409 protein-coding genes, 5 tRNA genes and 6 pseudogenes (2 of these 420 cut by a window edge) are annotated in these 461,373 nt (G+C 66.5%); 180 read left to right on the top strand and 240 right to left on the bottom strand.

What is annotated here, in order from left to right; translation table 11 throughout:
- The 12 genes from coaBC to ACQP0C_RS15850 all read right to left on the bottom strand — a co-directional run.
- On the bottom strand, positions 1-1,202 hold the 5' portion of the coding sequence (gene coaBC / locus ACQP0C_RS15905) for a bifunctional phosphopantothenoylcysteine decarboxylase/phosphopantothenate--cysteine ligase CoaBC (RefSeq protein ID WP_433733658.1). The gene continues 22 nt to the left of window position 1, outside the view; only the first 1,202 of its 1,224 coding nucleotides appear in the window; its start codon is at positions 1,200-1,202; the stop codon falls past the left edge of the window.
- A 51-nt stretch (positions 1,203-1,253) separates the two neighbouring features.
- On the bottom strand, positions 1,254-1,535 hold the full coding sequence (gene rpoZ, locus ACQP0C_RS15900; protein WP_040692158.1) for a DNA-directed RNA polymerase subunit omega: 282 nt from the start codon (positions 1,533-1,535) through the stop codon (positions 1,254-1,256).
- 59 nt (positions 1,536-1,594) lie between these two features.
- Positions 1,595-2,179, bottom strand: a complete 585-nt coding sequence (gmk, locus tag ACQP0C_RS15895) for a guanylate kinase (RefSeq protein WP_433733657.1) — start codon at positions 2,177-2,179, stop codon at positions 1,595-1,597.
- An 8-nt stretch (positions 2,180-2,187) separates the two neighbouring features.
- On the bottom strand, positions 2,188-2,505 hold the full coding sequence (mihF, locus tag ACQP0C_RS15890; RefSeq protein WP_062993489.1) for an integration host factor, actinobacterial type: 318 nt from the start codon (positions 2,503-2,505) through the stop codon (positions 2,188-2,190).
- Positions 2,506-3,129: 624 nt separating this feature from the next.
- Positions 3,130-3,954 (bottom strand): orotidine-5'-phosphate decarboxylase, encoded by an 825-nt coding sequence (gene pyrF, locus ACQP0C_RS15885; protein ID WP_433733656.1) that lies wholly within the window; start codon positions 3,952-3,954, stop codon positions 3,130-3,132.
- A 28-nt stretch (positions 3,955-3,982) separates the two neighbouring features.
- Positions 3,983-7,291: a carbamoyl-phosphate synthase large subunit gene (gene carB, locus ACQP0C_RS15880; RefSeq protein WP_433733655.1), complete on the bottom strand. Its 3,309-nt coding sequence runs from the start codon at positions 7,289-7,291 to the stop codon at positions 3,983-3,985.
- Positions 7,291-8,433, bottom strand: a complete 1,143-nt coding sequence (gene carA, locus ACQP0C_RS15875) for a glutamine-hydrolyzing carbamoyl-phosphate synthase small subunit (RefSeq protein ID WP_433734566.1) — start codon at positions 8,431-8,433, stop codon at positions 7,291-7,293. Before carA ends, carB begins: the two co-directional genes overlap by 1 nt.
- 23 nt (positions 8,434-8,456) lie before the next feature.
- Entirely contained in the window at positions 8,457-8,951 is a 495-nt protein-coding gene (locus ACQP0C_RS15870) for a transporter (protein WP_354950864.1), read from the bottom strand.
- A complete protein-coding gene (locus ACQP0C_RS15865) occupies positions 8,951-10,249 on the bottom strand; it encodes a dihydroorotase (RefSeq protein WP_433733654.1) in 1,299 nt (432 codons plus the stop codon). Before ACQP0C_RS15865 ends, ACQP0C_RS15870 begins: the two co-directional genes overlap by 1 nt.
- Entirely contained in the window at positions 10,246-11,202 is a 957-nt protein-coding gene (locus ACQP0C_RS15860) for an aspartate carbamoyltransferase catalytic subunit (protein WP_433733653.1), read from the bottom strand. Before ACQP0C_RS15860 ends, ACQP0C_RS15865 begins: the two co-directional genes overlap by 4 nt.
- A 73-nt stretch (positions 11,203-11,275) precedes the next feature.
- Entirely contained in the window at positions 11,276-11,911 is a 636-nt protein-coding gene (pyrR, locus tag ACQP0C_RS15855; protein WP_433733652.1) for a bifunctional pyr operon transcriptional regulator/uracil phosphoribosyltransferase PyrR, read from the bottom strand.
- A gap of 194 nt (positions 11,912-12,105) precedes the next feature.
- The gene (locus ACQP0C_RS15850) at positions 12,106-12,963 is read right to left on the bottom strand and encodes an SAM-dependent methyltransferase (RefSeq protein WP_433733651.1); all 858 of its coding nucleotides are present in this window, start codon (positions 12,961-12,963) and stop codon (positions 12,106-12,108) included.
- 104 nt (positions 12,964-13,067) lie between these two features.
- On the opposite strand from ACQP0C_RS15850, the gene ACQP0C_RS15845 reads away from it, so the two are divergent.
- A complete protein-coding gene (locus tag ACQP0C_RS15845) occupies positions 13,068-13,622 on the top strand; it encodes a TetR/AcrR family transcriptional regulator (RefSeq protein ID WP_433733650.1) in 555 nt (184 codons plus the stop codon).
- 55 nt (positions 13,623-13,677) lie between these two features.
- Positions 13,678-14,304, top strand: a complete 627-nt coding sequence (locus ACQP0C_RS15840) for an alpha-ketoglutarate-dependent dioxygenase AlkB (protein WP_433733649.1) — start codon at positions 13,678-13,680, stop codon at positions 14,302-14,304.
- Between the two features lie 251 nt (positions 14,305-14,555).
- Here the strand turns inward: ACQP0C_RS15840 and ACQP0C_RS15835 are convergent, their stop codons facing one another.
- Positions 14,556-15,413 carry a hypothetical protein gene (locus ACQP0C_RS15835; RefSeq protein ID WP_433733648.1) on the bottom strand — a complete coding sequence of 286 codons (858 nt, stop codon included), beginning with the start codon at positions 15,411-15,413 and terminating at the stop codon, positions 14,556-14,558.
- A gap of 139 nt (positions 15,414-15,552) precedes the next feature.
- On the opposite strand from ACQP0C_RS15835, the gene ACQP0C_RS15830 reads away from it, so the two are divergent.
- Positions 15,553-16,296: an HD domain-containing protein gene (locus tag ACQP0C_RS15830; protein ID WP_433733647.1), complete on the top strand. Its 744-nt coding sequence runs from the start codon at positions 15,553-15,555 to the stop codon at positions 16,294-16,296.
- On the opposite strand, the gene ACQP0C_RS15825 is transcribed toward ACQP0C_RS15830, so the two are convergent.
- Positions 16,263-16,838: a helix-turn-helix domain-containing protein gene (locus ACQP0C_RS15825; RefSeq protein WP_433733646.1), complete on the bottom strand. Its 576-nt coding sequence runs from the start codon at positions 16,836-16,838 to the stop codon at positions 16,263-16,265. The two genes, ACQP0C_RS15830 and ACQP0C_RS15825, sit on opposite strands and share 34 nt — an antisense overlap.
- 84 nt (positions 16,839-16,922) lie before the next feature.
- On the opposite strand from ACQP0C_RS15825, the gene ACQP0C_RS15820 reads away from it, so the two are divergent.
- On the top strand, positions 16,923-17,891 hold the full coding sequence (locus ACQP0C_RS15820; RefSeq protein WP_433733645.1) for a quinone oxidoreductase family protein: 969 nt from the start codon (positions 16,923-16,925) through the stop codon (positions 17,889-17,891).
- Positions 17,892-18,033: 142 nt separating this feature from the next.
- Here the strand turns inward: ACQP0C_RS15820 and ACQP0C_RS15815 are convergent, their stop codons facing one another.
- The 3 genes from ACQP0C_RS15815 to ACQP0C_RS15805 form a co-directional block, all read right to left on the bottom strand.
- A complete protein-coding gene (locus tag ACQP0C_RS15815; RefSeq protein WP_433733644.1) occupies positions 18,034-19,266 on the bottom strand; it encodes an FAD-dependent oxidoreductase in 1,233 nt (410 codons plus the stop codon).
- A gap of 151 nt (positions 19,267-19,417) precedes the next feature.
- Positions 19,418-19,975, bottom strand: a complete 558-nt coding sequence (locus tag ACQP0C_RS15810; RefSeq protein WP_433733643.1) for a DUF4334 domain-containing protein — start codon at positions 19,973-19,975, stop codon at positions 19,418-19,420.
- A gap of 111 nt (positions 19,976-20,086) precedes the next feature.
- The gene (locus ACQP0C_RS15805) at positions 20,087-25,810 is read right to left on the bottom strand and encodes a TIR domain-containing protein (protein ID WP_433733642.1); all 5,724 of its coding nucleotides are present in this window, start codon (positions 25,808-25,810) and stop codon (positions 20,087-20,089) included.
- A gap of 96 nt (positions 25,811-25,906) precedes the next feature.
- Between ACQP0C_RS15805 and ACQP0C_RS15800 the strand changes: the two genes are divergently transcribed.
- The gene (locus ACQP0C_RS15800) at positions 25,907-27,175 is read left to right on the top strand and encodes an SLC13 family permease (protein ID WP_433734565.1); all 1,269 of its coding nucleotides are present in this window, start codon (positions 25,907-25,909) and stop codon (positions 27,173-27,175) included.
- A gap of 13 nt (positions 27,176-27,188) precedes the next feature.
- Here ACQP0C_RS15800 and ACQP0C_RS15795 read toward each other — a convergent pair whose 3' ends face one another.
- The 4 genes from ACQP0C_RS15795 to ACQP0C_RS15780 form a co-directional block, all read right to left on the bottom strand.
- The gene (locus tag ACQP0C_RS15795; protein WP_433733641.1) at positions 27,189-28,097 is read right to left on the bottom strand and encodes an inositol monophosphatase family protein; all 909 of its coding nucleotides are present in this window, start codon (positions 28,095-28,097) and stop codon (positions 27,189-27,191) included.
- Complete coding sequence (locus ACQP0C_RS15790; RefSeq protein WP_433733640.1) at positions 28,097-28,813, bottom strand: hypothetical protein; 717 nt, start codon at positions 28,811-28,813, stop codon at positions 28,097-28,099. The genes ACQP0C_RS15795 and ACQP0C_RS15790 overlap by 1 nt, the downstream gene beginning before the upstream one ends.
- On the bottom strand, positions 28,814-29,710 hold the full coding sequence (locus ACQP0C_RS15785) for a hypothetical protein (protein ID WP_355178144.1): 897 nt from the start codon (positions 29,708-29,710) through the stop codon (positions 28,814-28,816). It abuts the gene before it with no gap.
- A gap of 69 nt (positions 29,711-29,779) precedes the next feature.
- On the bottom strand, positions 29,780-30,421 hold the full coding sequence (locus ACQP0C_RS15780) for a TetR/AcrR family transcriptional regulator (protein WP_433733639.1): 642 nt from the start codon (positions 30,419-30,421) through the stop codon (positions 29,780-29,782).
- A gap of 309 nt (positions 30,422-30,730) precedes the next feature.
- On the opposite strand from ACQP0C_RS15780, the gene ACQP0C_RS15775 reads away from it, so the two are divergent.
- A complete protein-coding gene (locus ACQP0C_RS15775) occupies positions 30,731-31,672 on the top strand; it encodes an NADP-dependent oxidoreductase (protein ID WP_433733638.1) in 942 nt (313 codons plus the stop codon).
- A gap of 277 nt (positions 31,673-31,949) precedes the next feature.
- Here the strand turns inward: ACQP0C_RS15775 and ACQP0C_RS15770 are convergent, their stop codons facing one another.
- The 4 genes from ACQP0C_RS15770 to ACQP0C_RS15755 are packed head-to-tail and all read right to left on the bottom strand — an operon-like array spanning position 31,950 to position 34,491.
- A complete protein-coding gene (locus tag ACQP0C_RS15770) occupies positions 31,950-32,216 on the bottom strand; it encodes a YciI family protein (RefSeq protein WP_433733637.1) in 267 nt (88 codons plus the stop codon).
- Positions 32,213-32,722 (bottom strand): transcription antitermination factor NusB, encoded by a 510-nt coding sequence (gene nusB / locus ACQP0C_RS15765; RefSeq protein WP_433684323.1) that lies wholly within the window; start codon positions 32,720-32,722, stop codon positions 32,213-32,215. Before nusB ends, ACQP0C_RS15770 begins: the two co-directional genes overlap by 4 nt.
- A gap of 34 nt (positions 32,723-32,756) precedes the next feature.
- Entirely contained in the window at positions 32,757-33,320 is a 564-nt protein-coding gene (gene efp / locus ACQP0C_RS15760; RefSeq protein WP_433733636.1) for an elongation factor P, read from the bottom strand.
- A 43-nt stretch (positions 33,321-33,363) separates the two neighbouring features.
- Positions 33,364-34,491: a M24 family metallopeptidase gene (locus ACQP0C_RS15755; protein WP_433733635.1), complete on the bottom strand. Its 1,128-nt coding sequence runs from the start codon at positions 34,489-34,491 to the stop codon at positions 33,364-33,366.
- 165 nt (positions 34,492-34,656) lie between these two features.
- Between ACQP0C_RS15755 and ACQP0C_RS15750 the strand changes: the two genes are divergently transcribed.
- The 5 genes and pseudogenes from ACQP0C_RS15750 to aroB all read left to right on the top strand — a co-directional run bounded on the left by ACQP0C_RS15750 (position 34,657) and on the right by aroB (position 39,579).
- The gene (locus ACQP0C_RS15750) at positions 34,657-35,688 is read left to right on the top strand and encodes a glycerophosphodiester phosphodiesterase (protein WP_433734564.1); all 1,032 of its coding nucleotides are present in this window, start codon (positions 34,657-34,659) and stop codon (positions 35,686-35,688) included.
- 101 nt (positions 35,689-35,789) lie between these two features.
- Positions 35,790-36,245, top strand: a complete 456-nt coding sequence (locus tag ACQP0C_RS15745) for a prepilin peptidase (RefSeq protein ID WP_433733634.1) — start codon at positions 35,790-35,792, stop codon at positions 36,243-36,245.
- Between the two features lie 91 nt (positions 36,246-36,336).
- A complete protein-coding gene (gene aroC, locus ACQP0C_RS15740; RefSeq protein ID WP_433734563.1) occupies positions 36,337-37,530 on the top strand; it encodes a chorismate synthase in 1,194 nt (397 codons plus the stop codon).
- Positions 37,527-38,045: pseudogene (locus tag ACQP0C_RS15735) on the top strand (shikimate kinase); the annotation flags it as partial. The gene aroC and the pseudogene ACQP0C_RS15735, both read left to right, overlap by 4 nt.
- A 400-nt stretch (positions 38,046-38,445) precedes the next feature.
- Positions 38,446-39,579, top strand: a complete 1,134-nt coding sequence (aroB, locus tag ACQP0C_RS15730) for a 3-dehydroquinate synthase (protein ID WP_433733633.1) — start codon at positions 38,446-38,448, stop codon at positions 39,577-39,579.
- A 69-nt stretch (positions 39,580-39,648) separates the two neighbouring features.
- Here aroB and ACQP0C_RS15725 read toward each other — a convergent pair whose 3' ends face one another.
- The 6 genes from ACQP0C_RS15725 to ACQP0C_RS15700 form a co-directional block, all read right to left on the bottom strand.
- Positions 39,649-40,131 carry a B-4DMT family transporter gene (locus ACQP0C_RS15725; protein ID WP_433733632.1) on the bottom strand — a complete coding sequence of 161 codons (483 nt, stop codon included), beginning with the start codon at positions 40,129-40,131 and terminating at the stop codon, positions 39,649-39,651.
- A gap of 46 nt (positions 40,132-40,177) precedes the next feature.
- Positions 40,178-41,041, bottom strand: coding sequence for a shikimate dehydrogenase (locus ACQP0C_RS15720; RefSeq protein ID WP_433733631.1), 864 nt, complete (start codon positions 41,039-41,041; stop codon positions 40,178-40,180).
- Positions 41,031-42,617 (bottom strand): endolytic transglycosylase MltG, encoded by a 1,587-nt coding sequence (locus ACQP0C_RS15715; RefSeq protein ID WP_433733630.1) that lies wholly within the window; start codon positions 42,615-42,617, stop codon positions 41,031-41,033. Before ACQP0C_RS15715 ends, ACQP0C_RS15720 begins: the two co-directional genes overlap by 11 nt.
- The gene (gene ruvX / locus ACQP0C_RS15710) at positions 42,614-43,231 is read right to left on the bottom strand and encodes a Holliday junction resolvase RuvX (RefSeq protein WP_433734562.1); all 618 of its coding nucleotides are present in this window, start codon (positions 43,229-43,231) and stop codon (positions 42,614-42,616) included. The genes ACQP0C_RS15715 and ruvX overlap by 4 nt, the downstream gene beginning before the upstream one ends.
- The gene (gene alaS / locus ACQP0C_RS15705; RefSeq protein WP_433733629.1) at positions 43,231-45,897 is read right to left on the bottom strand and encodes an alanine--tRNA ligase; all 2,667 of its coding nucleotides are present in this window, start codon (positions 45,895-45,897) and stop codon (positions 43,231-43,233) included. Before alaS ends, ruvX begins: the two co-directional genes overlap by 1 nt.
- Before the next feature lie 113 nt (positions 45,898-46,010).
- Positions 46,011-47,357, bottom strand: coding sequence for a replication-associated recombination protein A (locus tag ACQP0C_RS15700; protein WP_433733628.1), 1,347 nt, complete (start codon positions 47,355-47,357; stop codon positions 46,011-46,013).
- Between the two features lie 154 nt (positions 47,358-47,511).
- Here ACQP0C_RS15700 and ACQP0C_RS15695 point away from each other — a divergent pair, with 154 nt between their 5' ends.
- The 3 genes from ACQP0C_RS15695 (at position 47,512) to ACQP0C_RS15685 (ending at position 51,095) form a co-directional block, all read left to right on the top strand.
- Positions 47,512-49,179, top strand: coding sequence for an alkaline phosphatase D family protein (locus ACQP0C_RS15695; RefSeq protein ID WP_433733627.1), 1,668 nt, complete (start codon positions 47,512-47,514; stop codon positions 49,177-49,179).
- A 281-nt stretch (positions 49,180-49,460) separates the two neighbouring features.
- Positions 49,461-49,808 carry a YciI family protein gene (locus ACQP0C_RS15690; RefSeq protein ID WP_433733626.1) on the top strand — a complete coding sequence of 116 codons (348 nt, stop codon included), beginning with the start codon at positions 49,461-49,463 and terminating at the stop codon, positions 49,806-49,808.
- A gap of 18 nt (positions 49,809-49,826) precedes the next feature.
- Positions 49,827-51,095, top strand: a complete 1,269-nt coding sequence (locus ACQP0C_RS15685; RefSeq protein ID WP_433733625.1) for an RNA polymerase sigma factor — start codon at positions 49,827-49,829, stop codon at positions 51,093-51,095.
- Positions 51,096-51,113: 18 nt separating this feature from the next.
- On the opposite strand, the gene ACQP0C_RS15680 is transcribed toward ACQP0C_RS15685, so the two are convergent.
- Complete coding sequence (locus ACQP0C_RS15680; protein ID WP_433684310.1) at positions 51,114-52,283, bottom strand: phosphotransferase family protein; 1,170 nt, start codon at positions 52,281-52,283, stop codon at positions 51,114-51,116.
- Positions 52,284-53,211: 928 nt separating this feature from the next.
- Between ACQP0C_RS15680 and ACQP0C_RS15675 the strand changes: the two genes are divergently transcribed.
- Positions 53,212-53,925, top strand: coding sequence for a hypothetical protein (locus ACQP0C_RS15675; RefSeq protein WP_433733624.1), 714 nt, complete (start codon positions 53,212-53,214; stop codon positions 53,923-53,925).
- Between the two features lie 248 nt (positions 53,926-54,173).
- On the opposite strand, the gene aspS is transcribed toward ACQP0C_RS15675, so the two are convergent.
- The gene (gene aspS / locus ACQP0C_RS15670; RefSeq protein ID WP_433733623.1) at positions 54,174-55,976 is read right to left on the bottom strand and encodes an aspartate--tRNA ligase; all 1,803 of its coding nucleotides are present in this window, start codon (positions 55,974-55,976) and stop codon (positions 54,174-54,176) included.
- A gap of 217 nt (positions 55,977-56,193) precedes the next feature.
- On the opposite strand from aspS, the gene ypfJ reads away from it, so the two are divergent.
- Together ypfJ and ACQP0C_RS15660 are read left to right on the top strand one after the other, a co-directional pair.
- On the top strand, positions 56,194-57,117 hold the full coding sequence (ypfJ, locus tag ACQP0C_RS15665) for a KPN_02809 family neutral zinc metallopeptidase (protein ID WP_433733622.1): 924 nt from the start codon (positions 56,194-56,196) through the stop codon (positions 57,115-57,117).
- A gap of 126 nt (positions 57,118-57,243) precedes the next feature.
- The gene (locus ACQP0C_RS15660) at positions 57,244-57,783 is read left to right on the top strand and encodes a hypothetical protein (protein ID WP_433733621.1); all 540 of its coding nucleotides are present in this window, start codon (positions 57,244-57,246) and stop codon (positions 57,781-57,783) included.
- Between the two features lie 277 nt (positions 57,784-58,060).
- On the opposite strand, the gene ACQP0C_RS15655 is transcribed toward ACQP0C_RS15660, so the two are convergent.
- On the bottom strand, positions 58,061-59,668 hold the full coding sequence (locus ACQP0C_RS15655) for a hypothetical protein (protein WP_433733620.1): 1,608 nt from the start codon (positions 59,666-59,668) through the stop codon (positions 58,061-58,063).
- Positions 59,665-59,994: a type VII secretion target gene (locus tag ACQP0C_RS15650; protein WP_433733619.1), complete on the bottom strand. Its 330-nt coding sequence runs from the start codon at positions 59,992-59,994 to the stop codon at positions 59,665-59,667. Before ACQP0C_RS15650 ends, ACQP0C_RS15655 begins: the two co-directional genes overlap by 4 nt.
- A 246-nt stretch (positions 59,995-60,240) precedes the next feature.
- Between ACQP0C_RS15650 and ACQP0C_RS15645 the strand changes: the two genes are divergently transcribed.
- The 4 genes from ACQP0C_RS15645 (at position 60,241) to ACQP0C_RS15630 (ending at position 65,399) form a co-directional block, all read left to right on the top strand.
- Positions 60,241-61,245, top strand: a complete 1,005-nt coding sequence (locus tag ACQP0C_RS15645) for an NAD-dependent epimerase/dehydratase family protein (protein WP_433733618.1) — start codon at positions 60,241-60,243, stop codon at positions 61,243-61,245.
- 31 nt (positions 61,246-61,276) lie between these two features.
- The gene (locus tag ACQP0C_RS15640; protein WP_433733617.1) at positions 61,277-62,293 is read left to right on the top strand and encodes an Rv2578c family radical SAM protein; all 1,017 of its coding nucleotides are present in this window, start codon (positions 61,277-61,279) and stop codon (positions 62,291-62,293) included.
- 83 nt (positions 62,294-62,376) lie between these two features.
- Positions 62,377-64,320 carry a 2-oxoacid:acceptor oxidoreductase subunit alpha gene (locus tag ACQP0C_RS15635; protein WP_433733616.1) on the top strand — a complete coding sequence of 648 codons (1,944 nt, stop codon included), beginning with the start codon at positions 62,377-62,379 and terminating at the stop codon, positions 64,318-64,320.
- Positions 64,320-65,399: a 2-oxoacid:ferredoxin oxidoreductase subunit beta gene (locus ACQP0C_RS15630; protein WP_433733615.1), complete on the top strand. Its 1,080-nt coding sequence runs from the start codon at positions 64,320-64,322 to the stop codon at positions 65,397-65,399. The genes ACQP0C_RS15635 and ACQP0C_RS15630 overlap by 1 nt, the downstream gene beginning before the upstream one ends.
- Before the next feature lie 6 nt (positions 65,400-65,405).
- Here the strand turns inward: ACQP0C_RS15630 and ACQP0C_RS15625 are convergent, their stop codons facing one another.
- Complete coding sequence (locus tag ACQP0C_RS15625) at positions 65,406-65,852, bottom strand: MarR family winged helix-turn-helix transcriptional regulator (protein ID WP_433733614.1); 447 nt, start codon at positions 65,850-65,852, stop codon at positions 65,406-65,408.
- A 59-nt stretch (positions 65,853-65,911) separates the two neighbouring features.
- Between ACQP0C_RS15625 and ACQP0C_RS15620 the strand changes: the two genes are divergently transcribed.
- Positions 65,912-66,307 carry a hypothetical protein gene (locus ACQP0C_RS15620; RefSeq protein WP_433733613.1) on the top strand — a complete coding sequence of 132 codons (396 nt, stop codon included), beginning with the start codon at positions 65,912-65,914 and terminating at the stop codon, positions 66,305-66,307.
- A gap of 251 nt (positions 66,308-66,558) precedes the next feature.
- On the opposite strand, the gene ACQP0C_RS15615 is transcribed toward ACQP0C_RS15620, so the two are convergent.
- The 3 genes from ACQP0C_RS15615 to hisS form a co-directional block, all read right to left on the bottom strand.
- Positions 66,559-67,566, bottom strand: coding sequence for a malate dehydrogenase (locus tag ACQP0C_RS15615; protein WP_433733612.1), 1,008 nt, complete (start codon positions 67,564-67,566; stop codon positions 66,559-66,561).
- A gap of 562 nt (positions 67,567-68,128) precedes the next feature.
- Positions 68,129-68,785: a hypothetical protein gene (locus ACQP0C_RS15610; RefSeq protein ID WP_433733611.1), complete on the bottom strand. Its 657-nt coding sequence runs from the start codon at positions 68,783-68,785 to the stop codon at positions 68,129-68,131.
- 45 nt (positions 68,786-68,830) lie between these two features.
- Entirely contained in the window at positions 68,831-70,108 is a 1,278-nt protein-coding gene (gene hisS / locus ACQP0C_RS15605; RefSeq protein ID WP_433734561.1) for a histidine--tRNA ligase, read from the bottom strand.
- Between the two features lie 135 nt (positions 70,109-70,243).
- Between hisS and ACQP0C_RS15600 the strand changes: the two genes are divergently transcribed.
- Positions 70,244-71,059, top strand: a complete 816-nt coding sequence (locus ACQP0C_RS15600; RefSeq protein WP_433733610.1) for a peptidylprolyl isomerase — start codon at positions 70,244-70,246, stop codon at positions 71,057-71,059.
- 423 nt (positions 71,060-71,482) lie between these two features.
- On the top strand, positions 71,483-72,037 hold the full coding sequence (locus tag ACQP0C_RS15595) for a hypothetical protein (protein WP_433733609.1): 555 nt from the start codon (positions 71,483-71,485) through the stop codon (positions 72,035-72,037).
- 63 nt (positions 72,038-72,100) lie between these two features.
- Here the strand turns inward: ACQP0C_RS15595 and ACQP0C_RS15590 are convergent, their stop codons facing one another.
- From ACQP0C_RS15590 to ACQP0C_RS15500, 19 genes are all read right to left on the bottom strand, one after another.
- Positions 72,101-72,487, bottom strand: a complete 387-nt coding sequence (locus ACQP0C_RS15590) for a DUF4913 domain-containing protein (protein ID WP_354950769.1) — start codon at positions 72,485-72,487, stop codon at positions 72,101-72,103.
- Between the two features lie 49 nt (positions 72,488-72,536).
- Positions 72,537-74,357: a type IV secretory system conjugative DNA transfer family protein gene (locus tag ACQP0C_RS15585; protein WP_433733608.1), complete on the bottom strand. Its 1,821-nt coding sequence runs from the start codon at positions 74,355-74,357 to the stop codon at positions 72,537-72,539.
- 48 nt (positions 74,358-74,405) lie between these two features.
- Positions 74,406-75,143, bottom strand: coding sequence for a hypothetical protein (locus ACQP0C_RS15580; protein ID WP_433733607.1), 738 nt, complete (start codon positions 75,141-75,143; stop codon positions 74,406-74,408).
- The gene (locus ACQP0C_RS15575; RefSeq protein ID WP_433733606.1) at positions 75,140-76,840 is read right to left on the bottom strand and encodes a peptidoglycan DD-metalloendopeptidase family protein; all 1,701 of its coding nucleotides are present in this window, start codon (positions 76,838-76,840) and stop codon (positions 75,140-75,142) included. Before ACQP0C_RS15575 ends, ACQP0C_RS15580 begins: the two co-directional genes overlap by 4 nt.
- Positions 76,841-76,886: 46 nt before the next feature.
- A complete protein-coding gene (locus ACQP0C_RS15570; RefSeq protein WP_355178213.1) occupies positions 76,887-77,195 on the bottom strand; it encodes a transposase in 309 nt (102 codons plus the stop codon).
- 49 nt (positions 77,196-77,244) lie between these two features.
- Positions 77,245-79,563 (bottom strand): hypothetical protein, encoded by a 2,319-nt coding sequence (locus ACQP0C_RS15565; RefSeq protein ID WP_433733605.1) that lies wholly within the window; start codon positions 79,561-79,563, stop codon positions 77,245-77,247.
- Positions 79,564-79,570: 7 nt separating this feature from the next.
- Complete coding sequence (locus ACQP0C_RS15560) at positions 79,571-81,061, bottom strand: SCO6880 family protein (protein ID WP_433685657.1); 1,491 nt, start codon at positions 81,059-81,061, stop codon at positions 79,571-79,573.
- Between the two features lie 2 nt (positions 81,062-81,063).
- Positions 81,064-82,548 (bottom strand): hypothetical protein, encoded by a 1,485-nt coding sequence (locus ACQP0C_RS15555; protein WP_433733604.1) that lies wholly within the window; start codon positions 82,546-82,548, stop codon positions 81,064-81,066.
- Entirely contained in the window at positions 82,542-83,402 is an 861-nt protein-coding gene (locus ACQP0C_RS15550) for a hypothetical protein (protein WP_433733603.1), read from the bottom strand. The genes ACQP0C_RS15555 and ACQP0C_RS15550 overlap by 7 nt, the downstream gene beginning before the upstream one ends.
- Positions 83,387-84,199 carry a hypothetical protein gene (locus ACQP0C_RS15545; RefSeq protein ID WP_433733602.1) on the bottom strand — a complete coding sequence of 271 codons (813 nt, stop codon included), beginning with the start codon at positions 84,197-84,199 and terminating at the stop codon, positions 83,387-83,389. Before ACQP0C_RS15545 ends, ACQP0C_RS15550 begins: the two co-directional genes overlap by 16 nt.
- The gene (locus tag ACQP0C_RS15540) at positions 84,196-84,897 is read right to left on the bottom strand and encodes a hypothetical protein (protein WP_433733601.1); all 702 of its coding nucleotides are present in this window, start codon (positions 84,895-84,897) and stop codon (positions 84,196-84,198) included. Before ACQP0C_RS15540 ends, ACQP0C_RS15545 begins: the two co-directional genes overlap by 4 nt.
- Positions 84,898-84,920: 23 nt before the next feature.
- A complete protein-coding gene (locus ACQP0C_RS15535) occupies positions 84,921-85,196 on the bottom strand; it encodes a hypothetical protein (RefSeq protein WP_354950750.1) in 276 nt (91 codons plus the stop codon).
- 8 nt (positions 85,197-85,204) lie between these two features.
- Positions 85,205-85,501 (bottom strand): hypothetical protein, encoded by a 297-nt coding sequence (locus tag ACQP0C_RS15530; RefSeq protein ID WP_040692318.1) that lies wholly within the window; start codon positions 85,499-85,501, stop codon positions 85,205-85,207.
- Between the two features lie 185 nt (positions 85,502-85,686).
- Complete coding sequence (locus tag ACQP0C_RS15525; protein ID WP_433733600.1) at positions 85,687-86,328, bottom strand: DUF6668 family protein; 642 nt, start codon at positions 86,326-86,328, stop codon at positions 85,687-85,689.
- Entirely contained in the window at positions 86,325-87,203 is an 879-nt protein-coding gene (locus tag ACQP0C_RS15520) for a MinD/ParA family ATP-binding protein (RefSeq protein WP_433733599.1), read from the bottom strand. Before ACQP0C_RS15520 ends, ACQP0C_RS15525 begins: the two co-directional genes overlap by 4 nt.
- A gap of 19 nt (positions 87,204-87,222) precedes the next feature.
- Positions 87,223-88,158, bottom strand: coding sequence for a hypothetical protein (locus tag ACQP0C_RS15515; RefSeq protein ID WP_433733598.1), 936 nt, complete (start codon positions 88,156-88,158; stop codon positions 87,223-87,225).
- Positions 88,159-88,212: 54 nt separating this feature from the next.
- Complete coding sequence (locus tag ACQP0C_RS15510) at positions 88,213-89,844, bottom strand: cutinase family protein (RefSeq protein ID WP_433733597.1); 1,632 nt, start codon at positions 89,842-89,844, stop codon at positions 88,213-88,215.
- Between the two features lie 337 nt (positions 89,845-90,181).
- On the bottom strand, positions 90,182-92,587 hold the full coding sequence (locus ACQP0C_RS15505) for a RelA/SpoT family protein (RefSeq protein ID WP_433733596.1): 2,406 nt from the start codon (positions 92,585-92,587) through the stop codon (positions 90,182-90,184).
- 163 nt (positions 92,588-92,750) lie between these two features.
- Positions 92,751-93,716, bottom strand: a complete 966-nt coding sequence (locus tag ACQP0C_RS15500) for an alkaline phosphatase family protein (RefSeq protein WP_433733595.1) — start codon at positions 93,714-93,716, stop codon at positions 92,751-92,753.
- 243 nt (positions 93,717-93,959) lie between these two features.
- Here ACQP0C_RS15500 and ACQP0C_RS15495 point away from each other — a divergent pair, with 243 nt between their 5' ends.
- Positions 93,960-94,292, top strand: coding sequence for a YnfA family protein (locus tag ACQP0C_RS15495; protein ID WP_433733594.1), 333 nt, complete (start codon positions 93,960-93,962; stop codon positions 94,290-94,292).
- Between the two features lie 37 nt (positions 94,293-94,329).
- Here the strand turns inward: ACQP0C_RS15495 and ACQP0C_RS15490 are convergent, their stop codons facing one another.
- The 8 genes from ACQP0C_RS15490 to ACQP0C_RS15455 all read right to left on the bottom strand — a co-directional run bounded on the left by ACQP0C_RS15490 (position 94,330) and on the right by ACQP0C_RS15455 (position 102,461).
- Positions 94,330-94,956 (bottom strand): NUDIX hydrolase, encoded by a 627-nt coding sequence (locus ACQP0C_RS15490; RefSeq protein ID WP_433733593.1) that lies wholly within the window; start codon positions 94,954-94,956, stop codon positions 94,330-94,332.
- Between the two features lie 182 nt (positions 94,957-95,138).
- The gene (locus tag ACQP0C_RS15485) at positions 95,139-96,395 is read right to left on the bottom strand and encodes an adenylosuccinate synthetase (protein WP_433733592.1); all 1,257 of its coding nucleotides are present in this window, start codon (positions 96,393-96,395) and stop codon (positions 95,139-95,141) included.
- 47 nt (positions 96,396-96,442) lie between these two features.
- Positions 96,443-97,393 carry a hypothetical protein gene (locus ACQP0C_RS15480; RefSeq protein WP_433733591.1) on the bottom strand — a complete coding sequence of 317 codons (951 nt, stop codon included), beginning with the start codon at positions 97,391-97,393 and terminating at the stop codon, positions 96,443-96,445.
- Positions 97,394-97,510: 117 nt separating this feature from the next.
- The gene (locus ACQP0C_RS15475; protein ID WP_433733590.1) at positions 97,511-98,470 is read right to left on the bottom strand and encodes an acyl-ACP desaturase; all 960 of its coding nucleotides are present in this window, start codon (positions 98,468-98,470) and stop codon (positions 97,511-97,513) included.
- Between the two features lie 350 nt (positions 98,471-98,820).
- Positions 98,821-99,186, bottom strand: a complete 366-nt coding sequence (locus tag ACQP0C_RS15470) for a DUF4345 domain-containing protein (protein ID WP_433733589.1) — start codon at positions 99,184-99,186, stop codon at positions 98,821-98,823.
- Between the two features lie 72 nt (positions 99,187-99,258).
- A complete protein-coding gene (locus ACQP0C_RS15465) occupies positions 99,259-100,530 on the bottom strand; it encodes a hypothetical protein (protein WP_433733588.1) in 1,272 nt (423 codons plus the stop codon).
- Between the two features lie 106 nt (positions 100,531-100,636).
- On the bottom strand, positions 100,637-101,902 hold the full coding sequence (locus ACQP0C_RS15460) for a hypothetical protein (protein ID WP_433733587.1): 1,266 nt from the start codon (positions 101,900-101,902) through the stop codon (positions 100,637-100,639).
- 58 nt (positions 101,903-101,960) lie between these two features.
- Positions 101,961-102,461 carry a winged helix-turn-helix transcriptional regulator gene (locus ACQP0C_RS15455; RefSeq protein ID WP_433733586.1) on the bottom strand — a complete coding sequence of 167 codons (501 nt, stop codon included), beginning with the start codon at positions 102,459-102,461 and terminating at the stop codon, positions 101,961-101,963.
- A gap of 84 nt (positions 102,462-102,545) precedes the next feature.
- Here ACQP0C_RS15455 and ACQP0C_RS15450 point away from each other — a divergent pair, with 84 nt between their 5' ends.
- Positions 102,546-102,956 (top strand): nuclear transport factor 2 family protein, encoded by a 411-nt coding sequence (locus ACQP0C_RS15450; protein WP_433733585.1) that lies wholly within the window; start codon positions 102,546-102,548, stop codon positions 102,954-102,956.
- 2 nt (positions 102,957-102,958) lie between these two features.
- On the opposite strand, the gene ACQP0C_RS15445 is transcribed toward ACQP0C_RS15450, so the two are convergent.
- The 8 genes from ACQP0C_RS15445 to ACQP0C_RS15410 all read right to left on the bottom strand — a co-directional run bounded on the left by ACQP0C_RS15445 (position 102,959) and on the right by ACQP0C_RS15410 (position 112,666).
- A complete protein-coding gene (locus tag ACQP0C_RS15445) occupies positions 102,959-104,548 on the bottom strand; it encodes an ABC-F family ATP-binding cassette domain-containing protein (RefSeq protein ID WP_433733584.1) in 1,590 nt (529 codons plus the stop codon).
- Between the two features lie 223 nt (positions 104,549-104,771).
- A complete protein-coding gene (locus ACQP0C_RS15440; RefSeq protein WP_433734560.1) occupies positions 104,772-104,954 on the bottom strand; it encodes a DUF4291 family protein in 183 nt (60 codons plus the stop codon).
- Between the two features lie 137 nt (positions 104,955-105,091).
- Positions 105,092-105,664 carry an adenine phosphoribosyltransferase gene (locus ACQP0C_RS15435; protein WP_433733583.1) on the bottom strand — a complete coding sequence of 191 codons (573 nt, stop codon included), beginning with the start codon at positions 105,662-105,664 and terminating at the stop codon, positions 105,092-105,094.
- A gap of 37 nt (positions 105,665-105,701) precedes the next feature.
- The gene (locus ACQP0C_RS15430; RefSeq protein WP_433733582.1) at positions 105,702-107,417 is read right to left on the bottom strand and encodes an ABC transporter substrate-binding protein; all 1,716 of its coding nucleotides are present in this window, start codon (positions 107,415-107,417) and stop codon (positions 105,702-105,704) included.
- A 25-nt stretch (positions 107,418-107,442) separates the two neighbouring features.
- Entirely contained in the window at positions 107,443-108,693 is a 1,251-nt protein-coding gene (gene secF, locus ACQP0C_RS15425; RefSeq protein ID WP_433733581.1) for a protein translocase subunit SecF, read from the bottom strand.
- Positions 108,690-110,441, bottom strand: coding sequence for a protein translocase subunit SecD (secD, locus tag ACQP0C_RS15420; RefSeq protein WP_433733580.1), 1,752 nt, complete (start codon positions 110,439-110,441; stop codon positions 108,690-108,692). Before secD ends, secF begins: the two co-directional genes overlap by 4 nt.
- Before the next feature lie 116 nt (positions 110,442-110,557).
- The gene (gene yajC, locus ACQP0C_RS15415; RefSeq protein WP_433733579.1) at positions 110,558-110,917 is read right to left on the bottom strand and encodes a preprotein translocase subunit YajC; all 360 of its coding nucleotides are present in this window, start codon (positions 110,915-110,917) and stop codon (positions 110,558-110,560) included.
- A gap of 258 nt (positions 110,918-111,175) precedes the next feature.
- Positions 111,176-112,666 carry a flavin-containing monooxygenase gene (locus tag ACQP0C_RS15410; RefSeq protein WP_433733578.1) on the bottom strand — a complete coding sequence of 497 codons (1,491 nt, stop codon included), beginning with the start codon at positions 112,664-112,666 and terminating at the stop codon, positions 111,176-111,178.
- A gap of 98 nt (positions 112,667-112,764) precedes the next feature.
- On the opposite strand from ACQP0C_RS15410, the gene ACQP0C_RS15405 reads away from it, so the two are divergent.
- Both ACQP0C_RS15405 and ACQP0C_RS15400 read left to right on the top strand, forming a co-directional pair.
- Positions 112,765-113,415, top strand: coding sequence for a TetR/AcrR family transcriptional regulator (locus ACQP0C_RS15405; RefSeq protein ID WP_433733577.1), 651 nt, complete (start codon positions 112,765-112,767; stop codon positions 113,413-113,415).
- Positions 113,416-113,579: 164 nt separating this feature from the next.
- Complete coding sequence (locus ACQP0C_RS15400; protein WP_433734559.1) at positions 113,580-114,155, top strand: DivIVA domain-containing protein; 576 nt, start codon at positions 113,580-113,582, stop codon at positions 114,153-114,155.
- 9 nt (positions 114,156-114,164) lie between these two features.
- Here the strand turns inward: ACQP0C_RS15400 and ruvB are convergent, their stop codons facing one another.
- The 4 genes from ruvB to ACQP0C_RS15380 form a co-directional block, all read right to left on the bottom strand.
- Complete coding sequence (gene ruvB, locus ACQP0C_RS15395; RefSeq protein WP_433733576.1) at positions 114,165-115,247, bottom strand: Holliday junction branch migration DNA helicase RuvB; 1,083 nt, start codon at positions 115,245-115,247, stop codon at positions 114,165-114,167.
- 6 nt (positions 115,248-115,253) lie between these two features.
- A complete protein-coding gene (gene ruvA / locus ACQP0C_RS15390; protein ID WP_433733575.1) occupies positions 115,254-115,859 on the bottom strand; it encodes a Holliday junction branch migration protein RuvA in 606 nt (201 codons plus the stop codon).
- Positions 115,856-116,425, bottom strand: a complete 570-nt coding sequence (gene ruvC, locus ACQP0C_RS15385; protein WP_433733574.1) for a crossover junction endodeoxyribonuclease RuvC — start codon at positions 116,423-116,425, stop codon at positions 115,856-115,858. The genes ruvA and ruvC overlap by 4 nt, the downstream gene beginning before the upstream one ends.
- 108 nt (positions 116,426-116,533) lie before the next feature.
- Complete coding sequence (locus ACQP0C_RS15380; RefSeq protein ID WP_433733573.1) at positions 116,534-117,019, bottom strand: MmpS family transport accessory protein; 486 nt, start codon at positions 117,017-117,019, stop codon at positions 116,534-116,536.
- A gap of 201 nt (positions 117,020-117,220) precedes the next feature.
- On the opposite strand from ACQP0C_RS15380, the gene ACQP0C_RS15375 reads away from it, so the two are divergent.
- The gene (locus tag ACQP0C_RS15375; protein ID WP_433733572.1) at positions 117,221-118,687 is read left to right on the top strand and encodes an alpha/beta hydrolase; all 1,467 of its coding nucleotides are present in this window, start codon (positions 117,221-117,223) and stop codon (positions 118,685-118,687) included.
- 34 nt (positions 118,688-118,721) lie between these two features.
- Here the strand turns inward: ACQP0C_RS15375 and ACQP0C_RS15370 are convergent, their stop codons facing one another.
- Complete coding sequence (locus ACQP0C_RS15370; protein WP_433733571.1) at positions 118,722-119,711, bottom strand: GlxA family transcriptional regulator; 990 nt, start codon at positions 119,709-119,711, stop codon at positions 118,722-118,724.
- A gap of 28 nt (positions 119,712-119,739) precedes the next feature.
- Here ACQP0C_RS15370 and ACQP0C_RS15365 point away from each other — a divergent pair, with 28 nt between their 5' ends.
- The gene (locus tag ACQP0C_RS15365) at positions 119,740-120,732 is read left to right on the top strand and encodes an NADP-dependent oxidoreductase (protein WP_433733570.1); all 993 of its coding nucleotides are present in this window, start codon (positions 119,740-119,742) and stop codon (positions 120,730-120,732) included.
- Between the two features lie 10 nt (positions 120,733-120,742).
- On the opposite strand, the gene ACQP0C_RS15360 is transcribed toward ACQP0C_RS15365, so the two are convergent.
- Complete coding sequence (locus tag ACQP0C_RS15360) at positions 120,743-120,994, bottom strand: hypothetical protein (RefSeq protein ID WP_433733569.1); 252 nt, start codon at positions 120,992-120,994, stop codon at positions 120,743-120,745.
- 203 nt (positions 120,995-121,197) lie between these two features.
- On the opposite strand from ACQP0C_RS15360, the gene ACQP0C_RS15355 reads away from it, so the two are divergent.
- Positions 121,198-121,404: a DUF5988 family protein gene (locus ACQP0C_RS15355; protein WP_354950689.1), complete on the top strand. Its 207-nt coding sequence runs from the start codon at positions 121,198-121,200 to the stop codon at positions 121,402-121,404.
- A gap of 167 nt (positions 121,405-121,571) precedes the next feature.
- On the opposite strand, the gene ACQP0C_RS15350 is transcribed toward ACQP0C_RS15355, so the two are convergent.
- A complete protein-coding gene (locus ACQP0C_RS15350) occupies positions 121,572-122,327 on the bottom strand; it encodes a YebC/PmpR family DNA-binding transcriptional regulator (RefSeq protein WP_433684252.1) in 756 nt (251 codons plus the stop codon).
- 113 nt (positions 122,328-122,440) lie between these two features.
- The gene (pdxT, locus tag ACQP0C_RS15345) at positions 122,441-123,091 is read right to left on the bottom strand and encodes a pyridoxal 5'-phosphate synthase glutaminase subunit PdxT (protein WP_433733568.1); all 651 of its coding nucleotides are present in this window, start codon (positions 123,089-123,091) and stop codon (positions 122,441-122,443) included.
- Between the two features lie 183 nt (positions 123,092-123,274).
- Here pdxT and ACQP0C_RS15340 point away from each other — a divergent pair, with 183 nt between their 5' ends.
- Positions 123,275-125,002, top strand: coding sequence for an APC family permease (locus ACQP0C_RS15340; RefSeq protein ID WP_433733567.1), 1,728 nt, complete (start codon positions 123,275-123,277; stop codon positions 125,000-125,002).
- 17 nt (positions 125,003-125,019) lie between these two features.
- On the opposite strand, the gene ACQP0C_RS15335 is transcribed toward ACQP0C_RS15340, so the two are convergent.
- A complete protein-coding gene (locus tag ACQP0C_RS15335; protein ID WP_433733566.1) occupies positions 125,020-125,841 on the bottom strand; it encodes an acyl-CoA thioesterase in 822 nt (273 codons plus the stop codon).
- A 121-nt stretch (positions 125,842-125,962) separates the two neighbouring features.
- Between ACQP0C_RS15335 and ACQP0C_RS15330 the strand changes: the two genes are divergently transcribed.
- Positions 125,963-126,589: a hypothetical protein gene (locus ACQP0C_RS15330; RefSeq protein WP_433733565.1), complete on the top strand. Its 627-nt coding sequence runs from the start codon at positions 125,963-125,965 to the stop codon at positions 126,587-126,589.
- Positions 126,590-126,983: 394 nt separating this feature from the next.
- Here the strand turns inward: ACQP0C_RS15330 and ACQP0C_RS15325 are convergent, their stop codons facing one another.
- Both ACQP0C_RS15325 and ACQP0C_RS15320 read right to left on the bottom strand, forming a co-directional pair.
- Positions 126,984-127,478, bottom strand: coding sequence for a hypothetical protein (locus tag ACQP0C_RS15325; protein WP_433733564.1), 495 nt, complete (start codon positions 127,476-127,478; stop codon positions 126,984-126,986).
- 92 nt (positions 127,479-127,570) lie between these two features.
- Positions 127,571-128,191 carry a hypothetical protein gene (locus ACQP0C_RS15320; RefSeq protein WP_433733563.1) on the bottom strand — a complete coding sequence of 207 codons (621 nt, stop codon included), beginning with the start codon at positions 128,189-128,191 and terminating at the stop codon, positions 127,571-127,573.
- Positions 128,192-128,330: 139 nt separating this feature from the next.
- Between ACQP0C_RS15320 and ACQP0C_RS15315 the strand changes: the two genes are divergently transcribed.
- Together ACQP0C_RS15315 and ACQP0C_RS15310 are read left to right on the top strand one after the other, a co-directional pair.
- Positions 128,331-129,509, top strand: a complete 1,179-nt coding sequence (locus ACQP0C_RS15315; RefSeq protein WP_433733562.1) for a sensor histidine kinase — start codon at positions 128,331-128,333, stop codon at positions 129,507-129,509.
- The gene (locus tag ACQP0C_RS15310; protein WP_433733561.1) at positions 129,506-130,210 is read left to right on the top strand and encodes a response regulator; all 705 of its coding nucleotides are present in this window, start codon (positions 129,506-129,508) and stop codon (positions 130,208-130,210) included. Before ACQP0C_RS15315 ends, ACQP0C_RS15310 begins: the two co-directional genes overlap by 4 nt.
- 262 nt (positions 130,211-130,472) lie before the next feature.
- Here the strand turns inward: ACQP0C_RS15310 and pdxS are convergent, their stop codons facing one another.
- The 12 genes from pdxS to ACQP0C_RS15250 form a co-directional block, all read right to left on the bottom strand.
- Positions 130,473-131,375, bottom strand: a complete 903-nt coding sequence (pdxS, locus tag ACQP0C_RS15305; RefSeq protein ID WP_420777136.1) for a pyridoxal 5'-phosphate synthase lyase subunit PdxS — start codon at positions 131,373-131,375, stop codon at positions 130,473-130,475.
- Positions 131,376-131,909: 534 nt separating this feature from the next.
- Complete coding sequence (locus ACQP0C_RS15300) at positions 131,910-132,953, bottom strand: NUDIX hydrolase (protein ID WP_433734558.1); 1,044 nt, start codon at positions 132,951-132,953, stop codon at positions 131,910-131,912.
- Positions 132,954-133,000: 47 nt separating this feature from the next.
- Entirely contained in the window at positions 133,001-134,125 is a 1,125-nt protein-coding gene (locus ACQP0C_RS15295) for a glycosyltransferase family 4 protein (protein WP_433733560.1), read from the bottom strand.
- Positions 134,122-135,087, bottom strand: a complete 966-nt coding sequence (locus ACQP0C_RS15290; RefSeq protein ID WP_433734557.1) for a phosphatidylinositol mannoside acyltransferase — start codon at positions 135,085-135,087, stop codon at positions 134,122-134,124. Before ACQP0C_RS15290 ends, ACQP0C_RS15295 begins: the two co-directional genes overlap by 4 nt.
- 101 nt (positions 135,088-135,188) lie before the next feature.
- On the bottom strand, positions 135,189-135,872 hold the full coding sequence (gene pgsA, locus ACQP0C_RS15285) for a phosphatidylinositol phosphate synthase (protein ID WP_433733559.1): 684 nt from the start codon (positions 135,870-135,872) through the stop codon (positions 135,189-135,191).
- A 1-nt stretch (position 135,873) separates the two neighbouring features.
- The gene (locus ACQP0C_RS15280) at positions 135,874-136,464 is read right to left on the bottom strand and encodes an HIT family protein (RefSeq protein ID WP_364777794.1); all 591 of its coding nucleotides are present in this window, start codon (positions 136,462-136,464) and stop codon (positions 135,874-135,876) included.
- Complete coding sequence (thrS, locus tag ACQP0C_RS15275; RefSeq protein ID WP_433733558.1) at positions 136,461-138,512, bottom strand: threonine--tRNA ligase; 2,052 nt, start codon at positions 138,510-138,512, stop codon at positions 136,461-136,463. Before thrS ends, ACQP0C_RS15280 begins: the two co-directional genes overlap by 4 nt.
- 255 nt (positions 138,513-138,767) lie before the next feature.
- The gene (locus tag ACQP0C_RS15270; protein ID WP_433733557.1) at positions 138,768-139,394 is read right to left on the bottom strand and encodes a (2Fe-2S)-binding protein; all 627 of its coding nucleotides are present in this window, start codon (positions 139,392-139,394) and stop codon (positions 138,768-138,770) included.
- A complete protein-coding gene (locus ACQP0C_RS15265) occupies positions 139,391-139,819 on the bottom strand; it encodes a TIGR02611 family protein (RefSeq protein WP_433733556.1) in 429 nt (142 codons plus the stop codon). The genes ACQP0C_RS15270 and ACQP0C_RS15265 overlap by 4 nt, the downstream gene beginning before the upstream one ends.
- Before the next feature lie 153 nt (positions 139,820-139,972).
- A complete protein-coding gene (locus tag ACQP0C_RS15260; protein ID WP_433733555.1) occupies positions 139,973-142,228 on the bottom strand; it encodes a solute carrier family 23 protein in 2,256 nt (751 codons plus the stop codon).
- 229 nt (positions 142,229-142,457) lie between these two features.
- The gene (locus ACQP0C_RS15255; RefSeq protein WP_433733554.1) at positions 142,458-144,782 is read right to left on the bottom strand and encodes a SulP family inorganic anion transporter; all 2,325 of its coding nucleotides are present in this window, start codon (positions 144,780-144,782) and stop codon (positions 142,458-142,460) included.
- A 354-nt stretch (positions 144,783-145,136) separates the two neighbouring features.
- Positions 145,137-145,694: a TetR/AcrR family transcriptional regulator gene (locus ACQP0C_RS15250; protein ID WP_433733553.1), complete on the bottom strand. Its 558-nt coding sequence runs from the start codon at positions 145,692-145,694 to the stop codon at positions 145,137-145,139.
- A gap of 296 nt (positions 145,695-145,990) precedes the next feature.
- Here ACQP0C_RS15250 and ACQP0C_RS15245 point away from each other — a divergent pair, with 296 nt between their 5' ends.
- The 5 genes from ACQP0C_RS15245 to ACQP0C_RS15225 all read left to right on the top strand — a co-directional run bounded on the left by ACQP0C_RS15245 (position 145,991) and on the right by ACQP0C_RS15225 (position 149,118).
- A complete protein-coding gene (locus tag ACQP0C_RS15245) occupies positions 145,991-147,562 on the top strand; it encodes an LVIVD repeat-containing protein (RefSeq protein WP_433733552.1) in 1,572 nt (523 codons plus the stop codon).
- Positions 147,559-148,206 (top strand): DUF305 domain-containing protein, encoded by a 648-nt coding sequence (locus tag ACQP0C_RS15240; protein WP_433733551.1) that lies wholly within the window; start codon positions 147,559-147,561, stop codon positions 148,204-148,206. Before ACQP0C_RS15245 ends, ACQP0C_RS15240 begins: the two co-directional genes overlap by 4 nt.
- A 134-nt stretch (positions 148,207-148,340) precedes the next feature.
- Positions 148,341-148,520, top strand: coding sequence for a hypothetical protein (locus tag ACQP0C_RS15235; protein ID WP_433733550.1), 180 nt, complete (start codon positions 148,341-148,343; stop codon positions 148,518-148,520).
- A gap of 62 nt (positions 148,521-148,582) precedes the next feature.
- On the top strand, positions 148,583-148,804 hold the full coding sequence (locus tag ACQP0C_RS15230; protein WP_433733549.1) for an NAD(P)-binding domain-containing protein: 222 nt from the start codon (positions 148,583-148,585) through the stop codon (positions 148,802-148,804).
- Positions 148,756-149,118 carry an SDR family oxidoreductase gene (locus ACQP0C_RS15225; protein ID WP_433733548.1) on the top strand — a complete coding sequence of 121 codons (363 nt, stop codon included), beginning with the start codon at positions 148,756-148,758 and terminating at the stop codon, positions 149,116-149,118. The genes ACQP0C_RS15230 and ACQP0C_RS15225 overlap by 49 nt, the downstream gene beginning before the upstream one ends.
- 334 nt (positions 149,119-149,452) lie before the next feature.
- Here ACQP0C_RS15225 and ACQP0C_RS15220 read toward each other — a convergent pair whose 3' ends face one another.
- Complete coding sequence (locus tag ACQP0C_RS15220) at positions 149,453-150,889, bottom strand: MFS transporter (RefSeq protein ID WP_433733547.1); 1,437 nt, start codon at positions 150,887-150,889, stop codon at positions 149,453-149,455.
- 88 nt (positions 150,890-150,977) lie between these two features.
- Here ACQP0C_RS15220 and ACQP0C_RS15215 point away from each other — a divergent pair, with 88 nt between their 5' ends.
- From ACQP0C_RS15215 to ACQP0C_RS15185, 7 genes are all read left to right on the top strand, one after another.
- Entirely contained in the window at positions 150,978-151,517 is a 540-nt protein-coding gene (locus tag ACQP0C_RS15215; RefSeq protein WP_433733546.1) for a MarR family winged helix-turn-helix transcriptional regulator, read from the top strand.
- 857 nt (positions 151,518-152,374) lie between these two features.
- A complete protein-coding gene (locus tag ACQP0C_RS15210; RefSeq protein ID WP_433733545.1) occupies positions 152,375-153,301 on the top strand; it encodes a reverse transcriptase domain-containing protein in 927 nt (308 codons plus the stop codon).
- Between the two features lie 121 nt (positions 153,302-153,422).
- A complete protein-coding gene (locus ACQP0C_RS15205; RefSeq protein WP_433722436.1) occupies positions 153,423-154,328 on the top strand; it encodes a site-specific integrase in 906 nt (301 codons plus the stop codon).
- A complete protein-coding gene (locus tag ACQP0C_RS15200) occupies positions 154,325-155,254 on the top strand; it encodes a tyrosine-type recombinase/integrase (protein ID WP_433722437.1) in 930 nt (309 codons plus the stop codon). The genes ACQP0C_RS15205 and ACQP0C_RS15200 overlap by 4 nt, the downstream gene beginning before the upstream one ends.
- Entirely contained in the window at positions 155,254-156,243 is a 990-nt protein-coding gene (locus ACQP0C_RS15195; RefSeq protein ID WP_433722439.1) for a tyrosine-type recombinase/integrase, read from the top strand. The genes ACQP0C_RS15200 and ACQP0C_RS15195 overlap by 1 nt, the downstream gene beginning before the upstream one ends.
- Positions 156,244-156,355: 112 nt before the next feature.
- Positions 156,356-156,967 carry a group II intron maturase-specific domain-containing protein gene (locus ACQP0C_RS15190; protein WP_433725845.1) on the top strand — a complete coding sequence of 204 codons (612 nt, stop codon included), beginning with the start codon at positions 156,356-156,358 and terminating at the stop codon, positions 156,965-156,967.
- A 17-nt stretch (positions 156,968-156,984) separates the two neighbouring features.
- Positions 156,985-157,290, top strand: a complete 306-nt coding sequence (locus ACQP0C_RS15185) for a hypothetical protein (protein ID WP_433733544.1) — start codon at positions 156,985-156,987, stop codon at positions 157,288-157,290.
- A 13-nt stretch (positions 157,291-157,303) separates the two neighbouring features.
- On the opposite strand, the pseudogene ACQP0C_RS15180 reads toward ACQP0C_RS15185, so the two are convergent.
- Together ACQP0C_RS15180 and ACQP0C_RS15175 are read right to left on the bottom strand one after the other, a co-directional pair.
- Positions 157,304-157,435, bottom strand: a pseudogene (locus tag ACQP0C_RS15180) (methylmalonyl-CoA mutase family protein); the annotation flags it as partial.
- A 300-nt stretch (positions 157,436-157,735) separates the two neighbouring features.
- Complete coding sequence (locus ACQP0C_RS15175; protein WP_433733543.1) at positions 157,736-158,206, bottom strand: MarR family transcriptional regulator; 471 nt, start codon at positions 158,204-158,206, stop codon at positions 157,736-157,738.
- A gap of 223 nt (positions 158,207-158,429) precedes the next feature.
- Here ACQP0C_RS15175 and ACQP0C_RS15170 point away from each other — a divergent pair, with 223 nt between their 5' ends.
- Positions 158,430-160,025, top strand: a complete 1,596-nt coding sequence (locus ACQP0C_RS15170; RefSeq protein WP_433733542.1) for a GMC oxidoreductase — start codon at positions 158,430-158,432, stop codon at positions 160,023-160,025.
- Between the two features lie 126 nt (positions 160,026-160,151).
- Here the strand turns inward: ACQP0C_RS15170 and ACQP0C_RS15165 are convergent, their stop codons facing one another.
- From ACQP0C_RS15165 to mftA, 5 genes are all read right to left on the bottom strand, one after another.
- The gene (locus ACQP0C_RS15165) at positions 160,152-161,099 is read right to left on the bottom strand and encodes an undecaprenyl-diphosphate phosphatase (protein ID WP_433684227.1); all 948 of its coding nucleotides are present in this window, start codon (positions 161,097-161,099) and stop codon (positions 160,152-160,154) included.
- A 367-nt stretch (positions 161,100-161,466) separates the two neighbouring features.
- Positions 161,467-162,792: a mycofactocin biosynthesis glycosyltransferase MftF gene (gene mftF, locus ACQP0C_RS15160; protein ID WP_433733541.1), complete on the bottom strand. Its 1,326-nt coding sequence runs from the start codon at positions 162,790-162,792 to the stop codon at positions 161,467-161,469.
- Between the two features lie 14 nt (positions 162,793-162,806).
- Positions 162,807-163,976 carry a mycofactocin radical SAM maturase gene (gene mftC, locus ACQP0C_RS15155; protein WP_433733540.1) on the bottom strand — a complete coding sequence of 390 codons (1,170 nt, stop codon included), beginning with the start codon at positions 163,974-163,976 and terminating at the stop codon, positions 162,807-162,809.
- Positions 163,973-164,281: a mycofactocin biosynthesis chaperone MftB gene (mftB, locus tag ACQP0C_RS15150; RefSeq protein ID WP_433733539.1), complete on the bottom strand. Its 309-nt coding sequence runs from the start codon at positions 164,279-164,281 to the stop codon at positions 163,973-163,975. The genes mftC and mftB overlap by 4 nt, the downstream gene beginning before the upstream one ends.
- A complete protein-coding gene (gene mftA, locus ACQP0C_RS15145; RefSeq protein WP_433733538.1) occupies positions 164,271-164,429 on the bottom strand; it encodes a mycofactocin precursor MftA in 159 nt (52 codons plus the stop codon). The genes mftB and mftA overlap by 11 nt, the downstream gene beginning before the upstream one ends.
- 30 nt (positions 164,430-164,459) lie before the next feature.
- Between mftA and mftR the strand changes: the two genes are divergently transcribed.
- Entirely contained in the window at positions 164,460-165,071 is a 612-nt protein-coding gene (gene mftR / locus ACQP0C_RS15140; protein ID WP_433733537.1) for a mycofactocin system transcriptional regulator, read from the top strand.
- A gap of 49 nt (positions 165,072-165,120) precedes the next feature.
- Here the strand turns inward: mftR and ACQP0C_RS15135 are convergent, their stop codons facing one another.
- The gene (locus ACQP0C_RS15135) at positions 165,121-165,654 is read right to left on the bottom strand and encodes a VOC family protein (protein WP_433733536.1); all 534 of its coding nucleotides are present in this window, start codon (positions 165,652-165,654) and stop codon (positions 165,121-165,123) included.
- Positions 165,655-165,840: 186 nt separating this feature from the next.
- Between ACQP0C_RS15135 and ACQP0C_RS15130 the strand changes: the two genes are divergently transcribed.
- Positions 165,841-169,254, top strand: a complete 3,414-nt coding sequence (locus ACQP0C_RS15130) for a protein kinase domain-containing protein (protein WP_433733535.1) — start codon at positions 165,841-165,843, stop codon at positions 169,252-169,254.
- 444 nt (positions 169,255-169,698) lie between these two features.
- Positions 169,699-170,394 carry a hypothetical protein gene (locus ACQP0C_RS15125; RefSeq protein ID WP_433733534.1) on the top strand — a complete coding sequence of 232 codons (696 nt, stop codon included), beginning with the start codon at positions 169,699-169,701 and terminating at the stop codon, positions 170,392-170,394.
- A 540-nt stretch (positions 170,395-170,934) separates the two neighbouring features.
- Here the strand turns inward: ACQP0C_RS15125 and ACQP0C_RS15120 are convergent.
- From ACQP0C_RS15120 to ACQP0C_RS15095, 6 genes are all read right to left on the bottom strand, one after another.
- Complete coding sequence (locus ACQP0C_RS15120; RefSeq protein WP_433733533.1) at positions 170,935-171,357, bottom strand: tautomerase family protein; 423 nt, start codon at positions 171,355-171,357, stop codon at positions 170,935-170,937.
- Positions 171,358-171,385: 28 nt separating this feature from the next.
- Positions 171,386-172,087: an SDR family oxidoreductase gene (locus ACQP0C_RS15115; RefSeq protein WP_433733532.1), complete on the bottom strand. Its 702-nt coding sequence runs from the start codon at positions 172,085-172,087 to the stop codon at positions 171,386-171,388.
- A gap of 755 nt (positions 172,088-172,842) precedes the next feature.
- The gene (locus tag ACQP0C_RS15110; RefSeq protein WP_433733531.1) at positions 172,843-173,340 is read right to left on the bottom strand and encodes a pyridoxamine 5'-phosphate oxidase family protein; all 498 of its coding nucleotides are present in this window, start codon (positions 173,338-173,340) and stop codon (positions 172,843-172,845) included.
- Between the two features lie 282 nt (positions 173,341-173,622).
- Entirely contained in the window at positions 173,623-173,868 is a 246-nt protein-coding gene (locus ACQP0C_RS15105; RefSeq protein WP_433733530.1) for a hypothetical protein, read from the bottom strand.
- 318 nt (positions 173,869-174,186) lie between these two features.
- Positions 174,187-174,534, bottom strand: coding sequence for a hypothetical protein (locus tag ACQP0C_RS15100; protein WP_433733529.1), 348 nt, complete (start codon positions 174,532-174,534; stop codon positions 174,187-174,189).
- Positions 174,535-174,985: 451 nt separating this feature from the next.
- Positions 174,986-175,303, bottom strand: coding sequence for a hypothetical protein (locus ACQP0C_RS15095; RefSeq protein ID WP_433733528.1), 318 nt, complete (start codon positions 175,301-175,303; stop codon positions 174,986-174,988).
- 65 nt (positions 175,304-175,368) lie between these two features.
- On the opposite strand from ACQP0C_RS15095, the gene ACQP0C_RS15090 reads away from it, so the two are divergent.
- Both ACQP0C_RS15090 and ACQP0C_RS15085 read left to right on the top strand, forming a co-directional pair.
- Complete coding sequence (locus tag ACQP0C_RS15090; RefSeq protein ID WP_433733527.1) at positions 175,369-175,887, top strand: DUF6879 family protein; 519 nt, start codon at positions 175,369-175,371, stop codon at positions 175,885-175,887.
- A complete protein-coding gene (locus ACQP0C_RS15085) occupies positions 175,811-176,716 on the top strand; it encodes a helix-turn-helix domain-containing protein (protein ID WP_433733526.1) in 906 nt (301 codons plus the stop codon). Before ACQP0C_RS15090 ends, ACQP0C_RS15085 begins: the two co-directional genes overlap by 77 nt.
- Positions 176,717-176,787: 71 nt before the next feature.
- On the opposite strand, the gene ACQP0C_RS15080 is transcribed toward ACQP0C_RS15085, so the two are convergent.
- From ACQP0C_RS15080 to ACQP0C_RS15065, 4 genes are all read right to left on the bottom strand, one after another.
- Positions 176,788-177,360: an MmpS family transport accessory protein gene (locus tag ACQP0C_RS15080; protein WP_433733525.1), complete on the bottom strand. Its 573-nt coding sequence runs from the start codon at positions 177,358-177,360 to the stop codon at positions 176,788-176,790.
- A 144-nt stretch (positions 177,361-177,504) separates the two neighbouring features.
- A complete protein-coding gene (locus ACQP0C_RS15075; protein WP_433733524.1) occupies positions 177,505-177,672 on the bottom strand; it encodes a hypothetical protein in 168 nt (55 codons plus the stop codon).
- Positions 177,672-178,238: a hypothetical protein gene (locus ACQP0C_RS15070; protein ID WP_433733523.1), complete on the bottom strand. Its 567-nt coding sequence runs from the start codon at positions 178,236-178,238 to the stop codon at positions 177,672-177,674. The genes ACQP0C_RS15075 and ACQP0C_RS15070 overlap by 1 nt, the downstream gene beginning before the upstream one ends.
- A gap of 196 nt (positions 178,239-178,434) precedes the next feature.
- Positions 178,435-178,509 (bottom strand) — tRNA-Val (locus tag ACQP0C_RS15065).
- Positions 178,510-179,049: 540 nt separating this feature from the next.
- Between ACQP0C_RS15065 and ACQP0C_RS15060 the strand changes: the two genes are divergently transcribed.
- The 4 genes from ACQP0C_RS15060 to ACQP0C_RS15045 all read left to right on the top strand — a co-directional run bounded on the left by ACQP0C_RS15060 (position 179,050) and on the right by ACQP0C_RS15045 (position 179,695).
- Positions 179,050-179,122, top strand: a tRNA-Gly gene (locus ACQP0C_RS15060).
- A gap of 44 nt (positions 179,123-179,166) precedes the next feature.
- Positions 179,167-179,237: transfer RNA gene (locus ACQP0C_RS15055), tRNA-Cys, on the top strand.
- A 1-nt stretch (position 179,238) separates the two neighbouring features.
- Positions 179,239-179,313, top strand: a tRNA-Val gene (locus ACQP0C_RS15050).
- Positions 179,314-179,506: 193 nt separating this feature from the next.
- Positions 179,507-179,695 carry a hypothetical protein gene (locus ACQP0C_RS15045; protein ID WP_433733522.1) on the top strand — a complete coding sequence of 63 codons (189 nt, stop codon included), beginning with the start codon at positions 179,507-179,509 and terminating at the stop codon, positions 179,693-179,695.
- A gap of 760 nt (positions 179,696-180,455) precedes the next feature.
- Here the strand turns inward: ACQP0C_RS15045 and ACQP0C_RS15040 are convergent.
- The 7 genes from ACQP0C_RS15040 to ACQP0C_RS15010 all read right to left on the bottom strand — a co-directional run bounded on the left by ACQP0C_RS15040 (position 180,456) and on the right by ACQP0C_RS15010 (position 188,306).
- Positions 180,456-181,199 (bottom strand): hypothetical protein, encoded by a 744-nt coding sequence (locus ACQP0C_RS15040; protein WP_433733521.1) that lies wholly within the window; start codon positions 181,197-181,199, stop codon positions 180,456-180,458.
- Between the two features lie 632 nt (positions 181,200-181,831).
- The gene (locus ACQP0C_RS15035; RefSeq protein ID WP_433733520.1) at positions 181,832-182,278 is read right to left on the bottom strand and encodes a hypothetical protein; all 447 of its coding nucleotides are present in this window, start codon (positions 182,276-182,278) and stop codon (positions 181,832-181,834) included.
- 231 nt (positions 182,279-182,509) lie between these two features.
- Positions 182,510-182,908 (bottom strand): hypothetical protein, encoded by a 399-nt coding sequence (locus ACQP0C_RS15030; protein WP_433733519.1) that lies wholly within the window; start codon positions 182,906-182,908, stop codon positions 182,510-182,512.
- A 229-nt stretch (positions 182,909-183,137) separates the two neighbouring features.
- Positions 183,138-183,482, bottom strand: a complete 345-nt coding sequence (locus ACQP0C_RS15025; RefSeq protein WP_433733518.1) for a hypothetical protein — start codon at positions 183,480-183,482, stop codon at positions 183,138-183,140.
- Positions 183,483-183,583: 101 nt separating this feature from the next.
- Positions 183,584-184,444: a pentapeptide repeat-containing protein gene (locus tag ACQP0C_RS15020; RefSeq protein WP_433733517.1), complete on the bottom strand. Its 861-nt coding sequence runs from the start codon at positions 184,442-184,444 to the stop codon at positions 183,584-183,586.
- Between the two features lie 326 nt (positions 184,445-184,770).
- A complete protein-coding gene (locus tag ACQP0C_RS15015; protein WP_433733516.1) occupies positions 184,771-186,582 on the bottom strand; it encodes a serine/threonine-protein kinase PknD in 1,812 nt (603 codons plus the stop codon).
- Positions 186,583-187,304: 722 nt separating this feature from the next.
- On the bottom strand, positions 187,305-188,306 hold the full coding sequence (locus tag ACQP0C_RS15010) for an MASE1 domain-containing protein (RefSeq protein WP_433733515.1): 1,002 nt from the start codon (positions 188,304-188,306) through the stop codon (positions 187,305-187,307).
- Between the two features lie 308 nt (positions 188,307-188,614).
- Between ACQP0C_RS15010 and ACQP0C_RS15005 the strand changes: the two genes are divergently transcribed.
- Positions 188,615-189,832: a sigma factor-like helix-turn-helix DNA-binding protein gene (locus ACQP0C_RS15005; RefSeq protein ID WP_433733514.1), complete on the top strand. Its 1,218-nt coding sequence runs from the start codon at positions 188,615-188,617 to the stop codon at positions 189,830-189,832.
- A gap of 35 nt (positions 189,833-189,867) precedes the next feature.
- Here the strand turns inward: ACQP0C_RS15005 and ACQP0C_RS15000 are convergent, their stop codons facing one another.
- The gene (locus ACQP0C_RS15000; protein WP_433733513.1) at positions 189,868-190,851 is read right to left on the bottom strand and encodes a hypothetical protein; all 984 of its coding nucleotides are present in this window, start codon (positions 190,849-190,851) and stop codon (positions 189,868-189,870) included.
- A gap of 497 nt (positions 190,852-191,348) precedes the next feature.
- On the opposite strand from ACQP0C_RS15000, the gene ACQP0C_RS14995 reads away from it, so the two are divergent.
- Positions 191,349-192,518, top strand: a complete 1,170-nt coding sequence (locus tag ACQP0C_RS14995; protein WP_433733512.1) for a hypothetical protein — start codon at positions 191,349-191,351, stop codon at positions 192,516-192,518.
- A gap of 202 nt (positions 192,519-192,720) precedes the next feature.
- On the opposite strand, the gene ACQP0C_RS14990 is transcribed toward ACQP0C_RS14995, so the two are convergent.
- The 4 genes from ACQP0C_RS14990 to ACQP0C_RS14975 all read right to left on the bottom strand — a co-directional run bounded on the left by ACQP0C_RS14990 (position 192,721) and on the right by ACQP0C_RS14975 (position 198,488).
- On the bottom strand, positions 192,721-193,668 hold the full coding sequence (locus tag ACQP0C_RS14990; protein ID WP_433733511.1) for a LysR family transcriptional regulator: 948 nt from the start codon (positions 193,666-193,668) through the stop codon (positions 192,721-192,723).
- A 590-nt stretch (positions 193,669-194,258) separates the two neighbouring features.
- On the bottom strand, positions 194,259-195,791 hold the full coding sequence (locus ACQP0C_RS14985) for a flavin-containing monooxygenase (protein ID WP_433733510.1): 1,533 nt from the start codon (positions 195,789-195,791) through the stop codon (positions 194,259-194,261).
- Positions 195,792-195,851: 60 nt separating this feature from the next.
- A complete protein-coding gene (locus tag ACQP0C_RS14980) occupies positions 195,852-197,189 on the bottom strand; it encodes a cytochrome P450 (protein WP_433733509.1) in 1,338 nt (445 codons plus the stop codon).
- 72 nt (positions 197,190-197,261) lie between these two features.
- A complete protein-coding gene (locus ACQP0C_RS14975) occupies positions 197,262-198,488 on the bottom strand; it encodes a cytochrome P450 family protein (protein WP_433733508.1) in 1,227 nt (408 codons plus the stop codon).
- Between the two features lie 211 nt (positions 198,489-198,699).
- Here ACQP0C_RS14975 and ACQP0C_RS14970 point away from each other — a divergent pair, with 211 nt between their 5' ends.
- Both ACQP0C_RS14970 and ACQP0C_RS14965 read left to right on the top strand, forming a co-directional pair.
- On the top strand, positions 198,700-199,926 hold the full coding sequence (locus tag ACQP0C_RS14970; RefSeq protein ID WP_433733507.1) for an MFS transporter: 1,227 nt from the start codon (positions 198,700-198,702) through the stop codon (positions 199,924-199,926).
- A gap of 64 nt (positions 199,927-199,990) precedes the next feature.
- Complete coding sequence (locus ACQP0C_RS14965) at positions 199,991-200,530, top strand: GNAT family N-acetyltransferase (RefSeq protein WP_433733506.1); 540 nt, start codon at positions 199,991-199,993, stop codon at positions 200,528-200,530.
- 6 nt (positions 200,531-200,536) lie between these two features.
- On the opposite strand, the gene ACQP0C_RS14960 is transcribed toward ACQP0C_RS14965, so the two are convergent.
- Positions 200,537-201,289: an alpha/beta fold hydrolase gene (locus ACQP0C_RS14960; RefSeq protein WP_433733505.1), complete on the bottom strand. Its 753-nt coding sequence runs from the start codon at positions 201,287-201,289 to the stop codon at positions 200,537-200,539.
- A 117-nt stretch (positions 201,290-201,406) separates the two neighbouring features.
- Between ACQP0C_RS14960 and ACQP0C_RS14955 the strand changes: the two genes are divergently transcribed.
- The 3 genes from ACQP0C_RS14955 to ACQP0C_RS14945 all read left to right on the top strand — a co-directional run bounded on the left by ACQP0C_RS14955 (position 201,407) and on the right by ACQP0C_RS14945 (position 203,664).
- Positions 201,407-202,294, top strand: a complete 888-nt coding sequence (locus ACQP0C_RS14955) for an ABC transporter ATP-binding protein (protein ID WP_433733504.1) — start codon at positions 201,407-201,409, stop codon at positions 202,292-202,294.
- A gap of 38 nt (positions 202,295-202,332) precedes the next feature.
- The gene (locus tag ACQP0C_RS14950; protein ID WP_433733503.1) at positions 202,333-203,097 is read left to right on the top strand and encodes an ABC transporter permease subunit; all 765 of its coding nucleotides are present in this window, start codon (positions 202,333-202,335) and stop codon (positions 203,095-203,097) included.
- A 75-nt stretch (positions 203,098-203,172) separates the two neighbouring features.
- A complete protein-coding gene (locus ACQP0C_RS14945; protein WP_433733502.1) occupies positions 203,173-203,664 on the top strand; it encodes a GbsR/MarR family transcriptional regulator in 492 nt (163 codons plus the stop codon).
- Positions 203,665-203,715: 51 nt separating this feature from the next.
- Here the strand turns inward: ACQP0C_RS14945 and ACQP0C_RS14940 are convergent, their stop codons facing one another.
- Together ACQP0C_RS14940 and zapE are read right to left on the bottom strand one after the other, a co-directional pair.
- Positions 203,716-204,510, bottom strand: a complete 795-nt coding sequence (locus tag ACQP0C_RS14940; protein ID WP_433733501.1) for a tyrosine-protein phosphatase — start codon at positions 204,508-204,510, stop codon at positions 203,716-203,718.
- Between the two features lie 58 nt (positions 204,511-204,568).
- Complete coding sequence (gene zapE, locus ACQP0C_RS14935; RefSeq protein WP_433733500.1) at positions 204,569-205,585, bottom strand: cell division protein ZapE; 1,017 nt, start codon at positions 205,583-205,585, stop codon at positions 204,569-204,571.
- 35 nt (positions 205,586-205,620) lie between these two features.
- Between zapE and ACQP0C_RS14930 the strand changes: the two genes are divergently transcribed.
- The 4 genes from ACQP0C_RS14930 (at position 205,621) to msrB (ending at position 210,064) form a co-directional block, all read left to right on the top strand.
- Positions 205,621-206,382, top strand: coding sequence for a pyrimidine reductase family protein (locus ACQP0C_RS14930; protein ID WP_433733499.1), 762 nt, complete (start codon positions 205,621-205,623; stop codon positions 206,380-206,382).
- A gap of 124 nt (positions 206,383-206,506) precedes the next feature.
- Positions 206,507-208,063 (top strand): alpha/beta hydrolase, encoded by a 1,557-nt coding sequence (locus ACQP0C_RS14925; protein WP_433733498.1) that lies wholly within the window; start codon positions 206,507-206,509, stop codon positions 208,061-208,063.
- A gap of 122 nt (positions 208,064-208,185) precedes the next feature.
- Complete coding sequence (locus tag ACQP0C_RS14920; protein WP_433733497.1) at positions 208,186-209,565, top strand: glycosyltransferase family 87 protein; 1,380 nt, start codon at positions 208,186-208,188, stop codon at positions 209,563-209,565.
- A gap of 55 nt (positions 209,566-209,620) precedes the next feature.
- Entirely contained in the window at positions 209,621-210,064 is a 444-nt protein-coding gene (gene msrB / locus ACQP0C_RS14915) for a peptide-methionine (R)-S-oxide reductase MsrB (protein ID WP_433684188.1), read from the top strand.
- Positions 210,065-210,177: 113 nt separating this feature from the next.
- Here msrB and hemQ read toward each other — a convergent pair whose 3' ends face one another.
- The 7 genes from hemQ to ACQP0C_RS14880 form a co-directional block, all read right to left on the bottom strand.
- Complete coding sequence (gene hemQ, locus ACQP0C_RS14910) at positions 210,178-210,873, bottom strand: hydrogen peroxide-dependent heme synthase (protein ID WP_433733496.1); 696 nt, start codon at positions 210,871-210,873, stop codon at positions 210,178-210,180.
- Between the two features lie 147 nt (positions 210,874-211,020).
- The gene (locus ACQP0C_RS14905) at positions 211,021-212,259 is read right to left on the bottom strand and encodes a globin domain-containing protein (protein WP_433733495.1); all 1,239 of its coding nucleotides are present in this window, start codon (positions 212,257-212,259) and stop codon (positions 211,021-211,023) included.
- Positions 212,256-212,726, bottom strand: a complete 471-nt coding sequence (locus tag ACQP0C_RS14900; protein WP_433733494.1) for an RrF2 family transcriptional regulator — start codon at positions 212,724-212,726, stop codon at positions 212,256-212,258. The genes ACQP0C_RS14905 and ACQP0C_RS14900 overlap by 4 nt, the downstream gene beginning before the upstream one ends.
- Positions 212,727-213,072: 346 nt before the next feature.
- Positions 213,073-214,434 (bottom strand): protoporphyrinogen oxidase, encoded by a 1,362-nt coding sequence (locus ACQP0C_RS14895; RefSeq protein ID WP_433733493.1) that lies wholly within the window; start codon positions 214,432-214,434, stop codon positions 213,073-213,075.
- 97 nt (positions 214,435-214,531) lie between these two features.
- A complete protein-coding gene (locus ACQP0C_RS14890; protein WP_433733492.1) occupies positions 214,532-216,067 on the bottom strand; it encodes an acyl-CoA synthetase in 1,536 nt (511 codons plus the stop codon).
- Between the two features lie 81 nt (positions 216,068-216,148).
- Complete coding sequence (locus ACQP0C_RS14885; protein WP_433733491.1) at positions 216,149-217,276, bottom strand: DUF5938 domain-containing protein; 1,128 nt, start codon at positions 217,274-217,276, stop codon at positions 216,149-216,151.
- A gap of 31 nt (positions 217,277-217,307) precedes the next feature.
- Positions 217,308-218,111: an SDR family NAD(P)-dependent oxidoreductase gene (locus ACQP0C_RS14880; protein WP_433733490.1), complete on the bottom strand. Its 804-nt coding sequence runs from the start codon at positions 218,109-218,111 to the stop codon at positions 217,308-217,310.
- 232 nt (positions 218,112-218,343) lie between these two features.
- On the opposite strand from ACQP0C_RS14880, the gene ACQP0C_RS14875 reads away from it, so the two are divergent.
- Entirely contained in the window at positions 218,344-218,985 is a 642-nt protein-coding gene (locus ACQP0C_RS14875) for a TetR/AcrR family transcriptional regulator (RefSeq protein WP_433733489.1), read from the top strand.
- Positions 218,986-219,025: 40 nt separating this feature from the next.
- Here the strand turns inward: ACQP0C_RS14875 and ACQP0C_RS14870 are convergent, their stop codons facing one another.
- Positions 219,026-219,559, bottom strand: a complete 534-nt coding sequence (locus tag ACQP0C_RS14870; RefSeq protein ID WP_433733488.1) for a uridine kinase family protein — start codon at positions 219,557-219,559, stop codon at positions 219,026-219,028.
- Positions 219,560-219,626: 67 nt separating this feature from the next.
- Positions 219,627-220,682, bottom strand: coding sequence for a uroporphyrinogen decarboxylase (gene hemE, locus ACQP0C_RS14865; protein WP_433733487.1), 1,056 nt, complete (start codon positions 220,680-220,682; stop codon positions 219,627-219,629).
- A 227-nt stretch (positions 220,683-220,909) separates the two neighbouring features.
- Between hemE and ACQP0C_RS14860 the strand changes: the two genes are divergently transcribed.
- The 3 genes from ACQP0C_RS14860 (at position 220,910) to ACQP0C_RS14850 (ending at position 223,228) form a co-directional block, all read left to right on the top strand.
- The gene (locus tag ACQP0C_RS14860; RefSeq protein WP_433734556.1) at positions 220,910-221,461 is read left to right on the top strand and encodes a DUF3000 domain-containing protein; all 552 of its coding nucleotides are present in this window, start codon (positions 220,910-220,912) and stop codon (positions 221,459-221,461) included.
- 22 nt (positions 221,462-221,483) lie between these two features.
- Positions 221,484-222,761 carry an HRDC domain-containing protein gene (locus tag ACQP0C_RS14855; protein ID WP_433733486.1) on the top strand — a complete coding sequence of 426 codons (1,278 nt, stop codon included), beginning with the start codon at positions 221,484-221,486 and terminating at the stop codon, positions 222,759-222,761.
- Between the two features lie 212 nt (positions 222,762-222,973).
- Positions 222,974-223,228 (top strand): CGNR zinc finger domain-containing protein, encoded by a 255-nt coding sequence (locus ACQP0C_RS14850; RefSeq protein WP_433733485.1) that lies wholly within the window; start codon positions 222,974-222,976, stop codon positions 223,226-223,228.
- A 21-nt stretch (positions 223,229-223,249) separates the two neighbouring features.
- On the opposite strand, the gene dxs is transcribed toward ACQP0C_RS14850, so the two are convergent.
- A complete protein-coding gene (gene dxs, locus ACQP0C_RS14845) occupies positions 223,250-225,148 on the bottom strand; it encodes a 1-deoxy-D-xylulose-5-phosphate synthase (RefSeq protein ID WP_433733484.1) in 1,899 nt (632 codons plus the stop codon).
- A gap of 220 nt (positions 225,149-225,368) precedes the next feature.
- On the opposite strand from dxs, the gene glsA reads away from it, so the two are divergent.
- From glsA to ACQP0C_RS14830, 3 genes are all read left to right on the top strand, one after another.
- The gene (glsA, locus tag ACQP0C_RS14840; protein ID WP_433734555.1) at positions 225,369-227,216 is read left to right on the top strand and encodes a glutaminase A; all 1,848 of its coding nucleotides are present in this window, start codon (positions 225,369-225,371) and stop codon (positions 227,214-227,216) included.
- A gap of 143 nt (positions 227,217-227,359) precedes the next feature.
- A complete protein-coding gene (locus tag ACQP0C_RS14835) occupies positions 227,360-228,052 on the top strand; it encodes an SIMPL domain-containing protein (RefSeq protein WP_433733483.1) in 693 nt (230 codons plus the stop codon).
- Between the two features lie 65 nt (positions 228,053-228,117).
- A complete protein-coding gene (locus tag ACQP0C_RS14830) occupies positions 228,118-228,921 on the top strand; it encodes an enoyl-CoA hydratase (RefSeq protein WP_433733482.1) in 804 nt (267 codons plus the stop codon).
- Here the strand turns inward: ACQP0C_RS14830 and ACQP0C_RS14825 are convergent.
- Entirely contained in the window at positions 228,909-229,220 is a 312-nt protein-coding gene (locus ACQP0C_RS14825) for a DUF1330 domain-containing protein (RefSeq protein WP_433733481.1), read from the bottom strand. The genes ACQP0C_RS14830 and ACQP0C_RS14825 overlap by 13 nt on opposite strands.
- A 135-nt stretch (positions 229,221-229,355) precedes the next feature.
- On the opposite strand from ACQP0C_RS14825, the gene ACQP0C_RS14820 reads away from it, so the two are divergent.
- Positions 229,356-230,240, top strand: coding sequence for a lysostaphin resistance A-like protein (locus ACQP0C_RS14820; protein ID WP_433733480.1), 885 nt, complete (start codon positions 229,356-229,358; stop codon positions 230,238-230,240).
- A gap of 69 nt (positions 230,241-230,309) precedes the next feature.
- On the opposite strand, the gene ACQP0C_RS14815 is transcribed toward ACQP0C_RS14820, so the two are convergent.
- Complete coding sequence (locus tag ACQP0C_RS14815) at positions 230,310-231,923, bottom strand: class I SAM-dependent RNA methyltransferase (protein WP_433733479.1); 1,614 nt, start codon at positions 231,921-231,923, stop codon at positions 230,310-230,312.
- Positions 231,920-233,908, bottom strand: a complete 1,989-nt coding sequence (locus tag ACQP0C_RS14810; protein ID WP_433684169.1) for an APC family permease — start codon at positions 233,906-233,908, stop codon at positions 231,920-231,922. The genes ACQP0C_RS14815 and ACQP0C_RS14810 overlap by 4 nt, the downstream gene beginning before the upstream one ends.
- 243 nt (positions 233,909-234,151) lie before the next feature.
- Here ACQP0C_RS14810 and ACQP0C_RS14805 point away from each other — a divergent pair, with 243 nt between their 5' ends.
- Both ACQP0C_RS14805 and ACQP0C_RS14800 read left to right on the top strand, forming a co-directional pair.
- On the top strand, positions 234,152-234,817 hold the full coding sequence (locus ACQP0C_RS14805; RefSeq protein WP_433684168.1) for a potassium channel family protein: 666 nt from the start codon (positions 234,152-234,154) through the stop codon (positions 234,815-234,817).
- Positions 234,818-234,819: 2 nt separating this feature from the next.
- Positions 234,820-235,491 carry a potassium channel family protein gene (locus tag ACQP0C_RS14800; RefSeq protein WP_433684167.1) on the top strand — a complete coding sequence of 224 codons (672 nt, stop codon included), beginning with the start codon at positions 234,820-234,822 and terminating at the stop codon, positions 235,489-235,491.
- Positions 235,492-235,530: 39 nt separating this feature from the next.
- Here the strand turns inward: ACQP0C_RS14800 and shbA are convergent, their stop codons facing one another.
- The 3 genes from shbA to ACQP0C_RS14785 form a co-directional block, all read right to left on the bottom strand.
- Positions 235,531-236,166, bottom strand: a complete 636-nt coding sequence (gene shbA / locus ACQP0C_RS14795) for an RNA polymerase sigma factor ShbA (protein ID WP_433684166.1) — start codon at positions 236,164-236,166, stop codon at positions 235,531-235,533.
- Positions 236,167-236,313: 147 nt separating this feature from the next.
- The gene (locus tag ACQP0C_RS14790; RefSeq protein ID WP_433733478.1) at positions 236,314-237,063 is read right to left on the bottom strand and encodes a DUF3159 domain-containing protein; all 750 of its coding nucleotides are present in this window, start codon (positions 237,061-237,063) and stop codon (positions 236,314-236,316) included.
- A gap of 3 nt (positions 237,064-237,066) precedes the next feature.
- Positions 237,067-237,444 (bottom strand): OB-fold nucleic acid binding domain-containing protein, encoded by a 378-nt coding sequence (locus ACQP0C_RS14785; protein WP_354950534.1) that lies wholly within the window; start codon positions 237,442-237,444, stop codon positions 237,067-237,069.
- A gap of 129 nt (positions 237,445-237,573) precedes the next feature.
- On the opposite strand from ACQP0C_RS14785, the gene ACQP0C_RS14780 reads away from it, so the two are divergent.
- A complete protein-coding gene (locus ACQP0C_RS14780) occupies positions 237,574-238,293 on the top strand; it encodes an alpha/beta fold hydrolase (protein ID WP_433733477.1) in 720 nt (239 codons plus the stop codon).
- Between the two features lie 80 nt (positions 238,294-238,373).
- On the opposite strand, the gene ACQP0C_RS14775 is transcribed toward ACQP0C_RS14780, so the two are convergent.
- Together ACQP0C_RS14775 and dut are read right to left on the bottom strand one after the other, a co-directional pair.
- On the bottom strand, positions 238,374-239,393 hold the full coding sequence (locus ACQP0C_RS14775; RefSeq protein ID WP_433733476.1) for a DUF3710 domain-containing protein: 1,020 nt from the start codon (positions 239,391-239,393) through the stop codon (positions 238,374-238,376).
- A gap of 5 nt (positions 239,394-239,398) precedes the next feature.
- On the bottom strand, positions 239,399-239,896 hold the full coding sequence (gene dut, locus ACQP0C_RS14770) for a dUTP diphosphatase (RefSeq protein ID WP_433684163.1): 498 nt from the start codon (positions 239,894-239,896) through the stop codon (positions 239,399-239,401).
- Positions 239,897-239,975: 79 nt separating this feature from the next.
- Between dut and ACQP0C_RS14765 the strand changes: the two genes are divergently transcribed.
- Positions 239,976-240,455 carry a DUF3093 domain-containing protein gene (locus ACQP0C_RS14765; protein WP_433684162.1) on the top strand — a complete coding sequence of 160 codons (480 nt, stop codon included), beginning with the start codon at positions 239,976-239,978 and terminating at the stop codon, positions 240,453-240,455.
- 68 nt (positions 240,456-240,523) lie between these two features.
- Here ACQP0C_RS14765 and ACQP0C_RS14760 read toward each other — a convergent pair whose 3' ends face one another.
- Positions 240,524-240,826, bottom strand: a complete 303-nt coding sequence (locus ACQP0C_RS14760; RefSeq protein ID WP_433733475.1) for a DUF4193 domain-containing protein — start codon at positions 240,824-240,826, stop codon at positions 240,524-240,526.
- A gap of 418 nt (positions 240,827-241,244) precedes the next feature.
- Between ACQP0C_RS14760 and cei the strand changes: the two genes are divergently transcribed.
- Positions 241,245-241,925, top strand: coding sequence for an envelope integrity protein Cei (gene cei, locus ACQP0C_RS14755; RefSeq protein WP_433684160.1), 681 nt, complete (start codon positions 241,245-241,247; stop codon positions 241,923-241,925).
- Between the two features lie 75 nt (positions 241,926-242,000).
- Here the strand turns inward: cei and ACQP0C_RS14750 are convergent, their stop codons facing one another.
- On the bottom strand, positions 242,001-242,906 hold the full coding sequence (locus ACQP0C_RS14750; protein ID WP_433733474.1) for an inositol monophosphatase family protein: 906 nt from the start codon (positions 242,904-242,906) through the stop codon (positions 242,001-242,003).
- Between the two features lie 178 nt (positions 242,907-243,084).
- Between ACQP0C_RS14750 and ppgK the strand changes: the two genes are divergently transcribed.
- The 3 genes from ppgK to ACQP0C_RS14735 all read left to right on the top strand — a co-directional run bounded on the left by ppgK (position 243,085) and on the right by ACQP0C_RS14735 (position 247,242).
- On the top strand, positions 243,085-243,843 hold the full coding sequence (gene ppgK / locus ACQP0C_RS14745; protein ID WP_433733473.1) for a polyphosphate--glucose phosphotransferase: 759 nt from the start codon (positions 243,085-243,087) through the stop codon (positions 243,841-243,843).
- A gap of 229 nt (positions 243,844-244,072) precedes the next feature.
- Positions 244,073-245,443 carry an RNA polymerase sigma factor gene (locus tag ACQP0C_RS14740; protein ID WP_433733472.1) on the top strand — a complete coding sequence of 457 codons (1,371 nt, stop codon included), beginning with the start codon at positions 244,073-244,075 and terminating at the stop codon, positions 245,441-245,443.
- Between the two features lie 917 nt (positions 245,444-246,360).
- The gene (locus tag ACQP0C_RS14735; protein ID WP_433733471.1) at positions 246,361-247,242 is read left to right on the top strand and encodes an MHYT domain-containing protein; all 882 of its coding nucleotides are present in this window, start codon (positions 246,361-246,363) and stop codon (positions 247,240-247,242) included.
- Positions 247,243-247,267: 25 nt separating this feature from the next.
- Here ACQP0C_RS14735 and ACQP0C_RS14730 read toward each other — a convergent pair whose 3' ends face one another.
- Complete coding sequence (locus ACQP0C_RS14730) at positions 247,268-248,044, bottom strand: MHYT domain-containing protein (protein ID WP_433733470.1); 777 nt, start codon at positions 248,042-248,044, stop codon at positions 247,268-247,270.
- Between the two features lie 604 nt (positions 248,045-248,648).
- Between ACQP0C_RS14730 and ACQP0C_RS14725 the strand changes: the two genes are divergently transcribed.
- Positions 248,649-249,593 (top strand): rhomboid-like protein, encoded by a 945-nt coding sequence (locus tag ACQP0C_RS14725; protein ID WP_433734554.1) that lies wholly within the window; start codon positions 248,649-248,651, stop codon positions 249,591-249,593.
- Here the strand turns inward: ACQP0C_RS14725 and ACQP0C_RS14720 are convergent.
- Together ACQP0C_RS14720 and ACQP0C_RS14715 are read right to left on the bottom strand one after the other, a co-directional pair.
- Entirely contained in the window at positions 249,495-250,679 is a 1,185-nt protein-coding gene (locus ACQP0C_RS14720) for a cation:proton antiporter (RefSeq protein ID WP_433733469.1), read from the bottom strand. The two genes, ACQP0C_RS14725 and ACQP0C_RS14720, sit on opposite strands and share 99 nt — an antisense overlap.
- A gap of 4 nt (positions 250,680-250,683) precedes the next feature.
- Complete coding sequence (locus tag ACQP0C_RS14715; RefSeq protein WP_433733468.1) at positions 250,684-251,166, bottom strand: cation:proton antiporter regulatory subunit; 483 nt, start codon at positions 251,164-251,166, stop codon at positions 250,684-250,686.
- A 273-nt stretch (positions 251,167-251,439) separates the two neighbouring features.
- Here ACQP0C_RS14715 and ACQP0C_RS14710 point away from each other — a divergent pair, with 273 nt between their 5' ends.
- From ACQP0C_RS14710 to ACQP0C_RS14700, 3 genes are all read left to right on the top strand, one after another.
- The gene (locus ACQP0C_RS14710; RefSeq protein WP_433725344.1) at positions 251,440-252,654 is read left to right on the top strand and encodes an IS110 family transposase; all 1,215 of its coding nucleotides are present in this window, start codon (positions 251,440-251,442) and stop codon (positions 252,652-252,654) included.
- A 92-nt stretch (positions 252,655-252,746) separates the two neighbouring features.
- Positions 252,747-254,069, top strand: coding sequence for a sensor histidine kinase (locus ACQP0C_RS14705; RefSeq protein ID WP_433733467.1), 1,323 nt, complete (start codon positions 252,747-252,749; stop codon positions 254,067-254,069).
- Complete coding sequence (locus ACQP0C_RS14700; RefSeq protein WP_433733466.1) at positions 254,066-254,767, top strand: response regulator; 702 nt, start codon at positions 254,066-254,068, stop codon at positions 254,765-254,767. Before ACQP0C_RS14705 ends, ACQP0C_RS14700 begins: the two co-directional genes overlap by 4 nt.
- 1 nt (position 254,768) lies before the next feature.
- On the opposite strand, the gene ACQP0C_RS14695 is transcribed toward ACQP0C_RS14700, so the two are convergent.
- Complete coding sequence (locus ACQP0C_RS14695; protein ID WP_433734553.1) at positions 254,769-255,140, bottom strand: DUF952 domain-containing protein; 372 nt, start codon at positions 255,138-255,140, stop codon at positions 254,769-254,771.
- A gap of 275 nt (positions 255,141-255,415) precedes the next feature.
- Between ACQP0C_RS14695 and ACQP0C_RS14690 the strand changes: the two genes are divergently transcribed.
- Complete coding sequence (locus ACQP0C_RS14690) at positions 255,416-255,610, top strand: DUF7455 domain-containing protein (protein WP_029903635.1); 195 nt, start codon at positions 255,416-255,418, stop codon at positions 255,608-255,610.
- Positions 255,611-255,721: 111 nt separating this feature from the next.
- On the opposite strand, the gene ACQP0C_RS14685 is transcribed toward ACQP0C_RS14690, so the two are convergent.
- The gene (locus ACQP0C_RS14685) at positions 255,722-256,438 is read right to left on the bottom strand and encodes a TetR/AcrR family transcriptional regulator C-terminal domain-containing protein (RefSeq protein WP_433734552.1); all 717 of its coding nucleotides are present in this window, start codon (positions 256,436-256,438) and stop codon (positions 255,722-255,724) included.
- A 149-nt stretch (positions 256,439-256,587) separates the two neighbouring features.
- Between ACQP0C_RS14685 and ACQP0C_RS14680 the strand changes: the two genes are divergently transcribed.
- Both ACQP0C_RS14680 and ACQP0C_RS14675 read left to right on the top strand, forming a co-directional pair.
- On the top strand, positions 256,588-258,372 hold the full coding sequence (locus ACQP0C_RS14680; RefSeq protein WP_433733465.1) for a DEAD/DEAH box helicase: 1,785 nt from the start codon (positions 256,588-256,590) through the stop codon (positions 258,370-258,372).
- On the top strand, positions 258,372-258,941 hold the full coding sequence (locus tag ACQP0C_RS14675) for a hypothetical protein (RefSeq protein ID WP_433733464.1): 570 nt from the start codon (positions 258,372-258,374) through the stop codon (positions 258,939-258,941). The genes ACQP0C_RS14680 and ACQP0C_RS14675 overlap by 1 nt, the downstream gene beginning before the upstream one ends.
- Before the next feature lie 60 nt (positions 258,942-259,001).
- Here the strand turns inward: ACQP0C_RS14675 and ACQP0C_RS14670 are convergent, their stop codons facing one another.
- Complete coding sequence (locus tag ACQP0C_RS14670) at positions 259,002-259,571, bottom strand: class I SAM-dependent methyltransferase (protein WP_433733463.1); 570 nt, start codon at positions 259,569-259,571, stop codon at positions 259,002-259,004.
- A gap of 55 nt (positions 259,572-259,626) precedes the next feature.
- Between ACQP0C_RS14670 and ACQP0C_RS14665 the strand changes: the two genes are divergently transcribed.
- On the top strand, positions 259,627-260,442 hold the full coding sequence (locus ACQP0C_RS14665) for an AraC family transcriptional regulator (RefSeq protein WP_433733462.1): 816 nt from the start codon (positions 259,627-259,629) through the stop codon (positions 260,440-260,442).
- A gap of 42 nt (positions 260,443-260,484) precedes the next feature.
- Here ACQP0C_RS14665 and ACQP0C_RS14660 read toward each other — a convergent pair whose 3' ends face one another.
- Positions 260,485-261,225, bottom strand: coding sequence for an SDR family NAD(P)-dependent oxidoreductase (locus ACQP0C_RS14660; RefSeq protein WP_433733461.1), 741 nt, complete (start codon positions 261,223-261,225; stop codon positions 260,485-260,487).
- Between the two features lie 106 nt (positions 261,226-261,331).
- Between ACQP0C_RS14660 and ACQP0C_RS14655 the strand changes: the two genes are divergently transcribed.
- Positions 261,332-261,940 (top strand): TetR/AcrR family transcriptional regulator, encoded by a 609-nt coding sequence (locus ACQP0C_RS14655; RefSeq protein WP_433733460.1) that lies wholly within the window; start codon positions 261,332-261,334, stop codon positions 261,938-261,940.
- Between the two features lie 6 nt (positions 261,941-261,946).
- Here ACQP0C_RS14655 and ACQP0C_RS14650 read toward each other — a convergent pair whose 3' ends face one another.
- Positions 261,947-263,605, bottom strand: coding sequence for a DEAD/DEAH box helicase (locus tag ACQP0C_RS14650; protein ID WP_433734551.1), 1,659 nt, complete (start codon positions 263,603-263,605; stop codon positions 261,947-261,949).
- Between the two features lie 406 nt (positions 263,606-264,011).
- Between ACQP0C_RS14650 and ACQP0C_RS14645 the strand changes: the two genes are divergently transcribed.
- Positions 264,012-265,148 (top strand): YihY/virulence factor BrkB family protein, encoded by a 1,137-nt coding sequence (locus tag ACQP0C_RS14645; RefSeq protein ID WP_433734550.1) that lies wholly within the window; start codon positions 264,012-264,014, stop codon positions 265,146-265,148.
- On the opposite strand, the gene ACQP0C_RS14640 is transcribed toward ACQP0C_RS14645, so the two are convergent.
- A complete protein-coding gene (locus tag ACQP0C_RS14640; protein ID WP_433733459.1) occupies positions 265,124-265,366 on the bottom strand; it encodes a DUF3039 domain-containing protein in 243 nt (80 codons plus the stop codon). The two genes, ACQP0C_RS14645 and ACQP0C_RS14640, sit on opposite strands and share 25 nt — an antisense overlap.
- 172 nt (positions 265,367-265,538) lie before the next feature.
- On the opposite strand from ACQP0C_RS14640, the gene ACQP0C_RS14635 reads away from it, so the two are divergent.
- A complete protein-coding gene (locus ACQP0C_RS14635; RefSeq protein ID WP_433734549.1) occupies positions 265,539-265,892 on the top strand; it encodes a DUF3099 domain-containing protein in 354 nt (117 codons plus the stop codon).
- A gap of 90 nt (positions 265,893-265,982) precedes the next feature.
- Here ACQP0C_RS14635 and ACQP0C_RS14630 read toward each other — a convergent pair whose 3' ends face one another.
- Positions 265,983-267,317: an MFS transporter gene (locus ACQP0C_RS14630; protein ID WP_433733458.1), complete on the bottom strand. Its 1,335-nt coding sequence runs from the start codon at positions 267,315-267,317 to the stop codon at positions 265,983-265,985.
- 227 nt (positions 267,318-267,544) lie between these two features.
- Between ACQP0C_RS14630 and ACQP0C_RS14625 the strand changes: the two genes are divergently transcribed.
- From ACQP0C_RS14625 to ACQP0C_RS14610, 4 genes are all read left to right on the top strand, one after another.
- The gene (locus tag ACQP0C_RS14625) at positions 267,545-268,285 is read left to right on the top strand and encodes a VOC family protein (RefSeq protein WP_433733457.1); all 741 of its coding nucleotides are present in this window, start codon (positions 267,545-267,547) and stop codon (positions 268,283-268,285) included.
- A 1,116-nt stretch (positions 268,286-269,401) separates the two neighbouring features.
- Entirely contained in the window at positions 269,402-270,919 is a 1,518-nt protein-coding gene (locus ACQP0C_RS14620; protein WP_433733456.1) for a DUF7059 domain-containing protein, read from the top strand.
- A 194-nt stretch (positions 270,920-271,113) separates the two neighbouring features.
- A complete protein-coding gene (locus ACQP0C_RS14615; RefSeq protein WP_397028468.1) occupies positions 271,114-272,082 on the top strand; it encodes a sigma-70 family RNA polymerase sigma factor in 969 nt (322 codons plus the stop codon).
- A gap of 253 nt (positions 272,083-272,335) precedes the next feature.
- Complete coding sequence (locus tag ACQP0C_RS14610; RefSeq protein ID WP_433733455.1) at positions 272,336-273,352, top strand: LacI family DNA-binding transcriptional regulator; 1,017 nt, start codon at positions 272,336-272,338, stop codon at positions 273,350-273,352.
- Positions 273,353-274,088: 736 nt separating this feature from the next.
- Here the strand turns inward: ACQP0C_RS14610 and ACQP0C_RS14605 are convergent.
- Both ACQP0C_RS14605 and ACQP0C_RS14600 read right to left on the bottom strand, forming a co-directional pair.
- A complete protein-coding gene (locus ACQP0C_RS14605; protein WP_433734548.1) occupies positions 274,089-276,854 on the bottom strand; it encodes a GNAT family N-acetyltransferase in 2,766 nt (921 codons plus the stop codon).
- A gap of 25 nt (positions 276,855-276,879) precedes the next feature.
- Positions 276,880-278,034 (bottom strand): acetoin utilization protein AcuC, encoded by a 1,155-nt coding sequence (locus tag ACQP0C_RS14600; RefSeq protein ID WP_433734547.1) that lies wholly within the window; start codon positions 278,032-278,034, stop codon positions 276,880-276,882.
- A 321-nt stretch (positions 278,035-278,355) separates the two neighbouring features.
- Between ACQP0C_RS14600 and ACQP0C_RS14595 the strand changes: the two genes are divergently transcribed.
- Both ACQP0C_RS14595 and galE read left to right on the top strand, forming a co-directional pair.
- Positions 278,356-279,042 (top strand): iron dependent repressor, metal binding and dimerization domain protein, encoded by a 687-nt coding sequence (locus ACQP0C_RS14595; protein ID WP_433733454.1) that lies wholly within the window; start codon positions 278,356-278,358, stop codon positions 279,040-279,042.
- A 3-nt stretch (positions 279,043-279,045) separates the two neighbouring features.
- Positions 279,046-280,026: a UDP-glucose 4-epimerase GalE gene (galE, locus tag ACQP0C_RS14590; protein WP_433733453.1), complete on the top strand. Its 981-nt coding sequence runs from the start codon at positions 279,046-279,048 to the stop codon at positions 280,024-280,026.
- Positions 280,027-280,092: 66 nt separating this feature from the next.
- On the opposite strand, the gene ACQP0C_RS14585 is transcribed toward galE, so the two are convergent.
- On the bottom strand, positions 280,093-281,451 hold the full coding sequence (locus tag ACQP0C_RS14585) for a DUF4192 domain-containing protein (RefSeq protein WP_433733452.1): 1,359 nt from the start codon (positions 281,449-281,451) through the stop codon (positions 280,093-280,095).
- A gap of 194 nt (positions 281,452-281,645) precedes the next feature.
- Entirely contained in the window at positions 281,646-282,368 is a 723-nt protein-coding gene (locus tag ACQP0C_RS14580; protein ID WP_433733451.1) for a sensor domain-containing protein, read from the bottom strand.
- A gap of 284 nt (positions 282,369-282,652) precedes the next feature.
- On the opposite strand from ACQP0C_RS14580, the gene ACQP0C_RS14575 reads away from it, so the two are divergent.
- The 4 genes from ACQP0C_RS14575 (at position 282,653) to speD (ending at position 288,583) form a co-directional block, all read left to right on the top strand.
- Complete coding sequence (locus tag ACQP0C_RS14575) at positions 282,653-283,597, top strand: PAC2 family protein (protein WP_433733450.1); 945 nt, start codon at positions 282,653-282,655, stop codon at positions 283,595-283,597.
- A gap of 49 nt (positions 283,598-283,646) precedes the next feature.
- The gene (locus tag ACQP0C_RS14570; protein ID WP_433733449.1) at positions 283,647-286,145 is read left to right on the top strand and encodes a DEAD/DEAH box helicase; all 2,499 of its coding nucleotides are present in this window, start codon (positions 283,647-283,649) and stop codon (positions 286,143-286,145) included.
- Between the two features lie 126 nt (positions 286,146-286,271).
- Positions 286,272-287,372, top strand: a complete 1,101-nt coding sequence (locus ACQP0C_RS14565) for a type III PLP-dependent enzyme (protein ID WP_433734546.1) — start codon at positions 286,272-286,274, stop codon at positions 287,370-287,372.
- 8 nt (positions 287,373-287,380) lie between these two features.
- Positions 287,381-288,583: an adenosylmethionine decarboxylase gene (gene speD, locus ACQP0C_RS14560; RefSeq protein WP_433733448.1), complete on the top strand. Its 1,203-nt coding sequence runs from the start codon at positions 287,381-287,383 to the stop codon at positions 288,581-288,583.
- 217 nt (positions 288,584-288,800) lie between these two features.
- On the opposite strand, the gene ACQP0C_RS14555 is transcribed toward speD, so the two are convergent.
- A complete protein-coding gene (locus tag ACQP0C_RS14555; RefSeq protein ID WP_433733447.1) occupies positions 288,801-289,994 on the bottom strand; it encodes a cytochrome P450 in 1,194 nt (397 codons plus the stop codon).
- Between the two features lie 327 nt (positions 289,995-290,321).
- On the opposite strand from ACQP0C_RS14555, the gene ACQP0C_RS14550 reads away from it, so the two are divergent.
- Positions 290,322-291,377: an ADP-ribosylglycohydrolase family protein gene (locus ACQP0C_RS14550; protein WP_433733446.1), complete on the top strand. Its 1,056-nt coding sequence runs from the start codon at positions 290,322-290,324 to the stop codon at positions 291,375-291,377.
- 84 nt (positions 291,378-291,461) lie between these two features.
- Here ACQP0C_RS14550 and ACQP0C_RS14545 read toward each other — a convergent pair whose 3' ends face one another.
- The 4 genes from ACQP0C_RS14545 to ACQP0C_RS14530 all read right to left on the bottom strand — a co-directional run bounded on the left by ACQP0C_RS14545 (position 291,462) and on the right by ACQP0C_RS14530 (position 293,605).
- Positions 291,462-291,662, bottom strand: a complete 201-nt coding sequence (locus tag ACQP0C_RS14545; RefSeq protein ID WP_433733445.1) for a tautomerase family protein — start codon at positions 291,660-291,662, stop codon at positions 291,462-291,464.
- Entirely contained in the window at positions 291,662-292,402 is a 741-nt protein-coding gene (locus tag ACQP0C_RS14540; protein WP_433733444.1) for an SDR family NAD(P)-dependent oxidoreductase, read from the bottom strand. Before ACQP0C_RS14540 ends, ACQP0C_RS14545 begins: the two co-directional genes overlap by 1 nt.
- 87 nt (positions 292,403-292,489) lie before the next feature.
- Positions 292,490-293,080, bottom strand: coding sequence for a TetR family transcriptional regulator C-terminal domain-containing protein (locus ACQP0C_RS14535; protein ID WP_433733443.1), 591 nt, complete (start codon positions 293,078-293,080; stop codon positions 292,490-292,492).
- 45 nt (positions 293,081-293,125) lie between these two features.
- Positions 293,126-293,605, bottom strand: a complete 480-nt coding sequence (locus tag ACQP0C_RS14530; protein WP_433733442.1) for a gamma-glutamylcyclotransferase family protein — start codon at positions 293,603-293,605, stop codon at positions 293,126-293,128.
- A 103-nt stretch (positions 293,606-293,708) separates the two neighbouring features.
- On the opposite strand from ACQP0C_RS14530, the gene ACQP0C_RS14525 reads away from it, so the two are divergent.
- Entirely contained in the window at positions 293,709-294,626 is a 918-nt protein-coding gene (locus ACQP0C_RS14525) for a hypothetical protein (RefSeq protein ID WP_433733441.1), read from the top strand.
- Between the two features lie 127 nt (positions 294,627-294,753).
- Here ACQP0C_RS14525 and ACQP0C_RS14520 read toward each other — a convergent pair.
- A pseudogene (locus ACQP0C_RS14520) lies at positions 294,754-295,109 on the bottom strand (AMP-binding protein); the annotation flags it as partial.
- An 82-nt stretch (positions 295,110-295,191) separates the two neighbouring features.
- Between ACQP0C_RS14520 and ACQP0C_RS14515 the strand changes: the two are divergent.
- A pseudogene (locus ACQP0C_RS14515) lies at positions 295,192-295,502 on the top strand (transposase); the annotation flags it as partial.
- A gap of 53 nt (positions 295,503-295,555) precedes the next feature.
- Here the strand turns inward: ACQP0C_RS14515 and ACQP0C_RS14510 are convergent.
- Positions 295,556-296,407, bottom strand: coding sequence for an NAD(P)H-binding protein (locus ACQP0C_RS14510; RefSeq protein ID WP_433733440.1), 852 nt, complete (start codon positions 296,405-296,407; stop codon positions 295,556-295,558).
- Between the two features lie 93 nt (positions 296,408-296,500).
- Here ACQP0C_RS14510 and ACQP0C_RS14505 point away from each other — a divergent pair, with 93 nt between their 5' ends.
- Entirely contained in the window at positions 296,501-296,935 is a 435-nt protein-coding gene (locus ACQP0C_RS14505; protein WP_433733439.1) for a MarR family winged helix-turn-helix transcriptional regulator, read from the top strand.
- A 133-nt stretch (positions 296,936-297,068) separates the two neighbouring features.
- Here ACQP0C_RS14505 and ACQP0C_RS14500 read toward each other — a convergent pair whose 3' ends face one another.
- Positions 297,069-297,983 (bottom strand): hydrogen peroxide-inducible genes activator, encoded by a 915-nt coding sequence (locus ACQP0C_RS14500; RefSeq protein WP_433733438.1) that lies wholly within the window; start codon positions 297,981-297,983, stop codon positions 297,069-297,071.
- A gap of 114 nt (positions 297,984-298,097) precedes the next feature.
- Here ACQP0C_RS14500 and ACQP0C_RS14495 point away from each other — a divergent pair, with 114 nt between their 5' ends.
- The 3 genes from ACQP0C_RS14495 (at position 298,098) to ACQP0C_RS14485 (ending at position 301,845) form a co-directional block, all read left to right on the top strand.
- On the top strand, positions 298,098-298,685 hold the full coding sequence (locus tag ACQP0C_RS14495; RefSeq protein WP_040692624.1) for a peroxiredoxin: 588 nt from the start codon (positions 298,098-298,100) through the stop codon (positions 298,683-298,685).
- A gap of 49 nt (positions 298,686-298,734) precedes the next feature.
- A complete protein-coding gene (locus tag ACQP0C_RS14490; protein ID WP_433733437.1) occupies positions 298,735-299,274 on the top strand; it encodes a carboxymuconolactone decarboxylase family protein in 540 nt (179 codons plus the stop codon).
- Positions 299,275-299,406: 132 nt separating this feature from the next.
- On the top strand, positions 299,407-301,845 hold the full coding sequence (locus ACQP0C_RS14485) for a hypothetical protein (protein WP_433733436.1): 2,439 nt from the start codon (positions 299,407-299,409) through the stop codon (positions 301,843-301,845).
- Between the two features lie 14 nt (positions 301,846-301,859).
- On the opposite strand, the gene ACQP0C_RS14480 is transcribed toward ACQP0C_RS14485, so the two are convergent.
- Positions 301,860-302,090 carry a hypothetical protein gene (locus ACQP0C_RS14480; RefSeq protein WP_433733435.1) on the bottom strand — a complete coding sequence of 77 codons (231 nt, stop codon included), beginning with the start codon at positions 302,088-302,090 and terminating at the stop codon, positions 301,860-301,862.
- Between the two features lie 479 nt (positions 302,091-302,569).
- Here ACQP0C_RS14480 and ACQP0C_RS14475 point away from each other — a divergent pair, with 479 nt between their 5' ends.
- A complete protein-coding gene (locus ACQP0C_RS14475) occupies positions 302,570-303,244 on the top strand; it encodes a PhzF family phenazine biosynthesis protein (protein ID WP_433734545.1) in 675 nt (224 codons plus the stop codon).
- 79 nt (positions 303,245-303,323) lie between these two features.
- Here ACQP0C_RS14475 and ACQP0C_RS14470 read toward each other — a convergent pair whose 3' ends face one another.
- Positions 303,324-304,070 (bottom strand): DUF5134 domain-containing protein, encoded by a 747-nt coding sequence (locus ACQP0C_RS14470; protein ID WP_433733434.1) that lies wholly within the window; start codon positions 304,068-304,070, stop codon positions 303,324-303,326.
- A 32-nt stretch (positions 304,071-304,102) separates the two neighbouring features.
- Here ACQP0C_RS14470 and ACQP0C_RS14465 point away from each other — a divergent pair, with 32 nt between their 5' ends.
- Entirely contained in the window at positions 304,103-304,405 is a 303-nt protein-coding gene (locus tag ACQP0C_RS14465; RefSeq protein ID WP_433733433.1) for a hypothetical protein, read from the top strand.
- 10 nt (positions 304,406-304,415) lie between these two features.
- Here the strand turns inward: ACQP0C_RS14465 and ACQP0C_RS14460 are convergent, their stop codons facing one another.
- Together ACQP0C_RS14460 and ACQP0C_RS14455 are read right to left on the bottom strand one after the other, a co-directional pair.
- On the bottom strand, positions 304,416-306,059 hold the full coding sequence (locus ACQP0C_RS14460) for an acyl-CoA synthetase (protein ID WP_433733432.1): 1,644 nt from the start codon (positions 306,057-306,059) through the stop codon (positions 304,416-304,418).
- The gene (locus ACQP0C_RS14455) at positions 306,056-307,075 is read right to left on the bottom strand and encodes an SDR family NAD(P)-dependent oxidoreductase (RefSeq protein ID WP_433733431.1); all 1,020 of its coding nucleotides are present in this window, start codon (positions 307,073-307,075) and stop codon (positions 306,056-306,058) included. The genes ACQP0C_RS14460 and ACQP0C_RS14455 overlap by 4 nt, the downstream gene beginning before the upstream one ends.
- 111 nt (positions 307,076-307,186) lie before the next feature.
- Here ACQP0C_RS14455 and ACQP0C_RS14450 point away from each other — a divergent pair, with 111 nt between their 5' ends.
- Positions 307,187-307,687 (top strand): GNAT family N-acetyltransferase, encoded by a 501-nt coding sequence (locus ACQP0C_RS14450; RefSeq protein ID WP_433733430.1) that lies wholly within the window; start codon positions 307,187-307,189, stop codon positions 307,685-307,687.
- 637 nt (positions 307,688-308,324) lie between these two features.
- Here ACQP0C_RS14450 and ACQP0C_RS14445 read toward each other — a convergent pair.
- From ACQP0C_RS14445 to ACQP0C_RS14435, 3 genes are read right to left on the bottom strand one after another with little or no spacing between them, the layout of a single operon-like run.
- Positions 308,325-309,311 carry a hypothetical protein gene (locus tag ACQP0C_RS14445; protein WP_433733429.1) on the bottom strand — a complete coding sequence of 329 codons (987 nt, stop codon included), beginning with the start codon at positions 309,309-309,311 and terminating at the stop codon, positions 308,325-308,327.
- Complete coding sequence (locus ACQP0C_RS14440) at positions 309,298-310,584, bottom strand: hypothetical protein (RefSeq protein ID WP_433733428.1); 1,287 nt, start codon at positions 310,582-310,584, stop codon at positions 309,298-309,300. Before ACQP0C_RS14440 ends, ACQP0C_RS14445 begins: the two co-directional genes overlap by 14 nt.
- The gene (locus tag ACQP0C_RS14435) at positions 310,581-310,904 is read right to left on the bottom strand and encodes a hypothetical protein (protein WP_433733427.1); all 324 of its coding nucleotides are present in this window, start codon (positions 310,902-310,904) and stop codon (positions 310,581-310,583) included. The genes ACQP0C_RS14440 and ACQP0C_RS14435 overlap by 4 nt, the downstream gene beginning before the upstream one ends.
- A gap of 283 nt (positions 310,905-311,187) precedes the next feature.
- Between ACQP0C_RS14435 and ACQP0C_RS14430 the strand changes: the two genes are divergently transcribed.
- Positions 311,188-311,706, top strand: a complete 519-nt coding sequence (locus ACQP0C_RS14430; protein WP_433733426.1) for a L,D-transpeptidase — start codon at positions 311,188-311,190, stop codon at positions 311,704-311,706.
- Positions 311,707-311,824: 118 nt separating this feature from the next.
- On the opposite strand, the gene ACQP0C_RS14425 is transcribed toward ACQP0C_RS14430, so the two are convergent.
- Entirely contained in the window at positions 311,825-313,186 is a 1,362-nt protein-coding gene (locus ACQP0C_RS14425; RefSeq protein WP_433733425.1) for a PucR family transcriptional regulator, read from the bottom strand.
- Positions 313,187-313,348: 162 nt separating this feature from the next.
- Between ACQP0C_RS14425 and ACQP0C_RS14420 the strand changes: the two genes are divergently transcribed.
- The 7 genes from ACQP0C_RS14420 (at position 313,349) to ACQP0C_RS14390 (ending at position 322,084) form a co-directional block, all read left to right on the top strand.
- Positions 313,349-314,809 carry a class I adenylate-forming enzyme family protein gene (locus tag ACQP0C_RS14420; RefSeq protein WP_433733424.1) on the top strand — a complete coding sequence of 487 codons (1,461 nt, stop codon included), beginning with the start codon at positions 313,349-313,351 and terminating at the stop codon, positions 314,807-314,809.
- A gap of 28 nt (positions 314,810-314,837) precedes the next feature.
- Positions 314,838-316,652, top strand: a complete 1,815-nt coding sequence (locus ACQP0C_RS14415; RefSeq protein ID WP_433733423.1) for a DUF3556 domain-containing protein — start codon at positions 314,838-314,840, stop codon at positions 316,650-316,652.
- Complete coding sequence (locus ACQP0C_RS14410) at positions 316,649-318,070, top strand: phytoene desaturase family protein (RefSeq protein ID WP_433733422.1); 1,422 nt, start codon at positions 316,649-316,651, stop codon at positions 318,068-318,070. Before ACQP0C_RS14415 ends, ACQP0C_RS14410 begins: the two co-directional genes overlap by 4 nt.
- Before the next feature lie 213 nt (positions 318,071-318,283).
- On the top strand, positions 318,284-319,117 hold the full coding sequence (fabG, locus tag ACQP0C_RS14405) for a 3-oxoacyl-ACP reductase FabG (RefSeq protein ID WP_433733421.1): 834 nt from the start codon (positions 318,284-318,286) through the stop codon (positions 319,115-319,117).
- Between the two features lie 39 nt (positions 319,118-319,156).
- A complete protein-coding gene (locus ACQP0C_RS14400) occupies positions 319,157-320,881 on the top strand; it encodes a PHA/PHB synthase family protein (protein WP_433733420.1) in 1,725 nt (574 codons plus the stop codon).
- Between the two features lie 18 nt (positions 320,882-320,899).
- Positions 320,900-321,784 carry a poly(3-hydroxyalkanoate) depolymerase gene (phaZ, locus tag ACQP0C_RS14395; protein ID WP_433733419.1) on the top strand — a complete coding sequence of 295 codons (885 nt, stop codon included), beginning with the start codon at positions 320,900-320,902 and terminating at the stop codon, positions 321,782-321,784.
- A 78-nt stretch (positions 321,785-321,862) separates the two neighbouring features.
- Positions 321,863-322,084, top strand: coding sequence for a hypothetical protein (locus ACQP0C_RS14390; protein ID WP_433733418.1), 222 nt, complete (start codon positions 321,863-321,865; stop codon positions 322,082-322,084).
- A 49-nt stretch (positions 322,085-322,133) separates the two neighbouring features.
- Here the strand turns inward: ACQP0C_RS14390 and ACQP0C_RS14385 are convergent, their stop codons facing one another.
- Together ACQP0C_RS14385 and ACQP0C_RS14380 are read right to left on the bottom strand one after the other, a co-directional pair.
- On the bottom strand, positions 322,134-323,705 hold the full coding sequence (locus tag ACQP0C_RS14385; RefSeq protein ID WP_433733417.1) for an MDR family MFS transporter: 1,572 nt from the start codon (positions 323,703-323,705) through the stop codon (positions 322,134-322,136).
- 83 nt (positions 323,706-323,788) lie between these two features.
- Positions 323,789-324,430, bottom strand: coding sequence for a TetR/AcrR family transcriptional regulator (locus ACQP0C_RS14380; RefSeq protein ID WP_433733416.1), 642 nt, complete (start codon positions 324,428-324,430; stop codon positions 323,789-323,791).
- A 409-nt stretch (positions 324,431-324,839) separates the two neighbouring features.
- Between ACQP0C_RS14380 and ACQP0C_RS14375 the strand changes: the two genes are divergently transcribed.
- A complete protein-coding gene (locus ACQP0C_RS14375; protein WP_433733415.1) occupies positions 324,840-325,673 on the top strand; it encodes an AfsR/SARP family transcriptional regulator in 834 nt (277 codons plus the stop codon).
- Here ACQP0C_RS14375 and accC read toward each other — a convergent pair.
- Positions 325,670-327,019 (bottom strand): acetyl-CoA carboxylase biotin carboxylase subunit, encoded by a 1,350-nt coding sequence (gene accC, locus ACQP0C_RS14370; protein WP_433733414.1) that lies wholly within the window; start codon positions 327,017-327,019, stop codon positions 325,670-325,672. The two genes, ACQP0C_RS14375 and accC, sit on opposite strands and share 4 nt — an antisense overlap.
- 16 nt (positions 327,020-327,035) lie before the next feature.
- Positions 327,036-328,727 carry an acetyl-CoA carboxylase carboxyl transferase subunit alpha gene (accA, locus tag ACQP0C_RS14365; protein ID WP_433734544.1) on the bottom strand — a complete coding sequence of 564 codons (1,692 nt, stop codon included), beginning with the start codon at positions 328,725-328,727 and terminating at the stop codon, positions 327,036-327,038.
- Between the two features lie 169 nt (positions 328,728-328,896).
- Between accA and ACQP0C_RS14360 the strand changes: the two genes are divergently transcribed.
- Genes ACQP0C_RS14360 through ACQP0C_RS14330 form a run of 7 tightly spaced genes read left to right on the top strand, consistent with a single transcriptional unit; the run spans position 328,897 to position 335,537 of the window.
- A complete protein-coding gene (locus tag ACQP0C_RS14360) occupies positions 328,897-330,165 on the top strand; it encodes a beta-ketoacyl-[acyl-carrier-protein] synthase family protein (RefSeq protein ID WP_433733413.1) in 1,269 nt (422 codons plus the stop codon).
- Entirely contained in the window at positions 330,162-331,376 is a 1,215-nt protein-coding gene (locus tag ACQP0C_RS14355; RefSeq protein WP_433733412.1) for a ketosynthase chain-length factor, read from the top strand. The genes ACQP0C_RS14360 and ACQP0C_RS14355 overlap by 4 nt, the downstream gene beginning before the upstream one ends.
- A gap of 25 nt (positions 331,377-331,401) precedes the next feature.
- Complete coding sequence (locus tag ACQP0C_RS14350; RefSeq protein WP_433733411.1) at positions 331,402-331,656, top strand: acyl carrier protein; 255 nt, start codon at positions 331,402-331,404, stop codon at positions 331,654-331,656.
- A gap of 11 nt (positions 331,657-331,667) precedes the next feature.
- Positions 331,668-332,591 carry an aromatase/cyclase gene (locus ACQP0C_RS14345; protein ID WP_433733410.1) on the top strand — a complete coding sequence of 308 codons (924 nt, stop codon included), beginning with the start codon at positions 331,668-331,670 and terminating at the stop codon, positions 332,589-332,591.
- A complete protein-coding gene (locus ACQP0C_RS14340; protein ID WP_433733409.1) occupies positions 332,588-333,523 on the top strand; it encodes an MBL fold metallo-hydrolase in 936 nt (311 codons plus the stop codon). Before ACQP0C_RS14345 ends, ACQP0C_RS14340 begins: the two co-directional genes overlap by 4 nt.
- Positions 333,511-334,767 (top strand): FAD-dependent oxidoreductase, encoded by a 1,257-nt coding sequence (locus tag ACQP0C_RS14335; RefSeq protein WP_433733408.1) that lies wholly within the window; start codon positions 333,511-333,513, stop codon positions 334,765-334,767. Before ACQP0C_RS14340 ends, ACQP0C_RS14335 begins: the two co-directional genes overlap by 13 nt.
- 2 nt (positions 334,768-334,769) lie before the next feature.
- A complete protein-coding gene (locus tag ACQP0C_RS14330) occupies positions 334,770-335,537 on the top strand; it encodes an alpha/beta fold hydrolase (protein WP_433733407.1) in 768 nt (255 codons plus the stop codon).
- Between the two features lie 34 nt (positions 335,538-335,571).
- Here the strand turns inward: ACQP0C_RS14330 and ACQP0C_RS14325 are convergent, their stop codons facing one another.
- The gene (locus ACQP0C_RS14325) at positions 335,572-335,982 is read right to left on the bottom strand and encodes a winged helix-turn-helix transcriptional regulator (protein ID WP_433733406.1); all 411 of its coding nucleotides are present in this window, start codon (positions 335,980-335,982) and stop codon (positions 335,572-335,574) included.
- Between the two features lie 117 nt (positions 335,983-336,099).
- On the opposite strand from ACQP0C_RS14325, the gene ACQP0C_RS14320 reads away from it, so the two are divergent.
- Positions 336,100-336,594: a luciferase family protein gene (locus tag ACQP0C_RS14320; protein ID WP_433733405.1), complete on the top strand. Its 495-nt coding sequence runs from the start codon at positions 336,100-336,102 to the stop codon at positions 336,592-336,594.
- A 29-nt stretch (positions 336,595-336,623) separates the two neighbouring features.
- Positions 336,624-337,013 carry a lipocalin-like domain-containing protein gene (locus tag ACQP0C_RS14315; protein ID WP_433684086.1) on the top strand — a complete coding sequence of 130 codons (390 nt, stop codon included), beginning with the start codon at positions 336,624-336,626 and terminating at the stop codon, positions 337,011-337,013.
- A gap of 9 nt (positions 337,014-337,022) precedes the next feature.
- Here the strand turns inward: ACQP0C_RS14315 and ACQP0C_RS14310 are convergent, their stop codons facing one another.
- Together ACQP0C_RS14310 and ACQP0C_RS14305 are read right to left on the bottom strand one after the other, a co-directional pair.
- On the bottom strand, positions 337,023-337,562 hold the full coding sequence (locus tag ACQP0C_RS14310) for an acetyl-CoA carboxylase biotin carboxyl carrier protein (protein ID WP_433733404.1): 540 nt from the start codon (positions 337,560-337,562) through the stop codon (positions 337,023-337,025).
- A 12-nt stretch (positions 337,563-337,574) separates the two neighbouring features.
- Positions 337,575-338,357: an SDR family NAD(P)-dependent oxidoreductase gene (locus ACQP0C_RS14305; RefSeq protein ID WP_433733403.1), complete on the bottom strand. Its 783-nt coding sequence runs from the start codon at positions 338,355-338,357 to the stop codon at positions 337,575-337,577.
- A gap of 151 nt (positions 338,358-338,508) precedes the next feature.
- Here ACQP0C_RS14305 and ACQP0C_RS14300 point away from each other — a divergent pair, with 151 nt between their 5' ends.
- Together ACQP0C_RS14300 and ACQP0C_RS14295 are read left to right on the top strand one after the other, a co-directional pair.
- A complete protein-coding gene (locus ACQP0C_RS14300; RefSeq protein WP_433733402.1) occupies positions 338,509-338,928 on the top strand; it encodes a nuclear transport factor 2 family protein in 420 nt (139 codons plus the stop codon).
- A gap of 37 nt (positions 338,929-338,965) precedes the next feature.
- The gene (locus ACQP0C_RS14295; protein WP_433733401.1) at positions 338,966-339,577 is read left to right on the top strand and encodes a malonic semialdehyde reductase; all 612 of its coding nucleotides are present in this window, start codon (positions 338,966-338,968) and stop codon (positions 339,575-339,577) included.
- 96 nt (positions 339,578-339,673) lie between these two features.
- Here ACQP0C_RS14295 and ACQP0C_RS14290 read toward each other — a convergent pair whose 3' ends face one another.
- The 4 genes from ACQP0C_RS14290 to ACQP0C_RS14275 all read right to left on the bottom strand — a co-directional run bounded on the left by ACQP0C_RS14290 (position 339,674) and on the right by ACQP0C_RS14275 (position 343,862).
- Positions 339,674-339,991: a protealysin inhibitor emfourin gene (locus tag ACQP0C_RS14290; RefSeq protein ID WP_433733400.1), complete on the bottom strand. Its 318-nt coding sequence runs from the start codon at positions 339,989-339,991 to the stop codon at positions 339,674-339,676.
- Positions 339,992-340,020: 29 nt separating this feature from the next.
- Complete coding sequence (locus ACQP0C_RS14285) at positions 340,021-341,067, bottom strand: M4 family metallopeptidase (RefSeq protein WP_433733399.1); 1,047 nt, start codon at positions 341,065-341,067, stop codon at positions 340,021-340,023.
- Between the two features lie 407 nt (positions 341,068-341,474).
- Positions 341,475-343,208 carry a sensor histidine kinase gene (locus ACQP0C_RS14280; RefSeq protein WP_433733398.1) on the bottom strand — a complete coding sequence of 578 codons (1,734 nt, stop codon included), beginning with the start codon at positions 343,206-343,208 and terminating at the stop codon, positions 341,475-341,477.
- Between the two features lie 48 nt (positions 343,209-343,256).
- Entirely contained in the window at positions 343,257-343,862 is a 606-nt protein-coding gene (locus tag ACQP0C_RS14275) for a response regulator transcription factor (RefSeq protein WP_433733397.1), read from the bottom strand.
- Positions 343,863-344,140: 278 nt separating this feature from the next.
- Between ACQP0C_RS14275 and ACQP0C_RS14270 the strand changes: the two genes are divergently transcribed.
- The gene (locus ACQP0C_RS14270) at positions 344,141-344,680 is read left to right on the top strand and encodes an NUDIX domain-containing protein (RefSeq protein WP_433733396.1); all 540 of its coding nucleotides are present in this window, start codon (positions 344,141-344,143) and stop codon (positions 344,678-344,680) included.
- Here ACQP0C_RS14270 and ACQP0C_RS14265 read toward each other — a convergent pair.
- Positions 344,661-346,022 carry a hypothetical protein gene (locus tag ACQP0C_RS14265; protein ID WP_433733395.1) on the bottom strand — a complete coding sequence of 454 codons (1,362 nt, stop codon included), beginning with the start codon at positions 346,020-346,022 and terminating at the stop codon, positions 344,661-344,663. The two genes, ACQP0C_RS14270 and ACQP0C_RS14265, sit on opposite strands and share 20 nt — an antisense overlap.
- Positions 346,023-346,267: 245 nt before the next feature.
- Here ACQP0C_RS14265 and ACQP0C_RS14260 point away from each other — a divergent pair, with 245 nt between their 5' ends.
- From ACQP0C_RS14260 to ACQP0C_RS14245, 4 genes are all read left to right on the top strand, one after another.
- Positions 346,268-346,465: a hypothetical protein gene (locus tag ACQP0C_RS14260; protein ID WP_433733394.1), complete on the top strand. Its 198-nt coding sequence runs from the start codon at positions 346,268-346,270 to the stop codon at positions 346,463-346,465.
- Positions 346,465-346,776, top strand: coding sequence for a hypothetical protein (locus ACQP0C_RS14255; RefSeq protein WP_433733393.1), 312 nt, complete (start codon positions 346,465-346,467; stop codon positions 346,774-346,776). Before ACQP0C_RS14260 ends, ACQP0C_RS14255 begins: the two co-directional genes overlap by 1 nt.
- A 5-nt stretch (positions 346,777-346,781) precedes the next feature.
- Positions 346,782-347,033 (top strand): hypothetical protein, encoded by a 252-nt coding sequence (locus ACQP0C_RS14250; RefSeq protein WP_433733392.1) that lies wholly within the window; start codon positions 346,782-346,784, stop codon positions 347,031-347,033.
- 275 nt (positions 347,034-347,308) lie between these two features.
- Positions 347,309-348,781, top strand: a complete 1,473-nt coding sequence (locus tag ACQP0C_RS14245; protein ID WP_433733391.1) for a multicopper oxidase family protein — start codon at positions 347,309-347,311, stop codon at positions 348,779-348,781.
- Between the two features lie 90 nt (positions 348,782-348,871).
- Here ACQP0C_RS14245 and ACQP0C_RS14240 read toward each other — a convergent pair whose 3' ends face one another.
- From ACQP0C_RS14240 to ACQP0C_RS14230, 3 genes and pseudogenes are all read right to left on the bottom strand, one after another.
- The gene (locus ACQP0C_RS14240; RefSeq protein WP_433733390.1) at positions 348,872-349,279 is read right to left on the bottom strand and encodes a VOC family protein; all 408 of its coding nucleotides are present in this window, start codon (positions 349,277-349,279) and stop codon (positions 348,872-348,874) included.
- A gap of 59 nt (positions 349,280-349,338) precedes the next feature.
- A complete protein-coding gene (locus tag ACQP0C_RS14235; RefSeq protein WP_433733389.1) occupies positions 349,339-350,319 on the bottom strand; it encodes a DUF5996 family protein in 981 nt (326 codons plus the stop codon).
- 89 nt (positions 350,320-350,408) lie between these two features.
- Positions 350,409-350,617 (bottom strand): annotated as a pseudogene (locus tag ACQP0C_RS14230) (alpha/beta fold hydrolase); the annotation flags it as partial.
- 305 nt (positions 350,618-350,922) lie between these two features.
- On the opposite strand from ACQP0C_RS14230, the gene ACQP0C_RS14225 reads away from it, so the two are divergent.
- Positions 350,923-353,106 (top strand): acyltransferase family protein, encoded by a 2,184-nt coding sequence (locus ACQP0C_RS14225; protein WP_433733388.1) that lies wholly within the window; start codon positions 350,923-350,925, stop codon positions 353,104-353,106.
- A 223-nt stretch (positions 353,107-353,329) separates the two neighbouring features.
- Here ACQP0C_RS14225 and ACQP0C_RS14220 read toward each other — a convergent pair whose 3' ends face one another.
- Complete coding sequence (locus ACQP0C_RS14220) at positions 353,330-354,553, bottom strand: aspartate aminotransferase family protein (protein WP_433734543.1); 1,224 nt, start codon at positions 354,551-354,553, stop codon at positions 353,330-353,332.
- Between the two features lie 438 nt (positions 354,554-354,991).
- Here ACQP0C_RS14220 and ACQP0C_RS14215 point away from each other — a divergent pair, with 438 nt between their 5' ends.
- From ACQP0C_RS14215 to hrpA, 3 genes are all read left to right on the top strand, one after another.
- The gene (locus ACQP0C_RS14215) at positions 354,992-355,837 is read left to right on the top strand and encodes a patatin-like phospholipase family protein (protein ID WP_433733387.1); all 846 of its coding nucleotides are present in this window, start codon (positions 354,992-354,994) and stop codon (positions 355,835-355,837) included.
- Positions 355,838-355,864: 27 nt separating this feature from the next.
- Positions 355,865-357,121: an MFS transporter gene (locus tag ACQP0C_RS14210; RefSeq protein ID WP_433733386.1), complete on the top strand. Its 1,257-nt coding sequence runs from the start codon at positions 355,865-355,867 to the stop codon at positions 357,119-357,121.
- A gap of 138 nt (positions 357,122-357,259) precedes the next feature.
- Positions 357,260-361,645 (top strand): ATP-dependent RNA helicase HrpA, encoded by a 4,386-nt coding sequence (gene hrpA / locus ACQP0C_RS14205; RefSeq protein WP_433733385.1) that lies wholly within the window; start codon positions 357,260-357,262, stop codon positions 361,643-361,645.
- A gap of 48 nt (positions 361,646-361,693) precedes the next feature.
- On the opposite strand, the gene nrdR is transcribed toward hrpA, so the two are convergent.
- From nrdR to ACQP0C_RS14190, 3 genes are all read right to left on the bottom strand, one after another.
- Positions 361,694-362,170 (bottom strand): transcriptional regulator NrdR, encoded by a 477-nt coding sequence (gene nrdR, locus ACQP0C_RS14200; protein WP_433733384.1) that lies wholly within the window; start codon positions 362,168-362,170, stop codon positions 361,694-361,696.
- A 174-nt stretch (positions 362,171-362,344) separates the two neighbouring features.
- A complete protein-coding gene (locus ACQP0C_RS14195) occupies positions 362,345-363,598 on the bottom strand; it encodes a hypothetical protein (RefSeq protein WP_433733383.1) in 1,254 nt (417 codons plus the stop codon).
- Between the two features lie 154 nt (positions 363,599-363,752).
- Entirely contained in the window at positions 363,753-364,187 is a 435-nt protein-coding gene (locus ACQP0C_RS14190) for a hypothetical protein (protein ID WP_433733382.1), read from the bottom strand.
- A 225-nt stretch (positions 364,188-364,412) separates the two neighbouring features.
- Here ACQP0C_RS14190 and lexA point away from each other — a divergent pair, with 225 nt between their 5' ends.
- Positions 364,413-365,123 carry a transcriptional repressor LexA gene (lexA, locus tag ACQP0C_RS14185; RefSeq protein ID WP_433733381.1) on the top strand — a complete coding sequence of 237 codons (711 nt, stop codon included), beginning with the start codon at positions 364,413-364,415 and terminating at the stop codon, positions 365,121-365,123.
- A gap of 49 nt (positions 365,124-365,172) precedes the next feature.
- Here lexA and ACQP0C_RS14180 read toward each other — a convergent pair whose 3' ends face one another.
- Together ACQP0C_RS14180 and ACQP0C_RS14175 are read right to left on the bottom strand one after the other, a co-directional pair.
- Positions 365,173-366,462 carry a DUF445 domain-containing protein gene (locus tag ACQP0C_RS14180; RefSeq protein ID WP_433733380.1) on the bottom strand — a complete coding sequence of 430 codons (1,290 nt, stop codon included), beginning with the start codon at positions 366,460-366,462 and terminating at the stop codon, positions 365,173-365,175.
- Positions 366,463-366,672: 210 nt separating this feature from the next.
- Positions 366,673-368,244, bottom strand: a complete 1,572-nt coding sequence (locus tag ACQP0C_RS14175) for a carboxylesterase/lipase family protein (RefSeq protein ID WP_433733379.1) — start codon at positions 368,242-368,244, stop codon at positions 366,673-366,675.
- 217 nt (positions 368,245-368,461) lie between these two features.
- Between ACQP0C_RS14175 and ACQP0C_RS14170 the strand changes: the two genes are divergently transcribed.
- From ACQP0C_RS14170 to ACQP0C_RS14150, 5 genes are read left to right on the top strand one after another with little or no spacing between them, the layout of a single operon-like run.
- Positions 368,462-369,805, top strand: coding sequence for a cytochrome P450 (locus ACQP0C_RS14170; RefSeq protein ID WP_433733378.1), 1,344 nt, complete (start codon positions 368,462-368,464; stop codon positions 369,803-369,805).
- The gene (locus tag ACQP0C_RS14165) at positions 369,802-370,755 is read left to right on the top strand and encodes an alpha/beta fold hydrolase (protein WP_433733377.1); all 954 of its coding nucleotides are present in this window, start codon (positions 369,802-369,804) and stop codon (positions 370,753-370,755) included. The genes ACQP0C_RS14170 and ACQP0C_RS14165 overlap by 4 nt, the downstream gene beginning before the upstream one ends.
- Positions 370,739-371,596: an SDR family NAD(P)-dependent oxidoreductase gene (locus ACQP0C_RS14160; RefSeq protein WP_433733376.1), complete on the top strand. Its 858-nt coding sequence runs from the start codon at positions 370,739-370,741 to the stop codon at positions 371,594-371,596. Before ACQP0C_RS14165 ends, ACQP0C_RS14160 begins: the two co-directional genes overlap by 17 nt.
- 8 nt (positions 371,597-371,604) lie before the next feature.
- The gene (locus tag ACQP0C_RS14155) at positions 371,605-373,116 is read left to right on the top strand and encodes a flavin-containing monooxygenase (protein ID WP_433733375.1); all 1,512 of its coding nucleotides are present in this window, start codon (positions 371,605-371,607) and stop codon (positions 373,114-373,116) included.
- 35 nt (positions 373,117-373,151) lie between these two features.
- On the top strand, positions 373,152-373,781 hold the full coding sequence (locus tag ACQP0C_RS14150; protein WP_433733374.1) for a TetR/AcrR family transcriptional regulator: 630 nt from the start codon (positions 373,152-373,154) through the stop codon (positions 373,779-373,781).
- On the opposite strand, the gene ACQP0C_RS14145 is transcribed toward ACQP0C_RS14150, so the two are convergent.
- Complete coding sequence (locus tag ACQP0C_RS14145; protein WP_433733373.1) at positions 373,778-374,443, bottom strand: class I SAM-dependent methyltransferase; 666 nt, start codon at positions 374,441-374,443, stop codon at positions 373,778-373,780. The genes ACQP0C_RS14150 and ACQP0C_RS14145 overlap by 4 nt on opposite strands.
- A gap of 637 nt (positions 374,444-375,080) precedes the next feature.
- On the opposite strand from ACQP0C_RS14145, the gene ACQP0C_RS14140 reads away from it, so the two are divergent.
- Together ACQP0C_RS14140 and ACQP0C_RS14135 are read left to right on the top strand one after the other, a co-directional pair.
- Positions 375,081-392,888 carry an amino acid adenylation domain-containing protein gene (locus ACQP0C_RS14140; RefSeq protein WP_433733372.1) on the top strand — a complete coding sequence of 5,936 codons (17,808 nt, stop codon included), beginning with the start codon at positions 375,081-375,083 and terminating at the stop codon, positions 392,886-392,888.
- Positions 392,889-392,989: 101 nt separating this feature from the next.
- On the top strand, positions 392,990-393,559 hold the full coding sequence (locus ACQP0C_RS14135) for a DUF6875 domain-containing protein (RefSeq protein WP_433733371.1): 570 nt from the start codon (positions 392,990-392,992) through the stop codon (positions 393,557-393,559).
- A gap of 30 nt (positions 393,560-393,589) precedes the next feature.
- Here the strand turns inward: ACQP0C_RS14135 and ACQP0C_RS14130 are convergent, their stop codons facing one another.
- From ACQP0C_RS14130 to ACQP0C_RS14110, 5 genes are all read right to left on the bottom strand, one after another.
- Positions 393,590-394,672 carry an AraC family transcriptional regulator gene (locus tag ACQP0C_RS14130; protein ID WP_433733370.1) on the bottom strand — a complete coding sequence of 361 codons (1,083 nt, stop codon included), beginning with the start codon at positions 394,670-394,672 and terminating at the stop codon, positions 393,590-393,592.
- A gap of 220 nt (positions 394,673-394,892) precedes the next feature.
- Positions 394,893-395,534, bottom strand: a complete 642-nt coding sequence (locus ACQP0C_RS14125) for a formylglycine-generating enzyme family protein (protein ID WP_433734542.1) — start codon at positions 395,532-395,534, stop codon at positions 394,893-394,895.
- 178 nt (positions 395,535-395,712) lie between these two features.
- The gene (locus ACQP0C_RS14120; RefSeq protein ID WP_433733369.1) at positions 395,713-396,600 is read right to left on the bottom strand and encodes an alpha/beta fold hydrolase; all 888 of its coding nucleotides are present in this window, start codon (positions 396,598-396,600) and stop codon (positions 395,713-395,715) included.
- Between the two features lie 153 nt (positions 396,601-396,753).
- Positions 396,754-397,620, bottom strand: a complete 867-nt coding sequence (locus ACQP0C_RS14115) for a class II glutamine amidotransferase (protein WP_433733368.1) — start codon at positions 397,618-397,620, stop codon at positions 396,754-396,756.
- A gap of 211 nt (positions 397,621-397,831) precedes the next feature.
- A complete protein-coding gene (locus ACQP0C_RS14110) occupies positions 397,832-398,266 on the bottom strand; it encodes a MarR family winged helix-turn-helix transcriptional regulator (protein ID WP_433733367.1) in 435 nt (144 codons plus the stop codon).
- Between the two features lie 184 nt (positions 398,267-398,450).
- Here ACQP0C_RS14110 and ACQP0C_RS14105 point away from each other — a divergent pair, with 184 nt between their 5' ends.
- Complete coding sequence (locus tag ACQP0C_RS14105; RefSeq protein WP_433733366.1) at positions 398,451-399,017, top strand: YbhB/YbcL family Raf kinase inhibitor-like protein; 567 nt, start codon at positions 398,451-398,453, stop codon at positions 399,015-399,017.
- Positions 399,018-399,193: 176 nt separating this feature from the next.
- Here the strand turns inward: ACQP0C_RS14105 and ACQP0C_RS14100 are convergent, their stop codons facing one another.
- Positions 399,194-399,880 (bottom strand): TetR/AcrR family transcriptional regulator, encoded by a 687-nt coding sequence (locus tag ACQP0C_RS14100; protein WP_433733365.1) that lies wholly within the window; start codon positions 399,878-399,880, stop codon positions 399,194-399,196.
- A 2-nt stretch (positions 399,881-399,882) separates the two neighbouring features.
- Positions 399,883-400,488, bottom strand: a complete 606-nt coding sequence (locus tag ACQP0C_RS14095) for a TetR/AcrR family transcriptional regulator (protein WP_433733364.1) — start codon at positions 400,486-400,488, stop codon at positions 399,883-399,885.
- A gap of 404 nt (positions 400,489-400,892) precedes the next feature.
- On the opposite strand from ACQP0C_RS14095, the gene ACQP0C_RS14090 reads away from it, so the two are divergent.
- The 11 genes from ACQP0C_RS14090 to ACQP0C_RS14040 all read left to right on the top strand — a co-directional run bounded on the left by ACQP0C_RS14090 (position 400,893) and on the right by ACQP0C_RS14040 (position 410,984).
- The gene (locus tag ACQP0C_RS14090) at positions 400,893-401,735 is read left to right on the top strand and encodes an MlaE family ABC transporter permease (RefSeq protein ID WP_433733363.1); all 843 of its coding nucleotides are present in this window, start codon (positions 400,893-400,895) and stop codon (positions 401,733-401,735) included.
- 26 nt (positions 401,736-401,761) lie between these two features.
- Positions 401,762-402,652, top strand: coding sequence for an MlaE family ABC transporter permease (locus ACQP0C_RS14085; protein WP_433733362.1), 891 nt, complete (start codon positions 401,762-401,764; stop codon positions 402,650-402,652).
- Positions 402,653-402,657: 5 nt separating this feature from the next.
- Positions 402,658-403,707: an MlaD family protein gene (locus ACQP0C_RS14080; protein WP_433733361.1), complete on the top strand. Its 1,050-nt coding sequence runs from the start codon at positions 402,658-402,660 to the stop codon at positions 403,705-403,707.
- Positions 403,707-404,726: an MlaD family protein gene (locus ACQP0C_RS14075; RefSeq protein WP_433733360.1), complete on the top strand. Its 1,020-nt coding sequence runs from the start codon at positions 403,707-403,709 to the stop codon at positions 404,724-404,726. Before ACQP0C_RS14080 ends, ACQP0C_RS14075 begins: the two co-directional genes overlap by 1 nt.
- Positions 404,714-405,715: an MlaD family protein gene (locus ACQP0C_RS14070; protein ID WP_433733359.1), complete on the top strand. Its 1,002-nt coding sequence runs from the start codon at positions 404,714-404,716 to the stop codon at positions 405,713-405,715. The genes ACQP0C_RS14075 and ACQP0C_RS14070 overlap by 13 nt, the downstream gene beginning before the upstream one ends.
- Positions 405,716-405,719: 4 nt before the next feature.
- A complete protein-coding gene (locus tag ACQP0C_RS14065; RefSeq protein WP_433733358.1) occupies positions 405,720-406,817 on the top strand; it encodes an MlaD family protein in 1,098 nt (365 codons plus the stop codon).
- The gene (locus ACQP0C_RS14060) at positions 406,814-407,878 is read left to right on the top strand and encodes an MlaD family protein (RefSeq protein ID WP_433733357.1); all 1,065 of its coding nucleotides are present in this window, start codon (positions 406,814-406,816) and stop codon (positions 407,876-407,878) included. The genes ACQP0C_RS14065 and ACQP0C_RS14060 overlap by 4 nt, the downstream gene beginning before the upstream one ends.
- Positions 407,875-408,864 carry an MlaD family protein gene (locus ACQP0C_RS14055; protein WP_433733356.1) on the top strand — a complete coding sequence of 330 codons (990 nt, stop codon included), beginning with the start codon at positions 407,875-407,877 and terminating at the stop codon, positions 408,862-408,864. The genes ACQP0C_RS14060 and ACQP0C_RS14055 overlap by 4 nt, the downstream gene beginning before the upstream one ends.
- Positions 408,865-408,882: 18 nt before the next feature.
- Positions 408,883-409,452 carry a hypothetical protein gene (locus ACQP0C_RS14050; RefSeq protein ID WP_433733355.1) on the top strand — a complete coding sequence of 190 codons (570 nt, stop codon included), beginning with the start codon at positions 408,883-408,885 and terminating at the stop codon, positions 409,450-409,452.
- Positions 409,453-409,578: 126 nt separating this feature from the next.
- Positions 409,579-410,214 carry a class I SAM-dependent methyltransferase gene (locus ACQP0C_RS14045; RefSeq protein WP_433733354.1) on the top strand — a complete coding sequence of 212 codons (636 nt, stop codon included), beginning with the start codon at positions 409,579-409,581 and terminating at the stop codon, positions 410,212-410,214.
- A gap of 104 nt (positions 410,215-410,318) precedes the next feature.
- Positions 410,319-410,984 carry a histone deacetylase gene (locus ACQP0C_RS14040; protein WP_433733353.1) on the top strand — a complete coding sequence of 222 codons (666 nt, stop codon included), beginning with the start codon at positions 410,319-410,321 and terminating at the stop codon, positions 410,982-410,984.
- Here the strand turns inward: ACQP0C_RS14040 and ACQP0C_RS14035 are convergent.
- The 3 genes from ACQP0C_RS14035 to ACQP0C_RS14025 all read right to left on the bottom strand — a co-directional run bounded on the left by ACQP0C_RS14035 (position 410,933) and on the right by ACQP0C_RS14025 (position 413,550).
- On the bottom strand, positions 410,933-411,460 hold the full coding sequence (locus ACQP0C_RS14035; RefSeq protein WP_433733352.1) for a hypothetical protein: 528 nt from the start codon (positions 411,458-411,460) through the stop codon (positions 410,933-410,935). The genes ACQP0C_RS14040 and ACQP0C_RS14035 overlap by 52 nt on opposite strands.
- A gap of 189 nt (positions 411,461-411,649) precedes the next feature.
- Positions 411,650-412,024: a hypothetical protein gene (locus ACQP0C_RS14030; RefSeq protein WP_433733351.1), complete on the bottom strand. Its 375-nt coding sequence runs from the start codon at positions 412,022-412,024 to the stop codon at positions 411,650-411,652.
- A gap of 32 nt (positions 412,025-412,056) precedes the next feature.
- Positions 412,057-413,550 carry a hypothetical protein gene (locus tag ACQP0C_RS14025; protein WP_433733350.1) on the bottom strand — a complete coding sequence of 498 codons (1,494 nt, stop codon included), beginning with the start codon at positions 413,548-413,550 and terminating at the stop codon, positions 412,057-412,059.
- Positions 413,551-413,737: 187 nt separating this feature from the next.
- Here ACQP0C_RS14025 and ACQP0C_RS14020 point away from each other — a divergent pair, with 187 nt between their 5' ends.
- A complete protein-coding gene (locus tag ACQP0C_RS14020) occupies positions 413,738-414,532 on the top strand; it encodes a response regulator (protein WP_433733349.1) in 795 nt (264 codons plus the stop codon).
- Positions 414,533-414,534: 2 nt separating this feature from the next.
- Here ACQP0C_RS14020 and ACQP0C_RS14015 read toward each other — a convergent pair whose 3' ends face one another.
- From ACQP0C_RS14015 to ACQP0C_RS14005, 3 genes are all read right to left on the bottom strand, one after another.
- Entirely contained in the window at positions 414,535-415,659 is a 1,125-nt protein-coding gene (locus ACQP0C_RS14015) for a ThiF family adenylyltransferase (protein ID WP_433733348.1), read from the bottom strand.
- Positions 415,656-417,089 (bottom strand): phenylacetate--CoA ligase family protein, encoded by a 1,434-nt coding sequence (locus ACQP0C_RS14010; RefSeq protein WP_433733347.1) that lies wholly within the window; start codon positions 417,087-417,089, stop codon positions 415,656-415,658. Before ACQP0C_RS14010 ends, ACQP0C_RS14015 begins: the two co-directional genes overlap by 4 nt.
- A 104-nt stretch (positions 417,090-417,193) precedes the next feature.
- Positions 417,194-420,991 carry a WD40 repeat domain-containing protein gene (locus tag ACQP0C_RS14005; RefSeq protein WP_433733346.1) on the bottom strand — a complete coding sequence of 1,266 codons (3,798 nt, stop codon included), beginning with the start codon at positions 420,989-420,991 and terminating at the stop codon, positions 417,194-417,196.
- A gap of 135 nt (positions 420,992-421,126) precedes the next feature.
- Here ACQP0C_RS14005 and ACQP0C_RS14000 point away from each other — a divergent pair, with 135 nt between their 5' ends.
- Positions 421,127-421,417: a hypothetical protein gene (locus ACQP0C_RS14000; RefSeq protein ID WP_433733345.1), complete on the top strand. Its 291-nt coding sequence runs from the start codon at positions 421,127-421,129 to the stop codon at positions 421,415-421,417.
- A 38-nt stretch (positions 421,418-421,455) separates the two neighbouring features.
- Here ACQP0C_RS14000 and ACQP0C_RS13995 read toward each other — a convergent pair whose 3' ends face one another.
- From ACQP0C_RS13995 to ACQP0C_RS13955, 9 genes are all read right to left on the bottom strand, one after another.
- The gene (locus ACQP0C_RS13995) at positions 421,456-422,280 is read right to left on the bottom strand and encodes an alpha/beta fold hydrolase (RefSeq protein WP_433733344.1); all 825 of its coding nucleotides are present in this window, start codon (positions 422,278-422,280) and stop codon (positions 421,456-421,458) included.
- Between the two features lie 254 nt (positions 422,281-422,534).
- The gene (locus tag ACQP0C_RS13990; RefSeq protein WP_433684025.1) at positions 422,535-423,680 is read right to left on the bottom strand and encodes an acyl-CoA dehydrogenase family protein; all 1,146 of its coding nucleotides are present in this window, start codon (positions 423,678-423,680) and stop codon (positions 422,535-422,537) included.
- A 253-nt stretch (positions 423,681-423,933) separates the two neighbouring features.
- Positions 423,934-425,001: an alpha/beta hydrolase gene (locus ACQP0C_RS13985; RefSeq protein WP_433733343.1), complete on the bottom strand. Its 1,068-nt coding sequence runs from the start codon at positions 424,999-425,001 to the stop codon at positions 423,934-423,936.
- A 45-nt stretch (positions 425,002-425,046) separates the two neighbouring features.
- Positions 425,047-425,946: a lysophospholipid acyltransferase family protein gene (locus ACQP0C_RS13980; RefSeq protein WP_433733342.1), complete on the bottom strand. Its 900-nt coding sequence runs from the start codon at positions 425,944-425,946 to the stop codon at positions 425,047-425,049.
- Between the two features lie 194 nt (positions 425,947-426,140).
- On the bottom strand, positions 426,141-427,607 hold the full coding sequence (gene hflX / locus ACQP0C_RS13975; RefSeq protein WP_433734541.1) for a GTPase HflX: 1,467 nt from the start codon (positions 427,605-427,607) through the stop codon (positions 426,141-426,143).
- A 609-nt stretch (positions 427,608-428,216) separates the two neighbouring features.
- A complete protein-coding gene (gene dapF, locus ACQP0C_RS13970) occupies positions 428,217-429,095 on the bottom strand; it encodes a diaminopimelate epimerase (RefSeq protein ID WP_433734540.1) in 879 nt (292 codons plus the stop codon).
- Positions 429,096-429,122: 27 nt separating this feature from the next.
- The gene (locus ACQP0C_RS13965) at positions 429,123-429,968 is read right to left on the bottom strand and encodes a TrmH family RNA methyltransferase (protein WP_433733341.1); all 846 of its coding nucleotides are present in this window, start codon (positions 429,966-429,968) and stop codon (positions 429,123-429,125) included.
- Positions 429,965-430,879 (bottom strand): tRNA (adenosine(37)-N6)-dimethylallyltransferase MiaA, encoded by a 915-nt coding sequence (gene miaA, locus ACQP0C_RS13960; protein WP_433734539.1) that lies wholly within the window; start codon positions 430,877-430,879, stop codon positions 429,965-429,967. Before miaA ends, ACQP0C_RS13965 begins: the two co-directional genes overlap by 4 nt.
- Positions 430,880-430,938: 59 nt before the next feature.
- Positions 430,939-431,727 (bottom strand): hypothetical protein, encoded by a 789-nt coding sequence (locus ACQP0C_RS13955; RefSeq protein WP_433733340.1) that lies wholly within the window; start codon positions 431,725-431,727, stop codon positions 430,939-430,941.
- A gap of 265 nt (positions 431,728-431,992) precedes the next feature.
- Between ACQP0C_RS13955 and ACQP0C_RS13950 the strand changes: the two genes are divergently transcribed.
- Positions 431,993-433,474: a DUF349 domain-containing protein gene (locus ACQP0C_RS13950; RefSeq protein WP_433733339.1), complete on the top strand. Its 1,482-nt coding sequence runs from the start codon at positions 431,993-431,995 to the stop codon at positions 433,472-433,474.
- Between the two features lie 234 nt (positions 433,475-433,708).
- Here ACQP0C_RS13950 and ACQP0C_RS13945 read toward each other — a convergent pair whose 3' ends face one another.
- Together ACQP0C_RS13945 and miaB are read right to left on the bottom strand one after the other, a co-directional pair.
- Complete coding sequence (locus tag ACQP0C_RS13945; RefSeq protein WP_433734538.1) at positions 433,709-434,290, bottom strand: Rv2732c family membrane protein; 582 nt, start codon at positions 434,288-434,290, stop codon at positions 433,709-433,711.
- Between the two features lie 460 nt (positions 434,291-434,750).
- Positions 434,751-436,307 carry a tRNA (N6-isopentenyl adenosine(37)-C2)-methylthiotransferase MiaB gene (gene miaB, locus ACQP0C_RS13940; protein ID WP_433733338.1) on the bottom strand — a complete coding sequence of 519 codons (1,557 nt, stop codon included), beginning with the start codon at positions 436,305-436,307 and terminating at the stop codon, positions 434,751-434,753.
- Positions 436,308-436,571: 264 nt separating this feature from the next.
- Between miaB and ACQP0C_RS13935 the strand changes: the two genes are divergently transcribed.
- From ACQP0C_RS13935 to ACQP0C_RS13920, 4 genes are all read left to right on the top strand, one after another.
- Entirely contained in the window at positions 436,572-437,300 is a 729-nt protein-coding gene (locus tag ACQP0C_RS13935; RefSeq protein ID WP_433734537.1) for an amino acid ABC transporter ATP-binding protein, read from the top strand.
- A 65-nt stretch (positions 437,301-437,365) separates the two neighbouring features.
- Positions 437,366-438,199: a glutamate ABC transporter substrate-binding protein gene (locus ACQP0C_RS13930; protein WP_433733337.1), complete on the top strand. Its 834-nt coding sequence runs from the start codon at positions 437,366-437,368 to the stop codon at positions 438,197-438,199.
- A 128-nt stretch (positions 438,200-438,327) separates the two neighbouring features.
- A complete protein-coding gene (locus ACQP0C_RS13925; RefSeq protein WP_433733336.1) occupies positions 438,328-439,002 on the top strand; it encodes an amino acid ABC transporter permease in 675 nt (224 codons plus the stop codon).
- Complete coding sequence (locus ACQP0C_RS13920; protein WP_433733335.1) at positions 438,999-439,898, top strand: amino acid ABC transporter permease; 900 nt, start codon at positions 438,999-439,001, stop codon at positions 439,896-439,898. The genes ACQP0C_RS13925 and ACQP0C_RS13920 overlap by 4 nt, the downstream gene beginning before the upstream one ends.
- A 569-nt stretch (positions 439,899-440,467) precedes the next feature.
- On the opposite strand, the pseudogene ACQP0C_RS13915 reads toward ACQP0C_RS13920, so the two are convergent.
- Positions 440,468-441,039: pseudogene (locus tag ACQP0C_RS13915) on the bottom strand (hypothetical protein).
- Positions 441,040-441,319: 280 nt separating this feature from the next.
- Here ACQP0C_RS13915 and ACQP0C_RS13910 point away from each other — a divergent pair.
- On the top strand, positions 441,320-442,177 hold the full coding sequence (locus tag ACQP0C_RS13910; RefSeq protein ID WP_433733334.1) for a hypothetical protein: 858 nt from the start codon (positions 441,320-441,322) through the stop codon (positions 442,175-442,177).
- A gap of 205 nt (positions 442,178-442,382) precedes the next feature.
- On the opposite strand, the gene ACQP0C_RS13905 is transcribed toward ACQP0C_RS13910, so the two are convergent.
- On the bottom strand, positions 442,383-443,357 hold the full coding sequence (locus tag ACQP0C_RS13905) for a LysR family transcriptional regulator (protein ID WP_433733333.1): 975 nt from the start codon (positions 443,355-443,357) through the stop codon (positions 442,383-442,385).
- Between the two features lie 96 nt (positions 443,358-443,453).
- Between ACQP0C_RS13905 and ACQP0C_RS13900 the strand changes: the two genes are divergently transcribed.
- A complete protein-coding gene (locus tag ACQP0C_RS13900; protein WP_433733332.1) occupies positions 443,454-444,338 on the top strand; it encodes an NAD(P)H-binding protein in 885 nt (294 codons plus the stop codon).
- 745 nt (positions 444,339-445,083) lie between these two features.
- Here the strand turns inward: ACQP0C_RS13900 and recX are convergent.
- The 3 genes from recX to ACQP0C_RS13885 all read right to left on the bottom strand — a co-directional run bounded on the left by recX (position 445,084) and on the right by ACQP0C_RS13885 (position 448,795).
- Entirely contained in the window at positions 445,084-445,632 is a 549-nt protein-coding gene (gene recX / locus ACQP0C_RS13895; RefSeq protein WP_433734536.1) for a recombination regulator RecX, read from the bottom strand.
- Positions 445,633-446,539: 907 nt separating this feature from the next.
- Positions 446,540-447,583: a recombinase RecA gene (recA, locus tag ACQP0C_RS13890; protein WP_433733331.1), complete on the bottom strand. Its 1,044-nt coding sequence runs from the start codon at positions 447,581-447,583 to the stop codon at positions 446,540-446,542.
- Positions 447,584-447,775: 192 nt separating this feature from the next.
- Entirely contained in the window at positions 447,776-448,795 is a 1,020-nt protein-coding gene (locus ACQP0C_RS13885) for an Lrp/AsnC family transcriptional regulator (RefSeq protein ID WP_433733330.1), read from the bottom strand.
- Between the two features lie 97 nt (positions 448,796-448,892).
- On the opposite strand from ACQP0C_RS13885, the gene ACQP0C_RS13880 reads away from it, so the two are divergent.
- Positions 448,893-450,302 (top strand): MFS transporter, encoded by a 1,410-nt coding sequence (locus ACQP0C_RS13880; protein ID WP_433733329.1) that lies wholly within the window; start codon positions 448,893-448,895, stop codon positions 450,300-450,302.
- Positions 450,303-450,386: 84 nt separating this feature from the next.
- Here ACQP0C_RS13880 and ACQP0C_RS13875 read toward each other — a convergent pair whose 3' ends face one another.
- The 3 genes from ACQP0C_RS13875 to ACQP0C_RS13865 form a co-directional block, all read right to left on the bottom strand.
- Positions 450,387-450,839 carry a nuclear transport factor 2 family protein gene (locus tag ACQP0C_RS13875; RefSeq protein ID WP_433733328.1) on the bottom strand — a complete coding sequence of 151 codons (453 nt, stop codon included), beginning with the start codon at positions 450,837-450,839 and terminating at the stop codon, positions 450,387-450,389.
- A gap of 66 nt (positions 450,840-450,905) precedes the next feature.
- Positions 450,906-451,799 (bottom strand): pyridoxamine 5'-phosphate oxidase family protein, encoded by an 894-nt coding sequence (locus ACQP0C_RS13870; protein WP_433733327.1) that lies wholly within the window; start codon positions 451,797-451,799, stop codon positions 450,906-450,908.
- Between the two features lie 4 nt (positions 451,800-451,803).
- The gene (locus ACQP0C_RS13865; RefSeq protein WP_433733326.1) at positions 451,804-452,265 is read right to left on the bottom strand and encodes a VOC family protein; all 462 of its coding nucleotides are present in this window, start codon (positions 452,263-452,265) and stop codon (positions 451,804-451,806) included.
- A 155-nt stretch (positions 452,266-452,420) separates the two neighbouring features.
- On the opposite strand from ACQP0C_RS13865, the gene ACQP0C_RS13860 reads away from it, so the two are divergent.
- A complete protein-coding gene (locus ACQP0C_RS13860) occupies positions 452,421-452,936 on the top strand; it encodes a CGNR zinc finger domain-containing protein (protein ID WP_433733325.1) in 516 nt (171 codons plus the stop codon).
- Between the two features lie 2 nt (positions 452,937-452,938).
- On the opposite strand, the gene ACQP0C_RS13855 is transcribed toward ACQP0C_RS13860, so the two are convergent.
- From ACQP0C_RS13855 to ACQP0C_RS13845, 3 genes are all read right to left on the bottom strand, one after another.
- Positions 452,939-454,147 carry a phosphotransferase gene (locus ACQP0C_RS13855; protein WP_433733324.1) on the bottom strand — a complete coding sequence of 403 codons (1,209 nt, stop codon included), beginning with the start codon at positions 454,145-454,147 and terminating at the stop codon, positions 452,939-452,941.
- Positions 454,144-454,338, bottom strand: a complete 195-nt coding sequence (locus ACQP0C_RS13850) for a DUF3046 domain-containing protein (protein WP_433684005.1) — start codon at positions 454,336-454,338, stop codon at positions 454,144-454,146. Before ACQP0C_RS13850 ends, ACQP0C_RS13855 begins: the two co-directional genes overlap by 4 nt.
- 97 nt (positions 454,339-454,435) lie before the next feature.
- Entirely contained in the window at positions 454,436-455,593 is a 1,158-nt protein-coding gene (locus tag ACQP0C_RS13845) for a glycosyltransferase (RefSeq protein ID WP_433733323.1), read from the bottom strand.
- A 231-nt stretch (positions 455,594-455,824) separates the two neighbouring features.
- Between ACQP0C_RS13845 and ACQP0C_RS13840 the strand changes: the two genes are divergently transcribed.
- From ACQP0C_RS13840 to ACQP0C_RS13830, 3 genes are all read left to right on the top strand, one after another.
- Positions 455,825-456,349: an HD domain-containing protein gene (locus ACQP0C_RS13840; protein WP_433733322.1), complete on the top strand. Its 525-nt coding sequence runs from the start codon at positions 455,825-455,827 to the stop codon at positions 456,347-456,349.
- Positions 456,350-456,417: 68 nt separating this feature from the next.
- Positions 456,418-456,502, top strand: a tRNA-Leu gene (locus tag ACQP0C_RS13835).
- Between the two features lie 403 nt (positions 456,503-456,905).
- Complete coding sequence (locus ACQP0C_RS13830) at positions 456,906-457,412, top strand: MarR family winged helix-turn-helix transcriptional regulator (RefSeq protein ID WP_433733321.1); 507 nt, start codon at positions 456,906-456,908, stop codon at positions 457,410-457,412.
- A 74-nt stretch (positions 457,413-457,486) separates the two neighbouring features.
- Here ACQP0C_RS13830 and ACQP0C_RS13825 read toward each other — a convergent pair whose 3' ends face one another.
- Positions 457,487-457,750 (bottom strand): hypothetical protein, encoded by a 264-nt coding sequence (locus tag ACQP0C_RS13825; protein ID WP_433733320.1) that lies wholly within the window; start codon positions 457,748-457,750, stop codon positions 457,487-457,489.
- Between the two features lie 468 nt (positions 457,751-458,218).
- Between ACQP0C_RS13825 and ACQP0C_RS13820 the strand changes: the two genes are divergently transcribed.
- Positions 458,219-459,259 (top strand): methyltransferase, encoded by a 1,041-nt coding sequence (locus ACQP0C_RS13820; RefSeq protein ID WP_433733319.1) that lies wholly within the window; start codon positions 458,219-458,221, stop codon positions 459,257-459,259.
- Between the two features lie 239 nt (positions 459,260-459,498).
- Here ACQP0C_RS13820 and ACQP0C_RS13815 read toward each other — a convergent pair whose 3' ends face one another.
- A complete protein-coding gene (locus ACQP0C_RS13815) occupies positions 459,499-460,164 on the bottom strand; it encodes an O-methyltransferase (protein WP_433733318.1) in 666 nt (221 codons plus the stop codon).
- A 135-nt stretch (positions 460,165-460,299) separates the two neighbouring features.
- Between ACQP0C_RS13815 and ACQP0C_RS13810 the strand changes: the two genes are divergently transcribed.
- Positions 460,300-461,373, top strand: the 5' portion of a protein-coding gene (locus tag ACQP0C_RS13810; protein ID WP_433733317.1) for a benzaldehyde dehydrogenase. It continues 390 nt past the right edge of the window; the window shows 1,074 of its 1,464 coding nt (coding positions 1-1,074); it begins with the start codon at positions 460,300-460,302; its stop codon lies off the right edge, out of view.

Raw genomic sequence — 461,373 nt, 5'->3', positions numbered from 1 at the left:
GCGTCCAGCACCCGACTCGCGAGCAACGCCTTCGACCCGTGATCGAGCGCCTGTTCGGTGCCGTCGGCACCGAGTAGCCAGCCGTCGTTGGTATCGACCTCGAACGCCTTGCCCTCGCCGACCGCGTTGACGACCAGCAGGTCACAGCCCTTGCGCACCAGTTTGGCCCGCGCGTGCGTGAGCACATCGCCGTGCTCGTCACCGGTCTCGGCGGCGAAGCCGACAATCGCAGTACCGGGCAGTTGACCGTCGCGTCGCGACTGGACCAGCCCGGCGAGAATATCGTCGGTCTTGGTCAGCGGGATCACGTCGGGCTCGTGTGCGCCCTTTTTGATCTTGGCCGCGGCCACCGTTGTCGGCCGGAAGTCGGCGACGGCAGCAGCCATGATCACCGCGTCGGCACCGAGCGCATGCTTCTCGACGGCGGTTTTGAGCTGTTCGGCGGTGGTGATGTGCACCAGGTCGACGGCGGCGGGTGCGGCCATCTCGATCGTATTGCCCGCGATCAACGTCACGTGGGCACCGCGCTGCGCGGCGACCCGCGCCAACGCGTAGCCCTGCTTGCCGGAGCTGCGATTGCCCAGGAAACGCACCGGATCCAGCGGTTCTCTGGTTCCGCCCGCGGTGATGACCACGCGGCGGCCCACCAGATCACGCGGGATGGCGTCGGCGCGTTCCAGCAGCAGCGTCGCGAGCCCGAAGATCTCCTCGGGCTCGGGCAACCGGCCGGGACCCGTATCGGTGCCGGTCAACCGGCCCGATGCGGGTTCCATGACGATCGCACCGTGCGAACGCAGCGCCGCGACATTGGCGACGGTGGCCGGATGCTCCCACATCTCGGTATGCATCGCGGGCGCGAACAACACCGGACATCGGGCCGTCAAAAGCGTGGCGGTGAGTAGATCGTCGGCGCGGCCGTGCGCGGCGCGCGCCATCAGATCAGCGGTCGCCGGGGCGATGACCACCAGGTCCGCCTCCTGGCCCAACCGCACATGCGGCACCTCGGGTACATCGGTGAATACATCGGTGTGCACCGGGTTCCCGGACAGTGCTTCGAAAGTTGCCTTGCCGACGAACTGCAGCGCCGACTCGGTGGGGATCACCCGCACCTGGTGCCCGGTTTCGGTGAACCGGCGCACGATCGAGCAAGCCTTGTAAGCGGCGATTCCGCCGCCGACACCGACGACGATCCGTGTGGTCACTACCCCTCCGGTGGGCTGATCCCCGCCTGAGCGGGGAGTTCGACGAGCCTGCTATTCGCCTTCGGAGTGCTCGAGCAGGTCGGAGTGGATTTCCCGCATCGCGACCGAGAGCGGCTTTTCCTGCAGACCCGGCTCGACCAGCGGACCGACGTATTCGAGAATGCCGTCGCCGAGCTGGTTGTAGTAGTCATTGATCTGGCGGGCCCGCTTGGCCGCGTAGATCACCAGCGCGTACTTGGACGAGGTGCGCTCCAGCAGCTCGTCGATCGGGGGGTTGGTGAGGCCGACCGGAGTGTCGTATGCGGGCGCGGGCTTGATGTCCGTACTGCTCACTTGTGTGGGCTCCTGCGGGGATCGGTTCTTCGGGCTGGGTTATTTCGAGCGTGTGCCTGTCACGAACTCGAATTTGTGCTAACGAACAACGATACCAACTGCTCACAGGCGCTGGTCACCTCGTCGTTCACTATGACGATGTCGAACTCGTCACAGGCCGCCAATTCGGTCCTGGCGGTTTCCAACCTGCGTGCGATCACCTCGGGCGATTCGGTACCGCGCGAGGTCAGCCGGGATACCAATTCGTCCCAACTGGGCGGGGCGAGGAAGACCAGCAGCGCCTCCGGGATGGCCTTGCGCACCGATCGCGCGCCCTCGAGGTCCACCTCGACGAGCACCGGCAGACCGGCGGCCATTGCGGTACGCACCGGTTCGGCCGGGGTGCCGGAGCGCTGAAGTCCCCCATGAATATCGGCCCACTCGAGCAGCTCACCCGCCGTGATCATGGCGTCGAACTCCTGCCGGGACACGAACCGGTAGTCGCGGCCGTCGACCTCCCCGGGCCGCGGGGCCCGGGTTGTCGCCGACACGCTGAAGACCAGTTGGGGAAGTCGCTCGCGGACGCAACGGACCACGGTCGACTTACCCACGGCCGAGGGGCCGACCAGTACAACCAGTCGACCCTTCCGCGTGTTTTCGACCACCTTGGTGGTCAGGCGAAGTCGAATCGGGCGAGCAGCGCCTTGCGCTGCCGATCACCCAGTCCGCGCAGCCGCCGGGTGGGGGCGATCTCCAGCTCGCTCATGATCTCCGCCGCCTTGACCTTGCCCACCTTGGGCAGGGCCTCCAGCAGAGCCGACACCTTCATCTTGCCGAGGATCTCGTCGGTTTCGGCGTCGGTGAGGACCTGCTTCAGGTCGGTGCCGCCACGCTTCAGGCGCTCCTTGAGCTCCGCCCGAGCACGGCGAGCGGCAGCCGCCTTCTCCAAAGCAGCGGCGCGCTGCTCGTCAGTCAGCTGGGGAAGGGCCACGGTTCCTCCGTCTCATCGTTCATTGCATCAACTCCTGCCGGTAACCCAGCAGTCCCAGCGACCGTACCCACGACGTTCCCCGATTGCGAACCCACCCCCCAGGTCAGCGCATGATTCGCCGATATCGTAGGGGTGGGCCCGGCGGGATGCGCGCTGCGCGTCGATCGCTGCGGTGATCCTACCGCCGAAATCTCGAAATACCCCTCGACCAGGGGTTTTTCATGCACTCGGCGGGTTAGCTGAGCGGTTGCGCTGACAACCTGCATCACGCCAGCAACCGGTCGCTCGTCCGACCTGGAAGTTTCTCGGATTTTTCCGCGTGTCGCGTTGTTCTTGCGCGTGTCGGACGCGCGAATCGACAGATTTCGAGTCTTCCGGCCCTACCGCCGATCGCCCGAATGGTGGCACGGTGAGCGTGCGCGGCACTCTGTGCCGTGCCAGCGCGGCCCGTGATCGATCAGGACGCCGGGTCGGCCACCGGTGTGCCGGATGGCGGGAAAAACGGCGCAGCGGGGCGCACAGCTGTTCGATATGACACGTCATCGCCGCTCAACCGACCCTCCCGCCCCGGAAACGCAGAATGGACCGACGCCGAAGCGCCGGTCCACCGTCATCATCGCCGCGTTATCGCCGCAGGAAGGCGAACTCCTCTTGCAATGTGCTCACCCTGGCACGCAGTGCCGATACGGATGGGCCGTGGCGCAGCACCTCGCGCGAGACATTCGGCACAACCGCGTGCAACTGCTGATCCGAGACCAGCTCACGCACGGTTTCCGGGCCGCCGCCCTGCGCGCCGATGCCCGGCATCAGGATCGGACCGTTGAGCGCCGCGAGATCCGGCGCCTCGGTGAGTGTGGCCCCGAGCACAATGCCGACCGAACCGAACTCCTGACCCGCATTGCACTGCGCCACCGCGTCGACCATCGTCTGCGCCACCGTGCGACCGTCGGCCGCCAGCGCCCGTTGCACCTGCGCGCCCTCGGGGTTCGAGGTGGCGGCGAGTACGAAGACACCGCGGCCGTTCGCCTGCGCCTGCGTCAAAGCCGGTGCGAGGGAATCGAATCCGAGATACGGCGAGACCGTCACCGCATCCGATCCGAGCGGGCCGTCGGCGAGCCAGGTGCGTGCGTAAGCGGCCATGGTGGAGCCGATATCGCCGCGTTTGGCGTCGGCCAGCACCAGGGTGCCCGAGGCGCGCAGCACCTCGATGGTGCGCTCCAGCACCGCGATGCCACCGGAACCGTAGGCCTCGAAAAAGGCGACCTGCGGTTTGATCAGCGCGACCTCACCGTCGAAGGCCTCGACGCAGATCTCGGCGAATTTCTCGACACCGTCGACATCGTCGGTAAGGCCCCAGGATTCGAGCAGGCCGGGATGCGGGTCGATGCCGACACACAGTGGCCCGAAATGCCGCATGGCGTGCTGCAATCGGGCACCGAATGTCTTCATCGCCGCACCTCCGTCGTCCATCACCGCCTCAGCCACGCAGCACCGAATGCAGTTCCTGCAGCGAACGCACCCCGATGCCGCCGTTGATGCTCGCCTCGATGCCCTGCACCGCGGCCGCCGCACCCTGCACCGTGGTGATGCACGGGATGTTCACGCCCACCGCCGCGGTACGGATCTCGTAGCCGTCCACGCGCGGCCCGGAGTTGCCGTAGGGGGTGTTGAACACCATGTCGACCTCACCGTCGCGGATCTGCTCGACAATGGTCGGCTGGTCGGCCGGACCGTCCTCGGAATGCTTGCGCACCTGTTCGCAGGGAATTCCGTTGCGGCGCAGCATTTCCGCGGTGCCCTCGGTGGCCAGGATCCGGAAGCCGAGGTCGTTGAGGCGCTTGACCGGGAACACCATCGCGCGTTTGTCCCGGTTGGCGATCGAGACGAAGACGGTGCCCTCGGTCGGCAGCGAACCGTAGGCCGCGGCCTGGCTCTTGGCGAAGGCGGTGCCGAAATCGGCGTCGATGCCCATGACCTCACCGGTGGACTTCATTTCAGGCGAGAGCAGCGAATCCACGCCGCTGCCATCTGCCTTGCGGAACCGATGGAACGGCAGGACCGCTTCCTTCACCGCGACCGGGGCGTCGAGCGGCACGTGGCCGCCGTCGCCCTCGGCGGGCAGCATGCCCTCCTTGCGGAGTTCGGCGATGGTGGCGCCCATGGTGATCCGCGCGGCCGCCTTGGCCAGCGGCACCGCAGTGGCCTTGGATACGAAAGGAACCGTCCGGCTCGCCCGCGGATTCGCCTCGAGCACGTAGAGCACGTCGTCCTTGAGCGCGTACTGCACATTGAGCAGGCCCTTGACCCCGATGCCCTTGGCGAGTGCGATGGTGGAACGGCGCACCGCCTCGATATCGCTGCGGCCCAAGGTGATCGGCGGCAGCGCGCAGGCGGAGTCGCCGGAGTGGATGCCTGCCTCTTCGATGTGCTCCATCACACCGCCGAGGTAGACCTCGTCACCGTCGCAGAGCGCGTCGACATCGATCTCGATGGCATCTTCGAGGAAGCGGTCGACCAGCACCGGATGTTCGGGGCTGAGTTCGGTGGCCCTGGAGATGTAGCCCTCCAGCGAGGCCTCGTCGTAGACGATCTCCATGCCACGCCCGCCGAGCACGTAGGACGGGCGCACCAGCACCGGGTAGCCGATGCCCGCGGCGATCTTCTTGGCCTGCGCGAAGGTGGTCGCGGTGCCGTATTTCGGCGCGGGCAGACCCGCCGCGACCAGCACATCACCGAATTCGCCTCGGTCCTCGGCCAGGTCGATGGCGGCGGCACTGGTGCCGACCACCGGCACACCGGCGTCGGTGAGGCGCTGCGCCAGCCCGAGCGGGGTCTGCCCGCCGAGCTGCACGATCACGCCGGCGACGGTGCCCGACTCGGTTTCGGCGTGGTAGACCTCGAGCACATCCTCGAAGGTCAGCGGCTCGAAGTAGAGCCGATCCGCGGTGTCGTAGTCGGTGGAGACGGTCTCCGGATTGCAGTTGACCATCACCGTCTCGTACCCGGCCTGCGACAACGTCTGCGCCGCGTGGACACACGAGTAGTCGAACTCGATGCCCTGACCGATCCGGTTCGGGCCCGAACCGAGGATGATCACCTTCTCGCGCTCGCGCTGCGGCGCGACCTCGGACTCGGCGGCGGGGTCGAGTTCATAGGTCGAGTAGTGGTAGGGCGTCTTGGCCTCGAATTCGGCGGCACAGGTGTCGACGGTCTTGAAGACCGGACGGATATCGAGCCGGTGCCGCAGTGCGCGCACGCCGGTCTCACCCGCCAATTCCGGTCGCAGCGCGGCGATCTGGCGATCGGAGAGGCCGTAGTGCTTGGCGCGGCGCAGCAGCGCTTCGTCGAGCACGGGTGCGTCGATGACCTCCCGGCGCAGTTCGACGAGCCCGGCCACTTCGGCGACGAACCAGGGGTCGATGCCGGAGGCCTTGGCGACGTCCTCGATGCTGGCACCCAGCCGCAGCGCCCGCTCGACCTGGTAGATGCGGCCCTCGGTCGGGGTGCGCAGATCTTCCAGGACGGCTTCGGTATCGGTCCACTTGCCGTCGGCCTGGGTCCAGAAGCCCCCGGCCTTGGTCTCCAGCGAGCGCAGCACCTTACCGAGGGCCTCGGCGAAGTTGCGGCCCAGCGACATGGCCTCGCCGACCGACTTCATGGTGGTGGTCAGCGTGGCGTCGGCACCAGGAAACTTCTCGAACGCGAACCGCGGCGCCTTGACGACCACATAGTCCAGGGTCGGCTCGAAACAGGCCGGGGTTTCCTTGGTGATGTCGTTGACGATCTCGTCCAGGGTGTAGCCGATGGCCAGCTTGGCCGCGATCTTGGCGATCGGGAAACCCGTTGCCTTGGAAGCCAATGCGGACGAGCGCGAGACGCGCGGGTTCATCTCGATGACGATCAGGCGCCCGTCGGCCGGGTTCACCGCGAACTGGATATTGCAGCCGCCCGTGTCGACGCCGACCTCGCGCAGAATGTCGATGCCGAGGTCGCGCAGCCGCTGGTATTCGCGGTCGGTGAGGGTCATGGCCGGGGCGACGGTGACCGAGTCGCCGGTGTGCACGCCCATCGGGTCCACGTTCTCGATCGAGCAGACCACCACGACATTGTCGCGGCCGTCGCGCATCAGCTCGAGTTCGTATTCCTTCCAGCCCAGGATGGATTCCTCGATGAGCACATTCGCGGTGGGCGAGGCAGCAAGACCGCCGCCCGCGATGCGATCGAGGTCCTCATGGTTATAGGCCATGCCCGAGCCGAGGCCGCCCATCGTGAACGACGGCCGCACGACCACCGGAAAGCCCAGTTCCGCAACGGTGTCGCGGACCTCTTCCATGGTGTGGCAGACCCGGGAGCGCGCGCTCTCGCCGCCCACCTTGGCGACGATGTCCTTGAACTTCTGCCGGTCCTCACCGCGCTGGATGGCCTCGAAGTCGGCGCCGATCAGCTCGACGTTGTACTTCTGCAGCACACCGCGTTCGTGCAGGGCGACGGCTGTGTTCAGCGCCGTCTGCCCGCCCAGGGTGGCGAGAATGGCGTCGGGGCGCTCCTTTTCGATGACCTTCTCGACGAACTCCGGGGTAATCGGCTCCACATAGGTGGAATCGGCGAATTCCGGGTCGGTCATGATGGTCGCCGGGTTGGAGTTCACCAGCGATACCCGCAGGCCCTCGGCCCGCAGCACCCGACACGCCTGGGTGCCGGAGTAGTCGAATTCGCAGGCCTGGCCGATGACGATCGGGCCAGAGCCGATCACCAGGATGTGCTTCAGATCCTCGCGGCGAGGCATCAGGCTCCTTCCATGAGACCGGCGAAACGGTCGAAGAGATAGGCGGCGTCATGGGGTCCGGCGGCAGCCTCCGGGTGGTACTGCACCGAGAACGCGCGGCCGTTCACCAGGCGGACGCCCTCGACGGTGCCGTCATTGGCGCAGATGTGGCTGACCTCGGCCTTGCCGAACGGAGTGTCGAACTGCTCGCCCTGCTCACCTTCCAGCGCGAAGCCGTGGTTCTGCGCGGTGATCGAGATCCGCCCGGTCTCGTGCTCGACGACCGGGATATTGATGCCGCGGTGGCCGAACTTCATCTTGTAGGTCTTGCGGCCGAGGGCGAGGCCGAGGATCTGGTTGCCGAAGCAGATGCCGAACAGCGGCAGGCCCTGCTCCAGCACCCCCTGGGTGATCGCGACCGCACCGTCCTGGGTGGCCGGGTCACCGGGACCGTTGGACAGGAAGACGCCGTCCGGCTTCAGTTCCCGGATCTGGTCCACGGTGACGGTCGAGGGCACCACGTGCACCCGCATACCGCGCTGGGCGAACATGCGCGGTGTGTTGGTCTTGATGCCGAGATCGACCGCGACCACGGTGAAGCGCCGGTCGCCGCTCGGTTCGATCGTGTACAGGGCGTCGGTGCTGACCTCTTCGGCCAGGTCGGCGCCGAGCATCGAGGGCTGGCCGTTGACGCGGGCCAGCAATTCATCGGCGTCGGCCAACGCCGCGCCGGAGAAGATGCCCGCCTTCATCGAACCGCGGGTGCGCAGGTGGCGCACCAACGCGCGGGTGTCGATGCCCGCGATGCCGACGACGTGCTGGCGGTCCAGCTGGTCCTGCAGGGTGCCGGTGGAGCGCCAGTTCGACGCGACCCGCGAGGCGTCGCGGACCGCGTAGCCGGCGACCCAGATCTTGCCGGATTCGTCGTCCTCGTCGTTCCAGCCGGTATTGCCGATCTGCGGGGCCGCGGCCACCACGATCTGGCGGTGGTAGCTGGGGTCGGTGAGGGTCTCCTGGTACCCGGTCATCGCGGTGCAGAACACCGCCTCACCGAGTGTTTCGCCAACCGCGCCGAAGGCCGTGCCGCGGAAAACCCGGCCGTCCTCGAGCACCAGAGCCGCTGCTCCTTGCCGCCCTCCCGCCGCCCGGCCACCGCCCCCCATCGAATCGCTGCGCGATCCTGCATTCATTCGTCGTCTCCCGTCATCGCCCTGGCCCACGCCGGGTACACCGTCTTGTCGTCACCTCGGAAACCGGTATCTATCTCGGTTCCGGTCGGCAGCTTCCAGCGAATTACCAGCACTCCATCTTCCGTCATCACCTTGCCCGCATGTCCGCGTTCGGTCCGCACGGCCGTAATGGATTCCTGCGGAATCCAGAGCACCGTCGCACCGTCGCGCTCGAGCAGAATCCCCCGTTCGAACCGCGTGAGTTCCGCCGTGGCCCGGAAACCCAAGTCGCCCACCGTGATCCGGTCCTGCCAGCTGGGCGCGATGGTGCTGCCGAGATACAGCCCGGTGGTCGGCTCCAGCACCTGGGCGCCGAGATCACCCGGCACATGCGGTAGTTCGCCGATGCGTGCCACTTGGCGTGCGGCCCGGTTCTGCCAGCCTCGATACATCAGCCAGATGCACAGGGCGAACAGTACGAGCAGCCCGACCACCCAGAGCGTTCTTTCCACTACGAACCTCCCACCGCCTTGCCCTCACGGGCGGTTACCCGGCCTCGCAGCAACGTCGTTGTCACCCGAGCCGGGAACGTCATATCTTCGAACGGCGTGTTGTTCGAAATGCTGGCGAGCTCGGCGGCCCGCACGGTCCAGGTCGCATCCGGATCGACCAGCGTGAGGTTGGCCGGTTCGCCGACCTCGATCGGGCGGCCGTGCCCGTCGAGTCCGACGATCTCGGCCGGACGCTCGCTCATCACCCTGGCGACGCCGCGCCAGTCCAGCAGACCGGGTTCGACCATGGTCTGCACGATGATCGACAGCGCGGTCTCCAGGCCGAGCATGCCGGGGCGGGCGACGGCGAATTCGCAGCACTTGTCCTGTTCGGCATGCGGGGCATGGTCGGTGGCGACGCAGTCGACGATGCCCTCGGCCAGCGCCTGCCGCAGCGCGACGGTATCGGAGACCTCGCGCAGCGGCGGGTTCACCTTATTGACCGCGTCGTAGGTCTCCAGGCGCGAATCGTCGAGCAGCAGATGGTGCGGGGTGACCTCGGCGGTAATCGAAATACCCTGCGCCTTGGCCCATTTCACCAGTTCGACGGTGCCGGCGGTGGAGGCGTGACAGATGTGCACGCGGGCACCGGCGTCGCGGGCCAGCAAGGCGTCGCGCGCGACGATCGACTCCTCCGCGGCGCGCGGCCAACCGGCCAGGCCGAGACGGGCCGCGGTCGGACCCTCGTGTGCGACAGCGCCCTTGGTCAGGCGCGGCTCCTCGGCATGCTGGGCGATCAATACGCCGAGGGAGTTCGAGTACTCCAGGGCGCGGCGCATGATGAGCGGGTCGTAGACGCAGTGGCCGTCATCGGAGAACATGCGCACCGCGCCGACTCCGGCGGCCATGGTGCCCATTTCGGCGAGTTGCTTACCCTCGAGGCCGACGGTGACCGCACCCACCGGATAGACATCGACCAGGCCGATCTCCTGGCCGCGCCGCCACACGTGATCGGTGACGACCACCGAATCGGCGATCGGATTGGTATTGGCCATGGCGAAGACCGCGGTGTACCCGCCGAGTGCCGCTGCGGCGGAACCGGTTTCGATGGTCTCGGTGTCCTCGCGGCCCGGCTCGCGCAAATGGGTGTGCAGATCGACGAACCCGGGCAGCAGGATCTGGCCCCGCGCGTCGATGACCTCGGTGTCCTCGCTGGCATCGAGATCGGTGCCGATGGCGGCGATCACGCCGTCGCGCACGAGTACGTCGACCGGCTCGCCCTCGCCGTAGGGCCGAACCCCCTCGAGCAGCAGACTCATGCGGCAGCCTCCTGGGTACCGACCAGCAGTCGGAACAGTACGGCCATCCGCATATGCACTCCGTTCGTCACCTGTTGCAGGATCGCCGCCTGCGATGAATCCGCCACGGGCGAGGCGATTTCCATGCCACGCAGCATCGGGCCGGGGTGCAGCACCACCGCGTCCGCGTCCAGCATCGCGAGCCTGCGCTCGGACAGCCCGTAGTTGACCGAGTATTCGCGGGCCGACGGGAAGAATCCGCCGTTCATCCGCTCCTGCTGCACCCGCAGCATGAGCACCGCGTCCGCACCGGGCAATTCGGCGTCCAGGCTGTGCGAGATACGCGCCGGCCACGTTTCCGCGCCGACCGGCAGCAGCGTGCGCGGCGCGACCAGTACCACCTCGGCGCCGAGGGTGTTCAGCAGGAAGACATTCGAGCGCGCGACCCGGCTGTGCAGAATATCGCCGACGATGACGACGCGCTTGCCCTCGATATCGCCGAGACGCTGCCGCAGAGTCAACGCGTCGAGCAGTGCCTGGGTCGGGTGCTGATGGGTGCCGTCACCCGCATTGATGATCGCCGGACCGGAGCGGCCCTCGGCCGACGCCCAGGCATCCATCCACCGCGCGATCTGGTGTGCGGCACCGGAAGCCGGATGCCGAACGATCAGCGCATCGGCACCGGCGGCGTGCAGGGTGAGCGCGGTATCGCGCAGCGATTCGCCCTTGGACACCGATGAGCTGCTGGCGCTGACATTGATCACGTCGGCGCTCATCCACTTGCCCGCGACCTCGAAGGACACCCGGGTACGCGTCGAGTTCTCGTAGAAGACCGTCATCACCGTGCGTCCGCGCAGGGTCGGCAGCTTCTTCACCTCGCGACCGAGCAGTGCCTGCTCGAAGCGTTCGGCCTCGTCGAGCAGTTCCGTGGCGGTGGCGCGGCTCAGGTCGGTCACCGTCAGCAGATGCTTCACGCCGCCACCTCCCGCACCACGCGACCACCGCGAATGCGCTGGTCGAGGCCGGGGTCGGATCCGGCGAGCCGGTTCACTGCGCTTCCTCCTGATGCAAGTAGACGCCGTCGCGGCCGTCGTGTTCGGTGAGCAGTACGGAGATGTCCTCGCTGCGCGAGGTCGGCACGTTCTTGCCGACGAAATCCGCGCGGATGGGCAGTTCGCGATGGCCGCGGTCGATGAGCACCGCGAGTTGGACGGCGCGGGGGCGGCCGAGATCGCGCAGGCCGTCGAGGGCGGAGCGGACGGTGCGGCCGGAGAAGAGCACGTCATCGACCAGCACGACCAGTGCGTCTTCGATACCGCCATCGGGCACCGAGGTCCGCTCCAGCGGGCGGTGCGGGCGGCTGCGCAGATCATCTCGATAGAGGGTGATGTCGAGCGAGCCGAGTGCCGGGCGCACACCGGAGAATTCCTCGATCTTGTCGGTGAGCCGCGCGGCGAGCGTGGTGCCGCGGGTGGGAATGCCGATCAGCACCACGCGCGGTGCGTTCGGCTCGCCCGAATCCAGGGCGGTCTTCTCGATGATCTGATGCGCGATGCGCGCGATGGTCCGGCCGACGTCGGAAGGAGACAACAGCTCACGTCCCGCGCTCACCCACTCCGGGGTGTGTCGCTGCGACGTTTCGGCAGCGCCGGACTTGACGGCCCGTTCCTCGGGCACGGCCATGCCGACCTCCTTCCCCGCCTCACCGGACGGTCCGTTAAAGGATGTCTTACGGCATGCAGCCTAGCAGCGCCGATTGCACGGCTTTAACCAGGCATATCCCGCTGTGAGCGGGGCCACCCGAGCCCGGCGCGCCGGGTCGCCGGCACGTTTCGGATGCTTCGGGCATTCCGGGCAGCGCGGCGCAATCGACGCCCTCAGGGCTCACGTACCGCGACAACGACTCCGATCTCCGGATCGTGCAACGCCACCGGCCGGCCGAAGGCTGCGACCATATCGTCCCAGCTGTGGAATTCGGTGCGCCAGCCGTGTTCGTCCAGCCAGGTTCTGGCATCGGCCCCGAGGCCGGTGCGCCGGTCCACCCCCTCATCGCCACGGACCAGCCGTTTGAGTTCGGCATAGGGTCGGGCATTTTCGTCGACGGCGAAGCGGCTGACGCCGAAACGGCTTCCCGGAGCGGATAATTCGGTCAGTGTGGTGACCACGTGCAGCGCGTATTCGTGGGTCAGATAGCCCAGGACGCCCTCATCCACCCAGTGCGTCGGCAGTTCCGGCCGAAACCCGTACTCACCGAGCAACTTTGCCCAGTCCTCGCGCAAATCGGTAGCCAGCACGACGCGTTCACAGCGCGGTACCGCCTGCGCCGCGGCGAGGACGGGCTCCTTGAATGCGAAAAGCTCCGGCAGATCGATCTCGAACACTCGCACGTCGGCGGGCAGCGGCATCCGAAATGCTCTGGTGTCCAGGCCCGCGCCGATCAGCACGATCTGGCGTATCCCCTGTTCGATCGCCTCGGCGACCCGGTCATCGACGAGCCGGACACCGACCGTGCGGCCCTCGAAGAACATCTCCGCGACCTGTTCCAGCCGCGCCCAGCGCTCGGCGCCCCGGTCGACGTGGTCGTAGGCGCGGCGCGCGGCATCGACGAACAACCGCGCGAAGGGATCGTCGTACAGCCGGTCCGGCCGCGCGGATTCCGCGGCTCGGATCACCGCGACTCCGATCGCGGTCAACGCCACACCCGCCCTCGGCACCGCCGGATGCGTTTCGGTCATTGCTGCCTCCCATTAGTTAACTTGCCGACCGGCTAGTAATCCGGTTACAGCGAGGATGCCAGGCTTCTGCTAGCCGGTCGTCAAGCAAAAATGGAAAGGACGCCATGGACGGACGTCGCAGCGATACGCGTGAGCGCATTCGTTCGGTCGCAATGGAATTGTTCTCCGAGCGCGGCTACGAGAAGACCTCCCTGCGCGAGATCGCCGACCGCCTCGGCGTCACCAAGGCCGCGCTCTACTACCACTTCCGCACCAAGGAGGACATCGTCGTCAGCCTCTCCGACGACCTGCGCCGGGGCATCGACGACATCGTGACCTGGGCCGAGAGCACACCATCCGGCCCGGACCGGGCCGACGAAATCCTCACCCGCTACGGCGCCCTACTCCACGGCATCGGCCGGCCGATGGTGCGCTTCTGGCACGAAAACCAGCCCGCCTTCCGTCAGCTCGATTTCGGTTCCAGCATGCGCTACCAATTCCGTGTCCTCGCCGACCTCATGGCCGGTCCCGACCATCCGCCCCTCGCTGTCTTCCGCGCCCGCGAAGCCCTCCTCGCCATCAGCTGGAGCACCGCCATGATGGGTGATCTCCCGCTCACCGATGACGAGTGCTACGCCGCCGCCATCGATATCGCCAAGGACATCGTCACCAAGAACTGAATTGATGACCGTTTCTCGCTAGCACATACGTTCGAGCTGGCGTAGATTCGGCGGCATGTCGACACCGCTGCAAGGATCGCTGCTCGACGGATTCGGCGAGATCGAGGTCGGAGGCCTGACGGGCATACGACGGACGACATTGAGCCATGGCGCATGGATCGATGTGCTGCCCGGGTGGTTGTCGGGGGCGGATGTGCTGTTCGAGCGGCTGGTAGCCGGGGTGCCGTGGCAGGCGGAGCGGCGGCCGATGTACGACCGGGTAGTGGATGTGCCGCGGCTGCTGCACTTCTACGAGGAGGATGCGACGCTGCCGGACCCGTCGCTGGATGAGGCGCGGGCGGCTTTGAATGCGCACTACCACGACGAACTCGGCGAGCCGTTCCGCACCGCCGGGCTGTGTTACTACCGCGACGGGCGCGACAGCGTGGCTTGGCATGGCGATACCTTCGGACGCGGGGCGACCGACGACACCATGGTGGCCATCGTTTCGATCGGTGCGCCGCGAGCGCTACTGCTGCGACCGCGCGGGGGCGGCGCGAGCATTCGATATCAGGTCGGCCACGGCGATCTGCTGGTGATGGGCGGCTCGTGCCAGCGCACCTGGGAGCATGCGGTCCCGAAGACGCGCAGGCCGACCGGCCCGCGGATCAGCATTCAGTTCCGGCCGCGCGGCGTCCGCTGAGTGACGCGCTACGACGTCGCCGACATTGTCTTCCTGCGGCCCGATATCGCGATCGCGCACAAGCTCGCGCGTGCGACGACTGCCGAGGGTGCACTGATCGATATCGATCACGCCATGATCGCGTTGTACGTCCTGGTGCAGGAACGGTCGGTGGTGGACTGCGGCCAGGCAGAACACGCTGGTTCCGCAGGCGAAATAGCCGCACCGAAGAGGCAGCGCCGCGACAGCTGCGGCGCTGCCTCTTCGCATGATCAGTTCGGCGCGAGCGGCTCCGGGGTAGCGCGTTGTTCCGGAGTCGGAAAACGACGTCGGCGAACGGTCGCGGCATGCGACCAGATCGCCTGCTGGACCTCTTCCGTCGGCACGCACCCGCCCAGTCGGGCCAGCACCTCGGCGCGGGCCTGACGTGCGACATTCACATCCCGGCGGTAGTGCCGGAAGATCTGCACCTCACCGTTGCGGTCTTCATCCAGGTACTCATAGTCCATGCCGTAGTAGGCATAAGTGCCGAGCGTCGCGAGCATGGTCCCCCACGAACGTAGCTGATCGGCCGCTCCGAAGATCGTCACCAGGCCGCCGATACGATCGACACGCTCCCATCCGGTGGGGATATCGACGAAATTCCAGTCCCGCTCGCCCGGCCCCTTCGCCCGCCACTCCCGCAGTTCCGCCACCGCGGCATCCAGGCCGAAGGTCTGCCAGCGGACGGTCCCCTGCGAACCATCGCGGAACGGCAGCCGTCTGCGCAGGCCCATGGCGGCGGCGCGGGTGAATACGGTCAGATCCGAGGGCACCAGCACAATCGGATCCGAGGGCGCGGCGTCGAACGGATTCGGATCCAGATGCGCCGGATCGATCACCACGAGCGTGCCCGGCCGCCGCTGATAGGCCAGTCCCCACAGCAGTCGGGCGAGCACCCGCGCGCCGCGCCAATCGGAGAGCACATGCCAGGTGTCGTGAAAACGATTGGTGGCGAATCGGAAATCGCTGCCGGGGCGCAGGCTCAGCACCGTGTACATCCGCCCATCGAGCACCATGGTGCGCCGATGCAGTTTCAACATATTGTCGGTGGCCGAACCGGGGCGCGGCCGTGCGTATTGCGTGGCCACATTCACCTCCAGTCCGCCTCGCGTGCGTTCCAGGAGACCACGGCCGTCTGCGAGCGGCAACGGATTATTTTGCGGGCAATCGAGATGAACAGTGCTCCAGAGCACAGCGCCGACCGGCCCGCCCCGATAGATTGGCGTTATGAGCAATCCTGGGGCGGGGGTTCTGGCCGTGATGCCGCTACATACGATCAGCGAGGTCTACGGCGAATCCGGACTGCGTGAACGACTCCTTTTCGAAATCGCCGAACTATCCGACGCCGAGCGTCTCACCGCGGCGCTGGATCTGGCCACCGAACTGCATCGCGACGATCGCTACGGCCGCGAACCATATTTGAGCCATGTATTGCGCGTCGCGATTCGGATCGTCAGCCATTACGAGGTGCGTGACCCGGATGTCATCGCGGCCGGACTGCTGCACGATTCGGTCGAGGATCATCCCGTGGAACTCGCCGGAGCCCGGCCCGGCTCGCCGACCGATGGCGCACTCGCCGAACTTTCCGCGCGATTCGGAGCCCGCGTCGCCGAACTCGTCGCCGCGGTCACCAATCCCGAACCGGATCCGGCTGTCGATCGGCATGAGCAATACCGGGAGCATGTCGCGGCCAATCTCGATCGCGCGCCGTGGGCGCGCATCGTCAAGCTCTCCGATTTCACCGATAACGGTGTCGGCATCCTCTATGCCGACAGTCCGGCAATGCGCAATCTCGCCACCAAATATCGTCCGCTCACCGATATCTATCGCGAACTCGTAACCCGCCAGGACACGCCGCTTGCCGAGCACGTCAAACGCCGCATCCTGCACCAACTCGATAGCGCCGATCAACGTTTCGACGCGATCCTGGCGCGGGATCAGGGCGCGCGCAGCATCGATTCGACCAGCTGACGTACCGCCGCGAGCAGGCGAGCGGTCTCCCCCGCACGCGCCAGCCGCGGCACCTGTTCACCGCCCAACGCGCCGAGCAGCAGCCTGCCGACCACCTCGGCATCCAGATCCGGGCGGGCCTCCCGCAGCAGCGCGACGATATGCGCGTCCCAGAATTCGTGGATCTCGGCGGCCCGTGGATGCGGTGGGCCCTGTAGGTAGGCGACCGTCAACTCGATGTTGTCGGTCATCAATCGCACGAATGCCTCGAAGAAGGCCACCAGCCGCTCCCCGGCTGGCGCCCCTGGCCCGAGCGGTGGCGGCCCGGTCCGGACGGCGTCCATCAGCGCGAATGTGCCCTCTGCGATCAGCTCGTGCAGCAATCCGGCGCGATTGCCGAAGCGATGGAAGATCGTGCCTTTGCCGACCCCGGCCGCGGCCGCGACCCGATCCATGGTGAGCGCGTCGGCACCGTGTTCGGCGAGCAGCGCGGCGGTCGCGGCCAATATCGCCTGCCGGTTGCGTGCGGCATCCGCGCGTTCCCTCGGACGTTCGTCGGTCATTCCACCACCTTCATTGACAAGTTGACCGCCGGTCCACATTGTTTCAGAGACATCTGGACCGACAGTCAAGTTATGGAGTTGTTGATGCAGGCAATCGTAATGACGGGCGTAGGCGGACCCGAGGTCCTGGTCGCCCAGGACGTTCCGGCACCGCACCCCGGCCCGGGCGAGCTGGTGATCCGCGCCGAGGCGATACCGGTGCTGTTCCCGGAGACCAAACTGCGCTCGGGCGAGTTCCCGATGCCGGTCGAGCCACCGGTGGTCTTCGGCTTCCAGGCGGCCGGTGTGGTCATCGAGGCCGGAGCCGGGGTCGACGCTGCGTTGATCGGCCGACGCGTCGCGGTGGATACCGTCGGCTTCGGCTCCTACGCCGAATTCGTTTCCGCGCCAGCGTCTTCCGCGACCCCGATCCCCGACGGCCTGCCATCGGCCGACGCGGTCGCGGTCCTGATGAACGGTTCGGTGGCACTGCCGCTACTCGAGACGGCGGCGCTCACCGGCACCGAAACCGTGCTGATCGAGGCCGCCGCAACCGGAGTCGGCAGCGCACTCACCCAGCTCGCCAAGGAATTCGGCGCGGCGCGTGTCATCGCAACCGCGGGCGGTCCCGAAAAGTGTGCGCGAGCAAGGGAATTGGGTGCGGACGAGGTCATCGACCACAATGCGGCGGACTGGCCCGCCCTGCTGTCCGAAATCCTGGGCGGCACAACGCTCGACGTCGTCTTCGATTCGATCGGCGGCACCAGCGCGCTCGCGCTGCTCGATATCATGACCCCGCTGCGTGGCCGAATGCTCAGCTACGGCTGGCTTTCCGGCGCTCCCGCCCAGGTCTCGGCCATGGACCTGATCACCCGCGGCCTCACCCTGACCGGTTGCGCCGGACCGAACTGGCTCGCCGAAGTCGCGCGAGCCCGCCCCGCGGTCCTGAACCGAGCCGCCACCGGAACGCTTGCTCCCCTTGTCGATTCGGTGCTACCACTCGACCAGGCGGCAAAGGCGCACCAACTCATCGAGGAGCGCTCCCCCATGGGCAAGATCATCCTGCAGCCCTGACTCAGCGGGTTCGCGGGCAACTACCGCAGGCACAGATGAATGAAATCACCTGTGGCCCATTGATGTTTCCCGTGAATCGGTGGAATTCACCGTGTGCATCGTTGCACTGCATGCATCCAACCGATGCCGCTGACGCGGGTCGTCAGGGCCGCCGAGCGAAGGCGGGTGCGTGTTCGGGCAGTACGCCCCGGGCGACCAGAAACGGGGGGACGGTCCGCAGCACGGGGATTCGACGCAGCACCCGCACCACCAAGGGGGTCCTGTCGGCATTGGCGATATCGATTCGGCCGGATAGCGCGGGGCGAATCGCGAAGGCGTGCAGGAATCGTTGCATGCCCTGGGTGACGGAGGTCGGAATGCTGCGGCGGCGCTGGACCTTGGCGAGGTCGTGGGTTGTCACCGTGCCCGAAGCCAATGGTGTGGCAAGGATTCTCGCGGTGGCGACGGCATCCTGGACGGCAAGGTTGATACCCACTCCCCCGGCCGGCGACATCGCGTGGGCGGCGTCGCCGATACAGAGCAAGCCGTCGGTGTACCACTTGTCCAGGCGATCCAACTTCACGTCGAGCAGTTTCACATCGTCCCAGTCGCGCAGCGCAGCCACGCGATCGCGCAGCCACGGCGCCGCGTCGGCCATGCTGCGCACGATGTCGGCGACGGGACCGCGGCGGGCCACCGCATCACTGCCCTTGGCAATGAGGGTGGCCACCTGCCAGTAGTCGCCGCGGTCCAACATGACCACGGCGCGTTCGGCGCTGAGCAGCGCGAGCAATCCGGCCGGGTCGATATCGGTGCGTGGTAGGCGGAACCACCACACATCCATCGGCGTCGGCCAGCGGTGCGAGCGGAGCCCGGCCGCGGCCCGCAGCACCGAGTCGCGGCCATCGCAGGCCACCGTGAGATCGGCACGGATCTCACCGGTGTCGCCGTCGCGGGTCCGGTAGGCAACCCCGGCGATCCGGTGCCCCTCTCGAATCACCCCTGTCGCTTCGGTATTCATGCGCAGCAGGAAGGTCGGCTCGCGATCGGCCGCCCGCGCCAACAGGTCGAGCAGATCCCACTGCGGCACCATCGCGATGTATTTGTGTTTGCCGGGCAGGTGGTCGAGGCTGAACACCATCTGCACCGAACCGCGGATCGGTAGTTGGATCGTATTCAGTTTGCGCGCGGGGAGTTTCGCGAATTCCTCGGCCAGCCCCAGCTCATCCAACAGGTCCAGGGTTGTGGGATGTACGGTGTCGCCGCGGAAGTCACGCAGGAAGTCCTTGTGTTTCTCCAGGACGGTCACATCGACACCGGCGCGGGCGAGTAGGAGTCCGAGCACCATCCCGGCCGGACCGCCGCCGACCACCAGACACGTCGTGCGCTCGGCCACGCGGGCCTCCCTCCGTGCTTGCGCGCCGGACGGACATTCCGCGGGCGCGGATGTATCGGTTCCCTTGGCTCAACTCCATGGTAGGCCGCGTGGTCGTGCATAGGTCCGGAAATCGTCACCGCGCCAACCGAAACCCGCTGATAACAGCTGGTCAGCGGCGCAGGACGAAGAAGTACGGCTCGCTCATTCCCCGCATATCCATGATCCCGAGCAGCGTATCCGCATCGACACGCCGGAAGTGGTCGATGATCGGCAGGTGGTCGTAGGCCATCGCGGCACTGACCACGCCGCGGTACTCGATATCGCGCAAACGGGCTGCGGGCCCGCGGGTTCGGATCGCGGGACCGATTACCGGCAATAGCTTCCGTACTGCCTCGACCCCCGCGACCGGTACCTTACCGGCGAGGCCGAGGGGTACCCGGCGCGGATCGACGGCGAAGATCTTTCCCGACGCGTCGGCGAACAACAGCGGATGCACCGATTCCGGACCGTCGAACTGTTTGCCGTACCAGCCCGAGGCGACGAGCACGCCGGCGAACGGATGTCCCGTATCGAGCTCCTCGCCCCGCCAGCGCCCGACCGTGACCTCCGCGACCCTGGCCGCGGGCAACCGGTCGAACAGCTCCCACGCTTGCTCCGGGGTGCACCGACCACCGAGCAGTTCCGCCAGCTCGACAGCGGCTGTCCCCGCGCGTCCTACCTCGGCCATCTCCAACCCTCTCACCGACGGCAACATTGCAAGAGAAAGACTATCTGTCTCTCAAAATCTCGGCGCGGCCGCCACCCAGGACCGAATCCCCACCCGGGAAAGCGGCAGATCTCAGAAGGGTGCGTCGGCCGCGAGCTGCCCGACCTCCGGCAGATAGGGGTCGAGCTCCCCGGATTCGAAGCGCGACATGCCGATGACATGCCAGAACTGTCCGGCGGTATTGCCGTCGAACTTGTAGCGACCATCCGGCGCGAGCGCCGCCCAACCTTCGGACAGACCGAGCAGAATTGCCCGGATCGACGGTGCGACCGCGACGTCATCCTGCGGACGCGACCACACGATGATGTTCCCGTCATCGCCACCACTGGCCAGTACCCGGCCGGACGGGTCGAAGCTCAGCGACCAGACCCGGCGCTTATGTCCTTCGAGCGTATGCAGATGACGTCCGGATGCGATATCCCACAGTCGGACGACCAGATCGTCGCCGCCGGTGGCCAAGGTGCCGGTGTGCGGGTCGACCGCGGCGGTCCACAGTCGGCCGGTGTGCCTGGTCAGCTGATGCAAGTCGGTTCCGGACTCGAGGTCCCAGATCCGGACGGTCGTGTCCCAGGAGACGCTGGCCAGACGATCATCATGGAAGGCGACCGCATACACCCGATCGCGATGCCCACGCAGCGCGCGCAGGAACCGGCCCGACTGCACATCCCACAATCGGACGAAGGAATCGTCGCAGCCGGTGGCCATCAGGGTGCCCTCGGCATTGAAGGCGATGGACCGCACCCGCCCGCGATGTTCAGCGCAAACGGCGTGCAGCGCACCGGTGGTGCGCACCCAGATGATCACCGTGTCGTCGTCGTTAGCAGTGGCCACGAAGTCGCCGGTGGGGTCGAAGGCAATCGCCCAGATCGGCGCGGATTCGACATTGATGTGCCGCTCGTACAGGTCGGTATCGAGATTGAACAGGCTGAGCCGCCCGTCGTTGCCGACCATGCCGAGTTGCTGCGGCCGCACCGCGCTGAATACCGCCGATTCGAAGGTGAGCAGGCGATCCTCGCTGCCGATCAGCCTGCGGACCAGCCGACCGGTCACCGGATCCCAGAGCCGCACCACACCGTCGTTGCCGACTCCCGCGAGCAGTGTGCCGTCGGCGTTGAAGGTGACAGTGCGGACCTGGCGGCCGTGACCGGTCAGCGTGTGTTTGCAGGCGCCGGTGACCGGATCCCAGAGCCGGGTGGTGAATTGGTCGTCGGTAATGGCCAGTTGGGCGCCATCCGGGCGGAAGGCAAACGGCCAGATCGAGCCGGTGTGCGCGGTGAGCCGATGCCGCAGTTCCCCGGTCGTGCTGACGCGCAGGCACACCAGTCCTGCGCTGTCGCCCGAGGCGAGCAGTTCACCGGACGGATCGAAGGCCAGCCAGTAGATGGCGGCGCTGTGATCGGTGAGCGCCTGTCGTTCGGCACCGGTGTCGGCATCCCACAGCCGCAGTCCCCCATCGGTATCCCCGCTCGCCAGGATCGGCAGATTCGGATGGAAGCTCACGGTGTACACCCGCCCGGTGTGACCGGGCAGATCGCGAATCTTGCTGCAGCTCAAAGGATCCCACAGCGCCAAGGTGCCGTCCACGCCGCCGACCGCGAGCAGCTCACCGGTCGGGTTGAACGCGACCCGGAACACCGAGCCGGACGAACCGCGGAATTGGCCGGTCTCCCTGCCGGTTTCGATATCCCACAGTCGTACGGTCCCGTCTCGGTAGGAGGCCGCGACCAGTGGTCCGTGAATCGCCAGGCTGTAGATCAGTTCTCGGCCGCTCGCGGCGGAGCGGCATTCGTGGCGGAGTTCGCCGCTCGGCAGCGCCCAGAGGCGCAGCACCCCTTCGGCGTCGCCGGTGGCCAGCAGGTCACCGGTAGGGCTCAGTACGACGGGCCATGGCCAGTTCTTGTGCCCCTGCAGAATTCGGCGCAGTTCACCAGTGGCGGCATCCCAGATGGCGACGGTGCCGTCGCCGGATCCGGTGATCAGCACCGTCTCGGTGAAGGCCACCGCGAAGGCTCTGGACCGATGTGTCTGCAGCGTGCGCAGCGGTCTTCCGGTCTCGCTATCGCAGATGAGCACGCCGCCGTCATCGCTGCCGATGGCGAGGGTGCCGCCGTCCGGATTGTAGGCGACCGGCTGCGGCAGTCTGCCGTGTCTGGCGTGGAAGCCGTGCCGAACTCCGATTGCGGCCGGGGCGAATTCGGTCTGCGCCGCGACCCCGGGCACCCAGGCCGCGCCGCGCAGATCGGTGCCGCTGGGGGTGCCGGTGACGTCGATCAGTGCGGCGCGGGTCCAGCGGCTGCCGCTGGCCCGCGATCCGGTCAGATCGGTGTGCACCAGTCGCGCGCGGGTCAGATCGGCCTCGCCGAGATCCGCGCCGACCAGGCTGGCCTCATCGAGCCGCGCGCCGACCAGCCGCGCACCGTGCAATACGGCGCGGTCCAGGTTGGTGCCGACCAGCCGGGCGCCGGTGAGATCGGCTCCGGTGAGATCGACATCGCGCAGATCCCGGTACGACAGATCCTCCCCCGCCAGGCTCGCACCGCGCAGGTCCGCGGTGGGCGCGGTCCGCAGTCGGGTCGTCACCCGAATGGCATTGGTGCGCGAGACATCGTCGGCCGCCTGGTCCGCGAGCGCAGCTTCGGCCCATGCGCGCAGCGCCCGGTTATCGGCGAGATCGCAGAGGAAGTCGATCGAAAGTTGTGATAGGGGCGCTTGGGCGAGCTGTGCGGGCGCTGCGGTTCCGACCTCGAACTGTTCGGCAATGTGGTTGGCCACCAGCCATTCCATTACCGAGGAATGGATGAACCCGAACAGGTTGTCCTCGGTGCGCACCAGCAGACTGCCGGAGCCGATGGCATGCGCCGACTGCTGCACCGACATTCGGGTCGACCCGGTCAGTTCGGCCAGACCCGCTGCCACCTCGGTCAATTCGGATAGCCGCAGATACGGTTCGCCGGTCTCCCAGATGCGCAGTGCGAATGCGGTCACCCCCAGCCACAATTCGTGCAGGCGCAGCCCGGGCAGCGCGCCAGCGACGCCCGCGGTCCGGTCGGCCTCATAGGTCAGCCAGGATTCGAGGATCTCCCGGTACAGCCCGGCCGGACCCACCGCCTGCTTGGCGCCCGCGGCCGCGCGCAGCCGCCGTTCGTCCAGATCGGCGATGAAGCCGAGCATTCTCGGATTCTGTGCGAGTCCGAGCAGATCTTCGATACCGGTGATCAACCCCATCCTGGCATCCGCGCGACGCACATCGCCGCCGTAGCGGTTGGTCAGGAAGGCGTGGATCTGCGCGGGGGCGAAGTCCTCGATGCTGACGATCCGTCGATCCTGGAGCAGACCGACCCTTTCGCCGAGCGCGGTGAGCACCTGGGCGCGGGATTCGAAGTGCTGGGTCCGGCTCGCCACAATGATCTTCGCCTTGCCGACCGCGGCTTGCAGCAGGGTCTCCAGATGGTCGGCGGCGAAGTCGTAGCTGATCCGGGTGACGAGTTCGTCGAAACCATCGAACAGGAGCACCACGCGACCCTCGCGCAGCATGTAGTGCAGCGCCTTGAGATCGATCCGATCCTCGCCGTGGTTGGCCAGATGTGCGGCGACCAGACCGTCCACCGAATGAGTCTTATCCAGTGCGCGCAGGTCGATGAGGATCGGGATCAGCGCGGGCATGGTTTCGGTGATGCGCCGGGCCAATTCGCGCAGGGCGAAGGTTTTGCCGCGGCCGAAATCGCCGAGTATCAGGATGAATCTGCCGTGGTCGGCGGCGACCACCTTCATCAGTTCACCGACCAGATCGTCCCGGATCAGTTGGTCACCGTGTTCCAGGATCCGGAAGCGTTGCGGCACATACAGATCCGGCGGATAGGTGCGATCGGTACGCAACCGCGCGGCCTGATGGGTGAGATAGTCGTCCAGATCGAGCAGGCCCTGGAATTCGGTGAAGCTGCGCACCCGCAGACCGTGGCTGGCCGCCTCCTCGCGCAGTGAACGCGGCGGCGCCGCACCGCGATAGACGAGTTCGGAACCGTATTCCGGATCGTGGCCGAGGAAGTCCTCCACCACCTGGCGCGTCATATCGCCGACGTGCACACCGATGCGCCACTGGGCGATGACCTCGTCGAACTCCCTGGTGATGAGCAGATGCGGCGGCTCCACCTCGACGCGGCGGATCTTCGCACCGGGATAGCGGGTTTCGCATACCTCGGCGACGCGCTCGAGCAGCCGCCCGTGGGGGTCGACCGCCGGGGCCTCGGCGGGCGGTTCGGGGAGTTCGGGCTCATCCGGACCGGGGAGTTCGGGTTGTTTGGCCGTGGGCAGCGCGGCCGCGGTCTTCAGCCAGTCGAGCTCGAGTTGTCCGGTCGTATCACCCCGCCCGGAAAACCGGGCCAGTCCAGCGGCGGTGAGCTGGATGATCTCATCGCGGCCCGGCGCGGCGGCGGGCAGCACGGGCAGTGTGCCGTCGAGCCGATCCAGATGCGGCCCACCGGGGCCCGGGCCGTGCATCAGCAGATTCAACCGGCTGCCGAGCAGCCGCGACAGGGTGTCGGCGTCGCGCAGCAGATCCGGATCATGTGCGGGCGTGCCGGCACCGGGCAGCGGATCGTGCCGGATGACGCCGAGGCGCAGCCACCCGTTCTCCTCGAACGGGCGCAGCCGCTCGGCGAACCACGCCGCCTGGGGTTCCCCTATCCGACCGTAGTCGTCCTCGGGCAGATGGGTCGCGGCCATGGTCGAATTCAATCCGGCCACCACGACGCGCAATTCGGGAATCGGGAACAGCGTCCACGGCTGCCCGACATCGAAGACGAGGTGATCCAGCCCTTGATACAGCGCGGCGAACATCCGCGCGTACTGCTCCAACTTCGGGAAGTACGGCGGCTGCGGTTTGCGATCGCGGGCCTCGCAGCCCAGGAAGTACGCATGGCAGGCGGGTTTGGACACATCGTGATTGCCGGGCACCACGATCAGCCGATCCGGACCGAGACCGAGGAGCGTGCGCAGACCGCTCAGAAAGGTCAGCGCCTCGTCGACCTCGCGCGGACGGCCGGATTCGGTCATATCGCCGGAAACCACGATCAGATCCGGTTTGGCCACACCCTGATTCACCAGATGGGTGACATTGGCATGGATGCGCGCCTGCAGTTCGGCCGCGGTGCTGGGCTCATCCGGGCCCAGCAGGCCGCGACCGAATCGCGGTCCCGCCACATGCAGCACCGAAACGCCGGTGCGCTGCTCATCGCGCTGTGCGGCGCCGGGAAACGCCGGAGCCGTCACCGGTGTGCGGCGGCGAAGCATGGATTCCACAGTGTCCGACAGGGTTTCGGCGGCGAAGCGGTCCGGCGCGCGGCCAGAGCCGTCGTGCGGAAAGCCCGGTTCCGACGGCGGCTTCGCCCGCCCCGTGAGCAGATGTCCGACCCGCTCCAGCAGGATTCGCCGCGCCTCATCGGCGCTGGGCACCCGCACCAGATCGAGGTAGGTGATGGTGGCGAGCAGGCCCTCGAGCGCGCATTCGGCGATGCGCACCGGCATCAGCTTGCCCGGATCGGTTCGGTAGGCCGCCTGCCATTCCATGGTTCCGTAGTACGAACCGAGATAGTTCTCCGACAGCACGACCAGCACCACCGCCGAATCGCGCACGCCGCGATCCATGAAATCGATGAAGTTCGTGCCCGGTACAAAGTCCCAGGCCTGGATGAGGGTGGTGTAGCCAGCGCTCTCCAACTGCCAGGCCAACCAGGTGGCCCAACGCTCGTCGGCCGGTGAATAGCTGATAAAGAAGTCCCGCCGCCCGCCCGAAGTCACAGCATCAGTATGCCCCGAGGGGTCGCCACACCAAACGGAAGAAGATCAATACGACGCGAGGCGAATAGAGAAGTGCCCCAGCCGATATGCTGCATGATGGGACATGTGTCCGAACAGGTCGATTCCGCTGCGGAGAACCCGCCGTCGAGTGCCCTGATGTCCGCGTCGCCGCCCAGATGGGGGCTGAGCACGCTGGATTGGGTCCGGCTCGGACTGTTCGCGGCCGGGCTGCTGTGTGTGGCAACCGGATTGCTGCCGCGCGCCGAGGCCGCCGACAATATGCGCCGCATCGGGCCACTGCTGCTGTTCCTGTGCAGTGTGATCATTCTCGCAGAGCTCACCCGACAGGCGAAGGTCTTCGATGTGATCGCCCACCGGCTGGCCATTCTGGGCCGGGGCTACTATCCGGCGCTGTTCCTGCTCTGTGTGCTCTTCGCATCGGCGACCACCACACTGCTCAATCTCGATACCACCGCCGTCCTGCTCACCCCGGTCATGCTCGCGCTGGCCACACCGGCCCGCATTCCACCGCTGCCGTTGGCGATGACCACACTCTGGCTGGCCAATACGGCGAGTCTGCTACTGCCGGTCTCCAACCTCACCAACCTCCTCGCCGCCGATCGAGTCGCCTTGCGCGCCACCGATTTCGCGGCGCGGATGTGGGCGCCACAGTTGGTATCGATCACCGCGACAATGGTGTGCCTATGGATCTGGTACTGGCGGCGCGGTCAACGCGAGACCGACCGATACGTGCCGCCGGAACCGATCCGCCCGGCGAACGCCGGTGAGCGCACGCTGCTCTATACGACGGCGGGCGCATGTCTGCTGTTCATCCTGGCCATACCGTTCGTGGGTGACCGGATCGGCATCGCCGCCACCCTCGCCGCCGCTATCGCGGTGGCGGCCTTCGCGATCCTGGACCGATCCTCGCTGCGCTGGTCGCTGATCCCCTGGCAGCTCCTGGTTTTCGTGGTCGGACTGTTCCTGCTGGTGCCGACGCTGAGCCGATTCGGTCTCGCCGATGCGATGCGCGCGCTGATCGGTGACGACTCCGGCACTGTCGGGGCCTTCCGCGCGGCCGGGGCCGGGGCCGGACTATCCAATGTCGCCAATAATCTTCCCGCCTATACGGCAGGTGAGGCGGTCATTCCCGAAAGTCATGGCAATCAGTTGCTCGCCTTGTTGATCGGCACGAATATCGGGCCGATTGTGACGCCGTGGGCGTCGCTGGCCACGCTGCTGTGCCTGGAGTTCTGCCGGAAGCACGGGGTGCGGGTGCCGATGCTGCGGTTCGTGCTCACCGGCCTCGGGTTGGCAACCGTCGCGACGGCAGGAGCGGTCGCGGCACTACTCGTGACCGGATAGCCGCAGTTCGGGCTCAGCCCGGCAGACCGGTGACGGTGACATCCGCGGCCGACTTCACCAGTAGTGTCAGGTCCGGGAGCATTTCGGCGCTCGCAGCAATGAAGTTCACCTCCCCGGTCGGCAGATCGAGGCGATCATCGAGCGGCGCGCCGTCGAAATCGGTGAGATGCAGACCGGATTCGCGAGCGAGCAAGGTTCCGGCCGGGAGATCGACGAAACCAGCTCGATAGCCGACGAAGCCGTCGATGTCGCCGCGCGCGAGCATGACCCAGCACAGCAGCGGCGACCAGAGTTGGATCAGGCGGCGCGAGCCGGATTCCAGGGACAGCCGCAGGGCACGCGCGGCCGCGTCCGTGCGGCCCACCGGATACCCCTGCAGCCAGGCCAGGGTCGGCGCGGATTCGCTGGCCCGATGCGCCGGGCGGTGTATCGGGCCGCCGGGTCCGTTCGCGCCGCCGCCGCGCACGGCCGACCAGGTGCGGTCCGATACCGGCTCGTGAATGACGCCGAGCACCGGGATTCCGTTGTGGCACAGCGCGATGCCAACGGTGCAGACCGGCAGTCCGATGGCAATGTTATTGGTGCCGTCCAGCGGATCGACGACCCAGCACCAGGAATCGTCCATCCCGTCCAGACCCGACTCCTCGGCCAGGATGCGGTGCTCGGGAAAGGCCCGACGAATATGGCCGATGATGAGATGTTCGGCGCGTACATCCAGATCGGTGACCAGATCACCGGCCGCATCCTTGATCCGCACGGTCAGCGATCCGGCCAGACCCGCACGAATCGCCCGACCCGCCTCGACCGCCGCCTCGATCGCGACCGACAGCGCGAGCGCGAGGATCGCGTCCGGCGGCTTTTCGCGCAATGACCCGATCCGGATCGAATCGGTCCGATTCACCTGGGGGACAGCTAGATTCATCACGTCGCTCGCTCGCATCGGTCCTCCAGCTGTTCCGGCAGGGTACTCAGATGATCCAGCACGGTCTCGGCGGCCTGCCGGGTTTCGGTTGTGGTGCACGCGGTTCGGTGTACCCAGTGGTCGGCGGTGGCGAGGCCACCGAGCGATCGGTCCGGTCGGCCGGGTCGAGCCTCACCCAGCACGACGGTGGCCGCCTCGCCCGGTACGTCGGAGACATGAAATACCCCGTGCGGCAACGTGTACACCTCGCCCGAGTGGAAATGCTCGGTCGATCGGGTGCGGCTGGTGACCAGTTGTGCGGTCGCGCGCACCACATCACCGTCGGCGGCACTGTGGATTTCGAATATCCGGTGCGTCGGCCGATCCGTAGCGCCTGTCACATCGAGGATCTGATTGCCGACCCGGCCGTACAGCACCGCGCTCAGCAGATCCCAACTGTGCGCGTGCATCGGCGAGGTCGTCGGCTGGGCGCGCAGACCAGCGGTCCAGACATGCACGCAAACGCCGCGACCGCCGCCGCGCCAGACCGGAAAACACAGGAATCCCAACGGATGCCGGACCGGGGTGACCTCGACACGACCGCCCAGTACACCGGTCATCAGGTCGTAGGTCCAGCGGCGCACGGTATCGCCGGCGACCGCGCGCCGCTCGCTCGACGTGACGCGCCCCGCCGCGTCGGAGCCGATCAGCGCTAGGAGACGATCGTAGTCGTTCATTCAGTACGGATTCCTCGGCTGTAGCGCGCGGCGCACGATATCGGCGACATCGCGATCGGTGTAGGACGCCGGTAGTGCGAGTCCGAGCGCATCGAACAGCCCGCGGGTCTGATCGACGGACGGCTCATCGGCCAGCGGCAGCTCCTCGCTGCGGCTGAGCGGCACCTGCCTGGCCTGCTTGAAACTCGCCACCAGTTCCCGGTTGAAGTCCCGGTAGTAGGGCTTGTCCCGTTCGAACATCAGGGCCGGGGTGTTCGGATTGTCCTGGGTGACAATGACGCAACTCGACGACAGGTCCCAGCGGAAGGTCGTCATCACCGTCGACAGACCGACGTCGATGGTCAGGAAGGTGAAGCGCTGCCGGTACCAGCAGGCGGCGAGCACCGTCGCGAAGGACTCCTTGCGGGTGCGTTCGGTGGTCCACAGTTCGCCGGTGCGGTCGGCCTCCGGTACCAGCGACGAGCGGAATTGCGCGTAGGTCTTGCACAGCTGCTCGTTGGTCGGGTCGAGGACCTCGACCTGGATCCGCAGCGGACGCTGTTCGCGGCGGGCGTTTTCGACGCATTCGCGCAGTGTGACGGCCCGCAGATAGGTTCCGGTGCCGCCTTTGAACAGCCACTGCTCGGTGCCGCGTCGCGCGAGGGTATGCGCGTGCCCGATCTCCGGACCGTACAGCAGCTGCACCGAATTCGAATCCCGAATCGCCTTGGCCGACAGGTGCCGATCACGCAGCAGCGTGGTGGCCAGCAGACCGAGCACCAGCAGGATGACGGCGTTGATCAGATCCGCATCGAAGAAGCCGATATCGATCAGCGAGATCACACCGAAGATGACCGCGAGAACCAAGGCGACGAGACCGTCGATATTGTTCCGCAGCCAGATCAGCACCCGTGCCATAGGTTTTCGGCCTCCCCTGGGGTTTCTCCCCAGGATAGGTGCACCGGTGTCGACGCAGCGAGCGAACCGTCAAGTCCCGCTGGCGGGCCGGTGCGTCGACACGGTGTCCAGTCGCGCGGCGAGGAGTCGGCGGGCTCGGTCGTAGGGGGCCGATTCGCCGAACAGCAGCGCATCCTGGGCCGCGGTGCGTGCGATGGCGTCGAGTTCGAAGGCGAGGTCGGCGGGCGCGTTATCGGCGACGATCTCACCTAGGTCGATGGCATCGGCGACGGTGGTTTCATAGAGCCGCAACCAGTCTCGCCGCGATGCGGCCACGGCGTCGCGCACCCGGCCGGGGCGGGCATCGAATTCCGCGACAGCGGAGAGGAAGAAGCAGCCACCGCTGAAGTACGGCTTCGCGGCATAGTCCAGCCAGGACTCGGCGAGCGCGCGGACGCGACGGATACCAGCGGGCGCGCGTCGCGCGGGCTTCACCACATGTGCGACAAAGACCTCGACGGCCGCGCGGACGGTGGCGAGCTGGAGTTCCTCTTTCGAGCCGAAGTGCGCGAAGACACCGCTCTTGCTGAGGTCGAGTTCGGTCGCCAGACGCCGCACGGACAGGCTTTCCAGGCCCTCGACCGAGGCGATGTCCATGGCGCGGTCGAGGATGATGCGCCGGGATCGCTCACCGCGCTCCAAACGCTTGTCGACCTTGGTCTCGACGGTCATCGGTACCTGCCTTTCGTCCGAGGTCGAGCATAGTCGACGGACGATTGTCCTGATTGTTTTGCACAGAATTAGGTGGATCGTCTAGTTGTTCGACGGTATTGACAGGAAACTGCTCCCAAGTAATAGTACGACTGTCCACTAAGTTTGCCGATCATCGGCACCAACTAACACCGCAATCGGCAGACCCCACCACTATCGGAGAGGCGAATTGCAGTGCCGAGTCGGCACAGAATCGGCCGACCTGCGGACACACCGACCCTTCGAAAACTTAGGACGAGCGTCCACATTGTCAAGGCGAGAGGACAGATCATGCGCGCCATTCAGCAGGAGCACTGGGGTGGGCCCGAGACCATGCGACTCGTGGAGATCGAGCGGCCGAAACCGCTGTACACCGAAGTGCTGGTGAAAGTCATTGCGGCGGGAGTGAATCCGGTCGACTGCTTCAGCCGGGCAGGGCGGGCGTACACCGATGCACGGACGCTGCCCTTCGTCAATGGCTGGGATGTCGCCGGAATCGTCGAGGAGGTCGGCTACGGCGTGACCCGGTTCCGGCCCGGCGACCGGGTGTACGGCATGCCGTGGTTTCCGCGCACGGCGGGCGCCTACGCGGAGTATGTGACCGCGCCGTCACACCAATTCGCCCGCATGCCAACGGGTTCGAGCTTCACCGAGGCGGCGGCGCTGCCCCTGGCCGCGCTCACGGCGTGGCAGATGCTCGTCGACATCGCGAGAGTCGCTCCCGGACAGCGTGTTCTGGTATCCGCCGCGGCAGGCGGGGTCGGGCATCTCGCCGTGCAAATTGCGAAATCGTTCGGGGCGTACGTGATCGGCACCGCACGCTCGGCCAAGCACGACTTCCTCGCCGAACTCGGCGCCGACGAGACCATCGACTACACGACAACCGATATTGCCGCCACGGTCCGCGATGTCGATATCGTGATCCAGATGTACGGTGGCGATCCGGCGCTGCGCATGCTCGAAACCTTGCGTCCCGGTGGCATTCTCGTCAACGGACAGGCGGCATGGACCCCCGGAATGGACGAGCGCGCGGCCGAACTCGGCGTGCGCGCCAGCACCTTCCTGGTCGAACCCGACCGCGCGGACCTCGAATCACTGACCGATCTGGTCGAAAAGAATCAACTGCGCCCGCACGTCGAAACGGTGCTGCCGCTGGAGCAGGCCGCCGAGGCACACCGACTGATCGAACAGGGCCGAACCACAGGGAAGATCGTGCTCACCGTCGCCGAGTGACCCAGGCCATACCATGCCCCCTTGACCTCGAGTGCGGTTGAGGAACCAGGATCAACCAGTGCCCAGGTTCGCCGAATGCGGCGCACCATTCGTCGAAGTGCGCCGCCGAGCCCGGCACACCCGAATCCGCGAACCGGTCAGCGTCGATGGCTCGCGGTTCGCTCCCACTTGGGCCGGTACACCCACCAGTGGGAGCGGGGGTGGGCACCCAGCCCGTGTGTGTCCGGAAACGTCAACAGCCGCACACCATCTCGGTGCGCGGCTGTGCGAGTGACGATCAAGCGGAGACGGCGATCTCCCACTCGTACACGGTGAGCTCCGACGACCCGGTGGTGTGCACCGGGTCGGTGAACGCGATCTCGCGGGCGGCTGCCAAACTTTCGGCGAGGATCACGTAGGCACCGCCGGTGCCATCGGTGAAACGTCCGCTCTCCACCAACTGCCCACGCTCCAACAGTTCGTTGAGGAACTGCCGGTGCGGTTCGATGGCGGCCGGGTCGAAGGTTGGCTTGCGCATCGCCATCACCAGGTACTTGTTGGTCACGCCTGTGGCTCCGAACGCGGCGCCCTGGTCGCCGCGGCGGCGGCGCGCACCTGCGGGGCCACCAGCACGACCTGGCCGAGCACACCGTTGACGAATCCCGGCGAATCGTCGGTGGACAGCTCCTTGGCCAGCTCGACCGCCTCGTCGACGGCGACGACCGGCGGAACATCGTTGGCGTGGAACAACTCCCACACCGCGATGCGCAGAATGGCCCGGTCGACGGCGGGCAGCCGGGACAGCTCCCAATCCTTGAGGTAGGACTCGATGGTGCCGTCCACCCGATCCAGATCGTCGGCGACGCCCTCGACCAGGGTTCGGGTGTAGGCGTGCACCGGGGCGACCGCCTGATCCTGGGTGGCCAGCTCGGCCCGCTCGCTGAGCAGGTCGGCGGCGTCCACGTCGCGCGCTTCCGCCTCGAAGAGCAGATCGACCGCCCGGCGGCGGGCCTTGTGGCGCGCGCCGAGCTTCTTGAACGTGGATTTCTTGTCTACGGGCTGTTCTGCCACAGCAGTCATTATCCCTGTTTGCCTGGAGGGGCGATCAGGCGTTGACTCGGCCGAGGTAGCTGCCGTCGCGCGAGTCGATGCGCAGCTTGTCACCGGTGTTGATGAACAGCGGGACCTGCACCTCGGCGCCGGTCTCCAGGGTGGCGGGCTTGGTGCCGCCGGTCGAGCGGTCGCCCTGCAGGCCGATATCGGTGTGCTGCACCTCGAGCTCGACGGTGACCGGAAGTTCGACGTAGAGCGGCGCACCCTCATGGGTGGCGACCTGCACGACCATGTTCTCCAGCAGGAAGCGGGCGCCGGGACCGATGGTGTCCTCGCCGATGGAGATCTGGTCGAAGGTCTCGCCGTCCATGAAGACGTAATCCGTGCCGTCGTGGTACAGGTAGGTCATATCGCGACGGTCGACGGTGGCGGTCTCCACCTTGACGCCCGCGTTGAAGGTCTTGTCGACGACCTTGCCGGACAGCACGTTCTTCAGCTTGGTCCGCACGAATGCAGGGCCTTTACCCGGCTTGACATGCTGGAATTCGATGATCTGCTGAAGCTGACCGTCGATCTTCAGCACGAGGCCGTTCTTGAAGTCGCTGGTGTCCGCCACTGTTCTCGGATCTCCTAGTTCATGAATGTTCAGGCAACCGGCGTCAGTCGACGACGGTCAGGTCTTTGCTGGTGTTGGTGAGCAGATCCGGGCCCCCCTCGCGCACCACGAGCGTGTCCTCGATCCGGACGCCGCCGCGGCCGGGGAAGTACACACCTGGTTCGACGGTCACCGCCACGCCAGACAGAAGTGTACCGGTTCCGGTTTTGGCGATTCCCGGCGCTTCGTGGATCTGCAGTCCGACACCGTGCCCGAGACCGTGCACGAACAGCTTCCCGTGCCCGGCTTCCTCGATCACCGCGCGTGCCGCCGCATCCACGTCGGTGACCTGCGCGCCTGGCTCGAGTGCCTCGCGTCCGGCCCGTTGGGCCGCCTCGACCAGCGCGTACACCTCGCGATGCCAGTCGGAGGCGGCGCCGAGCACAAAGGTGCGGGTCATATCGGAGTGGTAGCCACCGACCACCGCGCCGAAGTCGATCTTGACGAAGTCACCGATGGCGAGCACCGCGTCGGTGGGCCGATGATGCGGAATCGCGGAATTCGCACCGGTCGCCACGATGGTCTCGAAGGCGACCGCGTCGGCGCCGTGTTCGAACATCGCCCACTCCAGGTCCCTGGCGACCTGACGTTCGGTGCGGCCGGGACGCAGGCCACCGCGTTCCAGCAGGTTCGCCAACCCGGCGTCACCCGCGGCGCAGGCGGCGCGCAATTGCTCGATCTCGTAGGCATCCTTGACCATGCGCAACTGTTCGACGAGCCCCGGCGTGGCGACGAACTCCAAACCGGTCTTCTGCTCGATGAATCCTCGGTGCTGGTCGACCGTGACAACGTGACTCTCGAAGCCGACCCGGCCGAGCTGCCACTCCCCCGCGAGCTCCACGATGCGCCGGGCGGTGGCCCTGGCGATTTCGGCGCGCAGGTCCGGCACCTGCTCGGCAACCTGGCTCAGGTAGCGCCCGTCGGTCCCGATCACCGTGCGGTCCTCGGCATTACGCATATCCCACGAGGTCACCACCAGGGTGGCATTGGACCCGGTGAAACCGGTCAGGTACCTGATGTTCACCAGATCGGTGACCAGCAGTGCATCGACCTCGTTTTCCACCAGCAGACTCCGCAGTGCACCACGGCGCGCCGCGTAGTCGGGCCCACGGCCCGCAGGATCAGCAGACATGTGTCAAAACTACCGCCGACACGCCGTGGACTCCGCATAAAACACCGGCATGAACCGTGCCATACCCGACGTATTCGGCATAGTGTCCCGTCCCGAAGCCGCTCCGACAGCTCCGATTGCTACGTTCGGGCTATGTCGACGACCACGCGGATGCGACGCGAGCTGATTTCCGCCATCGCGGCCATGCTCGCGATCGGCGCACTCGCGTCCTGCGACTCGTCCGCGCGGACCACACAGACCACCGAGCACGGCACACCCACCGCGATCGACCTGCAGGCGCACCGCGGCGGACGTGGCCTCACCATCGAGGAATCGCTCGACGGCTTCGCCAAGGCGCTGCGGCTCGGCGTGACCACCCTCGAACTCGATATCGTGCTCACCGCCGACAAGACGCCACTCATCTGGCACGACCCGGTGGTGCTCGCGGACAAATGCACCGACACCGCCCCCGCCTTCCCCGACGACCCGCAATTCCCTTACGTGGGCAAGGTGATTCACGATCTCACCTACGCCCAGACCCAGACCCTGGACTGCGGCAGCCGAACATTGCCGAATTTTCCGCGCCAGCAAGCGGTTCCCGGCAACCGGATCGCCACACTGCCCCAGCTGTTCGACCTGGTTAGCGCCCACGGCGCGGACGGGGTGCGTTTCAATATCGAAACCAAGGTCGAGGCCGATAAGACCGAACAGTCTGCTACGCCGCAGGAGTTCGTCGACACCATCCTCGGCGCGGTCGCGCAGGCGGGAAAGACCGATGCGGTGGAGATCCAGAGCTTCGACTGGCGCACCCTGCCGCTGGTGCGCAAGGCGGCGCCGTCGGTGCCGCTCGTCGCGCTCTATGACGACACCACCTTCGTCGCCGGCTCGCGCTGGCTCGGACCGGTTCGCTACGAGGATCACCCTGGGGATCCGCTCGCTGCGGTGCGGGCTCTCGGCGCGGATATCGTCTCGCCCGGATATTCGGTTCCCTACGGCAAGAAGGCAGACGAGCCCGGATTCGCCCTCATTGCCGACCGGAGCTATGTCGACAACGCCCACCGCCTCGGTCTGCGGGTGATTCCCTGGACGGTGAACGATAAGGCCACCATCGCGGCCCAGATCGATACCGGCGTCGACGGCGTCATCACCGACTATCCGGATGTCATGCGAGAAGTGCTTCAGGAGAAGGGTCTTCCGCTTCCTCCGGCCTATCGATAGCCACTGCCGAGCGAGTCGATCGATGTTCACATATCGATCGGTTATCCCCAATCCGAAGATCGGGGCTGAATCGACGGGCGCTGGAGACGAGGCTGGAAGCTATGTCTCCCATCGCATTCGCCCTGCTGGTGGCCTGGTGTGCGGCCCTGACCGCAGTCGATCTCCGGCAGCGCCGCCTGCCCAATGCGCTCACCGCGTCCGGCGCCGTGATCATCTTCGGATATGCGCTGTTCACAACACAATTCACAGCAGCGGCAGTCGGTGCTGTCCTGCTCGCGATGCCATATCTCTTGGTGCACTTGATCACACCCGGTGCGCTCGGGGCAGGGGATGTGAAACTCGCCGTAGGACTGGGCGCGATCGCCGCGCTCGGCGGTGCACAGGTATGGGTCCGAGCGGCCATGGCGGCCCCGGTCCTCACCGCGGCATTCGGACTGGCCGTGCTGGGCCTGCGGCGGATTCGGTCCGGCGACGATCGAGCCGGACCACAGGCGCTGCCCCATGGCCCTGCCATGTGCCTGGCGACGGTGCTGAGCCTGGCGGCGGCACATGGCTAGCCGATCCCATGGCGCAGGCCGCGCGAGCGTGCCGGTCATCACGCCGGGCCGCGTGCCGGAGCACCCGCGCCGACATGGGAAGATGGACGACGTGCTGCGCTGGATAACTGCCGGAGAATCCCATGGTCCCGCTCTCGTCACCATCCTCGAGGGGATGGTGGCCGGTGTCGAGGTGACATCGGAGGAGATCTCCGCACAGTTGGCGCGTCGTCGACTCGGGTACGGGCGCGGCGCCCGGATGAAGTTCGAGGCCGACAAGGTCACCGTGGTCGGCGGGGTGCGCCACGGGCGCACCATGGGCGGCCCGGTGGCCATCGAGATCGCGAACTCCGAATGGTCGAAGTGGACGACGGTGATGTCCGCGGACCCGGTCGACGAGAGCGAACTCGCCGATCTGGCCCGCAACGCGCCGCTGACCCGGCCCCGGCCTGGCCATGCCGACTACTCCGGCATGCTCAAGTACAACTTCGACGACGCCCGCAATGTGTTGGAGCGGGCCAGCGCTCGCGAGACCGCCGCGCGTGTCGCGGCGGGCACCGTCGCCAGGAACTTCCTGCGGCAGGCCTTCGGTGTGGAGGTCGTCTCGCACGTGGTCTCGATCGGTACCGCCGCCAACACCACCGGCCTGGTGCCGACCCCCGCCGACCTGGCCGCGATCGATGACAGTCCGGTGCGTGCGTTCGACAAGGACGCCGAGGCCGCGATGATCGCCGAGATCGAGGCCGCCAAGAAGGACGGTGACACCCTCGGCGGCGTCGTCGAGGTGGTCGTGGACGGGCTGCCCGTCGGACTCGGTTCCTTCATCAGCGGTCCGGACCGGCTCGATTCGCGACTCGCGGGCGCGCTCATGGGCATTCAGGCGATCAAGGGCGTCGAGGTCGGCGACGGCTTCGAAACCGCGCGCCGCCGCGGCAGCCAGGCCCACGATGAGATGCGGCCGGGACCCGATGGTGTGCTGCGCTCGACCAACCGCGCGGGCGGTCTGGAAGGCGGCATGACCAATGGCGAACCGCTACGCGTGCGCGCCGCGATGAAGCCCATCTCGACGGTGCCGCGCGCGTTGTCCACGGTCGATATGACCACCGGCGAGGAGGCCGTCGCCATCCACCAGCGTTCCGACGTCTGTGCCGTGCCCGCCGCGGGCGTGGTCGCCGAGTCCATGGTCGCGCTGGTCGTGGCGCAGGCCGCGTTGGAGAAGTTCGGCGGCGATTCGCTGGTCGAGACCACCGACAACATCACCAGCTACGTCAAGCGCGTCAGCACCCGACCACACGTGCCGCAATGATCGTGCAGTCCGATCCGCGCGCACCGCGCGTGGTGCTGGTCGGACCGCCGGGGGCGGGGAAATCGACGATCGGCCGCAAGCTCGCCAGGGAACTCGGTGTCGAACTGTACGACACCGATGCCGGGATCGAGCGCGAGACCGGGCGCACCATCCCGGAGATCTTCGCCGAGGACGGCGAGCCCGAATTCCGCAGGATCGAGGAGCGGGTGGTGCGGCGCGCCATCCTCGCCGAACGCGGCGTGGTTTCGCTCGGTGGCGGGGCCGTGCTGTCCAATGACACCAGGGCGCTGCTGCGCAATCGCACCGTGGTGTATCTGGAAATCAGTGTGGCCGAAGGACTTCGGCGCACCGGCGCGAGTACTCAGCGGCCGCTGCTCAACGGTGCGGATCCGGGTGCGAAGTACCGCGAGCTGATGCGCAAGCGCAGGCCGCTGTACCGGGAGGTCGCCACGGTGCGGGTGCGCACCGACGGCCGCAGTCCGGGCCGGGTGGTGCGGATGATCATGGCCAAGCTGGGCATGGAATCGGTGCTGCCGCAAGATGCGGAGCCCGATTCGATCGGCACCACGTCGGATACCGCGCAAAATGCCGCGGGCGCATCGACCCAAGCCGCAAAGCCCCAGGGCAGCAGCAGGTCACGGGCCCGCCGCGCGGCCCGCCGTCGTGCCGCCGCCCGGCGCCGGGCAGCCGTACAGGCCGATGCCAACGAACCAACGGCCGCGGAACGGGCCAAGATCACCACCGCGACGAGCGACCGGACCAAGCCCACCGGCAAAATCTCCAATGGCCCCTCCGGCTCCGAAGGACCCGGTGATGCGCCGACCCCCGGCAGCCGGTCCCGGCGCACCCGGGCCCGCCGCGCCCGCGCGCGAGCGCTCAACCAAACAGCACGCACAGAATCGGAGCCGAGTACCCGTGAGTGAAAGCCCAGCCGAGCCGACTCGCATCGAAGTCCGCACCGCCGACCCGTATCCGGTGATCATCGGCCGTGGCCTGCTCGCCGAGCTCGTCGACTCGGTCGCTGGCGCGACCACCGGCGTGCGCACCGTCGCCATCTTCCATCAGCCACCGCTGGCCGAGACCGCCGAGGTGGTCCGGAAGGCGTTGGCCGACAAGGGGATCGACGCGCACCGCGTCGAGATCCCGGACGCCGAAGCGGGTAAGGATCTGGCCGTTGCGGGCTTCTGCTGGGAGGTGCTCGGCCGCATCGGCCTGACCCGCAACGATGTCGTGGTGAGCCTCGGCGGCGGTGCGGCCACCGATCTGGCCGGATTCGTGGCCGCCACCTGGATGCGCGGGGTGCGGATCGTGCATGTGCCGACCACGCTGCTGGCCATGGTCGACGCGGCCGTCGGCGGTAAGACCGGCATCAATACCGAGGCGGGCAAGAATCTCGTCGGCAGCTTCCACGAACCGGCGGCGGTGCTGGTGGATCTGGCGACCCTGGAGACGGTGCCGCGCAATGAGATCGTCGCGGGTATGGCCGAGATCATCAAGGCCGGTTTCATCGCGGACCCGGTGATCCTGGAGTTGGTGGAGCGCGATCCGGAGGCGGCCCTCGATCCGACCGGTGACGTACTGCCCGAGCTGATCCGCCGCGCGATCCAGGTGAAGGCCGATGTGGTCGCCGCCGATCTCAAGGAAGCCAGTCTGCGCGAGATCCTCAATTACGGCCACACCCTCGGCCACGCCATCGAGCGCCGCGAGCGCTACCGGTGGCGCCACGGCGCGGCCGTCTCGGTCGGTCTGGTCTTCGCCGCCGAACTCGGCCGCCTCGCCGGTCGGCTCGATGATGCGACCGCCGACCGCCACCGCACCATCCTGGCCAGCGTCGGCCTGCCCACCAGCTACGATGCCGACGCCCTGCCCCAGCTCCTGGACGCCATGCAGACCGATAAGAAGACCCGCTCCGGCGTTCTGCGCTTCGTCGTCCTCGACGGCCTCGCCAAACCCGGCCGTCTCGAGGGGCCCGACCCCACCCTGCTCGCGGCTGCCTACTCGGCGATCGCCCGCGAGGACAGCCCCAGCAGCGGCGTCATCCTCCTCTAGTCACAGAGCGAAGGCGACCTCCTGGCCGTATCGGCCAGGAGGTCGCCTTCGGTCGAATTCGCGAGCGGGCTATACGGGGTTCGCTGCCGACCCCGGCACCTGCGGTGTGTGCGGGTTCACCGACTTGTTCAGCCGACGGTCGGCAATTATGCGGCCGATGCCGACGCCGATGAGGCCCGGGATGAAGACCAGCAGGACGATGAAGGAGGCGCCCGCGGTCAGCTCGAAGAGCAGGCCGTTATCACCGAGATCGAACTTGGGCAGCCAGTCCAGCAGCCAGGAGACCAGGCCACTGCCGAGGCCAGCGGCGACCGCCGTCTTCAGCCACAGGATGGTCAGATCCGAGCCGTGCTCGGGGTCCGGATGGACCTCACGGTCCTTGCGTCCGTCCAGCACGCCCCAGAACACGACTGCCAGCAGCAGCACGACCAGGCACAGCGGCCGCATCCAACTGCCCTGGGTCGGCCAGTACACCATCGCGAATCCCAGCACGGCACGCAGGAAGACGACCAGCGCACCGAGCACTATGGCCCGCAACACCCAACCATTCATGGTCAACACCATAGCCTCGACTCGGCCGGATCCAAATGAGAACCGGTTACAGATGTATCGCCGCGGCCATTTCCGCGCGCGGCGCGGGGCGGCCGGTGAACTGCTCGACCTGCCCGTAGGCCTGGTGCAGCAGCATCTCCAGCCCACTCACCACGGTGTTTCCCGCCCGCGCGACCGCGACGGCCAGCGGGGTCGGCCACGGGTTGTAGATCGCGTCGAGCACCACCGGTGCGGTGGCCACCGCCTCGGCGACCACGGCCGCGGCCTCCGCCGGAATCGTGCTCACCACGGCGCCCGCCTCGGTGCACACCGCGCGCAACGGGCCGGGGTCGAAGGCGATCATGGTGGCGGTCATGCCGAGACGTTCCGCGAGATCGATAGCCCCGCGTGCCCTTCCCGCATCCCGCGCGACGACGGTCACCGCCTTCGTGCCGAGTTCGGACAACGCCAGTAGCGCCGGGCGCGCGGTGCCGCCCGCACCGAGCACTACAGCCTCGGTGAGTTCGCCGACACCACCACTGCGCAACGCGCCGAGCACTCCGTCCACATCGGTGCAATCGGCACGCCAGCCGCCGCTGGCCGGTGCCTCTGCCGAAACCGCCGCGCTCGCACCGGCGTCGATGCGAACCAGCGTATTCGCCGACCCGACCAGCACGGCCCGCTCGGTTCGCTCGCTCGCGTACGCCAGTGCGGCCTCCTTGCCCGGCATGGTCACCGAAAGTCCGACCCATTCGGGACCGAGTCCGTCGACCAAGCCCGGCAGCTCCTCGGCCGAACACTCGATCCGCTCATAGGTCCAGTCGAGACCGAGCGCGCGGTATGCGGCCAGATGCAGCTGCGGCGAGCGCGAATGTGCGATCGGCTGCCCGAGCACCGCCGCCTTGCGCTGGCCGCTCCCTTTACCGTCCACTGTCGAGAATCCCGCTCTGCCTGGCCTTTTCGATATTGCGCAGATGTTCGCTGTAGCTCTCGGTAAACAATGTGGTCCCCTGCTTGTCGATGGTCACGAAGTACAGCCAGGTCCCCGGCTCCGGATTCTCCACGGCGCGCAAGGCGTTCAGTGACGGCGCCGAGATCGGCGTAGCGGGCAGCCCTGGCATGGCGTAGGTATTCCACGGGGTCCGCTTGCCGCGGTCGGCATCGGTGGTCGCCACCTCGGTGCGGTCCAGCGCGTAGTTCACCGTCGAGTCGAACTGCAGTGGCTGGTTGACCTCGAGCCGGTTCACGATCACCCGCGCCACCTTGCCCATATCCTGCGGCAGCGCCTCGCGTTCCACCAGCGAAGCCGCGATCAGGGTCTGATACGGATTCAGCTTCGTTTCGCCGCCCGACTGCAGCAATCCGGTCGACTCGTAACTGCGCGCGCTCGCACTCACCAGTTGCTGCAGGATCTGCTGCGGTGTGCCGCTCGGATCGAAATCCCAAGTACCAGCGGCGATCAGCCCCTCGAGCTGCCTGCTGCGGTCGGGCACATCACGCACCCGCTGTTCGGCCCAGCTCGGCACGCCGAGGGCGGCCAGATCCGCGCCCGATCCGGCGGCGTCGAGCTGTTCATAGGTAATGCACTTTTTATTCGTGCTGGTGCCCACGCAGCTGGCATCCGCGATCTTGCGGTAGATGCCCTCCTTGCGAGAGCCGGTATTCACATCCTGCTGATCGTGCAGCTGCCTGCCCTCGGAGACGACCAGATTGCCGACCCGTGAATCCTTGCCGAGCAGCGCCGTCACCGCCTGCGCGGCCGGGCTGTGACTCGGGATCGCGTAGTACCCGGGCTGCACCGCGTTCATATTCGTATTGCGCACGGCCGCTTGAAAGAATGCCTCGCTGCTCGCGACGACGCCCTTCTTCAGCATTGCGTCCGCGATCTGGTTCGAGGTGTCACCCGGATGCACCTGCACCACTACCAGCGGTCCCACCGGACCCGCGAAATCCTCTGGCGCGCCGAACATTTTGGCCAGCTTCAGCCCCGCGAACACCGCGGCGCCGACGAATAGCACCACGAACATCGCGCCGATGAACCACAGATACCGGCGGCGCTTCTTGCGCTCGGCGGCCTTGCGTGAGGCCGCCCGCGAGCGCCGGCCACGCGACGGCGCGCTGCGCTGACGCTCCGAGCGGGACTCCGAACGGCGTTGCTCAGCACGGCTCCCGCCGCGCTCGGTCCGGGGCCGCCCGGACCGAGCGGGACCACCACCGGCCCGACCGCCGCCCAACCCGTCGCCGCGCGAGCGCCGGGGCTGCGCGTCCTCAGCACCCTTGGCACTCGCAGCGCGGCCCCGCCGCGGTTCCCCGTGCTCGGCGCGCTGCGGCGCCGCGTGCCGCGAATGCTCGGCCGGGAGCGGTTCGTCCGGATCCTCGTCGGTGTAGCGCGGGATGACGTTGGTGTCGTCGTCGTAGTCTTCCCAGGCTTGGTCGTTTCGCCGGTAACGCCGATCAGCCTCGCGCTGTCGGAACCGTTCCTCGGCTCGCGTCCATCGATCCGTCATGCATCGTCTCCGGACTCAGACGCCGCTTCGGCCGACCTCAACACCGCACTCCGTTCGTCCAACCATCCCTGCAGGATCGCCACGGCCGCCGCCTGATCGATCACCTGCCGCTGGCCACGCGCGCGAACACCACTGTCCCGCAATGCACGTGCAGCTGACACCGTAGTCAAACGTTCGTCGGAAAGTCGGATAGGCACAGGTGCTATGACTGCGCGCAAACGCTCCGCGAATGCGATCGCCAAACCGGCAGCAGTGCCTTTTTCCCCACGCAATGTCCGAGGCAGGCCGACGATTACCTCGACGGCCTCGTACTCCCGCACAATTTCGGCAATTCTGGAAATATCGCTTGCCGGACCGGATGCGCGCCTATCCGGCTTCGCTCGCGGCACCGTCTCCACGGGGGTGGCGAGCACACCGTCCGGGTCGCTGGAGGCGACCCCGATCCGGACGCTGCCGACATCGATGCCGATCCGCCTGCCGCGACCGGGATCGGTCGCGGGTGACGGGCGGTCGGCGCCCCGACCCGAAGCGCCCTTCGGACCAGCCCCACGCGAAGCGCCCTCCGGATCAGCGGAGCGCGCCTCCGACGAATGATGACTCTCCGAGTCCCCCATCACCCGGCCAGTTCGGCCACCCGGGCACGGACCGCGGCCAGGCCGACTTCGATACCCGCGGGATCCGAACCGGCGCCCTGCGCCATCTCCGGCTTGCCGCCGCCGCGACCCGCGATACTCGGGCCGAAGCTGGCGACCAGATCACCGGCCTTGTAGCCGAGGTCCTGCGCGCTCTTATTGACCGTCACCACGAACGGCACCTTGCCGTCGGCATTGCCGAGCAGCACCACCACCGCCGGGTCGCTGCCGAACCGGCCACGGATATCGGTGGCCAAGGTGCGCAGGTCACCAGCGGCGACGCCCTCGGGCGCGGCGGCGGCCACCAGGAGCACACTGCCGACGCGCTCGGCCTCGTCCACGAACTTGCCGGCCGAGGCGAGCACCGCGGCGATCTTGGTGCGCTCCAGTTCCTTCTCGGCCACCTTCAGCCGCTCCACGAGCTGCTCGACGCGCGCGGGCACCTCCTCCGAGGGCACCTTCAGCGAGGACGCGACACCGGCCAGCAGTGCGCGCTCCTTGGCCAGGTACTGGTAGGAGTCCAGGCCGACGAAGGCCTCCACCCGTCGCTTGCCCGAACCGATGGCGGATTCGCCGAGCACGGTGATCGGGCCGATCTGCGAGGAATGCTGTACATGCGTACCACCGCACAGCTCCATCGAGAACGGTCCACCGATCTCGACGACACGCACCTCGTCGCCGTAGTTCTCGCCGAACAGCGCCAGCGCGCCCATCTGCTTGGCCTTGGGCAGATCGGTGACGAAGGTGTTCACCGGGAAGTCGGCGCCCACCGCGTCATTGGAGACGGCCTCGATATCGGCCTTCTGCTGTTCGGAGAGCTGCCCCTGCCAGTTGAAGTCGAAACGCAGATAGCCCGGCTTGTTCATCGAACCGGCCTGCACGGCGTTCGGGCCGAGCACCTGCCGCAGCGCGGCGTGCACCATATGCGTGCCGGAGTGGCCCTGGGTGGCACCGCGCCGCCACGCCGGATCCGCTTGCGCGAGGACGACATCGCCCTCGGTGATCTGCCCCTGCTCGACGGTGGTCTTGTGCACCCACAGCTTCTTGGCGATCTTCTGCACATCGTTGACGCGCAGCTTGAGCCCCTGGGCGGTAATGGTGCCGCGATCGGCGATCTGGCCGCCGGACTCCGCGTAGAGCGGGCTGCGGTCCAGGATGACCTCGACGTCCTGACCGATGGTCGCGGTCGGCACCCGGACGCCGTCGGCGATGAGCGCGAGCACATGCGCCTCGGAGGTCAGCTCGTCGAAGCCGGTGAATTCCGTCGCGCCGCGGTCGACCAGTTCCTTGTAGATGGTCAGGTCGGCGTGTCCGTGTTTGCGCGCCTGCGCATCCTCCTTGGCCATCTTCCGCTGCTCGGCCATGAGCGAGCGGAAGCCCTCCTCGTCGACCGACAGTCCCGCCTCGGCCGCCATCTCCAGCGTCAGCTCGATCGGGAAGCCGTAGGTGTCGTGCAGTTTGAAGGCGTCCGAACCCGGAATCGTCTTACCGCCCGTGGCCGCGACCTCGTCGACGGCCTCGGCGAACAACCGGGAGCCGGTGTTGAGGGTCTTGAGGAACGCCGCCTCCTCACCCACCGCGACGTTCTCGATCCGCGCGAAGTCGGTGGCCAGCTCCGGATACGACGGCGACATCAACTCGCTGACGACCTTCATGAACTCGCCGATCACCGGCTTCTCCGCGCCCAGCAGCCGGGCCGAGCGCACGATCCGGCGCAACAGGCGGCGCAGCACATAGCCGCGGCCCTCATTACCCGGGTTGACGCCATCGGCGATCAGCATGGCCGAGGTGCGCGCGTGGTCGGCGATGACGCGGAAGCGCCGGTCGTCCTCATGTTCGACACCGTAGGACCGGCCGGTCAGCTCTTCGGCCTTATCGATGATCGGGCGCAGCAGATCGGTCTCGTAGACGTTGTCGACACCCTGCAGCAGCAGCGCGATGCGCTCGACGCCCATGCCGGTATCGATGTTCTTCTTGGGCAGCGATCCGATCGGCGGGTGGCCCAGTTTGGGGCTCTGCTCGCCGCGGATGTCCTGCATGAAGACCAGGTTCCAGATCTCCAGGTAGCGATCCTCGTCGGCGACCGGACCGCCGTCCTTGCCGTATTCGGGGCCGCGGTCATAGTAGATCTCCGAACACGGTCCGCCGGGACCGGGCACGCCCATATCCCAGTAGTTGTCCTTACCGTCGCGGAACTGGATCCGCTCCTTCGGGATACCCGCGACGCGGTGCCAGATCTCGGCGGCCTCGGGATCGGATTCGTAGGCGGTCACCCAGATCCGCTCGGGATCGAAGCCGTAGCCGCCGTCCTCTTGGGAGTTGGTGATCAACTCCCAGGCGAGGGTGATGGCCCCCTCCTTGAAGTAGTCACCGAAGGAGAAGTTGCCCGCCATCTGGAAGAAGGTGTTGTGCCGCGTGGTGACACCGACCTCTTCGATATCGCCGGTGCGGACGCATTTCTGCACACTGGTCGCGCGCGGGAAGGGCGGCGCCTCTTGGCCCAAGAAGTACGGCTTGAACTGAACCATGCCTGCGTTGACGAACAGCAGGGTCGGGTCGGCCAGGATCAGCGAGGCACTGGGCACCTCGGTGTGTCCGGCACGGACAAAATGGTCCAGGAATCGCCGTCGGATCTCGTGGGTCTGCACAAATATCCAGCCTACCGGTGTCCCGCATCCGTTTTTTCAGCGACCGGGGTCGGTGCCGCCACCATCGACCCGGTCCCGGGATCGCCGCCGCGCTGATGGCCGGGAATTCGCGGTCAACGTCCGCGAACGATTCGGCGCAGCTTCTCGACTCGGCGTTGGATATCGCGTTCTACGCCGTGGCCGGTCGGGGTGTAGTAGTCGCGGCCGACGATTTCGTCGGGGGGATACTGCTGGGCCAGTACGCCGTCCGGGTCGTCGTGCGGGTACTTGTAGCCCTTGGCATTGCCGAGGGCGGCGGCTCCGGCGTAGTGGCCGTCGCGCAGGTGCGGGGGTACCACGCCCGCCTTGCCCGCCGAGATATCGGCGAGGGCGGCACCGAGGGCGGCCGGGACCGCACCGGATTTCGGGGCGGTGGCCAGATGAATCGTCGCGTGGGTCAAGGTCAATTGGGCCTCTGGCATACCGATGAGCTGAACGACATGCGCGGCCGCGACCGCCGTCTGCAGCGCCATCGGATCGGCCATGCCGATATCCTCGCTGGCCGAGATCACCAGGCGGCGGGCGATGAAGCGGGGATCCTCCCCCGCACTGAGCATCCGGGCCAGATAGTGCAGGGCCGCATCGACATCCGAACCGCGAATGGATTTGATGAACGCGCTCACCACGTCGTAGTGCTGATCGCCCGCGCGGTCGTAGCGGACCGCGGCCTTGTCCACGCTGGCCTCGACGAGATCCACGTCGACGGTGCCGTCCAGTGAGGATTCCGCCGACGCCTCCAAGGCGGTCAATGCCCGGCGCGCGTCACCGCCCGCGATCCGCACGATGTGCTCCAGCGCGGCCTCGGTCACCGTGTAAGCCCCGTCATAGCCACGTGGGTCCGCCAGCGCGCGATCGAGCACTGCCCGGATATCGGCCGCGGTGAGCGATTGCAGCTGCAATACCAGCGAGCGCGACAGCAACGGTGATACCACCGAGAACGATGGATTCTCGGTCGTCGCGCCGACCAGCAGCACGATCCGGTTCTCCACCGCGGCGAGCAGCGCGTCCTGCTGGGTCTTGGAGAAGCGGTGCACCTCATCGATGAACAGCACGGTCTGTTCGCCGACACTGAGGCGACGGCGGGCCACATCGATGACCGCGCGCACCTCCTTGACCCCCGCCGACAATGCCGACAGCGCCTCGAAGCGGCGGCCGGTGGCCTGCGAGATCAGCGAGGCCAGCGTCGTCTTGCCGGTTCCTGGCGGTCCGTACAGCAACACCGACGCCGCGCCCGAACCCTCGATCAATCGCCGTAGCGGCGATCCCGGCCCGAGCAGATGCTGTTGCCCGACCACCTCGTCCAATGTCGCTGGCCGCATCCGCACCGCGAGCGGCGCACCGGCATCGCGGCGCACGACACTGTCGATGGAGTACCCCGTCGGCGCATCGTCACCGGGCACGTCGAATAAGCCGTCGCTCACACCGAGCACGTTACCGAGCGGGACCGACACCTCCCCGCGCTGCGGGCGCGGACGCCGCTGCGCCACCGTCGTCGCAGTCCACCGGCAGAGACCGAGCGGTACGGGATCAGTCCCGATTTGCCTGTGGCAAATGGATCGGCTGTGATCGACATTCGTGGCCGAAAACGTCGTCGTTCCAGATTCTTTGCCCCTCGGGCCGTTCGCTCGACGCACCCTGCTGAAGGGCGGGGCCGCGGCGACCGCCACCACACTGTTGACCACCGCACCCGGGCGAGCGGAGGGGCCGGTATTCCGCCACGGCGTCGCTTCCGGCGATCCGCTGCCGAACGGGGTGATCATCTGGACCCGCGTCACAGTCTCCGATGACGCGACGCCCGGTTCCAGCGTCGGCGCAGCGGCGGCGGTGCGCTGGGAGATCGCTGCCGACGAACGCTTCACCTCGGTCACGGCATCCGGAATCGCCACGGCCACAACCGAATCCGATCACACGGTCAAGATCGATGTGACCGACCTGCAGCCCGGCAGCGGCTATTTCTACCGCTTCACCGCATTCGGCGTGCACTCCCCTATCGGCCGGACCCGTACCGCCCCGGCCACCTCGACACAGGTCGACCGCCTGCGCTTCGGCGTGGTGTCGTGCTCGAACTGGGAGGCCGGATACTTCGGCGCCTACCGGCATCTCGCGAACCGCACCGACCTGGACGCGATCGTGCACCTCGGCGACTACATCTACGAATATGGACAGGGCAAATACGGCGGGCGCAACGGCGCGGTTCGCCCGCACGAACCCGCCAACGAGATCGTCACGCTGGCCGACTATCGGATTCGGCACGCGCAGTACAAAACCGATCCTGACCTGCGCGCATTGCATGCGCGAGTGCCGTTCATCTGCACCTGGGACGACCATGAGTTCGCCGATAACGCCTGGTCCGGCGGTGCCAATAACCACGATCCGGCCACCGAGGGCGACTGGCAGTCCCGCCGCGCCGCCTCTGCCCGCGCATATCTCGAATGGATGCCCGTCCGCGCGACCAGCCCGGGCGCCGACGTCCAGATCTACCGGAGACTGCGTTTCGGCGATTTGGCCGAGCTGTCCATGCTCGACCTACGCAGCTATCGCGATCAGGAAGTCAAACCGGTCGCGGGCTGGCGCGAGGTCGACAACCCGGCCCGCACGATTACCGGCAAGGCCCAAATGGATTGGCTCACCAGCGGTTTGGCGTCCGCACCGGTGCAGTGGAAGCTCGTCGGCAATTCGGTGATGATCGCGCCGCTGGTATTCCCGCCGCTGGAACCGGCCACCACTCAGGCCATCACGACCATGATGGGTGTGCCGCAATCCGGCATTCCGGCCAATGGCGACCAGTGGGACGGCTACACCGCGGACCGCCGCACGCTGTTCCAGTCGATCATCGACCAGCAAGTCGGCGACGTCGTCTTCCTGACCGGCGATATCCACTCCTCCTGGGCCGCCGACCTGCCCGTCGACCCGGCGAACTATCCGGCCGGACCGACCGTCGGCGCGGAATTCGTCGTCCCGTCGGTCACCTCGTCGAGCCTGGGCGAACTGCTCAAAGCTCCGCCGCGCACGGTCGCGGTGCCGGTCGAGGAATCCGTCAAGGGCGTCAACCGGCATCTGCGGTACGTCGAGATGGAATCGCACGGGTACGGGGTCTTGGAGGTCACCCCGGCCCAGGCCCAAATGGACTGGTTCTATGTCACCGATATCGCCGATCCGAATTCCGGTGTCCGCCATGGCGCTTCGTTCGCCGTGCGGTCCGGTGGCCGGGTCGAGCCGCGCCCGGGACCGGTGGCCCGGTAGCGCCTGGCCTCGATCGGCCCGAGCGCGCAGTTCCGCGCGAAAGGTTGCCAGATGCACGGACCACCGCTTTCGCTGCGTCGACCAGATCGGGGCGCTCACGGGCTCGACGTACCGAGCCCCAACTGAGCCGCCCACGGACCCGCGTCAGCGCTTTCGATACGCCCGACACATTTCGGGAGCAGAATTTCTCGCGACAGGTTGTCGATTTCCGTCGAGCTCGCTCGTCGGAACGAATACGACGGCCCGATCGGCGGGTCGCCGGAACCCGAAGGAGCGAGATCATGAGCCAGTACTTGGTACTGATTTACGAGGACGAGAGCGCATACGCGGGCGCATCGGAGCAGGTTCTCGGCGAGGTCTACCAGGCGCACGTGGCCTTCCAGGAGATCGCGGGCAATGCGGTCAAGGGCGGCAACGCACTGCAGCCCACCCCCACCGCCACCTCGATTCGTCAGAACGACAACGGCGATTTCACCGTGACCGACGCGCCGTTCGCCGAGGCGAAGGAGGCCCTCGGCGGCTACTACCTGATCGAGGCCGCCGATCTGGACGCCGCGATCGCAGTGGCCAAGCAGGTACCCGCCCGGTTCGGCGGCGTCGAGGTGCGGCCGATCATGACCTTCGACTGATCACCTTCGACTGCTCCGATGCCGATCGACACCGATGCGGCCGACCGTGCCGCCGCGGCCGTCGAGCAAGCGCACCGTCGCGAATGGGCCTTCGTGCTCGCCGCGACGGTGCGGCTCGTCCGCGACTTCGATCTCGCCGAGGAATGCGTTCAGGACGCCTATACGCGCGCGCTCACCGAGTGGGCCCAGCACGGCGTCCCCGCCAAGCCCGGCGCCTGGCTCACCACCGTCGCCCGACGGCGCGGCCTGGATCTGCTGCGCCGCGATTCGACCATGCGACGCACCCTGCCCGAACTGGTCACCGACCAGACCGAAGACGACACCGCCGATCTGGCGCTGGCCGAACTCGACTCGGCCGCCGCTATCCCCGACGACCGGTTGCGCTTGATCAGCACCTGCTGCCACCCCGCCCTTGCCCGCGAAGCCCAGGTGGCGCTGACCCTGCGCCTCGTCTGCGGCGTCACCACCGCCGAGGTCGCCCGTGCCTTCCTCACCAGCGAATCGACCATGGCGGCCCGAATCACCCGTGCCAAGAAGAAGATCGCGGTGGCGCGCATTCCCTACCGGGTGCCCTCGGTTCGCGAACTTCCCGACCGGCTCGATGCCATCTGCGCGGTCATTCACCTGCTGTTCACCACCGGTCACACCGCCCCGTCGGGCGATACGCTGGTCCGTCCCGATCTCGTCGAACGAGCACTCCAGGTCGCGCGCATGATGCACACGCTGGTCCCCGACGACCCGTCCGTGACCGGCCTACTGGCCCTTATCCTGCTGACCGACGCGCGGCGTGCCGCTCGGCTGGACGCCGACGGCCGACTCTGCACCCTCGAACATCAGGACCGCTCACGCTGGGACCGAGCGGCCATCGCCGAAGGCATCGCCTTGGTGAAAAGCGCTCTGCCACATACCGATCGATACACCCTGCAGGCCGCCATCGCGGCCGTCCACGATGAGTCCCCCTCCTGGGAACAGACCGACTGGCGCGAGATCACCGGCCTCTACGCGCTACTGCTGCGCATCTGGCCCGCACCGGTCGCCCGCCTCAATTACGCTGTGGCCGTTGGCCTTTCCGGTAGCCCCGCGCGTGGACTCGCCCTACTCGACGCCCTCGCCAGCGAACCTGCCCTGGCCACCTACGGCTACCTGGAGGCCTCCCGTGCCGCCTTCCTCACCCAACTGGGCCGCACCACCGAAGCCGCCCGAGCCTACGAATCAGCCCTGTTCCTGACCGAGAACACGGTAGAACGGGCCTATCTGGAATCCCGCCTCGCCGAACTCAACCCCTGAGCCGACGAGCGCGAAACCCTATTCCGCCCAACGCTCTTCGAGCATCGCCGACACATCCTCGGCGAAATCACCGACCGCGTCGTCGCCGGTGCAGCGCGCATCCTCGGCCAGCGCGGCCCAGCGGTTGATCAGGGCTTCCGAGCGCGGGACGGACAGGCCGTGCTCACGGGCGGAGGCGATGCGGGTGTGGTCCGCGGGCAGGAACCAGTAGGTGGTCAGCCACACCCAGATGAGGCGGGCCTCCAGGATTCGTTCGGCGAGGACGGCGTCATCGGCCAGTGCGGGCCAGACGCCGACGACCTCCGCGCGCCACGCCTCCACCATCTGCTTGGCGCGTTCGCGGGACAGCTCGAAGTCGCAGAGGCAACCGGGGCAGGACACCAGGGCATACGCGATATCCAGGGTGGCATCGCGGTAGCCGCCCCATTCGTAGTCCAGGAAGCGCGCGCCCTCCTCATTGAGGATCACGTTGTCGGGACACAGATCGGACGGGCTGAACGCACGGAAGCGTCCGGCGGAGAACAGCCGATTGCCTCGGACGATCCGCTCGGCGATCTCGCCGGGCACCTCGATGCCGAGTTCACGCTGCAACATACCGGGCACCTCGGAGATCGCGGCCTCGGCCTGCTGTGCGATGCCATCGACCCGATGCACCACATCCACCCGGCGCAGCAGCGCGACGAAATCAGCTTCGCGCCCGACGGTCGCCGCATGCATCCGACCCAGCGCCTGCGCGAATGCCATCAACCCATTGCGCGTCACCGGTTCCGCACCGGATTGCAGCACCTGCGTCATCCGGGAGTTGTCACCGAGATCGCTCAGCACGAGCAGCCGATCCGGGAGACTGTGCGCGATCAGGTATGCGCCGGGTCGCTGTTCGCGGCTGAGCGCGGTGGTGAACTGATAGGACACGGCCTCGCGCAGGAATGCGGAATCGATGCTGGCGACACCGGGCGCCAGACCACCGGTCGTGCGGTCCGCCGCGGATCCGCGCACCTGCTTGACGATGAGCGTCCGGGGTAGGGAGAAGGCGTTCTCCGAAACACGCACGCGTAGGACCGTCGTCCTACCACTACCGCTGAGTTCCATCGGATCGCTCAGCTTTACCGGAGCACCCATTCGCTTTGTGAGCAACTGTTGTGCTGCGGACACGACTTCGGCGGCGCGTTCGGCCAATAGTGCGGTCATCGCTACTCAAGCTACTCGCACCGGGTCACTTCTAGCGAGCGGTTACACAACCTTTCCGCGTCGTTCGGCGTGTCTGCGTCAAGGTTGCGGACGGGGCGCTGCTTGCTTGACACCATTGCGGCTGTCCGGTTTTCTCATCGTCAACTGCCGTGCGCCACACCGCAAACCAGTTGCGTCGAAAGGTCTGCAGATAATGGCCGACACCCCGTCGTCCCACCCGAACGAACCAACTGGCTCGCCCGAGGAAAGTGGCGGCGCGCCCGAGGAAAGTGGCGGCGCGCCCGAGCGCGGTATTGGCGAACAGTTCACCGCGCGACCGGGGCAGCACGAAAGTGCGAACCCGCAACCGACGGAACCGGCCACCGACCATAGCAGACACGAGATGGCGGGACCCGCCGGGTCCCCACAGTTCGAGGGACCCGGGGCGGCGCAATACGGCAGCGAACCGGTGCAGCCGCCACCGCCGGTTGGCGCTCCCACGCAATCGGGACAGCCCAGCTACGGTCCGCCGGGAACCGGTCCTGCACCAGCGCCAGGAACGATGCCGCCTGGTGCAATGCCGAGCAGCGCCACACCGACCGGCGCGGCTCCCAGCTTGGACAAGCCCGGCACCGTACCTCCCGGCGCGATGCAGCCCGGCACAATGCAGCCCGGCACAATGCCGCCTGGCGCGATGCAACCCGGCACAATGCCTCCCGGCGCAACGCCTCCCGGCGCAACGCCTCCGGGCGCAATGCCTCCGGGCGCAATGCCTCCCGGCGCAATGCCTCCCGGCGCAACGCAACCCGGCACGATACAACCCGGCGCAACGCCTCCGGGCGCAACGCCTCCGGGCGCAATGCCTCCCGGCGCAACGCAACCCGGCGCAACGCAACCCGGCACGATGCAACCCGGCACGATGCCTCCCGGCGCAACGCAACCCGGCACAATGCCACCCGGCACGATGCCGCCCGGCGCAATGCCACCCGACTTCCACCCCGACGCACCGACCTACGGCTACCAATCCGCCCCGGGTGTCCCGATCAGCCTCGACGTCGGCAATGCGCTGAGCTACGGCTGGGAGAAATTCCGCGCGAATTTCGGTCCCTGGCTGGCGGTCACGGCGCTCGGCGTGATCATCTACCTCGCCTTCGTGCTCATCGTCCAGGCGGTCCAACCGAATTCGCTGTTCAGCCTGCTGCTGGTCTTCTTGGCGGTGATGGTCGCGATCTGGCTGCTGCAGGCCGCCATGATCCGGGGTGCCCTCTACGAAACCGACGGCAACAAACCGACTTTCGCGTCCTACTTTCATTTCGTGAACGCGGGCAATGTCCTCTTGACAGCCCTGCTCGCCTTCGCACTCACTTGGATCGGCGCGGCACTGTGCTTCGTGCCCGGCCTGATCGCCGGGTTCCTGTGCATGTTCGCACTGCATTTCGTCGTCGATCAGGAACAGGGCCCGTTCGCCGCGATCAAGTCCAGCGCCACCCTGGTCATCGCCAATATCGGGCAGGTGCTGCTACTCGCCCTGGCGGTCCTGGTGATCACCTTTGTCGCCACGCTGCTGTGCGGCTTCGGCCTGCTGGTCGCCGGACCGGTGTGCACGATCGCGGTCACCTACGCCTACCGGGCACTCACCGGCGGCACCCTGTCCGCCTCCTAGTCCTGCGGCGCTGGGCGCACTCGCGCCCAGCGCTCCGGAACCCCCGCCCCGCAACAGAATTGGCGATCACTTTCGGGGACAACGACGGCGTCCACAGCCACATCTGGACCTGCGCGATCGGCCCCTCGCTGCCAGCGCGCGGGCGATGCGCGAGCACCCCGGCGTGAGGATGCCAACCAGGTTCACTGTGAGCGACCGATGTGACGCTGCCTCGGGCGCTCACCGCTGTGAGCCGGAGAACGTAAGACCTACTCCGCGGCGGCCGGGCCCTTCGCCGCACCGTCCTTCTTCTGCTCCGGCTTGACGTCCAGACCCGCTTCCTTGCGCTGCTGCGCGGTGATCGGCGCGGGTGCGTCGGTCAGCGGATCGACACCGCCGCCGGTCTTCGGGAAGGCGATGACCTCGCGGATCGAATCCATACCGGCCAGCAGCGCGGTGATCCGGTCCCAGCCGAATGCGATACCGCCGTGCGGCGGGGCGCCGTAGGAGAACGCGTCCAGCAGGAAGCCGAACTTCTCCTGGGCCTCGTCGTGCCCGATGCCCATCACCTTGAAGACGCGCTCCTGGACATCGCGGCGATGGATACGGATGCTGCCGCCGCCGATCTCATTGCCGTTGCAGACGATGTCGTAGGCATAGGCCAGGGCCGAACCCGGGTCGGTATCGAAGGTGTCGATCGATTCCGGCTTGGGTGAGGTGAACGCGTGGTGCACCGCCGTCCACGCCGAATAGCCAAGTGCCACATCACCACTCGCGGTCGCATCGGCGGTTGGCTCGAACATCGGCGCATCCACGATCCACACGAACGCCCAGGCGTTCTCATCGATCAGACCGCATTTGCGCGCGATCTCGCCGCGCGCCGCGCCGAGCAGCGCACGCTGCGCCTTGGCCGGACCCGCAGCGAAGAACACACAGTCACCGGGCACCGCGCCGACATGTTTGGCCAGGCCCTCGCGCTCGGATTCGCTGAGGTTCTTGGCGACCGGACCGCCGAGCGTGCCGTCCTCCTGCACCAGCACATACGCCAAACCCTTGGCGCCGCGCTGCTTGGCCCACTCCTGCCAGGCGTCGAGCTGACGCCGCGGCTGGCTCGCACCGCCCGGCATGACGACCGCGCCGACGTACTCCGCCTGAAACACCCGGAACGGGGTGTCCTTGAAGTATTCGGCGCATTCGGTGATCTCGACGCCGAAACGCAGGTCCGGCTTATCGCTGCCGAAGCGACGCATCGCCTCGGCATAGGTCATATGCGGAATCGGGAAGGGGATCTCGTGGCCGACCAGCCGCCACAGCGCCTCCAGGATCTCCTCGGCGACGAGGATCACATCCTCCTGGCGCACGAAGCTCATCTCGAGGTCGAGCTGGGTGAATTCCGGCTGACGGTCGGCGCGGAAGTCCTCGTCGCGGTAGCAGCGCGCGATCTGGTAGTACCGCTCGACTCCCGCGACCATCAGCAGCTGCTTGAACAGCTGCGGGCTCTGCGGCAGTGCGTAGAAGCTGCCCGGCTGCAGGCGTGCGGGCACCAGGAAGTCGCGGGCACCCTCGGGAGTCGAGCGGGTCATCGTCGGGGTCTCGACCTCGACGAATTCGTGCTGGGCCAGCACCGCGCGGGCGGCGGCGTTGACCTTGGACCGCAGCCGAATGGCCTTACCGGGCGCCTCGCGGCGCAGATCGAGGTAGCGGTACTTCAGTCGCGCCTCTTCACCGGGCTGCTCGTCGAGTTGGAACGGCAGCGGCGCGGCCTCGTTGAGCACCTCGAGCTCGGTGACGTTGACCTCGATCGAACCGGTCGGCAACTCCGGGTTCTCATTGCCCTCGGGCCGCCGCTCGACGACACCGGTGACCAGCACGCAATACTCGGCGCGCAGCTTGTGCGCCTGTGCGGCGGGCTCACCCTCGCGGAACACCGCCTGCGCCACACCCGACGCATCGCGCAGATCGATGAAGATCACGCCACCGTGGTCACGACGCCGGGCCACCCAGCCGGTGAGGGTGACGGTCTGACCGGCGTGCTCGCTTCGCAGCGAACCAGCCAAGTGGGTGCGCAGCACGGGATTCCTTTCGACGAATGTGACACCGGAAGGGCGAACCCGGTGCGCGTCCATCGTAGTGAGACACATTCCCCAACTGGAAACCGATATCGCCGCCACCCGTGCGAAGCTGTATAGCGACAAGGTCGCGGCCGCCTCTCCCGGGCCGAATCCGAGCATCACGGCACCCGTGCCCACCGCCGCAGGCGCTGCAAATCCAACACAGAAAGCGAAGCAGATGACCTTCAACGAAGGCCTCCAGATCGACCCGGATCGCGCTTCCTCCGGTGGTGGACCGGGGATGGGCGGCAAGCTGGCGCTCGGCGGTGGCGCGGGTGGTCTGATCCTGCTGGTGCTGGGCCTGCTGTTCGGCGGCGATCCCGGGTCGCTGCTCGGACAGCTGAACGGCACCGAGAGCAGCACTGTGCAGCCCGGGACCGCTGGCACGCCCGCGCACTGCAAGACCGGCGCGGACGCCAATAAATACGTCGACTGCCGGGTGGTGGCCACCGCACAGAGCCTCGACGCGGTGTGGGCGGCACAACTGCCGCAGCAGACCGGCAAGAAGTATTCGAAGCCGAAGCTGGTGCTGTTCTCCGGCGCCGTCGCGACCGGCTGCGGCAATGCGACCAGCGCGGTCGGCCCGTTCTACTGCCCCGCTGACCGGACCGCCTACTTCGACACCACCTTCTTCCAGGAGCTGGTCGACCGCTTCGGGTCCAGCGGCGGCCCGCTCGCCCAGGAGTATGTGGTGGCGCACGAGATCGGCCACCACATCCAGAACCTGCTCGGCGATATCGGCCGGTCCCAGCGGGATCCGCGCGGACCCGAGTCGGGCGCGGTGCGCACCGAACTCCAGGCCGACTGCTACGCGGGCATCTGGGCCCACTTCGCGGATAAGCAGAACGCGCCCGGCAGCGACCAGCCGTTCCTGAAGCCCCTGTCCGACAACGACATCCGCGATGCCCTCTCCGCCGCCTCCGCGGTCGGCGACGACCGGATCCAGCGCGCCGCCCAGGGGCGGGTCAATCCGGAGGCCTGGACCCACGGCTCCTCGGACCAGCGGCAGAAGTGGTTCCTCACTGGATATAAGACCGGCCAGGTTCAGGCATGCGATACGTACTCGGCGCCGGATCTGAGCAATCCGCCGGGCCTGCGCTGACGATAGGAATTGGGCGACACCACCGCGCGCGGGCGCTGATTCGGGCCTGCGCGCTGCGATGATCGAGGGCATTCGGTTCGATCATCGAGAGAAATTGGCCTGTTGCACACCGTAGATGGGGATTTCATGCGAACGAAGTCGGCACTGCTGGTTCTGGTCGTGGCACTCGCCGGTAGCTGGGGCATCGCCTCGGCCCAACCGGCCACCGACGCGCCGCCGCCCGGCCCGGTCCAGGCCCCCTTGCCCGCCACCGCATTGTTGACGCTGACGACCATTCCGACCGGCTGGTCCGAGCGGGTCGACCTGCGCCCGATGCTGCAGATCTACGCCGATGGCCGCGCCGTCCACCAGCCCGACGCCGCTGCGACCCCCCGGGCCGCCGACGTCTCACCACAGCGGCTCACCGGCACCGTTCCCACCGACGTCCTCAATGCCGCACTGGCCGAAACCCGAGCACTCGCGGCCCTCGATCTCGGCATGCCGAGCAATGACGACCAGGGCTTGCAGATCATCGACCTGATGCCCGCCCCGCCCGACCAGGACGTCCACGCGCTGATGTACGCCCCGGAGGCGACCCAGGGCCTGACCACCGACCAGCAGGACAACCGCAAACGCTTCACCGATCTCTACCGCAAGCTCCTCGACGCCTTCAGCCAGGACCACTGAATCCATCAGCTCCGAGCGCCGCGACCCTCCCCCACACCGGGGCGAGGGTCGTTGTCGTTCGGCCTCGAGATCGACGCGGCCGCACCCCCATTGGGTTCGGGGGTGGGTCGGATACAGCAGACTCGTCGGCGGGTTTCCACACCCGGCACTTCGAGTGCAGCAGAGATCCCCATACCGGGTGGGATCCCGACAACGGGGACCCGGAGGGACAGCAACGACAGCACCCCCGGCCGGAAATCGGGCGGGGGCACTGTCAGAACCGTTGTGGCGGTTGGGGTTAGAACTGGTCCTGTTCGTAATCCGAGCTGACCAGTTCGTCGGGATGGGTCGCACCGATGACATCGGGGGTGGATTCCCCGAGCGGACCGGTGAGGTCGTCATTGCCGGTACGGCTCTGGTAGGGCTCGACAGTGCGTGAGTGCTCGTCGTCGTTGGCACCGCGCTGCCCGGTGGCACCGGGGCTGCCACCCATGAATGAGCTGCCCGTGCCGGCGGAGCCGGTCGATGTGCCGGTGCCGAACGACGTGCCCGACAAACCCGAGACCCGGCTGATGGGCGAAACGGTGCTGCCCGGGGTACCGGTCACCTTCGGTGTCGACGGCGAACCCGATCCACTCGACGATCCGGACCTGCTCCCGATGCCGGTGATGCTCGGCGTGCCCGTGGTGCTGTGTCCGGTGCTGGTCGATGCCGTCGTGGTGGCCGTACTCGGTGAACCGGAGGTGCTCGATCCGTCCAACAGGCTGGCGGCATTGGTCGAGGCGTCCGAAGCGATCGACTGCGCCTGCTCCAGAATCGGCTCACCGATGTTCTGCATGACCGCCTGCGCGACCTCCTGCGGGGCGGGCAGACCGCTGGTCCCGAGCAGCTGGTTCACCAGACCGGTCAGTTCGGCGGTCTTCCCGGCCAGGTCACCACGGGTGGCATTGGCGACCGCGACGGCCGACCCCAGATGTTCGGTCGCCGTCGCGATCAGCGCGGCCTGACCTGGCGGGGTCAGCGCAACCGGCACGAGTGCGGTGGCCTGTGTGGCGAATTCGCTCGCGATCCCGAGCAACTGCGCATTGCCCTGCTGCACCACCGCGGCAGCCTGCTGGGTGAGTTCGGAGATATCGATACCGCGCTGGCTGGTGTCCTGCCCCTGGGTCTGCGCCGTCTTGCTCGCGGCCTGCGCCTCGCGTGAGGACTGGCCCTCCCACAGCTGCTCGACGGTCTGCAGACCACCCTTGCCCACGCTCACGGCGGCCTCGATGATCTTCGAGGACTGACTGAGAATCGCGGTCGGGTCGAAGGCGCCGATAACGCCGGTGCCGAAACTGCTGAGCAGCTGGAGAATCGGCTGGAACAAGGTGTCGATGCCGGGAATCCCGGGAATCGACAGCCCCTGCATCAGCGTCGCGACCGGGTCGGTAGGAATGCCGGTCGCCGCCGCGCTCGCCGCCGCCCCCTGGGTGCTCGCTCCGCCGAGCGCGCTGCTCACCGCGCTCTGCGCCTGCTGCGCCACACTCTGCGCCGCCTGGACCACCGGCGCCGCCGCATGGCTGATCGCGGTATGCGCATCGGTGAGTGCCTGCGATACGTCCGGCGGCACCGCGCCGGACAGGATCGCGCTGGCATCCGGCGTCGAATTGCCGTTCAGTCCCGACAATCCCGCTGGCATGGTGCCCAGCTGCGGCGAGTCCTCGGTGATCTTGCGCGCGAGTACGAATTCGGGCGCCTCGATCGGCGGCAGATCCGCGGGCAACTGCGGCAGCGACAGATCGCTCAATCCCTGCCCGACATTCTGCAGCGCATCGACCGCGGTGTTCTGTGTCGCGATCACGGCCTCTTCGATCGCCACGCTCTGGCCGTCGGGTGCGATCACGCCGGTATCCATCGGCTTCATGCCCCGCCTCCGACCTGGTTCGTGATCGCGCTCAACACGCCGGCGTTGCTGGAATCGGTGGTATCGAACGCACCGGCCGCGGTGAACGCCGACTTCGACAGCTTGTCGTACTTGGCCGAGAGATCGTTGATGTCCTTGGCCTGCAATACCTGTGCCGCGGCGAAGGCCAACAGATAGTCGCCGCCGATCAAACCGAATACCGGCGTGAGCGCGGCAACGTTCTGCACGGCGTCGAAATTGCCCGCCCCCGCGATCTCGCCGGCCACCCCGGCGTTCGTGGTAGCGAAGGCTCGGACCGCATCGGTCTCCACCGAGAGATCAGCCATCGAGTTGCACCCCCCATATCCTTTTGAACTGCAGTTCAGTACTCATAGCGTCGATCAACGTCACTCCCTGCCCGGACCGGCAGCGCAGCTGTGATCGGGCCCCTGCGCAGCCGCGAGTTGATACCGGCACCGCTGCGGTTGCGCCCAATATAGCGGACCCCAACGGCATCTTTCGAGCCCAACGCGGCCACCGGAAAGGAACTGGAACGTGTTGCAAATTAGAACAAGTTCTATATTCTCGATCACATGAAGGTCGCAGTGACCGGCGCAGCCGGGTACCTTGGCACGAATCTGCTCAGCCTGCTGGTCGAACGAGGACATGAGGTCACCGCCATCGATCGCATCGTTACGGAGCAGCGGACGGACCCGAACATCACCTGGGTCAGCGGCAATGTGCTCGATCCCGAATCCATGCGCACCGTCCTCGCGGGCGCGGAGATTGTCTACCACCTGGTCGCCGTGATCACCCTGGCCGAGCAGCACGACTTGGCCTGGAAGGTCAATACAGAAGGCGTGCGCGTCGTCGCCGAGGCCGCACTCGACCTCGGCGTGCGCCGGATGGTGCATGCCAGCTCCATCCACGCCTTCAACCAGTACACCTGCGGCGGCCGCATCGACGAGTCCTCGGTGCGCTCGACCGATCCGAGCCTGCCCGTCTACGACCGGTCCAAGTGGGCGGGCGAGATCGAGTTGCGCAAGGTCATCGACAAGGGCCTCGACGCCGTCATCTGCAATCCCACCGGCGTCTTCGGCCCGCTCGACTACAGCACCCCGCTGTCCAGGATCAACCGCACGCTCAAGGACGCGGCTCGCGGCCGGGTGCCCGCGATGATCGGTGGCGGCTTCGATCTGGTCGACGTGCGCGATGTCGCCAAGGGCCTGATCCTGGCCGGGGAGCGCGGCAAGACCGGCGAGAACTACCTGCTCGGCGGCTCGATGATCTCCATGCTCGACCTGTGCCGCACGGCGGCGGCCTGCGGCGGCAAGAAGGGGCCGAAGTTCTCGATCTCCCCCAAGGTCGTCAACGGCCTGATCCCGGCACTCGAGCCGATCGGCAAACTCTTCAAGACCGATATCGTCTCGAAGGCCGCGCTCGGCGCGCTGGTCTCGGCCCCGATCGTCGACCACGGCAAGGCCGAACGCGAAATCGGCTATCAGCCACGGCCCATCGATGAGACCGTGCGCGATCTGGTCACCTTCTTCACCGACCCGCAGCAGCTCACCCAGTCCACCACCCGACAGATCGCTTGACACCGTTTAGAACACATGTTCGACTGAGAGGGTGCGGTGGCAAAGCCAAACCCTGGATGCCGACGACGGCGCCCTGCCCGGCCTGGGCCGGGCAGGTTTCGTGCGCACCGTGCAGACCCCCGAATTCGAGGGCATCACGTTCCACGAGGTGCTGTGCAAGAGCGCGCTGAACAAAATGCCGGAGGCGTCGAACCTGCCGTTCCATTGGACGATCAATCCGATGCGCGGTTGTTCGCATGCCTGCCGCTACTGTTTCGCGCGTCCCACCCATGAGTATCTGGATCTGGACGCGGGCCGGGATTTCGATTCGCAGATCGTGGTGAAGACCAATATCGCCGCGGTACTGCGCAAGGAACTCGGCCGCCGCTCCTGGCATCGGGAACCAGTCGCACTCGGCACCAATACCGATCCGTATCAACGTGCCGAGGGTCGATATCGTTTGATGCCCGGCATCATTCGCACGCTGACCGATTCCGGGACGCCGTTCTCCATCCTCACCAAGGGCACTCTGCTGCGCCGAGATCTGCCACTGCTCACCGCGGCGGCCGGGCAGGTCCGGGTGAGCATCGCGGTCTCCATCGCGATCCTGGACATCGATCTGCACCGCAGCCTCGAGTCGGGCACCCCGGCCCCGAAGGCACGGCTGGAAATGGTGCGGGCGCTCGCCGATGCCGGGTTCGAGGTAAATGTCATGGTCGCACCGGTGATTCCCTATCTCACCGACAGCCGCGCCCATCTGGACGCGCTGTTCGGCGCGATCGCCGAGGCCGGGGCGGTTTCGGTGGTCGCGTTCCCGATGCATCTGCGCGGCGCCACCCGCGGCTGGTTTCTGAGTTGGCTGGCCGAGCACCATCCCGCGCTGCTGCGCCGCTATCGCCAGCTCTATGGGCGGGGCGCCTATGTGACACCGGAGTACGGCTCCTGGCTACACGAGCGGGTGCAGCCGCTGCTACAACAACACGGCCTCATCCGCGAACACACCCCGGAACCCGAGACCCAGCCCACGACACCGGTTCCGAACGACACGCAGCTGGCGCTCTTCTCGTAAAGCATTTCACAAGCAAATCCCGCACACGGCGGAGTAGGTTGGCCAATGGCACCTCCCATCGGACGAGGAAGTGAAGCAGGCACATGTCCCCACATCATCGGATCAGCGCGGACCAAAATGATGTCGGCACAGCGAAATTGGAAAAGGTTGTAATTCGGTTCGCCGGGGACTCCGGCGACGGAATGCAGCTCACCGGTGACCGCTTCACACACGAGGCGGCCGCATTCGGCAACGACCTCGCCACCCAGCCCAACTTTCCGGCCGAAATCCGGGCGCCGCAGGGCACGCTACCCGGCGTCTCGTCCTTCCAGATCCAGATCGCCGACTACGACATTCTCACCGCCGGTGACCAGCCCGATGTGCTGGTGGTGATGAACCCGGCCGCGCTGAAGTCGAATCTGGAGGACCTGCCGCGCGGCGCCACTGTCATCGTGAACACCGACGAATTCACCAAGCGCAATCTCGGCAAGGTCGGCTATGCGACGGATCCGCTCAGCGATGACACCCTGAGCGATTTCGTGGTGCACCGCGTCCCGATGACCTCACTGACCCTCGCCGCGACCGAACCGACCGGTGTCGGCAAAAAGGACGGCCAGCGCGCCAAGAATATGTTCGCGCTCGGCCTGCTGTCCTGGATGTACGGCCGCCCGATCGGTGGCACCGAGCGCTTCCTGCGCGAGAAGTTCGCCGCGAAGCCCGATATCGCCGAGGCGAATCTGCTGGCCTTCCGCGCGGGCTGGAACTACGGCGAGACCACCGAGAGCTTCGCCACCACCTTCGAGGTATCCCCCGCCAAGCTGCCGCCGGGCACCTATCGCCAGATCACCGGCAATACCGCGCTCGCCTACGGCCTCGTCACCGCAGGTCAGCTGTCCGGATTGCCGGTCTTTCTGGGCACCTATCCGATCACGCCCGCCTCGGACATCCTGCACGAGCTGAGCAAGCACAAGAACTTCGACGTCACCACCTTCCAGGCCGAGGACGAGATCGCGGGCATCGGCGCGGCGCTGGGTGCTTCGCTCGGCGGTGCGCTGGGGGTCACCAGCACCTCCGGACCCGGACTCGCACTCAAGAGCGAGACCATCGGACTCGCGGTGATGACGGAGCTGCCGCTGCTGATCGTCGATGTGCAGCGCGGCGGTCCGTCCACCGGACTGCCGACCAAGACCGAACAGGCCGATCTGCTGCAAGCGCTGTATGGGCGCAATGGGGAGTCGCCGGTCGCGGTGCTCGCGCCGCGTTCCCCCGCCGACTGCTTCGCCGTCGCGGTGGAGGCGGCCCGCATCGCCCTCACCTATCGCACACCGGTGCTGTTGCTCTCGGACGGCTCGATCGCCAATGGTTCTGAGCCATGGTCGATTCCGCGTGTCAGCGACTTGGCACCGATCGATCCGCGCTTCGAGCCGCACGCCGAGGAAGGTACGCCGTTCCAGCCCTATGCCCGCGATCCGGAGACCCTCGCCAGGCCGCTCGCGGTGCCGGGCACCGCGGGCCGAGCGCATCGGATCGGCGGACTGGAGAAGGCCGACGGCAGCGGCAATATCTCCTATGAGCCCGCCAACCACGAGCTGATGGTGCGCCTACGGCAGGCCAAGATCGATGGCATCGCCGTTCCCGAGCTCGAGGTCGACGATCCGGATGGGCGTGCCGAACTGCTGCTGATCGGCTGGGGCAGCTCCTACGGACCGATCGGCGAGGCCTGTCGCCGCGCCCGCCGCCGCGGTGTCCCGGTCGCCCAGGCGCACCTGCGATATCTGAATCCATTGCCCGCCAACCTCGGTGCCGTACTGCGCCGCTATCGCACGGTGGTGGCGCCGGAGATGAACGGCGGTCAGCTGGCCATGCTGCTGCGGGCGAAGTACCTGGTGGATGTGCAGCCGTGGACGAAGATCGCGGGTACGGCGTTCTCCGCGCAGGAACTCGTCGGGGTGATCGATGCCGCTCTGGACGGGTCGATCGAGGAGATGGAAAACGATAAGGCCTTCGCGGCGCGGGCTCGGGCCACGTACTCGACTGGGGGTAACTGATGACCATCGTCGAAACCTCGCTCATCGGAACCGATCTCGGTCTCACCGGGATCTCCGGTGTCCCCGCGGCCGACGGGCCGCAAAAGGTCAAGGACTTCACCTCCGATCAGGAGGTGCGCTGGTGCCCCGGCTGCGGCGACTACGTGATCCTGGCGACCGTGCGCGGCTTCCTCGCCGAACTCGGATTGCGCAGGGAGAACCTGATGTTCGTCTCCGGGATCGGCTGCTCGAGCCGGTTCCCGTACTACCTCGAGGCCTACGGTATCCACTCGATCCACGGCCGGGCGCCCGCCATCGCGACCGGGCTCGCGGTGACCCGGCCGGATCTGTCGGTGTGGGTGGTGACCGGTGACGGTGACGCGCTCTCGATCGGTGGCAACCATCTGATCCACGCACTGCGCCGCAATGTGAATATGACGATCCTGCTGTTCAACAATCGGATCTACGGACTCACCAAGGGGCAGTACTCCCCCACCTCGGAACAGGGCAAGATCACCAAGTCGACGCCGATGGGCTCGGTCGACCACCCGTTCAACACCCTCTCGGTCGCGCTCGGCGCCGAGGCCAGCTTCGCCGCCCGCGCACTGGATTCCGATCGCGCCGGCCTCACCGAGGTGCTGCGCGCCGCCGCCGAACACCGCGGCACCGCATTCGTGGAGATCCTGCAGGACTGCCCGATCTTCAACGACGGCTCCTTCGACGTGCTGCGCAAGGGCGACGCCGAATCCCGCCTCATTCCGCTGCACGACGGCCAACCGATCCGCTTCGGCGCCGACGGTGAATTCGCCGTGGTCCGTGATGGTTTCGGACTCGCGGTGGCCCGCGCCGACGAGGTCGAGGAGTCCGACATCATCGTGCACGACGCCAACGCCGACAATCCGGAGTACGCCTACGCCCTCTCGCGCCTGTCCGACCAGGACCTCGGCCATGTGGTGACCGGCATCTTCCGCAATGTCACCAGGCCCACCTACGACGATGCGGTCCGCACCCAGACCACAGCGGCGCGGGAACGCACACCGGTACAGGCGGATTCGCTGCAAACCCTGCTCAATGGCCCAGAAACCTGGACCGTCGACTAGCGGGGATCAGTTCGGCAGTCCCAGCCGATCTGCGAGCGCGCCGAGGGTTCGATGCAATGCGGCGCGCTCGGCGGCGGTGAGATCCGCGGTGGTCTCGGCGTCGATCTCACGTGCCACTTCGAGGCATTTGCGCAGTAGCGCGTGTCCGTGGGAGGTCAGACTCAGGATCTGACGGCGACGATCCTCCGGATCGCGCAGTCGATCGATGGCGCCCAGGGATTCCAAGTGGTCGGCCAGGGTGACGACCAGGCTCGGCGCGACGCGCAAGATCTGCGCCATCTCCATCTGCGAAGCGGGACCGTTGGCCGCGAGCACATTCAGCATTCCGGCATGTTTCGGCTTGAGGCCGAGATCCGCCACGCGGGCACTGAAGCGGTCCGTCAGGAACGCGCCGAGCAGTCCGAGCCGGAAGGTGACGGTCTCCGGCAGATTATCCGCCTTGACGTTCTTCATGAGTCGCATAATACTGATCCCAGAACCATTCAGACTTTGAACGATTCTTGGAGTGAAAGATGCAGACCGAGAAGCTCACCAAGTCCGCGATCATCGTCAACGCAATCGGTGCGAGTGTCGCCATGGCATTCAGCGCCGTGGCTCTGATCGACCCCACCCTCGCCGTAACCGGCGGCGCGGACTCCGCCGGCGTCGATATGTACGCCCAGGCCTATGCCGCCCGCGCCATCCCACTCGGCGCCGCTCTACTGTTCAGCCTGACCAGCCGCCACAAGCGCGGCCTGCTACCGCTGCTGACCGTTTCCGGAGCGGTCCAGCTCGGTGACGTCGCCATAGGCGCCACTCAGGGTGTTCCGGGCATGATGGTCGGCGGCACCGTGCTCGCGCTCATTCATCTGGCCACTGCCGGCCAGTTGGCCCTCGGCAGGAATCGCGACGTCGCAGCCACCGCCTGAGCATGAGACGGCGCGACCGACGCGCACAGCGGCGAGATACGCATTCGGCTCCTCAGCAAGAAAGAGGGTGCTCAACCATGCAGCTTCTGGAACACCGATGTGGCGGCAGAGCCTTCCTTACGAACCGGGAATCCGTACCCGCCACGACACTTCGCAAGCCGTCAGGACGATTCGGGCCGAGCCGGGACGCTCGCTTACGTAGAAGCCGGGTCGGACTGCTGTGAGCGATCGTCCGGACCGGCTGCCGACGGTCAGGCGCGCTTGGCGAACCCCAGGTCGATGACCGCGTCGCGTTCCTGTTCGAGCTCGGCGACGCTGGCGTCGATACGGGTGCGGGAGAAGTCGTCGATATCGAGGCCCTGGACGATCGAGTATGCGCCGTCAGCGCAGGTGACGGGGAACGAGGCGATGAGGCCTTCGGGGATGCCGTAGGAGCCGTCGGAGGGGACGGCCATGGAGGTCCAGTCATCGGCGCGGGTGCCGAGGGACCAGTCGTGGATGTGGTCGATGGCGGCGCTGGCCGCGCTGGCGGCCGAAGATGCGCCACGGGCCCGGATAATGGCGGTACCACGCTGTTGGACGGTGGGGATGAAGTCCTCACGCAGCCAGGTCTGGTCGACGAGGTCGAGGGCGGGGCTGCCTGCGATGGTGGCCTGAGTGATATCCGGGTACTGAGTCGCGGAGTGGTTACCCCAGATGGTGACGCGGGCGATATCTGCGGCAGGTGTGCCGGTCTTCTTGGCGAGTTGGGCGATGGCGCGGTTGTGGTCGAGCCGGGTCATGGCGGTGAAGCGTTCGGCGGGCACGTCGGGGGCATTGCTCATCGCGATGAAAGCGTTGGTATTGGCCGGATTTCCGACCACGAGCACCTTGACGTCGGCGGCGGCGCTGGCATTGATGGCCTGCCCCTGCTCGGTGAAGATCGGGCCATTGGCGGCCAACAGATCCGAACGCTCCATCCCCGCGGTGCGCGGCCGCGCGCCCACCAGCAGCGCGACATTCGCCCCGGCGAACCCGACCCACGGGTCGTCACTGATATCGATCGACTCCAGCAGTGGGAAGGCACCGTCCTCGAGCTCCATCGCCACACCCTCCAGCGATGCGACCGCGGCCGGGATCTCGAGCAGGCGCAGCCGCACCGGTGTATCGGACCCGAGCATGGCCCCGGACGCGATCCGGAACAGCAGACCGTAGGCGATCTGCCCCGCACCCCCGGTCACGGCGACGGTCACGGGCGCGGTCCGAGCGGCGGTGCTCACGACGAACTCCTTGCGATAGGCGGACACTCGATCCCCACCCTAACGACTCTCACCACCCCCGAACCGCAGTGGTGAGCTACACGACAATCACCCCGGCAAACACATCTACCAGCCCCCGCAATCAACAGGCGCGAGTCGGCCAGCCCCCGACGCGACCGTTGCGCCGCGGCCAACCGCCCCACCCAAGGATCTGCGCCCGTGCGGGTTCAGGGGGTATTGCAGCACGTCTGATCAGAAGTGCTGATGATGCTGTGCGCGCCCCGCTCCGGTGGGTGAGTTTGGGTACCTGCCGGTGCGAGATACGGACCCTCGGAACCGATGCCGCCGTTCGACACATCGTGCAATCGTGCATCGTGCGCAGTGTCGCACCGACAGCAGATTCGCATGTCGCGCAGCTCAACTCGCGCCTGCGGATCCCGCGGAAACGCGAACATCCGCGACGGAGAGAGGCTGTCCGCCAGCGACACTCAACCCACCCGCCAACTCAACCCGCGCACAACTCAGCATCCCATCAACGCATCCTGCCAACCTCGGCCACGCGCGAAATCCGCTGTGCGCGAGTTCAGCACAACCCCGCGACTTCCTGATCGGTCAGCACGATCGGCGACACATAGTCCTTCGCCCTGGCAAGCCGCACAGCGCGGTACAGCGGACGCTGCTCCAGGCCCGCGTCGCGAGCTTCGGCGCGCAGCTGGTGGACGAGCATTGTCGACACCGCGACGGCCGCGGCGAGTTCACTGGCGGACAGGGCGTCGGCGAGTTTGCGCAGGCCGAGCAGATGTAATTCGCGACCGCTGCCCGCATCGGTGTACATCGCGAGCGGAACAACCTGGGATTCGGCGCCGGCGGTGACTCGCAGGACAATTCGGCTCAAACGGGCCGGGTAGACAAGGATCTCCACGCCGTTCGCGGCGGCCAGGTCGACCCGGCGTTCACCGAAGGTGTGCCTGGCGTGAATCGTGGTCCCGGCCAACCACATCCGCCGCCGTCGCAGCGCGATGGCATAGGCAACCGTCGGCACGCCGACGACCACACCGATCGCGATCGCGATCGACCACGGCACCAGCAGCGCCGCCAGCAGTGCGGCACCGACACCCACCCCTACCGCGGCGAGGGCGAGTCGCCGCAGCATGGGTGCGTAGGTTTCGGGTGCGACGAGGTCGAGTCCGACCGTCGGAACCGGTTCGGCTGCGCCGGGATCGATGGGCTCTACGGGCACGGCTGCGCATTCATATGGGTGCGGATGTCGTCTTCGGGCACCGTACTACCCGGCCGGGCGCAACGCCGCCGCGACAGCGGCGACCGTCTCGTCCAGTGGGATCTGGCGCTGCTCACCGGTGGCCATATCCTTCAGGCCGATGGTGTTCTCGGCCAGGTCACGATCGCCGAGGACCAGGGTGAATTTCGCACCGGACTTATCGGCGGCCTTCAAGGAACCCTTGACGCTACGTCCGCCGTAGGCCAGGTCGACCCGAATCCCCGCCGCTCGCAACTGCGCCGCCAGCACGACAAGGCGCTGTTTGGCCGCGTCGCCCAGCGCCACACCGTACACCTCGCACCGCGCCGGATCCCCCGCCGATTTGCCCTCGGCCTGCAAGGCCAGAACGGTGCGGTCGACGCCGAGGCCGAAACCGATACCGGATAGCGGCTGTCCACCCAGCTCGGCCATCAGCCCGTCGTAGCGCCCGCCGCCGCCGATTCCCGACTGCGCCCCGAGTCCATCGTGCACGAATTCGAAGGTCGTCTTCGTGTAATAGTCCAGGCCGCGCACCATGCGCGGATTGACCACATACGGTATGCCGAGCGCGTCCAGATATCCCAGCACCTGTTCGAAGTGCGTCTTCGCCGACTCGGACAGGTGATCGATCATCAACGGCGCGTTCGCGGTCATCTCCCGCACCTCGGGCCGCTTATCGTCGAGCACGCGCAGCGGATTCAGTTGCGCCCTTCGCTTGGTCTCCTCGTCCAGCGGCAGGCCGAACAGGAACTCCTGCAACAGCTCTCGATACTGCGGACGGCAGGTCTCATCACCGAGCGAGGTGATCTCCAGCCGGAAACCGTCGAGTCCGAGCCCGCGATATCCGGCGTCGGCGATCGCGATCACCTCGGCGTCCAGTGCCGGATCATCGACGCCGATGGCCTCGACGCCGACCTGCTGCAACTGCCGGTACCGACCGGCCTGCGGCCGCTCGTAGCGGAAGAACGGACCCGAGTACACCAGCTTCACCGGTAGTTGGCCCCGGTCGAGTCCGTGTTCGATAACCGCTCGCATAACACCGGCGGTACCCTCCGGCCGCAGCGTGACGCTGCGGTCGCCGCGGTCGGCGAAGGTGTACATCTCCTTGGTCACCACATCGGTGGACTCACCGACACCGCGGGCGAACAGCGCGGTGTCCTCGAAGATCGGCAGCTCCACATGCCCGTATCCGGCCAGTCGGGCGGCGCGGATCAAGCCGTCGCGCACCGCGACGAACTCGGCCGAACCGGGTGGCACGTAATCCGGGACCCCCTTCGGGGCGGAGAAGCTGCTGGTCTTGGTCACGATGGTCAAGTTTCCACCACCACCGCCTGTCAAGTCCAACCGGTTAGCCCGCGCGGTAAATGGCCTGCTGAGCAGTCTCAGGAATAGATGGCACAATCCTGTGCCGTACGTAACGGATACGGGAGGAACGTGGTAGTGCCGAGCAACGAACAGCGACGGGCAGCGGCGAAACGCAAGCTGGAGCGCCAGCTGGCCAACCGGGCCGATCGGGCGCGCAAGCGCAAGCGACTCATGATCGCCGGGTCCGTGCTCGGCGTGGTCGTGGTGGCAGCGGCGGCCGTCGGCGTGTACTTCCTGACCAAGAGTGATAACAAACCCGCGGCCATCAGCTGCGACTACCGCAACAGCCAGAAGCCCGCCGATAAGCCGGTCAACAAGCCGCGCACCAGCGGCATCGAGAACACCGGCGATAACGCCAAGCTCAGCGTCAGCATGGAGACCTCCCAGGGCCCCGTCGGCCTGACGCTGGACAACGCCAAGGCGCCCTGCACCGTGAACAGCTTCGCCAGCCTGGCCGGACAGGGCTACTTCGACAACACCATCTGCCACCGCATGACCGCGGACGAGGGCCTGAAGGTGCTGCAGTGCGGTGATCCGACCGGCACCGGCACGGGCGGTCCCGGCTACCAGTTCGACAATGAGTACCCGACCAATCAGTACAACCCCGCCGACCCGGCGCTACAGAAGCCGATGGACTACAAGCGCGGCACACTCGCGATGGCCAACGCGGGACCGGATCCGGTCGACGGCGGTGGCACCAACGGCAGTCAGTTCTTCATCGTCTACGGCGATTCGAAGCTGCCGCCGAACTACACCATCTTCGGCACGGTCGACCCGGACAGCATGGCCACACTGGACAAGATCGCCGCGGGCGGTCAGGACAACTCCAACGGCCAGGGCGACGGTAAGCCGAATCTCCCCGTGACCATCCAGTCGGTTCGCATCGACTAGTGACACGCCCGGTCCGGGTGCTCGCTTCGTTCGGGCCCGCTGCGCAGAATGAGCAGCGGGCCCGAACTGTCATCCACTGGATGAGCCTAGGGTAGGCGACCCTAATCGTTCGGTTAGGATGCGCTAAAACCGAAGATACTCCGAAGCTTTCGCCTACCCGCCGGAATTGTGCGATATATGCTGTTAAGCGGCACGCCCACGCGGTTGGTGCCGAGCTTTCTCGGGTAATCTCGAATGAAGGAGAACGCGTAGCGTAGTCATCCCCTGATCGGGCGACCCCCTCGGGAGTGCCACGCAACGAGTCCTCTGGGTGTCCGCGTTTGCAGGCGGGGCACCGACACGACGGATTACAGTTCGGCGTGCCGGCGTCCGTGTCAAGCACCACAACATCCATAGTGATCACTGCAGCATCGGGGAGCAGCCATGTCCGAGGAACTGGACGACATCGGCCGGGAAACCGCGGCGATGATGAAGACTATGTTGCAGCTTGCGACCCTGGTCGCGCTGCGGACCCGGGAGCGTGGTCAGAAAGAAGCCGAAGCCCGCGTCAAGGTCACCGAGGCCCGTATCAAGGAGGCTCGGGAACTGCAGATCCGTGAGGCCCGAGACGCCAAGGCGAAGGACCCACGCAATCTCGAATTGGCCCGCATGGTCGAGAAATCGGTACCGGCGCAGGGTATTTCACTGGAGAAGGATCGATTCTCCGCACAGGCCGAGGCCAGTCGGATGGCCGCGACCGCGTCGGCTCAGTCCAAACCGCTCGTTCGTTACGACTCCCAGGAACGTCGGATGGCAATCGCGGCACATCTCGCTCGCATCGGCATAGCACCGGAATTGGCGGCGGTGCGGATGCTCATCGAGGTAGGCCAGGGCCAACCGCCCGAAGAAGCGGTTCGCATTCGTGATGAAGCGGCCCGAGCCGCTGCGGCACGGGGCCGGGAGCAGGACGCCCGCGGCCTGGAACGCGTCAGACAGTAAGGCGCACACCGCAAACCAAAACGCCCGCTGAAATCAGCGGGCGTTTCGTCGTTCTCGGAGTTCTCACATGCGGAAATCGCCGATGGTCGGATCACCGAAGAGCCCCTGGGCCGGGGACTTCAGCGGTAGCGGGCTGAGCATGTCCTTGTGGCCGTTGCGCACACTGCAGTACTTGAACGGGCCACGCGGATCGAACAGCTTGGTCATATGCGGATCGGCGTGGTCGAGGAACCAGATGCTCAATCCGGTGCTCGGCTCCAGCCGGTAGTGTTCCCAGGCGCGCCATAGCGCGTCCAACCGCGCCACCGCCTCGGCATGTTTCCACCACTCCGGGCACCACACCGTTTCACTGATGTCGGTGACCTGACGCCGATACACCAGGCTGAGGTAGTTCTCGACGAACTCCACCACATTGGTGTAGATCATGGGCTGTTGCTGCTGTTCGGTCACTGCTCCACCTCGCTGACGCCCGATGGTGCTGTGTCCATGGTTCGCTCCTTCACAGGGGCCGGACCTCCTCGACTTGGCCGTGCTCGGGTGGCGGAGCAGCCTTGGTCAGGTTGGGCGAGCCGAACAGGTCGGCGATCTCGGTCTTGCGCCCCGGAAGATGGTGCGAGATCGACTTCTTCACGTCATCAGCGTAGTCGCCCTCCCACCACGGCACGGTGCGCACGAGCACCGCCGGCTGGCCGGAGGTGAAAACGATCGCGCGCCCCTGCGGCAGGGTCGCCAATGCGTTCACGGTGAAGGTCTTCGACGAACCCAGTGACCGCGAATAGCTCTTGCCGCCTTTGGATTCCGAGACCGAGGAGGAGATCGCGTCGTACTCGCCGATCGCCTCGGACCGGTCCCGCAGGAAGTTCATATCGTCGACGCCGGGGCCGAGCACCTTGACATTGGCCGCCGACCACAGCGCGAGCATGCCGTCATCACCCCAGCAGCGCGCACCCTGGGCCCAGGACTGCAGCACCGTCATCACCACGATGCCGCGCGAGCCGAAGTGACTGTACTGCTTGGGCAGATCCTTCCAGCGAACCACATTCGCCGCCTCGTCGAGCACGGCGAGCATCGGAATAGGCAGCCGTCCGCCGGGCGACCGCGAGGCCTTGCGCATGGCCACATCGACCACAGCCTCGGTGAGCGCGCTCACCAGCGGCGCCGCCGAACCGCGGCCCTCCAGCGACAGACTGTAGAGAGTGCCGTTGTTCTCGATGAATTCGAGTTCGTCGAACTGCATGCGGTTGTCGCCGGGCAGGATCCACGGATGCACATTCGACAGCTGCAGGCAGCGGATCATCTTCTTCGCGGTGCCGAAGATGCCGCTCTTGGTGCGTGGATCGGCGTTGTACTGCATCGCGAGGCCCGAGGCCGTGTAGTGCTTGCTCGCATTGCGCAGCAGCTCGATGGGTTCGGCGTCGTTGGGGTTGGTCACCCAATCCCAGACCTGGACGATCGGGCGATTGCCGAGCGCGGCGGCCAGGAACAGCCCGGCCAGCAGATCCTCGGCCTCCGGATCGAAGAATACGTCGCCCTTGGCGTCGGAGCCGTTGTCGGCGTCGGCGAAATGGCCGGCCAGCCGCGCGGCCCGCATCTCGGCGCCGTCGTGGTGGGCGTCCACCCAGTCCAGCGGATCCCAGAACCAGGAGGGCTCCTCCCCTGCGACGCCCTGCGGATCGAAGACGAAGGTGCGACTTCCCTTGGCCTCGCGCACATCTCGGGTCGCGTCGACCACATCGCGCTTATTCGAGGTGGACAGTACCGGGCCGATCGCGGTCAGGATTGCCGGGATCACCCGCGAGGTCGACTTGCCCTGCCGCGGGCCCCAAATGTCCAGGTGCAGATCCTCATAGGAGCCGTAGAGCATCACCCCGTCGGCGACGCCGATGCCGATCGGTACGCCGGGGCTGTCGTTGTAGCCGAGTCGCACGCCGAGCAGATCGGCCTTGGCCCGGACCCCGGCCTCGGTGAGCGACTTGATGGCGCTGCCGCTTCCCATGACATCGGCCTTTTCGTCGACGGCGAGCCTGCCCACCGCCCGACGCGAGGCAAGCCTCTTGCGCACCACCAGATAGGCGATGAGCGCCGCGACGACGAGCAGCACGATTACGGTGGAGGCGCGCGGCCAGTGCAGCTTGCCCTTGGCGAGATCGGCGACGATCTCGATCGGGTTGATCGGAATGTGCTGCGGCGTGACCGCCATCGCGTTGCCGAGATGCAGTGCGAGCCAGAGGGTTCCGAGCAGCGCGAAACTGGCGTAGATCAGGTAGAGGGTGATATCGGGTCCGACCGCGGCCGGATCCTGCACCTTCTTTTTCGCCATGTCTGCCTCCTGTTAGGACCTAGCTATGCGGTTGTCGCTGGTACGGGTTCAGCGGTACGCGTCGAGTCGCCAGCCCGCCGGTGTGCGTACGACGGTCGCGATCACCGTCGTGGGCGGCAGGGATTCCTTGCGCCCGTTCGGATAGACGACCGTCTGCTCGATCCCGATCTTGAACTGCTCGACATTGGGATCCGTGCTCGCGGGCGGGCGCTCACCCGATGCGAAGGTGAAGGCATCGATATGCGCCTGTGCCTTGGCCCAGTCGGCCCACTGCAGCGTCGCCTTCGGCGTCTCCACCGCGGTGGGCGTGCTGTCCAGTATGCGGATCAGGCTGGGCCCCAACCATTTCCGCGCACGCGACAGCGAGGCGCCCTGGGCCTCGGTGGCGGGCTGCCAGGAGTAGATCTCCTTCAGCGCGGCCACCGCGACGCCATCGGGCGTCACCGGATCGGGTGCGGGCACCTCCTCCAGCAACCGGGTCGTGGACGTGGGTGGATGCGGCGCAGCGGAACCCGCGTCCTTGTCCTTGCTGCCGCACCCTGCACCGAGCATCGCAACGCTCACCACCAGCATCACCACCAGTTTCGCGCATATGTCATTCAAGGCTAACCGCCATGGCCGATACTTGGGCGGTCCACTCGCGGCACACGCTTCGGCGTGTTCGCTCGCCGCACGCGCGGTTGTCGTCCCCGCCGCGGTCGCGGTTGTCGTCTCCGCCGCGGTCGTGGTTGTCGTCTCCGCCGCGGTCACGGTTGTCGTCCCCGCCGCGGTCGCGGTTGTCGTCACAGTACCCTCCTCCCGCGGCCATCACCCGGCACCGCAACCTCGGTTACGCCACTGGAATGCCCGTATGCGGCGGGCACGGATTTGATCATTCGTCCATTGCCGGAATAGATTCCGACCTCGGCGGGGCCACGCGGGCCGAACGAACTGAATACCAGATCGCCGGGCTCCAGCTTGCGCATGGGAACCTCGATGCCCGCCTCCCACTGCTGTTCCGCGGTCCGCGGCAGCGTAACCGTGCCCGAGGAGGCCGCGAACACCGCGGCCGAGGTGAGCCCGGGTCCGTCCAGTCCGCCACCGCTCGGTCCCTGCGGACCACCACCACCCCAGACGTACGCAGTGCCGAGCCATTGCTGGGCCGCCTGGACGATCTGCCCGCGGCCCACACCCTCCTGCGGAGTGAAGCGCCCATTGGAGCCCTGCGCGCGGTACAGCGGTTCCATCGCAAGGATATTCGCGACATAGGGCTGGGTCTCCGCATAGTGTGCGGCCACCAGGTTCGGCATGCCGCCGGAGGCCAGTACCGCACCCTCACCGGCGTTGTAGGCGGCCAGGGTCAGCGCGACGACATCGCCCTGCACCCGGCCCGCGGACTCCCATCCGACGATCTTGCGCGCGATGGCGCACATATAGCGGCCCTGACCCATGATCGCGTCACCGTCGTCCCACACGCTGGCCACACCATTGCCATCGGCATCGATGACATAGGGCTGACCGTCGTCGGGATCGATACTGGCCGCGGTCCCGGGCAGGAACTGGGCCAGCCCCTGCGCGCCAGCGGGTGAGGACGCGCCGCGCCGGAATCCGGACTCCTGCCTGCCCTGTGCGGCCAGCAGCGAGGGGGTGATCTGCGGGCAGATGGAACCCGCACGGCGATACCAGATTTCGAGTTCCTGCGGTACCTTGCCCGCCGCCAGCGCGCCGCCCGCCGTGCCGAAGCCACGATTGCAGCGCGGATCGGACGAGAAGGCCTGCGCGCCACCGACATCCGGTGTCGGGGCGCCGTCGAGCCAAGGCAGCGGGTCGATCTGGCGGCCACCGGTGAAGCGCCCGCCCGGGACGATCTCGAAATGCAGGTGCGGACCACTGGATTGGCCCGCCGACCCGACCTGGGCAATGGGCTGACCGGCGACAACGGTATCGCCGACGTGTACGTGCACACCGCTGTCCCACATATGCCCGTAGACCGCCGAATAGGCGCGGCCGTTGGTATCGACGGAGTCGACCACGATCCAGTTGCCGAAACCGGATGCGGGACCTGCCGCGACGACGCGTCCATCGGATACCGAGTAGATGGTGGTGCCGTCGGTGGCCGCGAGGTCGACGCCCAGGTGCGTGCCGCCGCGCGCGCCGAAGACATCCGACACGGTGAAGGTGCCAACGGCCAATGGCAGGGTCCGGCGGATCGGGCCGATACCGGCGGCCAGCGACGGTGCCCCGGTCGCGGTCGGATTGGCCTGTGTGACAGTGGGATTGGTCTGTGTGGCAGACGGACTGCCGGTACGTGCGGCGGAAGTGGTAGCGGCGACTCGGGAACCACCCGGTGCGTAGCCACCCAGCGGCGGCAGCACACTCGACGATCCGAGCACCGAGGAGCCGTCGCACCCGTCGTCCACGGCGGGCATCACGACGACCAGCACCAGGGTCATCAACCCGAGCACGCTCGCCAGCGCCAGGTACAGGACGGTCCGCCCGGTCACCGTATCCCCGGCGGCGCCGATCGAACGCAGGACGAATTCAGGTGATTCACCGTTGCCGCCGAGATTCGTTGAGGGTGTCGGCCAGCGTGCGGTTCATCTCCGCCGCGGCGGCCAATTGTTGTTGTAGCAGTGCGACTTTGCGGCGCAACGCGGTCGCGTCGAGGCGCTCCAGACTCGGTCCCTCGGCCGCGCGCACCCAGTTGCGAACCGAATTGGTATGCACGCCGATCTGCTCGGCCACCACCCGACACGCCTCCGATTCGCTGCGCAATTTGCCGGTCAGCGCGATGACCTGTTCGACCGCGGCCTTACGCACCTCCGGTGACACTCTGCGATAGGACCGGTGCGGCATCATGCGCCCCACCTCACACAGACAACCGGTCTCCATAAGAGTGCGAGCTTTCTCATGCGGCACTCCCACTGGGGGAATCGCCACCGCGCGAAGTGGATTCGGTGAACTCGGAGAAACGCTGGTTGGTTTCGTGGATACCACTCTCCTTCTCGGACAGGGTGAATTCCATATGGAACGGGATGCCGGGGCGGCGATCCTCACCGATCTTCAATAGGAATTTGCCGGTACCCGGCGGTGACGGACGTTGCTGGCCGGGTTTGAGCGCCTCACCGGTCAGCGCCTGCGGTGCGGACCATCCGGTCACCATCTCCTCCTCGGCGGATGTGAACGGAACCACGCTGTCCAGGCGCTTGATCTCCTCGCCGGGCAGCGCGCCGAATATCTTGGCGCGCGCGCGTTCGAGGAAGCCGAGCGCCTTGGCGATGGCGGCCTCCGATCCCAATGCTTGCAGGTCCTTGATGGTGTGGCTGATCATGATCAGCGCGGTGGCGATGGTGCGCTGCAGACGGGTCAGCTCATCGACCCGGTCGACCATGAAGTCACCGAGGCCGAGCACCTGCCACAGCTCGTCCATCACCACTTGGAAATAGCGTTGCGGGCCGAGATTCGCGTCGGCGAGCACATGCGCGGCCTCCACCGAGGCGAATCCGTCGGCCCAGCAGGCCAGCATCACGGCGGCCTTGAGTTTCTTGTCGCCGGTGGGGATGTGTGAGACATCGATGCAGACCGCGACCGCGCTGGTATCGATCGGAACGCTGGTCTGCCCGTTGAAGATCGCGCCGAAGGGGCCCTGGGTGAGCGCGCGCAGCGAACGCCGCAGCCCCTTGATGGCGACCTGATATTCGTTGGGGTCGTCGGCGCCCGCGTCGAGCTGCAATTCCTCACCGCCGCTGACGATCACCTCGAGCAGGTTCTCCATGATGGGCGGCCGGTCCGGGGTATAACCACTGCCCGGCCGGTAGAGGATGCGCAGCGCGGTGGCGATCAGGGTCTCCTCGTAGTCGCGCACGCGTGCGCCGCGCACGAGTTCCACCAGACCGGCGATGAGCGTGACCTGGCGGGCGCGCAGGTCCTGCAGCACCTGAAGTTGCAGTGCGGGAAGCTCGTCCAGCATCGGCACGACCGAACCGAGCACACCCGCAGCGAGCGGGTTGAGCTTGCCGTGGCCGTAGCCGAGGTCGATCACCTGACCGCCGACCAACTCGACCAGCTTGCGGTAGTCCGGTTTCACGTCGGCCAGGATCAGCGGGGTGATGCCCTGCGCAATACCGCCGAGCACGATCCGGCGCACCAGCGAGGACTTACCGAAACCGTTGAGCCCCAAGACGAAAAGGCTGGGCGCGGTAATGAAGCTGCCGCGCAGGAACCAGTTCATCGGGTCGAAGCAGACCGGTGCGCCGGTGTGCAGATGCGAACCGAGCGGGGTGCCGATCAACGGCGCACCCGCGCCGACCGACCACGGCCACAGACCGGCCACCTGGGCGGTGGTGGCCCGGTATTCGACCGGGCGGCCGACGACATTCATCCGGCCGCCACCCGGGCCAAGATAGCCGCGATCGGTGAGTTGGGCCGTGCTGCGGTCGAATCCGTCCTCGAAAACCTGTTCGGCGCGGGCCGCGTAGTTGCGCCGACGGATGTCGTCGGTGCGGACGCGGAAGGTCGCGAAGGCCGCCCGCAGGCCGGTGCCCTCGCGGCTGATCTGTTCGAGTTTGGCCCGGGTCACATCGTCGAGCAGGGGCGGACCGGACTGTTTGCGCTTATCGGCCCTGGCCTTTGCCCGGCGGGCGGCCTTATCGGTCTGCGGGGTGCCCATCGCACGGTCGGCGGTGTAGTCGAGCTTGGCCGCGCGCTGTGCATCGCGACTCGTCCTGGCTCCGTTGCGATCCGGTCGCGCCACCCGTACCCCCCGTACCGATCGTTGTGGTGCGCCCTCGCGTGCGGGGCGGGCGGTCCTGGCGCCGTCGAGACGGCCACGATCGGCCGAAGTTCGCTCACCGCGGCCGTTTTCGGACCTGCTGCGTTCGCGCTCGGATCCGGACCGCGGCCGATCGGCACGGCCACCGTCGGCGGCCCCGGCGCCGGAACGCGCCCGACGCTCTGCCGCATCGCGCGACGGTCGCCGCTCCCGATCGGATGTCTGGCCCATCCCGGTCCGCTCGCCGCCGCTCACCCGCGCGGACCGCCGATCCCGGTCGGGCATTTCCTCGATGCCCGACCGCTCGACCCGGTCGCCGCTGGGCCGCTGTCCCCGTCCCTGCGCGGGGCGGGGCCCACCGTCATCGGTCGGCGGCGCCAACGCGTCGTCCTCGGGACGCCGCCTGCGGCGCACCTCGTCCCGCTCGCGCACGGGTGGCTCGTACTCACGTGCCATGGATCGCTCACCCCGCCAAGGCTTTCGGAATTGTCGCGTGTTCCGGCAGGATCACCCCGCAACCGAGCGAGGCCGCGAAGGCCGCCGCCTGATAGCGATAGCACCGCCGGATCTTCAACCGCGCCTGTGTGGACAGGTCGCGGGTAATGGCTTCGATACGCGGCAGATCGCCGCGCAGGGGCTCGGTAATGGTCACCAACGCCCCGAAGCGGGTCACACCGTGACCCCGGGCTTGTTCCTCACGGGCCTGCTGGGTGGCGCCCACCCGCAGGGTCGCGGCCGCCGAGACGACACCGCGTTCGCTCTGCTGTGCCACCAGCGCATTCTTGAAGTCGTCATCGACGATTTCGGCGGCGTCGGCGGCCGAATGCGGACGGTACACGATGGCGATGCGCTTGCGCGGCACTTCGGGATTCGGCGCAAGCAGCCGCTGCAGCACCCGTTCGTCCACCGCGCCCTCGGGTGCGGCGTCCATCTCCCAGGTGACCGAGCGGCCGCCGTCGTGCACCAGGTGGTCCCACTTCTCGTCGTGCGAGACCGGTCCGGCATCGGCCCAATCCAGCCCGTGCCCTTCGGGTTCGCCAGCGGCGACCTCGAGATCGGCCTGGGAGGCCGGATCGTAGCTGCGCCGGATGAACGAGATGACCTCATCGGCCGACATCGGCTGGGCGCGCACGCCCGCCTCGGCGAGTGCGGCGCAGATGCCCGGCAGCCGGCGCCCGATCTCGACGGCCTCCTCGGCGGGATTCTTACGCCGCTCGGCGGTGGTCGCCTTGAAGGTGATCGCGACCCGTGGCAGCAATTGCACCCGTTCCTGCGGTAGTTCGGTCGCGAGTTCGTACATCACCTGCTGCGCCAGTTCCGGCGCCTCCGGCCGGGTGATGGTAGAGACCTCGGTGAGCAGCCGGTTGCCGGTTTCGGGCACGGTATCGATCACCGGAACCACGGCGACGATGTCACTGGTCTGGCCGACCGAGGCGAGGAAGGTGCCCCATGCCGAGACCCAGCGATCGATGACCGGCTGATCGACGGCCTCGTGGCCCTGTGGCCATGCCCGCAAAACCACTGTGTACTGGGCGAATTGCGGTAGGTGGATCATGCCGAAGCTGTAACCGCCCGCATCGATGCCCTCATAGAGCTTCGAGGGGGCGAGCAGCCCGGGTAGCCGGGTGACACCGCCCGGTATCCGCGAGAACCGGCCACCTCGGTACACATGCTCACCGCGGCTGCGTGAGCGCATCCAGTTGAACATCATCAATCCGTTCTCGTATCCGGAGCGGCCCCCGGTCCGCCACACCAGTGGAACCATCACGACAACGCCGGTACCGCCCACGATCAGACCCCATTGGAACCCGCCGACCATGGCGCAGATCAGGGCCGTGATCACGACGACGAAGCCGATGACGGTCTCTTCCCAGCGCAGACCGAAAAGGCCTGCGCTGCGCGGCTTCTGCCACAGCCCGTACGAGCGGCGCTCGTAGGGATCGCTCGTCGTCATCGTCATCGCGGAATGGTGCTCCTCCCGAGGTCGGGCGAACGATTCGCCCAGCGGTCACCGGCCACATCACCCATGGCCTCATCGGCCCTGGTCAGCGGCGCGGTCGCGGCACGGGCCGCGCCGATCGCGCCCGCCGCCCTGGACGCTCCGGACGGTACTCCCGCCCCGCCCTGCGGGACGGAGGCGCGCGGAGGTGCGCCCGTCGCGGCACCACCACCGCCGCCGCCGCCACGCGGCGGGACCGGACGCGGAGCGCCACCGCCACCACGCGGACCACCCGCGCCGCCCGGCGGCCGCGGACCGGTGGACGAACCGCTGACATAACCCGCCGAACCCGGTGCGGCCCCCTTGACCGAGACCGCCTTGGTACCCATCGCGCCCAAAGCGCCTACCGCCAGCAAGGTTCCACCCGCCGCGGTGAGACCGGAACCGCCGCTACCCACGATCGCGACCGCGGGCGTCACCAGCCGCATCAGCGCGGGCAGCACGAAGGCGACACTGCACAGCAGCACGATCGCGACCAGCATCCGCTGTGCCTGTTCACCTTCGGGCAGCCCGCCGGTATCGGTCAGCGAATCCACATGGCCCGCAGTGGTGAACGCGATCATATAGACGATGGCGGCCACCGGTTTCCAGAGCATGAACGCGATGATCCAGCCGATCAGCTTCTGATAGGACTGCTTGCCGACATTCATACCGGACGCGGCCGCCGCCAATGGCAGCACGCCCGCCGCGATGAGCAGCAGACCCTGCCGGACGATGGCGAGCACGATCTGCGCCAGCGCGCCGAGCAATCCGACGATCGCGATGATCAGCACCAGACCCGGCGAAAACGCCTGCAGCTTACTGGTTTTCACCATCAGCTCGGCCAGGTCCTTGGCATTGCCATTGGTCGAATCATTGATGATCCACTCGGAGAAGCGATCCGAGGCCTGGCTACCGGCGACGATGACGGCGCCGAGCATCCAGGAGCTGAAAACCACACGGGCGAACATGCGGAACGATTCGGCCGCCTCGTTCATCGCGGCGCCGCGTCTGGCCTCGGCCAGTCTGGCGCCGGACAGGATCACCGAGGCTATCAGCAGCAATATCTGTGCTTGATAGGTGTAGTCGTTGATCTTCACGAACAACGAACCGTTATCGCTGGCCGCCTCGTTGGGGACCTTCATCCAGAAGGTCAATGCGAGGATGATGGCCTCGCCGAGGCCGTTCATCAGCGAATCGACGACCTTGCCGAAGGTCGAATCCCAGGCCTTGTCCTTGACCGCGTTCGCGGCGCTGCCGGGATGCGAGGCGGCGTTACCCGCCTTGCACGCGGCCGACGCGGCGTCACCGAGGGATACCCCCGGCAGACCGACGTTGTCGAGGGTGTCGTGCAGTTCGTTGCACGTATCGTCGAAACCGTAGGTCTGTCCGTATGCCACCGTCGGTGTCGCGATCATCACCGTGAAGATGACCGCGAAAATCGTGACTAGACGCCTCACCATTGTGTCCACCCCTCGATGCTTCGCAGGGAATCGATCTGGACTTGCTGCTGTCCGCTCACCGCCGTGAGCTTCCAATCGCCTTCGCGCCATACGACTGCCAGGCGCATGCCGACCCATGTTGGTTGGCCATCAGCTGTTTCTCGGGCCTTTCTCGCAAACTGGACGATCGCGGAATCTTCGGTATAGCTCTCGATTCGGAACGCATCCGAAGCGAACAGCAAGGGTCTCAATTTGTCCGGCAGTCGATCCGAGACCTTGCCCTCGGCCACGAGACGGTCGTAATCGGCCAGATATTGCGGCGTGACCTCGACCAGCCGCAGCAGCAGGTCACGGTCGCGCGGGTTGGCATTGGTGCGCCAGTAGATCTGTTCGGCCGCCAGGGCCGCGCCCTGCGGCGTGTGGGCGAATCCGACGGCTGCCTTGCCGTCGATGCGTGCCGGACCATCGGAGGTGGAGAACCGCACAACGGGTCCGCCGAACACGCGCTGCCACAGGCCTTGTCCACTGGCGGGCTGCGGTGCGGCGGTCTGCCAGGTCGGACCGCCGGGCTGCTGTCGCAGTGCAGGATTCTGTTCCAGCGCAACGCCTGTGCCGTTGGCGGGTACATCCACCCGGCGGCCGAACATGTCGACGTCCGGGTTGCCGAAGCCCACCGCACCGGTCTCGGGAACATTCTCCGAACTTGTCCCCGTCTTGGACACCTGGTCGCCGCCAACGGCGTTGTCCCGCATCGCGACCAGGGTCACCGCGACCGCGACGACCACCGCGAGCAGCGCGCCGACGCCGAGAACCGCGAGCGGCGAACGGTTACGTGCCGGACCCGATCCGGGCCCTGGGCTCACCATTTCGTCCACCCGTTCAAGGATTCGACGTACTCGGTCTGCGCGTTAGTGGACACGGCCGGCTTGAGCCGCCAGTCCCCCGCATCCCAGATCATCACCAATCGCAGGGCTGCCCACAGCGGCTTGCCGTCGACCGCGGGACCGCGGGTGGCGAACTGGATGATCGCCAGATCATCCGCATAGTTCTCGACCCTGAACGCATCCGAGGCGACGAAGTACTTAGTTATCTTGTCCGGCTGCTGTTCCGGCAGCTTGTCCTGGGACAGTGCCTTGTCGTAGGCGGCGATCTGCTGGGCCGAGACACGCACCTGGCGGACGTAGAGGTCGCGGTCGGCGGGGCGGGCGTTGAGGCGGTAGGTGATCTGGGCTGCCGCGAGCACCGCGCCCTGTGGGGTGTGCGAATAGCCAACGGCCAGACCGTCTTCGATGCGGGTGGGGCCATCGGAGGTGGAGAACGGAACCGAGGCGCCGTAGACCCGCTGCCAGCCGTGCGGTGCCGTGGTGCCCTCCGGGGCCGCGGTCAGCCAGTCCGCGTCGGATGGCTTGCGCTGACGGGTCGGATCCTGTGGAAGTGGTTGTCCGGCAGGGTTGTTCGGGATATCGACGCGCCTGCCGAGGATATCCACGTCGGGGGTCGCGAAACCCTCCGCACCGGAACCCGCTGCGGCGGCCTTGTCGCCACGGGAACCCGAATCGTCCCGCCCGATGAAGACGAATATGCCCACCACAATGATGAGCACCACCACGGCCGCGGACGCGATGACACCGAAGGAGACGCGATCGCGCGCGTACGACTCCTTCTCGCTCATGCCGGTGCCTCCAATTTCACTATGTCCGTGGGTAATTCATCGACCGACTCAATGGGCCGGGCGGTTGATTCCGGGTCGGGCAGCCGTAACCTCCAGTCGTTGCCGAACCACTCGACGCTGGTGTGATTCACCGCCTTGGAGTTGTCCGAATAGTCGGTATAGACATCGATGGCCGATGCCGCGTCGGTGTAGCTGGTGATCTTGTAACCCAACAGTCTCGGCGCGTACTCGGGCGCTGCCGGGCCGGTGATCGAGAGCTGCAGGCGGTTCACCGACCACTCGTCTCGCGCCTTGTCCGGCACCACCTCGAGGCGCACGATATCGGGCCACTGACTGTCGGCGGCGATCGACAATCGCACCGTGTGGACGATCGCCGCCAAGGCCGCACCGGTCGGCGAGTGCTCGAAACCCGTTGCGGCGCCGTCGGCCGCCTTCTTGGGCCCCTGCGCGGCGTTCGGAAGTGCGACACCCTGGAACGGCTGCCACCGCACCTGGGTCGGCGCCGCCGACAGGTTCGGACCGGAATCGCCGTCACCGCCGCCGCAGCCGACCGTCGCCAGCAGCAGGGCAGCACCGAACACGCCCGCCGCGGGCGTGCGGATGCGCCGTCGCCGCGCGATGAGGTGGTTTCGCGGGTGCTCACACGGCTCTGCTGTTGCGCGCGACCGGCGAGCGGTCGCCAGCGGTGTGGAATTCATGCCAGGGCCGTCCCCATCCCGGTTCACGTCGGCAGGAACGCCAACGCGATCCCCGAGGCCGTGCTCGCCACCGCCGCCCCGAGCAGACTCATCAATACGCCGTGCGAGGCGTCGTTCATCGCCAGATCGCTGCGGAAAGCGATCCACAGGCGGCCCGCGGAGACGATCATCCACGCCAGGCACACCAGCAGCACGAACCAGAGCAACCAGTTCAGCAGCTGCATCAGCGGTTGCAGCACTTCGGCGGGCATCTGCTTGTAGGCGAGCAGTTCCGCCGCGGACATTCGCACGGTCGACATCGTGGACATCACGTTCCGATGACGGCGTTCATGATGGTGCCCGCGCTGGTCGCGACCACCCCGCCGATCATGGCTCCGGCCACCATCTTCGGCGATTCGAGTCCACCACCGGTCCACTTCTCCCATGCGAACTTGCCGCCGGCGTAGGTGATTCCGCAGATTCCGGAGAGCAATACGAACCAGGTGAGGTACCGGACCAGCTGCAAGATCTTCTCCGAGCCGGGAGGCGCCTCCGGGGTCGGGTTACCGACCTGAGCCAGGACAGTGCCGTACGTGTCCTGCACGGCGAGGAGAATCATGCTCATCGGCTGCCTTTCTCGAGAAGTGAAGAGGTTCTTTGCATTTCGCCGACTCGGTGCTCGACTTCACTGACTCGGCGGTCGCCAGCCGGGTTGCTCCGGCGGCTTCGCCGAGCTGGGCGGCGCCTCTGGCGTGGGATCGCCGACCTGAGCCAGGACGTCGTACGAGTCGTGTACCGCGAGTAGCAGGCTCATGGCGCACCGTCTTCGAAATCTGCACCGGCATCAAGGTTTTCGCGCACAGACGCCACAATATCGGTACCCAGTTCGCGGACCTCCAGCGGAACTTCCTCAAGCGGGTCGATCCTTTTCTTCTTCGGCGCAAGCTCGTCGCCGGGGGTCCAGATGGGCAGCTTCTCCGGTTCGACCAGAGTCCATTCCTCGTACCATGGGATCTGCCAGACCTGGCCCGCGAGCGAGCCGACCACGTCGCGGTAGCGGCGGATCTCGGCGGGCAGGCGACCCGGGCGGGCGGCGACGGTGATCAGACCGAGCACCTCACACGATCCGGCGAAGCCCGAATGATGTTGGCGCAGAAGGTCATGCGCGCGGGTGAGCCCGGTAATGGTCTCCCTGGCCACCAATACCACAAAGGGTGATTCGCGGTCGAAGACGCCGGGCCAGCGGCGGCCCGAATCCGCCGCGGGCGCAAGCACATGCGCGAGCGTACTGGCTCCCGCACCGCCGTGCACGCCTAGCAGCCACCACAGCGGCGCCCGGCCGACGCCGGGCACGGGACGGTCCCAGATGGGTGCGCGACGGGATTCCGGTGGGGCGACCACACCGGCTCGAGCGGCTTCGGATCGACGGCGAAGTTTCATGGCGGCCGTCATGATGCCACTCCGGCGAGCAGCCGCCCATAAGCACGGCGCGTCTCGGCGGCCAGCGACGCGTGGCGCACGAGTTCACCGCGTGCCAAATGCGGATCGTAGGGAATCTCCCTGATGTCACGAACCCAGCCGGACAGATGCTCACGCAAATGGTCGGCAACATGCGAGTCCGCACCCGACATCTGGTGTGAGACAACAATCGTGGTGTCGCCAACGATGCCGGCTCCCTGCCCCTCGGCCGAGTCCCCGAACTGGTCGTCGAGCCATTCCAGAGTGACCCGCAGCCGGTTCGCCGCATCGGCGCGCGCCGGAATGGCAAGTACCAGAGCGACATCCGCGTCATCGAGCAGCGGCCGCAGCTGCCGTCCGGCAATCGGGTTGCCACCGTCGTAGACCGCGGTGTACCCGGCGTCATAGATCGCGCGCGCGACTGTGAGATATGTGGCACGCCGACGCAACGGCGCGGCGTCGCGCCACAGCAATCCGATGCCCGAACTCGCCTGCGACAGACACTCCTTCAATGGCGCCGGTTCATCGTTGCCACGTCCGTACAACCACGACTGCAGGCTGATCGGGTGCAGGTGCTCATCGGCTCCGCGTAGCGCCAGATCACTGCCCGCCGCGGTCGCGTCCACCGCAACCGTCGGCGTACCCGCCATGCCCAACTCCCCCGCCAGGCCCAATGCCGTGGTTGTCGTCCCCGCACCACCACAGCCTCCGACCACCAGAATCGAACGCTGCGTCGGTTCCGCGGACTCGCTCTCACCGCGCTTGCTACGCCGCAGTCGCACCACCGGAGCCTTGGATGGCGCATGCCGGTCCGACGAATCACCCGCATCGGGTGCGTCATCGAGCCAGCGGCTCCAGTCGTCTCCCATCGCTATCAGCTCTCCCTACTCATCCGGCCGCGATGCCCGTGATGAGCGTGCGGCCGTCGACCATCGCCGTGGTGACGGTCTGCGTGTTGTACGTGGCGGGCGCGCCGCCGGGCCGGTACTCGGTGACCTCGACCGAATACCGGTTCTCGGTGATGGTCTGAATCCGCACACAGTGCGTGGTGCCGACCGGAACGGTGTCGATGCCGTGCTGGATCACCTCGGCGGCGGAGATATTCGAATCCGGCGCGACCACCGCCCGGACTCGCGAGCCGGAGCGTTCCACGTAGTAGGCGTACTGAAATGCCAGGATCGCGTCCGGTCCGGACGCGGTGCCACCGGGTTCGGCACTGCGCACGATGCGGTCGGCGCGTTCGGTGGGGCAATCCGAAATGCCCCGGGATTGAACGCTGCCCGCGGTGAACTGCATCGAGGGCACGACCGGTGCGGCGCCGTGCTCACCGGAGGAACGCACGAGATAGATCGCGCCCGCGGCGGCAGCTGCCAGCAGCAGTACGACAATGACGAGCACCGCGACCACCCGGGCGCGCCGTGCGGATGGGTGATCGCGCGCCTCCTGGCGCAACGCCCGTGTCGCGCGCGCGGACCGCGCGACGCCACCGTTGTCGTGTTCGTCCTCCGGCCATGGGAACTGGACGAGTTCGCCATCGCGCGGCCCGGTGTAGTCGTCGTCGGGGCCGGGCGCGTGCCCGGCGACCCAGTCCGACCAGCCACCGGTGAATTCGCTGCGATTGGAGCCCAGATCGGCCGGAACCTCATTGCGCGCGCGCATTTCGTCGGGATCCTCTTCGCGAATGTAGTGCGGATACCGGGCCGGGCCGTCCTCATCGCCCGGCATCTGCAATCCGGCCTCGTCGTGTTGCGGCGGGTCGGACACATCCGCTTCCGGCTCCAGCGCGCCGTACCAGCGCGACAGCTGTTTGTACGACTTCAACATTCCCCACTTCCCGCAGCGCGAGGCACGTGATGCATCATCGGACCCTCTCGGCGATCAGTTCGTGGAGAACGGGTAGGTGTCGTTTGCGGTGCCGGGTACCACGGTAGGGCGAGCCGACGTCGCGCCGCCGGATGAGGCGCCATCGGCTCCTGTCCCAAACGGAAATTGTCCCGTACCGGAGGTATTCGGCGTAGTCGACGCGCCGGAAGTTTGTCCGAAGAATCCGGTACTCGGCTTGGTGCTTCCGCCCTGCGGTATCGTGCCGCTGCCGAATTCGTCGGCCAGATCGTGTGCCACCGCGGCGAACCAGTCGGCCACGAATCGGGTGGGCGCCGCACCGGTGGCGGTCACGGCCGCGCTGCCGTAGGCGCCGTGGCGCTGGACGGTGTCCCAATACCGCACCCAGGTGGTCACATTGAGCAGGTCACTGTTGTCGGTGATGTTCTGTACAACCGCGTCGAAGGCCTGGGTGACCAGCCGGACACCGGTCGTCGGCGGCACCAGCTGGGTCACCGCGCCCAGCAAATTCGTACCGAGCAGTAGGATTCCGGAGACCGGGTCGGACAGGCCAGCGGTGGCGAGTTGGGTGATGTTCGCCGGGTTGATGACCGCCTTGACCACTGTCACGACGGCGTTCAGACCGATCATGCCGACCTCGAGCAGTGCCCGCAGTGCCGCGGGGGCATCGAGCGGGGTGCGCGGGTCGGCGGCGTCGGCGAGGCGCTGGGAAATCGACTTCTGCGGCGAGATCGACAAATTCGCGAGCGAGTTGCCTTGGACGTCCTCGTTGATCACCTTCGTCGCGGTCTTGATCGAGGTGTAGGCCAGCGCCTGTGCGATCGAAACCAGTGAGGCGATCGGATCGCCGCCGCTCAACTTGGTCTGGCCCGCGATACTGGCCACCGCTTTGAGGATCGGCGCACCCTCCGGCGCGTCGCACGCGAGATCGCCTGCGGCACAGAAGCTGGCGACGCGGCCGGTCAGCGCGGCGAAGTTGGCGGCCTTATCGCGTTCGGGCCCGATGCCGCCGCCGCTGGCGGGTTCCTGCGGCAATGCCGCGATGGAGGCGATCTGATCGCCCGAGGTGCCCGGTGCGGGATCGGGCGTCGCCTTGCCCGGCGAGCCGGGAAAAAGCGGCGCACCGGGATTGCGGGTCGGATCGGCGAACAGGGCCACCGCCGCGACCCTGTCGGGCGCGACCACACCATGGCCCTGGCCGACCTCCTGCGCGAACATCGAGGCCACATGCGCGCCTTGCGAATAGCCGACGATCGCGAAACGGGTCTCGGCACAGCGGTCCGCGACATCCTTGGCCATCGCACGCAGCCGCGCCAATCCGCCGGTCACCGACTCCGCGTACGACGCGGCACCACCCGCGGTCGCGCCGCCGAAGCCGGATTCATAAGGGACGTAGGCCCGATCGACCAAACCGGGCTGCGGCGCCTCGGCGAGCATGGGCATGAAGACCGTGGAGAGCATGCCGGTATCGGTGGTCGGAGCGGCATCGGGCGACGATTCGCCGGTGCCCTGAATTCCCAACGCGTACAGTGCCGGACAGGTGCCGATGGTGATATTCGTCGTGGGGCCAGCGGGATCGGACGGTTGTGCCGCGGCGGTTCCCGCGGTCGCCACAGCAACGGTGAATGCGACCAGCATTCCCGACATCCGTGCCGCGTACTTCGTCATAGCGATCCGCAATCAATTCGTGTTGCCGCACCCAACCAAAACGCCATGAAACGCAATAGACCGTAACAGATTCCGGCTCCTACTGCGGGTTCGACGAAAAGTTCGCGCGAACCGCCATGGAACAGATGGCAGTTCGCGGCGTGCCGTCATGGGTATTCCGACAAGTTTCCGGCCCCCGAAATCACCGGGCAATCGGTGCGGGCCCCTGCGGCGATTCGAATCATCAACGTGGACTTCGCATTCCAGTGACCGGCCGACCGCGCACAGCCCGCACCGCGACAACCCTTACGGTTACGCCGTGCCCTGCGGCGATGTTCAGCGGGGTCGACCGGGGTGATCAGGTGGCCGAGGTGACCCGGTAGACGTCGTAGACGCCTTCCACGTTGCGCACCACATTCAGCAAGTGGCCCAGGTGTTTCGGATCGCCCATCTCAAAGGTGAACTTGCTGATCGCGACCCGGTCGCCGTGCGTGGCCACCGAGGCGGACAGGATATTGACCTTCTCATCGGCGAGCACCTTGGTCACATCCGAGAGCAGCCGGGTGCGGTCGAGGGCCTCGATCTGGATGGCCACCAGGAATACCGAGGACGGCGACGGCGCCCACTCCACCTCGATGATGCGCTCGGCCTGTTCACGCAGCGAACCGGCGTTGGTGCAGTCGGTGCGGTGCACGCTGACCGCGCCGCCGCGGGTCACGAAGCCCATGATCTCGTCACCGGGCACCGGGGTGCAGCACTTGGCCAGCTTGGCGACCGTACCGGGCGCACCGGGAATCAGCACACCCGCATCACCGGTGACGCGCTGGCGGGCCGGGGTGGTCGACGGGGTGGAGCGCTCGGCGAGTTCGTTCTCGACATCGCCGATGCCGCCGAGCTGCGCCATCAACCGCTGCACGACGTGGTGCGCCGACACCTGGTGTTCGCCGACGGCGGTGTAGAGCGTGGAGATATCGGTGTAGTGCAGCTCGTGCGCGACCGCGGTCATCGCGTCCACGCTCATCAACCGCTGCAGCGGCAGCCCGACGCGGCGGACCTCCTTGGAGATCTGCTCTTTACCGCTTTCCAGCGCCTCCTCGCGACGCTCCTTGGCGAACCACTGCCGGATCTTGGCCTTCGCGCGCGGAGAGACCACGAAGTTCTGCCAGTCCCGGCTGGGTCCGGCATTCTGCGCCTTCGAGGTGAATACCTCGACGACCTCACCGTTTTCGAGCTGACGTTCCAATGCGACCAGACGACCGTTGACCCGCGCACCGATGCAGCGGTGCCCGACCTCGGTATGCACCGCATAGGCGAAGTCGACCGGAGTCGACTTCTGCGGCAACGTGATCACATCACCCTTCGGAGTGAAGACGAAGATCTCCGGCGACTTCAGATCGAAGCGCAGCGATTCCAGGAACTCCGCCGGGTCGGCGGCCTCACGCTGCCAGTCGAGGAGTTGACGCATCCACGCCATATCGTCGACTTCGGTGGAGTCATTGGAGTGCTTACCGCGGGTCTCCTTGTAGCGCCAGTGCGCGGCAATGCCGAATTCGGCGGTGCGGTGCATGTCCTGGGTGCGGATCTGCACCTCGAGGGGTTTGCCGTCCGGGCCGACGACCGTGGTGTGCAGCGACTGGTAGACGCCGTAGCGCGGCTGGGCGATGTAGTCCTTGAACCGGCCCGCCATCGGCTGCCACAGCGAATGCACGACGCCGACCGCCGCGTAGCAATCGCGGACCTCGTCGCACAGGATGCGGATGCCGACCAGGTCATGGATATCGTCGAAGTCCTTACCCTTGACGATCATCTTCTGGTAGATCGACCAGTAGTGCTTGGGGCGGCCCTCGACGATCGCGTTGATCCGCGACGCCGCAAGGGTATTGACGATCTCCGCGCGCACCCGCGCCAGGTAGGTATCGCGCGAGGGCGCACGGTCGGCGACCAGTCGCACGATCTCGTCGTACTTCTTCGGGTGCAGGATCGCGAACGCGAGGTCCTCGAGTTCCCATTTGACCGTCGCCATACCGAGGCGGTGCGCCAGCGGCGCGATCACCTCGAGGGTTTCCTTGGCCTTTTTCGCCTGCTTCTCCGGCGGCAGGAAACGCATGGTGCGCATGTTGTGCAGGCGGTCGGCCACCTTGATCACCAGTACGCGTGGGTCGCGTGCCATCGCGATGATCATCTTGCGAATGGTCTCGGCCTCGGCGGCGGCGCCCAGGTTGACCTTGTCCAACTTGGTGACGCCATCGACCAGATGTGCGACCTCGGCGCCGAAATCCTGGGTCAGCTGCTCGAGCGAGTAGCCGGTGTCCTCCACGGTGTCGTGCAGCAGCGCCGCGACCAGCGTGGTGGTGTCCATGCCGAGTTCGGCCAGGATATTGGCGACCGCGAGCGGATGCGTGATGTACGGGTCACCGGATTTGCGGAACTGGTGGGCGTGGCGCTCGTCGGCGACGTCGAAGGCGCGCTGCAGCAGGGTGAGGTTCGCCTTCGGATACAGCTCGCGATGCACGCTGGCCAGCGGTTCGAGCACCGGTTTGACCGCCGCAATACCGCGCTGACCGGTCATGCGCCGGGCCAGGCGGGCGCGCACCCGCCGGGATGCGGAGGTCGGCACGGCGGCCGCGGTCCCGGGCTGACGCGCCGCCGCGGAAGTGCCGCTCACCTGCGGCTTGGGCTTCGATGCATCCGGGGTGGCCGCACCGTTCGACTGCGGGGCGCCCGCCGATTGCTCGACATTCGCCTCGCCAAGATGCTGAGTCATGCCACCACCTCTCCACGCCGCGACCGCAACACCCTATCCGACCGCTGCAACCGCCCAGACCACAACTTTAGTCCGAGCGCAGGTCATGCGTTCGATCCGAGGTTGCCGAGTCGGCGGCAACCTCGGAAAACATCACCCGTGTGAGGTGCGCGAAAGAGGTGCCCTATCGGCTGGTGAAGGGTTCGACGGGCTGGCGGATGCGGGACTCGCCGTCGAAATCCGGGTCGAGCGGGGCGTGGAAGATATCCAGCACCGTCGGGGTGATATCGACCAGGGAGAAGCTGGAGCTGGTCGCGCCCGCGATGAAATTCGGGCCGCGGGCGATGACGAAACTGGTTGTCTCGTCGGGGGTTTGGCCGCCGTGCCCGCCCTTGGGCCGGTGACCGTGGTCGGTGGTGACCAGGATGGTCCAGCGTTCGGCGGGGTTGGCGCGGGCGCGGGCGTCCACGGCGGCGACGATGCGGCCGACCAGGGTGTCGATGCGGGTGATGGCGTCGCGGTATTCGCTGGTTGCGCCGCCGTGCTTGTGTCCGGCGCGGTCGACCTGGTCGAGGTGGGTGAAGAGGAAGTCGGGGGCATATTTGGTGATGGCGGTGACGACGCTGTCGGTGGTGGCGGCATCGGTGGCGATTTCGTCGTCGTCACCGGGGACGGGCGGGGTGGAGATGACGACGTCGGCGCGGGGGTTCCCGCTGCCGGCCATGGTGGCGATCTGATCCCAGGTGGCGATGGACTGGGTCTTCAGGGTCGGATCCGAGCGTTCGAGCCGGGTGAAGACCGTCGGATACTTCGCGAACGGGGTGGCGTCGAAGTTGTTGTCGGTGATGCCGTGCTTACTGCCCCAGACACCGGTGAGCACGGTGGCCCAGGACGGACCGGAGATGGTGACATGGGGGGCGATCGAGGTGCGCCCGAGGGTGCCTTCGGCGCTGAGCCGCAATAGGTTCGGGGCGCGGACTTCCTCGATCTTGCGGTACATCAGGCCGTCGAGTCCGATGAGGACGACCTTGTCGACCTGGGTGGCGGCCTGCGCGCGGCCGGTGGCGAGGACGGTCGAAACGGCCGCTACGGCAACGGCACTGGAGAACAGTTGCCTGCGTGCGAGGGACGTGCTGGTTCGCGCGCTCATATCCGGAACGATCCGGTACGCCAGTGCCCTTCGGATAGTTCACCGAGTGAGTGTTCATGGATGTTTCATCGGTCTCGCCATCACTGGTCGCTTCGCTGAACAACCACTGAACTCGCGATAGCCAAAAGCTATTCCTACTGCTCACGGGCGCGTATCGGCGAGGTGAACAGCAGAAGCCGGTTGACACCTCACCGCGGTTTACGAGGTACGGTGCGGCGGGGCGCTGCCGGTACGTTCTACCGCATGACGATCGCCCGGTCGCTGCTGCTGTTCGCCCTCGCCGCACTCGCCGAGATCGGCGGTGCCTGGCTCGTCTGGCAGGGCTGGCGCGAGCAGCGCGGGCTGCTGTGGATCGCGGCGGGCGTGCTCGCGCTCGGCGCCTACGGCTTTGTCGCCACCTTCCAACCGGACCCGAACTTCGGCCGCATCTTGGCCGCCTACGGCGGCGTCTTCGTTGCGGGCTCACTCGCCTGGGGCATGATCGTCGATAAATTCCACCCCGACCGCTGGGACTACCTGGGCGCCACCCTCTGCCTCATCGGCGTCGCGGTCATCATGTATGCCCCACGCTCCTGAACCCTCCTTACCCGCACCGATACGGCATGCGGCTGCGCTATTCGTCCGGGGTGAATGCCCAGATGGTGGCGGGGCGGCCGGTGGCCTTGACGCGGCGGCGTTCGGTGGTGCGGGCGAGGCCGGGGATGGCGGCCAGGGTGCGGTTCAGGTTCGCCGGGTCGGGGCGGGTGCCGTGCACGGAGGCGCTGAGTTCGACCGCGCGGGTGGCGGGAAATTCGTCGCCGGTCAGTGCCCGGGTGAAGGTGATGTCCTTCCAGAGCAATCGGGCGAGGAGGCCGCGGGCGGCATCGACGATGCGATTGTGGTCGAAGGCCAGTTCGGGCATCGCATCGAAGGGAACCCATTGCGCGGGCCCCTCGTGCGGTCCGACCACCGCCCACATCGCGATGGACAATGTCGGCCCGCGCGGGTCGCGGTTCGGTTCATCGAAGGTCACCAACTGTCCGACGGCCCCGATCGCCGCCTCCGGCACCCCGAGCTTGGTGTGCACGGCCCGCCGAGCGGCCGCGACCAGTCGCTCCCCCCGCCCGAGCAGCACGCCCGGCAATGCCAGCCGCCCCGTGAACGGCTCCATCTCCCGCGCAGCGATACCAACGCTCACCTCGGCGTCATCGCCCCAGAACCGCAACGCCACCACATCGACCGAAACAACGGATTGCTCCACGCCGCCCCATCCTGCCGGACCCACGACATCCTGCGCCGAGTGGCACGCGAACAAGAACATCTCGACCTTCGCCGCAACCGGAATGCCACGCAATACGCCCCTGCCAGCTCACGTGCGAGAACACGGCCATGTGCCGCGCCACTGTCGGGTAGTGCGACCACGACGGACCATCGCATCGAGCCCTATGCGACAGCGGCCGCCGTACGGATCAGGGTGCGGTCGCGGCGGTCGGGACCATCGGCCGTCAGGACTATCGGGGTATCGAGTTGACGTTCCAGCCACGGGATCGGGTCGGCGGGGATCGGTGTGAGGATCGGGGTGGACGTGGTCAGGAGTTCGGTGAGCTGGCGTTGGTGGTCCAGGTCCTGCCATGGGCCCGGTTCCAGGCGATCGATCACACCGGTCGGTGTCGTGTATCCCGTTGCGGCGTAGCCGGTTCCGGGGGCATCCAGGTGGGTGACAGCGAGGCCGTCGATACCGCCGGAGACCTCGATGGCATAGCGCAGCAGGATCGGGTCGAGGTGGCCGCGACGAAAGGGGCCCTGATAGCGGCCGGTGGTGTTGTGTGGTTCGGGGATCGTGATGGTGTGGTCTTCGGTGGGGAACGGGCCGGCGCCGTGGCGGGTCAGGTAGGTGCGGGTGACGCCGAGTGTGTAGGCGGGAGCATCGATTTCGGCGAGCAGGGCGCGGGCGTTGCGCGGTTCCACCGTGGACCAGGTGGTGTGCGGGTGGAAGCCGCGCCATTCGTCGAGCAGAACGCCCTGTGCGCCTTCGAAGATCAGGCGGCCGCGCCGGGCCAGGCGGGCGAGTTCGCCACCGTCGACGATGCGGACGGCGGCGGCGAATTCCCGGTACATCGCGACCAGATCGCGAATCGGTTCGTAGCGGTGCGCGCTCGGCGCGATCAGCGGGCCGTAATGTGCCGCCAGCGCGTGGAGCTTGGCGTACAAGACGTTCGGGCGCAGGCAGTCCGATACCGTCGGCGCGTCGTATTCGAGTGCATAGCTGGCTGTTTCGCCGATGCCGCGGCCACAGGAGCCGTGCCGCGCGGAACCCCTCGCGTCCTCGCGAGCACGGTTGGCGGCGATATGAATCGGCGTGGTGAGCAACGCGCGCCCATCGATGCGCAGCAGTGACAGCGGATCCGGCACCCCCAGCGCGGCCAGCCGCAGCGATTCACTCGCCAGCGCGATCGGCTCGACCAGCATATGCCGCGAGAGCAGCGTCGGAATGCCGGCGAAGGTGCCGGATCCGAACTGCGCGAAGGTGTGATGCCGTCCGTCGGCGATCACATTGTGCGCCGCCTGTGCACCGCCGTTGAATCGCACGACCGCCGATACGCCGAACCCCGCCTCCGGCGAGCACAGCCAATCGACGGTCGCCCCCTTCCCGGCATCCCCGAACCCGAGGTCGAGCACTACGATGTGTGACCGAATCACCTTGCACCCCTGGCCTTTCCGACTGATGTACTGCGCACGGGCCGATATCAGCTCCGCCCCCGCGACAGTGCACGCATACTCGGTCCCACCTTGGCGCCCAACGCCTTTCCGACCGAATCCGCCTCGGCGACCGACCCCACATCGCGCAGGTCGGCCAGTCCGGTGTGCACATCGACGCGGTCCTCCGCGAGCCCGATGGTGAGTGCGATGAGCTCACACACCGCGGCCGGATCGTCGAGCTTCACGAAGTTCTGGCCGAGCAATCCCCGCCAGTGCTCGGCGATCTCCGGATCGTCGAAGTAGCTCGACTGGTTGGGCAGGATGTAGTACACGTGCCACCGTTCGGCCAGTTCTCGATAGATCGAGGCGACGTCGATATCGGTGCGCACATGGTCGCCGATGACGGCGCGGATGTGCCGCCCCGCCAACTCGGCCTTGTTCAGCTCGTCACCGATGATGAACAGATAGCCGCGCTTGCCGCGTCGCTCCCATGCGTCGGTCGCGACATGGGTGGCCATGAAATACGCGGCCAGTTCATAGCTTTCGGACTTCTGTCCGCCACCGCCGCCTTCCAGCAGGATATTGCGCAACTGTTCGTCCATCCGGTTGTCGGATTCGAACTGCCCCACCTGCAACGGCACCCGATCGGTATCGGCATCGCCGATGGCACCGAACATGATCTGCGGATCCTGCGCGTACCCCTTGCTCCGCAACAGGCCGTGCAGCTTGGCGAGTTTGTCCTGCATGATCCGCGGCACCCGTCCCATCGATCCGGTGACGTCGAACAGCACCGCGATCGGCAGCGAATTCCCGTGCTCATCGGAATCCCGACATTCGCGCACGGCGACACCGAGCGGGTCGAGCGCCGGATGCGCCTGCCAACTCGTATACGGCTGCCCGTGCATCTCGGCGGTATATCCGAAGTCGTCCAGACCTCGGCTGGCTCGGAAGGTCTTGGCCGCGCGGTAGGCGGTGTCGTCCCAATGTCCGTATCCCATGTCGTCACTTCCTCTCGTGAACTAGTTTTAGTGTAAGAGACTAAAACTATGCCCGTCAAGAGTTCGCTGGTCGGAATCGGTACCGCGAGTTGATCTTCGCGGACGGGTCGAACCCGCTCAGGCGTCCTGCCGCTCGCGCTTCGCCGCCTCACGCGCCAAGGCCCGGTCGCGCTGCTCCTCGAACTTGATCACGTCCTTGCCGAGTCCCTCCAGAAACAACCCGAGCTCCTCGCGGGCCTGTTCGCCGCGGGCGGTGAAGTCGGTGCGCTCGAAGACATTCCACTTGCGCAGCACCGGGTTGATGACCTCCTCGAGGTGCTGGCGCAGATCGTAGATACCGTGTTTGGCCATCAATACGCTGTTGCGCCGCCAGTTCGGCATACCTGCGCCCGGCATCTGGAAGTTGCGGATGATCGCCGAAATCGCCGCCAGCGCCTGGTCGGGCGCCAGATCGATGGCCGCGCCGCACAGATTGCGATAGAAGACCATGTGCAGGTTCTCATCTGTGGCGATGCGCTGCAGCATGCGGTCGGCGACCGCGTCGTTGCAGACCTTGCCGGTGTTGCGGTGGCTGACCCGGGTCGCCAGTTCTTGAAATGTCACGTAGGCGATGCCGGGCAGGAATCCGTTGTCGTCCACTCCGGTCGGATGCTGCACCCCGGTCGTCATACAGACCATCCGCGCATGTTCCAGCGCCACCGGATCCACCCCTCGGGTGACGACGAGATAGTCGCGCAGGACGATTCCGTGCCGGTGCTCCTCGGCGGTCCAGCGCCCCACCCACGTGCCCCAGGCACCGTCCTGTGAGAACGATTCGGCGATCAGTCGGTGATAGGACGGCAAGTTGTCCTCGGTCAGCAGGTTGGTGACCATCGCGGCCTTTGCCAGTTCGCTCAGACTGGATTGCCCTGGCTCCCAATCGATTCCGCCCATCTCGGCGAAATTGCGGCCCTCGTCCCATGGCACGTAATCGTGCGGGTGCCAGTCCTTGGCGATCGATAGGTGGCGGTTGAGGTTCTGTTCGGCAACGGGTTCGAGTTCGGTCAGCAACTCGAGCTGAGTCAAGGTATGTGTCACGATCGGGTTCCTGTCATCGGATCAGCGGCTCTCCGTCCAGAGTGCCCCGATTGGCGTGCTGCCGAAATCCCTCACGGCGAATTCACCGCCGAATTCGAACCGCGCACCATTAGTTGATCGCGCAGACAGGCCCATGCGTATCGCGCGGAGGCCCGATCGGGCGCGCACCGTCGTAGTTGAAAAAAGTACGACCTCGATGGGTTGACGATCAGCCGCGCGAGACGGCTCAGCTGACCACCGGTCACGAATCCGACCACGACCAGCGATCGGTTCGACGATCCGACCGACCTGCTGCCTGGACAACATCAGCGCGCCAGGCACCGGCCAGCGCTGCAACAACCCGATTCGGCTCAGGCTGTCAGCACCAGGGCCGCCGCCGCAACGGTTTCGATCAGGCAGTAGAACCAGTTGGGATAGAAGGATGTTCGGTCATCGACAACGGCGGAAATGATGCGCCCCAAAGCCATTCCGCCCAGCGCGGCACCGATCGTGAACATGATTCCGGACCGCAGGGATCCATCGTGGGTCGCCGCGACTGCCAGCATCGCCGCCATCGCCAGACCGAACCCGCCGTAGACCGCGCGGATCTCATAGCGGGCCGTGGCCTGCTCGGGACGCATGCCGAAGGGACGTATCAGCGCGGCCGGTGCGGCGAGGGCATATCCACCCATCGCGAGGAAGAACAGGCCGATGACGATATCGATGACAGTTGCCAAGGGAACCTCCTGATCGAGTCGGAAGGCCAGCATGATCGACGCGAGCGCGCACTCGCTTCCACAAACGTGCGATCAATCCCCGCCGTATTGCAGCGAGCGCCAGACCTCGATCGCCCAACCCAGTTGTGACCCCGGAACACTGATCGTGACCAGGAGAAGTTCGCCGTTGCGGCGGCTGGCGATCCCCTGCACCCCGACCTCGTCGCCGTCCTCCGCGGGCAACCACCACCCGTCACCTGGTCCACCGGTGACCGGTTCGCCGCGATGACCCGCGGTGGCATTGGCGCCGTATTGCAGCATCGCGGCCGGAGGCGGGCCGGTCTGCGCGTCGCCGACCCGCAAAATGGTGATCTCGATCTGGCGGGTGCCGTCCCAGGCCCACCAGCGATCGCCGTCCCAGCCGTAGGTGAAATCGCCCGGTATCCGCAGACTCCAACCGGATACCGGCGTTGTGCGGACCGAGCGGCGGCGGTAGCCGAGCCGCGCGGGCCGATCCGCGGCGGCCCGCGCGGGCAGATCGATGGGCGCACCGGCCGCGATGGGCGCCGAATCCGCCAGCAGCGACCGCAATTCGTGCCAGGCCGACCACGGCAGGTCCAGTGCGGCGTCGAGCCGGTGCGCCTCGGCGAGCAAGGCATCGGCCTGGTGCAGCGCGGGGGTGTCATCGGCGTCCGACGGTGCGCGCCACCGCACGTCGTTCCAGATGATGCCCATCGCGGTATTGCGAATCGTCAGCGCGGTCCAGCCGTCATCCCACCAGGGGAAGAACGCGCGCGCCGCCGCCTCATTACCGTCGGAGACGGCCTGGAACCAGTCGCGGTCGCGCGGTCCCAACCAACTCGCGGCCAGCCCGTCATGATCGAAACGGTCACTGCCCAGGGACAATCCGATCGACACCCAGGCGCCCTCGGCGGGCACCTCGGTCAATACCGTCCGGGCGAGCGCGCGGATCCACACCAGGTAGTCGTGTTCGACCTCGGCGCGGTTATCGGCGAGTCCGAGCGGATCCTCGGTGCCCTCATCCCACACGATGTCGAAGCGCCTGCCCATTTCGTGCAGTACCGCGGCGACGTGTCGGTGATAGCCCGGCCCGGCCGAAGCGCAGCCCGCGCTCACCACCACCTGGCCGTGCGCCGCACGCAGATCGACCGGCTCCGCCGCCGGATGCAGCACGGCCAGCAGGCGATCCCCGGAGATCTCCACCGATTTCCGAAAAGGAGCCGACGTGGCGGTCCAGCCGACCCGCGCACCGGCCGGACCGGTCTGCAGCCACGCCCCGACCTGATCGAGGAAGTCCTCGGTGGGCGCGCGGCACACCCCCGCCACGTTCAACTCGATTCCCATGGATACACATCCTTGTGTCCGCGGTCCGGCGGCGAAAGTCAGGACCCTACACCCACACTGCGGACGCGGACCCGTTGACGCGGCCCGCGGCGATGGATCGAAACGCCTACTGCTCGACGAACCGACGGCAGCTCGCCCGGCCGCCGGGCAGACCCGCCGCACTGAACCAGCGATCGAGTTGACCGGTCTGCCACAGCGGCTCGATCTCCGCCAGCACCGCGAGATAGGACAGCTGCGCGGCGGACAGCTCCGATTCGTCGGTGATCGGATCGGGAAAGGCTCTGTGCAGGAACGAAATACAGTCGTTGCGCACAGTGTGCTCATTGGCGGCCCATGCCGCTTCGATGGCGGCGGGCAGCAGTGTCTCGAAATCGTGGACGCGACCGACGAGTTCGCGGATGACATCGTGGCGAAGCCAACCGTCCTGCCCCGGTAGGTAGCGGTTGAACCACTCGTCGATGACCTCGGGGCGCTCGAGCGCGGCCAGAAGTTCGTCGGTGGCGCGTTGTTCGGTGGCGAAGGCGGGCGCCAGGGCGGCGCAGGCGCGGACACCGGGATGGGGGTCGGCGAGCAGCCGTTCCGGACGGCCGCCGTGGATTCCCGAAACCCTTGCGGCAGTAGCGCGTTCGACCGGGTCCGGAATGGTCGGCGCGATGGTGTCGAGCCGGTCGAGCAATGCGGACCGCTGCGCGGTCAGGCTGGGATGCGCGGTGAGCTCGACCAGCGTGCGCAGCGCGGCGATGCGCACCACCGCGTCGGCATCGTCGACCAGCGGTTCGATCGCCTCGATGATGCCGGGAACCACCGCGCGACAGGCGATCTCGTCGCGCGCCCGCATCGCCGTGCGGAATTCGTTGTCATCGATTGCCGCCAGTAGGCCCGGCGGTGTCGGAACATGCTCCACCAGTAGGGCTTTCGCGGGATCGGGACCCAGTTCCAGCAGTCCCGCGCGCCGATTCGCCTTGACCCGCTGCAGATCCTCCTCGCTGCGACCGGGTGGATAGGCCTCGGCATACAGCTGTGCGTCCGAAATTCCGGAACAACAACTGTGCGCGAAGATCTCGAGGTAGTCCAGCAGCGCCACCCGCAAGGACCGCGGCTCCGGATCCCACGGCAGGATGTCCTCGATCGTCATCGCGGTATGCGGGCGCGGCAGCAATTGGGCGACGATCGCAACGAACGGCGCGGTCGCGGAGTACACACTCCCCTGGTGCAATAGCGCGGCATCGAGATAGCCGACCGCGTCGACACAGGCCTCGGCATCACCGTCGAGCAGTGCCCGAAGATGTGCCGGAGCATCCGCCGCGGGGCCATAAGCATGTTCCAGCTCGTCCCAATCGACGTCGGCTATTGCTTGCAGCACCAGGTCCATCGCATTGATCATGCTGCAGCCGAGCAAGTCGCTCAACTCGAGCGGGTGCGCGGTGGCCCTACTGCGCCGGTTCCAGATGGTCGCCGATGAGCATGGTCCCCGGCCCTCGGTGCGCGCCGGGGCCGTGCCGCCAGTAGACGTTGTCCGCGGTGAGCGGCGCACCGCAGGCGCGACAGACCACCACCCCGGAGGTCTCGTGCCCGCAGTCGCGGTGCACGACCAGCGCGGGTGGGCCCGCGGGCCCGGCGAGCCACTTGTCACCCCAGGAAATCAGCATGGTGAGCACCGGATACAGATCGCGGCCCGGTTCGGTGAGCACGTATTCGTGGCGAACCGGATTCGATTGATACGCCCGCGCCTGGACAATCCCGTACTCCCGCAGCGTATCCAGGCGCGCGGTGAGGACATTCGAGGCAATGCCGAGATCACGGCGGATGTCCTCGAACCGGTTCACCCCGACGAACAGATCGCGCAGGATCAGCGGCGTCCACCGCTCCCCGACCACGTCGAGCGTTCGCGCGATCGAGCACACAATGTCGGACATGGCAGCTTTGGGCACCGCCCCATCCTAGTCCATTGCTTTTTGCAAGCGACACGGTTACGTTGCGATACGACCGATGAACCGAACGCCGAGAGGTGATCGATGTCCGATGCAGTGGCACAATTCCGCGAGGCGACCGAGGCCGCCGATATCGACGCCATGATGAGCGCCCTCGCCCCCGATGCCGAGCTGACCTCACCGCTGTCCGGTCGCTTGACCTTCCGCGGTCACGACGACCTGCGCATTCTGCTGACCGCGGCCTACGGCAGCCTCTCGCAGCTGCGCTGGACCGAGGACATCGGCGACGGCGACCGTCGCGTTCTGCTGGCCGAGGCCAGCGTCGGTCCGTTCCGAATGACCGAAGCCATGATCCTCGAACTGGCCGCCGACGGCCGGATTCGCCGCCTCAACCCGCACCTGCGACCCTGGCTACCGCTCAGCCTCCTCGCGGTGAAGCTGGGTCCGCGGCTGTTGCGGCATCCGGGGGTCATGCGGCGGGCCGCGCGCGGATAGCGCTACCGGATCAGGGTTTCGGTCAGTCCGTCGGCGCTCAACTCCGCGCGCCTGGTTATCCCGATGTCGTCGAGGAAGCGGGGGTCGTGGCTGACGACGATCAGCGCGCCCTCGTAGTGCGCGAGGGCCTGGGTGAGGTGGTCGAGGCTGGGGAGATCGAGGTTATTGGTCGGCTCGTCGAGTAGCAGGAGTTTGGGGGCCGGGTCGGCGAGTAGGAGCATGGCGAGTGCGGCGCGCAGGCGTTCGCCACCCGAGAGAGCCGACGCCGCGACGTCGGCGTCGGTGCCCCGGAACAGGAAGCGGGCGAGTTGGGCTCGGATCTGTTCGGCGCAGGCGTGCGGCGCGGTCGAGGCGACATTCTCGAAGACCGTGCGATGCTCGTCGAAGATATCGAGGCGTTGCGGCAGCATGCGCCACGGAACCTTCGGTGGCGCCGCGGCAATCCGGTGCAGCAGCGTGGTTTTGCCCGCGCCATTGCGGCCGGTCAGTGCGATCCGCTCCGGACCGGACACCCGCAGCGTCACGGTCGGCCCGCAGGCCAATTCGACCTGGTCGAGCTCGACGACATCCTGGCCCGGATAGAGCCTGGTGCCGGGCAGCTCGATTCGGATGTGCCGGTCGTCGCGCAACAGGTCCTCGGCCTGCTGTAGCTGTTCCTTTGCGGTGTCCAGCTTTTCGATGTGGTTATTGCGCAGCTTGCCCGCCGACACCTGCGCGGCCCGCTTGCGCGCGCCCATGACGATCTTCGGTTCGCGCTTGTTCTCGAACATCTTCTGCCCGTAACGCGCTCGGCGATCCAGTTTGATCCGGGTCTCGACCAGTTCGCGCGCCTGTTTGCGGACATCACTGCGCGCGTCTCGGACCGTCGCCCGCGCTACCTCCTGTTCGGCCTCGACGATCCGTTCGTACTCGCTGAAATTGCCGCCGAACAAACGCAATTCGCCCTGCCGGAGTTCGGCGATCGCGCTCATCCGCTCCAGCAACTCACGGTCGTGACTGACCGTGAGGACGGTGCCGGAGAATTGCCCGACGACCTCGTAGAGGCGTTGTCGGGCATGCTGATCCAGGTTGTTGGTCGGCTCGTCGAGCAGCAGCACGTCCGGTTCGCACAACAGCTCCGCGACCAGGCCGAGCAGCACCGTCTCCCCACCGGAGAGCGTCTCCAGATGGCGGTCGAGCTGTTCGACCGAGTCGGCGAGGTAGTGCAGACCCAGTCGACCGAGCAGCGCGATCGCCCCCTCCTCGACATCCCACTGCCCACCGACGGTGTCGAAGTCCGACTCCTCGCCGCGGCCGGATTCGATGCGGTGCAACGCCTTGCGTATCGCGGCAATACCCAGCACCTCATCGACGCGCCGACCGGTGACCAGGCCGAGATCCTGACGCAGATAACCGAGCCGCCCGGTCACCGTGACCGACCCGCGCGCTGGCGTCAGCGCACCCGCGATCAGCCGCAACAGCGTGGACTTGCCCGCGCCATTGCCGCCGACCAAGCCGAGATGGCCGGGGCCGAGCACGGCATCGAGCCCGTCGAATACGGGCGTGCCGTCGGGCCAGGAAAAAGTGAGATCGGAAAGGGAAAGATTGGCCATGTGGACCCCAGAGGTTGCTACGGAAACGCGACGCGCGGATGCGGGCCGCCCGAGTGGCTACCTCATGAGAGCAACGACATGACTCCGATCAACGGGGATAAGACTCGTACAGGTTAAGCGCAACCGCGGATCTTGCGCCACTGATATTTGGATCACACGATCCGCCGCGGCTGCGACGACCGGATAGCCCGCCTCACTACCCGGGTCCGAAAGCCCCGATCCGCTACCCGATAACAGCCGACATCTCCGCAGACAATGGATACGGCCGCTCAACGGGCAGCGCCCCGGCAGCCGCGTCCAACTGGCCGACGGCGACCAGCTCGCGGATCCGCCGCGCCTGATCGGTCACATCCCGTATCTCGGTGATCCAGGTGTCGACGTACGCGTCAACCGCCGCGCCGCCCAGTCCGACCTGCAGGTCATCCGCTCACGCTTGAACGGACTCACGAAAGTCCCTGCGGCGAGGGCGGGTTCGGCGGCGCGCAGGCAACCACCCGGCGATCCTCGCAGCCCGAACCTCGACCGGCAAACCGGTTCCGCGAACTAGATCCGCACCACCGACGTCAACGGGTAGTCCCCTTGGCGATCGCGCCCGTTGAGGAATCCGAGCTCCAAAACCACTGCGGCCGCGATGATTTCGGCACCGGCGGCCCGGAACAGGTCCGCCGCGGCTGCCAACGTTCCACCGGTCGCCAAGACGTCGTCGAGGAGCAGGACGCGACGGCCCTTCAGCTCGACCCCATCGGCCGGGATCTCCAGGGCGGCCGTGCCGTACTCGAGGCTGTACTCGCGCGAGATCACCGGCGGCGGCAGCTTGCCCGCCTTGCGCACCGCCATGACACCGGTACCCAATGTTGTGGCCACACCCGCGGCGATAATGAATCCGCGCGCATCTACCCCCGCCACCAGATCGGCATCGGGCGCACAGGCGGCGAGGCAGTCGACAACCGCCCGGAAACCCTCCGGATCGGCGAAAACCGGCGTCAGATCGGCAAAGCGGATGCCGGGAGAGGGGAAATCGTCGCGCCAGCGGGTGAGCCGATCGACCAATTCGGCCGCCTTGCCCGTCCGCTCGGCTAGGACGTCATCCGTTTCCACCGCCGCATGCTTGCTCATCGACACCTCTCCATGGTTACTCACCCACCAACACCTGTCACCGCCGCAACACCCAACGGTCCATATTCCAGCCGGTTCCCGCCTGGGTGGGCCCGGCTATGCCGTTGCGCAGACCGTCACCGAATGCGATGGTGCGGGGTGTGGCGAACAACGGAATGCTCGGCATCTCCGCCCACAGCAGGTTCTCGGCCTCGGTGCGCAGATTCAGCGTCGTGGTCGAGTTGTCGTCGCCCGCAAGCTGATCGGTGATCGAATCGTAGCGGCCATTACCGAAGCGACCGAAATTGAGCCCGCTACCGGTGCGCAACGCGCTGGTCGCGGCCACACCGGTCTCGGATCCGGCCGGACCCGGCACCGATGCGGTGCTACCGAGGACGGCGTCGACTTTGCCCTCGGTGAGCTGGGACGGTGCGAAGTCCGTGGATCCGGCGTCCACCACACTGATACCCGCCGGCTTACATGCATCCGCGATCATCTGCACGGTTTGGGTGCGCCGCTCGTCCGGCTTCACATACCCGATCCGGATGGTCGGATTCGGCGCGCCCGCGGCGGCGACTGCCGCGGTAGCGCCGGATACATTCGCGCCCTGGTACTTGTCGGCCGCACCGATGACCGCCGGGTAGTACAGCGAATCCTGCTGTGTGATGCGAGAATTCAGCACCCCGGTGCCGAGCCCGCTCTTCGGCGCGTCCTTGGCCTTACCGAGCTTGTCGAACAGCGCCTGCCGCGGCACACACAGCGCGAAGGCCCGCCGCGCGTCGGCCGAACCGAAGACGCCGCCGGTCCCGAGCAGCAACTGCTCGGCACCGCGCCCCGGTACGGTCCGCACCGAGAACCCGCCCAGATTGATGTCCTTCACCGACCCGGCACCGATATCGACGACCCCGACTGCATTGTCGCCGACCTTCGACTTCAGATCGGCGGTCTTCGGGTACACCACGATCCGCCCGGTCTCGGGCTTATTGCCCCACCAGCGCTCGTTGGCGACCAGGACCAGCCCGTCCTCGGCGGAGTAGGAATCGATCCGATACGGCCCCGACGACGGGAACCGGCTCTGATCCAGCTTGTCCGCGCCGATGGTCCACCCGTTGTTCCAGAAGTCGGCGATCCGCTGCAATCCGGCCTGATCACCGGACTGCACGGCCGTCACGACATTCGGCACATTCGCCACCCGCGCCGCCACATGCGCCGGCATCAACTCCCCCGCGGCGAACAGATTGCGCCAGGCCAGGAAGTGCCGGTCCCCGCGGAACACCACGGTGGCGTCTTTGGAGCCGGGCTGGCAATCCACCCGCTCGATATCGGCGTATCCGGCGGTGCTCGCGGCATCGAACAGCGGAACCTGTCCGCGGTCACCGGGTTTGGTGTACCGGCCGCTGCGCGCGGCCCAGGCCAGCACCAGATCATCACACGAGGTCGGCACGCCGTCGGAGTACACACCGTCCGCGTTGAGCCGATACTGCACCGTCTGTGCCTCGCCCGGCACCTCTTTCGCGGTGCCCACATCGGTATCGGCGACCTGCTGGCCGTCGGGGCCGGTGTAGAAGAACCCGGTCAGCACGCGCGCGAACACCGCGTCCGAACCGCTGCTCGCGCCGAGCCTGGTCCCCCCGTTGTAACTGGCGATCACCGCGTCGACGGCATAGCCGATGGAGGGCACCTGGTTCTGGCTCGAGCACCCGGCCACCACCGTGGCGGCCACGGTGCCCGCAGCCACCGCTCCGATCAGACGTGCCGCTAGCGACTGCTTCATCAAGGAAAACCCCTGCCGTCGGCTGTCAGTGCCTGCGCTTGTTCCGCTTTCCGCTCGGTCGAGCGCCGGGACGCGGGGCCTGCCCGGGTTCACGCGCGGGGCGAGCGCCCAGTTCCCGGCCGGTCGCCGCAACCGCGCGCCGCTCCGCCTCGGCTCCCGCACGCGCCGACGCCAGCCCGGCGCGCTTGTTGAGCACCTTCTTGGTGTGCGCCGCGACCGGACCCCACCGCTCCTTGATCGATACCAGCAGCGGCACCGCGAAGAAGATCGACGAGTACGCGCCGACGATCATGCCGACCAGCTGCACCAGCGCCAGATCCTTCAGCGTGCCGACGCCGAGCAGCCATACCGCGATCACCAGCATGCCGACGATCGGCAGAATGCCGATGACGGTGGTGTTGATCGAACGCATCAGCGTCTGGTTCGCCGCGAGGTTCGCCTGTTCGGCATAGGTGCGCCGGGACGTATTCACCACACCGCGGGTGTTCTCCTCGACCTTGTCGAAGACGACGACATTGTCGTAGAGCACATAGCCGAGGATGGTCAGCAGACCGATCACCGCGGCGGGGGTCACCTCGAAGCCGACCAGCGAGTAGATACCCGCGGTGACGATCATGTTGAAGAACAGCGAGGCGATCGCCGCGATCGACATGTCCCGTTCGAACCGGATGGCGATATAGACCATGGTCAGCGCGATGAACACCACCAGCGCGATCACGGCCTTCTTGGTGATCTGGCTGCCCCAGGTCTCGCTGATCTCCGCGACACTGATCGCGTTGCGCGAAACGTTGCCGTCCTTGTCCTTCGGCTGGAAGGCATTGAACAGCGCGGTCTGCAGCGCGTCGGTCTGGGCGGCGCTCAGCGTATCGGAGCGAACCTGGATGGTCTCCGCCGAACCGGATCCCACCTTCTGCACCGTCACCGGGGCGTGGCCGATGGTCTGGGAGTAGACGTCCTCGACCTTCTGCGTGGTCGCGGTCCCCGCCGCGGGCAACTGGATGCGCGAGCCGCCCGCGAAGTCGATGCCCAGGGTGAATCCGCGGATTCCGATGCTCAGCAACGAGATCAGCACGAAGGCCGCGGTCAGCGCGTAGTAGAAGCGCCGCCGACTGACGATCTTGAAACCGCCGGTGCCGGTGTAGAGGCGCTCGAAGACGCTGTGCTTCGGCGCGGCATCGTATTCGCTCACCTCGTCGGCGAGTGGCTCCACAGTCGAGTAACGATCATCCGTCTCCCGACCGCCCCCAACGGAATCGCTGCGCGATGCTGTCCTCATCGTGACGTCTCCTTCACCAGAGCCTCGCCAGCTCTGCGTTCCCTGGCCACTTCCTGAATCGCGCCGAGCCCGTTGACCGACGGTTTCGCCCAGAACGGCGAGCGCGAGGCCAGCATCATCAGCGGCGCGGTCACCAGATAGAGCACGATCACGTCGAGGACGGTGGTGATACCGAGGGTGAACGCGAAGCCCTTCACCTGACCGGCGGCCAGAATGTAGAGCACGACCGAGGCGATCAGGCTGACGGTCTTGCCGGAGAGGTTGGTGCGCTGGGCCCGCTGCCAACCGCGCGGCACCGCCGAACGGAAGCTGCGACCCTCGCGCATCTCGTCCTTGATGCGTTCGAAGAACACCACGAAGGAGTCGGCGGTCAGACCGATACCGATGATCAGACCGGCGATACCGGCCAGATCGAGGGTGAATCCGATCCACCGGCCGAGCAGCACGATGATGCCGTACACCGCGACACCGGAGGCGACCAGCGAGAATCCGGCGAGGAAGCCGAGCATCCGGTAGTAGGCCAGGCAGTACAGCAGCACCACCGCGAGACCGATCGCACCGGCGAGCAGACCGGCGCGCAGCGAGGACAGACCCAGCGTCGCCGATACCGTCTCGGCCTCCGAGGTCTGGAACGACAGCGGCAGCGAACCGTACTTCAGGGTGTTCGCGAGTTCCTTGGCGCTGGCCGCGGTGAAGCTACCGGAGATGGTGGTGCGACCGCCCTGCTGCGGACCCGACTGCACGACCGGCGCGCTGACCACCTTCGAGTCGAGTACGAACGCGACCCGCTTGTTGATGTATTCGCCGGTCAGCGTCGCCCAGGCATCACTACCGCCGGATTTGAACTCGAGGTTCACCTCGTGGCGGGCCTGCTGCTGGTTCAGTCCCGAAGTGGCGTTCTTGATCTCCTGGCCGTCGATGCGGCTCTTGTCGAGCAGGAGGATCTCCTTGCCGTCGGTGGCACAGGCGACCAGCGGCAGATTCGGATCGTCGTTACCGGCCAGCGGGTCGGCCTTGCTGCAGTCCATCGCGGCCATCGCGGCCTGCTGCACCGTGGGATCGGTGCTCTGTCGGGTCGCCTTGGCGTCCGCGATCTCCTTCTTCGCCTGCTCCTGCGGCGTCAGCCCGCCGGGCGGGGCCGGGGGCGAGGTCGGCGCCTGTGCGGGGAAGACGCGCGGCTGCGGAGTCGACTCCGCCGCGGGTGCGGACTCGGTGGTCGGCACCGCTGCGGTGGTGGGCGCGGACTGGTTGGTCGGCGCGGGCTGGGTCGCCAGCGTCCCGTCCGGGTTGAGCTGCGTGGTGCCCGGAGTGGTGCCCGGAGTCGTACCAGCGGCTCCCGAGGCCTGCGGCGTGCCCTTACCGCCGACCGCGGGTACGGCCTGTAGCACCGGACGGATGTAGAGCTTGGCGGTCGTCGCCAGCGCCTTGGCCTGGCCACCGTCGTCACCCGGAACCGTGATCACCAGGTTGTCGCCATCGATGACGACCTCGGAACCCGAGACACCGAGACCGTTGACACGGTTCTCGATGATCGACTGCGCCCGGCGCAGGCTGTCCTGGCTCGGCTTGCTGCCGTCGGGGGTGCGGGCGGTCAACGTGACCCGGGTACCACCCTGGAGGTCGATGCCCAGCTTGGCGGTCGGGGAATGGTCACCGGCGAAGAACACCAGCGCATAGATCACGGCCAGCAGCACGGCGTAGACGCCGAGCAACCGGAGCGGATGCGCCGATCCCTGGGAAGGTGGCACAGTTCGTCATCTCCTAGGCGGAAGTCGAGGGTGGAACAGGCGGGCACGCACAGCCGGGCACCCGGACGGACCGCCCGCGGCGGTCGTCAGCACGCGGGTACACCGCTGGAACCGGGTCAGTCCTTGGTCAGCCGGGTCTCGGTCTGCTGCGCGGACTCCTCGACGGGACCGGCCGCGATCTCGTCGGCCGCGATCTCATCGGCCACGGTCTCACCGGTCTCGTCCGTGGTGCGCACATCGCGGATGGCCTGACGCAGCCAGGTGGTGATGACATCCTCGGCGATTTCGAGATCGACGGTGTCGTCATCGATATCGACCACGGTGCCGTAGAGCCCCGACGTGGTGGTCACCTGATCGCCGACCTTCAGGCTTTCCTGCATGGTGGTGACCTTCTCGGCCTCGCGCTTCTGGCGGCGCACTCCGAGGAACATGGGCACGAGCAGGGCTACCAGCAGGAGCGGAAACAGAAGTTCCATCGTCGAAGTCAGTCCCTAGTCTGTGGGTGGGATGGACAAGTACACCCAACAGTCTGCCAGTTCGCGTCGCCGCCACCACACCGGCACACCCCCTGACGTCCCAGAACGCTGCTCCAAGGGGCATCAGGGCACGGTCCACGGACCGGTCGGCGCAGGTATTCCACGCAACCGCACTGGTCGAGGCCGACCCGCATCGCCGCAGGTAACGAGCGAACCCCGCGACCGTGGTGTGGTCGCGGGGCTGCGCAACAGGGCGTTCTAAGCGATCTTGCCGTAGCTGTAGTCATCGAGCGGGAAGGCGACCGCTTCGCGGTGTGCGTTGATGGTGCTGGTCGGACGCAGCAGAGCGGCCTCGCCGTGCTGGTTGAAGTAGTAGCTGCGCGCGCTCGAGCAGTCGCCGCCATAGAAGACCGAGGAACCCAGCTTGTCGGTGACCCGATCCAGGAAGTGCCGGTTCGCCTGCTCGGTCACCTCGAAGGTGGTCTCGCCGCGACGGAAGGTTTCCTTCAACAGGCGGCCCATGTGCTTCATCTGGGCCTCGATGGTGGTGAAGTACGACAGGCCGCTGTAGGAGTACGGGCTGTTGAGGCTGAGGAAGTTCGGGAACTTCGGCACCGTGATGCCCTCGTAGGCCTGGAAACGGTTGTCGCGCCAGAACTTTCCGAGGTCGACGCCCTCGCGGCCGATGATCTCGATGGCCGGGAAGTTCACATCCCACAGGTTGAAGCCGGTGGCCAGGATCAGGGTGTCGATCTCGGTCTTGTGGCCGTCGGCGGTGACGATGCCGTCGGGCTCGATGTGATCGATGGCGTTGGTCTCCAGCCGCACATTGGGCTGGTTGAAGGCCTTGAAGTAGGCGTTGGAGAACGTGGGGCGCTTGCAGCCGAAGTCGTAGTGCGGGGTGAGCTGCTTGCGCGTCTCCTTATCGCGCACCTGCGCGCGCAGATGCGCCTTGGCCAGCACGCCCGCGGCCTTGTTCAGCGGCTTGGCCTGCTTGAAGTGCAACACGCCGAGCACCATCAGCGCCTCGAGCAGACTGGTGTTGACCAGCCGCGCAGCCTTCTGGGTGGCGGGCACGCGGGCGAACAGCTGCTGCACCGGCGCGGGAATCGCGGTATCGATCTTGGGCACCACCCAGATCGGCGTGCGCTGGAAGACGGTGAGTTCCTCGGTCTTCTTCGCCGCCTCCGGCACCAGCTGCACGGCCGTGGCGCCGGTGCCGATAATGGCGGCCTTGCGGCCGGTGAGGTCGAAATCGTCCTCCCACGCGGTGGTGTGGATGATCTTGCCCGCGAAGGACTCGATCCCCGGAAACGGCGGGGTGTAGGGCTGGGACAGGAACCCGGTCGCGGTCAAAAGGTAACGGCCGGTAACGGTTTCACCACCGGCGATGGATACGGCCCAGTGCTGGTGCTCCTCATCCCAGCGGGCGCCGTCCACCACCGTGCCGAAACGCATCCGACGACGCAGGCCGTACTTGTCCGCGATGTGCTCGGCGTACTTCTTGAGCTCCTTGCCCGGCGCGAACAGCCGCGTCCAATACGGGTTGGGCTCAAAGGAATACGAGTAGGTCACCGAGGCGATATCGACGGCGAGCCCCGGGTAGTGGTTGACGTGCCAGGTGCCGCCGAGGTCGTCCTCGCGCTCGAGGATCACGAAATTGCTCAGACCGAGCCGGTCGAGCTCGATACCCGCACCCATACCGCCGAATCCCGCACCGACCACGACCGCGTCGTATTGAGGCGCCACGTCGAACCTCCTGCTAAATACATTCCAACGGGAATGTAGGAACCGTCTCTCACGGAATGACATCTCATTCCGTTTGTGAACACAGTATCATCGGGTGGGTGACGAAGCCATCCACGCGTGCGCCCCGACCGGCGGCCGGTAATGCGATCCAGCGACGCAAGGCCGAGCTGCGCCAGGAGATCATCGACACCGCGTTCATCTGCTTCGCCGAAAAGGGCTATCACGCCACCGGCATCGCCGATATCGCCAATGAGCTGGGCATCGGGCACGGCACGTTCTACCGGTACTTCAGCAATAAGCGCGAGATCATCGATGTGGTCATCGACGATCTGGCCGCGCGGATCATCGAGGCGCTCGGCACCGATAACGCGCCCGACGCCGCCACCTCACTCGACGAATACCGCGCCCAGATCGATCGCATCGGCGCCGCGCTCACCCGGATCCTGGTGGCCGACCGCCGGGTGGCCCAACTGCTGCTGTTCCACGCCACCGGTATCGATGACGAACTCACCACCCGGCTCTACGGCCTGCTCGATATGGCCGACGCGCTCACCGCTGGTTACCTCTCGCACGGTGTCGAGCTCGGCTACCTGCGGGCCGACCTCGATACCAAGAACACCGCCAAGGCTGTCACCGGCATGCTCATCGCGGGCATCGTGCAGGGGCTGCGCAATCCGGACGAAACCGCGGTCAGCGAACTGAACGAGGCGATCCGGCGACTGCTCATCGACGGCGTGCGCAAAGACTGAATCGGCTCCGGCGAAACCGATAAATCTCCACCGGTTCGCCGCGGCGATCAGCGCTAGGGTGTAGCCAGATCGACTGTGGCCAACGGGGGCAGCACGTGTTCGGTAGAGACCGCCGAGTTCGAAAAATGCGTATTCGACAAGAGCAGGGCACCGCCCCTGACACAATGTCGCGGGTGACCCCCGAAGACGTGAGCCGAATCCATTTCGCCATGCCGCCGATGGGGCACCGCGGCTATCACGCCGATGAGGTCGACGCCTTCCTCGAACTCGTCTCCGCGACGCTCGATGGACAGGGTGCGCTGACCGCCGACGATGTCCGGCACGTTGCCTTTGACGCCCCCCACTTCGGTGGCCGCGGCTACCAGGCCGACCAGGTCGACGAATTCCTCGATCGGGTCCGCATCGAATTGGAATTCCGCCAGCGCGGCAGCCGCCCGGTCCCCGCGGGCGACAATGGCTCCGGCCCCGCCCTGCTCACTCCCGACGATGTGCACCGCATGCAGTTCACCCAGGCCGCGGTCGGCCGCCGCGGCTACGACACCGATGAGGTGGACGCGTTCCTGGACCTGGTCGCCGCCACCCTGGCACACGGCGGCCCGGGCCACCTCACCATCATCGATGTCCGCGCGGTCCGCTTCACCGAGGCCCGTCTCGGTACCCGCGGCTACACCCGCGACGAGGTCGACGCCTTCCTCGACCTCGTCGTCACCGCCCTCGAAAGTGGAGCCAACCACCGCTAGCGCCGGTGGTCATTCGAAGAGGTCGAGGGTGGGATGGGGTTCGCGGCCGCGGACCTCGATGGAGCCGAAGACCAGGTCCGGGGGCGGGACGAGGCCGAGGTGCTCCCAGGCGGCGGCCGTTGCGACACGACCGCGGGGCGTGCGCGCCACCATGCCCGCGCGCACGAGGAACGGTTCGCAGACCTCTTCGACCGTGGCGGCCTCCTCGCCGACGGCGACGGCCAGCGTCGAAACCCCAACGGGCCCACCGCCGAAACTGCGGACCAGGGCGCCAAGGACCGCGCGGTCCAAGCGGTCCAAACCCAGCACGTCGACGTCGTAGACCTCCAACGCCGCTTGGGCGATGGGACGGGTGATCAGGCCGTCGGCGCGAACCTCGGCATAGTCGCGGACGCGGCGCAGCAGGCGGTTGGCGATGCGCGGGGTGCCGCGGGAGCGTCCGGCGATTTCGGCGGCGGCGTCGCGATCGACGGTGACGCCGAGGATATGGGCCGAGCGCAGCAGGATGCGCAGGAGTTCTTCGGGATCGTAGAAGTCCATATGACCGGTGAAGCCGAAGCGGTCACGCAGCGGACCGGTGAGCGCACCCGAGCGGGTGGTCGCACCGACCAGGGTGAAAGGCGCGATATCGAGCGGAATCGAGGTTGCCCCTGGGCCTTTGCCGACGACCACGTCGACGCGGAAGTCCTCCATCGCGAGATAGAGCATTTCCTCGGCGGGCCGGGCGATCCGGTGGATTTCATCGATGAACAGCACATCGCCCTCGACCAGGTTGCTCAGCATGGCAGCGAGATCGCCCGCGCGCTCCAACGCCGGACCCGAGGTGATGCGCAGGGCCGTACCGAGTTCCGCGGCGATGATCATCGCCATACTGGTCTTGCCGAGGCCGGGCGGGCCGGACAGCAGCACGTGGTCCGGAGTGCCGCCACGCTGTTTGGCACCGCGCAGCACCAGCGCCAGCTGTTCGCGCACACGGGGCTGGCCGATGAAATCGTCGAGGGATTTCGGGCGCAGGCTGGCCTCGATCTCCCCATCGGATTTGAGATAGCCTGCGGTGACCTGGGATTCGGGTTCGGTGTCGTCGTAGTCCATAACGGCTTACCGGTTCTTGGCGAGCGAGCCGAGCGCGGCGCGCAATGCGGCCGAGGTGTCGGCAGCGGGCTGTTCGGCGAGTACGGCATCGACCGCCGGTTCCGCCTGTTTGGCGGGAAAGCCGAGCCCGATCAACGCCTCCACCACCTGCTCGCGCACCGGCGTGAGCACCGGTGTCGGCGCAGTACCCGGCGGACCCGCCTGCACCGGAACGAGATTCACCTTGTCCCGCAACTCCACCACCATGCGCTCCGCGCCGCGCTTACCGATGCCGGGCACCCGGGTCAGCGCCGCGACATTGCTCTCCGCGAGCGCCTTGCGCAGCGCCTCGGGCTCGAGCACCGCGAGCACCGCCATGGCCAGCCGCGGACCGACGCCGGAGACGGTCTGCAGAAGACCGAACAGGTCACGGGATTCGGTATCGGCGAATCCGTACAGCGTCATCGAGTCCTCGCGCACGATCATCGCGGTGAACAGCCGGGATTGCTCGCCCCGGGTCAGCGTCGACAGCGTCGCCGGGGTGACATTGAGCCGGTAGCCGACGCCCGCCGCCTCGAGCACCACATGATCGAGCGCGATCTCGAGCACCTCACCGCGTACCGACGCGATCACGGGCGCACCACCTTCCGTTGTTCGGCAAGCCGCTGGGTGTACCGCCGCTGTGCCTCGGCGGCGCGCGCCTCGGCCTCGGCCATCCGCGCCATCAGCGGCGCCCGCCAACAATGACAGATCGCCAGGGCCAGCGCATCGGCCGCATCCGCCGGTTTCGGCGCGACCTGCAGGCCGAGGATACGCGTCACCATCACGGTCACCTGAGCCTTGTCCGCGGTGCCATTGCCGGTGACGGCGGCCTTCACCTCGCTCGGGGTGTGGAAGGCGACAGGTATGCCCCGCCGCGCCGCCGCCAGCGCGATCACCCCGCCCGCTTGCGCGGTGCCCATCGCGGTGCGCACATTGTGCTGTGCGAACACCCGCTCGATCGCGACCGCATCGGGTTTGTGCGTGTCCATCCAGTATTCGGCGACATCGGCGACGCCCATGAGCCGGTGTGCGAGATCCATATCCGCAGGGGTGCGCACCACATCGACGTCGAGCGCCGTCACCCTCCGTCCCAGCCCGCCCTCGACCATGCTGAGGCCGCACCGGGTGAGCCCCGGGTCGACGCCCATCACCCGCACACGATCCCCTCTCGAAGACACGAACAACTGTTCGAGAGTCTAGTGGACCGCGCGAGCGCCGTTCACCAACGACACGACGCCCGTCGGGGATTCGGCGTCGGGACCGATTCAGTCGAAGGTGTGGTAACAGCTCACGTACGCGTACGACCCCGAATCGGAATCTTCGACGACCACCTTGCCGTCGCGCAGGATCCGGCAACTCACCGTGCCGCCGCTGGACCCGCTGACGGTGGCCGACACCCGGCCCGAGCGGACGAATCCGGTCAGGGTCACGGCCTTGGTCCAGGGCAGCGGCGCATCGTCGGCACTGGAGCTGTCGAAATCGCCGCTGGTGAAGGTGATATCGGCGGTGCCGGTGCCGGAGACCTCATAGGTCACCGCGACTTCCTTCTTCGACTCCTTGTCGATGCGATAGGCGATGGATCCGAATACCGCGACGCACCCGCCGACGGTGAGCACGATCGCCAGGAAGACACCGCCCAATACCCACGGCCACACCGGCTTCCCCCTGGGCGGCTGCGGCGGATAGCCCGGGTAGCCCGGATACCCCTGCCCGGGATAACCCGGGTACTGCGGTGGTGGTTGATAGGTCACGTGCACCCCTCCTGAATCCTGCACAACCCGGCTACAGGACCTTACCGGACAACGCCGTTCGGACTCCGCTTCCTCTGTGCCCCTGAATCGTCCCTGGAGCCAGTGACGTTTCAGCCGAGCGCACCGGGTCGGCACCGAGCCACAGTTTTGCTGGAGCGGATTCACAGGGTTTCTCGAGGAATGGTCTCGACAATGCCGTAGGTGCCCGTAGTCCGTGCCCCGCTTGCCGCGCCCGCGACCCCCGTGACACCGCCACCGCCGCCACGGCTGCCGTCGGCGAATCTGAATCCCAACTATCAGTACGGCTCCCATCACGGGATTTCGCTACTGCACGGCTGGTTACCGCTGACCGTCGAGTTGGTCGCGGTGGCCCTGCTGATCCTGGCGATCGGCTGGCGGACCCGACGCTGGCGGCTGGTACTGCTGCCGGTGTGCGCGGCGCTCGGTGTGGCGGGTGCGGTGGCCGCGTGGGCGTATGTGAACGACGAGGGGTTGGCATCGGATCCGGCGCCGATCGAGTTGTGGGCCTGTGCCGGCGCCGCGGTCGCGGCGATCGCCGTCGCCGCGCTCGGCTGGCGCAGTGCGCGCTGGTGGCGGCGCGGCGTCTCGATCCTCGCCGTAACCCTGGCACTGCTGAGCACCGGCATCGTGCTCAATCAGTGGGTCGGCTACTACCCCACCGTGCAGTCGGCGTGGAATGCGCTCACCGCGGGTCCGCTGCCGAACCAGACCGATATCGACGCCCTGCCCGCACTGCGCAATACGAACGTCACCACCGGCAAGATCGTGCCGGTGCGAATTCCCGACGCGGGCAGCGGATTTCCGCATCGCACCGAATACGTGTACCTGCCACCGGCCTGGTTCGCCGGTCCGACGCCGCCGACCCTGCCGGTGGTCATGATGATCGGCGGTGAGTTCAATACCCCCGCGGACTGGATTCGCAGCGGCCAGATCATGCCCGAGGTGGACAAGTTCACCGCCGCCAACGGCGGTCGTGCGCCCATCCTGGTCTTCGTCGATTCCAGCGGCAGCTTCAATAACGACACCGAATGCGTGAACGGTCCGCGCGGCGATGCCGCCGACCACCTGACCCGAGATGTGCCCGGCTACCTCGAATCTCGCTTCGGCGCATCGGCGGATCCGGCGAACTGGGCCGTGGTCGGCTGGTCGATGGGCGGCACCTGTGCGGTCGACCTGGCCGTCATGCACCCCGAGTTGGTGCGCACCTTCGTCGATATCGCGGGCGATCTCGGCCCGACCTCGGGCACCAAAGAGCAGACGATCAAACGCCTTTTCGGTGGTGACGCCGACCGCTGGGCCGCCTTCGACCCGATCACCGTCATGGCCAAGCACGGCCCGTATACCGATATGGCCGGTCTGTTCGACGACCTCACCCCACCCAAATCCGGTCCGGGATCCCATGGTGCACGCCAGTCCGCGGCGGTCGACGACGACACCGTCGGCTTCGGCGGCCACGACGGCGTTGTCGACACCGGCGAGGTCGGTGCGGCCGAAAAGCTGTGTGCCGCAGGACATGAGGTCGGCATCGACTGCACCATCCACACCACCCAGGGCGGCCACACCTGGCAGTTCGCTGCGGCCGCCTTCACCTCGTCGTTTCCCTGGATCGTGGCCCGGGTCGGACTTCCCGTGCCGGACGCGACCTGAAACCGATTGCGCGGTCGATGAGTTGGGCCGCGGCTCAGCCCAGCGACTCCGCTGGCGGTATCGACTCGGCACGAAAGGTCCGGCGATACGCCAGCGGTGCGACGCCGATCGAATCGTGTAGGTGCTGACGCAGTGAACTGCCGGTCGCGAAGCCGACCTCACCCGCGATGCGGTCAACGGTCAGGTCGGTCGACTCGAGGAGTTGGCGGGCACGGAAGACGCGCTGCTGGATGAGCCAGCGGCCCGGGCTCATGCCAACCTCGTCACGGAAGCGACGGGCGAAGGTGCGCTTGCTCATTCGGGCCCGCACCGCGAGATCGTCCATGGTCAAGGGCAATTGAAGGTTCTCGAGGGCCCAGTGCCGAGCGGCGGCGGTACCCGGCGAGGTCGACGGCGGCACCGGCTGTTCGATGTACTGAGCCTGGCCGCCGTCGCGCCACGGCGGCACGACACAGCGCCGCGCCACCGAATTGGCGACCGCACTGCCGTGATCGCGGCGCACCAGATGCAGGCACAGATCGATACCGGCCGCCGCGCCCGCCGAGGTGAGCACGTCGTCGTCATCGACGTACAGGACATCGGTATCGAGGCGAACCCGAGGGAAGGTCCGCCGGAACTGCTCGGCCACATTCCAATGCGTCGTCGCGGGGCGACCGTCGAGCAGTCCGGCCGCGGCCGTCACGAACGCCCCGGTGCAGATCGAGACGATGCGTGTGCCCGGCTGGATCCGCGCGAACGCCTCCATCAGCGGCAGCGGTAGCGTGCCACCAAGGGTCATCTCGATATCGCAGGCCGGAATCACCACGGTGTCAGCGGTCGCCAGCGCCCGGCTGTCGTGCTGGACGGCAATGGCGAAATCGGATCGGCTCGGCACCGGTGCGCCGTCGACCGAACAGGTGCTCACCTCGTAGTGCTGCTCGGCGGTGCCGAATACCCGACTCGGAATGCCGAGTTCGAACGGATACACCCCGTCCAGCGCGAACACGACCACACGATGCCGCCGCGCATCCGAACGTCCGACCATGGCACGATCGTATCGAATATTGGCAATCGTGCCATTTCCCGGAGTCGCCGCCCTCGGCAGGCTGAAGGACATGAACGACACCACCATGCACGCGATCAGTCAGGACGCGATCGGCGGCCCCGAGGTCCTGACCGAGGTCGAACTGCCGATTCCGACACCCGGTCCCGGCGAGATCCTGATTCGGGTGCGGGCCGCCGGGCTCAATCCGACCGATTGGCGCCATCGCGGCGTCGCGGGACTGTTCCTCGACGAGCCGCCCTTCGTCCTGGGCTGGGATGTGTCGGGTGAAGTGGTGCGGACCGGCATCGGGGTCACCCTGTTCGAACCGGGCGACGAGGTCTTCGGCATGCTCCCCTACCCCAACGGCCACGGCGCGTGCGCCGAATACGTCGTCGGTCCCGCCCGCGCCTTCGCGCCGAAACCATCGAACCTGGACCACATTCAGGCCGCCGCGGTCCCACTGGCCGCCCTCACCGCCTGGCAGGCCCTCGTCGACACCGCGAAACTCCAAGCCGGACAGCGCATCCTGATCCACGCTGCCGCCGGTGGTGTCGGACACTTCGCAGTCCAGATCGCCAAGGCCCGGGGCGCTCACGTGATCGGTACCGCGAGCGCGGCCAACCACGCATTCCTGCGTGAGCTCGGCGTGGACGAGACGATCGATTACCGCACAACCGATTTCGCCGATGTCGTCCGCGATGTCGATGTCGTACTCGATTCCATCGATGACCACAACAGCGTGCGGTCGCTACGCACACTCCGGCCCGGCGGTCTGCTCGTCTCCCTGCGCGCATTCGGTACCACCGAATTGACCACTGAGGCACAGCGATCGGGCGTCAGGGCGGTGCGCATGCTGGTGGAGCACGACCACGCCGGGATGAGCGCACTCGCCCGACTCGCCGAATCCGGGGCGCTGCGTCCGACCGTCGCCGGAGTCTTTCCGCTCGCGGAGGCCGCGAAGGCGCACGCACTGGGCGAAACCGGCCGCACCGTCGGCAAATTGGTCCTCACGGTGCCGTGATCCGGCCCGGTCAGCGCTTCTTCGCGGCGCCGATCAGAATGTCGGCACCCCACCAGGTCAAGCGCCCGGCAATCGCCATGTACAGGAAGATCGCGAAGTACACCAGGCTCGCGCCGTAGTCGTCGGCCCAGCCGGGCATCAGGTTCACCGTCGCGAAGGCGGCGATGAGCAGGATCAGTCCCGCCGCGACCGCGAGCGGGGCGAGGGTGATATTCAGGTCGGTCGAATGGCCGGGACGCTCGTCGGCAAGGGATCGACTCATCAAGGTTGGTCTCTTTCCGGGCGGGACAAGTTCTCGGTGTTCTGGAGCCTGATCGGGTCGCCGCGACGGTTGTGGCGGCACTCGAATCCGATATCAGCAATTGAGCCGAAATCGTTACGGTGCCGACATGGTCGGCCGCGGCCATGCCGGTTGTGCGGCCGCGTTTGTGGCGTGCATCACATCGGAGATCTACCATCCGAAGGATGAGCAATGTTGTGAAGGCTGTCCTCGAAGGTGGGCCGAAAGACTTGCCAGCGCGCATCGTTCCGATCACGCCACCCGGCGTCGAGCTCAAAGTCGAATTCCGCGGCGGATACGAGCACTTCAAGGTCACCAACCGGGAAGCAGATACCCCCGAGGGGCGGCTTCCGGTATACGAGTGGTCCGACCGCACCAGAATCGCGGAATAGACGAAGTTCGACCAGGCGCGCAAGCGGAGTACTACGCGCTCGCCTCCGGCCCGCGCGCCCAGCTAACCGCCCGGTTCGCGCCGTCCGCCGGGACGGGCCGACCCGTGGACGCAGTCGGGGCGGTCCGCAGCTGTGCGAACCGCCCCGAATGGCCCGATGGGCTCGACTCAGTCCTCTTCGAGCTGAGCGCCGACCTCGTCGGGGATATCGACATTGGTGTAGACGTTCTGCACGTCGTCGCTGTCCTCGAGCGCGTCGACCAGCTTGAACACCTTGCGCGCGCCGTCGAGATCGACCGCGACCGATACCGACGGCTGGAAACCGGATTCGGCGGAGTCGTAATCGATTCCGGCGTCCTGCAGCGCCTTGCGCACCGGGATCAGATCGGACGGTTCGCTGATGATCTCGAAGGATTCCCCGAGGTCATTGACCTCCTCGGCACCCGCGTCGAGCACCGCCATCAGCACGTCGTCCTCGGAGAGGCCGTTCTTGTCCAGGGTCACGACGCCCTTGCGGTGGAACAGGTAGGAGACCGAGCCCGGGTCGGCCATATTGCCGCCATTGCGGGTCATCGCGACACGCACCTCGCCCGCGGCACGGTTGCGGTTATCGGTAAGGCACTCGATCAGCACCGCGACACCATTGGGGCCGTAGCCCTCGTACATGATGGTCTGCCAGTCGGCGCCGCCCGCCTCTTCGCCGCCACCGCGCTTGCGGGCACGCTCGATGTTGTCGTTGGGAACCGACGACTTCTTCGCCTTCTGGATGGCGTCGTACAGCGTCGGATTGCCCGCCGGGTCACTGCCACCGGTGCGTGCCGCCACCTCGATGTTCTTGATCAACTTGGCGAAGAGCTTGCCGCGCTTAGCGTCGATCCCCGCCTTCTTGTGCTTGGTGGTGGCCCATTTGGAGTGGCCGCTCATTCCCTACTTCCTCCAGTCGACAGCACGTCTGATCGTGCGCACGGTACCCGCACCGGCCGGGTAGACAACTCTCTCAGCCTACTCGTCCGGTCGCGACGACTTTCCGAGGGCGACTACTGGGCGTCGCGGACCAGATCGACGAACATCTTGTGCACCCGCAGATCACCGGTGACTTCCGGATGGAACGACGTCGCGACCACCCTGCCCTGCCGCACCGCGACGATGCGCCCGGCGAACGGGCCGGTCGGGACGGTGGCCAACACCTCGACTCCCGCGCCAGCGCGCTCCACCCACGGCGCCCTGATGAAGACCGCGCGCATCGGACCGCCGTTCAGACCCGCGAATTCCAGATCGGTCTCGAACGAATCGACCTGGCGGCCGAAAGCATTGCGGCGCACCGTCATATCGATACCGGACAGATGTTCGGCATCGGGACGGGTGTCGAGCACCTCGGAGGCGAGCAGGATCATCCCGGCGCAGGAGCCGAAGGCGGGCATACCCTCCCGCAGCCGTGCACGCAGCGGTTCGAGGAGTTCGAAGACTTCGAGCAGCTTGCTGATGGTGGTCGATTCGCCGCCCGGCAGCACCAACGCGTCCACCGCTGCCAGCTCCGACGCGCGCCGCACCAACACCGGTTCGGCACCGCATTGCGCCAGCGCCGCGACGTGTTCGCGCACATCACCCTGCAGCGCGAGCACGCCGATGGTGGGCCGGGTGGGAATTTGCTGCGCGCCAGGAACGGGCGAGGCGACCGATGCGTTCACGCCACGAGCTTACGAGGCGGGGGTGCTGTGGTCCTGCTCACGGTGACCGTCAACGTTGCATCAAGAGCGGGTTCATCGGGCGGAAATCGGTCGACACTCACAGATGTGATTGCCGTGTTGCCACGCAAGGCGTCTGCGCCTCGTGGAGAAGCGAATAGAGTCTCGACGCACCGGGGGCTGACGGTGTCGACCGGCTTGGCCGGACTGTCCCTCGATGCCATGGCATCGGTCTCCTACGGGCCGGAAGCCATCGTGCTGGTGCTGGCCACGGCCGGTGGCGCCGGACTCGGCATGACGTTGCCGGTCACCGTCGCGATCGCCGCACTGCTGGCCGTACTTGTCGCCTCCTATCGGCAGGTGATCGCGGCCTTCCCCGACGGCGGCGGCGCGTACGCGGTGGCCAAGCAGCATCTGGGCCGGCGCACCAGCCTCGTCGCCGCGGCCTCGCTGATCGTCGACTACATCCTCAATGTCGCGGTCTCGATCGCCGCGGGGGTGGCGGCGCTGACCTCGGCCTTCCCCGCGCTACACGCGTACACGGTGTGGATCTGCCCGGCCATCCTGGTCGGGATCACCGCGCTGAATATGCTCGGCATCCGAGAAAGCGCGCGCGCCTTCATGATTCCGACCATCATCTTTGTCGCGGGCATCTTCGCGGTGATCATCGGCGGTCTGCTGCGCTCGGAACCGGCCAGCGTCACCACCGGAGCCGCGGCCGTCAGCGATATCCACACCGTCGGTGTGCTCTTGCTGCTCAAGGCATTCTCCAGCGGCTGCGCGGCGCTGACCGGCGTCGAAGCGATCGCGAACGCGGTGCCCAGCTTCGCCGAACCGAAGATCAAACGCGCACAGCGGGCGGAGATGGCGCTCGGCGCGCTGCTCGGCGTCATGCTGATCGGGCTGGCGGTGCTCATCAAGAAGTTCTCGTTGCAGCCGATCGACGGCACGACGGTGCTCTCCCAGCTCACCGAGGCGGCCCTCGGCCACGGGATCGGTTACTACGTTGTGCAATTCGCGACCGTCGTATTGCTCGCGCTGGCCGCCAACACCTCCTACGGCGGACTGCCGACACTCACCCGGATCCTGGCCGACGACAACTGCCTACCGCACCGATTCGCGGTCCGCTCACCGCGTCAGGTGTACCGCTACGGTGTCCTGGCCCTCGGCGTGACCTCGGCCGTGCTCTTGATCGCAGCGCGCGGAAACATGAATGCACTCGTCCCGCTGTTCGCGATCGGTGTCTTCGTCGGGTTCACCATCGCCCAGACCGGCATGGTCCGGCACTGGCGGCAGAACCGCGGCGAGGGCTGGCGCTGGCGGATCGCACTCAACGGTTTCGGTGCGGTGCTCACCTTCGTCGCCGCGATCGTCACCACCGCCATGAAATTCACCGAAGGCGCGTGGTTGATCGTGTTGGTCCTGCCCGCGCTGGTGCTCGGCATGGAACGCGTGCGTGGGGCCTACACCAAGATCGGCGGCTGCCGCGGCAACGGCACGATTCCGGACCAGCCCCGGGCCACCGGTACGGCGATCGTGGTGCCGATCTCCGAGGTCTCGGAATTGAGCCGGGAGGCACTCTCGGCCGCCATGTCCATCGGCAAAGACATTGTCGCCGTACATGTCTGCCTGCCCGGTGAATCGGCGCGGGCCTTCGCCAAGGCGTGGGAGGCCTGGCATCCCGAGGTCAGGCTGGTGCTGCTCGAGGACAGCGACGCCACCGTCGGCGGTCCCGTCGCGCGCTACGTTCGCGAGAATTTCCCCGGGCGGCGCAAGGTCGTCGTCATCGCCGAGATCGATCCGCCGACCGGCTGGGACCGGGTGCTGCCCAGCCACCGCAGCGATGAACTCGAACGCGAACTCCGCCGAATGACCGACACTGTGGTCTGCCACCTACGCGTCCAGGTGGCATGAGTGGTACTTGTTGACGCTCAGTCCTCGCGCAATGTGCGGATCAGGCCCTCTTGGACAACCGCCGCGACCAATTCGCCCTGACGATTGAAGATCTTGCCGCCGGTCAGTGCGCGGCCGAAGCCCGCCGATGGCGAGGATTGGTCGTAGAGCAGCCAGTCATCGGCGCGGAACGGGCGCAGGAACCACATGGCGTGGTCGAGGGAGGCGTTCTGGGTCGGCTCGTCGGGGTGGATGACCTTGGAGGAGCCGAGCAGGGTCATATCGCTCATGTAGGCGAGGGTGCAGACGTGTACGACCGGGTCGTCGGGCAGCGGATGCCGGTAGCGGAACCACACCTGCTGCTGGGAGACCACGCCGTCGCGGCGGGCCACCACATCCTGGGGCACGGTGCGGATATCCCAGTGTTCCCACTCGCGCATCGCCCAGAGCCGTTCCGGGCTCATCGTGGTGCTGGCGTCCGGCAGGTCGTCCGGCGCTTGGACCTGCGGCATCACGTCCTGATGTGCGGGACCCGCGTCGCCGAGGTGGAACGAGGCCGACATGGTGAAGATCGCGGCACCGTCCTGTACGCCGGTCACCCGGCGGGTACAGAAGGACCGGCCGTCACGGATCCGCTCCACCAGGTACACGGTCCGCTCTTCCGGATTGCCCGGACGCAGAAAGTATCCGTGCAGTGAATGCACCTGGAACCGCGGCTCCACCGTCCGTACCGCCGCTACCAGCGCCTGACCGGCAACCTGGCCGCCGAATGTGCGCGGGAGCTGGGTCTTGGTGGACGCGCCACGGAAGATATCCCGCTCGAGCCGCTCTATCTCCAGCGCCTCTTCGATTGTCGCCATGCGGCTGACATTATCCGGCCCGCCGACGCGGGCTCCGCCCGGCTGGCCCGTGATCCACCGGCAACGACCGCAACCGCCGCCCAGAATGGGGTGCGCTGGCTCGTTTTGATGGGATGGGCCGGTGCCACAATTCGATCCGATCAGCCGTGCCGGACTTGTCGAACTCCTGACCGACCGCATCCTCGAGATCAGCGGCCGCGCGGTGATCGCGATCGACGGTGCCGACGCCGCCGAACCCCTCGCGATCGCGGACCGCATCGCCACCGCCCTGCGTGACACCGGACGCGCCGCCGAGGTGGTCTCGCTGCACGATTACATCCGGCCGGCCTCGCTCCGGATGGAGTTCGGTCGCACCGACGAAATGTCTTATCGCGCCGCCTGGTTCGACTATGCGGCGCTCGATCGCGAGGTCATTCGCGCGCTCCGCGAGGATGCGCGCTGGCTTCCGGCGCTGTGGGACGAACAGCGTGACCGCTCCGCCCGCTCCCCCATCCGCAGCGCGGCGCCCGACACCGTCCTGCTGGTTACGGGTCCCATGCTTTTCGGCCGGGGGCTGAGCTTCGATCTGACGGTGCGACTCGATATGTCCGAGGCCGCCCTGCGCCGCCGCACCGCGCCCGAGGCGCAGTGGACCATTCCCGCCATTCTGCGCCACGACCGGGACAACCCCTATGCCCCAAGCTTTTTCATTCGCTGGGAACATCCCGATCGGCCCGCGCTGCGGATCGATGACGACGCCCGGAAATAGCAGGCGTCCGGCCCGAAGGGCTCTCCCTCCTTGCGGTGTTTTCGACGTCCGGCTCTGCGGTGACCAACACTTGCAGACTATTCATGTTCAGATGCGCATATCTAAGTATGTAGATGATTAATGGTGGTCTCGATCAACGGATTCACCCCGAACCTTCCGGCTCGTACCAACCGCTACCAATTGTCGGATATGCCGGACTCGCGATGAGGTTCCCGCAGGCAGGATGGAATCCGATCCTGTTCTTGCCGAGCGCAATTCGAGCGGCACCACTCCCCCACCGCCGACCCGAGACCGGCCGCGCTCCGCAAACACCTCGGGTGGCAAGCGCCATATGCGCCCGCCACCCGAGATGAAGCGTGCCCGACCGAACCCACCGCGGTCGGGCAACAGCGAACTAGCCGCAGGCCGGCGACTGCTGGCCCAGGTTGGTCAGCATGGTGCAGACCCAGGACTTCTCGATCTTCCACTTGCCGTTCTCGGCGACGAAGGGCACGTCCACCATGTTCTCCTGGCCATTGACGACGAACTTCGCCTTAGCGGTCACGCTGTCACCGAAGGCGGTGACATCGGTGACCGTTATCTGCGCATTGGCGTTCTTCGCCGCCTCCGCCAAGCGGTTCGGCAGATCCGGATCGGCCTCCACGCCCTGCACCAATTCCAATTTCTCGGCACTGGGCACCGACGGATCGAAGGCTCGGCCGAGTGCGGCATTCAACTCCGGCACCGTCGGCTTCGGGGGCAGGTTCTGGTTGGCCACCGCCGACGTGGTGGTCTTGGACGCCTTGGTCGGGGTCGTCTTCGAGTCGTCGCTGCCACATGCCGACAGGCTGAGTGCGGCCACGGCGGCCAGACCCGCGATAGCGATACGCCCGGACTTATGAAGCTTCAACTGAATCTCCTTTGCCGTTCGGACAGGTCCGTGACCTCGACGGTGCCGCGCGAACTGCCCGCGTGGTCGCCGACGTGCACCGAATCCCGAAATTAGCCATCAACTCTGTGGGGCGAATAAGACAACTGTGTGGGATGGGCAACGGATTCGGTCCGCCCCGCGTTCGACCACACGATCGACGCCAACCAGATCATGCCGACACCGGCGACGATATGGCCGGTCCGCACGACGGGAGCCGGGAGCAGGAAGGTCAGGCAGAGGGCCGAGAGCCCCACCGTGTACAGCACGCTGGCGATCCGCGGCACGGTGTCGGTGCGCAGCAGGGCCGTGCCGAACGCGACGGTGCCGGTGAGGGCGATGATCGCGGTCGCGAGGAAGGCGAACCGTGCTGGACCCATGAGTAAGTCATCGACGACCGGGCGCTCCAGAAAGACCAGCACGAAGTTCTTCGTATAGGCGACGCCGGCGAAGTAGCCGAAGCCGAGGAACTGGATGGCGAAGGCGGTCGCGCCGAAACGGCCCAGTTCCCGGTGCAGCAGTGCGTACACCGCCACCAGCAGGCCGATGCCGAAGGGGACGGCACCCCCATTGAGCAATTGGGTGAGCGCGATTTTGTGGCCGAGGGCGAGTTCGGTACCACCGGCAAGGGCGATGGCGCAGCCGCAGATCAGGCCCGCGGCAGCGCCGAGGCGGAGCAATGCTCGCGTGTCCATATCGAATTCCTTTCTCGAGGTGCGGCCGACGCTAGGAATCCGGTGGTCATGTGGGTAAGTGCCACACGACCCATGACTTTCGGCCACACTGTCGCCGGGCGACTGGTCGGGGTGGACCGCCCGGCCCTACGCTCGGGGCATGATCCGTCCGCGGGCACTGACCTGGGTGGCGTGCTTCCTCTACGCATCGGTCCTGCTCGCCGGGGTGGCCATGGCCGGGATGGGCGTCTGCCCGAGCGACGGCCGGCTGCTCGGGTTCGTCGGTGTGCTCGCGGCACTGTGCGCCCTCGAACTCGCCGAGAGCCGAAGGACCGCGACCAGAGTCACGGCAATCGCCGGGCTCGTCGCACGTGCCGTGCTGTTCGCGCTCGCCACCGCGCTGGACTGTCAGGGCAATGCCAAGGTCCTCTTCGCACTGCTGCCCCTAATGGTGTACTTCACGCTGGGTCGCCGGACCGCGTTCGGCTTTGCCGCACTGGGGCTGATCGCCCTTGGCGCGCTGGTGCTCGCCCGGCCACCGCTGCGGCACGATCCGGAAAGCGTCTCGGACCTGTTGATGTTCGCGATCGGCGTGGTGTTCGCACTGGCCATAGCGGTGATCGCGGAACGTGAGCAGGCGGGTCGCCGCCGCGCGGAAGTGCTGCTCACCGAACTATCGGACGCCCATGCGCGACTGCGCGAATACGCCGACCAGGCGGCGTCTCTGGCGGCCGTCGCCGAGCGCAGACGCATGGCCCGCGATATCCACGACACCGTCGGCCATCACCTGGTGGTGACCGCCATCCAGTTGGAGAAGTCCGCCGCCTACCGCCCGCTCGACCCGGCCATCGCCGACCAGGCGCTCACCGACGGCAGAGATTCGGCCCGACTCGCACTCCAGGAGGTGCGCCGCGCGCTGGAGACCGTCCGCAATGACCCGGAATTCACCCTCCGCACGGCTCTCACCGCCCTGGTCGACCGGCTCGACGATCCCGAATTCACGGTGCGCCTCGACCTGATGGGTGCCGAGCAGCGCATCCGCGAACCCGCCCGTCTCGCACTGTATTTCGCCGCGCAGGAAGCACTGACCAATGCCCGCCGCCACTCCGGCGCCAGCGCCGTCACGGTGCGCGCCGATCTCGCCGATTCGCCCGTGACGCTCGAAATCACCGACAACGGAGGGGGTTTCGCCCCTGGATCCATCGCCGGTCACGGCTTGGCCGGGATGCGCGAGCGATTGGACCTGGTCGGCGGCACTGTCGAAATCACCTCCGGGCCAACGGGTACGCGCGTGGTCGCCACGGTGCCCGAAGCAATGCAACTGGAGTCGGTACGGTGAACGCGATCTCGAAACCGTCGCCGAGGCAACAGCGCACCGACGACCCGGCACCGAGCGAGTCCGATGTGGTGAACGGCAAGCTCACGGTCCGGGTACTGATCGTCGACGATGAGCGCTTGGTGCGGGAGGGCATTGCGGCGCTGCTCGCCCTGCAGCCCGGTATCGAGGTGGTCGGTGTCGCCGAGAATGGTTCCGACGCAATAGAACTGGCATGGGATCCGCACCCCGACGTGGTGCTGATGGATGTGCGGATGCCGGGTATCGACGGGGTCGAGGCGGCGGGAATCCTGCGGGCGCGGACAAAGGTGTTGATGCTCACGACCTTCGACGATGACGATTACATCGTGCGCGCACTGCGCGCCGGTGCATCCGGATATCTGCTCAAGGACCTACCCGCCGCGGACCTCGCGCAGGCGGTGCGCCTGGTCCACGCGGGTGTCGACCAGTATTCGGCGACGGTCTCCGGCCGACTCGCGGCACTGGTGCGCCCGACCCTTGCCGCCCCGACCATCGAGCTGACGCCGCGCGAACTCGAGGTGCTGCGACTGGTCGCGGGCGGCGCAGCCAATCGGGAGATCGCGCGCACGATGTATCTCAGTGAGGGCACCGTGAAAAACCACGTATCGAACATCCTCAGCCGTCTCGGGGTACGCGACCGCACCCAAGCCGCGATCTACGCCCACGACCGTGGACTGATCTGAGCGCGCGTCACCGAATTCACCAGCGGCACTGCACGCCATCGGCGATGTCACCGGCAAGGCGCTGCTCGCGCACGTCGCCTCGCACCAGGACCATCGGAGGTCCTGCCAGCCGCAGCCTGTCGACCCACGAACGAGATCACGCATTCGAGTCCCCGTCGTGGGGCTTGCTTCGCTCGGTGTCTCGAAGAGCATCGACGCCCGCGGCAGCGGATCATGCAATCCCTTGCCGCGGGCGTCGATTCAGATCACCGGTAGCGCCGGATCACCAACCGCGCTCCGCCAGTCGGTGATCGACCGGCAGCTCCTCGACATTGATGCCGACCATCGCCTCGCCCAGTCCGCGCGAAACCTTCGCCAGCACATCCGGGTCGTCGTAGAAGGTGGTGGCCTTGACGATGGCGGCGGCGCGCTCGGCCGGGTTGCCGGACTTGAAAATGCCCGAGCCGACGAAGACGCCCTCGGCGCCGAGCTGCATCATCATCGCGGCGTCGGCGGGGGTGGCGATGCCACCCGCGGTGAACAGCACGACCGGCAGCTTGCCGGTCTGCGCGACCTCTTTCACCAGCTCGTACGGCGCCTGCAGCTCCTTGGCGGCGACGAACAGCTCATCCTCGGGCAGCGACGACAGCTTGCGGATCTCGGCGCGGATCTTGCGCATGTGGGTGGTGGCGTTGGAGACGTCGCCGGTGCCCGCCTCGCCCTTCGAGCGAATCATGGCCGCACCCTCGGTGATCCGGCGCAGCGCCTCGCCCAGGTTGGTGGCGCCGCAGACGAACGGCACGGTGAAGTTCCACTTGTCGATGTGGTTGGCGTAGTCGGCGGGGGTCAGCACCTCGGACTCGTCGATGTAGTCGACGCCGAGGCTCTGCAGAATCTGGGCCTCCACGAAGTGGCCGATGCGGGCCTTGGCCATGACCGGGATGGAGACGGCGGAGATGATGCCGTCGATCATGTCCGGATCGCTCATCCGGGAAACGCCGCCCTGTGCGCGGATATCGGCCGGAACACGCTCCAGCGCCATCACCGCGACCGCACCGGCGTCCTCGGCGATCTTGGCCTGCTCGGGGGTGACGACATCCATGATCACCCCGCCCTTGAGCATCTCGGCCATCCCGCGCTTCACGCGGGCGGTGCCGATGGTGTTGGTGGTCTCGGGCGTGGTCACGGCAAACTCCTGAGTCATGTGCGCCAATCGGGTCGCTTGGAACTAACGACACCGATTCTAGGCAAGCCGATCAGGCCACTTGATAGCCAGTTGCCCAGCACTGGCCTTGCCCCGACCAGCGGGTCTGCATACCGCCCGCAATCACTGGACCGATCGGGCGGTGCTCGGAAGGAGCATCCGCGGCACGAACACGGAGCGGCCGCACACCGTATCCGCCGGGTCGACGCACAGTTCCGCCGCCCCGGCGAACCCGGTTCTCGTGCTAGAGCGGGCCGACCACCAGCAGCTGTGCCCAGTACTCCGCCGCACTGGGACCGAGCAACGGCAACAGGAAATCGAACAACAGGTAGGACATGTACTGCATACCTCCACGCACCAACGGATATCTCACTGCAGTGGAATCACCACCGGATTCCGAGCAGCACTTTCCCGTAAGCACTACCCGGGCGGCATCAATCCAGTCGCGACGCTATCACGATCGTGAAACACATCACAGGTGAAAGATGCGGCCGCGCAGGTGGATCGCCGCCGCGCTCAGCGGATGGAGCGGACCTCGGGATCGGAGTCACCGGATGCGGCCGCGGCGGCCTCGGGGAGCAGTTGGTCCAGGTGATAGGGGTAAACGGTTTCGCCGGTGTGGTCCAGCGCGACGATGTCGGCACCGGTGCACCACTTATTGGCGGTAATGCTGCGGCGCTCGACCGCGGTCAGATTGCCCGGCTTCGGGTCGTAGGCCGGTACCCGCAGCGCGAAGAACAGCTCCTCGGCGCGGATGAGTTCGCCGTCGAAGGGGAATACCGCCACCCGTCGCCAGATCGGCCCGCGCAGGTTCGCCGGGTCAGCGGTGTAGCCGGTCTCCTCCCACAATTCCCGCACTGCGGCGCTGCGCAGGGTCTCCCCCGGTTCGACGCCGCCGCCGATGGTGAACCAGAAGGAGACGTCGGGGGTCTTGGGGTCGTTGCCGCGCATCAGCAATACCCGATCCTTTTCGTCGAGCAGCACGACCCGCGCGGAGGTGCGGACGGTGTCGACGGCCAAACCCGTCGCGGCGGCCGGGGTGGCGCGCTCGCTGATCTCGAAGTAGGTCGGCAGCGGCGCGGTACCGCCGAGGTGCAGGATGCGCACCGGACGACGGGTGCGCAGGGCGAGGGTGTCGCGAACGGCGTCATTGTGAAAGCGACGCGCGATCAGGACACGGGCCTCGGCGTCGGCCAGTTCGGCCACCTGCTGCGGGCGCAACCGGGCGATATCGACCGCCGAAAGCGCCGCGGAGAGTTGGTTCTCCACGGTCTCGCGATCGGCGCGCCCGGCCCGCTCCGCGCGATCTGCCAGCGCGGCAAGGCGTTTGGCCTGCTCGGACAGCGCCGACTCGGCACTCGGGCCCGCGATCGCGACGGCGATCGACCTGGCCACCACCGCGCGCCGGGCCAGCGCCGAGTCCAATGCCTGCCACGACTGGTCCGAGCGCACGTGCAGCCGGTCGAGCCGGTTGGCGGTCGAGGCCGCCCATAGACCGATCGCGATGAGCACCGCCGCGATCAGCGCGAGAACGAGAACCGTTGTCGCGGAGAAAGTAATCATCTGGGAGCCCTCACCATGCCGTCATTTGCCGCGAGCCGCGGTATTCATCCGGCGGCCCGGACCCGCGTATCGCCGATGGTCACCGTCTCGTACACGCGCAGGATCTGTTCGGCGACCACCGGCCAGTCGTATTCGCCGACCACCTGATCAGCGGTGCGAACCAGGGCCTCGCGGCGGACTTCATCGGTGAGCAGGGTGTCCAGCGCATCGGCGAGACGATCCGAATTGCCCACCGGGACGAGCATTCCCGCGGTGCCGTCGCGCAGCACCCGACGGAAGGCGTCCAATTCGCTCGCCACCACGGCGGTTCCGGCGGCCATTGCCTCGATGAGGATGATGCCGAAGCTCTCACCGCCGAGATTGGGCGCGACGTAGACATCCGCGCTGCGCATGGCCGAGGCCTTGTCCTCATCGGAGACCTGGCCGAGGAAGCGCAGATGCCGGGCGAGCGGTCCGGCCTCGCGGCGCAGCCGGTCCTCGTCCCCGCGGCCGACGATCAGGATCTCGATATCCGGATGCTTGCGCACCACGGCGGGCAGCGCGCCGAGCAGCACGTCCATGCCCTTGCGCGGTTCGTCGTAGCGGCCTAGGAACAGTACGGTTGCGCCCGCGCGCGGATAACCCGGCAGCATCGGGGCGCGGGCGAAAGCGGGCACATCGACGCCATTGGGAATTTCCACCGCATCCGAGCCCAAGGCCTCCACCTGCCAGCGCCGCGCCAGTTCGGAGACGGCGATGCGGCCGCTGATCTTCTCGTGATAGGGCCGCAGCACACCCTGAAAGGTGCTGAGCACCAACGATTTGGTGGTCGAGGTGTGGAAGGTGGCCACGATCGGCCCCTCGGCGATCTTCAGCGCGAGCATGGACAGGCTCGGCGCATTCGGTTCGTGGATATGCAGCACGTCGAAGTCGTTGCCATCGATCCAGCGGCGAATCCTGGTGTAGGCCATGGGGCCGAAGGACAGCCGGGCAACCGAACCGTTGTAGGGAATCGCCACCGCGCGACCGGCCGACACCACGAAATCCGGCAGCGGCGTGTCCTCCGACGCGGGCGCGAGCACGCTCACCTTGTGGCCGCGTTCGATGAACACCCGCGCCAATTCCACGACATGGGCCTGCACCCCGCCAGGGACATCGAACGAATAGGGGCAGACCATGCCGATTTTCATGGTGCCTTCTCCCCGGTGGCGCTATCGTTCCCGGCCTGTGCCGCGGCGATCCTGGCGCGCCGCTGCGCCGACAGGTCCTGCTCCCATTGTGGCTGCAACATATGCCAATCGGCGGGATGCTCGGCGATATTGGCCGCGAACCGGTCGGCCAATGCCTGGGTGGCCACCGCGACACCGCCCGAAACATCCAGCGGCGCTTCGGTCTTCATTCCCCAACCCTCGCGGCCGTCGGCGTCGACGGTGAACCAGACGTGCACCGGGATCAGCGCGGCACCGGTCGCGATGGCCAGCTTCGCCGCGCCAGCGGGCAGCCAGGTGCGCTCGCCGTACATGGTCACCGGAACGCCCTTCCCGGTCAGGTCCCGCTCCCCCATCAGGCAAACGACCTTGTTCTCGCGCAGCCGCGCGGCCAGCGCGGCGAACGGCGGCTGCTCACCGCCGGTCAGCGGGAACACCTCGAAACCCAGGCTCTCCCGGTAGGCGACGAACCGTTCGAACAGCGACTCCGGCTTCAGTCGTTCCGCGACGGTGGCGAAGGTGCCATTGTGGTTGACCAACCAGACCCCGGCCGCATCCCAGTTCCCGGAGTGCGGCAATGCCAGGACCACACCGCGCCCCTGCGCCAGTGCGGCATCCAGATTCTCCACGCCCTCGACGAGTGAACCGGTCAGTGCCGCGTGATCCATCGTCGGGAGCCGGAACGCCTCACGCCAATAGCGGGCATACGAGCGCATACTCGCGCGAATGAGGTCGTCGGGCACTTCGGCCGGAGTCACGCGCAGCACGCGCGCAAGATTGCGCCGCAACTGATTCGGTGCGCCACCGGCGCGGAATGCGCGATTCGCCTTGTCCGCGGCTCGGTTGCCACCCCAATCGAATGCCCGCCGCGCCGTCGATTCGGGCAGGGTACGCACGACCCGCCACCCCGCCGCATAGGCCCAGTCCGTCAGTCGGGCAGTGATCCGAGATCCGAGGCCGCCTTGCGTATCCCGGCTGCCGCCGAGTCGATGACCGGGCTCGCCGACAGGCCGCGTGGCCTCCCCCGGCGAATCGAGCTGGGAACTCACGAGGGCAACTCCGTCGTGTCCGCGGGATTCTGCGGTTGCGCGGGCGGGATCACATCCCGCGCGCCCGGTGAGTTCCGGACCGCCAGCACCCGCTGGAATACCGTGACGATGCTCAGCACCGCCAGCATCCACATCGCCACATGCACGGCCCAGGTCAGCCATTCGATCCCCCAATAGCCGCCGATACCGGTCAGTCCGGCGCCGACCAAGACGATGATCAGCCGATCCGGCCGCTCGATCAGCCCACCGTCGGCGGAAAGTCCACTCGCCTCGGCACGCGCCTTCGCATACGAAATCACCTGGGAGGTAACCAGAACCACCAGGGTCGCGACGAAGAGCGGCTTACTGTTCTCGTGATACACCGCCCACCAGGCCAGCCCGGCGAAGATCGCGCCATCGGCGACCCGATCGCAGGTGGCATCCAGGACCGCACCGTATTTCGTGCCGCCGCCGCGCGCCCTGGCCATCGCGCCGTCGAGCATGTCGAACATGACGAACAGCCAGATCACCATGGTTCCCCAGAACAGATGTCCGGTCGGGAACAAGGTAACCGCGGCCGTGATCGAGGCGACGGTGCCGATCACCGTCACCGCATCCGGGGTGAGCCCGGTACTGACAAGCGCTCTGCCCAGCGGCGCAGTCGCTTTGGAGAACGTCTCGCGGCCGAAGAAGCTGAGCACCCTACTCGACTTCCTTCCACGCCGCCGACAGCAGCGCCCGAGTTTCCCGCAGCAACTGCGGCATAACCTTCACCCCGCCGACGACGGTAATGAAATTGGCGTCCCCACCCCAGCGCGGCACGATGTGCTGATGCAGATGGTCGGCGAGCGAACCACCGGCCACCCCACCCAGATTCAGGCCGACATTGAATCCGTGCGGCCGCGATACCCGCTTCATCACCCGGATCGCCTGCTGCGTGAAGGCCATCAGCTCGGCGCTTTCCTCCAGCGTGAGGTCTTCGAGATTGGCCACCTTGCGGTAGGGCACCACCATCATGTGCCCGGGGTTGTACGGGTACAGATTGAGCACCGCGTAGACGTGCTCGCCGCGCGCGATGACCAGACCGTCCTCGTCCGACATCTTCGGGATATCGGTGAACGGATGGCCCGTCGCATCCTTCGGACTGGCGGCCTCGGCGATATAGGACATCCGGTACGGAGTCCACAACCGCTGCAACCGATCCGGCTCACCGGCCCCGGTATCCACGATGCTCCCCTGCTCGTCCGAGTCCGCGTTCACATCCGCGAACCCGGGCGCGGTCCACTCACTCATGCGCCGCCCTTCACCACAAAACCCTCGGCGGTCGGCGAGGCGTTGTCCCGGTTCGCGATCCATTCCACGATGGTGGCCACCGCAGCCGCGACCGGCACCCCGTTGACCTGGGTGCCGTCGCGGAAACGGAAGCTGACCGCACCCGCGTTCACATCGCGCTCACCGGCGAGCAGCATGAACGGGATCTTCTGTGCGGTGTTGTTGAAGATCTTCTTCTGCATCCGGTCGTCGCTGCGGTCCACTTGCGCCCGGATGCCCGCGTCCCGCAGCTGTTCGATCACCGAATCCAGGTGCGGTGCAAAGGCTTCCGCGACCGGGATTCCGACAACCTGAACCGGCGAGAGCCAGGCGGGGAAGGCACCGGCGTAGTGCTCGGTGAGCACGCCGAAGAAGCGTTCGATCGAACCGAACAGCGCGCGGTGGATCATGACCGGCCGCTGCTTGGTGCCATCGGAGGCGGTGTATTCCAGGTTGAAGCGCTCGGGCAGGTTGAAGTCGAGCTGGATGGTCGACATCTGCCAGGTGCGGCCCAGTGCGTCCTTGGCCTGCACGGAGATCTTCGGGCCGTAGAACGCGGCGCCGCCCGGATCCGGCACCAGCTCGAGTCCGGAGGTCTCGGCCACCTTGGCGAGGGTCTCGGTGGCCTCGTCCCAGGTCTGCTCGGAGCCGACGAACTTCTTCGGGTCCTTGGTGGACAGCTCGAGGTAGAAGTCGTCGAGGCCGTAGTCGGCGAGCAGGCCGAGCACGAACTGCAGTGTGCTGGTCAGCTCGGCGTGCATCTGCTCCTTGGTGCAGTAGATGTGCGCGTCGTCCTGGGTCATGCCACGCACCCGAGTCAGGCCGTGCACGACGCCGGACTTCTCGTAGCGGTAGACCGAGCCGAATTCGAACATCCGCAGCGGCAGCTCCCGATACGACCGGCCGCGGGACCGGAAGATCAGGTTGTGCATCGGGCAGTTCATCGGCTTGACGTAGTAGTCCTGGCCGGGCTTGCGGACGGTGCCGTCCTCATTGAGTTCGGCGTCCAGGTGCATGGCCGGGAACATGCCGTCCCGGTACCAATCGAGGTGACCGGAGACCTCGAACAGGTGGCCCTTGGTGATGTGCGGGGTATTGACGAACTCGTAGCCCGCGTCCACATGGCGGCGGCGCGAGTACTCCTCGAGCTCCTTGCGGATGATGCCGCCCTTGGGGTGGAACACCGGCAGACCGGAGCCGAGCTCGTCGGGAAAGCTGAACAGGTCCAGTTCCAGGCCGAGCTTGCGGTGGTCGCGGCGTTCTGCCTCTTCGAGTAGGTGCAGATGCTCTTCGAGGGCCTCCTGCGACTCCCAGGCGGTGCCGTAGATGCGCTGCAGGTCCTCGCGGTTCTGGTCGCCGCGCCAGTAGGCGGCGGAGCTGCGGGTCAGCTTGAACGCGGGGATGAATTTGGTGGTCGGGATGTGCGGGCCGCGGCACAGATCGCCCCAGACCTTCACACCGGTGCGCGGATCCAGGTTGTCGTAGATGGTCAGCTCTTTACCGCCGACCTCCATGACCTCCGGATCGTCGATGCCCGACTTATCGCTGATCAGCTCGAGCTTGAACGGCTCCTTGGCCAGTTCGACGCGCGCGTCCTCGACCTCGACCACGCGACGCGAAAAGCGCTGCGCGCCTTTGACGATCTTCTTCATCCTGGATTCCAGTTTGGCCAGATCCTCGGGTGTGAACGGCCGGTCCATCTGGAAGTCGTAGTAGAAGCCGTCCTTGATGGGCGGGCCGATGCCGAGCTTGGCTTCCGGAAACTCCTGCTGTACGGCCTGGGCCAGCACATGCGCGGCCGAATGCCGGATCACGCTGCGGCCGTCCTCGGTGTTCGCGGCGACCGCCTCGACCTCGACATCGGTGTCCGGGGTCCAGGACAGATCCTTCAGTCCCTCGGCATCGCGCACGACGACGATGGTGTCGGGTCCCTTGGTCGGCAGCCCCGCCTCGCGCACCGCGGCACCCGCCGTCGTCCCTGCGGGCACCCGGACGAGGGCGACAGGGCTGATAGGTGCTGAGGTGGTCACGGCGAGAGACTCCTTGGCGTTCCTGGCGGGCGGGTTCCCGCGCTGGTGCGGGCGGTTGCCCACGGGTCATCGTCGGAGGCGAATTTGCTCCGGCGCGACCATGCTATCGGCACCCCAGCGGCCCCGCGTCGATGGACCGGGCTCGCCGCGTCGCGGGTGGGCCGGTCCGGATCCGCGAGACCCGAACGTGACATTCGCCGACCGGTTCGATGCGACACTCCCGCCATCCGGACGTGGGCCGGAAGGCCATCGCTATCAGCTCTCGGCGGCGAGCTCGGTGAGCAGCGCCGTCCGCTCGGCGGCCGGCCTTTTCGGGCAGCTGGTGCACATCTCGCATCCGGGCACCTCGAAGACCAGACAGCACGAGATGCGGCGCACAAAGCTGCGCCCGCCGATCTCGACGAACCGTGGCACCGGCAGCTTCCCGCCGACCTCGGTCGCAAGCCGGGCCCCCGCCTCCGGATTCCCCGCATCGAGTGCCCGATTACCGATGGCGTCGGCCGCAATCGCCCACAGCGACGGCACCCCTGCACCGGATACCGCCGCGACGGGCCCGATCACTGCGGCCAGGGTCTCCCGCAGCGCGGTCGCAGCAGGCGGCTCGGCGATTGCCTCGATCTCGGTGGCGGGCAGGATGTGCACTCGCTCGATACCGCCATCGGGGCGGACTGCACAGTCCAACCGGTCCAGAGCCGGCACCGGTGCGGGCACCCCGGTCGCGTATGCGCGGGCGAGCTGTTCGACCAGGGCCGAAGCCACCATGCACCACCACAGCGTGCCCGAGACGCGCGGTTCGGTGGTGCCCCACGAGCGGCCCATTTCCGCGATCCGCGCGGACAGCCACTCCGGCTCGGTCAGATTCCGCCCGGGAACCGAATTCACCACGTGAGGGGACTGTGCAACCACTGCGATTCGACTCCGATCCAGCCGCCGAGCAACCCGAATGTTCCCAAAACCCACAGTGTCGCGATGACCAGCGCGCAGGTGGCGGCGGCCGCGGACACCCGCATGGCCGGGCCTCGTGCGGAGTACCACGCCATACCCTGCCGATACTTGTCGCGCAGCCAGCCGAGTGCCCGGCGGGCCCAGGCGAATTCGGTGGCGAGGATGCCAAGTCCGGCGAATACGATCGCCCAGCCGGGTCCGGGGTAGGGAATCGCGAGGATTCCGAGGACCAGCACCGCGATGCCGACCACCGCCACCCCGATCCGGTAGGCGAGGTTCAGCCTAGGTAACGCGGCCAGTCGGGTGCGCAAGGCGCGCCATCCGGTGCGCTCGGTCGATCCGGATTCCAACTCAACACTCATCGCCACCAGCGTAGGAGCGGGCCGACGGAACCTCCGGCCGGTGCGCCGCGTAACGCGGGCAGACCCGCCGCGTTCTACCGGCCCCGCGCCGGACTCGATCGGCGACCCGGCCGGACCCACCCGAACAGATCGGGCGGGTCCGATGTCAGCCACTCAGACGAGTTCCGGCGTGCTGCGCGCGCCGGTGTCGTCGATATGGGCGAGCCCGTCCACGGTGACCTCGATGACGCGCGCGCTGGCGATGTCGAAGAAGAGCCCCGATACCGTCACACCGCGCTCGGCGATGGCCGCCCGCACCGCGGGATGGCGGTGCAGGGTTTCCAACTGCACGGCCACATTGACCATGCTCAGCTGGTCGACCTCGCCGAATCCGGCGGCCGCGGCCGAGCGCGCCACCGGATGTCCGAGCCGGAACCGCTGCAGGCTCGGGTGGGCATGGGCGAGCCAGGGGCCGATTTCCGGACCGGTATCGGTCTCGGTGTACAGCGCCTTCATCGCACCGCAGGACGAATGCCCGCACACCACGATGGACCGCACATTCAACTCGTTGAGCGCGAAGACGAGCGCGGCCTGCACCGACGCGTCGCCGCTGACCGGCACCAGATTGCCCACATTGCGGACGGTGAACATGTCACCGGGACCGCTGTTGGTGATGACATTGGGCACCACTCGGGAGTCCGCGCACGTCAGGAAGAAGGTGTCGGGATCCTGGCGGTCCCGCAGTTCGTCCAGATGCGGACGCACGACATGGGCGTGACTGCGGTGGTAAGCGGCGACACCGGAGGTCACCGGGTCGGCGTTCTTATCGTCGTCCCGCCACGGGCCGAAGATCTCGTCGAGCACCGCTCGCCCGAAGCCGCGGGCGGGCGGCCCCGCGGTCGCGTGCGCCATCCGCGCGCTGCCGATTTCCACGAAATCGACGGTGCCGCCACCGCTTTCCTGCTGCCGCACCCACTCCTCGATGGCCTCGAAGGCGGCGTGGTCGAGGAAGTCGACGGTCATCTCGACGGTGACATCAACGCCCGCAGGCACTTTCGCGAATTCGGTGGACAGCTTCGGCAGTGCGAGGAAGGTGCAGGAACCGTCGATGGTCAGTAGCCAGCGTTGCGAGCCGGGAATCTGCCCGGCCGTCACGGCGACCCGCACCACGCGCCACAGCAGCAACCCGAAAGCCAGTGCCAGACCGATGATCACACCTTCCAGCAGATTCAGGAAGACCACGCCGACCACGGTGGCCGCGTAGATGACCAGATCGCCGGTGCGCCTGGCCAACTTGATGTGGGCCAGCTTGACCAGTTGGATACCGATGACGATCAGCAGACCGGCGAGCGCGGACTTCGGAATCTGCTGCACCAGTCCGGCCAGCGCGACCGAGAAGACCAGAATCCAGCAGCCGTGCAGCACCGCCGAAGCGCGGCTGCGCGCACCGGCCTGCACATTGGTGGCGCTGCGCACGATCACGCCGGTGACCGGCAGACCACCGAGGAGACCAGAGAGCACATTCGCCGAGCCCTGACCGATCAGCTCCCGGTCGAAATTGGTGCGCTTACCGGTATGCATTTTGTCCACGGCCACCGCCGAAAGCAGGCTCTCGACGCTGGCGATGAGCGCGATGGTGAGGATGGTGATCGCCACGGCGGACCAGTTGCCACTGGGGATCTGTGGCAGTCCGATGGCGTCGAACAGCGAGCCGTTCAATACGATTCGCTCGGCGTCGAACGGCAGCACCAATGACAGCACCGTGCCGACCAAGACCGCGACCAGTGGCCCCGGCACGACCCGTAGCTTGGCGGGCACGCGGCGCCAGCCGAGCATGATCGCGATGACCACCGCGCCGATGATCGCGTCGTCGCCGTGTAGCGATAACAGCTGCGACGGCAACTGGGTGATATTGGTCCAGGCGGAACTGTGCGATGACCCACCGAGCAGCACGTGAATCTGTTGCAGCGCAATGGTTACGCCGATACCGGCAAGCATCGCATGCACCACGACCGGGGTGACGGCCAATGCGGCCCGCGCAATCCGGCTGAGCCCGAACAGAATTTGCAGCACACCGGCCGCGACGACAATGAAAGTGGTTATCCGCCAACCGAATTGGCTGATGGATTCGGCGACAACGACGGTCAGACCGGCCGCGGGTCCGCTGACCTGTAGCACCGAGCCACCTAGTAGGCCAGCGACCACGCCACCGATGACGGCGGCAATGAGTCCGGCGGCGACAGGTGCACCGGAGGCGACCGCGATGCCGAGGGACAGCGGCAACGCGACCAGGAAGACCACGATCGAGGCGGGCAGATCGTGGCGCAGGATCGATGTCAGACGATCCGATAGCGGTTCGGAACTGCGATCGCCTTTGCCCAGCTCGGTGGGCGGTATCGGTGGTGCGGCTACGGCACTATCAATAGCCATTGACTTCTCCTTCGCCGACTCGGCGCGAAAGCCGAGGTCGGTTGACGATCAACATGTCCAGCAGGGCACAGACCGCGAACCGGCATCTCGCGGTGAAGCAGTTCCCGACACGGCAATGGGTCGAGATGTAAACCGAATCAAGATTATTAGTAAAGACTTAGCAAAGCCTGAGAAATTGTCGGAAAGTGCCCCAATCCATGCCGCCGGATCAGTGTGATAACAGCCATAGTCATGCCGAGTTCGCTTGCCGGGCAGAATCATTCGGCCCGGCTCGGTGGCGCGCCCGGCACTGGACCGGCTCCGCGGCAATACCGGGCACATCGGCCAACTCGTCCAGGGCAGCGACGCTCAGCTCATCGTCGAATTCGGCGATGCCGTCCATGGTCACCTCGATGACCCGGGCGGTCGCCAGATCGAAGAACAGTCCGGACACCGCGACACCGCGATCCTCGATCCCACGCCGCACCGCGGGATGGGCGTGTAGTCGCTCGAGTTGCAGTGCCACATTCACCATGCCGAGCTGGTCGACCGGCCCGAATCCGGCGAATGCCGCGGCATCGGCGACCGGATGGCCGAGCCGGAACCGGTCCAGGCTCGGTCGGGCGTGGGCGAGCCAATCGCCGAGTCCAGGCCCGGTACGGACCTCCCGATGCAGTGCGTCCATCGCCCCGCAACCGGAATGTCCGCACACCACCACCGCCCGCACGTCCAGCTTCTCCAGCGCGTAGATCAGCGCGGCCTCCACCGAGACATCGCTGCCCCCGACCGGGACCAGATTGCCCACATTGCGGACGGTGAACAGATCCCCCGGCCCGCTATTGGTGATGACATTCGGCACGATGCGGGCATCGGCGCAGGTCAGGAAGAAGGTGTCGGCGTCGGGTCGATTGCGCAAACCGTGCAGATGCGGACGCATCAGATGGGCGTGGCCGCGGTGATAGGCGGCGATACCCGCAGCGATCCGATCCTCCGAATTGCCCGTGCGCCGCCACGGCCCGATGACCTCGTCGAGGACCTGACGCGAACGTCCGCGCTCCGGCGGCCCCGCCACGGCGGTCGCCATTCGCGCACTGCCGATCTCGACGAAATCGACAGTGCCGCCCGCGGCTTCGCGTTGGCCGGCCCAGTCAGTGATCAGCTCATAGGAGGCGTGGTCGAGGAAGTCGACGGTCATCTCGATGGTCACCTCTACGCCGGAGGGGACCTTGGTGAGTTCCGCGGTCAGCTTGGGCAGCGCCAGGAAGGTGCAGGTGCCGTCGATGGTGACCACCCAGCGCCGTGCGCTGGCCACCGGTTCGGCAATGATCGTCACCCGCACCACCCGCCACAGCAGCAGGGCGAATGCCAGTACCAGCCCGATCACCATGCCCTCCAGCAGGTTCAGGAATACGACGCCGAGCACCGTCACCACGTAAACGAACAGGTCGCCGGTGCGCCGGGCCAATCGGATATGGGCCAGCTTCACCAACTGCACGCCGATCAGAATGAGCAGCCCGGCCAGCGCCGCCTTGGGGATCTGCTGCACCAGCCCGGCCAGCGCGACCGCGAACAGCAGGATCCACACGCCGTGCAGCACCGTCGCGGCCCTGCTCTGCGCGCCCGCGTGGGCATTGGTGATGCTGCGGACGATGACGGCCGCGATCGGCAGGCCGCCGAGCAGGCCCGACACCACATTCGCCGATCCCTGCCCGATCAGTTCGCGATCGAAATTGGTTCGATTGCCGGGTCGCGTTTTGTCCACCGCCACCGCCGAGAGCAGGGTCTCCACACTGGCGATGAGCGCGATCGTCACCATGGCCATCGCGACGGCGAACCAACTGCCGGACGGGATCTCGGGCAGGCCGATGGAGTCGAGCACTGATCCGCTCAGCACGATGCGCTCGACATGGGTCGGCAGCACCAGCGACAGGATCGTGGCGACCACTACCGCGACGAGCGGCCCCGGCACCACGCGGATCGCGCGCGGGACGAACTTCCAGGCGATCAGGATGACGATCACCACCACACCGACGAACAGATCGCCGCCGTGCACCGACATCAACTGGTGTGGCAGTTGGGTGAGGCTGGCGAACGACGAACTGAGCGAATTGCCACCGAGCAGGATATGGACCTGCTGGAGCGCGATGATGACGCCGATACCGGCGAGCATCGCATGGACCACCACCGGCGCGATGGCGAGCGCGCCGCGGGCAACGCGGCTGAGCCCGAACAGAATCTGCAGTACGCCTGCGCCAACGGTAATGAAACAGGTAGCGGCCCAGCCGAATTGGTGCACGCTCTCGGCGACGACGACGGTCAGACTCGCCGTCGGTCCGCTGACCTGGACCACGGAACCACCTAGTAGTCCGGCGACGACGCCGCCGATGACGGCGGCAATGAGGCCAGCGGCCACGGGGGCGCCGGAGGCGACCGCGATACCCAGCGAAAGTGGTAGTGCGACAAGGAAAACCACGACCGAGGCGGGGACATCATGGCGGCCGACGGCGGCGAGACTTACTGGAAGACTTGCGCGAAGCGGCGACGTCCGTGGTGCGGAATCGGTGTCGGTGGACATTATTCTCCTTCGCCGACACGGCCTGGAGCCGATCGGTTCTTCGGTCGAACATGTACTGGCATCGAAAACGAGCGGCGGGCGAAGCTGGTGGAGCGAGAACGCTGAACGCTTCATGCGCCTGCATGGAGCGACTTCGTCGAGCAATGACCCGGTGTTGCGAAGGGTAGGCGCAATAGTAAAGACTTCGCAAAGCGCACGGAAAGCTATATTGTGCCAATGGGACGAACCGCTACCAAACTGTGACCCAAGTCACAATTTGACCAAGTGTTCCGAGGCCACGCAACAAGTCGCAGAGCTAGCCGATCACGGCGACGCGGTGAACAGCAACCGCGAACGCCGGGCGACAGACCCGCATCACCGAGTCAGCCCGCGCTCCAACAGCGCCCAAGCCTGTTGCGCCATTTGCCGTTTCGACCGCCCGTCGGTCTTCAATAGAATCGCGGCCAGCATCGCAACGGCCATGAATACGTCCGCCGCCGTGACGTCCACGCGCAGCGAACCGCGCTGGGTCGGGTCCTCGAGTTTGTCCGCGACGAGACTCATCAGGCGCGCGGCCACTTCGCCGACGCGCGGATCGTCGGTTCCGGAGGGATTGATGATCGCCACGAAAGCGGCCGAGTTGGTGATCTGCTCGACAATGACCGCGAGGACATCGTCGACAGTGGTCGACGGATTCGCCGCGAGTTCTTCGACCTCGGCGATGTTCTCCTCGAATACCGCGAGCGCCAGGCTCTCCCGGGTCGGAAAGTGTCGGTACAGCACACCCTGACCGACCCCGGCGGTGCGCGCGATGGAACTCAGCGTGGCATCGAAACCATTCTCCGCGAACACTTCCCGCGCCGCCCGGATGAGAGCTGCCCGATTGCCCGCCGCGGCCTTCGGCCCCCTGTTCGCGCGACTCGAGGCTGTCATTGTCGCAACGTTACCGCACCGAACGGCGCCGCTCCCGCGACGGCGGCGATGCTGGCACATAGCTCGCAGACACGACGAACAGGTGTGAACCGCCGCCCCTTGACTCCCAAATATGTCGTGGCGCACACTACTGCCGGGTAACCGGACAACACAGTCCGGCTATGTCCACTCGCACCGCCACACCACGGCAGGCGCATCCGAACAGACGTCCGCGGCCGCGCACCGGCCGATCACGAGCACCGCGGCCGATCCGGTATCGACCACACGAAAGGCAACCCTCGTCGCCGAGGGCTCCCATGAAATCTCCGTTGCATCCCTGGGCCCGACGTGCCCTGGTGACCGCGGCGGCCGCGGCGCTGCTGCTGCCGACCGGAACGCTCGCCGCCCAACCACCGTCCGGCGCGTCCGGGCACGTCGAAGAAATCGCTGGCCTCACCGATATCGCCGCGGCGCGCGCCGAATGCGGACCCGACGCGTCCCCCGAATCCGGCCTGCAGGGTGATGTCCCGGCCGATGACCGCAACAGCGGTCGCAGCAGCCAGGGCTACCGCTGCAATGTGCGCCAGATCGGCGGCTACTCCGGACGCGGTGGCGCGATCTCCTCGGTCAGCTTCGAGAACTGCGTCTATGTCGGCACCTTCTTCCCGGGCAATCTGCTCGGGCCCGAACAGGGCGTGCAGGTTCTCGATATCTCCGACCCCACCGCGCCGGTACTCACCGCGACACTGAACGAACCGGCGATGCTGGCGGGTACCTGGGAAAGCCTGAAGGTCAACGCCGAACGAAAGCTGCTCGTCGGCGCGGGTGCGCCGGTGCTGACCGGTGCCGGTCTGCTTTCGGTCTACGACATCTCCGATTGCGCCCATCCGCGCCTGCTCAATCCGGGCCCTGGGACCAGCCTGAATATGCCGCTGCCGATCACCGCGCACGAGGGCGGGTTCTCCCCCGACGGCAATACCTACTGGAGTTCCGGCGTCGCACCCGGACTCGTCAGCGCCGTGGACCTCACCGATCCCGCCCACCCGCGCGTCATCTGGCAGAACCTGCCCGGATTCTCCATGCACGGCTTCGGATTCAGCCCCGACGGCAACACCATGTACCTGGCGAACAACTTCGGCGGACTCATGGTCATGGATATCAGCGCCGTCCAGCGCCGCGATCCGAATCCGCAGGTGCGCCAGCTCGCCAACATCACATGGACCGATGGCTGGGCCACCCAGCACAACATCCCGGTCAGCTATGACGGCAAGCCCTACATCTTCGCCACCAATGAAGCCGGATCCGGCGGCGTGAAGCTCATCGATGTCTCTGATGGCGCGGACCCGCGGATCGTCAACACCATCAAACTCGAAATCGATCTGCCCGAAAACGAGGACGTCGCAATGGCTTCCGCTGCGGGCGGTTCGCTCTTCGGCTACGACGCGCACTACTGCGCCGCCGATCGGCCGACGAATCCGACCGCATTGGCCTGCAGCTGGACCTCATCGGGCATTCGCGTATTCGATGTCCGCGACCCGTTCGCCATTCGCGAGATCGCCTACTACAACCCGCCCGCCCGCACCGGCCACAACACCGAGTTGACGAACTCACCGCACGCCCTCGCATCCATCATCGGCCCGCCTCTGCTGGCCGGGCCGACGGTGGTCCAGACCATGCTGCGGGGACAGTTCGATTTGTCCCAGGCCACCGGTCCGCGGTCGGGCATGCTCGCCTTCGGCGACCTGTCCACGGACTGGTGCTTCTCGGCTCCGGAATGGCGGGGCAACCAGTTGTGGACCACCTGTGCCGATAACGGATTCCTTGCGCTGCAACTGGATTCCGGCGTCTACCGCCCACCGGCCGACCAACGATCGACCATCGGTTCATGACCAGACGAGGTTGGGTCGAGACCGCCGCGCTCGTCTGCCTGGCAGTACTGCTGCTGGCGGTCGGCGCGGCGCTGCGGCCATTGGTGGCGGCCGACGACCGACCCGCACCACTCGTGCTCACCGATACCGAAGTCGGCTTCGCCCAGGACATGCTCGCCCATCACAATCAAGCCCTGCTCATGGCGCAGCGGCTCGATTCGGGCGTCGACCCGACGATACGTGCTCTGGCACAACAGATTTCGGATACCCAGCGCACCGAGATCGGGATGCTGCTCGGTTGGCTGCGCATGGCCGAAGCGCTCGCGATCAATCCGCAGCCGATGGCATGGATGCACGCCGACCGATCCGAGACCACCGACCATCACCACACCGGTCCGGCAACGAGCGCGACGGCCACGACGAGTGCCGCGATGCCGGGCATGGCGACCCAGGCCGAACTCGACGCCCTGGCCGCCGCCCGGGGCGCCGACGCGGAATCGCTTTTCCTGCAATTGATGCGGCGCCATCACTACGGCGGCATTCAGATGGCTCAGGCCGCCGAGCGCCAATTGTCCAGCGGCATTGTCAAACAGGCCGCACGCGACATGCTCGACACACAGAGCCGGGAAATCGGGGTGTTGGGTCTGCTGCTGTCACGATCCTGAGCGCTCGACGTGCTGCCAGACGATCAGCGTCCCTACCATACGGGGGAACGCTTCTCGGCGAAGGCGCACGGTCCTACCTGGGCGTCCGCGCTGTTGTCGATCCCGGTCGACTCGACGAGGTCATCTCCCACGGCATGGCCGACAGCTTCGTGCTCGGCCGGATCGTCTCGGCCGGTGACACCCTGGACCGCCTCGCGGCACATGCCGGTGATCTGCTCCGCAAGGACGTCGGCGTGGCCGCGACCGGCGATATCGAGCCCGGCATCGTGCTCACCGCCGCCGCCACCCTCGGCCTGGTGAACCACACGCGCTGAGTACGAAAGAGATATTCGGATGCGCATCGGATTCGTGGGGGGCGGGCGGATGGGCCGCCCCCATGGTGGCGCGGCTCGTCCGAGGCGGTCACGAAGTCGTGGCAGTGGGCCGATCCGCCGAAACCCGTAGCGCCATAGCGGAGTCGGGTACGACGGCGGTCGAATCCCCGGCGGCCGTCGCGCGGGCCGAGGTTGTCGTGGTGTGCGTCTTCACCGACGAACAGGTGTGCGAGGTGTGCCTCGACGGACCGTTGTTTCGGGTATGGCGGCCGGTTCGATCCTGATGGTGCACACCATCGCGAGTCCGCGCACCATCGAGGCCGTCGCCGCGCGCGCCGCATCGCATCGCATCGCATCGCATCGACGACGCTCCGGTCAGCGGCGGGCCGCACGATATTGCCGCGGAACAGGTGATGCTGTTCGTCGACGGCACCGACGCGGCGCTGGTCCTGGTCCGCCCGGGCCGATTCTGTCGCTGCCCGGCACACTCGCCCAACCCGAACAGATAGCCAAAGCCGCCGTCTTTCTGGCCTCCGACGCCGCATCCTTCGTCAACGGCGCCATCGTTCCGGTCGACAGCGGCTGGTCGGCGGGCTGAGCCGCCGCACCCGGCGTCCGCCGATCGATAGCGCCATGCCGCCGTTGAACAGGGGGTACTCCCACCAGCATCAGCTTCGCACCCCACTTGCCCCACCACAGTGCGGTATTCCCTCGACGGGAAGTCCGGCGGCATCGATATAGCTATCGGCATTCGGGCGGCGCGCGCCGAGCGCATTATGCCCGTCAGCCTGCAGTGCGGTAAGCCGCCTTGGCACATCCTCTTTCGAGGAATCGATGACCGCGTCCGCGCCGACCGCCAATGCCGTCTCCCACCGGGATGCGATGACGTCGGCGACGACAGTCCTCCGGAGTTGGCGGTCGGCGGTCGGGTCTCAGACCCGGGACGCGACCCTCGGTTCATCGACGATCCGGTCCGCGACCGCCGCGCGCCGGACCGGAATGGTCAGTGCGACCGCAGCGCCGAGCAGTGCTACGCCGCAACCGATCAGCAGGCCGACACGGAAACCGTTCTCGGTCGGGATGGCGTGGGTGCCCATGGTGACGGTCATTTGCGCCAAGACCGCACCGATCACGGCCGCCGCCACCGAGGTACCGACCGAGCGCATGAGCGTATTGAAGCTATTGGCCGCCGCGGTCTCCGAGACCGGCACCGCGCCCATGATCAGGGCCGGCATTGCGCCGTAGGCGAATCCGACGCCGGTGCTGATCACCAGGGTCACCACCAGCAGACCCCAAGGGGAACCCATGAGCGCCAGCGAGATTCCGTAGCCGAGGGCGATGATGAGGCCGCCCGTGACCAAGGTGACCTTGGGGCCGCGCGCCGCCGACAACTTCGCGCCGAGGGGTGAGACCACCATCATCGTCAGACCGGACGGGGCCATCCACAGTCCCATCGCCATCATCGACTGACCCAGACCGTAGCCGGTGGCCTCGGGCAGTTGCAGCAACTGGGGCACGAGCAATGCCTGCGCGTACATCGCCATCGCGATGACGATCGATGCGGCATTGGTCAGCAGCACCTGTGGGCGCGCGGTCACGCGCAGATCGACCAGCGGATCCGAGTTACGCAGCTCCCACCAGCCCCAGATCGCGAGCACCACGACCGCGGCGGCGAAGAGTCCGAGGATGCTGCCGCTGGTCCAGCCCCACGCCGCGCCCTTCGATACCGCGAGCAGCAGGCAGACCAATCCGGTGCCGAGTCCGATCGCGCCCAATACGTCGAAGCGTCCGGCGGCGGCGGACGGGGTATCCGGAATCAGCACGAAGATCAAGGCGCCGACGAGCGCGGCCAGCACGGCCGTACCCCAGAACAGCACATGCCAATTGCTGTACTGGATAACGGCGGCCGATACCGGCAGACCGAGCGCCGCGCCGATCCCCAGCGACGAACTGATCAGGGCGATGGCCGAACCGAGCCGCTCCGGCGGTAGTAAGTCCCGCAGCGCGCTGATACCGAGCGGCACGATGCCGACGCCCATGCCCTGCAGGCCGCGGCCGATGATCATCGGCGCGAGCGAGGTCGCGGTCGCGCACACCGCCGAACCGATGACCAGCGGCACCGTCGACGCCAGCAGAATGCGCCGCTTGCCGTACATATCGCCGAGCCGCCCGGCCACTGGTGTGGTCACCGCGCCGACGAGCAGGGTCACGGTGACCACCCAGGTGGCATTGGACGCCGTGGTACCCAGCAACTGCGGCAGCTGTCCGAGCAGTGGTACCACCAGCGTCTGCGTCAGTGACGCGACGATGCCGGCGATCGCCAACACCGCCAGGATGCCGCCCGGGCGGGCGGAGTCGGGCTTGTCCACGCGAATCTCCCTCGATCTCGAACCGATTTGCACTATACAATCAATATGTATGATGCATGCTGATTGCAGAGTACAAGGAATATGTGTGATGCACATCTCCAGCGCAATTCCGGCCCGCACCTCCCGCAGCGCGGCGGATGATTGGAAGGACGGCATGGCTAAGCCCGTACACCTGGTCGAATTCGAAACCATGCTGCTGAGCAGGTATCAGCTCAGCTCACGCCGCCGCGCGCACGGAATGCTCGAACGCAGCTCCTACCTGCTCCTGAGTCGGCTGGCGATCGACGGCCCGCTGTCCATCCGGCAGCTCAGCGACGCGCTGCATCTCGACGCGTCCACCCTGAGCCGCCAGATCGGCACACTGCTGCGCGACGGACTGGTCGAACGCATTCCCGACCCCGAAGGCGGTATGGCGCGCAAGTTCCGCACCAGCGCGGAGGGCGAGCAACGACTGGAGGGCGAACGCGCGGCCACCGTCAGCGGCCTCGAACGCGTCATGCACGACTGGACAACCCAGGATGTGACCGCCTTCGCCGATTACCTCCGGCGGTTCAACAGCAGTATCGAGCAGCTCGATGGCCGCCCATGGCCGCGACCGATCGCCAGCGGCCAGCTTCCTCATCGATGACCGGGAGCTGACCTGAGGGCCGGAACTCGGATCCGCTTACAGGGCTCGGCGCCCAGATTCGCGCAGTTGTCCCACTGAGTGGACACAACCACTGAAGTGACCGTGAATTCCTGGTACCACAGCAATGACCGACCACACCACAACCCGCTGATCAAGGCCAGCCGACGATGAAACTGTTCCGCACCGCGATCGGATATCTGCACAGCGACGTATCCGGCACCCGCCAGGCCTGGGATGAGATCCAGGTGCGCCGTGAGGCGCTGTTATCCATATTGGAGGTGCGATGACTCCGAAGTGATTGTGTCGCAGCATGATCGCTGTAGCTGAGGGCAGTCTGATCCGGGAGACGCCGGGGAGGATGGGAGCAGCCCTGACAACGCCGGGAGGTGTCAGCACTGCCGAATGGTGCCGGTCCGGCAAGCGTGGGACAAAGGTGGACGCAAGGAACCAGTGTGTTAAGCCCCTCAAGCGTCCCGTCAGCTCGAAACTCGGTGGATCTGGGCTGAATTGCGGTGCGCACCGTCGCTGGCGAATCGTTTGCGGCGGGAACTCCTGTGGCCGGCGTTTGGGTGTCGGCAGGGAGGTCACGGTGAAGGTCTGCGGCGTAGCCGTGACGATGCCGCAGGGGCATAGCTGGCCACCTCCTGTCCCGAATGGATAGCAGTGAACACGGGAACCACCCCGTTACGCCCGTGAACGGTCACGGCCAGTGATCGGTTACGGGCAGGCTCGTCGTCGGCAGAGGGAGCGTGGGTGGGGCGGAGGGGTCGTAGTAGTCCGAGGCCGGGAAAGCCGGTCACATGGCGAAGGACCCCAGTGGATGTCGCGGTGAGGAGCCGTAATGGACGGAGGCACTTGTGAATACGGGTGAGTCGTGGCCGGACTTCGACGAAGCCTGGTCTCGGGTACGTCGGATGCAGTCCAAGCTGCACTGGTGGTCGACCCGTGAGGCGGGTCGGCTGTTCGATGACCTGCACAACCTTGTGTATGACCCTGCGTTTCTGGTGCATGCCTGGGAAAGGGTTCACGGCAACAAGGGTGGACGAACAGCGGGTGTCGACGGGGTAGTTCCCCGCTCGATCCCGAAGGAGTCGATCGTATTGCTGTCGCAGCTGCGGACCTCGCTGAAGGAACGGACATTTCATCCGAACCTGGTGCGGGAGAAGCTGATCCCGAAACCGGGCAGTCCCACCAAGAAGCGCAGGCTGGGGATACCGACAACAGCGGACCGGATAGTACAGGCGTCGCTGAAGTTGGTGCTCGAGCCGATCTTCGAAGCCGATTTCCAGCCCAGCTCCTACGGGTTCCGGCCGAGAAGACGTGCTCAGGACGCGATCGCCGAGATTCACATGCTCGGCACCCATGGCTATCAGTGGGTGTTCGAGGCCGATATCGAGGCATGCTTCGACCGGATCGACCACACCGCTCTAGTGGATCGAATGCGTCACCGGATCGCGGACAAACGCGTTGTGGCCCTGGTCAAGTCTTTCCTCAAAGCGGGAATCCTGTCCGAGGACGGAATCGACCGGGACCCCCAGATGGGAACACCGCAGGGCGGGATCCTCTCGCCGCTGCTGGCCAATATCGCACTCTCGGTCCTCGACGACCACTTTCAACATAAGTGGGACGCCGCTGGCGGTGGAGTGCGATATCCAGAATCGCGGCGGGCGGCCCTGCGCAGGAAAGGATTCGCGACATACCGTCTCGTCCGTTACGTCGACTTATGCCGACGTCGGCATAAGTCGGCTTATGGGGACCGGTGGGTTATGCCGACCGTGGCGTGAGGGTGCTGGATAGGCGAGGTGGTGGGGCTGGTTGGTCGGCATAATCTGGGCCTTGTGATCGTGATGGTGGCGGGTTTCGAGTGGTTGGAGGAGGACAACCACTCGAGACGGGAGAGATCACATGGGTGCCGAGATGTCGGTGGATGTGCTGGTAGCGGAGTTCCGTTCGTGGCTGGCGGTGGACCGGGGGCTGTCGCGGGAGTCGGTCCGTTGTTATGGGACTCAGGCGGGTAAGTTCCTGGCCGGTTTGCCTGGGCCAGTGGATGCTGCTGTGCGGCAGCTGGATTCGGGTCGGATCACCACATTTATGGTCGATTATTGCCGCGACTGCAACACCTGGTCGGCGAAGGCGATGGTGACCTCGCTGCGCGCTCTGCTGCGGTTCCTGCACGTGTCCGGACGGATCCCGGCGCCGCTGGTGGGCGCGGTTCCGGGGGTGGCGGGCTGGCGGTTGGCGTCGCTGCCGCGCGGTCTGGACGCGCCGGTGGTGGCGCGGTTGCTGGACGGATGTGACCGGGCGACGGTGGTGGGCCGACGCGATCGCGCAATCTTGACGATGCTGGCCCGGTTGGGGTTGCGTGGGGTCGAGGCCGCCGGTTTGGAGTTGGACGATATCGACTGGCGCAGTGGAGAAGTCACCATCCGTGGCAAGGGCAACCGGATCGACCGGCTGCCTTTGCCGGTCGATGTCGGTGAGGCGATCGTGGCGTATCTGACCGACGGCCGACCGGCCTGCGCGGTGGCGACGGTGTTTTGCACGATCCGCAGACCCTATCGGCCGTTGAACGCGGCGGCGGTGCGGGCGATCATGGGTCGTGCCTGCGCGCACGCGGGCATGGCGCGGGTGGGTGCGCACCGTCTGCGTCATTCGCTGGCCAGCGACATGCTCCGGGCGGGAGCGTCGCTGCCGGAAGTCGGGCAGGTTCTGCGGCACCGAAGTGACCTGTCCACGGCGATTTACGCGAAGGTCGACGAGAATGCGCTGCGCCCGCTGGCGCAGCCCTGGCCGATCCAGGTGCGGTCATGAGCGTGTTGCGCCGAGCCGCCGAGGACTATCTAGCCATGCGACGGGCGCTGGGGTTCAAGCTGACAACTCAAGCGGTGCAATTGATGTCGTTCATCGGCTACTGCGAGTCGGCCGGAAGTGATCGCATCACCAGCGAGCTGGCGCTGGAATGGGCGACCACGACCGGCAGCGGCAGCTGCCACGACGCCTACCTGGCACGCCGGTTGATGACGGTGCGGATCTTCGCCCGCCACTACCAGACCCTCGACCCAGACAGCGAGGTCCCACCCGAAGATGCTCTGCCGCACCACAAATGCCGGATTGCACCGTATCTGTATTCACCCGCTGAGATCGCAGCCCTCATCGACGCCGCCGGGCAGTTGCGGCCACCGCTGCGCGCGGCGACCTGGCAGACACTGATCGGCCTGCTCGCGGTGACCGGCATGCGCAAACGCGAAGCCTGCCGCCTCGACGACGAACACGTCGACCTCGATCGAGCGGCATTGGTGATCCTGGATTCCAAGTTCGGCAAGTCCCGGCGCCTGTTCCTGCACGACTCCACCGTCATTGCTTTGCGGGACTACCGACAGCAGCGCGAGCGGTGGTGCCCGAACCGGTCCGGCCCCTGCTTTTTCGTGTCCACCCGTGGCACTCGCCTGGATGCCGACAATATCCCCAGCACCTTCACCGGCCTGATCGACGCAGCCGGCATCACGGCGCCACCCGGAGGGCGACGGCCCCGGCTGCACGACCTGAGACACACGTTCACCGTCGCCACGATGATCGGTTTCTACCGCGCCGGCGGCGACGTTCAAGCACGGTTGCCGATCCTGTCGACCTGGCTCGGCCACGTCGACCCGAAATCGACCTATTGGTATCAGCAGCAGATACCCGAACTACTCACCCTGGCCGCGCAACGCCTGGAAACCGTTGGGGATGAACGGTGATGACCGCGCTGGCTCCGATCCTGCAAGCATTTTTCACCGACAAACTCCTGCGGCAGCGCCGCGCCGGACCAAACACCATCGCCGCCTACCGCGACGCATGGCGGCTGTTGCTGCAATTCGCTTCCCGCGCAACAGCAACCGCACCCAGCGGCCTGGACCTGGGCCAGCTCGATGCCACGCTGGTCACCGCTTTCCTGACCCATCTCGAAACGGAGCGGTCCAACAGCACCGCGACCCGCAACACACGGCTGGCCGCGATCCGGTCGCTATTCCGTTACGCCGCCTTGCACGCGCCCGAACACGCCGCCGACATCGCCCGAGTGCTGGCCATCCCACCCAAACGTCGTGACCGGCCCATCCTCTGCTACCTCACCACCGACGAGATCGACGCCCTGATCGCCGCACCCGACCGCAACACCTCGCTCGGGCGCCGCGATCACGCCTTGCTGGTGCTGGCCTGCCAGACCGGGCTACGCGTTTCCGAACTGATCGGGTTGACACGCAACGACATTCACCTCAACCACGGTGCTCATGTCCGCTGCCATGGCAAAGGCCGCAAGGACCGCGCCACCCCGCTGACCCGCCACACCATCGCCGCCCTGCACGATTGGCTCGCCGACCACCACGGCGCACCCACCGATCCGCTGTTCACCACCCGCGAGGGCCGACCGCTTTCGCGAGATGCAGTAGCCAAGCTGGTCACCAAACACACCCGCCGCGCCACAGCCCGCTGCCCAAGCCTGACCAGCAAGACCGTCACCCCGCACACCCTGCGACATTCCGCGGCCATGGCGCTGCTGCACGCCGGGGTCGACACCTCAGTCATCGCGCTTTGGCTCGGCCACGAAGACCCCGGATCCACCCACACCTACCTGCACGCCGACATGACCATCAAGGAGAAAGCCCTCGCCCGCCTCACACCACCCAACACCAGCCCCGGCCGCTACCACGCCACCGACACCCTGCTCGAATTCCTCGACAACCTCTGACCCGATCACAAGGGCCGGGTTATGCCGACCAACCAGCCCCACCACCTCGCCTATCCAGCACCCTCACGCCACGGTCGGCATAACCCACCGGTCCCCATAAGCCGACGACTTCGTGGTCCTGATAAACGGGACAGAGCACCACGCCCACGAGATCAGGACCGAGGTCGCCGAGCTACTACGGCCGATGGGATTATCGCTGTCACCGGAGAAAACCCGTGTCGTGCACATGGATTCGGGGTTCGACTTCCTTGGCTGGCGCATCCAGCGCCGGAAGAAGGCGGGCACGAACCGCACGATGATCTACACATACCCCTCGAAGAAGTCGCTGCACTCGATCGTCGGGAAGGTCAGATTCATCACCCGCAGGCAAGGGTCACCCTACAAGACGCTCGAGGCGCTCCTCCAACACCTGAACACTGTCGTTCGGGGCTGGTGTCTCTATTTCCGACACGGGGTCTCCAAAGCCACCTTCAGCTACCTGGCCTACTACACGTGGTGGGCCGTGGCCCGATGGCTCAAGAAACGACACCCGCGCCTGGGTTGGCGAAAGATCAAACGCCGGTTCCTCACCGAGAAACCGGATCAACGCCCAGAAGAGAATGGGACCGTGCTCTATAACCCCAGCGATATCGCCATCGAGCGATACCGATACCGGGGCAACACGATTCCGACACCGTGGAGTGCCCGCGCCGAGCAACTCGAACAAGCAGCCACACCAGCATGATGTCCATGGAGAGCCGGATGCGGGGAAACTCGCACGTCCGGTTCGGAGGGCGGTCCTGGGAAACGGACCCGAGGCAACCCGGGCACCGCGCCCAGGGCCGACCCTACATCCGCAGCCTGGCGCGACGCCTCGGTTACTCCCTCGCCAAGACCGTGACCTGCAACGGCAGAATGGACGACCCGATAGCCCGGCTCATCAAAACGATCCGCACAACGGCCGCCGATGCGGTCATCACACCCGATGTCACCCACCTCGGCGGAACCATCCCCGCAGCACTCGACCGAGCCGCCGCCGTGATCACGATTGCCCCGGAACTCGCATAAACCGATCCGGGTGCCGCTCGACATACTCCTCGAGGATGTCGTTCTGGATTGTGCCGGTGAGCTTTTCGCGCGGTACGCCCTTCTTCTCGGCCGCAGCCGCACAGAACGCCGCAGTCCCATCGACCAATACCTCGGCGTCGGCGAGCGCGCGGCCGGAGGTCACGGCCGACGCCGCCGTCGAAATCGTTTCCCGCACCGCAGATCGCTCCCCGGCAACTGTTCGATCGACGCGAACATGCTGACCAACTACTCGGGATCGAGGACCTGTCCCACTACGGCGATGGCAACCATACCACCCCGGATCTTTTCCGACTGAGCGAAAGTCATTGCTGGACATGACCATTGGTGCCAGCGAGGGAACGCCACGAAGGTGGACTTCAGGTCTGGCGGAAGAACGAGCACCGATGCACGTAGCTATGGCCGGGTAGGGCGAGCCTCCCGTCGATCAACGCTCGGAGGGTGCGGATCGGGGCCATGCGCGACCCTCCAGTCGCTCGATATCGGCGTTGAAGCGGCGGAGGTAGGCCGCGAATCCGGCGACTTCCTCGGGCGTCCAGTCGGCGAGCACCACACCGAGGCCTTCGATATTGGCGGTGCGTTCCAGTTCGAGTCGGTGCTGGCCCCCGTCGGTAATGCGGAACTTTCGGGCCATGCCACCCTCGGGGTCGGGGATACGTTCGACGAGTCCGTCGCTGAGCATGGCGTTCGTCTGGCGGTGCACGGTGGACGAGTCGAGGCCGAAGGCGTCGCTGAGTTGACCGACCGACATCGGGCCCTCGACCGCGATACGGCTCAGCAGCACATAGGAGCTGTAGCGGTCGATATGGGCGCCCTCACGCCTGCGGGAGGTGCCCGGGTTCATCCGCCGTCCGAGCAACATGGTCTCCAGCTCGATTTCATCGATTGGCTTATCCATCCCAACCCTTCCCGCCGACGCGCAGCAGCCCGCGACCGGACCCGTGGTGCAGATATAGCACAGCGGCGACTGCCCCTCTTGACGCCCACCGCGGTTTACCGCAGACTACGAACCCTACCGGACATTACTGTCCGGTAGACGAATCCGCATCCGCTGCCGGGACATCCGACGTCCGCGGCCACCCGCAATTCCCGCGGGTAACGACTACCCACGAAGGTTTGGAATGGCATCAATCACGCGCCGATCAGTGTTGACCGGGGCTGCCGCGGCCGGAGTGCTGCTGGCGTGCTCGCGAACCACCGCTCCCACAACCGGAATCGCGGCACGGGTCAACAGCGTCCCGCTCACCCGTGAGGAACACCGGGTAGTCGTCATCGGATCTGGATTCGGCGGCGGTGTGACCGCCCTGCGCTTGGCCAAGGCCGGAGTTCCGGTTGTGCTGCTCGAACGCGGTATGCGCTGGCCGACGGGTCCGAACTCGGAAACCTTTCCGCGGGCATCGGCGCTGGACAAGCGCGTGCTCTGGTATCGGTCGAGTCCCCAGTTGTTCGGTCGGCCACTGGTTTTCGAGCCGTATACCGGATTGGTCGAGGCGGTTCCCGGGGAGAATATGACCGCGCTGTGCGCCGCGGGCCTGGGTGGCGGATCCCTGATCTACCAGGGCATGTCGCTGCAGCCCACCGAAGCGGTATTCAACGCGAATCTTCCGCAGGAACTCGACTGGGCAACCATGGATCGCGTGCACTACCCGCGCGTCGCGGGCATGCTCGGCCTTGCGGTCGCGCCCGACGAGTTGGTCTCCAGTTCGAACTACACGGCCTCGCGGATTTTCGCCGAACATGTGCGCAAGGCCGGGCTCCCGCTGTCGAAGATCCCGATGCCGATCGACTGGAACTACGCGCTGGCCGAACTGCGCGGTGAGATGAAGCCGTCGTACACCAATGGTGACGGGGCCATGGGCGTGAACAACGGCGGCAAGCATTCGGTCGACGTCACCTATATCGCCGCGGCGGAAGCGACCGGTCTGGTCACGGTCCAGACGCTGCACCAGGTCACCGATGTCGAACGCGCCCCCGACGGACGCTGGGTCGTACACGTCGAGCGCCTCGATACGACCGGAGCCGTACTGGAGAACAAGATCATCACCACCAATGCCCTGGTAATGGCGGCGGGCAGCCTCAACACCACCCGGCTGCTGATGCGCGCCGCGGCCAAGGGGCAGATCCCGGATATGCCCGATGGCCTCGGCCAGGGCTGGGGCACCAACGCCGACCGGATCTACGTGTGGATGAATCCGACCGAGCATTTCGGCGAGGAACAGGGCGGTCCCGTGGTCTATGGCAGTAAGAACTGGGACGATCCGCGGGCCGCGTTCACGGTGATCCAGGCGGCCATGCCGCCGCTGGCGATGGATGCCGCGAGCACCATGATGGTCGGGTACGGGGTGAGCGAGGGACGCGGCGGGTTCATCTACGACTCGACCAACGACGATGCGATCCTGCACTGGCCGTCCGACGGTGACTCCTATATCCAGGACAACCACATCGGTCCCGCCGCGCACCAGATCGCCGGACCCGCCTGCACTCTCATCGATACCAACGCGCTGTTCCCGTCCACCTGGCATCCGCTGGGCGGTGCGAGCATGGGCGCCGTCTGCGATCTCGAGGGCCGGGTGCACGGCCAGCGCGGACTGTACGTGCTCGACGGCGCGTTGATGCCCGGCAATACCGCGGCCTGCAACCCGTCGATGACCATCGCCGCGGTCGCCGAACGCGCCCTCGACAAGATCGTCACGCAGGATATCGGCACGCTCATCTGACGGTCCGGCCTGCCGCTGGCCGCCACCGCGACGGTCGCCGGCCCCGGATCTCAACTGGCGCTGGCGCCCGACACCGACGAACCGTAACCGCCTGTGCCGTCATGGCAGGGTCGCACCAGCAGAGATTCAGCTGAATCGGATGATCGAAAGTGTCCCGACGACAACGCAGTACAACGCGAACGGCAGCAGTTTGTGCGTTCGGAAGTACCGTTCCAGGAACCGCACCGCCAGCCACGACGACACTCCGGACGCAATGGCGCCGACGAGCACCGGTCCCCGGATACCGATGGTCTGCGGCCCGAACAGTTCCGGTATTTCCAGCAACCCCGCACCCAGGATCGCCGGAGTGGCCAGCAAGAAGGCGAATTTCGCCGCATGCTCATGTTCGAGACCACGCCACAAACCGCCGACCATCGTCAGACCCGCTCGACTGAATCCGGTCAGCAGCGCTCCGACCTGGGCGAAGCCGATGCCAACGGCATCACCGTAGCTGAGTGCGGCCAGTGGTCGATCGGATTGGCGGCGCGTTTCCGCTTCGGCGGTCAGCACGCCGCCGTGCTGGCTCCGTAGCGCGAACCGACGCCCGTATTCGGCCAGTGTCGGTTCATTGCGGCGGCGCAATCCCTCACCGACGAACAGCACGACGCCGTTCAGCGTCAGAAAGATGCTGGCGTAGATCGGCGCCGCGAACAACGCGTGCAGCGGATGGTCCAGCAACGGTCCGAGAACACCGACCGGGACGGTGGCGATCACGATCAGCCACGCCAGTCGCTGCGGAATGGTGTCGAGCCGCCTGGTCCGCAAGGTCGTGATGAAGCCGGCGACAATGGCACACCAATCGCGCCAGTAATAGCCGAGCAGCGCAAGCGCCGTCGCCACATGCAATGCGACGACGAATGCCAGATACGGTGTGTGCGTTGCGGACTCGCCGCCCTGGCTGGCCAATTTCATCCAATCACCGCCGAGCCACGCGACAAGGAGCACCGTGTGCCCGAGGCTCGAGATGGGAAACAGTTCGGTGATCCCCTGCACCGCACCGATGACCGTCGCTTGAAAGTAAGTGAGCATCGTCACGAGTGTCGCACGGCACACATCAGCAATCCCGCAGCGCCCCTGCCCGAACCCACTCTCCCCGAGCACCTTTCGTCTCGTGCAGGCAAGTCCGCCGCCGAGCGCACCGGGTACCGCAGCGTTGACACCGCTTCGGGCGGAGCGAAAACGCCTCTCCCGCAACCATGCTTCCAGCCGGTATGTCGGTTGCGTTGCGATCCACGGACGTTGTATCGCTCTGATGACCGGTAGCGTGCGTGGTTCGTCGATTAGAACTCGGTCGCGGATCCGGTTATGGCGACGACGGGGCGGCCCTGACCGAGCGACTGTCAGCGAAACCCGGACAGCGACATCGGCCTACGGGGTCGCGTGGTCGGCATCGGCCGACGTCTCAGTCCGGCACGTCCCGGGATCGATTGCGTTGCGGCAGTAGCGGTTCAGCCCTGCGATGCCGGAAGCAGCCCACCCATACGCCGAGGCCGTAGGCGAGATCCGCGGCGATGCGCGGACACGGGTTCCGACCGCGCGCGAGGTCAGCGGCCGCCGTCGAGAGCACGGCGGCCGCCAGCACCGAGCGGCCACGACGGCTCAGCAATGCCAATGGCCACCACACCCGGCGCAACGCATCGGCGACCTGACGAATGAGCGCGAATTGTCCGGCAGCCGCGACGGTGAATGCCGCCCGCACCGGTATGCCGTGCCCGTGCAGGCGCTGCGCCGACCGTCCGGCCTCCAGGATTCCCGACGCCGCGGCCACCGCGGGGTGTCCGGTGAGCACCAGCGCGCATTGTGCGGCAGATACTTTCGGCAGATGGGCGCAACCGAGCCGCCCCGGATGCCGGGCCGCGAGCGGCGCCGCCGAGGTGCCATAGTCGTATTGCTGGCGCAGCCATGCGCGCACGGTGGCGCGCGGCGCGTGGCGGACAATCGAAAAGGGCTGATAGCGCACGGTTTTTTCGGTGGCAAGCAGTCGCCACACCAGATCGACATCCTCGCCGAAGCGCAAGTCTTCGTCGAATCCGCCGATGGCCTCCAGGTCCGAGCGGCGGACCACCAGCGCGGCGGTGGGGACGTAGCGGACCCGGCCGTGGTGGCGCACGGTGGCCGGATCCGGTCCCATATCCAGGCTCGAACGGTCCATCTCGTATCGCCCGAGCGGCCCATCGGGCAGTGACCGGATCCGGGGCGCGACGGCGGCCACCGACGGGTCGTCGAACAGCGGGAGCACATTGTCCAACCAGCCTCGATCGGGGATGGTGTCCGAGTCGAGAAAGGCGATCAATGCGGTACCGGCAAGCCGCCAACCGGCATTCCGCGCTGCCGCCGGTCCACGCGAGTCACGATGGCGGACAGTCGCCTCCGGCAGCGGTACCGACGATCCGTCATCGACGACGACGCGATGCGCCAGATCCGCAGTCGCGGCGAACAACCGCTCGAGGCCGACCGCATTGTTCTTCACCGGCACGACCACGGTCACATCATCGCGGGTAAGAGCTCTCCCGTCCGGTACGGGGTGCATGATCCCGGCGTCCAGCAACCGGCGGGCCAGCGCCTGCTCGTGCGGTCGCGCACCGACCGACTCCCCCGCCGACCACGCATCGACACATTCGACCCCTGCCGGACCGAGGCGAAGCAGCCGCAGCGGTGCACCGCCCAAGAGGATCCGCCCGCCCTGAAACCGACGCACCCGCGTATCCAAGCGCAGCCGGACCGTCATGACATCGAACTCGATCAGTGCAGGCCCGCCACGGGACTGGTATCGCAGGCCCGGTCCGGGATGCGGCCGACGGACGGCAACCCGAGCGTCACCGCTCGCCTGCCGGTGCGGGAATGATCCTTGTCCGGCTGCGGCGGCGCGCCCGCCGCGGCGAGCGCCAATTCCGCATTGCCGCGCACACATTCGGGGTCCGGGCCGTCCAGCGGCAGTCCGGTGAAGAACTTCGCGGCCATGCAACCGCCCTTGCACGCGTCGTACGCAGCGCACGATACGCACGCGCCGCCGGTCTGCGGCTTGCGCAGCTCGGTGAACAATTCCGAAGTGCGCCACACGGTTTCGAAACCACCCGGATCGCGGACATTGCCCGCGAGGAATTCGTCGTGGATGGCGAACGGGCAGGCGTAGACATCACCGACGGGGTCGATCAGGCAGACCACCCGGCCCGCGCCGCACAGATTCAACCCGGGCAGCGGTGTCGAGCCGAGGGCGTTGAGATGGAAGAAGGAGTCGCCGGTCAGCACCTTTTCACCATTGGCGACGAGCCAGTCGTAGATCCGCAGTTGCTGGTCCGTGGTGGGGTGCAGGTCGTTCCAGACATCGGCGCCCCGGCCGGACGGCCGCAGCCGGGTAATGCGCAGCTGAGCGCCGAATTCATCTGCGATGGCCTTGAATTCGTCGAGCTGGGCCACATTGTGGCGGGTCATGACCACCGAGATCTTGAAGTTCTCGAAGCCCGCGTCGGCGAGGTTTCGCATGGCCCGGTGGGCCATCGCGAACGAGCCAGGACCCCGGACCGCGTCATTGACCTCGGCCGTCGCGCCGTCGATGGAGATCTGTACATCCACGTAATCGGTGGCCGCGAGCCGTCGCGCGCGCTCGGGAGTGATCCGAACCCCATTGGTGGAGAACTTGACTCCGACCTGATGGTCGATCGCGTAGTCGAGCAGTTCCCAGAAGTCCGGCCGGATGGTCGGCTCACCGCCACCGATATTGACGTAGAACACCTGCATACGCTGCAGCTCATCGATGACCGCCCGGCATTCGGCGGTGCTGAGCTCGCGTGGATCACGCCGCCCCGACGAGGACAGACAGTGCTCACATGCCAGATTGCAGGCGTAGGTCAGCTCCCAGGTCAGACAGATCGGCGCGTCCAGGCCGTGTTCGAAGTGCTCTACCAGTTTCATGATCGTTCCTGTCCGCAGTCGACCGCACGGGGCCGGATGGTGCCCGCCTCGGACAATCCGGCAAGCGCACGCAGATAGCGGTCGTGTTCGGCGGCCGGGACCCCGGCCGTGGTGAGCGCGGCGGTCACGTCGGGCTGATGCGCCAGCTCCCGCACGACCGATACCAGCAAGGGGGACTTGAGGAAGGAGAGTCGGCGCGTCCCGAAGTCGTACAGCAGGGCACCGAACCGTTCGGGCCGCAACGACACCGATGCCGCCAGCGCATACGGGCGGGCCGGGTCGAAGGGCGTGGTCTCAGTAGACACCGCACATGCCGTCGATCGAGACATCCTCCACCAGGAGGTCCGTTTCGACGGCGGTGTCGTCGTCGGTGCGGGTAGCGGTCGGCTCGGTTTCCACTCGGCCCATGACATGCTCCTCGATATCGAAAGGCGGATCTGTGACCAGGAGCATAATGTCACCGAGTGTCGAAATGGAAGGGCAATGATCGCTCAGCGGGCGGCCGAGCAGCACAACCGGCGCGGAAGACGCCCCTCCACCAGCGCGATCGAGTTGGAGCATGCCGCTTTCGAACTCTTCGAGCGCAATGGATTCGAGGCGACCACGGTCGAGGACATCGCCGCCGCGGTCGGCATTACCAAGCGCACGTTCTTCCGCTACTTCGAATCCAAGAACGATGTCGTCTGGGGTGACTTCAGCGAACAGTTGCGGGTGATGCGCGAGCGGTTCGCCCGCTGTCCCGCCGACCAGCCGATCATGGACGCGGTCCGCACCGTGGTGGTGGATTTCAACCGCTTCGACGCCGCGGAACTGCCCCGGCACCGACAGCGCATGCGCCTGATCCTCACGGTCCCGGCCCTGCAGGCACATTCCACACTGCGGTACCGCGAATGGCGCGACGTCGTCGCCGAATTCGCCGCCACCCGGCTCGGGGTATCGCCACAGGACCTCATGCCGCAGGCCCTCGGCTATTCGGCGCTCGGCGTCGCCATCGCCGCCTACGACACATGGCTGGCCATCCCCGACACCGATCTCTCCGCCACCCTCGATCGCGCATTGCGCGGCCTCGCCAGCGGATTTACGCACGCAGAATAAGATTCGACGACATACTGGTCCACGCACAGAACTGATCCACGATTTTGGGCTAATCCGCATTTCCGGCGAGGAAGCGCTGCCAGATCGCATGATCTGTCCGGGGCCCGCCGGCTGTGTCCGCCCCGTACCGGGCGATTTCGGCCGGCAGGTCGAGTGGCCGCGTCGGTGCCGTCATCTCCTCCAGCGCCTGCCCGACCGCCGCATCCGGCACCAGCCAGCACACCTCGAATTCGATGCCGTCGGGATCCGACCCGTACACAGCCTTCGTGCACCCGTGATCGGAGGCTCCGGTCAGCGCCGCGACGTCGCGCAGCACATCCCTGACTCGCCCCAGTTCGCGCAGCGTATCCACCTCCCAGGCCAGGTGATAGAGCCCGACTCGGCCGGTGCGGTGCGCGACGACCGGATCCGAGGCCTGAAACAGCCCCAGGTCATGGTCATTGGCCGAGCCCGCCGCCTGCAGGAACACACCGCCGGGGAACCCGCCGATCCGCCGGAACCCGAGGACCTCACCGTAGAAGGCGGCCGAGCGCTCCACATCGGAGACGTACAGGACGGCATGGTTCAGTCGCTGAATAGGCATGGGGGCGGCTCCTTTTCGACATCGTCGCTGTGATGAGCCGACCATGATCGCGCACCCACCACAAGCGACCCGCCCACTGGGCGGTCGATATCCCGATTCCGGAGTTCGCCAGGCATAAACTGAGAAGCCAGCGCGGTAGCACCGCGGACCAACGACACCGAGCAGCACATGGCCGAGGGCGATCCCATGGCAACACAGACCAACCGGCCGCCGGATATCGACAGGGAACTGGCCGGCACGGGTCTCGACGATCCGCAACTGGTCGGCCGTGGCGGATTCGGTGTGGTCTATCGCTGTCGGCAACAGGCATTACACCGCGATGTCGCGGTCAAAATCCTCACCTCCGGCGAGTTCGAGACGGAGAGTTCCGAGCGATTCGTGCGTGAGCAGCAGGCGATGGGCGCGCTGTCCGGGCATCCCAATATCGTCCACATTCTCGAGGTCGGCACCACCCGCAGCGGACGTCCCTACCTGGTGATGCCGTACCACGCCCGTGGTTCGCTGGAGGCCCGCATCCGGACCACGGGGCACCTGCCGCTGGCGGAGGCATTGCGAATCGCGATCAAACTGGCGGGCGCCCTCGAGACGGCACATCGGGCCGGGATCCTGCACCGCGATATCAAGCCGGGCAATGTCCTGCTGACCGACTACGACGAGCCCCAGCTCACCGATTTCGGCATCGCCCGCGTCACGGGCGGCTTCGAAACCACCACCGGCGTGGTCACCGGCTCCCCCGCATTCACCGCGCCGGAGGTCCTGCAATCGGGCGACTCGTCGGTGGCTTCTGACGTCTACGGACTCGGCGCGACCCTGTTCTGCATGATCACCGGCCACGCCGCCTACGAACGACGCACGGGCGAACAGGTGGTCGCGCAATTCCTGCGCATCGCCGCCGAACCGCTGCCGAATCTGCGCCCGGAGGGCATCCCCGAGGACGTATGCACCGCCATCGAGGCCAGCATGTCGCACAATCCGGCGGACCGCCCGCAGTCGGCCGCGGAATTCGGTGAGTCACTGCGCGCGATCCAGCGCGCCAACGGGGTGCCCGTTCAGGACATGACGCTGCCGAGTATCAGTCCCGTCGCCACCGTGGCCACCGGCATCCCGTCGGATGCCACCGCCGCGGCGTCGATCGCGCCCGACCGGACATCGTCCTCGCGGCTGACACCGGCCACGCCGGAAACCAAATTCCGCCCGACCATGTCCGGGCGCCGAACGGTCCAGCGAGACAGGCTGATCGACGCGATGCGAGCCGACCATCGGCGGCGTTTGATCGTCATCCACGCGCCCGCGGGATTCGGCAAGAGCACCCTGGCCGCGCAATGGGCCAAATACCTCCGTGAGGAACAGCAGGTGGCGGTCGCCTGGTTGAACGCCGCCGACGACGACAACAATGTCGTGTGGTTCCTCGCCCACCTGATCGAGGCGATCCACCGGGTGCGGCCGGAACTGGCACCCACACTGGGCCGAATACTCGAGGAAGAGGGCGAGCCGTCCATCCGCTATGTGCTCACCACACTGATCAACGACATCCACGAACAGCGCCAACGAGTGGCCGTGGTGATCGACGACTGGGATCGGGTCACCGATCCCGAGGCCGTGGCGGCCCTGCGCTTCCTTCTGGAGAACGGCTGCCATCACCTGCAGATCATCGTCACCAGCAGGTCATTGGAGGGAATACCGGTCGCCACCATGCGCGTTCGCCATGAACTCATCGAAATAGATTCCACCGCAATGCGTTTCGATGAGTCCGAGGTGAGCTCGCTCCTGGTCGGGCTCGGCGGCTTCGCCCTGGACGACGACGAGATCGCCGCACTGCGCACCGGCACCGAAGGATGGGTCGCGGCACTGCAACTCGCATCACTGTCGCTGCGCGAACACCACGATCCGACCACGCTCATCGACCACCTATCGGGGCGACACCAAGCCATCGCCGAATATCTGGCGGAGAACGTACTCGACACGGTCGATCCCGAATTGTTCGATGCCCTGCTGGAAACGGCACTGCCCGAACGGATCTCCGGTGACCTCGCCGCGGCGCTGACCGGACAGCAGCACGGGCAGGCACTGCTGGAAAATATCGAACGGCGAAATCTGTTCCTGCACCGTATCGACGAGGACGGCGAATGGTTCCACTACGACCAATTGTTCGTCGAATTCCTGCGCCAGCGACTCGCACGTGACCGACCCGAACGGGTAGCCGACCTGCACCGCACCGCTGCCGCCTGGTTCGCAGAACACAACATGCTCAGTGAGGCGGTCGATCACGCGCTGGCCTGCGGCGACGACGAATACGCTGTGGACCTCCTCGAAGCCAGAGCCGTGGACCTCGTCGAACATGCCCAGCTGGCGACATTGCATGGACTGGTCGCCAAACTCCCGCCACGGCTCACCTCGACCCGGGCTCGACTTCAGGTCGCCCTCGCCTGGACCTTCGCGATACTTCGTCGTCCCACCGAACTGCATACCGCGCTGCACCTGGCCCGGATGGCCCTGGACGCGGCACCGGATCCGACGCTCACCGCCGAAGCGGCCCTGATCGGCTGTTCCGAACGCGCACTGGCCGATCAGGTCGAGGGTATCGATGCCGTGGTGACCGACTGTCTGAAGCGTACCGACACATTGTCACCGTGGGCGCTGTCCGCGGCGGCGGCATTCGCGGCGTTTCTGGCGACCGATCGCTTCGATTTCGACCGAGCGCGAGCGTGGCACCATTGGGCCGCGCCCTACCACCAGCAGGCCGGCGGAACATTCAGCCTGGTCTACAGCCACTGCCTGATCGGTCTCGCCGAGCGCGAACTACTCGATATCGCCGCCGCGGAGCACAGCTTCCGCACCGCCCTCCAGATTGCCGTCGACGCCTCCGGCACCCGGTCCTACGCGGCGCGACTGGCGAGTTCGCTGCTCGGTGAGCTGCTCTACGAACGCGATGAGCTCGACGCCGCCGAGCAGCTGCTCGATCAGGCCGTCGAACTCGGAATCGGGGGCGGCCCAGTGGACTTCATGGTCGCGAGCTACGCGACCGGCGCCCGCATCAAGGCGGTGCGCGGCGATCTCGAGGGCGCCGCGCAGCGGTTGGCGGACGGCGCGAGGACCGCCAAGGCCCTGTCCCTGCCGCGACTAGCCGCGCGCATCACCAATGAACAGGTCCGGCTCGGCCTCACGACCGCGTCGACGGCCGCCATGGTGCAGCCGACCAGCGACAGCGCCATCGCGATCATCACCGCCGAACTGGGCGAGAACTCCGCGATCCGGACACTGCTGCGGACCGGGGACCCCGCACTGATCGCCACCGCCTGCGTCCGGGCTCGCGCGCTGCGCGATTCCATCGACCCCGCCCGCCGACCGCGCGCCGCTCTCGACGCCGAACTCCTGCTCGCGTCCTGCCTCGCGGCAGCCGAACAGACCGACCAAGCCCGAGATACCCTCATGCCAGTGCTGGCCACCTGCGCCGACACCATCCTGATCCGGCCACTGCGCGACGAAGGCCCGTGGCTGCGATCGCTGCTCCGCGGACTCGAACATGATCTGCGCCAAGGCAATTGGCGCGACGAATGGCCGCAGATCTCGCAGGCCTTCTTGACCATGGTTCTCGACTGAGGGCTCGCGCGGATCAGCGGCGAGAACCGCCGGTTCGTCCCTTGCGTTTGCGGTTGGCGAGTTGATCGCGGTGTTCAGGGATCACGGCTTGGATACGTTTGCGCCGCAACAGGGTTCGGTTCGCCGCCGCGAGTAGGCGTGGTCGGCGATGACCACCTCGGGGTTGCGTCGACGTCGAGCTGACAAAGCGCAAGTGGCTTCTGTGCGCGCGATGCTGCGACTTGATCATCAAGCGCCCGCTTGTGTTCCGATTGGGGCGATCAGGTAAGTCGTGCCAGATCCACGATGCACCCGGCGTTGCCATACGTTTTGGTCGCGACGTGTTAGGACAGAAACTCCTACCGCAGATGACGTATGGCAAGCTGTGCCGACCCCGAGTGAACGTAGGGCTGGAACAGACAAGTGGGCAGCAGCCTGTTCGCGGTCGCCCTACACTCGACGCACATGCATGCTCTCGACGGAGGTGATCAGCGGTTGAACCCCAGGGATCCGCGCGACCAGCACACTGCACGTTACGAAACCGGTTATCAGCCGGGGAACTACCGCGACTCCGCGTATAGCCAGGATCACCGATACGGCCAGGATCACCGATACGGCCAAGACCAGGGATACGGTCAAGACCGGGGATACCGTCAAGACCAGGAATACCACCAAGACCAGGGATACAGCACGTATCAGCAGTCCGACTATCCGGACCGGCGGTCTCGACCCCAGCAGGGGCCGGACGTCAACATCGGAACGTTCGCTGGTGGTGTGTTCGCGGCGGCGGTGGTGACCGCGCTCGCGGCCTGGTTGTGCGCCTGGATCATCGAGATCATCGCCAACCGGGTGACAGAGAGCGGCAAGTTCGGGGTGTGGAACCCGATGGCCCAGGACGCGTACTGGTTCGCGGTCGTGGCCTTCATCTGCGCGCTGCTGGCCGGGGTGCTCTGGTATCTGCTGCGCCTGGGCACTCCGTCACCGGAATTGTTCTTCAGCTGGATCGTGGGAATCCTCACCGCCGCGGCAGTGATCATTCCACTGGCACTGTCCAGCCACCTCTGGGTGGGTATCTCCACCGCTGTCGAACATTTGGTGATCGGGCTCCCGATTCTCAGCATGGTGCGCATGGTGGGCGCGAAGAGCGTCGTAAACCGGTGAGGAACGGGCGACTCGTCCAGCAAGTGCGGTGGAAGTACTCCGCGGTACCTGGCGTCACCAGTTGACGATCGCGAACGACGGTGGATCGGGGCCGACAAGTCTGGCGCACATGCTGAGTTCGGCGGAATTCTTCTGGCCGACGAGCAGGCCGGCGGCATGTCTGCCAGGGCCGTCGCGAGTTCCAGGTTGTCGGCGGCGGTGAGTTCGACTATCAGCTCGTCGGGCCAGTTCTCGTCGATCACGGGTTGTTGAGCTGACAGTCGGCCACCGCTGCGGCCGGAAAAGCCCAGTGCGCCCGATGAATCCGATATCTCGGACAAGGTCGCCAGGCCGGGCGCACCAACATCGGGCGGCGAGCACGCGGTGGTGAGCAGTAGCCCGGCGAGGGGCGCGAGCAGGGATCGCGTCAGCGAGTGTGTCCGAGCTGAGTGCGGCGAGCGCTATGCCGACGGCGACCAGCAGGACGCCGCTTCGACGGTTCGTTGTCGTGCATCAGCCCGAGGCTGCGAGCAGGCGGGAGGCAGGCGCCGTAAGCCGGATTCAGTACGGGATGGGCTTGTTCTCCTTGGCCCAGACTTGCTCGATATCACTACCGATCGGTGGCGGGAAGAGCCCGGCGATCATCCAGGTGTCGCGCGGGACCTCGTTGATATTGAATTCGAGGTGCAGGCCCCGGTCGTGTGTGTAGGGGGCCATGAGGGCGTCGAGGCCGCGGGTCATGCGCTTTCGCATTTCAGGGTCGTCGAGTTGACGGGCGAGGTGGTCGATGATGATGCGCACCGAGGCGGCGGTGGGTTTGCCGCCGACATAGAAGGAGTCGGCGGGCAGTTCGTGGAACAGGGCTACGGTGTAGAACTCCGGGAGGCCGACGCGGGTGTAGTAGGCGGTGATGTCCTGGGCGAAGTTCTGCTTGTCCTCGGGGGTGTAGGTGTTCGCGGGGTGGTAGATGCGCCAGAGCGGCATGGTGGATTCCTTTGGGCGAATCGGTGTCTCAGCGGCGGAAGGGAAGGACGAGATTTTCGACGGGACCGGACAGGGTGGCCTTCACCTGTCGGGTGAACTCATCGACGAGGACTTCGTTCGCACCCTGCTCCAACCCATCGACGAGCGCGGCGGCGACCGTGGCGGGGCTGAGTTTCACGGTATCGATGGCCTTGACCATGTCGGTGTCGGCGAAGCCGAGGTGGACACCGACGACCTGGGTGCCCTGCGCAGCCAGTTCGATGCGCAGGGAGTTGGTCAGAGACCACAGGGCGGCCTTCGACGCACCGTAGGCCGCGGCCCCGGAACTCCAGGACAGCACAGAGTGCATATCCACCAGTGCGCCACCACCATTGGCGGCGAGGATGGGAGCGAAAGCCTGGGCGATGCGCAGCGGTCCGAAGACGTTGGTCTCGAATGTTTCGACGATATCGGCCATTTCGGCCTGCAGTAGCGGCGCCGGGCGCAGTACACCCGCGTTGTTGATGACGATGGTCACATCCGTGGCCCGATCCGCGACGGCCGCAACCGAATCCGGATCGGTAACCTCCAATTCGAGCGGGACGATGCGGGAGTCATCGGCCGCGCCGGGCTTGCGGGCGGTGACGTAGACCTTGGCCGCGCCGCGCGCCAGCAATTCCTCGGTGAACGCGCGGCCGAGGCCCCGCTGCCCGCCGGTTACCAGCGCGATAGCGCCTTCGATTCTTGTCATGTCTGCCTCTCTTATTCGTTCACGTCCTAGCTGACTATATATAACTATAGTCAACACTTCGATGCTGCAACAGAGGGGGCACGGCGGCAGATGATGCACATTCGCCGCCCTTCAGCGCACGACCGCTCGGCGGAGGCAGTCCATGAGCAGATCTCAGCGCTGGATAAAGCTCCAGAAATCGGTCGCGCGGCAGGTCCAGGCAGCGGCTCGTCTCGCGCCGCTCGGCCTGACAAGCTGATTTCCCCTGCACCCGGCCACACCTGCTATTGCCGATGTCGCACGTTCGGCAGCTCTGCCCAGGCCCCGGATCCGGACCGCCGACCCCCCGAGGGCATCGGCCGAGGAGTTCGTGGACACGATCCGCTCGGCGAACACCCACCGCGCCTACATCACCGCCGTCGTCGAGACCGTTGACCAGGTCGACGGCCGAGGACGGACTGTTCGCACCGAGCCGCCCACTGACGTCGGTGTCCGACACCGAGATCGGCGCTGCGCTGGAAACGGGGCACAGCGGCGGTCAACACCAGGAACGCCCGCCGTCCATGTCTGAGTCGGTGCCACGAACAAGGCTGGGACGCGCCGACCGTACCCGCGTCGGCCGAACGATCCACCCCACCGGACTTCGATACCGCGGTGCACGCGCGCACCGCGATCGACCGACTGATCGCCCGCCGCGCCATACACCTACGTGAGAAGACCCTGGGGTGGATGCTGTCCTCGGTTCGTTACGGCTCATTCTGGCCGCGGTGATCGGTTCAGGCGCGCTGACGCTCGGCTCGCTGCTGGACCAGTTCCTCGACCGCGGTGGGGAGGGTGGTTTCGAAGTCGATCAGTTTGACCCACGTCGGGGTGATGACTATCCGGACCATCCCGTCGTAGAGCGAGCGGACCTCGGCCTCCCATACGACGCGCTGCTCAGAGGTCATTTCGTAGCTGCCGTTCATCTGCAGATACTCCTCCGGGATCCCGTCCACCACGTCCAGCTCCGCTCGACCGCGGATGAGCAGGATCTTCGGCGGGTGCACCTCGGTATCGATCGTCAGCGCGACCTCGGGGTTGCGCCTCAGGGAGGGCAGCTTCGGGGCATTCTTCGTGGTGCAGACGACGATCTCCGAGCCGTTCCAGGTGAATGCGATCGGGACGTTGCGGGGCGTGCCGTCCTTGGCGACGTAGGCCATGCGGAGCAGGTCGCGAGCCAGCAGCTCCTGGCTGATCGGGAGGTTCAGGATCGCGGTGATCTCGTTCGGTTGCATGGTGGTCGCTCCTTCGTCGGTGTCGTCGAGGCCCGTTCGGCTGCTCGTACCCCTGGGACGCAGCCGCCCGAGCGTTCTCGACATCCACGGCGCATGAATTTCCGGAATTCTTATGGCCCGATCGTCGCGGCACCCGAAGATCAGCTGACGGAGCTGTGCGGAATCCGCTCCCGCCCGCGTAGACCAGCTGATGTGAATATCGCAGAAGCTGTGACATCTCCGGTATCGCCATCCGAAGGGCGCCCGCGTGGTACTTCTGGACCGTCATGGCGCTGACCGCTATCAGCCAGCTCCCTTGTTGAGCCGGGAACACGACAGTGTCGGGCTCCCATCCGGATTCGCCTCTGACTCCGGCCAGTTCGCGGAGTCGCTGCCTTTGCACGCGCTGTTGTCGTTGTTGGGGTCGACGTGCCCGAGCAGACACGGCCCGTTGACCGGTGTCGGTGCCGCGTCGGCTGGCGGGGAGATCACACCGAACATCGATGCGGTGATCGCGCACGCCACGAAGGCGGCTCTGATGATCTTCATTTGTTTCCTCCATCAGGGATTCCAAGAAGACGGCCCGGCCCTCACGCACGAGGGTCGGGCCGCTTTTGCTGTTCAGAGCTGCTTGTTGACACCTCCTCTGACCTCGTTGCCTCTGTGACAACTAGGACCGCTCACGTCGGCGCATCTGCTCGTGAACCAGCCACATCCGCATTTGGATCCTGACCTGGCACCTGCTGGCCTGGTGGTTGTCGTGATCGGCCAGGAGCGTGTTCGCCTTCTCCACGGTCAAGCTCTCGGGGTTGACGTCCTCGCACCCTGGGAGGACGTCCATTTGGAGCTTGGGATCATTCCAGTCGATCACGCCTTCCCGCCGATGTGGATGACGCGTGGCGACTCGTGGACGTTGTTGGGCGTGATGACCTGCTCATAGGTAGCCAGCAGGACAACCTGGCAAGAGAGCAGGACGCGGCGCGGGTCGTTGTCGATGTGCCACTCGCTCGGCACGCAGAACGCCGTGCAGTCCTTTCGCACCGCCAACTCCAGTGCGGATTCCAGCCAGTCGCCGGTTCCCCTGCTGTTGACGATCGTCTCTACGACCCTGTAGCCCTGGCGATTAGCGAAGGTGCAACATCGGTTGACCAGTTCTCGGCGTTGTTCCTCGTTGTAGGCGCGGCCGTTGACGAAGACGAGTGCGGTCTGTTCCATCGCAATCAGCTCCCCACGTGCGGCGCGTCAGCAGGCACCAGCCGGCGAGCTTCGACCAGACGGCCTTTGGCTTGCCGTTTGATTGGACAGATGACGAGCAGACACTCGATGTGCTCTTGCATGACCGCATGCGCTAAGGCAACCGTCATTACCGGTACTCGATGGTGACTCGTTGGCGGAAGCGGGATTTCGGTTCCTGACGCCTGCGCGCTGGGATCCCACTGGCGTACTGCGTCCGCGAACAGTTCGACCACATGGGCGGGTGCGCCGCTGTAGGGACGGGGCGGGCCGACGAGGGGATCGCGTTGCGGCGGTTTTGAATTAGGCATGAACGGCATTGGCTGCACCGCCTCGGTGATCGTTCGGGTTGGCAGGCAGCCCGGCACCGAGGGCTCTTAGGCATCACCCCGGCGCCGAGTGCCTGGGTTTTGACGGTAAAGCGCCGGATAGTTCAATCGAAAGCTTGTTGCGAAATGTTGCGCAACAAGCGCAGTTCTGCGGTAGCAACACGAAACATGCTGGACTGCGGCGCAGGATGGATCGCTCGCAACCATTGACCTAGCGGCGCGAGCTGGACACCATGGGTATTGCAGGTCGCAACTGTTCGCAACACGATAGGCAGGAAACCAAGCATGCGTCTAACGTTCATCGCCAAGGACCCGGGCTCGAATCCGAGCGGCTCACCGACCTTGTATCGCACCGACAGGGACTCGTGGGTGGTGCAAGGATGGTTGATCAACGATCTCGACACGCTCGCCCAGATGGACATCCCGGAAGGCGAATCGTGCGTCGAGATCCCGGACAGGCTAGTTCCGTTCTTCAGGCAGGGAGATAGTGACCTCGATCGACGATGACGAGTTCGAGCGGCTGCTGACCGATTTCGAGCATGAGGCGATTCATCTCGAAACGCGCGATGCGTACGGCACTGCCGTAGAGCTGCCGCATATGGCGAAGTGGGCGGCGGGCGAGCCCGATGATCTCGAATGGCTGCAAGGCTGGTGCGCGACGCTGCGCGACCATGCGGCGGCTGGCCGCTCGGTGCGTCGGGCTCGGATTGTCTCCGAGCCCTTGAGCGACTACCAGCGTTGGTCGTTCAGCATCGCTGCCCCGATGGTCGATGCTGGCGAAGACATCCGGTGGGTGCCTCGTCGCCGGATATCGTCGATCCCGATTCCGGGGAACGATTTCTACCTGTTCGATGACCGCCTCGTCGTGTTCCTCCACTACACGGGCAACGGGCTCGCGGTCGACAAGGTGATCTCGACCGACCCCGGTGATGTCCAGCTGTGCCGCACGGCATTCGAAGCGGTGTGGCGGGTGGCGATACCGCATCGTGAATACAAGCCCGTCTAGCTCGGCCCAGGAAGCGCGGCGCGCGCTGGGTGGTCGGCTCCGCGACCTCCGTAAGGACGCGGGGCTGACCATCCGGCAACTCGGCGAGGCAACTGGGCAGCACTACACCCGAGTGTCGAAGATCGAGAACGGAGTTCAACCTCCAGCCGATCACGACATCCGCGAGTGGTGCCGCGTCTGCAACGCTGTCGAGGACATCCCCGATCTGATCGCCAGCCTCCGCGCGGTCGACTCGGCGTATCTGGAGTTCCGACGCCAGTCCCGCGCCGGTATGAAACGAGTCCTCGGTGCGCATACTCAGAAGCGGTACGAGCAGACCCAGGTGTTCCGGATCTATGAGCACAACGTGATTCCCGGCTTGTTCCAGACAGCCGAGTACACGGCTGCCATGTTGTCGTTCTGGATCGATTTCCTTGGCACGCCGAACGATGTCGATGACGCGGTCGCGGTGCGAATGGAGCGGCAGCGAATTCTTCAGCGCGGCGGCAAGCGGTTCGTGACCGTGCTCGAAGAGCAGGCGCTGAGGACCTGGTTCGGCACCGCGGAAACGCAAGCGGGGCAACTGGGCCGTCTGCTGGAACTGATGGCGTTGCCGAATATTTCGCTCGGCATCATCCCGCTCATGGTTGAGCGTCAAGCCGTAGCATCCGCCGGTTTCTGGATATTCGATGATGACCTGGTCGCGTTGGAAACCCCGACAGCAAGCATCCAGGTCACACAGCCAGCGGAATGCCACATGTATGCGCGGATGTTCGAAGTGCTCAAAGGTGCCGCGGTGTACGGGCGCGACGCGCGAGGCTTGATCATCAAAGCCCTCGACGAGTTGTGACCACCCGACGAGCACGCGAGAGCCCGATCCGGAAGGGGACCGGATCGGGCTCTCAGCTGGAGGTTACGCGCTTAGATCGTGCCGCTGCAGTTGACGACTGCGTACTTGCCGGTAGCGGTTTTCTCGTCTTTCACCTTGCCGTCCACGATGATCCGGCACGTCACACTGGCCCCCTTCGTTTGCGCGCCCAACCCGATGACTGCGTACGTCGAGTTGTTGATGACGGTCTTCGACCACGGCGCGGTCGGACTTGACTCCTGCTGTATCGCGGAGTTGTCGTCGAAATAGGTGACGTTGTTGAGTCCATCCGAGTCGGAGACGATCTCGTACACCACCGTCTTGCCCTTGCCGGTCGGCGGCTTCGCGCTCAACGGCGGAATGGATGTGGCAGAGGCACCAGGGGTGTCAGCGGCCGACTGAATGGATGAGGCGGCAGCGTCGATAGCTTTGCTCGCCTCATGCCCCGCGGTGCCGATGATCGCGACGCAACCACCGAACATCAGCAGGAAGACACCGAGCAGCACCCACGGCCACACCTTCCGCTTCTTGGGCGGTCGTGGATACTGCCCGTATGGCGGTTGCGGTGGCTGCCCGTAAGGCGGCTGCGGCTGCTGAGGATTGTAAGGCTGGTTCGGTCCGGTCATATTGTCCCCCTTGAGGGTTGGGTAAGCGAGGGTGAGTGATCCCCCGCGATGGCAGCCCGGTTGCGGGCTGTTGGCTGCACATCCACGCGCAGCCACGTCTTGTTACGCGGATCACAGCGTGTCCGACCGGACACGCCCCGCATTTCACTGAATGGCGACAGGCACGCCGTCGACGAGTTGCTGAAGGTGACCACCGTTGCGGTCCAACCACTCCCGCAGCGGCTCCATCGCATCCAATGCAAGCCCGATCTCATGGTCGAAGATGTGGCGCTGATCGTCAGGCACCTCGAACCGAAGCGTGAACGTGGTCATCAGAGGCGGTACTCATTTCCGAGTACACCTTGACCAGCACTTTCTCGCACCACCCGCAACGGCTTCTCCCCCAACGCGATCCCGTCCAACCATTCGAGGACACTGGCCCAGCCCTCCGTGCGGATCCGTGCGTCGATCGCCCGGCACACCGAAAGGTCCACACCGCCACGTGTCATCGACAGCAGGGCTTCACCGCGACGGCTCCAGAGTTCGCCGCGGTTCGGGTAGCTGACATGGTCACGGGCGAACTCGGGCCACACCGCGGGAAAGAACTCGGCGCGGTCGATGTCCTCGTTCAGCCACACCAGAACCGCGACGGCTTCGCCGAGTGCTGTGTGCGACCGGGCTAGCCGGACCCGCGCTATGTCGATGCTCGGAATGTTCTCGGCGAGTGACGCCGCAAGGGTCAGCATCTGTTGCCCTGTCGGTCCGTCAGTCCAGTGGATGTGCCAAGCGCGACCACGGGCGGCGATGCTGTCGTGGTATTCGAGGCGGACACTGGTGCGAGTGCGTTCGGTGAGTTGATTCTCCAGCTGCCGAGCACGACATGATGCGTTGGCGCTCATCCGAATACCACAACAGTTCGCCTGTGACCGACATCACACATAGATGGGCTAGCCGGATGCGAGACACCAGCTGCCGCCGAACGCACGCAGGCGGGAGGGGTCTCGAAATTTGGGCCATAGGCCATAGCTTTGGCCACACCAAGCGGAGACAAGAAAGGCCCTGAACCAATGTTATGCTGGTCAGGGCCACTTTTTGTGGTGGTCCCAGCTGGTTTCGAACCAGCGACCTTCCGCGTGTGAGGCGGACGCTCTCCCGCTGAGCTATGGGACCGGAGTGGCGTTCGAGCGGGGCCGGAGCGGCTGTTCGAACGAGATGGAACCTTAGCACGCATCACCGGCGTCCCACCAAATCGCCACCCGGTGGGCGGGGATCCAGCGAATTCGCCTACGGAATCCCGAGACGCGACGGACGAATTCCCAAGGTTCCCAGCGGAACCGACGCTTCGATCGAGCGGCGGCCGACTCGTTCACTCCGGCGAGTCGAAAGTTCCTGCGGTCCGATCAGACCGCCATGGACCTCTGGCTGACACATCCCGCAGATCACTGGAACGCCGACAACGTCATCCCCGATAGATTTATGCCGTCCCGACTTCTCGATGCCGAATGACAACACACTGCCGAGCCCACCCACCCGGTCGAAACCGACATGGAACCCCGATACGCCGGAGTAAGCCCCGATCCAGGCCTCCGAACAACACGTGTGTGATTCCAGTTCGAGCCGTTCTACCAGCGGATTTGTAGGTTGCGGCGAACGTCGGCTAATGTTCTGTCTCGCACCACGGAGGGCAGCGAGCCTCCCGAGAGTGTAAATGCGGATGTAGCGCAGCTGGTAGCGCATCACCTTGCCAAGGTGAGGGTCGCGGGTTCGAATCCCGTCATCCGCTCGAGGAGTAGGGCCAGGCAGTATTCAAGCCTTCCCCCTTCGCACGGTGGAGTGGCCGAGTGGTGAGGCAACGGCCTGCAAAGCCGTGCACACGGGTTCGATTCCCGTCTCCACCTCGCGCGATTAGCTCAGCGGGAGAGCGCTTCCCTGACACGGAAGAGGTCACTGGTTCAATCCCAGTATCGCGCACCACCGTCTCCGCAGGTCAGGCCCCCTTTCGAGGGGGCCTTTCTTGTTTTGCATCAGATACGCACCAGATCGAGTTGTCGTTCTCTCACCAACGAGGTATGCAAAGTCATGCATCATCGTCTCAACTGGGCGATCACCCATCTTCCTCACGGAGCGGGCGGCACGATGGCAATGCAGGCATTTCATTTCTGGGACCGTGAGCCGGTCTCAGGTAACGCCATTCGCCCAACGGCCCGAGGACGGCTCGGATCTGATCGGCGGCGCGGCGTGCTGCCTACTCGTCGACGGACGCGATCGGTTCCTCGGCACCGGCGAACTAGCCGGGCTCGACCGTGAATGGTGCGCCGGTGAGCGCGACCCCGCCCCGGCCCGAGATCGCAGATGATCGCATCCCCCGCCAGTGGGTCGGAGACCACTTCCAGGATGATGAACTGACGCCGGATCCGGTTGTAGTCATCGCTCGACACGATCAGGCACAGCATCCCGCCAGGCAGCACTGAACCCGACGGGGCGTTCCAGGCCTCGCCGAATCGGGGTATCGCCATCAGCTGGCCGTGCGGCGCTGCGCGATGCGGCCGCAAAAGTGGTCGAGCTGATCGCCGAACGTCGTAGAGCTGACGAAACGCTGGAAGGCGTAGACGTTCCGACGGCGACTTCGGAGATGTGGCTCAGATGGCAGGAAGTTGCAGTGTTCTGCCCGAGAGATATTCGCGATGCTGCCCTACCCTTTGTCCAGGCGCTCCACCATGCGGCCTACAACAAAGTCGATGAGCCATGGCGCGTCTACCTAAACATCCCCCGCACAACGTTGTTCGAAGTCGCGGCGCCCATGTTCCAAGAGGAGTTCGACGGCCGATACGCAGCGAGTACACAACGGCGTTTACCTCACCCAGCTGAACCAACATGACCAACGGCAGCAACGCGGTGTAGTAGATGACAATGTTGCGATGTGCCTGCACGCATGTCCGGATTGCGGTGTCCGAAGGATGGGGGCGGGCAGGCGCATCGACCCCGTGAGTGATCGAGCTGGCAGGTACTTGGTTTTCCGGCAGGCCCGGACGCTGACGACACGGGACGCGGCCCTGACCGATCGTGCCGACACTCGTTCCGCAACGATTGGTCCGTTCGACGACGTTCTGGGCCCTCTAATGCGTATGAAGGTCCTCGCGGGCCTGGTCAACGAATTGGTGGATAAGCTTGCCAAGCTTGTCCACGTAGCCGTCGATCGCGGTGACGAGTGCGGCGGACTCTCGGTCCATCCCTGCGTCGTCGCTCTCACCTGCCCCTCCGGGTTCGACGTAGTGCATCGCGAAGGGGACGAGCCTTTCGATGATGAAAGGCACGCCGATGGTGTTCTTGTAATCGGTGATGATGGTCTGCATGCCGTCCGTCCCGGCGACAGTCACGACGTTGCCGGCTTTGGTACTGGCGGTGAAAGCGTCGGAGACTATGTTTGCTGCTTGGGACGCGAGACCGCGATCGTGTGGATGCGCCGTCAGCGTGCCTTGCAGCCCGCCCATCGTTGTTGCCACGTCGCCGAGACAGTTGAGGTAGTCGGCGTATGCCTTCTGCCGGTCCGCTCGTAGTGTCGTCTCCGCGGTCAGCTGTGCGGTGCGGTCCAACTGGTTCGCGCTGACGTAGACCGCGACACCGGCCGATACGACTCCTGACAGCAGTGCCGCACTCAGCGCGGTGACGAGTGCATACCGTCCGCCACGGTCCACACCGCGGACTTGGGGTTCAATCGGAGCGGAAGAGGTTGCGCCGGGTGGCCCATCGGCAGTCGGCGGCTGCGGCGGGTCGGCGGAGGCCGGTGATGGTTGAGGCTGCGCCTCGTCAGCCTCGGGCTCCTCGCCCGAGGGTTGAGGAGCGCTGAGCTCAGTGCTCATAAGAACAATGGTCGCAACCAACTGCGCGCTCTCGCTGCAATACCCGATAAAGAGGTCGCGGACCGGGCCGCCCGCCATCCTTGCTGGTCAAGCCATTGTCGTTGTATTCGCACGGTAACTATCGGGACCCCGTGTACCTCAACGCCGCACAATCAGTAAGTCGAATCGGTGTCGATTCTGCGGAAACGCTTACTAAGAGCCTGACGAAGCCGATGGTGGTCGTATGCCTAATGTGATGCTCGACGTTATGCAGGAGACGGCCTCCAGTCTGCCCAGCACCGAGTAGGATCCCGAGAATTGCAGTGTTTTCGCTGGTTGCGCGGGATGCTTGCTGAGGGCAAGCAACCGATCTGCTGCTGGTTTCGCCCGCCAAAGTCACTGAATTATGAGTTCAAATGAGCTCAACACTGCCCTGACCAGCGGAAACACTGCTCATGAGCGAGCGTATCGGCAAAATACATTGCTGTTCAACAGGCTTCTTGCCGATCTTGATCTGGATAGCTACGCCGCAACTCTTAAAACCCCAGTATTGCGGACCACCAAGTTCCCTGGAGGCCACCCACTGTTCGGATGGCTCGTTGGTACTGGCGTCCCGTGTGCGGGTCATTTGGCTATGTCGGGTCGGCAACCCATTACAGTCCCGCGGGCCACGGAGTGTCCTTCAGCATCAGCGCAGCGGCCATAGGTTCGAGCGCTCGGACGATGATCCGTCCACACGCCAGGATGGTCCTGCGCATATCTTCGTCGGCAAAGTCACGGATCTGTTCGATGAACTCGCTGACGATCTTCTCACCGGTTCCGTAGTGCACGCCGCCTTCGCGATTTGCGTAGTGCTTGATCAACTCTCGGACACTTACAGTCCGAATCGGGCTGTTCGACTGAAACTGATCGATCACTCCGTAGTTAAGGAACTGCTCGAACGTACCTTCCATCATGGCCAGCTCGAAAGTCTCGCGGGCATCGTGGCCTGTCAGGGTCGCGACCGCGTCCGCGATGACCGGGTCGAGGGCCATACACGGTGCCATCACCTGCGCATCAATTTTGGACCGTACGACCATGCGAAGCGGAATCCAAGTCACGGTCGGCTTTGTCCTAAAGCCTGTTGACCCCGTACCACAAGGCTGTCCCGTCGATCAGTAAGCGGCGAATCAGACCTGAAGCCTGCACCATGTCGTACTCCGTCGCCCGGAGGTCACACCGCCGTCGAAGAATCTTCTACTGTTTCTACGAAGAGTGCGTTCAGGTCCATCACATCAGTTTGATCATCCAGGACTCTCGACGACAGTATTTTTCCCCGAGAACATCCGACACTACTCAGGTCTAGGTTCGTCAAATTTGCTTCCGCACACGCCGCAACTGATCGAACCGAGGTGGTATGTAGTCAGGGAGACCCGAATCTTACGCTGGCAGTTACAGATTGCGGCGATTCCGTTGCTGCTGGTTCGTGCGGGGCGTTCGGGATCACGGCGGCGGTACGCGATCAGCGCCAGGTCGAGCTCGTCGAGCTGCCCGCGGTACACGAGCCGAGTGGAGATCGGCACGGTGGTGACCGACCATCCGTGATCGTCGTCGTGGTCCAGTTGTAATCCGAGTTCTTCGCTGAGTTCACGGAACTGGGTGTTGTGCCAGCGGCCTTGTCGGCTGGTGTCTTTGATATCGCCGGTGACAGCGACACCATGGGCGGCTTCGTGCAGCAGGGTGCCGAGCACGTCGACGGCGCCTCGGTCGAGTCCTTCGCCGCCGACGAACAGCTCGTGGCGTACTCGCCGCGTATCCACCGGTTCGGCGCGAAGTGCCCGAGATTCAGCCCGGCAGGCGTCGACCCGGATCCGATCGTCAACACAACCTCCGGCACATCCGGGTGCCGGGCCCAGATCGCCGCCCACACCGATTCAAGGGCGGCGACCAAGAGGCCAGTCACCGAGGTCGGTACCGCGTTCACCCGAGGTACCGCCAATGGATCCGAGTCACCTCTGTCTCCGGCGAACACCCCTTGTGCGTGGCACAGAAGAACTCGACGAACTCCAGCAGCGTCATCTCCGGGAAGCCCTCGGCGACAACGTCTTCAGGCGCGATATCTTCGAGCGGTTCCCGGCGCACCGAGACCACCTCGACGTCGACGATCCGCACCAACGGTTCGCCGGGTTTGCGGCCCATCACCTTCCGGCACAACGTCAACCGATCCCCAGTCCGCAGCATCAGCCAGCCGACACGACGGGTCACCGTCTTCGTCCGTGCACGGACCTGGTCCTCGGTGAGCGACACCGACATCAACCGCGCCATGACTCAGTCCACCTCCTGCCCGAGCTCGGCTTCCCAGTGAGAGGCGCCCAGGTCGACCCGAACAGTTTGTCGTATTTCCCGAATGATCTGGGCCGGGCTGTTCACCGCGACGGTGGAGGCGTGAACCCATTAGGCCACCGCGTGTACTTGTTGTAGAGAATGCCGGAAAGGTCGGCGGAGTCGAGCTTCGCGTTGGTGAGATCCGCGCCGTAGAGTTTCGCCCCGCGCAGATCGGCGCCGGTGAGATCCGCTTCCATAAGCTCAGTGCCGTCGAAGGTAGCGCCGATGAGTCTCGCGTCTGTGAGTGTCGCGTGGGTGAGGTTCGTGTTCCAGAGTTCCACGGCTGTGAGATCTGCGCGGGTCAAGTTCGCGCCGTCGAGAAGCGTGTAAGAGAGGTCCGCGCCGTGCAGGTCCGCGCCCACGAGGTTGGCGCGGGTGAGAGTGATGCCCGCAAGTGCGCCGTTCGCAAGATTCGCGTACTTGAGGTCGGAAAGGGTGAGGTCGACCTTGTAGAGTTCCACCCCGCTGAAGTTCGCGCCAGCGAGGCAGGCCCGGCGGAGGTCCAGTCCGGCGGTGTAATCGTTGGCGGTATCGCGGCGACCGATGACCGTTAGAGCGGTCTGAATGTCGGCAGCCGTCGTTTCCGAGGGCAGAGGAGTCTCCGTGGCGCACTGCGGCGCGAAGATGGTCTGGGTGCGTACGAATGCGCCGAGCAGCGCGAATACCGTCGAATGGTCCGTGGGTGAGTCCTTGGCGAGTCGTTCCAAAAGGTAGATGCCCGAGATCCGGACACTGATCTTCTCCGAAGCAAGTTGTTCGGCAGCGAGCCGGAACCGATCAGTGACCGCAGTCTGCTGGGCCAAGCCGTATTGGTCGTTCGTCGCCCGCAGCGATCGATTGGTGAAATAGAGCGCGCCGACCGCCGCGCCTGCCACGACGAGCGTGCCGATCGTGGTCGCCATCGCTCCCAGTTTCGTCCATCCCGACCAGTGCAGGAACCGCCATCTCGAGGTGGAGGGCGGCGGGGGACGTGTCGGGGGTGCTGGCGGTCGCAGTGACCTGCTCCGGCCCGCGACCGGGCCGCGCGAGCGTGAGGGCGATGTTCCTCTCGTAGTCATCGTGATCTCCCCTCGTGACGTGTTTGCCAAGGGATCCCGCGGTAAAGATGTCTACGAGCAACCGCGCGGCGGCGTTCCTCGAGTCCATGCGCTACATAGTTCCCTACGCGCATCTGCCGCAACGAGAAACCTGACTCGTCGCTGAACCCCGAATTGCGCGGAACGGGGGTTCAGCCGACCGGGAGTTTCACCACCGGATTGGGGCCGAGGTCGGTGACGTATACGTTGTTCGCCATATCGACCGCCACACCCTGGGGATTCTTCAGGCCGGTGAACGGCAGCGGGGTGGGCGTCGACGCGCCCGCCGCCAACATCACCACCCATTTGTTACCCCAGTCGACGACGTATACGTCTCCCGCCTTGTCGACCGCCAGACCCTGGGGATCTTTGAGCCCGGTGAACGGCAGCGGGGTCGGTGCCGATGCGCCCGACGCCAACCTCGTCACATGCTCGGTACCCAATTCGGTGACGTATACGTTGCCCGCCATGTCGACCGCCACACCATCGGGACCTTGGAGCCCTGTCAACGGCAGCGGGGTCGGCGCCGACTGACCCGCCGCCAATTTCAGCACCCGATCATTGCCCCGGTCGGCGACGTATATGTCTCCCGCCCTGTCGACCGCCACACCATGGGGATCCTTCAGGCCGGTGAACGGCAGCGGAGTCGGCGCCGACTCACCCGCCGCCAATTTCAGCACCCGATCATTACTCGTGTCGCTGACGTATACGTTGCCCGCAGTGTCGACCGCCACATCCTGGGGATTCTTCAGGCCGGTGAACGGCAGCGGGGTCGGCGCCGACGCGCCGGCCGCCAATTTCAGCACCCGATCGCTACCCATGTCGGTGACGTATACGTTGCCTGCGGTGTCGACCGCCACACCGGTGGGCAGGCTGACGCCGGTGAACGGCAGCGGAGTCTGTGACGAGTGAGCCCCGGTGATAGGTGTGGGCGAGTTGCCACCGCCGCCTGATTCGCGTTGGACACCGATGACGACAGCTACGGCGGCCACCACCGTCACCACGACCGCGGCGGCGAGCAGCCCGGCGGTCTTGGGCGACAATCTGATTCGCCGCCGAAGACGCGCAGCCACGCCCCCGATGGCGCTGACCGCGGAATCGCCCACCGCGGCGCAGGCCGCCGCGGCCAGCTCGCGCACGGTCTGGTAACGATCGTCGGGATCTTTGGCCATTCCCTTGGCAATGACCGCATCGAACGCGGTCGGTACATCGGGTGTAGTCGAGCTGGGACGCGGCGGCGGGGTGTGCAGGTGATGGGCCATCACACCCTGGATCCCCAAGGTGCTCGCAAACGGCGGCCGGCCGGTCAGGCACTCGAACAGCACGCACGTCAACGCGTACACGTCCACTCGGGCATCGGCCTTGACCTCCGAGCCGATCTCCTCCGGCGCCATGTAGGCGACGGTGCCGATGGTCTCGCCGGTCGTGGTCAGCGTACGGTCGTCGGCGGCGTGGGCGATCCCGAAGTCGATCAGGTAGGCGAACTCATCGGCCCCTATTAGCAGGATGTTGGTGGGTTTGACATCACGGTGGACCAGCCCGACGTCGTGGGCCGCCTGCAGCGCGCCGGCCACCTGCGCGATGATCGCCACTGCCCGCCGCGGCGACAAGGCCCCTTCTCGCGTGATCACCTTGCGCAGGTCGGTGCCTTCGATCAAGCGCATATTCAGGTAGAGCCGACCGTCGATGTCGCCGAAGTCGTGGATGGGGATCACATGCGGCTCGGTCAACTGCGCCACCGCCCGGCACTCCCGGCGGAACCGCTCGCGCAGCTGCTCGTCATCGGCGAAGCGCTCGGGCAACACCTTGAGCGCCACCACCCGGTTGGTCAGCGAATCATGCGCCCGCCACACCTGGCCCATGCCGCCCTGACCCAGCAGCGACAACAACCGATAGCGTCCGAACGCCTCGGCTGGCCCCGACCCCGGGGCGGTGTCCCCGCCGCGCACTGGTATGTCATCCATTTGTGCCGTCCGTGACCACTTGTCTGGCTAACGGCTGTACTCGCTTACATTCCAAACCGCGCCCGCGAGCAGATAGCCCCACACTAGTCGATTCAGCCAGGCCGGACAGTTGAGAGCCGGCGCTATCGTCGGCGCGCGAAGGTCCCAGCCATGCTCGTGCCAGCAAGTACGCCGCACTGCCCCGCCACCGGTGCGAGTGCGCGGATCGTGCCCAGAAGTCCGCCAACAAACCTGTCGCAAGTTCGGCGTACCTCTGAGCCATACGACCAACTTCGTGAAGCCGGCCGTCCAGCACCACCCGGAGGCCGGGCCATCATGCATGAAAGGCCCGTCCGACAGCGAGCCGATTGCGATGCCCGGGTGCTCGAACCGCTGCACTTCCATGCCGACACCAGGGTCTACGATCGCGCCAGACCCGACGATCTTCGAACCTGTCGACCCGAAAGAGTCACGGACAGAACAACAGTTGCTCGACGCGAACCGTCGGATCTTGGAGATAAAGGAAGCGGTCGCTGATGCCAGAGAGCGAGTGCTCAGCGCCGAAACGCGTCGCGACTAACTTCGCGAGAAATTCGACACGGCTCGCGCCCGCCAAGAAGACGAACCGGCGCGCTGGAAGCTATTACGGCTCAGGCTGATCGAGACGATCCCACATCAACCACGTGATCGGGTCTGGGACCAGGCGTTCGCCGAGGCGACGGGTACCGGGATCGCTTCCATTGTTATCCCGGCGCGGTGTCCGATGGCGGAGGTTCGGACTCGACGCGGCGGACCATATCGACGACGCCGGACCAGGGGCCGCCCTGGCTGATGGTGAACACTGTTTCGGCGAGTTCGGCGCAGGTGTCGTCGACGGCTTTGCGGGCGCGGTCGCGTTGGGCGGTGATGGTCGCGAACAGCAGGGCGGTGAGGGCGACCGAGCCGTTGAATGCCTGCAAGGTGATCATTTGCGCGGTGAGGTCGAGTCCGGCGAATGCGGGCCGGTCGCGCGCGACGGCGAAAATGGCGACGATCGACGCGATGAGCGCGCACGGTAGGGCTCCGGCCAGGTGGAAGCGCATGGCGGCCCAGATCAGGAACGGAAAGACCAAGAAGAGCAGATTCGCCGACACCGCCGTCGCCGCTACCGCGACGAGGAAGGTCCCGACCGCAAGGACCGCCGCCTCGAGCACCCGCAACGGCGCGAGCGTCTTCGGTATGGGAGTGCGAGCCGCGACAAGGATGAGCGGTGCGATCAGCAGAACGCCCATCGCATCACCGGTCCACCATACCGACCAGGTCCCCCAGAAATTGGGCGCCGCACCGGCCACGACCAGCGTTACGCTGCCGACCGTAGCGCTGATCAGCATTGCGGCGAGGGCGCCGAGGAACACCAGTTCCAGTGCGTCGCGCACGGTATCGAAATCGCTGCGAAACCGCACCCGTTTGAGCAATAGGTAGGCGACCACCGGGGCAACGGTGTTCCCGGCGGCGATCATCAGGACGGCGGGCAGATTCGGCCCGATCAGGGCATTGACCGCCAATGCACCGATCGTGATTCCCAGCCAGACACGCAGCCCCAGCAGGAACAGACACGCCAGCGCGACCCCGGTCGGCGGCCACAGCGGCGTGACCTGGTCACCGACCAGTGCCATCCGCAAACCTATTTCGGCAGCCACGAAGTAGGCGACCGCCGCGACAATGATCCACAGCGCCCCGACAGCGTTACTGCGGAAACGGCCCACCGCGTCAGCTTAGAACCGATTTCCCGCGGGCGATCAGCGAATATCGGCCACGGCCCATTATGGCGACGTCGAACCAGGCGGACGCGGGAAGGCCCGGGCAACCCCGGACCTCTCTGTCGCGAACGGTCAGGACTTGCGGACTGCGGGCAGCGCACCTGGACGGCGCTGCGGATTCCATCGTGACGATCTCGATTCGCGGGTGTCGACATCTCGACGCCACCTCGGCGCTCGACCAGCGGATGAGCCGGGTTGTCGGTGGGCGGCACTAGGCTTTGGCGCACATGTCGAGTCGGGGTCAGGGGTGCAGGGTGACGGCTAGCGAGAGCACCGGGCCGGATCGGGCCGTTGACCAGGCGGATCTCGAACTGCTCGACGATATCGCGGGGGATGTCTCGTTCGGGCTCGAGGAGATCAATGAGCTGCTCGGGGAATTGATCGAGATGCGGGGAGATCGGAAGCGGCGGGATGCGGAGATCGTGGGGTTCCGGCTGGGGGTGAGCGGGGAGCCGCCGGAGACATTGGCACGGATCGGGGCGCGCTACGACCTGTCACGGGATCGTATTCGGCAGTTGCACACCCGGGCGGTGGCGCAGATCCTGCGGGAGGCGCAGTTGAGTGGGCATCGGGCGGCAGGGGTGTTCGCGGACCGGTATCCGGTGGGAACGCGCGATCAGCAGTTGGTGCGGGCGTTGCTGGTGGAGACGTATGCGACGGATACCGATCTGGCGGCTAATGAGTTGTCGTATCTGAAGCTGCGGTTGGCTGGGCATGCGGGTGCGGATGCGAAGCGGATCGCCGGATTCGTCATGCAACGGATCATGGCGTGGCAGAAGAAGACGAATCGGCGATTGGCGAAGCTGCACAATGCGGAGCCATTGGCGACCGGCGAGCTGAATTCCTGGCTGACACAGGTCGATTGGCCGGGCTCCGGAAAAGGCCCCGCTCCCCTGCCGATCGAATCGGCGCGCACCGTCGACGGGGACGACGAGGGACGCGGGCGGTTCTACCTGAGCAAGGTCGGGCGCGATATCGGGTTCGACTCCGCGCTGGAGGCTCGACTGCTGCGGACAGTGAACGCCAGCGATCTGGTCGAGACCTTCCAGGAACAGCCGAGTGCGGTCAGCTATGAAATCGACGGCGCGGAACGGACCTTTCACCCCAGCATCGCGGCTCGGCTGGCCGATGGCCGGGTGATCCTGATCGATGTCGAGCCGCTGGGACACATTGGCTTCCATGTCAATCGGATCAAGTCGGCGGCGGGCCGCACGCACGCGCATGCCAACGGGTGGGGCTGGCTCGGCTGGACCGGCAGCCGGACCGGAATCCCAGATCTCTTGCGGCGCAAGGTGGATGCGCAGTCCGAGGGCCGACTGTGGGAGCTCGTCGAGCGCGGAGCGGTCCATTGGCCCGCATTGCAGCAGCTGCGCGGAGAGGTCGAATTCGAACTGCTCGATCTCATCGCGCTGGTGCTGCGCAACGAATGGCGTTGGGACCGTGCGCCGTTCCGTCTGACCGGTGGTCACTGACACTCCACCGCGAACGGCGCGTCGGCCCGCCCGCCTCAGCGCACGAATATCGCCCCGGCCACGAACGTGACGATCAGCATCATCGCGCAGTAGGTGATCAGCTGCCAGTGGCCGATCGTCTTCTCCAAGCTGACGATATTGGCGCGCAGCGAGGTGTCGATGCGGTGGTGGTCGTCGAGCTTGCGCTTGACCTCGGCCAGCGAATCCGCGTGTTCCTGTGCGGACTCCTCGGCGCGTTCCAGGCGAGTGGCGAGCTTCATGATCTGCTTCTGCTTGTCCCGCACGGATTTTCGGGACAGGGCCAGGGTGGTGCGTTGGTTGACCAGCTCCTGGCGCTGCCGGGCGATGACGCTGGCCTGCGTCCTGGTATGACGTTCCCAGTCGGTCACGGTGGCCCATCCTCCTGTCATCACATCGCGGTAGCCCCACGCGATCTCGCCGCGCACCCAGCCGTACAGGAAATCGCGCAGCTCATAGGGTTCGCGACGCGGCACGACGACCGCGCTGTTCGAGGCATCCAACATCCCCGATTCGGTCCGGTAGTCGCAGGCGGGTGGCGCGAAATCCGCGATGCCGAGCGCGGGCAGATGCGTGACCCAATGACCGGAGGGGCACAGCCACAGCACGCCCTCGCAGCCGGAGGAGCGCAGCCGGGCCGTGTGGTGCTGGGCCGATTCCCGATCCAGCGGTCCGGTGCGGACCTCGATGGCGTACTGCCGCTCACCGCTGCGCCACAGCACGTCCACCGGGATATCGCCAACCCGGCGGTCCACCTCGGCGGCATCCGCGCCGTAGGCGGAGAGTCTGCCGCAGAGCCAATATTTCAGCCGCTGGATATCCCATTGCGCGGCGGCACATTCCGGACATGTGCAGCCATATCCCGCGCTCCCCGCCGATCTGCCGACCGCGGGTGCGCCATCGTCGGTCCGGGTGTCCGTGACGCGACTGTCCGCCAATCCCAATTCGGCGAGCATCGCCCGACGCCCGCACGCCCGCTCGACGCGCTGCTTCGTTCTCACGCGACCACACCCCTGCCCAAAACCACCGCAGATCAGGCGACCTACGCCATAGATCAAGAGTGCGTCAGCTTTGGCGCGCCCGCTAGCCCCCTATACCCCGCGCTCGGGTGCGCCACAACCCCGCATCGGCCCTCGACCAGCCGATGTGCGCTGTCTCACAAGCAATTTCGGTGCGACACACGAGAGTATTGCCACAATTATTTCAATTGATTGATAATTGCGGCCATTCCTCGGACACGGCGGGACACTCCGCGAAAACGGACCGGCGCCCGCCGAACGGAGAGACGAAAGCCGCTGCGCAATCGGACGAATGCCGCACCGCGCGGGCACCGCCGGTACTCGAACCACGTACCTACCGATCGACGGATAGAATCGGCCCGCCACGAGCTGAGTTCGGGGCGATACCTGCGGCGTGAGCGACGGGGCCGGGAGGCGGTAGCTTGCGTTGACCACGGAGGACCCGGGAGCGCCGCAATAGATGGGGAAGAAGGTATGGGATGGACCACGACGAGCAGAGCGGCGAATCGATCGGCGCTATGTTGTCGAGTCTCGCGATGACCCTACGTGAGGTGAGCAATAAGCTCGACGCGGTCGCCGCCCACGTGGACGACGACCGCAACCTGGCCGGTCGCCTGGCCAAGTTGGAGGCGTGGGCATTCCGTACGGGGGAGGATGTTTCCAAGATCGGGTCGCGATTGGAGCAGGTCGAGACCGGTGCCGACGAATCGGGCGAACCCGCACCGGGCAGCCGCCCCGAGCCGGTACCCGCGAACCGTGAACGGCGCGAGCCGATTCCGTCACGCCGCGACCGCCTCGGACATGTCAATGGGCGCGCCGACCACCACGAAACCGTCACCGCTCGGAACCAGACCACAACCGGATCCGACGCGGTGACCGGGCGCAACGAACGCCTGGACGCGGCAACCACACATATCGAACGCCTCGACACCACAACCGGAGCCAGTCCGCGCCTGGGCGCCGCGACCACGAACAATGACGCCGCGACCGGAAGCAACGAACGCCTGGACGCGGTGACCGGCCGCAACGAACGCCTCGCCGCGCCGGACGAAACCACGCCCCGCCCCGCACGGACCGAATTCACCGCGCCGATAGCCCGCAACGAACGCCTCGAACCCTTCGGTCCCGCAACACCGAACGAGCCGCCGTCCCTCCCCGCGCGCACGCCACAGCCCGTGCCGCCCGCCGTCCCTGCGACCTACCGCAGCGAATCCCTCTCCGCACCCACCAACCGCACTGAATGGCTCGATTCGGCTGCACCGGCCGATCTCACCGAGCCCGCCGCGCCCAGCTACACCAACCGCCTCGAGCCTTCGACCGCCGGCGACCGGCTGGACTACGGCTCGATCGGCTCGAGCAACGGCCGCCTCGAACCGCTCACCTCCCCACCCCGCAACGGCTACGAATCCCCCACTCCCCGCCTCGATTCCGGCATGACCGCGCCCCGCGCCGAGGACAGCGGCGCATTCACCCCGGGCGCCCACCACGCCAGCACCGGCGAGGACACCTCCCACGTCGACAAACTGCAAGCCATGCTCGACGAACTCAAGCGCAACCCGAACGGCCCCTTCGGCCGCCCCGAGCCGACCACATCCGGCAACGAACTTCCCGGCGTGGACCCGAATTTCGCCGTCCGCACCGAGGGCTGAGCGCCGCCGGGTCGCTCCCGCGCATCGGCGCAGCCGACCGCACCGCTCGCCGCGACAGCACGCCCTCGAGAGCGCATACAGGTCAGTGCGGTTCCGGCCCACTTCCTCGCCGTCACTGCCACACCTCATGGCATCGGTAACGTGCTCTACGCCGGTATGACGGGGGCCGTGCGGCAGGAACGCGCAATGGATATGCCCCGGCCTAGATAGACGGCTGTAGCGCGGTGAGGGTGGCCCGGATCAACTCGCGCAGCCAACGGTGGCCGTTGTCGGCGGTATTGCGCGGATGCCATGCCATTGCGATCGCGACTTCGGGCAGTGGGAGGGGAATTTCGAAGGCGGATAAGCCCAATGCGGTCCGGGTCGTCGCGGTGAGGGCCGCGGGGACCGGGCAGATGAGGTCGCCGGAGCGGACCGCCAGTAGTGCGGCGGTCAGGTTGGGGACGGTGGCCACCACGCGGCGCGTGCGGCCGTGCAGGGCCAGGCGGTCATCGATGGGACCGCGAGCACGGCCGCGGCGCGAGATGCCGAGGTGGGCGGCCGCGGCGAAACGCGCCACCGTGACGCGGTCGGTGATCAAGGGATGGTCCGGCGCGGCTACGCCGATCACACGGTCGCGCAGTACGCGTTGCACGGTGGTCTCCGGATCGGTGTGCTCGATGACGCCGACCTCGATATCGACGCGGCCGTCGCGGAGTGCGGCGGCGCCTTCCGAACTGTCCGAGAGCAAGTGCAGCGTCACACCGGGCGCCTGCGCGCGGACGGCGGCGAGCAGCGGCGCTGTCAACTCATCGAGCACCATATCGTCGGCCTGCACCGCGAAACCGCGCTTCAGCGTGGTCGGGTCGAGCGCGCCGCGCGGAGTGAGCAGCGTTCGGCTCTGCTCGACCAGCACACTCACCTCATAACGCAATTCGAGCGCGCGCGGCGTGGGCACCAGGGTGCGGCCCGCGCGCACCAGCAGCGGATCGCCGAGCACGCGACGCAGCCGGGCCAGTGTCCGGCTCATCGCGGGCGCCGAGGTGTGCAGCCGCTCGGCGGCCTGGGTGACGCTATTGGTCTCCAGCAGCGCATCCAGAGCAACCAGCAGATTCATATCGACCGCGTCCACTCCTGGATTATCCAGAATGAAATGACCGATAACCAACATTGCGTTGGCGATAATCCGTCGCGGCTCCCGCCATCGACGAAGACGGCCCGGTCCTCGAACTCGCCCTCGGCCGGACGACACGTTCGGGTCCACACTCGCGGTACTCAATGAGAGCGGTCACACTGTGAACCGGCTCAACCTCGAAACGCACACTCGCACTGAGCAAATCGACGGACGGTCACGAACTGAGGTTCGGCCCCACGCCCAACTGCTGTCCGCCAGCCATACCGTCACCGGTTCGCGTACGAGACCACGAGCCACGAGACCGCCATCGTCGCCCATGCGGTCATCGGCGTCCGCGATATCGCACCTGAATTCGCACCGCCCCCAGCGCGATCCGACACCGCGACCGGACTGCCGCACATCACCGTCGGGGAAGATCCAGGCGGTTGCGGCGCACTACTGGCAATCGACCATGACAGCCGTGCGGAAGAATCTCGGCCGCCACGGCACTGCAGACCGGGCGGCCGCCACTCACGACGGAAAGGGGTCGTCCATGCACGGAACTCTCCGATGCGTGAGCAACCCCGCCGTCAGCATGATCGATGCCGAAATGCGGGCAGCGCGACCGGTCCTACGCCTTCACACGCTCACGGTGTGTGCTGCTCCGCGGAAACCTGCGGTGCCGGATCCGGCGCCGAAATCACCACCGGACCCTTTGGTCGATCCGCGAGCCCGCGATACGAGGACGGCCGGATCGTACGGAACCATTGCGCCGCGCGGGTTCTGCGCGGCAGGCGGAACTTCAGGTCGGCGAGCATCTCGTCGAGATTGTGAATGGAGAACGGGGTGATGGCGGTGCCGTGCGCATGGTGGCCGCCGGTGCGTTCGGCCATCCAGCGCAGCCGCTCGTCGACCTGCCCGGCCATTTCCTCCTGCGTCGGCAGCGCCAGACGCCCCTGCAGCAGAGCGGCGGTCCAGTGCGCGCCGACCTCGGCGCTCAGCGCGCTGACAACCGAGGAGTTGTAGCCGACGAAGCTCAGATTGGGGACACCGATGGGCAGGATCTGCCGGAACAGCCGGAAACTGCCGTCGTCGTCGGTGAGCTGACGCTGCACATACGGGGTCAGGAACGGCACTCGCTGGTGGAATCCGGTGGCGCAGATGACGATGTCGGCCTGCAGAGTCGTGCCATTGGACAGTTGCACGGCCGGGCCCTGCTGGTCGGCGAGCATCTCGGTGATGGTGCTGTCACGGTGCACCGTGATCAGCCCCATTCCAACCCTCTCGAAGAAATCCTCGGTGACCAGGCTGATGGTGCTCTGGGCGATTTCCTCGAAGCGCCCATCGGGCACCAGGCCGAGTTCGCGCAGATGCGACTTCTTGGTGGCGAGTTCCTGGACCACATCGAAGTTGCTGTCGCGGAAGGTGTGCCCGGGGCCGTGCAGGAACCGCTCGATCCGTTTGAGCTGCTGATAGCGGAAGTGTGCCTCCCCGAACCGGGTCAGCATCATGCGCTCGAAGTTCAGCCCACGGGCCAGCTTGCGCGGCATCTTCCACATCAGCCTGCGGGCGACCACATTCGTCGAGGCCGCGACATGGCTGATGGCCTCGGCGATATCGCAGGCCGACTTGCCATAGCCGACCACCACGACCGATTTGCCACGCGCCCACTCGACATCGAGGAACTCCGAGGCATGGCCGATCTGTCCACCCGCCTGCCGGAACCGGTCGACTCCGGCAAAGTCGGGCACCGCGGGCTCACTGAACACACCGTTGGCGATGACCAGATGATCGCAGGAGGTGCGGTGGACGCCGACGTGGTCGCGGATCTCGAGCAGCCAGCCGCTGTCCACCGGATCGGCGGCGACCACTTCGGTGCCCAGGCGCAGGCTCTCACCGAAGCCGTGATGACGCACATACCCGTCGAGGTATTCCTGCATCTGCTGCCCGTCGGGCACGCGCGGATAGTCCTCGGGCATCGGGAAGTCGGAGAAGTGATAGGTGTGTTTGCTGTTCTGTGCGCGCAGGCCGGGATACCGGCGCGTCGCACTCCACACTCCACCGACGTCCGGCGTCCGGTCGAATACCTCGACCGGAAAACCCTCCCGGCGCAACACCTTCGCGCAGGCGAGGCCTGCGATGCCCGCACCTACGATCGCGATGCGGTTCCCGCTCGTCATGGGACGGAGATTACGTCGCTCGCGCGAATGCGGCAAAGCCTCGGTGCGATTTCACGAACCTTAACGGGGGGTGACTAGAATCCTGGCCTTGCCTCGCGGGACAGTGGTGATATTGCGCACCCGCCCGCGTTCGGGCTTCGCCCCCGCTGGCGCGTCCAGGCGGTACCGGGACAGGATCTCGCGCAGCACCGTGGTGCCCTCCATCAGCGAGAATCCCGCGCCGATGCAGCGGCGCACCCCGCCGCCGAAGGGCAGCCAGGTATTCGGTTCGACCTCGCCGTCGAGGAAACGGGACGGACGGAACGTCCAGGTGTCGGGATAGTTCTGCGGGCTGCGGTGCGCCAGCAGGATCGAGCAGCTGACCACCGTGCCTGCGGGCAGGTCCCAGCCGCCGATGGTCATATCCCTGGTGAGTTTGCGGACCGCGCCCGGTATGACCGTGCGCATCCGCATCGCCTCCTTGATGACCGCCTCGAGCGCCTTGTCGTCCTCGGCGCGGACCGCCTGGTGGGCCTCGCGCTGTACCTCCGGGTTGACGGACAGTTCGTACAGTGCCCAGGACAGCGCGGCGGCGGTGGTCTCGTGACCGGCGAGCAGCAGGGTGATGAGTTGGTCGCGCAGTTCGGCGTCGGTCAGCGGTGGTTCGTCGTCGGAATCTCCGCCCGCCTGCAGCAGCCTCGAGAGGACATCGGTGCGTTCGGCGAGGTCGGAAGCGGTGCGCCGGGCCGCGATCTCGGCGTAGAGCAGGTCATCGATGGCGGCCATATTGTCGTGGAAGGACTTCCACGGCGGGTACTTCTGTAGCGCGGGCTTCATCAGCCCGATGTATTGCAGCGGGCCGATGGTGACGATGCGGCCCAGGCGCGGTGCGAGCGAGGCGCGCCTGTGCTCGTCGGTGACTCCGAAGACCACGCGCATGATCACCTCGAGGGTGAGCGCGTTCATCCGGTCCAGGGTGCTCACCGTCGAACCGGGCCGCCAGCGGTCGACCTGCGCGGCCGCGATTTCCGCGACCACATCGCGGTAACCGCGCAGTGCCGCGCCATTGAATGCGGGCATGAGCAACCGTCGGGCCCTGGCGTGTTCGCGCTCATCGGTCATCAGCACCGAATGTTGGCCCATGATCGGGCCGAGGATCTGGTTGCCTTCACCCGCGTGCAGATCGCGTGGGTCGCCCGCGAAGATCTCCTTGATGTGCTCGGGACGGGTGAATACGACGAGATTGTCCGCGAACGGCGGCACGTGCACCGAGAACACGTCACCGTAGCGCCGGCGCAGCGGCGGCAGCATCTGCGCGCGGTTGCGGATGTAGAGCAAACCCTGCAGCAGCGCCGGGATCGGTGGGCCGGGTGGATAGGCCACAGTCTTCGTCTCCTCCGCATCCGGCGCCGGACGCATCGTTACGCCCGGTTCTATGCAATGTTCCATAGTTCCCGGGCGCGACGGAAGACCCTGGGGCACAAGCCCTGTTCAACGCAGGGCGGGCGCACCCGCCAATTCGACGGGAAGATCGTGCAGCCCGCGGATGAGCATGCTCTCCCGCCAGCGCAATTCCCCGCCGTCGGCGGCCAGTCGCAGGTCCGGACACCGCTCGACCAACCGCGTGATGGCGATGCGTGCCTCCAGCCGGGCCAGGCCAGCGCCGAGGCAGTAGTGGATGCCGTGACCGAAGGCCAGATGGCCGGAGGCGGGCCGCCGCGGATCGAAGTCGGCGGCGGCGTTGAAGTGCCGTTCGTCGTGGTTGGCCGACCCGAGTGCGACGAGTACCAGTTCGTCGGCGGGAATTTCGGTATCGCCCAGGGTGATCGGGGCGGTGGTGTAGCGCAGGGTCGCGACGTTCACCGGGCCGTCGTAGCGCAGCATCTCCTCGATCAACGCGGGCACGTCCTCCGGATTGCCGTGCAGCGCTCGGTAGCGTGCCGGATCCGATAGGAGGGTGAGCACGGTATTGCCGATCAGATTCACCGTGGTCTCATGACCTGCGACCAGGATGAGGAACACCATCGAGGTCAGTTCGTCGTCGGTGAGGCGATCACCGTCGGCTTTGGCGGCGATCAGGTCCGAGACGAGGTCCTCGCCCAAACCTTCGGCGCGGCGTCGTGCGATCAACCGCTCGAAGTAATCGGCGATGGCCGCGGTCGCGTGCCGCATCTCCTCGTGCGTGGCGGTCGATGGTTCGACGATGATCCGCGACCATTCCCGGAACTCCGCGCGATCGGCCACCGGAACGCCGAGCAGTTCACAGATGACGGTGATGGGCAGTGGAAACGCATACTCCGACAACAGATCCACGCGCCCGCCGTCCGCCGCCATCCGGTCGAGCAGTTCGTCGGCGATCGCGAGTACGCGCGGTGCGAGCGCTTCGATCCGAGCCGGTGCGAATGCGGGCGTGACCAGTCGGCGCAGCCGCGCGTGTTCGGGCGGATCGGTACTCAGCAAGTGGTAGCTGAGGCGGGTATTCAGCGCGCCGACACCGGCGTCACCGGAGGGTAGGCCCCTGGCCCTGCGGCTGGCCTCGGTGTGCGGGTCCTTGCGGATGGCCGGATGGCGCAATACCTCGCGCGCGGCATCCAGGTCCACCACCAGCCAGGCGCGAACGCCGGTGTTCAGCTGGATGGCGTGTACGGGGCCCTCGGCGCGAAGTTCCGCATAGAAGGCATACGGTGTACGAAAGAAGTCCTGCGGCAGCTGTCTCATTCGATCGGCCTTTTCCGGTTCGCGAGTTGTCTTGCGCCTCTTCGATAGTGGCACGCGATTGCGACCTCAACCACCCGCGCGCCATCGGCAGCGGCCGTATCCGGCCAAAGGGATGACCGTCGTCGGTCCGTCGCGCGCGCCGTGTCCGACGAAAGGATGACCGTGGCCACTTCGCTCGGTACGACGGCGGCCGGGCCGATACGCTGCGCGAATGGGACCGATTTCTCCTGTTCTGCGCGGTGCCCGGATCGCGAATTCGTTCGCATTCGGGTTGCAGGGCTTTTTCTTCGCCGTCGTACTCACCGAGCTGCCCCAGCAGAAGGATCGCTTCGGGCTCTCCGACGGTCTCATCGCCGGTTCGGTGGTCCTGGTGTCGATCCTGGCCGGCGTGGGCAGCGTGGCGGCCGAGCAGGTGGCCACGCGCTGGTCCAGCCGGGTCACGGTGCGGATCGGGTTGCTCGGGATCACGGTCACCGGATGCGCGATCGCGATGGCGCCGAATACGCCCGTCCTGCTGATCACGCTCGGGCTCTACGGGATCGCGGTCGGCATTGTCGACGCGAGCACGAATATGCAGGGCGTATTCATCCAGCACGGGTACGGGACGTTCATTCTGTCCTCGTTCTACGCGGTGTGGAGCGCCGGATCGATCGTCGGCGCGCTGTTCGTCTCCGCCTGTGAGGCCCTGGATGTCACGCTCCGCGAATCGCTGCTGACGGCGGCGGGGCTGGTTCTCGTGATCGGATCGGTGATCGGTCCGCGCCTGCTCGGCGCGCAGGAGGCCGAAGCCGGTCCCGCCGAGGTAGCCGAGAGCGAATCCGGAGCATCCGGAATGGTTCCGCTGCGCAAGTACCTCGCCTTCGGCATCGCGGCCTCACTCGTGTTCGCGATCGACCTCGCCGTCAGCAACTGGTCGGCGTTGTATCTGAAGGAAGATCTGCTGGCCAGTTCGTCCACCGCGGCGCTGGCGCTGGCCGTCTATCAGTGCGCGTCACTGACCGCGCGACTGTCCGGGGATCTATGGGTGCGGCGGCTCGGCGGACGCCGGGTGGTGCGCGTCGCTGGCACGATCGGCGTGCTCGGGCTGGCCGTCGCGGTGGCCGCGCCAGGACCTGCGGTCGCGATCGCGGGGTTCCTGGTCGGTGGTTTCGGTACCGGCGTTGTCGCGCCACTGTGTTTCAGCGAGGCCGGACAGCTGACCAGCGGACGCCAGCTCGACGCGCTCATCGCGCGCCTGAACCTGTTCAACTATGCGGGCACACTCGTCGGCGGCGGGCTGGTCGGCGCCATTGCCGCCGGGTTCGGACACCGGATCGGATTCGTGATCCCTGTCCTGTTCATGGCAATCGTTATCGGACTCGCACGGGTATTCCATTCCCGTTCCGAACCGGATGAACGTTCCGCGTCGAGCGAAGGCCATGCTGTACTGGACTCATGAGCGAGCGAATCATATGCCAGCGGGCGGTACGCATGCCGGAGCCGAGCGCCAGCAAGGCGTAGGCATGAGCAACATCCCAGTCACCGTCGACCGGGCCGGATTATGGGACGCCGAAGCGCTCAGCGACGTTGCGGCCGCGACCTTTCCGCTCGCATGCCCGCCGCACGCCACCCCGGACGATATCGAGATCTTCATCACCGAGGTGCTCTCCGGAGAGCGCTTCGGCGAGTATCTGACCGACCCCACCCGCGTCGTGCTCAAGGCGGTCACGAACGGCGATATCGTCGGCTACGCGATGTTGCACTACGGTGATCCGGCCGATCCCGAGGTCGCCAAGGCAGTCGATCTGCGGCCGGTCGTGGAGATCAGCAAAATGTATGTGCTGCCGGGCCATCACGGGGCCGGGGTGTCGAAGGCACTGATGAACGCCGCGCTCGAGCGGGCGCGCGAAGACGGAGTGGCCGGGGTGTGGCTCGGCGTGAACCAGGAAAACGTGCGCGCCCAGCGGTTCTACCTCAAGCACGGGTTCGAGCGGGTCGGCACCAAGACCTTCCCGGTCGGCAGCCAGTTGCATCACGACTTCGTCATGCGGCTGGTTTTCTGAGCCGAATCAGTGCACGAATTCGACCAGGGCGGCATGGAAAGCCGGATCGACCACGGCCATCAGATGATCACCGGGGACCACCCGCAACGTGGCGTCGGGTAGCGCCGCCGCGAGCCGCTCCGGCTCGGCCGCGAACGGATCCTTATCCCCCGCCAGCACCAAGCTCGGCATCGTGATGTCGGCCAGTGATTCGATCGGCTCCTCGTCCAGGCCGGTCGCGACCGCCTCGATGGCTTCGCGATCGGCGCGCACCCCGTCGGCGAGAATCCGGAACATGATCGCGATCGGCGGCGCGCCCGCGCCATCACCACGCATGGCGGTGCGCAGGTCGTCGATATCTATGACGCGCCGGTCGACGCCGCCGCAGTCCAGCACCCCGGAGCCGATGCCGCCGACCGCGAGTTTCGCCACCCTCGGATCCGTGCCCGCCACCAGCAGCGAGATGATCGCGCCCATCGAATAGCCCACCTGCACAACGCGATCGAAGCCGAGTTCGTCGTAGAGTGCGCTGACATCGCGCGCCATCCCAGCCCACGTGTATCGGGCCGCATCGTGTGGCTTGTCGGAACGGCCGTGCCCACGTGCGTCCAGCGAGACCACGGTGCGCCCGGCGGCCTGTAGCGCGCCGACCACCCCGGTGCCCATCCAGTTGGCATTCGTATCAGCGACCACCCCGTGCTGCAAAACCACCGGAGTGCCTTCGCCCTCCCACACGCGGTAGTTGAGCTCCAGCCCGTCCCAGGTCGTGAACTTCGTCATGTCCGGATCGTAGTGGCGCCGATCCAGAGGTTGACAAGTTCTTTAAGTTCAGTCTTTACTGAACTCATCAGTCTTTACGGAACATACAGGACTTGCGAACCCTCTCGAAGGAGCATCATGACCACCGCCGCGATCCGCACCGAGGGCCTGACCAAGCACTACGGCAAGCATGTCGCACTCACCGACCTGAACCTGGAGGTCGGCCGGGGCGAGGTGTTCGGGTTCCTCGGCCCCAACGGTGCGGGCAAGTCCACCACCATCCGCATCCTGCTGGATCTGATCCGGCCCACCGCGGGCCGCGTGGAGGTGTTCGGTATCGAGCCACGGGTCGGCGGTGCGCAACTGCGCAAGCGCATCGGCTATCTGCCGGGCGAACTCGAGATCGAGGGCCGCAATACCGCGCGCGAATTGCTCGGATTCCTGGCCGATCTGCGCGGCACCGTCACCCCGAAGCGGATCACCGAACTCGCCGAACTGCTCGATCTCGACCTGTCCAAGAAGGTCGGTGCGATGTCCAAGGGCAATAAGCAGAAGGTCGGCATCATCGCGGCCTTCATGCACAATCCGGACCTGCTGATCCTCGACGAACCCACCTCCGGCCTGGATCCGCTACTGCAGCAACGCTTTCTGGATCTGGTCACCGAGGCCAAGCGGAACGGACAGACGGTGTTCATGTCCTCGCACATCCTCAGCGAGGTGCAGCAGAGCGCCGACCGCGCCGTCATCATGCGCGCGGGCCAACTGCTCGGCACCGAGAATGTCGAGGATCTGCGTCGGCGCTCGCCGCGCTCGGTCGAATTGGTGTTCGGCGAGACCGTTTTCGCCGACGACTTCGCCGAGCTGCCCGGCGTGCGCGACCTGACCATCGAGGGAACTACCTTGCGCTGCACCACCGAAGGCGAGGTCGACGGTCTGTTCACAACGGCCGCCAAGTACCCGCTGGTCAGCGTGCTGTCCGCCGAACCGGATCTCGAGCAGATCTTCTTCAGCCTCTACGGCCGCTGATCCACACCTGAATCGGTTATCGCACAGGAGAATTCGACATGACTCGTTCGGTCTTCACCCAAACATTGCGGGAGCAGCGGCGCGGCCTGATCGGCTGGTCGATCGGCTTCGCCATCGTCCCGATGATGTATTTGCCCTCCTACCGGTCGCTGAAGGAGCAGGGCTCGCTCGATATCGAGCAGAACAGGATGTACGAAGCCATGGGCATCAGCGATTTCGCCAGCGCCAGTGGGTATCTGAACGCGACGGTGTACTCGCTGATGGGGCTGCTGCTGATGCTCATCTTCGCGGTCACCTTCGCCAGCAGGTCGGTGGCGCAGGAGGAGAACGGGATGCTGGATCTACTTCTCGCACAGCCGATCAACCGCGTGAACCTGCTACTGCAGCGGTTCGCCGCGCTGGCCGTGCAGACCGCGATCGCCACCACCGTACTCACCCTGAGTGTTATCGCGGGAGCCGATAAGGGCGGGCTGGACGTACCCACCGGCAATATCCTGGCCGCCAGCGCGGGGCTCGGCTTGCTGGCACTGGTCGTCGGCACGATCACGCTGGTGGTCGGCGCGGCGACCGGAAAGCGTTCGGTGACACTGGGTTCGGCGTCCCTGGTCGCGGTGGCGGGCTACCTGGCCAATAACCTCGGCGGTGACTTCGTTCGCAAGCTGTCGCCCTTCTACTGGGCCAATGGCGGCATGCCGCTGGTGACCGGCTGGAACGGCCTTCACTTGGCGGTGCTGGTCATTGCGACCGCCGTCGCCCTGGCACTGGCGCTGTTCGCCCTCGATCGCCGGGATCTGGCGGTCTGACCGACCCGAACGGGGCGGACCGACACAGTCCGCCCCGTATACCGCTATCCGCGTTGTGGAAGGGATACTTCTCCGATGGGCACCACCGACAACGAGCAGATCACCGCGCCGACCGCGCAACAGTTGGCATTCGTGGAAGATTTCGCGCTCGTACTCGAGCGGATGGGCCTGGTCCGAATGACGGGTCGGGCCGCGGGGTGGTTGCTGGTCAGCGATCCGCCGGAGCAGACCTTCGGCCAGATCGCCGAGGCACTGCAGGCGTCCAAGGGTTCCATCTCCTCCGCATTGAAGACGCTGGTCACCATGCGGTGGGTGGACAAGATCTCCAAACCGGGTGACCGCAAGGACTACTACTCGATCCGGCCGGGGATTCTGCCGGAGCTGACCCGCCAGCAGAGCGGGATGTACACCGATCTCACCAATATGACCGCACGCGGGCTCGCACTCTTCGACGACCCGAATGGTGCTGACGCCGCACGGGTTCGGGATATGCACGAGTTCTTCGTGTGGATGGGCAAGGAGCTGCCCGCATTGATCGATCGGTGGTACGCGGACCATCCGTCCTGAGCCGTCGGGCACGACCGGCCGTGCCCGAAATCGGCTGTGCGACAGCCCGAATCAGGCGAGCAGCTTCGCCTGCAACGCGGCGACCTCAGCGGTCGAGAGTTTCAGTCCGTCGCGGACGTAGTTGTCGAAGCTCCCGTAGATCCGGTTCGCCTGGTCGAAGGCGGCATCCAGCCATGCGGCCGAGACACCGTTGAGCGGATCGTTCGGGCTGGCATTGCGGTACTGGTTGGACAACAGGTAATCCTGCGTCACAGTGTCGCGGTCGACGCCGAGGATGGTCAGCAGGACCGCGGCGGTCCAGCCGGTGCGGTCCTTGCCCGCGGTGCAGTGGAACAGGACGGCACCGTCGGTGTCGACGATGTCGCGCAGCACCACGGCAAAGGCCTGATTCGCCCCGGGCGCGGTGATGAATGCCCGATACAGGTCGTCGCCGCCGGTGAGCGTGGTGACCAGGGTCTGCGGCGGGGCCTGGCCGATAACATCGGCCCAGTTGGCCACGGCACCCGCGGGGAGGCGGTCCGCCGCGATGGTGCGTTCGTAGACGGTGCGCAGGTCGTCGACAACCCGTACCTGGCGCTCGCTCAATACGGCCAGATCGGCCGGAGTCGCGTTATTGAGCTGGCCGGTGCGGTAGACCAGCCCCGTCCGCACCCAGTGGCCGTCGGTGGTGCGGTAGCCGCCCGCGTCGCGGCCGTTCTGTACGCCCTGCAGGTTCAGCGAACGGTCGAAGGTGACCGTGTCGGCGACACCGACCGGGTCGGCCGGTGCGACGCCTGCCGCCGGCCCGAAGGCAACGGTGAGACCGGCGGCCAGTGCCACCGGGACTCGAAGGGTACGACTGACCATGACGGTGCTCCGATCATCGGCTATAGGACTACTCCCCGAACTCCCCCGAGGTCAGCGACTACGCCGCGACCTCGAAGCGCGACAGCGCCAGCAGACGGGAAATCGCGCGCAGGTACTTCTTGCGATACCCGCCGTCGAGCATCTCCTTGGAGAAGATCTCGTCCAGCTTCGCACCGGAAACGGTCACCGGAACGCTCGCGTCGTATAGCCGGTCGGCCAGCACGACGATCCGCAGCGCGACCGCCTGATCGGTCACCGGATGCACGTTCGAGATGTACACCGACGACACCCCGGAGATCAGCGCACCGTACTTGGACGGGTGCAGCGTGCTCAGGTGCTTCAGCAGCGCGTCGAACTCGTCGAGCGTGGAACCCGCTGTGGCAGAGGCCCGTTCGGTGAGCAGCTCGGGTGAGGTGGGTTCGGGCGCGGGCGGCAGATCGCGGTGGCGGTAGTCCGGTCCGTCGACGCGCACCGCCTCGAAGATCGAGCCGAGCTTCTTGATCTCGCGCAGGAAGTCCTGGGCGGCGAAGCGGCCCTCGCCCAGCTGGCCGGGCAGGGTGTTGGAGGTGGCGGCGATCGAGACGCCGCGCGCGGACAGCTCGGTCAGCAGCCGCGAGACCAGCATGGTGTCGCCCGGATCGTCGAGTTCGAATTCGTCGATGCACAGCACGCTGTTCGCCGCGAGCCGGTCGAGGGCATTGTTGAAGCCAAGTGCGCCAACGAGATTGGTGAGTTCACCGAAGGTGCCGAAGGACTTCGGCGCGGGGGCGCTGTGGAAGATGGAGGCGAGCAGGTGGGTCTTGCCGACGCCGAAGCCGCCATCGAGGTAGAGCCCGGCGCCGCTGATCTGTTTCTTCTTCCCGAACAGACTCTTCTTATTGGCCGCCTGGTGGATCTTGGCGACCTGCCCGGCGAAATCCTCGGCCTTGCGGACCGCGGCCGCCTGGCTCGGCTCCTTCGGGTCCGGAATGTAGGAGGCGAAACTGACCTCGTCGAACATGGGCGGTGGCACCATCTGGGCGACCAACTGGTCCGCCGGAACCTCCGGATGGCGATCGACAAGGCGTTCTTGCATGGACGAAGCCTAATGACGTGGTGTGATCTTCTTTCATGCAGCGTATCCACAATGCGATCCAGCTCACAGGCCTGAGCCGCGACGACCTGGCGGACCTGTATGCCTACCCCACCGATCCCCAGGTTCCTTGGGTCCGGGCCAATTTCGTTGCCAGCATCGACGGGTCCGCCACCAGCGGCGATATCTCCGAGGGACTCGGTACCCCCGCCGACAAGACCGTCTTCACGATCTTGCGCGAACTCGCCGATGTGATCGTGGTCGGCGCCGGTACCGCGCGTGCGGAGAACTACGGTGGCGCGCGGACCGATCCGCAACTGCGGCGCGCCCGCTACGACCGCGGTATCGGCGGCCATCGGGACGGCGCACCGCCACCGATCGCAGTGGTCACCGCGAGCGCCGCGCTGCAACCAGGCGCGCGGCTGTTCACCGATACCGCCGTGCCGCCATTGATCATCACGACCAGCACCGCACCAGCGGATCGCAAACAACAACTCGCCGATGCGGGCGCGCGGGTCATCGAAGCGGGCGGCGTCGCGGTCACTCCGCAGGGGCTGCTCGGCGCACTGGCCGACCTCGGACTGCGACGCGTGCTGTGCGAGGGCGGACCGCATCTGTTCGGTGAACTGCTGGAGGCGGATGCGGTCGACGAACTGTGCCTCACCACCGCGCCGCTGCTCGTGGGCGGTACGGCCCGACGAATATCGCTGTCCGCGCACGAGTTCCGCATGCCCATGGTGCGCAGGCACATCCTCCTCGACGACGACGGCACGATGCTGACTCGTTGGACCCGCCGATGATTTCGGTGGCAACCGAACGCACCGACCACGCGACACCTGCTCACGGGCGGTCGCGCCGGGCTGCGCTGCACCCATCTACGCGTGCTTTGTGAAACAACCGCACGAACCTGGCAGGCTGTAGCGCATGCACTGGACTCGGGCCGTCGTGCTGGCCTCGACACTCTCGATCATGATCGCCGGATGCGGTGCGGGCCCTTCCGATCGCCCCGGCGTTGCCGTCGAGCGCGCGCCCCAGGGCGGTGCTGGCCCGCACCCGACCACGGCTATCGCGCCGCCACCGGAGGCCGGTGTCCCCAAAACCGATCTGACCTGGCGCGATTGCACCACGCCGACGCTCGATCTACTCGGTCTCGGTCCCGCGCCGTCCGGTCTGGTACTTGACTGCGCCGAATACACCACACCGATCGACTCGACCGGCGGTGTGCTCGGCAACTTCCGCACCGGCGCCATGCGGGCCCGGCTGCCGCAGACACCGACCGATGTCGCGCCGCTGGTCATCACCTCCGGTGCGGACCGGTCCTCCACCGCAACGCTGGCCGGGCTCGTGGTCGGCGCGGGTAACGGGCTGCTGACCAGTCGCCCGATCGTCGCGGTGGACCGACGTGGTCTCGGCACATCGCAGCCGATCGACTGCATGCCGATCGATGCGCGCCGCGGCCTGGCCGATAATGGACAATTCGGACCCGGCGCAGGCGATCTTGTCGACGCGGTGACCGGATTCAGCCAGGACGCCACCATCGCCTGTCGCGATTTCCTGCAGCCCTATGAGGGCACCTTCGACGCACCGCACGCCGCCGACGACATCGAACAGCTGCGCAGACAGTGGCAGGTCGACCGGATCGACCTGCTCGGCTCCGGCAACGGCGCGAAGGTCGCGCTCAGTTATGCGCGCAAGTTCGGCGACCATCTGGCGCGCCTGGTCCTGGATTCGCCGGAGGCCGTCGGGACCGACGCGGTTACCCGTACCGAACAGCACGTCCAGGGCGCGGAGGCGGCGGTAACGGCATTCGCCCAGCGCTGCACCGGAATCAGCTGCTCACTCGGCCCCGATCCGCGCGCCGCGATCATCGATCTCGTGCGCAAGGCGGGCAGTGGCGGACTCGGTGATATCTCGGCGAACGCGCTGCTGACCGGGCTGTCCGGATTCCTCGCCGGTCCGCGCGACCAAGCCGCGCGGATCGCCGAACTGGCCGACGCGCTCTCGGCGGCCGGGCGCGGCGATCGCGGACCGCTCGGGACGCTGATCCAGCGCGAATCCGCCGCCACCGCGGCCGACGGCCAGTTCGTCAATCGCTGCACCGATAACCAGCTGCCGCCGAGCCCGACCAAGGCCAAGGAACTCACGGACACCTGGGGCGCGAAATATCCGGTGTTCGGCAGGTCGGCCGCGATCGGCATGATGGCCTGTGTCGCCTGGCCGGTCAGTGCCGCGCCGCCGCTGCCGGAGAAGCTGGACCTGCCCGTCCTCATCCTCGGCGGGGTCGCGGATCCGCTGGTCGGTGATGGCGGCCAGGCCTCGGTCACCGGTGCGCTCGGCGCCGCTGGCGCGCGTAAGGCCGCGATCACCTGGCAGGGATGGGGACATCCGGTTTTCGCCCATTCCGGTTGTGCGCAACGGGCACTCGTCGATTACCTGAAGGAGGCCAAGCTCCCCGCCGACGGCACCGCGTGCCCGGCATGAGTGAGCCGGGCACCGGCACGGCCCACTAGGGAAAATGACGAGGCCGAGGGATAGGGGCACGGTCATGATCCCCTAACGTCGGCGCGCCAGGTAGGTCCAGGCAACCGTCACAAACAAATCCGGTGTACCGTGCCCCAGTGTTACTTCGACAGCTCGAGCCTCGCACCGCTCGCACCACCGCCGAGGTGATCAAGTTCGCACTCTGGCCGCTCGCGGTCATGACTGTGCTCAACCGGGTCTTCATCAAGGCCGTCAACGGGTTCATCACCGATGACTTCAAACCGGTCTACAACGCCTCGCTGGCGTTCCTCAATCACCGGCCGGTTTACACCGCGAACTACGATCTGGTGGATCCGCACTATCTGTATCCACCGAGCGGCACCCTGCTGATCGCGCCGCTGGCGCTGATCGACCCGGAGAAATCGCGCTGGTGCTTCATCCTGTTGAACGCCGCCGCCATCATCCTGGCCTGGTATCTGCTGCTCAAGCTGTTCAAGTTCACCCTCTCCTCGATGGCGGCGCCGATCCTGCTGCTGGCCATGTTCAGCTCCGAAACCGTCATCAACACACTGGTTTTCACCAATGTGAACGGGTGCGTGCTGCTGGCCGAGGTGGTCTTCATCATGCTGTTGCTCGCGCGGCGGGATCTGTGGGCCGGTGCGATATTGGGCTTGAGCATCGCGGTGAAACCGACGCTGGCGCCGCTGGTATTGATCGCGGCGGCCCGTGGGCAGTGGAAGGTCTTCTACACCGCCATCGGTGTGCCGCTGGCGCTGACCGCGATCGCTTGGCCGCTGTCGGCCGATCCGGACAAATTCTTCACCAGGACCGCGCGCTACCTGGCCGATCCACGCGACTACTTCAACAGCGCGATCGTCGGCAATGCCGCGTACTACGGGTTGCCGCTGTGGCTGACCTGGGGCATCCGCATTCTGATGGGCGTAATGGTGCTCATCTCGCTGTGGCTGCTGTACCGCTACTACCGCGACGATGAGCTGTTCTTCGTGGCCACCGCCTCCGGCGTGCTGATGACCGCGGAGTTCCTGCTCAACTCGCTCGGGCAGATGTACTACTCGATGATGCTGTTCCCGCTGCTGATGTCGGTGGTGCTGCGCAATTCGGTCATGCGGAACTGGCCCGCGTGGCTGGCGGTATTCGGATTCATGTCCTACGACAAGTGGCTCTCGGACCGCTGGCAGGGGCTGGGGCGCAACCTGGAATACCTGCGGATCACCTTCGGCTGGGGGCTGCTGCTGATCGTCATCGCCTGCGTGCTCGGCGACCGGTACCTGGCGGCGCGGCGCGACGGTCGGCTGCAGTTCGGGATCGATCCGGAGTGGATGCGATCGCCGGAGTCACCGGATGCGGTCGCGGAGGCACCACACCGGGTCGCGACGGAGTCCGCTGCGCACGTGGATGCCGCGGACGACTCGCTCGTGAACGGCCGGGAGGCCGAGGAGTCCGAATTGCGAGGCGAACCGCAGGCGAGCGCGGTGAAGTAGCGAACAGCGGGGTCGAGGGGCGGCATTGCCGTCGGAAACCTATTAGCGTGGAGCAATGAGTTCTGACGCCGACACGTCCCTACCCGCGCCGCGCATCCAGCTGACCCCACAGGAGTGGAAGGCCAAGCTGAATCCGGAGGAGTACGCGGTGCTGCGACAGGCCGCGACCGAACGCCCGTTCACCGGCGAGTACACCGACACCAAGACCGAAGGAGTCTATGTGTGTCGGGCGTGCGGTGCCGAATTGTTCCGCAGCACCGAGAAATTCGATTCGCACTGCGGGTGGCCGTCATTCTTCGATCCGGCGAAATCCGAGGCGGTCATCCTGCGCTCGGATGACACGCTCGGCATGCATCGGGTCGAAGTGCTGTGCGCGAACTGCCACAGCCACCTCGGCCACGTCTTCGAGGGCGAGGGATACAACACGCCCACCGATAAGCGCTATTGCATCAACTCCATCGCCCTGCAGCTGCACCCCTCGGGCAGTGCAGCGGAGTAGAACGGCTGCCGCGCTCAGGGAAAGATACAGACCGACCGGCTTGTTACGCATGCCCCGAAATACTGGGGCATGCGCGACCGCCGCGCTCGCTCCGGCTCGCCGAGGGGGATAGATCAGGGCAGGGCGGCGATGAGCTTGTCGATTTCGACGCGGGGACCGGTGAAGAAGGGGACCTCTTCGCGGACGTGCAGGCGGGCCTCGGTGGCGCGCAGATCGCGCATCAGGTCGACGATGCGGTGCAGTTCCGGAGCCTCGAAGGCGAGGATCCACTCGTAGTCGCCGAGCGCGAACGCACTCACGGTGTTGGCGCGCACATCCGGGTAGCCACGTGCGGCCTTGCCGTGGTCGGCGAGCATCTTGCGGCGCTCGTCGTCGGGCAGCAGGTACCACTCGTAGGAGCGCACGAACGGGTAGACGCAGATGTAGTTGCCCGGATCCTCACCGGCCAGGAATGCCGGAATGTGGCTCTTATTGAATTCGGCGGGCCGGTGCAACGCCACATTGCTCCACACCGGAGCGCTGGCCCGGCCGAGTTCGGTGCTGCGCCGGAAGTCCGCGTACGCCGCCTGCAGATCCTCGACCCGCTCGGCGTGCGACCAGATCATGAAGTCGGCGTCGGCGCGCATCCCCGCGACATCGTAGATGCCGCGCACCACGACCTCACGCTCGGCGAGCTCATCGAAGAATGCCCGCGCCTCCTTGATGGCACCTTCACGGTCGTCCCCCAGTACCCCCGGCTGCACCTGGAACACCGAGAACATCAGGTAGCGAATGGTGGAGTTGAGTGCTTGATAGTCGAGTCGCGCCATGATTCCTATCGTGCCACTGCGGGCGGTCCGGGTGCGCGTGGGCTATCGCCGCCGCGGGTGCTTGCCGATTACGCGCCGTCCGCGGCGCATGAGCATGGTTGGCGCGCGGGCACATCGGGCCCGTGCGCGCCACCATGATCGCCGCCGCTACTGCACCGGGCAGGCGTCCAGTCGCCAGTCGGTCGGGGTGAACTGCTCGATATGGACGCGCTCCTCGGGCACGCCCGCGGCGTGCAGTTGGGTGCGTACCGCGTGCAGGAATTCGGTCCCGCCACAGACGTGGATATCGGCGTCGGCGGGCAGATCTACCTGTGACAGGTCGATCAGGCCCAGGTGCGCGCCCTCGGTTGTCTCCTGATACCAGAATTCGAGCGCGGCGGAGCCGAGCCGAGTGCCGAGTTCGAGCAGGCGCTCTCGCAACGGGTGGGTTTGCGGAGAACGGTCCGCGTGCAGCACGACGGTACGCCGGTCCGGCGTGTTCGCGGCGAGGTGTTCGAGAATTCCGATCATCGGGGTCGCGCCGACGCCCGCGGAGATCAGTACCAGTGGTGTGGTCGCGTCGGTATCGATGACGAGATCGCCGAACGGGAGGGTGACCTGGAGCGCGTCGCCGGGGCGCACGGTGTGGTGCAACCACGATGACACCTCGCCCGCCGGGCAGCCGCCAGTGGCGTCGATCCGCTTCACCGCGAACGACAGCGTGCCGTCTCCTGGGGCGTTGACCAGACTGTACTGACGCAGCTGGCGGGCGCCGTCGGGTACCTGCACGCCGACCGAAATATATTGGCCCGGTACGAAACTCGGCAGTGGCGCGGACGGGTCGGCGGATTCGACGGTGAACACCGCGACGCCGGATGGGTCGTCGGCGCGGGCAACGACGGTCACGTCCCGGAACACATCGCCGGGTTCGACCCCGGCGGCCACGTAGAGCTGCTTCTCCAGGTCGATCAGCGCGTCGGCCATCAGCCAGTAGACCCGGTCCCAGGCCGCGGCCACCGCTTCGGTGACGACATCCGCGCCGAGCACTTCCACGATCGCGGCGAACAGATTGTCGTGCACAACCTGGTACTGCTCGGCGGTGACACCGAGCGAGGCGTGCTTATGGCCGATCCGCGCGAGCATAGCGGCCGGGTGCGGGAGGTCCGGGTCGATGAGATAGGTGGCGAAGGTCGCGATCGAGGCGGCCAGCGCCCGCGGCTGGGAGCCCTGCGCCTGGTTGCCGCGGTTGAACAGGTCGCGGATCAGTTCGGGATGATCGCCGAAGAGAGTGCGATAGAACACCTTCGTGATTTCGTCCACCTGCGCGCTCACCAAAGGCAGTGTGGCGCGGATGATTTCGGCGTGGTGCGCCTCGAGCTCCGGTTCGCTACGGACCGCGGTGTTCATGGCATCTCCTTGTTCGCATATTCGCCCGCCGCTGATGTGGCGAGCAGACGCAGCAATCCGGACGTCGGCCCGCTGACGAGTTCGTCGAGGGTGTACCGATCCAATTCCCGGTAGAACGCCTCCTTGGCATCGGCCAACGCCCGGCGCAACCGGCACCCGCCCACCAGCGGACACGGATGTTCGCCCTCGCAGATGACCACTTCGCGATCGTCTTCGAGTTCCCGAATCAACCACCCGACCGATACCGCTCGACCCGCCTCGGTGATGAACAAGCCACCCGTGCGACCGCGTTGCGCCTGCACCAGACCGAGTTCGATCAGCCGCGAAACCGCCTTCGCCACATGATGTTCGGAGGCATCGACCTGCCTAGCGATCAGCCGAGTCGTCACGCGGTCGTCCGCCTCGTCACTCACCGCCAACCGCATGATGGCCCGCAAGCCGATATCGGTGAACCGTGAGAGCTGCATGACCCCGACGCTACCGACGAGCAACCCCTACCACATCCCCCGGCCACGGTGTCCTTAATTACGCGATACCGTGCGGTTTTTGGTGCAGCGACAATGCCCGATCACCCCGCGTTTCAACTCCCTGAGCGATAGACATCACACGTCTGGCATCCGCCGCGACCGAACCGCCCTCGGCCCGGCTCGCCAAACTCCCCTGGACTCGCGACTTCACCGGCCACTCGGCCGACTCCAACCGACCACGTACGCCGCCGCTGGCCTGCGAGGTGGCACATACTTGTCGGCGGCGTCGCACCACTCGGCCCAGGGGCGGCCGAACGCGGGACGACTGCGCGCGCTACCGCGCGAATCAGGGTGCGGAGGATCGGGTCAGGGTAGCGGCGATGCGGTGGGCGGCGGCGGTGCCGGAGGCGACGCAGGCGGGGACGCCGACGCCGCGGAGGTAGGCGCCCGCGATTGCCAGGCCGTCGAAATCGGCGGCGGCCGATTCGATTTCGGCTACCCGATCGAGGTGGCCGGGGGCGTATTGGGCGAGACCGCCGGGCCAGCGCTGGACCAGAGCGGCGGTCGGTTCGACGGTGGCACCGGTGACCGTGGCGAGGTCTTCGGTGGCGGCGGCGATCAGGTCCGCATCGGACCAGGTTTGGGTGGAGTCATCGCCGAATTTGCCGAATGAGGCCCGGACCGCGGCGGTTTCACGCTCCGCCAGATGCGTCCATTTGCGGCTCGACAGGGTGAATGCCTTGGCGCGCAGGGGTTCTCCGGTGGCGACCAGGATGCCGGAGTTCTGGGGCAGCGCGGTGTCGCGCGGAAGCCCAAGGGCCACCACGACCGATGAGGACAGCTCGATGCCAGCCGCCGCCGATGCGGCGGCAGGGGCGAACGGGCGCAGCAGGTTGGCGGTTACCGGAGCGGGGGTGGCGAGTATCACCGCGTCCACCGAGCCGACCGGTTCGAGCACCCAGCCATGGGACACGCGGGCCAGATGGGTGGCCGAGGTCGCGGTGACGAATTCCGCCCCGGACTTCGCGGCCAACGTGTCCAACAGCACTCGATAGCCGTCGCGCAGACCGCCGAAGACGGGCGCGTTCGAGGGCGGCGGCATGGCAGCGGCGACCGCGTGGGTAAGGCTCGGCGCGCCGTCGTCGAGCGCGGCAGCCAGGGTCGGCAGCGCGGCGCGCACGCCGATGGAACGCGAACTGCCCGCGTAGACACCACCGAGCAGCGGATCGACGCTGCGTTCGGCGACTTGCGCGCCGAACCGATCGGCGACCAGGCGGTAGACGTCGACATCGGCATCCGGATACCAGGCCAGCGGCCGCCGGGATTCCGCCTCGATCCGCTCGAGCGTTTCGGCATCGACCAGTCCGCGCATCGATTCGGCACCCGACGGAATCCCCATCAGGGTGCGTTGCGGCAGCGGATGGGCACGGCCCTGCGACCAGACCAGCGGCCGCAATCCCGCCGGAACCACCAACTGTGTTTCGAGCCCGAGTTCCCGCAGCAGTTCCGGCACCTCCGGGCGCCGCCCGACGAACGCCTCCGCCCCGAGATCCAAAGGCTCCCCGGCCAATTCGCCGGTATAGAGAATCCCGCCGAGCCGCGCGGCCCGATCGATCACAACGATGTCGGCGTCTGCGCCGAGCAGCACCCGCAACCGGTACGCCGCGACAAGCCCGCTGATCCCGCCCCCGACTACCGCGATTCTCATGTCGCGACCGTAGCCCTCCCGTGGATCCGCGCCGATCACGCCCCTCGTCTTCGTGACCGAGTACACGATCGACCCCGGGCCGATACCGTGAGTGCGCTCAGCGCTCGCCACGCAACTGTGCCCGAATCTCGGGTTTGAGCACCTTGCCGATCTTCGAGCGCGGCAGGTCCGGCCAGATCTCCACCTGCTTGGGAGTTTTCACCCCGCCGAGGCGTGCCTTCGTGTGCTCGCGCAGTTCGTCGGGGGTAGCGGTGCGCCCGATGTGCAGTTGGACCACGGCGGTGACCCGCTCGCCCCATTTCTCGTCGGGAAGTCCGATGACCGCGCAGTCCTGGACCGCCGGATGGGTCAGTAGTGCCTGTTCGACCTCGGCGGAGTACACATTGAATCCGCCGCTGATGATCATGTCCTTGGCCCGGTCGACGATGTAGAGGTAATCGTCGGCATCCAGGTACCCGATGTCTCCGGTGTGATGCCAGCCGTAGCGCGACACCTCGGCGGTCGCGTCCGGGTTCTTGTGATACCCCGCCATGACCAGCGGGCCCCGGACGACGATTTCGCCGCGCGCACCGGCGGGGAGCAGGCGGCCCTCGGCGTCCATGATGGCCACGCGGGTGAGCGGGGTGGGTCGTCCAGCCGATGACAGTCGTTCGGTGGCAATCGAGCCGTCGGGGCGGAAGTGATCCTTCGGCGCCAGCGTGGCGACCATCATGGGTGCCTCCGACTGTCCGAACAGCTGGCCCATGACCGGCCCGATCCGCTCCAGTGCCGCGGCCAGCCGAGTCGTCGACATCGGGGCGGCGCCATACCAAAGACACTGCAGGGAGCCGAGATCCGCTGCTGGTAGCGCCGGATGATCCAGCAGCATGTAGATGAGTGTCGGCGGCAGGAAGGTGTGGGTGATCCGGTGCCGCTGGATCAGGGTGAGGAATTCACCGAGATCCGGGGCGGGCATCACGACGATCTCACCGCCCAGGGTCAGGATCGGAAAACACAGCACGCCCGCGGCGTGGGTGAGCGGTGCCAGCGCCAGATAGCGGGGCCGATGTTCGAACGGATAACTCATCAGAGTCAGTGCGGTCATCGTCTCGATATTGTGGCCGGTGAGCCGCACGCCCTTCGGCCGTCCGGTTGTGCCGCCGGTGCCGACCAGCATGGCGAGTTCGTCGATCGGCTCGGCCTCCCACGGATCGGCCGGACAGTCTCGCACCCAGTCGTCGAAATATGCTGCCCCTGCGGCATTTCCGTCCGTGCAGACCAGCGTCTGCAGCATGGGTAGCCGCGGTGCGATGACGGAAACCAATGGCGCGAAGGCAGCTTGGAATATCAGGCAGGTGCAGTCGAAAAGCTCGAGTAGCTCTTGATTCTCCGCGGCCTCGTTGCGGGGATTGATCGGGCACCACACCGCACCGGCGCGGGCGATGCCGAAAACACAGGCAAAGGCCAGCGTGTCGTTCGCTGACAGGATCGCGACCCGCTCGCCGGGCCGGACCCCGGATCGCTCCAGCGCACGAGCGATCTGCCAGGACAACTGCTGTACCTGCGCATAGGTCAGCGTCTGCCCGTTCATGGTCAGGCAGGGTGCGGTGGCGCCGAGCGAGGCACCCTTGTCGAGATAGTCGGTCAAACGCACGGTAATCCTCTACGGAAGCTGTTGCGGGAACGGCCGATTCGGACCACGGGCGGCTCCGGCCACCCATGGTCCGAGGCGCGATCAACGATGCACGGTCAGTACCGGTTCACCGACCAGTCCGAAACCGCGTAGCACGCCGAGCAGTTCTCGATGGCCGAATGCCTGGCACGCCGAAGCGAACCCGGTTCGTTTCGGCGGTGCCTGCAGCAGCGCGTTCGCGGCAAACGCCTGCAGCAGACCGGTCTGCTTGTAGTTGCAATTCCCGTAGATCACGCAGTGGGCACGAGCCAGCGGTCCGGACGCGTGCACGGAATCGAGGGAGGTATTGATGCGCGGATTCTCCCGCGGCGGCATCTCGTCCCGGACCAGGGCCGCCTGTTCGGCGAGGACGCGGTATTTCTCCTGCGCCGGAAGGTCTTTCACCTGTTCGACGACCGCCTGCACGATCTGCGGCACACCCTGCATCAACGGCCGGTTGAACACACCACCGAGCACCTTCACATTGGCCACCCGCGGATCGCGCTTGAACCACACCGGATGCGAGGTGCCGCCCCAGGGCAGTGCGAGCCCGATCTCATGCTGTCCGGGCACTACCACGTCGTAGAGTCCACCGTCAGCGGGCCACTCCACATACTGGTTCTGCTCGAGGTAATAGGCCTTGGACAGCGCGGCATTGACCAAAATCGTCTTCGTGGACGCGACGGTCGGGAAGCCCTTCCAGAAGACCTGGATATCGAGTGTGTCCAGGCCCGGGGTTTCCAGGCAGATATTCGCGGCGATCTCCCCCGTGGTGTACATCTGCGCGACTCCGGGCGCGAGCAGCAGGCCCCGCGCGGCCATCTCGGCGCCGTATTGCTCATCGCAGTCGATCAGCCAATCCTGTTCACCGGTGGTGTCGAGATAGTGGGTCCCCGCGGCCACACAGGCCCGCACCACCTCATGTCCGTACTGCGAGAACGGGCCGACGGTATTGCAGACAACGGCGGCGCCGCCGAACAGCTCGGTCAGTGGCCCGACCTCGTGTGCGACTTCGACGACCTCGTGCTCCACGGTGTCGATGCCGGGAATCTTCTCGATTGCCTCTTGCAGCCGAGACTTGTCCCGGCCCGCGGCGACGAACGGAATATTGAACTCGCGCAGGTATTCACACACCAGTCGGCCGGTGTATCCGGATGCGCCGTAGACGACGACGGGCTTATCGGTACTCATCAGATCTCGAACCTTTCGCTGTATCGGAAACTCACATGCCCATGCCGCCGTCGACCGGCAGACCCGCGCCGGTAATGAACCGAGCGGCGTCGGAGGCGAGGAAGACCACCGCGTCGGCCATATCGGCGACCTCACCGAGCCGCCCCTGCGGGGTCTGCTCGACCACCGCGCCGACCGCGGCTTCCGCGCTGGGGAACAATCCGATCCGAGCGACATCGTCGGCGAGTTGGGCACCCATCTCGGTCGGGACGAGTCCGGGGTAGACACAGTTCACGCGCACGCCGTAGCCGAGCTTGCCGGACTCCATCGCCGCGACCCGGGTCAGCCGATCCACCGCGGACTTGGTCGCCGAGTAGACCGAAATACCTGGAAAGGCGATCGTCGCGGCGACCGAAGCAATGTTCACGATCGCACCACCCCGACCCGCCGCACCGCCTGGTCGCATCGCGCGCAACGCGTGTTTGATACCCAGTGCCGTGCCGAGCACATTCACCTCGAGCATCCGGCGCACCTGTTCCGGATCGAGATCGACAACGAGGCTGGTGATTTCGACTCCGGCGTTGTTCACCACGATGTCCAGGCCACCCAGTGCGGCGACAGTGTCGGTGACCGCCTGCGCCCAACGCGCGTCATCGGTGACGTCGAGCGGCACGAACTCGGCCGTCGCACCGGAGGCCCGCAACGCTTCCACGGTGTCCTTGCCGAGATCCTCGCGCACGTCGCCGATCGCGACCGCCGCCCCGGCACGGGCCAGTGCCTCGGCCATTCCGGCACCGAGTCCTCGCGCGCCGCCAGTTACCAGGGCCGTGCGCCCGGTCAGGTTGTACCCACTCATCGGGCATCTCCTCCTCGAGATGGTCCATTCGGCTTTCGGTCTCATCCGGCACTCCAGTCCGATGCGACGTGGATCACAGTGTGCCCGCGTTCTTGACAGCCGTCAAGATTTTTTCTGACAGTCGTCAAGATTTTCTCGCACAATCGTCAAGTCGGCCGGTCACCCGACGCCGACACCGCGATACACTGGGCGAATTCACAGAATGCGGATGCGGTGACGGAGAGAAGCCACGATGACCGAAATCGTCGAGACCAGGCGCGATCGCATAGCGCGCCGACAGGTCGACAAGTTCGGCGAGCGGCGCGCACAGCTGGCCGCCGCCGCGCTGCACACCCTCGCCGAACTCGGCTACGCCCGCACCAGCCTGCGGGAGATCGCGCAGAAATCCGAGTTCACCCACGGGGTACTGCACTATTACTTCAACGACAAGGTCGAGCTGATCACCCAAGCGGTGCGGCAGTACGAACAGGTGTGTGTCACCCGTTACGACGACATCGTCGCCACGGCGACGGCGGCCGAACAGTTACGCGACGACTTCGGCATGGCGATGGCAACCACACTGGACGCCGACGCACCACTGCACCGGCTCTGGTACGACCTGCGCAACCAGAGTCTGTACGAGGAGTCCTTCCGCGATGACGTACTCGAGATCGACGGTCACCGCGAGCAGATGATCGGCAACGTCGTCGACTGCTATGCCGACCTGTCCGGCCGACCACTCCTGATCCCCTCGACCACGGCCTACGCCATATTCGACGGCCTGTTCCAACAGGCACTGCTGCACAAACTCGCCGGGCGCGCCGATGCCGCCGACAATCTCCGCACCGAGGCCGCGCGGCTACTGGACGTGGTGATCGGACAGGGCAGGCCCTAGCCGTCCCGCTGCGGCGCATCAGCCCTCAGCCGCGGAATCGTCAAGCCTGTCCGGAAATGATCAGGTCCACGTGCTCGCGGGTGCGATCGGCGGCGAAGTGGGCGTCCTCCGCGGCTATCCACTCCTGCCACAGCGGCAACGTGTGTGCACCATCGCGATCGAGTCCGCGCGCCAGACACACTTCCCGTGGGGTGTCGATCCAGACCGCCAGAGTCAGTCGATCGCGGACGGCGGCGCGGCCCGCGGAGACCCCTTCGAGGACGAGCACGCCCCCGGGCGCGACCTCGTGCCATTCGGCCAGGGCTCGCTTGTTCCAGTCGTAGCGCTGGTATCGACCGATGCGGCCATCGGCGACCGGCACGAGCACCTGTTGCTCGAGCCGGGGCCACCACGGGAGCTCGTTGTTCCCATCGGCGAAGTCGTCGGTGTGCACAACCTGGGCATCACACCGCGCCGCCAAAGACGCTGCGAACGTTGACTTTCCGGCCCCACCAGGCCCGTCGACCGCCACCAGCCTCGTCGATCCGAGTCGCGCTGCACCGGCGGCGACCCGACCCGCGATCTGCTCGATCACCGGACTCGGCCCGCCGGGCGCAGACAGAAGGCGGCCGCTCGGTCGAGGATCGCCCACGACTAGTGGGTCACAGTTCGTGAACGAGTTGCACCAGCGCGGTGAGCACACCCGGATCGGTTTCGGGCAGCACACCGTGCCCGAGGTTGAAGATATGACCGGCCGCGCCCATGGTGATCGCCTCATCGGCCTCGTGCGCGATGCGCCGCGCCTCGGCCTCGATCGCGGCGGATCCGGCGAACAGCACGGCGGGATCCAAGTTGCCCTGCAAGGCTTTTCCAGGTCCGACTCGCCGCACCGCCTCGGTCAGCGGCACCCGCCAGTCGACGCCGACGACATCGGCGCCCGCCTCCCCCATCGCACCGAGCAGTTCCCCGGTCCCGACCCCGAAGTGGATCCGCGGCACACCGGCCGCGGCGACCTCGGCGAACACCCGCTCCGAATGCGGCAGCACGAATTCGCGATAGTCGGCAAGCGACAGCGCCCCGGCCCAGGAATCGAACAACTGCACCGCGTCGACACCGGCGCCCAGTTGCGCCTGCAGGAACGCGACGGTGATATCGGTCAGGACGCCGAGCAGTTCGTGCCAGGTCGTCGGATCGGCGTGCATCATCGCCTTGGTGCGCTCGTGGTTCTTACTCGGACCACCCTCGACCAGATACGACGCGAGCGTGAACGGCGCACCGGCGAACCCGATCAGCGGCGTCTCGCCGAGCGCGTCGGTCAGCAGCCGTACGCCATCGGACACCGCGCCCACCTCTTCGGGCCGCAGCCGGGGCAGCGCGCGCACATCCGCGATGGTCCGCACCGGCGATGCGATGACCGGCCCGATACCGGCCACGATATCGAGGTCGATGCCCGCGGCCTTCAAGGGCACGACGATATCGGAGAACAAGATCGCCGCATCGACGCCGTGGCGCCGGATCGGCTGCATGGTGATCTCGCACACCAGCTCCGGATCGAAGCACGACTCGAGCATCCCGACGCCCTTGCGCAGTTCACGGTACTCGGGCAGCGACCGTCCGGCCTGACGCATGAACCATACCGGCCGACGGGTGGGTTCGGCGCCGGTGGCGGCGGCCAGGAACGGGGCATCGGTCAACCGGCGGCGGGTGTGAGTGCTCATCACCGCTATCGTATGCGGGCTCGCGACCCGCCCCCGCGCGGCCGGGTGCCGGGTCACGCAAGGGCGATGTTCGCCCGCTCGGAGCGGGAATCCGGCGCGCCTCCGCCCGCCCCGGGCGCACAAGGTCTACCGTCGCTTGCGTGACACCGCTCGACAATCGCGACGGAGCCGCACCGACCGAAGGACCCAACGGCGAGCCAGCTCAATTTCGCGCCGCGGTCGATGCGATGGGTACCGCAACTGTGCACCCTCGAATCGAGCTGGCACCGATCCGACCCCCACAACGCCTGGCACCGTATTCATATGCACTAGGCGCGGAAGTCACACATCCCGAAACCAATGTGGTACCGGTCGATTCCGAGGGCGACGCCTTCGGCAGGCTGATCCTGCTGCACGATCCCGACGGTGACGATGCCTGGCACGGTGTATTCCGTCTGGTCGCCTATATCCAGGCCGATATCGATGCCGCGCTGGCCACCGACCCGCTGCTGCCCGAGGTCGCCTGGAGCTGGCTGGTCGACGCGCTCGAGTCCCGTGGCGAACCGTTCACCGCGCTCGGCGGCACGGTCACCTCGACCAGTTCGGTGCGCTACGGCGATATCGCCGGCCCCCCGCGCGCACACCAGTTGGAGCTGCGCGCCTCCTGGACCGCGATGACCACCGAGATGCGCCCGCATGTGGAAGGCTTCTGCGAAGTACTCGCCTATGCGGCCGGTTTGCCGCCCGCCGGAATCACCCATCTGCGTCCGGAGTCCTATACCAGCAACGACCACACCTGATCGCCACGTAAAGTTCAGGTTTATGTCGGTAGCAGACGAGTCCGAACCGGGCAACACAGCCGAAGACAGCACAGCCGAACCTTTGCTCGTGCCTGCCGAAGGTGTGCCCCCTGTGCTCGTCACCGCAGCCGAGGTCGCCGATGCCGCCGCTCGCCTCGCCGCGGGCACCGGGCCGCTGGCCGTGGACGCCGAACGCGCCTCCGGATTCCGGTATTCGGCCCGCGCCTATCTGATCCAGTTGCGGCGCGCGGGCGCGGGCACCTTCCTGATCGATCCGATCCCGGTCACCGACGCACTCGCACCGCTGGCCGCCGCGATCAACGAATTGGAGTGGGTGCTCCATTCGGCGGACCAGGATCTGCCCGGACTCGCCGAACTCGGACTGCGGCCCGCGCGCCTGTTCGACACCGAATTGGGCGGCAGGCTGGCCGGTTTCGAACGCGTCGGACTGGCGGCGATGGTGGAGCGACTGCTGGGCCGCGCACTGCGCAAGGGTCACGGCGCGGCCGACTGGTCCACCCGGCCGTTGCCCGAGGATTGGCTCAACTACGCGGCCCTCGATGTGGAACTACTGCTCGAGCTGCGCGACGAGGTGGCCGCTTCGCTGCAGGCCCAGCACAAGACCGACTGGGCGGCACAGGAATTCGAGCACGTCCGGATCACCGAACCCGGTACGCCGAAGGCCGACCGGTGGCGGCGCACCTCCGGCATCCACACCCTGCGCCGCACCCGTCAACTGGCGATCGTGCGCGAACTGTGGAACACCAGGGACACCCTGGCCCGCACCCGCGACGTCGCACCCGCCCGCATCCTCCCGGACGCCGCGATCATCGCCGCCGCGAATGCCGAACCGCGCACCATCGCCCAGTTGCGCACACTCCCGGTCTTCGGCGGACCCCGCCAGCGCCGCTACTCCCGCGACTGGCTCGCGGCCGTCGACCGCAGCCGCACCCTGCCCGACACCGAACTGCCGCCGCTGACTCAACCCTTCGACGGACCGCCGCCGGTGAACCGGTGGGAGCGTCGCGACCCCGCGGCCGCGGCCCGGCTGGCCAGGGCGCGCGCGGCAATGGGTGAGCTGTCCACCGAATACGCGATCCCGGTGGAGAATCTGCTGTCCCCCGATCTGGTGCGCCGATTGTGCTGGGACGGGCTGCCGGATTACGACCGCGTCGGCGATCCGGCGGATCTCTCGGCCGCGATCGATGGGTTCCTGAAATCGGGTGGCGCCCGGCCCTGGCAGCGTGAACTCGCGGTTGCCGGGCTTACGGCCGCGCTGACGCCTACACCCGACGTATAAGCCCCACGACCCCGCTTCAGCCAGCGGGCGCATCTTCGAGATGAGTCAGTTGGTGGTTTCCGGGCGGCCCTCGCAGCCACTGGCGCACTACCGTCGATGGCTGATTCGCTGGTCGCCGACGGGTGGGGTAGCCCGCGCTTCTCGCCGCCGCGAACCCGGCGGCCCGCACCGAACTCGCCGACCTCACCACGGCGCTGCCGCTGACCTTGGATGTGACGAGCACCCCGCCCCGGCTGGTCCCGCACACCGCCGAACCGGTCGACCACGCGCTGGCCATCCTGCTCGCCGATGTCGCCACCGCCGTCGCGGCGGGCACCTGGTCACGCGTGAAGACCTGCCGAGAGCCCAGCTGTCGCTGGGCCTTCTACGACCACTCCCGCAACCGCGGCCGCACCTGGTGCTCTATGGATGTCTGCGGGAACCGTGTGAAAGTCCGTGCGTCGCATCGCCGCAGCGCCGCACGCTAGTTATCGGAACCGCGGCGACGCTCAGCGCGCGTCGAGCCAGCCCGAGATGCGGCGTGCGATATCGGCAGCGGTCAGACCGAGTTCCTCGTGCACCTGATTGCGCGAGGCGTGATCCAGGAAGTGCTGGGGCACACCGAGATCGCGGGTGGGCACATCCAGACCCGCGGCGCGCAGCCGAGCCGAAACGGTGGAGCCGATGCCACCGTGCAGACCGCCGTCTTCCAGAGTCACTACGAGACGGTAGTTCTCGGCGAGTTTGACCACGGTGTCCGACACCGGCAGCACCCACCGGGGGTCGATGACGGTGACCGAAATACCTTCTGGCTCCAGCAGATCCGCAACCTCGACCGCGGTCGAGGCGAAGGGCCCGACCGCGACGAGCAGCACATCACCGCGCTGCGCTTGGGCAGAGCCACCCTCGCGCTCGGGCAGCCGCAGCACATCGACGCCATCGAGCCGCTCGACGGCCGAAATATCCTCGGCCACACTGCCCTTCGGGAACCGAATGGCGGTGGGTCCATCGCTCACCGCCAGCGCCTCGGCCAATTCCTCACGCAGCGTCGCCGCATCGCGCGGGGCCGCGACGCGCATACCCGGAATGATCCCGAGCACGGACAGATCCCACATCCCGTTGTGCGAGGCGCCGTCCGGGCCGGTGATTCCGGCGCGGTCCAGCACCACCGTCACCGGTTGCTTCAACAGCGCGACATCCATCAGCAACTGGTCGAACGCGCGGTTCAGGAACGTCGAATAGATGGCCACCACCGGATGCATCCCGCCGAGGGCGAGTCCGGCTGCCGAGGCCATCGCATGCTGTTCGGCAATGCCGACATCGAACATCCGCTCCGGGAACCGTTCCCCGAAGGCCGCGAGACCGGTCGGTCCGGGCATGGCCGCGGTGATCGCGACAATGTCATCGCGCTTGTCCGCATGCGCGATCAGTTCCTCGGAGAACACCGAAGTCCAGCCGAGTGCCTTCGGGCCGCCGAGCGGGCGGCCGGTGAGCGGGTCGATCGGATCGCAGGCGTGCATCTGATCGGCGACGTGGTTCTCCGCATGTGAGTATCCGCGCCCCTTCTGCGTCACGACATGCACAACGACCGGCCCGCCGAAGTCCTTCGCGCGACGCAGCGCCGCCTCCAGCGCGACGGTGTCGTGTCCGTCCACGGGGCCGACATACTTCAGTCCGAGGTCGCTGAACAGCTCCTGCGGGCTCACCGCGTCCTTTATCCCGGCCTTCACCGCATGCACCATCGAGTACGCGGATTCGCCGACGCGCGGGATGCTCTTGAGAATCCGCTTGCCCGCGTCCAGCGCGTGCTCGTAGGCGGGCTGGGTGCGCAGCGCGGTCAATCGGTCGGCGAGACCGCCGATGGTCGGCGCATAGGAGCGGCCGTTGTCATTGACCACCACGACAACCGGACGGTCCGGTGCGGCGGCGATATTGTTGAGCGCCTCCCAGCACATGCCGCCGGTGAGCGCGCCGTCGCCGACCACGGCGACCACATGCCGGTCCTGACCGGTCAGCGCGAACGCCTTCGCCAGACCGTCGGCATAGGACAGCGACGCCGAGGCGTGTGAGGATTCGACCCAGTCGTGGGCGCTCTCGGATCGGCTCGGGTAGCCGGACAGCCCACCCTGCTTGCGCAGCGTGTCGAACTGCTCCTTGCGGCCGGTGAGGATCTTGTGCACGTAGGCCTGGTGCCCGGTGTCGAAGATCAACGGGTCGGCTGGCGAGTCGAAGATCCGGTGCAGTGCGATGGTCAGCTCGACCACACCGAGATTGGGGCCGAGGTGCCCGCCGGTAACGGCGACCTTCTGCACCAAGAACTCGCGAATTTCCTCCGCCAGTTCACCCAATTCGGCAACGGTGAGCCGTCGCAGGTCTTCGGGTGTATCGACCCGGGAAAGCACTCCCACGTGAACTCGCTCCCTCCGGATAGCGCATCTGATCCGATCAGTCTACGGAGCCGCTGCAGTGCCACCGCACGACATCGGCCCGCCACCAGCCGACTTCGCGCGGAAGTGTGAGCCTCCACACGAATCGCCGGCCGTTCCACGACACGCTCGGGCGGACAAGTCCGGCGACCGCAGTTAACGTTACCCAGCTTAGAGTGGACCTGTGGCCCTGCCCGAGCAGATGGTTCCGCAAACGGTCGACCCCGGTGTCGTGGCGCGGATCGTCGCCGATGTCCACCAGCTCTGTCGCGCCGACGACTCCGGGGATCTCGCCGACTACATTCCCGAATTGGCTGCGGTGCAACCGGATTCGTTCGGACTGTGCCTGGCCACCGCGGACGGGCGAGTCTACGGCGCCGGTGACGTCAACACCGAGTTCACCATTCAGTCGATCTCCAAACCCTTCACCTACGCGCTCGCGCTGGCCGATCGGGGCATCGAGACCGTGGCCGAGCATATCGATGTCGAACCCTCCGGCGATGCGTTCAACGAGATCAGCCTGGACCCGGTGACCGAGCGCCCGCGCAATCCGATGATCAATGCGGGCGCCATCACCGCGGCCGCGCTGATCACCGGCCGCGATCCGGCCGACCGATTCGAGCGCATCCGACACTGCTACTCCCGCTTCGCCGGGCGTGAGCTCACCATGAACGAGGCGGTGTATGCCTCGGAGGCGCGCACCGGTTTCCGCAATCGCGCCATCGGCTACATGCTGCGCTCGTTCGGCATCATCGAATCCGATCCGGACGAGGCGGTCGACCGGTACTTCCGGCAGTGCTCGATCGATGTCACCTGCCGCGACCTCGCGCTGATGGCGGCCACGCTGGCCAATAACGGACTCAACCCGCTGACCAGGGAGCGCGCCCTGACCTCCGCGCTGACCGAACGCGTGCTCAGCGTGATGACCACCTGCGGCATGTACAACGCCGCAGGCGACTGGGTGACCACCGTCGGCCTGCCCGCCAAAAGCGGCGTCGGCGGCGGCATCCTGGCGGTACTGCCGGGCCAGATCGGCATCGCCGTCTACTCCCCCCGGCTGGATCGGCAGGGCAACAGCGTGCGCGGCGTTGCCGCCTGCCGCGCCCTGTCGCAGCGCCTCGAACTGCACTTCCTGCACGTCACGCGGGCGGCGCGCACCGCGATCCGCGCCGCCTACTCGGTGGCCGAGGTGCCGTCGAGATTGCGCCGCACCACCGAGGAAACGGAGCTGCTCGCCACACACGGGCACCGGGCACGGATCTACGAACTGCACGGCGACCTGCTGTTCGCCGGTGCGGAGCGGGCAGTGCGCGAGATCGAGGGACAGGCGCGGGATCTGGAGGCACTGGTCGTCGACCTGCGCCAGGTCGGCGATGTGAGCGCGATCGCGGTACAGATGCTCGACGCGCTGCAGACCGAACTCGCCGCCGCTGGCTGCCGCGTCGCCATCGTCGACCCGGCCAGCAAACTGGGCCACCTGGTCTCCAGTCTGGATCCGGCCGACCCACGCGGGTTGGTGTTCGTCGATCGCGACACCGCCACCGAATGGTGCGAGAACATCGTGCTCGAGCACCACCGGCCCGAGGACGAACCGGCGTGTACCTCCTTGCCGATCGAGGATCATCCCGTGCTCGCCGCACTGGCCCCCGACGATCGCGCCCGGCTGGCCAAGGAATTCGAGGTGCGCACCATCGCCCGCGGCGAGGTGATCGCCGAGCGCGGCAGTAAACGCTCGGGGCTGTATCTGATCCTGGAGGGCCGAGTCCGCATCACTGTCGAAGGCACCGAGGGCCGCACCCATCGCCTGGTGTCGGTGTCGGCTGGTATGTCGTTCGGCGAGGTCCCGATGCTCCTCGGAATCCCCTTCGTGAACGAGGCCAGGGCCGAAAGCGCCGTCCGCGTGGCGGTCCTGCGCCCGGGACGCTTCGACGCGCTCACTCAGCAAGCGCCCGGACTGAAGCTGGCTCTGATCGAACGACTGGCCGGGGGTGCATACGCGCAAGTGGACGCCGCGGTGCGCGCGATCGCCGTGCGTGGCGGCGAATATTGAGCAGCGCGAACCTCCGGCGAAGTGAACCACGCGAGCGCGGCACGCTGCGCCGGCGATCGGCCGGACCGCTCCGCGCGGGGACATTCGCCCGCTACCGACCGTTCAGCAGGTGAGACGAGATCCGACGAACTCAGGAGAGCGCCGTGAGCAAGAACCAGTCCGACGACACCGGCACCGCCGCGGGCACGGTCACCACCTTCGGGTACGGCAGCGCCCGCGCCACCCCGGATCTGATGCGGGTCACCATCTCCGTCGAGGCCCGGGCCAGCAAGGTCGCGCTCGCCTACGGCCAAGCCGGTGCGCGTGTCGCCGCCGTCACCGATTCACTGCGCTCAGACGGCGTTCCCGGCACCGATATCGCCACCAGCGGGCTGTCGGTGCGCACCGAAACGGTCTGGGTGGAAGGCGGGGGCTCCAAGATCACCGGATACGTCGCGACCACCGACCTCACCGTCGTCCTGCGCGATATCGGCGAAACGGCCGATCCCGGCCCCGCCACGATCATCGCCAACTGCGTCGACGCGGGTGGTGACGATGTTCGCCTCGGGGGGCTCAACCTCGGCTTCGCCGATCAGGAGAGCCTGCTCGCCTGGGCCCGCGATGCCGCATGGGACAACGCCCTCGCCAAGGCCGAGCAGTACGCGGGCCGTGCGCAGCGCACCCTCGGACCGGTCGTCGAGATCACCGAGAACACCGCCTCCGCGACGCCCGCCGCACCCCGGCTGATGGCGGTGGCGGCCCCCATGAACGAGGGCTACGGCGGGGCTCCGGTTCCGGTCGAACTCGGCGAATCCGAAATCTCGGCGACCATCCGCGCGACCTGGCAGCTCAGTTGATTCCATCTAACCTAACGCTTGCTTGGGTATAGTGAGGGCCTCACCGTGTCCGATTAGGGGTCCGCATGCCATTCGTGCTCATCGACAAACCGCGGCCGCAGGTCGCGCTGGTCACGCTGAATCGGCCGGAACGAATGAATGCGATGGCCTTTGATGTGATGATCCCGCTGCGGCAGGCCCTCGAAGAGGTCAGTGCCGATAACGAGGTGCGGGTCGTGGTGCTCACCGGCGCGGGCGACGGCTTCTGTTCCGGCGCCGACCTACAGAGCGCGGGCAAGGTGCCCAATACCGAGGGGCTGACCAAGACCAGCGTCGCCCGGCGCTCGATGGACCTGCTCAACGATGTGATGATCACGTTGCGGCGGATGAACCAACCGGTCATCGGCGCGATCAACGGCGCGGCCATCGGCGGCGGATTCTGCCTCAGCGTCGCCACCGATATCCGAATCGCGGGCGAGGACGCCTACTTTCGCGCCGCCGGGATCAATAACGGCCTCACCTCGGCGGAGCTGGGCATCAGCTATCTGCTGCCGCGCGCCATCGGCGCCTCGCGCGCCTTCGAAATCATGTTGTCCGGCCGGGATATCGATGCGGTCGAGGCCGAACGCATCGGCCTGGTCTCACGCACCGTCCCCGCCGCCGAACTCCTCGACACCTGCTATGACCTGGCCGAACGAATTATCAGCTTCAGCCGGGTCGGCACCGAGCTCACCAAACGCATGCTGTGGAGCGGTATGGAGGCCGGCGGCTTCGAATCCCATATGCAGCACGAGGGCATGTCCCAGCTCTATGTTCGCCTGACCACCGAGAATTTCGACGAGGCCGTTCGTGCCCGCCGTGACCGCCGCCCACCCGTCTACGAGGACTGAGCCGAGCGCGGGCCGATGCCTTTGACCAGCAGTGTCACCGTATCGGCGCCCGCGTGGCGGTCCTTCGAGATCTCCAGGTACTCAGGCGATTGCGCCCACGCGCGGAAGGACGGTTCGTCCGGGAACGACATCAGGACCACCTTCTCGCGATCGGAATCGCCCTCGATCACCTGCGGGGATTCGTCGGAAGCCAGCAGGGTGCCGGAGTAGCGGGCGAATACCTCGAGGAAGCGGGCCTTATAGCGATCGTAAGCGGTGCGATCGGTGAACTTCAGCTGCGCGATGACATACACGGTCATGCTGAGACTCTAGGCGGCGTCGCGGCTTCGGCGATCGAGGGAACCGGCCACTGGGTGTGCGCGTCTGAGTAGATAAGGCGCCATACCGTATCTGCGACCGGGGTTGGTGCCGCTGGCTCGACCGGAGGAAGTCGAATGATAGCTCGGCGCATGGATTTCGTGCTTTTCACCGTCATCGCATTCGCATTGGCCTGGGTGGCCGGTTGCGGACCGTGGGTCGACGGCCATGGCTTGAAATCGGCCCTATGGCTGCATTCGGGTGCGCTGCTGATGATGCTGACGCCCACGGTCGGGGTGCTCGCGGTCTGGCGTTATCGTGCGCGAAGCTGGCAGGAGTTCGTCAGCGAAAACGGTTTGACCCTGGGTTCGCGGCCGCGCCGGACGGTGGCGCTGATCGCGGCCGCATGGACGGGCACACCGCTGTTCCTGCTGGTGGCATTCGGCATCAGCGCCGTATTCGGTTGGTACACCGTCGAATTCGGCCGCCTCGAAGTTGTCGCCGCGGTGCTGCTGGACGGTCTGACGGTCAATATCCTCGGCACCGTGGTCTTCGCCCTCGGCGAGGAGATCGGCTGGCGCGGCTGGCTGCTGCCGCAACTGGCCCATCGGTTCGGCCTCGCGAGCGGCCTGCTGATCACCGGGGTGGTCTGGGCGCTCTGGCACGCACCCCTGACCCTGCTCGGTTACAACTATCCGAATCTCGGCCCGTGGGCCGCACTGGCTTTCATCGGATTCTGTGTCCCCTGCGGCGCGATCCTCGGCTGGCTGCGCATGCGCACCGGCAGCATCTGGCCCTGCGTCATCGCCCACGCCACCCTCAATGCCGCCGCGATCCCCTTCAGCCTCTTCGAATCCCCCGAACACCGTTCCAATCCGGTACTGACCGGCTTCGGCTTGGTCGGCTGGGCAGTTCTCGCGCTCATCGCGACCGCGCTGTTCACCCGCTACCCACCGCACTCGGCGAGCCGATCGCGCACCTGGACCACCACATCGGATCAACCGCAGCCACTCTTGGGATGAGCAATGGCGCACGGATCGAGGTCGAGTGGAGGCCTTGCCGAATGCTCGGGCATCAGCCCGAGGCGACGCTCAGCGTTCCAGCAGGGCGAGGCATTCGACGTGGTGGGTGGCGGGGAAGGCGTCGAAGGCGCGCAGGTCGGCGAGCTGGTAGCCGGCTGCCTGGTAGAGACCGAGATCGCGGGCGAAAGACGCCGGGTCGCATCCGACATGGATGATGCGGACCGGGCCACTGGTGGTCACCGCGGTGACGACTTCCTTGCCTGCGCCCGCGCGCGGCGGATCCAGGACGACCACATCCGGAGCGGCACTGCTGACGTGTTCGGCCAACCAGTGCTCGACGCGCTGGGCACGCAGGTCCAGCCACGGCAGATCCCGCAGGACCGCGGCGCCGTCGGCCACCGCGGACCGCGCCGATTCCACCGCGAGTACCGAGCCGGTCGGACCGACCTGGTCGGCGAGCCGGGCCGCGAACACCCCTACGCCGCTGTACAGATCCCACGCCCGCTCCCCGTGACCGAGCCCGGCCCACCCCGCGACCAGATCCGAATAGCATTGCGCCGCACCGCGATGCGCCTGCCAGAACCCGGTCGCCGATAGCTCCCACCGTCGCCCGGCCACGTACTCGACCGTCCGCCCACTACCCCCGAGCACCCACTCGTCCCGCGCCGCGTGCGCCGCCGCGCGCCGCGCCGAAGCCCGCCGCCGATCCCCCTCGTGCCCTGCCGATCCGAGCTGATCAGCCCCATGATCGCCGATCCCGGGCACCCGACCGTGACCACCGCTCCAATCGTCACCGCGATCCCACTCGCCGCCGTGCGATCGCCCTTCCCCACGATGATCCCGACCTGCCCCGCCGCGATCATCACCCCGATCACGACCTACGTCTCGATCATCGATGCGGCGCCATTGCGGGTCACCGCTGTGCTCGCCGCGACCATGACGCCCGTCCCGGCCACGGCCCGCACGACCGCGCCCGCCACGGTGGTCCCGATCGGAGGCACCACGCCGCTTCCCGCCACGCCCACCGCGCACCGCGGGCCGTTCACCCCCGCGCTCGGCACGACCGGCCACCGCCGACGGAGCCAGCTCGACGATATGGCGCATCCCATCGCCGTCCACCGCGATCACCAGATCCGCACCGGGCGTCCACAACCGATCGCCGATACCGTCCATCGCGCCCGAAACAGGTTGCGGGCAGCGCAGATCGGTGATCACCTCGGTGCTGCGATAGCCGTGCACCCCGGCTCGGCCGTCGGCGTCGACCGCCAACCGGACGCGGGTGCGCCAGCCGCCGGTGGTGTCGGCGGGATATCCGGCGATCGGCTGCACGGTGATATCGCGGTCGATTCCGGCGATGCGGCGCAATTGTTCGGCGACCACCGCCGCCTTCAGCGCGCGCTGGGCCTCCGGGGTGGCGAAGGAGAAATCGCAACAGCCCGCGCCGCCGGGACCGGAAACCGGGCAGGTGGCCGGAACGCGGTCCGGGGATGCATCCAGGATCTCGATCGCATCGGCCCGGCAGAACGAACCACCGCGGTCCTCGGTGACCCGCACCCGAACCAGTTCATCGGGCAGACCGTGTCGCACGAACACGACCCGGCCCTCGTGCCGGGCGACGCAGAATCCGCCGTGCCCGGGCGGCCCGAGCCGTACCTCGAAAGTCGTTCCACGCCAGTCGGTCACCCTCGGTCCTCGTACCCACGCCGCACCGCACCCGGCGCGTTCACCACACCCGCCTGCCTGGCCTTCGCGGAGGAGGTCAGCTGCCACGGCACGCTCGTCACCATCACACCGGGCTCGAAGAGCAGTCTGCCCTTGAGCCGCAGGGCGCTCTGGTTGTGCAGAATCTGCTCCCACCAGTGCCCGACCACGTACTCCGGAATGAATACGGTCACCACATCGCGCGGCGAATCCCGGCGCACCCGCTTGACGTAATCCAGTACCGGCTTGGTGATTTCGCGATAGGGCGATTCGATCACCTTGAGCGGCACGGTGATATCGCTGCGCTCCCACTCCCGCACCAGCGCCCTGGTGTCGGGCTCGTCGACGTTCACCGTCACCGCCTCCAAGGTGTCCGGACGGGTGGCGCGGGCGTAGGCCAGCGCCCGACGCGTCGGCAGATGCAGTTTGGACACCAGCACGATCGAATGCGAGCGGCTCGGCAGCACCCCGTCCCACTCGTGCTCGTCGAGCTCACGGGACACCGAATCGTAGTGCCGACGAATGAGTTTCATCACCACGAAGATGGCCACCATGGTGCAGATCGCGATCCAGGCACCGGCGAAGAACTTCGTAATGAGCACGATGACCAGCACCGTCCCGGTAGCGCTGAGCCCGATCGCGTTGATCACCCGCGAACGCATCATTCTGGCCCGCTGCGCGGGATCGGTTTCGGTGCGCAGCAACCGGGTCCAGTGCCGCAGCATGCCGGTCTGGCTGAGCACGAACGAGACGAAGACGCCGACGATGTAGAGCTGGATGAGCTTGGTCACCTCGGCGCCGAACACCACCACGAACGCGACGGCCGCACCGGACAGGAACAGGATGCCGTTGCTGAACGCCAGCCGGTCGCCACGGGTGTGCAGCTGCCGGGGCAGGTACCGGTCCTGCGCCAGAATCGAACCCAGCACCGGGAACCCGTTGAACGCGGTATTCGCCGCGAGCACCAGGATCAGCGCGGTCACGGTGGTGATGAAGTAGAACCCGATCGGGAATCCGTGGAACACGGTCTCGGCCAACTGCGCGATCAGCGTCTTCTGATGGTAGTCCGCGGGCGCGCCGACAAGGTCGGATTCGTTGTGCGCGTAAACGATCCCGATCTTCTGGGCCAGGATGATGATGCCCATCAACAGCGCGATCGCGATGCTGCCGAGCATCAGCAGCGTGGTCGCCGCATTGCGCGACTTGGGCTTGCGGAATGCGGGCACACCATTGCTGATCGCCTCGACACCGGTCAGCGCGGCACAGCCGGAGGAGAACGCCCGCGCGATCAGGAAGGTGAAGGCCAGCCCGTAGAGGTGCTCCTCCTCCGCGTTGAGTTGGAAGCCCGCCGATTCGGCGCGCAGATCGTCACCGAAGACGAAGATGCGCAACAGCCCCCATCCGAGCATCGCGAACATGCCGAAGATGAAGGCGTAGGTCGGAATCGCGAAGGCGACACCGGATTCCCGGATGCCGCGCAGATTGATCGATGTCAGCACGACAATGGCGACCACCGCGAACAACACCTTGTGCGTGGCGACGAACGGAATCGCGGACCCGATATTCGACGCCGCCGAGGAGATCGACACCGCCACCGTGAGCACATAGTCCACCAACAGCGCACTACCGACGGTGAGCCCGGCATTGGGCCCGAGATTGGTGGTGGCCACCTCGTAGTCACCGCCACCAGAGGGATAGGCGTGCACGTTCTGCCGGTAGCTGGCGACCACCACCGCCATCACAAATGCGACCGCAAGACCGACCCAGGGGGCGTAGACGTAGGCCGAGATACCGGCCACCGAAAGGACGAGGAAGATTTCTTCCGGCGCGTACGCCACAGAGGACATCGCGTCGGAGGCGAACACGGGGAGCGCGATCCGCTTCGGCAGCAGGGTATGGCCCAGCGCATCGCTACGGAAAGGCCTGCCCAGCAGCACACGTTTGGCTGCCGTCGTCAACTTGGACACTGGAGCGAGCATAGATCCCCGCAGGGTGGAGCGCTGCCCCGGCCGGCAAGCGTCGTATGTTTGGTCGGCGCGCGTGAGGGAAATTGGGGCTTGGGAACATATGACGGGTACGGTTCCATGCCGGAGATAGCAAACCGAACGCCCCGCAGTGCGAGCTCATGCCCCGGTGGAGGAAGCTTGCATAGGCATGGAGGGCCTCCGAGTGCCGCCAATTGAACATGGTTCCAGGAACGAGGTTGCACGGTGTACGTAGTGATCATGGGTTGCGGACGAGTCGGCTCATCGCTGGCACGCGCCCTGGTCCGGGTCGGCCATGAGGTCACCGTGATCGACCGGGACCAAAGTGCCTTCTTGCGCCTCGGCGAGGACTTCCCCGGTGAGCGGGTGATCGGCGTCGGCTTCGACCGGGATGTGCTGACCCGCGCCGGAATCGAGCGGGCCGATGCCTTCGCCGCGGTCTCCTCCGGCGACAACTCCAACATCATCTCCGCGCGGGTGGCCCGCGAGATGTTCGGGGTGCAGCGCGTGGTCGCGCGCATCTACGATGCCAAGCGCGCCGCCGTCTACGAGCGTCTCGGCATCCCGACCATTGCCACCGTGCCCTGGACCACCGACCGCTTCCTGACCACCCTGATCGGCGACGGCGGCACCACCACCTGGCGCGATCCGACGGGCACCGTCGCGGTGGCCCAGCTGATCCTGCACGAGGACTGGTATGGCCGTACCGTGCGCGATCTGGAGCGCAGCACCGGCGCCAGGGTCGCGTTCATCATCCGGTTCGGCCAGGGCCTGCTGCCCGAGAGCAAGACCGTGGTCCAAGCCGACGACATCGTCTATGTCGCCGCGACCTCCGGCTCCGTCGGCGAGGCCGTTGCCTTGGCCGGTAAGCCCCCAGCAAGCGAGGACTGAACATGAAAGTGGCCATCGCCGGAGCCGGTGCCGTCGGCCGCTCGATAGCCAGAGAGCTATTGCGCGGCGGCCATCGGGTGATGCTGCTCGAGCGTCAGCTCGACCATATCGACCCCGCCGCCATCCCGGATGCCATCTGGGTGCATGCCGACGCGTGCGAACTCGCACTGCTCGAGGACGCCGGGTTGGAGACCTACGAGGTCGTCATCGCCGCCACCGGTGACGACAAGGTGAATCTGGTGCACAGCCTGTTGGCCAAGACCGAATTCGGTGTGCGCCGGGTGGTGGCCAGGGTCAACGATCCGCGCAATGAGTGGCTCTTCGATGCGGCCTGGGGCGTCGATGTCGCGGTGTCGACACCGCGGCTGCTCGCCTCGCTGGTCGAGGAAGCCGTTTCGGTCGGTGATCTGGTGCGACTGATGACCCTGCGACAGGGTCAGGCGAATCTGGTCGAGATCACCCTGCCCAGCGATACCGCCTTGGCGGGTAAGCCGGTCCGCACGCTCACCCTGCCGCGCGACGCCGCCCTGGTGACGATTCTGCGCGGCGGCCGGGTGATCGTGCCGCAGCCCGACGACCCCTTCGAGGGTGACGACGAACTGTTGTTCGTAACCTCCGTGGAGGCCGAGGAAGACCTGCGGGTGGCGCTGGCCACGCACGGCATCAAACCCTGACTCCCCGACAAGGCTGATCCGGGTCAACGCCCGGCTGCCTCAGGCCGCGGCCTGCAGCTCGGCCCGCAGCTTGTTCAGCGCGCGATGCTGCATCACGCGAACCACACCCGGACTGGTGCCGATGGCCTCCGCGGTCTGTGCCGCGGTCCAGCCGAGCACGATCCGCATCACCAGCACCTCGCGATGCGCTGGCGCAAGGATCTTCATCAATTCCCTGGTGGCGGCGCTACGTTCGGACGCGATCGCCCACTCCTCCGGACCGGCCGCGGTCGATGCCATATCGGGCACCTCATCGACCGGATACATCGGGTGCAGCTGTGAGCGCCGGAACGCGTCTGCCACCTTATTGGCCGCGATGCCGTAGACGAAGGCCAGGAACGACTTGCCCTGATCCCGGTAGCGCGGAATGGCATTGACGGTGGCCAGCAGGATCTCCTGAACCACATCGTCGGCCGTGACGTGCAGATGCGCGGTATTGCCCAGGCGCGCACCGCAATACCGGCGGACCAGCGGATGCACCAGCCGGATGATCTCGGCGACGGCCGCGCGGTCTCCCGCGGCCGCCGGGCCGATCAACTTATCGAGCTCGGCCGATATCCGACGGCTCTCCGACAGGGCCGGGTTGTGGTGGGCTTGCTTCTTCGACAGTGCCGCAATGTTGTGCTCGGTAGCCAACTTCCGAGTCCTTTCTAGCCGATCGTGCTCTTTTTGCTTGCACTGATCGTCTGATGAACTCGATCGCCCAACCAGGCACCCCAGGGTGGGTACTCCCCCACCTCCGGCGGCGATTTGTTAACACCCCGACGACATCGGGGCGAGTGTTTACCGGGCCGCTTCGGCCGAGGTCCCGCGGTGCACCGGCAGGTGTCCGGCACGTCGTACCGCCCACACCGTGACGGCCAGCGCGACCGCGGTCAGCGGCCAGCCCATCGCGATGCGCGCGAAGGCGAGCCAGCCGGTGCGATCGGTGTCGTAGAGCTGTGATTGCACCAGGTAGCGCGCGCCGAATACGACCACCCAGGTGGTGGTCGCGAGATCGTAGAGGCGGACGATGCGCCGATCGGACCGCCATTCGGAACCGTGGCCGTTGAGCACACCCCAGATGACGCCGACCAGCGGCCAGCGCACCAATATCGACACCAGGAACACCCCCGCGTACACCAGGCTGGTGTAGATGCCGAAAAGGAAGAAGCCTTTCGCCTCACCCATCCGGTAGGCGATGAACGCGCAGATGCCGACCCCGAGGAAGCCGGAGATCGCGGGCTGGATCGGACTGCGCCGAACCAGGCGCCACACCAGAATCGCCGCGGCAACGCCGAGCGCCGACCAGATCGCCGCGGTGAGCCCGGCAAAGGTATTGACGGGTACGAAGACGAGGACCGGCAGGGTCGAATAGATCAGCCCGCTGAACCCACCCAGCTGCTCCAGCAGGGTCTGTTCGGCCTCTTCGATCTCGGCGTCGGTTTCGGCGTCGACGGGGCGATCGACCGCCTCGGACGGGTCGATCGGCCTACGCCCTCCGGTCTGGCTCGTAGCACGGATCTCGGCGGCGTTCTCGTTGCTCGATGGCATACGTCAGCTGTTCTCACGCAATTCGTAGTAGGGGTTGTAGATCACCTTACGGCCATCGCGGTCACCGACCCGACCGCGAACGAGGATCTTACGGCCCGGTTCGATACCCGGGATCCGCCGACGCCCGATCCACACCAGACTGATGGCATCGGTGCCGTCGAAGAATTCTGCCTGAACACTGGCGCCGACGGACTTCGGACACGCTTCGACGCTGCGTAGTCGCCCGAGCATCGTGGCCTCGTCACCGCGACGGCACTCCGAGGCCCGGCACGCACCCGACGCGTCGGCCGATTCGGCGAGTTCCTCGGCGTCCAGCTGATCGATGTCCTCGGTCAGCCTGCGGCCCAGACGGCGAAAATAACCTGAGGCGGCGGATGACATGTGGTGCTCTCCTGGGTGGAGCAAGACGACGTGGTGACACGCCATCGTGGTTGTTCCGGTAACGACCGGCTGTAGGCCGTATACCCGCCACTGTAGATGGGCAACCCTCCCCCCGCTACGCTCGGAGCGGTGTTCGACTCCCCACATTTCGCGCCCGATCACCGCGGCCGCGCCCCGATCGCGGTGGCGTTGCCGGGCACCGGATCGGATGCCGACTTCGCGCGCCGCGCCTTCGGACCCGCCTGTGCGGCACGCGGAATCGAATGCGTCGCCGTCGAACCCGATCCGCGCGCTGTGGTTGCCAGTTACCGAGCCGCGCTCGACGCGGCCGCCCTGCGCGGCCCCGTACTGGCCGCTGGAATCTCCCTGGGCGCAGCGATTGCGCTGGAGTGGGCCGGTGAGCACCCCGGCGCAGCAATCGGCGTAGTGGCAGCGCTACCGGGCTGGACCGGACCGGATACCGCGGCCTGCCCGGCCGCGCTCAGCGCCGCGGCCACCGCCGCCCAACTGCGCGCGGACGGTCTCGACGCGGTCGTCGAACGGATGCGCGCGAGCAGCCCGCGCTGGCTCGCCGACGCGCTCACCCAATCCTGGCGCTCGCAATGGCCGCGGCTGCCCGACGCCTTGCAGGAGGCCGCCGACTACAAGTGGCCCGGCACCGAACGACTCGGCACCATCGAGGTGCCGGTCGCGATCATCACAGCGATCGATGATCCGGTGCACCCGCTGGCGGTCGCCGAGGAATGGGCCGAGCTGATCCCGCGCTCCGAATTGATCCGGATCACCCTCGACGAGCTCGGCGCGGACCCCGCGATTCTCGGATATAGCGGGATCACCGCATTCGCCTGACGCCCCCGGCCCGGGTGCTCGTCGCGAGAACACGAAGCCCCAGCGTTCGGCTGGGGCGACGAATTGCGTTCGGGCGTCGGCTAATTCAGCCCGAGCTGCTGCATGGCGGAACCGTCCGCACCGCGCCGGGGTTCATTCGGCATGCGCGGCGGGATCACCGCCTGCGGCCCGGCCTGGGCGGCGGCCTGCTGGGCGGCGATCGCCTGCTGTTGCGCCTCCACCTGCGCCTGGTGCGCGGCGGCCAACTGCTCGGCCAGCTCCGGCGGCAGTACAACGGCCAGCGGCTCGCGCACCGGCATCGGCTCGTCGCCGCGTCGGATCACGGTCTCGCTCATGATGGCTCGCGCGGCCCGCACCAGCGGTGCGTCGTCATCGGCGGCGCCCTGCGGACCCGCTGCCACCAGACGCACCATCCACCGCGGCCCGTCCACCCCGATGAAGCGCAGATCCGCGCCCTCGGTGATGGCGAGCAGTTCCCGGCCCCATGGTCCGGTCTCCACCGCGACCCTGGCGCCGTCCTTGCGTAGGGATTCGGCGAGATCGGCTGCCACCGAACGCCATTGGCCCGCCGACTTGGGTGCGGCGTAGGCCGCCACGGTGATCCGGCCGTGTTCGGTCGCCAGGTGCACCGCCTGCGGGGTGCCGTCCGGGGTCATCTCGACCTGTAGCTGACCGCCCGGCGGGACCGGCAGGATGACCGAACCGAGATCCAGGCGCTGATCGGCCACATTCTCCAGCAGCTCGGCGACTTCGCCGTAGTCGTACGGGCCGGATTTGGGCATCTGCGCGTCGGCGGTGCCGTGCTCGGATTCGTCGTACTCGTCGTCGTAGTCGGACTCGTCATAGCCGGGCTCGTCATAGCCGGGCTCGTCGTCGTAGTTCGCGACGGCGTATTCGGCTGGGACGACCGGATTCTCATCGGTGATCGGGTCGATGATCGGGTTCTCGTCGGTGATCGGCTCATCGTCGTAGCCCGCGTGTCCGTAGCCGGTGTTGTATTCGGCGTCGTAATCCCCCGGGTAGGCACCCGGGTATTCGTCGTCGTACTGATCGTCGGCGAACTGTTCACGTCCGCCGGGCTTGCGTCTCTTTCCGAACATTCCCGTCATGCCTCCTTGCCGAGGGCGCCCGCGCCGTCGGCCGCCGCGGCCAGACTCGCGTGGCCACCGCTCGACCCGTAACCGCCCGCACCCCGCGTGGTGTCGTCGAGCCCGTCGACCTCCACGAAATCGACCAGCTCGACCCGCTGAACCAGCAACTGCGCGATCCGATCACCCCGGCGCAGCTCGATCGGGGTGCGCGGATCATGGTTGATCAGGCACACCTTGATTTCGCCCCGATACCCCGCGTCCACCGTGCCCGGGGTATTCACCACGGACAGACCGGTTTTCGCGGCCAGACCGGAACGCGGATGGATCAGGCCGACCGTGCCGACCGGTAGCGCGACGGCGACACCGGTGCCGACCAGTACCCGCTCCCCCGGCTCGATGATGACGTCCTCTGTGGTGCACAGGTCCACGCCCGCGTCTCCGTGGTGGGCACGCGTGGGCATGGGAATGCCGGGATCAAGCCGCAGCAAGGGTATAGGTGAAAGTGCGCTCACGTTCAACGAGCCTACGCGTACGCCCTCGACCTCAGTGAATTAGTGTTGAGTCGTGTCGGACCAGCCCAACCCAGTGACTATGGACGAACAACAGACCGGCTTCGAGCCCTACCGGGAGCGCCTGTGGGTGCCACTGTGGTGGTGGCCGGTCGCGTTCGCGATCACCGGCTTGCTGGCGGCCGAAATCCATATGGGCGCACCGGGTCTGCGCGCATGGCTGCCCTACGCGCTGTTGTTTCCGGTGCCGGTGTGGGTACTGGTGTGGCTGAGCCGCCATCGGGTCGAGGTGGCCCAGGATGCCTCCGGCGTCCGCGAACTTCGCGCCGATCGGGCACATCTACCGGTGAACTTCGTGGCCAAGGCGGCCACCGTGGCCCCCACCGCCAAGAGTGCGGCGCTGGGCCGCCAGCTCGACCCCGCCGCCTATGTTCAACATCGGCCATGGGTGGGGCCGATGGTGCTGCTGGTACTCGATGACCCGGACGATCCGACACCGTACTGGCTGGTCAGTACACGACGGCCCGACCGGGTCCTGGCCGCGCTTGGCATACCTGGCTGAAAGCCGGGCGTGCCGAGCGCGGGCTCTGTGTATTGATCTCGGGCTGGAGATCAGATCTCGCGCCGGGATCAGGCTGCGCAGTCCATGCAGATCATCTGGCCGCCACTCTCGCTGGCCAGCCTGCTCCGGTGATGGACCAGGAAACAGCTGGAACAGGTGAACTCGTCCGCCTGCTTCGGGATGACCCGAACCGTCAGCACTTCCTCGGACAGGTCCGCGCCGGGAAGCTCGAACGACTCCGCGGTATCGGATTCGTCGACATCCACGACGGCGGACTGTGCCTCGTTGCGACGAGCCTTCAGCTCCTCCAGCGAATCTTCCGACACTTCGTCGGATTCTGTGCGCCTCGGTGCGTCATAGTCGGTTGCCATGTCGTCTTCCCCTCGTCCTTACTCCGTATATCCCGGACCGGGCCGCTCATCCGATCCACTCGGAATCGGAATGACCAGCACCGCCCCGCCGGTGGTGCACGTCACACGTACACCGGTCCCCTATCAGGGCGGATCGCGCGAACCCACCTTTGATAGCGCTCGGTAAACGCAGGACATGCCCTGCTTGTTCCCGCGACCGACCACCGATTTCTGGCTGGATGATTCGATCTGGGCCGCCAGACAATAGCGGACGACACGGCAAAAGTCGCAATCAAAACACAGACGATTCGAAACTGAGGGGTAATCGACACCAACCCTGGAACTTACCGAGACCTTACGCACTGTTTCACCCACCCCGGCCAGGCTCCACCCGGCCTGCCGTGTCCCAGGGGCCCAGACATTTTCGTAGAGTATGGCGGTGGTTTCACTCATCACCGAAGGCAGCGCAACGGATCGACAGGGTCAACCCTTCCTCCGGCGACGCAACCAGCCATGGTTGATCCTGATCGGCGTCCTACTCCTGATCTGCACGGTGGTGTGGGTCAAGGCCTTGACGACCGAGGACCGCAGCGGAGCCGCGATGGCGTGCAACTCACCGAGCCCGGCCACCGACGCCAAGTCGCCGCAACCTGCTCCGCTGGGGCAGCGGGTGGGCCAGTCGCGACTGACCGATGTCGAACCGGCGGCGCTCGCCTCGTCCAAGGTCAGGGTGCTGAACGCGAACAACAAGAGCGGTCAGGCCTCCCACATCGCCTCCGCGCTCGGTGATCTCGGCTTCGCGAGCGCACCGGGACAGCAGTTCGGTAACGATTCGGTATATGTCAACGGTGACCTCAATTGCACCGGCCAGATCCGCTTCGGCGTGAACGGCCGACCGGCCGCCGCATCGGTCCAGCTGGTCGCGCCGTGCGCGGAGTTGATCGAGGATCAGCGCACCGACGACACCGTCGACCTGGTACTGGGTTCGGTATTCGGCGAGTCGCTGCGACCGAGTCCGGATGCCGAGGAAGTCCTGAAATCGCTGAAGAATCCGGCGCCCGGCGCATCCACGTCCATTGATCCCAAACTGCTCTCCGCGGCGCGCACGGCACGCTGCTGAGTCGGGCCGGACCAACCCCCTCCCGTCGCCCCGGTGTCGCTCGGCACCGGGGCGATCTGTATCTCCGGTCGCGAATCAGGCGTCGGGAATGGCCACGGTCGCGCCGACCCGGTCGAACAGCTCGGTCAATTCGTCCGCGACGCCGGGCGCGGCGGCGACGACCAACTCACCCGCCGAGCCGGGGCTGGTGGCCGCGGGCAGCCGCAGCACCGCCCCCGCTTCCGCGGCGATCAGCGCGCCCGCGGCCCAATCCCATGCGTTGAGTCCGTGTTCGTAGTAGGCGTCGACCCGGCCCTCGGCGACGAAGCACAGGTCGAGGGCGGCCGCGCCGAAGCGGCGGATATCGCGGATATTCGGCAGGATCTCGGCGACCAGCGCGGCCTGGCGGGCCCTGCGCTGTGTGCCGTAGGCGAATCCGGTGGCCACCAATGCCAACGCCGCCGAGCGCACCGGCGCGCACCGAAGATGGTCGACCGAGCCGTCGGCGGCCACCTTGGTCGCGCCGAGACCCGATGCGGCGCTGTAGGTCGCCGCACGCGCGACATCCACCACCGCACCCGCGACGGGTGCTCCGGCGCGCACCGCGGCCACCGAAATCGCGTAGCCGGGAATGCCGTACAGGAAGTTCACGGTGCCATCGATCGGGTCGACCACCCAGTGCACGGTGTCCGCGTCGGTATCGGCCAGACTCCCGCCGCCTTCCTCGCCGAGGATCGGGTCGCCGGGGCGCGCCTCATCCAGCAGTCGCCGGATCAGGTCCTCGGTCTCGGTGTCCACGATCGTCACCGGATCGGTGGGGTGTCCCTTGGTCCGCACGGCTCCGTCGCGCGCACCGTCCGGGCCGAACACCTCGGGGCGGCGCGAGCGCACGTGCGCCGCCGCGGTTTCGGCGAGTCGGACCGCGATCCGGCGCAACTCGGACACGTCCGCGGCACCCGCGGCGGTGGGCTGGGCGGTAACTGACACTCTGGTCTCCGACATGACCCCATGCCATCACAGATCCTCACTGAACGGGAATCATGTAACGCCCATTACTCTTGTCGTGCACGACACAACGCCGTCGTCGGGCACACCCACCGCATGCGCTCGGACCAGCGGATGGGCGCCTGTGCGGCGGCGCGTTCAACACATCGGCCAGCACAGGGAGCGAGGGAACGTCATGTCCGCTCGGGGGCACGCATTCGGTATCGATATCGGTGGCAGCGGGGTCAAGGGCGCCGCGGTGGATCTGTCCACCGGTGAGTTGGTCCACGAGCGGATCAAGATCGCGACACCGCATCCCTCGACACCGCAGGCGGTCACCGACGCGGTCGTCAAACTGGTCGCCCAGGCCGAGTGGGACGGTCCGGTCGGCATCACGCTGCCCTCGGTCGTACTCGAAGGCGTCGCCCAAACGGCCGCCAATATCGATAAGTCGTGGATCGGCACCGACGCGCGCGCCCTGTTCTCCGAGGCGCTCGACGGCCGCGCGGTCACCGTGCTCAACGATGCGGACGCGGCCGGACTCGCCGAGGACCGCTATGGCGCGGCAAAGGAGTTCGACGGCCTGGTGGTGCTGCTGACCTTCGGCACCGGCATCGGCTCGGCGCTGCTGTTCCACGGCACGCTGGTGCCCAATACCGAACTCGGGCATCTCGAGATCGGCGGCATGGAGACCGAACATCGCGCCGCGGCCTCGGTCAAGGATCGCGATGGCCTGAGCTACGCCCAGTGGGCCGCCCAGGTCAGCATCGTGCTGAGCGGACTGGAGAACCTTTTCTGGCCGAAGGTCTTCGTCGCCGGTGGCGGCATCAGCAGGGACGCCGAGCAGTGGATCCCGTTGCTCACCAACCGAACCCAAGTGATCCCCGCCCACTTGGAGAACACCGCGGGCATCGTGGGCGCGGCGATGGCCATCGACGCCGGTATCGCGCCGTGAGCGAACCGTAACCAAGATCGGCGGATCCGGAAGGCGCGCGGACAGTACGGCATTAGCCGTTGCTGGGATCATGCCGTAGGTACCCTGGTTCGATCGTTACAATGGAACGTACTCCGGCCGCGAGCCGGAAACCCCAGACCCGGCGCTCAGCCGGTGAAACCCGACAGACCGCTCCGCCGGAACACCACTCTGGCGTGACGCCGCACGAGACCGTCACGAAAGGGCGTACGTGGTAGCCACGACCCGTCAGACCGCCGAATCGGCCGATGCCGACTCCGCAGATGTAACCGAAGCACGGCCGGTCCGCAAGGCTGCCGCTAAGAAGGCTCCGGCCAAGAAGGCCGCCGCCAAGAAGGCTCCGGCCAAGAAGGCCGCCGCGAAGGCGACGAAGGGCCCCGCCAAGAAGGCCGCACCGAAGAAGGCCGGACCCGACGGTGAGCCGGGCGGCGAGGAGAACCTCGAGGCCGAGGATCTGGACCTGGAGGATCTCGGCGACCTCGAGGTGTCCGAGGACGACCTCACCGACGACGCCGAGGATCTGGTCGAGGAAGTCGCCGAGGAAGTCGAAGAGGGCGAGACCGACGAGCCGACCGCCGCGGACAAGGCCTCCGGCGACTTCGTCTGGGATGAGGAGGAATCCGAGGCGCTGCGCCAGGCCCGCAAGGACGCCGAGCTCACCGCATCGGCCGACTCGGTGCGTGCCTACCTCAAGCAGATCGGCAAGGTCGCGCTGCTCAACGCCGAGGAGGAGGTCGAACTCGCCAAGCGGATCGAGGCCGGGCTCTACGCGGCGGAGAAGGTGCGCGAATTCGCCGAACAGGGCGAGAAGCTGCCGGTCGCGATGCGGCGCGACTACACCTGGATCGTGCGCGACGGCAACCGCGCCAAGAACCATCTGCTGGAGGCCAACCTGCGCTTGGTGGTCTCGCTGGCCAAGCGCTACACCGGCCGCGGCATGGCGTTCCTGGATCTGATCCAGGAGGGCAACCTCGGTCTGATCCGCGCGGTCGAGAAGTTCGACTACACCAAGGGCTACAAGTTCTCCACGTACGCCACCTGGTGGATCCGCCAGGCGATCACCCGCGCCATGGCCGACCAGGCCCGCACCATCCGTATCCCGGTGCATATGGTCGAGGTCATCAACAAGCTCGGCCGCATCCAGCGCGAGCTGCTCCAGGATCTCGGCCGCGAGCCGACCCCGGAGGAGTTGGCCAAGGAAATGGACATCACGCCGGAGAAGGTCCTCGAGATCCAGCAGTACGCGCGTGAGCCGATTTCGCTGGACCAGACCATCGGCGATGAGGGCGACAGCCAGCTCGGCGACTTCATCGAGGACTCCGAGGCCGTCGTCGCGGTGGACGCGGTGAGCTTCACCCTGCTGCAGGATCAGCTGCAGTCGGTGCTGGAGACGCTGTCCGAGCGCGAGGCGGGCGTGGTGCGGCTGCGCTTCGGCCTGACCGATGGCCAGCCGCGCACCCTCGACGAGATCGGCCAGGTCTACGGGGTCACCCGTGAGCGCATCCGCCAGATCGAGTCGAAGACCATGAGCAAGCTGCGCCACCCGAGCCGCTCCCAGGTGCTGCGCGACTATCTCGACTAGGCAATCGCCAGGATCGGGCCGCTGAGCTGCTGCTCAGCGGCCCGATTTCGGATCCGGACCACAGCACAGCGCTACTAGTCCAAAGTAGTCGCAACAACTTTCAGCACGTGGCGTTCGAATAGGCCCAGCGGCGCGCCGAACGGCATGGTGATCATCGGCGGAACGTCAGGTCTCGGCCTCGAGATCGCGCACCGGTTGGCCCCGCGTGGGCTCGTGCCGACGCTTCTCGCGCGCGACCCCGCCAAACCTTGGGCTGCGCACGGCAAGATTTTGGCCCGGACACCGGGTGCGCGCGTAGGTCGTGTCCGTCGACGTAACAAACCGGGCGGCACTCGACGACGCCCTCGCGGAAATATTGGTCGAGACCGGGCGGCTCGATGCGCTGGATCGCGCAGGACATCGACGCGGGCACGCGCGGCATCGTTCTCGTTCGGCGACGCGGCTCCTCGTGACGGCCCAGCGAAGCGCCCCCGGTATCGCGGCAGAGATCAGCCGCCACCGCATCGCCAACGTCTACCGAGGCGTAGCGAACCACTCCTTCTTGAAGGATCAGCGGCCACGGATACCGGCCACGGATACCAGTGTGGGCACGGCAACTCTGCCCGCACTCTCTTCGCTTGCGGTCCCGCTATCGTCGAATCCAACTGCGCTCGTTCATGATTGCGATGGTGCTGATCTGAACTGTTTCTGCGACAGCGCTTTTCGGCGTACTTCAGCGCAACCGACCAGCCACTTGGCGGCAATCGCGATAGCGTCCGGCTCGCTAACCAATTCAGGTTTCAATCAAACCTAAAAGTGACAGAAACCACTTCCAGGGAAACGGATTTCGACGCCCAAACGACGGTCAGCTGTCGTATTGTCTGACCCGCCGTTATTTCAATCGCCGAATATTCCACCTTCGGCAGTGGAGGCGTTGCGTGCTCGACATCTACCATTTCAGCTATGGTCTACTAACCCCGCTACTGGCCTACACCATGTCGGTGACCGGATGCCTGCTCGGATTGCAGTGCGCGGCCCGTGCCCGCACCGGCAACGACCGCGTCGGCTGGCTGCTCGGCGCGGCCATCTCGATCGGCGGTACCGGCATCTGGGTCATGCATTTCATTGCGATGCTCGGGTTTTCGATCCGGGGCACCGAGATCCGATACGACCTACCGCTCACTCTGCTCAGTGCGATCACCGCGATCGCGGTGGTCGGCATCGGCCTGTTCATCGTGATCCAGCCCGAGCCGACGCTGCTCGGGCTGCTGACCGGAGGCACGGTCACCGGGATCGGCGTCGGAGCCATGCATTACGCGGGCATGTACGCGATGAAGTCGAATGCGGTGATCAGCTACGACGCGCAGCGGGTGACACTGTCGATGGTGATCGCCGTGGTCGCGTCGATCGTGGCGTTCTGGTTCACGTTGCGCGTCAAGGGATTTCTGTCCACCGTCGGTGCCGCATTGATCATGGGCATCGCCGTCTGCGGTATGCACTACACGGGGATGTCGGCGATGCACGCGCACGCCGGGCACGGCGGGCACGACAGCACCCCTGAGGGCACGGAAGCCATGCAGTTGATCGGGCCGCTGATCGTCACGATCAGTGTGGTGACCATGCTGCTGCTCATCAGCGTCAGCCTGACCGAGATCGAGCGCAATATCGAACTGCCGCCATTGCGGCTCGCGCCGCGTGCCAAGGCGGATCAGCTGCCGCCGCTGCCACCGGTCGAGGCGGATCCGCTGCCGGTCGAGGCGGAGATCCTGCCGCCCACGACCGCGTACTGGCCGACGCGGACCGAGGTGCCGCACCGCTGAGCCGCGCACGGCGGGCGATAAACGCTCAGTCCCGGGTCGGCCAGTATCGCGCCGGACGCGCTCCGCGGGCCCCGTCGTAGGCCGGATCGTCCACATCGGTGATGCCGATGTGCAACAGCAGCATCATGGTCACCATGCCGACGCCGACCGTCAGCGGAGTCAGCAGCTGGGCCGCGCCAGCACCGGCGGGTGCGTGCAGGTGCTGGCCATTCTGCACATGCATCGCGAACATGCCCGTGTAGTGCATGCCGCAGACGGCGACACCCATGACCAGTGCCGCGCCGATGGTGGCGATGGTGCCGCGCACATGCAGCGCGAACCATAGCGCCGCGGTCGCGGCGATCACCGCGATCACGATCGACAGGCTCACGATCAGGCCGTCGTATCCGATCAGCGCATCCGATTTCATCGCGTACATGCCGGAGTAGTGCATGGCGCCGACACCGACACCGGTGATCGCACCACCGATGTAGAGGGCCAGCGGCTCCAATGCCCGCTGCTGTGCGACCCAGAGCCCGATCCACACCACCACCATGGCGATGACCGCGCTGAGCAGGGTGATCGGCACGTCGTAGCGGATCGACGCGCCGTGGATCGAAAAGCCCAGCATGGCAATGAAATGCATGACCCAGATGCCGGTGCCGCCGATCGCGACGGCCGCGGCGATGAGCCATCCGGCGTGGCCGTTACCGGCCCGCGCCCGCGCCACACAGCGCAGTCCCAGCAATGATCCGGTGAATGACATCAGATAGGCGATCACAGGCGTCAGCCACCCGTGGCTGAAGTGGTCGATCCGCAGCACGCGACCTCCCTCGCTGGACGGACTTCGACCGTCACCGCGACAGCGCGAACCCGCCCACTTGTCCAGAACTAGCAGGTAGGCGATTTACAGTACTATCGTCCGCTAAATTTGTCATGGGATGATCCGACTAGTGGGATCGCGCGGCCGATCCGATGACAATCGCTCGTCAACCATGCATACCAACCGGTCATGGGCCGCCGGAGACGGCCAACTGCACCGCCTGGCAACCGGTCAGCACCGATATCACTGGGGCACAATGGATCTCGCGGATTCGACAATCGGCGACAGGCGTTCGCACATCTGCGAGGGCGATCGCGTGATTTCGGCACGCATCCCGAGTCCTGTTGCGGCCCAGAGCCACCGAGCGCGATCAGAGGCACTCACCAACCGGACTCGACCCACGCCGAGTTTCGGACCCGCGAGTCGTCGCATTTGCTGCGCGCTGCCGCCCGCCAACCATTTGGTCGGCCGACCAATTCTTTGCAGCCCCTGACGCCCGGATATGCACCGACAGCGGGTGCGACCGACCAGGTCAGGTGAGTCAGAACACAGACTTGGCGGGTCGGCGGACATGACGGCCCCACGCCCGGCAGACTTGAGCATTGTGGTTGCCCCCACTTTGCACCGGATCCATTCGCCATGGACGCGAACGGTCGACCTGCGCGATGAACTCCGCGCGGTCTGGTCGTGGGTGCGTCGCCCCGGGCTGGCGCGCCGACTCCTGCCGGAACTGCGCCAGCACCTATCGGGCGCACCGGCCAGCACCGCGTATGCGTTCACCTTGTTCGTCACCTGGTGGACACTGCGCGGAGTCGGCGATTCGGTGGAGCGCAGGCTGATCTTCTCGGCCTCGACCAATCTCTACAACATGCAGCACAACCCCATCCAGGTGCTGGTGGCCTCGGCGTTCTGGACCCAGGGTCAGTTTCCCTGGATCACCATCGCGGAGATTCTGGTGGTCATGGGCTTCGCCGAACGGTGGCTCGGCACCAGTCGCTGGATTCTGCTGTTCGCCACCGGGCATATCGGCGCGACGCTGCTCACCGTCACCGCGATCGATCACGCCATCGACCGCCACATCATCCCGGTGCGCGTGCAGTACGCCGCCGATGTCGGCACCAGCTACGGGTTCACGGCAGTACTGGCCGCCATGGCCTTCCACTTCCGCGGTGCGGTCCGCGTGGTGTGGGCGGCGGTCATCATCATCGTCCTCGGCTCGGCGCTATTGATCGGTCCGACCTTCACCGACTATGGGCATATGTGCGCGGCCCTGATCGGTTTGGCCGTCGGGCTCGTGGCCTCGACCTTCTGGCGTCGCGTCGAACGCCGGCGCGCCGCACGCGACACGAGTTCCGCCGCAACACAGGTTCCGGCGATCGCGACGACTCCGCTGCCGACGACGACCGACGACGTAAGTGCCGCCGATGCGACTTCCGTTGCGGCCCAGCCCCTATCCAGTGCTGGCGGCCGGGCTGAGGCGGCGCTGCACCAGCCCGATGACCGGTTCGACGACGCGGGCCGCGATCGGGCCGAGCACCGCCATCAGTAGCACATAGGCCGAGGCGAGGCCGGCGAGCTCACCGGCGACCGCGCCCATACCCACCGCCAAACCCGCGATGACGATGGAGAATTCACCGCGCGCCACCAGTGCGGCACCAGCCCGCGCCCGGCCCATCCGGCGGATGCCCTGTCGACTTGCCGCCCACCAGCCGGTCGCCACCTTGGTGACCATGGTGACCACCGCGAGCAGGATGGCCCAGCCGAGCACCGGCGGGATCGCACTCGGGTCGGTGCTGAGTCCGAAGGCCACGAAGAAGATGGCCGCGAACAGATCCCGGATCGGTTCGAGCAGTTTCGTCGCCTCGTGCGCGGTCGAGCCGGAGATTGCGATGCCGAGCAGGAACGCGCCGACCGCCGCCGAGACGTTCAGCGCCGAGGCCAGTCCGGCGACCAGCAGCGCGGCACCGAGCAGCTTCAACAGGAAGACCTCGCGGTCGGCGCTGTCCACGACCGCCGACACGTACCGGCCGTACCGCAATGCCACCACGAGCACGACGGTGACGGTGGCCAAGGCGAGCCCGAGTACGGTGAGCCCGCTCAGGAAACTCGTGCCCGCCAGGATCGCGGTGAGGATCGGCAGATACATCGCCATCGCCAGATCCTCGAAGACCAGAATCGACAGGATCACCGGTGTTTCCCGGTTACCGAGGCGCCCGAGATCATTGAGCACCTTGGCGACGATGCCCGAGGACGAGATGTAGGTGACTCCGGCCAGCGTGATCGCTCCCGTCATTCCCCAGCCGAGTATCAGTGCGACCACCGCGCCGGGCGTCGCGTTGGCGACGATATCGACCAGACCCGCGGCCCATGAGCGGCGCAGTCCGGTGACCAGTTCGGCCGCGGTGTATTCCAGTCCGAGCAGCAACAACAGCAGCACAACGCCGATTTCGCCTGCGATATGGCCGAATTCGTTCGCGGCGCCGAGTTCGATGAATCCGCCCTGGCCGAAGGCCAGCCCACCGAGCAGGTATAGCGGAATCGGGGACATGCCGAAGCGAGCCGCCACTCTCCCGAGCATGCCGAGGGCGAATAACACCGCCCCGAGCTCGATGAGGGCGAGCGCGGTTTCGTTCACGCTCTCACCCGTGCGTCAAGATCTTCGCGGCCGCGTCCAGACCGTCGGGTGTCCCGACGACCACGAGTATGTCATCGGCGGTAAAGGTGAAATCCGGTCCCGGCGAGGGGTGCAGCTGCCCGGCGCGCATCACGGCGACAATGGAAGCCTTTGTGCGCGTGCGCATTCCGGTCTCGCCGAGCGTGCGGCCCTCGTACGGGGAATCCTCGCCGATGGGTAGTTGGCGGGTGGTGATCCCGGGTAGATCGCGGTGGTCCTCGCGTAGCTTCGCGACCAACTGCGGCGCGCCGAGCAGGTTCGCGAGCACCGACGCCTCGTCGGGGGTCAGCGGTACCTGGGCGGCGCAGGCGTCCGGGTCATCGGGTTTGGAGACGATCAGATCAATACCGCCGTCGCGGTGATCGACAACGCCGATCCGGCGGCCCGACCGCAGCTGAAAGTCTTTGCGTACCCCGATCCCGGGTAGAGCGGTGACATCGACGTTCACATCCTCCACCCTAATGGGAGTTGATCGGCGAGCCTACCGCCGGTAGTGGTCGGTGGTAGGCAAGCTGGTCGCCCGAGCCGCCGGTCGGTGAGCACTCCCCCCACCAGGAACGAGTGTCGATTCCTAGGGTTAGATCGTGCCCCGGCCGGTCGGTGAGGCTGCCTGTAGCGCTGATGGGGTGTCGTGCCGAGTTGAGCACTGATCCATTAGGTCGCCGCCGGGTCGCCTTGGGCTCCAACATTTTCGGTCTATTCGCGCCTGAGGAGGTGATCGATGATCTTCGTCGGCGATGACTGGGCCGAGGATCATCACGATGTCCATGTGATGGACGAAAACGGCAAGAAGCTTACTGCGCGGCGCCTACCCGAAGGGCTGGCCGGGATCAGCGGGTTCCACGACCTACTCGCCACGCACGCCGCCGAGCCGGACCAAGTGGTGATCGGCATCGAAACCGATCGTGGCCTGTGGGTCGACGCGCTGGTCGCGGCCGGATATCAGGTGTATGCGATCAACCCGCTCGCGGTCACCCGCTACCGCGACCGACACCACGTCTCGGGCGCGAAGTCCGACGCTGGTGACGCGAAGCTACTCGCCGATCTGGTGCGCACCGACCGGCACAACCACCGCCCGATCGCCGGTGACAGCCCCCAAGCCGAAGCGATCAAAGTCCTCGCCCGCGGACACCAGAACCTGATCTGGACCCGCAACCGCCACACCAACGCCTTGCGCTCGGCGCTGCGCGAGTACTACCCCGCAGCCCTGGCCGCCTTCGACGACCTCGCCGACCGCGACGCCCTGGCCGTGCTCGCCCGCGCCGCCACCCCCGCCGAGGGCGCCCGGTTGAGCCTGTCCGCGATCACTGCCACGATCAAACGCGCTGGGCGCCAACGCAATCTCGACACCCGAGCCACACAGATCCAGACCGCGCTGCGTGCCGAACACCTGCACGCCACCGACGCGGTCACCACCGCGTTCGCCACGACCACCCGCGCCGCGGTCGCCATCATCACCGCGATCAACACCCAGATCCACGACCTCGAAGCCGAACTCGCGAACCATTTTGAGAAACACCCGGACGCCGACATCTACCTCTCCCTGCCAGGACTCGGTGTCATCCTCGGCGCCCGGGTGCTCGGCGAGTTCGGCGACGACCCGAACCGATACACCACCACCAAGTCTCGCAAAAACTACGCCGGAACCTCACCCCTGACCATCGCGTCCGGGCGCAAACGCGCCGTACTGGCCCGCCACGTCCGCAACCGACGCCTCTACGACGCCATCGACCAATGGGCCTTCTGCACCCTCACCCAAAGCCCCGGCGCCCGCGCCTACTACGACCACCACCGCACCGCCGGCGACCTACACCACCAAGCCCTACGCGCCCTCGGCAACCGCCTCGTCGGCATCCTCCACGGCTGCCTGCACCACCACACCCCCTACAACGAACACACCGCCTGGGCACACCAACAAAACACCCAAGCCGCTTGACAACTTACGCACCTGGGATGTCTAACCGGCAAAAACGACCAACCGCCCACAAGTCCCGCGATCGCACCGCGAGCCGGACCACACCGGAACCGATGGCGAACATCGGCGCAGGTATCGATCACGTCGATCAACGGATCGACCACGCCTCCTTCCTTCGGCTGACCCGCAGATACCGCGGTGTGTGCTGTGATGGGTCGATGCGGCGGCAGTGGGAGGCCTTGTCGGCGACCGCGCAGGACGCGCTGGTCGCCGCCTTCGCGTTCGCGCTCGGTGCCGGGCTCTATCTCACCGGCCTGTTCGAGATGGCCAGTGACCTCAGCCGCCACCCGTCGCTGCCGGTGCGATTCGGGGTGCTCGCGCTGATCTGCGTGGCGAGCTTCCTGCGGCGGCGCACACCGGTGCTGGCGCTCGGTATCGGGCTGATCCCGTTCGCGATCGATTTCGCACTCGGCCCGACGGTGCCGATCTGGCTCATCTATTCGGATCTGATCTATGCGGGTGTGCTGTATGCCGCACCCGCGCGCTCGCGCTTCGTGGTCATGGTCTGCGGGGTGCTCTCGGTCGCGCTGACGTTATCGGCCCTGATACTCGGCGACTGGCGGATCGCGGTGGTCACCATCGCGGCCCTGTTCGCCTTCGTCGCGACGCCGCTGTGGTGGGCGTTGTCGGTGCGCGGACACAAGGAGATCGCGGAGGCCGAACGTAAACGCGCACAGGCGATGACATTGGTCGCCGAACTGGATCGGCGCGCTGCCATCGCCGATGAACGCAAGACGATGGCGCGGGATCTGCACGATGTGATCGCGGGGCATCTGTCCGCCATCGCGATCCAGTCCGAGGCGGCGCTGGGTGTGCTGGCCCGGCAGCCGGTGCCGGACGGCCGAATCGACGATCCCGCTATCGCCGGGATCATTTCCTCGATCCGGTCCAATAGTGTCAGCGCACTGCAGGAGATGCGCACCATGATCGGTCTATTGCGCCGCGACGACGGCGCCGACGACGACGTTGCGGCACCGCGCAAACTGGCCCAGCTGCCCATCCTGGTCGATGCCGCCCGCGCGGCCGGAATCACCGTGCGCGTGCGGGATTCGCTGAACGGGACACCGCTGCCGAGCGCGGTCGACCAGGCCGCCTACCGCATCGTCCAGGAAGCACTCACCAATGCCATGAAACATGCCCCGGGACAGGAGGTCGACATCGACGTGCGCGTGCAGGCAACGGCTTTGGCGGTCGCGGTACGCAATCCCACCGTACCGACGCGCAGTCGGTCGGATGAGCACGATATGGACCATCGCGGACTGATGAATATGCGCGAGCGGGCCGTCGCCCTCGGCGGCACCTTCACCGCGGGACCGACCGCGGGCGGCTGGGAAGTGCTTGCGCGGCTGCCGATCTCGGCGACGAATCCGTCATGACGGCGGCATCGCACAGCGATTCGATGAGCGATGATGGCCGGATGAACGGTGGGCCCATCCGCGTGCTGCTCGCCGACGATCACGGCGCAATCCGGGCCGGCCTGCGCATCATCCTGGAAACCGCCGAGGGCATCGAGGTGGTCGGTGAGGCCGCCGACGGCGATATCGCGGTGGCACAGGCCAAAGCGCTGCGCCCGGATGTGGTGCTGATGGATGTCCGCATGCCCGGCGTCGACGGCATCACGGCCACCGGCCGCATCACCGCCGACGGCCTGGCCAGGGTGCTCATCCTGACCACCTTCGATCTGGACGAGTACGTCTTTCGCACACTGCGCGCGGGTGCGTCGGGATTCGTGCTGAAATCCGCGTCCGGACAAGCGCTTGTCGATGCGGTGCGCGCGGTGGCAGCAGGCGATGGCGTACTCGCGCCGGAGGTGACCGCCGCGGTGATCAACGCGTTCGCCTCGACCGACGCCCACCCGAGCGAGCCAGCGCCGGACGGCCTGGACGAACTCACCGAGCGCGAACGCGAGGTCCTCGACTGTCTCGGCGAAGGCCTGTCCAATGCACAGATCGCCGCGCGGCTGTTCATCGGCGAGACGACGGTCAAGACGCACGTGTCGCGGGTGCTCACCAAACTCGGTGTGCGGTCGCGGGTTCAGGCCGCCATCGTGGCGCGCGAGGCCAGGGACCGGTAGTTCACGACTCGGGGAAGCTCGGGTCCAGTGCGGCGAAGGTGCCATCCGGACCGGGCTGATACTCGATGACGGCGGTGACCGCGCCGACCGGCAGCGGACCGTACAGATGCGGGAACAACATCGATTCGGGGTCGGTCGGCACGCCTGGTTCCCACTTCACCGGCGCGCCGACCCGGGCCGGGTCGATGCGCAACAGCACCATGTCGCGGCGGCCCCCGAACAGGCGGTTGGCCGGCAGATGCACCTGCTGTGGCGTGGACAGATGAATGAAACCGATCTCCGCGAACGACTCCGGACGGTACTCGCCGGTTTGCCGCGCGGTGAGCCAGTCGGCGAGAGTGCAAATGTGAACGAGCGTGTGAGTGTCGTAGATCACGGGTAATCTCCCGGTAGACAACTGGATAGGTGTTCGTGATCGTGGTCGAGTGGACCTTCGATGCGTGGCCAGTGATGTTCGCCAGTAGCGAAATCCCAGGTTGTGTTATCGAAAACACACAGAATCACTTCCGGGAACAAAGCCCCCGTCCCGAACGTCTGACAGAGTAGTCATACCACTGCTGGGAAGTAGCGGTAGCGAGCCCGCGGAGTGACCACGGGCCCCACACCAGGTGAACGGACTGTAGTGCCGGGAGCCAGGACGGAGGAGTCATGCCAGGAACCCTGACAAGCACCCCACTGACCGCGGTCGATCGTTGCGACCGCTGCGGTGCCGCCGCACGAGTTCGTGCCGTACTGCCCGCAGGTGGCGAGTTGCTCTTCTGCCAGCACCACGCGAATGAACACATGGATCGCTTGCGTGAGCTCGAAGCCGTGATCGACACGGAATCGGCTCCCGCCCTCTGACCAGTCCTCGCGTCCCGACACAACAACATCGCACAACAGAACATCGCTGATAGAACCGACAGCGGGCGACCTACAAGTCGCCCGCTGTCGGCGTTTGTTCATCGAAAGCGCTCACGCCGCTGCGGGATCGGCGAGAATGCCATCGAGCAGCTTCGCGAGTCCGAAGGCGAAGGCGCCCTCCGGGTCCGACGGCGCTTGATAGCGTTCGCCTACCGCCGCGCCGACCCGCGATGCGATCGGGAACTCCGCCACCGACATCACCTCGGTGAGCAGCGGACCATGCTGCTCCCACCACTGCGCGTCGGTCGATTCCGCGGTACTGCGGATTCCGGCGATCACCATCCGCGCATTACCCGTCGCGAATTCCGAGAGCACCGCGATCACGCGGTCCATAGCCAGATCCGATAACCCGATCCCCTCGATCGCGGCCAACTGCCGTTCATAGCGCCGCATCCGTCCCGGGCCGAGCACCAGCCGCCACGGCGGCACCTCGAGCAGCCAGGGATGAGCGATCAGCTCCGCACGCACCTGTTCGGCGATCGCGGCCATGCGATCGCGGACCGGCAGGTCGGCCGGGATCGGCGCGTCCTCGTGGGCGACCGCGTCGACCATCAAGACGATCAGCGCATCCTTGCTCGGCACATAGGTGTAGAGACTCATCGGCCGCAGATCCAGTTCGGCGGCGACGGCGCGGATCGACACCTTGTCGTACCCGTCTCGATCGGCGAGGGCGATGGCGGCGGCGATCACCGCATCGACGCTCACCGTCTGCTTCGGCCCGCGGCCGCGGGAACGCGGTGGCACTGCATGCCGCCACAGCAGACTCATCAGCTGTTTCGCCTGGTCGGGATCGGTCACGTGACCCTCTCGGAATTAACCCGGTACCGTGTACGTTGTTACAATACTCCGTACACCATACGACGATCTAGGGGTCCGCTCTGCCAAGCACACAGGCCACATATCTCCCTGACCGCCACATGTTCGCACTGTGGACGTGGACCGGATCCGGCCCGGGCCGCGCGCCCGAGGGCGATCGCGAAACCCTCGCGCTCGCGGTGCCGACGGCGCCACATGGCGCGATCGAAGTAACCGAGGTGGACTGCGCACTCGTCGATCCGGACGATCTGGTGCATCTGAACCTCACCGATGCGGGTCCGTCCGTACTGGCTTGGCGCGCAGTGCTTCAGGATGGGAGCGATCAGGACGATGCGCCTTCGGTCAACTCAGCGTCATTGATAGCGAACCGCTCTAAGCGACCTGTGCTTCCCACTGCCGCGCATGCTGTACCCGATGCGGTGGGGACGTCGATCGTATCCGCCGAGCGTGCGGTGCGGGTATTGCGCGAAACGCAGTGTGTTCGGCCGGAATTGCGGGAGGGGCTGAAGGCGCGATTGCGGCCGTACCAGGCGCGTGGCGTGGGATGGCTACACGAGACGGTGGCGGCTTATGGCGCAGCGGTGCTGGCCGACGAGATGGGGCTCGGGAAGACGGTGCAGACCATTGGGTTTCTGCTCGGGCGGGGTGGGTCCGGTCCGCAGCTCGTGGTTTGTCCGACATCGCTGGTCGGGAACTGGGCGCATGAGATCACGCGGTTCGCGCCGGGGCTGCGACCGGTGGTGTGGCGCGGGGGCGAGGTCTCGGACGAGCCCGGCACGGTTGTGGTGACCGGATATCCGATGTTGCGGCTGCACGGCGGCGCACTGGCCGATCAGCGGTGGGCGACGGTCGTTTTCGACGAGGCGCAGGCGCTCAAGAATCCGCGCACACAGATATCCAAGGCCGCGCGGGCGCTGTCGGCCCAGGCCACCGTCGCGCTGACCGGTACGCCGGTGGAGAACCATCTCGAGGAGCTGTGGGCCCTGCTGAATCTGGTGACGCCGCGACTGTTCGGGCACCGCACCCAGTTCCGGCGGCGGTTCGTCCGGCCGATCCACGAGGGTTCGGCGGCCGCGGCGGCCCGGTTGCGCGACACTGTCGAGCCGGTGTTGTTGGCGCGCAAGAAGGCACAGGTCGCCGCGTCACTGCCCGCGAAGATCCACAGCGATCTGCTGTGCGACCTCACCGCCGAACAGGAAGGGCTCTACGACCAACTGCTCGACAAGGCCATCGACGACGGCTTCGGGCACGGCCCCCAGCGGCAGAGCCGGGTGCTCGCGGCACTGACCGCCCTCAAACAGGTCTGTAACCATCCGGGCCTGATCACCGGCGAGCTCGGCGAATTGGCGGGCCGGTCCGGAAAGCTGGACCTGTGCGCCGATATCGTGGCCAATAACCTCGAAACCGGTGACCCGACACTGATATTCACTCAGTACCGTGCCACCGGCGACCTGCTGGTCCGCCACCTCTACGAGCAGTTCGGCGTGCGTGCGCCGTTCTTCCACGGTGGCCTCGATCAGGCCGAGCGCGCCGAAATCGTCACCGGCTTCCAGGCCGAGGATGGTCCGCCGGTCCTGATTCTGAGTCTGCGCGCGGCGGGCACCGGACTCACCCTGACCCGGGCCGCCGATGTCATCCATTACGACCGGTGGTGGAATCCGGCCGTCGAGGCCCAGGCCTCCGACCGGGTGCACCGCATCGGCCAGACCCGCACCGTCACCATTACCACCCTCACCTCGGGTACCACCGTCGAGGAACACATCGCGGGTATGCACGAGCGCAAATCCGCCCTCGCCGACCTCGGCGATTCGGCCGGTATCGCCGCGCTGGCCCGCCTCGACGACGATCAGCTCATCGAGATCCTGCGACGCAAGAGGGAGAACTGATGGCCGACAATGAATTCGGCTACACCGCCTGGGGGATGGACTGGGTCCGCCTCGCCGAACCCCTGCGCCAGACCCGTCCCGATCCGCTGCTGCCCCGGGCCCGCAGCATCGCCCGCAACAATGGCGTGCAGACCACCATCGAAGGGCACGTCATCCGTGCCGCCATCCACCGCGGCGGCCAAGCCTCGGTAACCCATCTCGAAGTCGCGCCGCTGTCCCGCCCGGCCATGATCGCGATCACCGAAATCATCCCGGACACAACGGTACTCACCGACGATATGCACCGCGCCCTGGTCACCGCCGGTACCAGCCCCGCCCCCGTGCTGGCCGGGACGGACTGCTCCTGCTCGGCGCGCTCCGCCCGCTGCGTGCACGTCCTCGCGCTGTACTACGACCTGGCCCGCCGCGTCGACGAGGACCCACGCCTGGCCCTGGACCTCCAAGGCTATTTCCGAGCGGCGCCACAAGATCCGGCAGCGCCGGTCGAATCACCCCGGTGGACCCCGCTCAATGCCCTCGACCCCGCGGATTACTTCGAGGCCGCCTTGCGCACAGCCCCGGTGCGGTAGGCCAGCCATACCCTGTTGATCTTGTCGACGACAAGCGCTGCCGACAATTCGCGGCGGGCGTCATTCGGGGCGACGAGCTCGGAAGCGGAAACTCGTTGTCCCGGTTTCGATCTCGACGTCGGTGAATCCGCTGCCCGCGAGGCGGTCGGCGGCGCGGTCCGGCGGTATCGGCAGGCAGGTGTCACCGAGATGCATCAAGCGGAATATCGGGCCGTCGAGGCCGTCGCTGCCAGCGAATACTCCGCCGGGGCGCAGGACGCGCAGGGCCTCGGCGAACAGAGCGTCCTGTTCGTCGACGGTGGGGAGGTGGTGCAGCATCGTGAAGCACACGACCGAATCGAATTGCCTCGGCGGCAAGGGCATATCCGCGCCGTCGCCCTCGATGACGGTCATCGTGCTGCCGTGCCGGGTGCGCAGTCGGCTGGCGAGCACCGGGTCGATTTCGACTCCGGTCAGCGTGGTCGTACGCTCACGCAAAGCACGCACGTTCGCACCGTAGCCGGGGCCGATCTCGAGTGCGCAGGCACCGAGGTCGAGGCCCGATAGCGCCCACGGGACGATCTTCGTCGCACTCGTGCGCTCCCAGAGCGCCGATCGGCACAGGAGCCTGTGGAAGTAGTTCATCGCCATGCGATTCACGCTAGGAGCGAACGGCGGTGACCACGACAGGCTACGGTGACAAGCTGTGTCGCCGAACGGCCAAGCCCTGATTCCGGGTCAACCCCGGCTGCCCCGTCGGACGCACGGCGGATCCCTGGTGCTCCCGGCCGCGATCGGCGATACCGCCATGGTGTTGGGTGTCGGCGTCGTGCCAGCGGGCTACTGGTTCGACACCCATGAACATCCGCAGCATCAAATCGCCTGGGCGGCACGGGGTGTCATCGCCGTTGAAATCGGCGACGGCTACTGGGTGCTGCCTCCGACGCGGGCATTGTGGATCCCCGGCGGCACCAGGCACCGAACCGGAACCACCGAGGGTGCGACCATGCGCGGCATCTTCGTGGCACCGGATCGGTGCCCGGTCTCCTGGGCCGCCCCGACCATGCTCCGTGTATCCCCGCTGCTGCACGAATTGTTCGATTACCTCACCAAACCCGAAACCGCCGCCGCGCGACGCGAACGCGCGGAGGCGGTGGTCTTCGATCTGCTCGAGCCGGTCGATGTGGTTTCGATCGGCGCGCGCCGACCCGTGGACACCCGAGCCGCACAGGTCGCCGACGCGCTGACTCGCCATCCCGCCGATGATCGCACGCTCGGCGAGTTCGCCAACGCCGTCGCCACCAGTCCGCGCACCTTGGCCCGACTGTTCGTCGCCGAGACCGGAATCAGCTTCGGTCAGTGGCGGACTCAGATCCGCCTCGCGGCATCGCTGCCCCTGCTCGCCGAGGGCTTGCCGATCGCCCGAATCGCCGGACGCGTGGGCTATGCCACCCCGAGCGCCTACGTCGCCGCCTTCCGTCGCGCCGTCGGCGTATCCCCCGGCCGCTATTTCTCGAGGTAGCCAGGTCCACGTTGTCCGGTGGAGATTCGGCGGATCCGACGATCAGGCGTTGGTGCCACCGTCGACGGTGAAGATCGAGCCCGTAATGCTGCGCCCGGAGGTTCCGGCGAGGAAGGCAACGGTGGCGGCGATGTCATCGGCGGTGCCGAAGCGGCCGAGGGCGGTCAGGCCGATTTGCTGCGGGGCGTGGTCGCCGTCGGCCGGATTCATATCGGTGTCGGTTGAACCGGGTTGCACCAGATTCACCGTGATGTTTCGCGGACCCAGCTCGCGCGCAAGCGCTTTCGTGAAGCCATTGAGCGCGGACTTGCTCAGGTTGTACAGCGCGAGTCCGCCGAACGCGGCGCGCTCGGACAGGTTGCTGCCGATGCTGATGATCCGCCCGCCCTCGGTCATATAGCTGACCGCCGCCTGCGCCCCGACGAACGCCGCACGCGCATGGATATTGAGTGCGCGATCGATCTCCTCGACGGTGAATTCCTCGAACGGTTTGGCAGGGAAGATGCCCGCGTTGTTGACCAGCACATCGAGCCTGCCCAATTCGGCCGCGACCCGATGCACGGCCGCGACGACGGCACCCGCGTCGGCGCTGTCGGCCTGAATCGCGACCGCCCGCCGCCCCGATGACTCCAATTCGGCGACCACCGATTTCGCCTGTAGCTCATTGTTCTGGTAGGTCAGCGCCACATCCGCGCCCGCATCGGCCAGGTGCCGGGCGATGGCCGCGCCGATCCCCCGACTGCCACCGGTCACCAGCGCCACCGTGCCCGTCAGATCCGACATCGCGACTCCTCCAATTTTTGTGTCGATCAGTACATAAATAGCTAAGCGCACGGGCTCGGACTGCGTCAAGGGGTATATTTAACGATCGACACAGAAAGGATCGGACATGGCCGAACGAGGACGCCCCCGCGCTTTCGACCGCGAGGTCGCCCTGCGCCAGGCCATGGAGGTGTTCTGGGAGCACGGCTATGAGGGCTCGTCGATGAGCGATCTCACCGCGGCGATGGGCATCAACTCACCGAGTCTTTACGCGGCCTTCGGAGGTAAGGAAGAGCTGTTCCGTGCGGCCATCGGCCTCTACGGCCGGACCGAAGGCGGCTACACCGCCCGTGCTCTGCGGGAGGAACCCACGGCACGCGCGAGCATCGAAGCGATGTTGCGCGACAACGCGATCGCCTACACCGTCGCGGATAAACCGCACGGCTGTATGGTCGTGCTCGCGGGCTCCACGTACACCACCCGCAGCCAGAGCATCCGCGACTTCCTGATCGAAAAGCGGCGCGAGACAACCGAAGACATCCGCGAACGTCTGGATCGCGGTATCGCCGAAGGTGATCTGCCCGCGGACACCGATACCGCCGCCCTGGCCAGTTTCTACACCACGGTCCTGTACGGCCTGTCGATCCGCGCGCGCGACGGCGCTACCCACGCCGAACTCACCCAGTCCATCGACTGCGCCATGGCGGCCTGGCCGGTCTCCGCGGCGGCCCGCTGACCGAAGCTACTTGCGGCGCAATGCCGCGATGCGCTCGCCGAGCTGATCGGCGGTTGCCAATGCCGTTGGCGGACCGCCACATTCACGCCGCAGCTCACCATGGATGACGCCGTGCGGCTTCCCGGTGCGATGGTGGTGCATGGCGACCAGGCTATTGAGCTCACGTCGCAGCTCACCGAGCTTGTCGGCGGTCGCGACGCGCTCGGCGGCCGAGGCGACCTGCGGGCCCGGATCGGGCGCGGCGGCCGCACCGCGTTCGGCCAACTGCCGCGACTGCCGTTCCCGCAGCAGGGCTCGCATCTGGTCCGCGTCGAGCAGTCCGGGAATGCCGAGGTAATCGGCCTCCTCGGCGCTACCGGCGAAAGTCGCGGTGCCGAAAGAGGATCCGTCGTAGATGACCTGGTCGAGCTCGGCGTCGGCGGCCAGCGCGACGAATGGCCGCTCGTCCTCTCCCGGCTCGTCCTGCTGCTTATTGGCCTCGATGAGCAGTTCGTCTTCTAGGCCGTTCTTCTCCCGATGCGGTTTGCCGATGACGTGATCGCGCTGCAGTTCCAGCTGCGCGGCCAGATCGAGCAACACCGGCACCGACGGCAGGAAGACGCTCGCGGTCTCGCCGGGCTTGCGCGCACGCACGAACCGGCCGATGGCCTGCGCGAAGTACAGCGGTGTCGAGGCGCTGGTCGCGTAGACGCCGACCGCGAGACGCGGCACGTCGACGCCCTCGGACACCATGCGCACCGCGACCATCCACGGCTGGGTGTTATTGCTGAACTCGGCGATCCGATCCGAAGAGGAGGGATCATCCGACAGCACCAGGGCGGGCTTGTCCCCCGAGATGTGTTCCAGCAGTTCGGCGTAATCGCGGGCCCGCTCCTGATCGGTGGCGATCACCAGACCACCGGCATCGGGCATACCGGTCGCGCGCAGCTGGCGCAGCCGGGTGTCCGCGGCGACCAGCACCTTGGACATCCAGTCCCCCGCCGGGTCCAGTGCGGTGCGCCACGCGCGGGCGGTGTGTTCGGCGCTCAGCGGCTCACCGAGGCGGGCGGAATACTCCTCGCCCGCGCTGTCGCGCCAGTGGGCCTCACCGGAGTACGCGAGGAAGACCACCGGCCGGACCACGCCGTCGGCCAACGCCTCGGCGTAGCCGTAGGCATGGTCGGCGCGCGAGCGCGGGAAACCCGCTTCATCGGGTTCGTAGGTGACGAATGGGATCTGACTGTCATCGCTGCGGAACGGGGTTCCGGTCAGGGCCAGCCGCCGGGTGGCGTCACCGAATGCCTCGGCGGTCGCATCGCCCCAGGACTTGGCATCGCCCGCATGGTGGATCTCGTCGAGAATCACCAGCGTTCTACGTCTTTCGGTGCGCACCCGGTGCCGTGCGGGATGCGAGGCGATCTGCGCGTAGGTGACCACGACGCCGTGATAGTCGCCGGAGGTCGCGCCGGTCGCGTTGGAGAAGCGCGAATCCAGCTGAATGCCCGCGCGAGCCGCGGACTGGGCCCACTGGTGTTTGAGATGTTCGGTCGGGGCGACCACGGTGATCTGGTCGACGGTGCGGTCGGCCAGCAGTTCGGCCGCGACCCGCAGCGCGAAGGTGGTCTTACCGGCGCCCGGCGTCGCCACCGCGAGGAAGTCCCTCGGCTTGGTGGCCAGATATTTCATCAGCGCCCGGCGCTGCCAGGCACGTAGCGAACCACTCGTGGAACCCGCGGCCCGCGATGTCTGCGAATCGCCCGGTGTTTCCGCTTCTCCCGCCACAGCGGCGCCACCCGACACAGTCACGCAGACGACCCTAGCTGTCCCCCATGGCGTGTCGCCAAACCGACGCGGCGTGGGCGACGGGCATCACATCCGAACGGCGCGCAACGCCCTGTTCATCTGCTGCCCATCGACGCGATGCGATGGCAAACCAGAACAATATGCTCGGATGCGCGATGCTGTAGGCATCATGACCGACGATGGTGCCCCAGCTCGTGAGTCCCCCGGGACCGGCGACCAGCCGATCCACAGCGGCGGTGGCGACGTGCAACCCACTGCGGCGATGTATGCCCGGCGCGCTGCCGCGCGGATGGCGCACGGCTCGCGACAGGGCGGCAAACTCGTCGTGCGGGTGGCGGTGAAGGCATGGAACGATTCGATTTTCACCAAATCCGCGGCTGCGGCGTTCTGGCAGACTATGTCGCTGGCGCCACTGCTGTTCGGTGTGCTCGGCAGCCTCGGCTACGTGGGGGAATGGTTCGGCCCCGATACCGTCCAGATCGTCCAGCAGAAGATCATCGCGTTCAGCCGGGACCTGTTCAGTGCCAGTGTGGTCAGCGATCTGATCGAACCGACGGTCACCGATGTGCTCGGCCGCGGGCGCGCCGCCTACGTGTCGGTGGGGTTCGTACTGTCGCTGTGGGCTGGGTCCTCGGCGATGTCGACCTTCGTGGATTCCATTGTCGAGGCGCACGGGCAGAAGGACGCCCGGCACCCGGTGTGGCAACGCATCTTCGCACTGCTGCTGTATGTGCTGTTCCTGGTGGTGGCGGTGTTCCTGCTGCCGCTGATCGCCCTGGGCCCGACATTGATCGGACGGGTGCTGCCGGAATCTTGGCGCGAGCCGGGGCTGCGGCTGATCGACTCGTTCTACTACCCGGGTGTCGGCTTCGTGCTGATCATCGGGCTCACCACGCTCTACAAGCTGGCGCTGCACAAATCGCTGCCGTGGCATCGGCTGTTCGGCGGGGCGCTGGTCGCGGGCGTGTTCTTCATGGCCGCCAGCGAAGGCCTGCGCCGCTACCTGGGCTGGGTCGCCAGGACCGGCGTCAGCTACGGCGCGCTCGCCACGCCGATCGCCTTCCTGCTGTTCACGTTCTTCCTCGGCTTCGCGGTGATCCTCGGCGCCGAATTCAACGCCGCGGTCCAGGAATTCTGGCCGGCCCGCAGCACCCGCATCGACCAAGTGAAGGAATGGTTGTCCAACCAGTTGGGTGGTGACGGATCAGATGACTCCGAGACCGACGATGACTGCGAGACCGACGACGCGTCCAGCGCCGACCCCGATGATCTCGGCACAGCGAAGCCCCCGAACCCTCCAGAAGCTCAGGGGCCGATCACACGGGCAGCCGATAGCGACGCCGATGCCGCCCGGGCGCATCGGCACGCGCCGGGCGCTGCGGCACCGCGGACGGAGTCGGCTCAGCCCTTGCGCAGGCCGTCGTAGACCTTCTTGCACTCCGGGCAGACCGGCGAGCCGGGCTTCGGGGAGCGGGTCACCGGGAAGACCTCACCACATAAAGCAACCACGTGGGTGCCCATGACGGCGCTCTCGGCGATCTTTTCCTTCTTCACATAGTGGAAGAACTTCGGGGTGTCGTCGCCCGTCGTCTCGTCGGTGGTCGTATCCGGGCGAACCAGAGTGTCGCTACTCACGGATTCCATGATGCCGCATCGGCGCGAACTCGGCCGATCACGGTCGGTCGCGCGCGCGTTCGTGCAGCTGACCTGGCCATGTGCGGTCCGGACTCGACAGTGGAAGACTCAGGGTATGCAGCAGTACGGCGACTCCCCTCACGCCGACGACATCGGCAGCGGTGATCGCCACGACGTGGCAATGCCGAAGCCTCCTCGCAAATCCACCGGCTACTTCCCGGGCAATGACGAGAAGCATCCGTTGCTGATCACCGAGGCGGCGCCGTCACTGGATGACCAGCACCGCGCACGGGTCCGCCGCTACACCATCATCATGGCCTTCCGCATCCCCTGCCTGATCCTCGCCGCGGTCGCCTACAGCATGTTCAGCAGCGCCCTGCTGTCCATCCTGATCATCACCGCCTCCATCCCCCTCCCCTGGATCGCGGTCCTCATCGCCAATGACCGCCCGCCCCGCCGCAAGGACGAACCCAGCCGCTGGGACCGCCCCCACACCGCCATCGAATCCCGCCCCCACCGCGCCATCGACACCTAACCCACCCCAGCCCCCAGCTGGACGGGCGATCACCATGCGCTCATGCAGGCAAACTCCGAGAGAGACCTGCATGGGCGCATTCTCGTCAGGTCAGGGGTGGCGGGGGATGGTGGCGGACATGAGGGATGCTGCGGCGCATAGGGCGCCGGCGATGTACCAGGCCAGGGTGTAGGAGCCCTGGAGGTCACGGATGATGCCTGCGCCGGTTGCGGCGATGGCGGAGCCGATCTGGTGGGAGGCGAAGACCCAGCCGAAGGCGACGGGGCCGTCGGCGCCGAAGAGTTCGCGGCAGAGCAGGACCGTTGGCGGGACCGTTGCGATCCAGTCCAGGCCGTAGAAGATGATGAAGACCCACATGGTCGGCTGGGTGTCCGGGGCGAATAGCGACGGCAGGATCAGCAGCGACAGGCCGCGCAGGGTGTAGTAGCCGACCAGCAGGTAGCGGGGGTCGGCCCGGTCGGTGAGCCAGCCGGAGAAGATGGTGCCCGCCACATCGAAGATGCCGACCAGGGCCAGCAGACTCGCGGCGGTGGTCGGCGGCATGCCGTGATCGTGTGCGGCACTGACGAAATGGGTTCCGACCAGGCCGTTGGTGGAGGCGCCGCAGATCGCGAATCCGCCTGCGAGCAGCCAGAATCCGGGTTTGCGCGCGATCGTGGCCAGCACGGTCAGTGCCCGGGTCGCGCCACCGGAGGCGGGGACGCGGAGCCCGACCGTGCTGCCCGGTTCGGCGCCGTAGGCGGAAACGCCGACGTCACTGGGAAAGTCGCGGATGAACAACAGGACCAGCGGCACCACCGCCAGCGCGACACCTGAGACGATCACCGAGGGCACCCGCCAACCGTGCGCATGCGCTACCGCCGATACCAGCGGCAGGAAGATCAGCTGCCCGGTCGCGCCCGCGGCGGTGAGCACGCCGGTCACCAAACCACGCTGGCGCACGAACCAGCGGCCGGTGATCGTGGCCACGAAGGGCATGGACATCGAGCCGACGCCGATACCCACCAGCAGGCCCCAGGTCGCGACCAAATGCCAAGGCTGGGTCATGAATACGGTGAGCCCGCTGCCCGCCGCGACGAGCACCAGTGCGCACGCGACCACCCGTCGAATGCCGAACCGATCCATCAGCGCCGCGGCGAACGGCGAAATCAGACCGTACAGCAGCAGATTCAGCGAGACCGCGGCCCCGATGGTGCCGTGCGACCAGCCGAACTCCTCGTGCAGCGGATCCAGCAGCACACTCGGCACCGAACGGAACGCGGCCGCGCCGAGCAGTGCGATGAATCCCACACCGGCGACGATCCAGGCGGGGTGCAGCCGCCGCGTCACGGTATCGACAGGTCCCGGCGTCGGCGGTGTTCGCAGTTCGGTCACCCGCTGAGACTGCCGGAATTTCGCGCGCCGAACGAGTGGCCGGAATGCCATTAACCGCCAAGATCGTGCCAGACACGCCGATCGGAAACTACCTCGACAGCATCAAGCGCTGCCCTTACTGTGTGGCGGGGATACGCGCCGGGAACTCCCCCGGCGCCAGTGATGTGCGACACACCTGCGCCGAATAGCGTGCAGGACGCCGTCGAAGCGCGGAAGGTGCGACACCATCGCACGGCGCTCTCGACACGAGAGCTTCCGCAGGAAACAGGAGACACAGCATGATTCGGTGGGTCTGGGCCTTCCTCGATCGCCCGACACAACGTTTCGACGAATGCACGACGTTCTGGTCGACGATCACCGGCACCCAGCTCTCGCCCCCGCGCGGTGACAACGACGAATTCCTCACGCTCCTACCGGATCCCGCACTGTTCGCGGCCGCAGGCGTCAAGATGCAGGCGGTGACCGGACTCGGCGGTGTGCACCTCGATATCGATGTCGAGGATGTCACGGCGGCGGTCCGCATCGCGCTCGATCTCGACGCCGAACTGGTCGCCAACCACAAGAGCTATGCCGTTCTGCGCTCACCCGGCGGTCAGATCTTCTGCTTCACCCCGAGCGGCCGCGCCAAAGCCACACCCGCACCGGCCTTCCGCGCCCCGGACGGCACCCTGACCCGCCTCGATCAGGTCTGCCTCGATATCGGACCCACCGGCCACGCCGCCGAAACCCGGTTCTGGACCACCCTCACCAACTGGGACCTGACCCAAGGCCGTCTGCCCGAATTCGCCCGCCTGCGCGCGAAAGAGCCGATGCCCGTACAACTTCTGCTGCAACGCCTCGGCGAGGACCGCCCGACCAGCGCGCATATCGACCTGGCCTCCGCCGATATCGATGCCACCGCGGCCTGGCACCAGTCCCTCGGCGCGACCCTCATCGAGCGCCACGAGCACTGGATCGTCATGTCGGACCCCGCCGATGCCCTGTACTGCATCACCGGGCGCGACCCGAACGGCGTCTGATCCGTGCGGGCGCTGAGGAGACTGCGCCCGCACCGCCGACCCGCACGCCGAGCAGGGGGTCCATACCGACAGCCCGAACCTGGCAAGATGCCGTCTGCTCTGGCGTCGACCCTCTCGTCCCGGCACTGGCCGTCTCGTCCGGCGCTGCCCTCTCACTGCGCTCGCCGTCACGTCGGGCGTCGACCTCTCGTCGGGCGCTGGCCCTCTCGTCCGGTGTCGGCCATCACGGCACCGACCATCACCTCCGGCACTGACCGTCACGTCCGGCGTCGGCCATCACCTCCAGCACTGACCCTCTCGCCCGGCGTCGGCGGCGTCGGCCATCACGGCGCTGGCCGTCACGTCGGGCGTCGGCCATCACGTCCGGCGCTGACCCTCTCGTCCGGCGCTGGCCGTCTCGTCGGGTGTCGGCTCTCTCGTCCGGCACTGGCCGTCTCGTCCAGCGCTGGCCGTCTCGTCGGGCGTCAGCTCTCTCGTCCGGCACTGGCCGTCTCGCCCGGCGTCAGCCATCACATCCGGCACTGACCCTCTCGCCCGGCGTCGGCCATCACATCCGGCACTGACCCTCTCGCCCGGCGTCGGCCATCACATCCGGCGTCGGCCATCACGGCGCTGGCCGTCACGTCGGGCGTCAGCCATCACGTCCGGCACTGACCCTCTCGCCCGGCGCTGGCCGTCTCGTCGGGCGTCAGCTCTCTCGTCCGGCACTGGCCGTCTCGCCCGGCGTCAGCCATCACATCCGGCACTGACCCTCTCGCCCGGCGTCGGCCATCACGTCCGGCGTCGGCCATCACGGCGCTGGCCGTCTCGTCCGGCGTCAGCCATCACGTCCGGCACTGACCCTCTCGCCCGGCGTCGGGCATCACGTGCGGCACTGCCCCCTCTCGCCTGGCGCTGTCTCTCTCGTCCGGCCTCGGCCATCACGGCGCTGGCCGTCTCGTCGGGCGTCGGCCATCACGTCCGGCCCTGGCCATCTCGTCCGGCGTCGGCCGTCTCCTGGCATCAGCCGTCTCTCCTGCATCGGCCATCCCGCGTGGCACGGGTCGGCGAGCCCGGACCAGGTGACACGACGGACGCGTTTCGGTTGCTGGCGTGTCGCGGTGGCAGAGTACCTATGTGGCTACCAACCAGACGACCACCGGATCGCTGCTCACCGCGCTGTGCCCCGATCTGCGGGCCGCACTGACCCGCGTCGGCTACGACGCCGACACGCTGCTGGAAGTGCTCGGGCCGGATGCGCACGCGGCGCTCGGCCGCTCCGAACCGGTACCGGTGCGCCGAGCCGCGCGCGCGGCCGGAGCTCTCGGCACCCTGATCCGTCTGTTGCTGCTCGGTGACGTGCTGCCTGAACGCGAGGTCGCCGCCGCACTGGCACCGCTGGATATCGATCGCGCGGTGGTGGCGGGCCTACTGACCCGCGATGGCGACGACGTGCGCGCGGCCCTGGATCTGCGCCCGCTCGACACCGGCGGTGGCACCCGCTGGATCCTGTCCGACCTCGACGATTCGATGCGCAAGCGCACGCTGAGCGAGGACCATGTGCTCGGCGTCGGCCATGCCTCGCTCTCGCTGCTGCGCGCCACCCCGACCCGCCGCGTCGGTTCGGTGCTCGATCTCGGCACCGGCTGTGGCGTCCAGGCCGTACACGCCGCCGCTTACGCCGATCGCGTGACCGCCACCGACGTGAATGCCCGCGCCCTGTGGCTGGCCGAGGCCACGGCCGCGCTCAATGAACTCGATATCGAACTCCTCGAAGGATCCTGGTTCGAACCGGTCGCCGGTCGCCGCTTCGACCAGGTGGTCGCCAATCCGCCGTTCGTCGTCGGCCCCGCCCGCATCGAACACACCTACCGCGACTCCGGCCTCGCCCTGGACGGCGCAAGCGAATTGGTGATCTCGCAGGCCTCCGATCTGCTCGCCCCCGGCGGCACCGCCGCGATGCTGGCGGCCTGGGTGCATGTGGACGGCGAGGATTGGCGCCAACGGGTTTCGTCCTGGTTGCCCGCGCACGGTGTCGACGCCTGGGTGGTCCAGCGCGATATCGCCGATCCGGCCCTCTATGTCGGAACCTGGTTGCGCGACGCGGGTTTGGATCCGCGCGACCCGGCCGCACAGGCCCGCGCCGAACAGTGGCTCGATGCCTTCACCGAAGCCGACGTCGATGGCATCGGCTTCGGCTTCGTCTACCTGCACGCCATCGACGGCCCGACCGAATTGCTCGCCGAGGACCTGACCCACGGCTTCGACGATCCGCTCGGCGCCGAGGCCACCGCGTACTTCGCGCGCTCGGCCTGGCTGCGCCGCGCTGCCGCCTCCGAAAACCTGGCCTGGACTTCACGTTTCGTCGTCGATTCGGCCACCGCGCTGGAACGGGTCTATCTGCACGGCGAATTCGGCTGGGACCAGCAGGTAGCGCGGCTGCATCGCGGCGACGGTCCGCGCTGGCAGCACGAGGTGGATGAGTCCACCATCGCACTCGTGGCGGGAATGCGCCCCGACGGTTTGCCGTTACAAGAGCTGGTCGAACTGCTCGCACTCGCCGATGGCATCGGCGAGGTCACAGAGGAGTTCGCGGCCGACGCATTATCCGTGGTGGCCGGGTTGATTCGCCACGGTTTGGTACGGCCTGTGTAACGAAGCGGCAACCGCACGCCTCGCATCCGAGACATCGCGCACGGGCTGTTCCGACAGGGTGGGGTTCTCAGGAACTTCTCAGACGCGAGTAACGGAAACCGCAGTTCAGAGCGGTTTATCGGAGCAGTAGCGGGGAACTTTCTTCCTGTCGGGTCCGTTGATCGGAGTGAGACACCACCGACAGGAGGCAAGTCATGACAAGCCCCGCCACCACTCGTGTGCGCACCAGCGATTCGGACCTCGACGCCCAGAGCCCTGCCGCCGACCTGGTACGTGTGTACCTGAACGGGATCGGCCGTACCGCACTGCTCACGGCAGCCGACGAGGTCGAGCTGGCCAAGCGCATCGAGGCGGGCCTCTATGCGCAGCATCTGCTGGAGACCGGCAAGCGGCTGTCGGCCACCCGCAAGCGCGATCTGGCCATTATCGTCCGCGAGGGTCAGTCCGCGCGCTCGCATCTGCTCGAAGCCAACCTCCGGCTCGTCGTCTCGCTCGCCAAGCGCTACACCGGCCGCGGCATGCCGTTGCTCGACCTGATCCAGGAGGGCAATCTCGGCCTGATCAGGGCGATGGAGAAGTTCGACTACAGCAAGGGCTTCAAGTTCTCCACCTATGCCACCTGGTGGATCCGTCAGGCGATCACCCGCGGCATGGCCGATCAGAGCCGCACCATCCGCCTTCCCGTGCACCTGGTCGAGCAGGTCAACAAGCTCGCCAGGATCAAGCGCGAACTGCATCAGCAGCTCGGCCGTGAGGCCACCGACGCGGAGCTGGCCAACGAATCGGGCATCCCGGTCGACAAGATCTCCGATCTGCTCGACCACAGCCGCGACCCGGTAAGCCTGGATATGCCCGTCGGCAACGACGAAGAGGCGCCGCTCGGCGATTTCATCGAGGACTCCGAGGCCACCTCGGCCGAATCCGCCGTGATCGCCGGACTGCTGCACCACGACGTGCGCAGCGTGCTCGCCACCCTGGACGAGCGGGAGCAGCAGGTCATCCGCCTGCGCTTCGGCTTGGACGACGGCCAACCGCGCACCCTCGATCAGATCGGCAAGCTCTTCGGGCTCTCCCGTGAGCGGGTGCGCCAGATCGAGCGTGAGGTCATGTCGAAGCTGCGCAAGGGTGAGCGGGCCGATCGCCTGCGCGCCTACGCCAGCTGAGCACAATTCCGCAGTAGCTCGTGCCGGTGATCCCGGCACCTGCCCCAGGCGCCGGACCACATCCGAGGCCGGTCCGGCGTCCGGCTTGGTGACCTCGGACGGGTCACCTCGAAACGCCGACCGGTGTCCGCGCGTCCCGCCCCCTCCGGGTTTCGCGCGAGCCGGTCGGCGATCCTCTTGTCGAAAGGCCCTCGCGGCCAGCGCTTCCCATGGTCGGCGATGGCTCATGGGGCGCGGTGCCTAGTATTTCCGCATGCAGGGACCGACACTGCGCGATGTGGCCTCGGCGGCCGGTGTGCATACCGCCACGGCGTCGCGCGCACTCAACCCGAACGCTCGTGCCCTGGTGCATCCGGACACCGCACGCCGGGTGCTGCGTGCGGCGGAATCGCTGGGCTACCGCCCGAATCCGATTGTCAGGAACCTGAAGACCATCAAGTCCGGCACTGTCGGGCTGGTCATCCCCAACCTCACCAACCCGCTGTTTCCTCCGATAGTGCGCGGCATCGAGGAAGTCCTGGCCGCCGCCGGGTACAGCACACTCATCGTCAATACCGACGATCGGCCCGACCGCGAGCAGGCCCAGATCACATCACTGCGCTCGCGCCAGGCCGAAGGTCTGATCATCGCCACCGCACTGCTGGAGCATCCCCTGCTGCGGCAGTTGCAGGAGCAGCGCCTGCCGATGGTGCTCGTCAACCGCCGCACCGAGGGGCTCGACATCGGATCGGTCGTCGCCAATGACGCGGCGGGCATCGCGCTCGCGGTGCGTCATCTGGTCGATCTGGGCCACCGCCGAATACTGCACCTCGCGGGCCCGCAGACCGCCTCCACCGGTGTCGAGCGCCTGCGTGGCTTCCGAACCGCCGTTCGCGAACACGGTCTCGACGACTGCAGTCGAATCATGGTGTGTGACAGCTGGACCGAAGATGCCGGTGCTCGCTCCCTGCATGCCGCATTGGACTCCGGCGCGCAGGTCACCGCCGTGGTCGCCGGAAACGATCTCATCGCCCTCGGCTGCTATGACGCTCTCACCGAACGCGATATCACCTGCCCCACCGATATCAGCGTGATCGGCTTCAACGGCCTGCCCTTCCTGGACAAGCTCAATCCCCCTCTGACCACCATCGCCATCCCCCACCACGACATCGGCCGAGAAGCCGCCCGCATGCTCCTGGAATCCATCGCCGAACCCGACCGCAGCCCTCGCTCGGTCCTCCTGCCCCCATCCCTGGTCATGCGCGGCTCCACCGCCCCACCCCACCACTAACCGATCCGATCGCCCGTTCCCCCGCCGTCCGGGACGCCGCCACCCAGCACGGCCTCCAGCCGCTTCGACTCCGGCGTCGTCCAAGCGCTACCCATCAATAGCGAAACGCTCTGGCCGATTCAGTCGACCTCCGATACGAAACCGGCACGCCACCAACACTCTCGGCGCAGCGGCCAGTCCTGCGTTAGCGACGCCTGCCGGTCCACCTATCCGACGCACTACAAGCCACCATCGAAACACTGACCGATCCAATCGCCCAGTCCCCGAGTCACCTGCCAGACCACCGACATTCCGGGCGCGGATGCCGGTCCGGCGATCGCAACCCTGCCGGTCCACCTATCCGACGCACTACAAGCCACCATCGAAACACTGACCGATCCAATCCCCCGGTCCCCGAGTCACACCTGCCAGACCACCGACATTCCGGGCGCGGATGCCGGTCCAGCGGTCACAACCCGGCCGGTCATCCATCCGACGCGCCACGAGCCATCATCGAAACACGCTGACCGATCCGACCGCCCGGTCCCCGAGTCGCGCCCGCCACGCTGCCGACATTCCGGGCGCGGATGCCGGTCCAGCGGTCGCAACCCGGCCGGTCATCCATCCGACGCACGACCGAGCCGATGTCGAAGCGATCGACCCCCGGGCGAGACGGGCACGGCGGATCGCTGGGAGTTCGTTGCTCGGTCCCACGGCTTGGGCATCCCCGGGACATCGCCGCGAGGGGCGGGAGTGGTCAGCCCAGGCGGCGGGGGCCGGTGTCGAAGCGGCTGGGTTCGGGGCCGATGCGGGCTCGGGCGTAGAGGATGGCGGCGGCGTTCGGGGAGGCCAGGACGGGGTCGAAGGATAGTTCGCGGATTTCTGGGAGGTCGTCGAAGAGGGCCGAGACGCGTTGGGCGAGTTCGGCAAGGGCGGGTTTGTCGACGCGCGGGCTCGCGGGGGTGCCGGATAGCAACGGGGCCGCCCGGGGGGCCTCGATCAGCGCGGTGGCCTCGTCGGCGGTGAGCGGGAGGGCACGGTAGGCGCGATCGCCGAGGAGTTCGATGATCATGCCCGAGAGGCCGAATTCGATGACCGAGCCGAAGGACGGGTCGTCCTGCACCCGCAGCACACAGCCGACACCCGGGTTGGCCATCTTCTGGATGTGCACCGCCGGATCACCGCACAGCTCCACCAGGTGCGAATACGCCTGGCGCACGGCCTCCGGGCGCCACAGGTCCAAGCGGACACCGCTGAGATCCGGTCGCCGCCGCCACATTTCGCCGGTCGCCTTGGCGGCCACCGGATAGCCGAGTTCCTCGGCCGCCGCCACCGCCTCGTCGGGACTGCGCACCTCACGGAACTCGACGACGCGAATGCCGTAACAGTCCAACAGGTCCACCGCTTCCAGGTCGGTCAGCCACCGACCATCGGACTCCAGCATCCATCCGGCCACCAATCGCTTGGCCCGCTCCGCGTCGATACCCGCCGGACGCACCACCGTCGAAACCGGTTTCGTGCGCCACTGCGCATACCGACGCGCCTTGGCAAGTGCCCGCGCGGCCCGCTCCGGATCCGGATACGACGGAATCGACCCGTGCACCGCTGTACCGCTCCGACCGCGCACCGCGAGGAGGTTCGGAATCCCTTGCTCGGCTACAAAAGTGGTGAGAATGGGCTTGCCCGAATTGGGCACAGCCACCGCGGCCTCGCGGATGGCATCGGCGAATCCGGCCATCGGCAGCGGCACCGGTGGCGCGAAAACCACGATCACCGCATCGATCTCATCCGAGCGCAGTGCGGCGACCACCGCGTCCAGATACGCGCCCGGCGTCGCGTTCGGACCGAGATTCACCGGATCGCCGACCGACTCCTCGTCCACCACCCGTTCGGTGGGACGGGGACGACGGACGTCCTCCGACGCCACCGCGTCGGGCCGCCGCACCTCCAGCCCCTCACCGTGCGCCGCATCGACGGCCAGCCAGTTCAATGCCGCGCTATTGCCGATCACGGCAACCCGTGGACCGGCGGGCAGCGGCTGATAGCCGAGCAGCGCGGCGCAGTCGAACAGCTCCGAAATCGAGTCGACCTGAACGATTCCCGACTGCGCGAACAGGTCACGCACGATGGAGCGGTCCATATCGCCGGTCGGCTGGGACCGCGCGGCCAGCCGGCCGCTGCTCACCGCGACGATCGGTTTACTGCGCGCGACCCGACGCGCGATCCGGGAGAACTTGCGCGGATTACCGAAGCTCTCCAGATATAGCAGGATCACATCGGTGGCGGAATCGGTGTCCCAGTACTGCAGCAGATCGTTGCCGGAAACGTCGGCGCGATTGCCCGCCGAGACGAAGGTGGACAACCCCAGGTTGCGTGCGGCGGCCTCACCGAGGATCGCCGCACCCAATGGCCCGGACTGACAGAAGAATCCGATCCGCCCGCGCCCGGGCAGCACCGAGGCGAGGGTGGCGTTCAACGAGACCGCCGCGTCGGTGTTCGCGATGCCGAGCGCGCTCGGCCCGACCACCCGCATCCCGTGTCCGCGCGCCGCCGCGACCAGTTCGTGCTCGGCGACCACACCACCGGCGCCGGTCTCCCCGAAGCCCGCGGTCAGTACGACCAAACCCTTGACGCCCTTGGCCATACAGTCGTCGAGGACCGAGCCGATCGCCTCGGGAGGCACGGCGACCACGGCCAGATCCACCTCGTCGGGGATGTCGCGCACGGTGGGATAGGCCCGTACCCCGCGCACCGATCTGCGGTTCGGATTGACCGGGAACACCGGCCCCTGGAACACCCCGGACAGCATATTGGCCAGGATCACCCCGCCGACCCGGGCCGGACCCATGGTGGCGCCGATCACCGCGACCGAACGCGGCGCGAGCAGATTGCCCACACTGCGCGCCTCGGAGGCGCGTTCGCGCGAATCCCGCACCGAGAGTAGGGCTTCGGTGGGATCGATGGCGAATTCCAGATGCAGTACCGAACCGTCCCTGCTGCGCTCCACCTGATAGCCCGCGTCACGGAAGACGGTGACCATCACGGTGTTCTCGGCGAGTACCTCGGCGACGAAGGTTTCGATCTTGTTCTCGGCGGCCGCCCCGGCCAGGTGTTCGAGCAGGATCGACCCGAGTCCGCGCCCTTGGTGTTCGTCGGCCACCACGAACGCGACCTCGGCGGCGCGTGGTCCGGAGCGGTCGGTCAGCAGTTCATAGCGACCTACCGCGATGATCGCCTCCCCGAGCACCAGCAGCAGTCCGACCCGGTCGTGATGATCGACATGGGTGGAGCGGTACAGATCCTTGGGCGAAATGCGCGGATACGGACCGAAGTAGCGCAGATATCGGGTGCGATCCGACAGTGCCGCGTGGAACTCCTGCAGCCGATCGGCGTCGGCGGGCGTGATCGGGCGCAATCGCACCACGCCACCGTCGGAGGCGAGCACATCGGCGAACCAGTGCTGCGGCGGCGGTGGCGGCACCACCGGAGTGCTGGGCGAATCCGAGATGGGCGAATCCGGGATGGGCGAATCCGAGATGGGTGGGTTCTCAGTCACGGGGGTCCTCCGGATCCAGTCCGAGCAACCCGAAGGTGGCTCGACGCGTAGCCAATACGGCCGTATCGATAGCGCGCTGCGCGCGGTCGATACGCGGGTCCCCAGTTTCCCCGGTGCCGCCGGGTCCATCCCACCGGCGGAACGAGATGTCACCACCGTCCCCCATGGTGCGCGGCGGGTCGACGGTCGGGGCCGCTGCCCGGATCAGTTCGATCCAGTCCTGCGGCACCGCGGTGTCCGGTGCGATGGTGCGGTCCAGCGCGGTCGCCAGCAGATGCGTCCAGGCCCGCGGCACGACGCGCACCAGGCCGTAACCGCCGCCGCCGACCGCGAGCCAGCGACCTTCGGCATACTCGTCGGCCAGATCGCGCATGGCGATGAAGGCGGCGCGCTGTCCGTCCACGGTCAGCTCCATATCGGCGAGGGGGTCCTCGCGATGGGTGTCCACACCGCATTGGCTGACCACGATCTGCGGCCGGAACGCCGCGAGCGCGCCGGGCACGACCGCGTGGAAACCGCGCAACCACTGGGCATCCCGGGTGCCGGGCAGCACCGCCAGATTGATCGCGGTGCCCTCGGCGGCGCCGTGTCCGGTCTCCTCGGGCCACCCTGTATTCGGCCACAGGGTCGCCGGATGCTGGTGGATCGAGATCGTCAGCACCCGTGGGTCGGCGTAGAAGGCGCGCTGCACGCCATCGCCGTGGTGCACATCGACATCGATGTAGGCGATGCGGTCGTAGCCATGGTCGAGGAGCCAGGAAATGGCCACGGCCGCATCGTTGTAGATGCAGAATCCGGCGGCCGAATCCGGCATTGCGTGGTGCATACCGCCGCCGATACTCACCGCGCGCCGGGTGCGGCCCTCCGCGATTTCGCGCGCGGCGGCCAGCGTGCCGCCGACGATCACCGAGGCCGCCTGATGCATCCGCGGGAATACCGGATTGTCCGGTGAGCCGAGGCCATACGGTGGCGCCAGCGGCGCACCCGCTGGCTGCGTGGCATGTTCGACGGCCTCGATGTAGTCGGCGGTGTGAATGCGCAGCAGATCCGGCAGCTGTGCCTGCGCGGGCTCCAACGGCTCGACACCGTGGAGTAATCCGAGACTTTCCGCCAGCGCCATGGTGAACTTCAGACGCGCCGGTTTCATGGGGTGTTCCGGCGTCCATGCGTAGTCGAGGAATCGGTCGGTCCAGACAACGGTCCCCGGTCGCGACTCGAGATCACCGTCGTCGAGCGGCGCGGAGCATTCGCCGCGCGGTGCAGTGGCCATGCTCGCAACGCTACGCGGGAAGCTAACCGCCCCGTTGGACGTTCGTATGCAGTAGAAATACAAGCATGTGCGAACACGGCGACGAGCCGTGCGCCGACAGGATTCCCACAACGCAGTCACCGGTGTAACGCGAGACGACGCGGCACGCGGGCGTGTCGACGTGCGTGGGTAGAATTCGTGCCGACGAAGGGGTAACAGGTGAAGGATCTGGTCGACACCACGGAGATGTACCTCCGTACCATCTACGACCTCGAGGAAGAGGGTGTAGTGCCCCTGCGCGCGCGGATCGCCGAGCGCCTCGAGCAGAGTGGTCCGACGGTGAGCCAGACCGTCGCGCGGATGGAACGCGACGGTCTGCTGCTGGTCGCCGGTGACCGCCATCTCGAGCTGACCGAGAAGGGCCGCAGCATGGCGGTCGCGGTGATGCGCAAGCATCGCCTCGCCGAGCGGCTGCTCGTGGACATCATCGGGCTCGACTGGCAGAACGTGCACGCCGAGGCCTGCCGCTGGGAGCACGTGATGAGCGAGGACGTCGAACGACGGCTGGTCGAGGTGCTCAACCATCCGACCACCTCCCCCTACGGCAACCCGATTCCCGGCCTGGACGAGCTGGGCATCGCCCCGCCGAGCGCCGCCGAGGAGACCCTCGTGCGGCTCTCGGATCTGCCGCACGGTCAGGTACACGCGGTCGTGGTGCGCCGTCTCGCCGAGCACATCCAGACCGATCCCGAGGTCATCGGCCAGCTCCGGGAGGCGGGCGTGGTGCCCGATGCCCGGGTGACGGTCGAGACCAAGCCCGGCTCGGTGGTCATCACCGTGCCCGGCCACGAGGGTTTCGAACTCTCGGATGAAATGGCCCATGCCGTCCAGGTGAAGCTGGTCTGAGGCGTGAAACTTCTGGTTACGGGTGGCGCGGGCTACGTCGGTGGCGTCTGCGCACAGGTTCTGCTCGAATCGGGGCACGAGGTCGTGGTGGTCGACGATCTGTCGACCGGCAATGCCGAGGGCGTGCCCACCGAGGCGCGCTTCGTCGAGGGTGATGTCGCGGTCGCCGCGCCCGCACTGCTCGAGGCCGAATCCTTCGACGGTGTCCTGCATTTCGCCGCGCAGTCGCTGGTCGGCGAGTCGGTGCAGCAGCCGGAGAAGTACTGGCACGGCAATGTGGTGAAGACCCTCGAGCTGTTGGAGGCGATGCGCCGCACCGACACTCCGAAGCTGGTGTTCTCCTCGACCGCAGCGGTCTATGGCGAACCGGAACAGGTGCCGATCACCGAGGACGCGCCGACCCGGCCGACCAACCCCTACGGCGCCTCGAAACTCGCCATCGACCACGCCATCACCTCCTACTCGATCGCGCACGGTCTGGCCGCGACCAGCCTGCGCTACTTCAATGTCGCGGGCGCCTACGGCGGCCTCGGCGAAAACCGTGTGGTGGAAACCCATCTCATTCCCCTTGTTCTGCAGGTCGCCCTCGGTCATCGCAAGGCGATTTCGGTCTTCGGCACCGATTGGCCGACACCGGATGGCACCGCAGTCCGCGATTACATCCACATCCGCGACCTCGCCGAGGCTCACCTGCTGGCCCTGGCCACCGCGGAAGCCGGCACACATCGCATCTTCAATCTCGGCAGCGGCACCGGATTCTCGGTGCGCGAAGTGATCTCGGCCTGCGAACGCGTCACTGGACTGCCGATCACCGCCCAGGACGCCCCCCGCCGCCCCGGCGATCCGGCCGTCCTCATCGCCTCCAGCGACCGCGCCATCACCGATCTCGGCTGGCACCCCGAGCACAACGACCTCGACGAAATCGTCGCCGACGCCTGGGAGTTCCTTCGGGACCTGGGTCCACTCGCGCACAGCGCGAAGTAGGCCGCTGGGCCCCATTCACCCGGTGGTCACGCACCCGCGCAACCACCGGGTGGCTCGCCGCGAGCGTCATCGGATAGCCGGGCCCAGGTCGATGCCGAGGTCGGCGGCGATACCGAGGCCGCAGTAGGCCAAGCGGCGCAGGGTATCCGGGCGCATTCCGGTACGCAGGGAAATCTCGAGCAGGTTCGCCAGGGAGTGGACCGGGTCGGCATCCAGGGCGGCTTGCAGGGCGACACCCGCGAGGGGACCGTCGCCGCGAAGGTAGGCGCTGTAGCCGAGCAGGGTCGCGGCGTCGGCGCGATCGCTGCCCGAAAGCGCCCGTACCAGCGCCACCCACAGATCTTCCGCGGCGGCGGCGTGGTCGCCGATCGCCAGACCGAACAGGGCGTCACGGACGATCCGATCGCGCAGTGCGGCAGCCACTTCCGCGTACTCCCGGGCGTTGAGCGACGCCCCGGAGTCGGTATTGGCGATCTGCCACAGCATTTTTTCCAGTGCCCGCCGGTGATAGCCGTCGGGATCGCCGCGCCGGACGGCCGCCGCATATCCCTCGTGCGCGATGGCGCGGGCGCTGTCGAGATGCGCCGCCACCAGCCGCACCAGCTCATCGTCGGTGGCGACCAGATCGGTCAGCTCCGAACGAGCCGCGCGGATCGGTCGCCCCTCCAGCACATGTGCCACCGTGACCATCGAGGTTGCCGGATCCGGCAGCGTCCCATGATGATTCGCGTCGGGCAGACTCCACCACCGCTGGTCCGCCTCGATGGCGCGTACCGCCCACGCGCCCTCCAGATACACCTCCTGCGCCGCCAACCGGCGGGCGAACGCGGCGATCAGCGCGCCCAACGGGCCGGTACTCGCCGCGCCGTGTCGGTGTGTGCGCTGCGGTTCGCGTGCCCGGTCGTCGACGATCACCGCGAGCACCTCCGTCGCCCCCTCCGCGGCACAGATCTGCGAGACACATTCCGCACAGGCCGCCGCGAGACCCCGTCGACCGCCCTCGTGATCCAGATCGAATCGCACCACCGCATCAATGATCGGGCTGTGGCCTGGATCGGGCGCACCCCCCAACACGGCCACCACCAGCGACCGCTCCGGTACGAACCCGACCATCGCGGGGACCGCGACGATCAATTCGCCGGGATCATCGACATGCAGCGCCCCGGCCGGACCACGATCGCCGAACATCGGTGGCGGTTCCGCACAGGTACCCGTCGCTCGCCCGAAACCCCTTGTGCACTCCGAGGATTCCTCATCGTCGACACCGGAGTCGAAATCCGGCACCGAGTCGATGGACCGTGCGACGGCCCGAGCGTGCGCGGATTTGCGCAAGTGCACGGATGGGCTCGAGCACAATCCATCGCGGGTGGCTGGACCATCGCCAGGGTCGCCAAGGGCGGGAACGGGATTCGTGAAAGTTGCCATGCACCGAGAGTGCACTGCCACGAATCCGGGCCCGAGGCAGTGACCTGGGCTTATCCGGATATTATTTTGCCCTGTGGAAATCGGTTGGGCTGTGGACGATTCGGCCTGCGGAGGCGAAAACAGCGATAACCGTGTCGGTGCTACCTGCTAACGTCGCGCCGCGAGCTCCCGCCGCCGATCGACGAAACCTGTGCTCACCCTTTCTTCACCTTCCCCACCGCCGTCGTGAACAGCCCGTCCAACGCCGCCGTATCCGGTTTCGCATCGCTGAACGACATGTAGGTCACCGCGATTCGCACATCGCCGATCTGACCGGTCAGCGTCTGCATGGACTGCGTCAGCCCCGGCGTGCTGACCTGCGGCACCACCGTCCGGCTCAGCGCGAGGGCGTCGTCGGCGTCGATCGGCGGCGGCGCCTGCAGTTCGGTGGTCACCGTCGTCAACGCGCCCGCCCTGCTGACCCGCATCTGCTGACACCGCTGCAACTGCTCGCGCAATGCCGACAGCGGCTGCCCGGTCCTGGTCAACTCGACGGTTACCGTGGCCCGCGTCTCGTTGTCGGTGCCCACCGCGACGGCGGTCTGATTCGGGCCGAATTGCTGCGCGGGCGGGGCACATCCATCGGGCTGCACCGTCGAACCGCGCCCGACCCCGGTCAGATCCCCCGACGCCTGCGCGGCCGCCTCCGGTGGCAGCACTACCGCCTCGTACCGGGCCGGGAACTGCGTGGGATCGGGCAATAGTGTCGAAAGCTGCGCCGCCACATGCTGGATCACCGAACTCGGCCCCGAGGCGACCGGGTGCCCGGTCACCGTCGACGAGCATCCGGCGAGCAGTGCAACGCTCGCGGTGAGGGAGATCCACCCCGATACCGCGAATCCGCGTGGCCCCCTGCGCGTCGAATTCGGCACAATCACCGTTCCACTGTGCCAAACTCGCCGTGTCCGCCCGCGATGCCACGCCGATCCTTGCGAGCAGCCCGCGAGCAGCCCCCAGCAGCCGCGGCGGGAACGGGAATGCGCGGGGCACCACCGATGTTGCCCTCTCTTATGGGTCGGTGTTGCCCGTGGTAACCGGTGTCGGTGTCATGGGGGACAATGGACAGTGGTTGACCGCCGCGAAATGCCCAACAGGCCTAGGACCTGTAAGTTCTCGGCACCAGGCGGCTCGCATCGGTGAACCGCGCAGGAAGGAGTACGCGATGGACCACGAGTCGCGAATGTACGAGTTGGAGTTCCCAGCTCCACAGCTGTCGTCCGACGATGGCTTGGGTCCGGTTCTGGTACACGGACTGGAGGGCTTCACCGATGCAGGACATGCGGTCCGGCTGGCCACCACGCACCTGCGCGAGAGTCTGGAGAGCGAGCTGGTCGCCTCGTTCGATGTCGACGAGCTGCTGGACTACCGGTCGCGTCGCCCGCTGATGACGTTCAAGACCGATCACTTCTCCGACTATGCCGAGCCCGAACTGAACCTCTGGGCGCTGCGCGACACATCGGGCACCCCTTTCCTGCTGCTCTCCGGGCTCGAACCGGATCTGCGGTGGGAGAAGTTCACCACCGCCGTGCGTCTGCTCGCCGAACAGCTCGGTGTGCGCCGCAGCATCGGCCTGAGCGCGATCCCGATGGCGATCCCGCACACCCGCCCGCTCGGCATTACCGCGCATTCCTCGGACCGCGATCTGATCGCCGACCACCAGCGCTGGCCGGGCGAGCTACAGGTGCCGGGCAGCGCGTCCTCGCTGCTGGAGTACCGGATGGCCCAGCACGGCCACGAATCCGTCGGTTTTTCGGTGCATGTGCCGCATTACCTCGCGCAGACCGCCTATCCGGAGGCCGCGCAGACCCTGCTGGAGCACGTCGCCGACAACGCTGGCCTGGAAATCCCGCTGGCGGCGCTCGGTGAGGCCGCGGCACGGGTCCGTGAGCAGGTCAACGAGCACATCGCGGGAAACTCCGAGGTAGAGACGGTCGTGCACGCGCTGGAGCGCCAATACGACAGCTTCCTCACCGCACAGGAACGCCAGTCCAGCCTGCTCGTCGGCGATGGTGAACTCCCCAGCGGCGACGAATTGGGCGCGGAGTTCGAGCGCTTCCTTGCCGAGCAGGGCGGCTACGACGGCGACGAGGGCGAACAGTCCAACTGACCCGATCACCCCGACCGGGCCCTGGACGGCTGCCCGTAGGGTGGTCGGAGTGGATCTGACCGAACTGCTAGAGATACCGGGAACCGACGCCGACGCGCTCTACGAATCCTTCGGGGCATGGGCGACCGAGCAGGGCACCCCGCTGTATCCGGCGCAGGACGAGGCGCTGCTGGAGTTGGCGTCCGGATCCAATGTCATCTTGGCCACCCCCACCGGGTCCGGCAAATCCCTGGTCGCGGTCGGCGCGCACCTGTTCGCACTCACCCGTGGCCTGCGCACCTACTACACCGCACCGATCAAGGCCCTGGTCAGCGAGAAGTTCTTCGCCCTGTGCGATGTCTTCGGCGCGGACCGGGTCGGCATGGTGACCGGTGATGCGGCGGTGAATCCGGAGGCGCCGATCATCTGCGCCACCGCCGAGATCCTGGCGAATATGGCGCTGCGCGAGGGCGCGGCCGCCGATGTCGGCCAGGTCGTGATGGACGAATTCCACTTCTACGCCGATCCCGACCGCGGCTGGGCCTGGCAGGTGCCGCTGCTGGAACTCCCGCGCGCCCAATTTCTGCTCATGTCGGCCACTCTCGGCGAGGTCGACTTCTTCGCGGCCGATCTGCGCCGGCGCACCGGCAATCCGACCGCCATTGTCGCGGGCACCGAACGTCCTGTCCCACTGAGCTTTTCCTACGCACGCACCCCCATCACCGAAACGTTGGAAGATCTCGTCACCACCAACCAGTCACCGGTGTACGTCGTGCATTTCACCCAGGCGGCGGCACTGGAACGCGCGCAGGCGCTGACCAGCGTCAACTTCGCGACCCGCGCCGAAAAGGACGCCATCGCAACGGCACTCGGCGATTTCCGGTTCTCCTCCGGCTTCGGCAAAACGCTGTCGCGGCTGATCCGCCACGGTATCGGCGTACACCACGCGGGCATGCTGCCCAAGTACCGCCGCCTGGTCGAGCGCCTGGCCCAGGACGGTCTGCTCAAGGTGGTGTGCGGCACCGACACCCTCGGCGTCGGTATCAACGTGCCCATCCGCACGGTGCTGCTGACCGGCCTGACCAAATACGACGGTGTGCGCACCCGCAGGCTCAAGGCGCGCGAATTCCATCAGATCGCGGGCCGGGCGGGCCGGGCGGGCTACGACACCATGGGCACCGTGGTCGTGCAGGCTCCCGACCACGAGGTCGAGAACACCCGGCTGCTGGCCAAGGCGGGCGACGACCCGAAGAAGCAGCGCAAGGTGGTGCGCAGGAAACCGCCGGAGGGCTTCGTGTCCTGGAGCGAGGACACCTTCGACCGTCTGGTCGCCGCCGCCCCCGAACCGATGGTGTCGCGCTTCGCCGTGACCAACTCCATGCTCCTCAATGTGATCGCCCGCCCCGGCAATTGCTTCGACGCCATGCGCCACCTGCTCGAGGACAACCACGAGCCGCGTCCCGCCCAGCGCCGCCATATCCTGCGCGCCATCCGCCTGTATCGCGCCCTGCGCGACGCCGGTGTGGTGCAGCAGCTTCCGGAACCCGACGCACAGGGCCGCCGCGCCAGGCTCACCGTGGACCTGCAGCGCGATTTCGCCCTCGACCAACCTCTGTCCCCGTTCGCCTTGGCCGCACTGGAGCTGCTCGACAAGGACACCCCGGGCTACACCCTCGACGTCATCTCCCTCATCGAATCGACGCTCGAGGATCCGCGCCAGCTGCTCATGGCCCAGCAGCACAAGGCCCGCGGCCAGGCGATCAACGAGATGAAGGCCGACGGCATCGAGTACGACGAACGCATGGAGCTCCTGGAGGAGGTCACCTGGCCCAAACCCCTCGCCGAGCTGATCGAGCCCGCCTTCGAGACCTACCGGGCCGGGCATCCCTGGATGTCGGAGTTCGCCCCGTCCCCCAAATCGGTCGTTCGGGACATGATCGAACGCTCGATGACCTTCGCCGAACTGATCTCGCACTACGAACTGGCCCGCTCCGAGGGCGTGGTGCTGCGCTATCTCGCCGACGCCTACCGCGCGCTGCGCCGCACCGTCCCGGAAGCCGCGCGCACCGAGGACCTCGACGATATGACCGAATGGCTCGGCGAACTTGTCCGCCAGGTGGATTCGAGTCTGCTCGACGAATGGGAGCAGCTCACCAATCCGGGCGCGGAGACCGATGCGGATCAGCTCGCCTTCGGCGCGGAGACTGTGCGCCCCATCTCGGCCAATGAACGCGCCTTCAAGGTGATGGTCCGCAACGCCATGTTCCGCCGCGTCGAACTGGCCGCCCTGCGCCGCTGGGAACCCCTAGGCGAGCTGGGCCAGGGCCCGGACTGGGAAGCGGAGCTGAGGCCCTATTTCGACGAGTACGACGGCATCGGCACCGGACCGGACGCGCGCGGTCCGCAATTGTTCCAGGTGGAACAACGCCCCGGTTTCTGGCATGTGCGCCAGGTGCTCGACGATCCCGCGGGCGACCACGGCTGGGCACTGGCGGCGGTGGTCGATCTCGCCGAGTCCGACGCCGCGGGCGAGGTCGTATTCGACGAGGTCACGGTAGTCGCGGGGTGATCATGGTCAAGGTGTCGTCAACGAGTTAGTTAACCGGGGCTTCGCGCTGATACTCTCTCGCGCGGTGCCTGAACGACGGCCGCCCCCCAAACGACGGAGAGTTCCCTTAGATTGACCGGCTCAAACCTGCCCGAATCGCCCTATCTGGTCATCGACCCGGAGCGAGTGCGCGAAAACTATCGCGCACTCGCGGCAGCGGTACCCGAAGCGCGAATTCGCTTCGCGGTCAAGGCGAGCCCGGTCCCGGAGCTGATCCGCCTGCTCGACGCGGCGGGCGCGGAGTTCGACGTCGCCAGCGTCGGCGAGATCGAACTGTGCCTGCGCGCGGGCGTCGACCCGGCCCGCATGTGCTACGGGAACCCGATCAAGAAGGCCGCCCATATCGCCACCGCCTACGCCGCGGGCGTGCGCCGCTATGCCTTCGACACCGAGGACGATCTGTTGCGCATCGTCGAGCACGCGCCCGGCTCGGAGGTCGAATGCCGGTTCCTGTCCGCGGCGCCGCAGTCGACGACGCCCTTCGGCACCAAGTTCGGCTGCTCGCCCGCCGAGGCGCTGCGGCTGCTGGTGCGCGCCCGCGATCTCGGCCTCATCGTCGGGGGGCCGTACTTCCACGTCGGCTCCCAACAGACCGACCCCCGGGCTTGGCGCATCGGTATCGAGCAGGCCGGACACATCGCTGCCGCATTGACGGCCAAAGACATTCCGGTGCGCTCGGTGAATATCGGTGGCGGCCTGCCCATTTCGTACGTCGAGGCGGCACCCGCACTCGACGAGATAGGGGCCGTGATCGCCGCAGCCACCGCCGAATTCCTGCCCGAGACCGCCGGGCTCGTCGTCGAGCCCGGCCGCGCGCTCGTGGGATCGGCGGGCACCATTCATGCCGAGGTCATCGGCGTGCGCATCGCGCCGGAGGGACGGCGCTGGGTGTATCTCGACATCGGCCGCTACAACGGTATGGCCGAAACCGAGAACGAGTACATCGCATACCGCTTCGTCACCGAACGTGACGGAGACCCCGTGGACGAGGCGGTGGTGGCCGGACCGACCTGCGATGGCGACGATGTACTGTATCAACGCACGAAGGTCCTTCTTCCGACCTCGTTGCGAGCCGGTGATCGCATCCAGATCCTCGATACCGGCGCCTATACCGCGAGCTATTCGTCGGTGTCCTTCAATGGTTTTCCGCCCTTGACCGTTCATGTCTCGGGCGCTGAGCGAGAGTGAGTTTGCCCATGACGGCGGAATTCACCGGCTGGCATGTGCTGGCCGAGTTCGGTGGTGTCGACGCAGATCTCTGCGACGATCTCGAACGACTCGAATCGGCGTTGCGCGAGTCTCTGATCGCGGCGGGCGTCACCATCTGCGATGTCGTACACAAGAAGTTCGATCCGCAGGGGGTGACCGTCCTCGCGCTGTTGTCGGAGTCCCACGCCTCGATTCACACTTATCCGGAGTCCGGCGACATCTTTGTCGACGTCTTCACCTGCGGAAGTATCGGCGCCGGCGCGTCGAAGGCCGTCGAGCTACTGCGAGATAAGTTGTCTCCCAAGGATGTTCGGATGCAGGTCATCCAGCGTGGGCACGGCTCCACGCGGATCGAGGAGCCGGTCGGCAACGGCCTGACCCGCATCTGGGATCTGCACGAGGTGCTCGTCGACACCCATACTCCGTTCCAACACATGGTGATCGCGCGCACCGAACAGGGCATCAGCCTGTTCTCCGACGACGATCGCCAGTCCACGGAGTTCTCCCAGCTGACCTACCACGAGGCGATGATGGTCCCCGCCTTCGCGCTGGCCGCGAAGCTGGACAAGGTCCTCATCATCGGTTCCGGTGAGGGTGTGGCCAGTCAGATGTCGGTCGCCGCGGGCGCGACGCTGGTGGATCACGTCGATATCGACCAGCGCGAGGTCGAGCTGTGCGCCGAGCACCTGCCCTACGGCTACACCGGCGACGAGCTGGCCGCCGCGGTGCGCGGCGACGGCCCGATCAAGGTGCACTACGCCGACGGGTGGGACTTCCTGGCCGATGCGGCCGAGGCGGGTACCCGCTACGACGTCATCGTGATCGATCTGCCCGATGAGCGGGTCGAGGACGCGCAGCACAACCGCCTCTACGAGTCGGAGTTCCTGTCGCGATGTCGGGCACTGCTCGCACCCGGTGGTGTGCTGAGCGCGCAGGCCGGTTGCGCGACGATGTGGCGCAACGAGACGCTGAAGCGGTCCTGGAACCGCTTCCACGAGCAGTTCGCCACCGTGGTGCAGTACGGCAGCGATGAGCACGAGTGGACGTTCCTGTTCGGGTTGAACGAGCGGATCGATGACCCGGTACCCGCCATGACCGATCGACTGGCCACGCTGCCCTACCGCGCCGAAACCGTCGACGCGCGGGCGTTGGTGCGCGGCGCAATCGAACCGCACGCGCTGCGCGTGTAGCAATACTCTCGAATCACACCGGTCCCCAAGGGATTTCACCTTGGGGCCGGTGCGATTCGGCATTGGTCAGGTCCTTGCCCGCTCGATCGGCTCGGGTGTCTCGCCGTCGGGCCCGAAGACGAAGCCGTCGCGCGGGTCAGTAAGTGCAGAGCTGGTACCAGCCGCCCGAACGGGTCGGGCTGGCGTGGCGCGAGGCGAGCGATGTGGGTTGCCGCGGTTATGGCGTGAAGCGGATCTCGCTGTGTCGAGGTGGAGCTGTCGTCGCGTAGCGGACCTGCTGGTTGCCCGGTCGTGTGCGCTGCCATCGGCTGAAGCGCTGTAGGAGTACGGCGATGGACAGAGCACTGGTGAGTAGCGCCATCGGTTCGCCGATGCATTTTCGTTTGCCGGTGCCGAAGGGAAGATGGGCGGGGCCGAGAGCGATGAACAGTTGGTCGCCCCGACGCAGCGGGCGACCGGCCAGTTCGGTATCGGCCGCGACATTCCGGAAGATGAGCGGGAATGCCGGCCGCTGTGCCACGACGTCCTCGAAAAACGTTGTGAGCAGCGGCAACCGAGGCAGGTCGGCTGCGGCCGGTGCGCGGCTGCCCAGCGTCTGTTCGACTTCGGTCCGCAATTCGGCCAGTTCGACGGGGTTATCGGCGAGCCGCACACACGCCCACGCCTGAACGCATGCCGTGCTGTCGAAACCCGCCATCAGATGGCTCATCACCTGATCGCGTATCCGCTGCACCGGCAGTTCCGGACGCACCTGCAGTAGGTGGCCGAGCAGGTCACCGTCGCAGTCGGCCAACGCGCGCCGCCGGTCGATAATCGCGTAGACCTCGGTGTCCATGGCCGCGATGGCGCGCCGGTAGTCGGCGCCGCCGATCCGGAACCACTGCTTGCGCTGGCTGTCGAAGATCGGCTGGGCCAGTCGCACCAGGGTCGCGCAGTCGACGGCCTGGCCGAAAAGATGCTGTGCCAGCAGTTCCACATTGAGCAGTTTGAATTCGGTGAACACCTCGACGGCTCGGTCCAAGGGCCAATTGTCGATGCGGTCGTGCAGTCGGCGGACACTCTCGTGCGCGAGTGGCGCCAGATTCGCCGCCGCGAACGCGGGGTTCGTGTGTTCACGCAGGGTCCGCCAGGTTTGCGGATCGTTGACCGCGAACAGCCCTTCGTCGCCGGTCGCGTTGCGGATGATCCGGTAGATCGGGCCGCCCTTGTCGAATTGGCCCGCGCCGGTACGCAGCACACGGTCGATGAGGTCGCTGTCGGTGATCAGCCAGGACCGGCCCGGCAACGGCACCCTGACCCGCATGATCCCGCCATTGCGCCGTGCCCACGCGATCAGCGCGGAGGGAATGTCACGGTCGACAATCGCCCGTCTCCAACCGATCTCGGGTCGAACGTTTCCGGGCATAGCCATGCTGCTCCTGGACCGGATACACCGGATCTCAGGTTAGCAGCGCCTTGTCTGTCCGGCCCGAAAACCGCGGTTCATCGGCGCTCCGATGGCATGACGAGCCAGAACCGGACGCTTGCTCGAATGGGCCGATTCGCACGAGCACGTCGCCGCAGCACGGTTCGTCGAAAGCTGCGTTGGGCCTCGATCCGAGCAGCGAAGCGATGGGCCGCCACCCAGATTCGCCGCCTTGCAGGCGTGGACACCGCGACCCTGGCCAGTGCCGAGTGGAGCCGCTGCCCGCACACCCGGCCCGATGCGTAATGATGTTGTCCCGTGGTGGATTACACGATGGTTTTCGACCGTGTCCGGGGCTCGCTATTGGGTGGGGCGGTCGGTGACGCGCTCGGGTGGCCCATCGAATTCCTGCGGCTGAATCAGATTCGCCAACGGTATGGCGCCGAGGGGGTGCAGGGCTATCTGCCACAGCATGACGCGGCTGCGCCGCAGCAGGTTACCGATGACACCCAGATGACGCTGTTCACCGCGGAGGGGCTCTTGCGGTGCGCGCCGGGCGCCGACCCGGTGCCAGTGTTGCGAAAGGCGTATCTGCGCTGGTTGCAGACCCAGCGGCAGGACGTGCCCGCAGTCGAGGTCGACGGTTGGCTGGCGAGTCTGCCGTTTCTGTATGCCGCGCGTGCGCCGGGCAATGCCTGCATGTCCGGGCTGAGCCAGCAGACGCGGGGATATCTCGCGCCACACCCGCTCGGCGAAGCCGGTCCGGTGAATCCGGGGTCGAAGGGATGCGGGACGGTCATGCGGTCGGCACCGTTCGGCCTCGCCGGTATGGGACCCGACCGCGCGTTCACCGCGGCCGCGCGGGGTGCGCAGCTGACACACGGACATCCCACGGGATATCTGGCCGCGGGCGCGTTCGCGGCACTGGTCGATCGCGTGGTGAGCGGTGTCGAGCTGCCGATTGCGGTGCGGCAGACCATTACTCAGCTCACGACGTACCCTGCGAGTGCGGAAACGGCGGCGGCATTGAACCTGGCGGTCGAGCTGGCCGAGCAACCAGCCAGCGCCGAACAGGTCGAGCAGGTCGGCGCGGGGTGGGTCGCCGAGGAATGCCTGGCCATCGCCGTGTACTGCGCGCTGTACGCGGCTCGAACCGGCGATGTGCGCACGGCATTGCTGCTGTCGGTGAACCATTCCGGTGACTCCGATTCCACCGGTGCCGTCACCGGCAACCTGATCGGCGCCACCCACGGTTTCTCCGCGATGCCGAGGGATTGGATGTCCGAGGTCGAGGGTTGCGATGTGCTGATCCAAGTCGCCGATGACCTCGTCCTGAATTATTTCATCGGCGACCGGTCGATACTGGGTGACCGATACCCCTTCGATTAGGGACTTGCGCGAAGCCGAAGCGCCCATTCTCGTCCCGATCCGGAATCCCGGGCAAGAATGGGCGCACTGGCCGAACTCTCGAACCTATGACTGCTTGCGCCACTCCTCGACATTCATTCCGCCGACGCCCCAATCCGTCAGCGCGACTTCATCGATCACCACGAACGTAGTCGCCGGATCCTTTCCGAGCACATCACGCAGCAGATCGGTGACTCCCTTGATCAGCTGGGACTTCTGCTCCCGCGTGACACCTTCGTCGGTGACTTTGATGTTGACGTAAGGCATTATGCGGCCCTTCCCGAGATGAATCCGCCGTCGACGGGGAAAATGTGACCGGTGGTGAACGCGGCGTCGGCGAGATACAGCACCGCCGCGGTGGTTTCGCTCACCTCACCGATGCGGTTGAGCAAAGCCAGTCTGCCCGAGGAGGTTTCGTCGCCATCGCCGAACAGCGGTGTGCGAATGATGCCAGGCGCAACGGCATTCACACGGATCCCGTCCGCGGCCAGTTCCGCCGCCAGACTCGTTGTCAGCGCGTGTACGCCGCCCTTGCTGACCAGCGCAGCAGACGCGGGCAGACCCGCCAGCGCGTGATTGATCAGCACCGTCCCGATATTCACAATGCTCCCACCGGATTTCTGCGCTCGGAGCTGGCGTACGACGGCCTGCGTGGTGAAGTAGGTGCCCTTCAGGTTGCCATTGAGATAGCTGTCGAGGTCCGCCTCGGTGACGTCGACGAAGGGTTTGGCACCGAAGATCCCCGCATTGTTCACCAGCACGTCCACCCGACCGAAGCGCTCGACCGCGAGGCGGACCAGCTCGGTTCCCGTTGTGGGAGAACCGATATCGCCGACGAAGACGGCAGTCCGTTCCGGCGCGCCCAGTGTGTCCGCCACCGCGGCGAGTTTGTCCGCATCTCGCCCATTGAGCACGACGTTGTCGCCGCGCTCCACGAAGGCCCTGGCGATATCGCGTCCGATCCCGCTGGAGGATCCGGTCACGATGACCGTCTTTGCGCTCACCATATTCTTCTCTCTCTTCCTAGTGATACTTCTCAATACGACCGGTCGTCTTGGAATGGGTAAGCAGACTCCGGAAAAGGGCCGACCCGCTCAGGCCAGAAAGTAGTCGTCCAGCAGTCGACGCAGACACTTGTGCAGCGGCTCGAGTGAACGCTCGATCTTCATTCTGATCACCGCGCCCTCCCACGACTCCAGCAGCAGGTCGGCCAGATCGGTCGCGCCGATATCCTCGCGAATGGTGCCGAGTTCCTGTGCCCGACGCAGCGCCACCGCCACCCCGTCGCGCCAGGAATGCCAGGCACCGGCCAGAGATTCGCGCAGCACCTCACTGCCCTCCAACTCGCCGCCGAGATTCGCGATCAGGCACCCACCGGTGAACTCCGCCCGCACGAAGTCGTCCATGAGCCGCGCGAAGAATGCTCGCAACCCGACGATCGGATCCGTCGACGACCCGAGCGCCTCGGCCAGATTCCGCTGCACGCACAGCGAATGATGGTCGATGATCGCGCGACCGAAACTCTCCTTGCTGTCGAAGTAGTTGTAGAACGACCCCTTCGGCACCCCGACCGCATCCAGCACCTGTTTGATGCCGGTGCCGTGATAGCCGTGCGTCAGGAATCCGGCAGCCCCTTCCTCCACCAGAAGCTGCCGGGTGTCGTCACTGCGTCGCGGTCGTGCCATGGGATTAATATATGACCGGTCGTCTTGGAATGGCAAATCGGGGTCTCAGAGCGTCCGCCGCCATTCGGCGCAGTGCAGCACGAACGAGCCCAGATGCTCGGCCGCGAAGCGATCGGCATACCAATCATCCTGCGCGACAACCGAGGTCCACACATACGTCCACACGACATCCGCGCCGAGCACGACTCGTCGCAAGGAGTATTCATCGTCCTCGAAGGCGTCGAGCACCGCCCATTCCCCCGCATCGAGTCCGGACAGCACCACACCCCGCGCCAACCCACCCGCAGCGGGCACCAGCCCCGGATACACCCGCCCCGGCAACGCCGCCACCCGCCATCCGGCCAGTTCCCCGGCGACCAACTCCGGGCGCCGCCCGATCAACTCGACCAATACCTCGGGAAACTGCAGCGTTCCGTACACGAACAACCGATCGGCGTCCGTCATCGCGATCCGTCGTGCGGGCGCCGACCGCTCGCCCAACACGAACGCGCCCGATTCGTCCACCGGATCCCTGGAACTGCCCACCAGCGGAGGTTACGCCGCAGGGCACGCGGACGGCGGCTACCGCGAAATCGCCGCCCGCACGCGTACCGTGCCACCAGGACGCACTGCGAGAGGAAAGGCCCGCATGATCCGGCGCACGCTCGCGGCGGGGATCGCCGTCGCAACCATGATCGTCCTGGCAGGGTGCACGAACGCGGCCGACCGCCGCCCACAGGCAGATCGGCTACGCGCCGAGATCGGCACCATGCCGGGCGTCGAGAGCGTCACGGTCGACTATGCCGACGACCTCAGCCAGGGCACCCACCTGAACCTGACCATATCGATGCGCAAGGCTTCCGAGGCGCAGATCGCGGATGTAGTCGACTGCATCAATGCGATCAAGCGGCACGATTTCGACAACTTCCAGCAATCGGCCGACTTTACCGTCGGCGATCAACTGGAGCTGAAACTCGACGCCGCGTTGGATCCGGCGCGGATCGGTACTCGCACCCGCATGTTGCGTGAACTGGGCGCGAGTCTGCCCCGCGCCGCCGTCACCTGGTCGAGCTCGGCGATCGAGATCGAAAAGTCACCGCCCACAACGGATTCCCTAGCAGCGGTGCGCACTGTCCTGGGCGACGACGGTACCCAGGTCACCATCAGACCCGCGAACCGGGCCCCGGTGTGGACCGTCGACTTTCCGTTCAGCCCCCAGCAGGAACACGATATCCAAGCCCTGCTCACCGATCTCCCGGCCCCGGTTGCCTTCGTTCACGTCACCGACGGATATATCGCGAATCTCTCCGTCGGAGTGCACAGTCCGGACACTGCCTACCAGGACCTGACCGCCGTCATCGCCAGCACCCGGACCTCCGAACACCCGATGGACCTGCGTTGGAACTGGGGCAGCTACACGCCGGACAAGCTGTTCACCGGCAGCGTCAAGATCGCGGGATGCACTGAGCGCGACAGCGCCGCCGACACCCACCCGGAGAACTACCTCACCCCCGATGCCATCGCCCTCCAGCGCCGACTCCGCAGCGAATTCGAGACCTGCAACTAGCACCCTACTCCACGAGATGCGCGTAATCGGAGCGCAATTCGCGCTCGAGGATCTTGCCGCTCGGATTCTTGGGCAGCTCTTCGGCCAAGGCGATGTACTTGGGCACCTGGTAGCCGGCCAACCGGGCGTCGTCGACGATTCTGGTCTCGACATTGAGCGCCGCGCGACCGGCCGACCCAGGCTTGCTCAGCTGGTCTTGCGGACCGAGAACGGTTGCCAGCGGAGCCATTTCGGTCTGGCCGTAGAAGTTGGTCAAGCCGACCCCAGGCAGCCGTTGCGCGAGTTCGGTGAGCACCTCCACCGGCATGATGCTGGCCCCGTAGTAACCCTTTCGCAGCGAGGACAGGTCGTAGGTATCGAATTCGGGACTGCGCAGCAGCGAAACCCACAGGATGCTGGCCCCGTAGCTTTCGCAGCGAGGACAACGGTCGGTGGACAGAACAGCTTGGTGACCCGCTCCTGCTCGATGGTGTGCAGGATGGAACACCGCACCCGCACCCGCACCGGAGAATCCTCCGCGGCCCCGACACGCGGCCACCGAAATCCAGCATCCGAACACCCGCGATTCGCCAGAGTCGGCCGTCAACATTGCGACGCGTTGCGTCGTGAAGTGAAACCGATCGACACCGCACCCAACCCCGCCGTGGCACGGGCAGCGCCGACGAGCTTACCGAGAAGTGGGGCACGAAATACGGTGCGACCGTCCAGCTTTGGGAGAACGCGTCGGAGGAATTCATTCGTCCCTCGACTACGACATCGAGATACGCCGAGTGATCTACTCCACCAACGCCATCGAGTCCTTTGAACGCGCGTTACCGGCGCGCGATCAAGGCACGAGGGCACTTCCCGACCGAGCAAGTCGACGTTTGCCTGCATGAGCGCATGGTGATCGCTTGTCCAAGGGGCTTTGCTGGTGGTGGTCGCCAGATTTAGGGGGCGCGGAAGGCGTTGATGTTGCGGGTGCACCACTCTTCGAACGTGCGTGGGGTCCTTCCGAGTAGGTGACGGACGGTGTCGGTGCGGAAACCGACTGTGTCGGCGCGCATCAATTCGAATCCCTCGATGATTGCGGCGGCCAGTGTGGGGGGTGCGCCGTCGGGGTAGCGGGAGAGTAAGGCTTCCTGTGGTGTGGCCGTCTCGTGGACCTCGATGGTGCGGCCGATCGTTCGGGCGATGGCCGCGACTTGCTCTGCGACAGTGTAGGTTTGCGCGCCGGTGATGGTGTAGGTCATGCCTCGGTGGCCATCGTTGGTGAGTAGTTCGGCCGCTACGGCGGCGATATCGGCAGGATCGATCGGGGCATAGCGGCCCGGTCCGGTGGGATCGAGCACCGCACCGCCGGAGCGAATCGTCGGTGCCCATGCCAGTGCGTTCGTCATGAAGCCACCGGGGCGCAGCACGGTCACCGGAATGCCGGATTCGGCGACGATGCGCTCGCGGTCGCGATGCCAACGCCCCATGGCAGGCACGGGATCGCCCATCGCGTTGAAGGACGACAGTTGCACGATATGCCGGATCCCGGCAGCGCGCGCCGCGCTCACCGCACTCACGGTGTGCTCCGAGCCGATGCCCGGCACCAGTAGGAACAGTGTGTCGGCGCCGTCGAAAGCCGACGCCAGGGTGGCTGGATCGTCCAGATCACCGACGATCAGCTCGCCTCGACCGATATATGCGACACGAGCCGGATCACGAACGAGCACACGAAATTCCGCGCCCCTGGCATCGAGTTCGCCGACGAGTTCACGGCCGATATTTCCGGTGCCACCGGTAACAACTATCATCAGTTCTCCATATCGTTAGCCGTCTAACGAACAAAACGTTAGACGGCTAACGATCAGGCGTCAATGCCCGGCGACATGACAAGGAGGCCGACCGTGCCCGAATTCCTCGACCTACACGGCCGCAGTTCGAAGGTGCTGCGCGCCCTGGCCGATCGCGAGATGCGCACGTACGGACTACATCTGGGTCAGAATCACGTATTGGCCCTGCTGTGGGAGCGCGACGGCCGCACCCCGGGCGAGGTTGCCGCGGCGCTGAACGTCACCACCCCCACCGTCGTAAAGATGGCCACCCGGATGAGCGCGGCAGACCTGCTCGAGCGCCGCCGCGACGACCACGACAACCGCCTCGTCCGCCTCTGGCTCACCGATAAGGGCCGCGCCCTGCAGCAGCCGGTCGAAGCGCAGCGACAATCCTTGGAGGACAAGGTAACCGCCGATCTCACCCCCACCGAACGCCGCCACTTGATGAACGCCCTACGCAAAATCCACCGCACGGCGACCGAACTGCTCGGCGACTCCACACCCTGATCCCAGTGTGCACCGCGGGTCCAGTCGCGCCCGACGACCCGCCCTTTCAAGCCACGGCCGCCATCGGGCGTAACCCGACCTTCGAACGGCCGATGCTCACGGCGTGCGACTTCCCTCGGGGATAGGCGCCGATTCAGTTCGTCCCGGGCCGCTGCGATCGGATGATCTCCGCGAGTCGTGCGTAATCATCGGCGCGCGCCGTCGACGCACGAAACGCCAGACCCAATGTGCGCCCCGGTGCGGGAGCGGCGAAGTGCGCGGTTTCCAATGTGCCGCGCGCGGTTTCGGCCTCAACCGCCATCTCCGGGATCAGCGTTACACCGAGTCCACCCGCGACGCACTGGACGACGGTCGCCAGCGAGGCGGCGCGGGTATCGCCGACCGCGGCCGGATGCGCGTCGGCGGAGCGGCAGAATTCCAGGGTTTGATCGCGCAGGCAGTGCCCCTCGTCGAGGAGCAGCAGCGGCAGCGCGTCGAGGGTCGCCGCGGCGACATCGGTGCGACCGGCCAGCTCGTGGCCGCGCGGCGTGACCAGCACGAATTCCTCTGTGTACAACGGGATCTCGACCAGGCCGGGCGCCTCGGTCGGCAACGCGAGCAGTGCCACATCCAGCACCCCGGTGCGCAGGCCCTCCAGCAGGCGGGCGGTTTGGTCCTCGATCACCTGAGGAAGCAAGGCGGGCAATACCTTGCGCAACTCGGGCAGCAGACTCGGCAGCACATAGGGAGCAACCGTAGGGATGATGCCCATCCGCAGAGTGCCGCCCAGACTGTCACCGGTCGCCGAGGCGACGAATCGATCGGCCGCCTCGAGGGTGGCCGTCGCCTGCGGCAGCAGGCGCATACCCGCGGCCGTGACGAGCACTCGACGGGTGCTGCGCTCGATCAGCTGCAGGCCGAGCCCGTGTTCCAATGCGGCCAGTGCCTGCGATAACGTGGGCTGGCTCACACTGAGCCTGGCTGCCGCGGTGCCGAAATGGCGATACTCCGCAATCGCTACGAACGCACGCAGCTGCGACAGGGTCGGCTGATAAGTCTGATCAGTCACGCCTATCAGTGTAGTGCGACTGATCACGTTTACCTTTCACCGGCCTTTGGGCAAGATCACCCGTGAGCTTTTCGATCCACTCGCTCTAGCAACCCGACTGACGAGGAGACAAGCATGGCTTTGCTGACCATCGGCGACCAATTCCCGGCATACAACCTCACCGCGGTGATCGGCGGTGACCTGTCGAAGGTCGACGCTCAGCAGCCTGACGACTACTTCACCCGGATCACCTCCGACGACCACGCCGGCAAGTGGCGCATCGTCTTCTTCTGGCCCAAGGACTTCACCTTCGTGTGCCCGACCGAGATCGCCGCCTTCGGCAAGCTCAACGAGGAGTTCGAGGACCGCGACGCGCAGGTGCTCGGAGCCTCGGTCGATAACGAGTTCGTGCACTTCCAGTGGCGCGCCCAGCACGAGGATCTCAAGACCCTCCCGTTCCCGATGCTGAGCGACCTCAAGCGTGAATTGGCCTCCGCCACAGGCGTTCTCAATGCCGACGGTGTCGCCGACCGCGCCACCTTCATCATCGACCCGAACAACGAGATCCAGTTCGTCTCGGTGACCGCGGGTTCGGTCGGCCGCAATGTCGACGAGGTGCTGCGCGTGCTCGACGCACTGCAGTCCGACGAGCTGTGCGCCTGCAACTGGAAGAAGGGCGATCCGACCATCAACGCGGGCGAACTGCTCGCCGCGAGCGTCTGAGCACTATCCGAAACACCTGAAAACCCCGAACGAGAAGAGGATTCGCCGAATGAGCATTGAGACCCTGAAGAACTCCCTTCCCGAGTACGCAAAGGACCTCAAGCTCAATCTGTCGTCCATCGCACGCACCACCGTGCTGAACGACCAGCAGCTGTGGGGCACCCTGCTGGCGTCGGCGGCCGCTACCCGGTCGGCGACGACGCTGCGTGAGATCGCCGAGGAGGCCGCGGACAACCTGTCGGCGCAGGCCTACAACGGCGCACTCGGCGCCGCCTCGATCATGGGCATGAACAATGTGTTCTACCGGGGCAAGGCGTTTCTCGAGGGCCGCTACGACGACCTGCGTGCCGGTCTGCGGATGAACATCATCGGCAATCCGGGCGTGGACAAGGCCGATTTCGAGCTGTGGTCGTTCGCGGTCTCCTCGATCAACGGCTGCGCCCACTGCCTGGAAGCACATGAGAAGACGCTGCGCGAGGCGGGCGTATCACGCGAGGTGATCTTCGAATCGCTGCGCGCGGCCGCGATCGTGGCCGGTGTCGGCCAGGCCGTACAGTCCACGGAGGCGCTGGCCGCCGCCGCGGTCTGATATTTCGTCACGCGAGCAGCGGCTCCGCCCGAAAGGGCGGAGCCGCTGCCGTTTCCGCGTCGACCGGTAGATGTCGGAGCGGCTCGTTAACCTGTCCGCGATACGCACCTCGTGAACAAGGGAGACGGGCCGATGGCTGTCCGCACGCCGCCGACCGATGCGGACATCTGGGTGGTACCCACCGCCTGGTGGCCGAAAACCGATCCATTTCGGGGACGCTGCCCCATGGCTGGTGTTACCGTGAATATGACTGCGGCACAGTCGATCTCCGACAGACTGGCGCATTCCGCGGAGAGTATCCGCGCCGTCCTGAGCCACTCCGGCTCACACCGGGTGCTCGCCCAGCGGGGCGCACAGTACTTGTCCCGGCCGGGCACCGATCCGCTCGGTGCGGCCGTCTGTGCCGCGATCGGCATGGACGCGAAGCTGTTGGATGCCGCCGACCTCGGCCGCTACTACGACGACCACACGGATCTGGCCGACTATCTCGTCGCCACCCACGGCCTCGGGTTCGCCGTCTCGACCGTGGCCGCGCTCACCGGCGTCTACGCGGAGTCGCAGTCGTCGAACATGTGGAGCGGACAGTCCGGTCCAACCGCCTACCGGGTGGCGGGTCGACCCTGCGATCCGCCCGCCACCCTGGTCCGGCGGTTGCGCACGCTGCTGGCCGCGGCCGGTGAGATGGACTATGCCGACGCCCTCGACCAGGCGCGACAGTTGCGGCGCGGGACGCTATCGATCCGGCTGCTGACCTCCTACCTGTTCCCTACCGAACAGCACTGGGTAACAACCGATCTCGCCGATCCGCAACTCACCGATAGTTTCGGCTCGACCTTCCTGCTCGCCTCGGTGACCGATCCGGCGCACGCGCACCGCATCATCGATCTGCTCGGCTGGCAATGGCACCAGCTGCGCGACAACAAGTCGCTGCTCTACAGTCTCGCGGCCCATCTGGGCCCCGACGCGGCTCCCGTGCTCATCCGGCTCTATGAGCAAGGTCGAGGCAATAGCTCCGCGCCGGGCCTGGACACCGTATCTCGCCTGCTCGCCCATCTTCCCAGTGACACCGCGCTGGACTTCCTGGCCGAGCACTCGTGGCGAATCTCCACAGCGGCGACGCTGCTCGCGTCCACCAAACGGTTTCCGGCTCGTGCCATGCGCGTGCTCGCTGCACGGACCACGCGCCACCAGAGCGTCGACGACTTCCGCCAGCACATCCGACGCCATCCGGAACTCGCCGCCGCCATGCGTGCGGAACTGCCCGAATCCGCGCGACAGCTGGTCGTCGAAAACCTGCCCGGCGTGACGATCAATACCACCCCCGCTGAGGTGATACCGGCGATCCTGCGTGACCCGCCATGGGATCGACTGCGCCGCAAGCAGACTCCCACCATCACCCTCGAAGCGCCGACAGCCGTGCGGGTTTCGTGGCGCAATGGCGAGCGGGAGCACTGGCTCAACCGGCGCACCACACTCACCGAAGGCGAGGTCCATCGGCGTCTGAACAATGCCGCATCCGATCCCAGCCACGTCGGCGACTGGCTGCTGCAGGCGTTGGCCCAGGTCGATCTCGCGGTCGCCGAGGCGCACCTGCGCACCGAGTACACCGGGTGGTCGCTCTGGTCCATCGATGGATTGATGGCGGTTGCGGCCGCCCATGGTGCGGCGGCCAACGACCTCGTTCTCGGTGCGGTCGTGGAGGACCCGCGCGAGCTCGCCGCCGCAATCGCGCCCTTCGAAAGCCGAACCGCCGCGGCACTTGTGGTCGACTGGCTGGGGTTGCGCTCGCGCCGAAGGATCGCGCTGGATTGGCTGCGTCGCCATCCCACCTATGCCGCCACCGCAGTCATACCGGGCGCGCTCGGCAAGGCACGCAAGGCAAGACGTACACATACCGCTGCCTTGCGCACACTTGCCGGCCTCGGGCATACCGATACGATCATGGCCGCCGCGGATGCTTTTGGTGTCACCGCTGCCGTGCGCGAGCTGCTGGACGTGGATCCCGCCGAGATCGTTCCCGCCCGGACTCCCGTCCTCCCGCAATGGTTGTCGATTCTGGAACTGCCGCCGATCATGTTGACGCGTGGCCATGCACTGCCCCCACGCGAAGTCGCCACTCTCGTTACTTACCTGATGCTGTCCGAGCCAGGCGAACCGCATGGTGCGCTGGCGCGCATTCGCGAGCATTGCGACACTTCGACTCTCGCAGCCGCAACCGGTGCGATCTTCGAGCAGTGGATCAATGCGAGCGCGCGCTGGAAGGACACCTGGGTCTGGGAGGCATTGGCGGCCTTCGGAAATGACGACACCGTCGCCGAGCTGCTGCCGAAGATCACCTGGGACACCGGTAGGGACAACGCGCTGGACGTCCTCGCCGCCATCGGCTCGGATTATGCCCTGTCGGCACTGATCAAGATAAGCGAGCAGGGGCGAAACGCCGCGCTCCGGTCGGCGGCACAGCTTCGAGCCACCGAGCTGGCCGAGGAAATGGGGTTGACCGACGATCAGCTCGCGGACCGGATGGTTCCCGATCTCGGTCGGCCGAAAACTCCATCGACCTCGCCGTCGTAGTCGGCATCCACGGCCTACACCACCTCGGTACCGACGCGACCGCCGCCTGGTCGGCCGTGCTGGCCGATCACCAACTGCGGCAACCATTTCCACGGATCGACCGGGAAGTCCACTCCGGCGAACCCGCCCTGCTGACCAGTTTCGTCGGTCCTCGTCCCCGAGCCGGCCACCGTCCCACTGCGACGCATCCACGGACGCACCAACCGCGGCTGGCATCCGCCGGAGCGCGACAACGGCGGGCGCATCGACACATTCGAGACGCGGCTCCCAGACGACCGGCTCTTCTACATCGGCGTGGATCCGGTATGGAGCCGTTCGAACCGGTCGCCCGGTACACGAACTCATCTGCGCCACCCCGGCGGGCGCTACCTTCGGCGACCTGAGCCAGGTCACCCGGTCGCAGATTCTGCGCGATATCGCCCGGCTGTGTGCACCCCTTTGAACACCGACGCCCCTGCCTCACGGGACAGGGCACCCACCTCGATCGACCAACCCGGCAGGGCGGCGATTTTGTTGGGCCCCAACAGGCAGGACAGCACGCCGAGTCCGGAAACATGGTTCAGCAGGAAGCCGAACAGCGGCTGGGGAAATTAGGACATAACCGGCAAATCGGCACGTCGAAAGTGTATTTGTCCCAGACGCAGAGCGGCCGATGAGGTCATGGGATCACCGGCGCGGAGCCGGTAGGCTCGCGATCATGGGCACACAAGGTGAACCTGAGGCCATGGGTATACGGGTCGAGGTCGTGCGCGTTTTCACGGACCCGGCCGGGCGGGGTGGTAACGAACTCGGCATCGCCCGGGCAAGCGATGTCGCCGAGGCGGACCACCAAGCCCTGGCGGCGAAGGCGGGCTTCAGCGAGACCGTCGTCGTCGAGGAGCCGGTCGATGAGATCGCCAAGGTGCGGATCTACACCCCCGCGGTGGAGCTGCCCTTTGCCGGACACCCGTCCGTCGGTACCGCGTGGTGGTTCGCCGAGCAGGGCCGCCCGGTGCGGATCCTGCAGGTGCCCGCGGGTCCGGTCGCCATCGAACTCACCGACAGCCTCACCTGGATCAGGGCGCGCGGCGAATGGGCGCCGGAATTCACCTTCCACCAGCTCGACGACGTCGACACACTGACGCACCTGCGGCCCGACGACTTCGACGAGGGCAAGCACTACCTGTGGGCCTGGACCGACGAGCATCGCGGCGCCCTGCGCTCCCGAATGTTCGCCCCGTCCATGGGCATCGCCGAGGACGAAGCCACCGGCGCCGCCGCCGTAGCCATCACCGCCCTACTCCGCCGCAGCCTCATCATCACCCAAGGCAAAGGCTCCCAACTCTTCACCGAATGGGACTCCGACGGCTGGGTCCGCCTAGGCGGCCGAGTCTCCCCCGACTCCCCGATCACCCTATAACTCGAGAATGCGTTGGTGCAGAAGCGCTCTCGACGTTTACCTGCATGAGCGCATGGTGATCGCTTGTCCAACGCTGGGGTCAGGTGGAGATGGCGGCGATCAGCATGTAGGTGGTGCCCAGGTCCATTACGAGGTGGGGGACCATCGCTGATGACAGGGTGCGGGGGATGAAGGAATTGGGTTGAGGCGAGTTGGGGGGCGGGGCGATCGGATGGCCGAGCCAGCGTTGCCGTCGTCCGGTGCTTGCCGCGATGATCAGGGCGATCGCGTCCGCGGCGAATAGCGTGGCGAGTGCCAGGGCGGGAATTGGCATCGGTCCACCGGTGTGGCCGCCCGCACCGTGTCCGGATATCGCATACAGCATCGCGACCGCGACGAGGATGTGGTACCCCAGCGCGACCATTCGATCGCCGGGCACCAATCGAGTTGCACTGCGCCACTCCACGATTCGATCAACCAGCAGTGCCGCGAAGACGACGATCATCGCGATGAGCACCCCACGCAACGCGACCGGATTCGCGCCCGCGGGGAAGACCAGCATCGCGAGCATGACCAGACACATGATCAGATGCGCGGCATCGGATTCGTGACATGCCGCCACGCCCTGACCAATCGAATGTGCTTGCGGCCGAAGAGAATCAGCAGCCGCTGTCCCGACGCCAACGAGCGGGACGACGGCCGTCCCTGGGGCACCACACTGCCCCGGCGTCCGCCGCATCTCACGAGCCGGTGCCGCCAACCGGCCGAGCACCACCGCCGCCGCGAAGAGAAACGCCACAACCACCGACCACCGCAGGGCGGCATACTCCTGCGCGAACTCCACCACGCCCATCACCTCCCGACACCGCGCTACAATCCATGCTCGCATCCGATACGCCCCTCGGCCGCCCTTTCCGCAGCAACCCCTTCAGCCGCACCATTCGGCGGGATCTGCGCTCCCGCAGCGAGCACGTCACCGACCACGTTGCGTGCCACACCGAGTGCGGATCCCGACACGGTTACGCGCCCGATCCGGAGGTGGTCGCGGGTGCCATCGTCGACTGTGTCGAGCATCGGCTCCGCGGACTGGTGGTGATGCCGCCGACCGGGTGGTTCCGCACGGCGATGCCCGATCCGGCGCAGTTGCGGCATACGATGCGGCGGATGCTGGGCATCCTGTGAGAGCGCTGGCTCAGGCCGACAGCTGCCGCAGTACGCGTTTGAGCACCTTGCCAGTGGGGTTGCGCGGGAGTTCATCGATGAACAACACATCACGCGGCACCTTGAACCGAGCCAGCTGCGTCTTGACGTGTTCGCGCACCTCATCCTCGGTGAGCGAATATCCCTCTCGCACAACGACTACTGCGCGCAGCCGCTGACCGTACCGGTCATCGGGCACGCCGAACGCACTGACCTCCGCCACCGCCGGATGGGCCGCGAGGAGTTCCTCGACCTCGCCGGGGAAGACGTTCTCGCCACCGGAGACGATCATATCGTCATCGCGACCGTCGATGAAAAGTCTTCCGGCACTGTCGAAATGGCCGACATCGCCGGTGGACATCAACCGCCCGATGCGGGGCTTGTCACCGCCGCCGGTATAGCCCTCGAACTGGTAGTTATTGCCGACGAAGATCCGCCCGGTAATGCCGGGGCCCACCTCGCGGTCATCGTCGTCGAAGATCTTCACGGTGGCGCTCGGCACCGGCGAGCCGACGCAGCCGGGCTCCACCGCAAGATCGGCGGGCGTGGCAATGGTCGCGTAGGCCACCTCGGTGGATCCGTACATGTTGTAGACCACGGGTCCGAAGGCTTCGGTCACTCGGCCGCACAGCTGTGCACCCAACTGGGATCCGGCGACGAAGATGATCCGCAACCGCGAGAGATCGCGGCCGACAAAGGCTTTCGGTCCGGCGTCGACGAGCCGCTGTAGCATCACCGGCACCGCGATCATGGCTGTCGCACCATGCCGGTCCAGACTGTCCAGCACCGCCTGCGCGTCGAAGTGGCGCCGGATGACCAGCGTCGATCCGAAGCCGACCGCGAGGATGGCGTGCGCGAAACCGAGCGTGTGGAACAGCGGCGCCGGGCATTCGGTGACTTCGCGCGCCCGGAACGGCACCTTGACGAGGATGGCTCCCAGCGGCGACAGCGAGGTCGGCTCACTGCTGCGCGGCGCCCCCTTCGGGGTTCCGGTCGTCCCGCTGGTCAGCAGGACGACGCGGGTGGCGGTGCGCGGTTTGCGCGGTGGTGTGCGCGCGGCGCCCGCGATCAGATTGTCCAGGGTGTCCACGCCCGGCTTATCGGCCCAGGCGCGGTAGCGGCCGCGCCGCGGCGTGAAATCACCCAGCATGCTGGCGTATTCGTCGTCGAAGACCAGCAGGTCGGCGCCCTCGCGGGTCACCACCTCGCGCAGCTGCGGGCCCGCGAAGTCGGTGTTGAGTAGGATGATTCGGGCACCGCACTTGGCCGCGGCGAAAACCGAATAGTGGAAGCCGCGATGGTTGCGCGCCAGGATTGCCACACCGTCGCCGTCGCGCAGACCTCGCGCGCGCCAGGCATTTGCGAGTGCGGTGCTGCGCTCATCGAGTTCGCGGAAGCTGACGCGGCCGAGTTCGTCGATAATGGCGCTGCGATCGCGATAACGCAGGGCGGCAACGGTTGTCAGGCCGCCGAGCAGTCCCGAGCGCAGTAGCGCCGCGCCCATTCTGGCGAGCCGATCCGGACGTTCGGGCGTCGCGAGTCCGGCACGCACGGTGAGTGCGGCGTAGTAGGCCTCATCGGCGGCCCGGCGCGCCGCGATCGTAGCCAGCGTCCCGAACTTGTTGGCAAACTTCATGATTCGATCCTCGCGTGGTCCGCGGCCGCCCGCACGTCGGCTGGCATCGATGCGCCGCGCGGGTCGGGCCGAACTACGCTTGTGCTGTTGAGATTTCCGCCATGGTCGGACGCAATCGATGGATCATCGGGTCGAATCCCCTTAGCCGCAGCCGATTCGGGGAGCATGCGGTGAAAGTAGTGCAGCAACAGTCGCGCAGTCCGTGGCATCAGCTGACCGCCGGTCGCGGCGAGGGCACCCAAGGGCACGCCCACGTGGTCCGGTTGCCGCCGCAGCGCGTCGATCAGCAATGCCACCGCCTCGTCCACAGCGAGCGGGGTGAAGCCACCCCAGCCGGTCGGTCCGATCATGTCGGTATCGACCAGCGGCAGATGCACGGTACCGAATCGGACTCCGTCACTGAGACATTCGACGGCGGCGACCCGCATGAACGCATCCAACGCCGCCTTGGACGCCACATACGCCGAGAACCGCGGCAGGTTGGCCTGCACCCCGATCGACGAACTCGCCAGCACATAGCCGGAGCCGCGAGCCCGCATGCCCGGCAGCAGGCGCAGGGTGAGCCCGACCGCACCGAGGTAGTTCACCCGCATGGTGCGTTCGTAATCGTGCAGGCGGCGTTCGGAATTCGCCACCGACCGGCGGATCGAGCGGCCCGCGTTATTGACCAGGATCTCCGGTGCGCCGAATTCGGCGAGTACCCGGTCGGCAACGGCATCAATGCTCTCCTCGGTGGACAGGTCCCCCGCGATCGCGTACGCCACCCCGCCGCGCGCACCGATCTCGCGCACCAGCACTTCGAGTTCATCGGCGCGCCTTGCCACCACCAGGGTCGTCGCACCCGCCGCCGCGACCGCCTCGGCCAGCGCCCGGCCGATCCCGCTGGACGCGCCGGTAATGAGCACAGTGCGTCCCGCGACCCGATCGGCCAGCGACGGCACCCAGGGTGCGGGCAGGCGACGCGGTTTGATCAGCACATTGTTCGCCTGCTGCGCGAACTTCTCGAACATCGACATCGTTGGCCACCTAAGGTGAGGGCGAGTGCCCTCACAGTAAAGCTTGCCGAAGGCCTTCGTCGAGTACCGACCCAGACAGCGGGGTCCAGGCGCACGGTCCATGATGGACGAATGTCCAGCGATATCGACGAGCAGCTATCGAGCCGAACCGCCGACCTGCGGATCGTGGTCGACGATCTCTCCGGCCCGCAGGTGGCGGCCCTGCTCACGCAGCATCTGGCCGAGATGTACGACCACTCGCCCGCCGATAGCGTGCACGCCCTCGACCTCGATGCCCTGCGCGGCCCGGACATCACCTTCTGGAGTGCCTGGGAAGATAGCGAACTCGCGGGCTGTGGCGCACTCAAACAGCTCGACGCCACTCATGGCGAGATCAAGTCGATGCGTACCGCCACCGATCGCACCGGCCGCGGCATCGCCGCCACCCTGCTGAACCACCTCATTGCCGAGGCCCGTGCGCGCGGCTTCCGCAGGCTCAGCCTGGAGACCGGAGCCTCCGACTACTTCGCCCCGGCGCAACGGCTCTACACCAGGCACGGCTTCGAGATCTGCCCACCATTCGCCGACTACATCGAGGACCCGCACAGCGTCTTCATGACGCGCGCCCTCTGAGCACCGCGACCGCGCTCGCCGCGTCGGCTGCTCGCAACAGCACCACTCGATTCGGCCGCACACAACTCGAACGGGCGCGCTACACGCTCAAATCGACCCCACACGGCTTGATCCGGCCCCGCACGACTTCGAGCCACCGCACGCTCAATACGACCCACACGACTCGATCCAGCCCCGCACAACTCGATCCAGCCCCGCACAACTCGAATGCCACCGCACACTCTGCGACCCCACACAGCTCGATCCGGCCCTGCGCGACACGAATGCCACCGCACACTCACTGTGACCCCACAGAATCGATCCGGCCCCGGACAACTCGAATGCCACCGCACACTCAGCGACCCCACACAGCTCGATCCGGCCCTGCGCGACACGAATGCCACCGCACACTCACTGTGACCCCACAGAATCGATCCGGCCCCGGACAACTCGAATGCCACCGCACACTCAGCGACCCCACACAGCTCGATCCGGCCCTGCGCGACACGAATGCCACCGCACACTCACTGTGACCCCACAGAATCGATCCGGCCCCGGACAACTCGAATGCCACCGCACACTCAGCGACCCGCACGACTCGATTCGGTCCCGCACAGCCCGATTCGGCGCTGCCCGCACCAGCGATCGCCGGTCCGCGTCAGGCGGCGTTGATGGCGGTGATCAGCGTTCGATTGCCAGCCGTTCGGGTCGTGATGATCTGGGTGAAGGTCTGCGATTGCTCGCCCGGACGCTGTTGGGTGAGCCGGACCTCCCAGTGCGCCTCCCCCGCATCGCTGCCCGCGCGGGTGATCTGCACGCAGTACAGGGTGCCGATGGGGACCTGGTTGATGCCGCGCTGGATCTGGTCGGCGGCGGGCACATTCGCGTCATTGGCGACGACGCCGCGCGCCGCGAACCCGGAACGTTGCACGTAATAGGCCCGTTCGAAGGCGAGGATGGCCGAAGGGCCATCGCTGGTGCCACCCGGATCGGTGCCGGAGATGACCTCGCCGGTGCGCCGCTGTTCACAGCCCGGGGTCGCCACCGCCGACGGTTGATCGCCGGGTGCGGTGGTCCCCGGCACACGCCCGGCGGTCCCGGGCACGACGGCCGCCGAGGTGGCCGCGGCGGGGCGCTTCTGCTCACCCGAGCCGCCGAAGACGAACATCAACACCGAAACCACCGCGAGCACCACACCGAGCACGATCAGCACCGCGACCACCCGATTGCCGCCACCCGCCGGTTGCGCATCGCGACGCCGCGGCGGATGCCGCAGCGCTGGACCGGGGTTGCCGCCGGACCGATCGATGATCGTGGGCACGACTGCTTTGGTCTGCGCCGGTAGCAGCGATTCGGTCTGGACCGTGCGGGTCTGCGTCCGGCTCTGCTCCGCCTCCGGTGACGCTGCGGCGGGACGACGCGGTTCCAGCCATTCCTGCCAATCCCCGGACGGCCGGGCCCGCAGCGGCCGCTCGGGTGGGTCGAGCGGATCGACCCGAGGGCCTCGTCGTTGGCCCGAACCGCGGCGTGCGCCCGGGCGCCGCCGCCGCTTCGAGGCGGGGGCGGCGGGCCGGATCATGGGCAGTCCGGTATCGAACGGATTGCCCTGGTTCTGGCTCGGGGAGCCGGAATCAGAGCTCGTCATCGTCGAATTCGCCGATCACCGCAGGCGGGACGGTCGCCATGACGGTCGGCACGGTGACGCCGAGTTGGCCGTCGCGCGGGCGGCGGTCCTCATCCGATTGCGGTGACGGCGGCATCGCCAGACCACCGGTGGTGCCCGGCTGGTTCGCCGGTTCCGGCCCGGAGGGTCGCGATGGCGGCGTATCCGCGACGGCCGGTGCCTGCGGCGCCGGTGCCGGCGTCGGCGCGGGAGCCGGTTTCGTGGCGGTGGACCCATTGGGCGGGATCACCGAGCTGGTTCCGGCATTCGGCGCGGGCTTGGCCGACTGACCCGATCCGCCACCGAAGTCGATCACATTCGTGGGCTTGCTGGCGGAATCACCGGTGGTCGAGTTCGTGGTGCTGCCGGGATGGATGAGTTCCGGAATCGCCTTGTCGATCGCCTTATCCGCGGAGGTGGCCACGGTGTCCATGGCGTGCGTACCGACTTCGGCGATCTTATCGATGAGGTGGGTGCCGATATTGACCCCGGCCTCGATGGCGGCGGTGCCGACCGAGACACCCGCGTTGATCAGGTACTGCTGCAGCTGGAGCTGGGCCGCCTGCACCGGGTCCAGTGGCGTTGTCGTCGTCACGCCCGCGGTCGTCGTGGCGTCGGTCGTACCGGGCACGACCGTCTGCTGGGTGGTGCCGATGCCCTGCGGGGTGGTGACGGTGAGCGGTCCCATCGCATCGAGGCGGGCGGTGTGGCCGTCCATTTCCGATCGTGCGGTGCTGACCGCGGTGACGGCGTCGCGCAGCGCCTGGGTCGCCCGCGCGATCACGGCGTCGGTATCCGAGGACGCGCTCGCGGTGCTCATGATCTGCCGGGCGTCGCGGCGGAAGTCCGCGATGATCTGGTCCACCTTCTGCGCGGCACGGGCGCTGGTGGCATGGGCGTCACCGAGCACCGACAGGTATTCCGGTCCGCGGTCGGAGATATCACCGATCTGGGTTTGGGTGGTGCGCAACGCCGGAACGGCATCGTCGGCGGCGCGCGAGGTCCAGGTCGACTCCAGTGCGTGCAGACCGTCTCGGTGCGGGCCCTCGGTATCGGCGACCTGTGTGGAGGCCGCGGACAGCGCGTTGACCACGGCGTGGTCCGGTGTCGCGACGCCGCTGCCCAGCGAGGCACGCAGCTGCAACATCGGCTCCACCAGCGCGGCCACGATCGGCGGATCCACATTCGGGTCGATGGTGGTGACCGGGGTATCGGCGGCGTTGTTGGCGGGCCGCCGTCGGAGCAGTCGCCTCATGACAGCGCATCTCCTTGCCGGGCAAGGGCGCCCGCGGAATCCACGTCGATGCCCTGCATATCCACGCTGTAGTCGTTCAGCACCTGCCCATAGGCGGCCACCAATTGTCCTGCGGTAGAGAGCGCTTGGACGTGTTCGTTCACCTTCTCGGTGAATCGGGCCACGAATGTGGCGCCGACCGGTCCGAGATCGGCGACGAGCCGCTCCGGATTCACCGCGCCACCCGCGACAGCCGAGGCCGAGGCCAGCTGTTGCGACACCGTATTCGCGATCGCGGTGTAGGCGGCCATCGCCGCCGGGTCGAGCTTCAGCGCGTCCACTGTTCCCCCTTAATACGGAAACCAATCTGTCGCGTCACATTTCGACACTCCGAGCGTACTTGGGACCCGGACAATGCGCGCCCGATCCTGTGCTCGGATCGAGTCTATGTGGCTTCGGCTGGCGCTGATGCGACACCAGTCCGTTATGACAGAGGCCGAGGTAGCAATCCGGAAACGATCACCTGCACCTCGCGGCGGTCATATGCTTGACGCTACGAGGTTGGTCCCATCATCACCCTGGCGATCCACGCCCAGGGTGCCCAAGGTGAGAGGGGTCAGTAGCGTGAAGAACAGCAAGCGTTTTCGCAACTGGTCGGTCAGATCCGCAGTGCTCGTAGGTGTCGTATCGGCCGCACTCCTGATGGCGGGCACCGCGCAAGCAGAACCATTGTGGCCGGGTGGCCCGGATATCGGCACACCGGCGATCATTCCGCCTATTCCGCCAGCTCCCGTTTACGCACCGTGTGCCGAGAACGCACGGATGTGTATGCGGCTGTCGACGAACGAAGCCTGGCTGATGGAAAACGGCAAGGTGACCTACGGTCCGACCCCGATCTCCCACGGTCGGCCCGGATACGAGACACCGCCAGGGGTCTTCAAGGTCTCGTTCAAGCGGGAGGACTTCTGGAGCACCATGCACAACGCTCCGATGAAGTGGGCCGTCTTCTTCAACGGTGATATCGCCACCCATATCGGCCCCATCGAGGAACAGTCGCACGGCTGCATCCGGATGACCCCCGAGGGCGCCGAGGCGACCTACCACCACCTCGAACCCGGTGACATCGTCGAAGTCGTACCCTGACATCGTCACCGAGCAAGGCCCGAGCGCATTCCACCACCCGGGCTCAACTCGCACCGCTCGGATCAGCGGCAAAGTCGTTGCGCACCAACGCCAACCGCCGCATCGCACTGATGACACCTCATATCGCCGAACTCGGCCCCCGTTCCGGGCCGGCCGCTGACCGGTTCGCGCGGCGCATGCCACCGGTCGTGGCATGGCCGTCATCGACGGGCCCGAGCACCGCTGGACCGAACCAGTGGCACAGCAGCAGGGCGAGCTCGACATCGAGGCGGTCCTCGCCGATCGGGCGGCCGCGGCGGTCGACGGCGCGCTGGACACGATACTTCACCGAGTTGGAGTGCAGGTTCAGCTCGTCGGCGGCGGCCTTGTAGCTGGCGCCGTGATGTAGGAAGACGCGCAGGGTGTCGCGCAGTCGCGCATCGTTGTCGGAGTTGGTGGCCAGCGGCCCGAGCACATCGCGCACCCAGGCCCGAGCCTCGGGCAGATCGCCGCCCAGTAGCGCGGCCGCGGCCAGCCCGGGGTCGCCGGACGCCGTGAGGCGCTCGGTGCGTGGACCCGCGGCGATGGCGACATTGCGGACGTTCTCGGCCTGCTGATGGGAGCGGCGGAAGCCCTCGATACCGGGCAGTGGCCTGCCGAGAGCGACACACGGAGCATCGTGGTGCCCGGCGATGAAGCGACGCACCAAGCCCTCGACGGTCGGCGCGGTGTTGACGCTCAACGGAATCCAGCCCCAGCCGCTGACTCGATCGGCGGCGACGAACAACGCACTCCCCTGTGTCGGTAGCGATTCGGTGAGTTCGCGCAAGAAGCGCTCCAGCCGCACCAACTCGTTGCCCTTCACGTCGTCGGAGTACCACAGGATCAGTGCGAGGTGAATTCGCCTGAGCGGGTAGCGGATTGCCGCGGTGACCGCGTCCGGATCCACGTCGCCGTTATCGAGCAGCTCGCGCACGCGGACGGCGCGCAGGCTGTTGCGGTTCTCCGACCACCGATCGCGCTCGACGTCGTACACCTCGAGGACCTGCTGGGAAATCCAATCGATATAGCGGAAGCTGACCGTCGTCATCCGTTCGTAGACATCGAGGCTCAGTGTCGGTTCGAGGTCGGCGGCGCGGATCTCGTCCAGGATCATATCGAGCAGCGCCTGCTGGCCGAGCCGATATGCACGCACGAGCGCATTGGAGGAGACATTGTGTTGGGCCAGGCGCCGCGCATACTCGAGCGCGGCGGTCGGCGGTTCGACGCGCTCGATCGGGATGTCGTAGCGCAACGCGTGGAAGACCGTATCGATATTGCCCTCGACGCTGGCGCCCAGCAATTCGATGAGCTGCGAATTACCTCGCAGTTCGGAAACCTCGGCAGCCAGGGTCTCCTGAATCGACCGGGATACCTCGCCCAGCCTGGCACGGAGCAGCCCTTCGATTCGCGCGGCGTTCTCTAGGACGACTGCCTCGTCGAACCGGCGCCGGTCAGCCATAACCAACAGTAGATCGCTGCGCCGACCAGGGTGATCGATTTCCCGATGAGGTTGTCTTCCCGCGACAACACCGGCCGCGGACTTCGTATTTTCACGACGGTGTCTACCAGGTGTTCGGTTCCTACCGTTTGGTGTATCCCTTCGAAACCCCAGGAATTGTCCATGAACCTTTCGGAACTCCCCGATCTACGCGCCACCGGCGACCCGTACGGACCGAGCATCGCCGACGATGACGTCGAGTTGAACAACATTCAGTTTCTCCGGCGCGTCCAGCGGGCCGCGGCGACCTTACACAGCCAGGGCATCGGCGCCGGGGACGTGGTCGCCGTGATGCTGCCCAATACCGTGAGCCTGGTGGTGGCCCTGTTCGCCGCGTGGCGTATCGGCGCGGCCGTCACCCCGCTCAGCCCGACGCTCGTCCCATCCGAGGTCGCATACCAGGTGGCGGATGCGGGGGCGAAGGTGCTGGTCACCGATCGGCAGATCGAACTGGCCACACCCGCGCTGTTGCCGGTGCGTGAGCTGACCGCCGAACCCCCGGCCATCGCCGATCCGGTCCAGCAGTCCGACGACGCGCTGGCTTTGCTCATCTACACCAGCGGTACCACCGGCCGCCCGAAGGGCGTCATGCTCGACCACGCCAACCTGAAGGCGATGTGCCGCATGGTGATCGACGCATTCGAGCTGACCGGCGCCGACCACAGCCTGCTCATCCTGCCGCTGTTCCACGTCAACGGCATTGTCGTCGGCACGCTGTCGCCACTGCTGGCCGGTGGCCGGACCACCATCGCGGGCCGGTTCAGCCCGAAGACCTTCTTCGAGCGGATCGAACGCAGCGGCGCGACCTACTTCTCCGCCGTACCGACCATGTACACGATGCTGGCGGATCTGCCCGCGGATGTGCGACCGGATACATCGACTGTGCGATTCGCGGTGTGCGGCGCGGCACCAGCCAGCGTCGAGCTGCTGGACAAGTTCGAAAGCCGTTACGGCATACCGATTGTCGAGGGATACGGGCTGTCCGAGGGCTCGTGCGCGAGCACCGTCAATCCGATCGGCGGCCAACGCAAGCCGGGCACCGTCGGGCTGCCGCTGCCCGGCCAGACCATCCGGATCGTCGACGCCAACGACCTCCCGGTGGCCGACGGTGAACCGGGCGAGGTACAGGTGCACGGACCGAATGTCATGCGCGGCTACCTGAATCGCCCTGACGAAACCGCCAGGGCGCTCGCGGGCGGCTGGTTGCGCACCGGCGATATCGGACGCATCGACGAGGACGGCTATCTCGTGCTGGTCGACCGCGCCAAGGACATGATCATTCGCGGCGGCGAGAACATCTATCCGAAAGAGATCGAGACCGTCATCTATCAACTGCCCGAAATCGCCGAGGCCGCGGTCGTCGGTCGGGCCGATGCGGTGTACGGCGAACAGCCGGTGCTGTTCGTCTCGCTGAATTCCGGCGCGCAGATCGACGCCGAGAGAATCCATGAGCACGCGCGCGGCGCGCTGTCGAAATTCAAACTGCCCGTGGCGATCACGATTCTCGACGAGCTGCCGAAGAACGCCGTCGGCAAGATCGACAAATCCTCGTTGCGTAAATCGCTGCACCTCCAGGGTGCCTGAGAAAACATTCGAAAATCAGGAGTTCACAATGAGTTTCACGAAACCGGATCTCCCGGCCGTCGATCCGGAAACCTTCCTACGGAAGCCGCTCATGGAGCGGATGCGCATTCTTGCCGTCAGCTGGGGCGAGTACGGATTCGGTTCACCGCGATTGGTGCACACGATCTATATCGTGAAGCTGCTGCTGTGCTACGCGCTGGGCGGCATCGTCGTGGCGACCGTGACCTCGGATCTGCCTGCGTTCTGGCATGTTTCGCAGTGGTGGGACCAGCCGATCGTCTATCAGAAGGCGGTGCTGTGGACCGTCCTGCTCGAGGCGATCGGTGCCGCGGGCTCGTGGGGACCACTCGCGGGCAAGGTGAAGCCGATGACCGGCGGCATCCTGTTCTGGGCCAGGCCGGGCACCATCCGGTTGCGGCCATGGCGCTGGGTGCCGTTCACCGGGGGCGACCGCCGTACTTGGTTCGACGTCGTGCTCTATGTGGCGATGCTGGGAGCCGTGGTGGTTGCGTTGGCGCTGCCCGGCGTGCACAGTGACTCGCTGTCGGCCGCGGCCCCGGACAACACCTCGGGCCTGGTCGCCCCCGCGCTCATCGTGCCCGCGATCGTACTGCTGGTGCTCAACGGCCTGCGCGACAAGACGGTCTTCCTCGCCGCCCGCGGCGAGCAGTACCTGCCCGCGCTCGTGTTCTTCACCGTGCTGCCGTTCGTGAACATGATCATCGCGCTGAAGCTGCTGATCCTGGTCGTCTGGGTCGGTGCGGGCCTGTCGAAGTTCGGCAAGCATTTCGCCAACGTGGTCCCGCCGATGGTCAGCAACAGCCCCTCGGTGCCGTTCGCCTGGGTCAAGCGGGCGCATTATCGCGACTTCCCGCGTGACCTGCGGCCGTCCCGGGTAGCGGATGTGATGGCGCACGTCGGCGGCACCTTCGTAGAGATCGTCGCACCGCTGACGTTGTTCTTCTCGACCAATATCTGGCTCACCGTGGCGGCGGCGACAGCGATGGTGGTGTTCCACCTGTTCATCGTCTCGACCTTCCCGCTGGCGGTGCCGCTGGAGTGGAATGTGCTGTTCGCCTACACCACGATCTTCCTGTTCCTCGGCTTCCCCAACTGGGACGGTTACGGCATCACCGATATGTCGTCACCGTGGCTCACAATGGTGATCGTGGCCGGGCTGGTGTTCTTCCCGATCCTGGGCAATTTCCGCCCCGACAAGGTGTCCTTCCTGCCCTCGATGCGGCAGTACGCGGGCAACTGGGCGTCGGCGGTGTGGGCGTTCGCGCCCGGTGCCGAGGCCAAACTGGATCGGGTGACCAGGAGTGCGCGTAATCAACTCGACCAGTTCATCGAGTTCGGCTACGAGCCGCAATGGGCCGAGATCACCCTGCAGAAGACGATCGCCTGGCGCACCATGCACAGTCAGGGCCGCGGCCTGTTCTCGGTGCTGCTGAAGTCACTGCCCGATATCGATACCCGGACGGTGCGCGAGGCGGAGTTCATCTGCAACTCGCTGATCGGGTTCAACTTCGGTGACGGCCACCTGCACAACGAGGATCTGATCCGGGCAGTGCAGACCGAGGCGCACTTCGAGCCGGGTGAGTTGATCGTCGTCTGGGTCGAGTCGCAGGCGGTGGGCAGCAAGGTGCAGCACTACAAGGTGATCGACGCGGCGCTCGGGGTGATCGAGCGCGGCACCTGGAAGGTCGCCGACGCGGTCGCTGAGCAGCCCTGGTTGCCCAACGGTCCGATCCGGACCGAGGTGAGCTGGTCGCTGACCGAACCGAAACCCGCTGCCGCACCGGTCGTCCTGGATGAGCACGGGCATGGAGCGCTGGCATGAGCACCGCGACCGTGGTCGGCGGCGGGCCCAACGGGCTCGCCGCCGCCGTCGCCCTCGCCGCGGCCGGAGTGCAGGTCACCGTATTGGAGGCGGCCGAGGAGATCGGTGGCGGCACCCGCTCCAGCGAGGCGATCGTGCCCGGCCTGCTGCACGACCACTGCTCGGCCACCCACCCGATGGCCGTAGGCTCGCAATTCCTCAGCAGTCTCGGCCTCGACCGGTACGGGCTGCAGTGGCGCTTGCCCGAGATCGATTGTGTACATCCACTCGACGGCGGTTCGGCGGGGGTGCTGCATCGCTCGGTCGAGGAGACCGCGGCCGGGCTGGGCCGAGACGGCGCACGCTGGCGACTGGCATTCGATCGCCCGGTGGCCCGGTACGACGCGCTGGCGCAGGACATCATGGGCCCGCTGCTGCGGATGCCACACCACCCCCTGACGCTGGCGCGGTTCGGCATTCCGACCGTGCTGCCCGCCTCGATGCTGGCACGGACATTCCGGACCACGGCGGCCAGGGCGTTGTTCGGTGGCATTGCGGCACATACCTTTCGGCCGCTGCATCAGCCGCTGACCTCCGCGATCGGGCTCGGCATCATCACCGCCGGACACCGGCACGGGTGGGCCGTCGCGGCGGGTGGATCGCGATCGATCAGCCGCGCGCTCGCCGCGCTGCTGGCCGATCTCGGCGGCAAGATCGAGACCGGGACCCGCATCGACGCGATATCGCAGTTGCCGCACGCGGACATCACGATGTTCGACCTCGCACCCGGCGCCGTAGCCGTTATCCTCGGCGATCGGCTGCCGCGCCGAATCGCCAAGGCGTACCGCCGCTTTCGGCAGGGGCCCGGGGCCTTCAAGGTCGATTTCGCGGTCGAGGGCGGCGTGCCCTGGACCGATCCCGACGCCCGCCGCGCCGGAACGGTGCACCTCGGCGGCGACTTTGCCGAGATCGCCGCCGGTGAACGAGATATCAACGCGGGCCGGATGCCGCAGCGACCGTTCGTCCTGGTCGGGCAGCAGTACCTGGCGGACCCGCAGCGCTCGGTCGGCAATGTCCATCCGCTGTGGACCTACGCCCATGTGCCGAACGGATATACCGGCGATGCCACCGCGGCGATCATCGCCCAGATCGAGCGGTTCGCGCCCGGTTTCCGGGAGCGCATCGTCGGGCAGACCGTGCGTACGACAACGGAGATGGCGATCTACAACCCGAATTATGTCGGTGGCGACATCATGACCGGCGCCAAAGATATACGTCAGTTGGTCTTCGGTCCGCGCACCACGCTGTCCCCGTACGACGTCGGCGTGCCGGGAATGTATATCTGCTCCGCGGCCACGCCGCCCGGTCCCGGCGCGCACGGCATGTGTGGCGCCAATGCTGCGCAATCGGCGCTGCGCCGTCTGCACGAGCTCGGCTAGCAATCCTGCCGCCCGAGAGCAATATCACCTCGAGTGACCGGCCACATAACGATAGCGACCCAGCATATCCGCACGTCCTGTGTCCATCTGCCAACAAATTCTTCGGTTCTCGTCTCCTCGAGACGATGATCCCGATCGAATTACCTACGACAGTAGTTACAGCTAGCAACGGCGCGGCATACAGAGATTCGAAATACCCAGAAAGCATCGAGAATGACCACTTCCTACGTACAAGAAATCCCCGGACTCGGCCGCGCTACCGGAAAACTCACCGGCCGCGTCGCCTTCGTGACCGGCGGCACCCGCGGTATCGGCGCCGCGATCGCCCGCAGCCTCGCTGGCCAGGGCGCCACAGTGGCCGTGGGCTATTGCAACGACAGCGCCGAGGATTTCGTGGCGAACCTCACCGAACAGGCCCAGGCGCACCGCGCCACCGCTTCGGCCCATCAGGGCGATATCAGCTCCGCCGCCGACTGTCGCCGCACCATCGCCGAGGTGATCGAAACCCATGGACGACTCGACATTCTGGTCAATAACGCGGGGATCACCATGGACAAGACGGTGGCCGCGATGACCGAGGAGGACTGGTACACCGTGCTCGCGGTCAACCTGTCCGGCGCGTTCTTCCTCTCCCAGGCCGCACTCGCGCACATGGTCGAACGGGGGACCGGACGCATTGTCAACGTGTCCTCCGTGGTCGGTGAGACCGGCAATATCGGCCAGGCCAACTACGCCGCCGCCAAGTCGGGTCTGTTCGGGCTGACCAAGACCCTGGCCAAGGAGGCCGCCAGCCAGCTCGACAAATCCGGCCTGCGCACCGACTACGGCATCGGCATCACGGTCAACGCCGTGACGCCCGGCCTGATCGCCACCGAGATGACCGACCGCATTCCGGAGCGGGTGATGAGCAAGCTCACCTCCCAGATCCCGGTGGGACGGGCCGGTCGCCCCGAGGAAGTCGCCAGGGTTGTGCACTTCCTGGCCGCCGACGCCTCCGCCTACCTCACCGGACAGGTGTGGAGCGTCAACGGCGGCATGGATATGTGATCCGGGCACCGTCGAACTATCCACCCGAGAGGAGTCATCGTGACGAATACCGTTGGTACCGAACGCAATTACCCGCCCACCACCGCCCGCGGCGCGGATGAGCTCGCCGCTCCGCTCGATCTGCTGCTGCTCGGCCCGGCCTTCGGCCTGCGCCGCCGCATGACGCCGAACACCTCCTGGGCGCATATGGCCGCCGAGCTGACCCGCAAGCCGGGCACCGTCGCCGAACGCGGCCGATCACTGGTCAAGGAACTCGGCCTGATCGCCCGCGGCAAGGCCACCCGGGAGCCGGCCAAGTACGACAAGCGCTTCACCGACCCGGCATGGCAACAGAATCCGCTGCTGCACCGCATCGTGCAGGCCTACCTGGCCGCATCCGAGACCGCCGAGACGCTCTACCGAGACGCCGATCTGGACTGGCGCGACGCCGAGCGGATGAAATTCGTCTTCGACAATGTGATCGAGGGCGCTTCGCCGAGCAACAACCCGCTGCTCAGCCCGCTGGGCTGGAAGGCGCTCATCGATACCGGCGGACTGAGCGCGGTCCGCGGCCTGCGCCGATTCCTGCGCGATATCGCCACTGCGCCGCGAGTTCCCGCGATGGTCGAGCCGGATGCCTTCGCGGTCGGCGAGACGATCGCGACGACACCGGGCGCGGTCGTGCTGAAAACACGGATGTTCGAGTTGATCCAGTACACCCCGCAGACACCGACGGTGCGCACGGTTCCGCTGCTGATGGTGCCACCGGTGATCAACAAGTTCTATGTCATGGATATCGCACCCGGCCGCAGCATGATCGAGTACTTCCTGCGGCAGGGCCAGCAGGTCTTCGCGATCTCGTGGCGCAATCCGCATGCCCGGCACCGGGATTGGGGATTCGACAGCTACGGCGCCGCCATTGTCGAGGCACTCGACGCGGTGCGGCGGATCGCGGGCACCGAGCGCGCGCATCTGATGGCGAGCTGTTCCGGCGGCATACTCGCGGCCATGGTCGCCGCGCATCTCAGCGATATCGGCGAGGACGATCGGCTGGCGAGCCTGACGCTCGCGGTGACCGTACTCGATCAGTCCAAGGCCGGTTTCGCCTCGGCGGCGCTCGGGGAGAAGGAGGCGCATACGGCGATCAGGATGTCCGAGCGCAAGGGCTATCTCGACGGACGCGCGCTGGCCGAGGTGTTCGCTTGGCTGCGGCCGACCGATCTGATCTGGCGGTATTGGGTCAACAACTACGTCCAGGGGCGCGCGCCCGCGGCGTTCGACGTGTTGTTCTGGAATGCGGATACCACGCGCATGACCGCGGCCCTGCATCGCGATATGGTGCTGCTCGGGCTGCACAACTCGCTGACCGAACCGGGTGCGGTGAGCATGCTGGACTCGCCGGTGGATCTATCGAAGGTGACCGTCGATTCGTATGTGATCGGCGGCATCGCCGACCACATCAGCCCGTGGCAGGCCACCTATCGCAGCGCACGTCTGCTGGGCAGCGCACAGCAGCGGTACGTGCTCTCGACCAGCGGGCATATTGCGGCGCTGGTCAATCCGCCCGGAAATCCCAAGGCGTCCTATCGATTCGGGCCCGCCGACACCGAGAGCCCCGACGAATGGCTGGAAACGGCGGAGCAGGCCGCCGATTCCTGGTGGCCCGACTACGTCGCCTGGCTCGCCGAGCGGGGCGGACCCGAAAGGCCCGCGCCGCAACAGCTCGGCGCCGAGGGCCTGCCACCCGTGGGGCCGGCTCCGGGCACCTATGTCCACGAACACTGATGCCACGGGGGTGTGCCGATGATCGCCGCCGGGGACCACATCGTCACCGCATTCGGCCAACGGATTCGGGTGCATATCCGGCCGGGACGGGGCGTACCGCTGGTGCTGTGCAACGGCATCGGTGCCGGGCTCGAGGTGCTCGCGCCGGTCGTCGACGGGCTCGACCTCGACATCCCGGTCCTGCGTTTCGATGTGCCCGGCACCGGCGGGTCACCGCATTCCCCGGTCCCCTACGGGTTTCCGTATCTGGCCTGGCTGCTCGGCCGCGTCCTGGACAAGCTGGGCATCGACCGCGTCGATCTGCTCGGCCTGTCGTGGGGCGGTGCGGTGGCACAGCAATTCGCCTTTCAGAATCCGCGCCGATGCCGCAGGCTGGTGCTGGTGTCGACGGCCACCGGCGTTCTGATGGTGCCCGCCCACCCGCGGGTGCTGGTCAAGATGGCCACGCCGCGCCGGTTCCGGGATCCGGAGTACGCCGCCGATATCGCCGCGGCCATCTATGGCGGCACTGCGCGCACCGATCCCGAGCGCGTCGCCGAACTGTTCCACCGTCTGGTCCACGCGGGATCCTGGCGCGGCTACCTGTTCCAACTCCTCGCGGGTTCGGTGTGGACCAGTTTGCCCGCGCTGTGGGCGATCCGGCAGCCCACGCTCATCATCGCGGGCACCGACGACCCGATCATCCCGGTCGTCAACGCCCGCATCATGCACCGAATGCTGCCGCATTCGACACTGCACCTACATCCGGGCGGACATGTGGACGTCGTCACCGACGCGGCCACATTCGGTCCGGTGATCAGCGAATTTCTCCGACCCGACCCCGCGCGCCCACGTCCGACTCGAGCGCCCACGGCTGGAGACCGGTTCCGCATTGACGACGTGTGCCGGGCACCGCGAATATGAACTATGGGCAACGAAAACCTGCACAACAGGCGACACATCCGGCGGCCTGGGATGCCGATCGCCTGATACGAGCAACTGGTGCGCGACGAATCCGATGTAGAACAGGCGCGTGTGTTCTACGACCTCCTCACCGCCGAGGCCGAATCACTGACCGCCACAATCGAGGCCACACTGACCAGACGCGGCAGCCCGAGGGCGACAACCGAATCCCGACTACACATCCGGGAACTGCGCGAAGTGCGCCGATGCCTGGACCAGCTCAGGGCCCGCTTCCCCGAGGTCGCCCGATCGAAGCGTTGACCGGGCATCGATCGCCCGGTCAACGCTTCATCTTTCGGCCGACACCGCCTCAGCGTTCGGAAACCAGCTCCGGCTCCGGCTCGCGAGCCGCGTTCTGCGCCATCACCGCCTCACCGCGCGCAACCATGCCGGCTTCGTCGGAAAGTTTCATCTGCGGGATGAACAGTGCGAGCACGAAGGCGATCGCCGCGCCCGGGATCAGGTACCAGAAGCCCGGGACCAAGGCGTCCACGTACGCGCCGACGATGGCGTCGTGCAGCACGTCGGGCAGGTGTTTGACGACCGACGGGACCAGGCCGCCCGGATCCAGCTTTGCCGCGGCGGCTTCGGGGCCGTGGGAGATGAAGACGTCGGTGAGACCTTCGGTCAATCGGTTGGTGAAGATCGAGCCGAAGATGGCTACGCCGAGTGCACCGCCCATTTCGCGGAAGTAGTTATTGGCGCTGGTCGCGGTGCCGATCTGGTTGGGGGTCACCGCATTCTGCACGACCAGCACGATGATCTGCATGATCAGGCCGAGACCAGCGCCCATGACGAACAGCATCGCGGAGACGACCCACATCGGGGTGTCGGCGTCCAGGCGGGTCAGCCACAGCATGTCCACGATGATCAGCGCCGCACCGAGGGGCGGATACGCCTTGTAGCGGCCGGTTTTGGTGACCATGGTCATCGAGGCCATGAGCGCGATCATCAGACCGACCATCATGGGGATCAGCAGCAGACCCGATACCGAAGCCGAAGCGCCCGTTGCCATCTGCAGATAGGTCGGAATGAAGGCCAGGGCGGCGAACATCACCAGGCCGACCAGGAAGCCGATCGCGGAGGTCAGCACGAAGGTGCGGTTGCGGAACAACCACAGCGGCAGCATCGGCTCATCGGCGCGCGCCTCCACGAGTACGAAGGCCGCGACCACGGCGATGAACGCGGCGATCATCGTGACCATAACCGTTGAGCCCCACGCATATTGCTTGCCGCCCCAGTCGGTGATCAGGATCAGCAGCGTGGTCGCCGCCGACATCAATACGACACCGAGATAGTCGGGCCGGGTCTTGGGCCGGTGGCTGGGAATGCTCAGGTAGCGGAACGCGATGAACAGCGCGGCGATACCGATGGGCACATTGATCCAGAAGCACCAGCGCCAGCCGAGATGATCGGCGAAGAAGCCGCCCAGCAGCGGACCGGCGACCGATGTGATGCCGAAGACCGCGCCCATCGGGGCCATATATTTGCCGCGGTCCTTGGCGGGTACCACATCGGCGATGATGGCCTGCGCCAGGATCATCAGACCACCGCCGCCGACACCCTGCAAGCCACGGAAGGTGATGAACTCCCAGAAGCTCGTCGACGCTGCGGCGCCGATGGAGGCGACTGTGAAGATGGTGATGGCGAACAGGAACGGCCAGCGACGGCCGAACAGGTCACCGAATTTGCCGTAGATCGGCATCATGATGGTCGTCGCGAGCAGATAGGACGTCGCGGTCCACGCCATATGGGAGATGCCGCCGAGGTCACCGACAATGGTCGGCATGGCGGTGCCGACGATCGTCTGGTCCAGGCTGGCCAGGAACATCCCCGCGATCAACGCTCCGAAGATGAGCCAGATCCTCTTCTGGGTCAACACAATTGGCGTGGGCGGCGATTCAGCCGACCCACCCGTCGCCCGGCCACCACCCCTCACGGAATCGCTTCGCGATGCCGCACCGTTCATTGCTTACCTCTCCTGTTCCCGCCGCGCGGCTGTTCGAACAGCCGCGCGGCCATCGCACCGTGTTCGCATACCGCCGCTGCCAGCGATACGGTCGGATCGTTTGCCGAGGACATGGCCGCCCTCGTGGTGATGGTCGTCATGAATCCCGCTGCCAGACCGGCGAATTCGGGTGATACGTCGGTGCCGAGCCGAGCCGAGAGGAGTTCACCGATGACGCTCTCCAGTCGAGCACCCGACGCGACGAAGGCCGCGAGCACCCGCGGCTCGGTCTTGATGAGCGCGGTTACCAGCGAGATACCCTCGCGCACAACGGTTTCGGACTCGAATCCGTGGGCGAACAACCAGGTGAGATCGTCCATCAGCACACCGCTCGGTCCGCCGGCGATGAACTCCGCACGCAGCTCCGGCGTGCCGATCTCGTCGACCGGTCCGACGACCGCGTCCATTTTCGTCTCGTAGTAGTTGAAGAACGTGCGCGGGGAAACCCCGACCGCTCTGGCGATGTCCTCGACGGTCGTGGCGTCGAGTCCCCGTTCGACCGCCAGCCGACGCGCGGCCAGACAGAGGTCGAGCAGGGTCTGGCGCTTCTTCTGCTCCCGCAACCCGATCGGTCGCTCGTCGCGATTCGCCTTGGACATGTTCGCCAAAGTAGCACAAACTGCAATTTTTCAGAAACTGCAAGTTCAGGGCGGCGCGCGGCGGAGACGGTCCGCGATGGCGCCTGAGCTCGGACGATCGCCACACCGGGACGATCGCGCACACTCGTGCCATCCGGAAACAACCGAAAGAACGACCGGCCACACAGACGTCATCCCATGAATTAGCGGACGGTCGAATCTCCTTGCGACGTAGGAGAATTGACGCACATCTCAGGTCGAATTAACTCGGATATAACTCAAGTTTCATCGACTCGAGATGCGATTTTCGCTACTGTTGACCTTGCCTACAGCGAGGTGGGATTTCGAGAACCTCACATCGGTCGGGGGGATTACGCCCGTAGGAGAACTCCAAGTGAAGTATCCAGTGTGCGCTCGTGTGTTAGGTCCATTGACGCTTGCTCTCAATAATCACAATGCGACGCCAACCGCGCAAAAGCAACGCCAACTACTCGCACTACTTCTCGTCCGGCACGATTCCGTCGTTCCGGTCACCACTTTGGTCGAAGAGCTGTGGAACGACGATCCACCGCGCAGCGCCGTCACCGTCGTACAGACCTACGTGCTCGGAATTCGTAAGAAGATGGCCGAACAACTCGGCATCGGACAGGCCGAAGTGGCCGAACGTTTTCTGCGTACCCGCAGCAAGGGCTATTCGTTCGACGTCAAGGACTGCCAGTTCGATTTGCGCGACTACCAGACCATGTCCGAGGCCGCCCGCTGTGCGGCCAAGACCGGCGACGACTACCGCGCGGTCGACCTGTTCACCGCCGCAGAGGCGCTGTGGAGCGGTCCGGCGCTGGTCGATGTCGAGGGCGGAATACCGCTCGCGGCGGAGATCTCGCATCTGGATCATCTGCGGCTGACCAATGTCGAGCTGCGCGTCGAGGCCGAGCTGCGGCTCGGCAGATATCGCGAGACCTGCCCTGACCTGGCCCGACTCACCATGCAGCACCCACTGCACGAGCGGCTGCAGGCGTATTACATGTTCGCACTGTGCCGTTCGGGCCAGCGTGCCCGTGCGCTGGCCTCCTACCAGCAGTTCAGTAGGTCGATGCAGCGCGAACTCGGCCTCGACCCGTGCCAGAAGCTGCAGAAATTGCATCAGGACATCCTCGCTGCCTCCGACGTGTCGGTGAGCGCCATGCTCAACAGCCGCCACGCCGGATATCTCATCGGCTGGTACTCCCCCGAATTCCGCTCGGCGCGAGCAAAACCCGCCTAACCCTCGCGTAACAACTCGTCCACCAGCGCGGTCGAATGCGTCGCCGACCGCATGGCCGGATGGTCGAGCACCGCTCCCAGAAAATCCCGGGTCGTCTGCACCCGCGCGCCCGAAATCCGGAACTCGGCCAGCGCCCGCCGCATGCGCGCGAGCGCCAGGTCCCGATCCGGCGCCCAGACGATGAGTTTCGCCAGCAGCGAGTCATAATGCGGCGGAATCGAATAGCCAGCGTGCACATGCGTATCCACGCGCACGAACGGACCGCCTGGCGGTGTGAATTCCGCCACAATTCCGGGAGCCGGTGCGAATTCGGCCGACGGGTCCTCGGCATTGATCCGGCATTCAATTGCCGCGCCGCGCAGGGAAATATCCTCCTGGGCGATGCCGAGTGGTTGCCCGGCCGCGATACGGATCTGTTCGGCGATCAAATCGATACCGGTAACCATTTCGGTGACCGGATGTTCGACCTGAATTCGGCAGTTCACCTCCATAAAATAGTAATTCCCTTGGGGATCCACCAGAAATTCCACGGTTCCGGCACCGACGTAGCCCGCTTCCAGCACCCCGTCCACCGCGGATTTGCCCATCCGCGCCGCGAGCCCGTCCGGCAGCCGGGGCGCGGGCGATTCCTCGATGAGCTTCTGATGTCTGCGCTGCACCGAGCAGTCGCGCTCCCCCAGGTGCACGCCGTTGCCATAGCCGTCACACAGCACCTGGATCTCGACATGCCGGGCGCCCTCGAGGTACTTCTCCAGATAGACTCGACTGTCGCCGAACAGCATTCGCGCGGTCGCCCGCGTCTGCTGGTAAGCTTGCGGGAACGCGGCACTGTCGCGCACCACCTGCATACCGCGCCCGCCGCCGCCGGCGGCCGCCTTGATGATCACCGGATAGCCGATCGAATCGGCGAGTGCGTGCGCCGCATCGGGTTCGAGCGGATCGAGACTGCCCGGCAGCAGCGGCAGACCTGCCTTGGCCATCAGCGTGCGCGCCGACTGCTTATCGCCGAGCTGTGCCATCACATCGGCGGGCGGACCGATCAGGGTGACGCCCGCCGCACGACAGGCATCCGCGAAATCCGGTGATTCCGAGAGGAATCCGTATCCCGGATGGATGGCATCGGCTCCGGTCAGCTCGGCGGCGGCCAATACGGCCGCGGCATTGAGGTAGCTCCGCTTGGCCGCCGCCGGCCCGATCTGCACCGATTCATCGGCGAAGCGAACCACCGCCGACTCGGCATCGGCGACCGAATGCACCGCGACGGTGCGCACACCGAGTTCCCGGCAGGTGCGCGCGACCCGCAGCGCGATCTCACCGCGATTGGCGATCAGAATCTTGTCGAACATGATGTCCCGCTCTCTCTTACGCCACCGACCGGACCGGAACCTGCTGTCGCGCACCGAATCGGCGGAATCGCGCGCGCCGCTCGGCTGCGAGGTCCGCACCGCTACGCCCGGTGAGCTCCCGCAGACTCGCCGTCAGGGCCCGGTACAGCTGATTCGCCGCCGCCAGCGGTGCGGAGCCGACATCATCGCCCGGTTCGGGCAGCACCGCGTCGACCACGCCGAGCCGCAGCAGATCACTGGCCGTAAGCGACAGCGCGGCAGCGGCTTTCGATGCGGCAGCGGGATCATTCCATACGATCGCCGCACAGCCTTCCGGGCTGATCACCGAGTACGTGCCGTTCGCGAACATCAGGACCCGGTTGGCGACGCCTAGTGCCAGCGCACCACCGCTACCGCCCTCGCCGATCACCACACTGATCACAGGCACCCGCAGCGCCGACATCAACCGGATATTCTCCGCGATCACCACGGCCTGCCCCTGCTCTTCGGCAGTCGCACCGGGATAGGCACCGGGAGTGTCGATAAGCGTGATCACCGGCAGACCGAGCTTTTCGGCAAAACGCATGAGCCGCACGGACTTTCGGTAGCCCGCCGGTGTCGGCATGCCGAAGTTGCGGGCCATCATCTCCTTCGGCTCATGGCCCTTCTGATGCCCGATCACCACGACCGGTTGCTCACCCAGCCACGCGGTGCCACCGACTATGGCGGGGCAGTCCCCCGAAATCCGATCCCCGCGCAACTCGTGGAAGCCGTCGAAGGCGAGGGCGAAGTAATCGAGCGCGGTCGGCCTGCTCGGCGTCCGCGCGCGCCGGACCTGCGCCCAGGGATCGCTATCGGGCATCCGAGCCGGATCGGTGATGGTCCCCGCGTCGAGTTCGGTGACCGCATCGCCGGTCGGGTCGACCGGAGCGGCGACTCGCAGCAGGGAACCCAGCGCCTGCCGCAGACCCGCGCGCGGCACGATCATATCGATGAGACCACGCTCCAAGAGGAATTCGGCGGTCTGGAACTTCAGCGGCAGCTCCTGGCGAATGGTCTGCTCGATCACTCGGCGGCCCGCGAAGCCCAGCCGCGCGCCCGGTTCGGCGATCAGCACATCCGACAGTGTTGCGAACGAGGCCGCGACACCGCCGTAGGTCGGGTCGGTGATCACGGTGATGGTGAGAATTCCGGCGCGGTCCAACTGTTCGAGCGCCGCGCTGGTTTTCGCCATCTGCATCAGCGATAGCGGTCCCTCCTGCATCCGCGCACCACCGGAAGCGGTCACGATGAGCAACGGAATCCGTTCGGCGAGTGCGGTTTCCGCCGCAGCGGTGATCATCTCCCCGACCGCGGTGCCCAAACTGCCGCCGAGAAAGCGGAAGTCCATCGCCGCGATGATCACCGGATTGCCCTCGATCGCCGCGCGCGCACACAACACCGCATCGTGCATGCCGGTGCGTGCCCGCGCGGCGGCGAGCCGGTCCGGATAGGGCTTGGTATCGGTGAAGGTCAGCGGGTCGTCGTCGGTGGGGATGACGGCGAGCGGTTGGTAGCGGCCCTCGTCGGCGAGCTGAACGATGCGCTGCTCGGCGGTGATCGGCGTGTGTCTGCCGCATTCACCGCAGACACCGAGGTCGCGGGCGAACCGCTTGCCGTACAGCGGAATCAGACAGGCCGGGCAGAGCACCCAGTCCGCGGCGCCGTCCAAGCCGAGTGCTGACTTCATCACGCATATCTCCTGTGCTTGGGGAAGGTGTGACCCACAGCCTGCGCGCGCCCGCTCGAGAACAACTCGACTCCGGCGCTCGAGTCAGGTTCGAGGACGGCCTTCGATGCTCGAGTACACGATCGAAGGGAGATAACGCCATGAACCCCAACGCATCCGGTGGTGCGGAATGAGCCGCCGCGTTGTCGTCACCGGACTCGGTGTCCGCGCGCCCGGCGGTTCCGGTAAGGACGAGTTCTGGAAACTGCTGTCCGAAGGCCGCACCGCCACCCGCCGGATTTCATTCTTCGACCCGACACCATACCGATCCCAGGTGGCTGGCGAAGCCGACTTCGACCCGATTCAGGAAGGGCTTTCGCCCAGGGAAATTCGCCGCATGGACCGGGCTGTGCAATTCGCCGTGGTGTGCGGACGGGAAGCAGTGGCCGATAGCGGCATCGATATCGGGTCGCTCGACCCGCACCGGCTCGGCGTCAGCCTCGGCAGCGCGGTAGCCGCCGCCACCAGCCTCGAACAGGAGTACCTGGTGCTGTCGGACTCCGGCAAGAACTGGCTGGTCGACCAGACCTACTTGTCCCCGCACATGTTCGACTACATGGTGCCCAGCGTGATGCCAGCCGAGGTGGCCTGGAGTGTCGGCGCCGAGGGCCCGGTCGCCATGGTCTCCAATGGCTGCACATCCGGACTCGATTCGGTCGGCCACGCGGTGCAGTTGATTCGCGAGGGTTCGGCCGATGTCATGCTGGCCGGGGCCGCGGATACCCCGATCACGCCGATCGTGGTGGCCTGCTTCGACGCGATCAAGGCGACCACCTCGCGCAATGACGACGCCGAACACGCATCGCGCCCGTTCGACAATTCGCGCAATGGCTTCGTACTCGCCGAGGGCGCCGCGATGTTCGTGCTCGAGGAGTACGAGAGCGCGCGCAAACGCGGCGCGCACATCTACGCCGAGATCACCGGCTATGCCACGCGCTGCAACGCCTACCACATGACCGGCCTCAAAGCCGACGGGCGGGAAATGGCCGAGGCGATCCGCGTCGCGCTCGACGAATCACGCATCGACCCCACCGGCGTGGACTACATCAACGCGCACGGCTCGGGCACCCGCCAGAACGATCGGCACGAAACCGCGGCGGTCAAGCGCAGTCTCGGCGCGCACGCCTACGCGACACCGATGAGCTCGATCAAGTCGATGGTCGGGCATTCGCTCGGTGCGATCGGTTCGGTCGAGATCGCCGCCTCGCTCCTGGCCCTGGAATACCAGGTGGTGCCGCCGACGGCCAATCTGCACGAGGCCGATCCCGAGTGCGATCTGGACTATGTGCCGCTCACCGCGCGCGATCACCGGATGGACACCGTACTCACCGTCGGCAGCGGATTCGGCGGGTTCCAGAGCGCGATGGTATTGCGCAAACCGCAGGAGGTGGCGGCATGATCCTGGTGACCGGAATGGGTGTGCTCGCGCCGAACGGCCTCGGCGTCGAACGCTTCTGGGATGCGGTACTGGACGGCCGCGGCGGTATCGCGCCGCTCACCCGGTTCGACGCGAGTCGCAGCACTGCGCGCTTGGCCGGTCAGGTCGCCGACTTCGACGCGGCCGAACATCTGCCGAGCCGATTGCTGCCGCAGACCGATATTTCCACTCGCATGGCGCTGGTCGCCGCGCAGTGGGCGCTGGACGACGCCAAGGTCGATACCGCGGCGCTGACCGACTACGACATGGGCGTGGTCACCGGAAATGCCTCCGGCGGTTTCGAATTCACCCACCGCGAGTTCAACAAGCTGTGGTCGCGCGGTTCCGAACATGTGAGCGTCTACGAATCGTTCGCCTGGTTCTACGCGGTGAACACCGGGCAGATCTCGATCCGGCACGGTATGCGCGGGCCGAGCAGTGCGCTGGTCGCCGAACAGGCGGGTGGATTGGACGCGGTCGGACACGCCAGGCGCACGGTGCGTCGCGGTACCCCGCTGGTGGTCACCGGCGGGGTCGATTCGGCGCTGGATCCCTGGGGCTGGGCGGCACATCTGGCCAGCGGTGCGGTCAGCACCGCGGACGCACCGGAGCGTGCCTACCTGCCCTTCGATGTCGAGGCGTCGGGATATGTGCCCGGCGAGGGCGGCGCGATGCTGGTGGTCGAGGATGCGGCGGCGGCCCGAACCCGTGGGGTGCCGAAGGTGCACGGCGAAATCGCCGGATACGCCTCGACATTCGATCCGCCGCCGGACTCCGGCAGGTCATCGGGCCTGCGCCGCGCGGCCGAACTCGCACTCGCCGATGCCGGTGTGGGGCCGGGGGATATCGATGTCGTCTTCGCCGACGCGGCGGGCGTGCCCGATCGTGATCGAGACGAGGCGGCGGCCATCGCAGCCATCTTCGGGTCCGGCGCAGTCCCGGTCACGGCGACGAAACCGCTGACAGGACGACTGTTCTCGGGTGCGGGCCCGCTCGACATCGTGACCGCGCTGCTGGCCATCCGCGATTCGGTGATCCCGCCCACCGCCCACACCAAAACCCTCGCCGAGGACTACCGGATCGACCTGATTCTCGGCGCACCACGGCCCGCCACCGTCGGCGCGGCCCTCGTCCTGGCCCGTGGCCGTTGGGGTTTCAACTCCGCGGTCGTCGTACGCGCTGTCAACGACTGATCCGAATACATCTAGGGAGCCGATCATGACCATGACCATCACCGAATTACGCCGGATCCTCGTGGAATGCGCGGGGGGCGAGGATATCGCCGAACTCGACGGCGATATCGCCACCGTCGACTTCGAAAAGCTCGGCTACGACTCCCTGGCGCTCATCGAGACGGCCTCCCGAATCCAGCGCGATTTCGGCGTGACGATTCCGGAGGAGCAGCTCATCGATGTCAAGACGCCGCAGGAGCTGGTCGATATCGTCAACAGTCAATTGCCGGGTGCGGCATGAACATCGAGGTGATGAGCCACAGCAGGGTGGTGCAGGCGCCGCCCGAGGTCGTCTACGCCCTGGTGGCCGATGTAACCAAGTGGCCGGTGATCTTCGCGCCGAGCGTACTGGTGCGCCACCTGCACCGCGGACCCGATGAGGAGCGGTTCCGGTTGTGGGCGACTGTCAATGGCGAGGTGAAGAACTGGACCTCCCGCCGGGTGCTCGATGCGCAGCAGCGGCGCATCGTCTTCGAGCAGGAACGCAGCCAGGCGCCGATCGCATCCATGGGCGGCAGCTGGTCGATCCGCGAAATCGACTCCGGTACCACGAAGGTGACCCTCGACCATCGCTTCACGGTGGTGGACGGGGCCGACCGGAGTGTGGTCGCGGGCGCGGTGGATCGCAATAGCGAAACCGAACTGGCCGCGTTGGCACGCATAGCGGAGCTCGGCCATCCGGTCGAGGAGGTCGTGCACACCTTCGAAGACACTGTCACGCTGGATATTTCGGCGGCCGAGGCTTACGACTTCGTCTACCACAGCGAGCGCTGGCCCGAACATGTCCCGCATGTCGGCCGGATCGAGCTCACCGAGGACGCCGAGGGCGTGCAGCTGATGGAGATGGATACCGTGACCGAGGGCGGTATCGCGCATACCACCAAATCGGTGCGCGTCTGCTCCTCCGATGAGCGCATCGACTACAAACAGCTGCTGCCACCGACCATGCTCTTCGGACACAGCGGCGCATGGGAATTCACCGACCGACCCGATGGCGCGGTGGTGACCGCTCGGCACACCGTGGCGATCAATCCGGCCGCCGCCCGCGACATCCTCGGGGCCACCACCAATCTCGCCGACGCGCGCGCCTACCTCACCGACGCGCTTTCGACCAATAGCCGCAATACCCTGCTGTGCGCCGTGCGGTATGCCGAGACCGTGAAGTCACCGACATGACGGCCACCGAACTACCGCAGGTGGCCGGTGACCCGGTGGTGCGCGAAATCGCCGACCGGGTCTACGCGTACACCCACCACCGAGGCGGCTGGTGCGTCAGCAATGCTGGCGTACTGGCCGGTCCGGACGGGGCGGTGGTGATCGATACGCTGGCAACCGAGGGGCGCACCCGCGCACTGGTCGAATTCGTCGACGGACTCGATATCGGCCCCGCCAGAACGATTGTCAACACCCACCACCACGGCGATCACAATTTCGGCAATCATCTCTTCGGCCCGACCGCGGTCGTCATCGGCCACGACCGGATCCGGCCCGAGATGATCGAAACCGGACTCGCCCTAACCAAACTGTGGCCGCAGGTGCAGTGGGGTGACGTGCGCGTCACGCTGCCGAGCATTACCTTCAGCAGCCGGATCACCCTGCATATCGGCGAACGCCGCGTCGAGCTCATCCACCTCGGACCGGCGGCACACACTACCAATGATGTGGTGGCGTGGCTGCCCGAGGAGAAGGTGCTCTTCGCCGGTGATCTGGTGATGTCGGGTGCCGCGCCGTTCTGCCTCATGGGGTCGGTCAGCGGATCGATCACCGCGATCAGCAGACTCGCCGCACTGGGTGCGCGGACTGTGGTGTCCGGACACGGACCGGTCACCGGACCCGAGATCTTCGACCGGACACTGCGCTACCTGCGATGGGTGCAGGAGCTGGCCGCCGAGGGACGCACACTCGGCCTCACCCCGTTGGCGATCGCGCTCGAGGCCGATCACGGCGAATTCGCCGACCTCGTCGATGAGGAACGGATCGTCGGCAATCTGTACCGCGCCGACGCGGAACTGGCGGGCGGTCCGATCGGCGAACCACTCGATGTGCTGTCGATCTTCGACGAGATGATCGTCTACAACCACGGGCAGGTGCCGACATGTCTGGCGTGACAACCGAATCGGTGCGGGTCTGCGTGGTCGGTGGCGGACCCGCCGGGCTGATGACCGGTCTGCTGCTGGCCCGGGCGGGCGTGGAAGTGCTTGTGCTGGAAAAGCATCCGGACTTCCTGCGGGACTTCCGCGGCGATACCGTGCATCCGTCCACTCTGCGGGCAATGGACGAGCTGGGGCTCGCCACCGAATTCCTCGCACTGCCGCACGTCGAACTGCCGCAGCTGCCGATGGCCACCGCGAGCGGTCCGGTGATCTTCGCCGACTTCCGCACGCTGCCGGGCGGTTTCCCGTTCGTGGCGTTCATGCCGCAGTGGGATGTGCTGAACTTCCTCGCCGACGCGGGCAGGCGGTATCCGGGCTTCCGGCTCATCCAGCAGGCCGAGGTCACCGAGCTGATCCACGAGGACGATACGGTGGTCGGCGCACGGGCCAGCACACCGGATGGCCCCCTCGAGGTGCGGGCCCAGCTGGTGATCGCGGCGGACGGGCGCAATTCGATCGTGCGCGGCCTACTCGACGTCGCGGCCAGCGCCGCTCCCATGGACGTGCTGTGGTTCCGCGTCGGCAAACCCGACGGCGAACGGCTGCCCACCGTGCGCAGCGGCAAGGGGTTCTTCATCGTCTGCATCGATCGCGGCGACTACCTGCAGGTCGCGTACATGATCCCGAAGGGCGGGTTCGCGACCATCAAGGCGGCCGGACTCACCGAATTCCGGGCCGGACTCGCCGCGATCTATCCCGGTCTCACCACCCATCTGGCGACGGAAATTCGCACCTGGGACGATGTGAAACCCCTTGACGTGCGGGTGGATCGGCTGCGCCGCTGGTATCGGCCGGGTCTGCTCGCGATCGGCGACGCGGCCCATGCCATGTCGCCCGCGGGCGGGGTCGGCATCAATCTGGCCGTGCAGGATGCCATCGCGGCCGCCCGCCTGCTCGCACCCACGCTGAGCACCGGTGCCCGGCCGAGCCTCGTCCAGTTGCGCGCCGTGCAGCGCAGACGCGAATTCCCCATGCGCGTAGTCCAATTCGCGCAGCTGCGGCTGCTATCGGATCTGTATCCGAATGCCGGGCGGCCGGGCACCGATAAACCCCTGCTCGTGCGCCTGCTGCGCCGTTTTCCCCGCTTACCGCGGCTGGTGGCCCGCGTGATCGGACTCGGCATCCGGCCCGAGCCGGTGCCACCGGCGGCCGCGATCGCCGGAACCGTCACTGCCCTATCGAAATTCAGGGAGAACTGATCGTGTCGACATATCTGCTCGTCCACGGGGCGTTCCACGGCGGCTGGGTCTGGCAGCGGGTGGCACCGCTGCTCGAGGACGGCGGGCACCGCGTCTTCGCGCCATCCCTGGTCGGCCTCGGCGACCGCGCCGACCAGCTGGCCCCCGAGGTCGGCCTCGACACCCACGTCGAGGATCTGGTCGGCCTGCTCACCTTCGAGGATCTCACCGATGTCATCCTGGTCGGCCACAGCTATGCGGGCATCGTGGTGACCGCCGTCGCCGACGCCGTGCCCGACCGCATCGCCGAACTCGTCTACATCGACACCTTCGTCCCACGCGACGGTGAGGCGGTCGCCGACATCATGCCCGGTATGGTCGATGCCTTCACCGCCGCGGCCGACGCGCACGGCGACGGCTGGCGGGTGCCACCGCAGACCGAGCCGATGGGTGACGGCGGGCTCTACGGCATCACCGAGGAGCCGGATCTCAGCTGGGTGGCCTCGATGCAGACCGCGCAATCGCTGGCGACCTTTCAGCAGCGCATGCTGCTGACGAATCCCGAAGCGCTGGCGGCGATTCCGGTGACGCATGTGCACTGCAGCGAGGGCGGCGCGGATTTCGAGGCCATGCGCGCCGCCATGCCCCGCACCCTGCCGCCCGCCGACCTGCCACCGGAGCGGCTGCATGTGCTGGCGACGGGGCACGACTGCATGATCACCATGCCGCGGGAATTGGCCGGACATCTGCTGGCTCTGGCGCCGCGACCGGCGCCGACCGGTCCGGCCTAGCGCAGGACACCGTAGGTCGCCGCTCGGGTCGGCTTCAGGCTTCGGCGCAGTCGTAGGCGGCCCGAGCCGCGAGCACCTCGCTGAGATGTTCGCTCGACCAATCCACGATGCTCGAGAAAACGGGCCGCAGCGTCACCGCGAGCGGGGTGGCCTCGTACTCGACGCGCGGCGGCACCTCCGCATGGTAGGTGCGGGCCACCAGGCCATCCCGTTCCAGCTGACGCAAACGCTGAGTCAGAACCTTGGGCGTGAGGCCCGGAATGCGCTGCTGGAGTTCGGTGAAGCGCAGACGGCCGTCGTGGGTGAGCACCCAGAGCACCTGGGTGGACCAGCGGCCGAAGACGAGGTCGATCACGGGGGTGATCGGGCAGGGATCGACGCTCGCGGGCGCACTCGGCGCCCGGTTACCGCCCGTCATCGAATCGCTACGCGATGCTGCCCGCATATTTCTTCTCCCGGGGAGTCACTTTCCTCTTGGTAACTACTATACTTTGGAAAGTACTGTGAAACCAGGGGTCGCGAGCCAGCACCACCGCACGCGAAAACCGAAGGGAGCACAGTCATGACGACGATTTCCGTGGACGGGCGCATCGACCTGCCACGCCGCGACGGTGAACGGCCACGCACCCGGACGCACAATCCGCACCAGCAGCTCAGTCAGCTGGCGCCACCGGACCTGCAGGAGACCCTGTGGTCGCGAATGACCACGCTGAACGGAGTACTGCTCGGTCGCAGCGGCGTATCGCTGCCCGACACCCGCGCGCTGCATCTGCGGCCGACCATGGCCAAGGGACCGGGCGAATCGTATCTGGTGGGCACCGAATTCGCGCATCTGCACGGGCACGGCGACGGCAGCCTGCACATGTGCCTGCCGAAAGATATCGCGGCCGAGGCGATCGGGCAGGGCTGGGCGGAGCTGCATCCGATGGCCCGCCAGCGGTTCCTGCCGCAGACGCTGGTGATGGTCTACGGGCCACGCGATCTCGACGAGCTCGAGGTCGCCTGGCGGCTGGTGCGGATCAGCCACCAGTTCGCGCGCGGGTCGGCTACAGCGTGATTAGAGCGGCGGCCGCCATCGTGGGCGTCATGAACGCCACCGATCTCATCGGAACCTGGGAACTGATGTCCTACTTCGATATCGATGAAAACGATGCGACCAGCACCGGGCCATTGGGAGACGCACCGCGCGGCCTGCTGATCTACGGTGCGCACGGCTATATGTCGGTGAGCATGATGCGCACCGACGGGGCAACGGGCACACCGCCGTTCATGGGCTATGCGGGAACCTGGCGCCGCCGCGGCACGGAAATGGTGCACGCGATCACCGTGTGCTCCAATCCGGCCTGGGCCGATACCGAACAGGTGCGCCAGATGTCGCTGCACGGCGACATCCTGACGTTGATCGGGGCCGCACAGGTCGGCGGGCGGATGCAGCGCCGGGTACTGACCTGGCGTCGCACCTGTCCGCCGTCCTGAAATCCCGTGTCATTCCGGAGAATACGAGAATAAGGGCTCATCGAATTGGACCGGTTCGTTGTTTTCCTTGAGTATTTCGGTGATCACGCCGCTGGCCTGCGCGGTCACCGGAATCATCAACTTCATCGCCTCCACAATGGCGATCTGCTGTCCGGCCGTGACCCGGTCGCCCACCTCGACGAAGGGGTCCGCGCCGGGTTCCTGGCTGCGATAGAACACCCCGACACTCGGTGCGCGGAAGACCGCACCGGGTGTCGGATTATCCGGTGCGGCAGCGGTTTCGACTGCTCCACCGGCCACTTCGACCGTTCCAACGGCCACCGGGGCCGCGATGACCGGCGCGGCCGAGACCTGCCATTCGGCCTCGATCGTCACCTCCCCCACCTGGACTCGCAACGCGCTCGGCTGGTGCGGGAAACCCGCGAGGAAGTGCAGCGCGCCGGTCTGGATGGCATCGAGGATGCGCAGATACTCGTCGTGGCCGGTGGCTGTGTTCTCTTCGACTGCGGCGTTCTCTTCGACTGTGGCGTTCTCTTCGACTGCGGTCATTGTCCCCACCTCTCAGTAATTGCCGAGTCCGCCACAGACGTTCAGCGCCTGTGCGGTGACCGCGCCCGCGCCAGGACCGATCAGATAGTCGACCATTGCCGCCACCTCGAACGGCTGCACATAGCGCCCGATCGGCACCCGCGCGCTCACCCTGGCGTGCACCTCATCGGTGTCGACACCCCACAGACCGGAGTAGACCTCCCGAACCCGTTCGGCCATCGGGGTCTCCACGAAACCCGGGCATACCGCGTTCACCGTGATCCCGGACTTGGCCAGTTCCAGTCCGAGCGCCTTGGTGAACCCGACAACGCCGTGTTTGGAGGCCGAATACGGCGCACCGTGCACGACACCCTGTTTGCCGCCGGTGGAGGCGATATTCACGATGCGGCCGTGGCCACGCTCGAGCATGCCGCCCGCGGTCAGCACCGCCTTGGTCATCAGAAAGACGCTGTTGAGGTTGGTATTGATCACATCGAACCACAGCTCGTCGGTGATCTGCGCGGTGACGCCGCCGCCGCTGCGGCCCGCATTGTTGACCAGGATGTCGATCGGGCCGTACCGCCGCACCCCCGCCTCGACGTACTCGCGGATCTGGGCGGCATCGACGACATCGCAGACCGTGCCGTCGACCTCGTGCCCGTCATCCTGCAGGCTTTTGACCGTATCGGTCACCTTTTGCTGATCACGAGCACAGATGAACACCGCGATGCCCTGAGCCGCAAGGCTTTTGGTGATCTCCAGGCCCATACCGCTGGTCGCTCCGGTGACCAGCGCGACGCGCTTGCTTTCCGCCATGACTCCTCCATCGGTCTTTCCGGGCTTTTCGACCTCAAGACTCGTCGCGGGACCTATAGCCCGGGTCAACCCGCGCGCGGCTCGAGCCAGCCTCTAGCGGCATCGGCGACCATTGCGTGCAGCCGCGCCCCGCCGCAAGCAAGGAGCCACCATGACCACCGTCGCCAGCCGCACCGAGTTGTACGCCGAGGTCCAGCAGTTCTACGCCGATCAGATGCAGCGGCTGGACAACCGCGATATCCCGGGCTACGCCGAAACCTTCACCGAGAACGCCGAATTCGAGCACACGCCGGGTCGGCCACCGGCTCGGACCAGAGCGGGCATCATCTCGGACCTGGTCGAATTCCACAAGCGTTTCGAGGCCGACCCGATGCAGCGCAGGCACTGGTTCAACATGATCAACCTGCAGCCGCAGGACGACGGAACCATCGTCTCCACCGCCTATTGCCTGGTGGTCAAGGTCCGGCCGAACAGCAAGCCCGAAATCGCGCCGAGCTGTGTCGTGCACGACGTGCTCGTCCGCGTCGACGGCAATCTGCTGACGCTGTCCCGGCGCGTCGCCCACGACTGAAATCCGCTGTCCCCGACTATTTTTCGAGGAGAACCACGTGAACACCGTGCAGCCACAGACCTTGCTCACCCTGGCCGCCGAAGCCCAGGACCTGCTGTTCCGGGAGGCGCGCACCGCGAATACCTTCACCGACGCACCGGTCACCGACGACCAGATCCGCGATATTTACGAACTGGTCAAATACGGCCCGACATCGATGAACCAGCAGCCGCTGCGCATCGTTCTGGTCCGCAGCCCCGACGCGCGGGCCCGCCTGGTCACCCACATGATCGAGGGCAACAAGCCGAAGACCGCCGCCGCACCCCTCACCGCAATCCTGGCCGCCGACTTGAACTTCCACGAAAACCTGCCGAAGGTCTTCCCGCACGCGCCAGCGGCCAAGGACTACTTCGAAGACCCTGGCTACCGCACCGAATCCGCCCGCTTCAATGCCCTGATCCAGATCGGCTACTTCATCCTCGGCATCCGAGCCGCGGGCCTGGCCGCGGGCCCCATGAACGGTTTCGACGCCGCCGCCCTGGACCAGGACTTCTTCCCCGACGGCACGCACAACTCCCTGGTCGTGGTCAATATCGGTGCCCCCGGCGTAGACGCCTGGTTCCCCCGCTCCCCCCGCCTGACCTACGACGAGGTCGTCACCACGGCATAACCGCGATGCCGACGAGTGGCACGACCTGCGTCGCATCGCATTCGCCACTCGTCGGCGACGACCGACAGCCCCGCGGAAGATCGACGGGAAACCTGTTCAGGTAGTCGGATCTGGTCGGGAGCGTTCGGCGAGTTCGGCGACCAGCGGTTGTGCCGCCTCGGGGATCTGCGGGTCGGTCCAGTGATAGGTGCGTGTCCGATGGCCGTCGGTGACGGTGAGCTCGTAGTCGAACTGATCCGGCATCGCCGGACGGTGTGTCGGCGTGTCCTGCTCGAGCAGTGTGTCGTTGAGCAGGTCGGTGATGACCGGCGCCTGCTCGGCGGGCAGGTCGCGCGCGTCGACCGAGGTTGTCATCTCTATTCCGGCGAGGCCGCCGCTTCGCCGGAATTCGAGATGTACGTTCGGTGTGGCCATAGACACGATGGTATTCGTGGCCGTCAGGTTCAGCGCAGCGGAACCTTCACGGCATCCCATGCGGATTGCACCGCGTGCGCTTCGTTGCTTGCCCTTCCGAAACGGTAGCGCGCCTGTTTCAACGTCAATGCGGCGAAGTTGCTGAACGTGGCGTTGGGTTTGAGCCCTGGGTCGACGAGCGCGTCGTACCAGAGGGTTCCGGGCGTCTTCCACGCTTCCCCGCCCAGTGTGGTGGCGAGCACGTAGAAGGCATGGTTCGGAATGCCCGAGTTGATGTGGACGCCGCCGTTGTCCCGGGCGGTCTGCACGTATTTGGACATATCGGCGGGTTGGTTGTCGTGGGCGTTGGCCGTGCCGGGGGCCTTCAGCGATCGCAGTGCGGGTGACAACAGCGGTCCCACGATGTCCGCACCGATCAACCAGTCGGCTTGATCGGCGGTCTGCCCCAGGTGGTACTGCTTCACCAACGATCCGAACACGTCGGAAATGGATTCGTTGAGTGCGCCGGACTGATTGGAATAGGTGAGATTCGCCTCGAACTGGGTGACCCCGTGGGTCAACTCGTGTGCGACCACGTCGAGGCTGCGGGTGGTGTCGGTGAACAGCGGGCCGCTGCCGTCACCGAAGAACATATGTCCCTGTCCATCCCAGAACGCATTGTCGTATTTGGTGCTGAAATGGACCATCGCGGCGATCGGCATGCCCTGATCGTCGATGGAGTCGCGTTGGAAGACGTTCCAGTAGAAGTCACAGGTGGCGCCGAAGTTGTCATAGGCGGCGTTGATCGACGGGTCGGCAACCGGCGGCTGACCTTCGGCTCGGGCAAGCGTGCCCGGCACCATCGCGCTGGAATGCTGCTGGTCGAAGATCGACCGCTGCGGTACACCGTTCGATACCGCGCCGACGGTCTGTTGTGGTTGTGGTCCCTGTCGACCGGCGGCCTCGGCGCGCAGCATTCGGATGCTGTTGTCGAGATCCATGGATGCGAGCAGTGCTGCTCGCTGTTCCGGCGGAAGTTCACGTGCGACCGACTGCAGCAAGTCGGGTGGGAGGATGCACGCTCTTGGGTATCGCATTGTCTGCTCCGTTCGGATGCTGTGCGGCGGCTGATTCTGGATGCGGGCAGCCGGTTGGGGCGCGGCAATGGCTCGCGCGGAGCCACGGTTTGCGGGGACCGTTCGGCCGCTCGCCGTGATCCGAGCGTCTACAGCCGTCGAAAACGCTTGTGGCGCCATCGATTCGGTGTCACTGCCGCAGTGGTTGAGCGGAACAGATGAATGGCTTGCGCCTTACCCCCGGACCAGCTTCTACCTGCGCATTCATTCTCAGGCGGCGCAGAGCCGCGGACACGGGTACGCGACTACTCCTTATTCCTGTCGGGGCGACCCACCCGGGGCAGGTAGTGCCCGAAAGGGCAAATTCCTTTCGGGCACATGCTGCGGCCGTTGATCTGACAAGCGCACATATGCACAATGCACATCCGTCAGCAGGGAACGCGGGCCGCCAGCAGGAATTCGCCGCCGTATGCCGTGGTGGTGAAAGAGCCGCCCGCGCCGAGTACCCGGGCTCGCATATTGTCGAGCCCCTGTCCGCCGGTGCTGCTCGCACGCTGCGCGCCGTCATTGCGAATATCGAGGTACAGGTGGTCCTTTCGGCGTCGACATTCGATCCGGACCCGGGTGGCCGCGCTGTGGCGCAGCACATTGGTGACCGCCTCGCGCACCACCGGAGCCAGCACCGCCCCCGCCCCATCCGGGAGCTCGTCGTCATAGCCGAGCTCAACGATCGCGACGGCGTCGGCGAGCGCCTTTCTGGCCGAATCCAGTTCGCGGCCCAATGATCTCGCCGCCTCGTGGTCCACCAGCGCATGCGCCTCCGACTGGGCGTCGGCGGCGATCCGCAGTGCCTCGTCGATCTCCCGCTCGGCCCGCACCGGGTCGCGGGTGATCAGACCGGTGACCAGATCGGCCTTCAGTGCCAGCACCGACAGCGTCAGGCCGAGCAGATCATGGACATCGCGGGCCAGCCGGAGTCGCTCGACATGCAGTGTCGTGCGCACCAGTTCGGCGCGCGAGCGGTTCAGCTGTTGCGACAGCTGCCAGAACCGGGCCAATCCGAACAATGTCAACGTCGCCTGCACCGCCAGCAGCAGCCAGAGCCCGGGATCGATGGGTGCGGCTCCCGGTTCGGTGTAGCGGGCCCGCAGCGCGAACAGAGCAATCACCGCCACCACCGCCCACGGCCCGCGCAGCGTCAGTAGTACGGCCGCCGCCAGCAGGATCAGCCACGCGGACCAGTACGCGCCGAACCACGGCAAGGGAATCAGTGTGATCGCGGCCTGTGTGGCCAGCATCGGTACGGCATAGCGGGCCGAGTACAGCCGGGCCAGGAACAGGCAGGACATCAGTGTGCCGCCGGTGGCTGTGGACAGGCGGTGCTCACTCATCTCCATGGTTTGGTTGGCCGTCCAGGCGAACAAGCCGACCGCGATCGCGAGGAAGGTCAGCCGCGGGACCAATCGCGCGATCGGTTCGCCATCCACCGGCCGCACTTCGAGATCGCGCTGGGTGGAAGCGATTTCGCGTACCGCCCGAATGATCCGCCGGGTGGCCGACACCGCGCGATCGACCGCGTCCCGTGCACGTTCGGGGCGCATGGTCAGATCTCGGCGGGCGTCGGCCAACAGTTCCCGTACCGTGCCCACCTGCTCGCCCAGTGCGGCGCGCAACTGGTCGGCGACCTGTAGGCGCTCCTGAGCCAGGGTCACCTGAGCAAGTTCTGCGTGGGTGGCGGACAGGCGATCGAGGAGTTCGGGCAGCCGCAGCAGGCTGTACAACACCAGACCGATCGCGGCCGTGCCGAGCGCGGCGTACAGGGACCCCGGCCACACCCGCTGCCATTCACCATGCAACACACCGGAACTCACCGCGACCAGCCCGAAAGCCGTCCAACGCCAACGCGTTACCGTGGCGAACAGTACGGTTGCGGCGAGTAGATAGTCCGTGTTGACGGCACCGCCGAAAACGAGGATCGGCAGATAGGTCGCCGCGACCTGCGCCGCGAGCACCCGGCCGCGGGCCGTTGGCCGGCGCTGCGCGATGACGAGCAACCCGGCCTGCACCACACCGCAGCTGGCCCCAGCCACCGCACCACCTTCGGCCAGCACCGAAAGCAGCAGTACAACGAGGAGAAGATAGCCGGTCGATCTCGGTAGCACTGGCCGCACCCGGCCATTTCATACCGGCCGGATGGTTAGGTCAAACGCTCACAACCATCCGGCGTCGGTGGCCAGACGTACCGCGTCGACCCGGGTGCGCGCCTGCAGTTTGGTTACCGCCGAGGCCAGATAGTTGCGCACCGTGCCATAGGACAGGTGCAGCCGCGCCGCGATCTGCTTCGGCGCCGCGCCCTCGGCAAAACAGCGCAGCACCTCCACTTCGCGTTCGGTGAGCGGATTGCCCGGAGTGCGCAACGCGGTGTACGCCAGCCCCGGGTCGAGCACACTGCCACCGGCCGCGACGGTGCGGACCGCGTGCAGCAGGTCCTGCCGGGAACCATCCTTGAGGATGAACCCGCACACGCCGATCTCCATGGCGCGCTTGAGATGTCCGGGAGTGGCCAGCGCGGTGAGGATCAGGACCCGGCACTGCGGATACCGGGTGCGCATCTCCGCGGCGGCCTCCAGCCCGGTCCGGCCGGGCAGGTCGATATCGACAACAGCCACCTCCGCCCGCGCATCCGCCGCAGCCGAGACAATGGACTCGCCACTTTCGAGCACCGCCACCACGGTGATGTCGTCCTCGAATTCCAGTGCGGCGACAACGGTTTCACGCAGCAGCCGCATATCCTCGGCGACCAGCACTCTGATCATCTGGCATTGCTCCTCACCGCCGGGCGCATGTTGATCTGCACTGTGTCGGTATGCCCGGACCGATATGCAATCATCCCGTCGGCGCTCACTCGACTCGACCGGACAACCCGCCTCGGCGCGCACATCACTCTCATTGATCTTGGGGCATGATGACGCACCGGTCACCGCGATCCTGGCCGCCGAGCAGTAAGTCTTGTTCGTGCGGTCGTTGGCACCACCCACGCCGCTGTCCGCCCCTGAATATCGATCGCACCGCAGTCAGGCGATAACGTCGACTGGTGAGCCGCACCCAGTGGACGATCCACGGCGAGCGTGTCGTGGACGAGAACCGACATATCAAGCTTTCGACCGTCGATATCGAGCTTCCCGACGGGGTGAAATTCACCCAGTACGTGGCGAGGATGCCGCGCTGCGCGATGACGTTGGTGATCAACGACAACCGTGAGGTATTGCTCATGTACCGGCACCGCTTCATCATCGACCGGTGGGTGTGGGAGCTGCCGGGCGGATACGTAGATCACGCGGAAGATGTTGCCGCCGCGGCGGCACGGGAAGTCGAAGAGGAAACCGGCTGGCGCCCAAGGGCCATGGACCATCTTGTGACCTACCAGCCGTCCATCGGTACCCTTGACCAACCACAAGAGATCTACCTGTCTCACGGTGCTGATCTGACCGACACCGTGCCGGATATCAACGAAGCCGAAGACGTCCGGTGGATCCCACTGGTTGACGCCGTCGCCATGATCGATCGCGGCGAGATCATTGGCGCGGCAACGGTGATAGCGGTCTATCGGGCGCTCAGCCTACCGTCGGAATGATCGCCAACACCTGCTGACGAAAGTGGTTCACGTCAGGGAGGTCGTTGTACGGCGCGAGCCGGTAGCGGAGGTCGCGGAGGTAGGCCAGCGTGCGCAGTGACTCCAGCCCGGCTGCGAGGTCGAGAGCTTCGGTGCCGATCCGGACAGCTTCGTGCGGGTCTTCGGCCGCGCGGGCGGATGCCAGCAGGCAGAGGTTGAACGTGCGTCCACGAAGGTATCCGTCCGACATGTCCAACGACTGCTCCGCGAACTGCGCGGCACGTGCGTAGTCGCCGAGTTCCCGGAAGCAGTGCGCGGCCTTGGCCGACATGTACGCATCATCGAAGTAGTCGAGCCATCCCGGGCGCGACGTGTCCGCGCGAGTAAATGCGCGCTCTGCAGCGTTGAGCGAGCTGGCGCAGGCCGAGCCGTCGGCGCGCGCAGCGTGCCCGTGGGCCTCGACCATGTGGCATTCGGACTCCAACGCGGCCAATCCCACGTTGCGGGCAGCAATTTGGGCGGCGCGCGCAAGATCGACCGCGTCACCGGGGCGGCCGACATAGGTAGCTTGGTGGCTCATCGCCGCAAGGATTTCCGCACCCAGGCCAACATCCCCAGCTGCCCGAGACATCGGCAATGCCTGAATGAGATACCGCTGAGCCAAGCCATGTTCCTCCAAGTCGTACGCCGCCCATCCGGCGAGCTTCGTCAGCTCAGCGGTGGTGGCGAACAACTGCCTCCCGATCGGCTCGTTGTAGCTGCCACGAAGTAGCGGCGCGACCGAGCTGTGCAGGTACTGCACGATCGTTGACCGGACCTTGCCCCCGCCAACCTTATTGTCCAAATCGCGAAACGCCGCAGTCATCATGCGGACCGCGTCGACATCACTCTGCCCAATCCGCCGCGATCCAGCAGATACGGGATGTTCAGGGCCTGGCAGTGTCAGCCATCGCATCGAAGCTGCCGGATAAACCGCCACCGCGTAAGAAGCTCCTACAAGGAACCGCCTGCGCTCCACATCGCTCCTCCACAGCGCAGTCGCGGCGGCGGTTGCCTCCGCGAGGCTCAACGAAAACTCGAGTCCCAGGTCTGCTGTCTCCTGGCTATCGGTCATGCCGCAGTCGGACGGAACCACTCGACGTCCGATAACTTCGGTCAGAGCCTCTGCGATCAACTCCGGTCCGGGCGGATTCGGCTGTTCACCGGCCAACCAGCGGGCAACTGCAGTGTGGTCGTAGCGGAGTTCGACACCTACGGCGCGGCCACGTTCAACAACCCGGCGTGCGAGACCCTTCCGACGGAGTCCGGCTTCATCCAACAGTTCTTCCAGCTGGCGATTGGGTTGCTTCGGCTGGCGTCCCATGTCCAGGAGTGTGGCACGGCTTGCCACACCCACGCCATTGTCCAGCCGTCGCACACACCCCCTTTGCACACACCTACCCACAACGCACGCCTTACGAACAACGTGGTGCCCGCGGTCCCCTTGAAATGCACCTTGTGCCCCGGGCAGAACTCGTGGTCCCGCCTATGCGAGCCGCTGGTTTCTGCGATCGGCTGCCGCGCAGCCCTCGGTGGCTGGTGCCTCAACCGCAGCCATGGGGAGGAAATGTGACGAATTCGAAACTGCCGCAACGCGATCCGTTCATTGGTCCGCCAGCCAACCGCGTCGGCGCCACCGCCGATGTGGTGGAGCGGTTCGCGGAGGCCGTGCGCGAATGGGCGGATCAGCCTGTGCCCACCGAGTTGTCCCGGTGCCGGGGTGCCGCATCTCCCGGTGTCGGGTATCCGGCCTCGGAGGACGTGTGATGCGCCGAGATAGGTTGCGGACCACGCAAACCCAGGACAGCCGCAAGATCGCGGTATGGCGATTGGCGGGGTGTTCCACACGCATCCTGCGCGTCCAATTCACCACCGAGTCGTTCACCGCGTATCGCCTGCCCGCACGCACACCGCTGAGGGGAGTACAAACTGGAACGGTCATGTTCGACCCGTACCCCGATCTAGCAGACGCACGGGAGTTGCTTCCCGAGCACGGCGACTTGTGGGATGCGCTTCGAGACGACTACTGGGCCGCGCTGCTCAACCGGACGGACCTTCCGAACCCTATGGGGGCGTGAGCCCGATGGCAGAGGTAGTTCGGGCGCGTCCGATCGAGATCGCTCCCTCGGTGCGCGCATTGCTCGCGGCCTTCCACGAGGACACCCACCGCAAGCTCGCCCTGGCCCCGATCGATAGTTCTCCGATCTTCCATGCGGCAGACGGCAGACTCGGTCGAGTGGACGACGACGGTTGGATCTCTGACTTGGATGCCGACCTGGATAGCGGCGACGGAATCAGTGCGCCGACCGGCGTTCACGACGAACAAACGCCATGACCGACCGCGAGCACCGACTCCCCTATGCCAATGGCACCACTCCCACCCGGGCGGCTGGAACCGTTGACATCATGCGGTCCCAGCGACCGCTCCTGCCCCAGGATCCGGTCGGCAACCTTGTCGGACTGTTCCAGCGCGCCACGAGGTAATGCCCATCGATCTGCGCGGGCCGGGATGTACCGGCACCCGATATCGTGGTTCTTCTCCGGGGATTCCGGAGGGGTTCGCATCCGCATCTTCGATTTGTCGGGATACCTGAAGGATGTGCATCGACCATGCCTGTGGATCGACGTGGTTTCCTCACTTGGAGTGGTCTGGCCGTACTGACGGGTGCGGGAGTGGGCAGCGGCGCGACGGCCGGGTGTTCCCGCACGCGGCCCGATCCTGGCGAGGCCGACTACACGCTGCGTATCGACCGCGGCCAGATCGAGGTGGCGTCGGACCGGACGGTGTCGACCACCATCTACAACAACCAATTCCCCGGCCCGCTGCTGAGATTCACCGAAGGCAAGCAGGTCACGGTGGAGGTCCACAACAACACCGATACCCCCGAACAGCTGCACTGGCACGGGCAGCGCCTGCCCGTCGACATCGACGGCGCCGCCGAAGAAGGCACCCCGTTCATCCCCGCACACGGCACGCGCCGCATCACCTTCACCCCCGGCCCGGCCGGGTTCCGGTCCTACCACACCCACCTCACCCCCGGCTCGGACCTCACCGGCGGCCAGTACACCGGCCAGATCGGACCGGTGTACATCGAACCGAAGCAGCATCCCGGCGCCTTCGATCAGGAGATCTTCCTGACGCTGAAGGAATTCGAGCCCATCCTCAACCAGAACGAGGAGATGCCCACGGACTTCCTGGTCGGCGAGGAAGTACCGGAACTCGAAGACCGTGGCGAGGCCGCGATGACCGCGTCACTGACGCGCGGCGAACCACACGGCTACGAGGTCGGCTACCGCACCTTCACGATCAATGGCCGGGCCCTCGGCCACGGCGACCCGATCCGCGTGAGATTCGGTGAGCGGGTCCTGCTGCATGTACTCAACGGCAGCGCCACCGAAACCCGCAGCCTCGCGCTGCCCGGTCACACCTTCACCGTTGTCGCCCTCGACGGCAACCCCGTCCCGAATCCGGTCGCGGTGCCGGTCCTGTGGCTCGGCACCGCCGAACGCGTCTGCGCGATCGTCGAGATGACCAACCCCGGCGTGTGGGTGCTCGGCGACACCTCCGACGACGACCGCGAACACGGTATGGGCATCGTGGTCGAGTACGCCGGTCGAACCGGTGACCCGCAGTGGGGCGCCCCACCACCGTTCCGATGGGACTACCGGCTGTTCACCACCGCGGATCGGACCGCACCGGCACCGGATCAGGTCATCGACATGCTGATCGATAAACGCAACGCCGCCGAGAACGGGTTCAACGTGTGGACCATCAATGACATCCCGTTCTCGATGGCCGACAAGCGACCGGTCCACGACGTCACCCTCGGCAAGCGGTACCGGCTGCACCTGCGCAATGCCACCGACGACGTGCACCCCATGCACCTGCACCGACACACCTTCGAAATAACCAACGTCGCGGGCACACCCACCGCAGGGGTACGCAAGGACGTCGCAATGCTCGGCGGCTACCAGAGCATGGACATCGACTTTCTCGCCGACCAACCCGGCCTGTCACTGCTGCACTGCCACAGCCAACTGCACATGGACTTCGGGTTCATGGTCCTGCTGCACGCCACCTGACCCCGATAACGCGCTACGAAACCTGTTCCGCCGCACCACCTCTGTGGGCGAACGGGGACTCGAGCCGCTCACCACATCGTGCCCGCTCGGTTAACTTTCTCCCTTTTCACCGCTCCCCGCCTGCCGGTCGGCGTATTCGCCGTGAAGCATGCCGGTGGCCTGGCCGATCTCGATGAGGTAGCCGTCCGGGTCGCGGAGATAGCACCGGATCTCGGCCTTGCGGTCGAGTGGTTCGGTGAGGAATTGTGCCCCTTTGGATTTGGCGTCGGAGTAGAACGCGGCGATATCGGCGACGCGCACGTTCAAGAATGTCGAGATCGGATCACCTGGTTCACGGGCAGCCAGAACAATATCGGGCTTATCCGGGGTCGGCCCGCCGCCCGGGTTCATGATGATCCAGCTGTTGGCGACCTTGACGATGGCCGGGTTCTCCGCCAGCACGACCTGGCCACCGAAAATTTCGGCGTAGAAGTCTCGGGACCGAGCCACGTCGCGCACGGTCAGAAAATGCGTCAGGAGCAGTCCCTGTTCGGGAGCAGGTAGGTCATTCCGATCGGTCACGATTGCCTCCGTTCGTTCAGTGTTCGCTGTTGCTGGTCCCACCGGTGCGGATCGCATTCGAGTGCGGCTCGGTCCCACTTGCCGCGTTCGGCGGCCGCTCGATAGGTGGTGTGCAGGAATTCCAGCAGGCTTCCTTCCGGATCCGCTGCGGTGCGTACCGCCTCGTAGGGCAGCAGAAACTGGCCGTTGTCGGCGCTGTAGAAGGCGTGCCGAGGACCGACCGGATAGTCGGCGAAGCCGTCGGGTTCGGGATAGGCGTAGGCGTAGAAGGCGCCTTCCTCGCCGCCACCCGGCCAGAAACCGCAGCTGCTCAATTCGTGGGAGTAGCCCTCCTCCATCACCCAATTACCGCAGTTGGGTGCGCCGCCCGGATGCTTCGGCGCGGTGCGGCCGGAGAACCTGGTGCAGGCCAGATCCATGGCGCCCCAGAAGAAGTGCACCGGGCTCACCTTTCCGATGAAATATGAGCGAAACTCGCTCATTACTCGATGGGCCGCGACGAGTTGACGCCAGAACAGATGCACGGCGTCGCGATCATAGGAAGCATGTTCGTAGTCAGCGGCGAACGGGATCGCAGGATCGACCTCGTTGGGCTTCGCCTGAATTTGTACCGCAATGCCGAGCTCGTCGAGCGCACTCATCGTTTCGGCATAGAAGTCCGCAACCGGCTTGGGTTCGAGCGCGACCTGACGGGCGTTGCCATCACCGGCTCGTATGTGCAACCGATGCTCGGTGAAGTCGAACTCGATGTCGAACACACCGGCCTCGTAGGGCATCGCGGAGGTGGTCAACCCCCGCGGGCTGACGTAGAGGGTGACCTGCCACCAGTGGTTGATCATCGGCGCATGAGCGAGTCGAATCTTGCCGATGATCTGGGTCCACATGTGCACCGTGTCGCGGGTAGCGATCCACTCCTCGACCCGCAACCGCGGCCAGCGTAGCGACGACGTGATCTCTGTGCGAGTGGTCTCGGCCATCAGCTTCCTCGGTCCGTCCGTCGGTTTCGGTACCGTTCGCGGCGCGGATTCTGCGGCCATGCCGTGGCGCCGCTGGTGTCGGCCCGGTGTCAGGCATTCAGGAAGGCGAGCAGGTCCGCGTTGACGGTCTCCGCCGGGGTGCTCAGCGTGCCGTGCGGGAAGCCTGGTAGGTCTTCAGCACGCCGTTCTCGAGTAGCCGCGCGGACAACGGCCCAGAGGTCCTGTGCGAAACGATCTGATCGTCCTCGCTGTGCATCACCAACACCGGAACGGTGATCATCTTCAGGTCTTCAGTGTAGAAGATCTCTGTGCCGTCACAGGTGGTGATCGTGCCCTGATACGACCCTCCTTGAAGACAATGCGATGACGGATGCGACCCGCTGCCCTCCCGCGCTTGGAAGCTACGCCGGATGTCCAGCACAGGCGTGGTTGTTCCTGGTTCCGCGGCTGGCACCCCTCCTTCCTGCCTGGCACGGTTAGAGCCAGCGGTACCGACTCGGGGGTCGGTTTTCAGATTTTCACGCGGCGTCGGGACGAGCCTGTCGACAAATATCAAATGTCGTTGCGCCGATAGCCGAAAAATAGCTGCTAAGAATGCGTCCTATGACAGGGACCGCCGCCACCGAATTGATAGTTCGGCAGGCCGACTCGGACGACCGGACGGACAACGCGCGGCCTGCGCGGGCGGAATTTCGGGCCGACGTCGAGGGGCTGCGTGCGGTCGCGGTGCTGGCCGTCGTTGTCTTTCATGCGGGTGTGCCCGGTGTCAGTGGTGGGTTTGTCGGTGTCGATGTCTTCTTCGTCATCTCTGGATTCCTTATCACCGGGATGCTGTGGCGTGAGGTGGCGGTCACCGGCACGATCGGGCTCGCGCGGTTCTACGGCGCCCGGGCGCGCAGGCTGCTGCCGGCCGCGGGCGTCGTGTTGGTGGCGACCGCGGTCGGTGCGGCGACGCTGTTGCCTCCGCTGCAGGCCCGCGAGGTGCTCGGCGACGGGATCGCCAGTGCGTTGTACGCGGGAAATTATCGGCTTGCCGTGCAAGGCACTGACTATCTCGCCGCCGATGCGCCGCCTTCGCCGTTTCAGCACTACTGGTCGCTCGGGGTGGAGGAGCAGTTCTATTTGCTGTGGCCTGCGCTGATCATCGGCGTCGCCTGGTTTGTGCGGTACCGCCGAAGGCCAGCGGCGGACGCCTCGCCGGTTCCGTACCTGTTCGTCCTCGCGGTCGTTGCCGCGGTGTCGTTCGCGGTTTCACTTTCCTGGACCAGCACACTGCCTTCGTGGGCGTTCTTCGCGCTCCCCGCGCGGGCGTGGGAGCTGGCTGTCGGCGGCATTGTGGCGCTCTCGGTCCCCGGATGGCACCGATTTCCGGCACCGGTGGCCACCGTCGCCGGGTGGCTGGGGCTGGCATTGATCGTCGCGAGTTGCACCCACTTGGACGGGCGGACACCGTATCCCGGTACCGCGGCGCTGCTGCCCGTGCTGGGTGCCGCGTTGATCGTCGCCGCAGGCTGTGCCGCACCCCGGCTGGGAGTCGGTCGCGTACTGTCGGCAGCTCCGCTGCGGGCGCTCGGTCGTCTTTCGTACTCCTGGTATCTCTGGCACTGGCCGGTGCTGCTGCTCGCGCCACGGCTGGTCGGTCACCCACTCGATGCGGCCGGCTCGGTGGGCGCGGTCGTCACGGCCGGTGGCCTCGCCATGCTCACGCTGTGGTTCGTCGAGGATCGGGCCCGTTTTGCGGCGCCTCTGCGGCATTCGGCCGTGCTGAGCCTCGCCGGCGGCGGTGCCGTCACTGCGGTCGGCGTCATCGTTGGTGTGGTGCTGCTCATGCTCGTGCCCGTCCCGGTGGGCCGCGGCGCACCGGCCGAGGCCCTGACCGTGGTGGCGGCGCCGGACGCGCCGCCACAGGCCGTTGATCCGCACGACGCGGCGCTTCAACAGCTGACCGCGCAGGTGCAGGCCGCCGTCGCGGCATCGGCCGAATCGCAGTCGGTGCCGTCGAATCTCTCCCCGGCGCTCATCGACGCGCCGGCCGACAAGGCGACGGTGTTCGGAAACGGTTGCGTGCGCTCCTGGCTCGATGTCGGACAGCCCGAATGCGCGTCGGGCGATCTCGGCTCGGCGAGCACGGTGGCACTGGTGGGCGATTCGCACGCCGCGATGTGGAGCCCGGCGTTCGAGCAGATCGCCGAGCAGCGGCATTGGCGCCTGGAAACGCTGAGCAAGGTCACCTGCCCGCTGATGGAACTGCCCATCACCAGCCCCTACTTAGGCCGGGAGTACACCGAATGTGTGCAGTGGCGGCACCAGATCCTGGCCCGGCTGCAGGCCGAGCATCCGCGGCTGATCGTGCTGAGCATGTCCCGGCGGTACGGCGGCGACTTCGGGTTCACCGCCTACGACCAAGCCTGGACCGATAGCCTGACCCGCCTGACCACACAACTGCGGGCGACCGGCGCGAATGTCCTTGTCCTCGGACCGATTCCGGATCCGCACAGCACCGCGCCGACCTGCCTATCCGACCATCTGGACGACGCGCTGGCCTGCGCCCCGCCGCGGCCGGTCGCCGTGAACGACGCGGGCATCGCAGCCGAACGGGCCGCGACGACGACGGGCGACGGGCAGTATGCCGACCTCACCGCGCTGTTCTGCACCACCGACCGCTGCCCGCTCATCAACCGCAACAACCTGATCTACCGGGACGACAACCACCTGACGGTCGCCTACGCCAAGTCGCTCACGCCGATCGTCGCCGCACTGGCCGACCGCGCGCTCGCCCGCAACTGAACCTGGTGGGCGCGAACGAAATCGGGTACCTCCGGCCCGAGCTGATCAGGATCGCAGCGCCGCGCGCGCCTCCGGTGCCACTGCGTGCGAAATCCGGCATTCCTGAGACACACCAGCCCGGCCACGGCCAGCACCAACACCTGGGAACGCCGTCCAGGGTTGAGGGTCGCACTGTCGACAGCTCCAACGTGCAACCCGGGCCAACGTCGCTGCGATCGGCCAACTAGCCCAGAGCGCGGGTGAAGCCCTCGACGAGTTCGTCGACCTGGTCGTCGGTCATCACGAACGACGGCGAGATCTGCATGGCGCCCTGACCGGCGGCGCGTCCCGAGATGCCGTGTTCCCGTAGGGTTTTCACCAGCGGCAGGCCCTCGGAGGGATCGGCGAGCTGGATCGCGGCGACCGCGCCGAGACCGCTGCGGACCTCGGCGACGCGCGGATGATCCGCGAGCGGAGCGAGCTTCTCGTGCAGGGTGGATTCCAGGCGCTTCGCCTCGTCGAGCAAGCCCTCACGTTCGACGATGGCCAGGTTGGCCAGTGCCGCGGCGGCGGCCCCGGCGTGGCCGCCGTAGGTGTAGCCGTGGCGCCACCAGACGCCGCCACTGAAGAAGGGGGCGGCGATATGGGGGGCGATGAAGACCGCGCCCATCGGGACGTAGCCGGAGGTGAGGCCCTTGGCGGTGGTCATGAGGTCGGGTTCGAGGTCGAAACGGGTTGCGGCGAACCAGGATCCGCCGATGCGGCCGTAGCCGGTCACGACCTCGTCGATCACGAAGAGGATGTCGTGGTCGCGGCAGATGCGGCGGACCTCGGCGAGGTAACCCTCCGGCGGCAGGTACACCCCGCCCGCGCCGATAATGGGTTCGCAGAAGAAGGCGGCGATGCGCTCCGCGCCGATCTCCTCGATGAGCGCGAGCAGCGCCTTCGCATCGTCCCATGCGACGGTGCGGGCATCGGGCATCAGCTCGCCGTAGCCCTCCCGATTGACCGGGATACCTGCCAAAGCCGTTCCCGCGACGTGCATTCCGTGATACGCGCGCTGACGTCCGACCACGATCGTCTTATCCGGGCGACCCAGCTCGTGCCAGTAGCGGCGGGCGAGTTTCGCGGCGGTGTCCACCGAATCCGAGCCGCCGGAGGTGAAGAAGATCTTGCTGCCGGGCACCGGTGCGATGCTCGCCAGCTTCTCCGCCAATTCCTGGGTGGCGGGTTCGGTGAAATCACCGAAGTTCGAGTAGTGCGCGACCGTGCGCAGTTGCTCGGCGACCGCGTCGGCGATCTCCGCGCGACCGTGCCCGACATTGGTGAACCACAGCCCGGCTGTCGCGTCCAGATACCTGGTCCCCGCCTGGTCGTAGACGTAGGCACCCGCACCGCGCGCCACGACGAACGCACCGTCGCGTTCGACGGCGCCCATATCGGCGAACCCGTGCCATAGCGCACCCATATCGACCACCTCTACCTCGACAACCACATCACTTCGTCCGCACTGCACCGGCCGCAGCCCGATTCACCGAGCGCGACCACCGCGAGTGCGAGTAGCGCGAACCCGATGACCGGGACCACCGAACCGCCACCCATCCCTGTCGGGGCACGGATCGTTGAACCGGTACGGATACCAGTCGACGATCGGCCCACGGATCAGGGTGCACGCACCGCAGCCGAGCGGGCGGACCGACCAGCCCGCGATCAGCCGCCTGGAAACCCAGTACGACCGGCGCCAGCCCCCGGTCCACGACCATCACGATAGGCATGAACCAGTGCGCCACATCAGCCACCCACCCGTGTTCGTCCCAGCAGGCGATATGGGCGAGCAGCTCCGCGAACGCGCGCCGCGGCCGGTGCACTGTCAGCCGCTACTCGATCGGACCGTAAGGTCGGTGCGGTGGAACAGTTTCCGAGTCGGGCGCTGACATTGGGCGCCGGTGGTGTCGTCGGCACCGCCTGGATGGCCGGTCTGGCCGCCGGATTGCGCCAGCACGGCATCGACCTCGCCGCCGCCGACCTGATCGTCGGCACCTCCGCGGGCGCGATCGTCGGCGCGGTCCTCGCTTCCGGCCGAGATCCGGGCGAACTCGCCGAACCCCGGCAACCTGCGCCGTCGGACCCGCAACTACCTGCGCCCGACCCCCGCGCGCTGGGCCGCGTGTTCGCGGTCCTCGGCGATAGCGAAACGGCACCGGAGCTCAGGCGGCGACGAGTCGGCGAGATCGCGCTCGAGATGAGCGCCGAACACGATGCCGTCCACGTCGAGCGCATGCGAACCCTGATCGGCACGGCACAGTGGCCGGACCGATTGCTGGTCGTCGCCGTCGACGCCAGCTCGGGCCAGCGCCGAGTCTTCGATCAATGCGATGGGGCCGCGCTGCCGGACGCGGTGGTCGCCAGTCGCGCGATGCCCGGCGTCTACCCGCCCATGACCATCGGTGACCGTCGCTTCATGGACGGCGGCATGTACTCCGCCACCAATGCGGATCTGGCCGCCGGGGCCGAACTTCTCGTCACCATTCATCCACTGGCACACCTGTTTTCGACCGCCGCCCTCGACGCGGAACTGCAATCCGCGCGGCCCGGAGAGTCATTGGTGATCACCCCGGACCAACGATCCATCGATGCCTTCGGCAGCGACCTGCACGACCGCGCACACTGGATACCATCCTTCCGAGCCGGATTCGTCCATGCGGACGCGGAAGCCACACGCCTCCAACGGATCTGGCCGACCGCGCAGTAGCCCGAGACCGACCGTCGGGGGAGGAACGTGACAACCAGCGAACCTGTTCGAGCCCGGTATCCGCTGCTGTCATCCACCGGATTCCTGTGGTTCTGGTCCGCCGACAGCTTGTCGCTGGTCGGTACCTACATCACCGCGCTGGCGCTGCAAGTGCTCGCGGTCGACACGCTGCGAGCATCGCCCATCGAGCTCGGTGTGCTGGGGGCCGCGCGCTGGCTGCCGTATCTGCTGTTCGGTCTGATCGCCGGAGTGCTCGTCGATCGGTATCGGCGGCGGCCGGTCCTGGTGGCCGCCGATCTGGTGCGGGCGGGCCTGCTCGCACTCATCCCGCTGTCGGCGGCGACCGGCGCCCTGAACATGCCGGTCTTGATCGCGGTCGTGCTGGCATTCGGCACGGTGTCACTGGCCTACGACGCCGCACATCAGTCGTTTCTGCCGACGCTGGTGCCACCGGAACTGCTCACCCCCGCCAATGCCCGGCTGGAACAGTCCTCGGCGGTGGCGCAGACCTGCGGGCCGGTCATCGGCGGCTGGCTGGTCCGGATCGTCGGCGCGCCGCTGGCGATCATGGTGGACGCGGTGTCGTATCTGATCTCCGGACTGATCGTGGCGCGGCTGCGCGTGGCCGAGCGATCCGAGCCGCCGTGCGACCGGAATCTGCGCAGGGAACTGCGCGAAGGGCTGACCTGGGTGTACGGGCATCGGATGCTCGCCCCGCTCGCCATCGCCTCGCACGGCTGGTTCTTTTTCAGCGCGGTGGTGTCGACGGTGTACGTGCTCTTCGTGATCGACGAACTCGGCTTCGACGCTTCCGCACTCGGACTGAGCTTCGCCTTCGGCGGCGTCGGCGCCGTGGCCGGGGCATCGGTCGCCGAACGCGCCGGTCGGCGATTCGGCATCGGGCCGATGATCATCGGCTGCCGATGGCTGACGCCCATGGGATATGCGCTGATCCCCTTGGCGCACAATGGAGTTGGTGGTCTGGCGCTGCTGTGCTCTGCCCAGTTCCTTTTCGGTGTCTCCATCGGCATCGACAGTCCGCTGGAAATGGGCTACCGCCAGGCCGTCACACCCGACCGTCTGCTCGGCCGGATGAATGCGACCATGCGCTCGTTGAACCGGGCCGCGATCGTGATCGGCGCACCGGTGGGTGGCGTGCTGGCCGCCTGGCTCGGCATTCGGTGGACGCTGTGGATCGCGGTCGTCGGGCTGCTGATCTCGGCGCTCGTGTTCACCGGATCCGGATTCCGTCATGCCCGCTCGGGAGCGGACCTGCCCGGCTGATCACGGTTGCATTGGCGGTCAATCAGTGCACCGAGCCGGTCGACGAACGCCGTCGCCACCCTGGTCACGGGTGTGCTCACCGGATGCTCACGCCCGCCTCGGATTCGACGCGCCGGTTTCGCTACCCTGGTGATCGCAATGACCAGGACAGCCGACGCGAATCTCCGCGAGCTCCGGACCCGCCTGGCCGCCGTAACGCTCCGCGATGAACACCGGTTGCGCCGAAGCCTGGACCGGGCCCGCGGCGGCGATCTCACCGATATCGCGGCCGAGATCGCGGCGGCCGAGCAGCGCGTCGAGGCTCGCCGCGCCGCGGTACCCGAAATTCGCTACCCCGAGCAGCTACCCGTCTCCGCGCGCCGCGAAGATATCGCCAAGGCGATCATGGAGAACCAGGTCGTGATCGTCGCGGGCGAGACCGGATCGGGTAAGACCACCCAGATTCCGAAGATCTGCCTGGAACTCGGCCGGGGCATTCGCGGCACCATCGGACATACCCAGCCGCGGCGGCTGGCCGCGCGCACCGTCGCCGAGCGGATCGCCGAAGAGTTGGGCACCGAACTCGGCGACGTTGTCGGCTATACGGTGCGCTTCACCGATCAAGCCTCCGATCGCACGCTCATCAAGCTGATGACCGACGGCATCCTGCTCGCCGAGATCCAGCGCGACCGGCTGCTGCGCCGCTACGACACGATCATCATCGACGAGGCGCACGAGCGCAGCCTCAATATCGACTTCCTGCTCGGCTATCTGAAGCAATTGCTGCCGCGCCGACCGGACCTGAAGGTGATCATCACCTCGGCGACCATCGATCCGGAGTTGTTCGCGCGGCACTTTGCGAAGCAAACAGACGACACCAGCGCGAAGCAAACAGACGACACCGGCGCGGAGCAAACAGACGACACCGGCGCGCAGCAGTCGGATGACGAATCGGGCACTCCCGCACCGATTGTCGAGGTTTCCGGCCGGTCCTATCCCGTGCAGATCCGGTACCGGCCGCTAGCGCTGGAACTACCCGGCAGCGCCGATGAGGACGACGAGGACACCCGGATCGTGGATCGCGACCCGGTCGATGCCATCGGCGACGCGGTGCGCGAACTGTTCGCCGAGGGCGACGGCGATGTGCTGGTGTTCCTATCCGGTGAGCGCGAGATCCGTGACGCCGCGGATGCGTTGCGCGACTTGAAGATTCCGCGCACCGAGATCCTGCCGCTCTACGCGCGCCTGTCGACCGCCGAGCAGCATCGGGTATTTGCCCCGCATACCGGTCGACGCGTGGTCTTGGCCACCAACGTCGCCGAGACCTCGCTGACCGTCCCCGGTATCCGGTACGTCGTCGACCCCGGTACCGCGCGCATCTCCCGCTATTCGATGCGCACCAAGGTGCAGCGCCTACCCATCGAAGAGGTTTCCCAGGCCTCGGCCCGCCAGCGTGCCGGACGCTGCGGCCGTGTCGCCGACGGCATCTGCATCCGGCTGTATTCCGAGGACGATTTCGAATCCCGGCCCGCCTTTACCGAACCGGAGATCCTGCGGACCAATCTGGCCGCCGTCATCCTGCAGATGACCGCACTCGGCCTGGGCGATATCGAGAGGTTCCCGTTCGTGGAGGCGCCCGATCGCAGGGCGATCCGAGACGGTATCGCGCTGCTGGAGGAATTGGGCGCACTCGCGCCGCGCGCCACCGCGACACCCGCGCGGCGCGCCGCCGGACCGGACGCCATCGAGGAGACGCATACCAGCACTACTCAGGGAGGGCGCAGCGCCGATAGCGTTGCGGGCAAACAGATCCGAGCTGACGAATCCACCGACGCACGCGATGCGACGCTGACGCTCACCCCCACCGGGCGCGAAATGGCGCAGCTGCCGGTCGATCCCCGCATGGCCAGGATGCTCGTCGAGGCGCACCGCAATGGCTGTCTGGCCGATGTGCTGATCATTGTGGCCGCGCTGTCCATTCAGGATGTGCGCGAGCGACCCGCGGACCAGCAGCAGGCCGCCGATACCGAACACGCGCGGTTCGTGGTCGAAGGCTCGGATTTCCTGGCCTACCTGCGGTTGTGGGAATACCTGAACGAGCAGCGAAAGTCGCTGTCGTCCAATCAGTTCCGGCGGATGTGCCGCGAGGAGTTCCTGCACTACCTGCGGATCCGGGAGTGGCAGGATCTACACGGGCAGTTGCGGACCATCACGCGGGGGCTCGGATGGTCGACGCACGATGGCTCGGATGGCGACGAAACCAGGTCGCGCCGTGGACGATCCGGCGGACGAGACACTTCCGCCCCGGCTCGGGGGAACGACGGCGGACAGCGCGGAAAACGCGACACCGACACCTCCGGCGCTGGTGCGAACCGTCGCAGGGGCGGCCGCGCACCCGAGAACGTCACGTCGAGACCGCAAGCGGCGCGCGGCGGACGTGGTGCCGACGAGGCGCCGCCGCAGGCTGCGGCACTCGAAAACGATGGCACCCCATGGGATTCGACCGCGATTCACCAGGCACTGCTGGCAGGCATGCTCTCCCATATCGGCGTCCGCGAGGCCGAATCGCGCGAATTCCTCGGCGCGCGCAATGCCAAGTTCATGATCTTCCCCGGCTCCTCCCTGGCGAAGAAGCCGCCCCGCTGGGTGATGGCCGCCGAACTCGTCGAAACCTCGCGGCTCTGGGGCCGGATGGCGGCGCGGGTGGAGCCCGAATGGGCCGAGCGCCTCGCCGGGGATCTGGTGAAGCGCACCTACTCCGAACCGCATTGGTCGTCCAAGCGCGGTGCGGCGCGGGCCTATGAGCGGGTCACGCTGTACGGCGTACCGCTGGTCGTCAGCCGCGCCGTCGACTACGGCCGTATCGATCCGGAGCTGTCGCGCGAACTGTTCATCCGGCATGCGCTGGTACAGGGTGAATGGCAGACCCGGCACGAGTTCTTCCACCGCAATCGCGAACTCCTCGACGACGTAGCCGATTTGGAGCACCGCGCCCGCCGCCGCGACATCCTGGTCGATGACGAGGTGCTCTTCGAATTCTACGACAAGCGCATCCCCGCCGATATCGTCTCGGTGCGCCATTTCGACAGCTGGTGGCGCACCGCCAAGCGCAGAGATCCAGCGCTGCTGGACTTCTCGACCGAGACCGTGGTCAATGAGGCGGCCGCGGTCCTGGACCCGACCGACTTCCCCGACGCCTGGCGCCAGGGTGAGCTCAGCTTCCCGCTCACCTACCAGTTCGAGCCCGGCAATGACGATGACGGTGTCACGGTGCGGATCCCGGTCGAACAGCTGGCACATGTGCGCGCCGTCGGCTTCGACTGGCTGGTCCCCGGCATGCGCGAAGAGCTGGCCACCGCACTGATCAAGACACTGCCGAAGGCATTGCGCCGCACCGTGGTTCCCGCACCGGACTTCGCCGCGGCCGCACTCGCCGCGCTCACCCCGCGTGCCGAACCCTTGCGCACCGGTCTGGCGCGGGAACTGTCGCGCCTCGGTTCGGTCACCATCGCGACGAGTGATCTCGACCCCGCCGCCCTGCCCGACCACCTGCGCATGACCTTCGCCGCGATCGATGCCTCCGGCACGACCTTGGCGCGCGGCAAGAACCTGACCCAGTTGAAAACCCGACTGTCCGAACAGGTTTCCGCCTCGGTCGCCCGCGCGACCGCGGGTGCCGAGCGTGCTCCCGCCACAGTGTGGACCTCGGAATCACTCGGGACGGTCGCACCGACGGTGCGCAACGAGGTCGCCGGACAGACGGTCACCGGTTATCCGGCGCTGGTCCCCGAGGGCGAGGGTGTCGCGGTCCGGGTGCTCAGCTCGCCCGGCGAACAGGCCGCCGCCATGCGAGCGGGCACGCGCACCCTGGTGCTGGCCGCCATGCCGACCTCGGTCCGCACCGTCACCGCGAGTCTGCGGCCGCAGGATCGGCTGGCGCTGAGCCAGAATCCGTACGGCTCACTCGACCTACTCGTCGAGGACTGCCGCGCCGCCGCCGCTGACGAACTGATCGCCGCCGCCGGCGGCCCGGTGCGCAGTCCGGACCAGTTCGAAGCCCTGGTCGCGCGGATCCGCCCCGAATTCGTCTCCGCCGTTGCCCGCATCGTGCGCCTGGTGGTCCCGATTCTGGCTGGGGCACACCAGGTTTCTTCCCTCCTCGCCGACACTTCCGAACGCGACATCGCCGACGATGTCCGCCAGCAACTCGACGACCTGGTCTTCCCCGGATTCATTTCGGAATGGGGCAGCACCCGTCTGCGCGAACTCCCCCGCTACCTCCGGGCCGCGCGCGTCCGCCTCGAATCACTGCCCGGATCGGCCGTCCGCGACCGCCAGGGCATGATCGAGATCGACCGCGCCCTCACCGCCTACGACCGCCTCGTCAACGCCCTGCCCGACACTCGCAAGAACGCCCCCGACGTCACCGAGGTCTGGTGGATGATCGAGGAATTCCGGGTCAGCCTCTTCGCCCAGAAATTGGGCACCCCCTACCCGGTCTCCACCAAACGCATCGAAAAGACCATCGCCGCCATCCGCCGCTGACGGCCCACCGGGACTGGTCGGGTACCGGTAGTTCCAGGGGCGCGGCGGTCAGTCCGCGCTGGCCGCGACCGTCGCTTCCTCGCGATGTTTGCGCAGGTCGGCGATTTCGCGTTCGAAGTCGACGGCCGAGGTGAAGGAGCGGTAGACCGAAGCGAAGCGCAGGTAGGCCACTTCGTCCAGATCGCGCAGCGGGCCGAGGATCGCCAGGCCGACCTCATGGCTGGGGACCTCGGGGGAACCCTTGGCGCGCACCGCGTCCTCCACCTGCTGGGCGAGCAGGTTGAGGGCGTCCTCGGCGACCTCGCGGCCCTGGCAGGCGCGGCGCACACCGCGGATGACCTTTTCCCGGCTGAACGGTTCGGTGACACCGCTGCGCTTGACCACCGATAGGATCGCGGTCTCGACCGTGGTGAATCGTCTCCCACACTGCGGGCAGGAACGCCGACGGCGGATGGCCGCGCCTTCCTCGGCCTCACGCGAGTCGACGACCCGCGAGTCGGGGTGTCGGCAGTAGGGGCAATGCATCCGAGAGATCCTTCGTCGATGCGCGCGCCCGCGTCCGAATCGGCTCCGGTTCGGCGTTCCGATCCGGCGAGCACGTGTACAGGGGTCTAGACCTATACATCCATATCGGTTCCAGGATACCTGGGAGGGGTCACCAGGCGTCTCACCCGTCCCACCTATCCCGCGCGCGGGCGATTATCCGAGCTGCCACTGCGGGGTGAGATCGGCGATCAGTTCCGGGATGCGCGCGGTCATCCGGCCGTGCGCGAGCTTGTTCCAGAAGGATTCGCCGAGTACGACCTCGGCGAATGACCGGTTGCTCTCCATATCGACATGGCGCGGCGCCAGGTCGCCCATGATGTAGGCCCAGCGGGTATCGCGGTCGGCCCAGTTGAAGTCCGGCAGCGGGGTGCGCAGCGATACCGTGCGACCGGCGATATCGGCGCTGACGGTCGCGGGCGCGAAGACACCGGGTGCGCGGACGCCGGGTACGGCGGGCTTACCCGCGACGGTGCTCACATAGGTCAGCACCCGGCCCATCGTGCCCCGGCCCGCCGAGGTCACGTCCCACTGGTCGGCAATGACGCGGTTCTGCTCACGATCGGTCATGCGGATCAGCGCATCGATATTGCCGCTCTGGGTGTGGGAATCGATCGACTGCCATGCGGTGCGGATACTGGCATCGATCACCCCGGCGGCGAACATTTCGTCGATTCCGGCCATTCCCAGCGCGGCATAGGCCTCGTGCATCGGGACCAGATCGGTGAAGATGTGCTTCTGCATGATCATCAGCCGGGTCTGGTACCAGGTGACATCGTCGACGCTGAGCCGCGCACCGTCGGTGGCCAGCAGGCGGATATCGGCGGGCACCTTGGCCACCAATTCCGGTGGCGTGGCGCGCAACAGGTCGGCGACCGCATTGCCGAGCTGGTGGATGCCGGGCACGTCGAGCACCATGCCGATATCGCTGAGGTCGAAGAAGCCCGAGGCGAACGAGCCGCCCGCTATCCCGGCAAGCCCGGCCCACCAGTAATCCTGATGCTGATTCGCCAGCCGGAAGTAGTTGACGTAGACCTCGCTGAAGGTGCGCTGGTTGGCGCGCACGCCCAGCCCCGGATCCCAGGCCGCGAGGTCGATATCGGCATTGCGGGTCGAGACCACCAGCCAATACTGGTGCAGCAGTGTGCCGTAGCGGCTCGGCGCCACCCCGTCGGCCCTGGCCTCGTCGAGTGCTTCGCGCAGTGTCGATTCGTCCAGTGGCAGCGCCGGATTCAGGCCACCGCCGCCCGCGCCGTCGCCATTGACGGCAGGGAGATCCAGATATGCCTGGTATGCGGGCGCCGCGTGCGCGGCCGGAATCATGGTGAGGCCGAAGATAAGACAGGTGAGCAATCCGGCGATTCGGGCGAGAATGCGGACAGCGTGTTCAGCGGTGCGGCGATGCGTCATTGCGTGGTGTCCCGAAATCGTTCGTCGGCATAGTTGCCTGGATCACGTTTTCAGGGACAGTAGCAACATGTTCTAGTTTGCAATCGACAATTTCGGCCACCCTTGGTGGCCAGATCTGCCGGTCACCATCCGCCACACCGACTTTCGCCGAGCGCTATCGCGGCAGACCGATTCCGGCACCGTCCGGAACCGATTGCTGTTCGACCACGGCGGGCACCGCCGCCGGGGTCTCACCACCGAAAGTCCCGGCACGCCAATGCGCCAACCCGATCAGCGCCGTCACCACCAGCGCGCTCAATAGTGCGGCCACCGCCAGCACCGCGTAGCCGACCTGCGCCTGTTCCACCCGTTCCATCGGATGCGGACCCCGCGCCTGCCGCAGCGCGGACGTTCGAACCGGACCGCGATCGTAGAGCGCCACCGCACCGCCGGGCCTGCTGCCGCGCGGCCCCCGATCCACCCCGGCCCGCGTGGCATCGAGGGCGCGGATGCCGCCGCGATGTGGGCGCTGGACGCGGGGAACGGAATCGAAACCGAGGTCGGACTCGGTTTCCAGGTCGGTGCTCGGGGCGCTGATCGCAGTGCTCATCGGACAAACCTCCATGAAGGGGAGTTAGTGGGTGCTCAGGTATGTCACGAGACGATGGGGGTAGCTGTTCGATCAAATGTTCGAAGAACTCGTGTTCGATTTCTACCACGCACCACCGACAATGTCAGCAGAAAACGCCGACATGCCTCGAACAGATGTTTGATACATCGGCGTAACCGGACTAGATTCGGTAGACGAAATCCATCACACGAAAGGGCGGTTGCGGTGAGCCACACAGACGACACGGGCGACGAGAGCGGAGTTGGCACCGACCCGTCCGGAACCGGGGCGGATCTCACCGTGCGTCAGCGCAAGGTCCTCGAGGTCATCCGCACCTCGGTGAGCGAGCGCGGCTATCCGCCGAGCATCCGCGAGATCGGCGACGCGGTCGGACTCACCTCCACCTCCTCGGTCGCCCATCAGTTGCGCTCCCTCGAGCGCAAGGGCTATTTACGGCGCGACCCGAATCGGCCACGGGCCGTGGATGTTCGCGGCTTGGACGAGGCGGTCCGCGCGGTGACCAGCCTGCCGACCGCCGAGGATGTCGAACCCGGTAGGCCGGTCCCGACCTTCGTGCCCGTCCTGGGTCGGATCGCCGCCGGTGGCCCGATCCTGGCCGAGCAGGCGGTGGAGGACGTCTTTCCGCTGCCGCGCGAACTGGTCGGCGACGGATCGCTGTTCCTGCTCAAGGTCGTCGGTGAATCGATGGTGGACGCCGCGATCTGCGATGGCGACTGGGTGGTCGTGCGCCAGCAGAATGTCGCCGACAACGGCGATATCGTGGCCGCGATGATCGAGGGTGAGGCGACGGTGAAGACGTTCAAGCGCACCGGCAAGGATGTCTGGCTGATGCCGCACAATCCGCTGTTCGAGCCGATCCCGGGTAATGACGCGCAGATCCTCGGCAAGGTCGTCACGGTCATCCGCAAGATCTGAAAGTCGTTGGGATGCGCGGGCCATCGGTCCGCGCATCCGAGATCCGTCCTCAGTGCAGCATTAGACCGAGCGGCCATGCCCAGTGCCCGAGTGTGATCCGCTCGATGAGCAGAATCTGCAGCTCTCCGACGATCCCGCCGAGTACCGCGCCAACCGCGATCGCCGTCGGCTCGTCCTCCTTCACGGCGGGTCGCAGCAGATTCTCGAACTGCGCGGGTGAGAGCTCCCCCATCCGTTCGATGACGGTGTTCTCGATATCCATGGCCTGCATCGTGTAGGCGTGCGCCTGCTGGGTGGTGACCTCGGCGTGGGCGAAAACCCGTTCGGCCGCCGTCGCCTTCAGCTCCCGCCACCGGTCGGTGCCGACGGTCAGCGTGACCAGCGGTTTAGCCAGGCTCGGCGCGGCGTCCGCGGCCCGATCGACATATTTGGCGGCCAGTTCGAATACCCGGTCCGCCGCGGGCCCTTTCAGGATGGCGTCGACGATCTTGTCCGGCGTGAGCAGCTCCGCGGCGATCAGATGCGCGTACTGCGGGATCAATTCGTGCCGATTCTTCGCGAAAAGCCCGTGCCAGGTGAAGATTCCGAAGTACCGCTCGGGCTCGTGCGGGCGGAACAGCATCTGCAGCCCGATGAAGTCGGTGACCCATCCGTTCACGAAGCCGAATACCGGCATCAGCCACGGCTCGCGGAACAGCGCCCACATGATCGCCTGTCCGACGCCGATGAGCAGCCCGAACCAGAAGCCGATCTTCGGGATCGTGGTCATCTGCGCCCCGGCGATATCGCGCATCATCCGATTCAGCAGCGCTTTATCGGCGGTCAGATTCGATACGACCATGGCGCGCAGGTCGAACAGCCGCACGATATCGCGCTTGGCATCCTCGATCGCCGCGACCGCGTATTTCGGTGTCTCGGACTGGATCAGCCCGATCACCGCGCGCCGGGTCACCTCCGGCATCGCCTCCCACAGTCCCGGGTAGTAGTCGATCGCCATGGAGCGCACGACATCGTCGACGGCCCGACGCATCGGCGCCTCGACCTCCTTGATGAGCTGATCCGCGTCCAGTCGGTCGAAAAGTTCCTGCGGCTGCAGCAGATTCGTGCTGATCATGTCGTAGGCGATGCCCGCCATCTTCTCGGCCTGGCGCGGCAGCATCCCCTGCCAGCCCAATGGAATCCGGCCCAGCCGCACCCCGACGAACTCCAGCGGACGAAACATCATCTCGATGGCGATCAGCTTGGTGAACCACCCGATCCCGCCCGCGATGAACGGCATCGACAGATAGATCCACCACCACTGCCGCACATCCGCCACAATCGACGACCACGACTGCACGCCACACCCCACTTCTCGATCGAAGATCCGAAGTTTACAGTGTTGTATCACGACGGCAGCGGCACACCGCTTCCCCATGACCTCCTATATCCGCTGAGGCCAACGGGATACGAATATTTCGACGCTCGCGTTCGCGACAGCGAAGCACAACGACAGCGCGCCAATGAGATTCAGTCCCGAGATCGGTCGGCCTCGCGGACCGACAGGCGATCAGCGCGGCAGCAGCGTCACCCAGAAGTCGGCTCGATGATCGGCGGCATAGGTGTCGATGAGGCGGCTTCCCCTGGGGCGGAAGGACATGACGAGCGGTGCGGCCGGGTCGTAGGCCGGAATCGGTTCGAGGCCGTCCGGATCCGGACGGGTGTCGATGGCGAATCGAGTCCAGTACCTTCGCATTTCGCTGGCGAGGCGCTGTTGGTCGGGGGTGAGCACGGCACCGTAGACCCAGCCGAGGTTGCGCAGGCTCCACAGCGATATCAGTTCGCTGGCATGGAAGGCGCCGAGCGGAAAGATATTCGGCGGGGCGAGCGGCGCCGGATCATCGAAAGAGTAGATGTAGGTGGGGTTGTGCGGGCTCAGCGCGGCGTACTCGACGGTCAGCGCGGTCAGGGTGCGGTCGGTCCAGGCACGCGAGAGTGCGAGCGCGGGCTGAGGGTAGGCGGCAGCCGGGTAGACCTGCTCGACGCGGTCGAGTTGCTCCGATGTCAGGTCGGGCATTGCGGCGGCCAGTGCGTCGCGATATCCGGCCGCAGTCAGCGGCTTACCAAGGGGCACACCATATTTCATGTATACCCAGAGCGCCATCTCGTCATTGTTCGCACCGACGAGCGTGGGCACCGCGGCCAAGGATCCGTTGCGCGATGCCGCCTGCGGGCCGGTCGGCAGGAACGATCCACCGTAGACGGTCGCGGAAATGGGATTGTTCGCCAATGTGGCGACCGGCAAGGCGCGCAGGCAGGCGGCGGTCTCGGGTCCGGTGCAGCCGAGACGTGCGGCATAGGCGTCGCCGTCGGCCGCCGCCGTCGCGACCGGCACACCGACCGAGCACGGGCCGCTCTCCCGGATCGCGGCGCGGAACAATCCCCGCGAACTCGGCGCGGCCAGCTGCGTGCACACCGACGCGGCGCCCGCGGACTCGCCCGCCAGGGTCACCTGCTCCGGATCACCGCCGAAGGCCGCGATATTGCGCCGCACCCACCGCAACGCGGCCTGCTGATCCAGATAGCCGTAGTTCCCGGCCCCGGAGCCGTCGTCGAGTGCTGAGGCGGCGAGGAAGCCGAGCGCGCCGAGGCGGTAGTTGATCGTGACCACGATGAGGTCACCGTCACCGTGCGCGATCAGCGGATCGGCACCGTAGATATCGCCGGAGCCGCTGGTGAAACTGCCGCCGTGGATCCAGACCAGCACCGGCAGCGGACGGCCGTCGGCCGGCAGGCTGCGCGGTGTCGAAACATTGAGGTACAGACAGTCTTCCGACTTCGTCGGATTCGCCCCCAGCAGACCGAAGACACTGCTCTCCTGCGGACAACTCGGCCCGGCCGCCGCGGCATCGCGCACACCCGGCCACGCCGCGGCCGGAGCCGGTGCCCGCCACCGCAAGTCCCCGACCGGCGGGGCGGCATACGGGATGCCCGCGAACAAACGATGGTCCGCGGCCAGCACGCCGCGCAGCTGACCGGTTTCGATGGTGACGAGGTCGGCGGCGATCGGCTCGGCGGGAGCCGGTGCCACACCGCCGAGCACGATCACCGACGCCAGGACCGCGAGCCAGCCCCGAGCCACCGGTTGATCGGGCAGGGCAAACCGCTCTGACCACCCGTCCGCTGTCACCCGCCGACGCCTGCGCACGGACCAACGCTAGTCACCCGCACCCTCCGGGCGGGCGGCAATCACCGAAAACAAGACTTCGGCCGCGTGCGCGAAAGTGACCCTTGCCACAGTCGGTACGTGCGCGTACCGTGCTGATGGTACGCAGATGTACCGCGCTGGGAGGTGCCGCATGACCACGGTGAAATTGCCCGATGGGCCTACTACTCCGGCTCTGTTTCAGGCCGTGGAGGTAATGACGGGTCGGACCCGCGCTTGGCGCAGGCTGCACGATCGCTATGGCTCGGCATTCACCGTCTACCTACCCAGGTTCGGCCGGATGGTGGTGCTATCCGATCCGGCCGAGGTGAAGGCGCTGTTCACCGCGAGTTCCGATATCGCCGACAATGTCGATGTCAATCTCGGCCAGTTCCTCGGTCCCGGCTCGCTGTTCTCACTGCAGGGCGCCGAACATCGCAAGCAGCGCAAACTGCTCACCCCGCCGTTCCACGGCCGCCGTCTCGCCGTATACGAGGCGCTGATCGAGGAGGAGACCGTCCGCGAACTGGCGACTTGGCCGCAGGGCCAGGAGTTCGCGACCATGGATTCGATGATGCGGATCACCCTGAATGTGATCCTGCGCGCCGTATTCGGCGCCGAGGGTAGGGAATTCGACGAGTTGCGCGAATTGCTGCCCAAACTGGTGCTGGTCGGCTCGGCGCTGGCCGCGCTGCCGGTGCCGCGAAAGTTCCTGGGGCGCTTCGGCCCCTGGGCCCGATTCACCGCACACCGCCGCCACTACGACGAAATCGTCGGCCGACTCATCGACCGCGCCGCCGCCGACGACCGACTCGCCGACCGCGACGATGTGCTCGCGATGATGCTGCAGGCCCGCTACGACGACGGCACCGCGATGACCCACAGTGAGATCGCCGACGAACTGCTGACTCTGCTCACCGCGGGGCACGAGACCACGGCGACCACACTGTCCTGGACCATCGAGCGGTTGCGCCGCCATCCGGAAGTGCTGGCCCGCTTGGTCGCCGAGGTGGACGAGGGTGGTTCGGCGCTGCGCGAGGCCACCCTGCTCGAGGTGCAGCGAGTCCGCCCGGTGATCGATGCGACGGCCCGCAAGATCCGTGCGGAGTCCGTGCAGCTGGGTCGGTGGACGCTGCCCAAGGGGCAGAATGTGCTGGTCTCCATCCGGCTCGTACACGATAACGAGGAGCTGTTCCCCAACGCCCGCGCCTTCACCCCGGACCGCTTCGTCGGGGTTCGACCCGGCACCTTCAGCTGGATCCCGTTCGGCGGCGGCGCACGACGCTGCATCGGTGCGGCATTCGCCACCATGGAGATGAATGTCGTATTGCGCACGCTGCTCAGGGATTTCACGCTCGCACCGACCGATGCGCCGGACGAACGCACACACTTCCGCGGTGTCGCGCTGGTGCCCGCCAAGAAGGGGCGCGCCGTGGTGTATCGCCGCGCATCCGCGCCCACCACGGTGGCCGCGCGGACCGAGCAGGTGACGGCATGACCGAAGCATCGCGCGGCGATTCGATGAGCGGTGATGGGCAGGCAGTGGGTGGGCGCGAACAATTCGCCGAGGTGGGCCGCGGGGTCACCCTCGCCTACGAGCGCTTGGGCGACGGCGGCACGCCACTGCTGCTCGTCGCGGGGCTCGGTCAGCAACTGCACGACTGGCCCGACGGTCTGTGCGATCTCCTCGTCGCCCGCGGCTATGACGTCATCCGCTTCGACAATCGCGATGTCGGGAAGTCGACGCACTTCGGTTTCCCGCCGCCGGGTCCGCTCGATTTCCTGCGAAAGCGCTGGCACACAGCGCAATACGATCTCAACGACATGGCCGCCGACACGGTGGGTCTGATCGATGCGCTCGAGCTGGGCTCGGTCCATCTGGTCGGCATGTCACTCGGCGGGATGATCGCGCAGACCGTCGCCGCCCGCTATCCGGACCGCGTCGCGTCGCTGACCTCGATCATGTCGACCACGGGCGCGGCGCGGGTGGGGCGACCGGCCCTGTCCACCTGGCGGTTGATGTTCGGCCGACCGGCGCGCAACCGCAGCGAGCACATCGATCGCTCGGTGCGCATGTATCGGCACATCCGCTCGCTGGGCTATCCGTTCGACGAATCCGCGGTGCGCACCGCGGCGGCGACGACCTGGGATCGCGATCCGCATCCCGCGCCCGGGGTGGGCCGTCAGCTGGCGGGCATCCTCAAATCCGGTGACCGGACAACGCAACTCGGCGCTGTCGTCGCCCCGACCCTGATCCTGCACGGTGACCGCGACCTGATGGTCAACCCGACCGGCGGCACGGTCACCGCTGGCGCCATTGCCGGCGCGCGCCTGCACACCCTGCCCGGCATGGGCCACGATCTGCCCGTCGGTGTCCGGCCGACGCTCACCGACCTCATCGACACCCATATCCGCACCGCCAGGAGCACCGATGCCCCGCACCGCTAGGCCACTGTCCGGCCGTCCCGCCATGATCACCGGCGCCGCCTCCGGCATCGGCCGCAGTCTCGCCCAATTGCTTTCCCGCCGTGGGTCACCGGTGGCGATCGCCGATATCGATGAGACCGGATTGAAGCAGACGGCCTCGTCGCTGAGCGGTTCGGTGCTCACTCGGGTCCTCGATGTGCGCGATGCCGCCGATCAGCTGGCCTTCGCCGCCGAGGTGCGCGAATGGCTGACCGAGCCGTTGGCGGCGGTATTCAATAATGCCGGTGTCGCGGTGTCGTCGTCGGTGCTCAACGCGGTACCCGAAGACGATGAATGGCTGCGCCAGATCAACTTCGACGGCGTCGTCAATGGCACACGCGCATTTCTGCCCATTCTTGTCGAACAGGATCAGGGCGTCGTCGTGAATACCTCCAGCGTATTCGGATTGGTCGGCATGCCATACCAAAGTGCCTATTGTGCGGCGAAATTCGCGGTGCGCGGCTTCACCGACGCACTGCGCCAAGAGCTTCGGGGTACCGGAGTGTCCGCGGTAAATGTGCATCCGGGCGGAATCACCACCAATATCGCGCGCAATGCCAGGTTTCGAAAGGATCCCGAGGGACGCGGCCGCTCGCACGAACAGATGGCGGCCGAATTCGAGGCGCTGACCATGACCTCGCCGGATAAGGCGGCCGAAATCATCTGTCGCGGAGTGGAGCGCGGGAAGTCCCGGATCCTGGTCGGACCGGATGCCTACATATTCGACGCACTCGCACGCGTGACGCCGACCCGCTACTACGACATATACACAGTATTGGAGCGGCGGCTGCGCGCCCGCGTCGAGGCGGGAGCGACGGTATGAGGGATTCGATGAGGAGTCCCGGCCCGGAGGCGGGTCGGCCCGAGCATTTCGATGTGTTGATCGTCGGCGCCGGCCTGTCGGGCATCGGTGCGGCACACCATCTGCAGACCGCGTTTCCGGGGCGCAGCTACGCAATTCTGGAGGCGCGCACGGCAATCGGCGGCACCTGGGATCTGTTCCGCTACCCCGGCGTGCGTTCGGATTCCGATATGCACACCCTCGGCTATCGCTTCCGTCCGTGGACGCAGGCCGCGGCCATCGCCGACGGACCGTCGATCCTGGACTACATTCGCGATACCGCGGCCGATGCCGGAATCGATCGGCGAATCCGATTCGGGCACAAGGTCATCGGTGCGTCCTGGTCGACGGCCGAGGCACGCTGGACGGTGACGGTCGAATGCGACGGCACCAGCTCGACGCTCACCTGCGGCTTCCTCTACGTCTGCAGCGGGTACTACCGCTACGACGAGGGCTACACCCCTGAATTCCCCGGAATCGAGGAATTCCGAGGGCAGCTGGTACATCCGCAGCAGTGGCCCACCGACCTGGACTACGAGGGCAAGCGCGTCGTCGTGATAGGCAGCGGGGCCACGGCGGTGACGCTCGTGCCCGCCATGGCCGAGAAAGCGGCGCAGGTGACCATGTTGCAACGCTCGCCCACCTACATCATGTCCGTGCCCACCGAGGACGCGGTGGCCATCCGGCTGCGCGAACGGCTCGGACCACGCCGGGCCTACACCATCACCCGCTGGAAGAACGTGCTCATCGGCACCCTCATCTACCAGCTGAGCCAGCGACGTCCCCGAATGATCCGCAATCTCATCCGCAAGCAGAATGCCGCGCAACTGCCCACCGGCTACGAGGTGGACGTCCACTTCAAGCCGACCTACAACCCCTGGGATCAACGGCTGTGCCTGGTACCGGACGGGGACCTGTTCGGCGCGATCCGGGCCGGTCGCGCCGCGGTGGTGACCGATCGCATCGACCGGTTCACCGCCGAGGGCCTGCGCCTGAGCTCTGGCGCGGACCTGCCGGCCGATGTCGTGGTGACGGCGACCGGTCTGCAATTGCTGGCCTTCGGCGGAATCGAGTTCACCGTCGACGGTGCGGCGATCGCGCTGCACGAGACCATGGCCTACAAGGGCATGATGCTCAGCGGTGTCCCCAACTTCGCGTTCACCATCGGCTATACCAATGCGTCCTGGACATTGAAGGCGGATCTGGTGGGCGAATTCGTCTGCCGACTGCTGCGGCATATGGATGCCAACGGCTACGACCAGTGCGTGCCGTGGCCCGATCCGGATATCGAGACGGCGCCGCTGTTGGACTTCCAATCCGGATATGTCCAGCGCTCCATCGACCGGTTCCCACGTGCGGGTTCGCGGCGGCCCTGGCGGTTGGGCATGAACTACGCCCACGATGTGCTCGCGCTGCGCCACGGGCGAATCGAGGACGGCACCATCAGGTTCGCGAGCCGAACCGCACTCGGCGAGCCGGTTCCGGTGCGGGTGAGGTCATGATCGCCGTGGCGGCGGGGCGCACTAACCTGATTCTCGTGACCCGTGCCGAGCCCGCCGCCAGCAGCGCCGCCGAGGCCGCGCCGGGATCCGATTTCCGGCGTCGGCTGCTCGACGCGATGGCCGAGGCGGTGCGCGAGCGCAGTTATCGCGAGACGACCGTCGCCGATGTGGTCCGCAACGCGCGTACCTCCCGCCGCACCTTCTACGAGCATTTCGACAGCAAGCAGGACTGTTTCATCGCGCTGCTCGCCGAGCGCAATAGCGAGACGGTCCAGCAGATCTACGATGCGGTCGACGCCAGCGCGCCCTGGCGCACCCAGGTCCGGCAGGCCATCGAGGCCTGGATCGGCGCGTCGCAACAGGATCCGACGATCACCCTGGCCTGGATCCGCGACATCCCCGCCCTCGGCGAGGCCGCCCGGCAGGTTCAACACGACGCGGGCGAGGCTTTTATCAATCTCATCCAAAGCCTCACCGCCACACCGGGATTCGAGGCCCCCGGACTGCACCGGCCGACCCGTCAGATGGCCACCATCCTCTATGGCGGCTACCGCGAACTCATCGCATCCACCGTCGAGCAGGGACGGGATATCAGCGAGATCATCGACGTCGCCGTCGATACCGCCATCGCCCTCGTCGGCCCCCGCTACGAGCCGCCGCGCTAGCCCTTCACCGCGGTGAACTGGGCCAGCGCACCATTGCACACCAGTTCCACTTCCCGCAGCCCCGCCGCGGCGATCCAGCTCGACAGATCGGCGGCAGTGCCGGACGGACCGAATACCCCGATCGCCCGCATCACCCGCATATGCAGGTCGAAGCGCCGCCGGACACCGCGCACCACACAACTGCCGACCAGCCGTCCACCCGGCGCGAGCACCCGCGCGAGCGAGGCGACCGCGGCGGCCGGATCCGGCATGCAGTGCAGGCCGGCGAAGGTCACCACCAGGTCGAATTCATCGGTGGCGAAGGGCAGGTCGACCACATCCGCACGCACGTAGTCGATACCGGACACTGCGGCGCGCTCGGCCGCGCGGCGCGCCGCCGCCAGCTGGTCATCGGAAATGTCGGCCGCCACGTACCGGATCTTGTGCCCAGGTCGCAGACGGCGCAGTGTCACCCCGCCGCCGACCGGCAGATCCAGTAGCGCGGAGTCCCCCGGCAGCTCGTTGACAATGTCCATCGCCGCGTACATCCGGCGGGTGTCGCAGCCCCAGAGCACCTGTCCGGCGGGCCGGGCCAGCCCCGGATGATCCAGGACGAAGTCGTACACCGGCGCACCGAGGCTCCCCCATGTTCGGCTCTGCCACACTTCACGGACATCGGGCACAGTCGTCTCCTCATCGCGCGCTGGGAGTCCAGGCTAGGCCGACGCTCATCGACGCGCCAAGCGTTGCTGGACGCGATCGCCGCCGCTCGCACGGTCATACTGCGCCAGGCGTAGTGGTCCAGCGGCGCACATCGCCATGGAAATCCGGCGGGAACCGGCAGCTGACCTATCGCCGCCGTCCCGGTGGCACATCAGTGCGGCGAATACACAGCGGACCGATTCGCCAATTTCAGACAAAGACATATCGCATTGCAACTCTTGTTTGTTAACAACTTGGCGGAATTTATATCGATTTGCGCCTCTCCGCATTGCGATTCCATCGACTTATATATGCGATGTCAATCCTCGGCGTCAGAGCTTTTGGTCATTGGATTCGAGGCCGAAGGACCCTGCGCTGCACCGCGTTACAATCGGCGGTCTGTTGCATCGCAACGCTCTCGAGGGATTGATCAAGATCACCGCGCGCCCCCTTCCGAATTTGACGATAATTTCACGGTGCGGACATCGAAACCGGGGTATACATCCACGAACTATCCGGCTTAGACTGGCCGTGGTCGGGATAGAGGAAAGTTCAATGACCGTTCCGCCGACACAGCTCCATCCCGGGTGGGGACCGAGCGAAGATACCGAGCCGGACGTGTCAGCGATATCGCGTGTGCCGCTGTCGGCCGGGCAGCGGGGGTTGTGGCTGGCACAGAAATTGAGTCCGGATGTGCCGATTTCCGAGGCACAGTACATCGACTTGCGTGGAGATCTCGACGTCGAGTTGCTGCGCGAGGCCTCGATTCGAGCAGGCCGCGAGCTCCAGTCCGGATACCTGCGGCTGGTAGAGATCGACGGCGAGCCGTACCAGGTGTTCGACCCGTCGCTCGAGTCGTCGAGTCCGGTGATCGACGTGCGCGGCGAACCCGATCCCCTCGCGGCGGGCTTGGAGTGGATGCGTCGGGACTACACCAGGCCGCTCGACATGACGCGGGACCGGTTGTTCGGATCGGCGGTTGTGCAGGTCGGGGACCAGCATTACCTGCTGTACAGCCGAATCCACCACGTCGCCATGGACGGCTACGGCGGAATGATGACCATGAACCGCATCGCGGCGCTCTACACGGCGGCGGTGCAGGGCCGCACGGCAGAGCCGTACCGGGCGGCGGATGTGCGCGCCCTCTACGACGCCGACCGAAACTACCGGGAGTCGAAGCGGTTCACCGACGATCAGGAATATTGGCTGCAGAAGCTCGCCGACGCCGGGGACGAGTCCAGTCTGGTCGACGGGCACGCACCTGCGCGCGCGGACAGCAGGAACGCAACCGCCGAACTGTCGCCGACGATGGTGCGGCGGATCGAGCATGCCGCGGAAGCGTTGAACGCGAGCCCGGCCGCGGTGGTGATCGCCGCATTCGGCTGCTATCTGGCCCGCATGACCGGCCGAGACGACGTCATGGTCAACATTCCCGTATCGGGTCGCACGAATGCGGTACTGCGACGGTCCGGCGGGGTGTTCGTCAATGTCGCTCCGCTTGCGCTCACCCTCGATTCGGGCGACACCGTCGCGGCACTGACGCGGCGGGTGCAGTCCGATCTGGTGGGGGCGTTGCGGCACCAGCGGTACGGCCTGACCGACATTCGCACCGCCGCCGGATACAACGGCGGACAGCGGCGCTTCGCGGGCCCGGTGGTGAATGTCATGTTCTTCCACCAGGAATTCCGACTCGGATCGGTGGCCGGGGAGTTCCATATCCTCAGTTCGGGGCCGGTCGACGATCTGCTGATCGACCTGTATCAAACCGGGGAGCCGCCGCGGACGATCCTGCACTTCCTGGCCAATCCCAACCTCTATACCGACTCCGAACTCTCGGCGCACTGCACCAGATTCATGGAGTTCCTCGACGCGTTCGCGGCCGCGCCGGACACTGCGCTCGAGCAGGTGCACCCCGCAAGCGCCCGCGACGGCGCCCGGATCAAGCGCCGCCGTGCGAACCTGGCGTTCTGGCGGGCCACGCTCGCGAACCTGCCCGAGGAGTTGCGTCTGCCTTTCGACCGGCCGCGGTCTGCGGTACCGTCGAATGGAGGCGCCACCGCGAGTTATGCGTTGCGTGCCGATCTGGTTGCGGCATTGGAACGGTTTGCGCAGCAACATAATTCGTCGCTGTTCACGGCGATCCATGGCGCGTTGGCGGTCCTGCTCGCCCGATTGAGCGGCACCACCGACATTCCGATCGGCACACCGACCACCGGCCGCGCTGTGGCCGCGATCGACGGTGTCGCCGACGAGTTCGCCGACACCGTGGTGCTGCGGACCGAGATCGATCTCGATGAATCCCTCACGGACCTGCTCCATCGCGTCGAACAGGCCGATCTGGACGCCTTCCAGCATGCCGACATTCCGTTCGAACAGATGCTGGACGAACTCGTTGCGAAGCGGCGTCAGTCCCGGTATCCGCTGTTTCAGGTGATGTTGGCGCTGCCGAATCCGTCCGATCTCGAGTCGTCGGTGGTCGATCTGTCCGAAGCGGCGTCGCGCTTCGATCTGCGGTTCCTGGTGTCGGCCGACCATGACAGCGGTGATATGACCGTCGCGGTCACCTATGCCACCGACCTGTTCGACGCCGCGACAATCGATTCCCTTGCGCACCGATGGATTCGGATCCTGGAATCAATAACCACCGATCCAACCACTGCGGTCGCAGCGATCGACATCCTCGAACCCGCCGAACGAACCGACCTACTGACCCGCACCGGCGCACCTTCGACACCGCCCACCACACTGCCCCAACTGCTCACCGCAGCAGCCACATACGACCCCGACGCCACCGCGATCGTGTGCAACGGACAACAACTGAGCTACCAACAACTCGACAAACGCTCCAACCAACTGGCGCGACAGCTCATCCAACACGGCATCGGACCCGAAGACATTGTCGCCATCAGCATCCCACGATCAGCCGACTCGGTACTCGCGCTATGGGCCGTCGCAAAGTCGGGAGCCGCCTTCCTCCCGATCGACCCGACCTATCCGACCGAACGCATCACCCACATGATGACCGATTCCGAAGCGGCCATCGGCCTGACCGTGACAACGGTACGCCCACAATTACCCGACAACATGGACTGGCTGATACCGGACGGACTCGACACGTCCGGCGACCAGCCCAACACCGACGACAGTCGTCCGATCACCGACAGCGACCGGGTTCGTCCGCTGCGGATCGACGACATCGCCTACGTCATCTACACCTCCGGATCGACCGGACTACCCAAAGGTGTCGCGGTCACCCACCGCGGACTCGGCAACTGCGCCGCAGAACACCGGGTTGCCATGGGCGTCGAGCCCAGCTCTCGCGCGCTACATCTGGCATCACCCAGCTTCGATGTATCGGTACTCGAGTTGCTGATTCCGCTCGCGGCTGGCGCGACCATGGTCATCGCACCCAACGACATCTACGGCGGGGATGAACTCGCCGAACTACTCGACCGCGAACACATCAGCCACCTCCTCATCTCACCGTCGGTACTGTCCACCATCGATCACACCCGCTGGCCGCTACCGGATCTGAAGTATCTGATGGTCGGCGGCGAGGACTACGGCAGCGAGTTGGTCGAACGCTGGGGCGGCGACCGCGTCGTGCTCAACGAATACGGACCAACCGAAACCACCATCTCCGCGACCCTGAACGCCTCGCTGGCAGTGGGTGAGTTGGTCACGATCGGTAGGCCGATGCCCGGTGCCTCGACATGGGTGTTGGATCAACGGCTGCAACCGGTTCCGGTTGGGGTGGCCGGTGAGTTGTACATCGCAGGTGACCTCCTCGCCCGCGGATACCACCACCGAACAGCCACCACCGCCGAACGTTTCATAGCCTGCCCCTGGCTACCCGGCCAACGCATGTACCGCACCGGCGACATCGTCCGCTGGACCAACAACACCACCATCCAACACCTCGGCCGATCCGACTTCCAGGTCAAAATCCGCGGCCTCCGCATCGAACTCGGCGAAATCGACACCACACTCACCAACCACGAAACCGTCGCCTACGCCACCACCATCGGCCACCACAACGACACCGGAACCCAAACACTGATCTCCTACGTCGTCCCCACCCCAAACCACACCATCAACACCACAACCCTCACCGAATACCTCACCGACCACCTACCGTCCTACATGATCCCCGCCTCGATCACGGCCCTGGACCACATCCCACTCACACCAGTCGGCAAACTCGACCGAAAAGCACTACCCAAACCGGTATTCACCGACACCAAACCCTTCCGAGCACCCCACACACCAACCGAACACACGATCGCCCGAGCGTTCATCGACGTGTTGGGTATCGACACGATCGGTCTTGATGATTCGTTCTTCGCCCTGGGCGGCGACAGCTTGGTCGCGACCAGGGTCGCGGCGCGACTGGGGGCCGCATTCGATGCCGAGATCCCGGTGCGGCTGCTGTTCGAGGCGTCCACGGTCGCGGAACTCGCCACCCGCATCGATCGGCATGCCGGTACGGGACGACGTCGCCCACCGCTGGTCGCCGGGCCGCGGCCCGATCTTGTGCCGTTGGCGCCAGCCCAACAACGGATGTGGTTCTTCAACCAGTACGACACCGCATCGGGTGCGTACAACATGCCGATCGCTATCCGGCTGCGCGGCGCATTGAACGTCGACGCCCTGCACGCAGCGGTCCTCGACGTGCTGGGTAGGCACGAGTCATTGCGAACGCGGTATCCGGATCACGACGGAATGCTGATCCAGCTGATCGAGCCGGTCGAGAATGTGGACCGCGAACTGATCGTGGCGCCGGTCGCGCCGAGCCAGTTGGTTTCGACGGTAACCGAATTCGTCGCCGAAGGCTTCGATGTGACCACCCAGCCACCCGCACGTGCCCAGCTGTTCCGCATTGTCGGCGGCGAGCAGCCGGAATACGTCCTGGCCGTCGTGGTGCACCACATCGCCGCCGATGGCTTCTCCCTGACGCCGTTGGCCCGTGATGTGGCGACTGCCTATGCCGCACGGATCCACGGGGCGCCCCCGGCGTGGACACCGCTGCCGGTCCAGTACGCGGACTACGCACTGTGGCAACAGGCCACCCTCGGCGCGCCCGATGATCCGGAATCGCTGTCCGCCCAGCAGATCCGATACTGGACCGAGGCTCTAGACGGCGTTGCCGAGGAGCTTCGTCTGCCGTTCGACAGGCCGCGGCCGGTGGTGATGTCGAACCGCGGCGCCACTGTCAACTACTCGGTGCCTGCCGAATTGGTACGGGCATTGGAACAGTTTGCGCGCCAGCATAATTCGTCGCTGTTCATGGCGATCCATGGCGCGTTGGCGGTCCTGCTCGCCCGGTTGAGCGGTACCACCGACATTCCGATCGGCACACCGATCGCCGGGCGCGGTGTGGCCGCACTCGACGACATGATCGGCATGTTCGTCAATACCCTGGTGTTGCGGACCGAGATCGATCCCGCTGAATCGTTCACCGATCTGCTCGGCCGGATCAAACAAGCCGATCTGGACGCCTTCGAACACGCCGACGTTCCGTTCGAACAGGTGGTGGACAAGCTCGTTGTACAGCGCTCCCAGGCACGACACCCGCTGTTCCAGGTGATGCTGGCATTCCAGAACCTGGAACCGGTAACGCTGCGACTCCCCGATCTCGAGCTATCGGTGGTCGACCTGCCCAACGAGGTATCCCGGTTCGATCTGCAGTTCATCCTGTCGGAAAACCATGACAGCGGTGATATGACCGTCGCGGTCACCTATGCCACCGACCTGTTCGACGCCGCGACAATCGATTCCCTTGCGCACCGATGGATTCGGATCCTGGAATCAATAACCACCGATCCAACCACTGCGGTCGCAGCGATCGACATCCTCGAACCCGCCGAACGAACCGACCTACTGACCCGCACCGGCGCACCTTCGACACCGCCCACCACACTGCCCCAACTGCTCACCGCAGCAGCCACATACGACCCCGACGCCACCGCGATCGTGTGCAACGGACAACAACTGAGCTACCAACAACTCGACAAACGCTCCAACCAACTGGCGCGACAGCTCATCCAACACGGCATCGGACCCGAAGACATTGTCGCCATCAGCATCCCACGATCAGCCGACTCGGTACTCGCGCTATGGGCCGTCGCGAAATCAGGAGCCGCCTTCCTCCCGATCGACCCGACCTATCCGACCGAACGCATCACCCACATGATGACCGATTCCGAAGCGGCCATCGGCATTACGACCGCGTCGGTACACGAGCGACTACCCGATGACACCGATTGGTTGACATTCGACGACCTCGACGAGGCCGACAGCAGTCCGATCACCGACTGCGACCGGGTTCGTCCGCTGCGGATCGACGACATCGCCTACGTCATCTACACCTCCGGATCGACCGGACTACCCAAAGGTGTCGCGGTCACCCACCGCGGACTCGGCAACTGCGCCACCGCGAACCAAGATGTCATAGGCGTCGAACCCAACTCCCGCACACTGCATCTGGCTTCACCGAGCTTCGACGTATCAGTACTGGAAATGCTGTTACCCCTGCCCGCTGGCGCGACCATGGTCATCGCACCCAACGACATCTACGGCGGGGATGAACTCGCCGAACTACTCGACCGCGAACACATCAGCCACCTGCTCATCACTCCCTCGGCTCTGTCCACGATCGACGACACCCGCTGGCCACTACCGGATTTGGACAACCTGGTCGTCGGTGGTGAGAACTACGGCAGCGACTTGGTCGAACGCTGGGGCAGCGAGCGAAAGCTGTTGAACGACTACGGTCCAACCGAAACCACCGTCACCGCGACACGGACCCTCTTGACGGCCGGAGACCTGGTCACGATCGGCCGCCCGATCCGCGGGGTCTCGGCATGGATCCTCGACCAGCGACTGCAACCGGTTCCCGATGGTGTGGCCGGTGAGCTGTACATCGCAGGTGACCTCCTCGCCCGCGGATACCACCACCGAACAGCCACCACCGCCGAACGTTTCATAGCCTGCCCCTGGCTACCCGGCCAACGCATGTACCGCACCGGCGACATCGTCCGCTGGACCAACAACACCACCATCCAACACCTCGGCCGATCCGACTTCCAGGTCAAAATCCGCGGCCTCCGCATCGAACTCGGCGAAATCGACACCACACTCACCAACCACGAAACCGTCGCCTACGCCACCACCATCGGCCACCACAACGACACCGGAACCCAAACACTGATCTCCTACGTCGTCCCCACCCCAAACCACACCATCAACACCACAACCCTCACCGAATACCTCACCGACCACCTACCGTCCTACATGATCCCCGCCTCGATCACGGCCCTGGACCACATCCCACTCACACCAGTCGGCAAACTCGACCGAAAAGCACTACCCAAACCGGTATTCACCGACACCAAACCCTTCCGAGCACCGCAGACACCGATCGAACACATCATCGCTGGAGTCTTCGCCGACGTACTCGGCGCCGACACTGTCGGTCTCGATGATTCGTTCTTCGCCTTGGGCGGCGACAGCATCATGTCGATCCAGTTGGTGACTCGGGCCAGGGCAGCCGGTGTGGCGTTCTCCGCACGCGATGTGTTCGAACGGAAGACGGTCGCCGGGCTTGCCGAGGTCGCGGTCGATGGCAGCGCAGGCTCTGTGCTGTCGGAACTGCCCGGCGCGGGCGTAGGACCGGTACCGCTGACGCCGATCATGCGACGGCTGCTCGCACGGTCCGAGTCGGAGATCGGCCGCTTCTCACAGGCGATGATGCTGAATCTGCCGATGGGAATCGACCGGCAGCGGCTGGCCGACACCGTGCAGGCGGTCCTCGATCGGCACGACATGCTGCGCGCACGGCTGTGCCCGGACGACGACGGACGCTGGATGTGGGATGTGCTGCCGGTCGGCACGGTTCGCGCCGACGAGGTCATCCATCGGGTGCCGATGCAAGCCATGCCAGCGGACACCGAATTCCGGACGTTGGCGGCGGAAGAGTTGACTTCGGCTGCCGACCGGCTCGATCCGAACGCCGGGATCGTGCTGCAGGTGGTCTGGTTCGATCCGGTGCACACGGCGGAACCGGGCAAGGTCCTTGTGCTGGTGCATCATTCCGCGATCGATCGGGATTCCTGGCGAGTGCTGGTGCCCGACCTCGCGGTCGCGTGGGCGCGGATCGAATCCGGCGCGCCTCCCGATCTGGGTTCGGTCGGGACGTCGATGCGCAGATGGGCGCATGGCCTGGTCGAGGCGGCCCAACACCCGGAGCGGGTAGCCGAACTCGGGCTGTGGCGAGCGATGGCCGACGGGCCCGATCCGATGATCGGGTCGCGGCCACTGGATTCCGCGATCGACGTGGCCGCCACTGCTCGGACCGTCGAGATCGAACTCTCCCCTGAGGTGACCGACGCGGTATTGACCAAGGTGCCAGCGACATTCCACGGCGGGGTGAGCGATGGCCTGCTGGCCGCGCTGGCGGTGGCGGTGACGAAGTGGCGGCGCGACCGACAGCCGGAGACCGCCGAGCTCACCGATGTGCTGATCGATCTCGAAGGACACGGTAGGGAGGAAGGCGTCGTTCCGGGCGCGGATCTGACCCGGACGGTCGGCTGGTTCGCCACGAGTTTTCCTGTGCGTTTGGATCTGTCGGGCATCGATCTCGACGACGCATACGCGGGTGGGCCCGCTATGGGTGCAGCGGTCAAGTCGGTCAAGGAACAGCTTCTCGCCGTCCCGGATCACGGGATCGGCTATGGCTTGCTGCGGTACCTCAACGAGGACACCGGCCCGACACTCGGCGCGCTGCCGACGCCGCAGATCGCATTCAACTACATCGGCCGCGTCTCGACGAGGATTCCCGAAGGGATATCGGCGGTCGGCTGGCTGCCGGTGGACGGCGGCGACCTCGTCGGTGCGCAGAATTCGGATAAGCCGGTCGCGGCGGTGCTCGACATCAATGCCTATACCCGCGATGACGGCGAAGGACCGCAGTTGCGGGCCGTCTGGTCCTATCCCGACGGCGTGCTCACCGCCGATGAGGTGTCTGCGGTGGCGCAGTCGTGGTGCGGGGTGTTGACCGCGTTGGCGGCTCATGCCCGCCGTGGCGGGAGTGGGGGGCGGACGCCTTCGGATCTGGATCTGGTCCGGCTGGGGCAGGCCGAGATCGAGCGGCTCGAGGACAGGTATCCGACGTTGAGTGATGTGTGGCCGTTGACTCCGCTGCAGGAGGGGTTGCTGTTCCACGCGTTGCTGTCGGAGGAGTCGGTGGACGCCTACCTGACCCAGCTGGTGCTCGAGCTGCGTGGCCAGGTCGATGCGGAGCGGCTACGCCGAGCCGCACAGGTGGTGTTGGACCGTCATCCGAATCTGCGCACCGCTTTCGATGCCACCGGTGCCGGGCCGGTGCAGGTGGTTCAGGGGCAGGTCGAGGCGTGCTGGTCGCAGGTGGATCTGTCCGGGCTCGACGAGGACGCGCGTGAGCGTGAGTGGGAGGCGCTGCTGGCTGCGGATCGGGTGACCAGGTTCGATCCGGCTCGTGCGCCGTTGCTGCGTTGGATGTTGGTGAGCACTGGGCCGCAGCAGTTCCGGCTGGTGTTGACCAATCATCACCTGTTGCTCGATGGCTGGTCGACGCCGCTGCTGTTGAAGGAGTTGCTGGTGCTCTACGCCACCGACGGCGATGCCACGATCCTGCCCGAGGTCCGCCCGTATCGGGATTTCCTGGCCTGGATCGCGGGGCAGGATCTGCCTGCGGCGCTCGATGCGTGGGCTGCTGCGTTCGATGGTGCCGCCGAGCCGACTCTGGTGGCGCAGGCCGATCCGGGCCGCCGCTACACCGAATCCCGCGATGTGGTCGCCGATTTGACCGAGGAGCAGACCGCGGCGCTGACGAGCTTTGCCCGGGCCCGTGGGGTCACGCTCAACACGGTGATCCAGTTGGCGTGGGCGATTGTGTTGGGCTCGTTGACTTCCCAAGATGATGTGAGCTTCGGTGCCGCGGTGTCGGGGCGGTCCCCGCAGCTCGCGGGTATCGAATCGATGATCGGACTGTTCATCAACACGCTGCCGGTGCGGGTGCGTCTCGATGCCGCCGAAAGCCTGGGGCAGTTGCTCGACCGGATCCAGGCCGAACAGACCGCTCTGCTCGATCACCAGTTCGTCGGCCTCACCGAAATCGAGCGGGTAGCCGGGCCGGCAGCGGTGTTCGACACAATGACAGTGTTCGAGTCCTTCCCGATCGATCGTTTCGGGCTGACCGCCGACACCGATATCGCGGGCATGCGAGTCGTCGACGTCACAGGTGTGGACGGCGCACACTATCCGCTGGGCGTGGTCGCCCGGGTCGACACCCGACTGCACCTGACGATCAAGTACCTGCCGGAACTCTTCGACCACGACACGGTCACGGCGACCCTGCAGCGGGTCCTGCGCGTGCTCGGCATCATCGCCGCCGACCCGGATCGGCCGCTGGCCCGGCTCAACCTCCTCTCTCCCGCGGAATACCGTGAGTTGACACCGGTTTCGGGCTCCCCGGAAGTGCCGGGGCGGCTACTGCCGGAGCTGTTGGCGGCGACTGTGGAGCGGGATCCGGGAGCGGTCGCGGTGGTGTACGAGGATCGGCAGTGGAGCTACGGTGAGCTCGATGCGGAGTCGAATCGGTTGGCGCGGTTGCTGATCGATCAAGGGGTGGGGCCGGAGGCAAGTGTTGCGGTGGGGTTGGCGCGGTCGGTCGAGTCGGTGCTCGCGGTGTGGGCGGTGGCGAAGTCGGGGGCGGCATTCGTTCCGGTGGACCCGCAGTATCCGACCGGCCGTATCGAGCACATGCTCACCGATTCCGGTGTGAGGGTGGGGATCACGCTGTCGCAGTGGCGCGATCGATTCCCCGGATTCGTGCGCTGGCTGGTCCTCGACGAGGCCACGGCCCAAGCCGAAGTGGCGCAGGCATCGGCGGCACCAGTGACCGATGCGGAGCGAACGCGGCCGGTCCGGCTCGACCAGGCAGCGTACGTGATCTACACCTCCGGTTCGACGGGTGTGCCCAAAGGCGTGGTGGTGCCGCACCGAGGGTTGGCGGATCTGGTGGCCGAGCAGCGTTCGCGGTTCGACATCGAGCCCGGCGCGCGGGTGCTGCATGTCGCGTCGCCGAGTTTCGATGCGGCGGTCCTGGAACTGCTGTGGGCGTTCGCCTCCGGTGGGCGGCTGGTGATCGCGCCGCCGACCGTCTATGGCGGCAACGAGCTGGCACAGCTCCTATCGAACGAGCGCGTGACCCACGTCGCGATGACGCCGACGGCGTTGGCGACGGTCGACCCAGCCGGGCTGGAGAGCCTGGAGACCGTCGTGGTCGGCGGCGAAGCGCCGCCACCCGACCTGGTGTCGCGGTGGGCACCGGGCCGGAGATTGTTCAACACCTACGGTCCGGCGGAGGCGACGATCCAGACCGACGCCAGTGCGCCACTGGTGGCAGGTCAGCCGGTGACGGTCGGCGAACCGCTCTGCGGGGTGGGGCAGGTTGTGCTCGATGCCCGGTTGCGGCCGGTGCCCGTCGGAGTCGTGGGCGAGTTGTATCTCACGGGCCCGGGTCTGGCTCGTGGTTACCGCAACCGACTGAGCCTGACGGCGGCGCGGTTCGTCGCCGATCCGTTCGCCGAGCCCGGACAGCGCATGTATCGAACCGGTGACCTGGCACGGTGGCTGCGGCAACCGGAGGGGAATCTGGAACTGGACTATGTGGGTCGAGCCGACTTCCAGGTCAAGCTGCGCGGTTTCCGCATCGAACTCGGCGAGGTCGAATCGGGCCTGCTGGCCTGCGCCGGAGTCGCCCGCGCGGTCGCGACCGTACACAATGGCACCGCCACCGGTGATCGGTTGATCGGATACGTGGTGCCCGAGCCGGGCGTCGACCTCGACCCCGCCACGGTCCTCGCAGTCGCCGGACAGCGACTGGCCCCGCACATGGTGCCCGCGACCGTGATGGTGCTCGACACGCTGCCGGTGACACAAAGCGGCAAGCTCGACCGCGCCGCACTGCCCGAGCCGGACTTCACCGCGAGCCGAGCCGAATTCCGCGCGCCGGTGACCGATGTGGAGAAGACACTGGCCGGACTGTTCGCCGAGATATTGGGCATCGACACGGTCGGTCTCGATGATTCGTTCTTCGCCTTGGGTGGCGACAGCATCATGTCGATCCAGTTGGTCACCCGGGCCAGGGCAGCCGGTGTGGTGTTCTCCACGCGGGAGGTGTTCGAACGCAAGACCGTCGCTGGCTTGGCTCAGGTCGCGGTCGGGGACAGTGCGGCGGCGGTCGCCGTTCCGGCGGAGCTTCCCGGCGGCGGCGTGGGGCCGGTGGCGCTGACGCCGATCATGTGTTGGATGTTCGAACGCGGCGGGTTCGACCGGTTCTGTCAGTGGGTCACCCTCACCCTGCCCACCGGCATCGACCGGTCCGGAATCGAGGCCACCGTGCAAGCGGTGATCGATCATCACGACATGCTGCGCGCCCAACTCCATCCCGACCCCACACACGCGACCGGATGGGCGCTACAGGTGCGGCCGACCACAGTGAGCGCTACCGAAGTGGGAGCCACCGAGGTGAACGCCACCGAAGTGGGAGCCACCGAAGTGAACGCCACCGAAGTGAGCGCCGCCGGAGTAGGCGCCACCAAAGTCACCGCCACCAAAGTCACCGCCACCAAAGTGAACGCCACCGAAGTAAGCGCCACCAAAGTCACCGCCATCGAAGTGAGCGCCGTCGGAGTGGGAGCCACCGGAGTAGGCGCCACCAAAGTCACCGCCACCAAAGTCACCGCCACCAAAGTGAACGCCACCGAAGTAAGCGCCACCAAAGTCACCGCCATCGAAGTGAGCGCCGTCGGAGTGGGAGCCACCGGAGTAGGCGCCACCGAAGTGAACGCCACCGAAGTGGGAGCCACCGGAGTAGGCGCCACCGAAGTGAACGCCACCGAAGTGGGAGCCACCGGAGTAGGCGCCACCGAAGTGAACGCCACCGAAGTGGGAGCCACCGGAGTAGGCGCCACCGAAGTGAGCGCCACCGGAGTGGGAGCCACCGGAGTAGGCGCCACCGAAGTGAACGCCACCGGAGTGGGAGCCACCAGAGTAGGCGCCACCGAAGTGAACGCCACCGGAGTGGGAGCCACCAGAGTAGGCGCCACCGAAGTGAACGCGGCCGGAGTGAACGCGGCCGGAGTGAACGCGGCCGGAGTGAACGCGGCCGGAGTGAACGCGGCCGGTGTGAGTGCGGCGGGGCTGGTCCGGCGGGTGTCGGTGGCAGTGGAGCCGGACAGTGCCGATTTCGCGGTGATTGTTGATGCGGAGGCGAATGCGGCGGCCGAGCGCTTGGATCCCGCAGCCGGGGTGATGATGCAGTTGGTGTGGTTCGATTGGGCTGATCGGCCGGGTCGGCTGCTCGTTTTGGTACATCACCTGGTTGTGGATGGGGTGTCGTGGCGGATCCTGGTTCCCGACTTCGCTTCGGCGTGGGCCCAGATCGGTGCCGGGCAACCACCGCAGCTCGCGCCGGTGGGTACCTCGATGCGACGCTGGGCCCACGGCCTGAGCACCGCCGCCGAACACCTCGATGAGCTCGACTGGTGGCAATCCACCCTCGATACCGTCGACCCGATGATCGGTGCCCGCCCGCTCGACCCGGACGTGGACGTGCAGGCCAGTGTCGCCACCGTCGAGGTGACACTGCCGACCGTGGTGACCCGTGCGGTGCTGACCACACTGCCCCAAGCCTTCCGGGGCAGTGTCGATGATGCCCTGATCGCCGGGCTGGCGCTGGCACTGACCCGATGGCGTCACCGCCACGGCCACGACAGCACCGAAACACTGCTCACTCTCGAAAGCCACGGCCGTCACGACGCGGTGCTGCCGGGCGCGGACCTCACCCGCACGGTCGGCTGGTTCACCACCACCTACCCGGTGCGCCTGGACCTGTCCGGTATCGACATCGACGACGCGTTCACCACCGGTCCCGCCGCGGGAGCGCTGATCAAGTCGGTCAAGGAACAACTGCGCGAGGTCCCCAACCGGGGGATCGGCTACGGGCTGCTGCGCTACCTCAACCCCGACACCGCCGCGGTCCTGGGCGGGCTCCCCGAGCCGCAGGTCAGCTTCAACTACCTCGGTCGTTTCGACACCATCCCCGCGCAGATGCGCGAGATCGGATGGCTGCCCGCCGGCGGCGACAGCGACGGCGGCGGCATCCAGAACCCCGACGCCGCCGCCGCGGCCGTGCTCGCCATCAACGCGGCCACCACCGACACCCCCGACGGACCCACCCTGAGCGCCTCCTGGGACTACCCCACCGGCCTACTCACCGCCATCGAGGTCACCGAGATCGCCGAACTGTGGCGCGAGGCGGTCACCGCGCTGGCCACCCACGCCGCCCGACCCGGTGTCGGCGGGCTGACACCGTCGGATGTCGGCCTCGTCGACCTCGACCAGCCCGCCATCGACCGACTCGAGGCCCGGTACCCGGCGCTCGACGACATCTGGCCGCTGACACCGCTACAGGCCGGGCTGCTGTTCCACGCCCAACTCGCCACCGACGCCATCGACGCCTACATCGTGCAACTCACTATCGAACTCGGCGGGCGCGTCGACGCGGACCGACTGCACCGCGCCGCCCAAACCCTGCTCGCACGGCACCCGAACCTGCGCACCGCGTTCGTGCGCGACGGCGCCCGCGAACCGGTCCAGGTGATACCCCACACCGTCGATGTTCCGTTCACCGAGATCGACCTGACCGAGCACGACGACACCGCCGCCGCGCTCGAACAGATCACCACCGCCGACCGCCGATTCGACATGACCACAGCACCACTGCTGCGCCTGACCCTGATCGGCATCGCCCCCCAGCAGTACCGGCTGCTGTTGAGCATGCATCACATCCTCATCGACGGCTGGTCCACACCACTGCTGGTCCGGGAACTGCTGGTGCTCTACGCCACCGACAGCGACACCGCGGCACTGCCCTCGGTGCGTCCCTACCGCGACTACCTGATGTGGCTGAAGGCCCAGGATCAGGCCGCGGCCGAGGCCGCATGGACGCGGGCACTCGACGGCATCACCGCGCCGACACTGCTCGCTGCTGCCGACCGCGCCCGCCGCAACACCACCGCTCCGCGCGAGGTCCAAGTGCAGCTGAGCGAAACTCACACCGCGGCGCTGGTCACCGCGGCCCAGCAACAAGAAACCACGCTCAACACCGTCATCCAGGCGGCGTGGGCGCTCGTGCTCGCCAACGCGACCGCCCGCGAAGACGTGGTCTTCGGCACCACCGTCTCCGGACGTCCCCCACACATCTCCGGCATCGAATCGATGGTCGGGCTGTTCGTCAACACCGTGCCCGTCCGGGTCCGACTCGACCACCACGAAAGCCTCGCCCAACTATTGCGGCGGATCCAAACCGAACAGGTTGCCCTGCTCGACCATCACCACCTCGGACTCGCCCAAATCCAACAGCTGACCGGTCCCGGCGCGATGTTCGACACCGTGACCGTCTTCGAGTCCTACCCCGTCGACTCGGCCGGACTGTCCCAAGACACCGACATCGCCGGAATGCACGTCCTCGACGTCCAGGGACGAGACGCCGCGCACTACCCACTCGGCCTGATCGCCCACCACGACACACAATTGAAGTTGACCTTCAAATACCTGCCCGAACTCTTCGACCACCACCACATCGACGCCCTCGCCGACCGAGTGCTACGCGTGCTCCACACCATCGCCGCACACATCAACCTCCCCCTCACCCGACTGGAACTGCTCTCGCCCGTCGAACAGGCCACACTCGTACCCGTCCGCGGTCGACCCGGCACGGTCACGTCGCCGTTGCCGCAGGTGTTGGCGGACGCGGCCACGACAACGCCCGGCACGGAAGCACTGGTCTGCGACGGCGTAAGGATGTCGTATCGCGAACTCGACGAAGCCTCCAACCGGTGGGCACAGATATTCATCGCTAGGGGGATAGGACCGGAAGTGATCGTTGCTGTGGCGTTGCCGCGCTGCATCGACGCGATGATCGCCGTGTGGGCGGTCGCCAAGACCGGCGGCGCGTTCGTGCAAGTCGACCCCACCCATCCGCGCGACCGGGTCACCCGCATTCTCACCGATTCCGGTGCCGCCGTCGGGCTGACCCTCGATACCTACCGGGACCGGCTGCCGGACGGGCTCGAATGGCTCGCCCTCGACGATCCCACCTTCGTCGCGACGACGGCGGCGGCCGCCCCCACAGCGATCGACGATCACGAGCGCACGACCCCGCTGCGGCCGGAGCATCCGGCCTACCTGATCTACACCTCCGGTTCCACCGGGACCCCCAAGGGTGTCGTGGTCACTCATACCGGAATAGCGAACCTGGCCGCCGAAACACGGGAGCGGTACGGCCTCACCCCAGCTTCTCGGATGCTGGCCGTCGCCTCGCCGACCTTCGACGTCTCCATCCTCGAATGGCTCAGCGCGACCGCCGCTGGCGCCACCCTGGTCCTCGCACCCGCATCGGTATCCGTCGGCACCGAGCTGACCGAATTGATCACTGCCGAACACGTGACCCATGCCGCCATCACTCCCACCATGCTCGCCGCACTGCACCCCGACACCGTCGACACCCTCGAAACCCTGATCCTCGGCGGCGAGACGTGTCCACCCGATCTGGCAGCGCAATGGACGCCGGGCCGCACGGTGCTCAACAGCTACGGGGCTACCGAAACCACAGTCGTCAGCTGCGGCCATGCTCCTTTGACCACAACCACGGGCGGCCCGATGACCATCGGCGGGCCGACGCTCGGATTCACCGCCGTCGTACTCGACCGCAGATTGCGCCCCGTCCCGGTCGGAGTAGTCGGCGAACTGTACGTCGCCGGACCGGGCCTCGCCCGCGGCTACCACCGGCAGCCCGCGACCACCGCGGCCCGATTCGTCCCCGACCCCTACGGACCGCCCGGAACCCGCATGTATCGGACCGGCGACCTCGTCGCCTGGACCACCGAACGAACACTGCGATTCTCCGGTCGCAGTGACCTGCAGCTCAAGATCAACGGCCACCGCATCGAACCCGGCGACATCGAAGCCGCGCTGCGCGACCACCCCGACATCGACCAGGCCGCCGTCACGATCCACGCGCGGCCCAATGGCAGCGATCAACTCGTCGGCTACGTCGTGCCGGCTCCCGGCACCACGCCCGACACCGCGAGGCTGACCGCCCACCTGGCAGCGCGACTACCCACCCATATGATCCCCACCGCCATCCTCACCGTCGACCGGATACCGCTCACCCCCACCGGCAAAGTCGATTACAAAGCCCTGCCCACACCCGAGTGGCGACCTGCCCTGTTCCGGCCGCCGTCCACCGCACTCGAGGCCACCGTCTGCGACGCCTTTGCCGAGACCCTCGACATCGAGCAAGTCGGCCTCGACGACGGCTTCTTCACCCTCGGCGGCAACTCGCTCGCCGCGGCCACGCTGGTCGCGCGGCTGGCGGAGTCGACCGGTGTCAACGTGCCGGTTCAGTGGATCTTCACCGATCCGACACCCGAGTCGCTGGCCCACCGCATCGACGCCGGCCGCTATGGGCTCGATGAGCAGGACCTCGGCGACGCGGTGTCCGTCGTGCTCCCGCTGCGTGCCGCCGGAACCGAACCGCCGCTGTTCTGCGTCCACCCGGCCGTCGGATTGGCTTGGGGTTTCAGCGGACTCGTGCAGCACCTCGATCCCGACCGCCCCGTGTACGGGCTGCAATCCCCGGCATTCAGCGACGCCACCGCCGAATTCGAGACGCTCGACGAACTCGCCGCCCGCTACGTCCACGAGATCCGCACCATCCAGCCGCACGGCCCGTACCACCTGCTCGGCTACTCACTCGGCGGCACCATCGCCCACGCGATCGCGGCCCGACTCCGACGCGACGGCGAGTCCGTCGCCACCCTGGCCATGATGGACACCCGCGTCGTCACCGCCAGCACCGTCCGCGTTTCCACCCCGACGATCACGCAGATGCTTGCCGAGTTCGGCGGAATCGCGATGCCGACGGACACCGCCGATCTCACCGCCGAGGCCGCGGCCGAATTGCTGCACCAGCAAGGCGGACTCTTCAGCGCCGTCACCCCCGAGCATCTGGTGACCCTGCGCGACGACTACACCCGGCTCGTCGAGCTCACCCGGCATCATCGGCCGACGCGCTTCGACGGTGACCTGATCTACTTCCGCGCCGCCGCCCACACAGACGAAGGCTCCTCCCCGGCACTCGCCTGGAACGACCTCATCACCGGCCGGATCATCGAACACCCCATTGCGGTCCGGCACGAGCGGATGATCGAACCCGAGTCGCTGCGCGCGATCGGATTCGTCCTCACCGAGCACTTCCGCTCAGCCCACACAATCCCAACGGAGTCCCCACCCCCTTCAAGGACAAGCCGATCATGAACACCTGCCGCATCGTCGGGTCTCGCTCCGGCGTCGAGCCAGTCAACCTGTTCGCTCCCGATCCAGCGACTCCTAGCGCCACGCACCCCCGTGCTGCCGAATTGCGTAGGTGGACTCGCGATTACCTGTGTCAGCCGCACCCCGACCTCGGCCGAACCGGCCCGGTCTGTCCTTATACCAGCCGCGCCATCACAAACCACTTCCTGTGGGCCGCATTCATCGAGGGTAGTTCCATCGACGCCGAGGTCCTGACCGCAGTTGTCGACGATCTGTACGACCTGTTCCCCGCCCTGCCGCCCCGGGACGAACCCGAGTCCAAGTTGAAGGCTGTCCTGGTGGTCTTTCCGGACCTCACCGAATACGAAGACATCGACGCGGTGCAAATCGAACACAAGTCTCGGTTCGTCGAAAAGGGTCTGATGCTCGGTCAGTTCTATCCCGGATGCACCGTCGCGGGCCTGCACAACCCGGACTTCCCCGCACTCGACGCGCCACTGCCCATGCTCGCCGTCCGCTACATGGCCCCCACCGACTTCCCATTCCTCACCACCCGCCACGAATGGATGGACTCCTACCTCAAGCTCTTCGCCCCCGCGATCCCCAAGTTCATCACCAGCACCATGTCCGACAAACTCGTACAGACAACCGAGCACTCGGACGAAACTCACTGAGATAGATTCCGGGACAAGCCAACCGAGCCGTCAACCAGCGCCGACCAGATGGGTCCGGTCCAGCGCGAACTTGGGCACCACCTTGATCGGTGCGGCCGTGCGCGCACCACGTGCCCGAAACACTTGCGGCGGACAGCCTTTCCAGCGCCGGAACGCGCGAATGAACGATGCCGCCTCCGCGTAGCCGAGCCGCGCCGCCACCTGTTCGGTGGTCATATCGGTGTGGTGCAACAGCTCCTCCGACATCATCTCCCGAACCTCGTCGAGCAGATGGCGAAACGATGTGCCCTCGTCCCGCAGCCGTCGCGACAGTGTCCGCGGACTCATGAAAAGCTCGGCGGCAACAGCGATCTGATCCGGAATCTCGCCCGGATTGCGGACCAGCCGATCACGTACTGAACCCGCGACGCCGGTGCGGGCGCGGCGCGCGGTGAGCAGATCGCGGCAGAGCTGTTCGCCTATGCCGCGCGCCCATTCGTTGGCCTGTGGCAGCGCGACATCGAGACGGGCACTGTCGAAGGCCAATTCATTGGCCGAGGCGCCGAAGACCGGCTCGACGCCGAATATATTGCGGTAACGCGTCGTATCCGCCGGAGCGGGGTGCCGGAAGCTGACCCGGGAGGCGGGCACCCCCGCGGACAACAGTTCCCGGCCGATGGTGTGGATGCCGGTGATGACGCGTTCGGTCAGGAACGGGCGCACATCCTCCGGAATCTCGGAGTCGTCGAAGATCAGCCGCGATTCGGTCGCCCCCTCCTCGAAGGTCAGGTGGCCGAAGACAAGGGCGAGGTCGAGGTAGCGCAGCGACACCTCGATCACCTCGCGCACCGTTCGGCTGCTCAGCAGTGCCAGACCCCATGGCCCGTACAGCGAGAGGTGATAGCGACCTCCCGCCTCGACTCCCAAACCGGACTCATCGCCGAATCCCGCCAGCAGATTCCGCACGACGCGCACCTCTTGGCGCGCGGTCACCTCGGCATTGGGATCGGTCACCGCCTCGGGCACCAGAGCCGTGCCCTTCAGGCAGACCTCCGACGGCATTCCGCGCTCCTGCGCCAATTGCATCAGCACATGCACGCTGGACGTACTGCGCAGCAGATCCCAATCGAACACCGAACTGCACCCTCGTCGAAACCGGTCTTGCATGGCGGAACATATCAATCATTCCTTCCGTATCGCAGGAAAATCGTGAATCCGGTATACGCACTACGCCACGGAAATCGACCGGCCCGGCGCAGTCGAGTCCATCGGATACCGGGCGCGCAATGCCGCGAAATTCCTCCTCGACGAGCACCGGCACAACACAGTCCGACCGGCCGGACCGAGCGTCCGGTCAAGGTATCGAACGGGCGACGCGGAATCCGACATCATCGATCCGATAGGTCGGATGGCTGCGTCGCCGCACCGAGGCCCGGCAGCTCCACTTCTCGTCGGACCACCCGCCCCCACGCAACACTCGATACGAGCCGTACACCTCGGCATCGTAGATATCCCAGCACCAGTCCCAGACATTGCCGAGCATGTCGTACAGCCCCCACGCATTGGGCAGTTTGCCACCCACCTCATGACTGCGTTCCTGGGAATTGCCCCGGTACCAAGCGATCTCGTCGATCTCGCCATATCGAGGTCCGGATGTACCGGCACGGCAGGCATACTCCCATTCGGCCTCGGTCGGCAGCCGATACCCGTTCGCGGCGGCATCCCATTCGACCTCGTCATCGTGCACGCGGTACGCGGGCAGCAAACCCGCACGCGTGGACAGACCATTGCAGAACCCGATCGCATCGAACCACGAGACGCCCTCGACCGGCCGCCGATCACCCCGAACGCTGCTCGGCCGCGCACCGGTGACCTGCGCGTACTGCGACTGCGTCACCGAAAACGCCGCGATCTCGTACCCGGCGACCTCGACCGGCCAACTCCGCTGCGTCCGCCGATCCGACAGTGTCACCCGCCCCGCCGGGAGCGCGACCATCTCGATTTCCGAATGCACAGGTAGGCGATCCTAGTCACTCCGCAAACCGCTGGCGTCGATCGAGGTCGTCGTCCATTCGGCGCGCTCGGCCCGCGCATGACCACCATGGCCGCTCGGCTCGCCGACGGTCTGCTGGTCATGCCGTTCAACTCCGAGCGAGAGCAGATCATGCCGAGAGTCAGTGACCTTTCCTACGCCACTCCCGGATCGCGGCGACGATCTCGTCAGCGGCGTCCTCCTGGATGAAGTGGCCCGCGCCGTCGAGGAGAACCGTCCGATGGTCGGCGAACAACTCCTCCCAATGACGGCGTTCGGGGTCTCGGAAGGCGACATCCTTGGTGCCCCACACGATCAGTGCGGGCCGGTCTCGCACCACATCGAGGCCGCGCTCGACACCGGCGAGAAACGTTCGGCTGGCCAGAATTTCGCGTGGGAACACATGGATGGGTTCGCGCGATTCCGGCGTCGGGAAGGGACCGCGATAGGCGTCGAGCACCGCCTTGTCCAGCTTCTTGCGGCGCACGCCGACGGGGATGATCCGCTCGACGAAGAAGTTGCGCTGCCGGATCAGCCAACCGCCGACCGGGCCGCCCAGAATCCGCGAGAAGGCCTGCGTCGTCACATCGGATTTCGGCCAGGCCCAGGTGTTTCCGATGACGAAGGACGTGAAGCGATCCGGGTGCCGACCGGCCACGGCGAATCCGATCGGGCCGCCCCAGTCCTGCACCATGAGCATCGCATCGCGTAGATCGAGCCGGGTGACCAGTTCCGCGACGACCTGTGCATGCTCGGCAGGTGTGAAGCGGTAGCCGGGCGCCGCCCGGGACAGCCCGAAGCCGGGATAGTCCACCGCGACGCAGCGGAACCGGTCCCGCAGACCGGCGATGATGTCGCGGTAGAGGAACGACCATGTGGGGTTGCCGTGCAGCAGGAGCAGCGGCGGTCCGCTGCCCTCGTCGAGGTAGTGCACGCGCGAACCGTCGATCTCGGCGAAATGACTCGGATACGGGTACAGACTTTCCGGTATCCAGTTCGGCCGGGCCGGTGTGCCGCCTTCCCCGGTCACGCTGCCTCCGATCGCACCTTCGTCATCAACCAAGTCTGGACGACAGCGAACACGATGAGGGGCACATTGCCAGTAACTATTTGATAGCCGAAGCCCCGACCGCGGATCGGTCGCCGCCACAATGGGCGCACTGTCCCCACACCTGTGGTGCGATCATCGCCCCGATTGGGCCGCCGCCGCGCGGGTGTCGAGCTGTGCCAACGACAGCAGATGGCGCGGCGGGGTGTCGAGGACCGTGCTCGAGTGGATGCGCAGGCCGTTGTCGACGTGCAGTAGCTCGCCGGGTTCCAGCGCCCGCCAGCCGGGATCCTCGTCCGTGCGCTCGCTGGCCACCACGACCGCCGGGAATTCGCTCAGGTGTCCACTGCGCGCACGGATTCCCGTGCGTCCGGCATGGTCCAGATGCCGACCGCCATGTGGTCCACCTGCCGCGCGTTCGAGGACGAAAAGGTCATGTGTGTCGGGATACCGCAGTGCCCACAGGCTCGTCGCCGTGGTCAGCACCACATTGAGCGCGTAGACCGGCAGCCGGTCCGCGATCCACTGGACCGCGTCGGTAATACCCGCCGTGACGTTGCCGCCATGTCGATCGGTGCGCTCGGTGATGAGGGCGAAGAACCGTTCGGAGTCCGTATCGCCGTGCACCAGAGCGCGGTACGCACCGAGTTCGGAGTCCAGTTCATCGAGGCCGTGCAGCACACCGTTGTGCGCGAACAGTCGGCCGTGCTGTTCGAACGGGTGCGTGTTGCGCGGTTGCATACCACCGGTGGTGGCATAGCGAATGTGCGCGACGAACGTCGTCGATTCCCGTTCCCGCGCCTCCCGGCCGAATTGGACATCCTCGTATGCGGCGATCGGCTGCTTCTCCACCACCGCGGCCCCATCGGTGGCGAAGGTGCCCAGACCCACGCCATCGGGCTCACGTCTGCTCTGTATCGACAGACTGTCCGGGGCATCGAGCAACCAGAACGTAGCCCGCACCCGCCGCGGTGCGGCCGACAAACCGAACAAGCGACACATGGCACTCCCGCCCGGGGCATTGTCCGTAGCTGATGAGTTGCCTGCGATCGTAGTCCGCAATCCCGCTGGCGGGCCCATCCGCCACCGAATCGGCCGGTGTTCGGCCAGCATGGAGACAAGCGGGTCGGAGATCGGTTCCCGCTTCTTGCCCGCCCGGATCGACGCCGCGAGGCTCGGTGCACGGGACGTGGGCGAGACAGCCTTCGCGGAGTCAGTCCAGTAGCCGCCGCAGCAGGGGCAGCGACGTCGCCAACTGCTTGCGCTCGGCGGCGGTGAGTCGATCATCGATGAGTTCGGCGAGGTGCTCGTGGCCAGCCAGGCGGCGTTCGGTGAGAAGTGCGCGGCCGTCCTCGGTGAGGATCAAGAGTTTGCGGCGCAGATCTTCGCTGTCGACGGTGCGGTGCACCAGTCCGCGGTCGACGAGTGCGGCGACCGTAGCGGCGACCGATTGGTGGCGGAGCTTATCGGCGCGGGCCAAGTCGCTGACTGTCGCGGGCCCGTCCCGATCGAGGCGTTTGAGGACCGACACCTGCGACAGCGACAGCTCGCGCCCCGGAGAGGCCGAGCGCATGCTCCGTACCAGGGCGCCGACTATCGACTGAAGTTCTTCAGCGATCGTCTCGTAGTCGCTTGTCTTGCCGCTCACAGTTCACTAAAGTACAGCAAAACTGCGCAGGCTGGCTGTATATCGTTTCGTTCGCATATCGAACACCCAGGATGACATCGAATGACCGATGACCTGGTAGCGAGCGGGCCGGTTCGCACCGCCGCCGTGCGGTTCGGTGCACGATCGCAAGCCCTGGAATCGACTGTCCACCAAGGAGATCGCAATGTCCATTGTCGGCAAGCTGCTCGCGAACCGGCGCGCCGGTGACCAGGGCCTGGCCTGGCATCGGCCGAATCTGGCCGGGGTCGACACCTTTCAGATGACCAGTCCGGACTTCGACCACGAGTCGCCCCTGAACACGATTCATGCCGGAAAACGGGTCGGCGGCCAGGATCGCTCTCCGGCGTTGACGTGGTCACCGCCGCCCGCGCAGACAGCTCAGCTGCTGCTGGTCATCGAGGATCCCGACGCACCGACGAAGGCGCCGTTCGTGCACGCTGTCGCCCTGCTGGACCCCACGGTCAAGGGCATACCGCAGGACGCACTCGCCGGCGTCGATCCCGCGCCGGGTGTGCGGGTACTGCGTTCGGGGTGGGGCCGCGGCTACCTCGGCCCGGCACCGATCAAGGGACACGGCCCGCATCGCTACGTCTTCCAGCTGTTCGCCCTGGCCGAGCCGATCACCGCAGCGGGCGGAAAATCGGTGGAGTCGGCGAAACCGCACGCCATCCTCGAGGCCGGACAGTCCATCGCACGAGCCCGCATCGACGCCTTCTACGAACGTCGCTGACAGAGCGCGGCACCGTCGAGCGGCATCCACGGATTTCGCACAGCACGAGATATCGGTCGCGCCCGACCTCACCCGAGCGGTGACGGTTCCCGGCGGCCGCCGTCCATCGTGCGGCGCGAGTTACCCACGGCCGCAACGGGTCTGCGCCGCACCGTAGGCGACGCCAAGGGCACCGGTTATACCCCGCGCAGGAACAGATAGTCGAACAGCGCCAGAATTCGGTCGATGTCGAACTGTTCGGGATCGTCGAGTACCAGCCGTGCCGCGGTCTGGATGGTGCCCTGCACAACCTGGGTCAGTACCTCGGCATCCACGTGATCGGCATCGGGCTGTTGTGCCAGCCACCGGCCGACCGCATGCCCGAGCGGTGTGCGCAATTCGTCGCGCGATTTGGCCACCTTCTCCCGGAGCACCGGCGGGACCCCATCGATGGGGAAGTACACCAGCCGCCAGGTATCGGGTATCGAACGCACCTCGGCCAGAAAGCGTCCGAGCATCGCGGGCAGCTCTTCGGTTGTGGCAGAACCCGAATCAGGTGTCGTGGCATCGCGGGCGACGGAACGTTCGACGGCGGCGGCCATGCGGGCGGTCTCGCGTTCGATGAGTTCCTCGAGCAGTTCGTCGCGGCTGCCGAAGGAGTCGTAGACGACCGGTCTGGTCACGCCGCCGCGCTCGGCGACGGCGGCGATACTGACGCTGGTGAATCCCGCCTCGGCCACAATGCCCAATGCCGCGTCGAGCAGTTGCTCGCGCCGGTCGGCGGGCTGGAGTCGTTTGGCGTATCTGCGCTTGACGGGCTGCGGTCCACCGGGCTTATCGGCTGCCGTCTTCTTATGGGACGCTGCTTGTTTCGCATTCGCCATCGCTACGTCTCCCGGGCTTCAACGGCGGTGACGGCCCGGTGCGCGACCCAGCGCAGTGTTTTCGCCACGGTCTCGTGACGTTCGGAACCGCCATCGGCGAGCACGATCCTGGCTCCCGTTTCGCTCGCGCTGATCACCGCGTGGCTCAATAACTCACTGTCGATATCTTTTTCACTCAGCGCGCCCATCACCGCGATCATGGCCTGACTGCGCTCCCGAATCGCATTGCGGGTGCGATCGACCCGCTCGCGCACCTCTTGGGGCAGACCATCGCCGGGCATCAGCACGAACCGCCAGGTTTCCGGCGCGGCGACCACGAGGCCGAGATAGATATCAACGGCGTCGACCGCGATACTCGCCGCCATCGCGGCCAGGTCGACACCTTCCGGCAGCACCGGGGTCGCGGCGGCTGCCATCTGTTGTACCCGTTGGTCCTCACGATCGAGCAGTGCCTCGAACAGTTCGTCCCGATCACCGAATTCGGCATACAGCGCGGGCCGGGTAATGCCCGCTGCCCGCGCGATGGCGTGCATGCTCACGCTGGCATAGCCCTCGCGAACGATGAGATCGCGTGCCGCGTCGAGAATGTCGTCACGTCGGGTTGACATATTCTCCTCCCCACGTCGGCTGACGGATACGTGTTTCAGATTGCTTCCGGCTGGGTCAGTGTACGCATTGCCATCGCGCCCGCCGTAGACATCATTACCCCGCCGTGCACCATTGTGGATTCTCCGGCTGCGCCCTTAGATGGGAATCGGCCGAATCCTACACGGCCACATCGGATGTCAATCGAAATTGACCCTGTTGTTTTCCCTGCTGGGCAATGTTAGCGTTGCCCGGCAGCCGATGGTGTCGATCACACCGGGGGCAGTTGGTGACCGCGTTCACAGCCACTCGCGAGCACCACGGCGACGGCTGTCGAACCTGTCAAGACTCTGACGCGTCACGTCAACGGGCAGTGTGGCCTGGCACTCGAGCGTGGCCTCGTGGGGGAATAGTGGAGGAACGATCGATGGACTCCGACGCGCCGAATGCGGCACCGACGGCAACGCAGATCGCGCGGAAGAATCTCACCGATACCACGCAATCGAGCCTGCGCACCTTCGGCCGGGTGGTCGATCTCGGTCTCGAATCGGCGCGCGGCACTGTCTCCGATATCGTCGCGGGTAAGTTCCAATGGCACGAAATGCTGCGCCAGGCTTGGTATCTGGTGACCGTCACCGCGATTCCCGCGGTGCTGATGGCGGTGCCGTTCGGGGTGGTCGTCTCGGTGCAGGTGGGCAATCTGATCCATCAGCTCGGCGCGGATTCGCTGATCGGCGCGGCGGGCGGGCTCGGCGTCATTCAGCAGGGCGCACCGATCGCGACCGGCCTGCTGCTCGGCGGCGCTGGCGCGTCGGCGATCGCCGCCGATCTGGGCGCGCGCACGGTCCGCGAGGAGATCGACGCGCTGCGCACCATGGGCATCAGCCCGGTTCACCGGCTGGTGATTCCGCGGGTGACCGCGATGATGCTGATCGCGCCGCTGCTCAATGTGCTGATCATCTTCGTCGGCATCGTCGCGGGTTACGCGGTGGCGATCGGCGCGCAGAATGTCACGCCCGGTAGCTACTGGGCCACCTTCGGTTCCTTCACCGTGCTCACCGACGTATGGATTTCGATGATCAAGGCGGTGCTGTTCGGATTCATTGTGGTGATCGTGGCCTGCCAGCGGGGGCTGGAGGCCAGGGGCGGGCCGCGCGGTGTTGCCGACGGTGTGAATGCCGCGGTGGTGTTGTCGGTGGCATCGATCATCGTGGTGAATCTGGTGATCACCCAGGTCGTCGCGATGTTCCTACCGTTGCGGGTGGCTTAATGATCCGAGCATCGCGTAGCGATTCCATGAGGGGTGGCGGTCGGGCGGCGGGTGGGCCGGCAACTCCCTATGTACCGAGGGGATTGCGCTGGGCCAACCGACTCATCGACCGTGCACGGGTGCTGGCACCGCTGGAGAACGCCGGTTTCGCAATCGGATTCGTATTCCAGGCACTGGCCGCTATCCCCTTGACCCTCAGGCGCTATCGCGGCGAGACCATGCGCACCATTACCGATATGACCTGGGGCCGTGGCTCGGTCATTGTCGGCGGCGGCACGGTGCCGATGTTGATCGTGCTCGGCATCGCCATGGGCGCTGGCGTCGGCATCCAGGGCTTCACCACCCTCGACCTGATCGGGCTCGGCCCGGTCACCGGCGTGGTCTCCGCCTTCGCCAATACCCGCGAACTCGCACCCATCGCCGCCGCGGTCGGATTCGCCGCACAGGCGGGCTGTCGGATGACCGCCGAAATCGGCTCCATGCGCATCTCCGAGGAGATCGACGCCATCGAATCCCTTGGCCTGCGGTCGGTTCCGTTCGTGGTGAGCACCCGGGTCATCGCCGGTGCGATCGCGATCGTGCCGACCTTCCTCATCGCGCTGATCCTGAGCTATCTCGCCTGCGACACGGTGGTGGTGCTGCTGCACGGACAGGCGGGCGGGGTATACGAGCACTACTTCTTCCAGTTCACCAGTGGCTATGACGTGCTCGCCGCGGTGATCAAGATCCTGGTGTTCGGCGTCGCGGTCATCCTGATCCATTGCTATTACGGGTTTTTCGCCTCCGGCGGACCCGAGGGCGTCGGCATCGCATCGGGTCGTGCGGTGCGCGCCAGCTTCGTCGCGATCATCGCGCTGGATATGGTGTTGACCCTGCTGCTGTGGGGCGTCAACTCCTCGATCGAATTCCCGGGGTAGGCGAGATGCCCAATTACGGATTGCCCGGCGTCAGCATGGGCAGGCGCGGTTCGCGCGCCCGCGGTGCGGCAGCATTGGTCCTCGCCGTCGCGGTCACCTTGGCGTGGACCGGATATCAGCACCGCCCCGATGGCGAGCGCATGCGGGTGCAATTGCGCACCGAACAGATCGGCGAGGGCATTATCGAGGGCACCTCGGTGCGTCTGGACGGCGTCGATATCGGCACGATCACCGATATCGCCAGCATCGGCGGCGGCCGCCAGCTCATCACCCTCGACCTCGACAAGGCCCAGACCTCCGGGCTCACCGAGAATCTCGCCGTCGACTACGCACCGGAGAACCTCTTCGGCATCAGCGCCGTCACCCTCAAACGCGCCGATGGCGGGGCACCGCTGCGCGCCGGGTCGGTGGTCGATCTCGCGGGCGCGAACGCCAACCGGGTCAACGATGCCACGATGGGACGGCTGCTGCGTGCCCTCACCGAGACATCGACCGAGGTGTTCACACCCCAATTCGCCGACGTGCTCCGAACTTTCAGCGGCGATCTGCAGGCCTTCACCCCGATACTGGAGGCCGTCATCATGCTGAGCCGGACGGTCGCCGAAACCCAGCGCTACCCGTCGTCGTTCCTGATCGACCAATACGCCTCGTTCTCCGACGGATTGGGCACGTTCACCTCCGCGACCTTCAAGCTGCTCAAGTCGGTACTCGATATCGAGGTCCTGCAGCACGACCGAGCCAAATACGACGCGTCCGTCACCATGGTCACCGACCAGGCCTTTCCGGCCATCGGCAGCATCGGCGACATTGCCCGCCAACACTTCTCCGGCTACATCGAGATGTTCGCACCCCTGGTCGCCGCCGTCGCCGCGACCGTCCCGAACCCGGGACAGTCCCATGCCGAGCTGACCGAACTGATCCAGCGGCTCGATCGGATCTTCGCCGACACCCCGAGCGGGCCGACGATCAACGCCGCCATCACCCTGCGCGGCGTTCCTGGCATCGCCGTGCCGCTGCTCGGGCAGCAGGGATTCGCCATGCTGGGAGGCGCGTGATGAAGCCGACCTCGACCCTCGCGGTGGCATGGAAGCTCGGACTGTTCGCGGCGGCGATGATCGCACTGCTCGCGGTGATCGCGACGGCCATCGTCCGGCCGGTAGGCGGCGACACCGCCACCTACCGTGCCGAATTCACCGATGCCAATGGTTTGAAGACCGGTGACGACGTGCGCATGTTCGGTGTCGCGGTCGGCAAGGTCGCCGATATCTCCCTCGAAAACGGCCGCGCCGCGGTCGAATTGACGGTGCAGCGGGACCGGCCGATCTACGACTCCAGCGTGCTCGCCATCCGCTACCAGTCGCTGACCGGTCAGCGCTATATCGATGTCCGCCAACCCGAGCATCCGACATCGAAACAGGCGCAGGGCGTCACCATCGGCCCGGACCGCACCATCCCGTCGTTCGATATCACCCAGCTCTTCAACGGCCTGCAGCCGGTCCTGCAGGAGTTCTCCCCCGGCGCGCTCAATCAGTTCACCGAGAGTGTGCTCGCGGTCATCGAGGGCAACGGTTCCGGGGTCGGACCCGCACTGGATGCGATCGGACGCCTCAGCGCGTATGTGTCGGATCGGCAGGCCGTACTCGCCACGATCGTCGGCAATCTGGAGTCGATTTCCAGCCAGATCGGCGGTCGCTCACCGCATTTGGTGACGCTGCTGCGCGGTCTGTCGGATGTGTTCACCGCATTCCAGCAGAAACTCGACGGCTTGATCGACTTCGCCAATGTCGCCCCGTCCGCGCTGGGCCCGCTCAACAGTCTGCTGACCACCCTCGGTTTCACCGAAGCCGCGAACCCGAATCTGGAAAACGATCTGCACCTGCTGTTTCCGGATCCGGCCACGGCCTTGGACCTGCTCGGCAAACTCCCCGGCCTGCTGCAATCGCTGTCCACCCTGGTGCCATCGGGCCGCACGGGAGTCCAGATCGACCTCACCTGCTCGAAGGGCAAGGCCCAGGTCCCGTCCGCGGTGGCGGTACTGATCGCCGGGCAAAGGATTTCGATATGCAACAGCTGAAGCACGGCCACGACCGGCACGAGGCCAGCAAACAGCGCCGTGAGCTGCGCCTCGGCCTGCTCGGAGCGCTGCTGCTCGCCCTCGCGCTCGGCGCGACCGCGGTGATCTACGTACTGCCGATCGGCAAGGCCACCTACACTGCCTATCTGCCCGAGGCGCAGTCGATTCGCGTCGGCAATCAGGTGCGGGTCGCCGGGATCACGGTCGGCGCGGTGACTTCGCTCGAGCTGCAGCCGGATCGGGTGAAGATGAGGTTCACCGTGGACCGCGATGTCTTCGTCGGCGATGCCACCACCCTGGAAATCCGAATGCTCACCATTGTCGGCGGCCACTATGTGGCCATGACCCCGGCCGGGCAGAAACCTTTGGGTAAAAACGCGATTGCGCCCGATCGGGTGAAACTGCCCTACAGTCTGGTGCGCACCCTGCAGGATGCCGCCAAACCGGTCGCCGAGGTCGATGCCGCGACACTGCGCGAAAATCTGGCCGCCCTGCAGACCTCGCTCGATCAGAGCCCGGATGGCCTGCGCCGCATGGGAAATGCCATGCAGACCTTGGTGACCATCCTCGATCGCCAGAACGCCGAGGTGTCGCGATCGCTGACCGTCACCGACGAATTCCTCACCGCCATCAACGGAAACCGTGCGCTGGTGGGCCAATTCGTCCGCAAGATCGGTCTGCTCGAGGTGCAGGGCCTGAACAAGAAGGCCGAGATCACCGAGGCGCTGACGATAGCCGCCGAACTCCTGTCCAGGATCGCGGCGCTCGAACCGTCCTGGCGCGAGCAACTGCAGCCGATGGTCGACAAACTGATGGAGGCGCTGCCCGCACTGCGCGAATTGGCCGGAAAGCTCGGCGAATCGCTCGACACGCTGCGTGGTGTGAAGGAGAGGTTGCGGGCGGCGGTGAATCCGCAGGACGGCATAGTCATCGATCAGTCGGCCGATACGATCACCACCTGCATCCCGGTCCCGGGAAAGGGGTGCTGAGGCTGTGAAACGACTACTCGGTTCACAGGGCTTCGTCACCATTGTCGGCGGGATCGTCATCGCGGTCGTCGCGGTGGCGGGCTATCTGGTGGCCTTCCGGCCCCTGGAGAAGACGCTCGGCTACTGCGCGATCATGCCCGATGCCGTCGGTCTGTATGTCGGCAACCACGTCACCATGCTCGGCATGCCGGTCGGCGGTGTCACCTCGGTCGAGCCCCAGGGTGACGGCGTGCGCGTCGATTTCGAGGTGGACGCCGACCATCCGCTGCAGGGGCAGGTCAGCGCGACCACCGTCTCCGATACCCTCGTCGCCGACCGCGACCTCGCGGTGCTCGGCGAGCCCGGCGGCCCCAAGTGGAACCGCGACGCCTGCATTACCCAGACCTTCACCCCTAAGAGCATCACCGAATCGCTGTCGGCCTTCTCGCGCCTGGCCGGTGAACTCAACGCCCACGGCGCACCGGGCGAACAGACGCGCATCCGCGATAGCGTCGCTGCCTTCCAAAAGGCCACCGCAGGAACCGGACCCGCGATCAATGCCCTGATCAAGGATTTCGGCACCGCGCTGCGCGCCCCGGATGCCGCCATCGGGCATATCGGTGCGCTGATCGACGCGATCGGTCAGATCTCGACCAGCATCTCGACCAACTGGGACGACATCAAAACCGCGCTGGTCAATGCCGGGGCCGGTATCGCCTTCGTCAACGAGATCTGGCAGAAGGTAGTGCAATTGGTCGATGCGCTGCTCGTCGATCTGCCGATGCTCAATGACATTTCGCGCAAGTACGGCCGCGAAATACTGCGCGGACTCGACGATCTCGCACCGTACCTGCACCTGCTGAGCGCCAATATCGGCACGTTGCAACAGATCGTCGATATGATTCCGGCACTCGTCGGCGCCTTTCAGCAGGCTATCGACCCGCAGAGCGGACAGCTGAAACTCACCTATGCACCGCCGAAGGTCGCACTGCCCCAACAGAACGCCGATCAGATCTGTGCCATGGTAAATGCGGTGACGCCCGGTCGATGCCGCAATGCGGCGGATGGACTCGCCGCTGTCGACCTGGCCGCACTCGTCTTCGGCGCGGTAGGTGCCCGATGAGAAAATCCACCCTCGTGCGACGGACCGGAACCGGGCTCGCGGCCGCGCTCGCCGCCGTAATACTGCTCGGCGGTTGCGCTTTCGATCCTTCCTCGGTGCCGGTGCCAGGGGCATCGGTGGCCGGTCCGACCTATCAGGTGCGGATCGAATTCGCGAATGCGCTGAACCTGCCCGAACAGGCCAAGGTGGTAGCGAACGGCGCACAGATCGGCAGACTGCGCAGCGTCACGGTGGTCGACCCGTCGGCACAGCAGCCGGGCCGCATCGACGCCGTCGTCGACATCTCCACCTCGGTGAAATTACCGACGACCACCACCGCACAACTGCGCCAGAACACCGTCCTCGGCGATATCTACATCGGACTCACCACTCCCCCGGCCGATTTCGCCAGCACCATCGCACCGGGTGGGAAAATTCCCTTGCAGCAGACCCGTCCCGCTTTGCAGATCGAGGATCTGATGGCGGGCATGTCCACCTTCATCGGCGGCGGCGCGTTGCACAGCGTGCAGGAGATCATCAACCGGACCAATGCGGTGCTGCCCGCGCAGTCGACCGAAACGGCGCGGATCTTCCAGACGCTCGGCCATGACGCCCAGGATGTCGCCGACAATCTGGACTCGGTCGGCCGCCTGCTCGACGCGGTCCAACAGGACCTCGGCGCGGTACTGGACAATAGGGAAGAGCTCGATGCCCTGCTCTCCGAACGTGGTGCGCGCGATATTCCGGCATTCGCGAATTCGCTGGTGTACACCCTCGGCATCGTCGGCGCGCTCGGCGTCATCGGGCACGCAACCGCCTGGCTCGGTCCCCTGCTGCAGGCCGGTGACGCCGCCGCCAAGGCCTTCGTGCCCATGCTGTTGGCGGGCAACCCACTCGACCTGTCCGCGCCGTCCAATCTGAATCGTCTGGTGGCGCTGTTGCGCGACAAGGTCATCCCGTTCGTGGAGCGAGGACCGAAAGTGAATCTGACCCGCATCGGCATCGAGGGCGCACCCGTGTCCACCGACGACCAAGTCGATCGCATTGTGGCGAGCCTGCGGATGATCGGTGCGGTGCGATGAAACCCGCTCGTATCAAACCCGGTTCGGTCGTCTCCCTGACCGCCATCGCCGCGATCCTGCTCATCGGCAGCAGCTATCTCAGTTTCGGCGTGGTCAAGGTCGGCTGGCTGAAGAACTACACCGACGCGACCATGGTGCTCACCGACTCCGGCGGCCTGCTGCCCCGGTCCAAGGTGCTGCTGTCCGGCATCGAGGTCGGGCAGGTGACCTCGGTATCGCACACCGGTACCAAGGTCGCCGTGCGGTTCCGTATCGATGACAAATACCGCATTCCGACCGCGAGCATCGCGCGGATCGAGAGTCTGTCCGGACTCGGCGAGGCATATCTGGACTTCCGCCCACGCGGTGGTGCGGCAGGCCCGTATCTGCACAACGGGCAGACGGTCGACACCGACAAGATCGTCATGCCGATCTCCATTCCCGAGGTGGCCCAGACCGCGACGCGCCTGTTGAACCAGCTCGATCCGCAGGCGATGGGCGCCATTATCGAGACCTTCGGTCAAGGGCTGGCCGGTACCGAGGCGGTCATTCCGCAGTTGTCCCGGTCCACGGATCTGCTCGCGGCCACGCTGCTGGCCCGCTCGGATGTCATCCGCGACATGCTGATCGCATTCCAGGCCAAGGCCTCCGATATGTCGTGGTCGGGGCCAGCCCTGCACGATGCGGCCGATCCGTGGGCCGCGTTCGGGCCCCGGGTCAGCGAGGTGGCCGCCTCGATCGCCAGGGTGATCCGCAAGGGCGATGTGCCCGCCGACTATCTCACCGACACCGCCGAAACCGTCGGCCTCGTCCCGTTCCTGCGCCAACTGGCGGCCAAGATCGACCAGATCGGACCGGATCTGGCGGCCATGATCCCGCTGCTGCAGCCTTTGGCGGCGCTCACCACAAATGCCGTGCGCCCCTTGGATATCGGCGGTCTCATTACCCAGGCGCTCAGCGCGACCAGCCCCGACGGCACGCTGAATTTCCAGATCACCGTCAAATAGCGATCTCCCGGAGCAACAATGACAGCCGATACGACCCAGACCGACGCGCCCAGCGATGTGGTCGCGGCACAACACCGTTCGATCTCGATACCGATCGCCACCGCCGCCTGGTGCGCGGCATTGGCGGTGATGACCATCCTCGCCGTCACACTCGCCGGATTCCTCATCGCCGCCCGCGGCGACCTCGCCGAGCGGGACGCCATCGCCGCCGACCATGCGCACGCCGAGCGGGTCGCCACGGATTACGCCGTCGGCGCCTCGACCGTCAACTACGCCGAATTCGCCTCGTGGGTGGGCAGACTCAAGCAGAACACCGCACCGGCCCTGGCAAACAAATTCGACGCCACCGCGCCGAAACTCGAGGAACTGCTCACCCCGCTGAAGTGGACCTCTACCGCCAACCCGATCACCGCCAGGGTCGTCTCCGATAGCAATGGCGTCTACCAGGTCGACACTTTCATCAATGTCAGCTCCACCAACGCCCAGAATCCCGACGGCGCGCAGACCACCGTCACCTATACCGTCACCGTCGACCGCAACTCCGATTGGAAGATCACCGATGTCGGCGGCGGCCTGCCGATGAAATAGCCCGATCAGGGCTGCGGGGCGAAGGCCGCGCGTGGTCGGTGCCTCGGGATCCGCATCAAGGATGTCAAATCTGTCTCAGACAATATAGGCTAAGGCTACATCTTCGAAGGGACAACGATGTCTGCAATGACCGAAGGCTCGGCGCGCGCACTGAACGGATTGGTCACCCACGGTTGGAACCGGGCCGCGCAGCTCTACAACTTCCCGGTGCTGCAACGCCTGGCCTATCGTCCGCCGCAGGACGAGATCATTGCGCAGCTGCGGATGAGCGGGGCCCGGCGGATCGCCGATGTCGGTTGCGGCACCGGCATTCTCGCCGCGCGCATCGCACGGGAACTGCGGCCGCGGGTGGTGTACGGCTGCGATGCCTCGGTGGGGATGTTGCGGCAGGCGCGGTCGCGTTCGGACCAGGTGCAGTGGCGCAACCGGCGGGCCGAGGATCTCGGGTTGCCCGACGGTGCGGTGCAGGCGGTCGTCTCCACCCATGCGTTCCACTTCTTCGACCATGCGGCGGCGCTCGCGGAGTTCCATCGGATCCTGATTCCCGGCGGGCTGCTCGCGATCGTGCTCAATAATCCGCGCAGTCGGTGGGCCATGGCATTGCAGCCACCCGCGGTACAGGGACTGGCGTACTTTCCGCGCCCGGAAGAGATGCGCGCACTGGTCGAAGCAGCCGGATTCACCGTCACCGAGCAGCGTCCGGTGCGTCGGCCATTGCCGAATTCGATGGTGCCGGATGTGCTCACAGTGGCTCGGCGCTGAGACAGCGAGAACGCCTGGAGTCGGACGCGGGTAACCCATCCGTGGCATGCTCGATCCATAGGCGATCTCGAATCGAAGGTGGGTGCGATGCCCGGACCAGCGCCATGACCGCCACCGTGTGGTACGCGTCCTACGGCTCGAATATGCATATGCGCCGCTTCCGCTGCTACCTCGCCGGAGGCACACCCGATGGCGGCGCGGTGACACTGCCCGGCTGCCGGGACCGGACCGAGCCGCTGCGGTCGGTGCCGGTCACGCTGCCCGGCCTGCAATACTTCGCCACCGAATCCCTGACGTGGACCGGCGGCCGAGCCTTCTACGATCCGGCTGCCCCCGGCGAAACCGCCGCCCGCGCCCACCTCGTCACCATCGGCCAGTTCTCCGATATCGCCGCGCAGGAGATGTACCGAGCACCCGGCGTCGACCTGGACCTCACCGATGCGATCACCAACGGCCGTCTCACCTTTGGCCCCGGCCGCTACGAAACTCTCATCTGCACAGGCACTTTCGAAGGCCACCCCATACTCACCATCACCGCGCCCTGGCGCTACACCGACCTCCCCGGCAACCCACCCTCGGCCGCCTATATCCGCCATCTCGCGGCGGGCCTCACCGAATCCCACGGCTGGGCTGCCGAGAAGGTCGCCACCTACCTCGCCACCCGTCCCGGCGCGAAGCTCGCCTGGACACCCGGGAGCATCGCCACCCTGCTCAGCAGTCAGCCGACTCGAATGGATGCCGAGACGATCGCGCCCTCGCGCACGACGTAGTAGCCCGCGAAGGTCCGGTAGGTGCCGTCGGATTGCCGGGCGGACAGGTGAATGTGGACGGTGTCGCCGTCTTCGGCGGTGACGGTGACCGCCTCATGATCGGTGGTGGCCAGGCCATCGACGAAATCGTCGTAGTTGGAGTCGAGATTGCGGCCGCCGAGTGCCCAGGCCTGCGCATAGTCGCGGCGGTTGATCGCATCGAAATAGGCGTAAACGACTGCGGCGGAGGCGGATACCGCCGCAACGGTGCTCCGCGGCGTGCTGATGGTCGGCGGGCTGGTCGTCGGCACTGCCGAGGTGCGCGCGCCGAGCGCTTCCACCACGGTGACCGTGGCAGCGCTCGGCATCGTGGACGGCCCCGACCGGCCGCCGGACAGGGTGAGCACGAGGACGACCGAGACCGCGGTGGCGACCGCCGCCAGGAGCCGTACCGGCGCACTCGCGAAAGGCGTTCTGGGAGTGTGATTCTCGGGCACCGATGCCGGGGCGGCGCGGTTCGCACCGCAGCCGGTGCAGAACCGGCGCGCGGTATCGACCGGTTGACGTCCACAGTTCCAGCACAGTTGCGCCCCGCAGGAGGTGCAGTGTCGCTGCCAGGTCCCGGGGAGCCGGCCTCGGCATTTCCAGCATGTCGCCATCAGAGCCGCCGAGTGCACCCGCGCCGCTCAGCCGCCGAGGATCGAGCTGGCGGCGGCCTCCAGTGCCGTCACTACCCCGGCCAGTGAGCCGATGCCGACGACCGCCCGGCCCACGGCGTGCAGCAGTCCGACGAGCAGATGCCGGTTCGGGCGGTCCTTTCCGGCCTCGGCGCGAGCCTGTTCGACGGCGGCGACGATATCGTCGCGGTCCTGCGATCCCTCGGTGGCGGCGCAGATGACGCTCAGCAGATCGGTCAGGGCATCACGGAGTTCGGGCAGCGTCGTCGGCGTCGCCGCACGGCGGGGGCCGTTGGTATTGGTGACCGTCGCATCGCGTCCGCCGATCGCCGATCCCGTCAGCCGCGCATTACCGCCGATGGTGACTCCGGTGTTCTTGTCCATGGGTGCCTTCCTGTACCGATACGGGGTTGGTCTCACTGCTCGGCCGTGCCGCCGGCCGCCGCGTTCACCGTCGTCGCCGTCGCGGCGCCGATGGAGGAATTCAGTAGCGTCGCATCGCCGCTGATGGTCACGCTGTTATTGGTGATCTGTTCGCCGCGCCGCAGCAACTCATCGGGATCGATGTTCTTCTCCACCAGGAAGGCGGCCAACGTCTCGAAGATCCGCTTCTCCAGGATCTTGGTGTACATCTCCTGGTCGAGCAGTTGGAAGTAGCGGTGGTAGCCGATCGACCTGCCGCGCTTATCGGTGCGCAGATCGCTGGCCGCCTCCCGGATGCTCAGCAGCGCACCGTGATCGAAGGTGAAGACCTGGCTGATCTCGTTGTGCTGGCGCGCCAGCTTCCGGCGGCGCCGCACGTCGGAGAGGGTTTGGTACAGCACATTCGGCACCGCGCGCAGCCACATCCGCGGCAGTCGGAGCAGGCTGCGCCACAGCAGTTTCAACAGTTGACGCGGGCGCGGGCGCAAGAGCAGTTCATCGATTTCGTGGTAGGCCACGCGCAGCGGCGGCACCATGCAATAGGTGGACTCCACGAACAGCGAGGTGGAGCTCGCGGCCAGCCGCAGAAAGCCCGACCACGCCAATTCGCCGTCCCAGCCGATGATTTCGGTGGTCAGATAGGGGCGGGCGCGATCCTCCGGCGCGAGCATCAGCGCTTCGATCGTGGACTCGGCGACCCGGTCGAGGGGTCGACCGAGCGGGTCCGGCAGGAAGCGCCGGTCGTGATGAATATCGTTGCCATTGACGAACAATCTGTTGTAGACGTCGAGATTCGGCACATCGAGCTGGGCGATCTGCTTGCGCAGCCGTTCATTGAGTTCGGTGACGGTGAAGTCCTGGATCGGCGCGTCGCCATCCTTCGGCTTGGTGATATCCAATGCCATCGACCACGCGCCGAGCGGAAACCCGTGCCCGAGAAACGGCTGATATCCGTGGTACACCGTGACATTGCCGTCCGCGTACGCCGCCACATGCTCGATCTCGTCGCGGACCGCCGCCAGCTGCGGCTCCGGTGCGCGTGCCGCCCGAAAAACGCCGCGCCGCAACGCATGTGCGGTCTTGCCCCAGCGGGCGGCGTACGCCTCGATGAATACCGCCGCCCAGGCGAGCACCATGGCGAACAGCGCCAACTTCGACAACAGCCCGACTGGATTGACGATATTCAGATAGGTCAGCGCGGCACCGGGCTCGACGCCGACGAATTGGTTGCCGATCACCAAGAGCAGCACCGCGACCAGCCCGAGATCGCGGACCAGATGCCGGGTCCGCGCGGCCACCGCGTGTTTGGCCACCGCGACCAGATCGACACCGGGTGAGCGCGCGACCGATCGCAGCGGTTCTTCCAACACCTTCTCGACCACCTCGGTGGCGAGAGCACTGTCCAGCTGGACAGCGGCGCAAAGGTACCGGGTAGCCTCGTCACGACGCAGCGGACCGGGACCGATCGGCTGTGTCCTCCCCTCCACAGGATCCACTCGGCGCGAGAGCGCCCCACAGTTCCCACAGAACGCGTAGTCATCGGGGTTTGTATGGTCACACTCTGGACATTGCACACCGATAGCCAAACATTTGACAGGGGCCGGTTCCTGGAAATTCACTGTGCTGTACCGCAATTGGCCTGCACGCCACGACGGCGAGTGTAAGAATCACCCGATGAGCCTGGGTGCGGGCAAGATCTTGCCCGAGCAGGAACTGACGCGCCTGCGAATACTGGTGGCCTCGCCACTGGGCCGGGTGATCGAACCGGTCCTGAAACAGGCATTCGCCGGTTCGACCGTCGCGGTGGCCCTCGACCGGCACGCCGTGCGGCGCGAGGTCGTTCACCAGGTCCGCTTCGACGTGGCGATCACCGATCTGATCTGGAACGATCCCGCGCTGGAGTACAGCTTCGACGGCCTGGACGTGCTGGATATGCTCGGCTCCGCACAACGGCATGCCGCGGTACTGATGGCGGCACAGGGGCACAGTATGGAGCGCGACCACTTGGACGAGGCGTTGCTCCGAGCATCGGAGCTGGCGGGTTTCTACTCGAAATCGACTGGCGTCGCGGCATTGCTGGAGGCGATTCCCCCGGCGGCCACCGGACGACGGCCGCGGCTGGAGCCGCCGCCCGCCACCCCGCCCCCGCTGTACCAGCTGTTCCAGGGACAGCGCGGCGAGACCGCAGCGCGCCTGGCCGGTGCCATCGCCTCGGGCCGCGCCACCGACGCCGGATCATTGGCCAGAGCGGCCCGGGTCGGTCTCAATACCGCCAATAAGGTGGCCAGCGTGTATATCGGGCCGATCGTGCTCGAACGCGGCGAACACGATGCCGAGCTGCCGCTCACCGCGAACGCGATCTATCGCTGGTGCGGCGTGCACGCCCACTATCTGCTCAGCTGGTGCCGCCGCAATGGCCACGGCGACGTGCTGACCTCCGATCCGCCAGCACCGTCGCCGCGGAGCTGACCTCATCCGGTGCGCATCGCGGCCCGGAATTCGGTCTCATCGAGGGTGTTCCACCGTTGTGTCTCGGTTGCCGCCGCACCCAGCAGCAATTCGTCGAGGTCCACCCGATAGCGTCCGGAGCGCAGGCCGGCGCCACCGGCGATCAGTCGCGCGGCCAGTGCGCCGACCGCACCGGCCATGGCGGCCGCGGTCCCGAGCTGCGGCCAGGTCGGCAGCGTGCGACCCACCTGGGTGAGCGAATAGCGCAGCCGCGGCGTGAGCCGACTGCCGACGATGGCGTCGACCAGACGTAGTCGCTCGGCCGGATCGCCGAGTTCGGCGAGTGACCAGTGTGCCGCGAATTCGGCGCGGCCGTGCAGGATCGGATACGCCGGGTCGAGGTCATAGCGTTCGATATCGAGCAGCACATTGTCGCCGTTATCGGTGACCATGACGACCGGGATCCGGGCGGCCTTCGCCCGGCGCCGGATATCGAATTTCATGGGCAGGTCGTCCATTTCCTCCAGCAGCACGGTCAAGCGGTCGATGCCGTGTCCGCCGAGGAAATCGTCGGCGAGCTCCGGTGTATAGCCGTGCGGGAAAGCATCGATCCGGGTGTACGGGTCGATCTCGAGGGTGCGGCGTTGCGCCAGCGTCAGTTTCGGCTCGCCCAGATCGCAGACCGAGGCGGCCAGCCGATTCAGATTCGTGACGCCGAGGGTGTCGCGGTCGGCGAGGCGGAAGCGCCGCGCGCCGGTCAGCGAGCAGACCGACAGGGCCGCGGCGCCGACGCTGAGTCCGGCGATGCCGATCAAGGCCGCCGACCAGGTCCGCTGCTCCTCGGTATCGACCAGGAATCGGTTGCGAGCCGTGCGCAGCCGCCAGAAGAGTTCGGCGTCGGGCAGTTTCACCAGCGTTCGACGCCAGGGAAAGGCAACATAGCGGACGGCCGGTTCGTCACAGCGCAGGGCGGCAATGTGATTCGCCAGTTCGGCGCGGGCCTCGGGAGTGGGGGCGGTGAGGTGGGGATGGTCGATGGCGACCAGGTCGGGCAGACAGCCGTCCCACGCGTCGATATAGCGGAAGCCCGCGCCGAGCAATTCCGTGATCCGTGCCGAATCCGTTGTCGGGTGCAGTATCTCGATCATGCCGCGCGCTCCGTCCAGCGGTGTTTGATATCGGCCTCGAATCCGGCCGATGCGAAGGGATGCAGGCTGACCTCGGGTTCGGCGGCCACGCCGAGACTCCGATGCAGGCGGCGGTATTCGGCATTGGTGCGTTCGAGCGCATCGACCACCGCGCGCCGCACCCGCACCTGGAAACCCTCGATCGGGTGCGCGCCCGCCCGCAATTCGACCCGCAGGGTGAGGGTCTGCTCGAACTGCCGACCGACCCTGGTGGCGAGCACGAACTTTCCGGTCACGGTCGGGGCGATATCGGGATGTTCCAATGCCATTCGGATGCTGTCGGGGTAGATCTTCAGCGCATAGAAGGAGGCGGAGATGTCGGTGCGCCGGTGCAGCGCGAGGAACCGGCAGGAATCGGTCGACGTAGCGATCGGTATGTCGTTGTCGCCGACCAGATCCGCGAGTTCGGTGGCCGAATACAGCCTGCCCTGATCGTTGATGCGATAGCGCACCAACGGAACCGCGGTATCGACGGTGAACAGAAAACGCTGCTCGGCATCGACCTCGGCGAAGCGGTAGTCCGTATCGTATTCGACCAGGGTCGGCTGGATTTCGTCCGGGCCGAACAATGCCGCGCCCACCGCCCGCTGTCGCTGGGCCAACTGGCGCACCGCGATGGTGGTTGCGGTCTCGTGCCCCATGATGCCGGCATCCGCGGTGCCGTAGATCAGGCAGGTCGCGGTGGGGTCGCCGGATTTGCCGATCCGCCGCAGCACCCAGTCGCGCCAGTGCTCACTGATCGCCTCCCCCGCCAACAGGATTCGCAGATCCTGACGCAGTACCTCGTCAGGGGCACGGTCCAGCACATCCTTGACGAACGGCGGATATCCAGCGAGCACCACTTGGTCGTAGCGCGGGCCGAGAGCGGCGATATTGGCGAGGATCGCCTCGGCGTCGATGCCGGGTGCGATGACCGAGAGCCGATGGCCGCGGCGGCGCAGCATCAGCGCGCCGGTGTAGGTGTAGGTGCCACCGATCCAGTTGCCCATGGCGAAGCCGATCACCAACAGCGTCGAGCGGCGGTCGGATCGAAAGCACTGCTGGAAGATTCGCGCGTACAGTTCCGCGCTCTCGTCGAGGGCGGCGATATCGCGCGGCCAGTAGGTCGGGCGGCCGGTGGAGCCCGAACTCGTCGACCACGCTGCGGCCCTGGTGATATCGCCGCGCCAGACGAGCGCGTCCAATGGGTATCGGTGCAGATAGTTGTCCTTGGTCATCGCGGGCACATTGGCGAAGTCGGCGAGGGTGTGGACATCGGCGGGGCGCACGCCGTGCGCGGCAAGGAAATCCGCGTAGGCGGGCACCTGGCGAGCGGCGCGATGGAAGACGCCGAGGGCACGGTGGAATCCGGGCGTCGGGTCCGGCTTCACCGTGGGCAGAGGTATCGACATGATGGTTGTCCTTGATCGGAGATGGTGCTCCGCAATCGTCCGACCTGCGATAACGCGGGACGGAACAGTCCATACAAGGTCCATACAGCCGCTGCGCGGCGGGTTCAGCGTGTCGAACAGAGCGGTCGGGATGCGACGCCGGGCAGGTAGCGCTGCCACTCCGCGGCGCTGAGACCGGTGCTGCCGCTATCGCACAGCTGCGCGGCGACGCGGTCGGGATCTGTCATCCACAGGCGCACGACCTTATCGGGGCCCGCACCGATGAGCAGCTGACCGTCCAGTCCGTAGCCTGCGTCATTGACCCGGCCGATATATGCGGTCAGCACCGCGACCCGGCGTGGTTCATCAGGGTCGATGACATCCCAGACCCAGATATCGCTGCCCTCACCGCCGCCGACGACGTAGCGGCCGTCGGGGCTGAAGTTCACCGTGATCACCGGATCGGGCGGTCCCTCGAGAGTGCCCAGGTGTCTGGGCTTTTCCGGATCGGACACATCGAACAGCCGGGCCGTATGGTCGGTGCTGCCCGCGACGATCCGCTTGTCCTGCGGGCTGAAGGCCACCGAGGAGACATCGTTGTCGAAGCCGGTGAGGGAGGGCAATTCCCGTGGTGGTGCGCCGCGCTGGCCGATATCCCACATCCGCACGACGTCATCGGTGGTAGGGATGGCGAGCAGGGTGCCGCTCGGGTCGATCGCGACCAGATTCGGCAGCGCGGGCTTCACATCGATGGGTGCGATGAGCCGTGGGGCGTTCGGGTCGGCGACATCCCACAGTGTCGCGATGGAATTGTCCTGCCCGACGACCGCGAGTACGGATCCGTCCGGGCTGAAGGCGATCGCGGCCACAATGCCCTCGACCGCTCGGATCGGTTGCGCCAGCATCCTCGGCTGCTGCGGGTCGCGGACGTCCCAGAGATAGAGGTGTCCGGTACGGGTGCCGATAGCGGCGCGGGTGCCGTCGGCGGAGAACGCGACGGCGCCGCAGGTCTTTTCGCCGTCGCCCACCCCCAGCGCCGGGTAGCCGACCGGTGCGACCGGATCGGTGACGTCCCAGATGCGCGGACGGCTGTCCCCGGCACCGGTTCCGGTGAGCAAGCGGGTACCGGTGCGGTCGAACGGTGTCTGATAGATCGTGCTCTGCGCGCCGCGCAGCACCGGACCGGGCAGTGGCCACAGGTGCGTCACTCCGGTCTCGTCACCGGTGATGACCAGGTGTCCGCCGAGCGCGTAGCGGACCGAGACCACGATCGCCGGATTCGGCAGGATCATCTCCGGGTCGGTCGATTCGGTGGTGTCGAGTTTCCAGATGCGGGTGCTGTGATCGGAACTGCTCACCGCGAGTCGCGATCCGTCGGGACTGAAGGTCAGATCGTTGATGTAGCTGTCGAATCCGCGCAATCTGGGCAACTCCCTCGGCGCGGTCGGATCGTCGAGTCGCCAGCGCAGCACTTCCCGGGATCGGCCGCCCGCGACAAGGGTTTTGCTGTCGGGACCGAACCGCACCGCGAGCGCCTGCGCCGTCGAACCATCGGCCGGACGGTCGTAGACCTGCTCGGTCGCCGCGCCGGCGAGCCGCCAGATCCGCAGCGACGCTTCCGGTCCCGCCGCCGCGAGCAGTGTGCCGTCGGGGCTGTACGCCGCCACCGGGAACCCGGCGGGTAATGCGAGCGCGGGCAATGCGACCGGGTGATTCGGATCGGCGATATCCCATCTGGCTACTGCGGTATCGGTCGTGCCCGCGGCGAGTTGGTGCCGGTCCGGGCTGAATACCACCCCTGTATAGGTGACATCCGAAGTTCGCACCACCGAAAGCTGGTGCGGTGTGCGGGGATCGGCGATGTTCCACAGCTCGATCCGCCCCGCGGTGATCCTGACAAGTACATCGTCGCCCGGACCGATTTCCAGCATCATGGGCTGCGGACCCGGCGAGCCCGCTGGCGGCGGAATCCGGCCGACCTCGGTCGCCGGGGTGACGCCGCCGCGCACCCGGTACAGGGTGACCGTCGCGTCGACCGCGCCGATGGCCAGCAGCGTGCCGCCGGAATCGGTGGCGACGACCGTGCGGCCTGCATGCGCTCCGACGAACCGAACCGGAGTGTGCACGGCGGTCGAATCCAGCAGCGCCGAGCGCGCTTCCAGCGTCGGCTCGACCCGATACGCCGCCAAGGCCAGTTGCGCGGACAATGCGGGATCCTTGTCCCGCAATCGAACCGCCTGCAGTGCGATCTGCCGGGACATCGCGTTATCGCGCGCCTGCGCGGCGCTCTGCTGCTGGGTGTAGGCCGCGAGGGCCAGTACCAGCGCCACCACCGAAGCCATCGCCAGCGCCGCCACCAGCCGCTGCAGTATGCGGGTGCGGCGACGTTGGGCGCGGATCGCCGCCTGCTGCTCGGCGGAGCTGGCGGCGAGGTAGTCGCGTTCGCGCTGATTCAGGTCGCGGTGGTGGCCGCCGGTGCTCGCCCACTCCTGCACCAGGGGCAGCCGCGCCGGGCCGAGCAGTTCACCGGGGTCGCAACCGCTGTCGTACCAGACCTGGGCGGCATGGGTGAGCCTGCGATGCACGATCAGTCCGCCGCGATCGCTGTCCACCCAGTCCGACAACCGATCCCACGCGCCGATGATCGCCTCGTGCGTGATCTCGACCGTCTCCTCCTCACAGGTGAGCAGGCGCTGGGCACAGAATCGGTCGATCACCGTATTGACGTCGGCGGCGGTGTCAGCCGCGAAGAACAATTCCGAACGATGCACCCGCCGCCGGGTCACGCTCTCCTCGTCGATGGTCACCAAGCGCAGGAAGGTGCGCCGCGCGATCTGCCGCTGCGGGCCGGTGAGCCCGGCATAGACGGCATCGGCACTGTGCTGGATCGCGCCCGCGATCCGACCCGCGGCGGTGTAGTCGAGTACGGTCATCCGCCGCCGGGTGCCGCGCTGCCAGGTCTGCAGCAGCGCGTGCGACAACAGCGGTAGGGCACCCACGTCGTGCGCTGCGCGGGACCCGTGCGGTGCGAGTTCGAGCATCAGCAGTTGGACCAGGTCCTCGTCGACGGTCCACCCCGCCTTGCGCGCGGGTTCGACGATGACCTCGCGCACGCCCTCGCTGCTCAGCGGCCGGACCAGCACCGCATTGCCGCCCAGCGCATCGTGCAGTACCGATTCCTCGGCGGCGTGCCGATAGAAGTCGGCGCGCAGGCCGAGCACGAAAACCGTTCGGACACTTTCGTGGTCGGCAATCGCCTCCAGGAACTCTGCCCGCCCCAGCTGATCCTGGCACTGGGTCCAGGTCTCCTCGAACTGATCGAGCACCAGGACCTCGACGTCGGCGCAGTCGCGCAGTGCGGCCATCGGATCCGCGCCGGGCAGCGCGACACCAGTGGTAAGCCCCTCCTCCCGCAGTGCGGGCAGCAGACCCGCCGATAGCAGGGAGGATTTGCCGGATCCGGACGCACCGATGACGAACAGGATGCGCGGTCGCCCCCGTGAGCGCAGCAGCGTTTCGACCTTGCCCACCAACACCGTGGCCAGCTCGGAGCGCCCGAAAAACCAACCGGCATCATCGAATCGGAACGGTTCCAGCCCTCGATACGGGCTCTCGTCATCGCGGCGGCGCCGCCCCGTTGTGCCGCGAACCCGGCGCACCGCGGTCAGCCATGGCTCCTGCTCCGCCCGCGTATCGAGGCCACAAACGGTGAGGACCGCGCGGAACATTTTCTCATTGGCGTCGGTCGGAACATGTTGCCCCGCAAACCATCCGCTGAGTGTGCCCTGCGGGCATCCGGAAAGTTCCACGGTCTGACGGACAGTCAGCTCCGCCGCGATCCGCAATGCCGACAGTGCGCTGGCGAATTCTTCGCGAGTTCGAATTGCCGTGGGATCGAGCCCCCCGGCCCACCCTCCTACCACGCACTGACCATAGAGATTCCGCGCGCGCGGCCGAAAGAGTCGTACGGACCTTGTATTGACTACTACCGGCCCTGCTTTCGCTGATCACACCATGTACATCGGGCCCGATCCATCCCGAGTCGACAGGAGAGTCCGTTGACCATCGACCGCACCGAACATTCGATGACCAGCGACCGCACCATGGAGTTCGCGCATCGGCAGTACCCCGAGTATCCGACGCAATGGCGCGTCAGTTGGCTGCCCGATCGCCGCCTGACCGACGATCAGGCCTGGGCCGCAATGGAACTCGCCGAACTGCTGGCCGATCCCGATATCCGTTACGACGCCGTCGCCATGGCGTGCGCGATCCGCTGCGCGGGCCGACTCGGCCTCATCGTCGAACAGGCGATGCTGGCGCTGGACGGCCGAAGAGCCATGCACGGCTGATCAGGCCGGTAACCCGGCCGGCCCCGAGCCGAAGAGCGCTAGTCGGCGTCGCCGCCCGCGATGCGCAGGATCTCGTCGACGATCAGCTCGGGCTCGGTGAACATGATGAGATGACCGGAGCGCCGCGCCTCGACCAGCCGACCGTTGGGGAAGGCGGCGGCGGTGCGGCGATGGGCGGCGGTCAATGCCATCCGGGTCTTCTTGTCCGGCCCTGACAGTTTCGTGCCGGTGATGACGCTGACGTCGAGGGCACCGAGTCCATGTGGCTGCTCGCGCAGCTTTCCCAAACCCTCAATGAATTGGTCCTGTTCGGCGATCATGATGCGCGCGGCCCGCATCGTGAAGTCCTCGGCGCGATGGTCGGCGACGATATCGGCGGGTTGCTTACCGCCCATCCGGCTGCCGAGCAGCCGGTAGAGCCCGGACCTGGCCAGCATTGGCAGCAGGACCCGGGTCATCGCGTACCGCTTCTGGGCCGAAGGCAGAAAATACAGCTCACAGTTCTCGTCGCTCTGATCGACGAGAACGATTCCCCGAAGGTCGGCGGGATTCGCCTGCGCGGCGACGCGGACGATGGGCCCACCCCAACTGTGCCCGACGAGAATGAAGGGACCATCCCCCAGTTCCCGCAGCACGGCGGCGAGATCGTCGGCCATTCGATCGAGCGTGCGCGGTTGTGGATCATCATCGCTGCGCCCGGTCCCGGCCCGGTCGTAGACCACGGCGCGCACGCGCTCGGCGACCACCGGCTGTACAAGGCCCCAGATCGATCGCGAGAATCCCATGCCGGATTCGAATACGACGGTCGGCCCACCCGATCCGCGCACCATATAGTGCAGCCTACGGCCATCGGTCGTCGTCACGAATGCGCTCGTCCCAAAGGTGTGTCCCGCTTGGCGCCCCTGCCCGGCGACCCGCTCGATCACTGTGCCCACCCGTCTTCCGTCGATGTCCGCGAAGCTCACTGTGCCTGCCGCTCGAGCCGCGATGGCCCGCTTACAGGACTAGACAACTTCGGCCGGGCATGCAAACCGATTCACCATCGGGCGGGTCTCGACGGGGACCTCCAGCCGGTGACGGGGCGAACGCCGCCGACTGGAGTCGAAACCGGCTGCGGTCAGGTCAGTTTCAGCGAACGACCGATGATTTCCTTCATGATCTCGGTGGTGCCGCCGTAGATGGTCTGGACGCGAGCATCCATGTAGGCCTTCGCGATCGGGTATTCCTTCATATAGCCGTAGCCGCCGTGCAACTGCAGGCAGCGGTCGATGAGGTCGAGCTGTTCCTCGGTGCTCCACCACTTGGCCATCGCGGCATCCTCGACCGAGAGCTTGCCCGCATTGAGGTCTTCGATGAAGCGGTCGACCAGGACGCGGACCGCGGTGGTCTTCGTTGCCAGTTCGGCGAGCACGAACCGAGTGTTCTGCAGTGCGCCGATGGGCTTGCCGAACGCCTTGCGGTCGCGGACGTACTGGATGGTCATCTCCAGGCACGACTCCATGGCCGCGGCCGCCATGACGGCAATGGACAGGCGCTCCTGCGGCAGGTTGTGCATCAGGTGGATGAAGCCCATGCCCTCGGTGCCGAGCAGGTTCTTACCGGGGACGCGGACGTCGGTGAAGCTCAATTCGGCGGTGTCCTGCGCCTTGAGGCCGAGCTTGTCGAGGTTGCGACCGCGTTCGAAGCCGGGCATACCGCGCTCCACGACGAGCAGGCTGAAGCCCATCGCGCCCTTGGATGGATCGGTCTGCGCGACGACGATGACGATATCGGAGTTGATGCCGTTGGTGATGAAGGTCTTGGCGCCGTTGAGGATCCAGTCGTCGCCGTCCTTCACCGCGCGGGTCTTGATGCCCTGGAGGTCGGAGCCGGTGCCGGGTTCGGTCATGGCGATGGCGGTAATGATCTCGCCGGAGCAGAAGCCCGGCAGCCAGCGCTGCTTCTGCTCGTCATTGGCGAGCTCGAGCAGATAAGGCGCGATCACATCGTTGTGCAGGGCGAAGCCGAGACCGGAGTACTGGCCGCGGACGGACTCCTCGGCCACGATCGCGTTGTAGCGGAAGTCCTTCACCCCACCGCCGCCGTACTCCTCCGGCATGGCCATACCGAGGAATCCTTGTTTACCGGCCTCGAGCCAGACCTCGCGGTCGACAATCCCCTGCTCTTCCCACTTCGCGTGATTCGGCGCGACGTGCTGATCGAGGAACTTCCGGAACGACTCCCGGAACAGCTCATGCTCGGGTTCGAACAGTGTCCGCTCCACACCAACCTCCTAATAACCACCCAGCCGGCCCACACCGACCCATCCTCCCCCATACGGTACCCGCACCAAGAACCCTCGTTCACTTCCGACCCAAAAATCATGGCCTCACCTGCCCAACCCCCCACAATCCCCCGAACCAACCGAGATTCCCCACAAACCCCCCACCAATTCGCCCACCCATCGAGAATGCGCTGATGCAGGGTGTATCTCGGGGTGTGCCTGCATCAGCGCATGGTGATCGTTTGTCCAGGGCTCAGGATGGGAGATTCAGGCCCTGGGCGAGGACTGGCCAGGAGGTTTTGAGGGCGTCTTGCCAGTAGCCCCAGGAGTGGGTTCCTGAGGGTTGGAAGTCGTAGGTGGCGGGGATGCCGAGTTGGGTGAGGCGGGTCTGGAGGTTGTGGGAGCAGTAGTTGGTCGCGGCTTCGATCGCACCGCCGAGGGCGACCTGGTTGGTGAGGCCACCGACGCCGGGGAGGGTGTGCGGGCCGTTGAGCGTATCCCACTGGCCGGGCATACCGTTGCCGTCGGAGATGAACAGGTTCAGGCCGCGCAGCTGGTCGGCGTGCACGTATGGGTCGTTCGCGGCCCACATCGGATCACCTTGCGGCCCATACATATTCACCGAATCACCGCCACCCACCGCGACCACGGAGTTGACCATGCCGTAGCCGACGGGGTCGGAGATCTGCGCGCAACCGCTGTAGGCGGCAACCGATTTGTACAGACCGGGCGCGGCGATCGGCAGTTGCAGCACCGAAGTGCCCGACATCGACAGGCCCGCGATCGCATTGGTGCCGTTCGTGCCGAGGCCGCTGTCGATGAGCGGCGGCAACTCCTGGGTGAGGAAGGTCTTCCACTTGTTGACGCCGAGCTCCGGATCCGGCGCACGCCAGTCGGTGTAGTAGCTCCAGTGGCCGCCGACCGGTGTGACCACATTCACATTCTTATCGTCGAAGAACTGTGCGGCATCGGTGCGCGCCTGCCAGGTCGCCGAATCCTCCCCGCCGCCGGCGCCATTGAGCAGATACAGGGTCGGTCGTGGAACCGAGGTGTCGGCGGGACGCTGCACCTGGAGCTCGATGTTCTTGTCCATGGCGGCCGAATACACCTGCAGCGTCAGATTGCGGCCGTCCTCGACCGCGACCTCGGCGATATAGGAACCATCGGACGAGCGCGACGAGGCGAGCAGTTTGCCCGAGGAGACGATCGGATCGGCCGAACCGGCAGCGGATGCGAGAAATCCGCCAGAGGCGGCCGGAAAACCCACCAGAACCGCTGCTACACCCGCCACTGCCGCTATTCGCGCTCTCGTACCAACCATTCGGCCAAGGTAGGGAGAGTTACTGAAAAATAACTGAGAGCAGCCTCAGAACAGACTGCGCAGTCGGCCGAAGAGGGTGCGACCCGGATCACGCTCGCGCTCGCTGAACAGGAACCGCAGTTCCTCCTCCAGCTCCTTGCGCACCACATCACGCAATTCCACCGCGGCGGCATGCTTATCGACCGCATCCCGCCACGGCGTCGGGTCGATCGGCGCACCGGCGGAGAAGTAGAAGCGCTCGGGCCGTGGAATACCGGTCGGGCCGACACCACGGATGAGCGGCGGGGTCAGTTCGCGATTGAGACCGAGTGCTTCGACGGCCCAGCGCAGTGGGCGCATGACCGGATGGTCGCCGTCGACGACGATGTCGTAGGCGTCGTCCACGCCGATCATCGCCACCGGCACGATCGGCGCACCCGCTTCGATCGCCATATGCGCGAAGCCGGAGCGGCCCTCCCATTTGAGGACGTACTTTTCGTTCTTGCGGCGCACCGCTTCTCGGCCACCGCCGGGAAAGACGATGACGGCCTCGCCGCGGGCCAGCAGTGCGAGGCAGTTGCTGCGATTGCCGCGCACCGCCCCGAAGTGGTGCAGCAACTGCCGGATGCCGGGCACATTGATGAGCACATTCTCGGCAAGCCCACGGATCAGCCGCCCGCGACGGCGCAGCACCTCCGGCAGCAACAGCGGCGCATCGATACCGCCCATCAGATTGTGGTTGCCGACCAGCAGGACCGGACCCTCGGCCGGAATGTTCTCCAGGCCGTAGAACCGCGGACTCGTCCACGCGCGCAGCGGCGCGAGCAGGGTGTCGAGCACCCGCTTATCGGTGTCGGTGAGCGAAACCGATAGTGGCGCACCGTCACTCAGCACTGGTGTGGCGAGCGACGAATCACCGGAGCGCCGATCACCGGAATCGGCCGCACCGGAGTGGTCATGCGACATGGAACCCTCCTGATGTCGATTCGATGACGATAGCGCAACGAATTCGCCTGTGTCGCACTGGATGTGCCGGGGATGCGCTACCGACCGGCCGGTCCGTGAGCGAACTGGGCAAACACCGGTGTGTCGGCCGCCGCCCAGCCGCCGTCCGCAGCGCGGTGGCCGACTGCTCGCCGGTCGCTGGATGCCGCCACGGCTCAGCGCGAATACCCATTGGTCGCGGCCGAACCCGCTCCATCGGTTTGCGCCGAACCACCGGCGTGCGCGTACTGCGACAGGGCCGCGGCCAGTGCGTGCGGCACGCGCGCGCGGACCCGGGTGCCGCCCTCCTCGTGCTCGGAGGTGGTGATGCGCCCGTCCGCGTGGATGCGGGCCAGCAGATCACCGCGGGTGTACGGCAGCAGCACGCTGATCTCCACATCGAGGCCACCGAGCACCTCGGCCAAGCGCTCACGCAGTTCGGCGATACCGGCGCCCTTGTGCGCCGAGACATACGACGCGTCGGGCAGCATGGCGCGCAACCGGGTGAGCTCGACCGGATCGATCGCATCGATCTTGTTGACCACCAACAGTTCCGGCGGCGCTGGCGTGCCCGACTGCTTGATCACGTCGGTGATCACCTCGCGGACCGCCTTGATCTGTTCGGCGGGCAGCGGATCGGAGCCGTCGACCACGTGCAGCAGCAGATCCGCGCCGGTGACCTCCTCCAGGGTGGACCGGAACGCCTCGACCAGCTGGGTCGGCAGATGCCGTACGAAACCGACGGTATCGGTGAAGACGACCTCGCGGCCATCGTCCAACTCGGCGCGGCGCGTGGTCGGATCCAGGGTCGCGAACAGGGCGTCCTGGACCAGTAGGCCCGCGCCGGTCAGCGCGTTCATCAGACTGGATTTGCCCGCATTGGTGTAGCCGACGATCGCCACCGACGGGATGCCGCTGGAAGTGCGGCGGGCCCGCTTGGTGTCGCGTGCGGTCTTCATCTCGCGAATCTCGCGGCGCAGCTTGGCCATCCGCTCGCGGATGCGACGGCGGTCGGTCTCGATCTTGGTCTCACCGGGACCACGCAGACCCACACCGCCACCGTTGCCACCCGCACGACCACCGGCCTGCCGGGACATGGACTCACCCCAACCGCGCAGTCGCGGCAGCATGTATTCCATCTGGGCGAGCGAGACCTGCGCCTTGCCCTCGCTGGAGGTGGCGTGCTGGGCGAAGATGTCCAGGATCAGCGCGGTCCGGTCGATCACCTTGACCTTGACGACCTTCTCCAGTGCGGTCAGCTGTGCCGGTGTCAGTTCACCGTCGCAGATCACCGTATCGGCGCCGCTTTCGAGCACCACGGCGCGCAGTTCGTCGGCCTTGCCGGAGCCGATGTAGGTCGCCGGGTCCGGCTTGTCGCGACGCTGGATCAGGCCCTCGAGGACCTCCGAACCCGCGGTCTCGGCCAGCGCGGCCAGTTCGGCCATGCTCGCCTCGGCCTGGGTGGCGCTGCCGGTGGTCCAGACCCCGACCAGCACGACCCGCTCCAGGCGCAGCTGCCGATACTCGACCTCGGTGATATCGGTGAGCTCGGTGGACAGACCCGCGACCCGGCGCAGCGAGGAGCGCTCGTCGAGCTGCATCTCGCCGACCGTGGGATCGGCGGTCCACCCGGACCGCTTCATCCGCGCGGCGTGCTCGGCTACTACGTCGCCGGTGTCTTCCGTCGTGTCCTCGACGGCCTCGACGAGGTCGTTGTCGTCGTCGGCCGGAGTGAATTCATAAGTCTTTGATTTCGTCATACAGCATCCATGCTGCCACGCGAGCTCGGGTACGCGCATTCGGTTATCCCTGGACACGGCCGACGCGGGTGGTTCGCACCGGTCCGGGCGAGTCGTCGACGTCCACACGTTGTCCGCAGTTCGGCCACCAGAGCCCCGACCCGAATCCGTAGGTCGTAATCGCAGCCGACCTCAACGGGCACATCAATTCGGCCCCGCGCGGCACCACCGGATCACACCCGAGTACGCGGGACGGCATAGTTCGATTCTTGCGCCCCTCGCCCAGTGTTCGATCGCCGCGCCGTCCAGGTGCGGTATGTCGTCGCTCAGCCCAGCGCGACCACCCTGATCACGCCCCGCTCAGGTTGCCCATGACGGTTCGGAAGATATGACGTGCGTCGATGGGGGTCGACGCCAATGGCATTGATCGTCTCCGTTCTCAGTGCTGGTTGTGATATCCGAGCACCGCGGAGCAGATAAGCCGGCGCGAACCGAAGCCACGTGCGCAGCGAGCTACGCAGTCTCCCACCAGCTTTCGGCAATCCGACCGGTCGCCACCAGCACAGACGGGCCACGCAACCATGCCGCACCGTCGGCGAGGCGGACCGTGACCTCACCGCCCGGTACCCGAACCCGGACCTCGCCGCTATCGGTGGCGATGCGGAAACCGTTGGCGGCCAAGGCGGCCGCCGCGGCAGCGACGGTTCCCGTTCCGCAGGACCGGGTTTCGCCGACGCCGCGTTCATAGACGCGCATATCGACCGCGCCGTCGACCAGTCCGGTCACGATCTCGACATTCACGCCGTGTGGGAACAGATCCGGGTCGAATCCCGGGGCGACGCCGAGATCGAGTTTGGCGAGCGCGTCGGCGGACAGGCTCGCATCGACACAGGCCAGGTGCGGATTGCCGACATCGATGCCGATACCGGGAAATGCCCAGCCGCCGATGGTGGCGGTCGACGGACCCAATTCGCGCACCATCCCCATACCGACGGTGACCTCGCCGTTGACCGGCCCGCCACTGTGCACGGTGACCGGACGGGCTCCAGCCCGGCTGCCGACCACGTACTCCCCGCGCGTTTCGAGTCCCTGTGCCGCCAGGTAGTGCGCGAACACCCGCACTCCGTTACCGCACATCTCGGCGATCGAGCCGTCGGCATTGCGGTAATCCATGAACCAGTCGGAGTCGGCGACACCCTCCGGGATCTCGGCGAGCACACCGGCATCGCGCAGCGCACCCGCGCGCGCCACCCGCAGCACACCGTCCGCGCCCAGGCCGCGCTGGCGGTCGCACAGCGCGGCCACCCGCTCCGCGGTCAGGTCCAAGCGGACCTGCGGATCGGGCAGCACCACGAAATCGTTCTGGGTGCCGTGGCCCTTGGTGAACTCGATATCCGACACGTCGCGCATTCTCCCTGCTTATCGTCCTCGAACCAACGTACGACGCTGCCGCGAAATTTCGTACAGCGCGACCGCGGCGGCCGATGGCGCGCCGAGCGAGCTGGCGGTGCCACCCATCGGGATGTAGACCATATCGTCACAGGCCTGCTGCCAGGCCGCACTCATGCCGCTGGTCTCATTGCCGATGACCAGGATGGTCGCCTCGGTGAAGTCGTAGTCGAAGACCGCGGCCGCGCCGTGCTCATCGGTGCCGACAATGCGGGTCGGGATCCCGCGCTGCACCTGCCGGTCGCGGAATTCGAGTACCTGCGCGGTCCCGGCCGCACGAAATACCGGCATGGCGAACAGCGAACCGGTGGACGCGCGGACCGCCTGCGGATCGTATTGGTCGGCGCCGTGGCCGGTGACGATGATCCCGCTGGCGCCGAACGCATCCGCCGAGCGGATGAGCGTACCGAGATTGCCCGGCGAGTTGGGGCGATCGAAGACGACCACCACCGGTGGCGCGGCGTCACCGGGTTCACCGGGTTCGAAGGTATCGAGCTCGGGTTCCTTCGATATCGCGACGGCCACCAATTCCGGTATGCCGGTGGACTTTTCGCCGAGTTCGGCCATCAGCTCGGGAACCAGGCCGACCTGCGGCACACCGCTGGTCTCCAGGAGTTCACGCGCCCAGCTCGACAGATCGGGCGCGCCGAGCCGGTAGAGCATCGTTTCCAGCGGCCAGTCGTTGGCGAGCGCCTGGGTGATCGGACGCACGCCCTGCACCAGGAAGCGGCCGTCGCGGTGGCGTTTGGTGCGGTTGTTCAGGTACGCCTGCCACACCTGCACCGAGGCATTGCGGGTACTCACACGACGGGTCACTGCGGCGTCCGTTCCTTGTCGAGCATGGACAGTGTGGTCGCGACCAGATCGGGATCGGCGCCGTCCACCCAGCGCACCCGGGGATCGCGGCGGAACCACGAGCGCTGCCGCCGGACATAGCGCCGGGTGCCGATCAGCGTGCGTTCCTGTGCGTGGTTCAGGTCGTATTCGTTGTCCAGATATGACAGGACTTGTGCGTAGCCGATCGCCCGGCGCGCCGTGACGCCCTCGCGCAGACCCTGACCGATCAGGCCGCGGACCTCCTCGACGAGACCGGCCTCGAACATCCGCGCGGTGCGCAATTCGATGCGCGCGTCGAGTTCTTCCGTCTCCCGGTCGACGCCGATGATCACGGTGTTCCAGCGCGGTCGTCCGATGGCGGGCGCCGAGGCCGCGAACGGGCGGCCGGTGAGTTCGACGACCTCGAGCGCGCGCACCATGCGACGGCCATCGGTGGGCAGAATGGTCGCCGCGGCGGCCGGATCGGCCTGCCGCAGTGCCTCGTGCACCGCGTCGAGGCCGCGCTCGGCCAGCAGCTGCTCCCAGCGCGCGCGGACGGTGGGGTCGGTGGCCGGAAACTCCCAATCATCGAGCAGCGCTTGGACATACATCATCGACCCGCCCACGATGATCGGGATGCGCCCGCGGGCCATGATCTCGCGCACGTCCACGCTGGCCGCGGCCTGGTAGGCGGCGACGGTCGCGGTTTCGGTCACGTCGAGGACATCGAGTTGGTGGTGTGGGATATCGCGGCGTTCGGCCGGCAGGAGTTTCGCGGTGCCGACATCCATGCCGCGGTAGAGCTGCATCGCATCGATATTCACGATTTCGCCGCCGAGCCGCTCGGCCAGCTCGAGACCGAGATCGGATTTGCCGGTGGCGGTGGGGCCGACGACGGCGATGGGAGTTATCCCATTGCCGGACAACGGGTCCAGCGGCGCCGAGCCCGTCGGATGCGAGTCCGAATCGCTCACGAATCACCTCCCGACACGCTCGGCCGCCAGACGCTCACCTGATACCCGACGCCGAACGGCGCATCGCGGTACAGGGTTTCGACGCAGGGGGCCTTCGGATCCGCGGCGAACAAACCGGCGAGCACCTGATACGCCGCGCGCCCGGATAGTGCCAGTTCGGCGCACAGTGTCGGATCCAAGGCGAGCAGTCCCGCGGTATCACCTTCTGCCAGGGCTCGGTCCAGCTCGCGCTGCACGTCGGCGGCGCGTTCGTCGAGATAGCCGGGCGCCTTGAGCGTCAGGGTCGCGGCGCCGTCGGCGAGCACCAGGACACCAGCCGGTTCGGGCGAGCCGTCCAGGGCGCTACGCAGGTCCGCGCCGATCCGGGCACATCGATCGACGGGGGTATCCGCGGCGACCAGCGTCGTCGAGGCGACCGCCTCGGGTGCGACCTGGCCACGCAACCATCCGGCGATCAGGGCGGGTAGCGGCAGCTGCGGATCCGCCGTGTCGGGAGTTTGCCGCGCCCGCTCGAGTGCATCGTCGGAGAGCGCGACCTGGACCTCCGCACCGAAACCGCGGAAGGTGCCCACCGCGTCCTGGCCGACGACCTGCGCGGCATCGCCCACACCGATGACCGTCCAGTGCTGCGTCACGGCCGCCAGTGCGCCGACCGCGGTGAGCGCGGCCGCGCGCAGCACCGCTGGCGCGTCATCGGGATCGGCCCCGGCCGCGTGCGCGAGACCGCCGCAGAGCTCGGGCACCAGGATCGGCGGCGACGGGACCAGGGCCGCAATGGAGAACACGCCGTAACCGTAGTCGTTGGCCGAATGAGCGATCCACACTGCCGCTGCCGCCCTCCGTAAGGTCCGGCTTCGAGTGTCTCTGCCGCAAACTTGGCCGAGATTGATAGTGTTCGAGGTGCTACAACCCAGGTCATCACGGGTTGATTTCCCTGGGAATCATCAGTCGGAGGGTATTGATCGATGGTTTACAGGGCTCGGACCGGGTTCAATGGAGTGAGCTAGGGCGTAACCAGGCAGCCGTGACGCGCGGCAGGGACGAGGAGCAATGAATCAAGCATCGCGCAGCGATTCAGTGAGGGGTGGCGGCGGGGAGACGGGTGAGCGCGACAGCAACGGAACGGCGAAAGCGACCCCAGGCAGCACGCCGCGCCCCTCGGATGCCCCGAAGGCCGCCGCCCCTAAACCTTCCGCCACCCCGAAACCGTCCGCGGCCCCCAAACCAGGCGGGTCGACGGCACATCCGAAGCCGCACGCGATCAAACCAGCGCCAGGTCCGGCGGCGCAACATCCGCATCCGGTCGTTGTCCCGACCGTCAGCGATCCCAGTGCCTGGGGCCGCGTCGACGATGACGGCACCGCCTGGGTGAAGACCGCCGATGGCGAACGCGTCGTCGGTTCCTGGCAGGCCGGTGACGCCGCCGAGGGGCTCGCGCACTTCGGCCGCCGGTTCGACGATCTGGCCACCGAAGTAGCGCTGCTGGAGGCGCGGCTGGCCGCTGGCGCGGATGCCCGCAAGACCAAGGCCGCCGCGGTCACCATCGCCGAATCGCTGCCCACCGCCGCCGTTATCGGCGATATCGACGGGCTGGCGCGACGACTGCAGGCCATTGCCGAACACTCCGAAGAGGCGGCGGCGCACGCCAAGGAGGAGAAGGAAAAGGCCAGACACGAGCACACCGAGCGCAAGGAAGCGCTGTGCGCCGAGGCCGAGAAGATCGCCACCGAATCCACCCAGTGGAAGGCAGCGGGCGATCGGCTGCGCGAAATCTTGGACGAGTGGAAGTCGATCCGCGGGGTGGACCGCAAGGTCGACGACGCGCTATGGAAGCGCTACTCCAAGGCCCGCGAGGCCTTCAACCGGCGCCGTGGCGCGCACTTCGCCGAACTCGATCGCGAACGTGCGGCCGCGAAGACGCGCAAGGAAGAACTCTGCGTACGCGCCGAGGAGCTGTCCGGCTCCACCGACTGGGGCGGCACGGCGAGTGTGTTCCGCGATCTGCTCGCCGAGTGGAAGGCCGCGGGGCGGGCGCCGCGCGAGGCCGACGAGGCGCTGTGGCGGCGGTTCAAGAGCGCCCAGGATGTGTTCTTCGCGGCGCGCAATGCCGCCGTCTCCGAACGCGACGCCGAATTCGAGCACAATGCGGCCGCCAAGGAAGAGCTGCTGCGCGCCTATGAACACATTGATCCGGCCACTGGTCTGGACTCGGCCCGCGCCGCACTGCGCGAGCTGCAGGACAAGTGGGACGCGATCGGCAAGGTGCCGCGCGAGCGCATCCAGGAGTTGGAAGGCAAGCTGCGCGTCATCGAAAAGCGGGTCCGCGACGCGGTGGACGCCCAGTGGCGCCGCACCGATCCGGAAGCAATGGCGCGGGCGGCGCAGTTCCGCGAGCGGGTGGCACAGTTCGAGGAGCAGGCCGCCAAGGCAACCGCCGCCGGGAACAAGCGCGATGCCGAGAAGGCGCTGGAGCAGGCCAAGCAGTGGCGCGAATGGGCCGAGGCCGCGGAGGGTGCCGTCAGCAATCGCTGATGGTCAGCGGCGGTGCAATGCGCTGAGCGTGCACTTTCCGCCGAATCCGGCGAGTCGTGCCGGATTCTGGAGCAAGTGCACGCTCGGTGCGGTTTCGCGGCAGGAGATTCCGTTCCTCGGTCTGTTCGCCATGATGGCCGTCGCGTTTCGGTACCGAAGGCCGAATCCGGCCTACCGCGCGGACGCCTTCGGCGTCGTGCAAGCGCTGTTCGCCATCAGCAAGCAGGCGGAGGTTCAGGAATCGCCGGTCAGGCGGCGGCGATCGCGTTCCTCGGCGGCGGCCGCCGCGATGCGGCGCTGTTCTTCCGCGGCGAGTTGCAGTGCCGTGCGGCTCCAGACGACGCGGATCCAGTGGAATGTCAGAACGATGATCGCGATGGCGCCGAGGATCAGGCCGATGCCGGGGCCAGCGCCGTGATAGTTGCCGAGGCCGGGGGTCTGGCGGTGCCAGATGGAGAAGACACCGAAGACGCTGCCGATGGCCGATCCGGCGACGGCGACCCATGCGAGCACCCAGCGGCGGGTCATCAACGCGAGCAGCGAGAAGCCGATGCCGAACAGGACGGCGAACCAGACGAAGATCCGCGACGGCAGGCCGATGTGCTCCGCGCGGGCGGCATCGGTGCTGAGCAGCACATCGAAACCGCGGGCACCGCCGGCATGCGGCAGCACCAGCGACAGCAGCAGCAGGAATACCGCCCCCGCGACCACCAGCGCGCGTACACCCGGATCGATCTCGCCGGCAATGCGCCGCTCGACGGCGTCGAGTTCGTCCTTGAACTGCTCGAAGTCGTTGCTGCTGTCGACCGAGTTCACTGAGCCCTCGTTTCCTTCGGCTGATACGTGGTCCGCTGCCTTATCCGCACCCACTGTGCCACCAGCGCTCTCACCGGCCTCAGCCGACCCACTACGTCCGGTAGTACTTTCCTCATCGTCGCCCGAGCCCGATACCGGATTGCCCGCGGCGCCGCCCTCATCCGGGGTCGAGGAGCCCCCGTCGAGCCCGCGCCCGGACGCCGAATCCGCGTCCTCGACCGCGTGATCCGCTCGGGCTCCAGCCGAATTCGATGCGGGCGAACCCGCCCCCGGTGCACCGTGTTCGCGGTCGGGTGCGGCGTCCGCTCCCCCGGCACCGCGCGTCGTGTCGTCGTCACCTGTACTCACGAATCCACCTCGCTCGAATCCGCGCAGGCGTTCAGCGCCGGTTTCCTCGGCGCGATCGACACCGCCGCACTGGCCGTGGCCGCGGTGATGACCGAACCAATGGCTCGCACGATCATGCGCCGCAGCCGGTTGAGCAGCCAGCGGCGGCCGGTTCCGGTGCGGGGGCGCCGATACGGGGTAGGCCGAGGCCGACGCCGATGGGTTCGGTCTTCGGGGTGATGCCGCGTTCGTGGGCGTCGCCCGCGCGGGTGCGGCGGTGCGACTTGATGGCCGAGTCGGCGATCAGGTGGTGCGGGGCCGCGCCGGTGATATCGACGGTGATGATGTCGCCCGGACGGATCCGCTCCGCGGTACCGTCGGGGCGGAAGTGCACGAGCCTGCCGTCGCGGGCCCGGCCGCTCATCCTGGCGGTCGCGGCGTTCTTCTTGCCGGCGCCCTCGGCCACGAGCAGTTCCACCTCGGTGCCGATCAGCGCACGGTTCGCATCGAGGGAGATCTCCTCCTGCAGCGCGATCAGCCGGTCGTAGCGTTCCTGGACCACGGCCTTGGGCAGCTGGTCGGGCATATCCGCGGCCGGTGTGCCGGGACGCTTGGAGTACTGGAAGGTGTAGGCGCTGGTGAACCGCGCCTGCCGGACCACATCCAGGGTCTCCTGGAAGTCCTCCTCGGTTTCGCCGGGGAAGCCGACAATGATGTCGGTGGTGATCGCTGCGTGCGGCATCGCCGCCCGCACCTTCTCGATAATGCCCAGGTAGCGCGCCTTGCGGTAGGAGCGGCGCATCGCCTTGAGCACCCGATCCGAACCGGACTGCAGCGGCATGTGCAGCTGCGGGCAGACATTGGAGGTCTCGGCCATCGCCTCGATCACGTCATCGGTGAATTCGGCCGGATGTGGCGAGGTGAAGCGCACCCGCTCCAGTCCGTCGATCCGTCCGGCGGCGCGCAGCAGTTTGGCGAATGCGCCGCGATCGCGGGCCTCATCGGGATCGGCGAAGGAGGCGCCGTAGGAATTCACGTTCTGACCGAGCAGCGTGACCTCCAGCACGCCCTGGTCGACCAGCGCCTGCACCTCGGCGAGCACATCACCGGGACGGCGGTCGACCTCCTTGCCGCGCAGCGACGGCACGATGCAGAACGTACAGGTGTTGTTGCAGCCCACCGAGATCGAAACCCAGCCAGCATAGGCCGATTCGCGCTTGGCGGGCAGGCTCGACGGGAACGCCTCCAGCGATTCCAGGATCTCCACCTGCGCCTCGGCATTGTGCCGGGCCCGCTCCAGCAGTACCGGCAGCGAACCGATGTTGTGCGTACCGAACACCACATCCACCCACGGCGCCTTGCGCACGACCGTGTCGCGGTCCTTCTGTGCCAGGCAGCCGCCGACGGCGATCTGCATGCCGGGCCGATCGGCCTTGATGGGCGCGAGGTGGCCGAGGGTGCCGTAGAGCTTGTTGTCGGCGTTCTCGCGCACCGCGCAGGTATTGAAGACGACGAGGTCGGCCGTCGCGCCGGGCGCGGCCTTCACATAACCCGCATCCTCGAGCAGGCCCGACAAGCGTTCGGAATCGTGCACGTTCATCTGGCAACCGAAGGTGCGGACCTCGTAACTGCGGGTGCCGTCCTGGGCCGAAGGTGCGGGAGACAACACTGCCTGTCCGATCGAATCCACCCATCCAGGGTACGGGGGTGGGCAATGCGAGTTTTCAGCGCATCGGCGCAGGCTCCGGGCCCCGACCGGGTCGCATCGGATGGGTTACGGCGCTGTGTCGACCCGGCGTGGCATAACGGTGTGTCGCGGAAACCAGGGCAAATCGCCGTTTTCCGCTTAAGGTCTTGGACCATGACCGACGAAGCCGCCGCGCCCGACACAATCGGGTTGGCCAAAACCGGGGCAGCTAGTTCTGATGAGGGCAGTACCGCCACGAGCGCGCCGATGATTTTTATGCGCAATGTGGACAAGCATTTCGGTGAACTGCATGTTCTGCGCGATATCAACCTCGAAGTCCCCAAAGGGCAGGTAGTCATTGTTCTGGGTCCCTCGGGATCCGGGAAGTCGACGCTGTGCCGGACCATCAACCGCCTCGAGCCCATCGACTCCGGCGATATCGCCATCGACGGCGTGCCGCTGCCCGCCGAGGGCCGAGCACTCGCCGCACTGCGCGCCGACGTCGGGATGGTGTTCCAATCGTTCAACCTCTTCGCGCACAAAACGATCGTCGAGAACGTGATGCTCGCGCCGCTGAAGGTGCGCAAGGTCAAGAAGGACGACGCCCGCAAGCGCGCGATGGAACTGCTCGAGCGCGTCGGCATCGCCAACCAGGCCGAAAAGTATCCGGCGCAGCTGTCCGGCGGCCAGCAACAGCGGGTGGCGATCGCCCGCGCGCTGGCGATGAGCCCGAAGGTGATGCTGTTCGACGAGCCCACCTCGGCATTGGACCCGGAGATGGTCAACGAGGTGCTCGACGTCATGGTGTCGCTGGCCAAGGAGGGGATGACGATGCTCGTCGTCACCCACGAGATGGGATTCGCGCGCAAGGCGGGCAACCGCGTGCTGTTCATGGCGGACGGGTTGATCGTCGAGGACGACACACCCGAGGTGTTCTTCACCGCGCCGAAGTCCGACCGCGCCAAGGATTTCCTCGGCAAGATCCTGAGCCACTGAACCGAGTAATCACCGCAACCGTAAAAGACTTCGGCCATGGAAACACCAGAGGGAGAAGGAACTCGATGAGGATCAACCGTGCACTTCGACTCGGCATAGGGGCGGTAGCCCTGACACTGGCCGCCAGCACCGCCGCCTGTGGGGGCGGCAGCGACAAAACCGCACTGGACCACGCCAAGGACGGCAAGCTCACCGTCGGTATCAAATTCGATCAGCCGGGCCTCGGCCTGCGCAACAAGGACGGCTCCTACAGCGGCTTCGACGTCGAGGTCGCCAAGTACGTCGCGGGCAAGCTCGGCGTGAAGCCGGAGAACATCACGTTCAAGGAGTCGCCCTCCGGTCAGCGCGAGACGCTGATCGAGAACGGTCAGGTCGACTACATCGTCGCCACCTACTCGATCAACGACAAGCGCAAGGAGAAGGTCGACTTCGCCGGGCCGTACTACGTCGCGGGCCAGTCGCTGCTGGTGAAGGCCGACAACAACAGCATCAACGGACCCAATGATCTGAAGGGTAAGAAGGTCTGCTCGGTGAAGGGTTCCACCCCGGCCCAGAACATCGAGAAGAACTACCCGGACACCCAACTGCAGACCAACGACACCTACTCGCTGTGCCTCGAGGGCCTGCAGGCGGGTTCGTATGACGCGGTCACCACCGACGACATCATCCTGGCCGGTTACGCCGCGCAGAGCGCGGGCACGTTCAAGGTCGTCGGCAAGCCGTTCACCACGGAGAACTACGGCATCGGCCTGAAGAAGGGCGATAAGGAACTGCGCGACAAGGTCAACGACGCGATCGAGGCGATGATCGCGGACGGTTCCTGGAAGAAGGCGTTCGACTCCACGGTCGGTGCCTCCGGCTACCAGGCGCCGACGCCGCCGACGGTGAACCGGTACTGAGATTCCTGATCGGGTGGCCCCCGGACCGGGCCACCCGATCTCTTCGCTACGAGCACCCCTGTACATCGCGCGCGGAAGGACGACCTCCGGCCGCCGCACATCGATCCGATCGGAGGGACGCGCCCACCGTGTTCGACCTGATCTCGAGGTATGACGTCCTCGGCGCCTTCTGGGTTACCATCAAACTGACCGCGGCGTCGGCGGTCCTCGCCCTGATCCTGGGCACATTCGTCGCCGCCATGCGCGTCTCTCCGGTGCCTGTCGCCCGTTTTCTCGGCACCGCCTACGTCACCATCTTCCGCAATACCCCGCTGACGCTCATCATCGTGTTCTGCTCGCTCGGCCTCTACTCCACGATGGGCTGGAAGCTCGCCCCCGAGGGCCCGAACTCGCTGGCGCAGAACAACTTCCGCTACGCGGTACTCGGACTCAGCATCTACACCGCGGCATTCGTCTGCGAATCGCTGCGCGCGGGCATCAACACCGTGCCGATGGGCCAGTCCGAGGCGGGCCGTTCACTGGGCTTCACCTTCGTCCAGAATCTGCGAATCGTGGTGCTGCCCCAGGCATTCCGCTCGGTCATCGCCCCGCTGGGCAGTGTGTTGATCGCACTGACCAAGAATTCGACGATCGCCTCGGCCATCGGCGTCGCCGAGGCCGCGACCCTGATGGCCAAGATGAACGAGAACGAGGCCGCGCTGATCACCATCGGGTTCATCTTCGCCCTCGGCTTCGTGATCCTGACCCTGCCGACCGGCCTGCTGTTCGGCTGGCTGGCCAAGCGATTCGAGGTGGCCCGATGAGTTCCGGAGCTTCGGTCCTTTTCGACGCGCCGGGACCACGCGCGCGCCTGCGAAACCAGATCTATTCTGTCATCGCGATTGTCGCGGTGCTGGCACTGGGCTGGGTCTTCTACCGCGGCTTCGCCGATAAGGGGCAGTTCACCGCGGAGAAGTGGAAGCCGTTCCTCGAGGCGGACGTCTGGAAGACCTATCTGCTGCCCGGTCTGCGCGGCACCCTCGTGGCCGCGCTGCTGTCGATTGTGTTCGCACTCGCGATCGGCATGATCTTCGGCATCCTGCGGCTGTCGGACCATCGGCTGGTGCGCTGGTTAGCGGGCGCGATCGTCGAGGTGGCCCGGGCTATCCCGGTGCTGATCCTGATGATCTTCCTGTTCTATGTCTTCTCCGATTACAAGGTGTTCAAGGTCGATCAGCTCGCACTGTGGGCCGTGGTGATCGCGCTGACGGTCTACAACGGCTCGGTCATCGCCGAAATCGTGCGCGCCGGTATCAAATCGCTGCCCAAGGGCCAGACCGAGGCCGCGGTGGCCCTCGGTCTGCGCAAGGGCCAGCTGATGCGGCTGATCCTGCTGCCACAGGCGATCACCGCGATGCTGCCCGCACTGATCTCGCAAATGGTGGTCGCGCTGAAGGATTCGGCCCTCGGCTATCAGATCACCTACCTCGAGATCGTCCGTCAGGGCTCCCAACTCGGCGCCGCCGAACGCAATACCGTCCCCGCACTGATGGTCGTCGCAGTGGTAATGATTCTGCTGAACAGCACGCTGACCGTGGTGGCCAATAAGCTCGAGCAGCGCCTGCGCTCCCGCAAACGCAAGAGGGGAGCCACGGTCGTCCCCGCCGACTCGGTGCTGGCCGACGCCACCCCCGGAATGGATATCACTCAGAAGCCCTGAGCCCCGGCTGACTGTTCGACTCGAAGACACCTCGCCCTGGGACACCTCGCCCGGGTCGCCGATCGCGGATCTCTCGCCTCGGCGACCGGTGCGGGTCACCAGCGCGTGATCGGCAACGGGCAAGGAACGGCCTCCGATGGGCCTGCACACGACCTGCTGTCGAGGACGGGCTCGGCAGACCGTAGAAAACACACCTGCCGCAGCGGATTCGGCCACGTAGCTGGCGGCCGCAACTGATGGGCGCCGACGCGAAGCCAGCGCATGCTGACTGAACTGACGCCGCGATGGCGGCGGTAGGGCCGACGATCAGGCTGTCCCTGCCCCCACGCGGCAGTCAGGACGAGGTCACGATGCCCTGGAGCCCTTCCGCGTCGAGAAGGCCGGGGGCGGAAGGCTCTTCTGGCATGGCCGATTCCGGGTGGCTTGTCGACTACCACAACGGCAGCGGCGCGGACACCGGCGCACACACACGCCGCGGTCGCGGCGAACGGATGGGTGATCCCCGACCTGGTGTCTAGACGAGTGATTCCAAGGTATGAGCGGCTCGGATGGCGAGCCGCCTAACGCGGTTAGTGGTCGTAGGCGGTCAGTGATCGGTGAACTGGTGCGCCAGCGTGGTCGTTATGCCAGATCGCGGTGGTGAGCGCGAGAATGCGTTGTAGGACACGGGCGATGACTCCGGCCGGGGTGCGTCCGCCGTGGCGTTCCAGGTCGAGCTGGGCTTTGAGTGTCTGGTTGATCGACTCGATGGTTTGGCGCAGCGGTTTGAACAACGCGCTGCTTGGGCGTTCGGGCTCGCCTTTTCGAGCCGGGCCGCAACAGGCGCAGCCCCACCGTTGTCAGGTCGGTTTCGAATCCGGCCCCGAAGTAGTTCTTGTCGCAGATGAGCGTTTGTCCTGGTCGCTGCGCCGCCAGGGTGGGGTCGGCGTGGAGGATGCCCATCAGCGTAGCGCGGCCAGCGGGCCTCGGAGGTGAACCCGCGCAGGGCCTGCATCACCGCCAAGGTGATCAGCTCGGCATCGGTCAACCGCGGCGCGAACCCGACCATAGGACGCCGAGGGCCGAGATCCGGGCGACGCTTCAGTAGGTCGTCGGTGCTGACGTACAGTGCGGTGGCGAGAGTGTCGATGTCATTGCTCACAACCTTGACCTACGACACTCTCGCCTCATTTCCCAAATTCTCTGCCAACGACACCTCCAAGATGGCGTCGCGGCCAAGCCCTGCGTGGACTTCTCAACGGCTGGAGGTCTTCCTTCGCAACACGGGCAAGCCGACCGCTGACGCCGGGCCAGTATTCAGACGGAGCCGCCACCACGTTGCGTCTTACCTGGCCTGGGAAGTTACCGATGTCTCGATCCCCAGCCATGGTTCACACTGATCGCGCCGTAGTCGACTACCGAACGAAGACCGGGTGTAGGTGATGTATCAAGTGCGACCTTTCGAAGGTGTGGCCGAAGCGCGGTTCGGGGAGCAGAGAGCGACTCTGCACGCCCGGCTCGGCCAGCATGAAACGTTCAGGAAGGGCGGCACACAAATCGGCCTGACCGACCACTACGTGGAGCTCGGGCTGATCCTGCATCACGACCATCTCGAGCGCCTGTACTACCTGGAGTTGACCGACCCCGATACCGTTTACGAAGACGTCCCGCTGCTCGAATTGCCCTACCAGCAGGTCCGAGACGAACTCGCCGCACACGGCGCGCGGTATGTGGAGATGGAATACGGCGGCTGGGATTTTCCCGATCTCGGATTCCATCTGTGGCGGGGAGGCAACGACCACGAGACGGCAGAAGTGGTGGGGATGTACCCGCGCGGGTACCGCGACGCGATCGGTGGTTTCGTAGGCGCGTCACCAACACCAATCAAGCGCCACACCTTGATACCTCATGTGGGCATCGAGCTGGCCCAGTTGGGCGACAGTCGAGACGAGCTACGGGAACGTCTCGGGGGATGTCTTGAAAGTGTGCCCCCTTACGGTCCCGCAGCCGTGGACAGCTACATCGACCATGGCCTGGAACTCGGTTTCGACGAGAGCGATCACATGATCTCGATCGCGATTTCTTCGCTGGCCGAGTCGGTCACCTATGAGGGGGTCGAGCTCTACCATCGCCCCTATCCGGACGTCGTCGCGGATCTCGCCACCCGAGGCACCGATGTCGAGCACGGCGAATTGATCGTGCGAGCACCAGGGTTCGATCTCCTTCTCTGTAACCCCCGTCCCGACGCTCTGGTCGCTGCAATACGGATCGCAACTGTAGTGGCCGACACCACGCGATAGCAGCCTTCGCTGGCCCTCAGAACTTCACTGGCAGAGTACATTTCGCCGATCTCAAGCACACTCGCCCACCGCATCCAACGCCAAATAGATTCCACCGATCAACGACATCCGGATTCACCAGCACCGCCACGTCGACGACAACCCGGAAACCACGCCCAGCGCGGCACGAGCGCCGCGCATCAACCCCTTGGAATCACTCGTCTAGTCAGGACGAGGTCACGATGCCCTGGAGCCCTTCCGCGTCGAGAAGGCCGGGCGTGGAAGGTTGTTCTGACGTGGTCGATTCGGGTGGGTAGGTGGCTGCCGCGACGGCTGTGGCGGCGCGGACGAAGGCGGCTACGGCGGGGGAGCGGCAGGTTTGTGGCCAGGCCAGGGCGAGGGTGGTCGGCTGGAGGTCGGTGACGGGGCGGTAGGCGATATCGGGGCGGGGGTGGCGGCGGGCCACCGAGGCGGGTGGGAACCAGATGATGCTGCCCAGTTCGATCAGGTTGAAGATCTGTGCCAGATCCAGGTTTGTCCGGCGGGCGACCGGCTTCGGGTCATGGGATCCGCTGTGGGTGTTGGGGATCAGGCCGTCCTGGTCGGCGGGTGAGCCGTCGGGCAGCATTCTGCCGGTGAGGTCGGCCAAGCACAGGGTTGCGCGGGCGGCCAAGGGATCGGACGCCGCCAGGGCGACCAAGCGGGGCTCGGTCAGCAGCGGTTCGACATCCAGGTCGCGGGCGTCGAACGGGGTGGGCAGCAGTGCGATATCCGCTCGGCCCTGGCGCAGGGCCGGGACCTGCTCGCCCCGACCGCCCAACATCACCTCGACCGGAATCGCCGCTTCCGCACGGTGGTACGTCTCGAGGATCTGCAGCAGGAGCCCACCGTCGTAATCGGTTTTGAGCGCGAGCCGCAACCCGGGCGTGGGCTGCCCGATGTGCCGGGCTCGATGCGCGGCGGCGGCGACCGCGTCGAGCGCGGTCGGGGCATCGCGGAGCAAAACCTCACCGGCCGGGGTGAGCACGACCTGCCGGGTGGTGCGCTCGAACAACTGAACACCCAACTGGCGTTCCAGTTCCCGAATCGCCCGGGACAGCGGCGGCTGCGCCATCCCCAATCGCTCGGCAGCGCGCCCGAAATGCAGTTCCTCCGCGACGGCCACGAAGTATCGGAGTTGGCGAACCTCCAGATCACTCATATCCCCACGGTATCAACGGGTATCCAATCGGTCCTTCAGGTTCGATGCCGTGCCTAGTTGACTGGCCGATGCCAAATCACTCGAACAGAGGTCATCATGATCGTTGTCACCACCCCGACCGGCACCATCGGCCACCAGGTCCTCCAGCATCTGCTCGACAGCGACGCACCGGTCCGCGTCATCGCACGTGATCCCGCACGCCTGCCCGCAGACATCCGCGAGCGCGTAGACATCGTGCAGGGCTCACACGGGGATATCGATGTGGTCGCCAAGGCATTCGCCGAAGCCGACGCCGTGTTCTGGCTACTCCCCCCGAACCTTCGCGCCACGAGCCTCGATACGGCGTTTCTCGACTTCACCCGGCCCGCTTGCGAGGCATTCACGAGCCAGAACGTGAATCGAGTGGTCGGCGTCTCGGCCGTCGGGCGCGGATCGGCGGTGGCCGGACACGCCGGACTGGTCACGGCCTCGCTGGCCATGGACGATCTGATCGCGAGCACCGGCGTGAGCTACCGAGCGCTGACCATGCCCTCGTTCATGGACAATATGCTCGGCCAGGTCGAGACCATCAAAAGCCACGGCGCATTCTTCTGGCCACTCTCCCCTGATCACAAACGCCCGACCTGCGCAACCCGCGATATCGCAACCGTCGCCGCCGAACTACTGCTCGATGACTCCTGGACCGGACAGGACAGCGTCCCCATCCTCGGCCCCGAGGACCTCTCCGGAAACGACATGGCACAGATCATGTCCGAAGTACTCGGCCGCCCGATCCGCTTCCAACAGATCCCCGGCACCACCTTCAAAGCCAGACTCCTCAAATCCGGCATGTCCGAAGCAATGGCCCAGGGCATGCTCGACACGCTCGAAGCCAAAAACAACGGCCTCGACAACACCGAACCCCGCACCCCCCGATCCACCACCCCCACCACCTTCCGCCAATGGTGCGAAGAATTCCTCACCCCCGCCTTCCAAGACTGACCCACACCGAGGTTCCACCGTCCCCCGTCGCGCCAAGCCATCTACACCCAGATCCACCGCTCAGCACTGCGCCAGTCCATCTTTCCCCACCGCTGTGCAACCGCCCACCCCGTAGCCGCAGCCAGCCATCGCGCCCAGACACCAGCCCACCCAACGCAGTCCAAGGCCTACGAACCCCATCTGCGATCGGCGCCGAACCGGATGCACGACCTGCTGCCGACCCCACAGTCCAGGACTCCGCCACGAACACCCGTGGCGCAGTCCTGGACCGATGATCACCATGCGCTGATGCAGGTAAACGTCGAGAGCTCACCTGCACCAGCGCATTCTCGTTGGCTATGCGGCGCCTCGTCATGGGCACTGCGGGTCGGTAGAGCGGGCTTCGGGGTCGCGTGCCGACTGCGGGGGCACGGGGTTCCTCGGGGTCGGGATTATTGAGCTGTTCCTGGGTAGCTTCGGCGTGCACCACAGTGCTGGTGGCGGATTGGTCGCGGTCACAGCTGGCGTACGCCGATGATGGCGGGTTTTCTTGTCGCAGTATAGGTTCGGAGGCAATCGCGCGTGACCAGCCCTGGACCACGCCCCTGCAGCGTTCGTCATGAACTTTGCAGTACCGTTACGTCTTCCGAGGGCAGTGCCGACGCTTGGTCAAGATCGGGCGTACGGGCTGCGTCGGTTCAACGGTGGCCATGAACACCGCAGTGGCAGTCGGCTCGCCTGCCGACCAGCCAGGCGCGGCGGACGCTCAGGTGTCGAGGACATCGGATTGCGCTTGGGCGAGTTCGGCTTTTACTACGGTGAAGGCGGTGGATTGGGGGTAGCCGCGGCGGGCGAGCATGCCTACGAGGCGGCGGATTGCTTTGTCGCGGTCCAGGTTCGGGGGCATGGTGCGTAGTTTGCGGCGGACCAGTTGGGCGGCGCGTTCTTCCTCGTCGTCGGCGGTGATGGCGGCGAGGGCGGGGGCGGCGTCGGATTGGGATATGCCCTTGCGGCGGAGTTCTCGGGCCAGAGCCTGTTTGCCTTTGCCGGAGAAGGTGTGGCGGGAGTGGACCCATTGTTCGGCAAAGGCGGCGTCGTCGATCAGGCCGACCTCGGTGAATCGGTCGAGGGCTCGTTCGGTGATATCGGGAGGGAAACCCTTGGCCGCTAGGCGCTGGGCCAGTTCGGCACGGCTGCGGGCGCGGACGGCGAGCAGGCGAAGACACGCCTCCTTCGCCTGCTCGACCGTCCCGCCTTGGGGGGTGCGCTCGGACCGGGACCGCGGATCAGCCCCACCTGCGTGGGGAGCGTCGATGCCCGCCGGTTCACCCTCCTCGGATCCGGCCGCCACCGGATCCACCCATCGGCCTTCGGAACTTTGAAAGTCAGCCGACTGGGAGTCGTTGCGCCGGAACTCGTTCCGGCGCCCGCGACCGCGCCGGGACCCAGTCGAACGCGCCCGCTGCGGATCGGGCGCGCTCGACCGAGTTCCCATGATGTCCGAATCGGCCGAACCACCTTCGGCCAACCGGACCCGTCCATCCCCCTCTTCCCACCGAAAACCCGAGGCCTCCGAATCGCCTGCGGACCACGGCCCCCGCCCCAACCCCGACGCACCGGATCCGAACCCGATGGCCTCCGAATCAATTTCCGCCCCCCGCCCCCACCTGGACGCACCCGAGCCAAAACCATCGACCTCCGAGTCAACGCCAGACCATCGACCCCGACCCGACTCGGACTCACCCGACCCGAAACCCAAAGCCTCCGAATCAACGTCAGACCGCCGACCCCGCCCCACCCCGGCCGCACCCGAGCCGAAACCATCGACCTCCGAGTCAACGCCAGACCACCGATCCCGACCCGACTCGTCCGACCAGAACCCGGCGGCCTCCGAATCGCCCCGGGACCACCGCCTCCGACCCGGCTCGGACGCACCCGAGCCGAAACTCAAAGCCTCCGAATCACCGTCTGACCGCCGACCCCGCCCCACCCCGGCCGCACCCGCCTCGAAACCTGAGGCCTCCAAGTCCATCTCGGACTTCCGAGCCCGTGCCGATCCAGGCCCACCCGAGCGAGATCCGGTATCCGCCGCAAGAGCAGGCCGCCCCGAAGCGGAGAGCAGCTCGTTCAGCTGACGCCGGACCTCATCCACCGGATCGGGCCGCGCCGCATCCGGCGCAGGCCGACCGGGGCGTGATGTTGGGCGCCGAGGGTTCATCGGATCAGAAATCGGCGGGAACCTCTGCGGCCGCTTCCGCGGTTACGTCGGCGCCGATGCCGAGCTTTTCCTTGATCTTCTTCTCGATCTCGTCGCGGACGTCGGTGTTCTCCAGCAGGAACTTGCGGGCGTTCTCCTTGCCCTGGCCGAGCTGGTCGCCCTCGTAGGTGTACCAGGAGCCGGACTTGCGAATGAAGCCCTGCTCGACACCCATATCGATGAGCGAACCCTCCTTGGAAATGCCCTGGCCGTAGAGGATGTCGAATTCGGCCTGCTTGAACGGCGGCGAAACCTTGTTCTTCACAACCTTCACGCGGGTGCGGTTGCCGACCGCGTCACTGCCGTCCTTGAGGGTCTCGATGCGACGCACATCCAGGCGCACCGAGGCGTAGAACTTCAGCGCCTTACCACCGGTCGTGGTTTCGGGCGAGCCGAACATCACGCCGATCTTCTCGCGGAGCTGGTTGATGAAGATGGCGGTGGTGCCGGAGCTGTTCAGCGCACCGGTCATCTTGCGCAGTGCCTGGCTCATCAGGCGAGCCTGCAGACCGACGTGGCTATCACCCATCTCACCTTCGATCTCGGCACGCGGCACCAGCGCGGCCACCGAGTCGATGACGATGATGTCGATCGCACCGGAACGCACCAGCATGTCGGCGATCTCGAGGGCCTGCTCACCGGTATCGGGCTGGGAGACGAGCAGCGCGTCGGTATCGACGCCGAGCTTGCGGGCGTAATCCGGATCGAGCGCGTGCTCGGCGTCGATGAAGGCGGCGACACCGCCCGCGGCCTGGGCATTGGCCACCGCGTGCAGGGCGACGGTCGTCTTACCCGAGGACTCCGGACCGTAGATCTCGACAATGCGGCCGCGCGGCAAACCGCCGATGCCGAGCGCCACGTCCAGCGCGATGGATCCGGTCGGGATCACCGAGATGGGCTGGCGGGCCTCCTCGCCGAGACGCATGACCGCGCCCTTGCCGAAGCTCTTCTCGACCTGCGCCAGCGCCAGCTCGAGCGCCTTATCGCGGTCGTACGCCTGTGGTGCCATATCCTGATCCCCTTTTCGACAGGTAAGTCTCGTTCTTGGTTGGCGCCCACATTAGAGGGCGGCACCGACAAGTTCTGGCGACCAGCCTAGACGAACAAATGTTCGAGTCAAGCGACGCGCCCGACAACACGCGAGCCGATTCGGCGCACCGGGCAACCACCGCGCTACGGCCGATTCCACACCACCGCCCGTTCACCGCACCAGCGATATCCGATCGCTGTCCAGCAGCGTCTGCGCCTGCTTGAAGACCCGCAGGGCCGGTGTCACCTCGACATCGGTGATCCCATCGAGGGCACCGAGCCGCTGGGTGACATAGCGGTAGAGGTGGGCGGTATCGCGGCACATGATCGACGCCATCAGATTGACCGGCCCCGTGGTCGCGGCGACGAATACGGTCTCCGGATGCGTCGCGATCGCGGTGCCCACCGCCGCGAGATCGGCCGGGCGGGTGCGCAGCCACAGCGCCGCGCGCACGGCATACCCCATTCGCTCGATCGCGAAATCGAGATCGAAGTAGAGCACCCGGGATTCGACCAGTTCGGCCATGCGGCGCGCCACTCTCGTTGGGGTCCAACCGATTTCGGCGGCGATCTGCGCATAGGGCGCGCGGCCGTCGCGGCCGAGGATGGTCAGCATCGTTTCGTCTTCGGCCGAAAGCCGCACCGGCGCTTCCGGTCCCAAATCGGCCCGCGTCGACCGCGACCCGAGTTCGCGCAACTGCGCCGCGGTGAACAGGTGGCTGAAATGCGGCCACTCCTCGTCGAGCGGAAACCGGTGGATCACCTCGTGCGCCGTCAAGCCGATCACCTGGCTGGCCTGCGGCAATGTCTGCAGCAGCAGTTTGTCACGGCGTTCCACCGAGCGCGGGCGGCTCACACAGGTCACCTCGGATCCGGTGGAGAGCAGGGTGACCCAGCTCAGATCCGGAAACCGGGCCAGCGATTCGGCCAGCCGCACCGCCTTGTCCGGCGTCGTCCGGAGCCGGATCGCCCAGCGCGCATGCCCGAGCGGCACCGCGTTCACCTGGCCCGCCACATGCAGGATGCCGCGCTGCCGCAGCGACCGGTAGCGGCGTGCCACCGTCTGCTCCGAAACCCCGAGGATGGCGCCCAGCTTGGCGAATGCGATGCGGGCATCGCTGACGAGCGCGTGCACGATCTGCTTGTCGAGCACATCCAGAACGGAGGATTCCGACTCATCCACAGACTGCATAGGAGGAATATATCGCCAACAGACCGATGGCTATGTGGATATCGCCGCACAGCGCAGGCTGGGTGTCGAAATCGTTCATATGGCTCCGGAGGCTCCAGTGAAGAAATGGCTCCCCCTATTCGCCGCGTGCCTCGGCACGCTCATGCTGCTCATCGACGTCACCATCGTCAATGTCGCGCTCCCTGATATCGCCGCCGACCTCGGCACCGGACTCTCCGGATTGCAGTGGGTGGTGGACGGATACGCACTGGCACTGGCCGCGCTGCTGCTCGTACTCGGTTCGCTGGCCGACCGGGTCGGCGCCAAGCGCGCCTATCTCGCCGGGCTCATCGTCTTCGCGATCGCATCGCTGATCTGCGGAATCGCCGATACGTCGCCGAGTCTCATCGCGGCGCGGGCACTGCAGGGCGTCGGCGGTGCCGCGATGTTCGCGACCACACTGTCGCTGTTGAACTCCACCTACACCGGTCGGGACCGTGGTGTCGCCTTCGGCGTCTGGGGTGCGGTCGCGGGTGCGGCGGCCGGAATCGGCGTGGTGCTGGGCGGTGTGCTCACCGAGGCGCTGTCGTGGCGGTGGATCTTCTTCGTCAATCTGCCGATCGCGGTCGTGGCGATCGTGTTGACCGCCATCGTGTTCCAGCCGTCGCCGCGGCAAGCGGATCGGGCCGTGGACATCCCCGGAATGCTCGCGTTCGCGACCGCCGCGACGGCGGTCACCTATGGTGTCATCCGGGGCGGCGAACACGGCTGGTCCGATGGCGCGACGTTGCTCGCGCTGACGCTCGGAGCGGTCGCATTGCTGGCCTTCGCATTCATCGAATACCGCAGTGCGGCACCGATGTTCCCGCTGTCACTGCTCGGCAACCGCAATTTCGGCGCCACGCTGGTGTCGGCTTCCGGACAGACCTTCGCGGCCTTCGCCGCCACACCCCTGGTATCGCTGTGGCTGCAGCAGCAGCTGCATATGACGCCGCTGCACGCGGGCCTGGCCATGCTGCCGATGGCGGCGACCGCATTCGTAGTGGCCGGTGCGTTCGGCAAACTGCTGCACGATGTTTCGCCGAAGTGGACGATCGGGGCGGGTCTGGTGTTGGTCGGCATCGGAACCGGATTGCTCACCATCATCGACGCCGGAGCATCCTGGACCGCATTGGTTCCCGGGTTCGTCGTTATCGGTGCTGGCATCGGCATCAATTCACCCGCGCTGGTGGCGGTGGGAATGGCGGCGGTGCCGCCGCGACAGGGCGGAATCGCCGCTGGCGCGGTGAATACCGCACGCCAGCTCGGACTCGCGCTCGGAGTCGCGGTACTGGGCACGGTATTCCGCGAGGTCGCCGATGCCGATCAGCCGATGACACTGTCGCGGTTCGTGGATGGACTGGACGCGGCGTTCGCGGTGGCGGCCGGGGTCGGGATCGTGTTCGGGGTGATCGCATTCGGGTTGTTCCATCGCCAGCACGAGGTGGTCGCGGATGGTCCTGCCGAGCGGGAAGTTGTTGCCGCGTAGGCAAATCCGCAGAGCGGACGCGTGCCGGAACCCTCGCATCGCAGGGGTTCCGGCACGGGATCGTCGAACCAGCAGCGCCCCGCACTACTGCTGCGGCAGCACGGATTCGTCCCCTTCCGGGCGCGGGCCGAAAATGCGGCGGTCGGATTCCTCGATGCGGACATCGTTGATGCTGGCCTCGCGACGCGACATCAAACCTTCCGGGGTGAACTCCCACTGCTCATTGCCGTAGCTACGCCACCACTGGCCGGATTCGTCGTGCCATTCGTATTGGAAGCGAACCGCGATGCGATTGCCTTCGAAGGCCCAGAGGTCCTTGCGCAGCGCGTAGCCGTTCTCGATGGACCACTTTCGGGTGAGGAATTCGACTATGGCGTCGCGGCCGGTGAAGAACTCATCGCGATTGCGCCACACCGAATCCTCGGTGTACGCGGCGGCGACACGCTCGGGATCCCTGGTATTCCAGGCATTTTCGGCGGCAAGCACCTTCGCCTTGGCGGATTCCAGGTCGAACGGCGGCAATGGGGGTCGCATCACAAGCTCCTTCTTCGGTATCAGATTCGGCCGCACCCCAGGTGGATGTCCGCAAGGGCGTGGATCCGGTCAGGGGTTGACCGGGGAGAGTTCGGCGGGACCCCAGCGCAGGGGGCCCGAACCACGGACTTCCACCACATCGGTAATGGTGAACTCGATCGAGCATTGGGCTCCGGCGGTGCATGTCTCAGCATTCCAGACCAATTCGGCGGCTCCGGTGAGCTGCAGTGTTCCGCCGGTGCTCCAGTCCGGGATCAGCAGGCCGCAGCGCGGATTCACCGCGATATTCCCGAGCGTCATGAACATCGAATTGCCCTGGTAGTCCGGCCATCGCAGTCGCGTGGACGAAAGCACCTGCAGGAATCCGGGATTGCCGCCGCGATGGGAGGCATCGGCATTACCGTCGGCATCCGCGGTGGCGACGAAGAATGTATCGGCCACGGCGATCAGCTCCCGCTGGTGTGCGTCGAGTTCCGTGCCGTACTGCGGCGCCGGAATATCGCCACCGGGTCGGTAGGACTCGATCGACCTGCGTGAGATGTACTTCGGGCAGTTCGAATACACCTGGTCGACGGCGATCCGCAGCCCGTCACACCACTGCGTCGGCACCGCGAACCCATTGACTCGCATCCGCCTGCGCCGCTGCGGCTGCAGCGCGATCATGCCGATCCGGGCGGGGCGGGTCAGCGCCCGATGCAGCGGATCCCCGGCGGCCGGAAATGCCTCGACCGCGATCGTCTCGGCATCGAGGGCGTGCACGAACCCCAGCGGCCCAACCAGCTCACCGGCCCACACGCGTTGCGCGTCATCCGCGGCCGCGATCACGACCATCGGCTGTTCGGCCAGGAAAGATGCGGCGACATCCGGGATATCGCCGCGAATCATCCGGCCGACCCGGTCCGCGATGTGCTGCTGGCCCATTCGCTGCTGTACGGCGACCTCACCGGAGTGGAAGTAGCTCATCGGCTCAGAAGAATCCGCAGGTCGGAGCGGCACCGCTCGGCGCGGGAGCGGATTCGGCGCCAGTGGGCGCGTAGACCTCGAGCCGGATGCCGTCGGGGTCGGTGAAGAAGATGCCACCGGAAGCCACGCCCTCACCGTGCGCGACGACACCGTCGTGCACGAAATCCACCGCGAGTTCGCGCAGCAGCGCCTCGGTCGCGCGCACCTGTTCGATGGTATCGACCTGGAACGAAAGGTGGTGCAGACCGGGAGTCCCGGTGGAGAACATGCCGTCGGACTGCTGCCAGAGGGTCACCATGAGCTTGCCGTTGACGCCGAGGAAGGCCCAGCGTTTGCCGTCATCGGTGCTGGCCGCGAGCTGTTCGAAACCTAATGCGCGCCGATAGAAGTCCACCGAGCGGTCCAGATCGGAGACGTTCAGGCCGATATGTCCGGTGACCAACTGTGGCGCGATGGCTGTCGTCATCGTGAATTCTCCTTGAAATGAGTAACCGTCATAGACTGTTTGACTAGTTAGAACATAGCGAGCGGCAGCATAGGCGTCAACCTCTAAAATCGATTTGACTAGTTAGAACGGCGGTGGTCGACCTGACGACGAAAGGCGGATCGCTACCCTCAGGTATGCCCGATCCACGCCCCCACCTCGGTGAACCGATGGCACTCGACCTGCTGAACACCCGGTGGATCGAGAACGGGCCGCAGGATCTGCTCACCGATGTGGCGGGTCTCGGCATCTGGCTGACCTCGGCTGGGCTGGCCGAGCGCGCCAAGGCCGACGAACCGACCCTGCAGGCGTTGCTCACCGCGCGCACCGCCATCTACGACGTGTTGAAGCACACCTCACACGTCGCGCTCAATGAAGTGCTCGACCACGGCCGGATCCGGCGCACCCTGACCGATACCGGCCCGGCCGATACCGTCGACGTGGCCGAAGCGACCTGGCTCCCCGGCTGGCTGGCCGCCGACAACCTGTTGCGGCTACTCGCCGAAGCACCGGACCGGATCCGCCAGTGCGCGCATCCCGACTGCGTGCTGTTCTTCTACGACACCTCGAAAAACGGCACCCGCCGATGGCATTCGATGGCGACCTGCGGCAACCGCACCAAGGCCGCGCGCCACTATGCGAAAAAGCCTTGAGCTCAGAAGAGTTCGTCCAGCAGCCGGTAGTAGTCCAGCAGCCGCCGGTCCGGTTCGGTGAGACCGTAGGCGGTATAGAACGCGCGCAGTTCGTCGTCCTCGAAGTCGGCGGGCAGATCGCGTGCGACCAGGGCCAGATCGCGGTACCGGTCCGCCACGCCCAGACCACCGACATCGATCAGCAGGCCGCCCTCCAGGACATTGGACGGAGTGAAATCACCGTGCGCGACAACGAGATCCTCGTCCGTCGGGCGTTCGGCGAGCAGCCGCTGAAGTACCTGTTCGGGTGTCAGCCCTCGATTGTCGTCATCGAAGTCCTCGGTATCGACCAGACCCTCGAGCACATTGCGCCGCGCCTGGGCGAGCACGACATCCAGCCCGCCGTCGAACGGGCACTGCGCGACCGGGATGTCGTGCAGGCGACGTAGCACCACGCCCATGACCGCGCCCACCGATATCGCCGGGTCGTCGAGTACGGCCAGACTCGGCACGCCCGCATCCGTCAGCACCAGGACGTCATCTTCGAACACGGCGATATCAGGTAGCCGAATCCCCCTGCCCCGCAACCAGTGCAACCGCTCGTACTCGGCAGCCGCCTTCGGCCCCCGCTTCACCCAGTACGTGCCGTTGACGTGCGCGACACCGCCGCTCATCCCTTCGTGATCATCCGACCACGTGGGTTCCTCGCCGAGCAGCGCGACCACCTTCGGCGGCAAGGTCGCGGGCAGTTCGTCGAGGGCGTCCAAGGTGGTGCGCGTGGATTCGATCAATTCGGCGTCGCCCTCGGCGACTCGCAACTTCAGCGCCTCACTCAGCAGTGCCTTGGCCTCCGGCAGCCGACCTTGTTCGGCAAGCGCCTTGCCCAGGTGCTGCAGCGCGAAGGACACCACCTCCGGCGCGCAGTCACGAGCCTGGTCGACGGTCCGGCGATATAGCGTTTCGGCGGTGACAACATCGCCACGATACCGGTGGGCATCGCCGAGGTTGATCCAGACCGAAATCCGACGGCGATCGCTGTCCGCGAGTTCGAGGGCGCGATCGAGGTGATCCAGGGCCTCGTCGTAGCGGCCGAGTAGCAGCAGGTCGATGCCGGTCTTGCGGAATTCGGCGAAATCGACCGGCCGGGCGAGCGCTACCCGGGCAGCCAGCTGTTCATGATCGGTAGCGATCATGCGCAGCCGCCCGTCGAAGCGGTATCCACCATCGGTCACCAGCGTGATCTCGGCACATCGAAGTCCGCGCAGAGCGCGCGCCACACATCCCGTGGATCGATACCCGCCTCGATGGCGGCGGCACCCGTCCGCCCGCCCAACGCTGGGATGGTGTGATCTTTGAGCAGGGTATCGCCACGGGCCACACCGAACTCGGTGTGCAACAGCTCCTGGAACTCGGTCAACCGCACCGTGTTCAAGATACTCGGGTCGCCGCGCTCTCTTCCAGACGCGCCGGTACGCGATGGCGTTGCCCATTCGCGAACAGCACTGAAACGGGCGCTGGAATCAAGCTCGAACGCTGAGGACGTCGTGGCAGATACCGATGACATCGGCGACATCCGCCACGCCGGAGGCCGCCTGCTGTGCCGCGGTTGTGTAGGAGGGGGTGTCGAGGAGCTCTCGGACCGCAGTGCGAACGGCGTCCACGGTCAGCGGCCGGACCAGGATCGAGCTGCCTCGGCGGGCGGCGCGATTGGCCAGTTCCCATTGGTCGCCGCCGCCGGGGACGGTGACGATCGGGACACCCGCGAGCAGGGATTTCGCCAGCAGGCCGTGCCCACCGCCGCCCACGACAACCGAGGCGTGGGTGAGCAGTTCGTCCTGACGGCCGAGTCCGGCGGTCGCCCAGGGCGGCAGGTCGGTCGGCGGGGTGTCGAGCATGGAAATGGCGACCCGTACCCCCGCCCCGTCCAGGGCGGCGAGCACGGTGTCGACCATGCCCGCGACGCCGGTATGCGCCGTCGATGGCGCGACCATCACCAGCGGCTCGTCGCCGGGCGGTAGGTCGAGCGTCTTCCGGGTCGGTTCCCACAGCAGTGGGCCGATGACATGAGTGTTTCCGGGCCAGTCGGGGCGCGGTACCTCGAGGGCGGGCAGGGTGGCGATCAGGCGGGCCGCCGGACCCGGATCGGTGGCGGGCAGGCCGACACTTTCGCGCGCCTGCTCCCGCTGACGCAGACCGTTGCGGATGGCGCGAGCGGTCATGGTGCGCAGCATGCCGTCGCGGAGTCGCCCACGCAGACCCTCCCCAGGCGCGAGACCACTGCCGATGGGCGGCAACGCCTTCGAGGGAAGATACAGCGGATGCGGCGACAGCTCGACCCACGGCACTCCCAGTCGTTCGGCGGCCAACCCGCCGCCCGCGGTCAGCACATCCGACACCACGAGTTCCGGCAGCATCGCGCTCAGATCGGGCAGGATCTCGGTCGAAATATGTGCCGCACGTTCATGGATGCGCTGACCGGCATCGCGGTCGTCGTCGGCGGCGCGCGGGGCCAGCCCCTTGAGTCTGCGCACCGCGATGCCCGCTTCCTTGGCGGCGTCGAACCAGCGCGGTCCGGTGAACAACACCGGTTCGTCACCGGCGGCCAGGAACCGCTCGCACAGCGCCAGCGCCGGAAACGCATGGCCTGGATCCGGCCCGGCAACAACGGCAACACGCATGCGGTCAGCCTGCCATATCTGTTTCGGAATCCGATGGGTGGAGATCGGGGTGCAGCGCGCATCGACCCCTGTCGCGCGTGGGGCCAGCATTTACCGAAATGCCATGCACGTGCAACCCCGCCGGACGGCGATCAACGGCAAACTGGTCCAGACCATTTCGCTCACCGCGCCGGACGCATCGGCAGTGAGCGGTCGCATCGCGAGATCGGGGCTGAGGTGTCGGTATCCACCGTGGACGAATTGATCAACCTGTTGACCGACTGCGCCGACGTCTGGGATATGCCCGACCGCAGTGGCGACCCCGTCGACATCCTCGATCACGATCTGCAATGCGCCCAACTGCTGCGCATATCCCATCCCGATGACGAGGAACTACAACTGGCCGGACTACTGCACGACATCGGCCACAAACTCGTCCCCGGCGACGACGCACACCACGGCGAACACGGCGCGGCCGCGATCCGCTCCCTACTCGGCGACCGCGTCGCCCGACTGATAGAGCTGCACGTCGTCGCCAAACGCTATCTAGCCGCCACCGACACCGCCCATACGCTCTCCCCCGCCAGCCAGCGCACCCTGATCACCCAGGGCGGCCCTATGACCCAAGCCGAAATCGCCGAATTCCGAGCCGATCCCGACTTCACCGCCGCCATCGCCCTGCGCCGCGCCGACGATGCGGGCAAGGTAGTCGGCCGCGAAGTCGCCCCGCTGGAATCGTGGCGCCCGGTCATCGAACGAGTAGCCACCACACACTGAACCCACCTGCCAGCACAACCGATTTCAATACTCCCCCACCCATCCGTTACCCTTGCTCAGCAACACCGGTCCGGGTGGCGGAATGGCAGACGCGCTAGCTTGAGGTGCTAGTGCCCTTTATCGGGCGTGGGGGTTCAAGTCCCCCTCCGGACACAACCAGTACGCCAACACGTGGCCGCGGGATTCGGGGCTTACCCATAACCGACTCGATGTTGCTCGAATCGCCCTGGCTACCAAGAGAATTGGACACTGAGTACCGACCAGGAAACCGGTACACACAATTGCGGCGCCTGGCGGCACTCTGCCGTCCTCGTCGGCTTGCATCCACGAGACGAACACACGTGGGCTCCTTTGGCTGCTGCTCGCGCTCGCTGCAACGAACCCGACATCCCCGACCGCCGTTGAAGATTCAGACAACTGGCGCCGTAGGCGTCTCGGGCGATTGACCTAGTGCCTCGCCCGGATAGTTGCCGCGGTACCCACCCTGCGAGGCGCGACGAGACATCGAAGCAATAGCTGTCGCGACAATCACTGTCTAAGCAGCTATATTGCGGGGATGGAACTCTTCACCATTCTGCGGACGGCTTCCCTGCTGCACGACTCCGCTCGCGAGCTGACAACGTTGCTGGATCGCCATCTGGCCCCGTACGAGGTCACAACGCAGCAAGCCGCACTGCTGGTCAACCTTGCAGCTGGAGAGACGGCCCCCACCCGCCTGGCGACCGTGCTGGGAACCGACACCGCCGGGCTGACCAGGCTGCTGGACCGGCTCGAAACCAAGCAGCTCGTTCGCCGCCGCCGCAGCGACACCGACCGCCGGGCGGTAATCGTCGAACTCACCGAGGCCGGTCGGCGTCTGGCTCCCCAACTTGTCCCGACTTTCGGGAAAGCCGCCGACCAGATGTTCACCGGCATAGCCGAACCCGACATTCAGCAGGTTGGTGATGTGCTCGCCCGGGCCATCGCGAATCTGCACCCAACCGACTCCCAGCCAGCAAGCGCGGCACGATTCACCGGCCCGGCGACCAACGGTCACGCGGATCTACCGGACCAACCCAGCTAGACAGACGGTGGTACTCCAGCCGCATTTCGTGATCTCGGCTGGGGTTTCAGTGGGTGGTGTTCTTGGCCAGAGGGTCAGATCACCCGCTCAGTCCCGCGACCGTTCCGCTGTCCTGGCAGCAGGGGATCGTCCGGTGACGGAGTCGGCGCCTTCCGCTCGGCCTGTACCTGGATCTCGATCTCGGTTCGAAGAGCGCCCGGATCCCACATCTCCTGGAACGGTCCGACGACCGAACCACCGAGTCCGCGACGACGCGCACGGTTGGCTGCCCATGCGATGCCGACCGGAACCAAGATCAGTGGAGTGACTGAGATCAAGAACAGCAGGAAACCGTCCATTCCATGCATGCTACACGCGGAGCGCGCCGAAACCCTGACCGTAATTTCCCTGGATCGGCTGCTGGTACTGCGCACGCGCAGTACTCGCCCCCGGTCGACCGCGACTACTGGTTCCGTACTTGAACCTTCGGTCCCAAGGACAGAGGTGCTCAGCGATTTCTCCTTAATCACAACGCTTTCCGAGCCCGGACGTCGATGCTGGCAGCGAGATCTCAACGCGCACTGCGTGAGATCTGCCGAAACCTCGACGTCGTTCACTGCGTCACATCCGTAGGCCTCGCAAAGCTCAGCCGACCAGGACAAGCACAACCGGACCAGGCGGAGTTGATACTCACAGGGCGGCGCAAGACCCTAGAAGATTGGTGTAGCGCATGAGAGTTGTTGCGGAACAGTTGAATTCGCTCTGTTGAGCGTTCGTCTAGAGGGGTAGACTCCCGGTCGGTAGCCGTCGGCAAGGAGGAAAATGGAATGGACCTGTCCGAACAGCCTGTCGAAGTGCAACTCGAAATCCTGCTGGAGAATCACTACCGGTTTCAATTCCTCGTAACGGCATGCCAGGTCGGCCTCTTCGCCGCCCTCGAGAAGGAGCCCGGCCTCCCTGTGCGGGACGTCGCGGCGCGGGTGGGTCTGCAGGAGCAACCGACGCGCATTCTGATGCTCGGGTGTACGGCGATCGGCCTCTTGCGTAAGGACGGCGAGAGCTACTTCAACACTCCGCTGACGAAGGCGGTGAGCGGGAACTTCGATGGGACACCGGCCGCGTTCATCACACGCGAGAACCGTCGCATCTACCGTGCATTGATGTGGTTCCCCGAAGCGGTGAAGGAGAACACCAACGTCGGGTTGCAGCGGGAGGTCGAAGGGGCTTCCCCGACGTTGTACGGACGCATCACCGAGAATTCGGAGCTCGAGGCCGAGTTCCATGCCCAGATGTCCTTCACGAGCTTTCTCGTCCGAGACGAGATCAGGCAGAAGATCGACCTCTCCGAGCACAAGCACTTGCTCGACGTCGGCGGCGGCACCGCCGTCAACGCGGAGAACCTCGCGAGCCGATGGCCCGACCTGCGCATCACGATCGCCGATCTTCCCTCGGTCGCGGCCACCGCGAACGAACGGATACAGAAGCTCGGCCTGGCGGACCGGATTCAGGCGGTCGGTATCGACGCCCTCAACGACGAATTCCCCACCGGCTGCGACGCGCTGCTCTTCGCCCACTTTCTCGAGATATGGTCGCCCGACCACATCCGGACGCTCCTGTCCAAGGCGTTCCGCGCGCTGCCGCAGGGAGGCGAGATCTTCGTCATCACTCCATATCAGAACGACGACGAGACCGGGCCCGTGCGAGCGGCGTATCTCTCCGCGTACTTCCTGGCCTTCGCCTCCGGAGAGGGCATGGTGTACACAGGGAAGGAGTACGAGACGTGGCTCGCCGAGGCGGGATTCGAGCCCACGGAGCGGGTGCCACTCGGCGCGGACACCATCCTGATCCGCGCTCGCAAGACGTCCTAGTGTCGTGCGCCGGAAATTGTCGATGATGTAGTCAGCTGGATTCGATCGCCCGAAGGCGTCCTCGGTGGGCGCCGCGGGTGAGCGTACGACGCCGCTGCCCCCAGCGGGCGAAGGCGTCGCAATCTTGCCGTGTTGCCATGGCAGCCCGCCCTCCTCGCCCGAGCCGAGGAGGGCGGGCCCGCGGATCGAACAATGGATCGCCGCGGAGCTGGGCACTTGGTCAAAGCACGTTTCCGGGGCTAGCTCTTCTTACGGATCAGCGTGACACCATCGGCGAATGGGAGAACAGAAATATCCACCCGCTCATCATCACGCAGCATGGCGTTGAATTCCCGAATGGCGACCGTGTCCCGATCCTGCGCGTCCTGATCGATGACGCGGCCGAAGAACAAAGTGTTGTCGACAACAATCAGCCCACCCGGTCGCACCAGCTGAAATGCCGCAGAATAGTACGACGAATAGTTGACCTTATCCGCATCTATGAAAACGAAATCGACACTGCCCGCCCCCTGGTCCGTCAATATTTTCGCCAGCGTCTCGGTGGCGTCGCCAATGCGAACATCAATACGTTCGGCCACGCCTGCTCGCTTCCAATAGTCAGCCGCGATCATCGGCCATTTATTGGAGATATCGCAGGTCACCACCGTTCCACCCGATGCGACTGCGCGCGCCATGCACAACGTGCTGTACCCGGTGAAAGTGCCGATTTCCAGCACCGAACGCGCCCCGGTGAGCCCGACGAGCAAGGCCAAGAACTGCCCTTCTTCAGCCGCGACCTGCATAGCCTTCCCGGCGGGAAGTTCCGCCGTCTCTTCGCGCAGCTCACGCAGGATCTCGTCATCGCGCAATGAGACTTCTCGAATGTAGGAAATTAGTTCCGGCCCTAAAACAAGGTTATCTGCCACTAACCCAGACTACAGCGCTGGCCCGCCCATTGATACTCAGTATTTCGGCGGGCGAATCAAACTCCTTGTTATCGCATCCAGTGCCAACCGAACTGGGGCCAGGGGCAGACCGTACCGACTAGGAAAGTGGATATCATGACTCTTATCGACACTTATGCCTGGGAAGGCCGGATATTCTCGGGTGAGTGGTTCTTCGGCTCGGGCGAGCACTACCAGGCAACCGAGCCGGCCACGGGGAAATCGCTCGGCCTCGTCGGCTCGGCCACGGCCGATGACGTGCAGGGGGCCGTCGAACGCGCGGCGCGGGCGCAACGGGAATGGGCGGCCCTGCCGTATGACGAGCGCGCCGGCGTGCTGCGACGGGCCGGGCAGCTGTTCGAGAAGCACCACGAGGAGATCGAGGACTGGATCATTCGCGAGTCGGGGGCGATCCGGGCCTTCGCCGCGCACCAAACCCGCAACGATGGCGCCGGGGAATGCTATGAAGCGGCGGCGCTCGCTACCGCGCCCTATGGGCAGCTGCTCCGCTCCCATCAGCAACGACTGTCCTTCTCGCGACGACTCCCAGTGGGAGTCGTCGGGGTCATCGCCCCGTTCAACGCGCCGGTCACGCTCGCCATCCGCGCTGTCGCCCCCGCACTGGCAGTGGGCAACGCGGTAGTGCTCAAACCCGACCTCCGGACGGCAATTTGCGGCGGCGTTCTGTTGGCCCGCATCTTCCAGGAAGCCGGGCTTCCGCCGGGGCTGCTGCACATGCTGCCGGGCGGCCTGGAGGTCGGCTCCGCCATCGTCGATCACCCGCAGGTACCGGTTATCGCGTTCACCGGCTCGACGGCGACCGGACGCGCGATCGCGACGTCCGCGGCGCGGAGCCTCAAGAGAGTTCATCTGGAGCTGGGCGGCAACTCCGCGTTGATCGTGCTGGACGACGTCGATCTGGAGAAGGCCGTATCCGTCGGTGCCTTCGGGTCCTTCCATCACGCGGGCCAGATCTGCATGGCCAGTAGCCGACACCTCGTGCACAGTTCGATCGTCGACGACTATGTGGCTCTGCTGGCGGAACGCGCCCGAACGCTGCCCGTCGGAGACCCCGCTCGCGACGACGTGGCCATCGGCCCGGTTATCGACGCGCCGCAGCGGGATCGCATCCACCAGATGGTCACCGACAGCCTCGACGCGGGTGCCCGCCTGGCCGCTGGCGGCACCTAC

The organism is Nocardia sp. CA-129566 (assembly GCF_050956075.1).
Classification (GTDB): Bacteria; Actinomycetota; Actinomycetes; order Mycobacteriales; family Mycobacteriaceae; genus Nocardia.
This window is presented reverse-complemented; position numbering and strand designations above follow the sequence as displayed.

What these genes read in the sequence shown, in the direction of transcription:
- mftA (WP_433733538.1), bottom strand. Translation starts at nt 164,429, where the DNA reads ATGCTCCTGGTCACAGATCCGCCTTTCGATATCGAGGAGCATGTCATG.
- ACQP0C_RS14475 (WP_433734545.1), top strand. Translation starts at nt 302,570, where the DNA reads ATGGGTATACGGGTCGAGGTCGTGCGCGTTTTCACGGACCCGGCCGGG.
- ACQP0C_RS15840 (WP_433733649.1), top strand. Translation starts at nt 13,678, where the DNA reads ATGTCGACACCGCTGCAAGGATCGCTGCTCGACGGATTCGGCGAGATC.
- ACQP0C_RS14465 (WP_433733433.1), top strand. Translation starts at nt 304,103, where the DNA reads ATGCTCGCATCCGATACGCCCCTCGGCCGCCCTTTCCGCAGCAACCCC.
- ACQP0C_RS15830 (WP_433733647.1), top strand. Translation starts at nt 15,553, where the DNA reads ATGAGCAATCCTGGGGCGGGGGTTCTGGCCGTGATGCCGCTACATACG.
- ACQP0C_RS15650 (WP_433733619.1), bottom strand. Translation starts at nt 59,994, where the DNA reads ATGGCTGATCTCTCGGTGGAGACCGATGCGGTCCGAGCCTTCGCTACC.
- ACQP0C_RS14115 (WP_433733368.1), bottom strand. Translation starts at nt 397,620, where the DNA reads ATGTGTCGCTTGTTCGGTTTGTCGGCCGCACCGCGGCGGGTGCGGGCT.
- ACQP0C_RS14020 (WP_433733349.1), top strand. Translation starts at nt 413,738, where the DNA reads ATGAGCCTGGGTGCGGGCAAGATCTTGCCCGAGCAGGAACTGACGCGC.
- ACQP0C_RS15585 (WP_433733608.1), bottom strand. Translation starts at nt 74,357, where the DNA reads ATGGCGAAAAAGAAGGTGCAGGATCCGGCCGCGGTCGGACCCGATATC.
- ACQP0C_RS14290 (WP_433733400.1), bottom strand. Translation starts at nt 339,991, where the DNA reads ATGGCCACACCGAACGTACATCTCGAATTCCGGCGAAGCGGCGGCCTC.
- ACQP0C_RS14070 (WP_433733359.1), top strand. Translation starts at nt 404,714, where the DNA reads ATGCAACAGCTGAAGCACGGCCACGACCGGCACGAGGCCAGCAAACAG.
- ACQP0C_RS15635 (WP_433733616.1), top strand. Translation starts at nt 62,377, where the DNA reads ATGTCCCCACATCATCGGATCAGCGCGGACCAAAATGATGTCGGCACA.
- ACQP0C_RS14995 (WP_433733512.1), top strand. Translation starts at nt 191,349, where the DNA reads ATGGACCACGACGAGCAGAGCGGCGAATCGATCGGCGCTATGTTGTCG.
- ACQP0C_RS13930 (WP_433733337.1), top strand. Translation starts at nt 437,366, where the DNA reads ATGAGGATCAACCGTGCACTTCGACTCGGCATAGGGGCGGTAGCCCTG.
- ACQP0C_RS14760 (WP_433733475.1), bottom strand. Translation starts at nt 240,826, where the DNA reads ATGGCAACCGACTATGACGCACCGAGGCGCACAGAATCCGACGAAGTG.
- fabG (WP_433733421.1), top strand. Translation starts at nt 318,284, where the DNA reads ATGACCACTTCCTACGTACAAGAAATCCCCGGACTCGGCCGCGCTACC.
- ACQP0C_RS15745 (WP_433733634.1), top strand. Translation starts at nt 35,790, where the DNA reads ATGTCTCCCATCGCATTCGCCCTGCTGGTGGCCTGGTGTGCGGCCCTG.
- ACQP0C_RS15350 (WP_433684252.1), bottom strand. Translation starts at nt 122,327, where the DNA reads ATGAGCGGCCACTCCAAATGGGCCACCACCAAGCACAAGAAGGCGGGG.
- nrdR (WP_433733384.1), bottom strand. Translation starts at nt 362,170, where the DNA reads ATGCATTGCCCCTACTGCCGACACCCCGACTCGCGGGTCGTCGACTCG.
- ACQP0C_RS14410 (WP_433733422.1), top strand. Translation starts at nt 316,649, where the DNA reads ATGAGCACCGCGACCGTGGTCGGCGGCGGGCCCAACGGGCTCGCCGCC.
- ACQP0C_RS14245 (WP_433733391.1), top strand. Translation starts at nt 347,309, where the DNA reads ATGCCTGTGGATCGACGTGGTTTCCTCACTTGGAGTGGTCTGGCCGTA.
- ACQP0C_RS15195 (WP_433722439.1), top strand. Translation starts at nt 155,254, where the DNA reads ATGACCGCGCTGGCTCCGATCCTGCAAGCATTTTTCACCGACAAACTC.
- ACQP0C_RS15755 (WP_433733635.1), bottom strand. Translation starts at nt 34,491, where the DNA reads ATGTCTGCTGATCCTGCGGGCCGTGGGCCCGACTACGCGGCGCGCCGT.
- ACQP0C_RS15510 (WP_433733597.1), bottom strand. Translation starts at nt 89,844, where the DNA reads ATGACGAAGTACGCGGCACGGATGTCGGGAATGCTGGTCGCATTCACC.
- hemE (WP_433733487.1), bottom strand. Translation starts at nt 220,682, where the DNA reads ATGAGCACTCACACCCGCCGCCGGTTGACCGATGCCCCGTTCCTGGCC.
- ACQP0C_RS15370 (WP_433733571.1), bottom strand. Translation starts at nt 119,711, where the DNA reads ATGGTCGGACGTTCGGATGCGCGGCGGCATCGTGTGGTCGTGTTCGCG.
- ACQP0C_RS15500 (WP_433733595.1), bottom strand. Translation starts at nt 93,716, where the DNA reads ATGAGCGCGCGAACCAGCACGTCCCTCGCACGCAGGCAACTGTTCTCC.
- ACQP0C_RS15865 (WP_433733654.1), bottom strand. Translation starts at nt 10,249, where the DNA reads ATGAGTCTGCTGCTCGAGGGGGTTCGGCCCTACGGCGAGGGCGAGCCG.
- ACQP0C_RS14830 (WP_433733482.1), top strand. Translation starts at nt 228,118, where the DNA reads ATGCCATTCGTGCTCATCGACAAACCGCGGCCGCAGGTCGCGCTGGTC.
- ACQP0C_RS14785 (WP_354950534.1), bottom strand. Translation starts at nt 237,444, where the DNA reads ATGTCATCCGCCGCCTCAGGTTATTTTCGCCGTCTGGGCCGCAGGCTG.
- mftF (WP_433733541.1), bottom strand. Translation starts at nt 162,792, where the DNA reads ATGACGGTCCGGCTGCGCTTGGATACGCGGGTGCGTCGGTTTCAGGGC.
- ACQP0C_RS14855 (WP_433733486.1), top strand. Translation starts at nt 221,484, where the DNA reads ATGTCGGTAGCAGACGAGTCCGAACCGGGCAACACAGCCGAAGACAGC.
- ACQP0C_RS13985 (WP_433733343.1), bottom strand. Translation starts at nt 425,001, where the DNA reads ATGGTTGGTACGAGAGCGCGAATAGCGGCAGTGGCGGGTGTAGCAGCG.
- ACQP0C_RS15525 (WP_433733600.1), bottom strand. Translation starts at nt 86,328, where the DNA reads ATGACGGCCGCCATGAAACTTCGCCGTCGATCCGAAGCCGCTCGAGCC.
- ACQP0C_RS15775 (WP_433733638.1), top strand. Translation starts at nt 30,731, where the DNA reads ATGCGCGCCATTCAGCAGGAGCACTGGGGTGGGCCCGAGACCATGCGA.
- ACQP0C_RS15400 (WP_433734559.1), top strand. Translation starts at nt 113,580, where the DNA reads ATGTCGCGGGTGACCCCCGAAGACGTGAGCCGAATCCATTTCGCCATG.
- ACQP0C_RS13830 (WP_433733321.1), top strand. Translation starts at nt 456,906, where the DNA reads ATGGAACTCTTCACCATTCTGCGGACGGCTTCCCTGCTGCACGACTCC.
- ACQP0C_RS14010 (WP_433733347.1), bottom strand. Translation starts at nt 417,089, where the DNA reads ATGTCGATACCTCTGCCCACGGTGAAGCCGGACCCGACGCCCGGATTC.
- ACQP0C_RS14080 (WP_433733361.1), top strand. Translation starts at nt 402,658, where the DNA reads ATGCCCAATTACGGATTGCCCGGCGTCAGCATGGGCAGGCGCGGTTCG.
- ACQP0C_RS15545 (WP_433733602.1), bottom strand. Translation starts at nt 84,199, where the DNA reads ATGAGCGAGAAGGAGTCGTACGCGCGCGATCGCGTCTCCTTCGGTGTC.
- ACQP0C_RS14575 (WP_433733450.1), top strand. Translation starts at nt 282,653, where the DNA reads ATGGACCACGAGTCGCGAATGTACGAGTTGGAGTTCCCAGCTCCACAG.
- ACQP0C_RS15460 (WP_433733587.1), bottom strand. Translation starts at nt 101,902, where the DNA reads ATGGACCTGGTGCTGCAAGCAATAGCCGACGTCGATTGGGACGAGCTG.
- glsA (WP_433734555.1), top strand. Translation starts at nt 225,369, where the DNA reads ATGGTTCCGCAAACGGTCGACCCCGGTGTCGTGGCGCGGATCGTCGCC.
- ACQP0C_RS15110 (WP_433733531.1), bottom strand. Translation starts at nt 173,340, where the DNA reads ATGCAACCGAACGAGATCACCGCGATCCTGAACCTCCCGATCAGCCAG.
- ACQP0C_RS14275 (WP_433733397.1), bottom strand. Translation starts at nt 343,862, where the DNA reads ATGATCAGAGTGCTGGTCGCCGAGGATATGCGGCTGCTGCGTGAAACC.
- ACQP0C_RS15075 (WP_433733524.1), bottom strand. Translation starts at nt 177,672, where the DNA reads ATGACCACGTTCACGCTTCGGTTCGAGGTGCCTGACGATCAGCGCCAC.
- ACQP0C_RS15810 (WP_433733643.1), bottom strand. Translation starts at nt 19,975, where the DNA reads ATGGCCGAGGTAGGACGCGCGGGGACAGCCGCTGTCGAGCTGGCGGAA.
- accC (WP_433733414.1), bottom strand. Translation starts at nt 327,019, where the DNA reads ATGTTCGACAAGATTCTGATCGCCAATCGCGGTGAGATCGCGCTGCGG.
- hemQ (WP_433733496.1), bottom strand. Translation starts at nt 210,873, where the DNA reads ATGGCGCGACTCGACTATCAAGCACTCAACTCCACCATTCGCTACCTG.
- ACQP0C_RS14895 (WP_433733493.1), bottom strand. Translation starts at nt 214,434, where the DNA reads ATGAGAATCGCGGTAGTCGGGGGCGGGATCAGCGGGCTTGTCGCGGCG.
- ACQP0C_RS14625 (WP_433733457.1), top strand. Translation starts at nt 267,545, where the DNA reads ATGATTCGGTGGGTCTGGGCCTTCCTCGATCGCCCGACACAACGTTTC.
- ACQP0C_RS14585 (WP_433733452.1), bottom strand. Translation starts at nt 281,451, where the DNA reads ATGGCAACTTTCACGAATCCCGTTCCCGCCCTTGGCGACCCTGGCGAT.
- ACQP0C_RS15025 (WP_433733518.1), bottom strand. Translation starts at nt 183,482, where the DNA reads ATGGCGCGGTTGATGTCGGTGTCGCTCACCGAGGACCAGGTCCGTGCA.
- ACQP0C_RS15505 (WP_433733596.1), bottom strand. Translation starts at nt 92,587, where the DNA reads ATGACTCAGCATCTTGGCGAGGCGAATGTCGAGCAATCGGCGGGCGCC.
- ACQP0C_RS15255 (WP_433733554.1), bottom strand. Translation starts at nt 144,782, where the DNA reads ATGTCCACCGACACCGATTCCGCACCACGGACGTCGCCGCTTCGCGCA.
- ACQP0C_RS14320 (WP_433733405.1), top strand. Translation starts at nt 336,100, where the DNA reads ATGACGACGATTTCCGTGGACGGGCGCATCGACCTGCCACGCCGCGAC.
- ACQP0C_RS13820 (WP_433733319.1), top strand. Translation starts at nt 458,219, where the DNA reads ATGGACCTGTCCGAACAGCCTGTCGAAGTGCAACTCGAAATCCTGCTG.
- ACQP0C_RS14165 (WP_433733377.1), top strand. Translation starts at nt 369,802, where the DNA reads ATGACCGAAGCATCGCGCGGCGATTCGATGAGCGGTGATGGGCAGGCA.
- ACQP0C_RS14750 (WP_433733474.1), bottom strand. Translation starts at nt 242,906, where the DNA reads ATGTCGGAGACCAGAGTGTCAGTTACCGCCCAGCCCACCGCCGCGGGT.
- ACQP0C_RS15295 (WP_433733560.1), bottom strand. Translation starts at nt 134,125, where the DNA reads ATGAAAATCGGCATGGTCTGCCCCTATTCGTTCGATGTCCCTGGCGGG.
- ACQP0C_RS13950 (WP_433733339.1), top strand. Translation starts at nt 431,993, where the DNA reads ATGAATCAAGCATCGCGCAGCGATTCAGTGAGGGGTGGCGGCGGGGAG.
- ppgK (WP_433733473.1), top strand. Translation starts at nt 243,085, where the DNA reads ATGTCCGCTCGGGGGCACGCATTCGGTATCGATATCGGTGGCAGCGGG.
- ACQP0C_RS14945 (WP_433733502.1), top strand. Translation starts at nt 203,173, where the DNA reads ATGGGCACCACCGACAACGAGCAGATCACCGCGCCGACCGCGCAACAG.
- ACQP0C_RS15845 (WP_433733650.1), top strand. Translation starts at nt 13,068, where the DNA reads ATGGACGGACGTCGCAGCGATACGCGTGAGCGCATTCGTTCGGTCGCA.
- ACQP0C_RS14485 (WP_433733436.1), top strand. Translation starts at nt 299,407, where the DNA reads ATGGCTGTCCGCACGCCGCCGACCGATGCGGACATCTGGGTGGTACCC.
- ACQP0C_RS15360 (WP_433733569.1), bottom strand. Translation starts at nt 120,994, where the DNA reads ATGAGTCGATCCCTTGCCGACGAGCGTCCCGGCCATTCGACCGACCTG.
- ACQP0C_RS14660 (WP_433733461.1), bottom strand. Translation starts at nt 261,225, where the DNA reads ATGTCGGATCTGACGGGCACGGTGGCGCTGGTGACCGGTGGCAGTCGG.
- ACQP0C_RS14195 (WP_433733383.1), bottom strand. Translation starts at nt 363,598, where the DNA reads ATGACGCATCGCCGCACCGCTGAACACGCTGTCCGCATTCTCGCCCGA.
- pyrR (WP_433733652.1), bottom strand. Translation starts at nt 11,911, where the DNA reads ATGGCCGTGCCCGAGGAACGGGCCGTCAAGTCCGGCGCTGCCGAAACG.
- zapE (WP_433733500.1), bottom strand. Translation starts at nt 205,585, where the DNA reads ATGCAAGAACGCCTTGTCGATCGCCATCCGGAGGTTCCGGCGGACCAG.
- ruvB (WP_433733576.1), bottom strand. Translation starts at nt 115,247, where the DNA reads ATGGACTACGACGACACCGAACCCGAATCCCAGGTCACCGCAGGCTAT.
- ACQP0C_RS14220 (WP_433734543.1), bottom strand. Translation starts at nt 354,553, where the DNA reads ATGGGTGCGCTATGGCACGGGTTCGCCGATATGGGCGCCGTCGAACGC.
- ACQP0C_RS14630 (WP_433733458.1), bottom strand. Translation starts at nt 267,317, where the DNA reads ATGGCATTCCGGCCACTCGTTCGGCGCGCGAAATTCCGGCAGTCTCAG.
- ACQP0C_RS14885 (WP_433733491.1), bottom strand. Translation starts at nt 217,276, where the DNA reads ATGAGTACCGATAAGCCCGTCGTCGTCTACGGCGCATCCGGATACACC.
- ACQP0C_RS15465 (WP_433733588.1), bottom strand. Translation starts at nt 100,530, where the DNA reads ATGGGAATCGAGTTGAACGTGGCGGGGGTGTGCCGCGCGCCCACCGAG.
- ACQP0C_RS15130 (WP_433733535.1), top strand. Translation starts at nt 165,841, where the DNA reads ATGGCAACACAGACCAACCGGCCGCCGGATATCGACAGGGAACTGGCC.
- ACQP0C_RS15790 (WP_433733640.1), bottom strand. Translation starts at nt 28,813, where the DNA reads ATGAACGACTACGATCGTCTCCTAGCGCTGATCGGCTCCGACGCGGCG.
- ACQP0C_RS15315 (WP_433733562.1), top strand. Translation starts at nt 128,331, where the DNA reads ATGATCCGTCCGCGGGCACTGACCTGGGTGGCGTGCTTCCTCTACGCA.
- ACQP0C_RS14350 (WP_433733411.1), top strand. Translation starts at nt 331,402, where the DNA reads ATGACCATGACCATCACCGAATTACGCCGGATCCTCGTGGAATGCGCG.
- pyrF (WP_433733656.1), bottom strand. Translation starts at nt 3,954, where the DNA reads ATGAAGACATTCGGTGCCCGATTGCAGCACGCCATGCGGCATTTCGGG.
- ACQP0C_RS15200 (WP_433722437.1), top strand. Translation starts at nt 154,325, where the DNA reads ATGAGCGTGTTGCGCCGAGCCGCCGAGGACTATCTAGCCATGCGACGG.
- ACQP0C_RS15595 (WP_433733609.1), top strand. Translation starts at nt 71,483, where the DNA reads ATGTCCGAGGAACTGGACGACATCGGCCGGGAAACCGCGGCGATGATG.
- ACQP0C_RS14940 (WP_433733501.1), bottom strand. Translation starts at nt 204,510, where the DNA reads ATGGTCAGTCGTACCCTTCGAGTCCCGGTGGCACTGGCCGCCGGTCTC.
- ACQP0C_RS14310 (WP_433733404.1), bottom strand. Translation starts at nt 337,562, where the DNA reads ATGACCGCAGTCGAAGAGAACGCCACAGTCGAAGAGAACGCCGCAGTC.
- ACQP0C_RS14670 (WP_433733463.1), bottom strand. Translation starts at nt 259,571, where the DNA reads ATGGCGATGAACTACTTCCACAGGCTCCTGTGCCGATCGGCGCTCTGG.
- ACQP0C_RS14655 (WP_433733460.1), top strand. Translation starts at nt 261,332, where the DNA reads ATGGCCGAACGAGGACGCCCCCGCGCTTTCGACCGCGAGGTCGCCCTG.
- ACQP0C_RS15170 (WP_433733542.1), top strand. Translation starts at nt 158,430, where the DNA reads ATGGCATCAATCACGCGCCGATCAGTGTTGACCGGGGCTGCCGCGGCC.
- ACQP0C_RS14705 (WP_433733467.1), top strand. Translation starts at nt 252,747, where the DNA reads ATGGCGAACATCGGCGCAGGTATCGATCACGTCGATCAACGGATCGAC.
- ACQP0C_RS14540 (WP_433733444.1), bottom strand. Translation starts at nt 292,402, where the DNA reads ATGGTGAGCGCAAAGACGGTCATCGTGACCGGATCCTCCAGCGGGATC.
- ACQP0C_RS14455 (WP_433733431.1), bottom strand. Translation starts at nt 307,075, where the DNA reads ATGTCGATGTTCGAGAAGTTCGCGCAGCAGGCGAACAATGTGCTGATC.
- ACQP0C_RS15800 (WP_433734565.1), top strand. Translation starts at nt 25,907, where the DNA reads ATGGGACATGTGTCCGAACAGGTCGATTCCGCTGCGGAGAACCCGCCG.
- ACQP0C_RS14305 (WP_433733403.1), bottom strand. Translation starts at nt 338,357, where the DNA reads ATGGCGGAAAGCAAGCGCGTCGCGCTGGTCACCGGAGCGACCAGCGGT.
- ACQP0C_RS13885 (WP_433733330.1), bottom strand. Translation starts at nt 448,795, where the DNA reads ATGCAGTCTGTGGATGAGTCGGAATCCTCCGTTCTGGATGTGCTCGAC.
- ACQP0C_RS14700 (WP_433733466.1), top strand. Translation starts at nt 254,066, where the DNA reads ATGACGGCGGCATCGCACAGCGATTCGATGAGCGATGATGGCCGGATG.
- ACQP0C_RS14970 (WP_433733507.1), top strand. Translation starts at nt 198,700, where the DNA reads ATGGGACCGATTTCTCCTGTTCTGCGCGGTGCCCGGATCGCGAATTCG.
- ACQP0C_RS14965 (WP_433733506.1), top strand. Translation starts at nt 199,991, where the DNA reads ATGAGCAACATCCCAGTCACCGTCGACCGGGCCGGATTATGGGACGCC.
- ACQP0C_RS14880 (WP_433733490.1), bottom strand. Translation starts at nt 218,111, where the DNA reads ATGAGTGGGTACAACCTGACCGGGCGCACGGCCCTGGTAACTGGCGGC.
- ACQP0C_RS14645 (WP_433734550.1), top strand. Translation starts at nt 264,012, where the DNA reads ATGGCGCACGGCTCGCGACAGGGCGGCAAACTCGTCGTGCGGGTGGCG.
- ACQP0C_RS15850 (WP_433733651.1), bottom strand. Translation starts at nt 12,963, where the DNA reads ATGACCGAAACGCATCCGGCGGTGCCGAGGGCGGGTGTGGCGTTGACC.
- secF (WP_433733581.1), bottom strand. Translation starts at nt 108,693, where the DNA reads ATGAGGACAGCATCGCGCAGCGATTCCGTTGGGGGCGGTCGGGAGACG.
- ACQP0C_RS14900 (WP_433733494.1), bottom strand. Translation starts at nt 212,726, where the DNA reads ATGCAGCTCTCACGGTTCACCGATATCGGCTTGCGGGCCATCATGCGG.
- ypfJ (WP_433733622.1), top strand. Translation starts at nt 56,194, where the DNA reads ATGACCTTCAACGAAGGCCTCCAGATCGACCCGGATCGCGCTTCCTCC.
- ACQP0C_RS15685 (WP_433733625.1), top strand. Translation starts at nt 49,827, where the DNA reads ATGCCGATCGACACCGATGCGGCCGACCGTGCCGCCGCGGCCGTCGAG.
- ACQP0C_RS14355 (WP_433733412.1), top strand. Translation starts at nt 330,162, where the DNA reads ATGATCCTGGTGACCGGAATGGGTGTGCTCGCGCCGAACGGCCTCGGC.
- ACQP0C_RS14105 (WP_433733366.1), top strand. Translation starts at nt 398,451, where the DNA reads ATGTCCATTGTCGGCAAGCTGCTCGCGAACCGGCGCGCCGGTGACCAG.
- ACQP0C_RS14315 (WP_433684086.1), top strand. Translation starts at nt 336,624, where the DNA reads ATGAACGCCACCGATCTCATCGGAACCTGGGAACTGATGTCCTACTTC.
- ACQP0C_RS15495 (WP_433733594.1), top strand. Translation starts at nt 93,960, where the DNA reads ATGACGATCGCCCGGTCGCTGCTGCTGTTCGCCCTCGCCGCACTCGCC.
- yajC (WP_433733579.1), bottom strand. Translation starts at nt 110,917, where the DNA reads ATGGAACTTCTGTTTCCGCTCCTGCTGGTAGCCCTGCTCGTGCCCATG.
- ACQP0C_RS14450 (WP_433733430.1), top strand. Translation starts at nt 307,187, where the DNA reads ATGTCCAGCGATATCGACGAGCAGCTATCGAGCCGAACCGCCGACCTG.
- ACQP0C_RS14380 (WP_433733416.1), bottom strand. Translation starts at nt 324,430, where the DNA reads ATGTCCAAGGCGAATCGCGACGAGCGACCGATCGGGTTGCGGGAGCAG.
- ACQP0C_RS14650 (WP_433734551.1), bottom strand. Translation starts at nt 263,605, where the DNA reads ATGAAATATCTGGCCACCAAGCCGAGGGACTTCCTCGCGGTGGCGACG.
- ACQP0C_RS14685 (WP_433734552.1), bottom strand. Translation starts at nt 256,438, where the DNA reads ATGAGTCTGCTGTGGCGGCATGCAGTGCCACCGCGTTCCCGCGGCCGC.
- ACQP0C_RS13845 (WP_433733323.1), bottom strand. Translation starts at nt 455,593, where the DNA reads ATGCGTGTTGCCGTTGTTGCCGGGCCGGATCCAGGCCATGCGTTTCCG.
- ACQP0C_RS14335 (WP_433733408.1), top strand. Translation starts at nt 333,511, where the DNA reads ATGTCTGGCGTGACAACCGAATCGGTGCGGGTCTGCGTGGTCGGTGGC.
- ACQP0C_RS15795 (WP_433733641.1), bottom strand. Translation starts at nt 28,097, where the DNA reads ATGAATCTAGCTGTCCCCCAGGTGAATCGGACCGATTCGATCCGGATC.
- ACQP0C_RS14510 (WP_433733440.1), bottom strand. Translation starts at nt 296,407, where the DNA reads ATGATAGTTGTTACCGGTGGCACCGGAAATATCGGCCGTGAACTCGTC.
- ACQP0C_RS15445 (WP_433733584.1), bottom strand. Translation starts at nt 104,548, where the DNA reads ATGGCCAATCTTTCCCTTTCCGATCTCACTTTTTCCTGGCCCGACGGC.
- ACQP0C_RS13905 (WP_433733333.1), bottom strand. Translation starts at nt 443,357, where the DNA reads ATGAGTGATCTGGAGGTTCGCCAACTCCGATACTTCGTGGCCGTCGCG.
- ACQP0C_RS14955 (WP_433733504.1), top strand. Translation starts at nt 201,407, where the DNA reads ATGACCACCGCCGCGATCCGCACCGAGGGCCTGACCAAGCACTACGGC.
- ACQP0C_RS15780 (WP_433733639.1), bottom strand. Translation starts at nt 30,421, where the DNA reads ATGACCGTCGAGACCAAGGTCGACAAGCGTTTGGAGCGCGGTGAGCGA.
- ACQP0C_RS14300 (WP_433733402.1), top strand. Translation starts at nt 338,509, where the DNA reads ATGACCACCGTCGCCAGCCGCACCGAGTTGTACGCCGAGGTCCAGCAG.
- ACQP0C_RS15040 (WP_433733521.1), bottom strand. Translation starts at nt 181,199, where the DNA reads ATGAGCACTGAGCTCAGCGCTCCTCAACCCTCGGGCGAGGAGCCCGAG.
- ACQP0C_RS14125 (WP_433734542.1), bottom strand. Translation starts at nt 395,534, where the DNA reads ATGGTCGCGCTCCCGGCGGGGCGGGTGACACTGTCGGATCGGCGGACG.
- ACQP0C_RS15450 (WP_433733585.1), top strand. Translation starts at nt 102,546, where the DNA reads ATGTCCGATGCAGTGGCACAATTCCGCGAGGCGACCGAGGCCGCCGAT.
- ACQP0C_RS15335 (WP_433733566.1), bottom strand. Translation starts at nt 125,841, where the DNA reads ATGGCGACAATCGAAGAGGCGCTGGAGATAGAGCGGCTCGAGCGGGAT.
- ACQP0C_RS14075 (WP_433733360.1), top strand. Translation starts at nt 403,707, where the DNA reads ATGAAGCCGACCTCGACCCTCGCGGTGGCATGGAAGCTCGGACTGTTC.
- ACQP0C_RS13900 (WP_433733332.1), top strand. Translation starts at nt 443,454, where the DNA reads ATGATCGTTGTCACCACCCCGACCGGCACCATCGGCCACCAGGTCCTC.
- ACQP0C_RS15120 (WP_433733533.1), bottom strand. Translation starts at nt 171,357, where the DNA reads ATGCCGCTCTGGCGCATCTACCACCCCGCGAACACCTACACCCCCGAG.
- hrpA (WP_433733385.1), top strand. Translation starts at nt 357,260, where the DNA reads ATGACCAGGACAGCCGACGCGAATCTCCGCGAGCTCCGGACCCGCCTG.
- hflX (WP_433734541.1), bottom strand. Translation starts at nt 427,607, where the DNA reads ATGAAGCGGTCCGGGTGGACCGCCGATCCCACGGTCGGCGAGATGCAG.
- ACQP0C_RS15725 (WP_433733632.1), bottom strand. Translation starts at nt 40,131, where the DNA reads ATGAATGGTTGGGTGTTGCGGGCCATAGTGCTCGGTGCGCTGGTCGTC.
- ACQP0C_RS14710 (WP_433725344.1), top strand. Translation starts at nt 251,440, where the DNA reads ATGATCTTCGTCGGCGATGACTGGGCCGAGGATCATCACGATGTCCAT.
- ACQP0C_RS15565 (WP_433733605.1), bottom strand. Translation starts at nt 79,563, where the DNA reads ATGGCACGTGAGTACGAGCCACCCGTGCGCGAGCGGGACGAGGTGCGC.
- phaZ (WP_433733419.1), top strand. Translation starts at nt 320,900, where the DNA reads ATGATCGCCGCCGGGGACCACATCGTCACCGCATTCGGCCAACGGATT.
- ACQP0C_RS14265 (WP_433733395.1), bottom strand. Translation starts at nt 346,022, where the DNA reads ATGGGACGCCAGCCGAAGCAACCCAATCGCCAGCTGGAAGAACTGTTG.
- ACQP0C_RS14445 (WP_433733429.1), bottom strand. Translation starts at nt 309,311, where the DNA reads ATGACGAGCTCTGATTCCGGCTCCCCGAGCCAGAACCAGGGCAATCCG.
- mftR (WP_433733537.1), top strand. Translation starts at nt 164,460, where the DNA reads ATGATCGCTCAGCGGGCGGCCGAGCAGCACAACCGGCGCGGAAGACGC.
- ACQP0C_RS15125 (WP_433733534.1), top strand. Translation starts at nt 169,699, where the DNA reads ATGCATGCTCTCGACGGAGGTGATCAGCGGTTGAACCCCAGGGATCCG.
- ACQP0C_RS13980 (WP_433733342.1), bottom strand. Translation starts at nt 425,946, where the DNA reads ATGTCGCATGACCACTCCGGTGCGGCCGATTCCGGTGATCGGCGCTCC.
- mftC (WP_433733540.1), bottom strand. Translation starts at nt 163,976, where the DNA reads ATGAAACTGGTAGAGCACTTCGAACACGGCCTGGACGCGCCGATCTGT.
- ACQP0C_RS15820 (WP_433733645.1), top strand. Translation starts at nt 16,923, where the DNA reads ATGCAGGCAATCGTAATGACGGGCGTAGGCGGACCCGAGGTCCTGGTC.
- ACQP0C_RS15280 (WP_364777794.1), bottom strand. Translation starts at nt 136,464, where the DNA reads ATGAGTGAGTGGACCGCGCCCGGGTTCGCGGATGTGAACGCGGACTCG.
- ACQP0C_RS15555 (WP_433733604.1), bottom strand. Translation starts at nt 82,548, where the DNA reads ATGGTGAGGCGTCTAGTCACGATTTTCGCGGTCATCTTCACGGTGATG.
- ACQP0C_RS15095 (WP_433733528.1), bottom strand. Translation starts at nt 175,303, where the DNA reads ATGTCCATCTGGGCGAGCGTGTCGAGATCGTTGATCAACCATCCTTGC.
- ACQP0C_RS13860 (WP_433733325.1), top strand. Translation starts at nt 452,421, where the DNA reads ATGCCCGATCCACGCCCCCACCTCGGTGAACCGATGGCACTCGACCTG.
- msrB (WP_433684188.1), top strand. Translation starts at nt 209,621, where the DNA reads ATGAGTTCTGACGCCGACACGTCCCTACCCGCGCCGCGCATCCAGCTG.
- ACQP0C_RS14090 (WP_433733363.1), top strand. Translation starts at nt 400,893, where the DNA reads ATGGACTCCGACGCGCCGAATGCGGCACCGACGGCAACGCAGATCGCG.
- ACQP0C_RS14980 (WP_433733509.1), bottom strand. Translation starts at nt 197,189, where the DNA reads ATGCGTCCGGCGCCGGATGCGGAGGAGACGAAGACTGTGGCCTATCCA.
- ACQP0C_RS15515 (WP_433733598.1), bottom strand. Translation starts at nt 88,158, where the DNA reads ATGTTGAAGTCGTACAAACAGCTGTCGCGCTGGTACGGCGCGCTGGAG.
- ACQP0C_RS14555 (WP_433733447.1), bottom strand. Translation starts at nt 289,994, where the DNA reads ATGGCTATGCCCGGAAACGTTCGACCCGAGATCGGTTGGAGACGGGCG.
- ACQP0C_RS14640 (WP_433733459.1), bottom strand. Translation starts at nt 265,366, where the DNA reads ATGGAATCCGTGAGTAGCGACACTCTGGTTCGCCCGGATACGACCACC.
- ACQP0C_RS15520 (WP_433733599.1), bottom strand. Translation starts at nt 87,203, where the DNA reads ATGGGAGACGACTGGAGCCGCTGGCTCGATGACGCACCCGATGCGGGT.
- ACQP0C_RS15645 (WP_433733618.1), top strand. Translation starts at nt 60,241, where the DNA reads ATGAAGGTCGCAGTGACCGGCGCAGCCGGGTACCTTGGCACGAATCTG.
- ACQP0C_RS15570 (WP_355178213.1), bottom strand. Translation starts at nt 77,195, where the DNA reads ATGATGCCGCACCGGTCCTATCGCAGAGTGTCACCGGAGGTGCGTAAG.
- ACQP0C_RS15675 (WP_433733624.1), top strand. Translation starts at nt 53,212, where the DNA reads ATGCCACCCGGCACGATGCCGCCCGGCGCAATGCCACCCGACTTCCAC.
- ACQP0C_RS15240 (WP_433733551.1), top strand. Translation starts at nt 147,559, where the DNA reads ATGACCAGACGAGGTTGGGTCGAGACCGCCGCGCTCGTCTGCCTGGCA.
- ACQP0C_RS15480 (WP_433733591.1), bottom strand. Translation starts at nt 97,393, where the DNA reads ATGGGATACGGACATTGGGACGACACCGCCTACCGCGCGGCCAAGACC.
- ACQP0C_RS14030 (WP_433733351.1), bottom strand. Translation starts at nt 412,024, where the DNA reads ATGGACAAGAACACCGGAGTCACCATCGGCGGTAATGCGCGGCTGACG.
- ACQP0C_RS14015 (WP_433733348.1), bottom strand. Translation starts at nt 415,659, where the DNA reads ATGATCGAGATACTGCACCCGACAACGGATTCGGCACGGATCACGGAA.
- ACQP0C_RS14170 (WP_433733378.1), top strand. Translation starts at nt 368,462, where the DNA reads ATGACCACGGTGAAATTGCCCGATGGGCCTACTACTCCGGCTCTGTTT.
- ACQP0C_RS14340 (WP_433733409.1), top strand. Translation starts at nt 332,588, where the DNA reads ATGACGGCCACCGAACTACCGCAGGTGGCCGGTGACCCGGTGGTGCGC.
- ACQP0C_RS14960 (WP_433733505.1), bottom strand. Translation starts at nt 201,289, where the DNA reads ATGACGAAGTTCACGACCTGGGACGGGCTGGAGCTCAACTACCGCGTG.
- ACQP0C_RS14545 (WP_433733445.1), bottom strand. Translation starts at nt 291,662, where the DNA reads ATGCCTTACGTCAACATCAAAGTCACCGACGAAGGTGTCACGCGGGAG.
- ACQP0C_RS15245 (WP_433733552.1), top strand. Translation starts at nt 145,991, where the DNA reads ATGAAATCTCCGTTGCATCCCTGGGCCCGACGTGCCCTGGTGACCGCG.
- ACQP0C_RS15015 (WP_433733516.1), bottom strand. Translation starts at nt 186,582, where the DNA reads ATGGATGACATACCAGTGCGCGGCGGGGACACCGCCCCGGGGTCGGGG.
- ACQP0C_RS15100 (WP_433733529.1), bottom strand. Translation starts at nt 174,534, where the DNA reads ATGGAACAGACCGCACTCGTCTTCGTCAACGGCCGCGCCTACAACGAG.
- ACQP0C_RS14765 (WP_433684162.1), top strand. Translation starts at nt 239,976, where the DNA reads ATGGACGAACAACAGACCGGCTTCGAGCCCTACCGGGAGCGCCTGTGG.
- ACQP0C_RS15185 (WP_433733544.1), top strand. Translation starts at nt 156,985, where the DNA reads ATGCGGGGAAACTCGCACGTCCGGTTCGGAGGGCGGTCCTGGGAAACG.
- ACQP0C_RS14825 (WP_433733481.1), bottom strand. Translation starts at nt 229,220, where the DNA reads ATGACCGTGTATGTCATCGCGCAGCTGAAGTTCACCGATCGCACCGCT.
- ACQP0C_RS14285 (WP_433733399.1), bottom strand. Translation starts at nt 341,067, where the DNA reads ATGCGATACCCAAGAGCGTGCATCCTCCCACCCGACTTGCTGCAGTCG.
- ACQP0C_RS15085 (WP_433733526.1), top strand. Translation starts at nt 175,811, where the DNA reads ATGTCCAGCTGTGCCGCACGGCATTCGAAGCGGTGTGGCGGGTGGCGA.
- ACQP0C_RS15430 (WP_433733582.1), bottom strand. Translation starts at nt 107,417, where the DNA reads ATGAAGCAGTCGCTAGCGGCACGTCTGATCGGAGCGGTGGCTGCGGGC.
- ACQP0C_RS14250 (WP_433733392.1), top strand. Translation starts at nt 346,782, where the DNA reads ATGGCAGAGGTAGTTCGGGCGCGTCCGATCGAGATCGCTCCCTCGGTG.
- ACQP0C_RS15560 (WP_433685657.1), bottom strand. Translation starts at nt 81,061, where the DNA reads ATGACGACGAGCGATCCCTACGAGCGCCGCTCGTACGGGCTGTGGCAG.
- carA (WP_433734566.1), bottom strand. Translation starts at nt 8,433, where the DNA reads ATGGGGGGCGGTGGCCGGGCGGCGGGAGGGCGGCAAGGAGCAGCGGCT.
- ACQP0C_RS14155 (WP_433733375.1), top strand. Translation starts at nt 371,605, where the DNA reads ATGAGGAGTCCCGGCCCGGAGGCGGGTCGGCCCGAGCATTTCGATGTG.
- ACQP0C_RS14255 (WP_433733393.1), top strand. Translation starts at nt 346,465, where the DNA reads ATGCGCCGAGATAGGTTGCGGACCACGCAAACCCAGGACAGCCGCAAG.
- ACQP0C_RS15825 (WP_433733646.1), bottom strand. Translation starts at nt 16,838, where the DNA reads ATGACCGACGAACGTCCGAGGGAACGCGCGGATGCCGCACGCAACCGG.
- ACQP0C_RS15105 (WP_433733530.1), bottom strand. Translation starts at nt 173,868, where the DNA reads ATGAAGATCATCAGAGCCGCCTTCGTGGCGTGCGCGATCACCGCATCG.
- ACQP0C_RS14425 (WP_433733425.1), bottom strand. Translation starts at nt 313,186, where the DNA reads ATGGCTGACCGGCGCCGGTTCGACGAGGCAGTCGTCCTAGAGAACGCC.
- ACQP0C_RS14085 (WP_433733362.1), top strand. Translation starts at nt 401,762, where the DNA reads ATGAGGGGTGGCGGTCGGGCGGCGGGTGGGCCGGCAACTCCCTATGTA.
- ruvX (WP_433734562.1), bottom strand. Translation starts at nt 43,231, where the DNA reads ATGGGGGACTCGGAGAGTCATCATTCGTCGGAGGCGCGCTCCGCTGAT.
- ACQP0C_RS14800 (WP_433684167.1), top strand. Translation starts at nt 234,820, where the DNA reads ATGAAAGTGGCCATCGCCGGAGCCGGTGCCGTCGGCCGCTCGATAGCC.
- ACQP0C_RS14160 (WP_433733376.1), top strand. Translation starts at nt 370,739, where the DNA reads ATGCCCCGCACCGCTAGGCCACTGTCCGGCCGTCCCGCCATGATCACC.
- ACQP0C_RS15630 (WP_433733615.1), top strand. Translation starts at nt 64,320, where the DNA reads ATGACCATCGTCGAAACCTCGCTCATCGGAACCGATCTCGGTCTCACC.
- ACQP0C_RS15175 (WP_433733543.1), bottom strand. Translation starts at nt 158,206, where the DNA reads ATGGATAAGCCAATCGATGAAATCGAGCTGGAGACCATGTTGCTCGGA.
- ACQP0C_RS14535 (WP_433733443.1), bottom strand. Translation starts at nt 293,080, where the DNA reads ATGGCACGACCGCGACGCAGTGACGACACCCGGCAGCTTCTGGTGGAG.
- ACQP0C_RS14875 (WP_433733489.1), top strand. Translation starts at nt 218,344, where the DNA reads ATGACCGAAATCGTCGAGACCAGGCGCGATCGCATAGCGCGCCGACAG.
- ACQP0C_RS15115 (WP_433733532.1), bottom strand. Translation starts at nt 172,087, where the DNA reads ATGACAAGAATCGAAGGCGCTATCGCGCTGGTAACCGGCGGGCAGCGG.
- ACQP0C_RS14415 (WP_433733423.1), top strand. Translation starts at nt 314,838, where the DNA reads ATGAGTTTCACGAAACCGGATCTCCCGGCCGTCGATCCGGAAACCTTC.
- ACQP0C_RS14235 (WP_433733389.1), bottom strand. Translation starts at nt 350,319, where the DNA reads ATGGCCGAGACCACTCGCACAGAGATCACGTCGTCGCTACGCTGGCCG.
- ACQP0C_RS15785 (WP_355178144.1), bottom strand. Translation starts at nt 29,710, where the DNA reads ATGGCACGGGTGCTGATCTGGCTGCGGAACAATATCGACGGTCTCGTC.
- ACQP0C_RS15250 (WP_433733553.1), bottom strand. Translation starts at nt 145,694, where the DNA reads ATGACAGCCTCGAGTCGCGCGAACAGGGGGCCGAAGGCCGCGGCGGGC.
- ACQP0C_RS13870 (WP_433733327.1), bottom strand. Translation starts at nt 451,799, where the DNA reads ATGAGCTACTTCCACTCCGGTGAGGTCGCCGTACAGCAGCGAATGGGC.
- ACQP0C_RS13910 (WP_433733334.1), top strand. Translation starts at nt 441,320, where the DNA reads ATGTATCAAGTGCGACCTTTCGAAGGTGTGGCCGAAGCGCGGTTCGGG.
- ACQP0C_RS14225 (WP_433733388.1), top strand. Translation starts at nt 350,923, where the DNA reads ATGACAGGGACCGCCGCCACCGAATTGATAGTTCGGCAGGCCGACTCG.
- ACQP0C_RS15530 (WP_040692318.1), bottom strand. Translation starts at nt 85,501, where the DNA reads ATGAGCATGATTCTCCTCGCCGTGCAGGACACGTACGGCACTGTCCTG.
- ACQP0C_RS15535 (WP_354950750.1), bottom strand. Translation starts at nt 85,196, where the DNA reads ATGTCGACCGTGCGAATGTCCGCGGCGGAACTGCTCGCCTACAAGCAG.
- speD (WP_433733448.1), top strand. Translation starts at nt 287,381, where the DNA reads ATGACGGCGGAATTCACCGGCTGGCATGTGCTGGCCGAGTTCGGTGGT.
- ACQP0C_RS14100 (WP_433733365.1), bottom strand. Translation starts at nt 399,880, where the DNA reads ATGGCGAATGCGAAACAAGCAGCGTCCCATAAGAAGACGGCAGCCGAT.
- ACQP0C_RS14440 (WP_433733428.1), bottom strand. Translation starts at nt 310,584, where the DNA reads ATGAGGCGACTGCTCCGACGGCGGCCCGCCAACAACGCCGCCGATACC.
- ACQP0C_RS15135 (WP_433733536.1), bottom strand. Translation starts at nt 165,654, where the DNA reads ATGCCTATTCAGCGACTGAACCATGCCGTCCTGTACGTCTCCGATGTG.
- ACQP0C_RS14460 (WP_433733432.1), bottom strand. Translation starts at nt 306,059, where the DNA reads ATGAAGTTTGCCAACAAGTTCGGGACGCTGGCTACGATCGCGGCGCGC.
- ACQP0C_RS15235 (WP_433733550.1), top strand. Translation starts at nt 148,341, where the DNA reads ATGGCCGACAGCTTCGTGCTCGGCCGGATCGTCTCGGCCGGTGACACC.
- ACQP0C_RS15230 (WP_433733549.1), top strand. Translation starts at nt 148,583, where the DNA reads ATGGTGGCGCGGCTCGTCCGAGGCGGTCACGAAGTCGTGGCAGTGGGC.
- ACQP0C_RS14610 (WP_433733455.1), top strand. Translation starts at nt 272,336, where the DNA reads ATGCAGGGACCGACACTGCGCGATGTGGCCTCGGCGGCCGGTGTGCAT.
- ACQP0C_RS14975 (WP_433733508.1), bottom strand. Translation starts at nt 198,488, where the DNA reads ATGAGACAGCTGCCGCAGGACTTCTTTCGTACACCGTATGCCTTCTAT.
- ACQP0C_RS14040 (WP_433733353.1), top strand. Translation starts at nt 410,319, where the DNA reads ATGACCGCCACCGTGTGGTACGCGTCCTACGGCTCGAATATGCATATG.
- ACQP0C_RS14420 (WP_433733424.1), top strand. Translation starts at nt 313,349, where the DNA reads ATGAACCTTTCGGAACTCCCCGATCTACGCGCCACCGGCGACCCGTAC.
- ACQP0C_RS14480 (WP_433733435.1), bottom strand. Translation starts at nt 302,090, where the DNA reads ATGCGCCCGCCGTTGTCGCGCTCCGGCGGATGCCAGCCGCGGTTGGTG.
- ACQP0C_RS14905 (WP_433733495.1), bottom strand. Translation starts at nt 212,259, where the DNA reads ATGAACACCGCGGTCCGTAGCGAACCGGAGCTCGAGGCGCACCACGCC.
- ACQP0C_RS14990 (WP_433733511.1), bottom strand. Translation starts at nt 193,668, where the DNA reads ATGTTGGTTATCGGTCATTTCATTCTGGATAATCCAGGAGTGGACGCG.
- ACQP0C_RS15205 (WP_433722436.1), top strand. Translation starts at nt 153,423, where the DNA reads ATGGGTGCCGAGATGTCGGTGGATGTGCTGGTAGCGGAGTTCCGTTCG.
- ACQP0C_RS15690 (WP_433733626.1), top strand. Translation starts at nt 49,461, where the DNA reads ATGAGCCAGTACTTGGTACTGATTTACGAGGACGAGAGCGCATACGCG.
- ACQP0C_RS13865 (WP_433733326.1), bottom strand. Translation starts at nt 452,265, where the DNA reads ATGACGACAGCCATCGCGCCACAGTTGGTCACCGGACATATCGGCCTG.
- ACQP0C_RS14820 (WP_433733480.1), top strand. Translation starts at nt 229,356, where the DNA reads ATGATAGCTCGGCGCATGGATTTCGTGCTTTTCACCGTCATCGCATTC.
- ACQP0C_RS14635 (WP_433734549.1), top strand. Translation starts at nt 265,539, where the DNA reads ATGCCGAAGCCTCCTCGCAAATCCACCGGCTACTTCCCGGGCAATGAC.
- ACQP0C_RS13825 (WP_433733320.1), bottom strand. Translation starts at nt 457,750, where the DNA reads ATGGACGGTTTCCTGCTGTTCTTGATCTCAGTCACTCCACTGATCTTG.
- ACQP0C_RS15080 (WP_433733525.1), bottom strand. Translation starts at nt 177,360, where the DNA reads ATGACCGGACCGAACCAGCCTTACAATCCTCAGCAGCCGCAGCCGCCT.
- ACQP0C_RS14690 (WP_029903635.1), top strand. Translation starts at nt 255,416, where the DNA reads ATGCCAGGAACCCTGACAAGCACCCCACTGACCGCGGTCGATCGTTGC.
- ACQP0C_RS15265 (WP_433733556.1), bottom strand. Translation starts at nt 139,819, where the DNA reads ATGAGTGTTGAGTTGGAATCCGGATCGACCGAGCGCACCGGATGGCGC.
- ACQP0C_RS14600 (WP_433734547.1), bottom strand. Translation starts at nt 278,034, where the DNA reads ATGAAACCGGCGCGTCTGAAGTTCACCATGGCGCTGGCGGAAAGTCTC.
- ACQP0C_RS14675 (WP_433733464.1), top strand. Translation starts at nt 258,372, where the DNA reads ATGGCCGACAATGAATTCGGCTACACCGCCTGGGGGATGGACTGGGTC.
- ACQP0C_RS15070 (WP_433733523.1), bottom strand. Translation starts at nt 178,238, where the DNA reads ATGAGCGCCAACGCATCATGTCGTGCTCGGCAGCTGGAGAATCAACTC.
- ACQP0C_RS14925 (WP_433733498.1), top strand. Translation starts at nt 206,507, where the DNA reads ATGCACTGGACTCGGGCCGTCGTGCTGGCCTCGACACTCTCGATCATG.
- ACQP0C_RS14525 (WP_433733441.1), top strand. Translation starts at nt 293,709, where the DNA reads ATGATCCGGCGCACGCTCGCGGCGGGGATCGCCGTCGCAACCATGATC.
- ACQP0C_RS15680 (WP_433684310.1), bottom strand. Translation starts at nt 52,283, where the DNA reads ATGACCGCACTATTGGCCGAACGCGCCGCCGAAGTCGTGTCCGCAGCA.
- ACQP0C_RS15625 (WP_433733614.1), bottom strand. Translation starts at nt 65,852, where the DNA reads ATGAAGAACGTCAAGGCGGATAATCTGCCGGAGACCGTCACCTTCCGG.
- ACQP0C_RS14680 (WP_433733465.1), top strand. Translation starts at nt 256,588, where the DNA reads ATGTTCGCACTGTGGACGTGGACCGGATCCGGCCCGGGCCGCGCGCCC.
- ACQP0C_RS14190 (WP_433733382.1), bottom strand. Translation starts at nt 364,187, where the DNA reads ATGAGCACTGCGATCAGCGCCCCGAGCACCGACCTGGAAACCGAGTCC.
- ACQP0C_RS14550 (WP_433733446.1), top strand. Translation starts at nt 290,322, where the DNA reads ATGGTTTTCGACCGTGTCCGGGGCTCGCTATTGGGTGGGGCGGTCGGT.
- ACQP0C_RS14360 (WP_433733413.1), top strand. Translation starts at nt 328,897, where the DNA reads ATGAGCCGCCGCGTTGTCGTCACCGGACTCGGTGTCCGCGCGCCCGGC.
- ACQP0C_RS15020 (WP_433733517.1), bottom strand. Translation starts at nt 184,444, where the DNA reads ATGGCGACCACGATCGGCACGCTCGTCGTGGCAGGCGCGGCGGTCGGC.
- ACQP0C_RS14950 (WP_433733503.1), top strand. Translation starts at nt 202,333, where the DNA reads ATGACTCGTTCGGTCTTCACCCAAACATTGCGGGAGCAGCGGCGCGGC.
- ACQP0C_RS15620 (WP_433733613.1), top strand. Translation starts at nt 65,912, where the DNA reads ATGCAGACCGAGAAGCTCACCAAGTCCGCGATCATCGTCAACGCAATC.
- ACQP0C_RS14495 (WP_040692624.1), top strand. Translation starts at nt 298,098, where the DNA reads ATGGCTTTGCTGACCATCGGCGACCAATTCCCGGCATACAACCTCACC.
- ACQP0C_RS14345 (WP_433733410.1), top strand. Translation starts at nt 331,668, where the DNA reads ATGAGCCACAGCAGGGTGGTGCAGGCGCCGCCCGAGGTCGTCTACGCC.
- ACQP0C_RS15660 (WP_433733621.1), top strand. Translation starts at nt 57,244, where the DNA reads ATGCGAACGAAGTCGGCACTGCTGGTTCTGGTCGTGGCACTCGCCGGT.
- ACQP0C_RS14615 (WP_397028468.1), top strand. Translation starts at nt 271,114, where the DNA reads ATGACAAGCCCCGCCACCACTCGTGTGCGCACCAGCGATTCGGACCTC.
- ACQP0C_RS14095 (WP_433733364.1), bottom strand. Translation starts at nt 400,488, where the DNA reads ATGTCAACCCGACGTGACGACATTCTCGACGCGGCACGCGATCTCATC.
- ACQP0C_RS13920 (WP_433733335.1), top strand. Translation starts at nt 438,999, where the DNA reads ATGAGTTCCGGAGCTTCGGTCCTTTTCGACGCGCCGGGACCACGCGCG.
- ACQP0C_RS15215 (WP_433733546.1), top strand. Translation starts at nt 150,978, where the DNA reads ATGCACATCTCCAGCGCAATTCCGGCCCGCACCTCCCGCAGCGCGGCG.
- ACQP0C_RS14930 (WP_433733499.1), top strand. Translation starts at nt 205,621, where the DNA reads ATGCAGCGTATCCACAATGCGATCCAGCTCACAGGCCTGAGCCGCGAC.
- ACQP0C_RS14045 (WP_433733354.1), top strand. Translation starts at nt 409,579, where the DNA reads ATGACCGAAGGCTCGGCGCGCGCACTGAACGGATTGGTCACCCACGGT.
- ACQP0C_RS15320 (WP_433733563.1), bottom strand. Translation starts at nt 128,191, where the DNA reads ATGGACACGCGAGCATTGCTCCGCCTCGGCGCTGCCGCGGGCCTGATC.
- ACQP0C_RS15655 (WP_433733620.1), bottom strand. Translation starts at nt 59,668, where the DNA reads ATGAAGCCGATGGATACCGGCGTGATCGCACCCGACGGCCAGAGCGTG.
- recA (WP_433733331.1), bottom strand. Translation starts at nt 447,583, where the DNA reads ATGGCACCACAGGCGTACGACCGCGATAAGGCGCTCGAGCTGGCGCTG.
- ACQP0C_RS15435 (WP_433733583.1), bottom strand. Translation starts at nt 105,664, where the DNA reads ATGAGCAAGCATGCGGCGGTGGAAACGGATGACGTCCTAGCCGAGCGG.
- ACQP0C_RS14985 (WP_433733510.1), bottom strand. Translation starts at nt 195,791, where the DNA reads ATGACGAGCGGGAACCGCATCGCGATCGTAGGTGCGGGCATCGCAGGC.
- ACQP0C_RS13935 (WP_433734537.1), top strand. Translation starts at nt 436,572, where the DNA reads ATGATTTTTATGCGCAATGTGGACAAGCATTTCGGTGAACTGCATGTT.
- ACQP0C_RS14790 (WP_433733478.1), bottom strand. Translation starts at nt 237,063, where the DNA reads ATGCCATCGAGCAACGAGAACGCCGCCGAGATCCGTGCTACGAGCCAG.
- accA (WP_433734544.1), bottom strand. Translation starts at nt 328,727, where the DNA reads ATGAAGTCAGCACTCGGCTTGGACGGCGCCGCGGACTGGGTGCTCTGC.
- ACQP0C_RS14860 (WP_433734556.1), top strand. Translation starts at nt 220,910, where the DNA reads ATGGGTACCGCAACTGTGCACCCTCGAATCGAGCTGGCACCGATCCGA.
- ACQP0C_RS14490 (WP_433733437.1), top strand. Translation starts at nt 298,735, where the DNA reads ATGAGCATTGAGACCCTGAAGAACTCCCTTCCCGAGTACGCAAAGGAC.
- ACQP0C_RS15715 (WP_433733630.1), bottom strand. Translation starts at nt 42,617, where the DNA reads ATGACGGATCGATGGACGCGAGCCGAGGAACGGTTCCGACAGCGCGAG.
- ACQP0C_RS14325 (WP_433733406.1), bottom strand. Translation starts at nt 335,982, where the DNA reads ATGCGGGCAGCATCGCGTAGCGATTCGATGACGGGCGGTAACCGGGCG.
- ACQP0C_RS14050 (WP_433733355.1), top strand. Translation starts at nt 408,883, where the DNA reads ATGACAGCCGATACGACCCAGACCGACGCGCCCAGCGATGTGGTCGCG.
- ACQP0C_RS14055 (WP_433733356.1), top strand. Translation starts at nt 407,875, where the DNA reads ATGAAACCCGCTCGTATCAAACCCGGTTCGGTCGTCTCCCTGACCGCC.
- ACQP0C_RS15355 (WP_354950689.1), top strand. Translation starts at nt 121,198, where the DNA reads ATGAGCAATGTTGTGAAGGCTGTCCTCGAAGGTGGGCCGAAAGACTTG.
- ACQP0C_RS15540 (WP_433733601.1), bottom strand. Translation starts at nt 84,897, where the DNA reads ATGAATTCCACACCGCTGGCGACCGCTCGCCGGTCGCGCGCAACAGCA.
- carB (WP_433733655.1), bottom strand. Translation starts at nt 7,291, where the DNA reads ATGCCTCGCCGCGAGGATCTGAAGCACATCCTGGTGATCGGCTCTGGC.
- ACQP0C_RS14060 (WP_433733357.1), top strand. Translation starts at nt 406,814, where the DNA reads ATGAGAAAATCCACCCTCGTGCGACGGACCGGAACCGGGCTCGCGGCC.
- ACQP0C_RS15260 (WP_433733555.1), bottom strand. Translation starts at nt 142,228, where the DNA reads ATGGCTATTGATAGTGCCGTAGCCGCACCACCGATACCGCCCACCGAG.
- ACQP0C_RS14775 (WP_433733476.1), bottom strand. Translation starts at nt 239,393, where the DNA reads ATGTTCGGAAAGAGACGCAAGCCCGGCGGACGTGAACAGTTCGCCGAC.